This is a genomic window from Collinsella sp. AM34-10 (genome assembly GCF_003469185.1).
Lineage (GTDB): Bacteria > Actinomycetota > Coriobacteriia > Coriobacteriales > Coriobacteriaceae > Collinsella.
This window is the reverse complement of sequence record NZ_QSIL01000001.1, coordinates 57,672-506,670: the sequence shown is the minus strand read 5'-3', so window position 1 is coordinate 506,670 and position 448,999 is coordinate 57,672. Positions and strand designations below refer to the sequence as shown.

The window sequence follows — 448,999 nt, the reverse complement described above, 5'->3', positions numbered from 1 at the left end:
TGCCTTTCGGGTTCACCATCCATGGTGGGGCGCGTTTCTAACGAAGCCGTAACGGCCGTTGGAGTCTTATATATGTCTGGACTCTCTATGCTCGCGCTGGATAGACATCGCCAGAACGGGTATAGTATCGAAAGTTTTGTCGTTTACCAGCGGGGGAGTCCTGTGGGCATCAAAAAGAAGATCAAAAAGGAGCTTATCGGCACTTCCGATTACCCGTCGAATAAGATCTTCACGATCTCCAATTTCATCACCTTTACGCGCCTGATCCTCACCCTGGTATTTCTGTACCTGTTTGTGACGGATAACAACCGCGTCATCGCCATCGTTATCTACGCCGTTGCCGCCTCTACCGACTGGATGGACGGTCAGATCGCCCGCATGACCAAGACGGTCTCGTGGCTCGGCAAGGTCATGGATCCCATCTGCGACCGTGCGCTGCTGTTCACCGGCGTACTTGGGCTGGTGGTCCGCGGAGAGCTGCCCATCTGGGTCTGCGTGCTCATTATTGGCCGCGACATCTATCTGGGCATCGGCACGCTTATCGTTCGTCATTATCACCGTCGCCCCATCGATGTCGTCTTTCCCGGAAAGATTGCCACTGCACTGCTCATGACCGGCTTCTCGCTCATGCTGCTCGGGTTCCCCGTTATTGACGGCCTGCATCTTTTACCTTCAACCCTTACGGCCTTCCCGGGCCTCAACGGAAGCTCGGTGCCCCTCGGCATCTTCTTCGTGTATGGCGGCGTCATCTTCTCCATGCTCACCGCTGTCATCTATTCCATTAAGGGTGGAGCGGCCATTAAACAAGCCGTGGCGCATCCCGAGGACGAAGACATCGACTTTCTTAACCCCGAAATCGAAGACTAAGTCGTTGGGGTATGATTACGTACAGTTCATTCTTTGCGGCATGTCCGCGTTAAGTTAGGGGTTGTCATGGACAACATGGTTAACAATATGCCTCAGAACGATAAGGCCTCAGACGCCACCTGCGTTTTCCGCGTTCCTTCGAGCGATGTCACCGTTCCCGACCTCATGGCCAACGTGCACATCACCGCGCCCGTCTTATCTATCGTCAAAGGCCCGCAAACCGGCGCCGCCTTTGAGCTCGAGGATAATGTGACCACCATCGGCCGCGATCCCGCTAACGGCATCTTCCTCAACGACATGACCGTGTCGCGTAGCCACGCGCGCATTATTCGCGAGGGTCTGGGTGCCCGCATCGAGGACCTGGGCTCGCTCAACGGTACGTGGGTTGATGGCGCCATCGTCAACGGCGCACCGCTGCACGATGGCTCTTCCGTCCAGATCGGTACGTTTACGCTCATCTACCACGAGAGCACGCCGGAGCGCATCGAAACCGGTGAGTAGGGCATGGCCGAACGCAATTATCTGAGTATCGGCCAGGTCGTCAATCTACTTCGAGGCGCATACCCCGATCTTTCGAACTCAAAAATTAGATTTCTCGAAGATGAGGGGCTCATCACCCCTCATCGCACGCCTAAGGGCTATCGTCAGTACTCCAAGGAGGACGTTGACCGCCTGGAGGTCATTCTGCATCTGCAGAAAACTCGCTACATGCCGCTCAATGTGATCAAGCAGCGCCTGGAAAACGCCACGGACCTGTCTACGCTCGCCTACGAGGTGGGTCTGCTGTCCGATGTTCCGCTCAAGACGGAACCCAAGGAGACTAAGCAAAAGCTGCATCCCATCGAGACCATCCCCGATATGCTTGGCGTCGAGATCTCGTTTATCCGCTCCCTGGCCGAAAACGACCTTATTCGCATCATCAAGAGCCCGCAGAATCGCGAGCTTGTCGATGGCCGCGATTTCCCGATCATCCGCTATTGCTCCGAGCTTTCGCGCTTCCATATCGAGCCGCGCAACCTGCGCCAGTACGTATCGTCCGCAAACCGCGAGTCCTCGATGTTTGAGCAGGTGCTCGTAAGCATGCTCGGTATGGATACTTCCGACGACGAGCGCGATGCCAAGCTCGAGCGTGCATTTAAGAAGCTGCATGACCTCACCGAGGGCGTCCATACCGCTCTGCTCAAGAACCGTGTATTTGAGTCACTCAACGCCGTGGTGGAGGATGCCGATATCGATGCCCTCGACGAGGAGATCGCACGCTCCGAGTCAACCAAGGCCAAAAGCGAAGAGGCATCTACCTCCGCGGTCCCCGTGCGTGAGGAATCCCTCGTGCAGCCGCTCAAGGTTGTCGCCCCCTCACGCGCCGGCACCGCCAGCGCGGCCAAATAGACGCTGCTACAAACCAGCCTCCCCTGAAAGGTCATGCCATGTACGACTTCGAATCTCACATCGTCGACATCCCCGACTATCCCGAGCCCGGAGTCGTCTTTAAGGACATCACGCCACTCTTTGGTAATCCCGAGGCGTTAAAGGCCATGGTAGATGCCCTGGCCGAGCATTTTGCCGGCATGGGCATCACCAAGGTTGTGGGTCCCGAGGCTCGCGGCTTTATGGTCGGCGTGCCCGTGGCCGTCGCCCTGGGCGCCGGCTTTGTGCCCGCACGCAAACCGGGCAAGCTGCCGCGCAAGACGGTGAGCGAGAGCTACGAGCTCGAATATGGCACCGACTCTATCGAAATCCATGCCGATGCCATTACCTCTAAAGATACCGTGTTGATTCTGGACGACTTGGTCGCGACGGGCGGAACCGTCGAGGCAACAGGTAAACTGGTGCGAGATATGGGCGCAAAGCTTGTGGGTTACGGTTGTATCCTCGAACTTGCGTTTCTTAACCCGCGCAAGAAGCTCACGCCTTCCAACGAGGACGTCGAGCTCTTTAGCCTGGTAACGGTGGACTAGCCGCTACCCTTAGATACCGGAAAGGAAGCTCCATGCGCACAGCAAATACGCACAAAAACATGGCACGCTGCGCTGCTACGGCAACCCTCGCTTGTGTTTTGGGCCTGGGCCTCGCGGCTCCGGCCTATGCCGATACCGCATCCGACCTTGCCGCTGCTCGTACCAAACTCGAGCAGATCGGCACGCAGACCCAGCAAATTCATGAAGAACTCTCCGCGCAGACGCAGGAGCTTGATCAGACCGCAGGCGAGATCACGCAAAAGCAGCAAGAGATTGCCGACGGCCAGGCAAAGCTTTCGAGCTACGTTGCCGGTGAGTACAAGACCGGCGGTCTGAGTCTCCTTCAGGTTCTGACGGGCGTCGACGATCTGGGCGACATGCTCAACCGTCTGTTCTATTACGGCAAGGTTTCCGACAAGCAGGCCCAGACCATTCAGGATGTCAAGGACCTTAAGCAGCAGCTCACTGATAAGCAGGCCGAGCAGGAGAAGAACGTCGCCGCGACGCAGAAGAAAGTCGACGAGCTCAACGCCCAGCAGGCAGAAGCCCAGAGCATCGTGAACTCCCTAGATTCTCAGCTGCAGGCCGAGCTTGCCGCCGAGGCTGAAGCCAATGCCGCGCTGCAGGCTGGCATAAATGCCAGCACTGCCGAAAAGGCCACGGTGAGCAAAGACACCGCCGGTACGACCGAGAACACCAACGATGGCGGCAATACGCCCGCGCCCACTCCTACGCCCGCTCCGGCCCCTACGCCGCAGCCCGCCCCGGCTCCGGCGCCGACGCCTTCCGCACCGAGCCAGTCTGTTGACGGCGGCTCCGTTGTTTCGCGTGCCTACAGCAAGCTGGGTTGCGCTTATTCCTGGGGAGGCATTGGACCGGACAGCTTTGACTGCTCCGGTTTTGTAAGCTACTGTCTCACGGGCCGCTACTGCCGTCTGGGCACCACCGGCACCTTCATGGGTTGGACCCGCGTGTCCGACCCGCAACCAGGCGATGTCGTGGTTAACTCCTACCATACTGGCATCTATATCGGAAATGGTCAGATGATCCATGCTTCCGACTACAAGACGGGCGTCATCATCAGCTCCGTCGCAGCCGGCATGAACAACAACTACATTTTCGTGCGCTACTAAGTCACTCTGTATAGCAAACGAATGTGAACCTCGTGGCCTTTGGGCTGCGGGGTTCATTTATTTGTGACCGTGCTCCATACATGATCCCAATGAGCTAGTTTTCAATACTAGATGCACGTTTCAAAGGTAAGCAAGATGGCTATAATAAATGAGAAACATCTAGAAAGGACCCTCTATGAGCTGGGCACTTATCTCCGATTCGAGCTGCAACCTCCGCGATTGGCAACCGACCGCGCCCCATACCACCTTTGCATTTGCACCCCTTAAAATTCGAGTGGGGGAGCGCGAGTTCGTCGATGACCTCACGCTCGATGTTCACGAACTCAATTGCGCCGTGCAGGCGGAGTCGAGCGCTTCTTCGAGCGCCTGTCCGAGCGTAGGCGAGTGGACCGAACTCTTTAGGCTTGCCGACAAGACAATTTGCATGCCCATCTCCGAGGGCGTCTCGGGAAGCTACAATGCCGCCGCCACGGCACGCGATTTGGTTCTTGCCGAGGATCCGAACCGTCAGATTCATTTGGTCAATTCACGCGGAGCCGGCGGCAAAATGGACCTGATCTTCCTGCTGTTCGACCGCTATCTCGCAAGCAATCCAGACGTCTCTTTTGAGGAAGCCTGCAGCTATTTTGATGAGCTGGAACTGAACAGCAAGATCCTCTTTAGCCTGTGCAATTACGAAAATCTCGCCAAGGCCGGACGTATTCCCAAGGCAGCTGGGGTTATCGCCAATAAACTCAACATTCGAGTTTTAGGCACGGCAAGCGAGGCAGGGGAGATCAAGCTCATCGGTCACACCCGTGGCGAAAAGAAGATGCTTGGAAAGATTGTCGACACCATGGAGGCCGAGGGCTTTACCGGCGGCGAGGTCGTAATCGACCATGTCGAAAATGAGGCGGGCGCCCAGGCACTTGCCAGCCGCATTGTGGAGCATTGGCCCGGTTCCAAGACCATCATCATGCCCTGCAACGGACTGGATTCATACTATGCCGAGATGCACGGGCTCATTATCGGCTACGGCATGGGCGTTGCTTCGGGCCGATAAAATCCAACTAAACAAAAACACGGGCGGGACAAAGTGTCTGATGACTCTTTGTCCCGCCCGTCTTGTACGTCGGCTAGCTATTAAACCCGTTGAACTTTAGGTAGCTCATTAGATACGCCTTCGATACAAAAGACGATACCGCGCTGCGTACGAGCAGCGACTCGCGTGTGACCTGATGAGCCGTATCGGGTACAGGAACCTGCTCAATGGAAAAAGCCGCACGAATCGATGCCTCGAGCTGATCAATCACATAATCAAAGGCGGTCGGTGCATCGTAGCTCAGGCGCTGAATGTTAAAGAGCGCCTGAACCGCAGCGATGGGCAGCACCTGCTTAAAGATACAAATGGAGATGAGACGCGCAATCTGCTCGCGACCATATTGCTTTTTAACCGGAGCGGGAACAAGGCCGACCTTTACGTAGTTATTGATCATCGATGGCGTAATGACGGGCTGCTCCACACAAATCGAAAGCGGCTCCATCCACAGCTCGATGTACTCAATGACCTGGTCACGGTAGAGCGTTACATTCGGCAACTGGTTATAGCGCGGCAGACTGAGCGTATTGAGTTTGCGGACAATATCAGACTGGATAAATGCATCAGGTAGCACCGTTGGCTGAATATCCTCTGGGCTAATGCTAACCGACGTATCGGACATAGGAATGACATGTTTAGCGTGATTCATATGGTGCCTCCGTTCGTTTTCAATATTGTATTCTAGATTATCTAGTTTTGCATACCATAATGAACGGTATGATCGTCGGCTTTGGCTCGGGTCAGGTCGCAGGATAGCTGGCTCATTTTTTACACAACAAAACGTCCAGCGGCAACGTTGCCTCAAGCTCGTTACCGCTGGACGTTTAAGTAACATAACAACCTTACATAAGATATATTATCGTACTTATCCGCGTAAGAAAGCGTATGCGCTGGTAGCCGCTATAGCTCCGTCCGAAACGGCGGTCACAACTTGGCGTAAACGCTTGGAACGGATATCGCCAGCAGCAAATAAGCCAGGCGTGCGGGTGGCCATCGATTCGTCGGTCACAATACCGCCGTCGGGCGCCAGATCTACCAGATGCTCTACAAGCTCGGTATGGGGCTGCGTGCCAGCAAAGACAAAGATACCAAACGAGCCAGGATTGAAGGACTCGGAATAGATTTCACCGGTGGCGTTGTCCTTAAATGTGATAGTCGTGGGCATAGCCTCGCCCGATAGTTCCACGATACTAGTTTGGTACCTAACTGAAATATTATCTTTTGCGCGCACCTTTTGAACCACGCCATCGGGAGCCCGGAACTGATCGCGGCGCAAGACGATGGTCACGCTGCTGGCGATTTCTGACAAGAACAGGGCTTCCTCACAGGCAGCATTACCGCCGCCGATAACAAAGACCTGTTTACCGCGAAAGAACATGCCATCGCACGTCGCGCAATACGAAACGCCACGACCGCGATACGTATCCTCGCCAACAAAACCAGCAGATCGCGGCGTGGCACCCATGCAAGCGATAACGCTCGAGGCCAGTGTATCGCCCGTATCGTGATGCACCGTAAACAGCGCTGTATCAGCATCGTACTCGATGCCCGTCACCATGCTCCATGTAACCTGCGCTCCCAGGCCCTCTGCATGTTGCTGAAAACGCTCGCCAAGCTCGGCACCGCTCAAGAGCGGAATACCCGGATAGTTCTCGACCTCATTGGTTGTGGCGATTTGTCCTCCCGACATGCCCTGTTCAATCACGGCCGTCGTTAGGTTGGAGCGCGCCGCATAAATGGCTGCAGCATAGCCCGCAGGGCCGCCACCGATAATCGCAGCATCGATCGGCTGATGGGTAATCATGAAGAGACCTCCTGTCGAAAGATTGGCGTTTCTTGCGCTCATACCCAAATTTAGGCGAACGTGTCATTCATGCACTACAATGATTCATTGCGAAACAATGATGAAGGGGAGTTATCGATGGATCAAACGCAGATGGGCAATGACGCTCCCCTGCCCACGCAAAGCACTCCCCAATCGGAACAAACCACGCTCTTGGCTCAGCAAAAACCTCTCGTGACTATCGTGCACGCCTCGGTCGGCTCGGGCCACAAGGCCGCCGCAAATGCGATTGCGCAGGCATTCGACCACATCCGCGGCACCAATGGCATCCCCGAGGATGTTGAGATTGAAGTGCTCGATATCCTTGATTTTGGACGCATAAAATTCGACGGCAACAAAACGGCCGCCTCGTTTACCGGCGCCACGCGCCCAATTTATGACTTGACCTGGCGTTATACCCTTACCGGACACCTGCTTTGGGGCGGTGGCACGGCATGGTCGCGCATCATGTTCCCCGCATTTAACGAATACGTTCGAACTCGCAGGCCCAATGCCGTGGTAGCCACACACATCACGGCAGCCAACGTCGCCGTCGGCGCGCGCGTCATTACGGGCATCGACTATCCTGTCATTTGCGTACCGACCGATTACGAGGTCGAGGGTTGGTGGCCCCATAAGGACACCGACCTGTTCTGCGTGGCAAACGAGTTTATGGCCGAAACACTCCGACCCCGTAAGGTTCCCGAGGCAAAGATCCGCATTACGGGCATCCCCATTCGCGCCGGGTTTGATACGGACTACAACCGCGAGGAAGAACTCGAGAAGTTCAATCTCCCCACAGACAAGCTCGTTGTGCTGGTGATGGCCGGCGCCAGTTTGCCTCAACCGTACGTTCGCTTTCGCGCGGAGATGGACCGCACCCTCCCCTTCCTGCGCAGCTTCGAGGACATGCACTTTGTCTTTTTGCCGGGCAAGGATGCCGAATATGCCACCCGTCTCAAAACGCTCTTCGATGCCATGAAACTCGAGAACATCACGGTTCTTGACTACGTCGATGACATGGCAGCGCTTATGCACGGCTGTGACCTGGCAATTCTCAAATCGGGCGGACTCACTGTTACCGAATGCCTGTGCGCACACCTACCAATGATTCTGCTGGGCAAGTCCTATGGCCAGGAAAAGGCCAACACCACCATGCTCACCGGCATGGGCGCCAGCATGCATGTCACGACCGCACGCGAGCTCATCGTGACACTGCGCCATCTCCACGATCATCCCGAATCGCTCAAGGCACTACTCATTAACGGCGAAGTGCTGCGCCGTCCACGCGCAGCCGAGGATATCGCCATCGCAACCATGGAACTTGCAGGCAAGCCCCAAAAGCGCAAACGAGCCTTCTGCCGCTTCTACTGGGGCGAAAAACCCGCGCATATCCGCTAGCTTCGGACTGTCCGCTTGCCTGTGGGGGCCTATATATCATCCCGTGCTCAAACATTCTCGCTTCGCTGCGAAACTGCGCGCGGGACGATATATAGGCCCCCACAGGCAAGCTGGGATTACGTACTAGCGGCTACACTAGATCCCCCTCCAGTAGAACCATCAAAGGCAAGACCGGAAAATATAGTTAGCCGATGCGACAAAGGAGGCGTCCCTTTGCCGCATGCTAACTTAAGTCTAAAACACATTCCTAATTAGGATTTGCAAGGATGTAATCCAGCTAATGGAGAGTCAGAACAACAAGCAAGTCGTAATTATATTGATGAGGCCTACCGCGCAAGTCGAAACACATATTCAAGTATGTGGCCTCTCACCCGGGGCCCACACATATCGTCCCGCGCGCAGTTTCGCAGCGTAGCGAGAATGTTTGAGCACGGGATGATATGTGTGGGCCCCGGGTGAGAGGCCAACCCTACATGTTGAAAATGATTAAGCTACGCCGCTGGAGCCGAAGCCTCCGTTGCCTCGGTCGGTTTTGTCTAGTTCGTCTACTTCTACGAGGTTGACCGTAGGGACTTCTTGGATGACGAGCTGAGCGATGCGGTCGCCTTTGTTGATCTGGATATTGTTGGTGGGATCCAGGTTGATGAGGATGACCTTAAGCTCGCCTCGATAGTGGGCGTCGATGAGACCGGGCGTGTTGACTATAGACAGGCCCTGCTTAATAGCTAGGCCGCTACGGGGCTGGACAAAGCCGGCGTAGCCATCGGGCAGCGCAATGGCCAAGCCAGTGGAGACCAAGCGGCGCTCAAAGGGCTTGAGGGTGCAGTCTTCGTTGGCACGGAGGTCAAGGCCGGCATCCGTGGGATGTGCGTATTTGGGAAGCTCGACCGTGGGATCGAGACGCTTAATGTTAACGGTAATGTTGGACATGAAATCACCTTAGCTTGTCGAGCTCTTGCAAAAACTCGTCGACGTCTTTGAAATCGCGATAGACCGAGGCAAAGCGAATGTAGGCCACCTTGTCGATCTTGGCCAGGCGCTTGAGCACCATATCGCCCAGTTCGTGGGACGTAACAGCCGTCAGCGTACGCGAACGCAGCTCCACCTCGATATCATCGATGATCTCGTTGAGCTTTTTCGTATCGATATCGCGCTTAATCGTGGCGCGCATCAGGCCGACCAGCAGCTTGTTGCGATCGAACCGCTGCTTAGACCCGTCGGATTTGATAACCTCGATGGGATCTTCGCAGCGCTCGAACGTCGTAAAACGATAATTGCACGAACAGCATTCGCGACGACGCTTGATAGTGTTGTTCGACTCCTGCATACGGGAATCGACAACGCGGGTATGTGCCTTGCCGCATTTGGGACAGCGCATGGTACCTCCTCTTAAACGATAACAAGGGTACCATGCAACCGAGCGGAAATCTTACGAACGAGCCGGAACTTTCAGAACTGCACCAGCATCAAGAGAGCTGCGATCGAGGTGATTTACGCTACGAATCATGTCGGAAGTCTCCTGCGTGGAAAGGCCATCGATGGGATGCTCCTGGGCAAGCGACCACAGGGAATCGCCGGACTGCACACGAACCGTTTCGTAGGTGACGTTGGCTACGGAATCGGCATATGCTGCGTGACGAGCAGAAAAAACTGACGTGGCGAGCACGAAGAACAGGGTAAACGCTACGGCTACAGCAACGATCGTCGAGGCCTTCAGGGCAACAGGAGCCGAAGCAACGGACGCACGCTGGGTGCGAACGGGCTTAGTGGCCACGGCCTGAAAATGAGAGCGTCCGCCCTTCACGACCGTAAAGGCAGGCGTGGCGGGCGCCTCGAGCTTAAGAGCGAGGTTTCCCTGGACCATATCCGCTGCGTTCATTCTGTTCTCCTCTCGTTTGTTTTGACGAGAACTGTTTTATCAAGCCGCGGGGACAAAAAAGTCTAGCGCGGGAACGAGTGTTCGGTTATTATTATCTTCGAACAGTTGTTCCTGTCAAGCAAAAATAGAACATTTGTTTGGTATGGGTAGAGAGGAACCCCTGATGGCTCGCAAAATTACCAAGCGTCAGCAGCAAATTTACGACTTCATCAAGGAATATCAGCAGGAGAAGGGCTATCCGCCCAGTGTGCGCGAGATGGCTTCGGCTGTGGGCCTTTCCTCCCCTAGCACCGTACATGCGCACCTCTCCGCGCTGGAAGCACGCGGCCTGCTCAAGCGTGACGCCACCAAACCTCGCGCTCTCGAGCTCTTTGACGAGGACGGATCTTCCGTCTCCATCTCGAAGTCCGATGAGCCCACGGTGCCCCGCGGCACTGTATCGCTGCCTCTCGTAGGCCGTGTCGCTGCAGGGATTCCCATCCTTGCCGAGCAGAATATCGAGGACACCTTTACCATCCCAACCGAGATCGCAACAGAACAGGGGTCCTTTATCCTCGAGGTCCACGGCAATTCGATGATTAACGTCGGCATCTATAACGGCGACTACATCATCGTTCGCGAGCAGAAGAGCGCCATGAATGGCGAGATTGTCGTGGCCATGATCGATGGCTCCGCAACAGTCAAAACATTCTATAAGGAGCAGGGACGCGTTCGCCTGCAGCCCGAAAACGACACTATGGAGCCTATCTACGCGACAAATCCCACGATTCTAGGCAAGGTCGTCGGTTTGATGCGCCGGTTTTCGTAATGCAAAAACGCATCACGGTCTTTGATACCATTCGCGGGTTTACCATGCTGTCGATGGCGGGATTTCATGCCTGCTACGACCTTGCCTACCTATATGGTTGGGAGATGCCCTGGTTTACCCAGACCATCTTCCAAGACATCTGGCGAGCCAGCATCAGTTGGGTATTTTTGTTTATTGCCGGCTGGATGTGCACCCTCTCGCGCAACAACATCAAGCGTGCCGCCAAATATGCCGTAGCCGCTTTGGTCGTATGGGTCGCAACGACGCTCGTCTCAGTCGATGACTCGGTGAACTTCGGCATCATTTTCTGCATGGCGGCGTGCACCGCCATTGTTGCACTCGCGCGCCCGGTTCTCGATAGAATACCGGCAGTTTGGGGTATAACGATTTGCCTCATACTCTTTGCCTGTACCTGGAGCATTCCTAAAGCGGTCTACCCTATCCCCCATCTAGCTTGGCTGGGGTTCCCAAGTCCAGACTTTGTCTCCGGTGATTACTATCCGCTCATACCCTTCTTATTTATGTACCTCACAGGCTTCTTTGCCGCGCGCACGGCTCAGAAAGCAAACTGCGAGGCACCAGCATGGGCCTATGAAAATCCCATCCCGGCGCTCGCAAGCCTCGGACGCCATGCACTGCCGTTCTACCTGCTTCATCAACCGGTTATCTTGGGTGTACTGGAGCTGATTTATTCCGTTCGGTAACGCTCAAGACGTGGTGCGATACGGTCCGGAAGCTTTGCCACAATACGAACGCCGTCCTCGAGGTATTCCTCGTGCAGAAGGGTTCCCTGTTCGTGCACGAGCGTGATTAACGCGCCCTCTCGATACGGGATATCGGCCGAGAGCAACACGTCCGTGGCGGCCGCTTCACGAGCGATGCGGTCGACTAAGTCATCAAGACCCTCACCCGTCTGAGCCGAGAACAGCACCGCCTCGGGATAGCGACGGCGAAAGCTCAAGCGATCGACGCTATCGAGCAGATCAATTTTATTGAACACGGTAAGTGTCAGGCGCTCACCGGCACCAATCTCATCAAGGACACGATCGACTGCCTCGAGCTGGCGCTCGTAATCCTCGTCAGAGGCATCCACAACTTTAAGGATCAGGTCGGCACCAAGGACCTCAGACAGCGTGGACTTAAAGGCATCAACGAGACCATGCGGTAGCTTTTGAATAAAGCCAACGGTATCGGTAATGGTCATGCCACGACCACCGGGCAAGCGATACGAGCGCGTCGTCGGATCGAGCGTGGCAAACAATTTATCCTGTGAAAGCACCGTAGACCCGGTCAGACGATTGAGCAACGTCGACTTACCGGCATTGGTATAACCGGCTAAGGCAACGCGAAACGCCGGCGACTCGATACGGCTCTTTGACTGGACATCGCGACGCTGTTCAACCTGCTTAAGCTCGCGACGAAGCGCGGCAATCTTGTTGCGAATCAAACGTCGGTCAACCTCGAGCTGGCTTTCGCCCTGGCCAAAGCGCGAGCCAATACCGCCACGCGTCTGTTCCTTGGCAAGGTGGCTCCACATACCTCGCAAACGAGGCAACAGGTACTGCAACTGTGCCAGCTGCACCTGCAAGCGGCCCTCACGCGTCTGGGCATGCAGACCAAAGATATCCAAAATCAACGCCGTACGGTCAATAATCTTGACCGGTTCGCCCACGGCTTTCTCAAGATAGGACTGCTGTGAAGGAGTCAGGTCGTCGTCGAAGATAACAACATCCGCATCCATGCGATGCACCAAACCGCACAGCTCCTCGACCTTTCCGGAGCCGATAAACGATTTGGGATAGGGCTTGACCAGGCGCTGAGACAAGCGTGCAACGCATTGGGCCCCAGCAGTGTGGGCTAGACGCTCGAGCTCGTCGAGCGAACGGTCGAGCGGCCAGGCGTTATCGCGCCACTCAACACCAACCAAGATGGCGCGCTCGGGTTCAGGCGCCGTGGGGACCAAAGGGAAACGAGCCATTAGGCAGCCTCGATGCGATGGTAAATATCATCAACGACCTCATCGATCGTAAACTCATCCATATCGAACCACACGATGCGATCGTCACGCTTAAACCAGGATAGCTGGCGCTTGGCATAGCGACGTGAGCGCATCTTGATAAGCTCACGGGCCTCATCCATGGTAATAGCGCCACGCAAGGCATCAATAATCTCTTTGTAACCAATTGCCTGCATCGACGTGAGCGCATCGCCCAGGCCCTGGTCCATAAGGCCACGGACCTCATCAACCAGTCCCTGCTCAAACATAAGGTCGACACGTAGGTTAATGCGCTCATACAGCACTTCACGGCTACGCGTCAGACCAAACCACAAGGCATGATAGCGCTCGCGCGGAACACTGAATTTCGACTTCTGCTGGGCATATGACACGCCGTCATCGTGCATCTCGAGCGCACGAATCACACGACGCACGTTATGGGGATGAATCACGGCAGCTGATTCAGGGTCGCGCTCGGCAAGCAGGGCATGCAATGCTTCCTCGCCAATGCGCTCGGCAAGCTCCTGATAGCCCACGCGTCGTTCGTCCTCAAGTTCTCCCGAAGGAAAATCCATTTCATCGAGAGCGGCCTTGAGATACAAGCCCGTACCGCCGCAAAAGACCGGAAGACGCTGCTCGCCAAGCAAACGCTCGACATGTGCTCGGGCGTCCGACTGGTAGAGCGCAGCAGAATACGCGACGCCGGGATCCACGATATCGATAAGGCGCAGAGGTGCCGAGCACTCCTCGGGCATCATTTTGGCCGTACCGATGTCCATGCCGCGATAGATTTGCATCGCGTCGCACGACAACACTTCGGACGATAGACGAGCGGCCAGGCGGTCGGCAACATCGCTTTTTCCGACCGCTGTCGGACCGACAATCGCTACAGCAGAAAGGCTTGCACCAGGAGAAATCATTAGCGAGGCTCGCCCACGACGGAGCCAGACAGATACCACGTCTTGGCGACATCAATATCAACATCGACGATCTTGCCGATAAGCTGATCGATGCTATAGCCAGCAGGAATCGGCGCATGCACCGTCTGGTTCTTAGGGCTCTTGCCCAGAAGGACAGCGTCGTTCTTCTTGCTCGTGCCCTCAATGAGCGCAGGCACCACAGTGTGAAGCTCGCCCTGGTTAAACTCGTGTGCCGTCGTCTCGATAACCTTGACCAGACGGTTAAAGCGCTCAAGGATAACCTCATGCGGGGTGGGATCATAAATCTCGGCGGCCGGGGTACCGGCGCGCTTGGAGTAAATAAACGTGTAGGCTTGGGCATAGCGCACCGTCTCGGCAAGCGAGAGCGTCTGCTCAAAGTCTTCCTCGGTCTCACCAGGGAAGCCCACGATGATGTCGGTTGAAAGCGCAATATCGGGCATACGGTTACGAATACGATCGACCAGGCCCAGATAATCCTCGCGCGTGTACCGACGATTCATCTCTTTAAGGATGCGCGTGGAACCCGACTGAACGGCCAAGTGAAGCTGCGGCATGACGGCAGGCGTCTCGGCCATAGCATCGATGGTCTCGGGCAGCAGATCTTTGGGATGCGAAGAGGTAAAGAAGATACGCTCGACACCCGTATCGCCCACAGCGCGCAGCAGATCGGCAAAACGCGGCTTGCCAAAGAGATCGCGACCGTAGGAGTTAACGTTTTGGCCCAGCAGCGTAATCTCGCGCACGCCCTGACGCACAAGCCCGGTAACCTCGTCGACAATCTCCTCGAAGGGACGACTCTTCTCACGACCACGGACGTACGGCACGATGCAGTACGTACAGAAGTTGTTGCAGCCCGTCATGATGGGCACCCAAGCGTGATATTGCGTCTCGCGATGCCACGGCATACTCATGGCGTCGGTATCCTCATGCTCATTCGTGCGGATGTGGCGCTTGCCATCCAAAAACGCCTCAGCGATGAGCTCGGCCACGTGCGCAATAGAATGGGTGCCAAAAATGACATTGACGTTATCGACGTTGGTGAGCAAGCCCTCGCCATCGCGCTGGGCGATGCAGCCGCCCACGGCGACCACACGCTTACCCGAAGGCGAAGGAGGCAGGCTCTTGCAGGAATTGCACTGACCATAGAGGCGAGTATCGGCAGCCTCGCGCACACAGCACGTCATGAACACGACAATATCGGCATGCTCCGGATCGAGCGCCATAAGACAGCCATACGAATCGAGCAAGCCACTCACGCGCTCGGAGTCGTGCTGATTCATCTGGCAGCCGAATGTGCGGATAAAGTAGGTTTTACCGGCAAGAATATCGCGTACGGAACGCTGGTCCATGAGCTTACATCCTAACGATGGTGTCGACGGGGCGCATAGGTGCTACAAGCGTGCAGATGGCTCGTTTACGCAACAGGCTTAACGTCGTCCATGACGACGTTATCCATAGCAGCCCGATTAATCTGGTGAACGTAGATAGAGAGACGAATTGCCGTGCGCGACTCCCCGTTAATGAGGATGTCGGAGAACACCGGCGCGCAGGAGACATCAAAGCCGGTCGGAATCAGAAAGCCGCGCGCAATGGCAACGGCCTTAATGGCCTGGTTGACGGCACCGGCACCGACGCATTGGATGTTGACGGGGACGCCATCTTTGACCATGCCGGCAATAGCGCCGGCAACGGACGCGGGCGATGATTTGCTTGATACCTTCAGGCAATCCATGAAGAAACTCCTGCGTTTAAAAGTACGTTTTAACTGCAATAACTGTATCGTACCGAGCGGACTCGGTAAAGATTTTATTCCTCTTTGGCAAGATCGAACGTCACCGTGATGCGATCACGCGAAACGCGAATCTTAGGGTCGCCGCACAGATTGAGGTAATACCGGGCAGCGAGGTCGTTAAAGTCACGCTCAACCGCACGCGAAAACTGCGCCATATCATCCTTGGCGATGCGAAGGCCTCGACGGTCCTTGGCAAGATCGACGGGAGCCGGCGCATGCGAGGTGGAATCGCGCTCGCGCAGCAGGCGCGCGGTCACGCCGCGAACGGGCTTAATCTGTCCCGACAGAATACGGTGGGCAGTGCGCTCGGACATCTCGAGACCCAACCCGGAGCAGATCCGGATAAAGTCCTCGGCATCCGAGGCAAGGCCCAAACGATCGATAACCGGAAGCTCGCACTCGTCGTCGATAAAGAGCAGGCGCGACGTATCGAGACGGCTCGAAGCCTGAGCGTACAGGGTCGCAGCGATCTCGGACGGAGAGCCCAGATACACATCGCAGCAACGCAGCTCCTCAAGGGCAAACTCACAGGCCGCACGAATGATGTTGTGGGGGCCGCGAGCACATACATAGCGGCCGTCTTCGTCTTTAACCGCCTGAGGCCAGCTCGACTGGTCGGCGCGCTCACCCAAGCGATCGGTGGCAACGCACACCTTAAACGCGGAGCCCAAATCGACGCCCGATGTAACAACGCGTGCCTCATCCGTGTTCTGCTTGATAGAGAACAGCGCCATACCACGACCGTGAACACCCCAACGGTCCATTTTCATGCTCTCGAGCTTGGAAGTGACACGGGCATCGAAGATACGCTCCTGCATATCCTGCGGCACACCCGAACCGTTATCCAGGAAGAGGAGGGTGCGAACACCCTCCTCCTTGGTCGTGGCAAGATAGACCTTATCGGCTCCGGCATCGCGAGCATTGCGCAGCATCTCGATGACAATGTCCTCTACATGCTGAATGTCATGCTTGGCTTGACGGCGCTCGGCCTCCGAAACGCGGAGGCGGACATACCCCTCGCCAAGGTTTTCCTCGACGCGAAGGTTGCCCTCCCCCGACATCGACGCGATAAATGAGATGAGCTCGTTCGCGTCGTTCATGTTATTTAGCGATATCGACGGCACGGCTCTCGCGAATCACGACAACGCGAACCTGACCGGGATACTCCATCTCTTCCTCGATCTGATGGGCGATATCGTGCGCAAGCACCGTGGACTGGGCATCGGAGATCTTGTCAGGCTGAACCATGACATGAACCTCGCGACCGGCCTGCATGGCATAGGTACGCTCGACGCCGTCGTGAGAGTTGGCGATCTCCTCGAGCTTCTCAAGGCGCTTAATGTAATTCTCGGCCGACTCGCGGCGGGCACCGGGACGAGAAGCGGAGACGGCATCGGCAGCCTGGACCAGAACGTCAAGTACCGTGTTGGGGTCGACGTCGGCATGATGGGCCTCGATCGCGTGGACGATGACGGGCTTCTCGCCATAACGGCGGGCAAGCTCAGCACCAATCACAGCATGCGGACCCTCAACGTCATGGTCAATGGCCTTACCCAGGTCGTGCAGAAGACCGGCACGCTTGGCGGTCACAACGTCCAGACCAAGCTCGGAGGCCATGACGCCGCACAGGTCAGAAACCTCAAGCGAGTGCTGCAGAACGTTCTGACCAAACGAGGTGCGGTAGCGAAGAGCACCCAGGGTCTTGACGATCTCGGGATGCAGGTCGTGGATACCGGTATCGAAGGCGGCCTGCTCGCCAGCCTCGCGCACACGCTGCTGAACCAAATCGGCGGCCTTGTGATACATCTCCTCGATGCGGGCAGGGTGAATACGACCGTCGGCAATGAGGTTCTCGAGCGCCACGCGGGCGGTCTCACGACGGACCGGATCGAAGCTCGAAAGCACGACGGTCTCGGGGGTGTCGTCAATCACGAGGTTAACGCCGGACACCTGCTCAAAGGTGCGGATGTTGCGACCCTCGCGACCGATGATGCGACCCTTGAGGTCATCGGAGGGAATGTGCACAGAAGTAACGGTGACCTCGGCGGTATGGTCGGCGGCGCAACGTTGAATCGCCAGGGAGAGAATCTCCTGAGCGGTCTTGTGGCACTCGGCGCGGACCTGCTGCTCGGACTCGCGGATGATGGTGGCCGCCTCGTGGGTAACCTCGCCGCGGACCTTGTCGAGCAGCTCCTTGTGAGCGTCCTCGCGCGTAAGGTCGGCAATACGCTCAAGCTCGGAAGTCTGCTTGGCGCAGAGCTCCTCAAGCTCGCGAGAGCGCTTCTCGACCTGGCCGGCCTGGCTGGACAGCTGATGCTCGCGCTTATCAAGAGCATCGTTGCGGCGATCGAGCGATTCCTCGCGCTGCATCACGCGGTTTTCGAGCGTACGAATCTCGCTCTTACGCTGCTTGTCCTCGGCCTCGGCGGCCTGCTTGTTCTTGATGATCTCTTCCTTAGCCTCGAGCAGAGCCTCTTTTTTGAGGGTCTCGGCCTGACGCTTAGCATCACCAATCAGGGACTCTGCCTGCGCGTGTGCCGACTGAATCTTTTCGTCGGCCTCGTGAAGACTACCCTGCTTAGCGGTGCGCATGTAGGCAATGGCGGCGATGGCACCCAAAACGAGGCCAACGAGCGCTGCAATGATAGGCATGCTCACTCCTTTTTATGGATTAGCTACACAGCAAAGCGAACCGTCCTTACGAACGGCTCGCGACATTTGAGTAATATGGGCGCAGCTTATGCGGGTCGGATACAGATAAACATATAAACAAACTCATCACAGATGAGCACATATCACAAAGCAAATGACAGTGTTTATCCTACGTTGAACCGCAACAACTGTCAAATAAACGCACCCGGCACGGCGCCTATCAAGCGGTGAACGGCAGGGGCGTACCATGCGCACGCTTACACGGCGCATTCCTCGCTTGAGGTATCGAGGCGCGCCTTAACGGCATCGGCGGCGATGTGATACGAAAAGCCTTTACCCATCAAAAATCTGACGAGCTTTTCGAATGCACGTACTTCGGGAACGCGACGTTTAGCGAGCAAGGCCGAAGCGCGGGCCAAGTCATCATCAACGGCAAAATAAGCCTCGGGATACCCGGGGATATCGTCAAGCACGACATGACGGCGTTTGAGTTCAACCTCGATCTTACGCTGTCCCCAACCGCGACGCTTGCGCTCTTCGATAAAGTACGAACAAAAGCGGTTCTCATCCAAAAAACGATACTCGGTCGCTCGAGCAACTGCAAAATCGATCGCAGGCTGTCGAAAGCCATAGCGCGCCAACTTATCGCGCACCTCGCCCGTGGCATGATCGCGGCGCGAAAGCATCTCGGTCACCATGGTGAGCGCACATTTACGTTCGATAAGCTGCACAGCCTCGCGAAAGTCATCCCAATCACAGGGAAGATCGGGGCGGTTCTTAACGTACAGGCGCGCCACGCGCACGGGAATCCAAATGGAACGTTCAAAACCGCCCTCGAGATCGCAATCGATATGCGCGCAGGGCTTTTTAGACGCATAACCGCTCGAGAACGAGGAGGCCGCCTTCTTATCGGGAAAGACGACCGTGGCCTCGGTCACCGTATACGACATGTCGGCATCCGCTACTCGTCGTCATCGTCGAGCATCGCGGAGCCATCGATGGCGTACAGCTCATCAAACTCCTCGGGGGCGGGCTGGTCGGTCAACTCAACCTCGGAGGGGGCATCATCGTCATACTCAAGGCCGCAGGCAAGGCGAACCTTGTGCTCGATCTCGTCGGCGCAATCGGGATGCTCCCGCAGGAATGTCTTGGCGGCCTCGCGACCGTTGCCGAGCTTATCCTCGCCATAGGCAAACCAGGACCCCATCTTTTTGCAGATGCCGCACTCGACGGCCATATCCAGAATCGAGCCCTCTTTAGAGATGCCGGTGCCGTACATGATGTCAAACTCGGCCGAACGGAACGGAGCCGCCACCTTGTTCTTAACGACCTTGGCACGCACGCGATTACCGATAACCTCGTCCTTGAGCTTGATGGTATCGATTTTGCGAATATCGATTCGCACGGAAGAGAAGAACTTGAGCGCGCGGCCGCCCGTGGTGGTCTCGGGGTTACCGAACATGACGCCGATCTTCTCGCGCAGTTGGTTAATGAAGATGCAGGTCGTGTTGGACTTGGCAAGCGAGCCGGCGAGCTTACGGAGTGCCTGGCTCATCAAGCGAGCCTGCAGGCCCACCGTCGTGTCACCGATCTCGCCCTCGATCTCGGCACGCGGAGTCAATGCGGCTACAGAGTCGACGACGATGGCGTCGATGGCACCGGAGCGCACAAGCATATCGACGATCTCGAGCGCCTGCTCGCCCGTATCGGGCTGGGAAATCAGGACCTCATCGATATCGACGCCGATGCGCGCGGCATAGGTGGGATCAAGCGCGTGCTCGGCATCGATAAATGCAACAACGCCGCCCATGGCCTGCGCCTCTGCAAGAATCTCGAGCGAAAGCGTCGTCTTACCGGAGGACTCGGGGCCATAAATCTCGACGATACGGCCGCGCGGCACGCCGCCGATACCCAAGGCGGCATCGAGTGCCAGAGAGCCCGTCGGAATAGCCTCGACCTCGAGCTCGGGACCGCCGTCGCCATACCTCATAATAGAGCCCTGGCCGAACTTCTTCTCGATCTCGGCCTTGGTGGTGGCGATCATCTCATCGCGCTCTTTACCCGTCGTGCGTGCATGAACGGTACGTACGGGACCTGAATTCTTGGCCATGAATAGCCCTCCTCTTAACAACCTGAAACGATAATAAACGAACGGCTGTTCGTGGTCAACCGTTCAGATTCATCATATGCACCCGACCATTCCAAAACCCGACCAAACGCCAACCAATCACCGACCAAACGCTTGACCCCACCAATCACAAATACGGGTAATCGAACAAGTTTAGGTCATGTACCAGCGCAAACACCAATACCGTTAAAGGTCCCTAGCTCCACAATTAAGGGGCCCTAAGGCCCCTTAAACCACGTCTATTCCATAGAATTGAGCACGCGGACAATGCGCTCCAAAGCCTCCGCGACCGCATGGGCACGAACGCACGACCGATCGCCCTCGTAATGACAGCGCGCAGACTCGACAACCGGCGCTCCCCCATCGGCCGCGCGATACGCCCACCCAATATAGAACGTACCGGCGGGGTCTTGCTCAGTGCCGCCACCGGGCCCAGCGTAGCCCGTTGCGCTCACGGCCACATCGCTCTGATAGAGGTCCAGCGAGCCCACGGCCATCTCGCGCGCCGTCTGGTGCGACACGGCGCTAAACCGATCGAGCGTCTCCTGCTCAACACCCAGAACACGATGCTTGATCTCATCGCAGTAGGTCACCGCACCGCCACGAAGCACCGCCGAGGCACCCGGGATATCGGCAATCGTCGAGGCGATCATGCCCGCCGTCAGCGACTCCGCCGTCGACACCGTCACACCACGGGCACTCGCGCGCTCGACAATATCGCGCGCCAGCTCCTCGTTGTTTGCGGCGATCTGCAAATAAGACTCCGTCATACCCACCAGGACCTAGACCGAAAAGACGATCTTGCGACAGTTCCAGAAGTACTGGGCGCCCGAGACAATGGTCAAAATCACGGCGATGACGTACAGGAAGCGCGACACCGAATAGACACCGAGCAGCAGCGACACCGGCCCCAGCTGAAGGCCGGCCATCGCAAAGACGCACAGATAGCCGCAGATGGAGACCATCGTGGTCGCCGTCTTGTACTTGCCGAGCTTATCGGCGGCAACGACTACACCGGCAGCACTCGCGACCATGCGAAGGGCGCTCACCAGCAGCTCACGGAACAGGATGATGAACACGGACCACACGGTCACCGCGCCAAAATCAAGGAACAGCAGCAGGGCCGAAAACACGAGCAGCTTATCGGCGATGGGGTCCAAGAACTTGCCAAAATCAGTGATCTCGTTGCGCGAGCGCGCCAGATAGCCGTCGACCTTATCGGTGCACGACAGGATCACATACAGAATGAAGGCAGCGGCGGCGAGCGGGCCGTCGAAGGTGCTCCAGTCCGTACCGGCAACGCTCGCGTGAGACAGGGCCGAGACGATCATGAACACCGGGATAAAGACGATGCGAACGCACGTCACGATGTTGGCGGGCGTCCAAACACTCGTCAGTTCCTTATTGCTCTCGTTTGCCACGACGCTCTCCTACTCCACAACATGACCGATAAGCTCATAGCAGAAGCTATCGGTAAACTCGACGGTCAGAATATCGCCCACGGATGCCTCGCTGGCGTCCAGATGCACCGCACCATCGGAATCGGGCGCCTGGAACCAGGCATGACCGATCAGCTCAGCGCCGTCCTCGGTCTCCTCGATACCATCGACGATCACCTGTGCGCGCTCGCCCACATGGGCTGCCGTGGCGGCAAAACCGAGCGACTCGGCCAGATCCATGGCCTCCTGGGCGCGCTCGAGCTTGACCTCCTCATCGACCTGGCCCTCCATCTTGGCGGCCAGGCTGCCCTCCTCACGCGAGTAGGCAAAGACGCTCGTGTAGTCAAAGCCGACGGTGTCCATAAAGTCGATAAGGTCGCGGAACTCGTCGTCGGTCTCGGTCGGGAAGCCGACCATGGCCGTGGAACGAATCACAATGCCGGGGATGCGCTCGCGAAGGTCACGGAAAAGATCCTCGAGCTCCTGGCGCGAACCGGAGCGGCGCATGGCCTTAAGGATGCGCGCATCGCAGTGCTGTACGGGGATATCGATATAGGGCAGCACCTCGGGCGTATCGCGAATCGTCTCGATAAGCTCTTCGGTCATGCCCTCGGGCTGCAGATAGAGCACACGGACCCAGACGTTATGCGGGCGCACAGCCTCGGCGACGGCACGCAGCAGCTGCGCCAGATTGCGCGGCGAGCCCTCGGCGACGTCCTCGTCGGCAAAGTCGGTGCCCCAGATGCCCGTGTCCTGGCCGATCAGCACAATCTCGCGCACACCGCCGGCAACCAGGTCGCGCACCTCGGAGATAATGCTTTCGGCATTGCGCGAATGATAGCGACCGCGAATGTAGGGGATCATGCAGAAGCTGCAAAAACGATTGCAGCCATCGGAAATCTTGACATAGGCAACGGCACCCTCGACGGTACGCTTGACCTGCGGAATATAGGCAGCGATCTCGCGCTCCACGCCCAGCACGCCATCGATGACAGAGACGATACCGTCTTCCTCATCGGCCTTCACAAAGGCCGCGACCTCGGGAAGCTCGTCGGGCAGGTCATCGCCGTAACGAGACGGCACGCAACCGCACATGACGATGGGGCAGGCGCGAACGCCGTCCTGCACCTCGTTAGCGAGCTCGAGCGTGGTCTCGATGCTCTCGGACGTCGCCGAGGCGAGAAACGAGCACGTGTTGACGATAGCGATATCGGCGTCCTGCGGATCGAATGCCTCCTCATAGCCCGCGGCGGTCAGCAGCGAACGCATGCGGTCGGTGTCAACCTCGTTCTTAGCGCACCCGAGGGTGATGTAGAGCACGGAGCCCAAAGGTGTATCCATGTTGGAGAACGGTCCTTTCGAGTAAGTTAGCGGTAGTTGGTAAACTGCAGCGGCTGGCCGTAGTCTTGGTCGCGCAGGAACTGGATCACGGTCTGCAGCGCGTCCTTAGAGGCCGAGGAAACGCGCAGTTTATCGGCCTCGATGGTCACCTTGACCTTGAGTTTTTGATCCTTGATGTCCTTATTAATCTTCTTGGCGGTCGCCTGGTCAATGCCCTCGACGATATGGCCGAGCACGCGCACGGTACCGCCCGAAGCCGCCTGCGGCGCGTCCCAAGAGACAGCCTTAAGATCGATGCCGCGCTTGATGAGCTTAGAGCTCAGCACGTCAATAATCTGCTTGGAGACAAAATCGGCCGGGGCATTGATCGTAAAGAGCTTATCGCCCTTCGAAAGCTCGATGGTGGCGCCGGAGTCCTTGAGGTCATAGCGCTGAGAGATCTCGCGGGCGGTCTGCTGGAAGGCGTTATCGACCTCCTGCATATTGACCTCGGACACAACGTCGAAGCTGGAATCTTTAGCCATGGTTCTTCCTTTCGGTACGGGGAGCCTTAGTAGCTGTCGTACGAATAGTCATCTGAATCGTTTGCAGTCTGGCCGTCGGATGCCGTGTCGGTACCGTCGGTAGACTGAGGGTCGGTGCCGTCGGTAGACTGGGCGTCGGTGCCGTCGGTACTCTCGCCATCCTCGGACTCTGCGGTCTCCTTCTTGGGAACGGTAATGGTCACGCGCGCCACACCCGATGTCTTGGTGTCGTAGCGAACCTTTTCACCGTTCTTGGTAACCGTGACATCGGAGGGCTTGGACGTGGTGATCTCGATCGAGGACTCGGGCGTGTACTCCTGCTCAAAGGGACCGGTTGCCTGGGCGCCAAAGACCGATTTACCGTCGACCTTGACCTCGATCCAGGCGGTCTTGCCCTTGGCAACGGAGACCTTGACCTTGATGACCTCGTCCTCTTTCTTTTTCGCGTTCGCCTTGGCGGCATCGGAATCGGCAGAATCCGTCGCCTCGTCGGTGCCTTCATCCTCGTCAACAGATTCGGTCTTCTTGGAAGACTTCTTGGTCGTCGTCTTGGTGGCCGCGGGCGTCTCAGGCGTCGACTCGGGTGCAGAAGAGCCGCAGCCACGCAGGAGGACCACGATGAGCAGAATCAACAAAAGCGCCACGGCACCGATGCCGGCGTAGATGATGCGCGGATCGAGTCCATTATTCTGGGGAGCACGTCCACCACCGCGTCCGCGATTAGAACCACCGCGACCATTCCCCTGCGGCATACGGCCGCGACCGCTATCGGGACGACCACGATATCCGCCTTGGCTCTGCGAGCCGCGCTGACCCGAACGCGGCGCAAGCTCGCCACGGTTCTGATAGCCAAGCTGGCCAGAGCGAGGCGCCGAAGAGCGCTGCCCGTAAGGCTGCGATTGAGAACGGAGGCGCGGCGTCACCTGCGTGGTATCGGCGTCGGCGTAACCACCGTGGGAACGCCCGGCAGAAACTCCGCGATAACCACGACCGGAGTAGCCACCGTCGCCGTAACCGGCGCGGGGATCGCGACTCAACCCGCGAGCGGCGGGAAGCGCACGGTCATCAGGCATGGGCGTACTGCGAAAGCGATCTCGCTGAGAACGAATCTCCTCGCTGGAGCCCGTCTCGGTGATATAGCCCGCCTGCGGAGGGCGCTGGCCGTACCGCGTCGAGCGACCACCCTGAACCATCAGAAAGCGTCCGTTATCGACCGACGAGCGCGAGTTAACGTAGCCGGCAGCATCCTGAAAACGACCGCCCTGCTGCGAGGTCTCGCGTTCATATGCCATGAGGTCATCAAAATAAGCGTTGACGACCTCGCGAGGGTTAAGCCCCAAAAAGCGAGCGTAGCTCGAAATCATGCCCTGCGCATAGCCGCGCGGGGGCATCGATGCAAAGTTACCGGTCTCGAAAAACTCGATGATCTGCGGCCTGATTTTGATGGTGTTGGCGACCTGCTGGATGGAAAGGCCCATCCGGCGACGCTGCTCGAGCAGCATGTCACCAAAGCGTGCAGCCATCAGAATCCTCCAAACTCACGATCTTCACGTGCCATCTCGGCGTCGACAGACTCCAGCGCAGCGAGCCCCTCCTCGTCCAGCAGGACCTCGCGTGGCTTGGAACCGTCGGGCGGGCCGACGACACCCTTTTCTTCCAGCATGTCCATAATACGCCCGGCGCGCGCATAGCCAACCTTGAGGCGGCGTTGCAGGCCAGATGTGGAGCCCAGCTGCGATTCCACCACAATATGGGCGGCCTCCCAGATAAGCGGGTCGTCATCCTGCGGCTCGGCAACACCCGTGCGAACAATGCCGCCGCCACCAGCCATGGACATGGAAGCGGGCGCCACGGCAGACAGGATCTCCTCGTGGTAATCGGGCTCGCTTTGCGACTTAACGAACTCGACGATCTCGTTGATCTCGTCGTCCGAGACAAAACAGCCCTGGATACGGCGGGGTTTGCCCCAGTCGACCTTGGAGAACAGCATGTCGCCTAAACCGGTGAGCTTTTCGGCGCCCATCTGATCGATGATGACGCGGGAATCGATACCCGTAGCCACGTTAAAGGCGATACGGTTGGTGATGTTGGCCTTGATAAGGCCCGTCACCACATTGGAGCTGGGGCGCTGCGTAGCCACGATAAGGTGAATACCGGCGGCACGACCCAGCTGGGCGATACGGACGATCGAGGCCTCGACATCCTTGCCGGCGACCATCATCAGGTCCGAAAGCTCGTCGATGATGATGACCAGATAGGGCATCTTTTGCGGCGGGTTATCGTAATGCTCAAACTCGCCGGCGGCCTGCTTTTCGTTATAGGTCGAGATCTTGCGAACGTTGAGGCGCTCGAAGACCTTCAGGCGACGCTCCATCTCGGACACGGCCCACTGCAGTGCACTGGCCGCCTGCTTGGGCTCGGTCACCACGGGCACGTAGAGATGCGGCAGGCCGTTATAGCCCGCAAGCTCGACGCGCTTGGGGTCGACCATGATCAGGCGAACGTCCTCGGGAAGAGCGCGCATGAGCAGGGTCGTGATGATTGAGTTGATCATGACCGACTTACCCGAACCGGTAGTACCGGCGATCAGCAAGTGGGGCATCTTGGCGAGGTCGGCGACAACCGGCGTGCCCTCGGCATCGCGACCGATGGCAAGCTCGAGCGGACCGCCTTTCACATAGGGAAGCACGTCGCCCAAGTTGACGTTCTGACGCTTACGATTGGGAATCTCGATACCAACGAGCGAGGTGCCGGGAATCGGCGCAAAAATACGCACCGACTGGGCGGCAAGCGAAAGCGCGATATCGTCCTCGAGGCTCGAGATCTTGCTCACGCGCTCGCCCTCACCGGGCTGCAGCTTAAAGGTCGTGACCGTGGGGCCGGCAATCCAGCCGACAACGCGGGCGCTACGGCCAAACTCGAGCAAGGTGGACTGCAACGACTCGGCAGTCTGTTCCAGCTCCTTATCAGAAGACGCGGAGGACGCCGACTGCGGATTGGCATGCAGGATTTCGAGCGGCGGGAGCTTGAGGCCATCCTCTTGGTCGCCCTCGGTATCGGCAGCGGTGCCGTCCGCTCCCCCATCGCCGACTGCAACAGGAGCGGCAGAAGCCGTAAGAGTGGAGGCATCGGAAACCTTGGGATGTTTTAGGAAGTCGGGGATCTTCGGAGCTGCCGAAACGGGATTCACGGCAAACGGCGGCTCTGACTCGTCAGCCTTGTCCGGGTCGTCTTCCATCGAAAACTGTCCGGTGACCTGTCCTGCCTTGGCGCGGCGACGCGGCAGCAATGTGGTCTTGGCGGTCTCGAGCAGAGCCTCGTCATCCTCGTCATCGCCCTCGGTGAGCTCAATCTCGCTATCGGACCAAGAGGGGTCAGGCTCGCTCGTGTTGAGCCTGGGCGCGGCCTTGCGCTTCTTGGCATGGCGGCGCGGCAGCAGCGTGGTCTTGGCGCGCTCGGCCTCCACGGCCTCGGACACGTCGACAAACGGGTCATCGTCCTCGTCGTCATCCAAAACCGGGTCGGCATCGCCACCCATGACCGTGGTCACGGCGGCGTCAGTCCCCTTCTGGCGCAGAATGCTCAGGTGCGGACGGGCAACGCCGGGAACCGACAGGGCCTCTTCATCGCCCCACGGGCTCGCGTTGACATCGGCACGACGGCGCTCGGCAAAATCGGCGGCGCGATCGCGTGCGGAGCGCAAAACGCCGCCCACCGAAAAGCCGATAATGACCAGGCCAACGACGACAAGCCCCAGCAAGACAACCATGGCAATAGGTTTACCCAGGGCGTTTTGCAAGGTACTTGCGATAAAGGCGCCAATGTAGCCGCCCGACGCGGATAGGTTCTGCGGCGCAAACATGAGGTCGCACGAATCGCTCGTGCCCGGCACCATCAGCGACAGGATAGAGACAATGGCCACAAAGACCACGGCGCCACCCGCGACCGAGCGAATGTTGAGCGGCGAGTCCTCACCCAAAAAGAGCGTGGCGGCAAACAGCAAGATGACGATCGGCAGCACGTAGGCGCCCAGGCCAAAGCCGAGGTGATAGAAACCGGCGACAGCAGCCGTCACGGGCGCCGTTGCCGGCGAAATCACGGCAATGAAGGACGCAATCGCCAAAACGGCAATGACCACGCCGGCGATATCGCGATTGGCCGAAGGCTCGACCAAGGGCTCGAACTCATCGAACTCCGACTCGTGGCCCTGATTGGCACGCAGATGGGAACCGGCACCCTTAGCAGATGCCGGTTGGTTACTGGCCTTATTGCCTTTGGCGTTTTGTGCAGATCCGCGCGCCAAACTAAACCTCCATGACGACCGGGATGATCATCGGACGGGTGCGCGTGCGGCTCCAGATAAAGTTGGAGAGCGAATCGCGCACGGCCTTGCGAATGGCATCGGAGCCACTGCTGGTAAAGCTAAACTTGCCCTTCTCGATCGTCTTCATGATGGCTGCTGAGGCATCCTCGGAGAACTGGTCGTCGATGGCAAACGAAACACCGCGGCCCGAGAACTCGATAGCCTCGATCTTCTTATGCTTGAGCGAGACGATGGCAACGGCCGTGACCATACCGTCGTTGGCGAGCTTTTGGCGATCGCGCAGGACGATGGGGTCGGTGTCGCCGATGCGCAGACCGTCAACATAGACGACGCCGGACTCGACAGGCGTACCGCGCTTGACGATACCGCCACGCATCTCGAGCGTGTCGCCGTTATCGAGGATAAAGATGTGATCATCCTTAATGCCCATCTTACGGGCAAGCTGGGCATGGGCACGCAGATGCACGGCCTCGCCGTGAACCGGCATAAAGTAGGTGGGCTTGGCCATGGCCATCAGAAGCTTGAGCTCCTCCTGGCTGCCGTGGCCCGAGACATGGACGAGGGCACGATTCTTATCCCACACGTCGCAGCCGAGCTTTGCCAGGCTGTTGACGACCTGCTGCACGGCCTTCTCGTTGCCAGGAACGGGCGTAGCGGACAGGATGACGGTATCGCCCTCGTGGATGGAGAGCGTCTTGTGCTCGCCGTTGGCCATGCGGGACAGGGCCGACAGCGGCTCGCCCTGCGAACCGGTGCACATGACGACGATCTTGTCGTCGGGTAGGTTATCGATATCAAAGGCATCGAGGATATCGGCATCGTCGATGTTGAGGTAGCCAAGCTCGCGCGCCACGCGAGTGTTGGTGAGCATGGAACGTCCTGTCACGACGACCTTGCGGCCGCACTTGCGGGCAGCGTCGCAGATCTGCTGCAGGCGATGGATGTGGCTCGAGAACGACGCGACGAACACGCGGCCCGGGGCGTTCTTGATGGCATGCAGCAGGTTGGGGCCAACCTCGGCCTCGGACTTAGTAAAGCCGGGAACCGTGGCGTTGGTGGAGTCGGAAAGCAGCAGGTCGATACCCTGCTTGGCAAAGCGGCTGATGGCGGCATAGTCGGGCGTGACGCCGTCGATGGGCGTCTGGTCGAGCTTAAAGTCGCCCGTGTGCATAACGGTGCCCTGGTTGGTGCGAATAAACACGCCCAAAGCACCCGGAATGGAGTGCGTCATGGAGAAGAAATCGAGCGAGATGCCACCGAGATTGACGTGGCTGCCGCCCTTGACCTCACGGAACTTGGGCGCGCGAATGCGGAACTCGGAGAGCTTACCCTCGATAAAACCGAGCGTCAGCTTGCTCGAGAAGATGGGCACCTTGTTGTTGAGGTCCTGCAGCAGGTACGGAAGCGAACCGGTGTGGTCCTCGTGGCCGTGGGTGACAACGATACCGCGGAGCTTCTCCTCGTTCTCCAGGACATAGGTGTAGTCGGGAAGTACCAAGTCGATACCGGGCTGGGAGTCGTCGGGGAACATGAGACCGGCGTCGACGAGCACCATGTCGTCGCCGCACTCGAAGACCGTCATGTTCTTGCCGATGCCGTCAAGGCCGCCGAGCGGAATGATCTTCAAGGGAGATGATTTTTTAGCTGCCATAGGTTCGTGTGGTTTCCTTTCTTCGAAACGGGTCTGGAACAACCGACGGGGCGCTTCTGGCAAACCGACCGCCGGGAACGTACAAACATGCATCACAGAGTCGATGCAATAACTACAGCATCATACCCATTTGCCCACCAACAGACCACCCATGCATCAAAGCCCCATCTGAACCTGCGTATCCCACCGTTCTGGTCTCAGCGGCCCCGGCACGGGCTAAGTTTCCTGCTCTACAGTCCTGCTCACGACGGAGGCCACATTAAGTGGCCTCCTGTTCGTGCGGAACTCGCGATAAACTTAGCCCGTGCCGGGGCCGCTGAGACCAGACCTGCCAATAAAGGACAGGTTCATTTAAGTAGGTTTTATCTGAGGAAATGCTGCTACGTCTATCTACAGATCTAAATCTGACTACTGAATAGACTGTCTAACTCAATAGCGAGCGGCACTAACCAGCCCTTTTGCTTGCGCCCGGGAGGGACGCATATGAAGTTTATCGCGAGTTCCGCACGCAAAGGAAAGCACTTAATGTGCTTTCCGTCTTGCGCAGGACTGTAGAGCAGGAAACTTCATATGCGACCCTCTCGGGCGCAAGCAAAAGGGCGACCCCTGTCCGGAGTCGCCCTTGTTGAGCTGCTTATGTGTAGCTGTTACTCAGCGTCGTGGTGACGGCGGGGTTTGCGGCCTCCGTTGTCGCCGGGACGGCGCGGACGGTCGCTGCGCTCGGAGCGCTCGCGACGCGGACGCTCACGGCGCTGGAAGTGCTCGCCATCGCCCTCGGAGGAACCCTCAGAGCGAGCCGGGGCCTCGGGCTTGTCGAGACGATCAAGCGAGATCTTGCCGCGATCGTCGACCTCGATGACGACGACCTTGACCTCGTCGCCCACGTTGAGAACGTCCTCGACCTTCTCCACGCGGCCCTTGGCGACGCGGGAGATGTGCAGCAGGCCGTCCTTGCCAGGCAGCAGGTTGACGAAGGCGCCGAAGGGCTGGATGGAGACCACGCGACCGGTGTACTCCTCGCCCGGCTCGGGAACCTTGATGATGAGCTTGATGCGCTCGACGGCCTGGTCGACGGACTCGCCGGTGCCGCCGACAAAGACGGTGCCGTCCTCCTGGATGTCGACCGAAGCGCCGGTCTCGTCCTGGATACCGCGGATGACCTTGCCGCCGGAGCCAATGACGTCGCGAATCTTATCGGTAGGAACCTGGATGGAGACGATGCGCGGAGCGGTGCTGCGTGTGGTGTGGCGCGGCTCGGGAATCACATCGAGCATCTTCTGCAGGATGAAGGCGCGACCCTCCTTGGCCTGCTGCAGGGCGCGGGCCAGGATGTCGAAGGTGAGGCCGGTGGCCTTGTTGTCCATCTGCAGAGCGGTGATGCCCTCGGTGGTACCGGTGACCTTAAAGTCCATGTCGCCCAGGAAGTCCTCGAGACCCTGGATGTCGGACAGGACCACGGTCTTGCCCTCCTCCTGGATCAGACCCATGGCGATACCGGAGACCGGGCGCTTAATGGGCACGCCGCCGTCCATAAGGGCGAGCGTGGAGCCGCAGGTCGAAGCCATCGAAGAGGAGCCGTTGGACTCCATGACCTCGGAGACGACGCGGATGGCGTAGGGGAACTCGTTCTCGTCGGGAAGCACCGGAAGCAGGGCGCGCTCGGCAAGGTTGCCGTGGCCGATCTCGCGGCGCTTGGGGCTGCCCATGCGGCCGGTCTCGCCGGTGCAGAACGGCGGGAAGTTGTAGTGGTGCATGTAGCGCTTGCCCTCGGTGGGCTCGATGGTATCAAGACGCTGGCCCTCGTTGAGCATACCGAGCGAAAGAACCGAGAGCACCTGGGTCTGGCCACGCTGGAACAGGCCGGAGCCGTGAACGAGCGGCAGATAGTTATCCTTCACCATGATGGGACGAATCTCATCGGCGGCACGGCCGTCGACGCGCTCACCAGTCTCGACGACCATGGTGCGCATGGCCTTCTTCTCGAGCTTCTTGAGCGCCACGGGGATTTCGCGCTCCCAAGCGGCCTGCTCCTCCTCGGTAAACTCGGCGCGGATGGACTCCTTCAGAGCCTCGACCTTACCGATACGAGAGAGCTTGTCGGCGTCGCGAAGGGCAGCTGCCATCTCGTCGTAGTGGGCGAAGATGCGCTCCTGGACCTCCTCGACGGGTTGGTCGAGCGGATACTCCTTCTTGACGATGGGGCCGTTGACCTGCTCCCACTCGGCGACAAACTCGTCCTGGGCCTGGCAGAAGGCAGCAAGGGCCTCCTGGCCAAACTTCATGGCGGCGAGCATGTCGTCCTCGGAGATCTCCTCGGCACCGGCCTCGACCATCGAGATGAAGTCGGCGGATCCGCCCAGCTCCAGGTCCAGATCCGAGTTCTCGCGCTCCTCGTAGGTGGGGTTGACGATAAACTCGCCGGTCTCCACGTTACGGCCGATGCGCACGCAGGCAAGCGGGCCCTCGAAGGGAACGCCGCCGAGCGTCATGGCCAGGGAAGCACCCATGACGTTGATGACGTCGAAGGGGTTGACCTGGTCGGCGACGAGCGAGGTAGCGACGATGTGTACCTCGTTGCGGAAGCCGTCCGGGAAGCTCGGGCGAATCGGGCGGTCGATCATGCGCGCGGTGAGCGTGGCCTTCTCGCTGGGACGGCCCTCACGCTTGAGGTAACCACCCGGGATGCGGCCGGCGGCGTACATCTTCTCGTTGAAGTCGACGGTCAGCGGGAAGAAGTCGTAGTTCTTGCGCTCCTTAGAGACGACCACGGTGTCGAGCATCGTGGTGTCGCCCTGCTTGACCAGGCACGCGCCGGTGGCCTGCTTGGCAAGCTCGCCCGACTCAAAGGTGTAGGTCTTGCCGTACAGCTCAAAGGTCTTGGATACGAGTGTCATTGTTCTCCTTTACCCCACAGGCCCCTTGCCTGCGGGCTTCTCATGTGACACGGGCCCCCTGCCCCCGCCACGCTTCAGAGCGTGATTGTTCACGCCCTTACACAAAAAGAGCGCCCCGCTGCGCAGGACGCTCTTAGCATGTACAAATCCTTACTGGATGTTGTCGCGAATGCCCAGAGCCTTGATGAGCTCACGGTACTCGACGATGTCGTTCTTCTTGATGTAGGAGAGAAGACGACGACGACGGCCGACGAGCATGAGCAGGCCACGACGAGTGTGGAAGTCCTTCTGGTGGGACTTCATGTGCTCGGTCAGCTCCTTGATGCGCTCGGACAGGATGGCGACCTGAACCTTGGGGTTGCCGGTGTCGACCGGGGTGTTACCGAACTGGGCAGTCAGCTCCGCCTTGCGCTCTTTGGAAACAGTCATTGTTTCACCTTTCGTTTCTTGTCGCCCTCGGGCGACGCTATTCGCCTCGGACTGGGAAGCCGCCGGTGGAGCGAGCATCCAAGATCGAGGTACCAACAGGTCGGTATGTTACCACAAGCAGCCCGCGCCTGCGCGTCATCACCGACCCAACATGAATTCCATCGCACGGAGGCGCTGATCGGTGTGCGTCGCAGCCCAAACATGCGAAAGCCCCAATAAAAAGGCAGCGGTATGGGGATCGATCCTCTCGGCCATGAGTGCATCGAAGGTCATGGACATGAGGGCGCGCAGCCACGCGACCTCACCGGTCGACACCAGCTCGGCACCCGGAACGCTCGACGCGCACGACCCGCACATGAGCCCGCCCGCCCGGGGCGAAAAATACGACAGCATGGGGTCTCCGCACAGCACGCAGGCCGAAAAATCGGGTCGATAGCCAACGTGCGACAGCAGCTTAAAGACATATGCCGCCACAAGTAGATCCATATGCGCCGTGTCGAGCCCGCTGCCCACCAGGGCAAGCGCTCGCTGCGTTATGGCAAAGGTATACGGGTCCTCGGCGTCCTCGAACGAGCACACGCGCGCAACCTCGGCAATCGCGCTTGCGGCACAGGTCGTCTCGTAATCGGGCGCAGCGCCGAGCGGCGCCTCCATAAGCTCGGCCTGGGAAACCACGTCGAGCGACCGTCCATGCGCGAGCAGCATATCGACGGTGCAGAACAGCTCGCAGCGCGCAGCAAGGCGCCCACCGGGTTTGCGGGCGCCCTTTGCCACGGCGCGAACCTGCCGACCCCGCTCGTCAAGCATCGTCAAGATCAGGTCCGTCTCTTTGAGCTTCGTCTTATCGAGGACGAGCACCTTCGTGCGATATGTCCGGGAGCCTGCCATGCGCGCCGCGCGTCCTTAGTCCTCGGCGTTGTAGCCAAAGCGGCGAATCTGGGCCTCGTCGTCACGCCAGCCGGCCTTGACCTTCACGTCCAGCTCCAAAAAGACCTGCGTGCCAAAGATGCGCTCAAGATCGCGACGGGCGTCGATACCGATATGTTTGATCATCTCGCCGCCCTTGCCGATGATGATGCCCTTTTGCCCCTCGCGCTCGACGTAAATGGTGGCGTGCATGCGCAGCACCTTCTTGGTCTGCTCGAGCGCATCGCAGATCACGCCAACGGAGTGCGGGATCTCATCACGGGTGCGGCGCAAGACCTTCTCGCGCACAAACTCGGCAACGAGCGTCTCGTCGGAAGCGTCGGTACCCATGTCCTCGGGGAACCAACGCGGACCCTCGGGCAAAAAGCGTGCAACGGTCTCGATAAACGCATCGACGTTGAAGTTCTTGACCGACGACGTCACGATCTCATCGTCATATTCCATGAGCTCGTGGGCGGCCTTAAGCTGCTCCATGACCTGTGCGGGGTCGGCCTCATCGGCCTTGGTGAGCACCAGGACCTTCTTGGAACGGGCGTTTTTGACGCGCTCGGCAACCCAGGCGTCTCCCCTGCCGATCGGCTTGGTGGCATCAATCAAAAACGCGACGACATCGACATCGTTCAGTTCGAACAACGCGCTCTTGTTGAGCTCGGACCCCAGGCCGTCCTTGGGCTTGTGGATACCCGGGGTATCGACAAAGACCAGCTGGTAACCGGGACGATTGACGACGGCGCGCATGCGGCGGCGGGTCGTCTGGGCCACCGGCGAGGTGATGGCGACCTTTTTGCCATAGCAGGCGTTGAGCAGCGTGGACTTGCCGGCGTTGGGGCGGCCGACCAGCGCCACGAAGCCGCTGCGGAAACCAGGCTCAACGTCGCCAAAGCCCGCGAGGCTGTCGCCCTCGTCGCACAGGGCGTCGAGTTCCTCGTCGCTCATGCCCTCAAACGGATCGAACTCCTCGACATCCTCATAGGCATCGTTCGCTTCGGCATCCACCGCATCCAGGGACTCGTCGTCCAGAGTTTCATCGATAAGCTGCATATTGTCGGACATGAAAATCCCTTTCTAAATAAAGTCGAGCGCGTGGGCAAATACCAGCAATCCCACAATCGCGGCGGTGATGGAAAGTACGTATACGGAGGCGGCGGCGATATCCTTCGCACGCTTTGCCAGCGGATGGAGCTCCTGGGTCGCCAGGTCGACGATCGCCTCCATGGCGGTGTTGCACAGCTCGCCGTGAATCACCAAGCCACAGCAGATGATAACCGTGGCCCACTCGGCAATGTCGAGCCCCACGATGCAGCCGGCAATGACGGTGCACACGCCCGCCACGAGCATGACCTTAATGTTGCGCTCGGTCTTAACGGCGGTGACGAAGCCCTCCATGGCGTAGGAGAACGACTTTAAGAAGGACGGATGGTCCTTGTTCGATCCGGGAATCATAGACGGCTCCTAGTCGTGGGCGTGGTTGGTGATGGGGCCGATGTGGACCAGCTTGGGGTCCTCGCCGCGCTCGAGCGCCAGATCGCGCAGGATGGCGTCCTCGCGGGCCTCCATGACCTCGGCCTCGTCGTCCTCGATATGGTCATACCCCAGCAGGTGCAGCATGCCATGCACGAGCATCAGGCGGCACTCGTCGGCAGGGCTATTACCAAAGCCGGGGGCCTGACGGGCAATGACCTCCGGGGCCAGGATAATATCGCCGAGCTCGAGCGTCTCGTCGGCGGGAATATCCTCGTCAAAGGCCGAGTCGCACTCAAACGAGAGGACATCGGTGGTACGGTCGATACCGCGCCACTCGTGGTTGAGCTCGTGCATCTCGTCCTCATCGACATACGAAAGGGAAATCTCAACTTCACGCTCAACGCCCTCGGCGGCAAGCACGACCTCGCAGATGTGCTCTACCTCCTGCGCGTCGAGTAGCGTATCGAGCTCGGCATCGTTGCTGATCAATACACTCAACGGGACTCCTTTCGGTCGTGCACGCGCTTATCGCGTACATCATCATAAGCATCGTATGCCTCGACGATACGCCCCACCAAGGCATGGCGCACCACGTCGGCACGCTCGAGGTGAGAAAATGCGACATCGTCGACACGGCCTAAAATCCGCTCAACGTCGGCAAGACCGCCGCGACGACCCACCAGGTCGCGCTGACTCAGGTCGCCGGTAATCACAAACTTGGAGTTAAAACCCAGGCGCGTCAGGAACATCTTCATCTGCTCGGGCGTGGTATTTTGCGCCTCGTCGAGCACCACGAAGGCATCGCTCAGCGTGCGGCCGCGCATGTAGGCAAGCGGGGCGATCTCGATCATGCCGCGCTCCATGAGCTCATCGGTGCGCTCGCGATCCATCATGTCAAAAAGGGCGTCGTAGAGCGGACGCATATAGGGGTCGATCTTTTCCTCGAGGGTACCGGGCAAAAAGCCCAGATTCTCCCCCGCCTCGACAACCGGACGCGTCAAGATCAGACGGCCCACCTCGTGACGCTTGAGCGCGGCAACGGCGAGCGCCATGGCCAGATAGGTCTTACCGGTACCGGCGGGACCAAGGCCAAACGTGATGGTATGCGAGCGGATGGCATCCACGTAGCGCTTTTGGCCGAGCGTCTTGGGGCGAATGGCACGACCGCGATACGAAAGCAGCACATCATCGCGAAGCGACGTAGCCTCGTGCTCACCGTCGCGCAATACGGCCAGGCAGCGAGAGACATCGTCGGCAGACAGTGTGCGTCCGGCGGCCGCTTCGCGAAAAGCATGCTCGAAAAAACGCGCCACGAGCTCGACCTCGTCCGGGTCACCGCTCACGGCGATACTGTCGCCACGGGCGACCACATGGGCGCGAACCAAGCTCTCGAGCGCACGAAGGACGCCGTCACCGGCACCCAAAACGCGCGAAGGGTCAATACCCTCGGGAACGGTAAGTCTAATCTTCGAGGCTTCCATGAACCTCCCTGCGTGCATGGACCAAGCCGGAATCATCGACTCCGATGATAGCAACATCGAGCAGGCACGGGGCTGTGAGTCCACGGGTATCGTCAAGACGGGCATGATGGAACGAACCGAGCGTCAGGTTGTCGCCATATTCGAGCACGGCACGCTCGACGGTTCCCACGCGACGGCGAGCGTCGGCAATGGCAAGCTCCTGCGCCGCGGCTCGCATACGACGGCTACGCTCGGCCATGACCTCGGGCGGCACCTGGTCGGGCATGTCGGCAGCAAGGGTACCGGGACGCTTGCTGTAGCGAAACACGTGCATACGCGAAAAGCCCACACGGCGGCACAGCGCCAGCGACTCCTCAAACTCCTCGTCCGTCTCGCCGGGAAAACCGACGATGACATCACACGAAAGAGACGCCTGGGGCAAGTTGGTGCGAATCATGTGCACCGTCTCCTCGAAGGCCTCGGCGCTGTAGGGACGGCCCATGCGACGCAGTGTCCTGGTGCAGCCAGACTGCACGGGCAGGTGCAAAAACGGGGCGATGCGCTTCGGATAGCGCGCCATGACCTTAAGCAGGGACTCGGAGATATCCATGGGCTCGACCGAGGAAATGCGCACATGCGGAATGGACGTGCGCTCCATGATCGCCTCGAGCAGCTCATCGATCTCGACGTGTTCATCAGTCGCGCTCTTGCCATCGTAGGCACCCAGGTTCACACCGGTCAGCACCACCTCGGGCACACCGGCCTCCTGGGCCTCGCGAACTTGCTCGAGCACGGACTCGACGGGCACGGAGCGCTCGGGACCGCGTGCCTTCCACACGATGCAATAGGTGCAGCGATGGTTGCAGCCGTCCTGAATCTTCACGCCCAGACGCGAGCGACCGAGTGCGTCGACAACCTCGCCGTCGCTGCAGGCGGGAACGTCATCTGACTCAACGCCCAGCACCTCACAGACGCGTTCGGCGACATCGATCTTGGACGGCTCGGCGATCACGCGGTCCGAAAGCTCCAGCAGCTCCTCGGGATGCAGATTGACCACACATCCGGTCACGACCACATAGGGCTCGTTTGGATAGGCCAGCGCATGGCGAACGGCCTTACGGGTCTTGGCCTCGGCCTCGCCCGTAACGGCACAGGTGTTAATGACGATCAGCTCAGCATCCTGAGGCTCCACCATCGCAAAGCCCAGGCGCATTAAATCGGCAGTGATACGGTCGGACTCAACCCGGTTGACACGGCAGCCGAGGTTGACGACAGAGATATGAGGTGCGAGCACGCGGGCTCCTTAATCGAGGATATCGTCGAGGGCGCTCTTGATACGATCGGTCACGGATTTCTTACCGGATGCGACGTCATCGCCCATCTCGTCGGCAAAGGCGCGAAGCAGCTCGCGCTGCTTGTTGGAGAGATTGGTGGGGACGACCACGCGCATCTGCACGATCAGACGACCGCGCGAACCGCCACCGCCGATACGCGGCATGCCGTAATTGTTGACGCTCACGGTGTCACCGTACTGGGCGCCGGCGGGGACGCACAGCTTGACGACCTCGTCAGGCATAATACCCTCGACCTCGATCTCGCATCCGAGCGCAGCCTGCGCAATCGAGATATCGCTCACGAGGTACAGGTCGTCGCCGTTGCGCTTAAAACGCTCGTGGTCGGCGACGCGCACGTTGACGATCAGGTCGCCCGAGGGCTCGCCACGAAGACCGGCCTCGCCAAAGCCGCTCACGCGCAGCTGGCGACCGGTCGAAACGCCGGCGGGAATATCGATGTCGATCTTTTCGTGCGAAGGCGTGCGGCCCTGACCGTCGCAGGTCTCGCAGGGATGGTCGATAACCGTGCCCTCGCCATGGCAGTCGGGACAGGGCGAAGAAGACTGAACCTGGCCCAGGAACGAACGCTGGACCGTCGTGACATAGCCCGTGCCGTGGCAGCGGCTGCACTGCTTTTCCCGTGCACCCTCGGCCCTGCCGGTGCCGTTGCAATCCTCGCAGGGGGCAAGGCGGTCATAGCTGATCGTCTTTTTGCAACCGAGCGCCGCCTCCTCAAGGGTCACCGAAAGGGAGATGGCCATATCGCGGCCGCGACGACGCTCACGGCGATTTCGGGCGCCACCGCCGGCACCGCCGCCAAAGAACGACGAGAACAGGTCGTCCATGCCCATGCCACCAAAGATATCGTTGATATCGACGTACCCCGAACCACCAGGGCCGTCCGCGGTGCCGTAACGGTCGTAGTTAGCACGCTTCTGCTCGTCGGAAAGAACGGAATACGCCTCGTTAAGCTCTTTGAACTTGGCCTCGGCCTCGGGGTCGTCCGAAACGTCCGGGTGTACGGTACGGGCCTTCTTTAGAAACGCGCGCTTAATCGTCCGCGCGTCGGCATCCTTGTCGACGCCAAGTACCTCGTAGTAATCCCTATTTTCCGACACGACCGAATCCTTCCGACTTTCATTTTTGTCACAGTGCGTCCTATACCCAAGCTGGGCCGGCCGCAAACAGAGGGCTAGATGTTATTGCATTGCGTAGGGCGAAAGCATGGCACGTTGCGAGCAACTCGCAAACCAAACCGACACGAGCGCAAACATAAATCCGTTGGCAAAACCGTTGGCAAACTGCATCGCGCCGCGCTTCCACCACAGCAGGCTGCGGTGCAGCACGCCGTCCGAGACCACCATAAACAGGCCCATGGCAAACGGAATAAAGCACATTATGGCAAAGGCCGAGAACACGCCCGAGATGGCCGACAGCACCAAAAACGGCGCCACGATGCCCATCAGGTAAAAACCTGTACGGGCCTTGCCTTCCAGGCGCTCGGCCTCGACATGGGCGCGGCCGACCAGATCGCCACCCGAGGCACCGTTGGTGCCGGCGTGACCCATGCCACTAATGCGAACCTCGTCACCATCGTGCGTGCCGGCGGGAAACTCAATCGTCTGCTCGGAGGTCACACGGACACGGCCGCTGCCGCCGCAATCGGGGCAGGGGTCGGCGACGACCTTACCGGAACCGCCGCACTCGGGGCAGACAGACTGAAACGTGCCGGCACCGAACAGGAAGGACAGGTCGACGTCGATGTGGCCGCGACCGCCGCAGCTCGGACAGGTATGTGCATGCTCGGACGAAACAGATCCCGAGCCTCCGCAGTGACCACAGGTATCGAAGCGCGTATAGCGGACGGTCTTGCGGGCACCGCCCTTGGCCTCCTTGGCGTCGAGCTTGATATCGACGACCACGTTGGCGCCACTCTCGGGGTTGTAGGCCGCCTGGCCGCGACGGGGCTGGCCCCAGGCGCCACCAAAGGGAAAGCCGCCCTCAAAGGGATTACCATAGCCTGCGCTGCCGGCGTAGCCGCCGCCATAGGGCGAAGCCGTGGGAGCGCCGGCGAAGGGATTACCCGAACGCATGGCGTCATAGCGCGCACGCTTCTGCTCATCCGAAAGCACAGCGTAGGCCTCGGAAACCTCTTTGAACTTTTCCTCGGCATCCGGCTCTTTGTTGACGTCAGGATGGAGCTTACGTGCCTTTTGCTGGAAGGCCTTCTGTATATCACGCGAGGTGGCGTCCTTGGAGACACCCAAAATCTCGTAGTAATCTTTTTCGTTCATCGTCGCCATGCGCGGCAACCTCCTGCTCACAGCAGCGTATATATTGCGGTAATTCTACCCGAGCGGCCTAAGCTAGACCCCAAAACAGCTCGAACAGCACATTTCCATCGAGCCAGCCCAAGTGGGTGGGCGCTAAGCGGGCACGGACGCGACCTGCGATAACGTCTTTTAAGGTGACGCTCCCAGCATGTCCTTCAACATGATCGGGCACCCAGGTGGCAAGGCCCAACTCGAGAGCACGGTCACAGGCCGCCGCCAACTCATCTGCAGCGATCACGCTTGCCGAGCGAACCAACAGGTCGGGCCCAATGCCACGCGTCATGCGGCAGGCGAGCATCAGATCCTCGGCCGCAGCCTCGCGCTGCGACAGATACTCGGCATCAAACGCCGTCGCATCATCGTCACGTTGCACCAAGCGCACGCGATACGCATCGCCGCGAGCAGGCACGTCGGGAAACAGCCCGGCCAAGCGATCGAAATCCTCGGCATCGAGCATACCGGCGGCAGAGCGGCCCAAGCCCAGATAGCCCTGTCCGGTCCAATAGGCAATGTTGTGGGCGCACTCATGGCCGTCGAGCGCGTAGCTTGCCACCTCATACGGGTGATAGCCGGCCGCACCCAGGCACTCACGCGCCGCATCCATGCACGCAGCCTGAAAATCCTCGTCGGGCTCAAGCGACTCGTCGTGACACGCCATGCGGTAAAGCGGCGTGCCCTCCTCGAGCGTGAGCGGGTAAACCGACACGTGATGCGGCGCCGCCGCCAACACGCCATCGAGCGTGCGCTGCCAGCTTACGGCGGTCTGCCCGGGAAGTCCGCACATCAGGTCGCAGGACACATCGAGCCCAGCGTCCCTCACCGCGGCGATGGCTGCAAGGGCGCGGTGCGAATCGTGGATGCGGCCAATCGCGGCAAGCTCGGCGTTGTCGAGGGTCTGAACTCCCAGAGAAATGCGCGTGACGCCCACCCCGGCAAGCGCCGCAGCAAGCTGCGAAGTCAACGACTCAGGATTGGCTTCGCAGGTAAACTCAACTGGCTTGCAGCACGCAGAGATACGCCGGGCGAGTTCTACCAGGCGCTCCCCCGCCAGCGACGGCGTGCCGCCGCCAACATAGACGGTACGGATCTGCGCAAGCGCCCCGACGTCTCCAAAGGCATCAAGGCGCGCATACAACTGCTCAAAATAGGCATCGAGCGCAGCGCTCAGGTCGCACGGAGCAAAACTGCGCGAGTCAAAGTCGCAGTACCGGCACTTTTGGGCGCAAAACGGAACATGCACGTACAGCGCGGTAACGGCCACCGTTAGGCCTCCAGCGGATGAGCGGGCACCGACTCGCCGGCGGCAAGTGCGGCCTCGCAGGCCACCACATCGCGCTCGATATCATCGACCAATGCCATGAACTCCTCGTATGTGGAGCAACGCACCACTTGGGCGCGCCAGGCCGCAGCATGAGGCATCCCCTTTAGATACCAGCTTGCGTACGTACGGGCACGCGACATGAGCGGCAACAGCTCGTGCGTGAGCGTCAGGTGCTCGCGCAGGGCATCCAGGCGCTCGACCGAGCTACGTACCGGTACCGGCGTGCCATCGAGCGCAAGGGCGCGGGCATCGCCGAACACCCAGGGATTGCCATAGATACCGCGCGCGATGAACACGGCGCTGGCGCCGGAGTTGCGCAGATGCTCCGCGGCATCCTCGGCGCAGAACACGTCGCCCGAACCGATAACAGGAATCTCGACGGCGTCGGCCACCTCATCGACGACCGACCAATCGGCCTGGCCCGTATAGAGCTGCGTGGCACAGCGACCATGTACCGCCACCGCAGCGGCCCCTGCCCCCTCGAGCATCTGGGCAAACGTCGCGGCATTGCGGTCTTCGGCGTAAAAGCCCTTGCGGATTTTTACGGTCACGGGCACGTGCGCCGCGCCCACCGCTGCCTCAACGATCTTCTCTGCCAGATCGGGCGTGCGCATAAGCGCCGAGCCCTCGCCCTTGGTGACGACCTTGCGAGCCGGGCAGGCCATGTTGATATCAATGAGCGACAGGCGATCGCCCACACGCTCCTCGACGGCAGCGACAGCACCCGCAAACTGATCGGGCTTGGAACCAAAGAGCTGCACGCAGATCTGCTGCTCCTCGTCGGCCGGCAACACCAGGCGCCACGTCTTGTTGCTGGCATAGGCAAGGCCCGCAACGCTCACCATCTCGCTGTAGGCAAGGTTGGCACCGCGGCGGCGACACATGATGCGATAGGCGGGGTCGGTTACGCCCGCCATGGGAGCCATAAGGAACGGCTGCTCGGCATAGGCGCCCAGCAGCCGCTTGCTGTATTCAGAAAGCGCCATGGGACCTACTCGTCCACCTTGAGGATCGCCATAAAGGCCTCCTGCGGGACCTCGACCGAACCGATGGCCTTCATGCGCTTCTTACCCTCTTTCTGCTTCTCGAGCAGCTTGCGCTTACGCGAGATATCGCCGCCGTAGCACTTGGCAAGCACGTCCTTGCGGCGTGCCTTAACGGTGGAGCGGGCGATGATCTTGTTGCCGATGGCGCCCTGAATAGGTACCTCGAACAGCTGACGCGGAATAATTTCCTTGAGCTTGTCGCACAGACCGCGGGCCAGGCCATAGGCCTTGTCCTTGTGCACGATAAACGAAAGCGCGTCCACCTCGTCGCCCGAAAGCAGGATATCGAGCTTGACGAGCTCGGAGGGGCGATATTCGTTGAACTCGTAGTCGAGCGAGGCATAGCCCTTGGTACGGCTCTTGAGCTGGTCAAAGAAGTCCAAGATAAGCTCGGCGAGCGGCATGTCGAAGCGCATCTCGACCGATTTGCTCGTCAGGTGGATCATATCGGTCGTAACGCCGCGGTGCTCGATAGCGAGCTGCATGACGGCACCCGTATACTCGGGCGGGCAGATAATCTTGGCTTTAAGGTAGGGCTCCTCGATGCGCTCGATGCGCGTAGCCTCGGGCAGATCCTGTGGGCTGCGGACATCAATCATCTCACCGTCAGTCTTGTAGACGTGATAGTCCACCGAAGGGCTCGTGGCAATGAGGTCCAGGTTGAACTCGCGCTCCAGGCGCTCCTTGACGACCTCCATGTGCAGCAGGCCCAAGAAGCCCACGCGGAAACCAAAGCCGAGCGCCACCGAGGTCTCGGGCTCCCACACCAACGACGGGTCGTTGACATGCAGCTTATCGAGAGCGTCGCGCAGATTCTCGTAATCCTTGTTGTCGATCGGGAACAAACCCGTGTAGACCATGGGCTTAGCCTCGCGGTAACCGGGAAGCGGCTCGGGGCAGGGATTCGACGCCCACGTGAGGGTATCGCCCACGTGCACGGCCTCGGGATCCTTCAGACCCGTGACCACGTAGCCCACCTCGCCGACCGTCAGTGCGTCGACCGGCGTCTCGGCGGGACGCTTGACGCCCACGCCGTCGACCAAGAAGTCGCCCTCGGCCTGCATCATGCGCAGGGTATCGCCCTTCTTGATGGAGCCGTCGAAGACGCGGACCGTGGCAACGACGCCGCGGTACTCATCGAAGTAAGAATCCAGGATAAGTGCCTTGAGCGGAGCGTTCGCATCGCCCTTTGGCGGTGAGATCAAAAAGACGATGGACTCCAGCAGGTCGTGAATGCCCTCGCCGGTCTTGCCCGATACGCATACGGCATCGTCGGCAGGAATCGCCAGGTCATCCTCGATCTCGGTCTTAACCTCGTCGGGGTGTGCCGACGGCAGGTCGATCTTGTTAATGGCGGGCACGATATCCAGGTTGGCGTTCATGGCGAGCGTCGCGTTGGAGACGGTCTGTGCCTCGACGCCCTGCGTGGCGTCGACGACGAGCACCGCACCCTCGCAGGCGGCCAGCGAACGCGAGACCTCGTAGGTAAAGTCAACGTGGCCCGGCGTATCGATCAGGTTGAACTGATACGTCTCACCATCGTCGGCGTCATAGGAAACGCGAACGGCATTGGACTTGATCGTGATGCCGCGCTCGCGCTCGATATCCATGGTGTCGAGCAGCTGCGACTCCATGTCGCGCTCGTCAACGGTATGGGTGAGCTCGAGGATGCGGTCACTGATCGTGGACTTGCCATGGTCGATGTGCGCAACGATCGAGAAGTTGCGGATGTGGGAAATGTCAATTGAAGTATTCATGCGGACTATCTTACCCGAGCGGTACAAAAAATGGAGCCTGTTCCATAAAACAGGCTCCATTTATGCGCGTAATCTGTGTGGTGTGAAATTTACAACTTAGGCGTTGATGCTGTTCACGAGCTTGGCAAGACCGGACTTGCGGTTGGAAGCCTGGTTCTTGTGGATAACATGCTTGGCGGCAGCCATGTCGAGACGCTTGGTGACGGTCTTGAGGGCAGCCTGGGCCTTCTCGGCGTCGCCCTCGGCGACGGCGGACTGGACGTGCTTGGTCAGCGTCTTGAGCTCGGACTTGACAGCCTTGTTACGCATGCGAGCTGCCTCATTGGTGCGGATACGCTTCTTCTGAGACTTGATGTTTGCCACTTCTGGAGTTCCTTTCGAGTTCCTTGCAAAAAATGTATGACACCTCTGAGACACGGTGAGGTCATGCAAGCGCCTACTATAGCACGCTCCCCCTCAAAGGGATAGAACGAATTTGTCAAATAGGCAGGTATCATCACGATTTTCTCAAGATGTTCGTAATCCAGAGCAAAAGCGCGGTCTCCGAATCAGCCGAACCCTTGAGCGCGAGCTCCACATCGACGGCACCCTCGAGCGCCGCAACGAGCTCCGCCATCGAAAAACGGCGTGCCCAGGTCAGATGATTTTTGACCTGCCAGGACTGGAGCTTGAGCGTTGCAGCCAGCTCACGACCTTGTCCGCGCGCATCGAGCGCCTTGGCAACGATTAGCTCGCGGATGCGGCCGCACAGCAATGTGTAAGTCCACACGTAGCTCTTGGCGGGCAGTAGATTGAAGAGCTCAAGCGAGCGGCGCATGTCACGGGCCGAGACCGCATTGAGAAAGTCCCAAGGCTGGACTTCGGCCGTGCGCACGATCCAGCGTTCCACATCGGCAAGCTCAATTTGCGGCGCCTCGACCATCTGGGCAAGCTTGGCCAAGTCGTTATCGAGCATGCGAGTGTTCTCACCCGAGCGCGAAACGAGCTCCTCGGCGGCCGCCGTCGAGATGGACTTTCCGTGCTGCGTCGCCATCTGCTGCACGCGGCGCGGGAGCTCCCAGCGTTTGGTGCCCGAACAGTCGATCACGGCCTTCTTGTCAATCTTGGCGATTGCCTTATACAGGCGCGTATTCTTGGCAAGTGAGTCGGCAATAATGAGACAGACCGTCGTGGGGCTGGGACTCGCCAGATACTCGACAAGCGGCTCAGAAATCGCTTTGGCGAGTTTTGAGCAGCCGTCAAGGATTACCAGGCGAAACTCGCTGCCCATGGGAAAGGTGTTAAGCGATCCGATAATCGACTCGATATCGGGGTCTTTGGTCATATCGCGCTCGTCGAGGTTGAACTCGATCATGCCCGTCTTTTCCAGACGCGCCTTCATACGCGAGACGGCGTGGTCGCGTTTGACTCCGTCGGTACCGACGATCAGATATGCCGGCAACAGACCGGTTTCGGACATCGCGCTCCCCTCCCGCAGGATCTCGAGTTCGTACCGTGCCATTCTAGCCCACGGGTTGGTCCCGCGCCAACGGCAGCATCACGGTCGCTGACATCGCATGGCAAAACCGGTTGCGGTCGGCGAGACGGTAATGTCTCCTTGTTCGATAGTGCATGCGAACGCGCCGCCCGCATCGCGAACGGCATCGATACAGGCATCGGATGGATGACCGTAGCGGTTGCCCTCGCCCGCACTCGCGATAGAGAGCTCGGGCTTAAGCGTTTCCAGCAGCTCTGTGTCGACGGAAACTTTTGAGCCGTGATGTCCCAGCTTAAGCACATCGATATCGCCCACCTCCTGTACAAACTCGCGCTCCTGATCGAGTTCGGCATCACCAGTGAGGAGCATACGCAGGCTCTTGCCTTCCCGAGCATAGGAGAGCAGCAAGACAAGCGAGTCCTCATTACCCTCGCCATCCACTGTGTCAAACGGCCACATCACACGAGCCCGGAATGCGCCGATATCAACCGTGTCTCCGAGAGCCACCTGCCGACACGTTACGCCGGGGCGATTCAGGACCTCAGCAGGCGCGCCTTCCAGCGCATCGGCCGCGACCGCAATGGTTCCAACCGAAAACCGATCGAGCACATCGGGAAGACCGCCCCAATGATCTTCATCCCAATGCGTCACGAAGACGGCATCGATATGGTGAACGTTATTGCGAACCAACGCCGACACCACGCGCTCATCGAGCCCACAGTCGACAAGCGCCACGGCGCTACCCTGACGAACCAGAATCGCATCGGCTTGGCCGACATCGAGGACTGTTACCGAAGGCAGCGCACATCGATCCCAATAGACATACGGAACAGCCGCCGCAAGCATCAAACACAGCAGCCCCACTGCCATGGGCCGCGCGCGGGGACGTGGCCACCAGACCAAGAGGACCGCCAGCGCAAACGGCACCACGTATACCAAGGGCGCATCGGGCGGCACGCTTACGGATGCGCCCGGAACGGCAGCAAAGAGCTGCTCAAAGAACAGGGCGCAGCGAGCGACAATCATGGGCCCCACGAGCGCCCCGTGACGCAACAGCGGCACAAGCGAGCAGGGCACCAGCACAACCGATATAGCAAGCAGTACGCTTATCACCGGACCGATCACGGCATTTGCAAGCGGGGCAATGAGCGAAAACGTCCCGAATGCGGGAATGGTTACAGGAAGTGTCGCGAGTTGTGAGCACATCGTGACGGACAAAATACCGGCAACCCCCGATGGCACGCTCAGCTCGCACAAGGCGTAGGTAGCGTAGGGGCAAAAACAAAGGATGGCAAAAACACTGGCGCACGATAGTTGAAAACCCATCTCGAACAATACCGTCGGGCGCAGCAACACAAAGATTGCCATGGTGACAAACAGAGCCGAGAGGCCATGCCGACGACGTCCGGCGCCGTTGGCGACAAGCGTCGCCGCCACCATACAGCACGCGCGCACGGCCGAGGGCGAAGCGCCAGTAAAAACGGCATAGGCAGCGAGGGCCAGCACCAACAGCCCCCGCTGAAACCCACGAGAGAGACGCGTCTTTTGCAGGGCACTCTCAATCACAAACCCCACGATGGCAAGATGACTGCCCGAAACGGCGATGAGATGTGCGGTGCCCGTTACCGAAAACCATTCGCCCGCAGGCTGGGCGCGCAGCTCGGACGAGCGCCCACAGACAACGCCGGCGATGAGCGAGCGCGCTGGGTCGGTCGCGGGCGCGATAACGGCAAGGAGCTCGTTTCGAAGCCAAGACAACGGGCCTGGAGGGCCCTCGTCGATCGATACCAACCGGACGACTTTAACCTTTCGAAGCTCGCCCCGAAGCACGCGTGAGCGCCCATACGCATCATTCTCAAAGCGCGAAATTCGACCGATAGCACGTACATGCGAACCGGCGCCAAGCTCACGATCACACGACAGCCGTACCTGACCCAAACGCTTTTCGCCCGCATACGCATCACAGGTATAGGAGTACGCACCGTCATTGATGGACGGGTCGCCACACACAACAAACTCGAGACTGCTCGCAGCCCGATTATCCAACGCCCTCGAAGCGCGCAGCGCCCCTATCGCCCAACCCGCGGACACGACCGCTCCCGCCACGAGGCCGAGGGCCGCGGCATACAGCCATCGCCTCCACCGCACAAGGCGCATGCAGGACCGAGCCAATACGATGCACCCTGCTGCCGCAACGGGAATGGCCATAAGCAATGTGACGGGCGCCGCCCGCTCTCCCAGCAGCGCATCGGCCGCCATGTTAAGCACTAACCCACAGCTCGCACACAAGCCGGCACAAAGGGCTATCGTCCACGGCATCAATGGGCGCGGTGGCATCACATGCTCGCGCTCGGTCGCACTCATACGCAGATGCAATCTTTAATTTTGGCGAGTTTCTTCTCACCGATCCCCGATACGCGCATAAGGTCATCGACCGAGACAAAGGCCCCGTTTTGCGTCCGTTCGTCGATAATTGACTGGGCCATAGAAGGCCCGATGCCCGAAAGCGTCTGCAGCTCCGCCGCACTTGCCGTATTGATATTCACAAGTCCCGACGAAGACCCTGTACCAGGGGTCGTGGAAGCACTGCTTTCGGCGCCGCCGACGGCCGCAGCCGTTTGTTGCTCCCCTACCGTCGGCACATAGATCTTTTGACCATCGGTGATCTTGGACGCACGGTTAAGACCCGTCACATCCGCCTCGGCCGTAAGCCCTCCGGCGGCATCAATCGCCTGGGACACCCGTGCTCCATCTTTGAGCCGGTACACGCCTGGCCTCACAACGGCGCCATCAACATCGACGTACACCTCGGCAGCAGAAGAGCTCTTGGCAGACGACTCATCAGCATCGTCGGGTGACGCATCCCCGGCCTCGCGCACATCCGAGGCGCTCGCCTCATCACTACGCTCAAACGACACGCCGCTGGAGCGGCTACTAAAACTTGCCATCGCCAAGCCGCTCGCGGCGGCAATGGCAACCAGAATCGCCACGACCACCGCCTTATGGCCGAGCAGCTTTTCTGCCAAGCGATCCATCCGTTTAACCCGTTCGTGTTGCTCGCGCTGCGCCATAGCAAACACCTCCCAACACCATCGTGTCAGGAAACGAGCGCTGCAGCCTCCACATGCCCACACCGGCTATCACGGTCAAACCAAAAGCTGACCAAAACCTTGCGAAAAAATGTCCATTAATTCAGGCACACGTCGATAAATGAACCGTTTATCGCCAAAAGTCCAGATAGAAAAAGACCGACGATGCAAAATCACCGCCGGTCTATACACAACATTATTCGTGATCTTGGTAAATCTCACGTGGAGCGAGCTCGGAATGTTTGCGTTTTAAGGTCTTAGGGGCCTTATACGTGTTGCTCTCGAAGTCGATATACTCGGTCTGCTTGAGCAAGCGCTCAATCATCTCCTCGTGATCGAACAGCTCCCACGCCTCATGCACGGCATCGAGTTTGGCGTGCGTCTCGGGGCGGCGCGGCATAAAGAGCGTGCAGCAATCGGGAGCGGCCTCGGTCGAGATATCGAAGGTACCGATTTCCTCGGCACGCGCGATGATCTCCTGCTTGTCCGAACCAATCAGCGGGCGGAACACGGGGATCTTGACGGCCTCGTTGACGGCCATGATGTTCTCGAGCGTCTGGGAAGCAACCTGACCGAGCGATTCACCGGTCACAATAGCCTTGGCGCCCTCGATATGCGCAATGCGCTCGGCAACCGAATACATAATGCGACGGTACATGATCACGCGCAGGTTGCTGGGGCAGGTCACCGAGATCTCACGCTGACAATCGCCAAACGGCACCACGTACAGGCGGCCGATCTGGACACCCGGCTCAAGCGCACGGATGATGTCCTGCACCAAATACTCGCTCGTGTCGGGCGTCTGCGGACGACCGGAGAAATGTACCGGCACGCACACCGCGCCGCGACGCGCGAGCATCCAGGTCGCTACCGGAGAATCGATACCCGACGACAGTAGCGTCACGACCTTGCCGGCAGATCCCACCGGCAGACCGCCCACGCCGCGCTCGGAGCGCGCGTACACATAAACGCTACCCTGGACCACCAGCACGTGCACCATTGCGTCGGGGTCGTGCATCTGGACCTTTTTATCGGGAAACGCCTCGCACAACACCTCTCCCACCTGACGATTGATATCAATCGAGGTGAGCTCGTAGTCGGTGTTCGAGCGCTTGGCATGCACCTTAAACGACTCAAAGGGACCAAACTCGCGCAGCGCCTTCACGGCGGCGGCGCAGTACTCCTGCGGGTCGCGGTTCGTGTGATATGCCAGGGACACGCGAGCAACGCCGGGGACGGTGCGAATGACGCGCGCCGCCTCGTCGGCCTGATGCTCGTTAAAGGTCACGAGGATATAACCGGAAATTCGAGACACGGCATTCACGGAAAAGGCGGCCAAGGCCGCCTTGATGTTATCCATGAGGATATGCTCAAAATGTGCGCGGTTCTTGCCCTTCAGTCCAACCTCGTGATAGTGGACCAGGCAGACGCGGGCTGCCATTTAGGCTTCAGCAACCTTGTGGCCGAGCGCCTTCTCGTAACGGGCCTCGTCGTAGGAGATGTCGCCGTCGACAATCTCGTCCATAGCCATCGAGATGGTATCGGCGCCGGAAAGCGCAATGGTGATGTCGTCGACATCCTGGACGGCAAGCACGCGGTTGTGCTGGCCACGCAGCATGCTGTTAATGTCGCAGGCGCGCTTGGAGGCAAGCGAGGCGAGCAGGAAGCGGTTGTGATCGGTCTTCTCCAGAAGATCGTCAATGCAAGGCTTTACAACGGACACGGACCTCAGATCCTTTCATGCATATCGAGAACGCGAACGAGCTCATCGGTCGCGCGGTCGAGATCGTCATTCACCACGACGTCGTCGTAGCGGTCGGCAAGGGCAAGCTCATGGGCGGCGTTTGCCATACGCAGCTCGATCGTCTCGGGCGTCTCGGTACCGCGACCGACCAGACGCTCGCGGAGCACCTCGAGCGAAGGCGGCTTGATAAAAATCAGCACGGCCTCGGGGAAACGCTCCTTGACCTGCAAGGCACCCTGGACATCGATCTCCAAGATTAGAGACGAACCAGAGGCAAGCTTGGATGTGACCTCGCTCACCAAGGTGCCGTAGCAGTTACCGTGGACCTCGGCCCACTCAACAAACTCGCCGTTTGCCACGCGGCGGTCGAACTCCTCGCGCGTCAGAAAAAAGTAATTGACGCCGTCGACCTCGCCTTTGCGTGGGGCTCGCGTGGTAGCCGAAACCGTCAGGCCCAGGTTAGAGCGACGCTCGCGCACACGAGTGACGAGCGTGCCCTTGCCTGCACCTGACGGTCCAGAAATCACAAAGAGCTTTGAATCCTGAGCGCTCACTTATTTGGTCAGCTGCTCGAGGAGCTGCTCGCGCTGACGGACACCGAGGCCCTGGACGCGACGGGTAGCGGAGATGCCGAGCTCCTCCATGATCTTGGCGGCCTTGGCCTTGCCATAACCGGGCAAGGACTCGATGAGGGTGGAAACCTTCATGCGGGAAGCGATGGGGTCATCGGAGTTGAGCACGGACTCGAGGGACTTCTCGCCCTTCTTGATCTGCTCGCGAAGCTCAGCGCGGGCGTGACGTGCGGCAGCAGCCTTCTCAAGAGCCTGCTTGCGCTGCTCGTCGGTAAGCTGAGGGAGTGCCATTCGAACCTCCAAATAGTTGGGTTATATCTGATGCAATAATTGGCATTTTAGCACGTAAAACGCACTAAATGCCCAATCGACGGCACCATAGATTAGACGATACCTGCGAAAAGTGCAATATACGGAGGTCAAAGTTAAGCCCCTGACCTGCGATTCCACACAAAGGATGGGAAAGTTTTCGCAGGCACAGGGGCTAATTTGTGCTAATGAGACCCAAAAGTGGTGACTTGAGGGAAACTTTTAGGCGACGTTTTCGACCAGCTCGGCAACGATAGCGTCAAATGCGGCAACCGGGTCGTCGGCACCGGTGATGGGTCGGCCAACCACGATGTGACTCGCACCGCGCTCGATAGCCTGGGAGGGCGTCGCCACGCGGGATTGATCGCCCAGGGCGGCACCCACCGGACGCACGCCAGGAGTCACGATCAGCGCATCGGGGCCGAGCAGCTCGCGCATGTCATGGGCCTCCATCGGCGAGCACACGATGCCGTCGATGCCGTTGGCCTGGGCAAGCTTTGCCAGGCGGGCGGCTTCCTCGGCGACGGGCAACTCGACGCCGATCTCGGCCAGCGAATCCTGGTTCATGCTCGTGAGCACGGTGATGGCGACAAGCTTGGCGCGGTCCTCGCGCGCCTCCTCGGCACCCTCGCGGCACGCAGCGAGCATAGCGCCCGAACCCAGTCCATGGACCGAGAGCAGGTCGGCACCGGCAAGCGAGGCCGAACGGGCGGCACCGCGCACCTGATGCGGAATGTCATGGAACTTGAGGTCGAGGAAGACCTTAAAACCCAGGTCCTTAAACGTCTTGACGATCTCGGGGCCCTCAGCGTAATAGAGCGTCATGCCGACCTTGAGCCAAGCGGCATGACCAGAAAGCTCGTGGGCGAGCTCGAGCGCACGCTCACGGTCGCAGTCGAGGGCGACGATAACACGGTCGCGGGCATCGGTCTCTAGCATTCGAAAGCACCTACCAGCTCATTGATGTCCTTCACGCCCTGGGACTCCGCCCAGGCCTCGAGCTCGTGCGCAATCTTGAGCGAAGCGCACGGATCGACAAAGTTGGCCATGCCGACCGACACGCAGGTGGCGCCGGCCAAGATAAACTCAGCCGCATCCTCGCCGGTCATGACACCACCGACACCGTTGATGGGGATATCGACGGCCTGGGCAACCTCCCAGACCATGCGCACGGCGATGTGGTGGCACAGCGGGCCCGAAAGGCCGCCCTTGGGCTTGGCCACACGGGACTTGCGGGTATGAACATCGATGGCCATGCCCTGGATGGAGTTAATGACCGAAAGGCCGTCGGCGCCGGCGGCCTCGAGAGCCTTGGCAATCTCGGCGACGTTGACCGGAGCCATCTTGACGAACAGCGGCTTATCGGTCACCTTACGGCAGGCAGCCATAACGGCAGAGGCGCCCTCGGGCGAGGAGCCCATGGCGGCACCGCCGGCGGCGATATTGGGGCAGCTGACGTTGATCTCGTAGCCGGCAGCCCAGGGGCACAGCTCGACATACATCTCGAGCGCGCGCACAAACTCGTCAACAGAGTGGCCGGCAACCTGACAAATGACTTGGCAACCGTCCTTGGACAGCTGCTCGAGCCACGGGCCGGACTCACGGGCGAAGGCGGCGACACCGGGGTTCTGCAAGCCCACGGAGTTGATCATACCGCCGGGAATCTCGGCCATGCGGGGCGCAGGGTTGCCCGGCCAGGGCTCGGCGGCGCAGCCCTTAGTGGTGATGGCGCCCAGCTGGGAGACATCAAAGAAGTTCTGGAACTGCCAACCGTAGCCGAAGGTACCGGCTGCGGTGTTGATGGGGTTCTGCATCTTGACGCCGCCGAAATCGACGGCCATGTTCACGGTACCCACTAGAAGACCACCACCTTGGAAGCATCGAACACGGGGCCGCACATGCAGGCGCCCTTCATACCGTCGACCGTCTCGACATTGCAGGTGTTGCAGGCGCCAAAGCCACAGCTCATCATGCGCTCGAGCGACACCTCGCAGTACGCACCGGCCTCGGCAGCAGCGGCGGCGACCTTCTTCATCATGACGGCGGGACCGCAGCTGGCGACGTAGTCGTAGCCGCCCTCGCCGAGCAGCTCAGCTGCCGGGTCGGTGCAAAAACCGTGCGTGCCGAGCGAGCCGTCGTCGGTGCAAACGTCGACCGTATCGCACAAAGCGCGGAACTCATCGATGCCCACGGCCTTGGACGCGGTGCCAAAGCCCAGGCACACGTCGACGGCCACGCCCTGCTCGGCAAGCTTGCCGGCAAGGCACAACACGGGCGGAACACCGATGCCGCCCGCAACGAGCAGCGCTTTCCTGGTGCCCTCGGGCACATGCCAGCCGCGTCCGCCGGGGCCCAGCAGATTAGAGGTGGAACCGGGGGCCATCTGCGCCAGACGACGGGTGTCGTCGCCCACGACGGCGTACCACAGCTCGACGGTGCCGGCCTGGGCGTCGGCGCGATAGAAGCTCAGGGGCACGCGAAGCAGCGAGGACGCATCGCCGGGCACGGCAATGTTCACAAACTGACCGGGCTTGAGCGCACTTGCAAGCTTGGGGGCCGAGATGACGAGCGAGAAGATGCCGTCGGCGATCTCCTGGTTCGATACGACCTCGAAGTCGTGCATGCGTGCAGTGGAAGGTGTGGGCATAGACGCTCCAATCCCCCATGCGGTTGCATGGTCAAAACGAACAGAAAGCGCGGCACCGCAAGGGCACCGCGCACAAAAGCGATAAGGCTATGCTAGCAGATGCAGCCGTCGGCGAGCGTCTGCTTACCGCCGACAAACACATCGGTGGCACGACCGGTAAGCGTGCGGCCGGCGAAACCGGAGTTCTCGGCACGCGACTCGTAGCCGTCCTCGCCAACCGTCCAGGTTACGGTGGGGTCGAACACGGTCAGGTCGGCAACGGAGCCCGCCTTGACCTGAACCTGGTCGAGGCCCAGGATCTCACGCGGCTTGATGGCCATGAGCTCGACCATGCGACCCACGCTCATCTTGCCCGTGTTGACCAGCTCGGTGAGCACGAGCGACAGCGAGGTCTCGAGGCCAATCATGCCAAAGGGTGCGAGCTCGAACTCGCGGGCCTTCTCCCACGGAGTGTGCGGAGCGTGATCGGTGACGATAACGTCGACGGTACCGTCGATGACACCCTGACGGATGGCCTCGGCGTCCTCGTCGGTGCGCAGCGGCGGATTGACCTTGAGCGAGGTGTTGTAGGTCTCGTCCAGGTCGTTCTCGGTCAGGAACATGTGGTGCGGGGTAGCCTCGCAGGTAACCCGAACGCCAGCGGCCTTACCGGCGCGCACGATTTCCAGGCCATGGGCGGTGGAGATGTGCTGGATGTGCAGCTTGGCACCGGTCAGCTTAGCAATCTCGATGTCGCGAGCGATCTGGAGCTCCTCGCCGGCAGCCGGCCAGCCCTCGAGGGCCAGACGGGTCGAAACCTTGCCCTCGTTGATCTGGCCGTGGCCGACCAGGTCCTCGTCCTGGCAGTGGCTCATAAAGACCTTGCCGAACATCTTGCCGTAGTCCATGCAGCGACGGAGCATGCCCGCGCCCTGTACGCCGCGACCGTCGTCGGTAAAGGCGACGGCGCCGTGGGCGACCATATCACCCATCTCGGACATAGCCTCGCCCTTAAGGCCGCGGGTCATGGCGCCCGACGGATAGACGCGGCAGTGACCGACCTCGGCAGCGCGGGACTTGACGAACTCCACGACGGTGCCGTTATCGGTGACGGGATCGGTGTTGGGCATGGCGCACACGCCGGTGAAGCCGCCCTTGGCAGCTGCGCGGGTACCGCTCTCGATGTCCTCTTTGACCTCATAGCCGGGCTCGCGAAGGTGAACGTGCATATCCACCAGGCCAGGGACGAGGTACTTGCCGGAAAGGTCGCGGACCTCGGCTCCCTCGACGGCGAGATTCTCGCCGACCTCGGCGATCTTGTCGCCGCCAATCAGGACGTCAACGACACCGTCAAGCTCGACGGACGGGTCGACGACGTGGGCATTCTTAAGAAGCAAGGCCATTATCGGCACCTCCAAGCAGCAGATACAGGATAGCCATACGCACGCAGATACCGGCGTAGACCTGCTCCAGGATGACGGAGCGTTGCGGGTGGTCGGCCATATAGGAGTCGAACTCAACGCCGCGGTTGATGGGGCCCGGGTGGCAGATGATCGCATCGGGCTTCATGAGCTTCTCGCGGTCCTTGGTCAGGCCGAAGAGCTTGTGGTACTCGCGAATGGTCGGGAACGGGGCACCCTCGAGGCGCTCCTGCTGCACGCGCAGCATGTAGACGACGTCCAGCTCGGGCAGGACGGAATCGAGGTCGCTCGTCACGTGGTCGCAGCCCAGGACCTCGGGCGCCGGCGGCAGCAGCGTGCCGGGGGCGACGGCGTAGGTCTCGCAGCCCATGATCTTAAGGGCGGGGATCAGCGAGCCGCACACGCGGGAGTGGGCGATATCGCCGACGACGGCGACCTTCAGACCGTGGAAGTCACCCTTGTGCTCCCAGATGGTGTACAGGTCGAGCAAGGCCTGCGTGGGATGGTTGTGCTTGCCGTCACCGGCGCAGATGACGCTTGCGGGCGAGTTCTGCGTGACGATGTAGGGAGCACCGGCGTGCTTATCGCGAACGACGATGCAGTCGATCTTATAGGCGTTGAGGGTCTCGACGGTGTCGACGAGGCTCTCACCCTTGACCGTGGAGGTCGAGGAGCCGCCAAAGTTAAGACTGTCGGCCGAAAGACGCTTCTCGGCGAGCTCGAAGGAGCTGCGGGTGCGCGTCGAGGGCTCGTTGAACATGTTGACGATGGTCTTGCCCTTGAGCGTGGGGACCTTCTTGATCGCACGCTCGTTGACCTCGGAGAACGCCTTGGCGGTCTCGAGGATGAGCTTAATGTCCTCTTCGGAGTACTCGGTAATGTCGATCAGGTGCTTATGGTTGAACGCCACGGTACTACTCACCTCCCAGCGGCGCGGAGCCCACGTGGGAACCCGGCGCGACGTCGTTAATCTCGACGGCGGTGTGGCCGTCGACTTCCTTCATATATAGGTGCACGTTCTCCTCATGCGACGAGGGAACGTTCTTGCCGACAAAGTCCGGCGAGATGGGGAGCTCGCGGTGGCCGCGGTCAACGAGGACTGCCAGCTCAATACGGCTCGGACGGCCCAAGTCCATGACGGCGTCGAGAGCGGCGCGAATGGTACGGCCCGTATACAGGATGTCGTCCACCAGCACGACGCGCTTGCCGTCGACGCTAAAGGGAATGTTGGTGGCGTGGATCGCGGGAGCGAAATTGGTAGCGTAGTCATCGCGGTAGAAGCTGATGTCGAGGCTGCCGAGCGGAACGTCGACGCCCTCGATCTCCTTGATCTCCTCGGCGAGCTTCTTTGCCAGAAGGTCGCCGCGCGTGACGATGCCGACCAGAGCGAGGTCTTCACAGCCCTCGTTGCGCTCGAGAATCTCGTGCGCGATGCGGGTCATCGCTCGATTGACGGCGGTCTCGTCCATAATGACCGCCTTGGGGGAAGTCGTGCCCATCGATCTCCTTCCTCACATGTCTTGACTGCTGACACAGTCAAAAAAATAGATGCCCGACCGCTCAAAGCGGAACCAGACACCCACAGGAAGGGCTGCTCTTTGGCAGCTATGTAATTCCATGTGGGTATCTCGTACCCCTTTAATGGTCAAGGGATAGTGTAGCCAACCTCAAGCTGAATTGCGAGCATAAATACAGAGCATTCCGTAAACGGAGCCCAATGCCCAATAAACCTATATATATTTGTGGGACGAGCTTGAAAACGCACACACGAGCTGGCATAATCCCCTCTGCTGCACGCAAATCGGATCTACGTCCAGGGCCGTGGCGTGGGCACTATCGCCAAAAGAGAAATATCTCTGTGTAGATTACGCACAGGGAGCTGCTTCTGTGCTATAGTTCAGGCTTGTTTGTTAACGCGACATGTTCGTTTGTCGCCCAAGGAGGGTCAGTTATGTCCAAAGTTTGCGAAGTTTGCGGTAAGCACCCCGTTGCCGGTCGCTCCATCAGCCACTCTCACCGCGTCACCAACCGTAAGTTCCGCCCCAACATCCAGCGCGTCTACGTCGTCGTCGATGGCCACCGTCGCAAGATGAACGTTTGCTCCACCTGCCTTAAGTCCGGCAAGGTTGCGCGCTCCTAAATAAGGTCTTACCAACAAGTACCTCGGACTCTCCGGGTCAAAGACCTCGCGTTCACATAGAACTTACCAAAGGCGCCCTCCCCTACGGAGGGCGCCTTTTTGCGCTCATTGGGGACAGGCTTACATGAGTGAAAGCACTCATGTAAGCCTGTCCCCAATGAGTGGGGCGATGCTATAGGATAGTTTAGTTAAAACGCTTCAGTATATTGAAGCGTTTTAGTGTGCCTTTTAGAGGAATCTGACCGTTCGCCGATTAATTTCTTGCTATCATGCAAGACGTAGGGTAAATCTCCGATCGCAAGGAGACACAAATGGTGAAAAAGTCACCGGAAAACACTACTCCCGCAATTGTGGACAACGTAGAGGCGCTTGAGGCTAAGCTCGCTCAGATGCGAGAGGCCCAGGCGCTTTTTGCTACGTACACGCAGGAGCAGGTCGACAAGATCTTCTATGAGGCCGCCATGGCTGCCAACAAGGCTCGTATCCCGTTGGCGAAGATGGCCATCGAGGAGACCGGCCGCGGCGTTCTTGAGGACAAGGTCATCAAGAACCACTACGCCGCAGAGTACATCTACAACGCTTACAAGAACACCAAGACCTGTGGTGTCCTGGAGCGCGACGAGGCTTACGGCATCACCAAGATCGCCGAGCCCATCGGCATCGTGGGCGCCGTCATCCCGACGACCAACCCCACTTCTACCGCGATCTTCAAGACGCTGATCAGCCTGAAGACCCGCAACGCCATCATCATCTCCCCGCACCCGGCTGCCGCCAAGTGCACCATCGCCGCCGCCAAGCTCGTGCTTGATGCCGCCGTCAAGGCCGGTGCCCCCGAGGGCATCATCGGCTGGGTTGATGTCCCCTCCATCGAGCTGACCAACATGGTCATGCGCGACGTCGACATCATCCTCGCCACCGGTGGCCCGGGCATGGTCAAGGCCGCTTACTCCTCGGGCAAGCCCGCCCTGGGCGTTGGCGCCGGTAACACCCCGGTCGTCATCGACGACACCGCCGACGTGCTGCTCGCCGTCAACTCCATCATCCACTCCAAGACCTTCGACAACGGCATGATCTGCGCTTCCGAGCAGTCCGTGACCGTCATCGACACCATCTATGACCAGGTCAAGGCCGAGTTCCAGAAGCGCGGCTGCTACTTCGTCAAGCAGGGTGCCGAGATGGAGGCCCTGCGTGCCGCCATGTTCAAGAACGGCGCTCTCGACCACCGCATCCCCGGCATGGCTGCCGCCAAGATCGCCGAGCTCGCCGGCATCGAGGTTCCCGCCAAGACCAAGATCCTGATCGCCGAGGTCACCTCCACCGACCCCGCCAAGGAGGAGTTCTCCCACGAGAAGCTCTCCCCGGTCCTGGCCATGTACCACGCCAAGGACTTCCAGGAGGCCGTCGACAAGGCCGAGCACCTGGTGCTCGCCGGTGGCCCGGGCCACACCGCCTCTCTGTACGTGCACCCCGCCCAGGCCGAGAAGATCAGCCTGTTCGAGCACGTCATGAAGGCCTGCCGTATCGTCATCAACACCCCGTCCTCGCACGGCGGCATCGGTGACCTGTACAACTTTGGCATGAAGCCGTCTCTGACCCTGGGCTGCGGCTCCTGGGGCGGCAACTCCGTCTCCGAGAACGTTGGGGTGAAGCACTTGATCAACGTTAAGACTGTGGCCGAGCGCCGTGAGAACATGCTGTGGTTCCGCGCTCCCGAGAAGGTCTACTTCAAGAAGGGTTCCACGCCCGTCGCCCTCGACGAGCTCGGTACCGTCATGGGCAAGAAGCGCGCCTTCATCGTCACCGACCAGTTCCTCTTCAAGAATGGCAACACCCGCGCCATCGAGGCCAAGCTCGACGAGATGGGCATCGCCCACGACTGCTTCTACGACGTCGAGCCCGATCCGTCGCTGCAGTGCGCACGTCGCGGCGCCAAGCAGATGGCTCTCTTTGAGCCGGACGTCATCATCGCCGTCGGCGGTGGCTCCGCTATGGACGCCGGCAAGATCATGTGGATGATGTACGAGCACCCCGAGTGCAAGTTTGAGGACATGGCCATGGACTTCATGGACATCCGCAAGCGTATCTTCACCTTCCCCGAGATGGGCAAGAAGGCCTACTTCGTCGCCGTCCCGACCTCTTCGGGTACCGGCTCCGAGTGCACGCCGTTCGCCATCATCACCGACAAGGAGACCGGCATCAAGTGGCCGCTCGCCGACTACGCGCTGCTCCCCAACATGGCTATCGTCGACGCCGACAACTGCATGACCGCCCCGCGCGGCCTGACCGCTGCCTCCGGCATCGATGTCATGACCCACGCCATCGAGTCCTACGTCTCCATCATGGCTTCCGACTACACTAAGGGCCTCTCCGAGCGCGCTGCTAAGCTCGTCTTCGAGAACCTGCCCTCCAGCTTCACGAACGGTGCCAAGGACCCGCATGCCCGCGAGGAGATGCACAACGCCTCCTGCATGGCCGGTATGGCCTTCGCCAACGCCTTCCTGGGCCTCAACCACTCCATGGCCCACAAGCTCGGCGCTTTCCATCACCTGCCCCACGGCCTCGCAAACGCCGTCATCCTGACCCGCGTTATGCGCTACAACGCCGCCGAGGCTCCCGTCAAGATGGGTACCTTCTCCCAGTATCCTTACCCCAACGCGCTGCACAACTACGCCGAGATTGCCAAGTACTGCGGCATCGAGGGCAAGGACGACAAGGAGGTCTTCGAGAACTTCATCACGAAGCTCGAGGAGCTCAAGGACTTCATCGGTGTCAAGAAGACCATCGCCGACTACGGTGTTGACGAGCAGTACTTCCTCGACACCCTCGACGAGATGACCGAGCAGGCATTCAACGACCAGTGCACCGGCGCTAACCCGCGCTACCCGCTCATGAGCGAGATCAAGGAGCTCTACCTGGACGCCTACTACGGCCGCGAGCCCCAGGACTACGCCGTCTGCTAGTTTTTAGCACGGTTATTTGCGGCGGGGGTGCACGGGTGTACGCACGCCCCCGCCGTTGCTTCTATCGCATCGTTGAAAGGATGCAATCATGCTGCTCCCCGATTCCAAGACCGAGCTCGTCCGTCGCGGCAACAAGGTCGTTTACGACCTGGGTGACAAGATCGTCAAGGTCTTTAACGAGACCAAGCCCGTCTCCGACGTGTTCAACGAGGCTTTGAATCTTGCCCGCATCAATGAGTGCGGCATCCGCAGCCCCAAGGCTCTCGAGGTTTCTCAGCTCGAGAACGCCAACGGCTGGGCTCTCGTGACCGAGAAGGTTCCGGGCACCACCCTTGCCGAGAAGATGACTGCCGAGCCCCAGCGCTTTGGTGAGTACCTCGAGATGTTCGTCGACCTCCAGATCGAGATCCACGGCTACACCTCCCCGCTGCTCAACCGTCAGCGCGATAAGTTCGCCCGCATGATCGACAGCCTCGATCAGCTCAATGCCACCACGCGCTACAACCTTCAGGAGCGTCTGGACGGCATGACCAAGGAGTTCAAGGTCTGCCACGGCGACTTCAACCCCTCCAACGTCATCGTCGGCGACGACGGCCAGCTGTACGTCTGCGACTGGGCACATGCCACCCAGGGCTCCCCTGCTGCCGACGTTGCCACCACCTACCTGCTCTTTGCCCTCAACAGCAAGGACCAGGCTGAGGCCTACCTGGAGCTCTACTGCGACCGCGCCGACATGCCCATGCAGGTCGTGCGTCAGTGGACGAGCATCGTCGCCGCTTCCGAGCTCGCTCGTAAGCGCAACGTGAACGATGAGTTCCTTAAGGACTGGATCGACGTCGTCGATTATCAGTAATATCTGAGCGATTCATTTCGCATCGGAGGCACAAAGGGAAACCCCGCAGCTCGAATGGGCTGTGGGGTTTTTCTTTTAGCTATAAAAGATTCTTAGACGCAAAAGCGGCCCTGCGCCTCTCCCTCGAGAGACGCAGGGGCGCTTCGTAAGCGCACTCAACGCAGCGGGCTCGATTAACGGCGTGCTGCCTTCACAAGCTCGGCGACCTTGGCGACAACCTCATCGATTGCCACATCCTCGCGCTCGCCCGTAGCACGGTCCTTAAGCTCAACGGTACCGTTCTTAAGACCGCGCTTGCCCAGAATCACCTGATATGGGAAACCCATAAGGTCGTTGTCGGCAAACTTAAAGCCGGGACGCTCATCACGGTCATCGACGACAACCTCGATACCCTCGGCGCACAGACCCTCGACGATCTGCCCGCAAACGGAAGCGCACTCCTCCTTCTTGGGATCGAGCGGAATCACCGCGACCTCGTACGGGGCAACGGAGACCGGCCAGACGATACCGTGCTCGTCGTTGTGCTGCTCCACAACGGCAGCGAGCGAGCGAGACACGCCAACGCCGTAGCAGCCCATGATGAGCGGCTTCTCCTTGCCGTCCTCGTCCATAAAGGTGGCACCCATGGCCTCGGAGTACTTGGTGCCCAGCTGGAATACCTGAGAGACCTCGATACCGCGGGCAGCGGAGAGCGGCTTGCCGCAGTGCGGGCAGGGATCGCCGGCAACGACGGTAACCAGGTCGGCCCAGTCGTCGACGGTAAAGTCGCGCTCAGGGCAGGCACCGGTAAGGTGATAATCGACCTCGTTGGCACCGCAGGCCCACTGCTTGGACTCGCGCAGGCTCTCGTCGCAGACCAGACGGATGCCCTCGGGCAGGTTAACCGGTCCGATAAAGCCCTTGTGCAGACCGTAGGTCTGGAGCTCCTCATCGGTCATCATGCGATAGCCCTTGCCAAAGACGTGCTCGGCCTTGCAGTCGTTGAGCTCATGATCGCCCGGAACGATGGCCACAACCGGCTTGCCCTCGGCGTCGATGAGAGCCAGGGACTTGCGCGTGCCGTTCTCGGGGAACCCAAAGAACTTGGCAACGGCCTCGATGGTGCCCATGCCCGGAGTCTCGACCTTGGTAAGCGTACCGTCGCCGGGACCCTCGGTCACGACAACCTTAGTGCTTGCCGCCTCGTCATCGGCAGCAAAGCCGCAATCGTCGCAGTAGACCAGCGAAGCCTCGCCGGCCTCGGCCAGCGCCATATACTCGACGGAGGTGTCACCGCCGATCTCGCCGGAATCGGCGACGACGGGCAGGGCCTTGATGTAGCAGCGCTCGCAGATATTGGCGTAGGCCTGCTTCATCTTGTCGTACTCCTCCTGCAGGCTCTCCTGCGTGGCAGAGAAGCTGTAGGCGTCCTTCATGATGAACTCGCGACCGCGCATCAGGCCAAAGCGGGGACGGAACTCGTCGCGGAACTTATCCTGGATGTGATAGAGATTCACCGGCAGCTGCTTGTAGGAACGCAGTTCATTGCGCACCAAGGCGGTCACGGTCTCCTCGTGCGTGGGGCCGAGCACGAACTCGCGGCCGTGGCGGTCATCAAAGCGCACGAGCTCCTTACCATAGGCATCGATACGGCCGGACTCACGCCACAGCTCGGCATCGACCATGATGGGCATCATGAGCTCCTGGGCACCGGCAGCGTCCATCTCGTCGCGCACGATGTTCTCGATTTTGCGAATCGAGCGCCACGCGAGCGGCAGATAGGAATAGAGACCGGCGGCCTCCTTGCGAATCATGCCGGCACGCAGCAGCAGGCGATGGCTCGCAAGCTCGGCATCGGCCGGATCCTCTTTGAGCGTCGGAGCATACAGCTTAGACATATACATTGCTCGAGTCATTTATTTCTCCTCAATTAGCTTGTCGACCTCGGCCATAAGCGCGTCGACAATTTGGTCCTCAGCTACTTTACCAATGATCTGGCCGTGCGAAAAGAGCAGGCCCTGACCTCGTCCGCAGGCAACGCCCAAGTCGGCGTCAGAAGCCTCGCCGGGGCCATTGACCGCGCATCCCATAACGGCGATCGAAAGCGGCGCGGAGTAGTTCTTAAGCCGCTCGGTGACCTCCTCGGCGATAGGAATGAGGTTGACCTGGCAGCGAGCGCACGTGGGGCACGAGACGATCTCGGGGCCACGGCGGCGAAGGCCAAGCGACTGCAGAATACCCCAGGCGACCGGCGGTTCCTCGACCGGATCGGCCGTAAGCGAGACGCGCATGGTGTCGCCAATGCCCTCGGAAAGCAGAATACCCAGGCCCACAGAGCTCTTAATGGTGCCCTGGAGCTTGGTTCCGGCCTCCGTAACGCCCAAATGAAGCGGAACATGGGGGATTTCGCGCGACAGGGCGCGATAGGTGTCGAGCGTCGTGGACACGCTATGGGCCTTGGCGGAAAGCACGATATTGGTAAAACCGCGATCCTCAAAATGCTTGACGAAACGCTCACTCGACATCACGAGCTTTTCGGGCTGCGTAAGGTCATCGCGCTCGGCGATATCCTGCTCAAGCGAGCCAGCGTTCACGCCAATGCGAATCGCGCACCCAGCGGCGCCCGCGGCATCGATCACAGCATCGACCTTGGCCCAATCACCGATGTTGCCGGGATTGATGCGGAGCTTGGCGGCACCGGCCTTAACGGCGCCAATGGCGAGCTTATGGTTAAAGTGGATATCGGCAACGATCGGCACCGGAGACTCCGCACAAATCGTACGAAAGCCCTCGAGCGCAGCCTCGGTGGGCACACTCACGCGCACAACATCGCAACCCGCCTGAGCGAGTGCATGAACTTGTGCAAGCGTTGCCTGGGCGTCGGCGGTATCGGTGCAGGTCATGGACTGAACCACCACCGGAGCGCCGCCGCCTATCTGCACGTCACCGACAAACACGGGGCGTGTCAGCTCACGCGGCAAAGGATGGGACAAAGACAATCCAAACACTCCCCTACAAAATAAATCGAAGGACGTCGGAACGAAGCATGTAGACAAACAGCAGCGCAAAGAGCGCGATGCCGACATAGCTGACGATTGTCTGCACCTTCAGCGGCAGCTCGCGACCGGCAACCTTTTGGATAATCTCGATAATCAACTTTCCCCCGTCGAGCGGCGGAATGGGCAGCAGGTTCATAAAGCCCAGCGAAAACGAGATGAGCGCGGCAAACGTCAAGAACGTCGCGGGACCGGCTGCCGCCGCCTGAGAAGACATGACGCTGATACCCACAATCGAGGAGGACTGATCGAGTATCTCCATCGTATGCTGCGGCTGCAGCAGGCGCATCACGCCCTCAGCAGTCTGCTGAACATAGGAGAACGACAGGCGCGCCGAGGTGATAGGGTCCAAATGGACCACCTGCGTAGAGGCGTAAACGCCCAAACGCTCGTCCTTCTTGAGCGCAACCGAGGTCGAAAGTTTCTTGCCGTCGCGCTGATACTCAATGGCGATATCGTCCTTTCCGGCGGCCGCTCCGATCGCATCGTGCACGTCCATCCAGGAAGAGCAGGACACGCCGTCGACCGAAAGAATTGCGTCGCCGGCCTCGATACCTGCATTGGCTGCTATCGAGCCTTCTTCGACCTGACCGATCACGTTGCTATCGACCGGCACCGAAACGCCGGCGATAGAGTAGATGCTCATAAGCAGCAAAAAGCCCGTCAGAATATTGACGAGAATGCCAGCGAGCAGCATAAAGGCACGTTTGAGAAAACCTTGGCCCAGATAGGTATGTGAACGCTCCTGCTCAAGAAACTCCGAAGCGGCGACCGGGGGCTCCCACACATCTCCCTCGGCAGTTGCATGCTCTCGATCAAACCTGCGGCCGTCAAAAGTGGTATATCCTGCAGCGTCGCGCGGCAGCGTCTGGTACCTGACCGGATAGTAGCTAGGTGAAGGCTTCTCCCCTTCCTCGTACCAAGGCGCAATGGAACCCCAGCCCAAAAGCAAGACACAAGCCTCGAGAACATCCTCCTCGGGGAGCTCCAGCTCGACGGAAAGGTCTGCAACCGAAACGCGACCATGACGATAGATCGCCGCAAGCACACGGTCGGCGCACGAGACATCGGTCGGGTCCATACCGCAGATAGCGGCATAACCACCCAGCAGCAGCGGCGTCACACCAAACTTGGTACCAATGCGACGCGACGTACGATGAATGTCAAAGCGGCACGGCAGGCCCAAGAAAAACTCGGTGACGCGCACACCGCACGCACGAGCCGCTAAAAAGTGGCCGCCCTCGTGCAGAAACACGAGGACGGATAGCATCAAAAGACCCCAAAAGACCGAGGAGAGAACACTCAGAACAGTATCCATAAAACGAAAAGCAATCCTTACGATTAAGAGCGGGTTGCAGCAAGCACCTCGGCGGCCTTGGCACGAGCCCACGAGTCGATATCGCGAAGCTGCTCAAACGATGCGACCGCCTGTGTATCGTGTGCGTCCATGCACGACTCGACGATACGGTCGATATCGGTAAAGGTGCAGGCATCGTGCAGGAAGGCATCGACGGCAACTTCGTTGGCGGCATTCAGCACGCACGGCATGGTGCCGCCCGTTTTGCCCGCACGCTCGGCAAGCGCGAGGCAACGGAACGTTTCCATATCGGCCGCGTCGAAGGTAAGCTGCCCCAACTCACGAAAATCGATTCGAGGCGCCGGAGTATCCCAACGCTCGGGATACGAGAAGGCAAACTGAATGGGAATGCGCATATCGGAGGCGCCAAGGTGTGCCATCACGGAGCCGTCGGCAAACTCGACCATAGAGTGAATCTTGGACTGACGCTGAACGACCACGTTGATAAAGTCGAGGTCGCAACCGAACAGATGCATCGCCTCGATACGCTCCAGGCCCTTGTTCATAAGGGTGGCGGAGTCGATGGTGATCTTTGCCCCCATGGCCCACGTGGGATGCGCCAAGGCGTCATTGCGGGTCACGTGGTCGAGGTCCTCGCGCGAACGGCCAAAGAACGGACCGCCCGAACAAGTGAGCCAAATGCAGTGGGCCTCGCGCGGATTCTCCCCCAGATAGCACTGGTAGATGGCGGAGTGCTCAGAGTCGACCGGAATGAGCTGACCCGGCTGCGCCAACGGCATCAGCAGATCGCCGCCGACAACGAGGGACTCTTTGTTAGCAAGTGCAAGACGCTTGTTCGAGGTCAGGGCAGCATGGCTCGCTTCGAGCCCGGCGGCGCCCACAATAGCAACAAGGACACAGTCGACGTCATCGCGACGTGCGAGCTCGCAAACCGCCTGCGCACCAACACCGAGCTCGGTACCCTCGGGCAACTCCTGCAGTACAGCGTCCGCACCATGGGCAACATCGGCCACGGCAACAGCCGGAACCGAAAACTCACGGGCAAACGCAACGAGCTCCGAGGTGCTGGAGTTAACGGACAGTGCCGTCACCTGCAGTCGATCGACATGCTGACGGCATACATCGAGTGCCTGCGTGCCGATAGAGCCCGTACAACCCAAAATTGCAACCCGCAGACGCCCGTCGGGGCCGCACGTCGTCTGAAAAGCCATTACAGCACGCCTCCGATCATCAAAAGCAACTGCGCGGTAATGCAGCCAAAGATAAGCGAGTCGCTACGGTCGAGCATGCCGCCATGGCCCGGAATCAGATTGCCGGAATCCTTGACGCCCACGCCGCGCTTGATGCGCGACTCGATGAGGTCGCCGATAACGCCCAAGATGGACACGACCACGCCGCACAGCAGTGCATAGGGCAAGCTCAGCTTATAGAAATGCGTTGCCCACAAAATGAGCCAGATGAGAATCGAGCCCAAGATGCCGCCGAAAAAGCCCTCCCAGCTCTTTTTGGGAGAAATCTTGGGAACCATCTTGTGCTTGCCGATACGGCTGCCCACGATGTAGGCAAACGAATCGGAGACCCAGAGAGACGCGCAAACGCCCACCGAAAGCAGGGCACCGGCAAAACCGGGCACGGCATCGCGCAGCAGTACGATGGCCGACAGCATAAAACCGGTGTAGATAGGACCCATGAGCGTCACAGCTACATCGGATATGCGGGTACGCGACGAACAGACATACCAAATGCCCACCGCAAGCATCAGAGCAAAAAGCAGGGCATTCAACAACAGCGAGTCGCCCAGCGCCGAGAGCGGAAAGAGCACGGCGGCAGCGATACCCAGGCGCTCGTTGGCCACCTTGCCATCGAGCTTCGTCATGCGGAAAAACTCAAAGCAGCACAGGCCGCTCATGACGGAGACGAAGATGGCGGTGGGAACGATACCCAAAACCAGGCAGAGAATAAATACAACGGCGTAGACGATACCTGCAGCGGCACGGGTAATAAAGCCGGCCAGCCACGAAGTCGCAGCCGCACCGCTTTTGGCGGCAGGCGCCTTGGGAGCAGACGCCTTGGGACGATCGGACACGATTAAGCCTCCTCGGTCTTGCTCAGTCCACCAAACCTACGGTCGCGGCCCTGATAGGCCAAAATGGCGTTGACAAGACCCCAACGATCAAAGTCGGGCCAATAGGTATCGGTGATATAAAACTCGGAATAGGCAACCTGCCACAGCAGATAGTTCGAAAGGCGAAGCTCGCCGGAGGTTCGAATCACAAGCTCCGGATCGGGCAGCCCAGCGGTGTACAGGTGCGAAGCAACCATATCATCGTCGATAGCGGCGGGATCAATCTTTCCGGCGGCGGCATCGAGCGCGATCTGACGGGCAGCACGGGTGATCTCGGCACGAGCGCCGTAGTTGACGGCAAGCGCCAACGTCATGCCGGTGTGGTCGGCACACTCGGCAAGACCTCGCTCAAAGACATCGCGGGTCTTCTTAGGCAGTGCGGAAATATCGCCCAAAAAGACAACGCGAACGTTTTCACGCTTAAGCAGCGGCAGCTCATCGATAAACGTCTTGGCAAACAAATGCATCAAAACGTTGACCTCGTGCTGCGGACGATTCCAGTTTTCGGTGGAAAACGCATAGGCCGAAAGGACGTCGACACCCAAGCGCACGCATGCGGTAATGATCTCGCGCAGGGAAACGATACCGGCTTTGTGACCCTCGGTGCGGGCAAGACCGCGCGCCGTGGCCCAACGACCGTTACCGTCCATGATGCACGAAATATGATGCGGGATCTTATTGAGGTCAAGGTCGGAAAAACCGACGCCCGCAGGGGCGTCGGCAAAGTACTCGACCAGTTTGTTCTCGTCGTATTGCACCTTAGATCTCCATGACCTCGGCTTCTTTTTCCTTCAGAAGCTCCTCGACCTTGGCAACATACTCATCGGTATGCTTCTGGACCTTGGCCTGCTCGCGACGGACATCGTCCTCGGTGAGCTCTTCGTCGCGCTCGAGCTTGTTGTTAAAGTCACGACGGATGTTGCGGATGGAAACCTTGGCCTGCTCGGCATACTCGCGGCACTCCTTGACGAGCTCGCGACGACGCTCCTCGGTGGGAGCCGGGAACGGCAGGCGTACGACGGTACCGTCAGAGTTGGGAGTAATGCCCAGATCGGAAGCGCTGATGGCCTTCACAATGGCGTTGACGAGCGCCTTGTCCCAGGGCTCGATGAGCAGCATGTGAGCCTCGGGGGTCTTAACGGCAGCAACCTGGGTAACCGGCGTGGGAACACCGTAGTAATCGACCGATATGTCGGACAGAATGTTAGCGTTGGCGCGGCCCGTGCGAACCTTGGAGAAGTTGTGCTTGAGGGACTCGAGCGACTTGTCCATGTGGACGGTGATGTTCTCTGCCATGCTTAATCCTCCTGATAGACGAGCGTGCCGACGGGCTCACCCGAAAGCGCGCGCTTGACGGTGTCCTCGCCATCGATGTTGAGGACCAAAATCGGCATACGGTTATCCTGGCACAGTGCCGTAGCCGTAGAATCCATAACCTGCAGACCGCGGACGAGAACCTCGTGATAGGTAATCTTGTCAAAACGGACGGCATCGGCGCACTTGACGGGATCCTTGTCGTAGATGCCGTCAACCTTGGTGGCCTTAATCAGAATCTCGGCACCGATCTCGCAGGCACGAAGAGCCGCGGCGGTGTCGGTCGTAAAGTACGGATTGCCCGAACCGGCGGCAAAAATAACGACGTTGCCCTTGGAAAGGTGGTTGATGGCGCGACGGCGAATATAGGGCTCGCAGATCTCGTTCATCTGGATAGCGCTCATCACACGGCAGGGAACATCGTTGTGCTCGAAGGCATCCTGCAGGGCAAGCGCGTTCATAACGGTTGCCAGCATGCCCATGTAGTCGGCCTGGGCGCGCTCCATGCCACCGGCAGCGCCGGCCATGCCGCGGAAAATGTTGCCGCCGCCGACAACGACGCCGACCTCATGGCCAACGGCGAGCAGCTCCTTGACCTGCTTGGCAAGATGATCGGTAATCTTGGGGTCGATGCCATATTGGCCGTCGCCCATCAGTGCTTCGCCGGAAAGCTTCAGAAGCACGCGTTTATATCGGATGTCGGACAAAGCGATCCTCCTTTAATTAGACTCTCAATATGATATCAAAGGCTCTGATAAGAGCCATGAAAAAGCAGGCTGTGAGTAAAACCCACAGCCTGCTCATTACCAGCTACAAGAGCTTATTTACTCGCCACGGACCAGGCGGTCGAAGGCAACGACGGTAATGGTATCGCCGAGCTCCTTGGAGACCTGCTCAGCATACTTCTTGATGGTGAGGGAGCTGTCCTTGATGAACTCCTGCTCGGTGAGCACGGACTGCTTGTAGAACTTCTCCAGACGGCCAACAGCCATCTTCTCCTGGATAGCCTCGGGCTTGCCGGACTCGGCAGCCTGAGCCATGTAGATCTGCTTCTCGTGCTCGACGGTCTCAGCCGGAACCTGATCGCGGGTAGCGCAGATCGGGGCGACGGCGGCAACCTGAAGGGCGACGTCGTGAGCGAAGGTCTTGAAGGAGTCGGCCTGAGCGGTCTCGGCCTTCTCGAAGGCGAACTCGACGAGGACGCCGATCTTACCACCCATGTGGATGTAAGAAGCGAGAGCGCCATTCTCGGCCTTGCGGGCGGCGAAACGGGAGATCTTCATGTTCTCGCCCATGATGTGAATCATCTCGGTGAGCTCGGAGGAAACGGTCTCCTCGCCCATCGGCTTCTCGAGCAGCGCGTCGACGTCAGCCGGCTCGGTGGTGGCGACAACCTCGGCGACCTTAGAAGCAAAGCCGGTGAACTTGGCGTTGGAGCCGACGAAGTCGGTCTCGCAGGAGAGCTCGAGCAGAGCGCCGGTCTTGCCATCCTCGGAGACGAACGCGGCGACAGCGCCCTCGTTGGTCTCACGGCCAGCCTTCTTGGCAGCCTTGGCGAGGCCGTTCTTGCGCAGAACGTCGACGGCGGCGTCCATGTCGCCGTCAGCCTCGACGAGAGCCTTCTTGCACTCCATCATCGGGGAGTCGGTCATCTCGCGGAGCTGCTTGACCATAGCGGCAGTAATCTGGGCCATTGTGGTTCCTTTCAAAGAGATGAAAAAGACTTAAATAGGACTGATTTACTCGGCCTTGGGCTCGGCGGCCATCTCGGCCTCGGAGACCAGCTCCTTACCGGAGCCAGCGAGGCAGGCGTCGGCCATGAGCTCGCACATAAGGGTGACTGCGGAGATGGCGTCATCGTTGCAGGGGATGCCGTACTCGACCTCGTCGGGATCGGAGTTGGTGTCGATCAGGGCGACGACGGGGATGTTCAGGCGCTGGGCCTCCTTGATGGCGTTCTCCTCGCGCTTGGTGTCGATGACGAAGAGAGCCTGGGGCAGACCCTTCATGTCGCGGGCGCCACCGAGGTTGGTCTGGAGCTTAGCGAGCTCCTTGCCGAGCACTGCCTGCTCCTTCTTGGGCAGCACTGCCATGCGACCGTCCTCGACCATGGCCTCGAGCTCCTCCATGCGGTTGATGCGGGAGCGGATGGTGACGAAGTTGGTCAGCATGCCGCCGAGCCAACGCTGGTTGATGTAAGGCATGTTGGCGCGCTCAGCGGCGTTCTTAACGGCCTCCTGAGCCTGCTTCTTGGTGCCGACGAACAGCACGTTGCCGCCCTTGGCAACGTTCTTGACGAAGGTGTAGGCCTGGTCGGCGTCAAGGATGGTCTGCTTGAGGTCGAGGATGTAGATGCCGTTGCGCTCACCGAAGATGAACGGCTTCATCTTGGGGTTCCAGCGACGGGTCTGGTGACCGAAGTGGCAGCCGGCCTCGAGCAGGGTGCGGATATTAATCTTGGTAGCCATATTAAACCTCCTGTGGTTTGCCTCCGCGCGGGGTCATCCTCCAAAACCAACCCGGACATGTGCTACCAAAGCCCGGGCACCACGGTATGAAGTAGCCGCGCGTGCGTGATAAAAACCTGTTGCCGTGAAGCAACCCGATGAATGATAGCAGGATTGCCTCTTCCTGCCAACCCGCAATCAAAACCACACACCTCGGTGCGCGCGGGAGGCCCTTCTCCTACTCGCCGCGGGGGTGTGCCTGACTCACGGCGCGCTTTAGTCGGTCGGGCGTGAGGTGCGTATAGATCTGCGTCGTGGACAAGCTCGCATGCCCCAGCAGCTCCTGAACCGAGCGCAGATCCGCGCCGCCCTCGAGCAGGTCGGTCGCAAAGGTGTGGCGCATCGCATGCGGGGCGATGTCGGCAGGAATGCCGGCAAGTGCCGCAAGCATGTGGAACCGCCTTCTGAGCATGGCGGCACTCATGCGGTTTCCGCGCGCCGAGATAAACAGCGGATGCGCGCCGTTCGCACCGTCGTTACGCTTTGCCTGTGCAAGGAGCTGCGGCCTCCCTTCCTCAATATAGCGGCGGGTAGCCTCGAGAGCGCGCCGATACAGGGGCACGATACGCTCCTTGCTCCCCTTGCCCCAAAGTCGCAGCGTTCGCTCGGACCAACCAATAGACTCCACGTTGAGCGCCGCGAGCTCCGAGATTCGCGCGCCGGAGGCATAGAGCAGCTCGAGCATCGCCGCATCGCGCAGCCCCGCAGGCGTCGAGGTGTCGGGGGCCTTGAGCAACGACTCGACTTGCCGGGTCGTCAGCACACCGGGAAGATCGCGCGGCAGCTTGGGCGAGGATATCGCCGAGACCGCATCGCCCTCAACGATTCCCTCGGCAGCCATCCACCGATAGAGCGAGCGAATAGCAGACAGGTGTGCCGCAAGGGTCCGAGCCGCCACCTGGCCACGCGACAGCTCGGCCAAATAGGAGCGAACGGTCCGCACGTCGGCGGCGCGAGCGTCGATGCCCTCGCGGTCGCACCACGCGGCGAAGCGCTCGAGCCGCGAGGCGTAGGCGGTTACCGTATTGGGGGCAAGCCCTTCGACACGTGCAATGTAGGCAATGAACGAGTCGACGGCATCGTACAGGTCAAAAGCTATGACCTCTCGCCTCCAAACAGATCGGAGCGCGTTTCCAGATAGGCGTCCAGGGCCTTGAGGGCGCGATCCGCGTAGGCCTGGTAACGATCGCGCTTGCTGCGACGCTTACCGTCCTCGAGCGGCGGAACAAGGCCAAAGTTGACGTGCATGGGTTGATAGCCCACCGTAGCCGGATCGGTCGCATACCCCACGAGCGCGCCCAGGGCGCCCACGCGCGGCAGCTCGACGCCCGCGGCACCGATAGCCTCGGCATAGGTGTTGAGCGCGGCGAGCAGACCCGTCGCCACGGCCTCCATGTACCCCTCGGTACCGGTGATCTGGCCGGCAAGACGCACGCTCGTGCCGGGAACGGCAAAGGTGCCGTCGAGCACGTGCGGAGCATCGACAAAGGTGTTGCGGTGCATGACGCCGTAGCGGAAGAACTCGGCGTTCTCCAGGCCGGGAACCATATGGAAGACGCGCTTCTGTTCGCCGAAGGTCAGGTTGGTCTGGAAGCCAACCAGGTTATAGGCGGTCTTCTCCTTGTTCTCGGCGCGCAGCTGAATTGCCGCCCAGGGACGACGACCGGTGCGCGGGTCGGTGAGCCCGACGGGCTTCATAGCGCCAAAGCGGATGGCATCCTTGCCCGTGCGCGCAACCTCCTCGGCAGGCTGACAGGCCTGGAACAGGTCCCCGCCCTCAAAATCCTTGAGCACCACGCGATCGGCCGTGGTGAGCGCCTCGATAAAGACCTCGTACTCTTCCTTGTTAAGCGGGGCATTCAGATAGTCGCCACTCCCCTGCTCCTCGTAGCGCGACTGCGAGAACAGCACGTCCATATCGAGCGTCGAGGCATCGACAATCGGGGCGGCCGCGTCAAAGAACGCCAGGGCGTCACCACCGACAAGCTTCATGACCTCCTCGCTCAATGCCGGCGAGCACAAGGGACCCGCGGCGATAACCACATGACCCTCGGGGATCTGGGTGACCTCACCGTGGGCGACCTCGATATTGGGGCGGGCGGCAACCTCGGCCTCGACGAGCTCGGAAAACTTGACGCGGTCGACCGCCAGGGCGCCGCCAGCGGGAACGGCCGCACGATGAGCACAGTCGAGCAGCACCGAACCCATGCGCTCGAGCTCGGCCTTCAGCAGACCGGCGGCGGAATCGGGACGGGTCGACTTAAATGAATTGGAGCAGACGAGCTCCGCCAAGTGATCGGTATGGTGGGCAGGAGAGCTTACCTGCGGGCGCATCTCGCACAGCTTTACGGCGAACCCGCGATCTGCCAGCTGAATCGCGCATTCCGATCCCGCTAGACCGCCACCGATAACCGTCACCTGATCAAACAGCATCTGCAAACACCTTTCTAATTGACACGTTTTCCATTGTGACCGAAGGGCGTCTGGGCGTGAAGGGCAAACTTGGAGGGCGCATACCTTCCATCCATCATGCGCTCGATGAGGCCCTCGAGCTCGAGCGAGCCCAGGAGCTTGAGCACACCGACGGCATCAAGGGAGACGAGTGTGGCGATGTCTTCAACCTTGAGCGGCGAGGCGATGAGGGCATGCATCACGGCCTGCTGTGTGGGGTCCAGATCCGCGATACCGGGCGCATCGGGACGCGAATAGCGCAGGGTACCGTAGATTCGAGAGATGGCCATCTCGATGGACTCCTCGTCAATAATGCAGCAGGCCCCGTTGGCAATGAGATAGTTGGTCCCGCGCGACTCGGGCGACAAAATGGAGCCCGGTACCGCAAGCAGTTCGCGCCCCAGGTCCATGGCGGCCTCCGCCGTCGAGAACGTGCCCGAAGGCATGCCGGCCTCCGACACGAAGAGTGCCTGCGAAAGCGCGGCAATCACCCGGTTACGCCGCGGAAAGGCAAACTTACGCGGCCCCATGCCCCAAGGCGAGATGGACACGACCGCACCGCCCGTATCGATCGTGCGCGCGATAAGCCCCGCACTCGAACGCGGGTAGACCACGTCGGCGCCCGTACCCAAAACCAAGACGTGCCTGCCCCCGGCGTTGACCGCGGCCCAACCCGAGGCCTGGTCGCAGCCGACCGCACCGCCCGAGACCACCGTCACCCCCGCCTCGACCGCAACTTTCGCGGCCAGCTCTGCCACGGCAAGACCGTACGGCGAGGCCTTGCGCGCACCGATAATCGAGAGCGCCGGCGTCGAGAGCACCTCCGGGTCGCCACGGACGAACAACGTCTGCGGCACATCGGAAAGTTCCAGAACAGTAGCGGGAAACAGCCCATCACCGGGATGCAGTTCGTAGCGGACCTCACCCATCACTGATCCCTCCTTCCCTGATACATCGCGGCCTCGAGCACGTGGTCTTGCGTCACCCGCTCGCTTTCTGCGACATCGGCAATCGTGCGTGCGATGCGAACCAGACGCACGATGCCGCGTCCCGTGAGATGCGTGCGCTTCGACAGGCCGAGCACGCACGTTTCCGCCGCCTGATCAAGCGCAAAGGTCGATACAACACCATCGATAGAGCGGGGCTCGGCATCCTCGGCCTCGGAGTCTGCATCGTCCATATGGGTCTCGCGCCAGGCACGAAAAGCCCGACCGCGGACAACGTAGTCGCGCAGCTCGGCCGACGACATACCCTCGGCGCCCTCGATAATCACCTGCGGATCGGGGCGGGTCACGTCGAGCATCAGGTCGATGCGGTCGGCCAAGGGACCGCGCAGCTTGGACCGATAGCGCTCGACCATCGATGCCGAGCAACGACACGGAACCTCGCGATCGCCCAAAAAACCGCAGGGGCAGGGATTGCTCGCCGCAAGCAGCTGAAAGCGCGAGGGAAACGTGAAGGCGCCGTCGACGCGCACGATCCTGACATAGCCGCGCTCGATAGGCTGACGAAGCGTCTGCAGCACACCGGTGGGAAACTCGGCAAGCTCGTCCAAAAAGAGCACGCCGCCATGGGCAAGGCTGATCTCGCCCGGATGCACCGGGCGCCCTCCGCCAATAAGGCCCGCTGTCGAAATGCTGTGATGGGGGCTTCGAAACGGCCGATGCCCCGCAAGCAGGCCATCGATGTTCTCACCCAAGACCGAATGAATGCACAGCGCCTCCTGCTGATCCTCGACGGAAAGCTCGGGCAAGATACCCGTCATGCGGCGCGCAAGCATGGTCTTGCCCGATCCCGGAGACCCAATCATAAGCAAGCCCAGCTCCCCTGCCGCCGCAAGCGCTATGCCGCGCTTGGCGACCTCCTGCCCCAACACGTCGGCATAATCGAGCTCGGGCTCAAAGGTGGCCTCGAGCACTTCAGAATCCAGATAGTGCCGAGCTGCCTCGCCCATACCGCGGGCAAGCTGCGACAGATGATCGATAAAACCGCAATCGACCCCCGCGAGCGGAACATGCTGGTCGGACCTGCCGGCGATAAAAGACAGCCCCATGTCGCGAGCCAGCAGCTGGAACGCCACTTCGCCCTTGACGGGAAGCACCGTGCCATCCAAGCCGAGCTCGCCGGCAATGAGGCAGCGGTCGAGATTGTCGCGTGGAATCTGACCGTCGGCCGCAAGCACCGCAATGGCTATCGGCAGGTCAAAGCCGCTACCGGTCTTTCGGATATCGCCCGGCGCCAGATTGACCGTAATGCCCGAGCGCGGGATCTCGAATCCGGCAGAGCGCATCGCGCAGCGAATGCGCCCACGCGACTCCATGACCTCCATACTCGGGATGCCGAGCATCTGGATGCCCGGGATGCCGCCCGCAAGCGAAACCTCGACCGTGACGGGAATCGCCTCAACGCCGCGGATACAGGCTGCGTGAACGGCAAACGTCTCGAACGCCATCACGACACCTGCCAATCGAACGCATTGTACTGGTGCTCGATCTCGGCGATATGCCCGCCGCGAATGGTGACGCCCACGGCATCGAAGCGGATCGCCTTGAGCGGATAATGCTCCATGAGATAACAACTCGCGATGCGACGATAGCGCCGCTGCTTTTGGGCGTTCACCGCTTCCTCGGGAAACACCCGCGTATCGCAATCCAGCGCAACACGCCTGGTCTTGACCTCGGCCATCACCACCACATCGTCGAGCTCATCGAGCAGCACCAGGTCGGCCTCGCCCTCCGAGCATCGATAGCCTTGTTCCAGCAATGCATAGCCGCGCTCGTTAAAGTAATCGATTGCGATAAGCTCGCCCAGCATACCGAGCTCGCGAGGACTGAGCCCCTTGATAAACTCGGGCGTGATCGACCCGCAATCGAGCTCCCCCTCTTCCCAACGCTCCTTGAGCTGCTGCGTCTTGCTCATTTTGGCTGCGGCACACATGGGGTCTCCTTTCCCACTTCCTGCATTGCCTCGATAATGAGGGCAGGTTTCATGCGGGTAAGTACCGGAAGCAAACCAAAAACCAACCAAATGCCGACAAATGAGGGGCCGCGCGCAACAATAGCGTTGCACACGGCCCCTACCAGCAGGTTTATGGAGCCCTTAAGGTCCCAGTCTTCACAATTGGCCTAAAAAAGGCGCTCAGTCTGCAGAAAGTTTCCGCAAAAGCTCACACGGTGCAGCGGACAAAGTCCATGTTTGCGAATCGCCTCGATGTGCTCGGGGCTTGCGTAGCCCTTCGACTCGGCCAAATGGTACTCGGGATATTCGGCATCGTACTCGACCATCATCTCGTCACGCGTGACCTTTGCCATGATGGATGCCGCGGCGATACAGGCGATCTTGGCATCGCCCTTGACCACGTCGCGCTCGTGGGGCACGGCGCCCAGGGGGTTACCGTCCATAAGCACGCAATCGGGCTCAAGCCCCGTATCTGCCACCGCACCCGCGACAGCGGCTCGAATGGCGCGGGCCATGCCCATCTCATCGATATCCGCAGGAGCGATATGGCAAAAGCCGATAGCAGTCGCCACCTCGGCAATCTTCACCGAAAGCAGCTCGCGGCGCGCCGGCGTGAGCTTTTTGGAATCGTTGATGCCCCAGATGCGCGGCTCCATCGGAAGACACACGGCACACACGGTCAGGGGACCCGCTATCGAGCCACGGCCCACCTCGTCGACGCCCACGACCACGCCATCACCGCCGAGCTCATGCATAAGCTCGTACATGCCGTTGACGCGCTCGCGTTCGGCAAGTTCCTTGGCATGGCGCTTAAGGGCACGTTCGCAAGCCTTGATCACCTGCTGGCGCGGATCCTCGCGATAATGCTCCACGAGGGCGGGAATCTCCTCGAACGTGGCGCTCGCCAGCTCGCCGGCAACCTGCGATGCCGAAACCGAGCTCGTCATATTGGCCATACCAGGCCCTCCTTGCATGCAAATCAGATAAAAAGAAGGGCCACCCGAAGGTGGCCCTTGTGTCCAAACGAGTGGACGGACGCTGCGATCTTCTTAGCGCTTCTCGGGGATGCGAGCAGCCTTGCCCACCTTGTCGCGGAGGTAGTACAGCTTGGCGCGACGGACGCGACCATGACGAACGACCTCGAGCTTGGCGATCTTGGGGCTGTGAAGCGGGAAGGTACGCTCAACACCGACACCGAAGGAAATCTTGCGGACGGTGAAGGTCTCGCGGGCACCGGCGCCGGCCATGCGGATGACGTCGCCCTGGAAGACCTGGATGCGCTCGCGGTCGCCTTCCTTAATGCGGTAGTGAACCTTGACGTTGTCGGCGACGCGAACCTGAGGAATGTCCTCGCGGATCTGCTGACGCTCGATTGCGCGGATGTAATCCATGTGCAATTCCTTACTCTTCTAGAGGTGCCGTTCCACCTAGGCCGGCACGTAGTTGAACAAACGTATTCGAGTATACACGCGCGGGTTTCTGCTGCAAGAACAATTTTTTACGCAGACAAAAAGACAAAACCCGCACATGATAACCGCCCGCCTCACGAATGAGACGGGCGGCGTGAAGGGGGCTACGCTAGGCGCCCAAACCCAAAACGTTAGGCGGAACGCTTGGCCTCGAGCTTGGCCTGGGCGGCAGCCAGGCGCGCGAGGGGCACGCGATAGGGCGAACAGGACACGTAGTCCACGTCGGCCACGTTAAACAGGGCCTTGATGGACTTGGGGTCGCCGCCGTGCTCGCCGCACACGCCAAAGTGCATGTCGGGGTTGGTGGCGCGACCTTTCTCGACGGCCATGCGCACGAGCTCCAGCACCGCCGAGTCGATGGTCTCGAAGGGGTTGTCCTTCAAGATCTTCTTGTGCAGGTACAGCGGGATGAACTTGGCCTCGGCGTCGTCGCGCGAGAAACCGAAGGTCGTCTGGGTAAGGTCGTTGGTACCAAAGCAGAAGAAGTCGGCGTGCTGCGCGATCTCGTCGGCAACCATGCAGGCACGCGGCAGCTCGAGCATCGTGCCCACGGGAATATTGAGCTCGACGCCCTCCTCGGCGGAAACCTCGGCGATCACGCGCTCGATGACCTCGCGAGTCTGAACGTGCTCGGCCGTAATGGAAACGAGCGGAACCATGATCTCGGGGCGCGGGTCGACGCCCTCCTTGATAAGGCGGGCAGCAGCCGTGGCCACTGCGCGAACCTGCATGAGCGGCAGATCGCTAAAGACGACGGACAGGCGCACACCGCGCAGGCCGAGCATCGGGTTGGACTCGACCATGCCGTCGATACGACGCAGACGGGTGCGCAGAGCGGCAAGCTCTTCCTCGTTGGCGCCAGCGGCTTCCTTCTTGGTGATGGCGACCTCGAGCTCACGCGGATTATCCAGGAACTCGTGCAGCGGCGGATCGAGCAGGCGAACGACCACATCGCGACCGGACATGGTCTTGAACATCGCCAGGAAGTCCTCGGTCTGAACCTTGAGCAGGTCGGCGAGGGCCTGCTGCTTCACGGCCTCATCATCGGACAAGATAAAGCTCTGGATGATGTTCTTGCGGTCGCCCAGGAACATGTGCTCGGTGCGGCACAGGCCAATAGCCTCGGCACCAAACTCGAGCGCGAGCTCGGCATCCTCGGGATTGTCAGCGTTGACGCGCACATGGTTGGCGTGGCCGACGGTCTCGTCCAGGCGAATCTCGTCGGCCCAGGACAGGATGGTGTCCAGGTCGCCGGTGAGCTCGGCCGAAACCAGATCAACGGCGCCGTCGACGACGATACCCTGGGTGCCGTCGATGGAGATGACATCGCCCTCGTGCAGCACACGATCGCTGCCTTCGATGCGTACAACCTTCTCAGCCGCGTCAATGTGGAAGCGCTCGACGCCGCAGACGCAGGGTGTGCCCATACCGCGAGCGATAACGGCGGCATGACTCGTCTTGCCACCGTGGCTGGTCAGGATGCCCTCGGCGGCAACCATGCCCTTCAAATCGTCGGGGTTGGTCTCCCAGCGAACCAAAATGACCTTGCGGCCCTCGTTGGCGCGCGCGACGGCATCGTCGCTCGAGAACACGACCTCGCCCACGGCGGCACCAGGGCTGGCGTTAAGACCGCTGGCCAGAGCCTCGTACTTCTTGGAGGCATCAAACTGCGGGTGCAGGAGCTGGTCGAGCTGCGCGGGATCGATACGGGCCACGGCCTCCTCGCGGGTGATCAGGCCCTCCTCGACCATTTCGATGGCGATACGCAGGGCGGCGGTGGCGGTGCGCTTGCCCACGCGCGTCTGGAGCATCCAGAGCTTGCCCTGCTCGATGGTGAACTCGATATCGCACATATCGCGGTAATGATCCTCGAGCGTCAGGAAAACGCGCTCGAGCTCCTCGCCCGCGGACTCGAGGCCCGGGGTGGTCTTGAGGTCGGCGATGGGCTCGGTGTTGCGGATGCCAGCAACAACGTCCTCGCCCTGGGCATTAACCAAAAAGTCACCGTAGAACTCCTTGGTGCCGTCGGCCGGGTTGCGCGTAAAGGCGACGCCGGTCGCAGAGGTCTCCCCCTTGTTGCCAAACGCCATGGCCTGCACGTTGACGGCGGTGCCGAGCTCGTCGGAAATGCCGTGCTGCTTGCGGTAGATGCAGGCGCGATCATTCATCCAGCTGCCAAAGACGGCCTGGATGGCAAGGCGCAGCTGGAGCTCCGGATCGTGCGGGAAGACGGGCTTGCCGTCGACGACCTCGAGCTCGGGATACAGGTCGGCCTCGACGTTCTCGGAGAAAATGCTCTTAAAGGTCTCGACGAGCTCCTGCAGGTCTTCGGCCGAAAGCTCGGAATCGACGCGAACGCCGGCGACCAGGCGTGCCTGGGTCAGCGCGTTCTCGAACAGGTCGGCGTCAACACCCATAACGACGTTGGAGAACATCTGGATAAAGCGGCGGTAGCTATCCCAGGCAAAACGCGGGTTTTGCGTCTGAGCAATGAGGCCCTGAACGGAGTCGTCGTTGAGGCCCAAGTTGAGGACCGTATCCATCATGCCGGGCATGGAGAACGGGGCGCCCGAGCGAACCGACACGAGCAGCGGATCGGAGGCGTCGCCGAGCTTCTTGCCGCAGCGGGCCTCGAGGTCGGCCTCGGCGGCAACGATCTCATCGAGTGCGCCTTCGGGCCAGACGTTGCCGGCGCCGGAGTACTCGACACAGGTCTGGCAGGTAATGGTAAAGCCACCGGGAACCGGCAGACCGATGCGGCTCATCTCGGCAAGGTTTGCGCCCTTGCCGCCAAGCACGAAGTTCATGGACTTGTCGCCCTCAGTGACACAGGTGCCCTGGGTGTCGGTTCCAAAACGGTAAACCCTCTTGCAATCGCTCACGATACTTCCCCTTCTATGCGCTCTCGCGCACGACCGTGGTGACGAATCGACCCGCCGGATGCGGGCCGTGAGGGAACTATACGGCGGACGTTGAGCGGGCTTGCGTAGAGGGTGCGGGGTTTGGTAAACGAGGTAAATGTGGCGGTAAACGGTAGGTAAAGGTGGTCACATTATGAAGATACCAATGCAAGAGAATTGCAGGTCAAATGCAAGTTCTTTGCTAAATCGCTTTACCAATATCGTGCATTATTTATAGGTAGTCTTTTTAAGACGGTGCATTTTTAGCTACCCCAAAGAGTTAGCTTTGCTGGGCTCGGCGGGCGGCGCGGCGGGCACGGGCTTCTTGGATTTCCTCCAGGTGACCGATGATCTCGGAGGCACTCTCCTCGATCGCCTTGCCGTCGGTGCGCACCACAAAGCAGCCCAGACGCTTCATAAGGGCGCGGGCTTCCTCGAGCTCGCTGCGCACACTCTCGGGCTCGACATAGGAGCCGGCAACGGCGCGAGCATAGTCATCGCCCAAGCGGCTATCGCGAATTTCAGAAATAACGTCGACGGTCGAAATCAGGCCGAACAACCGCATCGGGTCGACCTCGTAAATTGACTTCGGCGGCTCCATGCCATGGGCCAAAGGAACATTGGCAACCTTGTAACCCTGATAGGCCAAATACATCGACAGCGGCGTCTTGGACGTACGCGACACACCCAGCAGCACGATATCGGCACCCGACAGATCGTCGCAACCGCGCCCGTCGTCGTGCTCAACGAAATACTCCATGGCCTCGATGCGATGGAAATAGCGGTCATCGGTCTTGTGAATCACGCCCGCGACGCCCTTGGGCGGCACACCGATGAGCGACGACAGCACGGCGAGCGCTGGGCCGATCAGGTCAACCGAACGAATATGCAGCATGCCCAGGTAATCGAGCACGCGGGCGCGAAGCGCCGGATCGACAATGGTGTGGAACACGGCAATATCGCGATGGTCCGCATCGACGCGCGGGCCCACAAACGACTTGACCTGCTCCACCGAGTTCACCTTGGGCAGGCGCAAGAGACGAAAAGCCCCTTCATCAAATTGCCCGGACGCCGCAAGCACCACCTCACAAGCGGTATCGCCGAGAGAGTCGGAGATAACGATAACGGTGGGACGAACGGCGACCGGGCAATCCATGCGGGGCTCCTTTTGCGCTTACGCGCAGGCTGGCTTACTTTTGCGGGCAAGCTCACCGATGTTGGCGATGCCGGAGAAAACGGCCTCGAAGCGGTTGAGCAGCTTAAGGCGATTATCGCGAAGCTGCTCGTCCTTGTCCATGACCATAACCTCGTCGAAGAAGCGGTCGATGGGGGCACGCAGGGCGGCAAGGGCGGCAAATGCGGCCGGGTAATCCTCGGCAGCAAGGGCGTCATCGACAGCGGCCTGAGCAGCCTCGGAGGCGTCGGCGAGCGCGAGCTCGACCTCGCCCATCAGGCTGCGGTCGTACTCCGCACCCAGCTCGGGCTTGGAGATGTGCGCAGCGCGGGCATAGGCGGTAGCCAGGTTATCGAAGGTCTCGGCATCGTTCTTGCGAGCCTCGTCGAGCGCGGCGCAGCGGGCGAAGAAGACGGACGGAGCGATGATGTGCACCGCGGAAACGGCGGCGACGGTGTCGGCAGGAATCTTCTCGTCGCGGGCCATGCTCACCAGGCGGCCATGGAAGAAGTCACGGACCTGTTGGGCGACCTCGGCGGAGTCGAACTCAATGCCTTGCTCGCTATAGAGCTCAAGGGCAAAGTCAATCAGCGACGTGGGGTCAATCGGCAGACGATCGCGCAGGATGTTGATGATGCCGATAGCGGCACGACGCAGCGCATACGGGTCGGACGAGCCGGTCGGGGGCTCGCCGATGGCAAAAATACCGGCAATGGTATCGAGCTTGTCGGCACAGGCCACGATGCAGCCAGCGGTGCCCTCGGGCAGCTCATCGCCGGCGAAGCGGGGACGATAATGATCGCGAATGGCGTGGGCGACCTCGTCGTTCTCCCCCATCGCGATAGCGTAGTAACCGCCCATCACGCCCTGCTGGCTCGTGAACTCGACGACGGCGTTGGATACCAGGTCTGCCTTGCACAGGTGCGCAGCGCGAGCAGCGTCTGCAGCAAGGTGGGCGCCCAGATGGGCCTCACGGGCGATGGCGAGCGCGAGCTGCTCAATACGCTCGGACTTGGCGAGCACGCTACCGAGCTTCTCCTGGAAGGCAACCTTGGCCAGACGCTCACGGAACTCATCGAGGGAGATCTTCAGGTCCTCCTCGTAGAAGAACTTTGCGTCGTCCAGACGGGCGCGCACGACGCGCTCGTTGCCGTCGATCACGCGCTCGGCATTCTCGGGTTTGCTGTTGGAAACGACCACGAACTCACGCGTGAGCCTGCCCTCGCCGTCATATATCGGGAAGTAGCGCTGGTTGGTGAGCATAGACTCGCAGATGATCTCGTGCGGGACCTTGAGGAACTCCTCGTCGAAGGTACCGACGAGCACCGTCGGCCACTCGCAAAGGTTGATGACCTCCTCAAAGACCTTCTTGGGCGTGTCGACATGGCAGCCGGGGCGAGCGGCCTCGACCTCGGCGATACCGGCAAGGATGGCCTCACGACGACGCTCGGCAGAGAGCACGCCGGCGTCCTCGAGCACCTGCTCGTAGACGGCGGGGCTGGCGACCACATGGTCACCGGGGCCCAGAACGCGATGTCCGCGCGTGGTGTTGCCACTCGTCACATCGGCAAAGGACACGGGCACGACATCCTCGCCCAAAAGGCAGCAGATCCAACGGACCGGACGAACAAACGTAGCGTGCTCGTGGCCCCAGCGCTGGCTGCGGTAGTTGGGCCACTGCAGGCCGGCGATGGTCTTCTCGCACAGAGCCGTCAGGATCGGGGCGGCCGGTGCGGAGGGAATGTTCTTCTCGGCGAACACGTACTCGCGGCCGTCGGTGTCCTCGCGACGGACCAGGTCCTCGGCAGCCACACCGCACTTGCGGGCAAAGCCCTGGGCGGCCTTGGTGGCGTTACCGTCGGCATCAAAGGCAATGTTTGCCGCGGGGCCGCGCTTGACCTCATGGACCTCATCGGTCGCAGTGGCGACGTTGGCCACGAGCGCAGCCAGTCGACGCGGGCTCGAGATCACGCGGACCTCGCCATGGGCCAGACCGGCCTCGTCGAGACCCTTGGCGATCATGGTGCCGAGCTGCTTGACGGCATTGTTCAGCGGTGCGGAGGGCATTTCCTCCGTACCGATTTCAAACAGGAAATCCTTAGCGTCTGCCATGGCTTACGCCACCTCGCCTTCCTGATCGGCATTCTCGTTGACTCCGGCGACCTCGGCCATATAGGCCTCGCAGCACGCCTTGGCGACGGCGCGGACGCGCAAGATGTAGTTGGCACGCTCGACCGCAGACAGTGCGCCGCGGGCATCGAGCAGGTTGAAAGCATGGCTGCACTTCATGACGCAGTCGTAAGCGGGCAGCGGCAGCTTGCGCTCAAGGCAGGAGTGGCACTCGGCCTCGTAGTCGTCAAACTTCTGACGCATCATCTCGACGTTGGCGACCTCAAAGTTGTAGGCACTAAACTCGCGCTCGTTCTCCAGGAACACGTCGCCATAAGTCATCGGCGTGCCGTCGGGCAGATAGCTCCACACCAGGTCATAGACGGAGTTGACGCCCTGGGCGTACATGGCGATACGCTCCAGGCCATAGGTGATCTCGACGGGCACGGGGTCGACCTCGATGCCGCCCACCTGCTGGAAGTACGTGAACTGCGTAACCTCCATGCCGTTGAGCCAGACCTCCCAGCCAAGGCCCCAGGCGCCCAGGGTCGGGCTCTCCCAGTCGTCCTCGACAAAACGGACGTCATGGTCGTTGGGGTCCAGGCCAATGGCAGCAAGAGACCCCAGGTAAAGCTCCTGGGCGTTGACCGGCGACGGCTTGATGAGCACCTGGAACTGATAGTAGTGCTGCATGCGGTTGGGGTTCTCGCCGTAGCGGCCGTCGGCGGGACGGCGGCAAGGCTGAGCGTAGCAGGTGCGCCACTCGGCGGGACCGAGCGAGCGCAGCGTGGTCGCGGTGTGGAAGGTACCGGCACCGACCTCGGAGTCATAGGGCTGCATAATGACGCAGCCCTGCTCGCCCCAGTACTGCTGGAGGCGCAGGATGATGTCTTGGAAGGAAAGCGATGAAGCGTTCATGCCTCTAATATCCCCTCGTCGAAACGATTACACGGTTAGGTACTGTACTATAGCGGTTTTTAGTCGATAGCGCCGATGCGGTTGAGCGGCCAGTAGCGCACAAGCGCCACGGCGATCAAATCAGAGCGATCGACGGGACCAAAGTAGCGTGAGTCGGCAGAGTTTTCGCGGTTGTCGCCCATCACCCACACGCACCCGTCGGGAACGGTGTAGGGATAGCTTACCTGAGCGCCGGGAGCCTGGACCGAAAGCGGCCAGCTCATGCCGGTCGTGTAGTCCTCGTCGAGCGCCTGGCCGTCAACGACCACCTTGCCGTCCCGAAGGTCGACCGTCTGGCCGGCCGTGGCAATAACACGCTTGACGAGAACATCGTGCTCGGAGGTGCCATCGGGGTTGTGGAACACCACGATATCGCCTTGGCTGACGGGCTGGCCGAGTTCAAGGCTCACCTTTTGCGCCAGGATCTGGTCGCCGATCTCGATCGTGGACTCCATGGAGCCGGTGGGCACCACAAAGGGTTCGACCACAAACGAGCGAATCAGGAAGGTGGCGACCAGTGCGATCGCGACGACCACGATCCACTCAAACGCACCCTTTAGCACGGAATGCTGCGATGGAACCATTCTCACTCCTTGCTCTGCGAATACGATGCGTCCAGGATGTCCTGCGCGTATGCGCGCTCCTCGGGCGTGAGCCGCGCCGTCTCGATCAGGTCGGGACGCCAGCGGCAGGTGCGCTCGATGGCATTCTTACGGCGCCAGGCGTCAACCTTGGCATGATCGCCGCTCACGAGCACCGGCGGCACGCCCTCGCCGTTGAACTCGGCGGGGCGAGTATACTGCGCGTACTCGAGCAGGCCACCGTCCTCGGCAGTCGAGAACGACTCATCGACGTTACTCATCTCGTCACCAAGGGCGCCGGGAATCAGACGCACGACGGCGTCGGCAACGACCATAGCGGGAAGCTCGCCGCCCGTAAGCACGTAGTCGCCGATCGATAGGCGCTCGTCGGCATACGCATACGCGCGCTCGTCGACACCCTCGTATCGACTGCATACAAACAGCAGGCGCTCGCTTTTGAGCAGGCGCTCGGCCACATGCTGCGTAAAGGGTTCGCCGCAGGGCGTAAAGAACACCACGGTGGGCTTGGGACCCTCAGAGCTAATAGCCTCGATGGCCTCGGCGATGGGCTCGACCTTCATGAGCATGCCCTGCCCGCCGCCGTACGGCTCGTCATCGACGGTACGATGGCGGTCGTGCGTCCAGTCGCGCAGGTTATAGGCCTTAAAATCAAAAAGGCCGGCCTTGCGGGCGCGGCCCAAGATCGATGTGGACATGACGGGCTCAAACATCTCGGGAAAGACCGAAAGGGTCTCAATCAGCATGTTGTCCTCCCTACTTGTCCATATCAATCAAACCGTCCATAACGTGGACGGAAATTGTCCCCTGATCGGGAAGATCGAGCACAACCTGCTCGATCACGGGAATCAGCACCTCGCCGTACCGATCGCCCTCGACAACCCAAACATCGTTGGCGGGAGTCGACATGATCTCGACAATCGTGCCGAGCAAGCCAAAGCGCTCGTCGACCACCTCGCGACCCATCAGGTCGGTATAGGCGGCATCGAGCGAATCGAGCTCAAAATCGTCACGGTTTGCCAGCACGTAGCATCCGGTGATGCCCTCGGCGGCCGTCAAGTCGTCTATGCCCTCAAACGAGACCAGATCGCCATCGCCCGTATCGATGACGGATACGACCGTGCAAAAACGGTCGCGCTTGAGCGCCGGTGGCGTCAAGGCGACGCGCATACCCGGCGTCAATACAGAAGGAAGCCCCCGCAGCGGCTGCGCGAGGACCTCCCCCTTCCTTCCGTGCGGCTTGACCACACGGGCGATGTTTTTGTACTGGGACCTCAAGGTCCTAGCCCAGAACCTCTACCTCGACTGCAGTGTCGAGGCGAGCGGCCAGTGCACGGGCGAGCGTGCGAATGGCCTTGATGGTACGGCCACGACGGCCGATGACCTTAGCGACGTCATCCTCGGCAACCGAAACCTCAATCGTGGAGGCGTCGTCACCATCGATGACCTCAAGGCTCACGGAATCCGGGTCGTCGACGATCTGAACAACGAGATATTCGACGAGATCGGCGATGCGATCTGAGAGCATTGCCTCACCCTCGAGCTGTGCAGCGTCAACCTCAGGCACGATTTACTCCTCGGCGCCCTCAGCGGCCTCAGCGGCAGCCTTAGCGGCCTCGGCCTCTTTGGCGAGCTGCTTCTTGGACTTCTTGACGACGGTCTCGGTCTTCTCGCCCTCGTTGGCGGCCTTGACCAGAGCAGCGACAGCGTCGGTGAGCTGAGCGCCCTTGGACTGCCAGTCAGCGATCTTCTCGAGATCGAGGTTGATGGTCTTGGGGGCGGTCATCGGGTTGTAGCGGCCAACCTCCTCGATGATACGACCGTCACGCGGGGCGCGGGAATCGGCGACGACGACACGGTAGTACGGACGCTTCTTAGCGCCGTGACGAGCAAGGCGAATCTTGACTGCCAAAGGAAACTCCTCCAACCAAGCAGCTTTAGGCTGCAACTACAAACAAACAGTTGAACATAATACGCCATCGACGCGGGCAGGTGAAGTCCGTGAGACCAACTTCTTCGGTGTAGTCGAAGGCAAATCCATATCTTAGACAAGAATTCGCGATTTGCAAGCACATCCACGCACCCCACATGAGCTGCGCGGTATACTCATGCCATGAAAAGACGCGAACATACATACGGTTATGAGGATGCTGCGGGCGTCACGCCTCCGCCCTGGACGGGACCGGCGGTGGGCCTCATGGATCTCGATGCGTTTTTTGCGAGCGTGGAGATGCTCGACCATCCCGAGTGGCGCGGCAAGCCGCTCATCGTGGGCGGCGATGCCGATTCCCACGGCGTCGTGTCCACCTGCTCATACGAGGCACGTCGCTTTGGCGTGCACTCTGCCATGCCCTCGGCCGAGGCACGGCGCCTCTGTCCGCAGGCCATTTGGACGCATGGGCATTTCGATCGCTACCACGAGGTCAGCGCTCAGGTCATGGCGATTCTCGCCGACGAGACCCCGCGCGTTGAGCGCGTATCCATCGACGAGGCCTTTATCGACATCACGCCAGGTCGCTTTGCACCCGAGGACCCGCTGCTGGTTGCACGGCGCATCAGTGATCGTGTGGCGGCGCTGGGGGTGACCTGCTCCATTGGCGTGGGCTGTAACAAGACGGTCGCAAAGATCGCAAGCGAGCGGGACAAGCCATTTGGGCTGACCATCGTGCGCCCCGGAACCGAGCAGCGCTTTTTGGCAGCGCTGCCGGTATCTGCCATGAGCGGCATCGGGCGCTCGGCAGAAGAGCGACTGCGCCGCATGCGCATCTACACGCTCGGCGAGCTATCCCGCGCACCGAAATCCACCTTGGCCTCTATTTTTGGCATCAACGGCGAACGCATGCGCCAGCGTGCGCTGGGACTCGAACTCTCCGAAGTCACGAGCCTCGATGAAGAGCGCGAGGTCAAGTCGGTCAGCAATGAACGCACCTTTGCGAAAGATTTAACTGAGCGTGGGGACATCGAAGCGGCGATTGCGCTATTGGGAGAGTCAGTGGGACGCCGTCTGCGCCGTCAGGGACTAACGGGCGCCACGGTGACGCTCAAACTCAAGTATTCGTATGGAAGCGGTCGCTCGGCACAGCGCCGGCTGCCCCATCCGACCGACGATGAGAACATCTTCGTGGCAGTGGCGCTCGAACTGCTCGACAACATCTGGCAGGAAGGGATGCATGTGCGCCTGGCGGGCGTCGGCATGAGCGACTTCGACCATCAGGGCGGTATCCAGACCGACCTGTTCTGCGAAATCGACGACCGCGGAGCCCAATCCAGCGACCGTCGCGACCTCTCGGTCGCCATCGACGCCGTCCGAGACAAGTTCGGCGACACCGCTCTCTCCTTCGGCCGCCAATCCCGCTTCAACGATTAGTCCCTTAGACAAAAAGAAAGCCGGGCAGCTGCGAATGATGCAGCTGCCCGGCGAACGGTAAAGGTTAGCTAAAAAGCCCGTCCCAAATGAACTACTAAAGGAGGTCAAGGGAAAGCTGGGGGGCGTCACCCCAGAGCTTTTCGAGGCGGTAGAACTCGCGCGCCTCGGGAGTGAAGACGTGGACGACAACCGAACCGTAGTCCATGAGCATCCAGGTCTTCTGCTCGCGGCCCTCGATGGAGAACGGATGCTCGCCGCAAGCCTCGGCGACCTTCTCCTCGATCTCGTCAACGATGGAATCGACCTGGCGGTTGTTGGTGCCGGTAGCGATGACAAAGTAGTCGCACACATCAGAAAGCTCAGTCAGGTCGAGCACCTGAACGTCCTCGCCTTTCTTGTCGTAGGCGGCCTGCGCGGCGGCGCGGGCGACATCCTCGGCGGCGACACCGCTCGCGGACAGCGAGGCGGCAGTGCGGTCGGGCGTGGCAACGAAACTCTTGTGCTCCACGCTTTCAAGAATCTGCTCGTCGGTCATGGTCTCGTCGGCCATGGAATACCTCTTTCTAGACAGCCCGAGCTAGCGCAGCTGGGCGTAATGGTTGTAAATCGTAATAGCCGTGGGATAAAGATAACGCCCGGTCTGGATCACATAGACCAGACCCTGCGCAAAACAGGAGAAGAACAACTCGTCGAGCGAGGACTTCCCCACCATCTTGCGCAGCGCATGGGCATAATCGCCGTGGCGGTTGGGTTCGATGGCATCGGCCACAAAGACCACCATATCGAGCGGCGTCATGTCGCAAGCGCCCACGGTGTGACGGTCGACAGCCTGAAAGACCGCCGGCGACAGCTCGGGAAAAAGCTGCGGAAGCTCATAGGCGGCAACCGGGCCATGCAAAAGCGGCGTCGCGGCAGACGGAGAGCCGGCAATCTTAATGCCGTAATGCAGAGCGCGCGTGACCAGCTCGTCGTCGGAGAGCACCTTGTCCCAGTCATGGATCAGGCCGGCGGCAGCGGCATCAAAGCGGTCGACACCGTACACCTCGGCTAGGCGCAACGCAGTCTCGGCAACCCCGAGCGAATGCACGTAGCGCTTACGCTTATCCTTCATGCGAACATCGAGCAACTCGTGGATACGCGTCAAGAGCGCGCGCTCGTCGCCCTCAAACTGATCTTCTACCGACAACGTTCTCCCCCATCAATCAAAATCGTCTTGCCCAAGATCGGCATACAGGCCGCGTTTACGGATATAGCCGAGCACGGACTCGCTCGTAAGATAGCGCACGCTCATGCCGCGGGCAACCCGCTTGCGAATGTTAGTCGAGCTAATCGCCAACGCCGGAATCTGAATATAGCGCACGTCGAATGGCAGCCCCGATTCCTTAATCCGCGCCCGGGCCGTATCGATGTCAAAGCCAGGACGCGTCGCAGCAATAAAGGTTGCCAGTTCGGCAATCTCATCTGCATTGTGCCAGGTTACAATATCGATAATCGCATCGGCACCCGTAATAAAATAAAGCTTCACCTGTGGCGGGTAAAACTCGCGAAGGGCACGCAGCGTATCAGCTGTGTAGGTGACACCGGCACGATCGATCTCGAAGCGGCTTGCCAAAAAGGCCGGGTTCGCGGCGGTCGCGAGGACCGTCATGGCATAACGGTCCTCAGCAGGCGTCACCGGTTTGTCGAGCTTAAAGGCAGGCGAGCCCGCAGGCATAAAGAGCACGGCGTCCAAGTCAAGGGACTCACGCGCCTGCTCAGCGGTTACCAAATGCCCGTAATGAATCGGGTCAAAGGTGCCGCCCATAATGCCAAGCCGAAACTCGTGTCCATCCTTGATGGGAAGTTCAGGCAATCCGATTCCACCGCGCAGCGACATGGCTTACTCGCCCTCCGGGGTCTCAACAACGTTGACTTCGGTAGTGCCTTCGGAGCCCTCGGTGGCATCAGCCACGTCCGCACCCTCGGCCGCTACGTCAATAACCTCAACGTCTGCATCCTCGAACTCGTCCTCGAACTCCGAGAAGTCCTCGGCGCCCTCAAAGTCAAAGGCGCGCTGGCAAATGCGAACCTCGTCGCCGGCACGGCAACCGGCCTTTTCGAGCGCATCGTCAACACCCATGCGGGAAAACTTATGCTGCAGATAGATGACGGCCTCCTCATTTTCCCAGTCGGTCTGGATAACCAAGCGCTCGATGGCGCGACCGACCACGCGGAAGGCATGAGGCTCTTCTTGGACAATACGGAACCGCTTCTCGCGCTGCAGGCGGCGACGCTCCCACTCCTCGTCGCGCAAATCGACCGGCTCATCAGAGACCGCCAGCTCAGCGCGGAGCTTGGCCACCTGCTCGCCCACGGCAAGCATCAACGTGTTGAGACCGGCACCCGTCACAGCGGACACGGCAAAGAACATATGCCCGTCGTCGAGCGCCGCACGCTTAAGGTCGGCAATCTTGTCGGCCGTGCCCGGCGCATCGCACTTGTTGGCGACGACGATCTGCGGACGCTCCGAAAGCTCAGCGCCATACTGCTCAAGCTCACGGTTAATAATGCGATAGTCCTCAACCGGATCGCGATCCTCAAACCCGCCCGTCATGTCAACGACATGCATGATCAAGGCCGTGCGCTCAATGTGGCGCAGGAACTGATGGCCCAGGCCACGACCCTCGCTCGCGCCCTCGATGAGACCGGGAACGTCGGCAACGACGTAAGAATATTCGCCGGCACGCACCATGCCCAGATTGGGCACAAGCGTGGTAAACGGGTAGTCGGCAATCTTGGGACGGGCAGCGCTCATACGCGCGATGAGCGAGGACTTGCCGACCGAGGGAAAGCCCACAAGCGCGGCATCGGCCATGAGCTTCATCTCGAGCTCGATCCAGTGCTCCTCAGCCGGCTCGCCGAGCTGGGCAAACGCGGGCGCGCGACGCACCGACGTCACAAAGTGAGTGTTGCCCAGACCGCCAGCACCACCGGGCGCCACGACAACGCGCTCGCCGTCGTGCACCAGGTCGGCAATCTCGAACATCGGGGTCTGCGTCTCGGGATCGAGCTCGCGGACTACGGTGCCCATGGGGACTTTCAAAATCAGGTCCTCACCGCTTTTGCCGTTGCGGCGGGCACCCTGGCCATGCGTTCCGCGCTCAGCACGGAAGTGATGCTTAAAGCGGTAATCGATCAGCGAGGACAGCTGAGCGTCGGCCTGAATGACGACGTTGCCGCCACGACCGCCGTCGCCGCCATCGGGGCCGCCCTTGGGAACAAATGCCTCGCGCCTAAACGACATGCATCCGGCTCCGCCGTCGCCGCCGCAAACGTTAATTCGGCTGATATCGGTGAACTGTGACAACAGAATCGCCTCCTACAAAAAAGAGGGAGACCCTTGAATCCTAAAACTCAAGTGCCTCCCACATATGTGCTCTATGAAGGGTGAATTACGCGTTCGCGAGCGGGCGTACGCTGACCCTGTGCTTGATACCCTTGTGGAACTCAACGGTACCGTCGACCAGCGCGAACAGCGTGTCGTCCTTGCCACGGCCAACGTTCTCACCCGGGTGGATGTGCGTGCCGTGCTGACGGACGAGAATCGTGCCCGTGGTTACCGTCTGGCCGGCATAGCGCTTCGTGCCAAGGCGCTGACCGCGGGAGTCACGGCCATTACGGGAGGAACCGAGTCCTTTTTTGTGTGCCATTGTGTATACCTACTCTTTCGTTACGAGTGTAATCTACTCGGCGACGGGAGCCTCGGCAACAGCCTCAGCCTCTGCCTTGACAGCCTTCTTGGCGCGGGAGGTAGCCTGAACCTTCACGATCTTCAGCTTGGTGAGCTGCTGACGGTGACCCTTCAGACGACGATAGCGCTTGCGCTTGTGGAACTTGAAGACCAGCTGCTTCTCGCCCTTGAACTGCTCAACGATCTGAGCGGTAACCTTGGCCTTGGCCAGCTTGTCGGGATCGGTGACGATCTTCTTACCATCGTTGAGGAAGATAACCGGCAGGGTGATCTTATCGCCCTCATTGCCCTCGATCTTCTCGACGGTGATGACATCGTCGGTGGCGACCTTGTACTGCTTGCCGCCCGTGTTAACGATTGCGTACATGTTTACTTGCCCTTCATGCATCAGTTAGTGCAACAGCCGAATATAGTAGCAGGCGATAATACCCCCGTCAACGAGTATGTGGAGCAAATCCACAAGTTCGCACAGGTATGGGGCTGACGAGTCGGCCCTCGTCGTCCTCGCATGCTTGATTCTGACGCTCGACATCGTAGGAGCAGATGGTCACGAGGTCTTGCATACCGGTGGAAACAATAGGTGCATCGACGCCCGGGGTCAAGCCCTGCAACAAAACATCAGCGGCGGAAAGCAAAATTTCCGGACGCATGGAGCCCTCATTATCGGCATGTGTGTCGAGCATGAGCACCAGATGGTCCGGGCGCTCCCCTGCCGTGAGCTCATAGCCCACGAGCGTATGATCCAAGTCCAGGCGTTTGCTCTTTTTGCCGCGTGCGTAGTCGATGCCGTGGCCCGCGCGCAGCATATCGATTGCGCGACGCACCTCGTCGGCGGACGCCGGCGCCTCGGGATTCAGATGCAAGTCGATACGATAGGACAGACGCGTGAGTTGCGCTGTCAGCGCCGGTGTGCGCACGTCGATGTATGCCGCCTCGATGGGGGCAAGATCGGCCGGAGATGCCGCCGCTAGGCGCTCAAACGCCTCGTCGAGTGCGACGAACTCGGTCATAAACAGGTCATACCACTCACAGGTCGACGACGTTCCCACCGGCAGCGCCGACGAAAAGCCCACGCGCATGTGCGGAGAGAAGCCCTGCGTCACGGCATAGGGCAGCCCCGCGCGACGCACGATGCGCTCAATGGTATGAATCACTTCGAGATGGCCCAGGTACTTAAGACGGTCACGCTTGCCATAGCGAACGCGAAGCCTAAAGAGCGTGGGGTTGTCGGTCAGGCGCTCACTCATGCGCGATCACCCACCAATACGTTCTTGGCATGGAGCGTGGGGCAGATTCCGCAGCCGGTGCACGAGGTGCGGGTACAGTCGGGTGTCGTGACGCCCTCCAGCGAGCGGCGGTATTCGCGCTCGAGGAAGCCGCGCGAGCAGCCGGGACTCACGTGCTCCCAGGGCAGGCGCCAGTCCAGTTCGTAGGGCAGGTGCACGAGCTCGTTGAGATCGATGCCGTTTTTGGCCGCCGCCTCTTTCCAGTTATCGAGCGAGAAATGCTCCACCCACGCGTCAAAACGCGAGCCCGCACGCCAGGCGTCGATGATGACCGGCGTCATGTCGCGACCGGCGCGAGACAGTGCGGCCTCGATAAGCGAGGTCTCGGCATCGTGGTAGTGCACGCGGACCGCACGGTTGCGAACGCTCGTGATGAGGAGCTTCTGACGGCGCTTGACGTCGTCGTAATCGAGCTGCGGGCACCATTGGAACGGTGTGGCGGCCTTGGGAATAAACACCGACACCGAGATGGACACCGAGATGGAGCCGCGGCGCGCCTTGGGAACCACGGAGCGGCCGAGCTCGAGCACATGGTCGGCCAGGTTGGCGATAGCCACGATATCCTCGTCGCGCTCGCCGGGAAGGCCCATCATAAAGTAGAGCTTCATGCGGTTCCAACCAGCCTCGAAGGCCGCCTTAGCCGCACGGTCCAAGTCCTCCTCGGTCACATTCTTGTTGATGATGTCGCGCATGCGCTGGCTGCCGGCCTCGGGGGCAAACGTCAGGCCGCCCTTCTTTTCGCCGGCGACCGACTCGGCCATATCCACGCCAAATGAATCCAGGCGCTGCGAGGGAATGGACACGCGAATGCCCGTATCCTCCAGGCGGCGGTTGAGCCTACCGAGCACATCACGGATGCAGGAGTGGTCGGTGGTCGAAAGCGAGGTGAGCGACACCTCGTCGTAGCCGGTCTTCTGCAAGCCCTGGATCACCGAGGACACAATCTGGTCGGCCGAGCGCTCGCGCACCGGACGATAGGTCATGCCGGCCTGGCAAAAACGGCAGCCGCGGGCACAACCGCGCAGAATCTCGATCGACAGGCGGTCGTGAACGAGCTGCGCGTAGGGCACGCACGACTGCGACAGCGGATTGGTAGCGCCAAAGTCCTCAACGACGCGCTTATAGACTACCGGAGGGACGTCCTTGCCTTCACGCGGCACGGTGTAGCCATGCGGAGAGCAGGGCTCGTCATAGCGCACCTCATACAGAGACGGCACATAGGTGCCACCGACCGTCGCGAGCTGCTCGACAATCTGGGCGCGCGAGACACCCTCATCGCGCAGGCGACGATGCAGCTGGCAAACCTCGAGCAGCGACTCCTCGCCCTCGCCGATCAGGATGGCATCGAAGAAGGCCGCATACGGCTCGGGGTTATAGACCGAGGGACCACCGGCAATGATGATGGGGTCGTCCTCGGTGCGGTCAGCCGCGAGCAGCGGAATGCCGGCGAGGTCGAGCGCCTCGAGGAAGTTGGTGACGGCCATCTCGTGCGGCACATGCATGCCGACGATATCGAACGAGGCCACAGGCGCCGCGCCCTCGAGCGACAGCAGCGGAATGTTCGCTTCGCGCATGGCGTCGCCCATGTCGGGCCACGGCACATAGCCGCGCTCGCAGGAAATGCCCTCGGCCTGATTAAGGATGTTGTAGAGAATGGCGATGCCCTGGTTGGGCAGACCGACCTCATACACGTCCGGATAGATCATGCAGCAGCGGTAGTCGGCATCGGCCTTTGAGAGCGTTCCCCACTCGTGGTCGATATAGCGACTCGGCTTTTCGACCTTGGCGAGCAACGGCTCGATCAGATGAAAACAGTCTTGGTATGGAACGCGCAAAAGAAACCCCTAAGCAGCGAGATCGGATGCATCCTCAAAAGGACTCATGGGACGGGTGGCACCGGCGACCGTGGTCACCAGGTCGCGGACGCGCGAGAACGTGGCGGCAGCCACCTCGTTGGCACGGCTGTAGTCAATATCGCGCTCGTAGAGCGACACGAGCGCACGGCCCATGCCATAGGTGCCCGCGGCGGCGGTCAGCGCCTTGACGGCAAACCCAATATGCGGCGTCTGCTTTACCAGGGCGCGGGTGACGGCGCGGAGCACCAAGCCGCCGGCAAGCACGCCCGCGACCTCATAACCGCGCTCGGGCTTAATGCCGCGACCAAAGATGGCCGCCAGCTCAAAGACCATGCCCACCTGCGCGAGCGCCATCACGGGATAGTCGGCGCCCGGCAAAAACACCAGGGCACCCGTCGCCATATTGGTAAGCGCGCACGAGGTGATGATGCGGTTAGCGGCAGCAATACGCATAAAGGCGAAGTTCGCCGCAAATGCCGTCTCCTTGTCCGTGCGATCGAGAATCCAGCGGGCAAGCGTCTCGAGCAGATACGTCTTATCGGTGGCCGTTACCGCACCGAGCATGGGCGTGGACTCCTGGATAAAAGGCACCTCGACAGCGGACTCGGCCAGCACGCACACGGGGGCGCCGGCAATCACAAGTTCCTGAACGGCGCTCTCAAGACGGTCAGACCCGCACGAAAGCACCAACACCACATCGGTATCGGTCTTGGGGACGATACGGTCCTCACCCAGACGCTCAACGCGCACAATGCCCGACGTCGTCAGCGGCACGAAGGCATCGCGCACCGTCTCGACCAAAAAACGCGACGCAGACGAATCGAGGTAGACGGACACGCGCACCGGCGTGTCGGAATCCTTCTTGGTAGTCGCGCCCATCTTAAAGACGCGGGTCAGCTTATCCACGGGAATCTTCATAGCAAACCCCTCCAGCGGTTACGCGGCGCCCGAACGATGCCGCCATATGGATTGTACGATACCCACCGTCAGCAACTGGATCATCATCGAGGACGAACCGAAGCTAATGAACGGCAGCGGAATACCGGTGATCGGCATCATGCCGATGCACATGCCGATGTTCTCGAAGGTCTGGAATGCCCACATGCCGACGATACCTACGCACGAGAGCCGCAAGAAGAGCGACTCGCACTTAAAGGCGACGCGAATCGTCGAGAACATGAGCAGCACGTACAGGCACAGCAGTAAAAAGGAGCCGCAGAAGCCAAAGGTCTCGGACAAAAAGGCAAAAACGAAGTCGGTGTGGAACTCGGGCAGAAAGCCACCGGCAGACTGGGTCGCATGGCCCAGCCCTTTACCGAAAAAGCCACCCGATCCAACCGCGATGAGCGATTGCTGCAAGTTATAGGCATCGTCCGAATCGGCATTATCGGGGTCGATAAAGACGGTCAGTCGGTTCATCTGGTACTGCTTGATCAAAACGTCATGGCCCAAAAGAGAATCGAGCACCGAATCGAGCGCCAGGACGAGCGCCACCAAACCCACGAGCAGAGCCAAGGTCGACAGCACCCATTCGCGGCGCGCACCGCTCATGCAGATCACAACGGCACCCGACACCAACACGACCAGACCCGAACCCAGGTCGCCCATGGCGACGACGGCCAAAAACGGAATGGACAGCATGCCGCAGAGCTTAATGTAGTCGCGAACGGTATCGATGCGGCCGTTGTACTGCGAACCAAGCGTGGCGATAAAGAAGATCGTGATGAGCTTGGCGAGCTCGACCGGCTGGAAGGTAAGGCCGATACCGGGAATCTTGATCCAGCCCGTCATGCCCAGGCCGCCCGTATAGGACAGGCCCGGAATCTTGGGCGAGAAAATCACAATGAGGTCGATGACGAGCAGCGCCGTCGAGAAGTTAGAGATGCCACGCAGATCGGTACGCCAGACGAGCACCGCAAGCACCGCACCGATGCCGATGCCCAACAGGTGACGTGAGAATGAGGCGTCGGCCTTAAACTGCGAGGCCGACCAAATGATGATGGCGCCATAGGCTACGAGCGCCAAGGCTGCCAGCAGCACGCCGATGTGCACCTTCTGGCGAAACGTGCCGCGCGAGGCCGAAAGCTGCTTGTTGACACGGTCCAGGCTGCTGCGGGAACCGGTTTTAGTTGAGCGGAACAGGTCCGCCGGCGAAAAATCCATCGCAACCTCCTATCGAACCGAAGAATCGCCCGTGGCAGAAGATGTGTCGGGCTCGTCATAGATGGCACCAAGGACATCGCGCACGACGTGCAGCGCGGTATCGGAGCCACCACCGCCCTGTTCCAAGACAGTAACAATCACGTACTTGGGCTCATCGGCCGGCGCGTAGGCGCAAAACCACGCGTAATCGTCCTCGCCGCTCTTCTCGCCCGTGCCGGACTTGCCGTAGACCGTGGGGGTCAAGGAGTTAAAGTGCGCGGCGGTCGAAGTCGACGCAGAGTAAATCACGTCATGCATGCCGTTGCGGACCAGCGCAAGATCAGCATCGTTGTTAATTTGAGCCTCAAGGCGCTTCTTTTTGCCCTTGCCGTTGTATTTGTAGGCATCGCCGTCGCCATCACGCGAGACAGCAGACAAGAACACATGCGGCACATACTGTTTGCCGCCGTTGGCAAGGCCCATGTAAGCGCAGGCCATCTGCAACGGTGTCACCAGAATGTCGCCCTGGCCGATAGCGATGTTCGTCATATCGCCGGCATTCCACTTGCGGTCCTCGGCCGAGGCGTCGGTAAAATACGACTCTTTCCACTTGGCGTCGGGAATGCGGCCCGTGCCCTCGCTTGGCAGATCGATGCCGCAGGTCTTGCCCAGGCCCCAACGGCGAAAAACCTCTTGCAGGCCCTCGGGATGCTGGTCGTTGTAGAAAAACGCCTTGCCCATATCGTAGAACACGGGGTCGCACGAGTTAGCAATACCCGATTGCAGCGTCATGGTGCCGTGGCCAGAATGCAGCCAGCAGTACTTACCCCATGACTTGCCCAGGCCCGTCCAATAGCCCGTGCAGTTCGTGGTCTGGCCTGAGGTATAGGTTCCAAACTCAAGACCGGCCAGAGCCGAGAGCGGCTTAATGGTCGAAGCCGACATATACTGGCCGCTAATGGCGCGGTTGAGCAGCGGATGCGAACCCTTGTCGTCGTTGAGCTCGGTCCACACGTCGTTGGAAACGCCGCCGATGAACACCGACGGATCAAACTTGGGCTCGCTCGCCATACCCAGAATCTCACCATTGTTGGGATCGAGGCACACCACGGCGCCGTTACCGGCGTCACTATGACCCGTGGTCTTGGCAAGCTCAATGGCATTCGCCAGAGCCTTCTCGCAGGCCTGTTGAATCTTAAGATCCAGCGTAAGCTTAATGTCAGAACCGGCCTTGGCGGGAACGGCGCCGGCTTGACCGGTCACGTTACCCGAGGCGTCAACTTTCACGGTCTGCTCACCACGAATGCCCTGCAGCAGATTTTCGTAGTAAATCTCTACGCCCGCCTGGCCCACAATATCGCCCGATTGATACGAGATCTGGCCAGCCGCGCTATCGTTGCCGTCCGACGACTTCTTATTCTGCGCCTCGAGCTGCTCGGAGGTAATGGTGCCGGTATAGCCCAAGATATGGCAGGCGGTCTCGCCATACGGGTACTGGCGCTCGGTGCGCTCGGCGATCTTCACGCCGGGAAACTCACCGGCGTGCTCCTGAATGTAGGCGACAGTAGAGCGGCGCACGTCAGTCGCGATCGTATGCAGGCTCTGCGCGCCTTCGGAATTGTCCTGGATGTTGCGCAGCACCGCGATATACGGCATGCCGAGCACGTTAGCAAGATGGCGCACCAGTACCTTATCGTCGGCAAGATCGCGATAGGCGACGACGGCGAGCGAGGGGCGGTTTTGCACCAGTGCGACGCCGTTGCGGTCCAAGATACGGCCACGCACGGCAGGCGTGGTAACGGTACGGGTCTGATTGCTCTTGGCCTGCTTGTCGTAGTAGTCCGACGAGACCATCTGCATGCCCCACAGCTTAACGGCAAGCGCGGCAAACATCGCACCCACGCCCGCGGTGAGGATGGAAAAGCGGCCCTTAAAGGCCGTAGCGGCCGTATTGCCCTCGCCCTCGGTGGCGCGCGGGGCCGTTCCGTGCTGCGTGTCGTAGGTAAAGCGGGAGTCGCCGCGGCGCATGATGACCAGGGCGACCACAATGGCCACGACAAGCACGATACCGGCGACAACAACCGTCAACTGGGAAGACATCTACAGGCCTCCCCTATTTGAGCTTACGGGTCTTGGGCTTAAAGCGCATGCCCGTCTGACGCCCACCGCGCGCGGAGAACCCATAGCCAGACTGCGGCGCGACGCCGGACATCAAAAACGGAACGGCGACCAGGCCGGTCAGAATCGAGGACGGCAGGGCGTGTCCAAAGATCGCCACGACAAAACTCGATTCCAGACCCATAAACAGCAAGATAATGCTGTAGATCACGTTAATGGCAAGCGCAAAGGCGCCCACCGTGATGCCGCGAGCGCTTGGGGTGCCGCCTATCTGACCGGCGGCACTGTGTGTCAGGGCAAAGCTGCCCACTGTCAGCAACAGCGACATCACGCCCACCGGCACGGCTGCCGACAGGTCGTAGAACAGACCGCTGCAAAAACCGCAGATGACGGCCCGCGTGGGATCGCCCGAAAACACACTCAGGCACACCAGGATAATCATAAAGTTGACGCGACCGCCCGCGATGGAGATCTGCGGCGCCAAGCCCGCCTGCAGCAGGACGCAGACAATGGCGGCAATCGCAAAAGTGCGGGAGCCAGTCCCCTGTTCGTGTAGATCCATGGACATGCCTCCCTATTCGCTCGAGCCCGAATCGATCGTGTCGGACGCATCGGAGTTTTCATCCGAGCTTTCGTCTTTGGACTTGGTGGCCGCATCGCGCGAGGTGCCCTGCGGCGTACTGTTGGCGCTGCTCACATCCTCGTCCGAAGCCGACTGCTCATCGGTCAGCGACGTAATGACCAGCACTTCCTCGTTGTTTTCGGCCGTTGTCTGAGCGCGCACGACGATGGTGTAGTACACATCGTTGGCAGACTTCTCCACCGACGAGACCGTACCGAGCGGCAGGCCCTTGGGGAATACGCCGCCGATGCCCGAGGTCACGATGATATCGCCCACCTTCACGTCGGAGTCGACACTCACGTGCTCCAGGCGCAGGGTACCGTCGGGCTGCCCCTGCAGCATGCCCTGAGCACGCGTATCCTGCACCATGGCGGACACACCCGAGTTCTCATCACTAATCAGGCGGACGGTGGAGGTCTTGGCCGAAACCTCGATAATCTGACCGATGACACCGGCAGAACTCGTCACGGGCATGTTGATGGTAAGACCGTCGGCAGAGCCTTTGTCGATGGTAACGGTCGAGGTCCAGGCATCGCCCGACGCGCCGACAATGCGAGCCGCGGTGGACTTGAGGTTGTAGGTCGACTGAAGACCGACCAGGCTCTCGAGTCGCTCGGCGGTCTTTTGAGCCTCGGAGAGCTCGGCAACCTTTGACGTCAGGACCTCGTTTTGCTTCTTAAGCTCGTCGAGGGTGTCTTGCGAAGCCGTAAGGTTTGAGAACACGTTTCCGATTGCGTTAAAGGGCGCGGCCACAGCCGAGCCCACAAAACGCACCGGCGAGGTAATCGTCGTCACGCCAGAACGCACGGCATGAATCGGTCCCGCCTCACCCTCGCGAATGTAAAACGTAAGCAGCAGCACCGAAATTACGCTGAAAACAATCAACGGGCGCATACCCGTTGATTGTCGCTTGGTATTCAGATTTGAAGAGAAACCCGAAGATCGTGCCAAATGGAATCCACCTTTTGGAAATTAAGCATTGGTCTGGACGAAGCCACCGTCAAACGCGTTGGCCTCGAGCACGCGGGCGCAGCCGTTGACGACGTTGTCGAGCGCCGTAGGGCTGACGTTGACCGAAACGCCGGTCTCGTCGCGCAGACGCACGTCGAGGCCGCGCAGCAGCGCACCGCCGCCGGTCAACAGGATGCCGTAGTACATAAGATCCGAGGCAAGATCGGGCGGCGTGGCGTCGAGGGCGTCCTTGACGGCCTTGGCCATCTCGTCGAGCGGCTTATTGAGCGCGCGACGAATCTCCTCGCTCTCGATGCGCACGGTCTTGGGCAGGCCCGTGATCACGTCGCGGCCGTTGACCTCGACGTCGAGCTCGTCCTTGAGCGGCACGGCAGAACCGACCTTGATCTTGATGTCCTCGGCCGTGCGCTCGCCGATAGCCAGGTTATAGGCATCGCGAACGTGGGTAAGGATGGCCTGATCAAACTCGTCACCGGCAATGCGAATGGACTGCGACACGACGATACCGCCCATGGCGATAACGGCGACCTCGGTGGTACCGCCGCCGATATCGATGACCATGGAGCCGGTCGGCTCCTCGACAGGCAAGTCGGCGCCGATGGCAGCGGCCATGGGCTCCTCGATCAGGTATGCCTGGCGGGCACCGGCTTGGATCGTAGCCTCAAAAACGGCGCGCTTCTCGACCGACGTGACACCGGAGGGGACGCAGACGACAACGCGCGGACGCGGGGTCCACGGATAGCGCTTCTCGGACGCCTTGTCGATAAAATAGCGAAGCATGGCCTCGGTAACGTCGAAGTCGGCGATAACGCCGTCCTTAAGGGGACGCACAGCCACAATGTTACCGGGCGTACGGCCGAGCATGCGCTTTGCCTCGATACCGACAGCCAGGATGCGCTCATCGTTCTTGTCGATGGCGACAACGGAGGGCTCGCGAATGACGATGCCCTTGCCGCGCACGGAGACAAGCGTGTTGGCGGTGCCGAGGTCGATGGCAAGATCGCCCGCATAGCTACCGAAGAACATATCCATCAAAGAAAACAACGCAACTCCTGATGTGTTGGATGATTGCTGGAAAACTACTAGCCCATCATACTAGCGCAAGCCCGGCGCCTCACTTGCGGTGAAGCACCGGGCAGCGCCAAATCTCATAAGGTCACTACTGGTTGTCAGCGGCCGAAAGATCGATATCAAGCGAGGAGACGGCCCAACCGATATGGTTGTCGGAGCGCACGAACTTGACGGTGTACTCCTGCTCGCCGCCCTTGGACAGCGACGCCTTGACCTTGGCGGTGGTCTCGGTCATAGACTGATCCATGCCCTCGATGGAGACGGTGGCGCCCTGCGGGATCGAAGAGATGATCATCGCCTTGGCGTCCTCGGACAGGCTGGAAGCAAGACAGGACTCGGCCTTGGCGGTATCGCCGTCACCGGCGGCCTGGAACAGGTCGGTGACAACAGACTCCTGCGAGGGGAAGCCCAGGCCGCGCGTGTAGGCAAAGCCAAGACCGCCTGCGACAAGGACAATCAGCAGAAGCAGAACCAAGAAGACCTTGAGGCCCGTGTGGCGATGGCGACGACGGACCTTGGCCTCCTTGCGGTCCTGCTGAACCATCTCGGACTCGGACAGGGTGAAGAAGCCGGTGTCCGAGGGGTCGGGCATAAACTGACCGGTAGCACCCGTGGGGTCGAGCGGGTCGACGGCGGGAGCATCCATCGCGGGAGCCGGCGCCGTGGCCATGGCCGTCTGGGCCGAAAGCGCAGCGAGGGAATCGTGCACGCGGGCAAGCTCGTCGGACTGCTCGGGCGTAAGCTGGTAGATGCCGTCGGCAGTGGCGGCGTTAAAGGCATCGAGCGCGTCAGAGGGACGACCGGCGGCGGAAAGCGCCTCGCCCATACCGGCGTTAAGCGCACGCGTGTCGTCGCGCGGACCGGCAAAGTCGATGGCCGTGCGGTAGGTCTCTACGGCGTCTGCCGGACGGCCGAGCTTAATGAAGCAACGACCGAGCTCGCCGAGTGCGGCGACAGGAGCCGGGTTGGCGCCGTCGATGGCAGCCTGACGGAAGGCAGTACCGGCATTGGCATAGTCGCCCGACTGGAACAGCGCGTTGCCCAGACCCAGGTAGGCCTTAAACGGCGTGGCATAGGATGCATCCTGCGTTGCGGCAGAGAACGCCTGGGCTGCAGTCACATAGTCACCCACGGCAGCAAGCGCCTTGCCGCGGTTGGTGAGCAGCGCGCCGCGCTTGCCATAGGTACCGTCGTTAAGGGCGGCGGCGTAGGCCTCGGCGGCCTCGGCATACATGCCCAAGTGCATCAAGGCGTTGCCGCGCAGATGGTCGGCCTCGCCCATAATCTCACCGGGGGTCTTTGCCGCACCGAGCATCTGGGCGGCAGCGGAATAATCACCCGCGCGATAAGCGGCGCGGCCCTGTTGGATCAGCTGGCTATTCAAGGAAGTCCCCTTTACTCGTGAACGATCTCGACATGGACGATCTCGTCACCGGCACGCAGCTGCGAGATGACGTCGAGGCCCTCGACCGTGGTGCCAAAGACGGTATAGCCGGAGTCGAGGTTGTGCTGGGCACCCAGGCAGAAGTAGAACTGCGAACCTGCGGAATCGGGATCCATGGAACGTGCCATGGCAAGCGCGCCGTCGACGTGGCTGTTACGCGGGTTGGTAGCGAACTCGCCCTTGATGCAGTAGCCGGGGCCACCGGTACCGGGCATGCCGTCGGGGCCCTCAAGGCCGGCGGCGACATCGGCGCCGGACATATCGCGGGTATTGGGGTCGCCGGCCTGGATCACAAAACCGGGCACATAGCGATGGAACTTAAGGCCGTCGTAAAAACCCATCGTGGAAAGCTCGCAGAAGTTCGCCACGTGGATGGGGGCGCCCTCGCCGTCAAACTTGACCTTGATGGTGCCCTTCGACGTCTCGATCACCGCGCACTCATCGCCGGCAAGCTGATACTCGGGCGTGTAGAGCTCTTTCTTAAAACCAAACATGTGGTTCCTTCCTCGTGCGTTTAAAGCATATTTGGTCAAATTGTAGCAATAAGCACGGGCTTCCATCAATTGCGCACGCAGGTTATGCCGCCGGAGGGCAACAAATTACGAACGTTGCTGCGGTCTCCATGCGCTCACGTTGGCGTCGTACTGGTTAAGCGCGCTGTTGCCGCCTTGTGCGATGGGCGCCAGGATCTCGCTCTGACGGGCGCTCAGCGACTCGCCGTCGGGAATGGACAGCGAGATATCCCAGCTCTGGCAGATCACGTCGACACGCTCGTACATCCACTGGGCAAGCTGCTTTAGATGATCGATGTCCTCCGCATAGACGGTGTCGTCCTGAACCTTGAGGTTATTGAGCTCATCCTGGGTCTTTTTAATCTGATCGCGCAGGGCATAAGCGCTCTGCGACAACTCCTGGCGGGTGGAGAGCGGCGTACGCAGATAGCCGTTATTAAACGAATCGATGACCTCGCCGATCTGATCATCGTCGCTGTACGACACGATGGTCTGGTACAGGCCATCGAGCCTGGCGTAGAGCTGGTCGTCGGTTAAGATGGTCTCCTCCTGAACGACCTCGGACGCATCCTCTTGCTTGGACTCTTTCTCGGTGGCCTCGCCCTTTTGGCGCGACGGGAAGGTGGTCTTGGCGGCCCGGCCAAACTGGTCGTAGAAGCCGGGCATGACGCCCATAGGATCGGCAGTCACAAACCAATACGCACCACCGCACACGGCGGCGAGCACCGCGATGACGATAAGCGGTTTGGGGATATGGCGCTTGTGCTTGTGATAGGCATCCTCGTCGGGATGGACCTTGCGCTTGGCCTTTTGCTTTTTGGGCTGGACATCATCGCGCAGGGACACCGGTGTGGGGATATCGACCTTGGGGATGCCAAAGTCCTTATCGAAGGCAGGCAGCACGCAGGTCTCGTTGGGGTCGGCGGCATCCGAGAGCACCGCGGCGGCAGAGGCCGGCGCATGGGGCACCTCGGTATCGATCTGCTCCTGCGTCAAGCGCGGAAAGCCGGCCGTGCGGCCTGCTGCCAGATCGGATGCAGCCGCGTCTTTGGAAAGGATGCCCGGGGCGGGGCGCCCGCACTTGGGACAGGTGCGATCATGCGGGGACAGGCGTGCGCCACAACCATCGCAGAATACGAACTCGGTATGCTCGGGACCGTCGCCCGGACCAACGTATGCGTTGCAATAGGGGCAGAACGAGGCGCCGTCCTCTATGGTCTTAAGGCAATGCGGGCAGATCACGGCTTCCTCTTTTCGGAGCAATTCATACAGTCGAAGTTAGAGCATAGCATCGCCACGCCCCCACAGGGGCAAGGCACCAATTCAACATCGCCAGGGTAGTCTTTTTGGGGGGATGATTTTTCTGGGACGGGGATTAAAAAATCATTGTGTACCTAATGATTTTTTAATCCCGTCCCAGAAAAATCATCCCCGGGGCAACTGGGGCTAGGCCTTCTTTGCAGGCTTTTTCTTTTTGCTCGGCATCGAGACCTTAATGCCCTGGGCGGACTTGGTCACCTGCGAACGTTTGGTGCCCGCACCTTTCTTTTTCTTGGGCTGGGCCTTTTCCACACCCTCGAGCGCGCGAACCTCGGCCTCGCGAGCGGTGCGCTCCTCACGGCGCTGCGCCATATCGGCGGCGACGCGCTTGGCAAAACGCTGGGCCGTCGAGCCCGTCGAGCTCACCTTGCCGCCACCGCGACCCAGACGGACGCGAACGCCACGGCCAAAGCCAGTGGCAGCATGGCGACGGCGCGGCTTAAGCGAATCCATCATCGTGGCGAGCTTAAAGAACACCGTGCAGGTAAAGACGACGATCGCCAGCAAGATAACGGCCTCGCCCGTCGAAAGATTAGCGATGGACAGCAGCTCCGGGAATCCGATAACACCCGCCAAGATGCCGACGACGACAAATACAAAGAGCACCACGCGCAAGGGAGTGAGCGGCTGTGAGATGCGCCAGATCAGGCTCACGCTCGCCGCACACGACGTAAGCAGGCACATGGTCGAAAGCGTGAGCTGGTTAAAGCCAAACACGCGCGCCACAAAGATATCGAGCGCCGCAGCCATAATAACCGCCAGCGACGCCGGCAGCGCACGCTTGAGCACGTTGGTCAAGAATGACCCCTTCACGCGGGCGTTGTTGGGCTCCAAACCCAGCACAAAGCCCGGCGCGCCGATGCAGAAGAAATTGATGAGCGTCATCTGGATCGGCTCGAAGGGATACGGCGGAAACGCGATACACAGTGCCGCCAAGCCCATCGAGAACAGCGTCTTGGTCAGAAACAGCGCCGCAGAGCGCTGCAGGTTGTTGATGGAGCGACGGCCCTCGGCCACCACGGCGGGCATCGAGGCAAAATCGTTGTCGACCAGCACGATTTCGGCCACGTTGCGCGCGGCATCGGAACCGGCGGCCATGGCCACGGAACAGTCGGCTTCCTTGAGCGCCAGCACGTCGTTGACGCCGTCGCCCGTCATGGCAACGGTATGGTCGCGACGCTTGAGCGCCTGCACGAGTTCGCGCTTCTGTTGCGGGGTCACGCGACCAAAGACGTGATAGCGGTCAACCGCCGCATCAATCTTGGACGGCGTATCGAGCGTCGTGGCGTCGACGTAGGCATCGGCCCCCGGAACGCCCACCACGCGCGCAATCGACGACACCGTGCGTGGGTCGTCGCCGCTGATCACGTTGAGGGTCACGCCCTGCTCGTTAAAGTAGCCGATGGTCTCGGCGGCCGAGGAGCGGATCTCATCGCGAATGGTCACAAAGCCCACAGGCTCTGCCTCGCCCAACATATCGCCGTCGGGCGTAAAGCCATCCACACGGGCCACCACAAGCACGCGGCAGGTATCGGCGAGCTCGGCCACACGGTTCTCGACCTGCGCAAAGGCGCGCTCCGAAAGCACAAATTGCGCCGCGCCCATCACATAGGAGCCCTGCGAAAACGACGCACCGCTCCACTTTTTGGACGACGAGAACGGAATGACAGACAGCGGCTCGGAAACCTCGACCGGGCGGTCAGCGTAATAGTTGAGCAGCGCCTGACAGGTCTCGTTGGCGTCTGCCGAGGTGGCACGCGCCACGTTGGCGAGCGCAAAATCCAGGACCGTGGTCTCGACGGGGACAGCTGCCTCGTCCGAGTCCGCGCCAAAGCCAACGCCCTCAACAGGCAGCGGGTAGGTACCCTCGACCTCCATACGGCCCGAGGTAATGGTGCCCGTCTTGTCCAGGCACAGCACGTCGACGCGCGCGAGCGTCTCGATACAGTAGAGCTGCTGCGCGAGTACCTTGCGGCGCGCCAGACGCACCGTGGCGATGGCAAGCACCGACGAAGTCAGCAGCACCAGGCCCTGCGGAATCATGCCCAAAAGAGCGCCCACCGTAGACAGCAGCGCCGACGAAGGCACGCGACCGGCAAGCAGCTCGGAAAAACACCACGAAAGCGCGCTATCGCCCGGCGTACCGGCGGCATCCCACAGCTCGCTCACACTCGAGGCAAAGAGCGCCAGGCCGAGCGGAATCATAATGAGGCTCGCAAAGCGCACGATGGCGTTGAGCGCATTCATGATCTCGGAATTGACCTTTTTGACGTACTTGGCCTCGTTGTTGATCTTGGCCACGTAGTTGTCGGCGCCAACATGGATCACGCGGGCGCGCAGCAGGCCCGAGTCGATAAAGCTGCCGCTCATGAGCTCGGAGCCGGGCTGCTTTTTGATGAGATCGCTCTCGCCCGTCAGCAGGCTCTCGTTCACGAGTGCCTCACCCGACACCACCACGGCGTCGGCGGGAATCTGGTCGCCGCGCCCCAGGCGAATGATATCGTCGAGCACGATCTGGTCCAGGTCGAGCTCTACCTCGGCGCCGTCGCGCACCGCGATGGCCTTCTTAGAGGTGAGCAGCGTAAGCTTATCGACCATCCGCTTGGAGCGCATGGACTGGATGACGCCAATTGCCGTGTTTAAGAACACCACGAACAGGAACGTCAGGTTCTTAAACGAACCGGTCAGCAACACCAAAATCGCCAAAACCACGTTGATCAAGTTAAACAGCGTGCAGAGGTTCTCGATGATGAGCTCGCGGACCGACTTGGTCTTGAGTTCCATGTTGCGGTTGATCTTACCGGCGGCGATGCGCTCCTCGACCTCGGCGGTCGAGAGTCCGAGCTCGATATCCGTTGCTGCCATACCTTGTCCCATCACGTCGCGTCGGTATAAGAAAACCGCCCGGACCATGCGAGGTTCGGACGGTCTTACGTTCGAGGGTGCCCCATGTTGGATTCGAACCAACGGCCTTCTGCTCCGGAGGCAGACGCTCTAATCCCCTGAGCTAATAGGGCGAACGGTTGGCATTATACCCAAGTGCGCCACGGGCTAACAAAAGAATAGAAAAAGCTTTGCAATTACGTGGGAGACACGGCGCAGAGGCTCACCTTAGAACGCAAAAGTGAAACAATTAGTATAAACTCTCATGCACATATATAACGGCTCGCGATGCGGGCCGTTTTTGCAAGAGCTATCCATCGAGGTGAGAGGCACACCATGATTGCGATTTTAAAGCAGAGCGCCAGCGACGAGGCCGTCGGCCATATCGTCAGCTGGATTGAGAAGAAGGGTCTCAAGACCGACGTCTCGCGCGGCGAGAACGAGACCATCATCGGCCTGGTGGGCGATACGACCAAGATCGACCCGTTCTTGCTCGAGTCCATGGATGTCGTCGAGCGCGTGCAGCGCGTCTCCGAGCCCTTTAAGCGTGCCAACCGCAAGTTCCACCCCGAGGACTCCGTCATCGACTGCGGCCACGGCGTCAAGATCGGCGGCGACCAGTTCCAGGTCATCGCCGGCCCGTGCTCCGTCGAGGGCGAGAACCTCATCCGCATCGCCCGCCGCGTGAAGGCCGCCGGCGCCACGATGCTGCGCGGTGGCGCCTACAAGCCCCGCACCTCCCCTTACGCCTACCAGGGCATGGGCCCCGCCGGCCTGGACCTGCTATGCAAGGCATCCGCCGAGCTCGACATGCCGATCGTCACCGAGATCATGGACCCGCGCGACGTGCAGGTCTTCTTGGACAAGAAGATCGACGTCATGCAGATCGGCGCCCGCAACGCGCAGAACTTCCCCCTGCTCAAGGAGGTCGGCAAGACCAAGACCCCGGTCCTGCTCAAGCGCGGCATGTCCGGCACCGTCGATGAGTTGCTCATGGCTGCCGAGTACATCATGAGCGAGGGCAACGACAACGTCATCCTGTGCGAGCGCGGCATTCGCACCTTCGAGACCCGCACCCGCAACACCTTCGACCTCAACGCCGTGCCGGTGCTGCACCACCTGTCGCACCTGCCCGTCGTCGCCGACCCCAGCCACGCCACCGGCTACACCCGCTATGTCGAGCCCATGGCGCTCGCCGCGACTGCCTGCGGCGCCAACGGTCTGGAGATCGAAGTCCACGACGACCCGAGCCACGCTTGGTCCGACGGTGCTCAGGCCCTCACCCCCGACCAGTTCGACGACACCATGCGCCGCATCCGCGCCATCCGCGAGGTCGTCTGCCAAGAGACCGTTCAGGAGTAACCCATGGGTACGGTGAGAAACGCACGCGTCAACCAGGGTGGACCCAAGTGCGCCGGCATCGTGGGCCTGGGCCTCATCGGCGGCAGCTTTGCCCGCGGCTATGCGCAGGCGGGCGTTCGCGTGCTTGCCTGGGACCCCGACGATGACGTGATGACGGCCGCCAGCATGGGTACCGTCGCCGGCGAGCTCAACGACGAGACGCTCGGCGAGTGCGACATCATCGTCCTTGCCTGCTATCCTAAAGGATGCATCGAGTGGCTCGAGGCCCACGCTCAGGCGCTCGCCGACGCCACCGACACCGATGCCATCATGGGCCCCGTGGTGATCGACACCGTGGGTGTGAAGGGCATCGTGTGTGAGCGGGCCTTTGAGCTCGCACGAGAGCACGGCTTTTACTTTGTGGGCGCACACCCCATGGCGGGCACCCAGTTCTCGGGCTACGCCCATTCCAGCGCCGACCTGTTCCAGGGCGCACCGCTCGTGCTCGTTCCGCCTGCGGTAGACGATGCTCTTAAGCTGGAGCTCTTGGGCCAGGTTCGCGAGATGGTGCGTCCCTTGGGGTTTGGCAAGTTCAGCGTGACCACCGCCACCGAGCACGACCGCGTGATCGCCTTTACGAGCCAGCTCGCGCACGTGGTGTCCAACGCCTACGTAAAAAGCCCCACCGCCCAGGTCCACCACGGCTTCTCTGCCGGTAGCTACCGCGACCTCACGCGCGTGGCCCACCTCAACCCGCAGATGTGGTCCGAGCTCATGATTGACGACGCCGACGCTCTCGCCTTCGAGATCGACCATCTGATCGATTCGCTCGGCGCCTACAGCCGTGCGCTCAAAGACCGCGACCAGCGTTATCTTGAGAATCTCCTTGCCGAGGGCGATCGCATCAAGCGCGCACTCGACGACGAGAGCGCCCACTAGACCACCTATCACGCCAGGTCGAAAGGACCATAGCTTATGGCGATTACCATCGATATCGACACCGCACGCCCCTACCAGGTACACGTGGGCACGTTTTTACTGGAGCAGGCAGGGCCACTCGTTCGCGCCACCGCCGGAGGCACCCGCGCCGTCATCGTGACGGACACCAACGTGGGCCCGCTCTACCAGATGCCCGTTAAGCAGAGCCTGGAGGCGTCAGGCTATGAGGTAAGCATTTGCACCTTCGAGGCCGGCGAGGTACACAAGCGCGCCGAGACCTACGTTGCCATTCTTGAGTTTGTAGCCGAGCACGAGCTTTCGCGCTCCGACGTGATCGTGGCACTCGGCGGCGGCGTCGTGGGCGACGTGGCTGGCTTTGTGGCCGCCACCTACATGCGCGGCTGCAAGTTTGTGCAGATCCCCACGAGTCTGCTCGCTATGGTGGACTCGTCGGTGGGCGGCAAGACGGCCATCGACCTGCCTGCCGGCAAGAACCTAGCTGGCGCCTTTTGGCAGCCGAGCGTGGTTATCGCCGACGTGGGGTGCCTGGCAACCCTCACGCCCGAGCAGTTCGCCGACGGCTGCGGCGAGGTCGTCAAGCACGCCGTGATCGCCGACCCCGAGCTCTTCGCCGAGCTGGAGAAGACCCCGCTCACGCTTGAGCTGCTGAACCGCGACGTGGCCCGCGTGGCGCTCATAATCGCCCGCAATATCGACATTAAGCGCGCCGTGGTCGTTGCCGACGAACGCGAAACCAATCAGCGCAAGCTCCTCAACTTTGGCCACAGCGCCGGGCACGCCGTCGAAGCCTGCGAGCACTTTGAGCTCGGCCACGGCAACTGCGTGTCGATTGGCATGGGCATCATCACGCGTGCCGCAGCCCTGCGCGGCATTTGCGACGCCGAGCTGCCTGGTCGCATCGAGGAGCTCTGCGCGCGCCATGGCCTTAAGACCCGCTGTGAGCTTTCGGCCGACGCCATCTTTGCCGAGGCTCTGCACGACAAAAAACGCGCCGGCGACACCATCGACCTGGTGATTCCGCACGGCATTGGCCGCTGCAGCATCGACCGCACGCCGCTTTCCACCTTCCATGATTTAATTGCCGAGGGCCTCGGCCAGAAGGGAGACGCATCCGTATGCTAGCCCGCATCACCCCCTCCCCGCTCAAGGGCACCGTTCCCGCCATCGCGTCCAAGTCGATGGCGCACCGCCTCATCATCTGTGCCGCACTCGCCAACGGCGAGACGCACGTCACTTGCAACACCACCTGCGCCGATATCGAGGCCACGGTGCGCTGCCTCACGGCCCTGGGTGCCCGCATCGAGACCGTCGAGGACGGGTTCCAAGTCCATCCCACCATGAAGAGTATTGAGTTTGGCCTGCTCAAGGCACTTGCGGGCGGCACGCTCGACTGCGGCGAGAGCGGCTCCACGCTCCGCTTTATGCTGCCCGTCGCCTGCGCGCTGGGGGCAGAGGCCACCTTTGTGGGCCAGGGCCGCCTGGGCGCACGCCCCCTCTCCCCGCTCTCCGACGAGATCATTGCCGCCGGCTGCGACCTGCAGGGTCTGGGCGGCTTCCCGCTCAAGACAAGCGGCCGCATGCGCCCGGGCACCTTTATCCTGCCGGGCAATGTGAGCTCGCAGTACATCTCCGGCTTGCTGCTGGCAGCCCCGCTTTTGGCCCAGCCCTCCTGCGTGCAGGTAACCGGCCTTATCGAGAGCCGCCCCTATATCAACCTGACCATCCAGGCCATGAAGGCCTTCGGCGTCGAGGTCAACGTCGAGCGTATCCCCGCCAAGGACGGCCAGCCCGAGATCACGAACTTCCGCGTGGACAGCGGCTCGTACCGCACTCCAGGCAACGTTGCTGTCGAGGGCGACTGGTCCAACGCCGCCTTTTGGCTGTGTGCCGGCGCCATCGGCTCCGACCCCATCACTGTCGAAGGTGTGTCGCTCAGCTCAGCGCAGGGCGACCGCAACGTACTTGCCGCGCTCTCGCGCTTTGGCGCCCGCATCGTGCGCTCCACCAACGCCGCCACCGTGCAGTCCGACAAGCTCGCTGGCTTTGAGATGAGCGCGCACGACATCCCCGACTTGGTGCCCGTAATCTCGGCCGTGGCATCGCTGGCGCAGGGCCGCACGTTCATCCGCGATTGCGCCCGCCTGCGCATCAAGGAATCCGACCGCCTGGCCACCACCACCCATGAGCTCACCGCACTGGGGGCGCAGGTACGCATTGCCGGCGACGACCTCATCATCAAGGGTGTCGATGCCTTTACCGGCGGCGAGGTCGATTCGCACAACGACCACCGCATCGCCATGATGGCTGCCATCGCTGCGAGCCGTGCCACCGGCAAGGTCGTGATCCACGGCGCCGAGGCCGTCAACAAGTCCTATCCCGATTTCTTTAACCACTACCGCCTGCTGGGCGGCAAGGTCACGCTCGAGGAGGAGTAGCATGTCCTCGACCTTTGGCAACGTTTTGCACTTAAGCATTTTCGGTCAGTCGCACTCCCCTGCTATCGGTTGCTCGCTCGATGGCATTCCCGCCGGTATCGCCATTGACCAGGAGCAGCTGCAGGCCTTTTTGGACCGTCGCGCCCCCGGTCGCGACGAGACCGCAACCAAGCGCCGCGAGGCCGACGCCGCGCATATCATCGCCGGTGTGGTCGATGGACACACCACCGGCGCACCTATCGCTGCGATTATCGAGAACACCAACACGCGCTCCAAGGACTATTCCGAGCTGCGCCGCAAGCCCCGCCCCGGACACGCGGACTTCCCAGCCCGCGTGAAGTACCACAACATGCACGACGTCGCCGGCGGTGGGCATTTCTCCGGCCGCCTGACGGCCCCCCTATGCATCGCCGGCGGCATCGCGCTGCAGGCACTCGAGGCCCACGGTATTCGGGTGATGGCTCACGTGGCTCAAATTGGTGGCATCTCCGACCTGCCCATGGATGACATGGTCTATCGAGAGGCCGACCGCAAGGCGATCCTTACGAACGACCTGCCCTGCATTGACGCCGCTGCTGCCGGTCGCATGCGCGAGGAAATTCTGGCCGCGCGCGACGAGCTCGACAGCATCGGTGGCATCGTGGAGTGCGGCATCTACGGCCTGCCCGCGGGCATCGGTGACCCCATGTTCGACGGCATCGAAAACCGCATCGCGCAGATCGCGTTTGGCATTCCCGCCGTAAAGGGCGTGGAGTTTGGCATGGGCTTTGCCGTGGCCGCCATGCGCGGCAGCGAGAACAACGATCCATACCGCGTTGATGCCGAGACAGGCGAGATTGCGGTCGAGTCCAACAACGCCGGCGGCATTCTGGGCGGCATCTCCACCGGCGCACCCGTCATGTGGCGCATGGCAGTAAAGCCGACGCCCTCCATCGGTCGCGAGCAGCAGACCGTGGACATGGACGCCATGGAAAATGCCGAGCTCTCGGTCCACGGCCGCCACGATCCCTGCATCGTCCCGCGCGCCGTCCCCGTAGCCGAGGCAGCCGCCGCCCTCGCGATTTGGGACGCCCTTCTCGAGGACGCCGCCCAGCGCTAAAAATCTCCGTGGGGGCCAACTCCGGCCCCCACGCCCACCCAGTGATTTTTCTGGGACGGGGATTAAAAAATCATTAGGTACACAATGATTTTTTAATCCCCGTCCCAGAAAAATCACCGACACGTGAAAGGGGTCCCTATGGACCTTGCTGACATCCGCAAGACCATCGATGGCATCGACACCACGCTGCTCAATAGTTTTGTCGAGCGCATGGACATTGCCACCGAAGTCGCCAAATCCAAGATCGAGATGGGCAAGGCCGTCTTTGACCCCGCCCGCGAGCGCTCCAAACTCAATAACCTCGCCAGCCGCGCACCCGAGCGCTACGAGGCCCAGACCATCACCCTGTTCCGCCTCCTCATGAGCATGAGCAAGGCCGAGCAGCAGCGCTACATCAACGAGCTCAAGGGCATAACGGTGTCGCAAAAAGCCCGTGCCACGGCCGCAGCCTTTGACACGCCCTTCCCCCAGACGGCTACCGTTGCCTGCCAGGGCGTTGAGGGCGCCTACAGCCAGATCGCCGCGTGCAAGCTCTTCGACGTGCCCGATATCGCCTTCTTTGAGACCTTCGAGGGCGTTATGCGCGCCATACGCGACGGCTTCTGCGAGTTTGGCGTGTTGCCCATCGAAAACTCAACTGCCGGATCGGTCAACGCCGTCTACGACCTGCTCGCGCAGTTCGACTTCCATATCGTGCGCTCGCTGCGCCTCAAGATCGATCACAACTTACTCGTCAAACCCGGCACCAAGCTCGCCGACGTGCGCGAGGTCTACAGCCACGGCCAAGCCATTGCCCAGTGCGCCGGCTTTATCGAGGGCCACGGACTGCATGCCACCAAGTACCCCAACACCGCTATGTCGGCCGAGATGGTCGCCAACTCCGAGCGCACCGATGTCGCCGCCATCGCCTCGCGCAGCTGTGCCGAGCTGTATGGCCTCGAGGTGCTGGAGCCCAACATCCAGGACTCGGACAACAACTACACGCGCTTCGTCGTCATCAGTCGCGAACCGCGCGTCTATCCCGGTGCCAACCGTACCTCGCTCATGATCACCACGGCCAATGAGCCGGGCGCGCTTTATCGCGTACTCGAGCGCTTCTACGCCCTCAACATCAACCTCATCAAGCTCGAGAGCCGCCCCATCCCCGGGCACGACTTTGAGTTTATGTTCTACTTTGACCTGGACTGCCCCTTTGGCAGCAAGGCCCTCGACGACTTGCTCGACTCAATCGACGACGTGTGCGAGAGCTTCACCTACTTTGGCAGCTATACGGAGGTGCTCTAGATGACCGATACCGTCGCGACCCGCCCCTACGGCGTGCTGGGCCGCGTGCTGGGCCACAGCTACACCCCGACCATCTACAAAGAGCTCGCTGGGCTCGAGTACGTGCGTTTTGAGCGCGAGCCCGAGGATCTCGAGGCTTTTATGACGGGCGATGAATGGGAAGGCACCAACGTGACCATCCCCTACAAGCGTGCCGTCATGGAATACCTGGACGAGCTGAGCCCGCTGGCCGAGCGCATGGGCAACGTCAACACCATCACGCGCCTGCCCGATGGCCGCCTGCGCGGCGACAACACCGACTACTTTGGTTTTCAGTGTCTGGTCGAGGAGCTGGGCGTTGAAGTTGCCGACAAGAAGGTCCTTGTGCTCGGCGCCACCGGTGGCGCGGGCACTACGGCCAGTATGGTGCTCGGCGATCTGGGCGCCATCGTCGTACCCGTGGGTCGCACGAGCGAGGTCAATTACGACAATATCGCGCAACAATCCGATGCGGCACTGCTCGTCAACTGCACGCCTGCCGGCATGTTCCCCCACTGCCCCGACGCTCCCTGCACGCTCGAAGGCCTCGATGCGCTCGAGGGCGTCATCGACATTGTCTACAACCCCGCCCGCACGGGTCTGATGCTCGAGGCCGAGCGCCGCGGCATCCCCTGCATCGGCGGCCTGCTCATGCTTGTGGCACAAGCAGCACAGGCTGTTGAGCGCTACACCGGCAAAGCCACCCCGCGCGAGCGCATCCTGGACGTAACGGAGCGCCTGTCTCACCGCGAGCAGAACATCGCCCTGATTGGCATGCCAGGTTCGGGCAAGACCCGCGTGGGCGAGCAGATCGCCCAGCTCACGGACCGCGAGCACATCGACCTCGATCGCGCCCTCGAGGAGCGCCTGGGCATGCCCTGCGCCGACTTTATCGTCGAGCGCGGCGAGGCGGCCTTCCGCGAGCAGGAGACGGCGGCGCTAGCCGACATCTCCAAGCGCAGTGGCCTGGTGCTCTCCACCGGCGGCGGCGTGGTCACGCGCGATGAGAACTATCCGCTGCTGCACCAGAACAGCCGAATCGTGATGCTTAACCGCAAGCTCGACGAACTCGCTCATAAGGGACGCCCCATCACTGCCCGCGATGGCATCGAAAAGCTCGCCGAGCAGCGCATGCCGCGCTACCGCGCCTGGGCCGACCACACCATCGACTCGCGCGACTGCGCCGCCAACACCGCCCGCGCCGTCCTCGACACCCTCCCACCCGCTCTCTAACAAAAACCACCACAAAGGGGACAGGCACCTTTGTGGTGGTTTTTCATTCCGCCTCACCGCCCGACCAACTCCAAAGGAAGCAACCATGAAAGCACTCGTCATCAACGGCCCCAACCTCAACATGCTCGGCATTCGCGAGCCGGGCATCTACGGCAGCGACAACTACGACCGCCTGGTACAGATCTGCCAGGAGGCAGGCGCCGCGCAGGGCTTTGACGAGGTCGAGGTCTTCCAGTCCAACCACGAGGGCAGCATCGTCGACAAGATCCAGGAGGCTTACGGCAAGGTCGACGGCATCGTCATCAACCCGGCGGCCTACACGCACACCAGCGTAGCCATCCTGGACGCGCTCAAAGCCGTCGCCATCCCCGCCGTTGAGGTCCACATCAGCGCCGTCGAGACGCGCGAGGACTTCCGCCAGGTGAGCTACGCCCGTCTGGCCTGCTTCGCCACCATCACCGGAGAGGGCCTCCAAGGCTACGCCCACGCGTTGGAGCTGCTGAAAGAGCATCTGCTACACTAATCCTTGGGACTAAATAATCAGGTTTGTTTGTCCCAAAGCTTAAGTAGCTGTCCAATTGACATACAAAGGAGCATATCCATGTCCCAGTACGATTACCTAGTCGTCGGCGCCGGCCTCTCTGGCGCCGTCTTCGCTAACGCCGCCAAGCGCGCCGGCAAGTCGGTCCTAGTCATCGATCGCCGCGATCACATCGCCGGCAACATCTATACCGAGGACGTCGAGGGCATCCAGGTCCACCGCTACGGCGCGCACATCTTCCACACCTCCATGAAGGACGTCTGGGACTACGTCAACCGCTTCGCCGAGTTCAACAACTACGTCAACTCACCGGTCGCCAACTTCCACGGCAGCATGTACAACATGCCCTTCAACATGAACACCTTCGCCAAGATGTGGCCGGGCGTCGTCACGCCGGCAGACGCCAAGGCCAAGATCGCCGAGCAGGTGGCCGCCGAGAACATCGGAGAGCCGACAAACCTCGAGGAGCAGGCGCTGTCGCTCGTCGGCCGCGACATCTTCGAGACGCTCGTGAAGGGCTACACCGAGAAGCAGTGGGGCCGCGACTGCAAGGACCTGCCCGCGAGCATCATAAAGCGCCTCCCCTGCCGCTTCACCTACGACAACAACTACTTCAACGACCGCTACCAGGGCATCCCCATGGGCGGCTACACCAAGATGGTCGCCAACATGCTCGAGGGCGTCGTGGTGCGCTGCGGCGTGGAGTACAAGGAGCTGGCCGCCGCCGAGCCCGATATCGCCGCCAGGACGATCTACTGCGGCCCCATCGACTCGTTCTACGACTTTAAGCTGGGCACACTCGAGTACCGTAGTCTGCGCTTTGAGACCGAGACACTCGACGAGCAGGACCACCAGGGCGTGGCCGTGGTCAACTACACCGAGCGCGAGGTCCCCTATACCCGCATCATCGAGCACAAGCACTTCGAGTTCGGCACGCAGGAGAAGACCGTCATCACGCGCGAGTACCCGGCGGATTGGAAGCCCGGCGACGAGCCCTACTACCCCATCAACGACGCCAAGAACGAGGCCCTCTACAAGCAGTACGAGGAGCTGGCGGCGCAGGAGGGCGACGTGGTCTTCGCCGGTCGCCTGGGCGGCTACAAGTACTACGACATGGACAAGGCCATCGCCGCCGCCTTCGAGCTCGTCCGCAACGAGCTGGGCGTGGAGCCGACAGAGGCGTAGGGAGCTCAACGACTCGAGACCGACAACCAAATTCGCAAGAAGCAATAAGCCCGGTGCAGCGATGCTACACCGGGCTTATTGTTGAGGGAGCACTGCACGCCCACATGCCCAAAAAGCAAAGACCCGGCATTATACCGGGTCTTCAAAAACTCTCTGGTGCTCCATGGCGGATTCGAACCGTCGACCTTGGGATTAGAAGTCCCCTGCTCTATCCAACTGAGCTAATGGAGCATAAAGCCGGGCGTCCAAGCGGGTACAAGTTCACACGGCCAATAAATTATAACCTACTTGAACTGGTCGTGGTACGCCTTGCAGACCTCATCCACGGGGCCATCCATGCGCAGATCACCCTTCTCGATCCACACAGCACGCTGGCAAATACGCTCAACCTGCTCCATGGAGTGAGAAACGAACAAGACCGTGACGTCGCCACTCTCAATAAAGTGCTGAATACGGCGCTCGCATTTCTGCTGGAAAAAGACATCGCCAACAGAAAGCGTCTCATCGACGATCAGGATGTCGGGCTCGGTAATCGTAGCGATAGCAAAGGCAATGCGTGCAACCATACCCGAAGAGAAGTTCTTCAGCGGCATGTCGACAAAGTCTTTGAGCTCAGCGAACTCGATGATTTCGTCAAAGCTAGCGTCAATAAACTCCTTCGTGTATCCAAGCAGCGCACCGTTCAGATAGATATTCTCACGCGCGGTAAGCTCCGGGTCAAAGCCGGCACCGAGCTCAATCAGCGGCGCAATATTGCCATGGACCTTAACCTCGCCTTCGCTGGGCTCCAAAACGCCAGCGATGATCTTGAGCATCGTAGACTTGCCGGAACCGTTGGTGCCAACAAGGCCAACGACCTCGCCGCGATGCACATCAAACGAAATGTGCTTAAGCGCGCGGAATTCCTCAAAGAACAGCTCATGCTTAGCGAGCTTAATAAAGTACTCCTTGAGGTTTGTAAGCGACTCGGACGCCATGTTAAAGATCATGGTGACGTCTTTGACCTCAACAGCAAGGGGCTGCTTGCTGTAATCAATAGCAGATTCAGTCATGAACAGCACTCCTTAGATGTAGAGAATGAACTTGTGCTCGGTCTTGTGGAACACGGCATAGCCAATGGCAAGGGCAAGAACAGCCCAAACAACACATAGGCCAACCGTAAGGGCAGAAGGCACGGTATTGAACAGGAAGATGTCACGCATAAACTGGAGGTAGTTGTACATGGGATTGACGACCACCAGAACCTGAATCCAGTGATCCATCTTGCCAATGAAGTCAGTCGTCCAGAAAATCGGCGTCAAATACATCCAAGCAGTAATGACAACACTCCATAGATGCATGACATCACGGAAGAAGACCGCCAGCGCAGACAGCATCAGACCCAAACCCATGCAGAAGCACATAAGCAGAAATAAGCAAACTGGCAGCAGAATTAGATGCCAGGTAGGGACCACATGGAACCAGAGCATGACCAAGGCAACAGCAACCAAAGAGAAGGCGAAGTTGACGAGCGAGAACAGCACCTTTTGCACTGGAAAGACCCAACGGTGCACCTTGACCTTCTTCAACAGCGAGGAAGCCAAAATGATGGACATCAACGCCTGGTTTGTCGATTCGGACATAACAGAAAACGTCACATTACCGACAATCAAATAAAGTGGATACATCTCAGGCGTAACGGAGCCATTGCGACCTTGGGCAAAGATTGTCGAAAACACAATTGACATGACAATCATCATCAACAAAGGATTGAGCACGGACCAAGCTACGCCCAAAACGCTGCGACGATACTTAATCTTAAAATCCTTGGTAACCAGCTGCCTAAGGATAAATTTGTCCTTCTCATAATCATTTTTAGCGTGAGAGGCCGGTTTAGCCACCGCTTTCTGACTCTCTAGGTTGTCAGCCACGGACCATCTCCTTGTCTCGTAAAACATAACAGTGGAAAGTATAGCCCTCCCACGTAGACGATAACTCACCGCAACAAATCTGGAGAACTAACCCATATCTAATCAAAGGGGCGGGCGATAGGTATACTTTCGACCAGATGAGTCATTAAAGGAGGTCCTACATGGACTATTCGAATACCGCCGTCATAATCCCCTGTTACAACGAAGCGTTGACGATTGGCAAAGTTGTCGACGATTTTCATCGAGAGCTGCCCGGCGCAACTGTCTATGTTTACGACAACAACTCGTCCGATGACACTTCGCAAGTCGCCAAGCAGCACGGGGCTACGGTGCGCCACGAGCCTAGGCAGGGCAAAGGCAACGTGTGCCGCCAAATGTTCCGTGATATCGATGCCGAATGCTACTTGATGGTCGACGGCGACGATACATACCCTGCCGAAGCCGCCAAGTCACTCTGCAATCCCATCCTTAACGGCGAAGCGGATATGACCGTTGGCGATCGCCTGTCAAACGGCACCTATGCCGAAGAGAACAAACGAGCATTTCACGGCTTTGGCAACAACCTTGTTCGCGCCATGATCAAGTGGATATACGGCTACAGCTTTGACGACGTGATGACCGGCTACCGAGCCATGAGCAAGCCTTTCGTCAAGACGTTCCCCGTTTTGAGTGAGGGCTTCCAGATTGAAACCGAGCTCTCCATCCACGCCGTCGATCACCGCTGGCGCATTCAAGACGTGCCGGTAAAGTATCGAGATCGCCCTGCCGGCTCGGAATCCAAGCTCAACACGGTCAGCGACGGCATCAAGGTCATCGCAATGATTGGAACCCTCTTTAAAGATTATCGTCCGCTCAAGTTCTTTAGTCTTATCGCAATCATCTTTGCCATCGTTGGGCTCGCTCTCGGTATACCAATCGTCGCAGAGTACTTCCAAACCGGATTAGTCCCTCGCTTCCCCACCGCTATGCTCGCCGTCTCGTTCATGTTCTTATGCGGACTAAGTCTGGCAACGGGACTTATCCTCGACTCGGTTGCGAAGGTTGAACGAAAGCAATGGGAGCTACAAGCCTATAAAACCTATTCAAAATAAGAAGAGGTCCGGAGTTAATCCGGACCTCTTCTTATTTAAGACCTAAATACTGTTCCCAGAACTCTCGCGAAGCCATATACGGCATGGCATCTTTCCACGCACCCCTGACGCTCTTGCCTTCCTTACGATAACGTGCCATCAGTTCGTGCTCTCGATGGCGAATGCTCTTGAACCGTGCTCGATCCATCGTGCGTACCGTTCCCTTCTCACGAGTCGGATCAAGAAAGACAAGGGTCTTGCAGCGAGTCGCACTGCCTTCAAGCGTACAGCTGCCGTTCTTAACTATATAGCCAGGCTTGCCACACAGCATCATATCGGGAAGATAATGCTTGTCATAAGGAACAAATCTCCAGAACCTCATAAACTTGGACGGGTGAGATTTGAAATTAACATTAACGAGCACTTGATCCGTAACCCCGGCCCTACGAAGAAGCTCTGGATCCATTTCGGAAACAGGAACCAGCTTTTCATTTAACTTGCCTTTGCCAATCATCGTCGCGGCGCCATCAAGCTTCTGAAGATACTCAGGGCCACGCAGATAGTCCTCAAAGCCATCAAGAATAAACTCGGCAGCCTGGTAATCCATATCGCGCAAGTTCTGACGCACCCCTCGCTGAATACGAAGGACAAACATCTTCTCATCAGCGCAATCATCAAGAGCGATCATGGCAAAGAAGTTGCGGAAGTACTGGTAGCAATCCACCGAAGCGCGAAAGCGGCCCTCAAAGCTTGCGTGCCACACGCAAATGCAATTCATGGTCATGTAAACAGGCTTGTTGCGCATGCCAAACTCAACGTCGTCACAGCGAATGAAGAAGGGCATGGGAAGGCCGTTCTTTTCGATAGCCTTCACCGGAATGCAGCTATACCACCAGGCTCCATAAGCCTGATCAATCTCAACGCTCGTGCGTTCGTTTTCGAGGATGTCGGACAACTCATCAACGTTCAAATCTTCCTTCACACGGCGATAAACACCGGAAGCGTCCACATATGAAACATCCTCATACTGGCGAGCAGGATTCTCCATTGAGAGCATGGCCCCATTAATAAAGGCATTCTTATACTTGCCCTTCGCAAGAGAGAGAAGATTGAACGTACGAATCAAACTCTCGGGCATGATAGAGACATCGTCATCCATCAAGATGATATGAGTAAATTGGTCAGGAGTTTCAGTTGCCGCCATCATTCCACGTGCGAACCCTCCCGAACCGCCCGTATTGGGATTCGGGAGAACAGTGACTAGCTCATCGGAAAGTGATGCAGAATCGAGCGTCTGGCCATTGTCGACAACAAACATGTGGAAATGGTCACGGATCGGGCCTTCCTCTTTAGAAATGCCCGCTTTAACGAGCTCGATATTAGGGAGAATGTACTGTTCATTCTTAAATGTGGTAGTAGAAAGAGCAAGATTGATCGGGTTAATGGAGTCTTCAGGAACATCCGTCAGATAAGAGGCGTTCAAGAGGTCTACAGAATAGCCCTCATCACTCTCAATCCTAAAACCAATCAAGTCGTAGCCGGTTGTATCGATATCAATATCAAGAACGCAAGGATCAACTTTATCGCCATCAAAAGAATTCGATTTAAGCTCGACAGGATTCAGCTCGCCAGACCTTACTCCATGAACGACAACCCGGCCTCTGCCAAATAAAGCCATATGCAAGACAACGCCGTCAACAGACGCATATTGATTCCATTTGCCAGCAGATAAGCCATTTACATACGTCAGAAAGTCAACGCTTCCATTGATATGAAGTGAATGAATATCGTCATCATACGAAGCATCACCGGAGAGCACACGATAGTAGAGTTCGGGATGCATGGTCGCATGTTTATCGACCCGGATGATTATATTTGCAAGTTTAAAAATCATACGTAATTCCTGTATCTAAAATGACTCCAATGAACGGCATGCGAACCCTGAACTTTAGAGGACGCGATCAGGTCTAAATCAGCCTAGCGCGCCTAGCAGCATTATGATTCGGCACACAGACTCCCCACGAGTCGTCGCCAAGGCAACTAAATCATCGCCGCCCAATCCAGCTTGCGCATCTGCTCCATTGTCGACCGCAAACCATTGTCGATATCATAACGAGCCCTCCACCCTAGACCTCGAGCTTTTGAGCCATCCATAAGGGCCAAAGTAGCTACAGAATAACCCGCTGCTTCCCGAGCATCGGGCAAATCGAAGGCAACATTTACGCCTCCATTTTTAGCAACATGCTCGGCAAGCTCCTTCAAAGCAATATCAGACTCCGGATCGGCAAGATTGTATGCCTCGCCATCTAAACCGAGCAACATCACGTACAGTAGGCCAGACACAACATCCGCAACGTGCAAATAGGAAAACCTTTGCGTCCCTTCGCTTTTGAGCACAACGTCTTTGCCGGCAAGAGATCGACGCATAAACTGGGATAAAGCTTTTGAATCGTCATTCAACAGAGTCGGACCGTAGACGCGAGCGATGCGCGCAATTACGGCCTTAACGTCCCTCTGGGAACGATATGCCTGACACATGGCTTCGCCCAAACGCTTGGATTCGTTATAGCACGCACGCAAAGTATTACAGTCAATATTTCCACAATATTGCTCATCGAAGCGTTCAACGTCACCGCGATTCTGGCCGTAAATCTCAACAGACGAAGCAAACAGTAATCTAGCGCCGCTGTCGGCAGAGAACTCAAGCAGGTTCTGGAGCCCGTCGACGTTCGCACGAATAGTGCCTATTGGATCAGACGAGTACTGACGGGGATGTGTGGAGCTCGCTAGGTGCAAAACAAAGTCAGCTGAGCAGGTCGGACGATAGCCAGCGGACGAAACAGAAGCCTCCTCAAACGAAAAGTGGCGCGATTCAAAGTACGGAAGTCTCAGGCGGGCTTTTTCAATACTGCGGCCCAAGGCAAATATATTACAACCTAATTCAGCCGTCTCGTTCTTTCGCATCAGAACGTCAATGAAAAACGCTCCTATCATTCCGGTCGCACCGGAGACAACAACCGTCTTCTCCTTAAGGTCATTCCAAGGAAGATCGAGATTGCATACGGCATCAAGATCGGCAACGTATTCAGTGCAGGCCAATCTATTCATCACGAGCTTCTTTCTCCGCAGCCCATGCGCGGAAGAATTCAAGGTTCTCGGGCGTAGTGAGCTTAATATTCCTGTCAGAACCAGCGGCAAAGTTAAGCCTAACGCCCAGCTGGACCATCATCGTGTTCGTGTAGTTAGACCCGTCAATTCCCACGCCTTTCTCGAACGCCTCATGATACTTGGAGTCAAGGAGATCGAAACGGTATGCCTGTGGGGTTGAAACACGACGGAGCGTTTCACGCGGAATATACTGCGTGGTGGTGGTTGGGTCCTCCTCATCAATGATAAAAATCTGCTCGTTATAAGGCATACTTGTCACGGCATTCCCGTGACTCTGCGCCACACGAATGACGTCAGTAATAACCTCGGGATCGAGCATCGGCCGCACACCGTCGTGCACGATGCAAATATCATCCTCAGAGAGTTTTCCCTCGAGATTGTACACGCCGTTACGAATAGACTCTTGGCCCGAAGTTCCGCCTTTAACGATCCACTTTAACTTATCGATCTTATATTGTTTCGCATACGCGACAAGAACCTGTTCCCAGCCATCTAGGCAAACTACCTCAATCGAATCCACAAGCGGATGGTTCTGAAAGGCCTCGAGAGTATAAACAATGACGGGCTTCTCCCCCACATTAATAAACTGCTTAGGAATCTTCTGCCCCATACGCGAGCCAACTCCACCCGCGATAACGATTGCACAAATCGCCATGATGCTCTACTTTCTCTTAAGCGAACCGCTGTCACAAAACACTTAAAGGCCGTTCAATGGCATACAGAGACGAACGGACCACTCGAAATTGCAATCAAAAATCAACTTGTGCATACGCTAGCCAAGCAGCTGGCGAAGCGCGCCGGCGGTAGCGCCATCAGCAACATCAGTATGTTTAAAATGGGAAGCAATATCATTTGGAAGGTTAAAAGGGTCGCCATAATGCTTCGTTAGCAATTCTATATACTTGCAGGGCGCCTTGATTTGCATTCCCTCAAACTCAAGGTCGATAAGAGGGAATATCTCGTCTAGCGGCGAAACCCAATGGAAATTGTCAACACCAACGGTGTTGTCGATTGACCAGATAACTGCCTTTGCGTCGTTCCTATCACACACAAAACCAGCTGTCTTTTCCTCATTTATCGCATTCGAAAATAAAGAATCAACGATGCCCATATTGGGGTCAGTGGCAGGAACGCACGACTTATCGATCCAAGACGAAAGACAAGAGTCATTGCGCATGCGTTCGACCATTGCCTCACGAATTTGAAGTTGTTGGTCGTAGATCTCAACATTGTCGGTTGACGCCCAGTCAAAAATAAAAATGTCCAAGAATAAAGGGATAGATTCGTCCGCGTATTGGAATCTCACCTGACGGCACTGGACAAATCCATCAAAAGCAACTGAGACGCGGAATCGGTCGTTAGATTGGACCAGGCCTATCAAACGCTCGATATCCTCACGCAGCATTCCAAGATCGATGTCGTCATCCCAAGGAATAAAACCACTATGGCGCGCCGCCCCAAGCAAAGTTCCACAGGTAGCGAAATATGGGATGTCATTATCCCTACACAGGGAGTCAAAGTCAGCCAGCAACTTAGCCGATCCAAGCTGAAGCAGCCTCAAGCTGCCCGTGGCAGCAGGAAGCGATTTAAAGAAGCGCTTTTTGGCATCAATCAGCGCCTCCCCCTCCTTGCGATATTCTTCCCATGCAAAGAGCATGGCCTTCTCGTCGTGGGATTTAAAATCGTCCCTCAGAGCTTTAACCTCATTCAGAAGCTGGACACTTACATCCCAATGCAGCTCATCGTGAATTCCGCGTGCCTCAGAAGCCGATAGCATGTTTGCCTTAATGTCTTCAACGTCCTTCGAAAGCAATGCGAAGCGCGATAAAGAAACAGGCAGTAGTTTCTTTACAAAATTCTTCATGTCTAAAACAACCTCATTAACAATTAGCAATCGGAAGTAGAGTTAATTAACCGCGTCCAGTCAACTTATAAATAAGACGTTGAGCAGAGACATACGCCTTGGACTCAGCAATTCTATGGGCAAGCCTCTCAACAGCGACCACTCGCTTCTTTCGATCGCCGTATAAAGGCAGCAGATAATAATAGGGCTCATCGTATGCAGAGCACTCCTTTATCAACCCATGGTTGATGGAGGCTTGAATAGCAACGAGCTGTTCATATACTCCCGGATCCTTAATCTGTTTTAAAATGGCATCTGAGTAGTCGCGGTTAAAGCGATTGACAATCGTCACGTATAGCTCACGCATTTTCAGCCCATCAGCAATAGCAAGATTGTGACCCATGCCCCAAAGCATGTCTCTGACCCTACCAACAGTCCATTCGGTCTCTTTGTAGCCGACCCTATAGTGATACACGTCAACCGGAACGACCTTGCAGCAGCCCGCCTTCTCCACTGCGCGCAAGAAAAAGACGGGGTCTTCATACCAATTCAGTTGAGGGAAACGAACCTTACCGTCGACAAACAAGGACGAGTCGTACATAAAACGAATCCAACCGTAGTCAGTCCAAATCTGCTCGAGAGGCACTTCGCGCTCGCAAGAAACATGATAGAAAGACTCATCAAATGAAAACTCAGACTTAATCTTTCCGGACGGCTTTAGCAATGAAAGAGAGCCGCCACAAATTAAAGCCCCCGACCTATCCATGGCATCGATCAAATCGGAAAACACATGCTCGGTGGCAAATTTGTCATCCGGGTCAATGAAAATTAGACGCTTACCCCTAGCAAGCTCAATGGCTCTATTACGGGCAGATCCAGCGCCGCAATTAAACTGACTCAAGACGCAAACACGCGAATCACGAGATGCGACCTCTTCCAGCAGGTCCAAAGAGCCATCGGTTGAGCCATCGTTAACAAGCAACACTTCGAAATCTTTAAAAGACTGTTGAAGCACGGAATCCAGACACTCTTCAAGATAGTTACTAACATTGTATACGGGAACGACTACGGACAAGAACGGCGAATTATCCGAATAGGCATGAGGAGCAAACAGCGCATCAACGCTTGCCATAGAGTAGTATTGTTCGCGCAAACGGCAGGCCAGGTCCCAATCGAGAGCCGAATACCCCTTGCGGACCGAAGACCACACGGAGAGAAGCTGACCGTAAAGCAACCGTACCTTTTCATAGGGCTCAGACATGCCAAACAAGCAGCATGCCATTTCTTTTGCATCATCTATGGCAATGTCGAAAGCCCCAGCCCCGATTTCAGGCGCACAAGGAGAACAAAGCAAAGTCGCCCAATTAGCCGGGAACTGCTTAATTTGATTTAGATCAAGCTTCGCAATTGCACACAATGCAGCCGTTACAAGCGTAGAAGAACCCTCGACCCGCAGCTCAACGTCTCGAAGGGCATAGTTCTTACCATCAGTCGAATAAACATCTTCGCCATCAGCAGTAGCAGCAAGATCGTCAAAATTGGCGTCTCTCGCAGCAAGGGCAACAATAGAAATGTTCTCAGTACGGCATGCGCCCGCATCACAATGACCCAGAAGGCGATGCTGAAGAACGTCAGCGTCGCTGCGAAGTCTGCCCATTCCTTCAAATTCATTTTTAAGCTCAAATACAAGGGAATCAGAATCAGGTGAGACAACAAATACCTCGTCATCATCTGATAACTTATCGAGCAAAGCACGCACGGACGTTTTTGCGTCCGTAACCGAAAGCGCGTTGCAGCAAACTAAGATTGATCGCCTAGGCTCAGTGGACCCATATTGTTCCAAGAAATAAGCCTCAGAATTATTGGTCATTCTATTTAAGCGAGCCAAGGTACGCGAGTCGAATCGATCGGAATCAATTAGCCCCGCTGCTTTAATCTTACTAAATTCCTCGACATATCTTGGATAAAAACGTTGTTGCAGCTCAGGAGCAAGACGATTTAGATTCCAGAGATAGCCCTCGTATTGTTGACGGGGAATCCAGTACTTAATAATCTGAAATTTATCGTGGTCTCGTTTGGCGTAATCCCAAACCTCAGCGTATTCATCACACACGCAAAAGAGTTTATTCTGATTCTTTACAGAAGAGCTGGCGTTATCGATTCGATAATGGAGGTATCCATCTTTAAGCAGCTTGACTCTGTTTGCTGCATAAAATGCCTTAAAATAGAAAGCCGTATCCTGGAACGAAGCCCCTGGCGTGGGCAGGAAACGCACTTCTTCCTTATCGATCATCGATTTTTTATAAATGCTTGTCCAAATTGCAGGCTGGCACATAAAGACGCGCGGATTATCGATCGGATGAAAGACCTTGTCGTACGAACCGCAGGCAGCAAGATTTTCGACCAGATAATCGCACGACGAATCCTCCCCCGTACGATGGGCATAGTAATTTGAACGGACGACATCGAGATCATTTTTAGCCGCTTCTTTATAAAGCGTTTCGAACATATTGAGGGAAGCAAAGTCGTCGGACTCAACAATTCCGATATACTCGCCCCGAGCAAGTTCAATGCCTTTGTTCATCGAATCGCCGTACCCACTATTGGGCTTATCAATTACAACGATACGCTCATCCCGTCGCTCGTATTCGCGAATAATCGACAAGGATGAATCGGTTGATCCGTCATTGATGCAGATGATTTCAATTTCGCGAAGCGTCTGATTTACCAGACTATTAAGGCACTCGCGCAAGTAGCGCTCAACATTGCATATCGGCACCAAAATCGAAACTTTAGGATTTTTCAACATAGCCCACCGTTAACGTAACGAATACTACGGGTCTAATACTATCATCCACTTCGTATAATTAGATAAAACTCATTGCCCGAGAAGCCCGTAAAGGAGAATCCCTTTGTTTCCTCTAACAGCGTTCCTCATAGCGCTTGCAGTCCTCTACCTTCCTGGCTGCATTATTTGGAACAACCGCTTTGACAACCCAGCAGCGACTGCCGCAGCGGCGCCCCCAACGAGTATTTTTGCATATGTGTTAGTCGGCATCTTGTGTTCGAAATTACATATTGCCATCTCAGCGATTAGCATATTTACTTTCACAGTTTTGCTTTCAATTGGCATCTCTCTATTCTTCCTGATTGTTTCAAAAACTAGGAAGTCAAATCCTTCAATAGCCAAGCCTAATGGACAGGATTTCTTACCCCTACTAATTTGCATAGGAACCGGCTTCGTCTTTGCCTATTGGTTCTTTTCACACTCCTTGGCAGACTGGTCCCATCTAACGCAATCCGAAGACAACATTCGTCACTATGCCTACATACGCAGCCTTCTCAACTCAACGGATTGGTCGACGCTAAACGTGTCAATGTATGGAATAGGCGTTTCCCAATCGCTCAACCCCTATTTATCCCAGACAGGAGGATTTTATCCCCTTGGATGGCATATTCCGTCTGCTATAACCTGCGCACTGGCATCGACTAGCATAGGAATTGGGACAAATGTAGTTAATTTCGCTCTTATCGGCATTTCACTGCCTCTGGGATCTTATTACTTAATCAGCCAAGTATTTCCAAATGAATCCAAGCTGCGCGTCGCCACCGGGGCCATCGTATCTCTGGTTTTACCGGCATCACCCTGGGTATTGCTCGCAGTATGGCCTCTATTTCCCAATCTTGCTACAATGTGTCTTGTCCCGGCTGCAGCCGCCTTATTTATCGATGCAACAACTGATTCAAGCGCTTATAGGCCAACCAAAATCGTCAGTTTTATTCTATGCTGTGGCGGTATAAGCGTCACGCAGCCCAACGGCATTTTCGTGTGTGCCGTATTACTTATTCCATATACTGTATGGATCTGCTCAAAGCATGGCTGTGAAACGAAGTTTGCAAATAGGATCGGAATAAAAAAGGCAAGATTAATTGTCGGCTCCATTGCAACCCTTTCTATCTCATTGATATGGATTGCTTTATATAAACTTCCACCTTTTCAGGGCGTAGTATCTTACTACTGGAGCCCGATAAGCACGATTTGGCAAGCGATGGTCGACTGCCTATTAACTGCTTACCCCATTCAGCCAGCAAGTATTTTTATAGCATTGTTATGCGCGGCAGGAGCCCTACACTTACTTCGCAAAAAACTATATTGGCCCGTTATTTCATGCTCATTGGCAGTAGTTTTGTATGTTGTTGCAGCAGCTTTTGGCGATAACGTTATCAAACATGTGCTGACTGGGTTTTGGTACACCGACCCTTACAGAGTTGCAGCAATGCTGGCCTTCTGCTGCATCCCCGTAGCGTATTCTGGATTCACCTTACTTTTAGGGACAGTCAAAGCAATCGCCGATCGCCTTGATATGCCAAGCAAGTCCTGCATCGTTGCCATTGCCGCAGTCCTCGCGCTCTTTATCGTATTTGCCCTGCCTTCTTTTGCCATCCGAGGTGTCACGGAAATTACCACTCCTTATTCGACCATGACCGCAAACATGAGGGGATTTACAAGGGTTGATGAGGGAGCAATTCTAACTGAGTCCAAAATTAAATTCTTGAATAAGGTCGCTACGATCACTGGTCCGAATGCCGTAATCGCTAACACCCCATACGATGGAAGCTGCTTTGCAAAAGGCATCGCTAACCTTAATCTACTATTCTGTAACGATGAAAACTATACCGAATTAACCACAAGCAGCTGGGCCATTAATCTTCGGTCTAACCTTAGCAACTACGTGAGTTCAAGTTCAACAAAGAAAAACGTCCGCGACAAGGACGTTCAGTATGTGCTCAGTCTTGAAGAAGATGAGGGGACCATGAAAGCATGGTATCCGGCTTTTGAGCAGTCACGTTGGACGGGAATTCTCTCGATTAGCGAAGCAACGCCAGGTTTCGAATTGATCTTGCAAACAGGGGATATGGCACTATATAAAATCATTAATTAGCAAAGCACGCCATAAGACGTTACAACGAAAAGATTGATACCGATCGATTCAAAAGGCTACAAGCACTATACAGCCGAAAGGGCAGACCGTACTCATGTGGGCATCTTTTATAGCTGCTTTTCTTTGCGGCATTTTAACAATAATTGTTCCGGGCTACTTCATCGGAAGAACCTTATTTAGTAACCCTTTACAAGCAATCGCTTTCTCGCCGGCAGCATCTGTTGCACTATTCATAGTTGTGGGTTTAATTGCATATCCAATTAGCATGTCTGCGCTCCATATTTATTTGCTAGTTTTATTGCTTAGTCTCACGCTATTCATGCTATTTAGAAGAAAAAGATCGGCACTGAATGCCCGCCAGTATTTAACTCTATCAACTTATGTACTTGTGGGTACAGCCCTGACGGTCTTAATATTCCTTCGAAATATAGACGGGCCGGCATCTTATTCGGTGCAGACCGATACAACTTTCCATTTGTCGTGCGCAAATGCCATGCTCGATTCGGGCAGGTATTCGATTCTACATGCCTCTGAATACCCAGACTTAATGAACGCAGGAGAAGGCATATTCTATCCCGCTGCTTGGCACATCATTACTGCCGTTGCAGGAGGACTATCAAAAACGAATATCATCGTTGCACACAATGCGATTAATTTCATTATCTGCGCATTTGTGTACCCCCTTTCAACATGGCTTTTTCTTTCTTCCGTTTTTAAAAACGAGCAGGGTCTCATTTTTGCAGGCGGAGTTACATGTAGTCTATTTTCCTATTTTCCTTGGGCTTTTTTAATTGTGGGACAATTTGATTCTAATTTACTATCAAACGCGCTATTACCAGGGTTTCTCTTTACGTTCTATCAATTAATTACAAGCATTTACCTTTCAAACAAAGGGTCAATCGAAAAGTCAAAAGCAAATACACTGTCTTCCGCACCAAGCGCGATAATTATATTGTTTATATCATTCATTGCTCTTGTAGGGTCACAGACTAATGCGGTTTTCTCTGCCGGCGTAATTTGCATCCCATTAATCATCCAGTTTTCGTGGAAAACAGCGGGGCACCATTCCGAAAGAATCGACTTACGCCTTTTAGCCTCGGCTCTAGTACTTGGACTAATTATCGGCCTCTGGCTATTAGTATATTCCCTACCATTTATCCAGCCTATCGTCAGCGTATATAGAGAGCCAATCGCAACACCAGTAGAAGCCATTCAGAACATTCTTCTATTAAAATTCGGACAGCCCGTCAATGCGCAACCCATACTTGGACTATTAGTGGGCATTGGATTTGTCATTGCCTTCGCAAGCACTAGATATCGATGGATGTCTCTATCATATATATTAGTTGCCATTCTAGCGTTCGTATGCATGACACTGAACCACCCGCTTCGTCAGCTTATCTGCGGCTTCTGGTACTCAGGAATTGTCAGACTAGATGGAGCGCTCGCGATAGCTGCCACGCCGCTTGCCGCAATCGGGCTATGCAAAAGTATTAATTTAATAATTCGGCCTTTAATTAATCGTGACAGAATTGGGTCTGTTGAATTATTGATACCTGTGCTCGTCTCATTCATGGCCGTCCTCATGGTTTTCGCATACTCAAAACCCATTTCATACAGCAAAAATAATTACAAGTATCTCTGTGAGCAGATACAAGTCAACTACTCGTTAACATCGGGAGTTTCTATCTCGCCCGAAGAAAGGCGATTTGTTGACAAAGTAAAACAAATCGTTGGAAATGAGACTGTAATCAATATCCCCTCAGACGGGAGCATATGGCTTTATGCATCTGACAATATAAATGTAATCTCTCGTCAATTTTACTCTACGCCTTATAAGGAATATGAGCTATTTAAAGCATCACTTTATGAGGCTTCAAAAAACAATGACGTCTTAGATGCAATACAGAAAACTGACGCTCGTTATGTGCTTATACTTGATGAGACTGTAAATGTTGGTTACTTTGATCCGAGTGAATGGAAGGGCATTCTTAACATCACTGAGGAAACCCCTGGATTCACTTGCCTGATCTCTGACGGCGAAATGCGACTATATCTAATAGATTACTAATGTTTAAACATAAGTAATCGCATAATTGCATAGTCATTGCCTGGGATAATTAACAAAATTATCCCAGGCAATGACGCACCCTAATCCTTAACATTAAAATCAAAATCACTATTGGAAGATTTGGAATCAATGCTATTCCAATGTAAAGCAGATGCCTGCACAAGAGAATTCAATCGCTCCTCCTGCTTAGCGAGTCTTACAGAAATGGTGAAATCACGTACGACTAAAACGGCTATCACGTATAGAAAAACGAAATTCGAGGCAGACATAAACCCCAAAAGGCTGGCGATACGCACCGCAATATCAGGAAATACACCGAGTAGAACAAAGCTAGTACTAAACAAAAGCCAAAACAGTGAATCCAGAACCTGCATTTGCGCTTTCTTCAATTTCCTGACAACGAAATAAAAGACAACAAATGCAGAAAAAACCAAAAGTACGCGAAGCGTAAATGACACAGCAATCACCTAAACCATTGAACTATCAGCAGCGTAGCAAACACTCTAAGCATATACTGCATGGACTTGACCGGATTTAAGTAACTCTCTCCACCTTGGCGTTCACGCATTGAAACCTGAACTTCGGAGACCGAGTATCCTTGTTTTAAAAACAAAGCAATCGATTCCGGCTCGGGGTTAAGAGTGTTGTCGTAATAGTATCTTTCGAGCACGGCGCGACTAAACAGCCTAAAGCCAGAAGTGGGATCACTAATGCGATGACCGGTAAGCATTTTAATCAAAACGGTAATCATACGTGAACCGACCATGCGCATCGATTTATCTTTGCGGACAGTCAGAAACCTAGAACCGATAACAATGTCGGAATTAGTATTCACCGCCCTCTCAACAAGAGCAACCAAATACTCCGGACGATGTTGCCCGTCAGCATCAAACTGAATCATATAGTCGTAACCATGATCAACAGCATATCGAGCCGCAGTCTGAAACCCAACAGTCAGACCGCAATTAATTGGCATGGTAATGACCTCGCAGCGTAACGAGTCGCAAATCTCGCCCGTTCGATCTCGAGAGCCGTCATTGATAATAATGAAGTCGAACTCTGGCGCAATCGAGCGGAGTTCTTTCACCGTGCCTTCAATGCACTCCTCTTCGTTATATGCAGGAATTGCAACGAGCACATTCGATTTAGACGACAATCGAGCACCATTCTCTCGTGGTAAATCAGTAGAACCTGAACAGCCATTCAATATATCTTATAAGTAGCTGAATCATACGCTTATTATATATTCACTCCTATCGCATTGGCATATACGATAAGAAACAAACGGGCATAGCCCATTCATGCAACAATCGTCCTTTACCGTTGAGATAAGGAATTCAAATGAAAGCGACAATTATCGTCCCAGTCTATAACGTTGAAAAGTACCTTAGTCGCTGTCTCGATAGTCTCGTTCACCAGACTATCTCTGATTATGAAGTTCTCTGCGTAAATGATTGCAGTCCCGATAATAGCGATCTCATTCTCGCGGAATACCAAGAGAAATACCCCTCAAGAATTCGAGTTATAAATAATGAGTGCAATTTAGGACTTGGACGAACAAGGGAAAGAGCCCTCGAGTATGTTTGCAGTGAATATGTCTTCTTTGTAGATAGCGACGACTATGTCGCTCCCAATTATATCGAAACTTATCTTCAAGCAGCCGATGATGGCGACTACGACATCATCGCAGGAGGTTTCATAAGGGATATTGATGGCAAACTGAAAAGGCATCGCATATCAAACAGCGTATGGAGTACGACAACTTATGCGATTGCATGCGCAAAACTTTTTAAAAAGTCCTTTATCGAAGAAAACAAACTGGGCTTTACTGGTGTCCCTTGCGGTGAGGATATTTACTTTAGCCTCTGTGCCTTTTACTGCAACGCAAAAGTGAAAATCATTCCATACGAGGGCTATTATTACTACTTCAATCGCCAATCCATCACTGGTTCAATGAACTACAAGAAAAATCATGAGCAAATCATGGCGGAAATGTTTGATCTTTTCCTTCAGAGCCACGATCTCTCAAAACTTCCGAAAAGCAGATTCGATGTTATTGAATACACCTATTTAGCAAACATGATCAATGCCTTGGTTGTTTTTAATAGGGGTTGCGGACCAAAGCTAATGAGATCAAAGTATTCTTTTGTGTTTTCACATGCAAGAAAGAATTTCCCGAACTATCTAAAAAATCCTCACATAGGAATTCTAAAACCAAAAGGCCAGACATTAAAAATTCGCCTAGGTGTAGGGGTGATGCTGGGATTGCAGAAGTTACACCTTGACTGGCCTGCATACTACATTATTTCTAAGCTGTAATTCCCCCTAATAACACCAGCCACTTAACACAAAGGATAACTATGCGACGAATATTAATTGTCAGCGCATACTACTCCCCTCACATGGGAGGAGTGGAACGGTACACTGAAAATCTCGCCAAAAAATTGACTGAGCTTGGCAACGAAGTTGTTATACTCACTTCTTCCAATTCAGAACGAAGCTACGGAATCACTAGTGACAACGGCATCTCTTTAATCGAGGTACCCTCGTTGTCTCTAATGAATGACAGATTTCCTGTTATCAAACCTATACCAAGCACATACCGGATTTTTAATCAGATAATGAAACTGTCCATTAGCGACATCATTATCAACACTCGCTATTATCCAATCTGTCTTCTTGCATGCAGGATTGCTGCAAAGAAGCACATACGGCCAGTTTTAATTGATCATAGCTCTGGATACTTGTCTACAGAGATAAGTCCAATGGGTTATCTCATGCGATTATATGAAGGACTGTCAACAAAAATCATTTCTAGAAGCAAGCCGGTTGCCTGCGCAGTTTCGAATCGAAGTTTACAGTGGATAAAAAGCTTGGGGTTTTCACCCCATTCCGTAATACCCAACTCGATTGATGCTGATGCATACTGCTCATCTGCATCAAATAGAGACTGGAATTCTGAGCTTAATATATCTCCCGACGCATTTGTTGTTGCATATGCCGGTCGCCTGATTGAAGAAAAAGGCGTTATGAAGGCAATAGAAGCAATCGACGGCATTCACGGCAAAAACATTCATTTGATTATTGCGGGCAGTGGCCCATTAAATACAGCGGTGTCCAACGCGCAAAATGAAAGAATCCATTTTGTCGGAAGATTAAATGAATCTGACATGTCATCCTTACTACGCTATGCTAGCTGTTTTCTTATGCCTAGTGAATATCCAGAGGGCATGCCAACCGTTCTTCTTGAGGCTGCAGCTCAAAAATGCGCAATCGTAGTTAGTAATTGCGCAGGCGCATCCGATATCATTCCCGAAAGCAATTTCGGTACAGTTTTGCAAGACTGTGCAATTGACTCTATTCAAAAGGCTGTCCTTGTATATTTCGAAAACCCGGATTTACTTATTGAGCACTCTCATAATGTTCATAATCTAGTCTGTTCGCGATTCACATGGAGTCAGACTGCCTTGAGTCTATGCACGAATGTCCTAGATACGCTGTCTACCAACAATAATTGAGGGCATCAGGCGGCAATTTAATCCCCCGTTGCCCTCAACCCATCAAAACCATGATACTTTAGGGCCCACTACTGCCCCTGTGCCCTGTAGCGGGCCTCGGTGGCCTCCTTGGCTGGGCGCCACCAGGACTCGTTCTCGACGTACCAGTCGATGGTGGCCCTCAGGCCCTCGACGAAGTCGGTGTGCGCCGGCCTCCAGCCGAGCTCGCGCTGCAACTTCGTGCTGTCGATGGCGTAGCGGCGGTCGTGGCCGGGGCGGTCGGCGACCCAGTCGAAGTCCTCGGAGTCCTTCCCCATGGCCTCCAGGATCATGCGCAGGACCGTGATGTTGTCCTTCTCGCCATTAGCGCCGATGAGGTAGGTCTCCCCCGTGCGGCCCTTGGTGAGGATGTCCCAGACGGCCGAGGAGTGGTCCTCGGTGTGGATCCAGTCGCGGACGTTCTCGCCGCGGCCGTAGAGCTTGGGGCGGACGCCGTCGATGATGTTGGTGATCTGCCTGGGGATGAACTTCTCCACGTGCTGGTAGGGGCCGTAGTTGTTGGAGCAGTTGGAGATCGTGGTGCGCAGGCCGTAGGTGCGGGTCCAGGCGCGGACCAGCATGTCGGAGGACGCCTTGGTGGAGCTGTAGGGGCTCGAGGGCCTGTAGGGCGTCTCCTCGGTGAACTTGGCGGGGTCGTCGAGCGCCAGGTCGCCGTAGACCTCGTCGGTGGAGACGTGGTGGTAGCGGATACCGTATTTCCGTACGACCTCCAGCAGGCGGAAGGTGCCCTCCACGTTTGTGCGCAGGAAGGGCTCTGGGTCGGCGATGGAGTTATCGTTGTGGGACTCCGCGGCGTAGTGCACGATCGCGTCGTGGCCGGGGACCAGCCTGTCCAGCAGCCCGACGTCGCAGATGTCGCCCACGACGAGCTCCACGCAGTCGGAGGGCAGCCCGGCGATGTTCTCGGGGTTGCCGGCGTAGGTCAGCTTGTCCAGGACGGTGACGTGGACGCTCGGGTGGTTGTTCACGACGTAGTGCACGAAGTTGCTGCCGATGAAGCCGCAGCCGCCCGTGACGATGATGTTCTTAATCATGGAATTTGCATTATTCAAACACACATCACTTTGAACCAGCCAACATCAAACGATAACTCGAAATCATTTAATAATTAATCAACGATTTTCCAGCACATTCGCAATATATTCACTCGCATGACCATCACCGTAGGGGTTAGACGCATTGCTCATTGCCGCATATTCTGTTTCATCAGAAAGCAGGCGACTAAACTCGCGATAAATAACATCTTCCTTTGTTCCAACAAGTTTTAAAGTTCCGGCCTCTATACCCTCAGGACGCTCAGTAGTGTCTCGCATGACAAGAACCGGCTTGCCAAGACCAGGCGCTTCTTCCTGAATACCGCCAGAATCGGTAAGGATAAGATAACTTGCCGCCATGAAGTTATGAAAATCAAGCACTTCAAGCGGATCAATAATATGGAGTCTTTCAAAACCATCGAGTTCTTCGTGTGCAGCCTTACGTACAAGAGGATTCATATGAATCGGATAGATAGCCTTAGTATCTGGATGCTCTTCCATCACACGACGTATTGCGCGAAACATCCTATGCATGGGTTCGCCCAGATTCTCACGACGGTGTGCGGTAATTAGTATTAGACGAGATCCATTCGCCCAATCTAGTTCGGGATGGGAATATGTACCACAGACAGTCGTTCTCAGGGCATCAATACCGGTATTACCTGTGACCCAAATCTTTTGCGTCGACTTCCCTTCATCAATCAGATTCTGCTTACTCTTCTCCGTGGGCGCAAAGTAATATTCACTTATGATGTCAACTGCCTGTCGATTAAATTCCTCAGGCCAAGGACTATAGATATCATGCGTACGAAGACCAGCTTCTACATGTCCGATAGGAATCTGCAAGTAGAAACAAGCAAGCGCGGCAGCAAAACTAGTAGAAGTATCTCCATGAACAAGCACGACATCAGGTTTTTCATTCTCAAGAATAGCCTTGAGTCTCAATAAGACATTACTTGTCACATCAAACAGAGTCTGTCCCGGTCTCATAATAGCAAGGTCATAATCAGGCTTGACATTGAAAACGCGCAGGACCTGATCAAGCATCTCACGATGCTGCCCCGTAACAACGACGGTAGTATCAAATTTGTCGGAACGACGCTTAAGCTCATTGACAAGTGGGCACATCTTGATTGCCTCAGGGCGCGTTCCAAAAACTAACAGAACCCTTTTCTTACGTATCATTTATTTCCCCTGTCTAACTCGATCAATAGCAATGACACCCAAATCAAACTGTAACAGTGCCCCAATCCAACGAATCGGTTTGACCGTCTTGATCGGATTCGCGGTAAATGAATTCACGAAATAATCCTTAGCGCTTAGAAAAACTAAATATTACGAATAATTGGTCCCATAAATCTTCTAGCGAACTCTCTCTCATAAGCATCAAAGCAAAAATGAATAGAAACCACCGCATAAAGAAGTGAATAGATCAATCCTCCAGTAACCAGTGCTGACCAACCATGCCAATCAAAATAAGTCCAAATAGCATTAAACCCAAAAGAGATAATTAGGAGAGGGACTAAAATCGATAGAATATTCTTCCAAAACTGAAAAATGTCCATATCTAACTTTATTGCATAATACCAGTTCATAATAAGGCCATTTCCTATGGCAATTGAAACAGCTGTTGATATGGCTGAACCTATTACCCCGAACAACCTGCATAGAAATATAGAAATAAATACGTTAATTACAGCAATTGCAGCATTCATGTAGCCTCGAAATTGGTATACATCCTTGACCTGCATAATTGTAAGACCCAGATTTTGAATGATATCAACCGTAAATGGCACCATAACTATCATGGCAACCCAATAAGCATCAGCGAAGTCGTGCCCCGCCCAGAGGGTAATAAAATCCTGACCAAAAATCGCAAAACCGCTGAGAACAAGAAATGCAACATAAAAGGAAATTCTTCCAACTTTGATGAAAAGCCGAGAAAGATCAGTAGCTGCATCAACCGAATGAAGCACAATATCAGTAACCTTTGGAAGAAATACAGTAGAAATAGATGTTCCTAAAACCATATAAACAGAGTAAATTTGTGCACCTATCGCAAATACAGCAATTAAGTCGGCACCATAAAAATATCCTAGAATTAGTTGGCCTGATTTCCAGAAAACTTGATCGGAAAAGGCAACCAATATTACCGCCGAAGAAAACAGCAGCATCTCCTTAGCGAGCTTCCAATCCATCCCGTGAAAAGTGAACTTTGTCTTCAAAACATTAGATACGAATATGCGCTGGATTAAAGCACAGAGAAGATTTGTAAGAAAAGTCATGCAAGTAACTAGCAGCGCAGAAGGCCAGAGCCGCATGAACACGACCACGAGCAGGGGCTGAAGAATTGCAGTAACCAATTGAGACAGACGCAGAAAAACAAAATTCTCATGAGCGGTGATAACCGCAATACTAATGATGTTATTCATAACCACAACCATATCTGCGGCCAAAACAACAAACATTAATGACATTTCGTAGAGCTGAGCCGTGCTAAACGAATTCGAGTATGAATAGATGACAATTATCCCCACAAATAGTATTACGACAACCGCAACGAACGAGATAATCCAAAACAGTCTTTTCGCAATTGCAAGAGTGTTTTCCATCAATTCAGAATCGTCCTGAAGATATGCCTTGCTATAAAACTTAGTCACGCTCGAAGCAAGAACGGTATTGATTACCGTAAGATAAGCCATAATGGAGCCAACGAATTGGTAGAGACCGTATTCGGCTTGGCCGATGCCCCTTAATAAGATGGGAACATATAGCAACTGAACAAGAATCTGAACAATTGAATAGGCATAAGATATAATTACGCCTGCTTTTCTACTGGATTCGATCTTCACACGGGAACCTTTCAAACTCATATTTGAGATACGTAAATCTGAATTAACATAGAGGCATTGAAGTGAAACAGCTTTGCATTTTTACACCTACATATAATAGAGAACATACCTTGAAGCGGTTGTATGAAAGCTTGAAAAAACAAACTGACTCTCGTTTTTATTGGCTTGTAGTCGACGATGGCTCGACGGACGGAACGCAGAGCTTATTTGATTCATTTGCAAAGGAATCAGCTATCGAAATCGAATATATAAAGGTAGCGAATGGAGGAAAACAACGAGCCTGCAATTTAGCTGCAGAAAAATGCACTTCAGAACTGTTCATGTGTGTTGATTCCGACGATTATCTCACACCTGATGCGGTCCACTTCATATTAACGGCGTGGAAAAATGCAGGGGATGCCATTGGAATTGCTACGCCCAGGTCCGCTCGTAACAATCAATTTCCCAGCAACACCACTGCGAAGTTATCATCCCTCTACAGCAAATACGGTTATAAAGGGGAGACTTGCATTGCAACGTTAACGAGCGTTATCAAATCACATCCTTTTTACATAGCCGAAGGAGAGAGCTTCATTCCTGAAGTATTTCAGTTTGATCAAATTGACCACGAGTATTACCACCTGCTATGCAACCGGGAAATATGCAAAGGGGAATACTTAACAGACGGTTATACAGCCAACTATAAACGCTTATTGTTAAATAATCCACGAAGTTATGCCGAATATAAAAAGCAGTGCATAGAGTTCAGTGACACACTCATACAGAGATTCAAGGAGACTATTCTTTATCTAATGTGGTCAAAGATTGCCGGAGATAGCATCCTTTTTGCATTTAAAAAAGCAAAGTCTGTTGGCGCCATTTCTCCGGCAATACCATTTGCCGCAGTATTAGAACCATTGTTTAAGAAATACATGAATAGAGCCTAATCATTGATTAGGCTCTATTTTAAGACCATTCAAATTAATTCCGGTTTGCAAAAAAGGCTTTCAATGCTGAAGTCAAAGGCCTGAAGTCATTTGTTTTAAATCCATACTGGAGCCGTACTATTAATCCGGCCAGCATTGGATTGACCCAAGAATGACGGGTGAGGAAACGACGCCTTTCTTTCAGCAAACCCCGCTCAACCTCATCGATCCAAGACCCGTTAAAATGATGTATGGTAACGGAATTTTCAGTAAGATGAATATCACCAGATTCATGACTCTTGGGACAAAACCAATCGCTTGGGTACAGTGTGAATCCATCAACTGTCTGCATTGTATTATCAAGCTTTAGTCCGAGGGCCTTACAAGCTTTTGTAATCACTACAACATTTGTCGTTAAGTCGTACGATCCATCGCTTTTAATAAAAGAACGTACATCGTAATCATTCAAAAGCTTCCGGAATAACGGAAATCCTTTTTCACAAGCCATAATTCCAGTTGGCACAGAAGCGTCCGATTCGAAACCTGAAAAAGCACGGTTGGTCAAAAAGGGATCAAGAGACTTAAGGACCTCTACGTCGGTATCCATATAGATACCGCCTTCATTAACTAGAATCCATAAGCGCGCATAGTCACTTACAAATGCCCATTTCTTAGCTTCATATGCCTGTTTAACATAATTGTTAGAAGATAAATCGAAGTTTGATTCATCCCAACGCTTTATCTCATAATCTGGGCAAAACTTCTTCCAGGACTCGATGCACGCGATTGCCTCTTCAGGCAAATCATTATTCCCAAACCAAATGTAGTGAATCACTTTTGGGATATGGTTCTCGTTCAACTGAAACTCCAAACTCAATCTACTATTTAATCAAAACAACGCTCTGGTTATATTCACTTTTATTTGCATTGTTAAAGCAAGGACCAATTAAATTGCCCGGCAAAATCTGATGCCACATCTTGTTCTCATAAGGGGTATCGCCCCAGAAAAAGCCTATATGGCAATCAATAGCCCCATTCGTTTTAAAGAAGATAATATCGCCTTTCTGCGCATAACCGCTATTCAGCATATCGCGAACCGTTCTAAACTCATACATCTTGCACCCTGAGTCACAAGCATAACCATACCAGCGCCAAGCGTTAATATAGCCTCCCCCACCAGGCCCGCCGGCCCATGGCGAGTGTGCGTTATTCCTGCCTATCGCTGCAACATCCCCGCCAACAGCAGCATAAGCATGAGCAACAAATCCGGTGCAGTTCATACCCGTATAGCCATCCCATCTTGGACTTCCGTTGGGATAAAGACACGTGTCATATGAGAAGCCGCCGGAATAACGCGTACCCAGATAATAAGAATCATACTGATGCGAAGTAAGCCATGTCAGCAGGCTAATTCTGCTTACGCCAAGAACGGTCGAACTTCCAATCGGATTGTAATAAACCTGCGTAGACTTAGTATGGACTGATCCATCGGGATAGGTTACATCGCAATACAAAGCATAGTAACCCGAACCTAAGCCCAAATCGGATGGATTAAAGTACGCATTGTTAATGGTTGATTTCGCTCTCAGGACGCCCCATTGACTCCAATCCGGTTTCGCCCAGACAAATTTAAATTCAAATTGTCCAGATTTTTCCGCATCAAGAGTCCCCATATCCGCACGAACGCCCCATGAGTAATCTCCATCAGTAGATATAGCTGTAATTCTCGAATAGTCCCAAACCCCGATATGAATCCTGTGAGTAGTTACCTTACCGTCAGAGCCGCTCACATCACAATAAATATCATACTCGCCGGGTTTATCAGGAGTCCAAGATAGGGAAGCATCGGAACCATTCTGCGCAATGCCCCAATTTGACCAATTGTTTCTACTCCAAACATACCTATAGTTCAGAAAACGAGTATCCCCCGAGCACTCAGATGTTACGGACACTTTATCGCCAGGCTTAACAAAAGCGTTGGAAACGGATATGCCTTTATAAGACCAGTCTTCCGGGATAAAATAGCAGACTTTTTTACACGTAAGTGTTTGTCCAGTTAAAGTATCAATTACATCTATATAGAATGAAATCTCCCCGGTTTTTGTAACAACCCAATCTAGTGAAGAGAGACCTTCCCCTGAATCTATAACGCCCCATTCATTCCAATTGTTTCTCATCCAAACGTACTTATATTTAACGCCTTTATTATTACGAACAATCAGATTGGGAGTAATAGCAACTGTATCCCCAGCGGAAACTGATCCATCAGAGGGCTCCACGGAAATCGATGTGAAATTAGACAAGTTATTGTCCACATGCACGGGGAACTTGCGCGTGGTGACGCGGCCGGCCGAATCGATGGCGTCCACCCAAATGTTGACGTCTCCGGCCACCTCGGGGGTCCAGGGGCAAGACGCGGAGGGCTCGCCCTGGCGGATTGACCCCCAGCGAGACCAGCCGCCCTGCTCCCAGACGAACTTGTACCTGACCGAGCCCGCATTGCCGGAGACGGACAGGCCCAGCTCGCACTCGTTGCCGAGCAGGGGCGACCCGCCGTCGGTAGCCTTCGCGGAAAGGCCGTCGAGGGAGAAATCCTCGGTTATGCTGACGGGAAGCACGGAGGTCGCGGAGAGGCCGCCGACGGAGACGTCGACGTAGACCCTGTACGAACCGGACGACGCGGGCTCCCAAGCGCAGGATGTCGCCTCGGACGGCCCCTGCGCAACCCCCCACTCGGCCCAAGAGTCCTTCTGCCAGACGAACTTGAGCTTTGCGCCGGGCGCGGCCGCCGCACGAATGGCGACCTTCATGCCGGGGGACCACTCCAAGTCGGGCCCTCCGTCAACCGAGAGACGGCAGGCGTCCACATGCACGGGGAACTTGCGCGTGGTGACGCGGCCGGCCGAATCGATGGCGTCCACCCAAATGTTGACGTCTCCGGCCACCTCGGGGGTCCAGGGGCAAGACGCGGAGGGCTCGCCCTGGCGGATTGACCCCCAGCGAGACCAGCCGCCCTGCTCCCAGACGAACTTGTACCTGACCGAGCCCGCATTGCCGGAGACGGACAGGCCCAGCTCGCACTCGTCGCCGAGCAGGGGCGACCCGCCGTCGGTAGCCTTCGCGGAAAGGCCGTCGAGGGAGAAATCCTCCGACAATTCAGACATCTTAATAGCAGGATCGACGAAAAGAGATGAAGCGCCTCGATCTGTCGCAAAGGAATGCGAGGCGGCCATAGGCCAAATCAAAAAAGCAACAAATAATGCAAGGATGAGCTTACGGCAAACTGTCTTCATCGGAATCAGGCATCCTAACAAACGAAGCTGTATAACTGAAATCAAAGACGACTAGCGCTGAAGGGAAAATTGCATCGTTAGATCATTCTGTTAATAATCGCCGCGATTCTTTGGCCGTAACCATCCCCAGGGACAGCCCATAAACCATTGAGGTCCTCTAGGCACGGAGCGATGCCCAGATATCCCCTATCAACAAGTATTTGATAACGAGGATCAACACAAACATTGTTCAAGGGCATACTGGTCGCATAGCCTTTTAAATGCTGAGATTGAGCAAGCAGCCCCTGATATACGTTGTCAAACCTTGCCCCACCGACTTGAGGACCAGTAGCCCCTAAGCCAGCAAAATTGCACTGGTCTGCGGATACCGAACCCCCAAACTGGAGCCATCCAGTCTCCAACATGGCTTGGGCAAATACGACTTCGGGCCTAACGCCTTCAGAGGAGGCAGCCAAAATTACCTGATTGCAGAACTCAGCAATGCTAGAAGCGCCCCTTTGCGAATAGACTTCAGAGGGATAGACATGTCCGGTAGAAACATACAAACGAACCATAGAGCCAGCAGATGTCGAGAGCGCTCCCATAATTGACGTGCCATCGACCGTCACCTTGCGGGTGAGGTGCTTGGCCTGCTCGCCGTCGATCACGTCGAGGTAGAGGGTGTACTCTCCGGGCTCGGAGGGGGTCCACTCGCAGGAGGAGGCGGAGCTGGAGCCGCCGCCGACGGTGCCCCACTTGGCCCAGCCGCCCTTCTCCCAGACGAACTTGTACTTGAGGCCGTCGGTGTCGCCGGAGACCCTGGCCTTGAGCTCGAGCGGCTTGCCGGAGCGCGCCTCGCCGGAGACGTCGAGGCCCTCGACGGACCAATTGACTACTTTATATTTGGAGGTGCTCGATATGTAACCATTGGAGTCAACAACATCGGCATAAATTTCGTATTCACCAGCTTGCGGCAAAGTCCAAACAACTGACGGGGCGGTCAAATCTTGACCGATCACGCCCCAGTTAGCGTCAGTCCAATCTGCCCCAGCCCTATGCCAAACAAACTTATATTTGAGTCCGTCGGTCTTGCCGGTAACATTCACTCCAACTTTAATCGAAGATCCAGCGCGCCCCAATTCTTCCGAAAAGGTAATTCCATCAATGGAATAAGGATGAGGAAACTGCGCAATAATAGCAGCGGCATCAGCCTCGCCAAGGCGACGGCAGCCGTCGTCAGAGAAATAGTTAGCGACATCGCCGGAATTCGAAATGAAGCCGTGCTCAATAAGAATGCCGGGGATCCCCTGCTCGCGTGCACAACGAATCACAGCGAACTCGTCGCCTACTTCCATTTGGAAAACACCACGATAGGAAAGGCCCATGGCAGCAAGGTTATTCATAACCTTATTGGCAAGCTCAACAGAAACCTGTGTATAGTCTGATCCATTTGCGGTGGGAGCGTAAACCTCAGCACCATGAGCAGCAGAGGAGCCGGAATTAATATGGAAGCTCACGAAAGCCTGCGCACCCTGATCGATGCAACGCTGAACGCGATAAAGAAAATCATTACCGGAGTAATTGCCGTACTGCTCACGAGCAAGAACGACCTTAAAACCATATGCTTCAAGCTTATTCTTGCAGGCCGTCACAATCTTCCAGGTAAGATCATCTTCACTTTTACCATTACCCTGCGCACCGGGATCAGATCCACCATGACCAGCATCAAGAGCGATTACGCTAACGTTGCGAGCGGAGCGAGCGGCATAAGTAGAAACACCATCCGGAGAATCGGCGCACTCCAACGCCTGCTGAATAGACTGTGCCTCAACAGCATTTCCGTCCCCATCTGCATAATAAACAGATGTGCCCTCGGAGTTCATAGAGCTGTCTACGACGGTGAACGAATAATCTCGGTCAGAGAGATCGATCTTATGCTCAGTCCCATCTCCCTCTAGATAATACGAAATCGAAGTGAGGAAATAAGTATTAGCTTCGAGTTTTGCGCCAAAGGTAAAGGCGGCAGAATTATCAGCCGTAGCAGACGCGTCGACAGAGCCCTTTACGCCGTTGGCGCTCACATAGCCAAGCGTAGCAGAGGAAAGAACTTCACCGTCATTATGAGTAGCAAAAGCAATGACTTGATTGGATCCAGAGGGAAGGCTTGGGTAGGCCAGGTAAACGTATTGAAAGTCCGACTCGACCGAATTGACCTCTTGCTCGGTCTTGACATCGCTTTCAGCTGCACCTTGGCTCAACGAGTCGATAGCCTCAAAATCCCCTTCAACCGGAGACTGGTCGACGGTGGCATCGCTGCCTTCAACATCATCGCCGCGTGCAGCCACTCCGTCATCACCTGCGGACGCCACATCCGTCACAGCTTCAGCGGGCTTCGCCTCGTTCAAACCGTAGGCAGCGACTACGGGACTCATCAACGAGGAAAATGTCAGAAGTGCAGCCAGAGAAAAAGTGGTTGTGACACGTAAAACCTTTTTCATATCAAATCCCTAGTCAAAATGATAATTCCCAAACATAGATTATCTAATAAATGGGCCCATATTAAAAATAAATTTAGGAGAAAGGACTTTCGGGAGCAGCGAACGCATGGAAATAGAAGTTGCAAATAACTGGCTTCAGATGCCAGTCCTTCTTCATGAACCACGTTCAAAAGACGCTAGGGGCGGTTTCGCACCTCAGCTCAATCAGCTCCAACAATATCGATCTGAACTCCACATAGGGCTGATGAGAAGCTACTCGTCGACCACGAGCAGGCCGAGCGTGCCGTGCTTACGAACGAGCTTGCGCGCGCCGTTCGTCCGTTTGCGGCCCTCCCACCAGAGGCCCTCAAGATAGAGCTGGAGGATGCAACGCGACCCTGCACTCCTGACGCATGCTACCTTCCCGAGCGCCGAGGCGAAATGGGAGCTAGCGCGCACCAGCCCGGATTCGCCACTGCCGGGAAAACAGCAGCGCGTAGGCCACCTCTTCGGACATCCCCTCGACGTCCTCCAAGAAGACGCCCCACTCCCTCGCGGCCTTGCGCACGTCTTGGCCGTTGTGCTTCGAGACGAGGGCGGTGTGGGCAATCACGTTCTGGGGAGACCGTTCACCGACCCCAGACCCCTTGGCCCTGGTCATTCTCACCGTGTGGAATCTCCTCGTTCTCTGGACTGCATGGCTGCCCGAGCGCAACAGGGGGATGGACAGCGGGACGTTTAATAGGAGTGCTGAACGGAAATATTCGGCCGGGTGGACTGCGGTGCCGATTTGCGATATAGGTGCTGCCGAAAGGGCCTAGTACTCAGCCAGTCGGAGGAGCTCCGGTGCGCACCCAGAGCTACTCACAAAAGTACAGAACAGGTCATCTCCCGTAACTTTAAAAGAAAAATACTTAATTGTTTCCATAGCTAGGAGGCAGAATGACCTTTGCTACCGCATTTCTTTTAACGGCATCATTGAATAAGCTAATGTCGTTTTTATCGGCCTCCCGAAAGCTCCAGTTAGACTTAATACCGTCGTTCGACTGAAATAATTCAACACCTACGAACGGAGAAACTGGAAAGAAATGAATATGTTTCTCTGAATCGAAGAAAGAAGGGTTATCTGACGTGAATAACTCACCTCTTTCGCTATAAATAAATTTGGCATGCAATTTACAATACAAGTCAATCTGTTTAGCGATACAGCCTCGTCCCTCGAAATAGGCTAAATATTGTTTGAGCAAGATGGAGTGCTTGAATTCGTTTCTATCTTTATCCAATTCTTGGACATGATTCGTTGCATCTTTACCCAACAAACCGATTAATAGATTCCAGGTGGAATCAAATGACTCATTTAGTTGCTGATTTTGATTTAACCCCCTCCAATCCATGGCAACAATTACCTGAATTAGCTTGCCTAAATTAAATGGAAGGATCAAAGGCTTATGCTCAGACTGCGCCCACCGTACGATAAGATCCTTTAGGTTTTGCCAATCGTTCTCAAAATCTTCGGACCAATTTTCCTCGATAGAAGTATCGCGAACCATACTAAGTGTTTGCTTTATAGTACGCTCATCTTTACCACAAAGCGGAATTCCGTTCTTTACAAAAACCCAGTTATTGATTTCAGATGCGTAATTCCAAATCAAATCTTCGGCTATGCGTTCATCATTTAAATAGACTTCATAACCTTTAATTTTGTCTAGAATAAGGTCTTTATAGTCCTTAAACCCCAACATTCCGGGCCTTATGGTATGAAAGTTATTTTCATAGAAACTATTTTTCAAATTCAGAGGCTCGACGCAGGGATTTAGCCCACGCGCATTAAAACACAATACTGAATTCTTATTGACAGACCATGCTTTTAAATAGCACTTTGGAACAAGGTGGTGCTTCTTTGCTTTAGCCATACAAATCCCAACAAAAGTCATTTTATAAATCGGTATAACTGTTTAGCCAAGCGCTCATCTCCAATGGCTTAAACTGATTACTTTTTCCAAGCAGCTCATGAGCCCACGGGTCGCAAGATACATCCGCGCGGCATCAAACATCGAAACCCTCGATCCATCTGCAATCTTGTCCGACACGCGACGAACAGTCGCTTTTGCAGGCAACCCCGGCCAATCCTGCGCCAAATGCCCCTCAAGCTCATCCTTAACGCGAGCGGCAACCGCGGCATAGTCCCCTGCATCCAAGCGCGCAAGGTCGAACACAACCAGATCCAAGAACCACGTCACAAGCTCACCGGGGCACAAATCCAGCAGTCCTCGCCTGTCCCAGCGCTCCAGCACTTCATGAAGCACCAGCAAATGGGCATCGACCTTGTCCATGCGCTTGGCGCCGGCGTTAAACACATGCGTCAGCGACTTTTCCTGCATCACGTAGTGATACAGCCTCTCGGGCGCAAGGACCGTCCTGACAGACAGCGGATACGATTCAAGCTGAAACACAACGTCCTCGGCAAACCGGACATTTTCGGCAAAACGCAAAGACATACGCTCAATCAGCTCGCGAGAGTATGCCGCACGCCAGACATAGGGCTGCGCATTCGCGGAAAACAGCAGGGCCGGATCAAATGACTCAAACCTGCGCGCTTCAGGAGAAAGTAGCTGCTTGATGCGCTCAGAAGCCAACTCGGCAGGCTCGCACTCAGCTCCAAACACAACAATCTCGGGATGCTCCTTAGCAAACGTATCGACCAAGAACTCGGCAAGATTAGGCTCGACGTAATCGTCCGAATCGACGAAGTCGATAATATCGCCGCGCGCAACATCCATGCCCGCATTACGGGCAGACGACAGTCCGCCGTTAGATTTCTCGACAACGCACACGCGAGAGTCCTTGCACACATACTTGCCAATAATCGCAGCAGAGTCATCCGGCGATCCGTCGTTAACAACCACGATCTCGATATCCGGACAGGTCTGCCCCAAAAGGGAGTCAAGACAACGAGGCAGGAATTCCTGGGTGTTATAGACCGGAACAATAAATGAAACCCTTGGGTTTGCCATAATTTCCCTACTTCTTAATTGCATCCAGGACGAATGCGGCAACCACGCCCGGGCCGCCGATGCGCGCATAATGCCTCGCGCGACCCAAAGCGCCGGCACCGGCAAAATCCTCAGATTCAGTCAGCCACTTTTGCGGATCGTTGACAATGGCCTTCAGGTTTGCGCGCTTCCACGGCTTAAGATCCGTGAGCTCAAACTCATGGACCTCAAGCGCGCCGCGGAACTCCTGGGCCATACGGTCCAAAAACTCAGCGTAAAACTTGGGATTCAGGCGAATGTAGCTCCACATATACGAATCGTATTTAATGATATTTGCAAACCTAAGCAGCTTGGCAACGTCCAGCGAAGAGTGCGTCTCGGCATAATCCTCAACAATCCAGCGATGAATCTCGGCATACTCATCATTAACGCAATGAACTTTATTGGGCGAATTGACCGAAGAGCCCTCGTTATCCTGGCGATATGAAAGTACGGAATCATGTAGGTAAACCGCAGTATCGGCAAGGGCGAACACCTTAAAGGTAAACGAGGCGTCCTGAAACGCAGCGCCAGGCGTCGGCAAGAAACGAATGGCATTACGGTTCAAGAAGTCTCGACGATACACCGCAGACCAAATCGATGGCTTAAGCGAGAAGGCATCGACGGTAGCGCTCGGGTGAACCGGCTTGCCGCAGTCCTTAGCTTTAAAGAGCTCCATCAGCTCTCGGCGCTCCTCCGGCTTCGACCAATACAGGTCAAAATTCGCCTTCGCAAAATCGGCGTCAAAGCGCTCGGCCGCTGCCACAAGTTTCTCCAGCGCATCGGGCGCCATAAAGTCATCGGACTCCAGAATGCCCACATACTTGCCGCGCGCCATATCGAGTCCGCGGTTCATCGAGTCGCCGTAGCCGCTGTTGGCCTTATCGATCATCTTCACGCGCGCATCGCGCTCCATGTACTCGCGGATGATATCCGGCGAGCTATCGGTAGAGCCGTCGTTGATGCAAATGATCTCAATGTCCTTGAGCGTCTGCGCCACGGCGGAATCGAGGCACTCGTGCAGGTAGCGCTCAACGTTGTAGATGGGAATAAGCAGCGACAGGACAGAGCTGCCAGAGGAATTAGTAGACAAATGTGCTCCTTAGGAAATACCTGACGTTAATGGTATCAAAGGGTCGTCCCGCCCGCGGGCGTTTATATAATCTATGGAGCCCGCAGAGGCAAACCGATACGAAAGGACGTCATGCAGCCCAAAGCCGCACGCAACATATCCATCGAAGCGCTGCGCTTGGTCGCGGTCGCTGGGATTGCCATATTCCACACGTTTCAGTGGACCTTCCAAGCCGTCTGTACCGGTCTACCGGAATACGCGCCGCTCGCTGCCTTCCCTTACTCCGGCGCGCTCGGCTTTATCAACCTGCTGGGCTGCTGGGCCAACGAGGTCTTCTTTATGATCTCGGGATACTTCCTTATTCCCTCGGCGGTACGCGCCCTCCAAAACGGTTCATCCGCGCAGTACCTCTCTCGTAAATCGTTTGCGCGGTTAAAGAAGATCGTCTTGCCCACGCTCTTTTATTGCGCTGCCTGCCTGCTTGTCTCGATGTACGTCTATCCCCTGCCCGAAATCTCACTACATGAGATTGGCTGGCTTACGCTGGGCATCGAGTTTATCTGGGTCTACGCGGCATCAGTATTGCTCGTCCCAGTGATTGCGTTGATGCGGCAGCGAATCGGCAGCAAAAGAGCCCCGTTTGTCGTAGCACTTCTTGTGCTCGCAACATTTGGAATCAACTGCTACATCGCGGCGACGGCAAACGAAGCGGCCGGTATCATTTTGTGGCGCAAACTCATGAGCGCCGTTACCTACCTGGTCGCGTTTATTGCAGCTGGAGAAATGCGCTTTGTCCTCGAATGCCACGGCAACGCATCCGGCGCTCAAAAATCCAAGATCGTACTCATCGGACTCGTTGCCGCCACCATCGCGCTCGAGCTTCTGCTATCGGCAAACAGCCAGTACAACACGTCTGGAAGCTCTCCTACAAGTCCACTTCCGTCATATCCTTTATCTTGGCCGCCGCATCCGTTGCCGCCGCAGCACTCCATCAGCCGCGCCACAAAGTCACTGCTGCAGACGAGACAATCATATCTCTCGCCGCAGGAACGCTCGCTTTCTACGCCGTGCAGTCGTTTACCTGCAACGTCTGGCGACCCATCTTCGACAATGCAATCTACACCATGGCAACAGGCATCCAAACGGGAATGCCCCGTCCAGCCGCCGCCATTTTGCTCGGAATCCTTATGAGCCTTTGCCTCGCGCTTTCCCTGCTCCTCGTGGATATCGTGCGCAGGGCCGTAGTCGAGTCCATCAAGGCCCATATGAACGGCTAAGCGACCTTCTGACTCCTCAGACCACGAAGCGCGCTTACACCCGAAACAAATAAAATCGCAAAGACAATCGCCCAATTCTTGCAGCCAAATACCGGAATATGAACGATCGCATGGTCATGCATAACAACGAAATAACCCAGAACAACAACCAGAGGCAGTGCCATGAGCAGCGACTGGATCAACACCTTTCGACGACGACCGCCTTGCGCGCCGCCCCGTATCGAGCAAACGAGCACGGCAATCCAGATCGCCAATACGGCAGCAAACGAAACAAGGCAAACGACGTTCGAGATCATCGCATAACCGGCAGTTGAGCAAATGGCGAACAGCTGCGGGCTCATGCAATAAAACTCCTTCAAAATCTGAGGCCAGTCAGCCTGGGGCAACAGTGACGAAGACCCATGCGCAGACCAAAGGCCCATCTCGCCCAGAACGTTCGAAAAGACCTCGTCCCAGCCCAGCACAAATACCGCGACAACCCATTTCATCGCCCAGGTAAACACAAACGAAAGCCCAAACCCAAAGAGCGCCTGCAGCATCGTGACGACGCAACGCTTGGGGCGCTCACCCTTGGGGAGCGCAATGAAGGCGAAAAAGCAATGCAGGGCGACAACTGCGGCAGGAATCGTTAAAAAGTCAAGAAACGAAAAAACGGCGCCCGTCGCTATCGACCAAAGGACAAGGCGGCTTGTGAAAACCCGTGCGTTCGGGGCCGAGCCCAAACGAAGGCTCATGCAAGACATCATGATGAGCGCCACAAAGAACGAGATGCACAGCAGCAGATCACCGATAAAATTGAAAAACAGATTGGTCGAGAACAGCAGGATTGCAAGGAAACCCAACGTCACTGGCTTTGAAAACCGCTTCCGCAAGGCAACGTAAGCGCAAGCGGAGCCGACAATCGCCAGAGCGGCCGCAGGCACCACGACAACGTCGATACCGCCAATAAACAGGCAGGCATTCGTAAGTAGCTGCCATCCATGCCAATACCGGTAGTACTGCTGATGCGTAATCCCACCGGCTTTCGTAACGTCATCAATCTCGGCAACAGTCATCGTCTTAAATGGAGAACCTTGGTCCTTTTGCTGTGCGACTTCAATGATAAAGCGATTGTTATCAAAGCAAACAGGACCAGCTGCAACACGGTGGTCGTAGACATACATGTCAGACAACAGGGCAGAGGACTCCGAACCCTGCACATGCGACTCGATGACGGGCCTCGGCAGACAATTTGCCGCGGTATTGCTCAGGACAAATGCGGCCTGAAGAACCAAAAACAGCAACATGACCTTGACGGGAAGGCTATCGGCAAAGGAAGCTAAACGAGTTTTATTCACAGGGCATCCAAACACAAAGATCGCGTCCACGGGATTCGGCACCTATGTAATACCACAATGCGCGCTTGCAATCTCGCCGCGCACGCACGTCAACCAGGCTTGTAGCAAACGTTCTTGGTGATTAGTGGAACATTAACCGCGGGCGCCTACCTACGCTTACAATAGTCGTGTCCCATGGGACACGTTGTTTATTCCGCAGGGCCGATATGCTGCCCACGCGAAAGGATATTCTCGTTCATGACTTCCACCCTTCCCGCTCCCATCGATAAGCTCGCCATCGTTGTCGTTACGTACAAGCGCCAGGAGCTTCTGGCCAACCTGTTCGACTCCATGACCGAGCTCACGGCAACGCCCTGGCGCATCGTGATTGTCGACAATGAGAATTCGCGCGAGACCGAAGCCATGTGCGTCGCATTCAACGAGCGCCTCGCCAACCTGTGGGGCATCGACACCGACCAGCCCGACGCAAAGGGTGGCACCGACCGCGTTATCTACGCGCCGCAGCTTGAAAACGGTGGCGGCGCGGGTGGCTTCTCCGCCGGCACCAAGTGCGCCTACGACTTGGGCGCCCAGTGGTTCTGGGTCATGGACGACGACGTGCTCGTCATCCCGGAGGGCATCGAGCGCCTGGCAAAGTGGACCGACCGCTACGACGTTATCCAGGGTTCGCGCCTGGACTTCGACGGCGGTGCCTTCTTTTGGCAGTACCAGCTCATCCTTTCGCTCGGTATCCCCAACCCCATCGCTAAGTGGGACCTGGGCCCCGAGGGCTACCGCGCCATGAACCAGCTGTGCTTTGAAGGCGGCCTGTTCTCGCGTCGCGTAGTCGACAAGATCGGCCTGCCCGATGCGCGCTTTTTCATCTACGGCGACGATGCCTGCTACGGCTATGTTGCGAGCCAGCACTTCCCCGCCGCCGTGGTTGCCGACGTGGTGCTCAAGCGCGCCCGCGCCGTCTCTAACTGGGACATCGCCGGCAAACGCCAGCTCAACTCCACGAGCGACACCAACCGCTACTACATCATGCGCAATCGCGGCTTTTTGGCCCGCTACATGCAGATCTACGGTGACTACCACCCCATGCTGTTCCGTCTGGGCAATGCCGCGACCTTTTGCAAGGAGTTCATTCGTCTGGCAGCGGTCGACAAGTGCTTTAAGACCGGCATCCCGGCGCTGCGCCGTGGCATGAAAGACGCCCGCAAGATTATCAAGGACCCCGACTGGGAGCCCATGCCGCCCATGAAGGACGCAGAGTAGCGGGCACACTTACAGTATCACCTGCCCCTACAGCCGCTGGCACACCGCTGCCACATGCTGTCCGTCAAACCCGAACCCCCAGCGCATGCGGCCCACACCGGGTCGCGGTACGCGAATCTTGTCGATACCGTCGCGCTCTATGTCGAGCAGCGCCTGAACGGCCAGCAGCTCTAGGCCCAGCGCGTTCACACCGGGGTCAAACATCATATTGACCGTTATCAGCGGACGCTCGTCGAGCATGCCGATCGTGTCTGCCACGTCAAACACGGTGCCCGTAGGAAATGCCTGGATGTCCCAGCGATCCGCGCCACGCTTTCGCCTCGAGGCAGGATTGGCATAGCCCGGCAATCCAAAGCAGAGCCCCTGCAAGAGCAGGTGATATGGCAGCTGCGCATCTGGGTTGTTCGCACCGATTCCCGCATCTCCCAGGATGCGGTCTAACGCCTGTCTCACGGCATTCTCATCCCCGCGGCACAACCCATCTCGAAACGTATCGACGTCTCGAACGTCCTCGGCAGCACGCTCAAACCAATCAATAATCACCAGACGAAAGGCCTGACGAAGCTCGTTATTGGGCAACCGCAGAGCACGGAGACGACCACCATGCTCCGGCTCCTCAATCAAATCCGTCGTCAGGAAACCGGACAGATACAGCGCCGTCCACAGGCCATCATCAGGCGAGGCCTCTGGCCCCGCAGCGCCCAAACCAAGCGAGACCTCAACGCATCCATGAGCCTCGAGCAAATCGAACAAGACCGAAAGGCGGTCGAGATTCCACCCGGCAACTACCCTACTCAGGCAATCGGCATACCCATACAGATCGGCTCGCACAGGCGCTGTGCAGCCTCGGTCCAGAAAACCGATCACACGCGTCGGACTCGAGCAATAGGCCCTGCCAAACCGATATCCCTCGAGCCATTCACGCGCATCATCCAGGTATTCCTCGCGTCCAGCATGACTCAACAGAGCCTCAACCTCGGCATCCGAAAAGCCGAACCAACGGTCGCACCACGTCGAAAGGGGCGTCGAAAGACGATACGAGCAGCTGCGCGAAGAAAGCGCCTCCTCGGCAGGACCGGGACGCTCCCCCATCAGACACGTCAACCGTAGCGAATGGCCCGCGGTGGCAATGGCGTCGAACAGCACGCGATCGAGCAGCTCCGCCGGACCGACGACGGAAGCGTCCCTCGCGCTCGCACAGCGCGACCACGCCGCGTCGTACCCATCAACGAGCAATACAACCTGCTCATCGCAGGCAATCTCCAGCAGCTCAATGAGCAGACCAAGCGCCGAGTCAACCTCGGCCTCGCTCGCCACGCCACGCGCAACGCGTTCAATGTGACGTACCTTGTCTCGAGCTAAATCCGGAGCTTCCAAGAGTGGCATCAAGCGAGCGCATTCGCCCGAAAGAGCATCACGCACGACGCCGACAACAGAGGCACCACGCCTCGCAGCGCCAGAAAAGTCCAGCGATATCACTGGATAGCACGCGTACTCATTCCGATAGCGCCCGCCATCCGCACCCCAAATCAGAGTATCGGCAAATGAAATCCGACCGGCGCGACCGACTGCGGGACGCTCCAGAAAAGCCTTGAGCATCGACAAGTTCATGCTCTTGCCAAAACCCTCGGGTCGGCAGCACACCAAAACGGACGCATCGCAATCCAGCATATCGGCAATAAACATGGTCTTGTCGACCAGCGTGCAGCAACCAAGAGCCTCCGTATAGTCGTACATGCCGATGGGCAAAACCACATCGTCGGTACAGCCGATTAGACGCACGCCAAAGCCGGCAGCACAACCATTATTTGCCTGTTCAGACATCGCAACGTTCCCCTTAAATCACAGCATGATGTCAATTGTAATGACCGCCACGAGCTTATTGATGTAGGCACATAAACATATCGGGCAACGGTAGCAACATGGGGCGTGAGGGGGGCACAACTAATCGTTGCACAACAAAACAGGGCCCGATGCATTCGCACCGGGCCCGTCCCGACTCTTTAGCTATCTGACAACCGAGGGGCTACTCCTCAGAACCGTCCTCACCAGCAGTCTTATTCTGCTGATCGAGCTTATGCTTGCCACTCACAATAGACGTGGCACCCAGCGTGGCCAAGCTTGCACTGGCAAGGCTCGCCATAACGATGAGGTCGCCCGTCTTGGGCATGTTACCGCCCGAAGACTTGGTCGTGGTCGTGGTGGTCACCGTTTTAGAGCCATTTTGCTCCTGGTTCTGGTTGTCGGTCTTGCCCTTTTCCTCGTCCTTCTTCTGAGCGGACTTCTCGCCCTTTTCCTCAGAGCTAGTACTCTTATCGGACTCGGTCTTCTCGGAATCATCGTCCTTGGAGTCGCCCTTTGCGGCCTCGGCCTTTTCCGTGGAAGTCTGATCAGAATTGTTCTTGTCAGGAGACAAGCTGCTTGCGCCAGCCATCAGCGAGGAACCAAACGTGTAGCCAAGCTGCACAACGAAAGAGGGCTTCTTGTCCGTCGAAATAACCGGCGCGTCCGGCGCCTTATTCGAGTCGTCCTTGGAAGCACCGGAATCAGAAGCGGCGTCAGAGTTAGAGTCATTGCTAGAACCAGTATCGGCGGAAGAATCGCTCGAGCCAGTGGAAGAGTCAGAGGAACCAGCGTCGGTCGAACCAGAGGCGGCACTGCCCGTATTGCCGGCAGAACTTGAAGACGAATCGCCCGCAGCAGAGCCGTTCGAATCGGAGCCGCTCGAGGAAGAGCCGTCGTTGGTAGTGCCACCAGCAGAGCCATCGCCGTCAGTATCGGTCGAGGGCGCATCCGTATCATTATCGTCGCCCGCACCGTCATCGGTACCAGGCGTCGGTGCGGCGGGAGCAGCAGGCGCCATGCTCGGACCAGGCGCCGGCGTGGGCTCGGGCTGCACGGGCTCCACAGGCGTTGCCGCGGCAGCCTCGTCCTCGGCGATATAGACCAGACAATCCTTGAGCTCATTGCGGTAGCGGTTCTTCCAGCCCTCATGATACTGGGGCTGGCTTGCATACTTGGTCGCCACGTTATTGACCACGCTGTTGGAAAGCGCCGTCACAAACTCGCGGTCCGTCATGCTGTTGGAAAGGTTTGCCCAGCGGAAGAAGTCTCTGCAGCCACCGGTGCCGCACATGTTAGTAATACTCCACACCATGCCCTTGACACAGTCGGCGCGGCCGGAGATATCAATGCCGAGAGCACTCTTGAGCCACGCCTCGGTCACCGCATAGTACGAGTTATACGCATAGGCATCCTGCAGCGCCGAGAACTCAGCAGGGTCGGTGTTATAAGCACCCTGGAAGGCCTCCTGCGCAATACGACCCAGCTCGGTGAGCTGGCCGTTCGCATACATGGGGTTGTTCGCGTTGGAAATCTCGCCACCGCGGTCAATCGCGTCCTTAAGCATGCTGTACTTAGCAGAGTCGTAGTTATAGACCTGTTTCATAAACGGAACAAGCGACCAACGGCGGTCGAACTGGTAATAACCTAGCGCGTTATAGCCATCGCCATACGAAAAGCCCTGGTTATAGTTGCCATGGCTCTCGTATTTGGTGAAGTACTTCATCTCGGCAGTCACGTTGACAAACGAGACCCCCTGAACCGACCTCAGCACGCCCGAAAAAGACTGCTGGGTGTAAAGGCCCTTATCGATATCGGTGGCATCCGAGGCAACACCCGGCGCGGGCTCCTCGGCAACAGCAGTCACAGGCGCGGCAACGGCGCCAAACGAAAGCGCCAGCGTCAGGCCTGCCACAATCGCGGAATGCTTGGGCTGCATAAGATCCTCCCTGCATTGGTGTAGTTAAAGTGAAGTTTGCAAAGATAAAAATAAGTATTGCAGCTCGCCCGTTGTTGCACAACAACCCCTCGGTAAACGGCAACAACCCTCCGCGAAATCTTAAGGAATTAAACAAACTGGTCGTCAGGCGCCAACAGAAGCTCGCCGTAACGCTCCATCAGCCCGTCCCTCAACTGGCAGAAAGCAGGGATATAGACGTCCAAGATGCGCTGAATCAAATCTTGAGCGAGCTTGTTGTCGTAGATATGGACGTTCGTATTGCGGTCTCTGAGCATATCTAGCCAGGCTGCCTCATCAATAAAGTCGTAGAATCGGTAGGACTCCTTCAAGATGGCACGAGGAGACCCCGACGCGGCAAGCGTGGCACCCTCATACTCGAGCAGACGCTTAAGGAGCTTCCAGCTCAGTTCAAATTGAAGATTGAACTTATTAATCAATCCACTCTGAACAAAATCATTGTTGAGATCCTGATTGGGCGCATCCTCAAGATTCGCCAAGGCGCTGGCAAAGTTCTCATATTTTTTCATACAGAATCACACCATCCCTGGCAATTTCATCGAGCAATTGCTGCGATAAGGACTCATCGAGATTGACGACATCTACATCTAAAAGAGTATCAAGACGCTCCTCGATCAAATATGAGAAACGGCCGAAATCCCGGCAACCTGCTACGGCGATGTCAATATCGCTCTTAGGCAAGTTGTTGCCTCGAGCGCGAGACCCAAACAGCACAACTTTCTCGGCGTCACATTCCCGAGCAAAATCTTCGATTTGCTTGTACACCTTGTCGAGAGATGCCATTTGCAGCCCTACAGCTTAATCTCAAAGTTGATCTCGGGGACGGCGGCTAGGTCGGCCAGGGTCACGCCGTCGACATACTTTTCGATCACGTCGTCCAGACCGCGCCAGAACTTGACCGTTGAGCACAGATCACTACGGGTGCAGCTGTTGTCGATGCCGTCGCACGCCACCGGAGCCGTGCTGCCCTCGACGGCGCGCAGGATGTCGCCGGCACGCACCTCGGCGGGGTCCTTGGCCATCATGTAGCCGCCGCCCTTGCCGCGCACGCTCTTAAGCAGGCCCGACTTCATAAGCGGACGAACCAGCTGCTCCAAGTACTTTTGCGAGATATGCTCGCGGTCGGCGACCTCGCGCAGGGCAATCTTGCCTTCGGCGTCGCCCAACGCCGCGATATAGATCATCAGCCGGAGGGCATAGCGGCCCTTAGAAGAAATGAGCATACCTACCCTCTCATCGTTGCCGGGACAAAATACCAGGCCTATTTGTCCCAAATCTTATGCACGCGGGGCAAACAAACCTGATTATTATGTCCCACATCTAAAAAGTCGAGTGGATTAGTCGGGTTTTCCCTTGACTAACGCCGAACCCATAGTAACTTTATTCCGAGAAGATTCCTAGGGTTTAGTACACCTATGAGTACACCATATACAGAGAGGGACAGCATGAGCGCAAATCCGCTGCTTTCCATCGAAGGTCTGACCGCCTCCGTGGACGAGAAGACCATCCTCCACAACGTCAACCTCAACGTCGCCGCCGGCGAGACCCACGTGCTGATGGGACCCAACGGCGCCGGCAAGTCCACCCTCGGCCACCTGGTCATGGGCGACCCTGTCTATACCGTCAACGACGGCCGCATCGTCTTTGACGGCCAGGACATCACCGAGCTCACCACCGACAAGCGCTCGCGCGCCGGCCTGTTCCTGAGCTTCCAGGCCCCGGTCGAGATCCCGGGCGTGCCGCTGTCGAGCTTTTTGCGTGCCAGCATCGCCGGCCGCCCCGGCCTGGAGATGAAGGGCAAGGAGTTCCGCCGGCGCGTCAAGGAGCTCGCGGCAGAGCTCAACATGGACACCGCCTACCTCAACCGCGAGCTGGGCGTGGGCTTCTCGGGCGGCGAGAAAAAGAAGGTCGAGATGCTCCAGCTTCTGCTGCTGCAGCCTAAGCTCGCCATCCTGGACGAAACCGACTCGGGCCTGGACGTCGACGCCCTGTCCACCGTCAGCCATGGCATGGACGCCTACCGCAAGAGCTGCAACGGCTCCATGCTCATCATCACGCACAACACGCGCATCCTGGAGCATCTGGATGTCGACCGCGTCCACGTTATGGTCAAGGGCCATATCGTGCGCGAGGACGACGCCTCGCTGATCTCCTGGATCGACAAGAACGGCTTTGAGACCTTCGAGCGCGAGGCCGCCGAGCAGCGCGCCCAGGCCGAGGCCGCCGCTGCCGAGCAGCAGGCGTAAAGGGGCGACGCAATGACCAAGAACCGCACCGAGGTCGCGGACATCGACCGCAGCCTCTACGACTTCACCTATGGCGAGGAGGGATTCGAGCGCCTCGACGCCGGCATCACGCCCGACATCGTGCGCGAGATCAGCGCCAAGAAAGACGAGCCGCAGTGGATGCTCGACCTGCGCTTAAAGTCCCTCGAGATCTTCAACCGTTTTCCCGACCCGACGTGGGGCCCCTCCATCGAGGGCCTGGACATGGACAACATCGTCACCTACGTCAAGCCCAACACCGACCAAAAGCACGACTGGGAGTCGGTGCCCGACGACATCAAGAACACCTTTGAGCGCCTGGGTATCCCCGAGGCCGAGCGCAGCTACCTGGCAGGCGTCGGCGCGCAGTACGACTCCGAACTCGTCTACCACAACATGCAGGACACCGCGTCCAAGATGGGCATCGTCTACTCCGGCATCGAGGAGGCCCTGCACGATCCGCAGTGGGAGCCGCTCATCCACGAGAAGTTTATGACGCTCATCCCGCCCACCGACCACAAGTTTGCGGCCCTGCATGGTGCCGTGTGGTCGGGCGGCTCGTTTGTCTACGTGCCCAAGGGCACCAAGCTCGACTTCCCGCTGCAGAGCTACTTCCGCCTTAACGCCAAGGGCGCCGGCCAGTTTGAGCACACGCTCATCATCGTCGAGGACGATGCCGACCTGCACTTCATTGAGGGTTGCTCCGCGCCCAAGTACAACGTAGCCAACCTCCACGCCGGCGCTGTCGAGCTCTTTGTGGGCAAGCGTGCGCACCTGCGCTACTCGACTATCGAGAACTGGTCCAAGAACATGTACAACCTCAACACCAAGCGTGCGCGCGTGGACGAGGACGGCGACATCGAGTGGATCAGCGGCTCCTTCGGCAGCCACGTGGGCTACCTCTACCCCATGAGCGTGCTCAACGGCCGTCGCGCCCGCTCGAGCTTTACCGGCATTACCTTTGCCGGCGCCGGCCAGAACCTCGATACCGGCTGCAAGGTCGTGCTCAACGCGCCCGACACCTCGGCAACCGTCGAGACCAAGGGTATCTCCAAGAGCGGCGGCATCCAGACCTTCCGCAGCTCCATCGTGGCCACGCCTAAGGCCGAAGGTTCCAAAGCAACCGTGAGCTGCCAGTCGCTGATGCTCGACGACCAGAGCCGCTCCGATACCATCCCCGCCATGGACATCCGCGCCAAGAACGTCGACATCGGCCACGAGGCCACCATCGGCCGCATCGGCGACGACAAGGTGTTCTACCTGATGAGCCGCGGCATATCGGAGGAAGAGGCCCGCACCATGATCGTCAACGGCTTTGCCAACCCGGTCTCCAAGGAGCTGCCGCTTGAGTACGCCGTCGAGATGAACAACCTGATCAAGCTCGAGATGGAAGGAGCGATCGGATAATGAAACAGGAAACCAACACCGCTGCTACCACGCTCGAGCAGGTCAACGCTATGCCGGCCGCCACTTGGGGTTGGCTCAAGATGAACCAGACCAAGCTCGAGCTTTCGGACGAACTTGCCGCCGCTCCCGCCGAGGCCGTTGAGGTCGAGGGCCTGGACGAGCAGTTTGCCGGCTCGGCCGACGCCTTCGATACCGCCATGGACGCCATGGCCGAGCGCTTCCCCGAGCGCCGTGCCTCCGCCCCCGGCGACGCCGTCGACCGCGCCCGCATCACGCCCGAGACCGAGCTCGACGTGCCCGCCACCTCCGTCTACCAGGCCGGCGCTATCAAGCTCGAAGAGGAGCTCTCCCCCGCTGAGGCCTTCGAGACCGGCATGGGCGAGGCCGCCTACACCTATCTGGCCGATCACGCCACCAAGCGCGTCGTCATCGATGTGCCCGCGTACGGACGCGCCACGGTTACCGTGCGCGTGAGCGGTGTCGACGCCGCCACGGCCATCGCCGCTATCGACGTCGTCGCCCGCCCGCAGGCAACGCTCGACCTGCAGATCGCCCTAGACTCCCCCGTCAACGGCCAAGGCGTCGTGGGCTCCGTGCTACGCGTGTGCGCTTACGAGTACGCCACTGTCAACGTAACCTGCACGCAGACGCTCGATGACAGCTGGATCGCGCTCGACGACACCGGTCTGTTCCTGGACGAGGGCGCGCGCGTCAACGTGCAGCACACCGTCCTGGGTGCCGGTGCCAGCGCCACCGGCCTTGCCGGCGACCTGCTGGGCGACACCGCCAAGGCAACGATCGATACCGATTACCTTGGCGCCCGCGAGCAGGTGCGCGACTTTAACTACGAGCTGCGCCACCGCGGCCGCAAGACCGAGTGCGAGATCGACGCCAACGGCGTGCTGACCGGCACGTCCAAGAAGGTCTACCGCGGCACCATCGACCTCGTGCACGGCTGCAAGGGCGCAACCGGCACCGAGCGCGAAACCGTGCTGCTGGCCAACAAGGGCGTCGACAACAAGACCGTTCCCGTCATCCTCTGCGACGAGGACGACGTCGCCGGCAACCACGGCGCCACCATCGGTCACGTCCGTGACGAGCAGCTGTTCTATCTCGCCTGCCGCGGCCTTGACCAAAACGCCGCCGAGGACCTGTTCATCCGCGCCAAGCTGGAGGACGCCGCGCTTTCCGCCACTGACGAGCGCACCCGCGCTGCCGTCGTCCGCTTGGGCAATAACCTGATCGATAACTTTGAGGAGGAGCTCGCATGATCGACACCGAGCACGTTAAATGCGACACCTGTACCGCACCGGAGCCTATGGAGCTCGACGCCAGCGACGAGGCCTCGCGCGGCTGGCCTACCGTCGACATCGAGACCAACCCCTACAAGGCGCAGTTCCCGCTGTTCCAGCAGCACCCCGAGATCGCCTTCCTCGATAGCGCCGCCACCGCGCAGCGTCCCGCCTGCGTGCTCGACGCCGAGCGCGACTTCTACCAGCGCATGAACGCCAACCCCCTGCGTGGCCTGTACTCGCTGTCCGTCGAGGCCACCGAGGCCATCGCGAAGGTGCGCCAGCAGATCGCCGACGTCATCGGCGCCCCCCAGGCCAACGAGGTCGTCTTCACCCGCAACACGAGCGAGTCGCTCAACCTGGTCGCCAAGAGCTTTGCGCCCACGGTCCTCGAGCCGGGCGACGAGGTCGTCATCACCATCATGGAGCACCACTCTAACCTGATCCCGTGGCAGCAGGTCTGCCGCGAGACCGGCGCCAAGCTCGTCTACCTCTACCCCACCAAGACCGGTCAGCTCACGACCGAGGAGGTTCTGTCCAAGGTGGGCCCCAAGACCAAGATCTTGGCTGTGGGTCAGGTCTCTAACGTCCTGGGCGTCGAGAACCCGGTCAAGAATCTCGGCAAGCTCGTGCACAAGTACGGCGGCTATCTGGTCGTCGACGGCGCGCAGTCGCTGCCGCACATGCCGGTCGATGTGGCCGATCTGGGCGCCGACTTCTTTGCCTTTAGCGCGCACAAGGCCATGGGCCCCATGGGCATCGGCGTGCTGTGGGGCAAGATGGACCTGCTCAACGCCATGCCGCCCATGCTCACCGGCGGCGAGATGATCGACTCGGTCACCGAGCAGGACGCCGTCTGGGCGCCCGTCCCCGAGAAATTCGAGGCCGGCACGCAGGACGCCGCCGGCATCTTCGCCACGGGCGCGGCGCTTGACTACCTGGTCAACACGGTAGGCTACGAAAACATCCAGACCCGTGAGAAGGCACTCGTCCACTACCTGATGGGCGAGCTCATGCAGCTCGACTTTATCCAGATCATCGGCTCCATCTATTGGGACAACCACCACGGCGTCGTCAGCTTTAACGTCAAGGGCATCCACCCGCACGATGTCGCGAGCATCATGGACATGGACGGCGTTTGCATCCGCGCCGGTCACCACTGCGCGCAGCCTCTGCTCACCTGGCTGGGCGTCGAGAACCTTGCCTGCTGCCGCGCCAGCGTGGCCTTCTACAACGACAAGGCCGATATCGACAAGTTCATCGCCGGCCTGCATCACGTTTGGAGCACGTTCAATGGGTAATCTGTACACCTCTACCACGTTTATGGAGCACAACTCGCACCCCGACTACAAGTACGAGATGGATGCCCCCACGCACGAGCACGACGGCATCAACCCCAGCTGCGGCGATGAGCTCACTCTGCAGCTGCGTGTCGAGAACAACGTGATCGAGGAGGCCTCCTTTACCGGTCACGGCTGCGCCATCAGCCAGGCCAGCGCCGATATCATGGCCGACCTCATCACCGGCGAGACGGTCGAGGAAGCACGTCGTCTGGCAGGGCTTTTCCTCGCCATGATCCGTGGCGAGCAGCTCTCCGAGGAAGACCTGGAAGACCTGGACGAGGCCGCCCAGCTCCAGGACATCTCGCACATGCCCGCCCGCGTCAAATGCGCCGAGTTAGCCTGGCGCACCCTCGACGGCATGCTCGAAGGGTAAACTAGCCAGAAGCGGATGCCCCAGATCAAAGGGTTTGATTGCCGAGCCGCCCAATACGGGCGGCTCGGCTTTTTCATAACGCCTCGGACACACAAAGTTCGCGCGTCCGGCGCTCGCCCTGTCATTTACCGAACAGCCAGCCGCAAACACGGACGTTTTCCACAGTGCCAACGGCTAGCGACAGAGCCACGGGCACCCCAAGCAACGCCCCATGCCCCGTCCTGCTGGGCTCCGGTTCGCTTCGCGCCCGCCACAGACGGGTCCCATAGGGTGCGGCGTGCATTTTTGCGAGCTTTCAGCACGCCAAGTTGCGTGTATACGCATTGAAAGCGTTAATCAACGTCTCCAGGCACCCTTTTATATCGTTTTAGAACAAGCATAGTGGTCTCAGGGGTCACAAGCATGCGCTTTGGAGGCACATCGGCAGGCATAAATGGCTTCGGGACCCATATATTTCAAGATTACGGCGGTGCCGACAGCACCACGATGCTGAAAACTCCGCTTTTTGCACGGTGTGGACGGGGGTAGGCGCGGGTAAAACCGGACTGAGCCGTATTTTTATGCAAGACGGCAATCGTTCTATGCATATCAAGAAGTGCAGTCAGCGTACCAAGCATTTAGAACGCAGGTTGCGGCGCATGAACGACCCCAGCCGCGGTGCACAGGCAGCCCTACATCACGTTTCCGCCAGCCCGCATCGCCGTCCCCGTGCGGGTCCGCACAATACGAGAAACCGTACTTTTGCCAATCCCGGTATAGTGCTCAATCTGACGCACCGTAAATCCGGCATCGCGCAATCCAACGATAACGGCATCGCGCCGCGCCGGCGGTGCGGCTTTAACCCCGTGGAGCGGAGCCCCGAGGCTCTTCGCCAACCTGTCGGCAAAGGCGTGGCGTTCCCACTCCGTCTCTTTCATATCGCACAGCACCGGTTCGCCGCCGTCGGGCATCGCTAGCGAATAGGCAATAAAGCCCTCGGCAGAACCAAAAAGTTCAAGTACACAAGAAGGATCGGAAAATCCCCTCGTGACATCGGCCGCATCGCTGTCGTAAGCGCGCAGATGCTCCGCAAAGCTGCTCCAGGGATAACGCTCGATTAGGCTAATGCCCTCCTCCTGCGGATCGGCGTGTACGGAGCGAATAGCCTCCATCACCTGCCAGTCGGTATCGAGCGAGCGGCGCTCAAAACGCTCACGAAATAGGCAGCCCGCGCGCCCAGCGCGCTTATTGAACCGACGAGCATACGTCAACAGCAGCCGCTGCATAGCAGCGCTCATTTCGTCCTCGTAATCCAAAAGCACCAGATCCACGTAGTCGCTCATGAGACACCAGGCCACAATCGTCACCTGGGCATCGCGGCAGCAGTCGCGCATCAGTTCCAAAAACTCCCACCGGTCCTCGTCGCTCTCAAAGATCAACTGCCCGCCCATACCGCGGGCACAAACATGGTAAAAACCGGTGATCGTTTTCCAAACGCGCTGCATGGCGCTCCCTTCGCCGGGATCTGCTTACCATCCAATACATCACGATTGAAACGTGCCATCAAAACATTCACGCAAAATGGCACCCGTCGACGGTAAAAGGCGGCAAACCGACGGCGAACGGCAACATAGCCACAGGTCAGGAAACACGGCCTTGCCAAACGCTTGACCAGAACCGACCCCCTTCAACGGACCGCACAACAGCAAACAGTCTGGTTAAATCGTTTCAATTGAAAGTTCCGCGCTTCTCGCTACGAAAACTGCGCCGTTCGCCGAATATTCCGTGCATTTCGCGGTATTATAGGGGCTGCATGTCATGTCCCTTTCGAAGGGTCGCCCGGCAATCGCCAGCCACGACCCCAGACGGGACGCCAACACGATAGAGAGGAGAGGCATGCAGTACTCACAGGAAGTGGAGAACATGTGCCCCGTTGCCAAGGGTGCATACCACGGCCCCGCACCCATCCCCGAGGAGGGCAAGTGGGTCCAGGCTAAGGAGATTTCCGACATCTCCGGTCTTACGCACGGTGTGGGTTGGTGCGCACCTCAGCAGGGCGCCTGCAAGCTCACGCTGAACGTCAAGGACGGCATCATCGAGGAGGCCCTCGTTGAGACCATCGGCTGCTCGGGCATGACCCACTCTGCCGCCATGGCTTCCGAGATCCTTCCCGGCAAGACCATCCTCGAGGCCCTCAACACCGACCTCGTCTGCGACGCCATCAACGTCGCTATGCGCGAGATCTTCCTGCAGATCGTTTACGGCCGCAGCCAGACCGCGTTCTCCGAGGGCGGCCTGCCCGTGGGCGCCTCCCTCGACGACCTCGGCAAGGGCCTTCGCTCCCAGGTCGGCACCATGTTCGGCACCAAGGCCAAGGGCGCTCGTTACCTCGAGCTCGCTCAGGGCTACGTCACCCGCATGGCTCTCAACGACAAGAACGAGATCATCGCGTTCGAGTTCCTGAACCTCGGCAAGTTCACCGACGCCGTCAAGGCCGGCAAGACCCCCGAGGAGGCCATCGCTGGCGCTATGGGCCACTATGGTCAGTGGGAGAACGCTGCCAAGTACATCGACCCGCGCACCGACGAGGAGACTCACTCCGTCGCCAGCGTGTTCCCGGTTCACGAGTAGAAAGGGAGGGAAATAACTATGACTGTTACGTTCGAAGGTTACGAGCGCCGCGCTGACAAGATCAACAAGTGCCTCGCCGACAACGGCATCGCCTCCCTCGAGGAAGCTCTGCAGATCTGCACCGACAAGGGCTTCAACCCGCGTGAGATCGTCAACAACACCCAGTCCATCGCCTTCCAGAACGCCGAGTGGGCCTACACCCTCGGCTGCGCTCTCGCTGTCAAGCGTGGCGCCAAGACCGCTTCTGAGGCTGCCGCCATCATCGGCGAGGGCATCCAGGCCTTCACCGTTCCCGGCTCCGTCGCCGAGGACCGCAAGGTCGGTCTGGGCCACGGTAACCTGGGCGCCATGCTGCTCTCCGACGACACCGAGTGCTTCGCCTTCCTGGCCGGCCACGAGTCCTTCGCTGCCGCTGAGGGCGCTATCGGCCTGGCTCTGAACGCCAACAAGGCTCGCAAGAAGCCGCTGCGCGTTATCCTCAACGGTCTGGGCAAGGACGCTGCCCAGATCATCGCCCGCATCAACGGCTTCACCTATGTGAAGACCCAGTTCGACTACTACACGGGCGAGCTCAAGGTCGTCGAGACCATCCCCTACTCCGATGGTCCCCGCGCTGCCGTTAACTGCTACGGCTCCGACGACGTCCGCGAGGGCGTTGCCATCATGTGGCACGAGAACGTCGACATCTCGATCACCGGTAACTCCACCAACCCCACGCGCTTCCAGCACCCCGTCGCTGGCACCTACAAGAAGGAGCGCCTCGAGGCTGGTAAGAAGTACTTCTCCGTCGCTTCTGGTGGCGGCACTGGCCGTACCCTGCACCCGGACAACATGGGCGCCGGCCCTGCCTCTTACGGCATGACCGACACCATGGGCCGTATGCACTCCGACGCCCAGTTCGCCGGTTCTTCATCCGTGCCTGCGCACGTCGACATGATGGGTCTCATCGGCATGGGCAACAACCCCATGGTCGGTGCCACCGTCGCCTGCGCTGTCGCCGTCGAGGAGGCCCTCAAGGCCTAATCGCGCCCGCGCGATGCTCATATAGTTGAGCTTTAGAGCCGCTACCCACCCGGGTAGCGGCTCTTTTTTGTCGCCACAAAGCGTTCGAGAGCCGATATATCAGTTCTGATGGAACATGAAGTGTGAGGAGAAGGAGCCGCCAAGTGGCTTCAACGTCCACGTGCCATATTTGCCCTTTGCCGATTTATCCCATCTTTGCGATGCCTTTGCCGATCACCCATGCGACAATGCGCGAACGAGAAAGGAATCCTATGGAATCAACTGATGTACTGGTAATTGGATCTGGCATCGCGGGCCTTTGCGCCGCCATAGAAGCAGCACGCGCGGGCGCGACCGTTGCCATCGCATGCGCCGGCAAGACCATGAGCGGATCGAGCTTCTTCCCGGGCACCTGGGGCCTCGGGCTTATTGGTCCCGTCGACAAAGACGACGAACAAGACCTTATCGACACCATCCAAACCGTCGGTGGCGGCGTTGCCGACCCCGAACTCGTCCAGACGTTCGTCCACGGCATTCCCCAAGCGATTGACTGGCTCGAACAGGATCTGGGCGTAGAACTCCAGCGTCCGCAAAGCGCCGAAAGCGCCCAGCAAAAGCAATTTATCCCCTGCTTCGACCACAAGACGAGAATGTGGCGCGGCCTCACCCGCAAACCCCTCGAAGACGCGTGTACGGCCCAGATCGACTCGCTCGGCATACGCCTGCTCCCCCGCCACGAGCTTATCGATCTTGTTGAGGATACGAACGGAAAAATTGTCGGCGCCGTGCTCTTCAACCAAACGGACGAGCGCATTGTGACCTTTACAGCCAAGGCCACTATCATCGCCGCCGGCGGTACCGGCGGTCTATTCGAGCGCAGCCTCACTTCCGCCGACGTGCTCAGCTCATCACAAGCCATCGCGCGGTCGCACGGTGCGTCCCTTACTAATATAGAGTTCATGCAGATGATGCCCGGCTTCATTGAGCCTAAGCGCAACCTTGTCTTTAACGAAAAGACCTGGCGCTATGTCAAGTTCGACCAACCGGTCGACATTGCCGACGAAGAGTTAGACGATCTGCTTGAGCAACGCTCAGGATATGGCCCCTTCACTTCGCGCTTGGCTTCTCGCGCCATCGATCTTGCCATCGATCAAGCGGGTGTCGAAGGTCTGGCGCTCCACTACGACTTCCCTCGCGAGGATGTTCCCGAGTTCGTGCAGACCTTTGCCACCTGGCTGCAAGACGAGCACGGTATCGCGCCGAGCGACGAGATGCGCGTGGCGATGTATGCCCACGCCGCCAACGGCGGCATCAAGATCGACAAGACCGCGTACACGGGCGTTGAGGGCCTCTACGCCTGCGGCGAGGCAACAGGCGGCATGCACGGCGCTGACCGCATCGGAGGCCTGTCGAGCGCCAATGGCATCGTATTCGGGCGTATCGCGGGCGCATCGGCGGCTCGAGCAGCACTGGACGCTCCCGAGGCTGACGCACCGGTGGATGTCGCCCTCCCCGAGCATGGCATCGCTACAGCAGTCGCCGAGCGCCTAACCCGCTGCCTCAAACACACAATGAGCACCTACTGCATGATCAACAGGACCGAACCAGGCCTATCCGAGGCGCTTCAAGAGCTTGAAAGCCTACAAGACGAGGCGACGTCGCTGCATAAGCCGCACGCCAATGACAGCGAAATCGCTGCCCTCGCCCGCCTAAAGTCGCAGATTCAGCTGGCTGCGGAGATGGTCAAAGCCATGCGCAAACGGACTGAAAGCCTCGGTTCGCACTATCGAGCGAATTAAACTGGACGCCTATCTAACGCAGAACACAACTAATCGATATCCATGGGTCCCGTGAGCTCGAAGTGACACGGGGCCCATTCGTGTCCGCACGACAGCGTATCCTTATTCTGAATACAGAGCGGGCAAAGCCCGCATGGACAATAGGCCAGCGAGGAGGAGATATGGATAGTAGAGATATCGAGAAGTGGCGTGTCGAACTTGATAGCTACGCCAATGTGGAAGACGGGGTTGAGTATTGGCTCGCACGCGATTTAATGGAACCCATGGGATACACTCGATGGGAGAACTTCGCCGAAGTTGTTAAGAGGGCAAAAGTCTCGTGCGAAACAAACAAAACTCCAGTTGATTCCCATTTTCGTGACACCACGAAAATGGTAACTGCCGGTGTCGCCGCTCGCGCGGTTAAAGACTACAAACTTACGCGCTATGCATGCTATTTAATCGCCCAGAACGGAGATTCAAACAAGCCAGAGATCGCACTCGCCCAGGCATACTTTGCCGTGCAGACGCGCCGCCAAGAGCTCATAGAGCAGCGCTTCGCAGAGATTCAGCGATTGCAGGCGCGCCACTCGCTATCCGATTCAGAGAAACAGCTCTCGGGTATTGCGTTCAAACGCGGCGTGGACTCCAAAGGATTCGCGATCATCAAGTCGAAGGGCGATGAAGCGTTATTCGGCGGCAGAAGCACGGCGGAAATGAAGCAGCAGCTCGGCGTACCCAAGAGCGCGGCATTGGCGGACAGGTTAGCCGATGTCCTCATCAAAGCAAAGGACCTTACGAACTCGATGACTGCTTTCAACGCAGAGGAACACGACCTGTACGGTCTGGACCAGATCAAGCAAGAGCACGTCGAGAACAACACAAGCGTGCGTGGCAGCCTCATCGACCGCGGAATTGTCCCCGAAAATCTACCACCTGCCGAGGACACAAAGAAGCTCGAGCGTCGCGTGAAGGCAGACGAGAAGAAACTCAAGGAGGGTACTGACGGCTTTGCCGATCCACAGGGTAGACTCGATTTGTAAATATTCCGGGTTACTTTGGTGGGCCGTCAGGGGGTCAGCTTGTTGCGCAGGCGGCCGCTGCGGCGCCAAGGCGCCTTGCGCGCTGCGCTGGCAAACGCTTACGCGTTTTCTAAGCTCCGCGCCCTTTCGGGTTCGACCCCATGTGAGGTCAACAAAAAAGACGGCCAACTTTCGTTGACCGTCTTACATGCTTTGGTGGGCCGTCAGGGGGTCGAACCCTGGACCTTGGGATTAAGAGTCCCCTGCTCTACCAACTGAGCTAACGACCCAAAGCTAAAGTCCGTTGTCCGGACTTTAGAGGAGATATCGTGTGGTGGGCCGTCAGGGGGTCGAACCCTGGACCTTGGGATTAAGAGTCCCCTGCTCTACCAACTGAGCTAACGACCCGATATCAACACGAAGCAAGAACTGGGGTGGGTAAAGGGACTCGAACCCTCGACCTACGGGACCACAACCCGTCGCTCTAGCCAACTGAGCTACACCCACCGTGTCCTGTGCGCTTCGCGCTCGACTATTATTGCAAGGAACGCCATGCGATGCAAGCCCCAATTTTCAAGAATTTTGAAAAGAGTTTTTCGAGTGCGTTTCGAGCAATTCCCACCCTTTTCATAGGAGTAAACTTGCCCCACCCAGATGTTCGAAAGGACAAGCATGAAAGAACTCTCCAATCGCACGGCAAAGTTTACCGATTCGGTCATCCGCCGCATGACACGCATCTCCAATAAGTACGGCGCCGTCAACCTCTCGCAGGGCTTCCCCGACTTCGATCCCCCGACGCAGCTGCTCAATAGCCTGAGCTCCATCGCCACCGACCCCAAGCCGCTCTACCACCAGTACTCCATCACCTGGGGCTCCCAGGCCATGCGTGAGGCGCTTGCCGCCAAGCAGGAGCACTTTATGGGCATGCCGGTCGACCCCAACCAGAATATCGTGGTCACTTGCGGCTCCACCGAGGCCATGATGGCCGCCATGATGACGGTCACGAACCCCGGCGACAAGGTCGTCATCTTCTCGCCGTTCTACGAGAACTACGGCGCCGACACGATCCTTTCGGGTGCCGAGCCCATCTACGTGCCGCTCAACCCGCCCACATTCGACTTTGACCGCGAGACGCTCGAGGCCGCCTTCCGCGACAACGACCCCAAAGCCATCGTCCTGTGCAACCCGTCCAACCCCTGCGGCAAGGTCTTTACGCGCGAGGAGCTCACCTTCATCGCCGACCTGTGCAAAAAGTACGACGCCTACTGCATTACCGACGAGGTATACGAGCACATCGTCTACGCGCCCCACGAGCACGTCTATATGGCCACGCTACCCGGCATGTTCGAGCGAACCATCAGCTGCAGCTCGCTGTCTAAGACGTACTCCATCACCGGTTGGCGCCTGGGCTACACCATCGCCCCGGCCCAGATCACCGAGCGTATCAAGAAGGTCCACGACTTTCTCACCGTGGGTGCCGCCGCTCCCCTGCAGGAAGCCGTTGTCACCGCCCTCAACTTCGACGACAGCTATTACCAGGAGGTCCTCGACCTCTACGCCGCCAAGCGCGACCTGTTCTGCCAGGGGCTCGATAGCATCGGTCTTGTGCATAACGTGCCGCAGGGCGCCTACTACGTCATGATGGACATCTCTGAGTTTGGCTATGACAGCGACCTCGAATTCTGCGAGGATCTCGCGTCTAAGGTGGGCGTGGGCGCCGTGCCCGGCTCGAGCTTCTTCCGCGAGCCCGTCAACCATCTGATTCGTTTCCACTTTGCCAAGCGAGACGAGACGCTCAACGCAGCGCTGGAGAACCTCAAGTCGTTACGTGATAAAATCAAGCCGCGCGGGTAAGGACGGCCCAGCAACTAAAGCAACCAAAGAAGCCTCGCACCGCCCGCCGCGTTGCGAGGCTTCTTTTTATAGCGCTTTCTTACATGGTTTAGAGCCCTATACTTTAGTCACGGAGCAACTCGTCCCAGTGAGAGGAATACTATGGCAGAACAGCAGCTTATCGGAGCGCTCGAGGCCGGCGGCACCAAGATGGTCTGCGCCACGGGCTATGCAGACGGTACGGTCCTGGAGCGCGAGCAGATCGCGACCACGACCCCGCAGGAGACCGTTGAGGCCGTCAATGCATGGTTTGCCGACAAGGGCATCGCCGCGCTGGGCATCGGCGCCTTTGGCCCCACCGCGGTCAACCCCGCCTCGCCCCAATACGGCAAGATCCTGGAGACGCCCAAAACGGCATGGCGCTACTTCGACCTGCTGGGCACCATCCAAAACGAGCTCAATATTCCCTGCGGCTACGACACCGACGTCAACGTTGCCTGCCTGGGCGAGGTCACCTTTGGTTGCGCCCAGGGCCTCACAGACGTGGTCTACCTGACCATCGGCACCGGTGTGGGCGCCGGCGTGCTCTCGGGCGGCCAGCTCGTGCACGGCATGATGCATCCCGAGGCAGGCCACATCCTGGTCACGCGCGACCCGCGCGACACCATTGGCGAGCACAGCGCCTGCCCCTTCCACGACAACTGCCTCGAGGGCCTCATCGCCGGTCCCGGCGTTAAAAAGCGTTGGGATGGCAAGAGCGCCGGAGACATGGCCGATGACCCGGAGGCCATGGACCTGCTCGCAGGCTATCTGGCACAGGCGCTCATGACCTACACGCTGTGCTACGCACCGCAAAAGATTATCATCGGCGGCGGCGTGGCCGACCACACCCCCATCGTGCCGCTCGCCCGCAAAAAGTGCGCCGAGATGCTCAACGGCTATATCGTCACGCCCGAGGTCAACGACATCGATACCTACATTGTCAACAACAGCCTCGAGGGCAAGCAGGGCATCATGGGCTGCCTGGCCCTGGGCGCCCAGGCGCTCCAGTAAAGGGTGCATCAACGGCGCACGGCGTAGCCAAGCTCGCAAAACGCCCGGACAAAACCGTCACGCCCCGCAGAGGCCCTCAAACGAACAAAGCCGCCTAGGACCAAGCAAAACGTCCTAGGCGGCCTTTTTGGTGTAAATCAGCGACCGTAAGAGATATCGGAGCACGACGCCTGTCGTCGCCCCGCAGCAGTCGATCATCACATCGGTAATCATGCCGGCGCGACCGGGCACAAAAAGCTGGATCGTCTCGTCGATAGAGGGAACAAGCAGCAAGAACACCGCCGTGGGCAGCAACACATCAAACGTGCGCCGGCCTTCGAGGTCAAAGGCGTGCGTCGCCAAGATGCCAAGCACCATGTACTCGGTAAAATGAGCGCACTTGCGCACGACGAAGTTGGTCACCCACTCGTATGGAAGCCCCAGGGCCTGCAAAAAGCCGCGAATGGATTCCATGATCGACAGGCTCAACGAACCAGACCCCGTACCGGGAACCAGCGAATTGCCCCAAATGACGAGCACCATGGCGCAGGCGGCAAGCGCCCATTTTCGATCGAGCTTAACCATGAGGCAATTATGCCTCCGCGCGCAGCGGTGTAAAGCTGGCGGTACCGCCCTCGATAACGCTCAGATAGGCACGGCCCGTGCGCTTGACGGCCGCAGACTGTAGACGGTTGATCTCTTCCTCGAGAATCTGATTGACGCGCTCATGGCGACGGTTTTCCATAACGCCGGCAGCGATAGCCTCGGCGCGCTCGATACCCTCGCGCGAGATACGCGCGGTATCCTCGGGAAGCACGGAGCTGTGGCGGCCGACATAGACGGGAGCAACCGAGACAGGTGAGGCTGCAGGCGTGGGCACCGCCACAGGGGCGGGCTCGGCAGCCTCGGCCATGATCGCCATGGCGGCGGCCCACATGTCCTCGTGGCCCGAATAATCGGCCATGGGGACATCTTCCTCAAGAGAGGCATCGGGGAGACTGTCGGTATCCACGCGATCCTGGGCGTCGATAGACGCAGTGATGGCAGCAGGCTCGTCCAGATCGGAGAGATCCACACCCTTGGCATCGGAAATGATGGGCATGCTGGCGAGCTTGGCGTTGTACGGCGCCGCCTCCGCGGCCTGCATTTGGGCCGAAGCGCCCCAAAGCGAGCTTTCGGCAGCTCGGCGAGCGGCAATGGTCTCCTCGTCGACAGCCAGGGGCTCATCGGCAAGGGGGTCGGCGACAGGAGCCGCCTGAGCTGCGCTCTGTTGGCCGGCCGAAGCAGCCGACGCGGCAGAGGCGTACGCAGCCGACGACGCGCCGCTATAGGCGGCATTGTTGGCGGCGTTGGCCACAAGCGCCACGAAGGCTGCGGTACTACCCGCAGGGGCGGCGTGAGAGCCCGAGACGGCGCGTGCGGCAGCGGCAATGTCATCGCGATTGTAAGAACCGGTCTTTCCACCGTTGGTGAGCTCATCGATTGCGACCTGGTAGACATCGCGCGAACGCACGGGATCGCAGCTGACCGGGGAATCGTCATCGAGCATGCTGTCGATCATAGACCAGGCCTCGGCCTCATCCATGGCGTTAGCCGCGCGCGCGATGGTGGGAACGCCATCGTCGGCGTGACGGCGCTGGAACGCACCGGTCAGGCCGGAGAGAAATGCGGAAGAAGGCTGTGCGGCATTGGCCTGATCGGCCGGAGCCGCAGGCTGAGGCATCGCCCCCTGCTGCTGCGCGGGAATCGAGGCGGTCTTGAACTCGCTGTGGGTCCGGCCAAACTGAGCGGCGCCGCCCACGGCATCGGGCTCAAACAGGCGGCCATCGTGCTCGGCGCGATACTCGGAGATGCCCAGCGAGGCTGCGTAGATGCCCACGCCCGCCACCGCACCAACGGCAAAGGGAACAGCGCCCGCGACAACCGTCTCGTTGACCGACGAGAACGGCAGCGTCGCGGCATACATCACCACGGGGGCGGCAAGGCCGATCCCGCAGGAAAGTCCGGCAAGGACTGCTCGTTGTGTTGCATCAGAAGAAGCCATGAGCTCTCCCCATCTTCCAGCACCCAAATCGCATCATTTAGTTGGCTGCGCGAGAGAAGATGAAGCGGGACATGCGTCCCAAAGCAACGGTATATAGTTCGTTTCATCTGCGTTTTCCGTCGCGAAGCTTAAAAGCTATTATGCGAAACCGACCCTCCGATTGCAAGCGATGAGGTCGGATTATGGCTCGAAAACTGCTGCTTGTCGGTCATAAGGTCAGAAAATGTTGCCGAGTGGCGCCGTAAAGAAAGGGCCGGGGCATAAACCCCGGCCCGATTGCCCGTTCTTATGGCGATATAGCGTGCGGCTTTTGGTCTAAAACGTCTGCTCGTAGTCGCTGTGCTTTTTGGCCGAACGCACCAGGAACTCCTGGTTGGTGTTGGTGCCCTTAAGACCCTTAATAAACGACGCCGCCGCGCGCTCGGTGTTGTTCATGCCGGCGAGAATGCGACGCAGGCCGAAGACAAACGGGCGCATCTGCTCGTCGACCAGCAGGTCCTCGTTGCGCGTACCGGAGGCAACGGGGTCGATGGCCGGGAAGATGCGACGGTCGGCGAGGTCGCGGTCGAGCTTGAGTTCCATGTTGCCGGTGCCCTTGAACTCCTCAAAGATGACCTCATCCATCTTGGAGCCGGTGTCGATAAGGGCGGAGGCGAGGATGGTGAGCGAGCCGCCGTTTTCGATATTGCGGGCTGCACCCAGGAAACGCTTGGGCGGATAGAGAGCTGCCGAATCGACGCCGCCCGAAAGGATACGACCCGAGGCGGGTGCCGCCAGGTTGTAGGCGCGGGCAAGACGCGTGATGGAGTCGAGCACCACCACGACATCGCCGCCCAGCTCCACAATGCGCTTGGCGCGTTCGATGACGAGCTCGGCCACGCGGGTGTGGTTCTCGGCAGGCATATCGAAGGTCGAGGCCACGACCTCGCCCTTGATGGAGCGCTGCATATCGGTGACCTCTTCGGGGCGCTCGTCGACGAGTAGGCAGATGAGGTGCACCTCGGGGTTGTTGATCGAGATGGACTGGCAGATCTTCTTAAGGATCGTTGTCTTGCCGGCCTTGGGCGGCGACACGATCAGGCCACGCTGGCCCTTGCCGATCGGTGACACGATATCGATAGCGCGACCGGTAATGGAGTCCTTGCCGTGCTCCATACGCAGCGGCTCGTTGGGATAGACCGGGGTAAGGTCGCCGAACTTGGGGCGGTTGCGGATCTGCTCGGGATCCATGCCGTTAACGGTCGTGATCTTGGCGAGGCCGGCTCGCTTGTCGCCGCCGCGCGAGGGGCGCAGCGAACCCTCGATGACATCACCCGTGCGCAGGCGTGCGGAGCGGATGAGGTAAGCGGGGACGAAGGCGTCTTCATTGGACTTCATGTAACCGTGGGCATGGATGATGCCGGAGTTGTCCGGGCGAATCTGCAGGATGCCCTTAATATCACGGAAGCCCTCGGCCTTCGCGGCGGTCGTGTAGATCTCCTCGACAAGCTCGGCCTTCTTCTTGCCGGTCGTCTCGATCTCGAACTCTTTTGCCTTCTCGCGCAGCTCGGCTACCTTCATGGCCGCAAGCTCCTCGCGCGAAAGCGTGGGCTCGGTGGGGGCGGCGTTGCGCTCCTTGTTGCGCTGTTTGCGGTCGCGCTGACGGCTGCGGCGGTCGTTGTTGCGATCGTCCTTGCGGTCGTTGCGCTCGTCGTTGCGCTTGTGCTGACGGCGGCTGGGGCGGGCGCCCTCTTCGGTCTCGGTGCCTTCGGCAGCCGCGGCTGCGGTTGCATCGGTGCCGGACGGAGCCTCGCCCTCTGCCTTGGCGTCGGCGTTGGCATGGTTGCTGGGTTCGGCGTCGCCCTGCTGCTCGGCACCCTTGGCCCTCGCGGACTTCTTGCGCGTGCGCTTGGGCTTCTCAGTTGCCGGCTGGTCGACGTTCTCGGCCTCGGAAGCGGCATCGGCGTTTGCCTGGGAGGACTTGTCGTCGACGGGCTTGGCCTCAGCCTTGACCTTCGCCTTCGTCGAGCGCTTTGCCGCGGTGCGACGGCTGCGGCCGGGACGGACATCGGCGGGCTCGGCATCGGCAGATGCGGGAGCCTCGGTGGACGGAGCGTCCTGGACCGGGGCATCAACCGTGGCCGTAGGCTCGGCCGTCACCGCTGCGCCCTGGGCAGCAGCTGCTGCGGCAGCGGCTTTCTCGGCCTCAACATACGCCTTGGGCTTGCGGCCGCGACGATGCGGGCGCAGAGCCGGATCAACGACGGGAACCTCGTTGACCCCAGCGTGCACGACGGGCTCAGCGGAGGAAGCGCCCTCCCCTGCCGCAGAACGAGCCGGAGCTTCAGCGACCTCAGGAGTCAGCTGCTCGACGGGCTGCTGCGTCTTGGCTGCCGCACGGCGACGCGTGCGCGGTGCCGGCTTCTCGGCCGACTGTTCGGCAGCAGGAGCCTCGGGGGCGACCGGCGCAGCGAACTCAGTCAATGCCGCGGCCTCGCGCTCGGCAGCGCGACGGCGGGCACGCACAACCTGGGCCTCGCTAATCTGCGCCAGCGCACGGGCCTGCGCGACCTCATCGGAAATGGGGGCCGAAGCATCGGTGGCAACGGGGCGCTTCGCGCGCGTGGTGCGCGTCGTACGACGCTTGGGCTTTTCGGCATCCTCGCCGTCCGCAGCAGGCTTGGCCAAACGACGCGTGCGCTTAGGCTTAGCGGGAGCAGCCTCCTCGCTAGCAACGGGCGTGGTGGGCGCGGCGGCCTTAAGCGCCTCGGGAGCCGAGACCTGCGCCGGCGCGGAAAGCACGGCCTGGTCCGACGTAACCGGTGCAGCGGGAGCCGTTTGCGTCGTCGTTATTTCGTTTTCTTGTTGTTGATCAGACACAGTGTTTGCTCAACTTTCTTTTCAAGCCCTGTGATCACATGCTCCCTGCATAAACCTTCAGGGCGGCTAAACAGTCTAGCTCCGTCAAATACCGACGGACATCATTGATCTGTATAGAGATGATTGTGTTATATACGCAGCGTTAGTGTAACACAACCGCAACCACCTGCAACTTAGTCATCGGGGACGTTCTTAAACGACTAGTCAAAAGGGATGCTCTTTACAAAGTTCCGGCGTACACCATCGCCACATCAAAAGCTGCGGTGAAATAGTTCCCAAATCCCGGCCGGCACCCCTCAAGCAGGAACCATTCCACCGCAACTCATAAGAAGAAGGCAGATCAAGCCTCAAGCATCGAGAAAACGGAACAGCTAAGGGACAAGGGCATCGGCCCCAAGATCGATGTGCCACGAATCGCGCCCATCTACTACGTTTGCCCCCGCACCCCTGACCATACTCACTATTTTTCGAAAGTCGCAGACCTGCTACCTGCGGTTTTAATATTGCGATTTTCGGCGTGGTTCGGGGTACGCACTTAAACGTAGTAGATGCCCCCGATTCTTGGCAGAAGGTATCCCACCGTTCCTCCACGGGACAAAAATGATCCGTTTTCCTCCGTCCCCTAGGGTCATTTTCAAAACTATGGCTGTTTACTACGATGAATCGCTCAACCACGACCACGCCAAAAACCGAAATAATAAAACCCCAGCTAGATGGCTTGCACTTTTCGGTGAAAAGCCCGTGTGATTGGAATCCCTCGATTCATCGTAGTAAACCGGTATAGTTGCGATTTGGTAGCATTTTCCAGCAAGCCAAATTGTCTCGCTAAACGCAAAAAGCCCGACCTCCGCATGGGAGATCGGGCTTTCGAGGCTCAGTCAAACCAAACCAACGCAGTCAAACGACCAGCGCTTACATCTGCTCGGGGGCAGAAACGCCAACGAGGGTAAGCACCAGGGCGAGCGTCACACGGACGGCGTCGCAGGCGGCCAGACGGGCGCGCGAGAGCTCAGGGTCGACGGGACGGCCCTCGCTCGGAAGGACCTGGCAGGCGGCGTAGAAGCTGTGGAAGTCGCCAGCGAGCTCCTCGGCAAAGTGCGTCAGGCGGAACGGGGCGCGATCGCGAGCACAGCTACCGATGAGGTCGGTGAGCTCGTTGAGCTTACGCGAAAGGGCAAGCTCGGTCGGGTCGGTCAGCAGCGAGTAATCGACGTTCTCGCCAATAGCCTTCTCGGCGACGGCCTTCATGCCCATCTCGGCGGCCTGCTCGGCGGTAACGTCTGCGGCACGACGCAGGATGGAGCACACGCGAGCGTGAGCGTACTGCACGTAGTACACCGGGTTGGAGTTGTCGCGCTTCTTGACGGCCTCGATATCGAAGTCGACCATCTGGTTGGAGCTCTTGGAGATGAGCGTGTAGCGAGCAGCGTCGGAGCCGACCTCGTCGACGAGCTCCTGCAGGGTCACCATGGTGCCCTTGCGCTTGGACATACGGACGGGCTTGCCGTTGCGCAGCAGGTTGACGAGCTGGCCCAGCAGAACCTCAAACTTGCCGGGATAGCCAAGAGCGTCACAGACGCAGCGGACGCGCTCGATGTAGCCGTGGTGGTCGGCGCCCCAGATGTCGATGACGTGGTCGACGCGCTGGAACTTATCCCAGTGATAGGCAACGTCGGAGGCGAAGTAGGTGTACTCGCCATCGGACTTGATCAGGACGCGGTCCTTGTCGTCGCCCAGGTCGGTGGAGCGGAACCACAGGGCACCGTCCTTGGTGTAGAGGTAGCCCATCTTGTCGAGCTTCTCAAAAGCGCGGTCGACGGCGGAGGTGCCGGCGGTCTCGCCCTCGGTGTCCTTCACGTACAGAGAGCGCTCGGAGAACCAACGATCAAAGTCGCAGTTAACGGCGTGGCAAAGGTCGCGCATGTTGTCGACCATCTTTACGTAGCCGCGCTCGCGGAAGCTCTCCATGCGCTCCTGCGGATCGGCGTTGACCCACTTATCGCCGTCGGTGCGCCAGAACTCGGCAGCCTCGTCGATGATGTAGTCGCCGCCGTAGGAGTCCTTGCCCAGAGTCTCGGCAAAGTTGTCCTGATACGGATGGGTCTCGGGATGCTCGTCGCTCTCGTCGGCAACAAAGGCGTCGCGGTCGGCGATCAGAAGCTTGTGAGCCTCGTCGATATCCACGCCCTGCTTGGCGATGATGTCGGCAAGCTGCATATAGCGCGTACTGATGGAGTTACCGAAGGTGTTCATCTGAGAGCCGTGGTCGTTGATGTAGAACTCACGCTGGATGTCGTAACCGGCGTGGTCCATCACACGACAAAGGGAGTCGCCCAGAGCGGCCCAGCGACCATGACCGATGTGCATGGGGCCGACGGGGTTAGCGGAGACGAACTCGACCTGGGTCTTCAGGCCGCCACCGACGTTGGACTTAGCGAAGTCCATACCCTTCTCGCGGGCCTCGCCAAAGATGGCGTTCTTGACGGCGACGGAGAGGTAGAAGTTGATGAAGCCAGGACCGGCGATCTCGACCTTCTCGATTGCGGGGTCCTCGGGCATATGGGCGACGACGGCCTCGGCGATCTTGCGCGGGGCGCAGTGAGCCAGCTTGGCGGACTTCAGGGCCATGGTGGAGGTCCACTCGCCATGAGAAGTATCAGCCGGTCGCTCGATAGCGCAATCGTCAAGTTCAAATGCGGAAAGGTCGCCGGCCTCCTGGGCCGCAGCAAGCGCAGCGCGTACCAGCTCTTCAATCTTCTCGGGCATAGATCCTCCTTGTGTTAAAGCCCCCGAGCTCTTGATCACTCGTAGGGCAAAAGCCAGAGTTTGTAGCACTCTATCACAAGCGGTAACTACTGTCGCAGGGTAAAGCTAATAGATATTGCATATGCACAAAAATGACTACCGCTTGTATGGAGTCACTCAAAGATGCCGGTCTGCCTGCAGATTATGCAGGCGTTGAAAATGCATAAAGGTGTGAATGAGCTGCGTCTGTTATCGAATACTCTTACCTATCGGAGTTGTGTGCTTTTCCTGCATAAAGTGATGGTTTGCGCACGTCAGCGTGGTATTCTTAACATACGTAAATTCGTATAAGTTGGAGGTAGCATGTTCTCAATCGGTCAACACGTCATTCATCCGGGTCAGGGAGTCTGCACCGTCGTCGGCTTTAGGGACGACACACCGCAGCCCATGTTGTTGCTCGAGACCAAACAGGGACATGCGCAGACGATTCTCATGTACCCCGTGGCGCAGGCCGACCGTCTGCATGCCGCTATCTCCCAGCAAGATGCAGAGCACCTGCTGAGCCACTACGATGAGCTGGAGTGCGACACCTTTACCGAGCGCAATAGCTCGCTCGAGGAGACGCACTTTAAGCAGCAGCTCAAGCTGGGCGCGCCCGAGACGGTTCGCGTGGCAAAAACCATGATGCACCGTATTCGCCAGGCCGAGGAAGCAGATAAAAAGCCCAGCTCCTACTACATGCGCGTACTCAAGGAAGCCAAGCGCCGCTCCATCGAGGAGTTCGCCGTGGCCCTGGGCGTCACCGAAGAGGCCGCCGAAGCCCGCCTAGCCCAAGCCGCCCTCAACTAACCTGCCAAAAAGGGACAGGTTTATTTTGGCAGGTTTTATCTGGCCAAACGTCAACAAACAATCAGTAAATGGCCGGGTGCTCCGTTTTGTTTGTGAGCGCCCGGCCATTTTTCTATATCCGTAGAATACGTGAAGCCCATTTGCGATGACATCACGCGGGGGCCGTCCAGATCGACGCAACCAACGGCCGCATCCACAACAAGCGCGCCTGTCTTGCTCAATTACCATTAAAAAGCATCAATTTGAAAACGCAATAACATTTCGGCAGGTAGCAGCTATAGTCGGTGAACTGAATCTCGACAACCGAAGCCTCCGAATGAGGTATCTTCAGCCCATCCAAGCTAAAGGAGGGGCCATGCCGAGAAAACCTCGTTCAAAGTCACCAACCGGTTATTTCCACATCACGTTGCGTGGAAACGGAGGGCAATTGCTGTTTGACGATGCCGAGGACCGAATCGCCATGCTTCAGATCCTCGATGCGATCCTCCCCAAACACAATATCGAGCTTATCGCTTGGTGCCTTATGGGAAACCACATTCATCTGCTCATCGACGATCCGGACGACCGCAAGAGCGACGCGATGCACGCGGTAGCAGTATCGTATGCGGGCAGGTACAATGCGCGGACGGGGCATATCGGCCACGTGTTTCAGGAGCGGTTTTGGGATTCGCCCATTAAGTCAGAAGTATATTTACTCGAGGCAATTCGATACATTCATCTGAATCCACAAAAAGCGGGACTGGCGGCATACGACGAATATCCCTGGAGCAGCCATCGCGAGTATCTAATGAGTGCCAGGTCACGGCCGCATGTTACCGGCAGCGTTGTCGGTGTTTTATTCCCAACACCTCGCTCATACCTTCGGCTCATGGAAAGTACGCCGTCGCTTCCCTATCGCCCCAGCGCAACAGCCAAGGTTCGCGAGGAAGATCTATGCGAATTTGGCACGGCAATCGTGCAGAGTGTCGCAGGATGTGCTCCGACGGAACTCAAATCCGTCTCCAAGCCACTTCGCAATGAGGCGATTCTCGCGCTTCGAAAACAAGGGCTAACGGTTAAGCAGGTTCAGCTGCTTACCGGACTGGGAACATGGATTATCAAGAACGCGTCGTAGCGTCGCGTTTGCCGAGTTACGGATACGGCGAAGCGCAGCTGTCTGCCGCGAGGCGCCGCCATTCGCCAGCGTCACCATGTCAAACAGAAAACGCTTCCGCTGAATAACATCCAACGGAAGCGTTTTCCCAGATAAAACCTACCAAAATAAACCTGTCCCTTTTTGGCAGGTTAGGCCTGGAAGGTATCGCGGTCGGGGGCGAAGGACTGCATGGCCGCGATGGTGCGGTCGAAGAGCTCGGGGAGCTCCCAGCCCAACATCTCGGCGCCCTGCGAAATCACGTCGCGCGAGCAGCCGGCGGCAAAGCGCTTATCCTTGAACTTTTTCTTGAGCGACTTAGTCGTAAAGTCCATGACGCTCTTGCTTGGACGCATGATGACGGCGGCACCGATCAGGCCGGTGAGTTCGTCGCAAGCGAACAGGATCTTCTCCATCTGCAGCTCGGGCTTGGGCAGCGAGCTGTTGAAATCGGACGTGTGCGTCTGGATGGCACGGATAAGCTCAGGCGATGCGCCTTCGCCTTCGAGGATCTCGGCCGCATAGATGGTGTGGTTCATGGGGTCGTCCTCATGCTCCTCCCAATCCAGGTCGTGCAGCAGGCCGACGAGCCCCCAGAACTCCTCGTTCTCGGGGTCGAACTCGCGCGCAAAGTAGCGCATGGTGCCCTCGACCGTCTCGCCGTGGGTGATGTGGAACGGGTCTTTGTTGTGCTCGTTAAGCAGTTCGAACGCACGGTCGCGGGTGATTCCGGCGGAAAGCATCTGGGACATGGCAATACCTCCAGGTGAGTCGGTGCTAGGACACGGTGTCATTATCGTATATCGCCGTAGCTCAAGCCGAAAGGCAGAAAAGGTATACGGAGAAAAAAGCCGGGCAAACGTGTCGCCCGGCAAAACCGCAGATAAAACCTGCCAAAATAAACCTGTCCCTTTTTGGTAGGTTTAGGGGCGAACCTGACCGGTGCCGCGGAGCTTGTATTTATAGGTGGTGAGGGCCTCGGCGGCAAAGGGGCCGCGGGCATGGAGTTTTTGGGTCGAGATGCCAATCTCGGCGCCCAGGCCAAACTCGCCGCCGTCGGTAAAGCGCGTGCTGGCGTTGGCATACACGGCCGAGGCATCGATCTCATCCAGGAAGCGCTCGCAAGCGTCCACGTCCTCGGCAACGATGGCCTCGGAATGCATGGTGCCATAGCGGTTGATGTGCGCGATGGCCTCGTCCTCGTTCGCCACGACCTTCACGCTCATCTCGAGCGCCAGATACTCGCGGCCCCAGTCCTCCTCAGTCGCGGCAACATAGTCGTCGCCCTCGGCAAGACCGGCGTCGGCGCACGCGGCGCACGTGGCCTCGTCGCCGTGCATGAGCACGCCGTGGTCATGCAGCACGGCAACGACCGCGGGCAAAAACGCATCGGCCACAGCACGGTCGACCAGCAGCGACTCGGCGGCATTGCACACGCCTACGCGCTGGGTCTTGGCATTAACGATAATGTTGAGTGCCTTATCAAAGTCGGCGGATTCATGCACGTAGATATGGCAATTGCCCGTACCCGTCTCGATCACCGGCACGAGCGACTCGCGCACGCAGCGCTGGATCAGCCCTGCACCGCCGCGCGGAATGAGCACATCGACGATACCGCGGAGCTTCATGAGCTCGCCAGTGGCCTCGCGGTCGGTGGACTCGATCATCGACACGGCCTCGCGCGGGAAGCCCTTGGCCTCGAGCGCATCGGCCAGCAGCTCGGCGATCATGGCGCACGAGTGATAGGCCAGCGAACCGCCGCGCAGAATGCAGGCGTTGCCAGTGCGGATGCAGATGCCCGCAGCATCGGCCGTCACGTTGGGACGCGCCTCATACACCATGGCGACCAAGCCCAGCGGCACGCTCACGCGGGTCAGATCCACGCCGCTTGCAAGCACGCGGTGGTCTAGTACGCGGCCGACAGGATCGGGCAGCTCAGCGAGCTTCTCCAGGCCGGCGGCCATGCCCTCGACGCGCTCGGGCGTCAGCAGCAGACGGTCGAGAAGCCCCGCCGAGGTGCCCGCATCACGCGCCGCGGACATATCGAGCTCATTGGCGGCAACGATGGAATCGACGCCGTCGCGCAGCGCCGCGGCCATGGCGCGCACGGCCTCCTGGCGCTGGACATCGCTCGCCGTGGCAAGCGCGCCCGAAGCGGCCTTGGCCTCAACGGCAAGATCGTGAACGTAGGTGGCTATATCGACCGACATGAACGGCCCTTTCTCTTAGATGTTTGCCAACCATGGTAGCCGATTTGCACGCATCCTCGCAGACGGCGGTAGAATTGGTCAACCCGAAACACCGCAACGAACGGAAGTAACGCATGGCCCTCATCACTTCGTACCACGTCCCCGGCCTCTATGTCGAGGACCACAGCATCGACATCCCCTTGGATTGGCGCGGCCTGGAGCCGATGCTGTTGGCCGTCGGCAGCACCATGCGCCGCGGCGCCATGCCGGCGCCCATCGCCGGCGCGCCCGAGAGCATTAAGCTTTTCTACCGCGTGGTCTGCGCACCTGACCGCATCAACGACGATCTGCCGCTGCTCCTGTTTTTGCAGGGCGGCCCCGGTGGCGAAAGCCCGCGTCCGCTGTCGCCCACGAGCGACGGCTGGATTGAGGAGGCCGTCAAGCATTTCCGCGTCGTGCTGCCTGACCAGCGTGGCACCGGACGCAGCAGCTGTGTTGACGGACGCACGATCGCGGCCCTGGGCGAGCGCGCCGAGGCAGCAGGAGCCAATGCGGCCCACTCACAGGCGGACTTCCTCAAGCGCCACCTCGCCAGCTCCATCGTGCGCGATTTTGAGTACCTGCGCCTGGTGGGCTTTGGCGGCAGGCCGTGGGTCACGCTCGGCCAAAGCTACGGCGGCTTTTTAACGCTGAGCTATCTGTCGCTCTTCCCCGAGGGCGTGTCGGCGAGCTTTACCTGCGGTGGCATTCCGCACGTGCCGGCGAGCGCCAGCGAAGTCTACGCGCACACCTTCCCGCGCATGGCAGCCAAGACACAGCAGTATTACGACCGCTACCCCGCCGACGTCGAGCGCGTGGCGGCCCTGGCAGATGTCCTCGAGGAGCAAAAGCCCGTGCTGCCCGACGGCTCGCCGATGACGGTCGAGCGCCTGCAGCTCATGGGCAGCGACTTTGGCATGAAGCCGAGCTTTGAGCGCATGCACTGGATTATCGATCACGCGTTTGTTGATGGCGACGGTTCGCTGAGCTGCGGCTCCTCGGTATCCGACAGCTTTTTGATGCGCGCCTTCGAGCGCACCAACACGCGCACGGATCCGCTGTACTGGACGCTGCAGGAGTTCATCTACGCCGATGGCGACACGATGCCCATTGGCTGGGCCGCAGCAGAGGAGAAAGCCCATCGTGCCGAGTTCGACACGCTCGCGCGCCCGCTCATGTTTACCGGCGAGGCCATGTTCCCGTGGATGTTTAAGCAGATGCCCGAGCTCAAGCCCTTCAAGCCCGCCATGGACCTGCTGATGGAGGACACCAGCTGGGACAAGATCTACGACGCGCAGCGCCTGGCCTGCAACGAAGTGCCGCTCCAGGCCGCCGTGTACTTCGACGACATGTACGTGGACTCGGGCATGCAGCTCGACACGCTCAGCCGCGTGGGCAACTCGCATGCCTGGGTAACGAACGAGTTTGAGCACGACGGCCTGCACGGCAGCGTAGTATTCAAGCACCTCTTCGACGAAGCCCTCAACCGCGGCGACCTGCGCCAGATCTTCTAGCAAAGGAGTGTCCCCATCTGCCGGCACAAAAGGAACGTCCCCAAGCGCCGAATAAGTGCCGGCAACGACGATACCGCAGGTAGAGAACGGAAAGCGAAAACGCCCCTAAGCGAGCAAGGTGACGTGAAAGAGGAGAGCATTGACCTTTTGGTCATGCCCGACGATTGAACGTCAGATTGCCGCTTAGGGGCGTTTGCAGCGTCAATTGGTTAGGCGAAGACCTGATGGTCATGCCTCACCTTTTGAATGACAAATTGTCGCTCTGGGCGGCGCGCAGCGTCGACCCGTTAGGCGAAGACGATTAAATTATCTCGATGAATCGCGGGCTTCTCGGCCAGGTCTGCCAGCAGGCGGTTGCCGGCAATCTGGTCCTGGCGGCGTCCGGCTGCAAGCTCCAGCACGTCCGAATCGGCCTCGGCAATACCACGCGCGACAACCATACCGCTCGGGTCGCACACATCGAGCACATCGCCCTCGGCAAACGTGCCATCGACCTCGCGAATACCCACCGCGAGCAAGGACGAGCCACGGCTGACCAGCGCCTTCGCGGCGCCGTCATCGACCGTCACCGAGCCATGCGCCTTGTCGCCCAGCGCGATCCACAGCTTGCGGGGCGCAATGTCCAGACGCTCCGCCGGCGGATCGAACAGCGTGCCCACACTCTCGCCGCGAGCGAGGCGCACGAGCGCATCGGGCTCCTCGCCCGAGCATATCACGCTCTGAATGCCCGCCGTCATCAGAATGCGGCTCGCGCGGATCTTGGTAATCATGCCGCCCGTGCCCACCGATGTGGAAGAATCGCCCGCCGAGGCGATGATCTTGGCATCGATCTTATGCACGACCGGGACAAACTCGGCCGTGGGGTCCTCATGCGGATTGGCGGTATAGAGGCCATCGATGTCCGAGAGCGTCACGCACAGATCGGCAGAAACCAGGCAGCTCACAAGCGCCGCCAGCGTGTCGTTGTCGCCAAACTTGATCTCATCGACGGTAACGGTATCGTTCTCGTTGACGACCGGCACCACGTCAAGCTCCACAAGGCGCAGCAGGGCGTCGCGCGCATGCAGGTAGGATGTGCGGCGGGCCGTGTCGTGGCGTGTGAGCAGCACGAGCGAGGTGAGCAGGTCGCGCGCATGAAACTCCTCGTCGTAGGCCGACGAGATGATACACTGACCGGCCGAGGCGCAGGCCTGCAGGCTCGGCAGGTCGCCGACCGGCTTGCGGTCGAAGCCCAGCACGGGATAGCCACAGGCGATAGCGCCCGAGCTCACCACGACCAGACGCCAGCCGAGCTTGCGCAGGGCTGCGGCCTGGTCGGCAAGCCCGCCGATAAAGGCGCGGTTGACCTTGCCGTCGGCACCCACCACCGTGGACGAACCGATCTTTACCACCATCGTTTTATAATAAGTCGTCATACGTCAAACCAATCGAATGTTGAGCAGGCGGGCGAGAAAATGATCCGTTTTCCTCCGTCCCCTTCGGATCATTTTGCCCAGGGGAAGGCCGAAGCCGCGGCCATGTTCTTGCGCACGAGCTCGTCGCGCACCTGTGCCAGGCCCTGCTCCATGCCCACCACATAAGTCTGCGGGTACAGGAAGCGCTTGTAGACCGGATCCAGATGGTCCAGTGCCCAGGTGCAACGCTCGCGTGCGTCCTCAATGCTCTCGCGCGGGGCAACGGCACTGCCATCGCGCACGATCGGCGCCAGCAGCTCGCGATACTCAAGCTCGGAAACGTCGGTCACCAGGGCGGCATCGTTCACGGCCACGAGGGTATTGCCACGCGCGGCGCCCTCCCCCGCCAGATGATCCTCGTCATAGATCATGTCGCAGATCGGGCCGCCAAAGCCGTCGTAATAGCGGCGCACGCGCTGCACGCCCGGGATCGTGCGCTTGTAGGGCTGCTCGGAGAGCTTGACCACCGGCGTCCACGGGTCAGTCTCGCTCGCACGGCGGGCGGAAAGCTTGTACACGCCGCCCAGCGCCGGCTGGTCATAGCAGGTCGCGAGCTTGGTGCCCACGCCAAAGCTATCGATAGGCGCACCCTGGTCGAGCAGTGACTGAATCGTGTACTCGTCAAGATCGTTGGAAACCGAGATCCCCACATAGGGCAGGCCCTCGGCATCAAAACGGCCGCGCACATACTTGGAGAGCTTGGCGAGGTCGCCCGAGTCAATGCGAATAGCCGACAGGCGCTCGCCCACCGCCTCCATCTCCTTGGCAACCGTAATGGCATGCTCGCAGCCCTCACGCACATCGTAGGTGTCGATGAGCAGCGTACAGTTCTTGGGGCTCGACTTGGCAAAGGCGCGGAAGGCCTCGAGCTCGGAATCGAAGCTCATCACCCAGCTGTGCGCATGCGTGCCAAAGACGGGAATACCGTAGCGGCGACCGGCGAGCACATTGGACGTAGAGGAACAGCCGGCCACATAGCTCGCGCGCGCGACGGCCAGGCCGCCATCGGGACCCTGGGCGCGGCGCAGACCAAACTCGGCCACGGGACGACCGTCCGCCGCCAACACCACGCGCGCCGTCTTGGTGGCGACAAGTGTCTGGAAGCCGACGATGTTGAGCAGCGCTGTCTCGAGCAGCTGGCACTCCAGCGCGGGGCCGGTGACGCGCACCATGGGCTCGCGCGGAAAGACGAGCTCGCCCTCAGGGACGGCATCGATATTTACATGCGCACGAAAAACGCGCAGGTAGTCGAGAAATCCAGGCTTGAACATCGCGCCGCCGGCCGGGGCCTGGAGCGAGGCGAGGTAGTCGATATCCTCGGGCGTAAAGCGCAGGTTCTCGACCAGCTCAGGCAGCTCGGCGGTGCCGCACATGACGGCGTAGGCGCTACCAAAGGGATGGTCGCGGTAAAACGCGGTAAAACAACCCTGCTCATTGGCCTTGCCGCTCTCCCACAGGCCCTGGGCCATAGTGAGCTCGTACAGATCGGTGAGCATTGCGATGTCGGTGGGATGCGAGATGTCGGTCAAAGCCATGGGGCGACCTTTCGGATGCGTTGTGCAGAAGTTGAGGGTTGGACGAGGCGGACGTGCGGGCATGGAGCCCGGCACGAACAGGTTAGTGCAGGCCCATGCTGCCCGTGATCGTGTAGACCATAAAGACGATAAACGCGATGAGGGCGAGCACAATGATGATTTTTTGAGCCGGAGCCATGCCGGGGATCTCATTCTCACCCGTAGGCTCCTTGGAGGTGACCATGCGCTGGGCAAAGGTCATCTCGTCACGGCTCGGCTTGGGCTCGGCGGGCTTGGGATGAGCCACCTTTTTAGGTTGAGGTTTGGGTGTGGCAGGCGCAGGCTTCGCAGTGGCGGGCTTGGGCGCGGGCGCGGGCTTGCGCTCGGATGCGGCCCTCGTGGCGGCTTCCTCGGCCTTTGCGCGCTCGGCACGCAGGGCAGCCAGCTCCTCACGCTCGCGACGAGCCTCTTCCTGAGCCTCGCGGCGGGCCTTCTCGGCGCGGAGCTCTTCCAACTCGGCGCGCTCCTCGTCGGACAATGGTTGGAACTCAAGCTCGGCCATAGTACCGCCCTTTCTTTTTAAAAAAAGCCGCCGACACAATGTCAGCGGCTTATCAAATCCAAGGGTGGAGACGAAGGGAGTCGAACCCTCGGCCTCTGCCATGCGACGGCAGCGCTCTCCCAACTGAGCTACGTCCCCAGGACAAGTTGTTATTTTACCTACGGCTCGCCAACTGTCAACGCCCAATACCCAGTCTTTTTGGGACGGAGCCATTTTGACTACTTTTCGAGCAGGCAATCCTCTCAATGATTTTTTAATCCCCGTCCCAGAAAAATCATCGGTGAACGCGCTACTTTGCGCTGGTGAGGACACCGGTGGTGTCGAAGGCCGGGGTAAAGCTCTCGTCTACCGCGCCGCCCTCTTGCCAGAACATCGTCGTAAAACCCAGGTCATCGGCATGGTCGAGCACCTGCTCGTACTCCTCGCGCGTCACAGCACGCGCCAGGTCGCCGCCCTGCTCGCGCATGAGCGCATTGGGCGTGTACTGGTTCATGACCGAAATCGGCACATCGCCCACCGTCTGCCACACCAGGTCCAGCACGCGACACGAATCGTCTGCATGTCCCGGCAGTACCAGATGGCGCACGATCATGCCGCGCTTCATGAGCCCGTCCTCGTCCACCAGCTCTCCCCCGCGGCGCTCAATCTCGCGCGCCATTTGCGCTAAGCCCGACACGGCCACGCGCGGGTAGTCCTGAATATGAGACAGTGACTGCGCAAGCGCCGCATCGGCATATTTAAAGTCGGTAAGCCACACATCGACCAGATCGCCGAGCGCCGACACGGCACTCGCACGCTCATAACCGCTCGTGTTGTAGACGATTGGGATGGCCAGCCCGCGCGCCCGTGCCGCGGCAATCGCAGCAGGCAGCAGGTGCGCGTAGTGTGTCGCCGTCACCAGATTAATATTGTTCGCACCCTGGTCCTGCAGCTCCAACATAATCTCGACCAGACGCTCGGGCGAAATCTCAAGCCCAAAATTGCCCGTCGAGATCTCGTGGTTCTGACAATAGACGCATTTGAGCGAGCAGCCGCTAAAGAAGATTGTGCCCGAACCGGCCTCGCCCGAGATAGGCGGCTCCTCCCACATATGAAGCGCGGCGCGGGCCACCTTGAGCGTGTCGTTAGCACCGCATACGCCGTGCGCGCCCTCATCGCGCGCCGCACCGCAGCGGCGCGGACACAAATGGCAGGCGGGCGAAAAAAGTTCGGTCAACGACGTCGGCATAAAAACATGCTCCAAAACAACGATTCAGCAGCTCAAACGCAAAAGGGCCAACCGCACAGACGGCTCGAGCCCAAGGCGCCGTAATCGTCCGACACGATTTTTGTAATGTCAAGACTGGAATCCACAAAGTGCCGCTTTATGATGTAGGTATTCCGCCCCCCGCGGAGCAACTGGGTGAACCGTCGCGTTTATTTAGGGAGCCCACACAGTCGTACCTAGTACAGGTATCCTTCGTTGTTAAGGACGCTGGAACAGTCGATGAGGGCACCCACCTGTTTTAGGTGGGTTCATTTTCGTAACGTGGGGGGTGGTTTTCTTTTGCCGAAAATCGCCATTGCAAATCCCGCCATGATTCCCAAAAGGCACCAGGCAGAGCCCCACTATCACTCGAATATCTGGTAAGCGCGTGATTATCGCCCCGTGCAATTCCTCACACCCTCCTTGGTCGAGTATCATGGGTCAGCTATACCCTTTGCGGCATGGCATCCTTTGACCTTTTCCTTCGACGCTTGGCGGTTTATCGATTCATGGCTTCCTCCACGAGCTTCATACCGTACCTTTGCGTGGCGGTCGCGGCTTTTATCACGACCTTCCTTGCGGTGCCCCTGGTCAAGCGCCTGGCAATCAAGCTCGACGCCGTCGATTATCCTTCCAAGCGCCGCATCAACACTAAACCCATCCCGCGCATGGGTGGCACGGCAGTCTTTTTGGGCCTCGTCGTCGCCTGCATTGTTCAGATCCTAGGCACCTGGTACCTGGGCTGGCCGCCCGCTTTGGTGCCCCACCCCCGTCTGCACATCAGCTACCCCATACTTGCGCTTTCTTTTACCGTCATCTTTGCGACCGGCGCGATCGACGACGTCTTCCAGCTCAAGCCCAAGCAAAAGCTCGCCGGCCAGGTCCTCGCCGCGCTCATCGCCTGCGTGGGCGGCCTGCGCATCGGCGTCATCGTCAACCCGTTTGCTCCCGGCGAGATCATGCTCGGCTGGCTCGCCTACCCCATCACTGTGGTCTACCTGGTGGCGTTCACCAACATCATCAACCTTATCGACGGCCTCGACGGTCTGGCCACGGGTATCTGCGGTATCGCGTCGTTCACCATGTTTTCGGTCGCGGTGCTCTCGGGCCGCATCGACGCCGCCGCGCTCTCCATCGCGCTCTTTGGCTCGTGCCTCGCCTTCTTGCGCTATAACTTCAACCCCGCGAGCATTTTCTTGGGCGACTCGGGATCGCTGCTTCTGGGCTTTGCGCTGGGTTCCATCTCGCTGCTCAACGTGAGCCGCACCGCCGCGCTCACCTCGCTCATCATCCCGCTCATCGTGGCCGGCGTGCCCATCATCGACACGTTTAGCGCCATCGTGCGCCGCAAGCGCGCCCACATTAGCATCGGGCAGGCCGACAAGGGCCACATCCACCACCGCCTCATTCAAGAGGGCTACAACCAAAAGCAGGCCGTACTGCTCATCTACGCCTGGTGCATTATGCTTTCGGCCGGCGCCGCCGCCATCAATCAGGTCGAGGTCCCCATGCGCGTGCTCATCTTTACCGTGCTCGCCATTGGCTCGGCGGTCTTCGCCAAGCGCCTGCATCTGTTTGAGCCCGTGCTGCGCCACCATTACAACAAGCGCACGCACGAAGACGAGCTGGTAACCCCCGACGACCCCGCCTTTAAACAGGAGGAGCTGGCAGCCGAGGAACGTAAAGAAGAGCGCCACCACAAGCTCTAGGATAAGCTGCCGAGGATGTGCCCAGGTGCCGCTGGCCAAGCGCAGCCGCGCCGCACCCATCGCACAAGCCGCCCCTCTCCCGCCCCTCGCTTTCTTACGTCTCGCCCCTGCAATAAACGCGTTATCATCTTGACCCATGAACATACGTTAGGAGCAATCATGCCAAACGAGAACAGCTACGAAGTCGCGCTGCAAAAGAGCAACGCCATTCGCGAGGGCCTGGCCAAGACGCCCGAGAAGTTCACCATGCTCACCGGCGACCGCCCCACCGGCCGTCTGCACCTGGGTCACTACTTCGGCACCCTCAAGGGCCGTGTTGAGCTGCAGAACATGGGCGCCAAGACCAACGTGCTCATCGCCGACTACCAGGTCATCACCGACCGCGACACCACCGAGCACATCCAGGACAACGTGTACAACATGGTGATGGACTACCTTGCCTGCGGAATCGACCCCGACAAGACCATGATCTACGCGCACTCCGCCGTGCCCGCCGCAAACCAGCTCATGCTGCCGTTCCTGTCGCTGGTGTCCGAGGCTGAGCTGGCGCGCAACCCCACGGTCAAGGCCGAGATGGAGGCCTCGGGCCACGAGCTCACCGGCCTTCTGCTCACCTACCCGGTGCACCAGGCCTGCGACATCCTGTTCTGCAAGGGCAATGTGGTGCCCGTCGGTCGCGATCAGCTGCCGCACATCGAGCTCACCCGCACCATCGCCCGCCGCTTTAACAACCGCTACGGCAAGGTGTTCCCCGAGGTCGATGCGCTGCTGTCCGAGACCCCACTGCTGCCCGGCCTGGACGGTCGCAAGATGAGCAAGAGCTACGGCAACGCCATCAACATCTCGATGACCGCCGAGGAGACGGCCAAGCGCATCAAGAAGAGCCAGACCGATTCCGAGCGCATGATCACGTTCGATCCCGAGAACCGTCCCGGCGTGTCCGGCCTGCTTTCGACGGCCGCCATCTGCACCGGCCGTTCCGAGGTCGAGATTGCCGAGGAGATTGGCATGGGCGGCTCCGGCCAGCTCAAGAAGTACGTGACCGAGGCCGTCAACGAGTACTTCGCGCCGATCCGCGAGCGTCGCCAGCGCTACGAGAACGATCTGGACTATGTGAAGGACGTGTTGCACGAGGGCAACCGTCGCGCCAACGAGATCGCCGAGCAGACCCTGGCCGAGGTTCGGGACGCCATGGGCATGGTGTACTAGACCGACCTGCTGGTTTGAACTTTCGATTGCTATAGGGCGGGCGCTACGGCGTCCGCCTTTTTTTGGTGCCCGACCGGTTCGGCTCCGCCCATCGCACTCCCCCGACAAACGGGAACGGGCCCGCCGGCAGTCAGTTGCCAGCGGGCCCGTTCCCGAAGTACACCGTTGAATCGCACAGAGGGGAGGGATGCGAATCAAACTCAACAGGGCAGGCTTTTTCATCGCCTATTGCCCGCTCCGTTGTTGAATAAAATATAGTTCACCGTGGTTTACTTTGCAGCATCAATATGAGCCGCCATAGCTTCTCCATAAGTTAGCCCCGGTAAACCTACAACGGAAAACCGCCGCAAAGGGGACAGGCACCTTTGTGGTAGTTTTGGCCACGGCAGATCTGTTAGAGTCCGGCGGGCCAGCGACAGGCGCCCAGATCGACGTGCATGGGGTCGACAAACGTCACGCCCTCCCCTAGCAAAAGCTCACGTTGAGCATCGGGACCGCCAAAAGCAAAACCCTCGCATATGCGCCCGTCGGCAAACACCACGCGATGGCAGGGTATCTCGCCGGGGCGCGGATTGCTGTGCAGGGCATACCCCACGTACCGCGCACTTCGTGGACGACCGGCAAGCAGCGCCACCTGACCATACGTGGCGACCATCCCTTCGGGGATCTGCTCGACCACCTCGTACACCCGTTCAAAAAAGCCCTCAGACGCCATCGCTCGCTCTCTTCTCCGCATTAACAGCATAAAGAAATGATCCCTTGGGGACGGAGGAAAACGGATCATTCGCGGCCTCCGTGCGGTCGATGATCCGTTTTCCTCCGTCCCCAAGGGATCATTTGTTGGCAGGTTGGTTAGTTGGCGGGCTGGAAGAAGGCTACGGCTACGGCACCGGGGCCTACGTGGGTACCGATGGTGGCACCGATGGTGTGAACGGGCAGCTCGCCCTCGGTGTGGCCAGCCCACAGTGCCGCGCTGTCCTCGATATACTTCTTGAGCACCGCATCCGAAAGGCCCGTATAGCCGAGCGCCAGCGGCATGGAAAAGTCGATGCCGCCCGCCTTTTCGACCTTTTGGTTCAGCAGGTTGCGGCCGTTCTTGGAACCGCGCGCCTTTCCCAGCTGCACAATCAGACCGTCCTCGGCAGCTACCACGGGCTTTACGTTGAGCAGCGTACCCACGGCGCCGGCAGCAGCAGACAGGCGACCGCCGCGCACCAGGTACTCCAGCGTCTCGAGCAGGCCGATAACCACCACGCGGTCGCGCACGGCCTCGACCGCCGCCGCGATCTGGGCCGCGCTACGGCCCTCGTCCACCAAGCGCAGCGCATACTCAACCAGAATGCGTTCACCCAGGGTGACGTTGTTGCTATCAACCACGTACACATCGCCGCCCGGCGCCTCGGCTAGTGCGGTACGGGCGCTCTGATTGGTGCCCGACAGCTTAGCGCCCACGGTAATAATCACAGCCTCATCGCCGGCTTCGCGAATCTCGGCGATAGCCTGCGAGAACGCGTACGGGTTGACCTGGCCGGTCTTGGGCAGCTCATCGCGCTCCACGAGCATCTCGTAAAAGCGCTGGTGATCGATGTCGACGCCATCCATGTACACATCGGTGCCAAAGGTGACGGACAGCGGCAAAACGTCCAGTGCCGGGTGCTCGGCCGGCGACATATCGCTTGCGGAATCGGTAATAATGCGGACGGACATAGCGAATCCTTTCTTGCGCAGGTCCCGCGCAGGGAATTTTGACAGCAATGCCCCGGCACGGTATACGCGCTCAAACGGGACGATGCAGTTGTTAATGGGAAGCAAATGCCTAGGCGGCCCTACAGCTCGCGCAAGGTGTTGAGAATCGTACGCAGCGACGCATACATCTGCTCACGCTGCTCCACGCCCATGGCCTTGCCGGTGGTGTCGAGCACTTCACGAATAATGCAATCGGCCTCGTTCATGCTCTCGCCGCCCAACGTGGTCAGGCGAACCGGGGCGCGATACTTAACGGCGGCATCGCCCGAATCGTCGACTTCGACGTAGCCGCCCTCCTCCAGATGCGCCAGCGTGCGCGAGACGGCAGCGCGGGTCACGCCAGCCATGCGGGCGAGGTCGGCACCAGTCAGGCCGTCCTTGCTGCGCTCAAGATAGTACAGGCACATGATGTCGGAGCCCTTAAGGCCCAGCCTTGCGCCCTCAGATGTCTTAATGCGCTGGATCTCCTTGTAGAGTCCACTGATCAGTCCGACAAAGTCCTCGAAACGTGTCTCGTCGCTCTGTTGCATGGGAGACGACCGCCTTTCGCTTGCATAATGCTAACGGGTAAACATCTTAGCCGTACCCAGCGACCGCAAGCCCCGCACGCCCTATTTGTTAACTCATCAACATAAAAACCACCACAAAGGGGACAGGCACCTTTGTGGTGGTTTTGACCGGCGAGTATGATTTGCAGAAGTTGCTACAGCTCCACGCGGGGATTGTCGCGGGTCACAAGCGTCTTAACGACAACCGTCGCTCCCAGATAGCGCTCGAGCAGATCGGCAAGACGGTCGATGGCGGCCTGGCAGTCCCCCATTCGCTCGGGCTCTACGCACTCAATCGCCAGGAATGCGTCGGCCGAATCGTCGGATAGAGCCGTTCGAACGCCGTCGCGCCAGTTCCAGCAGCGGCACACGGCGCCCGCATCGTCAATGTAGGCGAGCTCGCCGGGCAGCGTCGGGTCGTCCGCTTCCTCGCCAAGCGGCAGGAACGCATCCCCGCCGTCGGTCACCTTCAGGCGAAGGTCCCCCTCAATCGCATGCAGATCCTCGCCTCCCACGGGCAGTGCATAGGACAGCGACACCGTGTTATAGATATCCACCGCGGGCGTAATGTGGCCCACCGGCTTGCCCTTGAGCACACGCTTGAGCAGGTTCTCGATTGAACAGCGCGCGCCCTTTTTGGTCTTGAACAGACGATAGGCCTCGCGCCATGCCTTGACCGGTGCGTTCTCGCTGATTGTATCGCTGATCAGATGACGCTCCGCATCGATATTGGCACGGTCGAGCAGCGCCGCTATCGCGTCCACATCCTCTTGAGGTATCTGGGCCGCGGGCTTCATACCCTCCACGACCACAACACCGACCGCCGCCTGAGGAAACAGCTCCCAAAATGAATCCTCGGCAATAAAGCTCTTCATACATGCTCCCTTCACGATTCGCGCCCGAGCGAGGGCACCCAAACAAAAAGCGCCCTTACGACGGCCACCTTCAAAGTCCTACGGTGCCGCCACAAGAGCGCTTACGCTGCCCCCATCCGGAGAAGGGGGCGAGATGTCAGGCGTATTGTAACCCGAGTCATCCGCGCGAGCAAAACCACCACAAAGGTGCCTGTCCCCTTCGTGGTGGTTTTGGGTCTAAGGCGGCGCTAGCGGCGGAGTCCCAGCAACCCGCGGCCGCGATGACGGGCCTCGGCGGACACCTGGGCGTGCGGGCCGGCGGCTTTGACGGACTCGGGCAGGTGCGAGTACTTCTTCTCGAAGTTCTCCTCAAACATCACGGCCAGGTTGTGCGCGGCCTCGTCGTAGCGAGCGGTGCTCTGCCAGTACTGGCGCGGCACCAGAATGCCGTCGGGCACGCCATGGCACGTGGTGGGAATGTCGACGTTAAAGATGTCGTCGTGCACGAACTCGCTGTCCTCGATGGTACCGTCGAGAGCGCGGGCCACCAGGGCACGCGTGTAGGCAAGCTCGATGCGATGGCCCACGCCGTAGCCGCCGCCAATCCAGCCAGTGTTGACCAGATAGACGCGGGTGCGACCGTCGGCGATACGCTCGCCGAGCATCTTGGCATAGACCATGGGATCGAGCGGCATAAACGGCTCGCCAAACAGCGAGGAGAACGTGGGCGTGGGCTCGGTGACGCCGACCTCGGTGCCGGGGATCTTGGCCGTAAAGCCCGTCACAAAGTGATACATGGCGGCGTCGGCCGTCAGGCGCGAGATGGGCGGCAGCACGCCAAAGGCATCACAGGTCAAAAACAGCACAACGCTCGGGGTGGTGCCCATGCCCTTGGTCCACGCGTTGGGAATGTGCTCGACGGGATAGGCCACGCGCGTATTGTGCGTGATCGAGACATCATCATAGTTAGGCTTGCGATTCTCATCGAGCACCACGTTTTCGCAGATGGCGCCAAAGCGGACGGCGTTGAAGATCTCGGGCTCATGGAACGCGTCCAGGCCCTCGCACTTGGCATAGCAGCCTCCCTCGATGTTGAAGATGCCCATGTCGGACCAGCCGTGCTCGTCGTCGCCGATCAGCAGGCGCGTGGGGTTGGCCGAAAGCGTGGTCTTGCCGGTGCCGGACAGGCCAAAGAACACGGCAGTCTCGTGCGTGACAGGATCCATGCTGGCCGAGCAGTGCATGGGCAGCACGTCGTCCTCGACGGGCAGCAGGTAGTTCATGACGCTGAAGATCGACTTTTTGATCTCACCGGAGTAGCCGGTGCCGGCGACCAGAATCACGCGTTCCTGGAAGTTGATGACCACGGCGGCGCTGGAGTTGAGGCCCTTAATGGCGGGATCGCACTGGTAACCGGGCGCTGCGAGTACGCAGAAGTCGGGCTCGCCGGTGCGTGCGATTTCGCGGGCGAGCGGGCGGGCGAGCATCTGCTTAATAAAGAGTGCCTGGCTGGCACGCTCGCAGGCAACGAGCAGTCGACGCGTGTGGTTGCGGTCGGCGCCTGCCATGCCACGGGTGACGAACACGTCGCGCTCGTTGAGATAGTCGACGATGCCGGCCTTGATGGCCTCATAGCTCTCGACGGACAGCGGGCGGTTGACGGCGCCCCAGGCGATCTTGTCGTGCACGTCGGGCGTGTCGGCGATAAAACGGTCGTTGGGCGAGCGGCCAGTGCGCTCTCCCGTCTCGATCACCAGTGCGCCGTTGGAGGCCATGCGGCCTTCGTTGCGGCGGATGGCGTGCTCGACGAGCTCGGCTGCCGGCAGGTCAACCAGCAGGCGGGGCTGGTTCTCGGCGGGGTCTTCGACCAGCGTAATGCCAAAGTTGGACAGAACTTCTGCAGGGGTAACACCAGACATGGGGCCTCCTTTAAAAACGCGACACGTGGGCGCGGCGCGCACTTTACTCACGTAAAGCCCGTTGTACCCGATATGCAAAAACGTTTTTGCGGCAACGGCGAAGCGCCCGCCCAACGGTCAAAAATCGCACGCAAGCGGCCTAGTCATTGGGGACGTTCTTAAACGACTAGTCGTTGGGGACACTCTTGAACAGGCAACAACCAAGGAGCGTCCCCGGATGCCGGCACTTAGGGACGTTCCCAAAGTGCCGGCACATAAGGAACGTCCCTAATTGCCGACTGCTGAATGGCACCGCCGAAATTATTGAACAGCCTGTTCAAAAACACGAGCGAACACCGTCGCGTCTATACTAGAGCGCAGCAATAGAAAGGACTCCGCTTTGAGCATCACGCCCCTCGATAGCATTCGCCGCGCCATCGCCCGCCGCAATGGCGTCGCCGACCCCACCGTATCGGACGGGGCGCACGGGCAGGGCGGACGCATCGAGAACGGCCTGTTCCCCGCATCGCACACCGCCGAGGAGCTCGCACGAATCCAAGAGCTGAGCCAGCGTAACGCTGGCGGTCCCAACAGCAGCCAGGCCACACGCCGTCGCCGCGAGCGCGATCGCCAGCCCGGCCCCATCCACCGCATGGTCAATGCCTGGTGGAACCGCCTGCTCGGAGCCGTCTACGGCGGCGGCTTCTCCACGCAAGAAGCCGAGTACGAAGATCACGCCACCCGTCGCGACTACCTTTGGAATACCCTGGGCACCGCCGTATGGGGCTTGGCGTTTCCGCTGCTCACCATCGTGTCTACGCAGCTCGTGGGCGCCGAAGAAGCAGGCAAATTCTCCATCGCCTTTGTCACCGGCACGCTCATCATGATCGCGTGCAACTACGGCGTGCGCAATTTCCAGGTCTCGGACATCGACGAAAAGACGTCCTTTGCCTCCTACCAGCTCAACCGCTGGCTCTGCGGAGCGCTCGCGCTGGCATGCGGCCTGGTATACAGTAGCGCCCGCGGCTACGATGCGCAGATGGCCACAATCGGCCTGGGCGTCTACCTCTATAAGGTGATCGACGGCATTGCCGACGTGTACGAGGGCCGCCTGCAGCAGGCCGACAAACTCTACCTGGCCGGCATGAGCCAAACACTGCGCTCCGTCGGCGTCATCGTGGTCTTTAGCATGGCGCTGTTCCTTACGCGCAGCATGCCCATCGCGGCCATGGCCATGGGCATCGCCGCGATCGCCTCGCTCGTGCTGGTCACCACGCCGCTCGCCCTGCTCGAAACCGAAAAATCGCGCCGCGTGAGCCTGCGCGAGGTCGGTCACCTGTTTATCCAGTGCGCCCCGCTTTTTGGCGCGCTGTTCCTGTTCAACCTTATCGAGAGCATGCCCAAGTTCGTGATGGAAGGCACGCTGGCCTACAAGTATCAGCTGTACTTTAATGCCCTGTTCTTTCCGGCGCAGGCTATTTTGTTGAGCATTGGATTTATCTATAAACCGCAGCTCCTGCGTTTGTCGAGCATTTGGGCTAATCCTCGCAAGCGTCGTCGCTTTGACCTGATTATTGTTGCCGTTATGGCACTGATCGTGGTCATCACCAGCGTGTGCGCCGCATTTATGGCAGGTCCCGGTATTCCCCTCATGAGCTTCATGTACGGCCTCAATTTTGAGCGCTACCGCACGCTGGCACTGCTGATGGTTGTCGCCGGCGGCGTCACCGCGGCCATCGACTTTCTCTACGCCATCATCACGGTGCTGCGCCATGCCGGCGACGTCACCAAAATCTACCTGGTCTGCTTCGCCGTAAGCGTAGTGCTGCCGGTGATCCTGATCAACCTGCTGGGTCTGATGGGCGCCGTGGTGAGCTACCTAGCCATCATGGCCCTACTCCTGGTGCTGTTGATTGTCGAATACGCCCACATCCGCCAACGCATCGAGCGCGACCGCAACCCGTACGGCGCCTAATTGGCACAATGGGGGGTCTCGTTGCGGACGATTTGCGACACGCAAAACTAAGTGAGTAGACTTTTGCCGAATCCCTGACCACACCGGCAAAACACAAGTCAGTGACCTGCGGTTTTGTTGAGGCAAATTTGCCGGCTGCTCGGCATTTCCAAAAAAGTCTACTCACTTAGCCAGCGGGCAGCCAAAAAAGAACCGTCGCAACGTCGTTTGACTCCGTTGCGACGGTTTTTCGAGCATTTTCGCACTGCCGAGGACGCAGACGCTCCTCATTTCTCGCGCTTACCGAGCAAGAAGGCGCTATTCTCCGAAAGTAGTCAAAAAAGCTCCGTCCCAAATTAGCTACCCTTTGCACCGATTATTCGCCTGGGTTGATGTTCGCATAGAACTCGGCGCCGTCATCAAGGCGCAGGATACCGACGCGGCCGAACTCGGAGCCGGTGGCGGCGGCGCAGTCGATATCGATACGATCGGGCACGCCGGCGGTATCCTCGCCACCCAGGCGCACAATCTGCCCGCGGCCCGACTCCTCATCAAGCCCCGCCAGGCCGCCAACCTCGCAATAGCGCCCAAGCGACACCGTGGGCGTGTGGCCGCTCACCACGACCGGGCCCTCGCCCTCGGCAGAAAGCAGTCCCGTCGGCGCATCCCAATAGCCGTGACGAATCCACAGCAGGTCATCGGACGACTGCACCGCGAGCATCTGCTGCAGCAGCTCGCGATCGGCACCCACCGCTCCGACGCCATCGGCACAATCGACGCCATGCTCAAGTAAAAACGCGCGCGCCGCCTTCATCTCAATTCCAGCATGTACCAGCAGATACGGGCGCTCCTCGGTCTCGGCCACCGCGTAGAGCGGCAGCGCGGCCATCCATCGCACGAGCTCCTCGTATGCCTCAAATTCCATGTCGTTGAGCTGCTCGCGCGTCGTCCAGCCACCGTTGATATCCCAGGTCTCGGCATCGAGCGGATCCTGGCCAATGATAGCATCGAGCATGATCTGCTCGTGATTGCCCTTGAGAACGCGGGCGTTAGGCAGCGAGCGCACGAGCTTAATAACGCCGACCGGATCGGGCCCGCGATCGATCATGTCACCCAGTACGTACAGCGTATCGTCGGACGCCAGCGAAATCTTGGACAGGGCCTCGTCAAGCGCACGCACGTGCCCGTGAGCATCAGATGTCACATAGATCGCCATGGTACGTCTCTCCTTGCATTGCGGCCGAAGCCCGGCGCCGCAACTAAAACTTCAAGTTGAACTTAAACGTTACCCATTGTACTCCGTTGCAATAAAGCTGGAAAGGGTTTCCGAGCAGAGGCAAAGACGGCAGCCGTCTATGACGATATCGCGCACGCCCGCAATCCAACCCCATAAACCCACCATCTTTGGGTACAAATAACCGCAGACAACTGACCGTGCCACGCCAACCACCCAGGAGCGGACACTACCCATGAACCAGATACTTCTCTTTATCGGCCTCGTCATCATTTTGTGTCTGACCATCAAACCCGTCGGCAAAAAGCTCCCCTTCCCCACCCTGCTCATCTTTATCGTGCTCGGCATGCTGTTGGGCGTCAACGGCCCGGCGCATATCGACTTTAGCGACTACGCACTCACCGAAACCGTCTGCAGCACGGCGCTATTGTTCATCATGTTCTACGGCGGCTTTAACACCAACATAGACCGCGCCAAGCCCGTCGCTGCGCCGGCGGTGCTGCTGAGCACGCTCGGCGTCGTCATCACTGCCGGCATCACCGGCGTGTTCGCCCACTTCGCGCTGGGGTTCGACTGGATCGGCGGCCTGCTGCTGGGATCGGTTGTAGCATCCACCGACGCGGCGAGCGTCTTTAGCGTTCTGCGCGAGCACAACCTGTCGCTGAGGGGCGGGACTGACTCGCTGCTCGAGGTCGAATCGGGCTCCAACGACCCCGTCGCCTACATGCTCACCGCCGTGCTCGCCACACTCGCGGCCGCCGGCGACATTAACATTCCCGCACTGCTGGCCAAGCAGATTATCCTGGGCGTGGGCCTGGGCCTCGCCATCGGCTGGGCGGCGGGCCGCCTGATTGAACGCGCACACGCAACGGCCGAGGGTGCGCAGACCATCTTTTTGTTCGCGGTGGCCATCGTGGCCTACGCGCTGCCGAGCTACCTGGGCGGCAACGGATTTTTGGCCGTGTACCTGGCCGGCATTGTGCTGGGCGCGAGCGACATCACCGGCAAGGTCGAGCTGGCGCACTTCTTTGACACCCTCACCGAGATGGCCGAGATGACGATCTTCTTCTTACTCGGCCTGCTCGTAACGCCCGCACGCCTGCCGCAGATGCTGCTGCCTGGCCTGGCGCTCATGGCGTTTATGCTCTTCGTGAGCCGCCCCATCGCCGTCGGCGTGCTCCTGGCGCCCTTTAAGACGAACCCCCGCCAGGTCGCGCTCATAAGCTGGGCGGGCCTGCGCGGAGCAGCTTCGGTCGTCTTTAGCCTCTTTGCCGTGGTGGCCGGCGTTCCCGGCGGACACGACCTATTTGACCTGGTGTTTGTGATTGCCGTGTCGAGCATCGTGGTGCAGGGCTCGCTGCTGCCGGCGGTGGCGAAGAAGCTCGATATGATCGATGCGACCGGCGACGTACGCCGCACCTTTAACGACTACCGCGACGAGGACGGCATGTCGTTTGTAAAGCTCAAGGTGGGCGCTGGACATCCGTTTGCCGGATGCTCGCTCGCGGACATTGGCAGCGCCACCGACATGCTCGTGGTCCTGGTGCTGCGCGACGGGGCGCACCCGGTACTGCCCAATGGCGACACCGTGATCCAGGAAGGCGATCTGCTGGTGATGGCCGCCCCAACGTTCGAAGAGCGTGCCGAGGTTACGCTGCGCGAGGTCACCGTGACGTCCCACGGTCACCTGGCCGGCCAGCGCCTGCGCGATGTGCCGCAAGGCAAGCATCCGTTTATTGTGGTGATGCTCAAGCGCGAAGGCCAGACGATCATCCCCGACGGCGACACCCAAGTCCAAGCCGGCGACGAAGCCGTCATCGCCACACTGGCGTCATAGGGGCCAGAGGCAGCTAATTTAGGACGGGGCTCCTTTAGCCACCCCAGCCCCTCCTGAGTCGCGATGTAACAGGAACTGAAAAGAGACCTATCCACATGGCAGCATTTGAACGCGGCTCGATCTCAAGCTATAAAGAAGTCGGTACCCTCGAATAGAGGGACCTCCAAGAGCCGGGGGCTTACCCCCGGCATTTTTTATGCGTAAAGTCGCCGAATGTGACAAGGGGACAGTCCCTTTATCATATTCCTGAGCAGCAAGTGCGAGCGGAAGCCAAGGCCAAGAGCGCGTCATATTCTTAAAACCGCAGGCAGATTGGCGAACATTTGTTTGGATATTATAATTATCACTTGAATAGACTCCTCGTCTCGTGGTATAAATGGATTGGTACCCTCGAATAGAGGGACCTCCAAGAGCCGGGGGATGTCCCCCGGCATTTTTTTGCGTAAATTGGAGGTCGCCTCGTGAAGGAACTCTCAATTTTTATCGATGAATCCGGCGACGCGGGGCCTGTATCTAGGTACTACATTGTCACGCTCGTATTCCATGAACAGGACAAACCTGTTGGTCCTCATATCAATAGCTATGAGCAGCTCATAAAAGATCAAAGTCTCGACATCATGCCATTTCATTTCGGGCCGCTTTTGACCGGACATGACGACTATAAATGGCAGGATATTCAACGACGAAAAAAGCAACTTTCCGCCTTCACGATGCTCGTGCAACACCTCCCCATCACCTACCAGCCCTTCATCTACGACAAGAAGCAGGGCCTTTACGAACCCCAAAAGCTCTCCGAAAAGATCGAACGCGACGTTGCGATATTTCTCAGCGACCACCTGGCGTATATACAGAGCTTTGACCACGTTAAGATCTACTATGACGGAGGCCAAAGCGTTGTAACGCGAGCGCTTCATGGCGCCATCGAGAAGGCCATTTCCCAAAAGGCCACGGTATATCGCGATGCTTCGCCCAGAACATACCGACTTTCCCAGGTCGCCGACTATATTTGCGGAATCGAGCTCACGTTCCTTAAGTTCCAGAATGGAACAGCGACGAAAACTGACACTGAGTTCTTTGGCTCGATTACCCCATTCAAAAAGAACTTCGTCAAGAAGCTAAGGAAAAAGAGGATTGAGTGAGCCAGCCATTCGCATCGGAACCATGGTATAAATGGCTTGCGTTCCTTTATGAAGGGCAGTCAAGGGCCGGGGGATCCCCCCGGCATTTTTTATGCGTAAAGTTGCCGTAACTCCTGTTTAGCCTCTAAGAGGGCGGGAGTAGCCAAAGGAGACACGTCCTAAATTAGCTACATTGCGGACAGTATGCTTCTCGCAAAACTAAGTGAGTAGGCTTTTGCCGAATCGCCGACCACGTCACCAAAGCACAACTCTGTGACCTGCGGGTTTGTTGAAGCAAATTTGTCGTGTGCTCAGGATTTGCAATTAAGTCTACTCACTTAGTCAGCGGGCAGTCAAAATAAAACAGTCGCGAGGTCATCAGGCTCCATCGCGACGGTCTATCGTGCTTTTACGCGCAGCCGCAGTCCCGAATGTGACAAAGAGACTGTCCCTTTGTCACATTTCTAATCGTCATCGACGGCAAAGTCGTGGAGGTCGAGGCCTTCGCGCTCGGCTCGGGCTAGCAGCTCTTGGGGCGACTCGTCCTCGATATCCATCACGTCGAGCATAGCGGCCGGAAAGCCCACGCCCGCCGCACTCCCCGCACGGTCAAGCAGACTCTCGCGCAACTGGTCAACATCAACGTCGATCTTCATGGTGAAACCTCCTATCAGGCCAGGCACCTACTCGGCAGCACCGAGCGCATCAACGGCAGCAACAAAAGCTGCAACCTGCTTATCGTCCATCTGCATAGCCAAGCGCCCCGCCGGCTCGTCGTAGGCAAACTGCACTTTATCGATAAAGCAATCCCAAGCGCGCTCGTCCACGCGCACAGCGGCCTCGCAATACTGGTTGAGCTTTTTGAGTCCATACCAAAACGCATTCACATGGCATGCGGGATCCTCATCCAGCACACCATCGTAGCGACGCGCGTTAAACTCACGCATGCGCGCCACGGCAGCCGCGAGCGAGTCGCCGCCATCAGCAGAAGCCTCGTCCACTAACTCGGGAATCGCGACCTCGCGCCGAACATTGTGCCTAGTAGCGCCGTCGTACTCGCCCACCAACACATCTTCATCAAACCGAGCATCGTAGTCGAAATAACTACTGCCACGGCAAATCCCATGCGGCGAACCGGCACCGAAGGCACAGAACAACCCGCCGTCGGCAACAACGCGCCTGTAGGTCTCAAACGACTTTTTAACCTGAGCGAGCAACTCGGAAAGCTCCCCGGCATCGCACGCCGTCTCGCACACAACGCAAGCAGACTGCGGCAATGACACCGGCTCCACCGCGCTCCCCGCAACGCGGGCGGCGCGCTCGGCCCGATACGCTTGGGCAGCCAAGCGCGCCCGCTGCGCAGCGCCGCGCACGTTGGTAAGCTCACGCTCCAGCGCCACGTCGCCGGCAACATCGCCAGCAACACCACCAGCAAACCCGCCAGCATCCCGCGGCCCGGTCGCACTCAGCTCGGACTCAAACGTCGCTGTGATCATGCCGGCAAGGTCCGTTGTATCGGCGGCGCAACGCAGCTGCTCCAGCTGCGTGCATAGCAGATCGGCATCCAAGGGTGCGGCATCCACAACGCGCACGTCACTCAGACGCGCCGCGCCCTGCAACACCAAAGCCCCCGCAGCATCGTATGCCGCACGAACCCTGTCCGCCGTATTGGCACGCAGCTTTACCTCGATAAACGCAAGCGTCTGCTCCAAGCGGGCCAACAGCTCGGCCTTGTCCTCCATACGCAAAAAGGCAGCGTAGCGCCGCTCCATCTGCAACGGGCCCACAACGCCTACCTGCTTGCGAGCGCGCGCAAGAGAATCAAATTCAACGCGGCGTACATACCCGTCAACGGCCCGTACGGCAGACTCACGCGCAGCACGCTCGGCAGCCTCGACACCCTCGATCACGCCCAACAACTCGCGGGAGCGCGCCTTGCGCAATAACTCCCCGCGATCGTACTGCTCAAGCGCCGTCTGACGCTTGGCTACCGACTCAAAGCCAAAGAGCTCATCGAGCAGCTCGCCAACAGAACGTTCTTCCGCCATGGCAAGGCCTCCTCACGCGCGACGCGCCAACACGTCCGCGGGCTTGCGCGCACGCCCGCACTCCTACAGATCCAGCGCCTTCTTCGCGGCATCAACCGGGTCGCCATCCATGTAGAACACCGGGCTCAAGCCCGAGATAATCTCGGACGGCACGCTCTGCAGGCCCGCGATGGCGCTCAGCGGCAAAATCACGCGCTTGGCGCCGGCGTTTTTGGCCACGCGCATAATGTCCTCGAGCCCGCGAATCTCGTCCATAGAGCCCGACATGCGCAAGATTCCCGGAACCGCCAGCGCGGACATCACCGGGCGGTTGCACGCCGCGGAGCACAGGCCCACAAACTCGGCAAGAGAGACCTCTTCGGACAGGCCCTTGCTCTGCAGGTCGTTATAGAACAGCAGATAGTCCTTGGAGCCAATGTGCATGCCCGGCGCCACACGGTTCGCCAGGTTCACAAAGTTGTCGAACGCGGCCTCCAGCGTATCGCGCACCGGCTTGTTAAAGGCAACGCCCTCGTGCTTAAACTTGCACTCGCCGGCGACAGCCTTGTTCTCCAGCTTGTACACGGCAACCTCGCCGCCCTGCGACCTGCCCACGCCAAACACGTGACCGGACAGCAGCGGCCCGTCGGGAATCAGCGTATCCTCGGACTGCTCGGGCACGCGCACCACGTGTACGTCCTGCGGATTGTCGGCATCCATATAGCCCAGGTTGACGTCGATAAACTCGACGCCCGCCATAATCTTGAGCTGCTCCTTTACGCGGCGACGGCCCTCGATGGCGTAGTCCAGCAGCCAACGAACGTCGTCCTTGTCCATGGCCTCGTCGGGGAACAGCAGCTTGGCCAGGCCGCTAAAGGTCTTGCGCACGGCGATCTCGTCACGCTTGTTAAAGTCGCTGTTAAAGCGGAAGTAGCGGTCGATATGATGCGTAAAGTCCTTACGACGCATCTCCTTGCAAAACTCCGACAGGCAGTCGGTGATCAGGCCGTAATGTCCGGTCAGCAGGCTCGAGCGCATCTTGGGAATCTCCCAGCCCGGCAGGTAATAGTGGATACGGTCGAAGAAGGCCGAATCGTTGTTAAACTCCGGCGGGAACGGATCAAACAGGTGCGTGGTCTTAAGGACGTTTTGCACGGTGTCGTTGATGTTGCCCTCAAAGACCATGGAGGCATCGGCGTTAATCTGGTCGCGGCCGCGCGCGTAGCTGCCACTCGCCATATAGTCCTTCATGATCTGCACGGCGTTGGTGTCCTTAAAGCGCATGCCGGCGACCTCGTCGAACGTCACGCAATCCCAATGGCCCACCAGGCCCACGCGATCGGCGCGCATGGAGTTCATACGGCCGAACAGGTTGGCCGTGGTGGTCTGCCCGCCCGAAAGCAAGATGGCGTAGGGCGAAACCTCTTTGTAGATATGGCTCTTGCCGGTGCCGCGGGGACCAAGCTCGCACAGATTGTAGTTGCGCTCGATCAGCGGCACCATGCGCTCGATAAAGTGCAGGCGCTCCTTCTCCGAAAGCTCGCTGGGCTCATAGCCGGCAGAGCGCAGCAGCATGTTGAGCCACTCGTCGCGCGAGAAATACTGGCGCTCGTCGATCATGGCCTCCAGGTCCAGGTTGGGCATCTGGATGGGTGTGAGCGACGCCACGCTAAACGGAGAGTCCTCGGGTCCGCGCTTTTTGCGCTTGGCCTTGGAACGGCGCGGCGCATCGTCGCCAAAGACCTCCATGCCAAACTCGTCTTCCTCTTCCATGGGATGACGATACTCGATGCTCATGATGCACCAAATGCCGCCCTGCAGAATCTTGGAGTAGTCGCGCACGTACTCGGCCGGCATCACAAACGGCTCAATGGTCAGATTGGCAAACGACGCCACGTAGATGTCTTTGTATTCGTCGAGCTTGGCCGTCACCTTATCGATAATGGTAAAGCGACCCAGCTCACGAATCTTGGACTTGATGCGCTCGGACTCGTCGGGACGCACGTAGTTATCGGTGAGGATCTTGCGGATGCGCTCCAGGCCCTCTGCCACGGCATCCTCGTCATCGGTTGAGCAGTACATGCCCAGCAGGTACTCCAGCACAAAGGTGGGCACGTTGGCGCCACGCTTCATAAGGGCCGTGAGGTCCTTGCGCACGATCTTGCCGCCAAAGTGCTCGAGCAGCTTACCGTCCAGTCCATCCATGTCGTAACCGTCATCCTCGGGAGCGTCGGCCACGGCCTGGGCATAGCCATCGGTCGAGGACTCGTCCTCGGCGGGCGCCGCAGCCTCGGCGGGCGTCGCAACCTCAACGGGTACCGCGGTCTCCGTCGGCTCCGGAACAGGCGCGGCGGCCACGGCCTCCGCGGCAGCCTCAGCCTCCGGGGCAGGCACAGCCTCCCCTACAGGCACCGCAGCCTGCGCCGGCACATCCACATCAATCGAGGGAACTTCCCACAGATCGTCGTCATGGCTATCAAACATAGGGCACACTCCTAAAAACCAAAGTCAGCAACAGGGGCAAACGAAACAGCGATGGTGTACGTCTCGCGCCAAACGATCTTGCCCGTCTCGCGCTCGCGGCAGACCAGATAGTACGGACCCTTGGCCGAGAATCCATCCGCTGCATGCAACGCAAACTTGGCATGCACCACGCGCTCCTGCGAGTTAACAGAAGTCTTGTTGGCATGCGCCTTGACCGTATCGCTCACCTCGTTGCCACTTGCATCGGTAAACACCAGCTCGTACTCGCACGGCAAGACCTTACCTTGGGCAGGTTCTTCCTGGATCAAGTTGACCGAGAAGAGCGAGTTGGTCACTCGGCGTCCCTCACTTAGCACGCGCAGCGTCGCCGCGCGCGTGTCGACAAAGTCCTTGGAACCCGAGCGCGCACGCCAAAAACCGATAACGGGCACGCAGAGCTCCTGCAGGCTCATGCCGCCGTGGACGTAGTTGTTAGTGCCGCCGGGACGCTTGAAGTGCACGTTCTCGCGCGGGGCAAATCCCTCAAAACCGGCACCCAAACGTCCCATGCCAACATTAGCAAACACCCCGCATGCCTCTTCCGAAAGCTTGGCCACGGCCTCGTTGGGTACCACCAGATGACGCTTGCCGTGCATGACGGGAGCGTCAAGGAAGGGAAGGTCTGGCTTGCCGAGCATCTGGCACTCGCTGAGCTCCCGACGCGTGTAGATAAAGCCGTGGTCCGCCGTTATAACAACACGCGCGCCCGGGGCGTCGGTGCACACGCGACGCGCCAACGCAGAAAGTTCCTCCACGGTGTCCGCACAGGCATCGAAGACGTCATCCTGCGTAGCGGCCTTCTCGCCCGTAGCATCGATCTTGTTGTGGTAGAGATAAACGAGCTTGGAGTCCTTGAGCAGCGCCTTGCGCTCGGTTCCCGCCATGTTGAGGTATGCGCTCGAGCGCAAAGCGCGGGCCGTGGGCTCAACGTGGGTAAGTACGGCCTCGCGCTGCGGAGTCGTCGCAGTGGGCATGCCGTCAGCCAACACAAGCGAGCCATCCGCTGCAAGTTCAAGCGCTTGGTGCGGCAGCAGCGCGGGCATGCCCACCTCGGTGATGGAGGGAAAGACCGCCTGCATGCTAGAAACCCTGACGTTGCCGCCGCGCTCGCGCTCGAGAAGCGCCGCGACATCACGGGCCACCTCATAGCGCAGCGCGTCGCTTACGATAACGACCGTCGTTTTGGCAGACCCCACAAAGGTGGGCAGCACATGCCAGTAGAATTCATCCTGCCGTGCAGGGCCATCGATGTAGCCGCAATCGGCCCACTCCCCTTGCGCAGCTGATGTCCAGCAGGCATTGGCATCGGCCAAAAACCAGTTGCTGTAGAGATTCTCCGCCCAGTCCACCACGGCTCGGGCAGGTTCCTCGAGTACATCGCACTCGACGGAGCGCGCCCGCAGATACGCGGTGCACATATGACGATAGGCGGCATCCATGGCATACCAATCGGACGTGTAGGCATCCCACACCTGCTGGGGCTGCGCCAGATGGAACCCGCCCGCGTGCACCTGCCTAAACGCGCACATATCGGCCACGGCGACAAGCAGGTCAAAGTAGCTCTCGACACGGCGGTACCAGCTCAGGTCGCAGCGACGCGCCGCAAAGGTGCGCGCGTCCTCAACACGGTCCGCGCCCTGAGCAAACGAACAGAACAGCTGCGCGAGCACAGCCTCGTTGACGCACGGGAACACATCAAGCGAGGCCAGCACATCGATCGGCAAGGCCTCAAACCGTGCAAAGAGCCCGCGGGCATCCTCCACCAAACGGCAGATCTCAAATAAATCCTCGCTCGACACCTGAGCATCGGCAGTCTGGTCCCACGTACGCACCGCCTCAAGGCAATAGGGGCCGTATGCGGGAACCACATAGCTTTCGAGTCCCTTGAGCGCCCCCTCGGGAAGCGCGGTGGATGCCGCCGTAAGGAACACGTGGGATGCCAGTGCAAGCAGCGAATCACGCTCATACAGCGGCCCCTCAAACCCATAGCAACGCACAATGAAGGCAGAGAGAACATCACGCACACAGTACTTGTCCGCCAACTCGGCCAGTGCCTCGGGGCCCTCGTGCAGCAGCGTGGTCATACAGCCGCGCAGTACAAACGCGGGCCGCGCGTCGCCAACCTCTTTACCGCCAAAAATCACCGTAAGGATACCGAGTTCGATATCGGATGCGCCCGAGGCATGCGGAACACACGCGGCAAACTTAGCGCAGCGGGTCTTGGCATCAAAGAACGCCTTGTGCTCGCGCAGACTCTCGCGCACGGCGTCAATATTCTCGATACCCAGCTGATCGGCCAAAAGCGAAAGATAGTCAGCCTGGAACTGATCGGCATACAGCTCAACATCGGCAAGCCAATCGCCCTCAAGCCTGCCGCGCGGGCAACGGCGATATAGCAAGATATCGCTCGCAAGGTCATTGCGGTTGATAAGCTTCTTAACGGCAAACATGCGGCCCTCACAGGCCTCAACAAACCGTACCGGGCGCTCAAAGTCACCGTGGGCGGGCATAACGCCATCATCGGCCCCCGCGCCGCCGAAACCCTCGGCGGCCAATCGCTCAAACTCAGGAGCGAACTCGCCGTCCGCATCGTGCCAAACCACCACACGGCGGGGCATGCATGCAGGCAACGGTTGCAAAAACCGCAGCTTAAGCTGTTCTTCTACATCAATCTTGGGCATGAATATCCTTACCGTATCTGCAGTTACTTAATCTTTGCCAGCACATCCTGAAACTTGGCGTAGTTGACCTTGACGCCGTCATCCAGGTCGATCTTGATCATCTGGTCTGCCAAGTGGTGCAGTTTCTCTTCGTAGGAAATGGTCTCTTTAAGCTGGTCATTGAGCTTTTTGACGCGCTTGTCCAAACGCACGCGCTCGCCGCGCTCGGCGCTGGCAAGGGCATCGTTGGCATAGCCGATCTGGGCACGGTAGCGCTCCTGCTGCTCATGCACATAGTCGGTGCGGATGCGAGCCAACAAGTCGGGCTGGTAACGATGCATGTAAACAAGGCACTTGAAGCCGTTCTTTTTGCCACTGTCGAACAGCCAGTAGATGGGGCGCTTCTTATAGGTCTGGCAGTGGTCCTTAAAGAAGTCCTTCAAAAAGTAGGCGCGGATGACCTCGCGCGAGGTGCCCTTACCGCCGAGCGCCTCGGCAATAAAGGCCAGGTTCTGCTCGAGCGTCTCCTCGCCGTACACGGTGCGCACAAAGTCGATAAAGTAGCGCACGATGTCGTCGTCAAAGTACTCGTCATCGGTAATGGGCAGCACGTTATCGCTATCGGGCATAAAGGTCACGCGATCGGGATCGGGCATCTTGGCCAGATAGTCATCGACCGTGGCCCCCTGATCGGCCAGGACCAGCCCGTCCATATCCAGCGAATAGCGCCCAAATATGCAGCCCACGGCATAGCTTATGAGCGAGATGATCTCGTCGCGCTTGGTGCGCACGTATTTGTTGCCCTTATAGCTCTCGGGAATCTCGTCGGCGGTGTCAAAGATGCGCGCCACCGAAACGTACTTGTCCTCGACCTCGATGGGCACCTCCCCCTCCATGTTGTAGATCTTGGCAAAGATTCGATTGAGCTCTTCCTCGTTAGCGCGGAGCTGCTCAAAGCGAGCATTGACCTCAGCCTTGCGGGCTTCGTATTTATCTTGAAGCAAAGTGGCCATAACTACAGACCTTTCAATTTATCAATACAGTAGAAGTTAGAAAACCCGAGCCCATTCCATCAATCAATAAACACCAAGACTCGTGAGCTGAAAAACAGCGAAAGCCTTCCGATGCTCGACCGATATCTTCAGGACAAGTCTGGCTATCAATAAATCCCATAAGTGAGAGACGACAACTACAATAAAGTCAATAAAAGATGGGACAGAAAAACGAATGCCATGATTAATGACAGAACAGTCAGGCCAGTTGATATTTTCAATCGCTTCCACATGTTGTTATGTTTCAAAAGGTAAGCCCGATAGGTAATGTTTAGGGAAGAGCAGTAGGACTTAAGCAAGTCCCGTTCCCTAATTTGCCCGCCCTCGTCGCAAGCCTCTTTGTAAGTAGTCGAATACCTATCAAATTGTTCAGAAGGAGATGCGAGTGCAATATTGCTCCTTAAAAATATTGCACTGACAGCTATAACAAGAGCACAGCCAAGAAGACCAAGAAGAATCAAATAGACAAACAGTATTTGCCTCGTTGAAATCCCATAAACTTCCTCAAGACCTTGAATATTTGAAATATAGTCGAGAGGCGCCAGGTACGCAACGGACAGAATCGTGATGGTAACCATGAGGTTATCAACGTAGCGATTTAAGCTATCCCCCCTCTCTTTTTCAAATTCAAGTGAGGAAAGAACAATGTCTCTCAAGTAATCGCTAATCTGCCCCTCCTTGGAGAGAGCGCTTTTATCGACGTCATGTCGCTTGTTCTTTTTGCCCATGAAAGTCACCTTTACTACTTGGTTTTTCGATCAGGTAAACCCGCCGGTTTTTCATAAGTAAATTGCGTTAACCTTGTTATGGGTCCAGGAATCGTGACCGGCTTCTTTGCTCCCGCCCCTTCATCTTTTCTTTTCTTGTCATCTTTCTTTTTTTCAGACATATTTAATTTCAATCCAATCTATCCAATGACGTTCTTTTGTTAAAGATAGGTGAGTCCTAACAAGACAGCTAAATTAAAGGATGACGCTTGAAATCCCAAGAAGTTTCAAACGAGTCATAGTCAGCCTTTGAAATTGAGCGAGAGTCTTCAACGAGTGAACAAACAGTCGGTTCGGCGGCCTTATCTTGGATGATCGGTAACTGACCGATTTGGCCTACCTCAAAGTTTAGAGTCGGCGACATAAACGCCAAATCAATTTCGGCAATGGAACAGTTGCAGAAAGCCTGGATGTATCGAAGCTCGTTCGGCTCCGCAAAAAGACATGCTCCAGCTACCTCAAAAAGCATCCCTCGAGGTGCAAACCTAAAGGAGGCGAGGCTGGAAGAAATTTTAGACCAGGAAACTGCGGGCTTGAAATAGTCGTTCTGGTTCTTGATCACAAAATCAGGTGTAGAGAGATAGGTATACTTGGACAGAATTGCTTCCTTCATCTCCCGACCGTCATCAAACCAATTAACCACCTCATCGTAGTCACCCCACCACTTTCGATAGGAGCCGCCCCGAATAATCGGAAACCAACGGGAACCACTTTGCTTTGCCTCGGGCCTGCCACTGCAATCTCGCGATGTGTTGGAAGGCACCACTTCCCACCATTTCCTCAAAAAGCGGCCATTATCGCTCGTCGCCAAGCCCTGTCGCGGAGTAGCAATGGCATCGAGCCTCTTTCCTTTTGTGAACGATTCAACAAGAGCATCGCTGGCCCAGTAGGCTATGGGGGTGCCGGGGATTTGTTTGAAGGTGTCGGCGTTGCGGCGGTAGAACCAGCCACAGTCGGGGTTTTGGATGGCCTCCAGCGCCTTGGGAGCCTGAACCGCGGGGCCAGTAAAATCGGCAAGACGAACGTATCCGCCTTTATAACCATCGATATGCGAATTGTGATAGGTAAACGTGCAGATAGGCACGGTTGCCCCTGCAAAGCCAGAATACTCGAGCTGAATGAGCGTGGTTAGGGTCTTGTCATCGATAAGCCTATTTCGAAGCTTCTCGTAGCTACCGATAAACATCCAAACAAATGGAGTCATCATTCCGACTTCGCCGTGCTCGCCAGCAAAGTCCATAATGCGCACGATGAACGAAGAGAACAGGTCACTCTTCACGTCGGGATAATTTCTCTTGACCCACTTGCTCATGAATGGATTAAAGCTGCTGCTGCCCATATACGGAGGATTCGCAACGGTGCAGGTAAAACGACGGGACAGCTTCTCGCAGATGGCGGCAGCGCTTTCGAGCTTAGTTTTGGCCGTAGCGGCAAAAAGGTCATCGGAACAACTCGCGGCGGCAGCCTTGAGCTCGTCGATCTCGTCCTCTGAAGGATTGAGAAGCGAACCGATCTCGCCCAAATGGCTCAGCTCCTCGGCGAGCTTCTTGTTGCCCGGCAGCTCATCCTCTCCCAGCGGGATGCTCGAGAGCACGGTAACGTCGGCGCGCACGGCGCGCTTGAAAAAGCGACGATCGTGTTCGCGGGCGCACATGGCAAGCGCCAGTTCCGCGATCTGCGCTGCACGGGGATCGATCTCCATGCCAGCGAGGTTTTTAGTAAGAATGAGCTCGGGAATTTCGCGCTCACGATAGCCGCGCTCCTCGTACATATGGAAGAGCAATTCGAACGCATAGACCAGGATATGGCCCGAGCCGCATGCGGGGTCACAGAGGGTTATCTCCTCGGGGCTCGAGATGCGTATGAAGTCCTCGTGCTCAGCATCGGGCTCGATGTAATATTCCATGCGCTCGCGCAGCGAACTTCCCGGGTTATTGAGCATCCACAGACGGCCGAGCGAGTTCTCGACCATGTAACGCACGATCCACTCGGGGGTGAAGAGCTGCGTGGCGGGCGCGATGTCCGCCGCCGCTGCCTTGCGCTTGGACTTGAAGAACTCGTCTTTAACGTCAGCGTTGTAGTACTGATACATCCAGCCCAGAACGGTCACGCCCTTGCGCCAGTCCTCGTCAGTGAGGACGGCATTGAGCTTGCCCACCACGCCGTCGGACATCATGAGGCCCTGGGGCAACAGCAGCTCCATGGCTCCGCCCACGCGTTCAAAGACGCCCGGTAGGCAATCGGCAAGCTCCTCGCACTGAGCAACAAACAGGTAGCGCCACAGCGGTTCATCCAAGCCCGCCATCTTGAGCTCGGCTATGCGATCGGTATCGGCCGTCGCTATCTCCACGTCCAGTGCGTTCTCCACGGCCTCGCTGCCATGGCTGCCGTCCGCACGACTTAGCATGCGCATGCGGCTGGGAAGCCATCCGCGTGCATCCATAAAGCGAATGGCCACGATGCGGTTGAACCAGGTGTAGGCCGCACGGTCGCGCAGCACCTCGTGACCCACCTCTGCCTGCATGCGCAGCAGTTCGTCGCGTTGCTCAATCTCAGCCGGACTTAGGGGCAGGCCGCTAACGGTCTCGGACCCAACGGGCGCGGGTGCAGGTTCGGTGATGCCGTAGCGCACCATCTGCGCCTCCACGCCTTTGATGAGCTCCGTACGGGCCCAGGTGCAGAAGCTCTTAAGAGCAGAATCGTTCATGGTTGATGAGCCTTTCTAAACGCCATAAGCCACCGGTGCGCGCTTTGGCACCGGTGGCTCCGCGGGTTAGTTGATACGGATCTCGTCGTTTGCAGCGAGCGCCTGCATAAGGCGGGAGCGCAGGTCCTCCACGTAGCGTTCCACGTCCCCTACGGACAAGAGACGACTCGGCTTGGCCAGATCGGCGCGGCGCACAGTCTTGATCTTGCGCTGGGGCACGGGTGCAGGCGTGGGTGCTGACGACGCAACGGCCTTGCCGGAGATCTTCTTGACCACCTCACCCGTACTCGTGACCTCGGTGGTGCGGCGCTCGTTGTCCATACGCATGCGGGCCGCATCCACAGCGTCGTACATCCCGTTGGTTGCTGCGCTGAGCCAGTTGGCCCAGTTAGTCGCGGCAACACTCAGCTCGTTGAGGCTTTGAGCACTGTGGGCACGGTTTTTGAACGACTCGTATTTGGCGCCGGCGTCTGCTATGGCATCCTTGGCTTGATTGACAAAGCCCTTTTGACTCTCAGCCTGTGCCTGCAGGTCTTGCAGATCGCTCTCGATTCGGCACAAAAACTCATTGCGGCGGATGCCCAGCAGCTTTTTCATGTCGTCCTCGACGGGATCCATAAGCGGCTGCAGGTCTTTAATGCGGCCGTAGGGCTTGGGATCTTTGAGAACCTCACGCACCTTTGCCACATTCTCAACCGCGCTGGGAATGTCATCGGAGGCATACTCGATACCCTCGGTGCGGCTCAAGAAATCCTTGGCGTGGTCAAACGCTGTTCGCTGGTTGGACTCGAAGAACTCAACCACCTTATCAAAGTCTTCCTTGGCATCGAGCAGGCGGTCCTCATGCTTGGTGAACGTGGTCAAGAACGCCTCGGCCTCGTTCTGGTCCTTAAGGACGTCGGCCACCTCCGAGCGCATCTTCTCGCACTCGCCCTCACCGGGATACGGGTAGGCCGGCTTGATGCCCGTGTAGTAGTCGCGTGCCAGGGCGACGCACACCTCACGCAAGTCCTCAAGGCGCTCCTTGAGCTCGGCCACGAGCTTATCCTCGTTGGAGGGCACGGTCTTGAGATCAAACAGGTCGCGCATGAGCTCACCCGCACCGCTCAGCAAACGGTCGTTCATGCGCACGCGCAAGCGCACCTGGGCCTTATCGGCATCCTTGCGCAGGAGTGCCACCATGCGGCTGTCGTTAGCTTGAACCGTCTGACCGCCAAACAGCACCTGCGCGCGCTGCTCCACCACAAGCTGCGCCACCACATTTGCGATATCGACCTCGCGCCAGCCAAAGGGCCTTTGCTGGTACTGGCGCTGGATATCGCCCATAGCGGTATCCAGATGGCGCTGGTGCTGCACTTTGAGGTAGTCCTCGATCTCCTTGAGCGCACGCGTGTTACCCGCGTCCATGCCAGCGAGCCCCGCTTGAACGTTGCCCGCCAGCGTGGAGCGGATATCGGAATCGCTCGTGACCGGCGCGCCGATATAGTCGGCCTTTTCAAAGACCACATCACACAGCTGCGCCAGCACCTGCTCAAAGACCTGGGCGGGTTTGGCCGCGCGGACCTCAACCATGCGGCCGTTGACTGCGCAACGTGCATGGAGCACGGCCTCGCCCAAAAGGGTATCGGCCTCTTTCTCGTTATAGGCCGCCTCGCGCATCTTGGACTCGACGATCTGGCGCGTACTCGGCTGAAGCTCCTGGAGATTTCGCGTCTTGGCGTACTTGCGGATCTTGGCGGCGCTGACGAGCGTCTCCCAATAATCCGCCTCGTCACTCAAGGCCACGATGGCTTTGCCCGAAGAAGCCAAGGCCAGCTCGGTATCGTCCGCACGGCCCAGGTTGCTCGCCATAGTCGCCACGTAAAGCTCCATGCCGCCCATGCTGGTACCGTGGATTGAGCCGTCCACATAGCGGTCAAACGGGAAGTCGTTGGCCCCGCGGTTGACCTTGCGCGCGGTGTAGATGCTGTCGAACAGGCGCTTTTTGATAGACTCGATCACCTGTGCGTTGTCGATCGGGGTGCGTGCGATCTCCTGCGCTATCTCCTGCTCCTCGTCGGTGAGGAAGCTATAGGTATCGCCCTGGCGTGACACGTAGTTCTCGCGCTCCAAACGGGCGAGGGATTCCTTGACGCGGTCCTTGAGGGCGCGCTTGTCCACGTCGAGGCTATCGATCATGAGGATGGAGATGTTCTCGACCGTGGCCTTGACGTAGCCGATGTAACGAATCAGGTACAGGAGCTTGAGCACCTGAACGTCGTAGGGTTCAAGGCCCTCCGCGTTCTCGGCCGCACGGACCGCGCGGTCAACCACCTGGCTGATGCCGTGCTCAAGATCTTTGGAGATAGTGTCGAAGAAGCGCCAGAACGGCACGAGCGCACCGGTCTGGTCATGCTGGATGACCTGAGCGCTCTCCTGGAATGCGCTCAGCATGGAGCGCTCGCCCGTGGACATGTGCTTGGCCTTGACACCGTGCTTGCGCACCTCGGTCATCACGTCGGGCAGGAGCTTAAACTGATAGCCCACAAACGGGTAGCTGGCCACAAAATCCTTGGAGTTGGCGTAGCCGGCAAGGTCGGAGCGCGAGCCACCCTCAAAGGTAAAGTTGTTTTTGAGCACGGCGGTGTCTTGCTCGTAGACCCGTGCAAGCATATCGGCCGCCGGCGCGGTCTTCTCGAGCACACGGCGCTGGATGACCTCGTCCACGCTGGAACTAGAAAGCGAAAGGCGGGTATTGAAGCGGCCTTGAATCTTTGAAAAGTCGTTGCCCACGGGCAGACTCAGGTTGTCGATGGCCTCCTGGCTCGTGACCATCACCCACACGCGGCCACCGCAGGCGGCACCCAGCTCCTCGACGATGGTCTGAAGGCTCAGCATAAGGCTTGGGTCCTGGTCGTTTGTAATAAACTGACCCACCTCATCGACCATAAAGAGCAAACGGAAGTTGCCGCCGTGGGCCGCTGCCTGAGCGTCCACGTAGTCCTTGACCTTTTTGGCAAAGACATCGGGGGCCAAAACCTCGTCCTCAGAACCCTCGAGCCAGTTCCATGCGGCCTTTTCGCTCATGCCGAGCACGCTCTGCAGCACCTCGACGACGTCGTCCTCAAAGTAGCTGTAGGTGTCGCGGGCCTGGAGCCAGGACTCGCCGTTGACGCGCTCAAAGGCCTCGCGGAACTCCTGGGTTTTACCCAGGGAATCGATGTAGTCCTCGAGTTTTGCAAGCTTGAGGTCCTCGCCGTAGAAGCCGCGCGCCTCGTAGAACATGCGCTCAAAGCCGCGAAGCAGCGCCGTGGGAGCCGTATCGCCTTGCTTCCACTGGCCCGCCTTGCTATCGATGTTAAAGAGGATGGCCTGCGTGGGCACCGAGCAGGCGCGCTCCATGGCAGCCGCGACCATGGGGTCGACGATCTTGCCGTCAAAGTAGCGGATGGCGCTCTTGCCGCCGATCTGGCGATTCTCGAGCAGGTAGCTCAGCATCTTGAGGAAGTGCGATTTACCGGAACCGAAGAAACCACTGATCCACACGCCGATCTTGTCGGTGCGCGCATCGATGGCATCGCCGTAGGCCTTGAAGAACGTGGCAAAGTGCCTCTGCAACTCGCGCGTCACCACGTACTCGTCAAGCTCCTGGCGGATGGACCCATCTTTTGAATCCTGGACCTTGACCACGCCATTGATGGAGCGGTTGATGTCTTTTGCAAAGAGGTCGCGAATGATCGTGTTGTCCATGGGTGCTCCTTTGGGTTTGGGAACGTTATGGCAAAGGGTTATTACCGGTGGCAGGGCCTTATCTGCGGGGAGCCGTGCTTACGAGATATCGATGGCGCGGTAGTAGTTATCGGCAGGCAGACGGTTAAAGAGTTGGAAAGAAGAGCCGTTGAAGCTGCCCGGATAGGCAGCGATCACAGGCACCTCATCAAAATCCGCAAGCATGCAGTGGAGAAGCGTGTGTATGCGAAAGAACGGGAAAACCTCGCCCGCGCCGGTGAGGAGAACGACGTCTCCAGGCGCGTGCGGCTCGGTCTGCTCAAGGATGTACGCGGCGACTTTCTCGGGCGAGGCGAACTTGGCCACGTCCTCGAGCACGCGCTGGGTACCGCGGCGCTCCTCTTGGCGTGGGATGGCCTTAAGGACACGGCGCTTTTCGAGAATTGCCAGCACGGCGTCGTAGAGGTTCACGACCTTGAGCGTGCACGGAAGCTTGTCGGCCTCGGCATCGCGTGAAAGGGCGTCAAATAATGCACGCGCTTCAAACTCCAGCGCGGGGTCATAGCAAAAGGTGTGGAAGCCGATCTCATTGCCTATGCCCTTGTTGGCCAAAAAGTCCTCGCTGCACAGGCACTCGCGCAGAAGCTGCGCGCGTCGCTCAAATTCCTGACGGGCGTGCTCGGAGCGGACATGCGCCGCCACGACGCTCTTACGGGAATGGATGCCGATATTGGTGGTGAGATCGGTCGCCGGGGTGATAGCAGGTTCGGCGGCGCTGTTGACGGGAGCCACGCTACATCACCACCCTGCCGGTAAGGGCCGCGATAAGCGGCTGCTCGCCCAGCTGCATCAGAGCCTGCTCAACATCGGGATCGAGGAAGAGCGGGGAAAGGCGTTCGGACTCCGGACCCATGCCCTCGCCGATAAGGCCGGCATGGCGGAGCGTCTGACGAAGCGAGCCTTTGATGCGCGTGACCGTGGACTCGGTCCAGCGGGCGGCGTCCGGATACTCCGTGGTAAAGCGCGTCATAAAGGCGTTGAGGTCAACCGCCGTAAAGGCATAATCAAAGTTTTGCAGGCGCTCCCCTACCTCGACGAGCACGAGCTCGCGCACGATGTCGTAGCGGCAGATCATGCTGTAGAAGATGGTCTGGTCCGCCTGCGTGGGAGTGCCGGATGCCATAAGGCTGGTTAGGGATGATGCGGCCTCGACGGCGGTATTGGGGTCGATGCCGCGCGCGGCGCATGCGGCGTCCGTGGGCACCATGGCGTCGAGGCGGCGAAGGCACACGGTCGCGCGGTTAGCGACCATGCGCTCCGTGGGATATTGAAAGAGGTTATCGCTCTTTACGCGTACAATGACCTGCTCGTCGCTTGCGCCCTGCGTACGCAGGCCAGCGACGATGCGCATCTCATACGGGAGGAATTGCTCGCGGGTGAGCACCCCCCCCCCGAACGCTTTTTGTGGTTACATCCACAGTGCACGCTCCAAGGGTGTCAGAGGCTGTCATAAGTGCGCCGCAGCCCGGTAGGCAGGCGCGGCGCACATGACAATAATCATACCTGTTAGTAAAAAAGTTACCACGCCCAGCGTGTCAAATGTTGAGCAACAAAATTAAATCCGGTTAACGGTTTTTTTCGCAGCTCAGCTGCTTTGACGAGATCGCCCCAAATCACACTTGCCAGATAAACGCGCGGCTACCCCACCTGGGCAGACAAAGTGCCCGACAGCCCCCAGCCAAAACTTGAGGTGCCGTTCGTACGTTTTAGGCCCAATGGCTGGCAAATACAATCAGCATAGGGTTATTAACCCTCCCCCATGTAACCATCCCGTAAATCATAGCGGCACACTCGGGTTTTACCGTGATGCGGTCGCGCCTGGCGCTCCACTGTGCTAAAGTATCCCGAACGTTCAAACGACTACGAGGGGGACCTAGAAGATGGCACGTGTGCACAACTTCTCAGCTGGCCCGGCCGCACTGCCCACAAGCGTGCTCGCCGAGGTCGCCGACGAGATGATGGACTACCGCGGTTGCGGCATGTCCGTGCTCGAGATGAGCCATCGATCTAGCATGTACCAGCAGATCATCGACGACGCCGAGGCAACCCTGCGCCGCCTGCTGAGCGTCCCCAACAACTACCGCGTCCTGTTTTTGCAGGGCGGCGCCACGCTGCAGTTTGCGGGCATCCCCATGAACCTCATGCGCGGCGGCCGCGCCGGTTACGTCGTGACCGGCAACTTTGCCAAGAAAGCGTACAAGGAGGCCGCCAAGTACGGCGAGGCCGTTCTGCTCGCGAGCTCCGAGGACACCAATTTCGACCGCATTCCCACCATGGCCGACATCAACGCGCGCATTGCCGCCGAGGCCGCGGGCGACGGGCTCGACTACGTCTACATCTGCCAGAACAACACCATCTTTGGCACCATGTACCACGAGCTGCCCAACTGCGGCGATGTGCCGCTGGTCGCCGATGTCTCGAGCTGCTTTCTGTCGCAGCCACTCGACGTTGAACGCTACGGGCTCATCTACGCCGGCGCGCAGAAAAACGCCGGTGCCGCGGGCGTAACCGTGGTCATCGTGCGCGACGACCTCATCGCCAAAGGCCCCGCCTTTGCGCAGACGCCGCAGTACCTGGACCTTAAGACCCAGGCCGCCAAGGGCTCCATGCTCAACACGCCCAACACTTTTGGCATCTACGTGTGCGGCAAGGTGTTCCGTTGGGTTGAGCAGACCGGCGGACTTGCCGCCATGGCCGAGCGCAACTGGGCCAAGGCCAACCTGCTCTACGACCTGCTCGAGCACAGCGAGCTGTTCCATGGCACCACGCAGGCCGACAGCCGCTCCATCGCCAACGTCACCTTCCGCACCGGCGATGCCGACCTCGACGCCGCCTTTGTCGCGGGCGCGGCCGAGCACCAGATTCAAAACGTCAAGGGCCATCGCCTGGTAGGCGGCATGCGCGCCAGCGTCTACAACGCTGTGACTATGGACGACGTGCAGGCACTGGCAGCGTACATGAAGGACTTCGAAGCACAGCATAGTTTGAGTCCGCGATCTAACTAGCCCGCAACGCGCGGACGACTAGCCACTTCAAACCACCTGTTTAAACCAAACCTGCTAAGGAGTTTTCCATGCGCAAGATTAAGACCATCGACGACATCACCAAGGACGGCAAAGTCGAGTTTGGCGAGGGCTACGAGTTTGTGGGCACCGCCGAGGAGGCCGACGCCATCCTGATGCGTTCCACCGACCTGCACGGCTACGAGCTGCCCGAGGGCATCCGCGCTATCGCCCGCTGTGGCGCCGGCGTCAACAACATCCCCGTCGAGGAGTACGCCAAGAAGGGCGTCGTCGTCTTTAACTCCCCCGGCGCCAATAGCAATGCCGTCAAGGAGCTCGTCCTGGGCATGCTGGTGCTCTCGAGCCGCGGCGTAGTACAGTCGATGAACTGGGTGCGCGACAACGCCGACGACCCCGAGATTCAGGTCGATGCCGAAAAGGCCAAGAAGGCCTTTGTGGGCCGCGAGCTCAAGGGCAAGCGCATCGGCGTCATCGGTCTGGGCAACGTGGGCTCCAAGGTCGCCAACGCCTGTGTCGACCTGGGCATGGACGTTTACGGCTACGATCCGTTCATTTCCGTCGAGCACGCGTGGGTGCTGAGCCGCGAGGTGCAGCGCGTGGGCACGCTCGAGGATCTGTGCCGCGGCTGCGACTACCTCACCGTGCACGTGCCCAGCAAGGCCGACACCATCGGTATGATCAGCACCGAGCAGATTAACCTGCTGGCGCCCGACGCCGTGCTCATCAACTACGCGCGCGAGACCATCATTGACGAGGACGCCGTCGACGCCGCCCTGCGCGAGGGCAAGCTCAGCTGGTTTAGCTGCGACTTTGCCACGCCCAAGACCGTCAAGATGCCCAATACGTTTATCACCACGCATTCGGGCGCCGGCACCGGCGAGGCCGAGGCCAACTGCGCCGACATGGCCATCAGCGAGCTCAAGGATTACCTGGAAAACGGCAACATCGCGCACAGCGTCAACTACCCCGCCTGCAGCATGGGCAAGGCGCGCGCCGCAAGCCGCATTGCCTGCCTGCATGCCAACGTGCCCAACATGATCGGCCAGATCACGGCCATTCTCGCCAAGGACAACGCCAATGTGCAGCGCATGACCAACGAGTCCGCTGGCGAGAACGCCTACACCATGTTCGACACCGATGAGCACCTGGACGGCAGCACGATCGAGGCGCTCAAGCAGATTCCGTCGATGTATCGCGTGCGCGTGATTAAATAGCGCCGGTGCCAAGCCTGCCAGACAGACCACGAAGCCCATTCGCCCCCCGTTTTCACGAAACGGGGGGCGATTTTGTTGCTCCGGCTGGTTTTGAAAATGCTACCCATAATAAGTTTTTTCGGATAATCGACAGTTATATCAAAATCACTGAGCGCACCTGCTTTGATAAACAGTTTTATCAGGGGCTTTAGTAGGTAAAAATCGATCTCTATATGCGACATCCAAGTTGACTGTCGATTTTCCGAAACAACTTGTTCTGGATTACATTTTTAAAGCCCTTCCAAGGCGAAACTGAAGCGTTTTTCGCGCCCAAAACTTTAGCTCGCGCGACCGTTTTCCATCTGCACGACTACATTCCCGCCCAATCGATAAAAATCTCCTCACGAAGCCGCCGTTCGAGCTCCTGCTGTCGCGGCGTCTTGTCTTTCAGCGGCACATCGAGATAGGACATGATGAGCTCCATCACCACGCGGAAGGCATCGGAGTCGGCCAGCTGACCATAGGTCATTAAAACGACGGGATATCCCATCGCTTGCAGCGCCGTCGTTCGATCGGAGTCCGAAATCTTGGATTCAATGGATCCGTGAATGGCTTTACCCTGGCATTCAACCAGACACTCTCGGCTGCCGTCCTTATTTGCCAGCAGAATATCGGCATAGCGCCTATCAAGCCCCGAAATCAGGCGGGCACTGCGCGTCAAACGAATCTCAACGTTATTGGTAAGGCTCAGCCCTTCGCCGCCGCGCAACCTCGAAAGGCTAAACAGCATCGAAGCCTGGACCTCGAGCGGCGATGCCGCCACCCCCGTAACGCATTTTGCGGCACGTGTGAACGATTTAGCGCCGCGGAGCCCCGGGATCTTATCGACGTACTCTGCAAGTTCAGAGAGCTCGATCAAGGGAGGTCGTTTCCACAAGTCCGTTGGATTCCCCGAGACATCCTTTACGTTTTCCCAGCCCGACCGTGCGTCACTCCATCGGCTCCCATATGCCTGCTCAAGTGCCGACTTTACCTGAGGCGCAATCTTGCACACGGCAAAGGTGCCGCACATCTCATACATGCACATGATTAGACGCTCGTTTGAGACCGAGGAAGCCAGGGTCAGCAGGGTAAAGAGCGGGGACGCGACATCGAGGCCAAACTCCGTCTGCCGCACGGAATCAAACGGCCTCTCCCCGTTCCAAACATGCCTGACAATGCGATCGCCCTTGCGCCCGCAGACGCCCTGCGCCAACACGTGTAACGGGGTGCCCAGGAAATGCTTGACGAGCGGGTGCTCACAAAGGTACTCCCTGCGCGGATCATCCGCAGAATTTGGCAGGTCCGGCATTATTGCCAAGACCTGTGGAGGTATCCGGTGATACCGAAAGGCAGATATGTCGCACAGCATGTCGTCCATGAAGAGTACGTACCCGCTGCATCGTTTGTGAACCCGCTCAGACGGCGAGCGCGATGGCTCCGCCTGCGAACGGTAAATACCGCCACGTGCATGTCGCAGATCTCTCAGGGGGCTTACAATCGGTTTGGAAAGCAAACTGATTGTGAGGTTGCATATGGTTGATGAGGATTTTGCTTGGCGGCTTGCGCAGGAGCTCGTGCGGATCGACAGCTCAGACCCGGGCGCGTATGAGGACGAGATTGAGCGCTTTGTCAAAGCGCTGGTTGAGGCTCAACTGGAGCGATTGAGTCATCTGGTGCTCCATGCCGTGCAGATTGAGGAGCTCGAAGTACTCCCCGGACGCCGCAACCTTATGATTACCGTGCCGGGCGTAAGCGACGAGGCTCGACTCGTCTACATCTGCCACATGGATACCGTTACCTTGGGCGATGGCTGGGACGCAAACACGCCGCCGCTCGGGGCGGTTGTGTGCAACGATAGGCTCTACGGCCGCGGTGCCTGCGATATGAAGGGTGGCCTGGCCTGCGCCATTGCCGCACTGGTCCATACGCTCGAGCGCGTGGCGGCGGATGGCGCGCTGCCCCGCCGCGGCTTTTCGCTCATCTGCTCGGTCGACGAGGAGGACTTTATGCGCGGCTCCGAAGCGGCCATCGATGCCGGCTGGGTCGGCTCGCGCGAATGGGTGCTGGACACCGAGCCCACCGACGGACAGATCCAGGTGGCGCACAAGGGGCGTACGTGGTTCGAGATTGAAATGGCTGGCGTGACGGCGCATGCGAGCCAGCCTTGGAAGGGCGCGGATGCTGTCGCCGCCATGGCCGAGGTCGTGTGTTCGCTTCGTCGCGTGTTTGCGGCGCTGCCCGCGCACGATGAGCTGGGGCCTTCGACCATCACGTTTGGCCAAATCGAGGGCGGATATCGCCCCTACGTCGTACCCGACCGCGCCAAAGTCTGGGTCGACATGCGCCTGGCCCCGCCGACCGATACGGCCACCGCAATCAATATGGTCGAGCAGGCCATCGCCGGCGCCGAGGCCGCGGTTCCCGGTTGCCGTGGCAGCTATACCGTAACGGGCGATCGCCCCGCCATCGAGCGCGACCCGAACTCTCCTCTTCTAGCAGTGCTCAAGCGTGCCGCCGATGACGTGACGGACGAGGACACGACCGTCGGCTTCTTTACCGGCTACACCGACACCGCCATCATTGCCGGCAAGACGGGAAACCGCAACTGCATGAGCTATGGCCCAGGCTCGCTCGCGCTCGCGCACAAGCCCAACGAGTATGTGCCCCATGCCGATATCGTTCGCTGCCAAAACGTGCTCATCGCGCTCGCCGATAACGTACTCTGGGACGCGAGCGGCCAAGTTGGGGCATAATAAGCCGCGAACAAACCGACTCGCGCGTTAGGACCGCCCATGAAAGCACTTCCGTTTCCCTGCATCCGCCCGGCTCAGGACCGCGTGCTCGAGGCGCTGCCTGCGATGGGCGGTATCCTGAGCGGCAACGATGCTCTGCGCGGAGCCATTGCCGATGGCCTGATGCTCAAGGATCCAGGCGCAGCGTATTACGTGTACGAGTGTTCGGGAGAGCTGGGACGCGTGACGGGCGTTGTGGCAATTTGCCCGACGAGTGTACTTGCGGGCGGCAAGGGCGATGCCAGCGCTGACGTGGCCGCCGCTGCGCACGCGATCGTCGAACTCAAAGTTCAGCCTCGCCCCTTGTCGCTCGCTTACGAGGCGTCGCCCGTCATGGATATCATCCTGGGTGCTGCCAAAGAGGGCGCATCGCTCTATGCCGTCACCGACCCCGCCGGCATTACGCACCGTGTGTGGGAGGTCAAGCGCGAGGACGCCGTTGCCGCCATCCGAGCCATGCTCGACCAGGCACCCGACCCGGTGTTCGCCGGTGACTCCGCCTATGCCGCCGCACTGGCTGGGGCATCACAGATTCTGGCCGATGAGGCCCGTGCCGCCGGAACGTACACCGGCAAAGAGCCGTTCAACTTTGCCGTAGCTGCGCTCTTCCCCGCCGCGCAGGTCAGCGGCGGCGCGGCGCAGGTTCCGACGGGTCTGCTCACGCACCAGATCGCGCGGTTCTAGCAAAACCAGACCGCCCAGCGCAAAAATCGGCAGCTCAACAAACAGGGGGCGGAGATGCAGCAGGTACATGCATCTCCGCCCCTTTTGCGTAGAGAAGTTATGCCGGCGACCCGTGCCGCCGCGCTCGCGTTATCCGCGCTGCGGACCTGCAGTAGCCACAAGCGGTTCAAGCCCCAGCTCGCGCGCGTAATCCTCCTGCGTAAAGACTTCGACCAGCTCAAACGTGTCGGATTCGTCGTCAAACGCAAAGTGCAGCACTGAGCAGTTGCCCGGCACGCGCTCGTGCTCGTCGGCCGCCGCTCCCCTCACGTGATCCAAAAACTCCTTGATGGCCGAGCCATGGCTCACCGCGAGGACGCACTCGTGGTCCGGGCGTCGCACAAGATCGGTCAACGTCGCCACCATGCGCTCGCGCACCTGCATCTGGCCCTCGCCGCCAAACTGGCGATAGAAGTCGCGCCACGGGCGCTCGGGCATGAGCATCACGCGCTCGGCCTCAAAGTCGCCAAAGAACCACTCACGCAGGCCGTCCAGGCGCTCGTACGCCAAGCCCGGCCACAAGTTGGCGATAGTCTGCTCGGTGCGATGAAGCGTGGAGGTGTAGGCATGATCGGGCTCAATGCCGCGCGCACGTAAAAACATGCCGGCGCGCGCCGCCTGGTCGCAACCCAACTGCGTAAGCGGCGAATCACTCCACCCCTGAATGATACGCTTAAGGTTGAATATCGTCTGTCCATGACGGACCAGATACAGATCTTTATTCATAGGGGTCCTTTCGTTCGTTACCAACCCAAGAGCGAAAACGCCCCGTCGCAATAGCCAAAATGAAGCACGGCACCGTTGTCGGGCAGCTCTCCCCCGCCAGTCACATACTCAAGAAACTCCTGGCAGGCTGAGCCATGGGAAACCGCCAGCACGCAGTCGTGCTGCGGCCTGGCCATGATGCGGGACAGCGCCGCGACCATGCGCGACTGAAGCTGCACTTCCGACTCGCCGCCAAAGGCCACCGGATAATCGCCCCAGGGCTGCGGCGGCATCTCGCGATTTGATGTGCCCTCCAGCGAGCCAAAATGCCACTCACGCAGGTCATCGACCAGCTCAATGGAACGGCCCTCGCCAACGATAAGCTCGGCCGTATGCCGCGCCCGGCCCAACGGCGAGGAATACACATGGTCAAAGGTCACGCCACGCGCTTCAAACGCCGTACGCACCGCCAGCGCCTGCTCGCGCCCGCGCGCCGTAAGCGGCGAATCGTGCCAGCCCTGCAAAATGTTCTGCACATTGAACTCAGTCTGCCCATGACGCACCAAATACAGATCGGCCACATGCCCTCCCCTCGCACCACCGCAAAGGAGACAGCACCTTTGTGGTGATTTTGCCGCCGGATTGAACCGCAACGATGCTCAACTACACCAGCACGTCGGCGAGCGAACGCTTGGGTACGTGGTGCACCTGCGCCTCGTCGCGCCAATAATTGATGGAGCCGTCGGGGTTGGAATCAATCGCATCGACCACCTGCGTCTCGGCCGGAACGCCAAACGCCATGGTCAGCTTGAGCTCATACTTGTCGTTATCGAGCCCCATGGCATCGATCGCGTGGGGCGTAAAAGCCTTGAACATGCAGGCTGCCACCTCGGGCGTGGCGCTGCGGGCGGCGAGCATCATCGTCTGCGCGGCAATGCCCGTGTCGACCTCGGTAATGGGAGCGGCGGGCTTGCCCGGAACGGCGCGCTCGGCCAGAATCGCGATATAGCCGGTCGGGCGCTCGCCCTCGGCAGGACCCGGCCAATCCTTAAGTGCGCCTGCCCATGCGAGCTCGTCAAATACACGCGCGCAATCCTCGGCACCGCTCACCACGTGAAAACGCAGACGCTGAGCATTGGCGCCGCAGGGAGCCAGGCGCGCCAGTTCCGCCAGCTCGAGCAAAAACTCGCGCGGCACGCGCATGGACTCGTCAAAACGGCGGCACGTGCGGGCACGACGGACCAGCGCATCAAACGCTTCCAGACCGAGCTTTTCGCAACCTTGCTTTGCCATCGATTCGACACTCGACGGTGCCTCGGGAACTGCTTCGTTCATAGGGACCCCCAATACAAGCCAATTGTCCTTAGGAAAATCTAACCTAAAACGTAGGCAATAACGAACAGGGCTGCAATGTTCTACACCTGTTGAATAGAAAACCGCGACGTGGGGAACAACGGAAACAATTCGGGACCTTTGGGTTACGTTTCGCCCTCCCCGACCCATACGCCAGCGCCTTTAAGCGATACTGGTTGTAACGATCAAGGCTTACGCCGCACGGAAAGGAGACGTTATGGGTATCTTTAGGAACGATGACCAAAAATCGAGCCAGTTTGGATTTGACGAGAAAAGTATGGCGGGCAAAGCCGTCAAGGCCGTGCGCTGGATCTACGCCATCACGGGCGTCGTGGCGCTCATTGCTGGCATCGCGCTGCTTTTTGCACCCGCCAAGTCCCTCGTCTTTTTGACGACCGTCCTGGGTTTTTACTTTGTAATCACCGCTGCCATCAGGCTGTTCACTGCCATTTTTGAGCCGCTGCTGCCCACTGGCTGGCGCGTGACGAGCATCATCTCCAACCTACTCATTATCCTGGGCGGCGTCATAATCCTGCGCAACCAGGCCTTCTCGACCGCGACACTCACCACGATGGTGGTTATCGTGGCCGGCTTTGGCTGGATTGTCGAAGGTGTCATGTCCATTCTGGAGTCCGAGCTTTCGTCCAACCGCGCCCTTGCCATCCTGAGCGGTGCACTCTCCATCATCGCCGGCATGTTCGTGTTTATCTATCCGCTGTGGTCGGCCAAGATGCTTGTCATCTTTAGTGGCGCCGCGCTGCTGGTGTTTGGCGTAACGCTCATTGTTCGCGCCATTCAATTTGGCAAACTGGTGCACTAGATGCCGCGAACGCTCTTTATTGATGCCGACGCCTGCCCGGTCACGCGCGAGTCGATTGACTGCGCGCGGCGGGCGGGCGTCGCCGTTGTTATCGCCGGCAACAGCACGCAAAACCTGGAACGACACATTCGCCGCGACGACCCGCGCGATGCCGAGCACGCGCGACGCGGCTTTTGGGTCACGACGCTCGACGTGAGCGTGGGCGCCGACAGCGCCGACTTTGCCATTGTCGAACGCCTGCAGGCGGGCGACGTGGTCGTGACGCAGGACATTGGCTTGGCGAGCATGGTGCTCGGGCGCGATGCCGCCGCCATCGGTGTGCGCGGGCGCGTGTACGACAAGGCGACTATCGACATGCAGCTGTTTATTCGCCACGAGGAAAAGAAGGTACGCCGCGCCGGCGGACGCACTCGCGGTCCGGCAGCATTTACCAGCGAAGACCGCGCCCGCTTTAAACGCAACCTCACCGAGTTGCTGCACTAACCAAGGTAGATTTTTGAGACATGCCTAAAATCTACCTTTTTGTTTTGAGCGGTGTGAGCGCTCGGAATCCATGGCTCAACAAAAAAACGGGCTTCAAAATGCCATGCGTCGCCGCATTGCGCAGGCGCTGAGCATGGCTATTTGAAGCCCATTTTTTAGGCCTACTTAGAGGCCAACGGCGGAGAGGATGAGGCCCCAGCCAGCGCCGATGACGTACATCATGATCAGGAACACGGCATTTTCGCGGGCGCTGCGGTTGGTGCGGAACAGCACCAGATAACCCACGCCGGCGGAAATGAGCGTGCCGGCGAGCATCGGCGCCAGTTGCAGCGCGCCTTCCAGATACAGCTGTGTAATGACCACGCTCGCCGAGCAATTGGGAATCAGCCCGACAAGCGCCGAACCCAGGACAGCGAGTGTCTCGTTGCCGCGCAGGAACTGCTCGATCGCGGACTCGCCGAACGTCTCGAGCACGGCGACCAGAATCAGCGTCACCAGAAAAATGAATACCGAGACCTGCACGGTGTGCGAGATCGCACTGCGGATGATCGACAGGACAGGCGTCCCTTCGTGGGAGTGAGAGTGACCGTGACCATCATGGTGTTCATGTTCGCCCTCATGACCGTGATCGTGGCCATGTCCGTGTTCGTGCTCGTCCTCGTCTTCATCACAACCGCAATGGTCGCGCTCGCACAGCTCGTGGATGTGGTCGGCGCTCACGCCTGCCTCGGCCACCTCGTCGATGATGTCACCGCCGCTGTGGTCGTCGTGCGCGCAGTTCACGTGGGCCGGGTTGGCCGCGGTTCCCAGCACGGTACGGCGAATCGCCGCGTGCGCGCGGGCGTTACGGCGCAGGCCGCGAATGGCAGCGTCCACGATAAAACCCGTGACCAGTGCGATCAGCGCTTTCGAAGCCAAAAGCATCGCCATAGTCTGCACGGGAACCTGCTCGGCAAGCAACAGCGGCAGCATCTCATCGGAGGTCGAAAGGAACACCGCCACCAACGTGCCCAAGGTCACGACACGGCCGGCGTACAGCGTTGCTGCCATGGCCGAAAATCCGCACTGCGGCACCATGCCCAGCAGCGAGCCAACCACGGGACCCGCAGCGCCGGCGCGCTTGATAGCGCCGTTGACGCGGTCGCCCGCAACGTGCTCAAGTGTCTCGAGAGCAAGATACGTCACCAACAAAAACGGCACCAGCGACAGCGTGTCCTTGCCGGCGTCGAGCAGAATATCAATCAGTAAATCCATGACGGATGGAACCTTTCGTGTCTTTCGGCAGCATTGTAAAAGTCCTAGCGGTCAACTAGGGTATTGTAGTTGTCCCGGGCGCGGTGCCAATAGTTGCCTATGGTAAACTATCATCTCGCCATAACTCAGTAACCTAGAGCCGCACAACGCGGCCCGTCCAAGGAGTAGCATATGAACGTATCGCAAGCACTCGAATACGAGCGCCAGCCGTTTATCCCCATGTTTATCTACGGCGACCACGGCGCCATGGAGTCCGAGCGCCAGAAGGGCGAGGAGGCCCTCAAGGTGCTCGAGACCGAGTACTTTACCGCCGAGGGCGACCCCGGCTTCGACTTTGCCACCGTGCGCGACCTGGCCGACCGCAACCGCGACCTGTGCGACCAGATTGGCGAGGCGCGTCTGCGCAACGTGACGCCCGCGACGCTCTCGCGCGGCCTGTCCGATGCCGACACCTGCGCCGCCATCGGCAAGATGCAAAAGCGCACCGCCGCGTCCGTTATGCGCGAAATCCGCGGCGACCGCGACGCGCTCGGCGTGGCCTACGCCCGCAAGCCCATCCAGGGCACCGTGCTCGGTATCGACATCGAGACCACCGGCCGTGCACCCGAGCGCGGCTATATCATCAACGTGGGCTGGGAGATCATGGAGCTCACCAGCGACGCCGTCCCGCATGACGCCGAGGCACACTACTGCGGCCTGCCCGACATCTACCGCGGCGAGGATGTGCCGTTGTCGAATATCCACCACATCACCTGGGACGACATCGACGGCAAAAAGCCGTTCCGCGAGAACAAAGAGCTGCAAAAGCAGCTGCTCAAGCTTATGAAGAAGTACCCGTACATGGCACACAACGCCGCCTTTGAGGACAGCTGGTTCAAGATCCACCTGGACGGCTACGCCGAGGCACGCCGCGCCGGCAAGATCATCGTCATCGACTCGCGCCAGATCTGCCGCAGCCTGGACGCCGACGTGCGCTCGCTCCCCCGCGAGTCCGCCCCAGCCGCGCTCGAGAACTGGGCGCGCCGCCGTGGAACCCTCGCCGCCGACGCCAACGAGCAGCACCTGGGCTTGGACGACACCGACCTCATGCTCCGCACCGTCCAAGCCGAGTTCAACCTCAAGAACCTATTCGCGAAATAACCGATCCATCTGCGGGAGCGCCTGCCAGGCACAGCGCAATCCGTCTGGGCACACCGGCACGCAGTAAACTAGGGCGCAGCCTTATGGCTGCACCCTAGTTTTCATCAAAACGAGCAAATACGCGTGCTTCACATAGTCGGCAGGTTGGCCCACCTACATTTTTCGAGTTGTTCGGCCAGCTGAACCACTAGTCAAGGCCCCTTGAACCGCAATCGAGCGCTATAGTCGCCCCAATTTCGCAACCAAGCCCTATAAATCTACCTGAATCAATTCGAATAGGACGTTGCGATCGCACCATTCGTATAGGATAAGGCCGAATAACTCAAATTATGTTGGTGAGGCATCTGAGCGGTCGGCAAAAACGCTTAGAAGCTACGAATCCGCAACTAAAGTTCACCAAAATGGGGCAGCCGACAGAAACCTCCCCAGCCGAAGCTGCCCATTACAGTCTGAAGTGGGCCACCGATAAATTTCGATGGCGAGCATTCGGCGCATTGCCTACGATACGGGCAAGCCCCGAGGGGCCGCCGATCGGGCGCCTCCGGATGGCCGTCTGCCCCTGCCCCGTAGAGGGCCCGGGGGGTGTTGCCACCGGGGGCGCTCGCCGCTCCGGACGACTGATAGGAAACTGCCGGGCGCAAGCGCCACGGCCAGGTAATGTGGGTGTCGCAGGGAGGGGTTCCGATCGGCCTACCGATTGGAGGATAACACCGTGGCACCACCTAGAATGCCGGAAGCCGTCATCGGGCTCGATGTCGGGAAATTGTCCCATTGGGCATGCGTCGCGACCCGGGACGGCGAGATACTGCTGAGCGCCCCCGTCGCGAACAGGGAGGGCGATCTGGACTCGCTGTTCGGCCGCTTCCCCGACGCGCTCGTGGTTGTCGACCAGTCGCGCTACATAGGCGCCCTCGCGCTCGCCCGCGCCAAGGCGGCCGGGATGTCGGCGGCGTACCTGCCGGGACTCGCGGCACACGGGGCCGCCAGGCTCTTCGCCGGCGACGCCAAGACCGACGAGCGGGACGCAATGGTCATCGCGAAGACGGCGCTGGGCATCCCCGACGCACTCCTGCCGGTCAGGGATCCGGGCCCGACGGTCGCGGCGGCGAGGGCGCTGGCCGCCCAGAGAAACTTCCTGAACTGCGAAAACACCAGGAGCAAGAATCGGCTGCGCAGCATCCTGCTGGAATCGTGCCCCGCCTTCGAGGCGTTGGTCGACCTGTCCGACGGTCCCCAGCTGAGGCTCATGGCATCCCTCGGCGGGGCCTGGTCGGTGGCCGACGCCGGGCCCCGCAGGGCGGCGGCGCTCACGCGCGGGGCGGCGCGCGGCAAGATCGAGGCCCTCGTCCGCTCGACGGCCTCCTCGACAAGGCCGGACGCGGCGGCCATCGCCGCCGAGGACCGGGCGGTGAGGCTGCTCGCGCGCAGGATCTCCGAGAACTCGGCGGAGATCGATGTGATCACGGCGGAGATATCCGCCCTCCTCGAGGGCGACGATACCTACCGATGCCTCCTGACGGTGCCGGGGATCGGCCCCAAAACCGCTTCCGAGCTCGCGATCTCCATAGATATCGAAGACTTCCCAAGCCATGACAGGCTCGCGTCGTACTGCGGCCTGGCGCCGCGCAACCGCCAGTCGGGGACCTCGATTTCCTCGGTGACGGCATCGCGCCAAGGCAACAAGAGGCTGAAGAACCTGCTCATATTCTCGTGCAACTGCCTTACCCGGACAGAGGGAAGATGGGGCGATTACTACGCTAGGTGCCGAGAGCGGGGCATGCCGCACGGCAAGGCGCTCAAGGCGCTGGCACGAAAGAGGCTGAAGGTCATCTACGCGATCATGCGGGACAGGGTGCCCTACGCCGCCTAGTCGAAGCGCTCCGAACAGATTGGAGCCCATCGGCCGAAAGGCCTGGCGTTAGCATGTCGCGATTCAATCTCGAAAACAGCATTGCCCAGTTGACAAAACTATAGGAACACCCCCCTCAATACGACAGCTCAAAAACCCACCGTTCGCAGAAGATAAGCCGCGCCCCAATACCGTTGCCCGAAGTTTCGAGCGTATATGGCGTCCGCTATGCCATCATGCGCGTATGGGAATCGTTCTGTCACATACCACGGCACGCGCTGTATACCAAACAGTCAACTCGCTCGCAAGCCACGCGACCGATCCCATATCTATGGAAAAGATCAAGGTGTCTGCGCCGACCACGTCCAACCTGGAAGCGGCGCGAGCATGGCTCAACAGAAAGAATGTCGATTCTGAAAGCATCCATGTGCTGACGTTTTCCAATAATGCCAAAAGGCACCGCAAGGGCTGCATCTGCCACTGCACGCGCTATACGTTTGATGCAGAAAGCTACCTAGAACTCGAGCCGAACGTCTACATCGTCGATATCAAGCTGTGCGCGTTAGAAGCAGCAGCCGACCTCAACCTTTCGGAGCTCGTTGAGTATTACTTTGAAATCTGCGGCTCCTACGCGCTTGGAACGTCCGACGAAACTCAATATCGCGAGCGCCCAGCCCTAACCAGCGTTGAAGAGCTCAGAGCCTTCTTTTCAGAGGCATCGGGGTATCGTGGATCTAATAAAGCACTTAAGGCACTTTCTTATGTACGCGAAGGCTGTCGCTCCCCACTCGAAACGGCGTTTGTCATGATGCTGACAATGCCCAAGTCAATGGGTGGCTTAGCCATACGCGCTATCAAAACGGACTATCCGATCCCAGTCCCCAAAAGATACGCCGCCCTAACGCGACGGACGGTTTTCTACCTCGACGCGCTGCTCGAAAATTCGATGACCGATATCGAATACAACGGCTTTTACCACGACGAGCCCGAACAGCAATCAATTGACGAGGAACGCCGAAACACGCTGCGAAACATGGGATATGCCGTTATCACAGTTAGTCGTCATTCGTTTTTCAAGCAGTCCGCTTTTAGGCGGGTCATGGAAGCGATTCGCATTCGCGAGAAGATATGGCCCGGTCGACTCCCGGATAACTTCGCCATCCTGCAAGAAACTCTTCGTCAATTTGTCTTGCGGCGCTACTTCGAATACGGTCGCCGCGTCCTGGAGACACTCAAAGAAGAAGAGGCCGCCAAGCGCGAAATTGCAAGCCAATATCCGCAAGCTGATGACCCGAGCATCAACGATGTACCAGAACCCGACGACATGCAACACGTCGGGGCCCTTGCTGAGGAAATCAATGGGCCTTGGGAATGCGACATGTTCGCAAAAATCGATGAAAACCGCACGGAAGACGACACGATTATTGATCTAATTGAGAATTCGCTCTTCTAAAGGCGATCTCTGCGGATGTCCACCTACATTTTTCGACTTATTCGGCCACCGATGTGCCAGATTGGCTGCAGCAATGCTCAATATAACTTTAGATAAAACTGATTCTGCAGGAACTCCCGTAGAGGAAGAACTGATTCTCGCGGTATTCAACACGATAAAGTACAAATATGAACAGTTCTAATGCTTCTCAAGGTGGCTTTCTTAGCATGCTGGCCGAACATCTCGAAATATGTTGGCGAGCATTGCGTCGATGTCTCCCAACCCGCAGAAAATCGCAGAGGCGGCAAGCAGTCATCGAAATTAACGTAAATTGTATTGACATATGAACATGCGCTCATATAATCGGAAGTAAGTTATATGAGCGCATGTTCATATGAAAGGATGTTGCAATGAGCAGCCACGCTGATGAAACAAAGACTGGCATCGAGGCCACCGAGCCGATCGTCCCCACCACCTGCTCGCCCGAGGACCTTCCCGACGAGGAGCTGTTGTACGACCTGGCCGACCTGTTCAAGGTCTTCAGCGACACCACACGCATCAAGATCCTCTATGCCCTCATGGGCCGCGAGCTCTGCGTGGCTGACATCGCCGAAGCGACCGCAACCTCGCAGTCGGCAGTATCGCACCAGCTGCGCACGCTTAAGCAGTCGCACCTGGTCAAGTTCCGCCGCGACGGGCGCAACATTCTCTACTCGCTCGCCGACGATCACGTCTACACCATGCTTAACCAGGGCATGAGCCATATCTGCGAATAGCAATCAACCACGGTATCAGCGCGGCCGGCACCCAGACCGCTAACACAGGGAAAGGAACCCACCATGAAAAAGCAGTTCAAGCTCGACGAGATCGATTGCGCCAACTGCGCGCGCGAGCTTCAGGACGAGCTGGCCAAGCTCGATGGCGTCAAGTCCGTTTCGGTCAACTTTATGACCCAGAAGTTAACGCTCGAGGCCGATGACGCCGAGTTCGACGAGGTCCTCGACCGCGTCGTGGAGTTTACCGCCGACGCCGAGCCGGACTGCGAGATCATTCTCTAGCCCAGATTACGCCAACCTGCAAGGTCGCGCTTGCCGCGGCCTTTGCTCGCGAAATTATATGAGCGAGTGTTCATACATTCAAATGGGAGGATTGAATCATGGCAACCGCCGATCCCAAGAAGAAAAAGAAGAAGCGTAAGAAGAAAGAGTCCCTTGAGCATAAGCGCAACCGTATCCTGGTAGCGCTAGGCATTTTTGCCGTTGTTTATGCCCTCGACGAGCTCGGAGCTCTCACTATCGCATTTGGGGAGCCCGGCAACGTCTACGCCAGTTTCGTGCTGTTCCTCGTGCCGTTTTTAATTGCCGGCTACGACGTGCTCCAAAAGGCATACAACAACATCCGCCGCGGCAAGGCCTTCGACGAAAGCTTCCTCATGGCCGTCGCGACCATCGGCGCGTTTGCCATGGTGCTCTTCCCCGATACCGATCCGCACATGGCCGAAGGCGCCGCTGTCATGCTGTTCTACCAGGTCGGCGAGCTGTTCCAGGCATACGCCGTGGGCAAGAGCCGCAAGTCGATCAGCGCCATGATGGACATCGCACCCGATTATGCCAACGTCGAGCAACTCGACGGCACACTCGAGCAGGTCTTTCCCGATGACATCGCCGTCGGCACCGTCATCGTCGTCAAGCCCGGCGAGCGCGTGCCCATCGACGGCGTCATCGTCGAAGGCGAGACGCAGCTCGATACCGCCGCCCTTACCGGCGAGTCGGTCCCCCGCCCGGCCAAAACCGGAGACGATATCATCAGCGGCTGCATCAACATGACGGGTCTCATCCACGTGCACACCACCAAGCCATTTGGCGAGTCCACCGTCGCGCGCGTCCTGGAGCTCGTAGAAAACGCCAGCGAAAAGAAGGCGCGTACCGAGAACTTCATCACGCGCTTCGCCCGCGTCTACACGCCCGCCGTCACCGGCGCGGCCGCGGTACTCGCGCTCGGCGGCGGCTTGGTCACCGGCGCCTGGTCCGACTGGATCCTGCGCGGCCTGACCTTCCTGGTCGTCAGCTGCCCGTGCGCGCTCGTGATCAGCGTCCCGCTCAGCTTCTTTGGTGGCATCGGCGGCGCGTCCAAGCTGGGAGTTCTCATCAAGGGCTCCAACTACCTCGAGACGCTCGCCGATGTGGATACCGTCGTCTTTGACAAGACCGGCACGCTCACCAACGGCACGTTTTCGGTCGTGGCGGTACACCCCGAGACCGGCTATACCGAGCAGTCACTGCTTGAGGTCGCGGCCCTTGCCGAGTCGTTTTCCGATCACCCCATCGCGCAGTCGGTACGCACCGCCTTCCAGGGCGAGCTCGATCCCAAACGCGTAAGCGACTCCACCAATGACGCGGGCCATGGCGTGACGGCGAATATCGACGGCAAGCGCGTCATCGTCGGCAATGCCAAGATGCTTGCTGCGGCCGGCGTTGAAGCACCGGACTGCGAGGTTGTCGGCACGATCCTCCACGTGCTCGTTGACGGCGTGTACGCCGGCCACATCGTGATTGCAGACACCGTTAAGGCCGATGCGGAGCAAACGATTCGCGACCTGCATGCCGCCGGTATCAACCGCACCGTCATGCTCACGGGCGACCGCGAGGAGGTTGCAGCGTCTGTGGCCAAGCAACTCGGTCTCGACGAGTTCCACGCGCAGCTCCTGCCGGGCGACAAGGTCGAGCGCGTTGAGGCACTACTCGCGGCCGAAAGTGGCAAGGGCAAGCTCGCCTTTGTCGGCGACGGTATCAACGACGCGCCTGTGCTTACGCGCGCCGATGTGGGCATTGCCATGGGCGCCATGGGCTCCGACGCCGCGATCGAGGCCGCCGACGTGGTGCTGATGGACGACAAGCCGTCCAACATTTCCCGCGCGATCCGCGTGGCGCGCAAGACCATGTCGATTGTTTGGCAGAACATAATCTTTGCGCTGGGCATTAAGCTGCTGATCCTTGTGCTGGCAGCGCTGGGTATCGCCAATATGTGGCTTGCCGTCTTTGGCGACGTAGGCGTGGCGATCATCGCTATCCTGAACGCCATGCGCGCGATGGGTGTCAAGAACCTGTAGCGCCTGTGGTCCCTCCGGCCGGGACCGGGCTTGGTTTTTGAAAACGTCCTCGACCAATGAAGCGCCCCCGTTCTGCTCCTTCGGAGCTACGAACGGGGGCGCTTCTGGTCTGCGGAGTGTTTTCAAAAACCAAGCCCGGCCCCGGCCTGCGGTGACGTTGCTGGCGGTTCTTGGGCATCGCTTGCTGGCGGGGTTCCTTGTCTGAGTTGGACTTAGTTGGCGGGGCTATTGATCCCGGTCGCTACCCCGTCTCAGCATCGATCTTAGCTTCTCGAAGCTCTCCTCGCTCAGGCAGTGCTCCATGTGACATCCCTCTTGCGAGGCAACCTCTGCCGAAACGCCTGCGTCCTCTAGCAGCCCTACAAAAAAGCAGTGGCGCTCCCACATTTGACGGGCAACCTCAAGACCGCGTTCCGTCAGATGCACGTCGCGTTTGCCCATCTCCACGTAGCCGGTGCTCTCCAAGGCCGCCATGGCTTTAGAGACGCTTGCCTTGGTTACGCCCAGGTATTCGGCAACGTCAATCGAGCGAACGACGCCCTGGCGCTCCGAGAGCACATAAATAGATTCGAGATAGTCTTCTCCAGATTCACGCAGGGCCATGGGCCGCCTTTCGCGATGGCTTCTAGTTAGCCTTTGGATACTTTTGCTTGATTTACTTTACCGCAAAAGTTGCCTATGTCTTACTACGTTGTCTAAAAAGTTAACCGTGTTTCACAAAACGCACGGGACGAAAACAAAGCGGGGACACGCCCCGCAAGGAGTGCCCCCGACTGCCGGCGCAAAAGGAACGTCCCCAAGTGCCGAATCCGTAGCTATAGCAGGCCAAAGTGCTCGGCGGCATTGTAGATGCCGTCGTCGTCTACGGCGGTCGTCACGTAGGTCGCCGCGGCCTTCACGGTATCCTGCGCGTTGCCCATGGCCACGCTCGTGCCCACGGCGGCAAACATCGACAGGTCGTTCTCGCCGTCGCCAAAGGCAATCGCCTCGCTCGCGTCGATACCAAGCCGCTCGAGCGTCGCCGCCACACCCAGGTCCTTGCCGCCGTTAGCGGGAATAATGTCGCAGAACAGGTCGCACCAGCGCGTGGTGAGCGAATGCGACACGGCGTCGGTCACGATATGCTCGTCGGCCGGATCCACAAAGGCGCAAAACTGGTAGACCGGCGCGTCAAAGGCGTGCTCAAACGGCTCCTCGTGGTAGACAATTCCCGCGTTGCTGCCGGCCGTCACCACGCGCTTGGACAGACGGTTCACAAACGAATTCTCGCCCTGCATGCACAGTGAGTCGTAGCGTCCCTGCGCCACCTGGTCCACAATCACCGCAACGTCGTCCGGATCGATCGGGCAGCTGCGATAAACGCCCTTGGCATCAAAACAGTGCTGACCCGAAAGCGTAATGTACGCATCCCAACCCAAGTCGAACAGCCAATCCGGCATCTGGTAGGTCGGGCGACCCGTGGCGATTATGCACGCAATCCCCTGCTCGCGAAAGCTGTCGAGCGCCTGCTGCGCCGACGCCGGAATCCGATGGGTCTTAAAGCTCAGCAACGTGCCGTCGATATCGAAAAATGCGGCCTTGATCATCCTTGCCTACTCCTCGCCCTCGAGCTTCTCGCTCGCCTCGAGCCACGCCATCTCCAGCTCGTCCATGGCGGCGTGAGCCTCGTCAATCTTTGCCTGCTGCTCGCCCAGCGCCGTGTAGTTGGTGGGGTCGACCTGGGCCATCGCGGCCTCGGCCTCCTCCACGCGAGCGCGCTGCGTCTCCATTTTGCGCTCAAGCGAGCTCACCTCGCGGCGGAGCTTCTGGCGCTCGGCGTTGGAAAGACCATTGGGCTGGCCGCTCGACTTGGGCTTTTCGGCCGCAGTTGCCGCGGCACCGGTGTCAAACGTGCCGGTCTTGGCGCTCGGCGCACCCACGGGCTCGCCCTCGGCGGTGGCGTTGCACAGGCGCAGGTACTGGTCGACGCCGCCGGGCATATGCGTCAGATGGCCGTCAAGCAGCGCCCACTGCTGGTCGGTCACGCGCTCCATCAAGAAGCGGTCGTGCGTCACCAGGATCAGCGTGCCGGGCCAGCCGTCGAGCAGATCCTCGACAATCGCGAGCATGTCGGTATCCAGGTCGTTACCGGGCTCGTCCAGGATAAGCACGTTGGGCTCGTCCAGGATCGTCAGCAACAGCGACAGGCGACGGCGCTGGCCGCCCGAAAGATCGCCGATGCGGCTCCAGAGCTGCTGGGTCGTAAAGCCCAGGCGCTCGCAGAGCTTCTCGGGCGAAGTCTCCTTGCCGTCGATGACGTAGTACTTCTTATAGTTGCCGAGCACCTCGCGGATCGTATCGCCCATGTAGGGCTCGAGCTCCTCGAGCTGCTGCGACAGCACGCCAAAGCGCACCGTCTGGCCAATCTTCACGCGACCGCGCAGGGGCGCGATCTTGCCCTGGATCACGTCGAGCAAGGTCGACTTGCCGGCGCCGTTCTCGCCCAAAAGACCATAGCGGTCGCCCGCGCCGATAAGCCAAGTCACGTCCGAGAGCACCTGCTTGGGCGCGCCATCGGTATCCGCATAGCCGGCGTCCACGTCGACCACGTCGATAACCTGCTTGCCCAGGCGGCTCACCGCCAGGCGCTTGAGCTCCAGCTCGTCGCGCACGGGCGGCACGTCGGCGATGAGCTCGCGAGCGGCATCCACGCGAAACTTGGGCTTGGTGGAGCGCGCCTGGGCGCCGCGGCTCAGCCACGCGAGCTCCTTGCGCGCCATGTTGCGACGGCGTTCCTCGGTAACGGCGGCCATGCGGTCGCGCTCCACGCGCTGCAGGATGTAGGCCGAGTAGCCGCCCTCGAAGGGGTCGACCTGTCCGTCGTGGACCTCCCACATGCTGGTGCAGACCTCGTCCAAGAACCAGCGGTCGTGCGTGACCACGAGCATGGCGCCCTGACCGCGCTGCCAGCGGGCATTTAAGTGGCGCGCGAGCCAGTTGATGGTGCGCATGTCCAGGTGGTTGGTGGGCTCGTCGAGCATAAGCACGTCGTAGTCGCCAATCAGCAGGCGCGCGAGGTCCACGCGACGGCGCTGACCGCCCGAAAGCTCGCCCACCGTGCCCTCCCAGGGCACATCGCTAATAAGACCGGCCAGAATCTGGCGCGTACGCGGGCTCGAGGCCCACTCGTACTCGGGCGTGTCACCGACGACGGCATGATGCACGGTGTCGGTATCGACCAGGTTGTCCTTTTGGCCGAGCAATCCGATCGTCGTGTCGCGGCGATGCGTCACGCGGCCGTCGTCGGGCTCCAACGTGCCGGCGAGTACGCTCAGCAGCGTCGACTTTCCATCGCCGTTTTTGCCGACGATACCAATGCGGTCGCCCTCGCCCACGCCGAGCGTCACGCTATCGAAAATATGCTTGGTGGGAAACTCTAGGCTGACGGAATCGCATCCCAAAAGAATCGCCATATGCCCTGCTCCTTCGTAGAAATTCAACGTTGTCCATGATAGCAGCGAAAAGGCGGGCCGCACACGACACAAAAAGGCGGGCCATCTCACGCAAGAGATGACCCGCCTCTCCAATCAGTCCCGCGGCAACCGTGGCCGCCGCGGGCCTCAAGCATGTCCCGGACTAGGAGAACATGCCGGTGAGGTAATCATTCAGCCGCTTATCCTTGGGCCGTTGGAAAATCTCGTCAGTCTCGTCGTACTCGACCATATCGCCCATGTAGAAGAACGCCGTGCGGTTGGACACACGCGACGCCTGCTCCATGTTGTGCGTCACGATGACGATGGCGCGGTCGACAACGATCGATGACATGAGGTCCTCGATCGCCAGCGTCGAGATGGGGTCGAGCGCCGAGCAGGGCTCGTCGAACAGAATCACGTCGGGGTTGAGCGCCAGCGTGCGTGCAATGCACAAACGCTGCTGCTGGCCGCCCGAAAGCGCGTAGGCACTCTTGTCGAGCTTGTCCTTGACCTCGTCCCACAGCGCCGCACCACGCAGACTTTCCTCGACCATACGATCAAGCTCGTCGCGGTCGGTAATGCCGTGACGCCTGGGCGCAAACGTAATGTTGTCGCGAATGGACTTGCGGAAAGGGTTGGGCTGTTGGAATACCATGCCAATGGAGCGACGCAACTCGTAGGTGTTCTCGGTCTTGGTGTTCACGTTGCGCCCGCGGTAGTTGATCTCGCCCTCCACGCGGCAGCCGCGAATCTCGCGATTCATCAGGTTGAGGCTGCGTAAGAAGGTCGACTTACCGCAGCCCGAAGGCCCGATGAGCGCCGTGATCTCGCCCTTGTGAAAGTCGAGCGACGTATCGTGCAGGGCATGGTGGTCGCCATAGTACACGTTGACGTCCTTGGTGGAGAGCACGACCTCGTCGCTCACGGCCTTGCCGCTCGCGCGCACGCGCTTCTCGCTCTCCCCCACGCTCGACAGGAAGTTCTGGGTCTCGGACGGTGCCGCTTCGGCTGCGGGTGTTGCTTTCATCTCGCTCACTCGGCCGTCATCCTCCTTGCCAGTTGCTTGCCCACGATACGGGCGATTACGTTAAACAGCAGCACGCAAATCATCAGCAGTGCAGCGGTGCCCCAAACGATCTGCTGAGCCTCGGGGCTGCCCTCGCCATAGATCTTGTAGATGTGCACGGCGAGCGACTCGCCGGGACGGAACACGTTCCAGGCGCAGGTGGGGCTCGACAGGTTAAAGCTCAAGAAGTTCAGACGCACCGGCGAGCTCATGCCCGAGGTAAAGAGCAGTGCCGCGGCCTCGCCAAACACACGGCCGGCCGAAAGCACAATGCCGGTCACGATGGCGGGCATGGCCTCGGGAATCAGGATGTGCAGCGTGGCCTCCCAGCGGGTAAGGCCCATGGCCAGGCATGCATCGCGCTGGGCCTGTGGCACGTCCTCGAGCGCCTGCTGGATCACGCGCACCAGGATGGGGATATTGAACATGGTGAGCGCGACAGCGCCGGAGATGATGGAGTACTTCCAGCCCAGCTGCACCGAGAACACCAGAAAGCCGAACATGCCGACGACGATGGAAGGCAACGAGGACAGCGTCTCGATGGCGGTAGAGGCGATGTCGCGGATAGGGCCGTTCGGCGCGTACTCAACCAGGAAGACCGCCCCGCCCAGACTGATGGGCACCGAGATGACCAGAGTGATCAGCAGCAGGTAGAACGAGTCGAACAGCTGGTAGAGCACGCCACCCTGGGTACCGTTGGCGCGCGACGGCTGCGTGAGAAAGCCCGGCTGGAACAGCGTCGAGACGCCCTCGAACAGGATATAGGCCACCATGGAGACGACGATGAGCATGACGATGGCGGCGATCGCCGTCAGCACGCCCGTGGCGATGCGGTCCTGCTTTTGGACGCGCCCGAACCTCGCCTCGTCGATATGGATGCGCGTGCTAGCCACGAGCCTTCGCCCCCTTGCGGCCGATAAGGTGGATGATCAGGATGAAGATGAGGCTCATGCCCATCAGCAGCAGACCGAGCGCCCACAGAACATCGTCCTGGGCCGAGCCCTCGGCATAGACCGCCATAGACGTGGTGAGCGTGGTGGTGATGGTGGACGCCGGCGACAGCAGCGACGTCGGCATGGCCTCGATGCCGCCGATGACCATACGCACGGCGAGCGTCTCGCCAAAGGCACGCGTCATGCCAAGGATGACCGCGGTCATGAGCGACGGCATGGCGGACTTGAGCACCACGTGCCAGATGGTCTGCCAGCGGGTGTAGCCCAGAGCGAGCGAGCCCTGGCGGTAGCTGTCGGGCACGGCGCGCAGACCATCGACCGAAAGGGTGGTCATGGTCGGCAGGATCATGACGGCCAGCACGATGGCGCCGGGCAAGATGCCCAGACCCGTGCTCACGTGGAAAACGCTCTTCATAAGGCCGACGACCACGTGAAAGCCGATGAGGCCAAAGACGACCGAGGGAATGCCGGTCAAAAGCTCAATAAGCGGCTGAAAGATCTTGGAACCAAACTTAGGTCGAATCTCGACCGCAAAGATGGCAGAGCCGATGGCGATGGGCAGCGCGATGAGCGTGGAGAGCACCATGACCGCAAACGAGGTGACGATCAGGGGCAGGGCGCCGGTATAGGGCAGGCCGTTTTTAGCCGTGTTGGCCAGGTCCCACTTGGTGCCGGTAAAGAACTCGACGACCGAAACGCCGTCCTTGAGAAAAGCCGAGAGGCCCTTTTGGGCGACCATAAAGATGAGCGCGGCAACGACAAGCGTCACGAGCGCTACGCACGCACCCGTGACGCCCAGGCCCACGTTCTCAAGGTCGCGCTTTGGCAGTTGCTTTGCCATTGCAAACCTTTCCGGGGCGATTACTTATTTAGCAGAAACCTTGCCGCTGGCGTCCTTGACGACCTTCATGGCAGAGACGGGGATGAAGCCCTGCTCCTCGACGAGCTTGCCCTGGACGTCGTCGGAAAGCATGAACTCCAGGAAGGCCTTGGTGGCCTCGTCGGCGTCCTTAGCGCAGTACATGTGCTCGGTAGCCCAGATCTTAAAGGAGTCGTCGGTGACGTTTGCGCTCTTGGGCTCCACGCCCTCGACCTTGATGGCGTTGAACTTGGAGTCATCGAAGTGCGAGAAGTCCAGGTAGGAGATGGCGTTGTCGGTGCTGCCCATCTGAGTCTGGACATCGCCGGACTTGTCGAGCTCGGCGTCGCCCTTAAAGTCGACGGCCTCGTCGCCAAAGACGGCTGCCTCGAAGGTGGCTCGGGTACCGGAGCCGGCCTTGCGGTTGAGCACGACGATGGTGGCGTCGTCGCCGCCGACCTCCTTCCAGTTGGTGATCTGGCCGGAGAAGATGCCCTTGAGCTGCTCAAGGGACAGGTCGTCGACCGTCACGTTCTTGGAGACGACGGGACCCATGCCCACAACGGCGACCTCGTGGTCGACGAGGTTCTTGACCTGGTCGGCCTCGAGCTTGGTCTCGGCGAAGACGTCGGAGTTACCGATGGTAACGGTACCGGCGGCGACAGCGGTCAGGCCCTTGCCCGAACCGTTGCCCGAGCCGGAGACGGAGACGTCCGGGTTGGCATCCATGAACTTCTCGGCAGCGGCCTCGACGAGAGCCTGGAACGAAGAGGCACCGTCGTAGGTCACCTCGCCGGAGACGGACTCGGCAGCAGCGGCGCTACCCTTGTCGGCAGCGTTGGAAGCGCCTGCGCCACCGCAGCCAACGAGGCCGAGGCCGACGATGCTGGCAAGACCACCAGCGAGGCCGAGGAACTGACGACGAGAATAAGCCTGATCGAGCATGATCTTCCTTTCATACATGCGAATCGCGGGCACCCTGCCCGCTTTGCTGTTTGGAAAGATACGGCCCCGACCGGGCAGCGCTCGCGCCAACTGCGGTTTCTTACGGGCATCTGATAGACCCTTACCGCAAGCGCGGCTCGGCTTTACAAACGAATAACAAATTCACCACCAAGCATGACCCGCCTTTTACACCAATAAAAACGAAGTTGCGGTGAAATAATTCCTGTTTGGCCATCAAATGGCCCATTCTAGGAACTATTCCACCGCAACTTAGATTAGGAAACCGCGTAACCTTAAAGCTCCAGTTCGTTTAGACGAAGGATTGCCACGATATAGATCTTGAGTGCTTGCTTGAGCTGCTCCTCGTTGGCGCACTCGTTGGGGCCGTGCATCTGGCCGCCCCATGCGGGCAGCTCCAGGCCGGTCTCCTCTGGGCCAAACGAGACGGCGCGGGCAAAGTTGCGCGCATACGTGCCGCCGCCCATGGCAAAGGGCTCGGCATGCTTGCCCGTGAACTCGTTATAGGTATCGATAAGCGCCTTCACGGCCGGATCGTCGGCAGAGACCGAGAACGGCACCTTTGCACGACCCACACGACACGTCACGCCAAAGCGCCCCACGAGCGGGTCGAGCTGCTCGCGGATGGTATCGGCACTCGTGCTGTCGGGGAAGCGCACGTCGATGACCTGCTCAATATGGCCATCCGCCACGCGAATGACGCCAGCGTTGCAGGTAAGCGGGCCAAACGCCGGACTCGTCGCATCGATACCCAGGCCGCGGCCATAGGCATCCGCATGCACAAAGGCCAGGAACTTGACGAACTCGTGCTCGGCAGGCGTCAGCAGGCGCTCATCGCGTGCACCAAACGCGTCCTCGGCCTCGCGCAGATACGACACGATCAGGCCGACGGCGTTGATGGTGCCCTCAGGCATCGAAGCGTGGCCGCCAATACCGTGGGCGAAAATCTGCGCATGCCCGTTATCAAGCGCCGTGATCTCCAGGCGGTCGACGTTCTCAACGGGCGCCGGCAGCTCATCGGCGGCAATTGCAAGCTCGCAGATGGACTGCGACGGAATGGCATTGCTCGCCTCGGAGCCGCTCCACGACACGATGCGCCCGCCGTCGATCTTGGGGCTCACGAACGTCGCCCCAAACTGGCCCTTCTCGGCATTGCAGACCGGGAACTCGGCATCGGGCGTAAACAGAAAGTCAGGATTCGCGTAGTTCTCCAGATAATGGTGAACGTCGGACATGCCCACTTCCTCATCGCAGCCCAGCAGCGCGCGGAAGGTGTAGCGCGGAACGATGCCGTGCTTGAGCAGGTAGGCGCCGGCGTAGAGCGACAGCACGGCCGGACCCTTGTCGTCGATCACGCCGCGGCCGAGCAGCCAGTCCTCGCGACGCTCCATCGCAAACGGGTCGGTGTTCCAGCCGGGGCCTGCGGGCACCACGTCCACATGACAGATAGTCGCAAGCTGCTTATCGCCGCGGCCCGGGATATCGGCAATGCCCACATAACCCTCGTCATCGCTCGTCTGGTAGCCGAGCTTTTGCGCGATGCCGAGCGCGCAATCGAGCGCATCACGAACCGGGCGGCCAAACGGCGCACCGGGCTCTGCATCAGCAGAAACTGCCACGGACGGATAACTCACCAGCTGCTCGATATCGGCGACGACATCCTCCCAGACCTCGTCGACATACTCGGCAACGCTCTGCTCCACCTGATTCATGGACGACCTCCTTAGCAATGAGCGGCGAGCGTGCCCGCCCCTCACATCACGTCATTAGATAGCGAAAAGTTTAGCAAGCTCGGCCACCGAGTGCACCACCGCATCGGCGCCCGCTGCCTCGTGCTCCCCCGGCGCCGCCGCACCCGAATAAATGCCGATGCACGGCACGCTCATCGCGTGCGCGCCTTCCACGTCGTTAAAGCGATCGCCGATCATCACGGCATCGCCCGCCGTCGCGCCGAGCGCCGCCAGGGCATCGCGAACCGAATCGGCCTTGGTCTCGCGCCCCTGCGACGGATTCATGCCGACCACCGCCTCAAACTGAGAAAGCCCGAGCTCACGTACCATATCGATGCACTTTGCCTCCATGCGCGACGTCGCCACGGCCATACGCTTGCCCCGGGCGGCCAACCCATCCAGAAACTCGGGGACCCCGTCGAACACGGGATACTCCTCCGGTCCCAGCTCATCAAAAAAAGCACGGTACTCGTCGGCCACCACAAGCGACTCCTCGCGGGAAAAGCCGTAAAAGTCGTGAAAGCTCTTCCACAGGGGCGGCCCGATCATGCGGCGCAGATCACCCATCTGCGCCTCCGAAAACCCGCGCGCAGCCAGCGTCTTGCACGTCGAGGTCATCACCGCCCGGCCCGTATCTGCCACCGTGCCGTCAAAATCGAACAGCACGACCGGCCGTTTGCCTATCTCCAACGCCCCCATCGGCATTCCTCTTCCCCAGTTGACGATTTCCACACCGACACTTCAAACTGTTGACTATTCAACAATTGAACCTAGTAATGTGGAACGACTCTACTATACTTGTCGCACTTTGCTCTCAGAAGGCGGCGCACAAGCGCTCCAACGAAAGGTGCAATTATGTCTTTTGCCATCATAACCGACTCCACGTCGGACATCTCCCCCGCCCGCGCCCAAGAGCTCGGCATTTACGTGATTCCGCTGCATGTGATTATCGAGGGCGAGGATCTGCTCGACCAGGTGCAGATTACCGCCGGGGAGTACGTCGCGCGCATGGCCGGCTCCGAGCAGCTGCCGCACACCTCGCAGCCGAGCGCCGGCGAGTTCAAGGCGCTCTTTGACCGCGTGCTCGCCGACGGCCATGATAGTGCCATCTTTATCTCGCTGTGCAGCGAGTGGTCTGCCTGCTACGCCAACGCCAGCCTGACGGCCGAAACGCACGAGCTCGACGTGCGCTGCATCGATTCGCGCACCGGTTCGGGCGCCGAGGGTTTGCTGGTGGAGTACGCGCTGGCCATGCGCGAGGACGGCCGCAGCCTGGACGAGACCGAGGCGCAGATCCGTGCGACGCTGCCCGACGCCCATCTGCTGCTGATTCCGCGCACACTCGAGAACCTGGTCAAGAACGGCCGCGCGCCCAAGCTCGCTGGCCAGCTGACGCAGATGCTCAACATTCGTCTGGCCGTTTCGCCGGAGTGGAAATCGGGCGAGATCAAGGCCATCAAAAAGGGCCGCGGCGCCAAGCGCATCGTCGCCAACACCATGGCCGATTGCCTCGCATTTTTGGCCGAGCACCCGGGCTCTAGCGTGCGCGTGCTCACAACCGGCGCCACCGAGGAGCACGAGCTCGTCAGCCAAGCGCTCGCGGGCCAAGACTACGTAGACGCCGGCACCGGCCCCATCGGCTGCACCATCGCCACCCACGTAGGCGTCGACGCCATCGCCATCAGCTACTGCCCCCGCTACCAGCCCATCCACTAGGGGCACCTTTACCACTTGCGGTGGAATAGGGACTGTTTTTTGGCGTATGGCCACAAATCAATCCCTATTTCACCGCAACTTCTTTTGCTGAGCCATCCATATACAAGATATGCTGACGATCGGCGCATTCCCAGCTGTTTAGGGGAGCTTCGACTAGCCCCTAGCGGTACCCGGTGGGCAAAAAATGGCAAATATGAGTACTGTCATAAATTTAGTAACAGCAAAATTTCGCTGAAATTGCCCGCTCCCACCGATTTCAAGCTCCATAAAGCCCCGAATCGTCGTGTTTAGGGGGGGGGTGAATATACTAAAACTCAGTCAATTGGTCTTAGATGCTTCTCAAATGATATGAGACTAACCGGGCAACAGTACTCATATTTGCCATTTTTTGCCCACCGGGTCTGAATGAGGTCCGCTCTTTACGCCTCCGGCTACCCATATGACCGCAAACCCTGATTATCAAGGGCCGTCGCGCGCCTTGGCATCGACCGAAAGCCGCTCGCAGAATAATCCCTTGCCATTAGCAAACTTGAATCGAAATTACATATCCCAAAAAGCCGTAATGCCGTACCCTCGTCTCAACAACTCCAATACAAGGACGGCATTCAAATGGGCAACGCCATGCATCAATACGCCCTCTTTGGGACCGCACAATTTAAATACGATCAGACGATCACACATATATCGGACCAACACCGACAAATCGTCATTTGCAACAACGGTTCAGACGTACGCTACGCAACGCTAGAAGAGTGGGAAGAAGCTGGCGCTTTGTTCGATGAACGAGCACAAATCGAGGGCATCGTCACCAGCGCGAGCCCAGCACGCGATAAACTCGAGCTCTTTCGCAGTCTCTTTACCGGGCGCAAAGATGTTTACGCTCATGGATATCGCAGAAAGGACGGGGGCATTGGCTATACGCCTGCTTGTGCTAATGAGTGGGAGCCAGGAATTTGCCCCAAAGCAGCCCATCAAAGAGTTAAATGTGTAGAATGCAGCAATCGCGTCTTCCCGGAATTAAGCGATGCCGCAATCATTGCTCACTTTAAAGGCAACGATGACCGGTTCCGCGATGTCCTCGGGCAATATGTTCTCGATAGGAACTGCAACACGAAAGTTCTCGTCATCGATTTTGACAAAGCGGACTGGAAAGAGGCAACAAATGCCGTACGGCTTGTTGCAATACGACGGGGCATTAACGCCGCCGTTGAGCGCTCAAGGTCCGGCAACGGCGCCCACATCTGGTTTTTCTTCCTCGAGCCAATCAGCGCAAAGGCTGCCCGAGAGTTTGGAAGTTGCCTCATAACCGAAGCTGCGGCGCATAATAAGACAATCACGTTCGAGGCCTTTGATCGAATGCTACCCGCTCAGGCCACTATTCCCGATGGAGGCTTCGGAAACCTCATCGCACTCCCCTTTCAAGGCAAGGCGCAACGTGAAGGAAACAGTGTATTTGTAGACGAACAATTCAAGCCCTTTCCCGACCAATGGCTCTATCTATCACAAGTCCAGCTGATTCCGCGCTCGACGGTGCAAGATCTGATTGAGGCCCCTGGAAACAACCCACACGGACCAGCAACAACTACGGTGGCAAACAAGGGCAAACGGTATGCCCAAAGACCACGAAAGCGACTACCACTCACATCGCGGGACTTTCCCTCATCGCTGCCCGTTATTCAAGCCGATATGCTGTACATCCCCGAGAAGTCTCTGAGTCCAGCAGCTCAAATGGAAATCCGCGGACTTGCGACATTTGCCAATCCGGCATTCTATCGCGCGCAGTCCATGCATCAATCAGTATTCGGCAAACCGCGACTCATAGACCTTAGCGAACTGAGAGATGGTCATGTTGCAATTCCCCGGGGCTGCAAAACTCAACTTGAGCGGCTAGTTCAAGAGACCGGCGTTACCGCCCACTATTCAGACGAGCGCAAATCGGGCAATCCGATTGTTATGGCATTTAAAGGAGTCCTTCGCCCTGAGCAGCAAATCGCCGCTGATCAGATGCTCATATACGAAGACGGAATCATGTCCGCGCCGACAGGCTTCGGTAAAACAGTCGTCGGAGCTTATCTTATTGCATCCATTGGTCTTCCAACGCTCGTCATCGTTCCCAAAACCGCACTCATAACCCAATGGAAATCCCAGCTCGAGCGATTTATCGACATTACGGACAACAGGGAGCCCGTCCGAACCCCAAAAGGACGAATCAGCAAAAGGCAGCCTCCGGTCATCGGACAAATAGGAGGAGGCAAAATGGCCGTAAGCGGCCTCGTCGACATCGCTTCGTTCCAGTCGTTATCTGGCAAAGACCGTCAAACCGGAGAGCCGATAGTTAAGGGCCTTGTTCGTAATTACGGCCTCATTATCTGCGACGAATGCCACCATGCCGCCGCACCACAGCTCGAGCTTATTCTCAAGTCCGCCCCGGCCAAATACGTATACGGCCTTTCTGCGACGCCCGAACGATCCGACGGCCTTACGCGGGCGCTCTCCATGCTCTGCGGCCCGCTCCGTTATGTTATCGATCCAAAAGCGCAAGCGATTCAGCAGGGCATCCAGCGCATCGTACGGCCTCGTTTTACTGGAATTCGACTACCCGCCTACGAGCCAGGTGCAAGCTTCAATCAGATTCTCGACCTGCTGTGCACGCATGCAGCTAGAAACGAATTGATTGTCAACGACGCTATTGAAGCTGCGTCAAACGGCCGGCATCCGCTCGTGCTGACTAAAAGGAAAAAGCATGCCGAGGAGCTGTTCGGGATGCTCAAAAACCAAGGACACGAACCCGTTCTCCTGACCGGGGAAATCGACGCCAAAGAAAGAAAAACGATACTGAGCAGTCTTCCCCGCTTCGAGCATGAACATCGAATCATCGTCGCCACCGAAAGCCTTTTGGGCGAGGGCTTCGATCTGTCCTACCTTGACACTCTACTCATTGCCACGCCGATATCGTGGGACGGCAGCATCACGCAGCAGGCAGGCAGGCTCCATAGAAGCCACGAGGGCAAGCGACGGGTTGAGATATTCGACTACGTTGATTTATCTATACCCATGCTCGCCCGCATGTACCAGAAGAGACTCAAGACCTACGCCAAGCTCGGGTACGAAGTCTACGTGACCGGAGGCAGCGAGCAGTCCGATCAAAACATTCTCATAGAACCGGCTAATGCCGTAGAGACTCTGGTTGAAGACATCGTTGGCGCCGCTAAGAGCATCTTCATTGCCGCGCCCTACGCATCCGCCGCCTGCCTCGCAAAGCTCGGCGATGCAATCAAAGGTGCCACTGCCCGAGGGATTGCTCTTGAGTTTTTCATTGCCTCGACTCCGCGCGAAGATGCAAGCGAGACTTTGGCAAAAATGAACGTCGAGCATGCCATTAGAGCAGAAGGACGTTTGTGTGCAGCGATAATTGACGAAGAAACTATCTGGTACGGAACGATCCCGCTACTAGCTTTCCCCAAGAAAGAAGACTGCAGCATCAGGTTCAAAAACAGCGAGATCGCAGCGGAGCTCTTAGACGAAATCAACCACAAGGGAAAGCCAGATGCCACGTCAACAGGCAGGACATCCCCACCACTTGCGGTGGAATAGGGACTGTTTTTGGCTTATCAGCCGCAAATCAATCCCTATTCCACCGCAACTTAGAAATCGGCAATCAGCCCTGCGGGCCCCGGAACAGTTCCTCATGCGAGCCCATTCTGACCAGTCGGATCACAGGATTAGTCTTATGCGGCAAGTACAGAACGACCACATCGACCAACCCATCGGATAGATGGAAATCGATGTGGCCGTTGTAATTGCCGCCCGGGTTTGAAAGCTCATGGGCGCCATATTCCGCGGGAAGCGAGCCGCGAGCTGCAAGCTCTGCGACTGCCGCCTTAAACTCGGTTTTTAGCTGCGGATGGATGCGCGTCGTCCGTTTGTAATCCGCCTTAAACTGAGCCTCGACTTTAATCTCAAACATCGCTAGTCCTCATCGAGGAACGATATAAGCTCATCAGCGTTATTGAATGACGGGCTGTCGTCTGGCAGAATCCCCAACTCATGAGCCTCGGCAATCACCATGGCGCGCCTCGTCGCCTCGTTGGGAACTTCGGGCCGACCCACAATCTCAAACGGAATCTTTCGCTGATTTACCAGCTGCCGAACAGCAAGGTTGAGATACGAATTGAGACTCAGGCCAACTGTATCCAAGAACTCAGTCGCCTGTTCCTTGAGCCCCTCTTCGATGCGAACCGTCGTAGGCTTAACCGTTGCAGTAGACATACGCGACCTCCTCGCTCTCGTCTTTTGCATCAGTATACCCAGTTTAGAAGGCAGACTGATGTTAAATAGCATCAGTCTGCCTTCTCGTCACTACAACGACAGGCGCGCTCGCCCTACATCAGCCCGCTCAGGGCGATATCGACGGCCTCGTTGAGGTCGTCGGTAATGTGCACCAGCTCCGGATCGAGCGGGCTAATCATACCGGCGTCCATCACCGGGCCGTTGAGCCAATCGAACAGGCCCTGCCAGTACTCGGTGCCCACCAAAACGAGCGGCATACGCTTGACCTTGTGCGTCTGCACCAGCGTGAGCACCTCGAACATCTCGTCGAGCGTGCCAAAGCCGCCGGGAAACACGATGGCGCCCGAGCTGTATTTGACGAACATGGTCTTGCGCACAAAGAAGTAACGAAAATCCATGCCGAGGTTCACGTATTTGTTGAGCCCGTGTTCGTGCGGAAGCTCGATACCCAAGCCGACCGACTTGCCGTTCACGCTCGCCGCTCCCCTGTTGGCCGCCTCCATGACGCCGGGGCCACCGCCGGTGATAACCGCCACGCCGCGTTGGGCGATTTTGCGACCGACCGTGCGAGCCGCCTTGTAGAGCGGATCTGTCTTGGGCGTGCGGGCACTGCCGAAGATGGTCACCGCAGGACCAAGCTCGGCAAGCGCGCCAAAGCCATCGACGAACTCTGCCTGAATGCGCAGCACGCGCCAGGGGTCGGTGTGCAACCAGTCGGTCGAGTCCTCGGGTGCCAGCAGGTTGGCGTAGGTGTTGTCCTTGGGAATCATGGGGCCGCGCATGACCACGGGACCGCGCCGGTACGTCTCGTCGTAAGCCGGCTCGCCCTCGACGTTCTCATTCTTAATCATGGGCACTCCTATCGAAAATAGAAACGGGCGGGGTCGACGCCATGCGTCAAACACCCGCCCGAACATCAACTATTCGGTATGGTACCCACGATGCATCAAGTGCTTGCAAGGCATCGGTCAGCGGTCGCGGCTCTTAGTAATCCACCGCCGCAGGACTGTTCATCCAGTCGCTCACAAACGCGCCGTAGCGGCCCTCGATAATGGCCTGACGGGCACGCTGCATAAGGTTGAGCAGGTAGTAAATGTTGTGCATCGACAGCAGAATACCGCCGAGCATCTCCTTCTGCGTGACCATGTGACGGATGAGCGCACGGCTGTAGCCGCCCGTGCACACCGGGCAGGTGCAGGTGGGGTCGATGGGGCCGTCGTCGTGCGCAAAGCGCGCGTTGCGGAAGTTAAGGCGACCTTCACTGGAGAACGCCGTACCCATGCGGCCGGTGCGCGTCGGCAGCACGCAGTCGAACATGTCGATGCCCACGCCAACGCCGCGCACGAGCGTGGTAGGGTTGCCGACGCCCATGAGGTAGCGCGGCTTGTGCTTAGGCATGTACTCGGAAACCAGCGGTGCCAGCGTCTCGAACATGGTCTCGTGGTCTTCGCCCACCGAATAGCCGCCGATGCCGTAACCCGGGAAGTCGCCGCACTCCTCCAGATGGCGCAGCGAGCGCAGGCGCAGGTCCAGGTGCATGCCGCCTTGGACGATGCCAAAGAGCGCCTGGTCATCGCGGGTATGCGCCTTATAGCAGCGCTCGGCCCACATACTCGACAGCTCAACGGCGCGCTCGACGTAGGCGCGCGTGGCGGGATAGCCCGGGCACTGGTCGAGCTGCATGCAGATATCGGAGCCGAGCTTCATGGCGATTTCCATGTTGTCCTCGGGCGTCCAGAACACGTGGCGGCCGTCGTAGTCGTTGACGATAAAGCGCACGCCCTCGTCGGTGAGCTTGACGGCGTCGTTGTGGCTGAACACCTGGAAGCCGCCCGAATCGGTAAGAATGGGGCCGTGCCAGTTCATAAACTTGTGCAGGCCGCCCAGCTCGGCAATGGTGTCCTCGCCGGGACGCATGGACAGGTGATAGGTGTTGGCAAGCACGATCTGGGCGCCGAGCTGTTTGACGGTCTCGGTAGGAATACCCTTGACGTTTGCCTTGGTGCCCACGGGCATAAAGATTGGCGTCTCGATATCGCCGTGCGGGGTGTGCAGTACGCCGGCACGCGCGTGCGTCGTCGGGTCCTCGGCGATCAGGTCGAATTTAAAAAGGCTCTGGTCCATAAACTGGAACTCCTTGGTTGCGGTTCATACGCAAACCATTATACGGGCAACCCGCAAGGAGCACCGACTCGACAGAAACTGGTGCAAAGGGGCCATAGTCGTTTAAGTACGTCCCCAGCGACTACATCCAACAGCCAAGGCAACGCCGATGTTCTAGCAACGTCAGCGAGCGGTCGCCAGAGCGAACAAATTGGCATGAAAAGAGGGCGGCATAGACCTTCTGGTCATGCCGCCCTCTTTGAATGACAAGTTGTCGCTCTGGTGACCGCGCAGCGTCGAGCCGTTACGCGGTTTGGTAAAACCGCGTAACCCCTAAGGCCGCTGGCCCATGCCACCCTCGAGGGTGACGGTCTCACCGTTCATGTACTTAAAGTCGGGGCCGCAGAGCTGAACGACCACGCGGCCGATCTCCTTCTCGACGTCGCCGTAATGACCCGCCGGCGGCATATGGACGTTGGCCTTGAACGCCTCGGGATAGGCATCCTGGAAGTTCTCGAGCGCAGCGGTCCAAGCAAGCGGGCACACGATGTTGACGTTGATGCCGTCCTTGCCCCACTCGTTGGCGGCAACGCGGGTCAAGCCGCGGATGCCTTCCTTGGCGGCGGCGTAGCTGCACTGGCCGTAGTTGCCAAACAGACCGGCGCCCGAGGCAAAGTTGACCACGGAACCCTTGGTCTCCTTCAGGTGCGGATAGGCCTTCTGCATGTACAGATAGGTGGCATACAGGCCGGAGTAAATGGCCAGGTTAAACTGGTCCATGGTGTGATCGGCAATGGTCACGCCCGAAGCGCTGGCCTGGGCATTGTTGACGACGGCGTCGATGCGGCCGAACTCCTCGATGGCCTTGTCGATGACGTTCTGGACGACGGCCTCGTTGTCCTGACCAGCCGAGACATCGGCCTGAACAGGCAGAACCTTGACGCCGTAGTCGGCCTCGAGGGACTCCTTGGCAGCCTCGAGCTTGGCAACGTTGCGGCCGGTAATGACGAGGTTTGCGCCCTCCTTGGCAAAAGCGATATCGATGCCGTAACCGATGGAGCCAGCGGAACCGTCCTTGAGCGTGGCCTTGCCGCCGCCGGTGACGATCACGGTCTTACCAGTGAAAAGTCCCATACAAAGTCCTTTCGAATCGCGACGGGCACACCCGCCGACTGCGCGTATCCAACTTCACGCGCCAAAAGCTGAAATGCAACTTTAGCGTGTTCAAGTGAAAAATAAAGACCGCAGCAGGCGAACGGCGCAACGTCATTCGGCGAAGGGAATGTCAAGCGTAAACTGACTTTAGAGGATGAATTTTTGCTATCCAAGCGAGTCATCGAACACGTTTTGAAACTTTGCTGCGGGGCGCGGGATGTCGGCGCGAGACTTTATCATAGGGTGACAAACAACGATGAGGAGCACATGCCTATGACAGACGAGCTGGACCCCCAGACTCAACAGCATATTGATGATTCAGCAGACGTCGCCGCAGATACTGACGCTGCGACCTGCAATGATACCGACGTCGACGACGCCACTCTAGATAACGGCGCTGCGACGGAAATCCCTACGGCCGAAGATGCCGGCGAGCAAAACGACGATTCGGCCGCTCAGGACGACGCCCCCGAAAAGGACGCCGCCCCGCAAGCAGAAGGCCCTATCGAGGTGTCTTCGGAAGAAGAGCTCGATGCCGTCATGGACTCCATGATGGATGCCGTCAAAGCGATGAAAAACGCCGTGGCCGACGCCGATATTGACGCCGAAGAAGAGGAGGCCGCCGAGGCCGCCTCGACCTTCGTGCCCGGCGAGACCCCCGTTGCCGACCAAGGCAGCACCCTGCCCTCGTTCCTGCAGCTTGAGCACCCCACCATTGGTGCCGATGCAGTCGACCCGCACGCTGCCGGCTTTTCCGTAGTCGAGGGCGGCACCGGCAGCATCGCCACGCCGCAGACGCCCGATGCGGGCACGGCGAACGCCGCTCACCCGACCGCCCTGCACACCCCAGCAGCCAGCCGCGATCTGGGAGGCGCCGTCTCAAACACCGCCAGCGCCGTGGGCGCCTTTATCGCCCAGGGTGCCTCGGCCATGCGCGAGATGAACGCCGCAAAGAAGGCACTCGCGGACGCCCGTGCCCACCTGGCCGAACTTGAGCAGCGCATCGCCGATCAAGGCGAGGAGCTCAAGACACGCCAGGACATCGCAGGCCGCTACGACCAAATCGTCGCCGAGCAGCGCCAGACTATCGACACGGCACAAAAGGCCGCCGCGGCGGCAGAAATCGGCCGCGATACCCATGCTGCCAAGGCAACAGAGCTCAAGGCGCAGCTCGAGCAAATAAAAGAAGAGGACGATGCCACCGAGCGGCGTCTCAAAGCCGCACTCGATGCCGTGGAGGCGCGCGAAGCCAGCTCGCGCGAGACCGGTAACCGCCTCGTTCGCCGCCTCGAGGATTCCAAGCGCATCCGCGACAAGGTGCAGGCCGAGCGCGACGCCGGCGTTGCCGCAGCGCAGCAAACCGTCGATGCCACGCGCGCTCAACTCGAAACGCTGCGCCGCGAGTATGCCGAGCTGCAGCGCAATCCTTCGGCGAATCCCGCCAATTACACGGTGCGCACCAGCGAGCTTTCGATGCAGATCTCCGACACGGCCGATGCCCTGCGCAAAGCCGAGGAAGATGTCCCGCACATCACCGCCGATCTTGAGCACTCACTCGCGGCCGCCGAGCACGCCGTCGAGCAGGCACAAGCCCCCATCGCTGACGCCAGGCGTGCCCATCAGGCCGTGACGGCCGAGGCCGATGCCGCGCGCGACGAGCTGCAGACCGCAAAAGCCGCCGCCGCAACGCGCCAACGCGAACTGCGCGAGAAGATCGCCGTCGAGGACAAGGCGCGTCGAGAGCAGGAGCAGGCTATTGCCAATGCCCAGGCGGATGTAGCGCATGCGCAGTCGATCATCGAGCAGGCGACCGAGGTGCACGACCATCCCGAGATTACCGAATCGCTCGCAGGCTCCTTGGCCCGCGATAAGGCCGAGCACGCCGAAACCGAGCGCGAAGTGGCTCAACTCGAAGCCGCCGAGGACGACGTGCGCGAGCGTACCCGCGACTCACGCATCAAATTCACCGGAGCCATCGTCTGCATCATCGCCGTAATCCTCGTGATCGTCCTGATCGGGCTCTTCGCGAGCAAGTAAACTAGCTGCCAAAAAACACTCAAGGCAGTTGCGGTGAGATAGTTCCTGTTTAGCCATCAAAAAGGCCAATTCAAGAACTATCTCACCGCAACTTATTAGATTGATGCAAGGCAACCTATCCCTCTTGTACCAATCTCTTGACATAAGGAACGTCCCCAGGTGCCGGCACAAAAGGAACGTCCCCAAGTGCCACATTGACAGCCAAGGCAACGCCGGTGTTTTGGCACCGACAGCGAAAACCCACCAGAGCGAGCAAGGTGCCTTGAAACAAGGCGGCATTGACCTTCTGGTCATGCCGCCGAAGTTGAAAGGCAGATTGCCGCTCTGGCGGGTTTGCAGCGTCAACCGGTTACGCGGTTTGGTAAAACCGCGTAACTACAAAGGTCATGCCCGACGATTGAACGTCAGATTGCCGCTTAGGGGCGTTTGCAGCGTCGAGCAGTTACGCGGTTCGTAGAACCGCGTAACTAACAAATAAGCATGGCGTCGCCAAAGCTGAAGAAGCGGTAGCGCTCCTCGATGGCGGCGGCGTAGGCATCCATGATCTGGTCGCGGGTGGCAAGTGCGCTCACGAGCATCATGAGCGTGGAGCGCGGCACGTGGAAGTTAGTGATCAGTGCGTCGACCACGTGATAGGTCGAGCCGGGCATGAGGTAGAGCTGCGTCGTCGCGTTCTCGCGCACCACGATATCGCCGCGGCCGAGCGTGTCAGCGCCGTCCTCGCGGCCCTCAAAATAGCGCGCCGTCACAGCCGGATCGGACACCGGCGCCTCCGCATCGAACGCACTCTCGAGCGAACGCACTGCGGTGGTGCCGACGGCGATTACGCGGTGCCCCTCGGCCTTCGCCTTATGCACGGCGTCGACAACTTCCTGCGACACGTGGTAGCGCTCGGTGTGCATGACGTGCTGCGTAGGGTCGTCCTCCTCAACCAAGCGGAAGGTGTCGATGCCCACCTCGAGCTCAACGGCGGCAAACTTCGCACCCTTGGCCTCGATAGCGGCCATGAGCTCGGGGGTAAAGTGTAGGCCCGCCGTGGGAGCGGCAGCCGAGTGCTCCTCCTTCATGGCGTAAACGGTCTGGTACTTCTCGGGATCTCCCTCGTAATCGGTAATGTAGGGCGGCAGCGGCACGTGGCCGGCAGCATGGATGGCCTCGTCGAGCGTGCGCGGGTCGCCGGCGGCATTGCACCCGGCCGGCTCAAAGCGCACCAGGCGGCCACCGCGGCTATCGGTGACAAAGTCGACAACCTCGGCTGTCAGCACCACGGGAGCCCCCTCGGGCGCATGGGCGCCACCGGCGCGATACTCAATCTGAGCACCGGGCTTCAGACGCTTGCCCGGCTTGACCAGGCACTCCCAAACGTGACCCAGCGGGTCAACATCTTCGCGGCGCTTGAGCAGCAGCGTCTCGACCACGCCACCCGAGCCGGCTTTGCGACCGATCAGGCGGGCCGGCATCACGCGCGTCTTGTTGATGACGAGCACATCGCCTGGCTCGATATAGTCGATGATATCGCGGAAGATACGGTGCTCAACGCTACCGCCGTGCTCCAGCGGCGTTCCCGCCTGGGAGCCCATGCGATCCACCACCAGCAGGCGGCAGGAGTCGCGCGGCTCGGCAGGAGCCTGGGCGATCAGTTCCTCGGGAAGGTTGTAGTCAAAATCATCGGTACGCATAGACACGTCGGATACTCCTTATATAGCTAAAGTCCGCTCTACATCCTAGCAGGCTGTCAGCCCAAAAGAACTACTTTTTGGACGCTTTGCGCTCGTCGCGGATGCGGGCGCGGTCCATGGCCGCCTCGACGGCCGAGAATCGGCAGCCGCAATAATTCTGCCGATACATGCCCAGCTCGCGCGAACGACGCGTGGCCTCGGGATAATACGGGCGAAAATCGCGAATTACCGGAGTTAGACCGCGGGCGGCAGCCAGACGCTCCAACACATCATTGCAGGTTTCGAACAACTGATACGGCGAGACGGCGAGCGTCGTGCCCACAAACTCAAACCCACGCTCCTGAGCCACACGGCATGCCTCGGCCAGGCGCAAGGCATAGCACGCGCGACAGCGACGGGGTCGATCGGCGCCCAGCGGGGCCACGCCGACCTCCCAGCGCTCGCGGTCCTCCCCCGCCTCGATGAGCTCGATGTCGCCATCGGCACACCACCGGCGCAGCTCGTCCAAACGCCGCCGCCATTCATCACGCGGTTGAATATTGGGGTTTGTCCAGCAGATTGTGGGTTCAAACCCTTCCTCGCGCAGCAGGCGAACCGGCTCCAGCGAGCACGGCGCGCAGCAAGCATGCAGCAGCAACGGCTTCATGGACATCTCCTCTCCCACAATGATTTTTTAATCCTCGTCCCAGAAAAATCATCCCAAAAGACTACCTTGCGAAAAAGCGGACGCCAAAGGACGTGTCCTCGCAGGCGACAATGCGGCGGTCGCGCAAAATGGTCCGCACGTAATACCAGTCGCCCACACAGCCCGACAAATGCAAGCCGGCAGCCAGGTAGCACAGCAGCGGATAGCCCGAGAACGCAAACCCCAGGGCAAACGCCGCCGTCACAACAACCGTCGGCGCCAGGCAAACCGCCACGTACCGCCGGCGCGAATACACGACACCCTCGGCGCAGGCATAGATCATCGCCGTCTCGCGATTCGCCCCAAAGGTCACCTGCGCGCCCGCAGGCGCCAGCAGCTTAAAAAACACACCGTGCACCAGCTCGTGCACGGCAAATGACGCCGCCGAAACCGCAGCCAAGCCGACCAGCCAGCCCAAAACGGCCATCCAACCGCCCGCGTCAGCCGCATCCAAGTCCGCGGGCCCACCCAGCAGCATAAACACCGGCACCAGGCACACGGCAAATGCGCCAAGCACTGCCATCCCCCACACAAAGCAGGCGTGCAGAAAATCCTCGTCCTCAAACGCATGTATGTTGGAAATCTCATTCATAGCATCTTAGGATAGCGCCCCTGCCACGTACCCGTCCGCATGTGCGATAATGTCGAACGATATGCACGAATTAACCACCGCGTCGCCAGGCCTTGCGCCCGGCCGCGCTCTCACCATATGCGAAGGAGTCCCATGGCATCCAAATACTCCATGAACGACCGTCCCAGCTGGCCTCGCCGCGCCATCGTTACCGCCGGCGAACCCTACGGCAACAAGGGCCTTCACTTTGGCCACGTCGGTGGCGTCTTTGTCCCGGCCGACTTCTTCGCCCGTTTCCTGCGCGACCGTCTGGGCCGCGAGAACGTCATCTTCACCTCGGGCACCGACTGCTACGGCTCGCCCATCATGGAGAGCTACCGCAAGCTCAAGGAGAACGAAGGCTACGACAAGTCCATCGGCGAGTATGTCGAGTCCAATCACTCCCGCCAGGCCGCGACCCTCAACAACTACAACATCAGCTGCGATATCTACGGCGGCTCGGGCCTTGAGCCGGCTGCGCAGATTCACAACGAGGTTACCGCCGAGATTATCGAGCGCCTGCACGAGCAGGGCACCATCTCCAAGCGCTCCACGCTGCAGTTCTACGATGCCAAGGCCGGCACGTTCCTCAACGGCCGCCAGGTGATCGGCCACTGCCCCATCCAGGGCTGCAAGTCCGAGAAGGCGTACGCCGACGAGTGCGACCTGGGTCACCAGTTTGAGCCCGAGGAGCTCATCGCGCCCAAGAGTCAGCTCACCGGCGAGGTGCCCGAGCTGCGCCCGGTCGACAACCTCTACTTCGACCTGCCGGCCTACCTCGACTTTATGAAGACCTACACCGCCAAGCTCGCCCAAAACCCGCAGGTTCGCTCCGTGGTCTCCAAGACCATGGAAGAGTGGCTCCTGCCGGCGCAGCTCTACATCCAGAACAAGTTCCGCGAGGCCTTCGACGCCGTCGAGGACCAGCTGCCCGAGCACACCGTGCTGGAGCCCGAGGGCAACAAGAGCAGCTTTACCGTCACCTTCCCCAGCTGGAAGGAGCGCGACGACGCCCACGCGGTGCTCGCCAACGGCGGCGTGCGCTTCCGCAGCGGCAAGGCGCTCGTGCCCTTCCGCATCACCGGTAACATCGACTGGGGCGTTCCGGTGCCCGAGGTCGACGGCGTGAACGACGTCACCTGCTGGTGCTGGCCCGAGAGCCTGTGGGCGCCCATCAGCTATACGCGCACCGTGCTCGCACGCGATGCCAAGGCCGCCGGCGTAACTGAGGGTGTCGCCGCCCAGGATGCCGCCCTCATGGGCGAGCCCTCCGCCGATTCCACGCAGGTCCCCGCGCCCACCTATCAGCACAGCTCACTCGACTGGCGCGACTGGTGGTGCTCGGACGACGCGCAGATCTACCAGTTCATCGGCCAGGACAACATCTACTTCTACTGCATCGCGCAGACCGCCATGTGGGAGGCCCTGGGTTGGAACCTCACGCAGAGCACCGTCAGCGCCTGTTACCACCTGCTCTACATGGGCAAAAAGGCCAGCTCGTCCTCGCAGACGCCTCCCCCGCCGGCAGACGACTTGCTCAACCACTACACCTGCGAGCAGATGCGCGCGCATTGGCTGTCGCTCGGTCTGTCCGAGAAGCCGGTGAGCTTTAGCCCCAAGGCATATGACACGCGCGTGACCGGCAAGGACAAGGACGGCAACGAGGTGCGCGCCTGCGACGACAAGCGCGTCATCGATCCTGCCCTTAAGGAGAGCGCTCTTTTGACCGGCGTGTTCAACCGCCTGGCCCGCAGCTGCTTCTACGGCGTCGCCGTCAAGGAGGGCGACGAGAGCCCGTACCGCAACGGTTGCATCCCCGCCGGTGCCGCCTCTGCCGCCGTGGTCGAGGCTGCCGAGCAGGCCGCCCTTGCCTTTGAGCAGGCCATGTACAAGTTCGAGACGCACCGTGCGCTCGCCGTGTGCGACGACTACCTGCGCGCCGCCAACAAGCGCTGGAGCGACGCCTCCAAGGCCGCCAACAAGCTCGAGGGCGAACCAGCCAACGCCGCCATGAAGCAGGCCCTGGTCGACGCCTTTACCGAGCTGCGCGTGGCGACCGTCCTGATGCACGGCATCGTCCCGGCCGGCTGCGAGCTCATCTGCGAGTACTTCGACGTCGACCCGGTCGCCTTCTTTAGCTGGGACAACATCTTTGCCTCCACGGACGAGTTTATGGAGAGCCTGGGCGAGAAGCCCGGCGAGCACCGCGTAAAGCCACTACCCCCGCGCTTCGACTTCTTTAGCAAGCACGAGAGCCAGTACTAAAGCGCGCCAGCAGCAACGTACCCGGAAAGTAGTCAAATTGGGACGGGAAGGAAAGACGGATGTCCAAGCCGCGTCGTCGTAAGCAGAAAAAGCAGGTTAAGCCCGAGCTCAAGCTTAGGCAGTTTGCCGCTACCGAGCTTTCCGACCGGCTTGCCGCCCTTCCCTGCGCCGCCGAGCTACCGCGCTTTATGGTCGACACGGTTGCCGGCGCTTATACGCCTGCCGATGCCGAGCTCATGATCGAGGGCTTTGGCGCCGCAGCCACGCGCCCGGTCACGCTGCGCGCCAACACGCTCAAGGCGACCGCCGAGGACATCGCCGCGGCACTCGACGCCGCCGGGATCGCCCACCGCTCCGTCGCATGGTACCCGGACGCTTTCATCCTGCCCGAAGCCCAGGTTTCCGACCTGTGGGACCTCGACATCTACCGTGACGGCAAGATCTACCTGCAGAGCCTGTCGTCCATGATGCCGCCTTTGGTGCTGGGCGCACGTGCCGGCGAGGACATCCTGGACATGTGCGCGGCCCCCGGCGGCAAGACGACGCAGATCGCCGCCCTCACCCAGGGCCAGGCTCATCTCACAGCCTGTGAGATGAGCATTCCCCGTGCCGAAAAGCTCGAGGCCAACCTGGGCCGCCAGGGCGCCAAAAACGTGCCCGTCATGCGTATTGACGCACGCAAGCTTGACGAGTTCTTCCGCTTTGACCGTATCCTGCTCGACGCCCCCTGCACCGGTACGGGTACCGTCATCAGCGGCAACGAAAAGAGCCTGCGCGGCCTCACCGAACAGTTGCTCGTCAAGTGCGCCCGCTCGCAGCGCGCGCTTCTGGATCGTGCCATGGGGGCTCTCAATCCGGGCGGCACGCTCGTCTATTCGACGTGTTCGATCTTGCCGCAGGAAAACGAGGATGCCCTGCAAGAGGCCCTCGACAAGCACATGGACTGCGAGCTCATCCCCCTCGACGGCACGCCGAGCGAAAGCGAAGCGCGTCGCGCACAGGATACCGGCGACAAGCCGCGTATCGAATGCAACGCCCTTACCGAAGCCATTGCCGAAGGCCACGTCTCGGCCATTGCCAACGGCATGCCCGGCACGCTGACCATTCCGCCCAGCCGCGACTTTGAGGGCTTCTACATCGCCCTGGTCCGAAAACGCAGCTAGCGCACGGATTCAAAACTCAACAAGCTATCGCCGTGCGCGCCTGTCCTGCTGGTCACGGTGCTGCTTAAGTGCCTCGCGTTCCTTGCGCTCGGCCTTTTTACCCTTAATGGCCGTGACCACAAAGTAGATGACCGCGGCGGCAACGATTGCGCCCACGCATAGGCCAATCGAGCCCAACATTGCCGAGAATTCCATACCGCGTCACCTCTCTTTTGTATACGGGACATTCAAGATAGCACCTCGATTCCCGCCACCACAGCTCCTTCACGTTCGCTGGCCCTTCAGTCTAACGGATGGCGCGGCGGGGAAAAATCAACTCGTCAAACGATTTAGCAATCGTAGCGCCGGTCGTACACTGCCGACCGCACAACATAGAAACGGACCGCTATGGATTCTCTCAACGACCTAAACGAGCGCGTCGACGCCTTTGTCGGCACCAGCTCCTTCGACACGCCGGTCACGGCAAACGACCAAGCCCCCATCGATGTTCCCGCCGAGGTTCACGAGGACGTCGTCGCCTCGGTCGACTTCTCCGAGGTAGAGCTTGCAGACGAATTTACCGAGCCCCAGGTGGCCGTAACCCCCAACGGCCTTTTGCCCATGGAGCCGCTGCCCATCGACGGGCGTCTGCGCAAGGCGGCTCTCCGCATGCCCGATGAGATCGAGGAAGCCAGCGGCTTTACGCTCTTCGGTCGTCGCATCAAATCGCTCATCTACACCACAGACGTGGCGGTCATCCGCAACTCCAATGCCGACGCCGTGTTTGCCGTCTACCCCTTCACACCGCAGCCCGCCATTACGCAGGCGCTGCTGACCGTTGCCGAGTGCCCGGTCTTTGTGGGCGTTGGCGGCGGCACCACCACCGGTAAGCGCTCCGTGCAGATGGCGGCCGTCTCCGAGATGCAGGGCGCGGCAGGCTGCGTGGTCAACTCCCCCGCTACCGCCGAGATGGTCGAACACATTACCAACATCGCCGACATCCCCGTCATCGCCACGGTCGTACGTTGCGACGATGATGCGCATGCCAAGGTGCGCGCCGGAGCCAAGATCCTCAACATCGCGGCCGGCAAAAACACGCCCCAGGTCCTGCGCGAGTTGCGCGAGCACTATCCCAACCTGCCGCTCATCGCACCGGGCGGCAAGACGCCCGAGAGCATCCGTGAAACCATCGCCGCCGGCGCCAACGCCATCATCTGGACGCCACCTTCGGCACAGCAGCTGCAGACCGACATGATGCAGCGCTATCGCAAGATGAAGGAAGACGCCACGCCTGTCATCTCGCACGACGATGTGCCCATTATCGACCAGGTCGCCGCCGCCGAAGTCAGCCAGGTCGAGAACATGAATCCCGACGTGCCAATCCCCGACGAAGTCATCGAACGCGTCGCTTCGATCCACGATCACATCGAGGAGCGTCGCGCCAACCGCGGACTCAAGCCCTCGCTGCACGGCTTCTTCTTCCGCGGAAAGAAACACTAGCCGCAACAGCAAGGCCCGCCCCGCAAACAACGGGACGGGCCTTTTTCTGTTATCGAATGTCAGGAAGAGCAAGCGCAGCCGTTAAAACCGTCAGCCAGCCCACGAACGTTAGTCCACGCGCTTGTCGCCCATAAAGAAGACGGCCACCGTACCAGGGCCGGTATGCGAGCCAATCAGAGCACCGATGCTATTGATCTCAATCTTGCCTTTGAGCTGCGGAACCTGTTCCTCTATCAGTGCCGCAACGGCCTCGGCGTCCTCGCGGCACGCCGAGTGCGACATGATGCACTTGCCCGAATAGTTCGCGCCGTCCTGCAGATGCGCCATCACGGTCTTGGCCATCTCGGAGATCGCGCGCTTCTTGGTGCGAATCTTCTCACGCGGCGCCAGCTCACCTTCGCAATCGACCGTCATGAGCGGGCAAATCTTGAGCGCCGTGCCGATGATCGCGCTCGCAGCCGAAATACGACCGCCGCGCAGGTAGCTCGACAAATCGGTCGAGAAGAACCAGTGGTGCAGGTTGAGTTTATGCTCCTCGATCCAGGCAGCCGTCTCGTCGAGCGAAGCGCCGCTATCGCGAACGTCGGCGGCACACTCCACCAGCAGGCCAAAGCCCGAAGACGCCGCCAGCGAATCGATGACGCGCACCTTGCCGCCCTGGGGATAGCGATCCGCGAGCATCTGCGCCGCAACGCAGGCCGATCCATACGTGCCCGAAATACCCGACGACAACGCCAGGTGCAGGACGTCTTTACCCTCGGCAACGAACGGCTCCCAAAACTCCTCGTACTCACCCACGCTCACCTGAGACGTCTTGGGCATGGCGCCCGCGGCAATCTGGGCAAAAAACTCGTCCGGCGTAATCGCCTGATACAGATCGTCCGTATAGACAACATCGTCGATCTCGTAATGAAAACACACGACAGGGATATTGCGCGATTCAAAGAACTCACGGGTTCGATCGGCGGCGGATTCACAGGTCAGGACAAAATCACTCATATGAGGCTCCTTACTCATTGCTGCGCAAATTATTGCACAGCAAGCGTGAATACGGTACAAATGTCCACTATTTACCAAATTGAACCAAAGGTAGTGAACATCTTTACCGTCATCATCTCTATCGATCCCGGAGGCATGCGTCTGCAAAAAAACGACCCTACGTCTCCATTCAACCGCCATATCCACCTCAACTAAATCGATTTACCAAACCGTTCGGCCAACAATTCGACCTCCCGTCCCCAATCGAAACAAAAGCAGCGCATACTGATAAACGTTTGACGCTGTTTATCAGTTTTACCAACCACATCGGAAGGTGCTTCATGGTCGCATTCGATCGCAATCCGCAAGACTTCAAGTATCTGCGCCTGCTGTCGAGACAGTTCCCCACCGAGCAATCCGCATTCACCGAGATCATCAACCTCTCGGCCATCCTCAACCTGCCCAAGGGCACCGAGCATTTTATGAGCGATGTGCATGGCGAGTACGAAGCCTTTATGCACATCCTCAACAACTGCTCGGGCGTCGTGCGCGAGCATGTCGATGAGATCTTTGGCGACACGCTCTCCTTTGACGAAAAGGGCGAACTGTGCACGCTCATCTACTACCCGCGCGAGAAGATCGACCTGGTCCGCAGCCAGCGCGAGGACTCACCCACCTGGTACAAGACGATGCTTGACCAGCTCATCATGGTCGCCCGCTCGCTTTCGAGCCGCTACACCCGCTCCAAGGTGCGTAAGGCCATCCCACGCGATTACGCCTACATCATCGACGAGCTGCTGCACACGCATCCGGACGAGAACAACTATCGCGTGCGCTATCACGAGCGCATCGTGGAGTCCATTCTGGAGACCGCCAGCGCCGACGACTTTATCGAGTCGCTTGCCTCGCTCATCAAGCGCCTGGCCGTCGACCACCTGCACCTGGTGGGCGACATCTTCGACCGCGGCGGCGGCGCGGCCAAGATTATGGACCGCCTGCTCACCTACCATTCGCTCGACATCCAGTGGGGCAACCACGACCTGCTGTGGATGGGCGCCGCTGCCGGCGAGCCCGCCTGCATCGCCACGGTGTTGCGCAACAACCTACGCTACGACAACTACGAGATCCTGGAGAACGACTACGGCATCTCGCTGCGTGAGCTTGTCGCCTTTGCCGATGCCACCTACACCGCCGGCGAGTGCATCAGCCCGCTGATCAAAGCCATCAACGTGCTGCTCTTTAAGCTCGAGGGCCAGATTATCCAGCGCCATCCCGAGTTCGACATGACCGACCGTCTGTTACTCGACAAGATCGATCACGACACCGGCACGGTCACGCTCGCCGACGGCAGCGCGTGGCCGCTCACGACCAACGACTTCCCCACCGTCGATCCGGCGGACCCCTATACGCTCACGCCCCAGGAGCAACACATCATCGACAAGCTCGTGTCCGAGTTTGTCACCGCCGATCACCTGCATCGCCATATCGATTTCCTCTATTCCCACGGCTCGATGTATAAGGTCGCCAACGGCAACCTGCTGTTCCATGGCTGCGTGCCGCTCAACGAAGACGGCACCTTTAGCAGCATGAACTGCCTGGGCACCTGGCACGCTGGCCGCGATTATCTCGATTTTTGCGACCACATCGCCCGCCGTGCCTGGCGCGTGGGCGACCGCGACGCCCTCGACTGGATGTGGTACCTGTGGATTGGCTTTAACTCACCCGCCAGCGGACGCCTGGTGCGTACCTTTGAGCGCGCCTATATCGCCGATAAGAGCACGTGGGTCGAGCCGATGGACCCGTACTTTACACTTACCAAGTCGCCCTCGGTCTGCGACGACATCATGCGCGAGTTTGGCGTCGCTCCCATGGCATGTTCACCGACCGGTCACATCATCAACGGCCACACGCCCGTTAAAACCACCAAGGGCGAGCAGCCCATCCGCGCCAACGGTAAGCTGCTGGTCATCGACGGCGGTTTCTGTCGCGCCTACCACCCCAAAACGGGCATCGCCGGCTATACGCTCATCTCGAGCTCGCGCGGCTGCCGTCTCAAGTCGCACCGGGCCTTTACGACGGTTGCCGAGGCACTCACACGCAACGTGGACATCGAAAGCGAGACCAACCGCTTTGACGAGGCCGACCGTCGCCGCATGGTGAGCGACACCGATTCCGGAGCCAAGATCCGCAGCCAGATCCAAGACCTGCGCCAGCTGCTCGATGCATATAGAAACGGTGCTATCGAGGAGCGCGCCTAGCCCCGCCTTCGGGGATTGGCTAAACTTGCTGAGTTTGTCATCCCCACGGCGCTGCGGCGCCACCTTAAGGCAGGTTCCATGCAAAAGCTCCTCGCGCAGATCATGAAGTTTGGCGTCGTCGGCGTCATTGCCACCGTCATCGACTTTGGCATCATGAATCTGCTCCACTACGGTCTGGGCCTCAATATCCTGATCGCCAACACCAGCGGCTTTATCGTCTCGCTCGTCTTCAACTACGTCGCGAGCATGAAGTACGTGTTTGCACACAAGGAGGGCATGAGCCGCCGCCGCGAGTTCATCATCTTTGTCGTGTTGTCCGTTATTGGCTTGGCGCTCAACGACGGCATCGTGCTGGCCCTCAACGCCGGCCTGGGGCTCGAGGCCAATATCGCCAAGATTTGTGCCACCGCGCTTGTTATGGTCTACAACTTTGTGACCCGAAAGATTTTCCTGGAGGGCGACGAGACCAAGTAGCTCGGCTTTCCCGCACAGCTACGGGGACCCACGGATGACGCGCGTCGAGCGCTGTGTTGTTCGTGAGCCTTGCTCGTTTACGGGAAGATTTGCAACGTTTGCGGATTACCTCTTGAATATTTGGCGAGTTCGTATAGTTCTTGCCAAAGACCTTACGTTTCCCATGCAAAAGCTCTAAAGTATCTCGTTGCTCGATTCATCAACGCATTGGATGTGATTACGTGCGCAAGGCACTGGCACAACCTCATACCAAGCAGTTCCTCAAGTTCGCTGTCGTGGGTCTCATCTCCTTTGGCATCGACTGGGGCATGCTCATTGCGCTCGTCGAGCTGTTCCACCTCGACTTTTTGATGAGCACCACGATCTCGTTTACCACGTCTGTCGTGGTCAACTACTGGCTCAGCATGAAGTACGTGTTCGACCATCGCGAGGGCATGAGCCGCAAGCGCGAGTTCACGATCTTCACCATCTTGTCGGTGATCGGTTTGGGCCTCAACGACCTGTACATGTTTGTGGGCGTCACGTTTTTGAGCATCGGCTACCAGGCCATGAAGGCCATCGCAACGTTCCTGGTCACCTGGTACAACTACTTTAGCCGTCGCTTCTTCCTCGAGGGCGCACGTTCGTAGACGGCCCGACATTTGCTTGAAGGTATAACCGGTTGGAATTCTCGTTCCAACCGGTTTTTTGTTTGCAGAGCCTGCCGAGGAAGGCGCACAAGGCGAGAAACTGCATCCCGTTCGCATAAAGACGGGCGGCTCGGATGTTTGTCCGAACCGCCCGTTTGACGTGTTATGTCGAGGCATTTAGCCCGTTACGTAATACCAGACGACACTGTCGCCGTTGGATAGGACGTAGTTGCTGCACGCCGTGTTGGGCGCCACACCGTTAACGGAATACATCCAGCCACTCGTACCGCCGTGTTCCTTCTCGGCCAAACCGCCAATGGCGGCGACATACGTGCCGTACGACGAGCCATGTGCATTCACGGAAAGGCCCAGGGCGCACAGGGCATCGTAGGCAGTTGCGCCCTCATTAAAGGTGAAGGTGCCACCAGAAGACACGGGATTGCCCACAGCGCTCGATGTGACCGCAACCGTCACCGTGACGTAACCAGGCTGCTGCGAGCCGCCCTGATTGCCCGCAGAGGCGTTGCCACCGTTGGATGCAGACCCACCGCCAGACACCGAGCCGCCGCCCGAAGAAGAGCCGTCAGAAGAACTCGATCCACCGGCGGATTCGGAGCCCTGTCCAGCAGACGCGTTGTTGGACGTCTTGCCGCCCTTGTCTTCGGACTTCTTCTCCTTCGAATCCTTTTTGGAGTCCTTATCCGAAGATTCGGAATCGTCCTTGGATTCCGATTCATCCGACTCCTTGGATTCAGAGTCCACGGCACCAGAAGACGAGGAACCCGCCTCTGTCTTGTGAGAGGCAGCAGAGCCAGAGTCGGCAACGCTCTTCCCCGCCACGGCCCGAGTGATCCAATCGATGGACCAAGCACCGCTGGAAGAAGGTTGGACAAAGCCTAGCGACACAACGATCAAAACGGTGCAGGCGGCTGTCAGAACGCCAACAAGTGCCTTGCGCCGAGGGGCGGACGCCGCCGAAGCGGCGCCCTTTTGCTTTACATCGTCAAGCTGGATGAACGACGAGTCGGGCTGCTTGGACTCGGCGTCCTGAGGCTTACTGGACACAGCCCTCACCTACCGGCGCTTGGTGAACACGAACACGCCGATGACGGCGAGACCGATCACGCCAGCCGCCACGCCAGCGATGGCGAGCGGATTGAAGCCAGACTGCTGCGAGGGAGCCGCAGCGGACTTCTTGGCAGTGGTCGCTGCAGACGAGCCCGTGTCGGACTTGCCGGACTTGTCATCCTTCTTGCCGGACTTCTTGTCCTTCTTGCCGGACTTATCGGATTTCTTCTTGGAATCCTTATCGTCCTTGGTCTCGGTCGTAGTCGTGGTAGACGACACCGGCTTCTTACCCGGAGCAACAGCACCGCCAGCCTGCTGGCCGTTTGTGCCGTTACAGGAGCCAGAACCAGCACCGGCATTACCCGAACCGCCGTTGCCGCCAGCGGAGCCAGAGCCACCGTTACCACCAGGGTTAACAGCATTCTTGATCCACTTGGCATACAGCGTCATATCAGCCGTCACCGCAACGCTAAAGTCATATGCCTCCGTACAGGCCTCGTCGGTATACCAACCAGCGAAGGTGTAGCCTTCGCGCGTCGGATCGGCAGGCTTGGCGATAGAGCCGTTGGCGGCCGTAGTCTGAAAATCGACCTTGGACCCCTCGCCAGCGCTAAACGAAACCTTAACGCCAGCATTCAGCTTAAACAGCGTGCCAGAGTCGTTAATGTAGTACAAGTTGCCCTGGGCATCACAAGCGATTGGCGAGTCACAGAAGTTGTAGTGGCCCGTTGCGCTAAACACACCAGAAGCCTCAGCGTCACCCAACTTGTAACGATATACGCCACCGCCTGAGGTGTAGTTAACGAAATCAGGGCTCTCGCCGTAGTTAACCGTGAAGTAGACATACGCGTCTTCGCCCTGGACACTTACGAGCGGAGCGCCCTTGATGCCGCCAGCAGGAAGCGCAGTGCCATCAGCAGACGAAACCAGCGTCTTGGCAAAGTTGTTGGCCGGATCAATAATCGCCAGCGCAGAGCCGCCAGCAACCTCGCCGCCAACAATCAGCTTGCCATCATACGTCGTCGTAGGCACGCATGCACATCCCGTAAGGCCAAGATCGACCACACGCTCCTCGGTAATAAGCGAAGCGGCATCCGCATCGCGTGAGTCGCCATCAGAAATCGCCAAGACGTGCAGCTTGCCGTCGCGCGAGATTAGATAGGCATGGCTGTCGTCAGCCGAAAGCACACAGGTGGAGTTGACAACAGCACCAACCGAAACCTTTCCGAGCACATCGCCCGAAGACTTGCTGAGCATCTCGACGGTACCGGCACTGGTGGGAACCAAGACAAAGTCATCGCCCACCGTCGCGCCCGTCCAGTAATAACCCTCGTCGGCATTGACATGCTGCCAAGAAACAGCGCCGGTCAGGATGTTAATACGCGTCAGATGACCGTTATTGTACGTACCCTTTCCATAGTCGACATCAACGGTGCCGACATAGAGGTAATTGCCATCAATTGTCAGCTGAGAATTCGACTGAGCAGTCTCGCTCACGGAGTCGGTGACCCAAACCGTTGTGAGCGCGTCAGCCGTCAGAGCCTGGACCGCACCGCCGTCAAGCGGAACAATAACCAAACCGTTCGCATAAATCGGGCGCGAGGTGTAACCGACCGCAGTCTTAAGATTCGACTCGGCAAGGACCTTGCCCGACTTGGCGTCAATCTTTAGCAAACGCTTGTTGACGGCAAGATACACGTTGCCGTTCACGACAATAGGTTCACTCGCGTTGGGATACGCCGAACCAGAATACGCCTTCCAGTCGAACGTCCAAGAGCTCGCTAGCGCACCCGTAGGCGTCGAAACGTTCTCGACCGCCGCATTGGACTTGCCGTCCCAATCGGACTTCCAATCGGTCGGACGCGGGGCGCTCGGATTGACTACGACCTCGTCGGGATTAGGCACCGTATCGCCGGCAGCATAAGCCCAGACGATCTTGTCACGCGACTTGAGCACGTAGTCACTATCGAGCTGAGAACCGGGAACACCGTTAACAAAGTACGACCAAGCGCCGGCCAACTTAGTGCCGTCAAGCGGAGAGACAAGGCTGTGAACGCCCCAGAAGCCCAGCTGATCGTACATCTCGGACTTGATGCCCAAGGCATCAAAGTAGGCGGCAGTGGCGTCCTTGATCGTCGTGCCCCCAACAAACACCTGCTTCGAAGGATCGGTCCAGCGCTGTGCCTTATCGTCCTTCTTGCCGATGATCTCCATCGAGACAGAAACCTGACCGGGCATGGTGCCATCGGAACCATAGACCCAGGCAATCTCATCGCCGGCCTTGAGCGTGTAGTTGCCGGCGCCGACATTGGCCATCTTGCCGTTGACAAAGAACTGCCAGTATTTCCAGGTACTCTCGTTAACCTGCTCGGTCGAAAGCGTCACGTTCTTTTCGAACGGCGAGGTCAACGAATTGAGGAACCAACCGTACGAGCCCGTGCCAGTGTCGGCGCCAATACCGACCTGCTTAAAGACCTGCTCGGAAAGATCGGCGGCAGTTGCGCCCTCTTCCACCAGCGAGGTCGTAGGTTGCGCCCACGTCTGCTGAGCACCTGAAGCGTCCTGACCGACAACGGTACAGCTTACCGAAAGCTGGTCGGTGGGCGCAGCGTCACCGTACTTCGAGTAACACCAGACGACAGAGTCGCCCGCCTCGAGCTTGTAGTTGCCAGCACCCACCGACGCAGCGACGCCGTTGATGAATAGTTGCCAATAGGCACCCGTAGCAGTGTCGTATGCAAGGGTGCGATCGGCATCGAAAGGCGACGTAATGGAATTGAGCACCCAACCCCAAGAGCCGTTGGGGTCGTAGTCGGCCTTGAGGCCAGCCTGCTTAAAGAGCTCCTCGGAAAGATCGGCGGCAGTCGAGCCGTTCTTGAGCGTGTACTGCGAAGCGGCAGCCCACGTCTGCTGCTTGCCCTTGGCGTCGACGCCAATAACCGAGCACGTCGCTGTGACCTCGGGGCTGTTTTGACCACTCGTGCCCACGACCGTCAACGTTGCCGAGACATCCTGGTTGGCAAGCTTGGCATACGTGGCATTGTCGGGATAGCGCTCAGCATAGCGAGCGTACTTCTCACTCGTCAGGCGCGAGGAAACGACAACCTTCGTGTTGTACTGCGGCTGCGTGACCTTGAGATTCTCTGCGGAGACAATAGAGCTGTTGCTCGACTTAAACAGACGCCAATCCTGCCCGGACATCGCATCATAGCCAGGCAGATCCTCCGGAACAATACCAAGGGACGTCGAATCGGTCGTCGTCTTGTTGTAGCTCCAGGCAAGGTTGCCGTCGGCATCGAGATACGCCTTCTGGAACGCGTGCATGTCCGCCGAAACGGCATTGGCGTCCTGGCCATTCAGAATGGCGGCAGCATAGCCGGCCTTCGCCTTTTCCATAAGAGAAAGCTCGGCATCGAGCTCGCCCTGGTCCTGCGGAGAAATCGCAAAGTCGAGGGTCTTGCTTGCCGTGACCTCGGCGTTGGACTTATCGGTCACCGTAAGGGTGATCTTGGTCTTCGCTGCCTCTTTGCCAGGCAGTGGCTGATAGACCGTGCCCTTGTAGCCGTTGAACGTGATGTCATCGGTGCTGGCGGAGTACTCGACCTTGTAGTACTTGCCGTCGATATTAAGCGTGCTCGTGCGCGGCATCTGCAGATCGGCGGTCAGGCCATCCTTGTTAGCGACCGCGTCGGTGCCGGAGTACTTGATATTGTCGTAGGTAAAGGCCGCATCGACCTTCTCCTGCAGCGCCTTCTTGTCGGCGGCGACCTTCTCGGGATCACCCTTGACCGTCACGGTGAAGTCGTGCGCGCCCTTAACGTCAGACGGGCCACCGCTCACAAACGAAACGGTCGCGGTCAGCGTTACGGTGCGATCGCTCGAAAAGCGCGTCACCTTGCCGGTGTAGTCGTCCCAGCCATAACCGGACGGCCAAATGACATCGCCGTCGGAGCTCTTCCATTCAACCTCGAACTTGCTCTTGGAGCCTGCGCGGTACGGAAGCGTGAGATTCGACGTGACGGACTCGGCCGAATCGCCCGAAGCGTAGCCTATGGCAATTTGCTCGGCAGCATCGTCGAGCATCTGCTGAACGCGGGCTTCGTCCCAAGCAACCTGCACTGTCTTGCTGGGCTGATAGTATTCGGTTTCGTCGCCACGCGACAGCTCAAACACGACCTCGGCGCTACGCAGACCGTCGATGTTGTAACCGGTGTAGTCGTTGGGGTCAATGAAGAAGAAGGTCACATCGCCGTTGGTCTTATCCTGAGCGTCGGAGATACCGACCGTGGCTTTGTCATCCTCTGCATTAAAGGCAACGCCGCCCTCGGAGACCTTGACGTCAATATCGGTAAATCCCAAATCGGCAAGCTGCGCCTTCAGCGCGTCATTGACGTTGCCGCCCTTAGCGCTGTAATCAACGGCGATCTGTTTATTGGCATCGTTGAGCTTTTGGACTGCGGCCTCAAGAGAGCCTGCGGCGATCACGGGATTGGCAGAGACAAGCTCGACCGTCGAGCTGCCGCTCGTGGCGACAGCCTTCAGATACTTGCCCGCGGCAGAAGCCGAAACCGTTGCCGTGGCGCCCGACATGTCGGGCAGAAGTGTCCAGTCGGCCGCAGAGGCCTTCGCGTCGTCAGCCGCGTACCAGACAACAGTCGCTTGATCGGTGACGTCGATACCGTTGGTGGTCGAGCCGTCAGCGCGCTTAGCCTGCGCCGTCGCCTTCACGCTATCGCCCGAGACGAGATGGATCGAATCGCTATTGATCTGCGGCGTAGTGGTCACGCGCAGCAGGTTATACTCCCCCGCCGCGGTAACGCTATCGGAAGAAACCCACTCAACCGTGTTATCGAGAGCGCTCGCCGTAACTTTAATGCGCTTGCCAACAAGCGCGTCCGAAATGGTCAGGCTGCCATCGGTCGTATCGATGCCGTCGGTGAGCTCGGTCCAATCGGCATCGCCCTCGCCCTTGGCGTACCACGCCATGGTCAACTCGGCATCGTCGGGCACGTCCTTCGTCGAGCCCGACCAGCTGCCCGGAACCTGCACGCTCGGCGTGATCTTTGAGCCCACACTCAGCGTAACGTTCTTATCGGCAAGTTTGATGCCCGCCAGCTTGTACTGACCCTTGAGCGTCACGGGGCCGAGCGGGACAACGGACTGCGTACCGTACGAGCTCTTCTTCTGCGTGCTGAAAACGGTATTTTCGCTCGTCACATTCACGCGCAGGTACTTGCCGGCATAGACGGCGTCAACGGTATAGGTAGCCTTGGTAGCACCGGGGATATCGGTGTAAGCGGAGTCGTAGCTCGAGCTGGTATTTGCATACTGCCACTGATAGGTCACATTGTCGGTACGTTCGATATAACTGTAGTTCGAGCCGTCCTTTTTGCGTACCTTGGTCTTGAGCGTATCGCCCACGTGCACGCCATTGGTGGCGGGAGAGCCCTCAAACTGTACGTCGTAAAGCTCAACTTGGCCAGCGACGGACACAGGACCCGCCGCATAGTACGGCTTCTGCTCGCCATAGCCGCCATTGGCCTTAGCCACGACGTAGTAGCCCTTAAGGGCGGCGGTCGCCGTCAAGGTGCTGCCGGTCTCGCCCTCGATAGGCGTGTTGCACGAGCTCGCGTATCTCGAGGTGCCCTTATACCACTGCCACGTGACATGCGAATCGGTGGTAACGTCGGTGGAACCCACCTTGGCGGTCGCCGTAATCGTGGAGCCAACCTCGACTTTGCCCGAAGTCGGGCTCATAGTCACGCTCGTGACATTAATTGAACCGGCGGCAGCAACGAGAGCACCCGTCGAGTTGGTCAAGCTCGAAGAGCCGATCTTCGAAGACACCTTGCACTTGAGGTACTTGCCGCCCAAAGCGTCGGTAAGCTCGAGGGTCTCACCCGTGGCGCCCGCAATGTCGGTATACGTGCCACTCTTGGTGTCAGAGCACTGCCACTGATAGTTGAGCTTGCTCGCGTCGACGAATGCGCCGTACGCGCCGCCCTTCTCCTTGGCGCGGGCCTTAGCGGTATCCCCCACCGCAAAGACACTCGTGTTGTCCTTGGTGTTGATGATGGACACGGCCGAAATCTCGACCACACCGGCCTGTTTGACCTTGCTGGAAGTGGTCTTGCTCACCGTGTTGACGCCGGCAGTGGCCTCGACCTTAATGTACTTGCCCTCGAGGTCATCGGTTACCGTGAGGGAAGCGCCCGTCGCGCCCTCGATCTTGGTGAAGCCCGAGGACTGCGAGGTGGATGCGGACCACGTGTAGGTAACCTTGGCGTCGGAGCCCGCGGGGCTCGACCAATCCTTGTACGGAGTCGCCGTAAGGGTATCGCCTATGCTCGGCGTGTCGCTACTGAGCTTGACGCTGCTAAGCTCCATCTGCCCGGCGCCCAACACGGGACCGGGGATGAAGTTGGCATTGATGCCCGAGCCATCAGAGACGGACGGACCGTAGTAGTCCTTACCGTCCGCGGTCACCTTGCAGATGAAGTATTTGCCTTCCATCGCGGCGGTGACGGTGAGCGACTGCTCGTGGCCTACGACCTCGGTGTAGTCGGCGACATTGCTGCTGGCCCTGGTCGTGCCGGCGAGCCAGGTGTAAGTCCAGGTGCCAGGATTGGAGACGGAATAAGCCGAACTGTAGTAGTCGTCCTCATCCTTATCGTACATATTGGCCCAGAGCGTATCACCCGCATTGAGCGCGCCGGACTTCGTGGAATACGAGTAGTTCTCATCCTTGGTGTCCTGGATGCAGACCCTGGCCACGCTGGAAAGCGTCGTGGCAGAAGCGGCAGCGGCCTTCGGCTCGCCCTGCTCCGAAGCGACAGCAGGCATCGCGGTGGAACTGCCGGAATCAGCCGCATCACCTGCGGCGTCATCGCCCTTCGCGGCGCCCGAAGTCGTACCCTGACCGGCAGCAGCGTCACTGGTACCCGTGCCGTCCTCCACGGCAGCATCGTTCGCACCGGTATCGGCGGCAGCAGTGCCCTCATAGGCCGCCGCGCCCTCGCCGCCCGTTGCGGCCTGAGCCACGGCCTCGGCAATGCCCTCGGCGCCCTCGGCCCAAAGTTGCGCCGGCGTGGTGCCAAAAGCCATGGCAAAAGCCAGGAACGCCACCAGACCGCGCTTGGCTACGCCACGGGCAATCGCTCCATGACGACGCCACGAGGCGCGCTGGCACTCGTCCTCAAACATATCCATTTGTCTCCTACTGTCTGCACTGGGAGCATTGCCCAGCGGCTGCCCCACATCATCGCGCATATTGCGCTTGAGTACCCCCATCGGGGTCCCCCTTCCCTCCAGAGCCCAACGCGTACCGGCGGCATGCGCCGCGCCCGCGTGCAAGATGGGAGGCGATCCGACTTAACCTTACCGACCCGGGCGCGCCGTCCGATCTGCGACGTGACCATCCCGGGCCAAGAGGAATTACGGTTACTGGTACAGCCGGGGACTTGCACCCCGATTCTCCCAAACGCGCAGGAAAACCGCGCATTCGTGCGTCTCCGCACCACCATCTAGGCCATCGATTATTACTGTCAGTATGGTATCACGCAAAAGGGCCCCACACACAGGCGAAGCCCAAGGTAAAAGCTATGGTTTGCGATAGAAAAGGGTGGGGATGGAGTGCCGAGCAAAATAACCCGTTTCCCCGACCCCGGGAAATCGCTAACGCTTGCCGCCGTGGCTGTTGCGCCAAATCTCGCGGCCCAGCATCAGCGCCAGCACCAGCGCACTCACGTAGCCCATAAAGCCGATGACCGGGATACCAAACACAACCGGCTCGATGCGCGCGTAGTACACCACCGACGAGCCGATAAACAGACCGGCGATCACAATTGCCATCGACATGCGGTCGATAATTCCACCCAGCTGCCGCAGCGCCTTATCGCTGCTCATAATCTGCGTGTTCACCTTAAGCTGGCCGCGCGTGAGCATGCGCGACGCCAAGCCCAGATACTCGGCCGCCTCGAGCGAGCCTTTTGCCGCGCGATAGCTGCTCGCGGCAAGATCGCGCCCCATTTCGCGGACGCGCGCATAGGTGCTCTTCTCGTTTTTGATGTGCGTCTGGATGATCTGGATCATGTTGACGTTGGGCATGTACTCGGTCAGCAGGCCCTCGAGCGTCACCATGCCGCGCGCGAACATCGTCACCACGCTCGGCAGCTCAACGTCGTTTTTGCGCGCCAGGTTTAGCAGCGAGGTCAAAAACTCGCCGATATCCAGGTCCTTAAGATCGAGGCCCGCAAAGTCGGCGACGATAAAGTCCAAATCGGACAAAAAGGCCGAATGGTCGAGCTCGGCCGAGTCGCCGCGCGTCACGGCAAAGCGCATAAGCGAATCCTTGAGCTTGGGCACGTCGCCCTCGGCCACGGCAAAAATCATATCCTTGACGATACCGCGGTCGTGGCTCGACATGCGCCCGACCATGCCCAGGTCAATAAAGTAGACGATGCCGTCCTTGAGGATGATGTTTCCCGCATGCGGGTCGGCATGGAAAAAGCCGTCGTCGAGCACCTGCGTCGAATAGTCCTCGACAATCGCCGAACCGATCTTTTCCAGGTCATAGGCCTCGGCCACCAGGCGCTCGGGATCGGCAATCGAGATGCCGTCGATGTAGTCCATGACCACCACGTGCTCGGTGCAAAGGTCCAGGTAGGACTTGGGGCACGACACGCCATGCACGCTTTTGTGGAAGTCGTAGAAATCGTTGAGGTTTTTGGCCTCGGCCAAAAAGTTGGTCTCCTCGCGAAACGAGGTCCACAGCTCTTCGACCACGCCGTGCAGGTCAACAAACTGGTCGGTGTTGACGAACTTGGAAACGATACGCACCACCGAGCGGATGATGTCGATGTCCTGCGCCATGACCTGCTGCGCGCCAGGGCGCTGCACCTTAACGGCCACGTCCTCGCCCGTCACCAAGCGGGCGCGGTGCACCTGCGCGAGCGACGCGCTACCGAGCGGGTTGGGGTCGATCGCGTCGAACATCTGCCCCAAGCGCTGGCCGTATTCCTCTTCCAGACAGCGGAGCACTACCTCATACGGCACCGGCTCTACGTCGGAGCGCAGGCGACGCAGCTCGTCGCAAAACCGCTGCGGCAAAATCTCGGACCGGTTGGCCAGAATCTGCCCCATCTTGACAAACATGGGGCCGAGCTCTTCGAGCAGGCGGCGCAGGCGCACCGGCGTGAGGTTGTCCCAGACGCGGTACTTCTTGATTAGGCGAACGATCTGACCGATGCGTTCGCGGCGGCCCGCCGGCGTGAGCTGGTATTCCTCGTCCGGCGCCATCGCGTCGGGCTCCTCGGGCACCATATCGACAGCGCGCGGCTTCTTGCGAGCGCCCGAGACGGCGGCCTCAACCTCATCGACAACCGACGTCTCGTCACCCAAGGGATCTTGATTGTTGTAATCGGTGGTGGAATCTGCCATCTGCGCTGCTACTCGGCCTCTTCGGCGTCCTCTGCGTCGTCGGGCTCAACAGACTCGACGGGCACCGAGGTCACGTTGTCCTCGACCGAATCGACGATGTCGCGCACATGGGCCAAAAAGGCCGTGCGCTCGGGGGCGGTCATAACGCGGACGCGGGCCAGAATGAGCTCATCGAGCACGCGCTGTGCCGCGGTCTCGCCCTGCATGCCCAGGCGCTCGGTGAGGTCGGAAATGGTGCCGCCGGCCTGCTCGAACATGTCGGACACGCTGCGGGCGATATCGGGGGTGCCGGCGTCCTTGCGCACCTGCTCGCCCTTAGTATTGAGGTCGTCAAGGACCTTCTTGCCGCCCTCGACGGCAACGGCAGCGGCGCCGAAGCCCACGTTGATGGCACCGTTAACAAGCTGATCGAATTTCATAACCATGGTTGGCTCCAATCGTGAACAACTGCATTGGCGTTCTTGTACCCAAGATTGGGCGAACGACACAAAATCGTTTTATCGCCGGGATAGAAATCGAGCGGGGCAAATCCTTTGACGGCGTTTGTCCCGCTCGCTCGTTGCAAGGTTATCTTTACCTTACGTTGTCGTTCATCGCGAAGGAGTTCTTCATGGCACAGCTCGTGGTGTAGAGTACCTTGCCCAACAGAGCATCGGTCTCCACGCGCACGAGCTCGGCAAAGGCCTCGTTGGCGCAGGCGAGCTCGGCAGGCACCTCGGCCTCGGGCAGGGCGGCAACGGAGGCGTCAACGTCGTGAATCTGCTTGTGGCCCATGCCGCCGATCTTCTCCTGATAATCCTCGACGGCGCGACCGCACTCATGGAAGCGAGCATCGGCCAAGGCACCGATCAGGCGATTTGCCCAATAGAAATTCTCGGACGTCACGCGAGCCTGCGTGTCGGCATAGTACTCGGGCATGGTCTCGACATTAGCGTACAGCGGCACGAGCGCGTTAAACGAGTTGGAGCCAAACGCCATCCACTGTACGGCGCGATACGCCGGCTGTGCATAGGGGCGCAGCTGCAGCACGGCGAGCTGGCTGTTGCGGTTGATGCCGATGGGACGATAGGCGCCGCGCGTGGCGGGCGTGCCCTTGCTGCCGTAGCAGTCGTACTCCGTGCCCTGGTAGTGGCTCGAAAGCACGTACTTGATGTCCTCGATGGTCACCTTGCGCTCGGGCACGCGACTCCAGGGGATGTCGTCGCTCTCGGGCGTGTAGTCGGCGTCGGGACCGTCCCACACATCGCTGGGATTGAGGCAGCGCTGCATGTACCAGGCGCGCGGCGTGTTGTAGACGTGGTCGCTGTCGCTGTGCGAGCCAAAGGCCTCGCGCGGGTTAAAGACCGCGGCCGGGCCGTCGCCCTCGACGCCCAACGTCAGGTCCAGATGCCACTCGGCCATCCAGGAGCGCAGGTCGGCGGAGCACATGTGGTCGGCCTGGGCGCCCTCGGCGTCATCCAGGTCAAAGCTATCGATACCCAGCTGGTTGGGCATGGTCACATAGGCGTCATCGGGCACGCGCTTGGCGATCCAGTGGTGGCCGCCAATGGTCTCGAGCCACCAGATCTCGTCAACGTCGCTAAAGGCGATGCCGTTGTTCTCGTAGGTGCCGTAGCGCTCGAGCAGGTCGCCCAGGATACGCACGCCGTCGCGGGCGGACTTGGCATACGGCAGCACCAGGGTCACCATGTCCTCCTCGCCCAAACCACCGGGCTGCGCCGGAACATAGCCGTCCTCGCCCTCGTTGCCCTTGGCGGGCACGTAGTCCACGAGCGGATCGGCGCCGCGGACACGCTCGTTGGTGGTGAGCGTCTCGGTCGCGGACATGCCAACATTGAGCTCGTTGAAGCCGGCCTCGGCCCAAATGCCATGGCCCGGGACAACGTCGGGGACGCTTGTGTAACGCATGGGATTGTCGGGCAGCTCAACGGTCAGGTGGCTCAGGACGCTCGTGTAGACACGCGGCTGCTCGTCGGGGTGCACCACGCGCATGCGCTTGGGCTCAAACACCCCGTTGGACGAGTCCTCGTTGCGGGCAACCAGCGTCGACCCGTCGTAGCTTGCGTTTTTACCGACCAGAATCGTTGTGCACGGCATGCGCATCCTCCTTGAGCGAAGAAATCAAACGGCAACAGTGTATCGCTTCGGCGCAAATAGGGCGAAACAGCTGCCCCGGCAACCCCTGTGGGCAAAAAACGCCTATTTCGATGCGCGCTCCGCCGCCTCGATCACGTGCTTGGCGAGAATCGCCGTCGTTACAGCCCCCACGCCGCCCGGCACGGGAGTAATTGCGCCAGCGATCGGCTCCGCAGCATCAAAATCGACATCGCCGACCAGCTTGCCGGCGGCCTCGTCCCAGTTAATGCCCACATCGATGATCGTCTGGCCCTCGCGAACCGCATCCGCGCCAATCGTGCGCGCGCGTCCAACGGCCGCAACCACAATATCAGCCGCACGGCACTCGGCAGCCAAGTCACGCGTATGCGTATGGCACGTCGTCACCGTGGCATTGCGAGCCGTAAGCATGGCGGCTACGGGACGGCCAATCACGAGCGACCGACCGACGACCGCGACCTTGGCCCCATCCAGCTCAACGCCGTAATGGTCCAGCAACGCCAACACGGCCTCGGCCGTGCAAGGAGCAAAGCCCTCGCCTCGCCCCGAAAGCGTGGTAAGCAGCGAGGCCGGCGTCATGGAGTCAACATCCTTGGCGGGCTCGAGTGCCGCGGCAACTGCATCCTCGTCAAGGCCGTCGGGCAACGGACGAAACATCAGGCAGCCGTGAACAGCGGGGTCAGCATTGATGTCCTTAATAGCCGCCAGCAGCTCGTTCTGCGAAACATCGGCGGGAAGCAAGACGCGGCGAGCCTCAATGCCAACCTTCTCGCAGCGCTTGAGGGCGCCGCGCTCGTAGGACAGGTCGTCCTCGCGCTCGCCCACACGAACGATGGTCAGTGTCGGCACGATGCCCTGTTCGCGCAGGGCGGCGCAACGAGCGGCAAGCTCCTCGGTCAAAGCGCGGGCAACGGGAGCGCCCTTGAGCAGCTCTGCCATGGCTATCCCCTCTTCCTTGCGGCGTCAGCAGCACGGCGCGCCAGTGCATCGGCGCGCGGCAGCCACGTATCTAGTAGTTCATCGCACGCCGCCTCGAGTTCCTCGGCGCGCGCCCGGTCTTTCATAGATGTGGTGTTGGCAAAGAGCGTCAGGCTCGCACCCTGCATGGCGGCGCGGCAGAACACGGCACCGCACGCCACGTCGGACAGCAACTGGCGCGAGCCTTTGTCTGCCATGTCCTCGAGCAGCGCCAGCGCGCGCCCGCAGGCATCCATGATCCGGTACGGCGGCATGGCCGCCACGCGCAACGCGTCCTGAATCGCCGCGGGTCGAGCCGGATCCTCGCGCGGAATACCATACGACGCGGACACCTGGCCGTATGCACGAACATCCTCGGCAACCAGACCCACTAGTTCCTGCGCCAACTCGTCTGCCTGGGCAAATGCACGCGTCAGATCGTCCGCCCGATCGCTAAGCGCGGGATTGGTCGCCCCGTAGCGAGCGACCATCCCGCAAAGCGAGGCGCCCAGCGCGCCCACAAAGGCGCTCGCGCTACCGCCGCCGGGAACCGGCTCGCGCGCGGCCAGCGCCTCGGCAAACCCACGGCAGGTCTTGTCCATCATCTCTTGGCTCATACGTATGCACCTTCAAGTCATATAGATCGGTCGGGCGGCAACCGCCGACCAACCGCATCAAACACGTAATGATGCTAAGTCTAGCCCATAAGCACATGAGCGTCAGCACACCTGGCCATCGCGGATTTCTATGACGAACGATAGGCGTCGGCGCCGCAAACATGGGACACATGGCCCACCTTTCGAGACTCCCGAACGGCACAAACTGGGGCATATCTATAAGTAAGGAACCCGTTGGGGCACGGCCGCGCAACGGCCACAAGCGGTGAACGGAGGCATAAGCCGCACAGTACACAGAGACATCCGCCGCCAGCGCAATCAGTACCCCAACAGCATGCGGCGCCGTGATGTCATCGGCAGACAAGGAGGACGCCACCATGAAGAAAAAGACCCTATCGATCCTTTCCCTTTGCATCGCCCTCTTTGCCGCGCTCGCCCTCGTGGGCTGCGGCGGGAACGCATCGGGCGGAGGCAGCAGCGCCGCCAAGGGCGAGAGCAAGGAAAAGGCCCCCGTCGCCAAGAAGACCGACTTTATCTGGTTTAAGGTCGAGATGCCCGAGGGCGTTGGCGTAAGCGACTCGGCAGGCAAGAACGCCGACAGGGTCCAGCTCACCTTCCCCGAGAACGAGAACACCACAGTCGACCGCTTTATCCCCGTTTGGGAAGAGAAGATGACGGCAGAAGAAGCTCTTGCCGATGAGGGTCGAAAGAACAGCATGTTCCAGTGGAAAGTTGGCGACCCCGTCGAGCACAACGGCAGGACATGGCTCACCGGAACGTGCGAGGACAACCGCGGCACCCATACCTATCTCTTTACCGACGTTGAACCGGGAAGCGTCTGCGTTCTCATCGCGAACTTCGATCAGCACGAGAAAGAAGCCGAGACGCTCCTCAACTCCATCGAGTTCCCCGATGACATGGCGAAGGCAGTTGCCGAGGCACGCGAAGTTGAGATTTCGAGCATCGAGATCAAGTAACGGGACCCCGCACACGCCCACGTACGCGCGCCCCATTAAAACAACGGGCACCCAACCCCGGGGAGGGCCGACAACATCGGCCCTCCCCTCTTTTGCGCCCGAACATATTGCCACTTAACGGCGCAAATCCGGCCCTCAGAATGGGACACATGGCCCACCCTAGCGAACCGTCCACGCGTACAGTAAAGACAGGTAATCCATGGGCGGTTACAGATCGAGGAGGACACGACCATGAAAAAGAAGGCCTTTGCGATTCTCACCCTCTGCATCAGTCTCTTTGCCGCGGTTGCCCTGGTGGGCTGTGGCGGAAGCGGCGGCGCTACCGGGAGTGGCGGTGGCGGCGGAGCAGAAAAGCCAGCCGTGGATATGAGGACCGACTTCATTTGGTTTAAGGTCGAGGTCCCCGAGGGCGTCGAGGTCACCGACGTCGCAGGCGATACCGCCGACAGGGCCCAGTTTAAGTTCACCGAGAGCGAGCACGCCAGCGATCGCTTCATCCCCGTCTTCGATCCTGACAAGAACGCCGACGAGCTGTTCGACTACGAGGCAAAGTGGAATGCCAGCTTTGAGTGGACCGAGAATGACTCCGTCAAGTACAACGGCAAGACTTGGCGCAACGCTTCCTATACACACTCGGGCGGCGTGACGACTGAGTACTTCACCGAAGCAGGCGGCGGCAGCGTGTACGTGCGCATCGACAACGTCGAGGAGCACAAGGACGCCGTCGAGACCATGATGAAGTCTCTGGAATTTGCCGATGACATCGCCAAGGCCAAGACCGAGGCCATGGATGTTAAGCTCGACGATATCGAGATTAAGCGCTAAGCGACTCGCGAGCGCAACGGGAAACACGAGCGCAGTGCTAACAAGCGGCAGTGCCCCAGTGCTTCGCACCCAGGGAGGGCCGGTAAACCGACCCTCCTTTTCTTATGCCGGTAGCCGACGAACGCGAGGATGCCGGACGCCGGAACCATCCCAGACGCGGTAGCAGCAAAAATAGACAAGCGCCCCAGCACGTCCGCCCGCCGATTTATAGCGCCGCGCACACAATTAAAGCCGGCGCCTTTAAACATCTGGGCAGTATAGTGACCAAAACTATCGCATAACCGCACCCTGCGAACGGAGGAGTTATGACCGAACACCACGCCATCAGTCGCCGAGCGTTTACACTGGGCCTTGGACTCGCCGCGTTGTCGCCATTTGTAAGCCTGCCCGAAACCGCGGGATTGGGCCTTCCCGTGCGCGCGGCATTTGCAGACGACGCTGCCACAGCGTCGGTCAGCCTCGACAATTTCGTCATTCGCCTTCGTCCCGCGGGCTATTTTCGTACCGCGAGCGTCAACGAAGACGGCAACGTCATCGGCAACGTCTGCCACCTGTTTAATGACGGCACGTCCAACAAGCTCATCCTCGAGCACGTGGCGACCGATACAGATAATACAAATTGGTATGCCATTCGCACCTTGCTCAATTTCGAGGAGCACAAGAAGACAGGCTACAGCATTTGGTCGGTCGACGGCGACTCGGACAAAGATGGAAAGGTTATCCACGTATGGAGTGGCGAGTACGACCATAAGGACAGCCGCGCCTATACGTTTGACCCCCAGTCCGACGGAACTTATATTATTCGAGACCGCATATACACGAAAAACGGCATTAACTACCTGGCCATAGAATCGAAAGGCAAAGACCAAGACAACAACAAGATTTGCCAAAAGAAATATCCCATTCCGTGGGAGCTCGAGCTTGTCGGCTACAGCATGGACAAGACCAATGCCACAGTTAGCAGCATCGACTGGACCACGTATAGCAGCTACGTCGACGGACCATGTTGGATGAGCCACGTCGATGACAACAAATACCTCGACGAGCTGAGCATACCGGGAACCCACGATTCGGGCACCTGCAGCGTGGACAACGACACCGAGCCCCAATCCTCACAAGCAAAGTGCCAGCAGGATTACATCCCCACGCAGTTGCTCGAAGGCATTCGCTATTTTGATATCCGACTCGGAAAGGACGACAAGAACGGCGACCCCGGCATCGACCATGGAAGATGCTACCTGCTCAAAAAAGACGGGGGCTATATGCATCTCTCCGATGTCATCGGTTACTTCAAAACATTTTTGAGCGAAAAGCCGTCAGAAGCGCTCATCATGCTTGTGTCACGAGGCAACGACGAGGCTACCGACGAAAGTGTTACGACGGCCTTCGCCAAGGTTATGGGCAAGGATCCCGACCTGTTCTATACGTCGAGCCGCGTTCCCACACTGGGCGAGGTGCGCGGAAAGATCGTCCTGCTACGTCGATTTGGACTCGCCGGCAACAGCGCAAGCGGCCACACGTGGGGACTCGACCTCACCCAATGGGACGACAAAATCGCAGCACACCCCGACAGCTCCTCTATGTGTCTCGTCCAAAACGCGCAAGGCTTTGAAGCCGAGGGGAAAGCAGGCGACAAAAAAGCCTATTGCACCAAGGTATATGCCCAGGACCATTACGAATGCACCGGAACCGACAAGATCGAATGGGTCGATATGGCACTGCGGGAAACGGCCAATCTCACCCGCGGCAAGGTTGACGTCATGGACAATGATGGGTCCAAGGAGCAGGTCTTGGAGCGCTGTTGGTCCATCAACTACACCAGCTGCACGAATCACAAACAAGGAAGCAACCCATTTACCGCAGCGCGAGTGGTCAACGAGCATCTGTACAAGAGCCAGTACATCAACCCCAGCGGCAACGAGAAAACAAAGTCAGATTGCCTCAAGCACATTGGCATCATCGCATCCGACTTTGTTGATGCGGCACTGGCGCGGAGCATCTACCAGCGCAATTACGCACAGCACAAGCAGACAGCTTCGTACTACCTCCCGACCCGCATGCACATGACATACGGCGACTCGCTGAGCGATGCCTCACTCCAAGATGGCAAGACCGTTGGCGAGGGTCATTTCCGCCTTGTCAACAGCAGCAACGTACTCAACGTGGCGGCTTCGGGCCATGCGTTTGCCATCGAATATGTGGACGTCGACGCCTTGGGCAACGAGACCGTTACGGAGCTGCGGGGCTCCGTGCCCATCGATATCGATCCACGCGCGCTGACGCCCCATTTTGAGGGACTCGAAGGCCTTAAGGCCGGCGAAGACGTGCGCGCCAAGATTGCGGCATCACTCGAGGGCAAGCTCGAAACCGATGCCTGCACGGCCCAGCTCGAGTTTGTGCACGACGCGAACGGCGCTCCGGGAACGGCGATGGCCGAGGGCGAGGCATTTGCCGCGGGGACGTATTGGGTGCGTGCGAAAGGCCTGTTGGGCGACGCGGCGCAAAACTACACGCTTGCCACCGACGGAGCCGCAAGCTTTACTGTGACGACTTCGGGCAGTGCAGGCGGCACCGGCACCGACAGCGGTACCAACGCGGACAGCGCCGACAAGAACGGCAAGGGCAACAAGAGCAAGGGCTCGGCCGGAAAACTCGCCGACACGGGCGACGGCTCTGGCATCGCCGCCGGGCTCGCCGCTGCCGCCGTGGCGACAACGGTCGCTGGCGCGGCAATGCTTGCCAGTGACCGCGAAAACGCTGGGGACGATAGCGAATAGGCAAGCCGGCCTTTTAGACACATCGACTCAATCGGGGGCGTAGGACACCGTTCTGTGCCCCCGATTTTTACCCTGGCCCGAACGCCGCCATAGGCTACATCACTATGTTCAGCACGTTGACGAATTCCTGAGCCCGGGAGCGGCTGCTCAGGCTAAAGACACAGGCGGTCAACAGCCTGTTGCGAAGAAAAACATTGCGGCCCTTGATCCTGCTGACCCCCGTGATGTCCTTAAGGTAGACAATCTCGGTGTGCTTGCCGCCGAAAGTGCCCTTCTTGAGCACCTCGATACGGTTAGGGTAGATCTTGACGTCTTTAAACCTGCCCGAACCTTTGTCCTGGAACAGCAAAGTGTTGTTATCCATGCGTGTCACTCCCACGGGGTTCGCTAAAACTGCCTCTATGGCCACATTTTAGTCACTTCGGGAATCCTGCACGAAGGCGCTAGGCGACATTGAAATTCGAGTCCGCGCGAGGCTTTAAACTAAATACAATAAAGATGCATTCCACAAGAGGAAAGTGGGGCGACAGTGATGGGCGAACTGGTAAACCGTGGAGAATCGGCAATCGTGCCAGAAGTTTTTTACAAGCAGGTTTCCTCGATTCTCAACGCCGCTCGCGACAAGGCCTATACCGCCGTTAACTTTGCGATGGTTGAGGCGTATTGGGAGATCGGCAAGAGCATTGTTGATGAGCAGGGCGGAGAGGAGCGCGCCAAGTATGGAGAGGCGCTGCTCAAGGCCCTCGCAATCAGACTTACCAAGGATTTTGGTAAAGGTTTTGAAGCAAGAGAGCTGCGTAAAATGCGTCAGTTCTATCTTGCATTTCCAATTCGGGACTCACTGCGTCCCGAATTGAGTTGGACACATTATCGCAGGTTAATACGCATTCCTGACCCCGAAGCTCGCACCTGGTACATGAACGAATGCGCCGATTCTCGCTGGAGCACGCGTCAGCTCGAGCGCCAGATCAACACCATGTTCCGCGAGCGCCTGCTTGCCAGCAAGGACAAGGAGGCCGTCACCCAGGAAATCCAAAAGAGCGCCCCGGCTCGTCGCCCCGAGGATATCATCCGTGACCCATATGTACTGGAGTTTTTAGGTTTCTCGGACGATACTGCGTTTCGCGAGAGCGATCTAGAGCAGGCGCTCATCACGCATCTTCAGAAGTTCCTGCTGGAGCTTGGCCGTGGTTTCGCTTTCGAGGCGCGCCAAAAGCGCATCACCTTTGATGGGCGCCATTTCTATATTGACCTTGTGTTTTACAACTATCTGATGCGCTGCTTCGTGCTCATCGACCTTAAGACCGATGACCTTACGCATCAGGACCTGGGCCAGATGCAAATGTACGTGAACTACTACACGCGCGAGCTCATGAACGAAGGCGACAATCCGCCTATAGGCATCGTGCTCTGCGCGGACAAAAGCGACTCGATTGTCGAGTACACGCTGCCCGAAGACAACGACCAAGTGTTTGCCGCCAAATACTTGCCGTATCTTCCAAGCAAGGAAGAGCTGGCGCGCGAGCTGAGTGCCGAGTACCGCGCCATCAACGAAGCGACTAATGGCGAAGCGCAAGGGTAGCAGCACGTTGCGACCGATACCCCCGACGGCGTTTCATATCCCCCGACATAAGAGGAGCGCTCCATGACAGACAGACCGAAAACGACACTGCGCGACTGCATCTATGGGCTTGCCGTCGGCGACGCGCTGGGCGTTCCTTACGAGTTTAGGCCCCGCGGCACGTTCAAATGCATGGACATGATCGGCTACGGCACGCATGGGCAGCCCGACGGCACCTGGAGCGACGACACGTCCATGATGCTTGCTACCTGTGACTCGATTAGGGAGCTCGGGCACATCGACACCGCGGACATGCGCGACAAGTTCGTCGGCTGGATTGCCCGTGACGAGTATACAATCGACGGCGTTTTCGATTACGGCGGCACGACCGCCCGCGCCTTGCACACCGGCAAAGGAGGCTCCGGCGAGCGCGACAACGGCAACGGCTCGCTCATGCGCATCGCGCCCCTGGCGTTCACCGATGCGACAGACGAAGAAATCCGTGAGGTCTCTGCAATCACCCACGCTCATAGAACATCGACCGAGTCATGTGTCACGTTCATCGAGCTGTTGAGGTCCGCGATGGACGGAGCGCTCCCCGAATGGGTACTCTGTCTGAAAGATGTACCCGAGCATGAAATCAGATCCGGTGGCTTCGTGCGCGACACGCTTAAGGCAGCCACCTGGTGCTTCGTCAACACTAACAGCTACGAAGAGTGCGTGCTTGCCGCCGTCAACCTAGGCGACGACACCGACACCACCGCAGCCGTCGCAGGCGCCCTCGCCGGCACGGCCTACGGTATCGACGCAATTCCGCAGGAGTGGATCGATACCCTGCGCGGTAAAGAGTTGATAGAGCAGTGTTTGTTTTAGGACACGCCTTTAACGAAGACAATGTCAGTCAACGCAAATGATTAAGGGACCGCATAAATGATGATTACAGAGCGCGCCGTCATGGGTCCGTTCGTCACAGAGCAAAGTACCGTGGGGCCGTACACCGTGTTGGTATTCGAATCCCCGCTGCCGCAGAAAAGGGCCGGTTGCCCCGGCCCTTTAGACATTAGCACCTGCGTTGCCCGCGCTTCCAAAGTTGACCGACTGAGGAGCGGGTTCCGCGGCACACCTTGATTTTGCCCGGTGGGGCGGCTCTTTTGCAGCCGTCCCACCGTTTATTTAGATCTACCACGACGGACAGCTCGCACTACTGCGCACTGTCCCGTACCGTTCCCCTACTTCCCAAAGATCGCTGCAAGCAGCCCCTTGCGTTTGGGCTTTTCTTCTCGGTAGGAACCCTCGGCAACCGCTGCCACCTGACGCGGCTGCTCGCCGCCTCCCTTACGCACGATCTGGTAGAGGAAGGGCGATTTAACGTATTTGACCTCGATGGGCGTGGCGTGCACGGTGCTTTCTCCGGACAGATGCAGACTCGGGTTGAGCGGCGCCACGATATGCGTTTCGCGCTTGTTGCCAAACACCACCGCGGCCGCGCGGCCCGTCTGGCCGTTTACGGCAATGCGCACCTGCTCGCCATCGCGGCTGTCCGTCGCTGGGCGATCGACAAAGTAGACCGGTACCATCACCAGGCCGTCCTTATGCTTGCGAGCCTTGCGCGCCCAGGTGCGGATGCTCTTTTTATTGAGCCCCAGCACCGCCTCGGCATCGTTGCCGGCAATGTCGAGCGCCAGCTTATCAATGACCACCTGGTCCTTGGTAGACGCATCGACGGAGACAACGCGGAAGTCGCCTTCCTGCATGGCGGGATCGAACGGGCCGACCTTGGCAAAGTCCCACGGTTCCAAAATGCCCATGAGGCGAACGTCCAGGTAGTTTGCCCGCGGATATGCCCAGTCAAGCACCTCGTAGTACACCAAGGTCTCCTTGCTCATGCCCTTGCCCGGGAAGGACGCCATCATGCGCAAATCCGCGAGCGCCATGGGGAAGTAGAAGAGCATCATGTCGTTTTGGATCGCATCTTCCACGTCGTGCCCGGCAAAGGCGTCGGGGTACTGGCGCACCAGCTGCAGTGCGTTGGCACGTGCCTGCTGCGGCGAGATTTCGCAGGGAATACCCTGCCCAGGTACATACTCCGCACCAACGCCCAAGGTCAGGCGCTTGCTAAACGTCCCCGGCTTGAGCAGGTCGGCAATGCCGATCTTGTTGCCGCAGGACGGGCACTCAAACACACGCTGCGTTGACTCGCCCTCAAAGGACGCTCCACAGAAGGGGCAGGGAATGCTCACGTGCGTGGCTTCTTGGAACTCCTGCGCCGTGCCGCGGTCCTCCCACAGCAGATGCTCCAGAACCGACTGATTGCGCCAGTGTGAATTAAAGAAATACCAGTCCGGGTCCTCCGGGCGCTCGAGTTGCGACACATGGGTGAGCTTAAGCAGCCCATCGACAACCGTCAGCGGCGTATGGCGAATGCCCAGGGCGCTCTTGGGCTCCCCCGCATCGGCCTGCCACGGAACGACCGTGCCGCAATAGGCGCACTCAAAACTGCGTTTAGCCTGGTTTGAGTACATAGGGCCGCCGCAGTTTTGGCATTTAATGGCAAACATCTCGTCCATGGATACATCCTCCTTTGCGCAGGGGCTGTCGACATTAAGTATGTCGGGCAGGCAAGCACATGACCATACCCATGTGGCCCAAAATGGAGCACCTGGTCGGACAAGAAGGGCCGCTCGTTAGCTCCAGCAGACCATTGCTGCATTTTCTGAGCATCGGCGCACGGTGCGCCCATGCGAGCTACACTATCCCCTTAACCATGATTGTGAGGACGATTGCCATGCTATTTGTAAATCGGCTGGTACATACGCTTGTTCCCGGCAGCAAGGACGAGCCGGTCGATACGGCTTGCCGTACCAACGCAGGCTTTGCCGCAAGTCTCATCTGCATTGGCCTCAACATTACCCTGTGCCTAGCCAAGGGCATCGCGGGTCTGCTCGCCGGCTCCGTCTCGCTTATCGCCGACGCCTTCAACAACCTCTCCGATGCGTCGAGCAACATTGTGAGCCTGCTCGGATTCCGACTCGCCAGTCGCCCGGCTGACGAAGGTCACCCCTATGGCCACGGCCGCTACGAATACCTCGCCGGCCTGTTTGTCGCCGTCCTCGTTTGTGCCGTCGGCATCAACCTGGTGCTCGAATCCGTTACCAAGATTATCAAGCCCTCCCCCACCGCTTACACGCTCGTTTCCCTTGCGGCACTGGCTACATCCATGCTCGTTAAGTTCTGGATGGCCGCGTTCAACCGCACGCTGGGCGATCGCATCGACTCGGAGACGCTTATCGCCACGGCGCAGGACTCCAAAAACGACGTCATCACCTCGGGCTCGGTCTTGGTGGCGGCGCTTATTTCGCAGACGACCGGCTTTGACCTCGATGGTTGGGCGGGCCTGGGCGTGGGCATCTTCATCTGCATCAGCGGCCTGGGCCTGGTGCGCGACGCCATCAGCCCGTTGCTTGGGCAAGCGCCCGACCCCAAGCTCGTCCAGGAAATCCGCGACAGGATCATGTCGTACCCCCAGGTCCTGGGCACTCATGACCTCATGGTGCACGACTACGGCCCCGGCCGCCAGTTTGCCAGTGCACACGTGGAAATGCCCGGCGAGGGCGATGCCTTTGAGCACCACGAGATTCTGGACACCATCGAACACGATATCAAACGCCAGATGGGCATCGCCATCACGTTGCACTGCGACCCCATTGCAACAACCGGCGATGACTTGCGCGGCTGGGTCAAGCGCGGCGTAGCGCAGATCGACCCCGCGCTTTCCATCCACGACTTGCACGAGCACGACGGCTTTGTTTCGTTTGACCTGGTGCGTCCCGACGGCTTTGACATATCCGACGAGGAGCTGCTGGAGCTCGTCACGCGCATCGTGCACGAGCGCAGGCCCGATGCATCATGCGTCGTCACGTTTGACTCCGGCTTTAGCTCGCCCGAGCGTCCGGCAGAGCAGTTGTAGCCCCGCCCCGCTCAGCCGCTAGTTTCCCTGTGCGCCCGAAATGCCGTTTTGCAGCGCGTCCCAAGCATTGGTAGCCATATCGCCCAGGTTCTGCGCGGTATCGTCGAGGTTCTGAGCCGTGTCGCCCAGCTCTTGAGCCTTATCTCCAAGCTCCTGGGCCTTGTTGCTCAGGTCCTCCAGCGTGTTGGAGCTCGAGCTGTCCGTGGTGCCTTGATCGCCGGACGCATTGCCCGACGAGCCGTCCTTGCGCGTAAGCTGGACCTCCAGGTTGCCGTCAGCGTTGTAGTAGGCAGATGTGACGACCCAGTTGGCATCGACAACAGGCGTCGAGCCGTCGTCAGTCAGAATCACAGCATTCGAAAGATCGGCCCCGCGCGACTTGAGGAGCTTCTTGGCGTTGGACCAGTACTGCCCCGGGATATCGCTCAGATCGACGGTGTTAGATGAGGCGGACTCGGTTTGCTCGGCAGTGGTATCGGCCGTTGAACTCCCCCGTTTGTTGAGCATGCCCGACACAATGGCGAATACAACCGACAGCGCAAAAAAGATCGCCAGCACAATGAGGATCTTCTTGATCACACTCGACGAACGCGACGGCGCCTCTTCCTCGTCCTCACCATACTGCGGAATCGACTTGGGGTACTCACGATAAGGCTGGCGCGCATACGGATCGCGCGACTCATAACGAGGCTGGGACTGTGCCGTGCGCGGCATATACGTCGTCTGCTGAGGCTGCGGAATGGGATTTTGCGGCAGGTTATTATAAGCGCCTGCCGCCGCATTGCCATACGGGTCCGGCGTCGCATTGCCATACGGGTCCTGCGGTGCATAATCAAACGGATCCCGCGGTGTATCGCCATAGCCCATAACTCGTGTGGGTTCGGCGGACGCCTGCGTCGCATCGGGGGCAGCATTGCCGGGGTTCGACACAACGCGGGTCGCATCGGCGCTATCGTCAGCCTGCGCGGAACCATATCCGCCCATCACGGTCGTCTTGTCCTGGTCCATGCAACGTTTCCTTTCCGTCGCCTGTAAGCATCAAGTTATCCATGCATTCTACCCGCGCAAAAGCCTATGATGGGCAAAGGCCGTCGGTATCTACAAGACATGCGCGTGCCTAAGGATCAAAAAGCCCCGCCGGGCCTTGGTGGGCGCGGCGGGGCGGGCAAGCGGCTATAAGCAGCAGGCTTAGAACAGGCCGGTGATATTGCCGTCGTTGTCGACGTCGATGTTCTCGGCCGCGGGAACCTTGGGCAGGCCCGGCATGGTCAGGACGCTGCCAGTCAGCGCGACCACAAAGTGAGCACCGGCGGAAACCTTGAGCTCGCGCACGGTGATGCGGAAGCCCTCGGGGGCGCCCAGCGCCTTGGCGTTGTCGCTAAAGCTGTACTGGGTCTTGGCGACGCACACCGGCAGGTTGCCAAAGCCGTTCTCGCGCAGCTCGGCGAGCTGACGCTTGGCAGCCGGCGTAAAGTCGACGCCGTCGGCGCGGTAGACCTTGGTGGCGACGGCCTCCAGAGCATCGGCAACATCGGCACCGTCCTCGTAGGCAAACTTGAGCTCGCTCGGCTGCTCAATCAGGCGCATGACCTCATCGGCCAGCTCGAGGGCGCCCTCGCCGCCCTTGGCCCAGACCTCGGAAAGCTTAACGTTGACGCCGAGCTTCTGGCACTCGGACTCGATGAGCGCAAGCTCTGCCTCGGTGTCCGTCGGGAAGCGGTTGATGGCAACCACACAGGGAAGACCATAGACGCTCTGGATATTGTCAACGTGGCGCAGCAGGTTGGGCATGCCGGCCTTGAGGGCATCGAGGTTCTCGTCGTTAAGGTCGGCCTTGGCAACGCCGCCGTTGTACTTAAGCGCACGGGCGGTGGCGACAATCACGACGGCGCTGGGACGAACGCCCGTCATGCGACACTTGATGTCGAGGAACTTCTCGGCACCCAGATCGGCGCCAAAGCCTGCCTCGGTAATGGCGACATCACCAAAGCGCATGGCCATACGCGTGGCCATGATGGAGTTGCAGCCGTGGGCGATATTGGCGAAGGGACCGCCGTGGACAAATGCGGGCGTGCCCTCGAGCGTCTGCACCAAATTGGGCTTGAGCGCATCCTTAAGCAGCGCGGCCATGGCGCCCTGAGCCTTAAGGTCGCGGGCGCGGACGGGCTCGCCGGCATAACTGTAGCCGACGACAATCTCGCCCAGGCGCTCCTTGAGGTCGTTGATGCTCGTGGATAAGCACAGGATCGCCATGACCTCGGAGGCAACGGTGATATCGAAGCCGTCCTCGCGCGGCACGCCCTGAGCCTTGCCGCCGATGCCGTCGATAACATGGCGCAGCTGGCGGTCGTTCATGTCGACGACGCGCTTCCAGGTGATGCGCTTGACGTCGATACCGAGCTGGTTGCCCTGCTGAATATGGTTGTCGAGCATGGCGGCCAGCAGGTTATTGGCGGCACCGATAGCGTGGAAGTCGCCGGTAAAGTGCAGGTTGATGTCTTCCATGGGGATGACCTGGGCCCAACCGCCGCCGGCGGCGCCGCCCTTGACGCCAAAGACGGGGCCGAGCGAGGGCTCGCGCAGGGCCACAGCGCTCTTGACACCGCGACGGCGCAGGCCATCGGCCAGACCGATGGTCGTGGTGGTCTTGCCCTCGCCAGCGGGCGTGGGGTTGATGGCGGTCACGAGGACGAGCTTGGCCTGGTGATCGGTCGGCTCGTTGAGCAGCGAATAGTCGACCTTAGCCTTGTCGAAGCCGTACGGAATCAGGTGCTTTACGTCGACGCCGGCGTTCTTAGCCACCTCGGTAATGGGCAGCGGCGTGACGGAACGTGCGATTTCGATGTCAGTAGGCATGGGCGGTCCTTTCGTTACCGGATGAGAAAAAGACCAATTCAGCATAGCACGGGCGCGCAATAGTAAAACACCCGTAACCGATGAATGGCGATATGTTTATCCAATGCTCAGCGATAGCCTACAGACTAGCCAAAACAAACCCGACTCTAAACGGCTGGCTCGATACCCAAATGCTCAAAGGTGCGAAGCGTTGCCTGACGGCCCTGGGGCGTGCGAATCATCAAGCCGCACTGCAGCAGATAGGGCTCATAGACATCCTCGAGCGTACCCGGGTCCTCGCCCACCGCGCTGGCAAGGGTCGTCAGGCCCACGGCACGGCCGGAGAACGTCTTGGCGAGCGTCTCCAAGATGCGAATATCCATCCAGTCCAGACCAAGCTCATCAATCTCGAAGAACTCGAGTGCCTGGCGGCAAATATCAAGCTCAATAGGACCGTTGCCGCGCACCTGCGCATAGTCGCGCACGCGTTTGAGCAGACGGTTGGCCAGGCGCGGCGTGCCACGCGAACGCGAGCCGATCTCGAGCGCACTCGGATGGTCTATCGTCACGCCCAAGATGGTCGCCGAGCGGGTCACGATCTGGGCAAGCTCCTCGACCGTGTAGTAATCCAGGCGATACGAAATGCCAAAGCGGTCGCGCAGCGGGCCGGTCAGCATGCCCGAGCGAGTCGTTGCCGCCACCAGCGTGAACTTAGGGATATCCAGGCGAATCGAACGTGCGGCCGGACCTTTACCGATCACGATATCGAGCGCAAAGTCCTCCATAGCGGGATATAGGACTTCCTCGACCGACCGGTTAAGGCGGTGGATCTCATCGATAAACAGCACGTCACCCGGCTGCAAGTTAGTCAGGATGGCTGCCAGGTCACCGGTACGCGCAATAGCGGGGCCGCTCGTCGTCTTGATCTGAGCGCCCAGCTCGTTGGCGATAACGGTGGCCAGCGTGGTCTTGCCCAGACCTGGAGGGCCCGAGAAGATCACGTGGTCGAGCGTCTCGCCACGGCTCTGAGCCGCCTCGATCAGCACGCGAAGGCTCTGCTTGATATGCTCCTGACCGCAGTAGTCGTCCAGGCGCTGGGGACGCAGGGTACGGTCGACATCGAGGTCTTCGGGCGTTAGCTCCGAGCCCACCATGCGCTCACCGTGCGCCATGGATGCCGCCGGCGAGTTGCCGGGCGTCGCCCACAGGTCCTGAGAGTCATCGGCTTCCCACATCACGCATCCATTCCGAGTCGCTTAAGCGCCGCGCCGAGCAAATCCTCGACACGCATATCCTGCCCATCATACCCGCTCAGGGCAACCTCGGTCTCCTGCGGGCTAAAGCCCATGGAAAGGAGCGCCGCGCGGGCGTCATCGATCGCCGAGGGAGCTGCAGCGGGAACCGGCATCGCAACCTGACCGGGAATTACGTCGACCGGAACAAAGCCCTTGTCCTTGGCAAAGGTACTCTTAAGCTCCAGGATCAGACGCTGCGCAGTCTTTTTACCCACACCGGGCACCTTGGCCATGCCCTTGTCATCCTCGGCCATTACCAGGGAATACAGCTGTCCCACGGTATAGGTGGAAAGCACGGCAAGCGCCAGGCGCGGACCGACGCCCGAGACAGAAACGAGCCGATCGAACATCGTGCGCTCGTCCTTGGAGGCAAAGCCAAAGAGCGTCATGGCGTCCTCGCGCACCTGCATACGGGTATAAAGGCGAACCTCACCGCCGGGCGTAGGCAGCGTGGCGGCAGTGCTGCCCGAAATACCGAGCTCAAAGCCCACGCCCGATACATCGACGACGGCCGAGCTCATCGTGGCCTCGACAAGCGTTCCATGGAGCTGGGAGATCATCAGTATCCGGTTCCTCTCTGTTGATAGAACTCGCCGCCGGTAAGCGCCCGGGTGCGGCTGAGGTTAACGTGGCAGATGGCGCAGGCCAGAGCATCGGCGGCATGGTCGGGATGCGGGTCGTGATCGAGCTGCGTGAGCGTGCGCACCATGTAGGCAACCTGCCGTTTATCTGCAGCGCCCGTGCCCACCACGGCCTGTTTGATCTGCATGGGCGTGTATTCGCCAATCTCGAGCGCGCACTCCGAAAGCGCCACGAGCGCAGCACCGCGGGCATGCGCCGTTGGGATAGCCGAACGAACGTTAGCGCCAAAGTAGATGCTCTCGATAGCCGCGGTATCGGGGCGATAGCGTTCGACGACGCCCTTGAGGTCGCGGGCGATATGCGACAGGCGCACCGCGAGCGGGCTGCCCGCACTGGTCTCGATACAGCCGTAGGCACGGCAGCGAACCTCGCCACGTCGCTCCTCGATAATCCCCCAGCCCGTATGGGCCAAACCAGGGTCGATACCCAAGATAACCAAGCCGACCTCCCCTCGTCACAAGCACAGCGCAAGGCAAGGCCCCGCGCATCATTCACGAACGTCTGTTCTAGAATAACACAACGGGGCCAAGACGCTTAGTTGAAGTATCGGGGTTGGGAGCGAATCCCATCCCATAGTTAGTTCTGGCTGAAGAACGGAAACTGTCGGGGATCAACCGGCGGATGCGGCATCGGACCTCCCTGGGACCCACCCTGCGGTCCGCCCTGACCGCCCATCATCTTATCAATGGCGTCCTGGACCTCGCCCTCAAACTTTTTCATGCCCTCATGCAGACGACGCTGACCGTCCTCGGAGCGCAGCTCTTCCATCTGCTCGGGCGAAATACCCAACAGCTCGCCCAATATGCCCATCATCTCGCCGCGCATACGGTCACTCGTATCGTCGTCGGCAAAGCGACGCACCTCGGCGCGCGCCAGCGAATCAACCGTCATGCGCTCTTTACCGCTAAGGCCAAGATCGGACCACGCAAGCATGTACGGCCAGGCGCGCTCGGCAAACGAACGGGCCGAAACGATCGGCGCCGTCGGTAGCATGCGACGGGCAGCCTCACCCTGGCGCACGAGCATCAGCAGCAGCGAGCAGGCCTCGGGCTTGGCGGCGGCCATCGGGATGTCGTCAAAGGGACGGTTGCGGTCCACGTGCGACTCGAGCGCACCATCGACCTCGCCCGGCTCAAGCCCGCCAAGCAGCTGCGCCGCGCGATCGAGCATATCAACCGGACCGGCGAGCGTCGAGAGCGCCTGCGCCAGCACGCGATCCATGCAATCCTCCACCGCGTTGAGCGTCACGAGCTCTTGGGGCACCACGGCCGAGGCGCGGTTGCGCACGCGTGCCACAAACTCGAGCGTCGACAGATACACATCGCCAAAGGGCGCAAAGTCGCCCTGGTAGCCACCGGACAGCGCGGGCGCCGCCAGCGCGTACTCGGTCTTGGAAAGCGGGCTCAGCGCCGTAGCGCCCAGCTCGAGCGCCGTATCCTCGAGCATCAGGCCCAGCGCGCGCGAACGCAGGCGCTCGGCATCGCCCGCCGACACGTCGCGGTCGAGCACGCGCTCCGCATCCGGCGCATCGCGCTCGACGGTGCGAATGTGCAAGCGTTCGGCGATTGAGCGAACAGCAGAACAGCGGGCGGCCTCGGCCTCCTCCTGCGCCGGCGTAAAGATGCGGTTGCGTCCCAGCGCTAAGCCAATTACGTTACGAGGACCCAAGGCATCGACGGCAAGCGCTGCCAACAGGGACGACGGCAAATCGCCCTCGAGCGCCACCACGGCACGCGACGCACCGCGGGCGCGGGCATTGTCGCGCACGGCAAGCACCAGCGCCTGCCACAGCCACTCCTCGGAGCGAAACTGGGGCAGCTCATGGTCCTCCAGGGCATCGAGCATCACGCCGCGTTGAATCTCCTGAACCAGCAGGCTCTCCTCAAAACACGGCGCCTGGGCCACCACGCGACCGCAATCGTCGAGCACAAACGACCCGCCGGTATACACCGACTCGTCATAGGCGCCGACCGGCGCCATGCAGGCAAACCATACGCTGCGCTTGGAGGCGATCTTGCGGTAGGCACCGCTGCGCACGGCGGCGACGGCGGCGGTCTCGCGATCGGTCATGTCAAACGCATTAAACTGGAAATAGGCAATGAGGTCGACGCCGGTCGGCAGCATTTCGAGCTCGCGGTCCAGGTCAAACACCACAGCGATGCGCACGCCGTCCACATCAAACACCGGAGGTGCCCAACGCGCATCGTTGCTCTCGCCACGCTGCAGGGCAATGCTTGCGCGCGCAGGCACCACGCGACCATCCTTAAGCATCATATAGTCAAGCAGGGGCTGGCCCTCAAACGAAACCGCAGCGGGCACGATGCAGATCATGTCGAGCTCTTGGATGCGCTCGGCAACGCCCGTCAGGCCCGTCAGCATATCGTGCTCAAAATCGGCAGCGCCCACCAGGCTGCCCGGCATGGCGCCCATAAAGAGCGGGGCCGGAACGCACAGCACGCGCGTGCCGCGCTCATGAGCCAGGCGAGCCTGGTCCTCGATGCGACCACAAATGCCTTCGATGTCACCCAGGCGCATATCGATCTGTGCAAGTGCGAGCTTCATGGCCCAGCCCTTTCCGTCGTAAATCGTCGTTGTCGTAGTAAAAGCGCCGGCCGCATAATGCAGCCGGCGCTCGCATGTGCATATGCTAGCTATGATACCCCGAGCGGGGGCGCACTCCTAGAACGTCGCGGACCACAGCCCATGCAGATTGCAGTAGGCATAGACGGTACCGGTCTTGGAGCCGCCAGCGAAAAACGTCGTGGGCTTCATGCCGGGCTCAAGGTAATGGATCTCCAGGCGGCCCTCGGCCTCAAGCGCGATCCACTCGATGTAGTGCTCGGGCAGCATGGGGTGCTCCGTCGAGCCCACGCGCGCACGAATAACGTGGCCGTCGCGCTCGATCTCGACAACAGGCACGTGCTTCTCGTGCGCCGCATCCTCGGTGTTTGCCGTCAGCTCCGTGCAGCCGGCAGGGGTCGCAACGCCGTCGCCAAGGGCGGCAACGAGCTTGCCATTGGAATCCTTAAAGAATTTCGCCATGATGTTCTCCTTTGCTGATGTGCCAATATTCCTGATGCTTCTTATGCCCAAAGGCAGGCGAACCATCCACGGCATGGCAAATGAACACATAACGGGCGCGGCAAGCGGTCGGGCCAGGACGAACCGGTGACCTGGTCCGACTCGGCAGCCCCATCCCGCGCGCAGCTAGCGACCGTCGCCACCGAGCAGTGCCAGAACATCCTCGCGCGTAAACAGTGCCGATGAGATGCCGTCGCCGCCGAGCACGCTGTTGACCAGATCGCGCTTGGACTCCTGCATCTGCATAATGCGTTCCTCGATCGTGTCCTTGGCGATGAGTTTGTACACGGTCACGGTGTGCTGCTGGCCAATGCGGTGGGCGCGGTCAGTCGCCTGGTCCTGCGCGGCCACGTTCCACCACGGGTCGTAGTGAATGACCACGTCGGCAGCCGTCAGGTTAAGGCCCACGCCGCCCGCCTTGAGCGAAATCAAAAAGACCGGCACCTCGCCCGCTTGGAACTGCGCAACCATCTTGGCACGGCCCTCCTTGGACGATGCGCCCGTGAGTTTAAGGAAGGCGATATCCTCCTTGGCCAGGCGCTTGCCGATGATATCGAGCATGCCCGTAAACTGGCTGAACAGCAAGATGCGATGACCGCCGTCGAGCGCGCCGTGAACGAGCTCCATACACGTATCGAGCTTAGCGCTTCCCGCCTTGTAGTCCGCATAGTGCAAATGCGGGTCGCAACAGATCTGGCGCAGCTTGGTGAGCTCGGCAAGCACCTTGAGCTTATCTTTCTTAAACTCCCCGGCCTCGCGATGCTGCACCTGCTGGGCGATGCGGTCCTGGTTGGCCAGGTAGAGCTTGCGCTGTTCGCCGGTGAGCTGAGCCATCACCGTATCCTCGATCTTCTCGGGCAGGTCGGCCACCACATCTTCCTTGACGCGACGCAGCACAAACGGCGACACGAGCGCCTGCAGACGAGCGGCGCTGTCACCCTCGGCATGCTCGACGGGACTCTCAAAGCGCTTGGCAAATGAGTCACGCGTGCCCAGAAGACCCGGCATCAAAAAGTCGAAGATACTCCAGAGCTCGGACAGGCGGTTCTCGATGGGCGTTCCCGTCAAGGCAAAGCGCACGCCGGCCGGCAGGCGCTTGGCAGCACGGGCCACCTGGGTGAGCGGGTTTTTAATGTACTGGGCCTCGTCGAGCACCACGCGAGCAAAGTCCTGCTCGACGTATTCGTCGATGTCGCGGCGCATGAGGTCATACGACGTCACGACCACGTTATGCTCGGCGGCACCGGCAATTTGCACGCGACGCTGGGCCTTGGCGCCCACGATGGCGCACACATCAAGCGAGGGGGCAAAGCGCTCCAACTCGGCAGCCCAGTTGTACACGAGCGACGCGGGGCATACCACGAGCGTGGGCTTGGTGTCCCCCGCCTCCACGCGCGCCAGAATGTGCGCGATCATCTGCAGCGTTTTGCCCAGGCCCATATCGTCGGCCAAGATGCCGCCGAGGCCCAGATGCTCAAGCGAGCCGAGCCACTGGTAGCCGTCGACCTGGTAGCCACGCAGCGTGGCCTTGAGCGAGGCGGGTACCGTAAAGTCCATCTTGCCGAGCGTGTCCAGGCGCTCGACGGTACGGCGGAACGCGGCGTCGCGATCGGCCTCGAGCGTCGGCGTGCGCGCGAGCATGCTATCGACAAAAAGGGTGCTCGACGCGGGAAGCGACACGCCGTCGAGCAGGTCGACGGCATCGACGCCCAGGTCCTCGGCAAGGCCAAACGCAGCGCGGGCACCTTCATCCAGGCGAACGATGTCACCCGACGTGAGACGTGCAAACGTCTGGTGACGCTTGTAGGAGTCAAGGTAGATGGCAAGGTCTGCCGCCGAAAGCCCGCTCGCACCCAGCTCGACGTCGAGCAAGTTGCTCTTGACGGTGGCGCGCACCGAGAGCTTGGGCGCAGGACGGACCGAGATCTGGCGCAGGCGGTCGCTGAGCATGACCTCGCCCAGCTCGGACAGGGCAGACAGGCCCTCGGTCAGCAAGTGAAACAGGCGGGCGTCGTCGCGCTCCTCAAACGCCAGGCCGCCCTCGTAGAAATCGAAGTACAGGGCCGCCGTGTCCATAACGCGAAACTCCGCCACCGTATCGCGGGGCGGAACGCCGGGGCGTTGCTCTTCGAAAGGACTACCCGGAGCACCAAGACTAAAGAGATCTGCCGACCAATCACCGTAGGATACCGTAATCTTGCAGGTCACAAGGCCATCGTCGACGCCAATCGCCACGGCAAAACTCGGCTCGGGCGCCACGGCATCGAGTGCGGCGGGGGCGGTCAGGTCGGTGTAGTCGCGCAAGATAGGCAGCGCCATGCGGCAGAACTCGCCCACCTGGTCGGCGGCGATATGGACCGGTGTGCGGCAGGGCAACAAGTGCGAAAGGAACGGCGCCGCATGTTGGGCAAACGCCGTGTCGGTACGGCGCGCGCGGCGCGTATCGACCAGATAGGCTGCGTCACCAGCGACAAAACAGTACATATCGGCCGGAAGGCGCAAGTCATAGCTGCCTCCCGCCGCCGGTGCAATCTTGGCGGCAAGGAGCGGCGGGCGCTTAGCCGGGACTTCGCCCTCCCCCTGCGGCGACGGCTCGACGGCCACCTCGTAGGAGCGATGCGTCGTCGTCCCCCGCGACCAAGCAGGCTCAAAGGACATAGTCCTGCCACGCAGCAAGTCCAGCACGGACACGACGGAATGCTCGGATACCGGCAACTGACGCTCGGCGACAAAACCGTTGCGGACAAAGTCATACGACGCCGAGCGCGAGCTCGTAATATCGCCTAGGTAGGCGACCGTCATTGCGACAAAGTCGAGCAGCTTTGTCGACACGTCATCGAAAGCCTCGGGCACATGGACAAACGTAAGCTTCTTGCCATAGGAGAACGTACCGCCGCGCACATAGGCATCGGCCATGCCGTCGAGATCCTTAACCACGTAGGACACCGAACCGCAGCGAATGCGAAACTCGAGCGCCCAGTTAAAGCGATCGGCAAACAGCGGGTTGTAGTACGGCACCAGCGAGGGCTCCAGCACCGCTTTGGGCGCATCGGGGTCAATGGTGCTGGCGAGCTTGCGGCGCATGGCCACGAGCTCGTCCATGCGCGCGTCCGAAAGGTCGGAAAGCGCCGCCACAAGGCTCGGGCTCGTGGGGACGGGCGCCGGGAAGGGAAAGTTGGGGTTGACCGTCGGTGCGGTGGGCGCGGAGCGCATGGGCTGCTTGGACTGTGCGGTCGGTACCGTAAACGTGCGGACCGGCGTACGCAAGCCCTCGACGGGCTCGGCGCCGCTGGCATCCAGATACGCCAGCGCCGTGGCGATGGCGTGCTTGCACATGCCGGAATAGCGGAAGGCGGCGGGACAATCGCAGTCGTAGTCGATAACCTCGTGCTCGTCCATATCGAGCGCCACGTGCGTCTTGTACAGGTCGCCGCGCGAGCCACGCACCGTGCCCTCGATGTTCACGTTTTTGGAGAAGCGCGAGCCGGAGTCCTCAAACGACAGCACGGCGCCGTTGAGCATGAGCGAACGCCCCTTCATAAAGGTACTGCTGAGCGCCGCCTCCTTACGAAGCGCCTGCACAAACGTCCCCTGCGCCATCACTTCCTCCAATCTCGCATGCCAAATGATTTTTCTGGGACGGGGATGAAAAAATCATTCCCGTCCCAGAAAGACTGGTCTTCCGCCACACGTCACCCAAAATGATTTTTTAATCCCCGTCCCAGAAAAATCATTTTAGATCACCGTCACGCGGCCTTGGTTACCCACGATGGCCTTTGCCTCTGCCAACAGCGGAATCGAGCGTGCGTTGACCTTGGCCGGTACCTCGGCACGCAGTACGCGCCCGTCCACCTGCTCGATAAAGATCTCCACGCGGTCGCCGCCCGGGTTGGCGGTAAGCACCGTGGCAAGACGCGCCATATTGCCCTGGCTAAAGCGGCTGTTGGGCACCATGACCTCAAACACCTTGGGCTTGTTGTTCTCCTCGTTAAGCTCAAGCGGCACGATCTCCTGCGCGATGATCTGGTCGCCGCGGTCCGAACGCTCGAGCTTGCCCTTAATGCGCACAAACGCATCGGACAGCTGCGCACCGGTCTCGGGATCGACCTCGCCGTACAGGTACCCCTCGGCCTCCTTGTAGGTCTTGGGGAATACCACGACCGTGGCCTCGCCTTCCATGTCCTCGAGCTGCACGATGCCCATGGGGTCGCCGTTTTTGGTCACGCGCTTGGACACGCTCGAGACCATACCGGCCCACCACAGCGCCTTGCCCTCGGGAATCTCCTGGTTGATGGTGCCGCCCGTGGGGTTTTGCACCTCATAGCCGGTGTCGATCTGCGAGAACGAGAAGTCGCGCGCCTTGGCTAGCGCATACTCAAACGGGCGCAGCGGGTGGTCCGAGACGTAGATGCCCAGAACCTCCTTCTCCTGGCTCAGCTTAAGGTGACGATCCCACTCCTGGCCATCCGGATCGGGCACGCTCACCTCAAAGCCCGAGCCCTCAACGTCGCCAAACATATCGAAGAACGACGTCTGGCCGCTCGCGCGATCTTTCTGGCGCTTTACCGCGGCATCGATGATGTTCTCGGGGTTGTTCTTGTCCACAAAGTGCATCATCTGGCGACGCGGATACCCCGTGGAGTCAAAGGCGCCTGCCTTGATGAGCGATTCGATCACGCGGCGGTTTGCCTGGCTCGAGTCCACGCGCTCAACAAAGTCGTGCAGCGTCTTAAACGGGCCGCCCGCCTCGCGCTCGGCGATAATCGCCTGCGCCACGCCGGTGCCCACGCCGCGGATACCGGCCAGACCAAAGCGCACGCCTTCCTTGGTAGCCGTGAACTCGGTACCGGACTCGTTGACATCTGGCGACAGTACGGGAATGCCGTCGTGACGGCACGCCGAGACGTAGTGAACGATCTTGTCGGTCTTGCCCGTATAGGACGTCAGAACGGCCGCCATGTACTCGTGCGGATAGTGCGCCTTGAGCCATGCCGTCTGCATAACCAGGATGGCGTAGCCGGCGGAGTGCGACTTGTTAAAGGCGTAGGACGCGAACTCGAGAACATCGTCCCAAATCTTCTGGGCGACCTCGCGCGTGTAGTTGTTCTTGATAGCGCCGTTCATCCAGTGGTCGTAGGTGGTCTCGTCCGAGCCATCCTCCCAGTGGAGCACCGTCGACGTGAGCAGCTTGATCTTTTTCTTAGCCACGGGCTTACGGATACGCGAGTCCGATTCGCCCTTGGAGAAGCCGCACATCTCAACGGAGATAAGCATAACCTGCTCCTGGTAGACCATGGTGCCGTAGGTTTCGCCCAGGATGTCGTCCAGGCGGTCGTCGTAGGAGACGGCCGGCTCCTTGCCGTTCATACGGTTGATGTAGGACGAAACCATGCCGGCGCCCAGCGGGCCCGGGCGGTATAGAGCGATCAATGCCACGACGTGCTTGTACTCGGTGGGCTTCATGTTCTTGATCGTGGCCGTCATGCCGGCGGACTCGACCTGGAAGACGCCGGCGGTGTGACCGGAGCCCATGAGCTTAAAGATCTCGGGGTCGTCAAAGGGAATCTCTTCCTCTTTGATGTCGATGCCGAAATTCTTTTTGATGTTTGCCTTAGCCTTGGAGATAACCGTCAGCGTGCGCAGGCCCAAGAAGTCCATCTTGAGCAGGCCCATGTCGGCAACGGTATGGCCCTCGTACTGGGTAATCTCAACGCCGCCCTTGGTATCGAGCTTGGTGGGCACATGCTCGTTGACGGGGTCGCGGCAGATCAGAACGGCGCACGCGTGCACGCCCTCGCCACGGGTGAGGCCCTCAATCGAGAGCGCCGTGTCGATGATGCGGCGGGCGTCGTCGTCCTTTTTATAGGCCTCGGCAAAGTCGGGGTTAAACAGATCCTCTTTGCCGGGTTGTTTTTCGAGTACCTGCTTGAGCTTGACCTTGGGGTCGCTCGAGACCATCTTGGACAGGCGCTGGCCCATGTAGACCGGGTAGTCCAGAACGCGCGCGGCATCGTTGATGGCCTGCTTGGCCTTGATGGTCGAGTAGGTGATAACGTGGGTGACCTTCTCGGGGCCGTAGAGCTGGCGAACGTGCTCCACGACCTCGAGGCGCCGCTCATCGTCGAAGTCCATATCGATATCGGGCATCTCGGTACGCTGCGGGGACAGGAACCTCTCGAACATCAGGCCGTTCTCGAGCGGGTCGAACGCGGTGATGTTCATGGCGTAGGCGACGATAGCGCCGGCGGCCGAGCCACGGCCGGGGCCGACGCCGATGCCGTTGTCCTTGGCCCATTGCACGTACTCGGCAACTATCAAGAAGTAGGCAGCAAAGCCCTTGTCGCAGATGACCTTGTATTCGTACTCAAAGCGCTCTTTGATGTTGACGCCACCGATTTCGCGTGTGGCCCAGTCATCGCCATAGTGTTGGCGCAGGCCCTTCTCGCACTCGCGGCGGAACTGGCTCTCGTGCGTCTCGCCGGGGTCGAGCAACGGGAAGCGCGGCAGGATGATGGAGTCCCAGTCCAGCTCCACGTAGCACTTGTCGGCGATCTCGAGCGTGTTGTCGCAGGCCTCGGGGCAATACGGGAACATCGCCCGCATCTCCTCCTCGGTCTTCATGTAAAACTCCGAGCCGGTCATGCGCATGCGGTTGGGGTCGTCGACCTTGGCGTTCATGCCGATGCACATGATGACGTCCTGTACGGGCGCGTCCTCGCGGCGCAGGTAGTGGAAGTCGTTGGTGGCGATGACCTTGACACCCACCTGTTTGGCAATGTCGATGAGCGTGCGGTCCATCTGCTCGTCGGTCAGGCCGTTGTCGGTGGTAATGCCGTGTTCCTGGATCTCGATGTAAAAGTCGCCAGGGTCGAAGGTGTCGCGGAAGGTCTCGGCCCACTTGATGGCGCCCTCCATGTCACCGCGGTCGATGTATTTGGGAATGATGCCCGCGATGCAGGCGCTCGTGCAGATCATGCCCTTGGCATGGCGACGCAGGTTGTCGAGCGTCACGCGCGGCTTGTAGTAAAAGCCCTGCACAGCGGCCTCGGAGACCGTCTGCATCAGGTTGACGTAGCCCTCCTGGTCCTTGGCCAGAAGAATCATGTGGTAGAGCTCGGGCTTATGGTCGCGGGCGAGCGTCTCGTCCGGCGTAAAGTAGACCTCGCAGCCAAAGATGGGTTTGATGACCAGGGGCGGCTTGAGCTCGTCGATGTTGCCCTTCTCGTCCCACATGGCCATGTCCTTCACATACTGGGCATGCTCGCGCGGGCTTTCCTCGGGATCGGGCTCCACCAGCTCGTCGCGGCGGTCCTTTTCCAAGAAGGCCTTGTCGTGACTCCAGGTTTTGTACTCGGGCGTGTTGTGGTTAACGGCGTCGCAGGCCAGCGCCAGGTCGGGCACGCCATACATGTAGCCGTGGTCGGTAATGGCGACGGCGGGCATGCCCAGCTCAACGGCACGGTTGACCATATCCTGGATACGGGTTGCGCCGTCGAGCATGGAGAAAACAGTGTGATTGTGCAGATGGACGAATGCCATGTAATGAGCTCCGATGCGGGTTCGTGATCTTAGGGTTACGATTCTACCGCACAGCGCGGACGGCACCCGAACCTAGCCCAAACCCACACGGCTCCTCTTGCAGTTGCGGTGAAATGCGGACTGTTTGGCGGCTTTTTTGACCAAAACAGTCCGTATTCCACCGCAAGTTATCTGAGGACTAGAGGTTGTAGGTGACCACTTGAGGTTCGGCGGGATTGACGAAGATGGTTGGATTCGCCCGCTCCACGCGAACGAACTTGACGGTCACGACCTCAAAGCCCGCCTTGTGCAGAACGTCGGCGTAAACGCGCGCCTGCAAGGCGTGTTTCTCGAGCAGCTGCTCCGGCGTCTCATCCGGCGTGCCGCCCGTCTTGTAGTCGATGACCAGTGCGCGCGACGGATCCGCCGGGTCGGTTGCCAAGGCATCGATGGCGCCCTCGGCATAGGCGCCGTAGCGGGCGATATCCTCGTCCTCGCAGCCCAGCGAGAAGAACGGCACCTCGGCACGGATGCACGGCCACGCGAGCAGCTCGGCACGAACCGACGACTTGAGCCAGCGATCCAGAGCGACATCGAAGCGCTCGCGCTGTTCCGGCGTCAGGCGCCACAAGCGAGCCAGGGCGTCGGCACGCTCAACGGGCAGCGCATCGGCACCCATCTCGATGAGCCACTGGCAAGCGGCGTGGAAGGCCGAGCCCAGCGCCATGGGGTTGCCGGCGGGCTCGACAGCAGCCACGTCCGCATCGGCCATCTCCGAGCCATCCGACTCCGCATCATCGCCGGACTCGTCCATGGGAACAAGCGCCTCGGCGGCACGGTCCTCGGACTCGGCATGCAGCGCCACGGCAATTGACGAGTAGCTATACGAGTCACGCACCGGGAACGGACAGATGCCCATGCGCACGCCCACTGCCTGGGGATACACGAGCTCAAACGCATCGGGCTTGGGGTCGGCAGGACCGGGCACAGTTGAGCGCGCAGCATTATCAGCGACATCGACATCGCCGCGAACGAGCCTGCCCTCGGCATCCAGCGAAGCGTTAGCCTCAAACGCCTGCTCACCAAACGTAAAGTCCGCCAGCGAGATGAGCTCGTAGTCGCCCGGCTGGGAGTTGTCGAACACCAGACGGTCGCTATCGAGCTGCGGCATGTCCAGACTATCGGTCGGCAGGATGCGGCGCAGCACGTCGTAGGTCAGATCCGTCTCGACATCGAAGGTCGGCGCCATCACCTTGCCGCGGCTCACACCGGCATCCATCGCCAAGATCACCAGCTCGCCCGCTCGCGTCATGGCAACATAGAGCAAGCGGGCCCGCTCCTCGAGCGAAAGCTGCAGGTCGTCGTTGCGCAGGCGAGCAAATGCCTCGGCGGGAGAACCCGTCGCACAGACGTCCTCCATGAGCTCCGGCGGCAGCCACAGCGACGTACCCTTGCCCTTAAACGCGTGTTCAAACTGCTTTTTGACGTCATCGCCCTTCACGAAGGTTCCGTCGGCAAGCTTAACGCCATCGAAGCGCGCCGGCAGCGCCACGACTTGCGCTCCGCCCTCGACGCGACCCATCTGTGCCGCACCGGACGATTTGCGCACGCCAAAACACTCGGCAACCGCCACGACCGGATACTCCAGGCCCTTGGACGCATGCACGGTCATGATGCGCACCGCGCCGTCGCCCTCCTCGTTGAGGGCGCCCGGGGCCTCCTTGCCCGCCAAGAAGCGGTCGAAGGCGAGCGCGATGGAGCGCGGAGAATTGCCGAGCTCGGCCTCTGCCTCGGCCACGGCGTCGAGCGCCTTGAGCACGTTGGCGGCAATGGCCTTGCCCTCGGGGCCGCGCTGCGCCAGACGCACGAACCAGCCGGAGGCGTTGACCACGTCGCGCGCGATGGCAGCGAACGAATCACGCCCCACGCGACGCAGTGCGTAGCGCAGCACCTCGCGGGCGCGCGTTACGAGCGGCAGGTTCTGCAAACCCGGCACATCGGAATCGCTCATGATGCCCACATCGATATTGCGGCGCGACGTCTCGCCCGTCTGCTCGTCGAGCTTGGTCGCCAGCGCCAGGAACTCCTGGGCGCCGAGTGCAAACATCGGCGAGGCCAGCAACGGCATAAGGCCTTGGGCCGTATCGGCCGGATTGGCGAGCGCGCAGACCAGGGCACGCACCGTCTGCACCTCGGCCGCCTGGGCAAAGACCGAGCCGCCTGCGATGACGCAGTCGAGTCCTTGGTCGCGGAAGGCCTGCGCGTAGACGTCGGCATTGGTCATGCGACCCAGCAGCAGCACCATGCCGCCCTGGGGCTGGCCGGCATCGGCAAGCGCATGGAATCGCTCGGCGATCGCACGGGCCTTGGCCTGCGTGCGCTCCTGCATACTGCCGCCGGCAACGAACAGCGCCTGGCGGCGCGAAGCCTTTGCCTTGAGCATGTCCTTGCGTTTGTCGCTCGGTTCAAGATCCAAGAACCCCTGCATCAAACCACCGGTGTCGCCGTCAAAGACGCGCGCCACATAGCGCAGCACCTCGTCGTGGCTGCGGAAGTTGCGCACGAGTTTGACGAGCTCGCCGGCGGGAGCATCGGACGTGGTGACCGTCTCGGACGCCGTCGTCGAACCCACCTTGCGCTCCTGGCGGCGAAACACCTCGACCTCGGCACCACGGAAGCGATAGATCGACTGCTGCGCATCGCCCACCGTGCACAGCGCGCGCTCGCCCGCACCCGTCAAATAGCGAATCAGATCGACCTGCATCTGGTCGGTATCTTGGAACTCGTCGATCATGACCATCTTAAAGCGGCCCTCATAGGCAGCTCGAATAGCCGGGTAGTCGCGCAGCGCCTCGTACGCCATGCGCAGCAGGTCATTGTTATCGAGCGCGGACTGGTCGGCCTTGAGCGCACGGTACTCCGCCTCTACGGCACGGGCAAGCCCCACCAGCGCATCGAGCGCCGGGCCGCCGCAGGCAAGCACGATATTGATAAACGCATCAGCCGCCTCGGCCTTGAGTAGCTCCACCTGCTCCTTAGGAAACGCCTTGCTCGCGCGCGGCATGCTGCACGACATCATGAGTCGCGCCGCATCCTCCATGGTTTTGCCGCTCGCCTCAAACGCGTCGATGGCGTCGAGTGCCGCCTGCGCTTTCTCGGTCGTGGCCTTGCTTGCGCCCAGCGCCGCACGATAGGCATCGGCAAGCGCCGAGGTGTCGGCCTGGCCGCGCGCCACGCACACATCGTCCATGCCGCCCGGCAGCTGGCTCGATAGCTCCAACAGGTCGCGCACCAGGCCTTTGATGGTGGTACCGGCGCCAAACGGCCCGCCCTCGCCCGCCATGGGATACCAAGCGTAGAGGGCCTTAAGCGAGGCGGCAAGCTCGGGCGCGGCATCGGGCGCCGTCGCGCGCCCCAGCACATGCTCGACAGCCTGATCCATAAGCTCATCGGTATCGGTGAGCACCGTGAACTCAGGATCGATGCCCAGCTCCAGCGCGTGCGCGCGCAGGATACGCGAGCACATGCCGTGGATGGTCGAGATCCAAGCGTCGTCGACCGTCAGGGCCTCCTCGTCCATGCCCTCTTCGATAAGCGCACAGCGCACGCGGTCGCGAATCTCGGCCGCGGCGTCTTTGGTAAAGGTAATGGCGAGCACCTGGTCCAGATGCTCGACAAACGGACCGGATTCGGGCGAGAGCGCATAGACGATGCGGCGCGTGAGGGTAAAGGTCTTGCCCGAGCCGGCACCCGCCGAGACAAACAGCGGGCGGTCGAGCGTTTTGACGACTTGCAGCTGTTGCGGCATCAAGGTCGAAAGATCCATGGTCTACACGTCCCTCCTTACAAACGTTCCTTCGTGGTTATACGAGCAGCGCGCATGCGCGGCCTGAGCCGACGTTGGGTCGACAGCGGCAACGTTGCCCGCCTCGAGCTCGCGCAGGCGCTCGGCAATGCCGGTCTCCACGCGGTCGAGCAGCGCATCGAAGTCCATGTTGCCGCCCTCGCCCGGAAAGCCCTTCTTGAGGCCCGGAATGCGGCCGTCGCCGCGCTCTTCCTCGAGCAACTCGGCACTTGCGGCACCACGCAGTGCGGGCTTGCCGCCCTTGGTCGAAAAATAGAGCGCCGCACGGGCATCTAGACCCAGCGCCCGGCGCATGGCCTGCGCGTAGATGAGTGTCTGGGTATGGGGCGGCAGCCAGCGCGGATCGTCGATGGGGGCCTCGCCCGACTCCTCGTCGCGCACCGTGGGGTCGGCGAGCTTAAACTCCTCGACACCCGAACGATGCTTGTAGTCAATCACCACAGCGCGGTTCTCGGCGTCCACATCCACGCGGTCGATGCGCCCGCCGAGCGGCCAGCCGGCATACTCGACCTGGAGCTCGTTGAACGCAAACTCCAGGTAGCGCGGCGCGAAGGGCGCGAGCGCCTCGGACTCGTAGGCGAGCACGCCCTCCAGTTGCGGCAAGATCTCGGCCGCCTGGCGCTCCTCCACTGGAGAGAGCGGCACCAGCGGGCCCTCGGTACCGCGCTTGCCGGCGTGCTCGGCCAGGGTCTCGGCAAAGACCTCGTGCAGCAGCTCCTTCGCGCGCGGCAGATTCATGGGCGTCACGCGCTCCATGCCCTCCTGCGGAAGACGTGCATGCAAGTGCTCCAGCACGTCATGGACAAAGTTGCCCTTCTCCATGTTGCCAAAGCCCGCATCGATGGACTGAGGTTTGACGCGATACGAGACGAACCAGCACAGCGGGCAGGTGGAATAGGCCTCGATCTGCGAGGCGGACGTCAGGCGCGGCACGAGCGGCGCGTCCTCGCCCTCGCCATCGCGACGACGCAGGACCAAATACGGCACGGCCTCGGCACTCAGATGCTGAGGGGCTTCACAGGTCACGCGCTCGCGCTTGAGACCTTCGCCTGCCGCGGGATCGAAGTCCCTTACGATATCACCCTCACCCACGCACTTCGCCTTGTCGGCGCCAGCGGCTTTAGCGTCACCAGCGGTCTTAGCGTCGTCAGCGATCTTAGCGCCGTCAGCCTCGGCATGCGCCCGCAACTCGGTCCACACGGCAGCCGGATAGCACTCGCGCGCCTGGCGATCGTGGGTCACACGGGCGAGCGTAACCGGGCCGCGTGACGCCTGCATCGCGTGGCCAAAGCGCGCGCGCAGCAAGGCCGCGGGCTCAAGCGTCACGCCCTCGCGACCAAGGCTCGCCGTCAGCGTGGCCAGCGGCCCCTCCTCGTGCGAGAGCGGATAGCTGTCCAGATCGACATCGGCAAACAGTACGGCATCGTAGCTGCCGGGGCGCAGAGCTGCCGCATCGGCAAGCGAAGCAAAACGAACCTGAGCACGTGGCGCACGGTCAACCTCGTAGGTCTCGTAATCGTAGGCGGTGCTACGCTTGTCCACCTTGGTGCGAATGCCATCGAGCACGGGCACGGTCGCGGCCTGCGACACGTCGAGCACGCGGGCGCCATTCATAAGGATGTCGATGGCGTGGCGCAGCAAGGCCACCTCCGCCTGGCGACGAGCCTGACCGTCAAGGCCTCCAAGGGCGCGATCGGGCAACGCCTCGGCAACGGCAAGCATGGCCTTGAGCGCCGTCACGGGCTTGTCACGCCACAGAGCCTGGAACACGTCCGAGACCACACACGGTACGTTCTTAAACCAGTTATCGTCGCTCGCCGCCTTGCGCGCGCCCCTCACCTGGCCTTGGACACTCTGCAGCAGGCTCTTAACGCCCGCGGTAGTCTTGCTGCGCGAGAGACGCATATTCTTATCGAAGGTACGGGCATTGACGGCATCAGCGCCCGAAAGCGGACTGTAGATCCAGTCGGTAAGCTCCGGCGCGGGCCACCACTCGGTCTTTGACGCCATGCCCTCATCGGCGGCCTTCATACGCTCGATCAGACCGGCAAGCGCCGCAAACTGCCTGCCCGCAATGGATTGGGAAAACGCCGTGAACTCAGCTGTCTCGGCGGCGATATGACGAGCCGCCAGACGAGAGGCGAGCTCACCGAACAGCTGGGGTGCCCGGGCAGAAACAACGAGCACGCGCACGGGGTCGGCGGGCGTTGCAGTAGCTTTATCGGCCTTGGACTCCTTGTGCACTTTCACCAACTTATCGATGGCGTCCGCATAGACATGAGCACGGGCATGGGGCCCGGCGACCTCAATAAAGGCAGGCTGAGCGGCGGTCCCGCAAGCGGCATCAGACGCGCCGACACCCTCCCCCAGCGGCCCGACCTCAAACAGCACACCGCGGGCATCAAATGCCGTGGCAAGCTCATCGCGCATAGCCGCCTGCTCGTGGGCAAGCAGCACGACGACCTCTCCCCCATTGTTCGCCACGGCAGACAGCAGCTCGAGCAGTCCGTACGTAAACGACGTGACACCACGTACGCATACGGCGCGGGTGCACGCCGGCAGGTTATCGGCCAGGACACCGGCCATAATGTCAGCTGCCTCGCAGGGCTCGACCATATCTCGACGGTCCAAACCGCCCGCGTAGGCACGCAAAAGCTCGAACACGCGAGCCTCGGCATCGCTTTTTGGCTCAGGCTGGCAATTGTTGCCACGGCATCGCTCGGCCGTCGTCCCCGCCACACCCGGCAGTACATCGCGGGCCATACGCGCGAGCATGCGCACCGTGCCCTGGCTGCGCGAAAGCGGCTGCAGGTCGGCATCATCGAGGCGCGTGACCATGTCCGAAAACAGCATCTGGCGCTGCAGGTTGTCGACGAAACCGCGCCCGTCGCCCAAAAGCTCCCAAAGCGAGCGAAGCCACGATGTAGGCGTCTTGTAGTCGATACCCAGCGAAATCCCGGCTTCCGCCGCATCATGACGGCACAGGTCGAGCTCGGCAAACGTTGGCGCCAGCAGCACGGCACGCCCGTGGCGGGCAATAAGGTCGGCAAGCAACGCCGACTCGGCATCGCTCAAATCCGTGCCGGCATTGGTGGTATAGATTCGAACAGGCATGGTCCTCCGCTCAAACTGTTCGCAATAATCAATGTATCCATCCTACCCGCCCAAGCGGACAGATTTGCCCCACGCCAACAGATTTGATCCCCTGGGGACGGAGGAAAACGGATCATCGAGGGGGTCAGTCTAACCCGGTGATCCGTTTTCCTCCGTCCCCAGGGGATCAAAAAACCGCCCCCGGAGGGACGGCTCTTCGTAATTCAATGTTGTCGCTGGCCTACTCGCCATCCTCCAGTTTAATGAGGATCTTGCGGTAGCCACCGTACTCGCCGTTGAGCGCCTTGGATACACGGCTCACCGTGGTGGACGAAGCGCCGGTACGCGCCTGAACCTCGACATAGGGCTCGCCCTCGTCCAGGTAACGCGCGACTTGCAGACGCTGCGATAGATCGCAAATCTCACGCGGCGTGCAGATATCGGTCAAAAACGCTTGGATATCTTTCTCGTCGTCCAAAAGGCTAAATGCGTGGACCAGCTGCTTGACATCAGGCTTGTCAAACATGTTCTCGATATTCATCGATCACCGCCAAACCCGCCAAAAGGCATCGAAGTTGATACTGACATCGGGCATCGTTCACCCGTAATATGCAATAGGGCAACGCCTGTGGCTTTTGCCCGTAGCAGTTTAGCACACCACCAAACTAAAGCGACAAGACTCTCTGCCAGCGGCACGTTTTTTAGGACGAACGCCGTTTTGAAACCGAATGCGCACGCAAGCTCCACGAATATCTGGAACAATGGGTGCCCAAACAGGGCCGTGCCCGCGCATCTACCCGAGTTGCAAAGGCATGTGCCTCTCACGCCTCTTTGCCACGTCTTGCGCAAGAAAGGATTCACACCATGCGCTTTATGCTTAACTGGCTCTTTACCTCAATCGCCATCGCGATCGCAACGTTTCTCGTCCCCGGCATTCAGCCCTTCGGCATGGCCGACGCCTGGGTGTGTTTTGCCTTCGTGGGACTGTTCCTCAACATAGTCGACTCGCTCGTAAAGCCGTTCCTGACGGTCATCTCGCTGCCGCTCACTATTATCACGCTTGGTATTTTTCAGCTTGTGGTCAACAGCTTTATGCTCGAGCTGGCCAGCTACCTGTCGGTCAATCTGCTGGGCGCGGGTATCTCCATTGCCAGCTTTGGATCGGCCTTTATGGGCAGCATCCTGGTATCCATCATGCGCAGCATTCTCGACAGCGTCGCCAGGAACTAAAGCGACCGGATTCGGACCGCCACAACACACCTAAAGAAGGCCGTCCATCGCAACGATGGGCGGCCTTATCATTTGTCGAGCCTCAGAGGGCAAGAAAATCCAGCATTTCTGCCCCGTCCCCAAATGACAGGTGGGGCTAGATGACGTAGTCGTAGCCCTCGTTGGGGGCAACGAGCGCATCGAGCGTCACACCGTCGAGGTAGTCGTTGATGAGCTTGTCCAGGTTCTTCCACACGTCGAGCGTGGGGCACTCATCAGCTCGCGAGCAACCCTTGCAGTCGCCATCCAGGCAGGCGACCGGTGCCAGGCTGCCCTCGGTCAGGCGCAAGATCTCGCCCACCGTGTACTGCTCGGGCGGGCGCGTGAGCACGTAGCCGCCACCCTTGCCGCGCATGCCCGAGAGCATATTGGCGCGGACGAGCGTAGCCAAAATGTTCTCCAGATATTTCTCAGAAATCCCCTGACGCGCCGCGATCTCTTTGAGGGGAATGCGGCCTGCCGCCTGGTGCTCGGCCAGGTCGACCATAACGCGCAGGGCATATCTGCCCTTTGTGGAAACCAACATATATATTGCTGCCTTTCGGTCTTTTAATTCGTAGAAATTCTAGCCGAAAAATTGGTTTTGAAAATACCTATTCCCGTCAAGCTGGTTAATCGACTCGCAATAATCTTCTATTTCCTATTGCGTTACTAGGCTTTACTGTCTACTATGCTTGCCAACAGCAAAAAGAACAACCCATAAAGTTTGTGGGTTTGCTGCTACACACACCGTGAACCCACACGGTATCCAGCCATTTGAACACTTTGGAGGTTCACCATGAGCAATGTTTATACGTCCATCGATCAGCTTATCGGCCACACCCCGCTTCTGGAGCTCACTCACTTTGAGGCCGATGAGGACCTCAAGGCCCGCGTGCTCGTCAAGCTGGAATACTTCAACCCCGCCGGGTCCGTCAAAGACCGCGTCGCCAAGAACATGATCGACGAGGCCGAGAAGGCCGGCAAGCTCGTGCGCGGCGGCGACTACACCATCATCGAGCCCACGAGTGGCAACACCGGCGTCGGCATCGCCTCGGTGGCGGCGGCTCGCGGCTACAAGGTGATCATCACCATGCCCGAGACCATGTCCGTCGAGCGCCGCAAACTTATGCAGGCATACGGCGCACAGCTCGTGCTCACCGACGGTTCCAAGGGCATGAAGGGCGCCATCGCCAAGGCCGAGGAACTGCAGAAGGAGACACCCAACAGCATTATCCCCGGCCAGTTTGTAAACCCCGCCAACCCCGCCATCCACAAGGCCACGACCGGCCCCGAGATCTGGGATGACACCGACGGCAAGGTCGACATCTTCGTCGCCGGCGTTGGCACCGGCGGCACCGTGACCGGCGTGGGCGAGTTCCTCAAGGAGCAGAACCCCGAGATTCAGGTTGTCACCGTCGAGCCCGCCACTTCCCCAGTGCTCTCCAAGGGCCAGGCCGGCCCGCACAAGATCCAGGGTATCGGCGCCGGCTTTGTGCCCGACGTCCTCGACACCCAGGTCTATGACGAGATCATCCCCGTCGAGAACGACGACGCCTTTGCCACCGGCCGCGCCGTGGGCCACAAGGAGGGCGTGCTCGTGGGCATTTCGTCCGGCGCCGCCGTGTGGGCCGCACTGCAGCTGGCCAAGCGCCCCGAGAACGAGGGCAAGACCATCGTGGCTCTGCTTGCCGACACCGGTGAGCGCTACCTGTCCACGGCACTCTTCCAGGACTAGGGCCTCGCCCATAGGTTGAGCCCAGGACGAATCGGTCTCCTCTCTCCCGGCAGTCTAAGCCCATCCCATCAGGGCGCTCCACGAGTCGTCCGAACTTGCTACAATGTCTGCGGCGCGGAACCAGCCTCCCGCGCCGCTTTTCTTTTTTGGCCACATGCCACCAAGGAGAACCTCCCCATGCACAACAAGCGCGTGCTCGTCGCCATGAGTGGCGGCGTCGATTCCAGCGTGACTGCCTACCTGCTCAAGCGCCAGGGCTACGAATGCGTCGGTGCCACCATGCGCCTCACCTGTCCCGCGCCCGATCCCGTCACGGGCATGAGCAAAGTCGACCGCGACATCGCCGATGCAAAGGCCGTCGCCGAGCGCCTGGGGATACCCCACCACGTGCTCGACCTGCAGCAGACCTTCGACCGCAACGTTATCGAGCGCTTCGTGACTGCCTATCAGGAGGGACTGACGCCCAACCCGTGCATCATCTGCAACCGCCATATTAAGTTTGGCGCGCTGCTCGATGCGGCACTCGATATGGGCTGCGACTACATCGCCACGGGTCATTACGCCAAAACGAGCCAGGCGTCCGACGGAACCTGGCAGCTGCACCGCGGCGAAGATCCCAAAAAGGACCAAAGCTACTTTTTGTATTCGCTCACACAAGAGCGCCTGGCACGCACGATCTTTCCGCTGGCCGGACTGGACAAAGAGCGCGACGTGCGCCGCATAGCCGCCGAGCAGGGCTTTACCAACGCCCAGAAGGCCGAAAGCGAGGACATCTGCTTTATTCCAGACGGTGACTACGCGGGCTATATCGAGCGCCGCTGCGGACATCCCACTGCACCGGGCGACATTGTGTGGCGCGACGGCAGCGTGGTCGGGCGCCACAACGGCGCGCTGCGCTACACCATCGGCCAGCGCAAGGGCCTGGGCGTCGCGATGGCGCATCCCGTGTACGTAACGGGCGTCGATGCCGCCAACAACATTGTGCATCTGGGCGAGGCCGAGGACCTGACGGCCACAGCGCTCACGGCCAATGACTGGATCTGGAGTGCCCCTGCCGACCACATGGAGGCAGAGCTCACGTCCGGCGGCATTCGCGTGGGCGCCAAGTACCGCTACCGTCAAAAGGACCAGGCAGCAACCCTTACGCGTGACGCCAACGGACAAATGCTGCTGACCTTTGACGAGCCACAACGAGCCATCGCCCCCGGCCAAGCCGTTGTAATCTACCGCGGCGACATCGTCCTCGGCGGCGGTACCGTGACCGGCGCACTTAAGTAGCCACGGGTTTATCGCCGCACGTGTCGAAGTACCTCAACAGCGGCACTAACCTCGATTACGCGACGCTCGAGGCCGCGGCGAATGGACTCGAGCCGACCCTCCGCCGTCGCCCATTCGCTCTGCGAAAGAATCTCGATCGCCTCATCAACAAATCCGTTGAGCCGAGATGAATCGAACCAATCGAGCGAGTCCGCAAGCGCCAGCTGAGCGGAAGGGTCGGGCCCAAACGGCTTAGCGGAAAACCCAAACTCCCCAGCCGCGAGCAAGACGGTTGGCACGTTATACCACAGACAGTTGCCGCTATCGAACAGCGGTGCGGGTTTTATCTCCAGGGTGTCGACATTACGGATGATGCCGAAGTTTCGCCAATGGCGGTCGCTGTTGGCCAAAAGGGCATCGCAGACAATCATCTGCGACATGGACCTTCTCACAGCGGCCTCATCGGCACCATGCTTGCCAAGGTAGCGACAGTATCGATCGTATGTCGAGTCTCCCCGCTGGCTACCAAGTGCGCCCTTAACGTAAACAGCCGGAACGTATTCCTCGCGGCCGTCAAGAAAGTCGTCGCACAGACACACAGGGCCATCGAACATCCGCTCAACCGTATAAGGAACAAACTCGCCCTCCGACAGCAAGCGACGATGCAGAGCCGTTGCAACCGCCTCGTTAAAGGGACGCTGATCGTCCACGCCGCATCCTTTAGCCAAAACGCGAATGCCGTTTCGGATCATCCACGATTTAGGGAGCTCGCCCTCGGACGTGTTATCCGGATTTTTAAGACCGATGCCTTCCAGCCAACCCGAACGCCCCTCGGGCGCCGATCGCTCAAATTCGTTCTCAAAGTAATTGAGGTTTCGCCATTCGAACCCGTCGCATTCTGCCGGCCGCAGCCAATAGCAATCCGAAAGCGAGAGACCCAGGCACTGAACCGGCACCTCAATGCCACTGGCAATTCCCAGCTCGCGGTAGCGCGAGATAAGCCCAGGACGAACATCGGGCACCGACCGATGCCCCCACCACGCGTTGAGCTCCCGCTTATTCACCGTTGGAGAAGAGCTCGAGCATGTGCCAAACGGCATTCGTTGCGCATCGAGGACCTCGGCGATTTCGAAGGGAAACTCACGCGTCGGATCAAATGAGACATGCGCGACCTCATGGTCGGCCGACATCAGCGTAAACTTGCGTCCCACATCGGCCGCAGGACGGCGTCCCCGCTTGCGGACCTTTTGATAGGCGAGCGCAGAATTGTACTCGACCAACTTCCGGCCGCCCACAATATCGCACACAAGCGTTCCCGATGCGGCAAGTTGAGATATGCGGGCTTTCGTAACGCCCAACAGGCGGGCAGCATCACCCATAGACAAGTACTCAGACGTGTCCATACACCGCATCACCTCGTTAAGTAATTTACACGTTTAGTTAATAGATTACAGACATCATAATACTAAACAACCAAAAGTGAAAAAAGGCCCGAGAAATCGGGCCTTAGCGATTGGTCAGCCGAGTCGCAAGCTGCTCCCCTAGCGCTGAACGTAGGCGCGAACCAGCTCGTAGGTATTGCGCACGCCGTCGATGTGGCTGCGCTCGTAGTTGTGGCTCGCGTACACGCCGGGGCCGATCAGACCATGGCGAATGTCGTAGCCGGCCGAGAGCGTGGCCTCGACGTCGGAACCGTAATGCGGGTACACATCGATGGCGTAATCGAGCTCCAGCTCGCGCGCGATGTTGGATAGTGTGGTTACCAGGTCGTAGTTGTACGGACCGCCCGAATCCTTAGCGCAAATCGAAACCATGCGCTCGGTGCAGCCCAGGTCGTCGCCCACGCAGCCCATGTCCACGCTGATCATCTCGCGCGTGTCGACCGGCACAAAGGCGCCGCCGTGACCGACCTCCTCGTACACGGTAAAGAGCAGCGACACCTTGCGCGAGAGCGTCACCTCGCCAGCGGCGACGGCACGCGCCAAGCCCAGCAGAATCGACGCCGACAGTTTGTCGTCAAGGAAGCGACTCTTAATGTAGCCGCTCTCCGTCACCGTGGTGCGCGGATCCATGGCGATGATGTCGCCAGTCTGAATACCCAGCTCGAGCACATCGTCCTTGCTGTCAACGTTCTCGTCGAGCAGGATCTCCATGTTCTTCTCGATGGCCTTGACCGGCTCATCGGCCACATGCGCCGAAGGCTCGGTATTGAGGACCACGCCCGTATAGACATTGCCATCGCGCGTGTAAACGGTGCAGTTCTCGCCATCGGCCGTAGACCACTGATGCCCGCCAAGCGTCGTGGGACGCAGGCGACCATTGTCCTTAATGGAGCGCACCATGGCGCCCAGGGTGTCGACATGGCTCGCCAACACGAGCGGCTCGCCCTCGCCGCCAAGCTCAACCAACACGTTGCCCTTATTGGAGCGCTCGGGCCCAAAGCCCATATCGCGCAACGTTTCCATTAGATAGTCAGTAGCCGCACGGGTATAGCTCGTAGGCGAAGCAATAGAAGTCAGAGCCTTAAGCTGCTCAGTGATATAGGAGAGCGTCTCCTCCAACGAAGCATCATTATTAGAAGCCATATGTATCCTTCCATATAAAACTAAGACCGAGCCCCGATTTTAACCGTTCTGCACGTGCAATGCCCCAGGAGCCGAACCGCCTCCAGACGTCCCCGCACCGGTTTTCTGCACGCGCACGGTTTATAATCCCAATCTTGCATAAATCCTATCGGTATCTGCATAGAAATGAGGCATCTTTTTGCTTCGTCTCAGGGTACCCCACCTTAGACCGTGCAAAAAACGGAGTATTCAGCACCGTGGGCCCCAACGGCCCCATCACAAACAACATAACGACGCGGTTACAGCAGTGTTGCAGGTCGTCGCAACCCAAAAACGCGGCGACAGCCCCCTCCGCTCATCGATAGCCCACCCACAAGGGCTGTCGATGAGCGTCTGCGGGCCACTGCGGCCCATTCACAACGTTATGCATTTTTCAGAGCTTGCTGAATACTCCCAAAAATGCACGCTGGGAAGTGCACCACCTATCCGCAGCGGGCAGCATGCCTTAGTTTTGCTCGCCTCAGGGCATCGACGCAGCACAAAAAGCCCCGCCGTGCGTAGCACGGCGGGGCCAGCAGCAAGTCAAAAGACCATACGCCTACGGGCGAAGGACCACCAAACTGGGCTAGGCAGCCGGGCAGATCTTCTTGAAGAGCTCGATGACGTCGTCGAGCGTCGCCTCGCGCGGGTTGCCCGGGAAGCAGGCGTCGGCCATGGCGTCCTTGGCCAAGACCTCGATCTCGTCGGCCTTCATGGCCTCGCAGACGTGCGGGATGTTCACGTCGGCAGAGAGCTGCTTGACGGCGGCGATGGCGGCGTCGGCGGCCTCATCGGTGCTCATGCCCGTGGTGTCAACACCCATGGCAACGGCAACCTTGGCCAGGCGCTCGGCGCAAACCGGCTTGTTGAACTCCATGGCGATCGGCAGCAGCATGGCGCAAGCGACGCCGTGCGGGGTGTCGTAGTGAGCGGACAGGGTGTGAGCCATGGCGTGGTCGATGCCCAGGCCAACGTTGGAGAAGCCCATGCCGGCGACATACTGGCCAAGCGCCATGCCCTCGCGGCCGGAGCCGGGCTGGCCGGACTTGGCCTCGGCGACGGAGTCGCGCAGGTTCTCGCTGATCAGCTTAATGGCCTCAAAGTGGAACATGTCGGAAAGCTCCCAAGCGCCCTTGGTGGTGTAGCCCTCGATGGCGTGGGTCAGAGCGTCCATACCAGTGGAAGCGGTCAGGCCGGCGGGCATGGAAGCCATCATGTCGGGGTCGACGACGGCAACCTCGGGGGCGTCGTTGGTGTCGACGCACACGAACTTGCGGACCTTCTCGGGGTCGGTGATGACGTAGTTGATGGTCACCTCAGCAGCGGTACCGGCGGTCGTCGGCACGGCGATGGTGAACACGGCGTGGTTCTTGGTGGGAGCAACGCCCTCGAGGCTGCGGACGTCGGCGAACTCGGGGTTGTTGATGATGATGCCGATGGCCTTGGCGGTGTCCATGGAGGAGCCACCACCGATGGTCACGATAGCGTCAGCCTCGGCGGCCTTGAAGGCCTCGACGCCGTCCTTGACGTTCTGGATAGTGGGGTTGGGCTTGATCTCGGAGTAGAGGCTCCAAGCGATGCCGGCGGCGTCGAGCTCGTCGGTCACCTTAGCGGTAACGCCAAACTTAACCAGATCGGGGTCGGAGCAGACGAAGATCTTCTTGTAGCCGCGACGCTGGAGCTCACCGGGGATCTCCTTGATGGCGCCGGAACCATGATAAGAAATGGTGTTGAGAACGAAACGATTAGCCATTGATAGCCTCCCATCGTGTGCGGGGCACCCATTACGCCCCGCGCTATAAGTCCCATCCTAACGCTTTTGAAACAAAAAACGCGTGAGAACATCAAAGGTGTTAAAGCGTTTCAACATAATAATAGAGCCCTAGTCCTTTCCTCCCGACAGCAGCGTAGGCTAGATTATAGGAGCACTCGCCCAAAGAATACGGCCCGCTCAGTCTATAAATTGTTTCTGTTTTAGCAATATATGTTTGACAATACGTTTATAAAAGGATACTTTATAGTAAATAATATGCATGCAGCAAATAGCATCATTCATTTTGTTAGAAATTGCCCATGCTGTTATTGCAGCTGCATGTACTACAACGTACAGCGTAATTCTCCGCACGAAGCAGAAGACGGCTCCAATTCGATCGAGGCGATGACGCGTGATAGCTACTGGTCCTAAATCGAGCAAGACGGCTACAAACGAATATCGAATCTCAATTGAAGGTAACCCTTATCCGCATGCTCTAGCTCTCATCAACCCAGCGGGAGACAACCTCAACATCAAAAGACATGGGTTCACGGGTCCACTAGGACAGCTATTGAGTCTTAAATATACCGTTTATGACGATGCAAATGAAAAACTCTTTACTGTCGTCGACGGTGGTTTTAGTAACATGCCCAGGGTTGCGCTCATCATCGAACACAAGGAAGTTGCGGTGTTCGATTATGGCCTAAACAGACTTGAGATGAAGTGCGTAACGAACATACCGAATTACACAATAAAAGGTAACTTCCTATTTGGAGATTACGATATATTCAGTCAACGGGAAGTAAAGCTATCTTCAGTTAACGTCCTTCAATGTGATAAACAATCGTGCTTTAGCATACAGGTTTTGGATAAAGCCGAATTAGCCGTCGCAATTGGAATACCCACAGCCATTGCCCTTCTGAGGGCTCGGATTGAAGAGCATCTCGAATAAATCGCAAAAAGCAGTTCGTTGCAACGTTCAGGAGCTAGATATTTTTTCTGGCTCCTGCAACTGTATTACATAGAGAGGAAAAATATTGCGGCAAAGGGACAACCCCTCTGCCGCATTCGGTTACTTTCGACAGCCCTCTTTCCAAGCCTCGGCCGCAACCTTCCAGCGAAAACGCAAGTCGCGCTCGCGGTCGATGAACATGATGGCAAACGCGACAAACAGCAGCACGCTCGCCACGACGATGGCGTGCAGGCCTATGCGCTCAATACACCAGTTGCCCAACACAGCGCCAAACACAAAGGTAAAGATCACGCCAAAGTACAGCAGGCCGTTTTCCAAAAAGCCGCGCTTGTGGGTGATGATGTAATCGTCCACGTTTTGCAGGGCGTTACGGAGGTTGCCGATGCACATGGTCGTGGCGATGCCGTGACCGTGGATCTTGCGGAAGCTCTCGACCTGCATACCGCAGGCAAACGAAGTGAGGCAGTTGGCGAGCAGGTTGAAATCGCCACCGGGAATAAAGCTCACGCCCAGCAAGATAACGGCTTCAAAGAACACCGTCACCTGGCGCCAGTGAATCACACTGCCAAACCGCTCGTGAACCAGGTCGGCAAGCATAATACCCACGGCAAACGACACCACGGGAAAGAAATAGCGCCCCGCCAGCGCCCAATTGCCCTCTGAGATGCTCACGCCCACCAGCAAGATATTGCCCGTCTGCGCGTTGGCGAAAACATGATCGCGCCCAATGTACGAATACACATCCATAAAGCCACCGGCGAGCGCCAAGATGATGCCCAGCTCAATAGACTCCGATATCTGTTTGGCACGCTGCATCGTCGTGCATCCTCCTTGTTGACGACTCTCTCGTGCGTTGGCGGACATATAACCGCCGTTCATACTGTAACCCATTGACAACATGGCGTGCGCGCGAGACGGGTTCTCCAACGCGCAGATACACAGTCTGGAAACAAACGGCGGGCGAGGCGCCGACACCCGCATCGACGCGCCGATCCGCCAGCTCATGTACTCCACCAGTCTTTTTAGCCCCGTCCCAAAAAGACTGGTTACAATTACGTGCAGCATACAAACACCGGGAGGGATCGTGGCAAAAAAGCCTCAGCACGCTCAGAACAACCAGCGCAGTCAGCAGGGCAAACAGGGCCAGCAGCAAAAGCGCGGCGGCAAGGCGCAGGGTGGGCACACCACTCATGCTCCAGCAGCGCCCTCACGCCCCTGGCGACCGGGCCGCGACAAGTTCCTCCCCGTCAGCCGCGCCGACATGGATGCGCGTGGCTGGGACCAGTGCGACTTCGTCTATATCTGCGGCGACGCCTACGTGGACCACCCCAGCTTTGGTATGGCCATCATCAGCCGCGTACTCGACGCGCATGGCTACAAAGTGGGCATTATCTGTCAGCCCGACTGGACCGATCCCGCCAGCATCAGCGTGCTCGGCGAGCCGCGCTTGGGCTTTCTCGTCAGCGCCGGCAACATGGACTCCATGGTCAACCACTATTCGGTGACCAAGCACCGCCGCCACACCGACGCCTATACCCCCGGTGGCGAGGAGGGGCGCCGTCCCAACCGAGCCGTCACGGTCTACGGCAACCTCATCCGCCAGACGTTTAAGGATGCCCCCATCATTATCGGCGGCATCGAGGCGAGCCTGCGCCGTCTGGCCCACTACGACTACTGGCAGGACAAGCTCAAGCGTTCGGTACTGCTCGACTCGGGCGCCGACATCCTCATCTACGGCATGGGCGAGCACGCGATTGTCGAGATCGCCGATGCGCTCGACGCGGGACTGCCCGTCGACCAGATCACCTATATCAACGGTACCGTCTACCGCACGGGTTCGCTCGACGAGGTCTACGACTACGACCTGCTGCCCAGCTGGGACGACCTTACCGCCGACAAGCTCAACTACGCGCGCAGCTTTAACGTGCAGCAGCAGAATATGGACCCCATCACCGGTCATCGCCTGGTAGAGCCCTACCCCAACAGCGTCTATGTGGTACAGAACCCGCCATCGGCGACGCTCACCACCGACGAGATGGACGAGGTCGCCGAGCTCCCCTACGCACGTGACTGGCATCCCGACTACGACGCGGCGGGCGGCGTGCCGGCCTTTGCCGAGATCAAATTTTCCATCAGCTCCAACCGCGGCTGCTTTGGCGAGTGCTCGTTTTGTGCCCTCACCTTCCACCAGGGTCGCGTGCTGCAGATGCGCAGCCACGACTCGATCATGCGCGAGGCCGAGCTGCTCACGCGCGATCCCGAGTTTAAGGGCTATATCAACGACGTGGGCGGACCGACGGCAAACTTTAGCCGTCCTGCCTGCGACAAGCAGCTCAAGCACGGCGTGTGCAAGAACAAGCGCTGCCTGTGGCCGAGCGTGTGCAAGAACATGGTGGTCGACGAGAGCGGCTACACGCAGTTGTTGCGCGACCTGCGCCAGCTGCCGGGCGTCAAAAAGGTCTTCGTGCGCAGCGGCATCCGCTTTGACTACACCATGGCCGATGCCTCGGACGAGTTTTTGCGCGAGCTGCTGGAGCATCATGTCTCGGGCCAGCTGCGCGTAGCGCCCGAGCACGTGAGCGACGCGGTGCTCTCCGTGATGGGCAAGCCGAGCCGCGCCGTCTACGACGCGTTCTGCCGTAAATTTGAACGCCTGAACCGCGAATACGGACTTAAACAGTATGTGGTGCCGTACCTGATCTCGAGCCATCCCGGCTCAACGATGAAGGAAGCTGTGGACCTTGCCGAGGCCGTGCGCGACATGGGCTACATGCCCGAGCAGGTGCAGGACTTCTACCCCACCCCGTCCACTATGTCGACCTGCATGTACTACACCGGCGTGGACCCACGCACCATGCAGCCGATCTACGTGGCCCGCGACCCGCACGAAAAGGCCATGCAGCGTGCGCTCATCCAGTATCGCAAGCCCGAGAACTACAAGCTCGTGCGTGAGGCGCTGGAAAAAGCCGGCCGCCGCGATCTGATTGGCTACACCAAGCATTGCCTGATTCGCCCCGTGCCGCCGCGCCCGGGCGAGACATCTGCTGGCGGTGGGCATGGCACCGGCAAGAAAGGCGGCAAACCGCATGGCGGCGGCGCCGGCAAGGGACCCAAAGGCAGCAAGGGGCACGGCGGCATGTCGCGCGCACAGAACACTGCCGGTCGCAATCGCGCAGCCCAAGGGCGTCAGGGCGCCAACGGAGGCGGGCGTCGCAACTAGCGTGGCGAGGGCCGGCCGGTGTCTCTTGGCCAGTCGGCGTCTCCTCATCGGCCAAGCGTGTTTTCCCTAGGGGAAACACGCTTGGGCTGTCTCCAGTCGTGATTTCCCTAGGGGTAACACGCTCAGACACGCCTAGCCGTGTTTTCCTTAGGGGAATCACGCTTGCTGGTAGGGACGATCCGTCTGGCACGTCAGTTTGAGCGACCGCATCGCCTCTACCAGCACAAAGCCGGCGATGGCAACCGTGATCACTACGTCGAGCGGCGTGTTCACAAACCACAGCAGGCCCATGAGGTACGACCCGGCATTAAAGGCAAAGTGCAGCAGAATCGTGTAGCGGAGCTTTCCGGTCGTCACGAGCACCCAGCCAAAGATGAGGCCGGCGGCACCCGCGTAGCAACCCTGCACCCAATTCATGTGCATAAAACCGAAGATTGCCGCCTGCAGCACAATCGCCGCGGCGATACCCCACGTACTTGGGGCCGCCCAGGGCACCATGGCGCCGTTCTGCGCGCTCGCACGACGCGGGCGCTTCCAAAGTGGGCGGCACTGCGGATTAAACGCTCGGAGCGAAAACTCAAAAAAATGCCGCGCACCAGCAGCTCTTCACAAAATGGGGCGCCGAGCACCGTAGTCAGGACGGCGAGATAGCTGGTGTCGCCCATACCTGTTTCCTCGACAAGCTCGCTGTAGTCGGCCGCGGCGTCGGGCAACAGCGACAGCACGGCGTCGGTCACGTAGCCAACGACCACCTGCAGGGCAAGGCCAATCACGACAACGCAAGCGATGCGCTTCCATGCAGCACTTGCTCCCCCGCCGAGCGGACGTTCACCTTGCCGGCGCGCCATGAAGGAGCGGGGCCACAGATAACGCCACCACAGCAGCGCCATCAAAAACGACGCCGTCTGAGCGGCAGCCTGGAACCATTGGATATCGAGATTGTCGATCGGATAGCCCGTCAGCACCGATACGGCATCGAGAACCGAAAACAGAACCACGCTCAGGGCTATATCGGCAGCGACAACGCCAAAACATGCAAGCGCCCACGCCATCGCATTGAGCATGCCAACCTCCTCAAAACCGTTCCCTAGTTCTACCACAACTCGGCAGAGAGCTGATCCCATGGGGACGGAGGAAAACGGATCACTTATTGATGAGAATCGGGTGCAGTGCCAAAGGCCCCGCTGGGCGAAATGTCGAACGGAAAGGTGCCGCAGCGATTGAACGCAGCGATAAACATGCGGATGGCGTTGGACGGCGTGGTGCCCACGAGCTGAGTTGCCGCCGCGAAGGCTGCCTTTTCCTCGGGCAAGACCTTCGCGACTACGGGGGTCATGTGTTCTGCCATGGCGCTTCCTTTTTGAAACGACGGTGGTGCGGATAGATGCGGGCCACGCGGCTGGGCGACGGGCTGTGAAGGCAACCCGATTGGCCCGCATCTGGAGTTTGTTTCTACGGCGTTGGTATTACTTGGTATTCCTAAGTATTACCCCGCAGATAGAATAGCACATCTGATCCCTTGGGGACGGAGGAAAACGGATCATTTTGTTGCTGAATAAGTATTTAGAGTGTGATGATGTCCGAGATATCGAGGGCCTGAGCATCGGCGACATCGTGCGTGGCAAGCAGGAGCATGCAGCCGTCGAGCGCCGGCGCCCAGGGCGCGCGATCGACCACGGCAAGCGCAAGCTCCGCCGCAGCCCCGCCATCAGCAGGGCCGCCCGCACGCCCATAACTGCCCTCGCCTTTTGATTCGCGCACGGCGCGGAAGGGACGCGGCGAACGTCGGCGTATGGCGCGCCCAATCTGGGCATCCGGCGCATGGCGCCCTATTGTCTTGCATATTTTCGCTTGTGCCATGCATAAATAGACGGGGGCGCCCCTTCCCGTCCCAACGTACCCCCGCTTGGACCGTGCAAAAACCGGAGTTTTCAGCATCGCGGCCCCCGCCGGCGGCGCCTCGAACCGGGAACGCCGCGCGATCGGCATCGTTTTGGGGGCACGGCACGGCGCGAAACGCGCGTTATCGCCGCGCCGGGCCCCGTCTGCCAACCCAAATCGCCCGTCGAGGGATCTCGCGAGATCAAATAGACGCTTCCGACGCGTATGCAGCCACCCCGGCTTGCTGAAAACTCCCGAAAATGCACGGCGCGCCCCGGGGGACCCGTGCGTGCCGTGAAAAAACACGCCCGCATCCAGAACAATGCGAGCGTGAAAGTCAGATGGCAGCAAGGGCGCCAGGCAGCGAGCGGAATCCCGAGTGTGTCTGCCCGAGCACTGAGGCCACCGTGCGTCAGTAGGGAGCTTCACGTTCTCCGTCTATGCCAGAACCCCGCATACGCGAATCTCCAACTAAGCCGATAACCCACATCTCTTGCCGCGACCGTCTCCGTGCTTTTTCGTGAGGGGGCCGGCCCACCTCAAACTGCGCCCACAAAAAGGGCCCCGGGCATAATCTGCTCGGGGCCCAAACTCGTCTCGCCTTACCGCGCGACGCGTGTGTTACTTGCGCTTGCCGCCACCGTCACCGGGGCGACGGGAGCTGCCGCCGCGCTTGCCACCACGGCTGTTGCCATAGCTGCCACGGTTATCGCGACCGCCGGCGCGGCCGCCACGGGAGCCGGCCTGGTTACCGCCGCGACCACCACGATAGCCGCCGCGACGCTCCTCGCGGGTATCGTCGTAGTTGCGCCAGTCATCGCGACGATCGCGGCTGGCACGAGGATCTCGACGATCGCGCGACTCACCAGAACGGCCGGCGCCGCTGCGCCCGCCATTGCCGCGAGCACCCTCGCGACGCTCGCCACCGCGGCCGCTACGCTCTTCAAAGCGCTTGCCGCCACGGGACTCACCGCTGCGGGTGCCACGCTCACCGCGGCCCTCGCCGCCACGACGCTCGTCACGGCCACCGCGCTCGTCATTGCGACCGGAACGACGACGATCGCCCGAGCCACGCTTGCCGCCACGCGAACCACGGCCCTCGTCTTCGCGCTCAACACGACGACGACCGCCACGGTCCTCGTCCTCGCGGCGACGGCGATGTGCCTCGCCCTGGAACTGCTTGGCACGGCGCTCGGCGCGGTTGCCGCGCGGGACCTGCTCAATGGCACCAGCACCACCGCGCTCCTCGGCAGCCACCTCGCGGGCTACGCTCTCCACAGCCTCGTCCACGCGAGCCTGAACGCCCTCGCGCACGCGGGTCTTGCCGCCGCGCTTGGGACGGCTCGGACGCTCGCCGTCGCCGCGACGCTCGTCGCGACCGCGGTTGGAACGACCGGCCACATCACCGTAGTCATCGCCGTTGCGCTTGCCGTCGCGACGTGCCTGCTCGAGCTTCTTCTTGCTCTTGGACTTGCCGCGCTTGGTCTTCTTCTTCACCTTAAAGGCCGAAGGGTCGCGCTCGGGATCAACCGCAGGCGGGTTGGGACCCACATGCAGGTCGCCGGCCTCGTAGATGTCGGCGGTCTTGTCCATGAGCTTCTCAATCTCGTAGAACTCGTCCACGTCCTGCTCGGTCACAAACGTAATGGCCCAGCCCAGCTCGCCGGCGCGGCCCGTACGGCCAATACGGTGGATGTAGTCGGTCGGCTCGGCTGGCACGTCAAAGTTCACGACGTAGCGCACGTCGCTGATGTCGATGCCGCGGGCAAGCACGTCGGTTGCCACCAGCACGTCGACGGTACCGTCGCGGAAGGCCGAAAGGGCACGCTCGCGCTGGGCCTGGCTGCGGTTGCCGTGAATCGCGGCGGCCTTGATACCCTTGCGCTCCAGGCGACGGCAGCAGCTGTCGGCGCGGTGCTTGGTGCGCATAAAGACGATCGTGCGCTCCGGGCCTTCCTTTTTGAGGAACTCGGGCAGCAGGTTGTTCTTGGCCTCGATGGACACCGGGAACACAAACTGGTCGACGGTGTCGGCGGTCGACGTGGCCGGTGCGATCTCCACGCGAGCCGGGTCGCTCACCAGGTCGGTGATCTCGCCCACGGCTTCCTCGTCGAGGGTCGCCGAGAACAGCAGCGTCTGACGCTCGGCCGGCGTCTCGCGCACAATGCGGCGGACGGCGGGCAAAAAGCCCATGTCGAGCATGCGGTCGGCCTCGTCGAGCACCAGGACCTTAACCTCGTCCAGGTGGCAGGCACCCTGCTCGATCAGATCGACCAGACGGCCCGGCGTGGCGACCAGGATGTCGCAGCCGTACTTGAGGGCAGCGGTCTGCGGCTTGTAGCTCACGCCGCCCACGACGGTCACGGCAACATGGCCGGTGACGTCGGCGATCTTGCTCGCGACTTCGTCGATTTGCTGGGCAAGCTCGCGCGTAGGGGTGATGACGAGCATCACGGGGCCACGGCCGTTGCCCTCGGGCCTCTTGGCACCGCGCCGGCGGTTGCGGCCGCCGCGCTCGCGCACGGGTTTGGGAGGAGCGATGTGCTCCAGATTGTTCATGGTCGGCAGCAAAAAGGCGGCCGTCTTGCCGGTGCCGGTCTGAGCGGCGGCAAGCAAGTCGCGGCCCTCGAGCACCACGGGGATCGAACCGGCCTGCACGGGCGTCGGCGCCGTGTAGCCCAGGTTCTCGATAGCACGGAGCATTTCGTCGGAAAGGCCCAGTTCGTCAAAGGCGGGCAGGCTCTCGGTAGCGGACTCGACGGCCTGGGCGGCACTGGCCTCATCGGCGGCATCGAAGGCAGCCTGGGTCATGGCCTCGCGGGTCTCGTCCAGAATCTCGGCGTCCGTGACGTCGGATACAGAATTACGCATATGTTGTTGTTCCTTATCTGCACGCGCAATGGGCACGGCATGCGGCCGCGCGGGCGTGCTTGGTAGTGCGCTAATACATACAAAAACAGGTGCGCACAGAGAGGACGTTGCTCAGCACGCTGGCGATCGCTTTGGCAGCCCTATCACGCGCCGTCCAGACGCAGCAGCTCTAAGCGATGGAGCAGATTCGCCGCGGGTTAGTATACCCGTGCTTCGCATGCCCCCACGTAAACCACAGATGACGAGGCGGACGGGGCGGGTCTAGGCCGCCTCGTCTCAATCTGTAACAGTTAGAGGCCATTCGCCCTGCTAGATGTTACAGATTGAGATGTTTGACAGGAATGGTCAACGACTGAGCAGCTGTCCCCAACTGTAATAGATCTTCATACTATTATCTTCCCACTGGACACCCCCAGGGGGTATGGGTGTATAGTATCGGTAGGTTAACAATTCCAACACCGAACTACAGAAAGGAGAAGCCATGGCTCAAGATAAGTTCGACGTGGGCGGCATGACGTGCGCCGCCTGCCAGGCGCATGTTGACCGCGCCGTGAGCAAGCTCGACGGCGTCCAAAGCGTCGCGGTCAATCTACTCGCCGGTTCCATGCTGGTGGACTACGACCCCGCGCAGGTCAGCCCCGATGACATCTGCACCGCCGTCGATCGCGCGGGCTATTCGGCCTCGCCCGTCAGCACGGGCACCGATGCCGCCGGCTCAAGTGGCAGCGCGCAAGCCAGGTCCGGCGCCGCCCATATGGAGTCGCCGACCAAAAAGTTGGAGGCCGCTGCCTCTGCCATGCGCACCCGCCTCATCGTCTCGATCGCATTCCTCATCCCACTGTTCTACATAGGCATGGGGCACATGCTCGGCTGGCCGCTGCCCGGCATTTTTACCGACCACACGCACAGCATGACGCTCGCCCTCACTGAGCTCGTCCTGCTCATCCCCATCGTCTATGTCAACGACGCGTACTTTATCAACGGGTTTAAATCGCTCGCGCACGGCGCGCCCACCATGGACGCCCTTATTGCCGTGGGCGCCACCGCTTCCATCGCCTGGTCGCTCTACGCCATATTCATCATGGCCGACCAATTAGCCGCGGGTCAGGTCCACGAAGCCATGATGACAGGCATGGACAATCTGTATTTTGAGAGCGCGGGCACGATCCTGTCGCTCGTCACCGTGGGCAAATACCTTGAGACGCGCAGCAAGTCCAAAACCGGCGGCGCCATCGAGGCGCTGATCGACCTGGCGCCCAAGACCGCGACCGTCGTGGCAGAGGACGGCAGCGAGACCACCGTCGACGTCGACAACATCCTTCCCGGCCAGGTCCTGCACGTACGCCCCGGAGAGTCCATCCCCGTCGACGGCGTGGTGCTCGAGGGTAGCTCGGCTGTGGACGAGAGCGCGCTCACCGGCGAGTCCATCCCCGTGGAAAAGACCGCCGGCGACACCGTCAACGCCGCCACCGTCAACCGCACCGGTTCGTTTACCTTCCGTGCCACGCGTGTGGGCGCCGAGACATCGCTCGCCAAGATTATCAAGCTCGTCGAGGACGCCAACGCCACCAAGGCGCCCATCGCCCGCATGGCCGACAAGGTCGCCGGCGTATTCGTGCCCGTGGTGTTCGCGATCTCGGCCGTGACCTTTGTGGTGTGGATGGCACTGACCGGCAGCGTGAACGAGGCACTCACTTCTGCCGTGGCCGTGCTGGTGATCAGCTGTCCGTGCGCGCTCGGCCTGGCCACGCCCGTCGCCATTATGGTAGGCACCGGCAAGGGCGCCGAGATGGGCATTCTGTTCAAGAGCGCCGAGGCGCTGGAGAACCTGCGCAGCGTGGGAACCGTGGTGCTCGATAAGACGGGCACGGTCACCCGCGGCAAGCCTGCCGTGACCGATATCGTGGTGGCCACGCGCGCCGACGGCTCGCCCGCCATGAGCGAAAAGGCGCTGCTCAAGCTGGCCGCTGCGCTGGAGCGCTCAAGCGAGCACCCGCTGGCCGAGGCGATTTTGGCCGAGTGCGAGGCGCGCGGAATTGTCGCGCGCATGGTCGAGGACTTTGCCGCCGTGCCCGGTCGTGGCGTGACGGCGCGCGAGGGGCAAAACACCATTGCAGCCGGCAACGTACGCCTGATGGACGAGTTGGGCGTTACCGTGCCCGCGGGTCTTGCCGAGCAATTTGCCGCCGAAGGCAAGACGCCGCTGTTCTTTGCCAAGAACGGCGAGCTCGTCGGTACCATCGCCGTGGCTGACGAGGTCAAAGAGACGAGCGCCGAGGCCATCGCCGCGCTCCGCAAGCTCGGCGTCGACGTGCGCATGCTCACCGGCGACAACCGCGTGACGGCCGAGGCAATCGCCTGCCGCGTGGGACTGAACAGCAAGCAGGTCATCGCCGACGTCCTCCCCGCCGACAAGGAGCGCCACGTACGCGAGCTGCAGGATGCGGGCAGCAAGGTCGCCATGGTGGGCGACGGCATCAACGACTCCCCCGCCCTGGCGCGCGCCGACGTGGGCCTTGCGATCGGCACCGGCGCCGACATCGCCAAAGAAGGGGCAGATGTGGTGCTCATGCGCAGCGACCTCATGGACGTCGCCCGCGCCATCGAGCTGTCGCGCGCCACGATTCGCAACATCAAGCAGGACCTGTTCTGGGCGCTGTTCTACAACGGCATCGGCATTCCGCTCGCCGCGGGCGTGTTCTTCCCGCTCACCGGTTGGCAACTCTCGCCGATGTTTGGCGCCGCGGCCATGAGCCTGTCGAGTGTCTGCGTCGTGTCCAATGCACTGCGCCTGAAATCCTTTAAGCCTAAAGTGGCAAAATAGGCTCACCATTTAGTCCATTTAGAACGGGTTTTCCAGGTGCCCGAGATTGACCTGAAAGAGGAGCGACGCGTACTTTGGTACGCGAGCGACGGCTTGAAGGTCAAGGTCGGGTGCCTGGGAAAGCCGACACAACAGAGAGGAATACCCATGCGTTACACAATCAAGACTTCCGGCCTCATGTGCGGCCGCTGCGACGCCACCGTCGAGACGGCGTTGCTCAACGTGGCCGGCGTGACCGACGCCGACGCCGATCACGAGACCCAGACCGTCCAGGTGGAGTGCGCCGACACCGTGACCGCCGAGCAGCTCGCCGCCGCCGTCGAGGCCGCGGGCGAGAAGTTCCACGCCCTGTCCGTGACCGCCGCGTAGCAGACGCTGCCTACTCAATCCTCAGAAGTTGCGGTGAAATAGTTCCTGCTTTAGCGCTTCAAGCCTGCAAACAAGAACTATTTCACCGCAACTGACGGGGGCATCCGGAAGATCGACCAGAAACGAGGACCCGACATGATGGCAGACCACAAATCGGTGACCCGCATGCTCAAGACGGCACGCGGCCAGATCGACGGCATCTTGCGGATGGTCGATGAGGACCGTTATTGCGTCGATATCTCCACGCAGCTCATGGCCACACAGGCGCTCCTCGCGCGCATTAACGCCGACGTGCTCAAGGCGCATATCGAGGGCTGCGTGACTTCGGCAATCGAATCGGGCGACGAAGACCTCAAAGCCGCCAAGCTCGCCGAGATCGAACGCGTCGTCGACAAGCTCTCCAAGTAATTGGGGCATTGGGGACAGACTACTTTGCACCGTCTTGGTGTTCCGGGGACAGGAATGTTTGCACCACCTTGGTGCAGATTAACCTGTCCCCCTTGCTCTAAATCGGGTATAAAGGCGTGCAGCATATCGAACGAAAGGCAATTTGCATGAATGACTTTATGAAAGGACGCAATGGCGCCGACGAGCTCACCATCGTGATGGGTTTTGCCGGCATCGTCATCGCGATGATCGGATCGATAGCCCGCATCCAGTGGCTCAGCTGGATCGCCATCGCCGTTATCGTGATTGGCGTGCTGCGCGGCCTGTCCAAAAACATCGATGCACGTCGCAAGGAGAACGAGGCCTTTGTCGCCGCGACTGCAAACGTACCCGGCTTGGGCAAGTTTGTAGCTAGCTTGGGCGGCGGAGCTGCAGCGGCCAACGCCTCGCGCGCAGCCGGTACCAGTAAGGAAGACTTTGAGCGCGCCAAGCGCACAGCCAAGAAGATGTGGAAGGGTCGCAAGACTACGGCATACCTCAAGTGCCCCAACTGCGGCCAGATGCTCTCCGTCCCCAAGGGCAAGGGCAAGATCCGCGTCACCTGCCCCAAGTGCCACGCCAAGATGGAGACGCGCTCATAGCTGCCATACTATGGGACAAATAAAAGCCGAGGCCTCGCACTGGGACCTCGGCTTTTTCTGATTATGACAAAAGGATTGTCCCTTTGTCGCATCGCCATATCGCGCGCTTACGCCACGCCATCGCGGGCAAGCTCCTCGGCCAACGCCTCGGCAGGCATGGCCATAATCGCGTCGAGCTCGGCGTCCACCTCGGGAATACGCTTCACCTTGAGCTTGCGCACCAGATCACCGCGACACATCACGTGCGTCGGATCACGCAGTGCGCACAGGTCATCGAGCGGGTTCTCGCGCGTCACCAGAATATCGGCGGCCTTGCCGCACTCGATTGTGCCGGTCTCGCCGCCCAGCCCCAGCAGCTCGGCATTGACCTGCGTGGCCGTATGCAGCGCGAAAGCGTTGCCCACGCCGACATACTTGGCAAAATAGGCCACCTCACGCCACATGTCGTACTGCGTCACGAACGGGCAGCTCGAGTCCGTGCCAAGGCCCACCTTAACGCCAGCTTCCAGTGCGGCACGGGCGCTCTCGATGATGCCCGAGCACACGATGTCACCGTTCTTCTTTTGTGTATCGGTCGAATGGGTCTTTTCCGGGTCGAGCAATACAAACGGCAGCGCCGGGCTGATAGTGCAGGTAACGCTGGGCGCACGCCCCTCGAGCTGCGTGCCCGCGGCGCCGCGGTACAGTTCCAAGATCTCGGGAGTCATCGGGGCACCGTGCTCGATCGTATCGACGCCGGCCTCAAGCGCGGCCTTCACGCCTTCGGTGCTCTCGACATGAGCCATAACCGGCAGGCCCACCTCGTGCGCCGCCTTGCACGCCGCCGCGGCAACCTCGACCGGCATACGCAGCACACCCGGCTCGCCCACCTCGGTAGCGTCGAACACGCCGCCCGTCACGAACAGCTTGATGACGTCGGCACCGCGCGCATACAGGTCGCGCACCTGTTCGGCTGCCTCGGCGGGACTGTTGGCCACCTGGGCGAACAAACCCGCACCATGGCCGCCCGGCACCGTGACACCCGTTCCCGGCGCCACCAGGCGAGGACCTTGATACTTGCCGGCATCGATAGCATCGCGCACGGCAAGATCGGCAAACAGCGGGTCGCCCGCGCCGCGCACCGTGGTCACGCCACTTGCCAGTTGTTGTTGGGCGCTGCCCTTAAGAATATGGCGCACGATGGCGCGCCCCACGGGATTATCGAGCTTCTTCATCAGCGCGCCCGCATCGCCCGCCGAAACCGGCTTGCCCGAACCGCACAGATGCACATGCATATTGATGAGGCCTGGCATGAGATACGCACCACCCAGGTCGATAACCTCGGCACCCGCGGGCGCCTGCGCCACAGCACTCGGCCCCATCCATGTGATGACACCGCGCTCAACGGCCACGGCCATATCGGGTTGCGGCTCCATATGTTCCGAACCATCCAAGACGGTCGCATTGATAAACAACGTGGAACGATCGGCAGACGCCATATCGAGCTCCTCCCTCACAATTAACTTGAACATTTGTCCATTATCGTCCAGTACGGCAGGGTTGCTGCGGACATATCGGCTAACGGAAGAAAGAGAAGGGCATGAGGATGAACAGACCAGTGCAGCGATGCTTCGGTCGTTCCAGCAAAATGTCTCGATCTGTAACAGATAGACCGTCTTTGACCTTCCAGATGTTACAGATCGAGATCTTTCGGCACCGCGTCCAACCCTTGTCTCAATCTGTAACAGTTGGGTCGAATTTTGGCCGTTACATGTTACAGATCGAGATATTTTCCAGCCCTGTCGTCAGACGTCTAAATCTGTAACAAGTAGACAGGTTTTCGGCCTCTAGATGTTACAGATTGAGATCTTTTAGCGGTAGCCAACCTTCTGTCTTGATCTGTAACAGTTACGAGACCAAACGGCCCCTTGTTGTTACAGATTGAGACGAACTCGTCCGGAACAACCACATCCGCGTTAGTCGTACCCCTCAGCGCCCATACCACTGACGCTTCCATTCCTCAGCCAAATCGACCCGCTGCGGAATACCTGCTAGCCCCATCTTTTCGACCAGCTTCCCCGGGTTCTTGAGCTCATCAAACGTAAACCGAAGCACCTTGTGCCCGAGCATTGTCAGATGACTTTCCCGCTGACGCTCTGCCACGAACGGGTCGACCGACTCCCGACCCTCGCCATTCTGCAAGGTATACTTCCCCTTTCCGTCGAGCTCGCCAATCACGCACGTCCCGTCCTCGAGCCTCCAGAAATAATCGACCCGAAACACCTGGCTTGAATCGAGCGGATCGCGAAACTCCCCCTGCAACTCCGGCACCGGAAAACCGTATGCAATAAAGAACGCTCGAAACCGAGACTCGCCACCGTTTTCGGACAGCCCGTCCGCATGCGACGCAATCACCTGAGCTCTGCGATACCCTCGTCTGCCCTCGCAATCGGCCTGGAGGCGTTCGCAGAGGTCGTTGCGCGACATGCCCTTCGCCCGCAATGCGGAATCGGCGATTGCCAGACCATACGAAAACGGTGCACGCAGCAGACAATCCTCCACCGTGCGCCAAAACGGCGTCACTCGCACGCCGTCGACGCGCTCAAGCGCACCCGCCGCCTGCGGACGCAGCAGCCTATATCCCGTACTCAACGCCACCGAACAACCCGTCTTGACCAAGTAACGCGGCCCGAGCAGATCATTCGGCACCTCCAGACCCCACAAAAGTGCCGCGTCATAACCCCAAAACGCCCAATCGGGATAAAACTCCGCAAGCCCCTTGATGGTCAACCGCGCCCGCTCCGGCGGCGTCGATGCATCCCATTCATGCTGAAAACAGAATAGGTGCGATTCGGGCTCCGCAATATCGTCTGTGCCCACATGGCGCCGCAGCCACATGAGCTCAGCATTGTCGTGCGTCACAAGCAGCACGCCTTGTTCAGCCGCCTCCGTGAGCCTGGCAAGCATCCTATTCCGCGCCAAGGTGTTACGTGTTGCATGCTTGTGTTTAAAAACGGTATTAGACACTTCTATCACCATCACATCGGAAAAATGGGCCATCGCCGCTGTTGCCGCTGCCGACAAACGTCTCGACCTGTAACAGTTACGGGCACAAGCAGCCGCCAAACGTTACAGATCGAGACGTTCGCGCAGCATTGCACCTCTTTGTCTCGATCTGTAACAGGAAGACCGATTTTTGGCCTCTAGATGTTACAAATCGAGATCTTTCGGCACCGCGTCCAACCTTTGTCTCGATCTGTAACAGTTAGGTCGAGTTTTGGCCTGTAGATGTTACAGATTGAGACATTCCCCCAGCCAGGTTCCAAACGTCTCGACCTGTAACAGTTAGACGTTCTCCAGGCCCCTAAACGTTACAGATTTAGACAAATCAGCGGCGCCCAAGCATTCGTCTCGATCTGTAACAGGTAGACCGGTTTTTTGTCCCTAATCGTTACAGACCGAGGCAAATAGACAGGCGACGGCGCTGCGACTGTCCATCCCCTACTCCCACTCCTGCTCATAAACATTGAGGGACTTTACGTAGCGCCCCTGGGCACCCATGATGTCGCGGACCAACCTCAAAAAGAAGCTGATACACGAGGTATCGAAGCCGTCTTCCAGGTCTTCCGGATGAACGGCGCCAGGCCCGTCGACCGCCGTATCGCTCAGGCGCGCTATGTCGTAGAGGTAGAGCTGTCCCGCCGTCAGCCAAATATCGTCAACGCACGCGATGCGCACCGCAATCGCACCATCGCGCCAGCGCTCTTTTTGCACGATATGTGGGTCGTAGACATCAAAACGACGGTCGGTGCGCGTGTCGCGCAGCGCGACCATACCAGTCGCAGGATCTTTGTCCAAAATACCAAAGCGCGAAAAATACTGCGTGTCGCGCACCTGTTCGAGCCGCCTGAGCGAAGCAGGCGAAAGCGACGCCGGTGGCTCGTCCACATACAGCTCAAGCAGCGTCTTGCCGTGGTAATAGGGACGCTCAAACAGCAGCCAATCGGTAAACGCCATGTTGTAGGCCATGATTTCGCTTTGCGAAGGCTCCTCGCAATAGCTGAGCCATGGATCGACTATCACTTCGAACTGCGTGCGCGCCGACTCCAAAAACTGAAACTTGCGTAGCATCCAAAACTGGGCCATGTCGGCAATATCGTTACCGACGGCCTCGGCCAGACGTCCCCGGTCCAAAACATGATCAGCCATGGCATCCTCCTCAAACTGATGAACCTCAATTTGAGCTTACGAGGAGGGCCGCTGGTCGCCGCCAGCGCGGGCGAAATGGGCATAAGGCTGCAAACCAGATGCTGACCGAACACTTGACGGAATGCTTGACCGATACGTCATACCGAAGCAAAAGCCCAGTTAAACATAGACAAATAAACAGAGATTTTGAGCTGCCCAGCCGCAGCCATCACGAAAACAGCAAGGCGCCGCGAGCCCGCACGTCAGCAAATGAGCAGTCAGACATCAAGGGCGTCCCCAATGACCAGTCGTTGGGGACGCTCTTGAATGACTACCTTACAGCCCCAAGGCCTCGGCAACCTCGGCAGCGCAGGCCAGGGAGTCCGCCATGGCGCTTACCACGAGCGAGCTGCCGTTGCGGGCATCACCGGCCACATACACCGGCGCGGCATCCGCAGCAACGCCATCCACGCGGGCCGCAAGGTGCGAGCCTTCGGAGGCCATCACGGGCAGCGGGCGGCCCGCCGTGGCAGCGGGCACGCCGACGGCTTCGAACACGCTGTGCTCCGGACCCGTAAAGCCGCAGGCGATGAGCACCAGCTGCGCCGGCACTTCGCGCTCGGAGCCCGCAATGCGTTCGGGCTTGCCGGCCGACCAATCCAGGTCGACCACGCGCAGGCCCGCGGCCGCGCCCTTCTTGTCCAGCAGCACCTCAAGCGTATCCACGCCCCAGGCACGCATCTCGCCACCCATCGCAGCGATAGCCTCCTGCTGGCCGTAGTCGGTCTTCTTAACGTTGGGCCACTGCGGCCAGGGGTTGCTCGCCGCGCGCTTATCGGGCGCAGCCGGCAAAAACTCAAACTGGCGCACGCTGCGCGCGCCCTGGCGCACCGCGGTACCCACGCAGTCGTTGCCGGTATCGCCGCCGCCAATGACCACAACGTCCAAGCCGCGCGCGTTCACCGCGGGCTCACCGCCATCGAGCACCGAGACGGTCGAAGCCGCCAGATAGTCCACGGCATACACTACGCCCGGGGCATCCACATTCGTAGCCGAAAGACCGCGCGGGGCACGGGCACCAGCTGCCACCACGACAGCGTCAAAACCATTGAGCTTGGCCGCCACCGCAGGGTTCGTAGCGTCAGTGCCCAGCTCAAAGACGATACCCAGCTCGCGCATGAGCGCCACGCGACGCTCGACCACAGACTTCTCGAGCTTCATGTTGGGAATGCCGTACATGAGCAGGCCGCCCGGGCGGTCGTCACGCTCAAACACCGTCACGCGGGCACCGCGACGCGCAAGTTCCCATGCAGCCACCAGACCAGCCGGGCCAGAACCAACCACGGCGACCGAGGGCGCGTCCTCCCCCGCCGGCTCAAAGCGACGCGGGCCACCGTTTGCCCATTCGTGGTCGCTGATTGCGCGCTCGTTATCGTGAATCGTCGTGGGCTGGCCGTCGACCGATCCCAAGTTGCACGCGGCCTCGCACAGCGCCGGGCACACACGGCTCGTAAACTCGGGCATGGGCGAGGTGAGCGACAGGCGCTCGGCAGCCTCGTCCCAACGGCCGCGGTACACCAGCTCATTCCACTCGGGAATCAGGTTGTGCAGCGGACAGCCGCTCGGGCGCGCCCTGCCAAAGCTCGCGCCCATCTGGCAAAACGCCACGCCGCACATCATGCAGCGGCTCGCCTGGGCACGGCGCGCGTCGTCATCGAGCTCCACGTACAGCGGGTCAAAATCATGGCTGCGCTCCTCCACGGGGCGAAGCTCGTGGGTCACGCGATCGATATCAAGAAAAGCACCGGGCTTACCCATGGCACTTACGCCTCCTTCTTGGTCGAAGCAACAGAGCTGGCAGCCACGGACGCAGTGCTCGCAGCACCGCCCGCGACATCGAAGCGAGCGACATCCGCGGCGCTCGCGCGACCGGTCACAATGTCAAACGCCAGCTCCTCTGCCTGCGCATGCGTCTTGCCGGCAGCCTCGCCCGCAGCGACAATCGCCAGCACGCGCTCGTACTCGGTCGGAATGACCTTCACAAAGTGCTTGCTCATCGTCTCAAAGCTGTAGAGCAGCTTAATGCCGCGCGGGCTCTGCGTCGCGTCCACGTGCTCCTGGATGAGTTCTCGAATCTGCGCCAGCTCGCCGGCCGTCGGGGCCTTGAGCTTAACGCTCTCGTGGTTCACACGAGCATCGAGCGTGCCGTACTGGTCAAAGACATAGGCCACGCCACCCGTCATGCCGGCGGCGAAGTTCTGTCCGACCTCGCCCAGGATGAGCGCCAGGCCGCCCGTCATGTACTCGCATCCATGGTTGCCGCAGCCCTCGACCACCACGGTGGCACCGGAGTTGCGCACGGCAAAACGCTGGCCGGCAAGACCGTTAATGAAGCCGCGGCCGCTCGTGGCGCCAAAGAACGCCACGTTGCCCACGATAATGTTCTCGTCGAACTTGTAGGTCGCATGCGGGTTGGGGCGTACCGACACCTCACCGCCCGAAAGACCCTTGCCAAAGTAATCGTTGGCGTCGCCGCACACGTTGAGCGCAATGCCGCGGGGCAGGAAAGCGCCAAAGCTCTGACCGGCCGAACCGTCGCAGTCGATGGTGATGGAGCCGGCGAGCAGGCCCTCGGGATGTGCCTTGGTCACCGCATTGCCCAGGATGGTGCCCACGCAACGGTTAACGTTGGCGATGTCGGCATGGAAGCGAATCGGGCGCAGGTGCGCACGGGCATCGGCCGTATAGGGCACAAACAACGTGGAGTCGAGCGTCTTGTCGAGCTCACTGTCGGCAGCCATCTGGGGCAGGAAGTGGCGACCGTCGGCGCCCGGAATATGAGCACCGAACTCGCAGGTCGCGCTCGCCAGAACGGGCGACAAATCGAGCAGGTTGGCCTTGCGGTTGCCCGGTACCTCAATCTGACGCAGGCACTCGGGATGGCCGACCATCTCGTCGATGGTGCGAAAGCCCAGGCTCGCCATGATCTCGCGCAGCTGCTCGGCCACAAAGAGCATAAAGTGCTCAACGTGCTCGGGCTTACCGCGGAAGCCGTGACGCAGACGGCAGTTTTGCGTCGCGATGCCGGCCGGGCAGGTATCCTGCTGGCAGTCGCGCTGCATGAGGCAGCCCATGGAGATGAGCGGCATGGTCGCAAAGCCAAACTCCTCGGCGCCCAGCAAGCAGGCGACGGCGACGTCGGTGCCGTCCATGAGCTTGCCGTCGGCCTCGAGCACCACGCGCGAGCGCAGGCCGTTTTGCAGCAGCGTCTGCTGGGCCTCGGCAAGGCCAAGCTCCAGCGGCAGGCCGGCGTGCCAAATGGAATCACGTGCAGCGGCACCCGAGCCGCCATTGTGGCCGCTGATCAAGATCTTGTCGGCAGCGCCCTTAGCCACACCGGTAGCGATGGTGCCGACGCCGGCCTCGCTGACCAGCTTGACCGACACGCGCGCACCGGGGTTGGCGTTCTTAAGATCGAAGATCAGCTCTGCCAGGTCCTCGATGGAGTAAATATCGTGGTGAGGCGGAGGCGAGATCAGGCCGATGCCGGGCGTGGACTGACGGACCTCGGCGATCCAGGGATAGACCTTCTTGCCGGGCAGGTGGCCGCCCTCGCCGGGCTTGGCGCCCTGGGCCATCTTGATCTGAATCTCGAAGGCGCTGCAAAGATAGCGGCTCGTCACGCCAAAGCGCGCGCTTGCCACCTGCTTGATGGCGGAGTTCTTGGAGTCACCGTTGGCCAGCGGGGTCTCGCGACGCGGGTCCTCGCCGCCCTCGCCCGAGTTGGAACGGCCATGCAGGCGGTTCATGGCGATGGCCATGCACTCGTGCGCTTCCTTGCTGATGGAGCCGTACGACATGGCGCCGGTGTTAAAGCGGCGGACGATGTTGAGCGCGGGCTCCACCTCGTCGAGTGCCACCGGGGTGCGGCCGCTGGCATTAAAGTCGAGCAAGTCGCGCAGGCGCACGGCACGGCCGGTGCGGTGCAGGCGGGCGCTGTACTCCTTAAAGGTGTCGTAGCTGTCCTCGCGGCAGGCGGTCTGCAGCAAGTAGACAGTCTGCGGATCGATCAGGTGATCCTCGCCGCCGAGCGGGCGCCACTTGGTCAGACCCAGCGTGGGCAGCTGATCGGGAGCCGGGCTCTTAAGGATGGCAAGCGCGGCGTCATAGCGCTCATTCTGCTCGCGTTCAACGTCCTCGACACCCATACCGCCCACACGGCTCACCGTGCCGGCAAAGTACGCGTTGACGAGCTCCGGCGTAAAGCCCACGGCCTCGAAAATCTGCGCCGAATGGTAGCTCTGCACCGTGGAGATACCCATCTTGGACATGATGGAGACGATGCCCGCCGTCGCGGCCTTGTTGTAGTTGGCGATGCCCTGCTCGGCCGTCACGTCCAAATCGCCGCGTGCCGCCAGATCTCGGATGCACGCATGTGCGTTGTACGGATAGATGCCACTCGCAGAGTAGCCCACCAGTGCCGCAAAGTCATGCGGGGACACGGCGTCGCCGCACTCCACCACGATGTCGGCAAAGGTACGCACGCCGGCGCGGATCAGGTGGTTGTGCACGCAGCCCACAGCGAGCAGCGACGGCACGGGCACCTCGCCCGCAGCGGCACGATCGCTCAACACCACGATGTTCACGCCGTCGCGGACCGCAGCCTCAACGTCCTCTGCAAGCTGCTTGAGCGCAGCCTGCAGCGCGCCCTCGCCGGCATCGCGGCGGTACACGGCACGGAAGCGACGGGTCTTAAAGCCCACGCGGTCGATGGCGCAGATGCGGTCGAACTCCTCCTCGCTCAGCAGCGGGCGCTCCAGGCGCACCAGCTGGCAGGCCGTACGGGAGTCCTCGAGCAGGTTGCCGTGGTTGCCCAGGTAGAGCGTGGTCGAGGTGACCATATGCTCGCGAAGGGCATCGATCGGCGGGTTCGTGACCTGGGCGAACAGCTGATAGAAGTAATCGAAGAACGAGCGCGTCTTCTTGGACAGGCAGGCCAGCGGCGCGTCGATGCCCATCGAGGCGAGCGGCGCCTTGCCCTGCTGGGCCATGGGACGCACGACCTCGTCAACGTCATCCCAGTGGTAGCCGAGCTTGGCCATACGCACGGCGACGGGTACCTCGGCGTCCTCGGCGGGCGTTGTCGCAACGGGCTCATCAAGCGCGTCAACGGTCAGCGTCTCCTCGGCAATCCAGTCGCGGTAAGGCTTTTCCTTGGCATAGCGGGCGCGCAGCTCGTCGTTGTAGATGACGCGGCCGCGGGCAAAATCGACCTCGAGCATCTGGCCCGGCCCCAGACAGCCGCTCGTCAGGATGTTCTCGGGGCTTACCTCGATGGTGCCCACCTCGCTTGCCAGCATAAAGCGACCGTCGCGCGTCACATAGTAGCGGGCGGGGCGCAGACCGTTGCGGTCGAGGGCGGCGCCCAGCGTGCGGCCGTCGGTAAAGGCGATGGCGGCCGGGCCGTCCCACGGCTCCATGAGCATGGACTGGTAAGCGTCGTAGGCGCGGCGTTCCTCACTCAGGCTGTCGTTGTGGTCCCACGGCTCGGGCAGCAACATGGACGCGGCACGCGTGAGCGGACGACCGTTCATGACCAAGAACTCGAGCACGTTGTCCAGAATCGCGGAGTCGGAACCCTCGCGGTTGATGATGGGCATCACGCGCTCAAGATCATGCTGCAGCACGGGGCTGTACAGGTTGGGCTCGCGGGCGCGGATCCAGTTGACGTTGCCCTTGAGGGTATTGATCTCGCCGTTGTGGATGATAAAGCGGTTGGGGTGCGCGCGCTCCCAGCTGGGCGTGGTGTTGGTGGAGTAGCGCGAGTGGACGAGCGCCACGGCCGTCTTGACGGCGGCGTCGTTGAGGTCGATGAAGAAGCGGCGCATCTGCGTGGCGACCAGCATGCCCTTGTACACGATGGTGCGCGAGCTCATGGAGCACACGTAGAAGATCTTGTCGCGCAGGGCAAACTCGGCGTCGGCCTTCTTTTCAATGGTGCGGCGGCACACGTACAGGCGGCGCTCGAAGGCATCGCCGGCGGGCGTGTCGTCCGGACGGCCCAGGAAGGCCTGCAGGATAGTGGGCATGCAGGCGCGGGCCGTCTCGCCCAGGTCGTGCGGGTCGACCGGCACCTCGCGCCAAAAGAGCAGCGGCACGCCGGCCTCGGCGCAGCCCTCCTCAAACACGCGGCGGGCATCCTCTACGCCCTTGTCGTCCTGCGGAAAGAACAACATGGCCACGCCATAGTCGCCCTCTGCCGGCAGAATCTGGCCGCACTTTTGAGCCTCTTTACGGAAAAAGTGATGCGGAACCTGGAACAGGATGCCAGCGCCGTCGCCAGTGTTCTTCTCGAGTCCCGTGCCGCCGCGGTGCTCCAAGTTGACCAGAATGGACAGCGCGTCGTCCAGAATCTGGTGATGGCGCTCACCGTTGATATCGGCAAGCGCGCCGATGCCACATGCGTCGTGGTCGAATTCGGGGCGATAAAGGCCCTGCTGCTGAGCGGAATCTGCCTGCATCGCGATCCTCCCCTAGATATTAGACAGTCAGTTGAATAGGCATACTAGGAGCATCGCCGGCCCGTTGTGTTTCCCGCCCGTTTCGAAACAATCGCGTAACGCGCGCCCTGCGAGTGGACACCACCGACCTCAAGGGCGACAACATAGGCCCCAAGTTCGGCCTGTAAGCTCGCCGCTTCAAACATCTCGATCTGTAACAGGAAGACCCAATTTCGACGACTAACTGTTACAGATTGAGATGTTTTCGAGAGACGGTTCCGAATGTCTCAATCTGTAACACGAAGGACCGGTTTTGGCGGTCAGCTGTTACAGATCGAGATATTCCATAGGACCATTTCTTCCTGTCTTGATCTGTAACACCTAGGCCCAATTTCCATCCCTAGTTGTTACAGATCAAGACATTTCGGCAGCCCCCTTTCACCATCCCATTCAAATACAAATATTTTGTTAGTCTTGGTTAACTTTTAAGCCTAAAACGGGTATCCTTTGCGGCGTCAAGCAAACGGCACGCACACCGTGCCAGATCAAGGAGGCCCCTATGGCGCACCAAGCAGACCGACAGACGATGCAACTCGTCCTTATCCGTCACGGAGAGTCCGAGTGGAACAAGCTCAACCTGTTCACCGGCTGGACCGATGTTGAGCTCACTAACACGGGTCGCGAAGAAGCCGCAGCAGGCGGCCGCGCCCTCAAAGAAGCCGGTTTCGACTTTGACGTCTGCTACACTTCGCGCCTCAAGCGCGCGATCCACACCCTCGACATCGTGCTCGGACAAATGGATCGCGAGTGGCTGCCCGTCATCAAATCCTGGAAGCTCAACGAGCGCCACTACGGCGCGTTGCAGGGTCTCAACAAGGCCGATGCCGCGGCAGAGCACGGCGACGAGCAGGTGCTCATCTGGCGCCGCTCCTTCGATGTCTGCCCGCCGGCACTCGAGCCGAACGACGCGCGCGATCCCCACACCCAGGAGCAATACCGCGACGTCGCGCCCGATCAACTGCCCTATACCGAGTGCCTCAAGGACACGATCGCCCGCGCCTGGCCTTATTTCGAAGACGAGATTCGCCCCCAGATGCTCGCCGGCAAGCGCGTGCTCATCGCCGCGCACGGCAACTCCCTGCGCTCACTCGTCATGAAGTTCGAGCACCTCACGCCCGAGGAAATCCTCAAGGTCAACATCCCCACCGGCGTGCCGCTCGTCTACACCTTCGACACCGATTTCAACGTCCTCGACAAGCGCTACATCGGCGACCCAGCGACCATCGCCGCCAAGATCGACGCCGTGGCCAATCAGGGCAAAGCGCACAAGTAGCCCCAACCCAAAACCGACGCGTGGCGCCGCACGCCCCAGATGCGACGCCACGCCGCCCATACGCAGGAGCGCACCATGCTCAACCATCTCAAACAACACTTTAGCTCGCACCGCACCGGAGGCCACGGAGGTCTGGATATCGCCCGGCACATCGGCCCCGGACTGCTCGTGACCGTCGGCTTTATCGACCCGGGCAACTGGGCCTCCAACATGGCCGCGGGCTCGCAGTTTGGCTACGCACTGCTGTGGATTGTCACGCTGTCCACGATCATGCTCATCGTCCTGCAGCACAACGCGGCGCACTTGGGCATCGCCACGGGCGCCTGTCTTGCCGAGGCCACGACCCGCTTTCTCCCCCGCATCGTGGGACGCGCGGTGCTCGGCAGCGCCTATCTCGCGACCATCGCCACCGCCATGGCCGAAGTCCTGGGCGGCGCGATTGCCCTTCAAATGATCTTTGGGCTGCCCGTGCGCGCGGGCTGCGTCATCGTGGCGGCAGTATCGATGGCGATGCTCATGACGAGCTCCTACAAGCGCGCCGAACGCTGGATCATCACCTTCGTCGGCGTGGTAGGACTCTCGTTTTTGGCCGAGCTTGCACTAGTCAAGGTCGACTGGCCGCAAGCCGCCGCAAGCTGGATCACGCCTAGTATGCCCACTGGCTCTGCCGCGATTATCGTGAGCGTCCTGGGTGCGGTCGTAATGCCCCACAACCTTTTTCTGCACTCTGAGGTCATCCAATCCATGCACTTCGAAGGCCAAGGCGAGCAGGTTATCGAAGAACGTCTGCGCTACGAGCTCTTCGACACGCTCTTTTCGATGGGCGTGGGCTGGGCAATCAACTCGGCCATGGTCATCCTGGCCGCAACGACCTTCTTTGCGCACGGCATGGTCGTAGACGACCTCGCCGTCGCAGCGGCCACGCTCTCCCCCATCTTGGGCCCGGCGAGCTCGACCATCTTTGCGGTAGCGCTGCTGTTCGCGGGATTATCGAGCAGCGTGACAGCGGGCATGGCGGCGGGAACCATCACTGCGGGCATGTTCGACGAGGAATACGACATCCACGACCGACATTCCTCGGTCGGGGTGGCGGCCTGTTTCGCCGGAGCAGTGGCGGCGTGCCTGGTCGTTCCAAATCCTTTTGAAGGTCTCATCTGGAGTCAGGCACTGCTGTCGCTTCAGCTGCCGATTACGGTCTTTGTGCTCATACGGCTCACCAGTTCACCCCGCGTCATGGGCAAATTCGCCAACTCGCGTCCACTCAACGCGCTGCTTGTAGGGATTGGTGCCATCGTGACGATTCTCGATGTCGTGCTGTTAACGGGGATGTAATTGGGATGGCGTGGCTGTCCAGATATAACGTCTCAATCTGTAACACGTAAGGCCGTTTTAAACCGTCAGATAAATCAAAAGGGTCCCAGCCGGAATATCCAGCCGGGACCCTTGGACAGAGCTCTGTATGGCTAATCGCCGTGCGTCTACGAGCTACTCCTCGACGAGCTCAAACTGATCGGGACCGACGCCGCAGACCGGGCACACGTAGTCCTCGGGCAGCTCGGGCGTGTCGACCTCAACCTCGTAACCGCAAACGGTGCACACGAACTTGTACGTCTTCTTTTCCTCAGCCATGATGTTCTCCTCTCGAACGTGACTACTGGTGTACTTGCTTATTAGTATATGTTCTCAATAATATAATGCAAGTATTTTTAAAACATTTCTAGCCTTGATACGAGGACGCCTTCGGAGGCGTCTTGCCCTTCAGCACCTTGTGGTAGTAGTCATAGGTCAACGGTGTCTCGCCGCTCAGACGCTCGGCATCCTCAACCTCGCCGATAAACAGCAGATGCGTGCCCACGTCCACGGTGTCGATCAGACGGCAGCTAAACAAGGCCGCCGCGTGCTCGGGAACATAGGGCATACCCAGCGCGGTCTCGCGCGTCTCGTACTTGGCAAATTTGTCATAGTCGCTGCTGGTGCGGAATCCAAAGTTGCCAATGTAGAGCATATCGGCCGTCTGATCGATCACGGTCAGCGCGAAGGCCTTGGCAGACGCAATAACGCCAGACGTGACGTTTTCCTTGTTCACGGCAACCGAGATGCGCGGCGGCGCGGACGTCACCTGCACTGCCGTGTTGATGACGCAGCCGGCGCGCAGTCCATCGGCCGCGGCGCTCACCACATAGAGCCCGCTCGGCATCGTAAAGAACGCAGCTTTGTCCATAACAACCACTCCCCTAACCCGGGATCGAACCTCATGGTTGTATGTACCCACAAAAAAGGCGGCGCCCATAACGGACGCCGCCTTTGAGATATATGTGTCAAAACAGTTAGGAAGACGGGACACCCGCAGTTGCGGTGAAATAGGGACTGAATAGCCCCTCAAACAGGCAAAACAGTCCGCATTCCACCGCAACTTATACAGAGTGCCTAGCGGTTGCGCTCCTTTAGCGCGCGATCGATTTCACGCTGAACGTCGCGCTTGGCCATGTCCTCGCGCTTGTCATAGAGCTTTTTGCCTCGGCCCAGGCCCAGCAGCAACTTTACGCGGCCGTCGGTATTAAAGTAGAGCTCCAGCGGCACCAGCGCATAGCCGCGGTTGCGCAGCTTGCCGTCAAGAAAATCAATCTCCTTGCGATGCAGCAGCAGACGGCGCCGGCGATCGGGATCACGATTCCACACACCACCGTGGCTATAAGGGTGAATATGCAGGCCCACGAGCCAGCACTCGCCGCCACGGATCAGTGCAAACGTGTCGGTGATCTGGCAGGCGCGCTCGCGAATCGACTTGACCTCGGTACCGCTCAGCTCAATGCCGCACTCAAACGTCTCGTCGATAAAGTACTCGTGATGTGCCGAACGATTCTTGGAGATGAGCTTGTGCTCGCGCTTACTGGGCATCGCCGGCCTCCTTGGCGCCATCGGCGTTTGAGCCCGCGGCGTCGCGCTTTGCCTTGCGCTCGGCGTTGAGCTCGGCGTCGCTCTCGCGCACCAGTTTGATGATCGCCGCGCAGGCCTCCTCGCCCACCAGGTCGCGGGCACGGACCGTCAGGCGCGTAGCTTCCTGCTTGTCGCCGTCGCTCGCAGCGTCGGTCGCACACATGATCAGGCAAATGGCAATCTCGGCCGAAGGCGAGGTCGGCACGCCCTGCAGGCTCAGCTCGCCCATCACATGGTCGTCGCTCTCATCGGCGGCATCGGGATAGGCAGTATGAATCTTGTTGAGCAGGCGCGTCGTATGCGCATCGCCAGGCGCAAGGCGCAGGGCCAAGCGGGCACAGCCCACGGCCGCCGAGACATTCTCGGTCTCGGGCTCCAAGAAGTACTGGCCCAGGTTGGCATAGGCGCGGGCGGCACACTTGCCGTCGCTCGCACGCTCCAGCACCGAAAACGAAAGCGAAGCCCACTCCTGCTTGTCCTCGAGCGCGCGGAACAGCTCGGCCAGGTCCAGACGATAGGTGCAGTTCATAGGATCCCAGCGCACGGCCTGCATCAAAGCGTTGCGAGCACTCACATAATCCTGTTGGCGAATGTAGGCGAATGCCATGTCGGAGTACAGACGGTCAAACGGCACCTCGACCTGAACCAGCTCGCGCGGATCATTCTCCACGCGGCGATAGGCCAAGCGCTCGAACTTGCTATCAAAGCTAAAGTATTGACGCTTCTCTTCCGTCTTGCACTCGGCATCGATATACTCCTCGGCAAGCTCCACCAGGCGCTCCAACAGCGGCGTCGCCGTGGCCAGATCGCCCTGCGCCAGATAGTTCTCGGCATACGTGATGTCTTGCAAGCTGATGGGCAGGTCCATGACTACTCCTCAAACCGGACGAAACGCGGCAAATGTCGCGTGTGGGGTGAATACACAAAGCCCGGGTCTCTTGCGAGGCCCGGGCGTTCATTTTGTGGTAGCCCGTACCAGATTCGAACTGGTGATCTCCGCCTTGAGAGGGCGGCGTCCTAAACCGCTAGACGAACGGGCCATATGTAGCAAATGCAATGGCTGGGATGGAGGGAGTCGAACCCCCATTGACGGAACCAGAATCCGCTGTCCTGCCATTAGACGACATCCCAATGACTGCATCGCTGCGCTCGGCTGTGCCTTTGCGCAAGAAAGAAATATACGGGAAGAACCGTCGTGACGCAAGCCCCAATTTTAACTTTTTTGAAATTCGGTCAAATTGGCCCGATTTAGCCCGACCCGTGAAGGACCTGTGAAGCTAGCCGTCGCACATGAAGGGCAGAACGCCGCGAACGGTAGCCGTCGACCGTTGGCAGATTCTATCGCGAAAACGATAGCACCAGGTAACACAATCGAAGCGGCAATAATCGCGTAGACATCGAGGCGCTATGGACGAAGAGCTGGATTACCTATGGGAGACCTTGGGGCTCGAGATATCCGCCGGACCTTGGCCCGACCGGGACAAAATCCACCCCACGCTGCGTCCCGCCATCACGGTGATGCAAGCGGAATACCGTCACGCCTCGTTTTTGATTATGCGGACGTCATGGCACGCGGCGCTCCCCGACCTCAAGCGCATCCAGGCGAGCCTCGTCGAGTTATCCGGCATGCCGACCGTCATATCCGAGACGCATCTGGAGCGACGACAGCGCGACCGCCTGCAGCGACAACGGATTCCGTTTATCTGCTCCGGCGTTCAGGCATACCTGCCCTTTATGGACGAAGAGTACTGGAGCGACACGCCCGACAAGCACGTAAAGTTCTACGACCCACACGAATGGGCACGGTTGGAGGACTGACTAGGGCAGGCCCGCCGGCGGAAAGTGCGTCTCAGATTTCAAGCTCAAACTGGTCCCCACTTTCCCGTCGAGCCCTCAACCGGAAACCGTATCCCAGAATCAGCGCTCAAACTGGGATGCACTTTCCGCAGTTGCTACAGCAGCACCTCGGCCCAGGCTGCTTCCTTAAAGCCAGGAATCGCAAAGTCATCGCCCACCAGCAGCGGACGCTTGACCAGCATGCCGTCAGTCGCCAGCAGCTCGTAGCACTCCTGATCCGTCATGCCTGCGTCCAGGCGCGCCTTCAGGCCAAGCTCTCGATACTTCATGCCCGACGAGTTAAAGAAGCGTCGCACCGGCAGCCCCGAACGCGCAATCCAGGTCGCAAGTTCCTCAGCCGAAGGATTGTCTATAACAATATCGCGATCGACGTACTCAACCCCGTGCTCGTCCAACCAGGCCTTGGCCTTTTTACACGTCGAGCATTTGGGATATTCAACAAACAGCACTGCCACGGGGATTCCCTTCTTAGAAAAGACAAGTGTCTGGCAAACAGCGCATCGATGGCCATCTGCGACCGATGCCGATATTGTAGCCGGCACCGACGTACAGGCGGTCGCGGTTTTCCATCTTGAGGTTAACGTCTCGCATGGGCGCCAATGGTACGGTATGGGCGACACGACGGATGTTGGTGCCCATCCACATGCAAACGGGGGCAAGTGGGTCTGGGTGGGCGACGGTAGCCGTTGAGCCCGCGTCCCCGACAGCCCTACTCCGTCTCGCGCATCCAGCGATCGAAGGTCCCCACGCACACACCCAAACGCTTTGCCGCCTGACTCCGGGTAATATTGCCCGCCTCATAGATATCGCGCACTCGTTCAAATTGCGGAGGGCACGGCTTGCGGGGCCGACCAAAACGCACGCCGCGCGCCCGCGCCGCCGCGATTCCCTCCGCCTGACGACGGTGGATGTTCTCTCGTTCCACCTGCGCCACATAACTCAACAGCTGCAAAACGATATCGGCGATCAGCGTGCTGGTCACATCCGATCCGCCGCAATCTCTCGCACGCGTATCGAGCAACGGCATGTCCAGCACAACGATGGCCGCACCAAGTTCCTTGGTTATACGACGCCATTCCTCGAGTATCTCGCTGTAGTTTCGACCCAGCCGATCGATGGAAAGCACCACCAACACGTCACCGGAAGCCAAGGCATGAAGCAATTCCCGATACCGTGGGCGATCAAAGTCCTTGCCGCTCGCACGGTCGGCAAAAACATTCGCCGGCTCCACGCCATAGGCGCTCAGCGCATCCAACTGGCGATTCAAATTTTGATCACGCGTGCTCACCCGCGCATACCCATATACCGTTGCCACAACATCCCCGCTTTCTCGTAAACCCGCCAAAAAGGGACAGGCTTGTTTTGGTAGGTCCTATCTCCCAAAAGCATATGAAGAAGCGGCCGAGCTCATGGCAGGGCAATCAAGAGACACGCAAAGAGGGCGGCCCCGAAAGACCGCCCTGTCCGCTTTGCCGATACTCACTCCGTACCGGTTAATGAATGAGCTTAAAGTCCAAATGTCCGCGAGTAGTGTTGACACGCGAGACCTCGATAATCACGCGCTGCCCCAACTCAAAACGGCGTCCCGTGTCGGCACCCGTCAATGTGAGCGCGTCCTCGTCAAACTCAAACCACTCGTTACCCAAGCTCTTAATGGAAACCAGGCCCTCGACCTGCGTCAGATCGAGACGCACGAATAGTCCCATGCTGCTGACCCACGAGACCGTTCCGGCATAGCGCTCGCCCAGGCGGTCCTCGTAGTACTGAGCAATCTTGATTTTTTGCGTCGCATGGCTGGCAGCGTCGGCCGCACGCTCGGCGTCGCTGCACGCGCGGCAGATTTGCGGCAGGATGCGCGGAAGCGACTCTCTGCCTTTTCCGATCAGCCTCGGCGTACGCACCAAGGCGTCTTTTCCACCCAGCTGCTCGTATGCCAGCTGCAGCTTGAGCACGCGATGCACCACCAGATCGGGGTAACGGCGAATGGGGCTCGTAAAGTGGCAGTAGCACGGCGCGGCGAGCGCAAAGTGACCCTCGTTGCGCGGCTTGTACAACGCTCGCTGCATGCTGCGCAGAAGAAGGGTGTTGACGAGCGGCGCGTTAGCCGTACCGGCAGCGGCGTCAACCGTCGCCTGCAACTCGTCGGGACTTCCCAGGGCAATGCCCGCCGCACGGCGATCATCGATGATGCCGAGCTGCGTCAGCGCCACAGCAGCACCGTGTAGGCTGTCGGGGCTGGGGTCATCATGCACACGATAGCACGCCTCGATATCGCGGTCGGCCAGCCACTCGGCCACGCACTCGTTAGCCAGCAGCATTGCCTCCTCGATAAGCGAGGTTGCGCAGGAACGCTCGCGTGCCACAATCTGCACAGGCACGCCGTCCTCATCCAGCAGCGCGCGAATCTCGGCCGTATCAAAGTCGACCGAACCGCGTGCGCGACGTATGCGACGCCGAAGCTCCGCGAGTTCGTTTGCGGCGACCAGGAAATCGGCCAGGTCAACGTTACAGCTGTGAGCAGTGTCCTCGCACGCAAGCCCGCGCTCAAGCGCTTTTTCGCGCGAGGCTTCGGCCACAGCGACATCCTCCGCAGCGCCCTCCAACACGGAATACTCAACTGCGCCGGCACGCACCAGCAGCGCCTCGGCACCGTCATAGTCCATACGCACACGCGAGCGAATCACACTGGGATAGGGATCATAATGACGCACACGGCCCTGCGCGTCGAGCTCGATGTCGACGGTAAACGCCAGGCGATCCTCATCGGGACGAAGCGAGCACAGGTCATTAGACAGGCGCTCGGGCAGCATGGGAAGCACACGGTCGGCAAGGTAGACCGACGTCGTGCGATGGCGGGCCTCCAGGTCGATATGTCCGTCCCAGGCAACATAGTGCGAAACGTCAGCGATATGCACGCCCAGCTTATAGCCGCCCTCGGGCGTGCGCTCGAGCGAGATGGCATCGTCAAAGTCGCGCGCATCAACCGGGTCGATGGTGATGACAAAGCGATCGCGCAGGTCACGGCGAAGCGGGTCTTTAAGCGCTGCAGTCACATCGAGCGAAAGCGCCTCTGCCTCTGCCAGAGCCGCCTCGGGATAGCCGTCGGTATAGCCATAGCGCGCCATAACATATTGGACGCCCAGATCGGGCGCATCGTCGCCGCCAATGCGGCGATCGATCGTCACCGTGCCCGACTCCAAGCGCGTCGGGTAGGTCAGAATACGCGCGACGACGACATCGCCAGGGCGCACGCCCAGGCGCTCCGCCGAATTGTCCTCAGGCAAAATAAAGAAATCGGCTTTGAGACGCGAATCGAGCGGTTCGATCACACCAAGCGGGCCGGCCGTCTGATACGTACCCACCACGCTGATGGCGGCACGCTCGATGACGCCCTCGATCACGGCGCGACGATCCCCGCGCGGTCCCGCCTTGATGCTTACGGCCACGGTATCGCCGTCCATAATCTCACGCTTACCGCGACCCATGACCTTGTAATCGCCGTTGTCGGTCACGACATAAGCGCTGTGCTCATGGAGCTGAACGCGGCCAGTCATGCTCGGGCGACGCTCGCTGCGCACCGGCCCGCGTTTATTGCGTGCGCTACGCTTATGTTTGTTATTGCGCCCCATGGCGCCTCCTTACTATCGATAGCCGTTTACACCCCAAGAGTCTACCCAAATGATCCCTAGGGGACGGCAGGATTGCGAATCACTCGAATCGACCGACCCCCTAAGTGATCCGTTTTCCTCCGTCCCCAAGGGATCAAAAAACGGGCCGTCCCAAAAGGAACGACCCGTTGGAAGGAACGAATTCCAAGCATGCCTACACGCGCAGGTAACGGCGCATGGCGATGGCAGAGCCAAAGAGGCCGATGAGCACGCCGACAAGAATCAGTGCGGCGTAGGTCACCAGATAGTACTGCATCGGCAGCGTAAACGACATCCAGCCGACACTCTCCTGCAGGCGCGGAACCAGCAGGTTGCGCAGCAACTCCAAAACACCGATGGAAAGCAGCGAGCCCAGAATGGCCTGAAGCACGCCCTCGGTAATGAACGGCCCGCGAATGAAGCCGTTGCTGGCGCCCACCAGGCGCATAATCGCAATCTCGCGACGACGCGCCGTGATGGACAGGCGAATCGTGTTGTTGATAAAGATGAACGCGATAAAGGTCAGCAGGCCGACGAGCACCACGGCGGCGATACGGATGTAGTTGGTCACCTGGAACAGGCGGCTCACTTCCTCCTGGCCATACAGCACGCTCGCGTTGACGTCGCCGTCGTCCGCGATCTTTTGGAAGTCGGCGTTCTTCTTGAGCTTCTTGGCCGTGCTCTCGACCTGAGACGGGTCGTCCATCTCAATCGCGAACGAGGCCGGCAGCGGGTTCTGGCCGTCGAGCGCGCTCATGGTGGCGTCGGCGTTGCCCGACATCTTGCTCGTGTACTCGGCCAGCGCGGCGTCCTTATCCTTATAGGTCACGGACTTGACGTTGCTCCACGTCTTGAGCTCGGCCTCAAAGGCCTGGACGTCTGCCTGATCGGCGTCATCGCTAATAAAGGCATTGATGACAACCTGATCCTCGACGGTACCGATCACGGAGTTCAGCATCGCGGAACCCATAATGAACAGGCCGATGATAAACAGCGAAAGGAAGATCGTGATGACGGCGCCGAGCGAGGTGGTCCAGTTACGGAAGAAGTGGCTGATAGCCTCTTTGAGCGAATAGCCCACGTTAGTTGGTGCCATAGTTGCCGTAACCTCCCCTCTCCTGGTCGCGGATTACGTGGCCGCCCTCGAGGGCGATCACGCGACGGTGCATGCTATCGACCATCTCGCGGTCGTGCGTGGCAACGATCACGGTGGTGCCGGTACGGTTAATGCGCTCGAGCAGCTTCATAATGCCCAGCGAAATCGCGGGGTCGAGGTTGCCCGTGGGCTCGTCGCAGATAAGCAGCGGCGGACGGTTGACCATAGCGCGGGCAACGGCGACACGCTGCTGCTCGCCACCGGACAGCTGATCGGGCAGAGAGTCCATCTGATCGGCCAGACCGACCAGGCGAAGCACCTCGGGCACCTGGCTGCGAATGACGCCCTTGGGCTTGCCGATGCACTGCAGGGCAAACGCCACGTTTTCGTAGGCGGTCTTCTGCGGCAGGAGCTTAAAGTCCTGGAACACGGCACCGATCTGGCGACGCAAGAACGGAACCTTGCGGTTCTTGATCTTCATGAGGTCCTGGCCAGCGACCAAAATGCGGCCGCTCGTCGGCTTGACGTCGCGGTTGAGCGTCGACAGCAGCGTGGTCTTACCCGAGCCGGAGTGACCGACCAAGAAGACAAACTCGCCAGGATAGATCTCGATGTTGATGTCGTCGAGCGCGGGCTTGTTGGGCTGTGCCGGGTAGATCTTGGTGACATGCTCCATGAGGATGACGGGCTCGACACCGGCCTGCTTGGCCATCTTCTTGCGGCTGGCCTGCGGATCGATGGGCGCAAACACCGACGTAAAGTCGGGGTTGTTGAGCGCATTGTCGAGGCTTGCGACCTCGGCGGCCTGATCGCTCTCGACTACGGGAGCCGCGGGCTGCGTAGGATCGGGAATACCGGCAAAAAGACCGGACTGCGCAGGCTGTGGCGCCGGAGTCGCAGGAGCCAAGGGGTCGGGAATACCGGCCATGACAGGCTGCGGCGCAACAGCGTCCGCCTGGGGCTGATCCACGCGAGCGGTCACCTTCTGCACGGGCTCAAAACCCGCGGCCTCGGAAAGCTCGACATCATTGGTGGGATTGTAGGCAAAGGGATCTGATGCCGGCTGTGCCTGATCTGCCGGCTGTGCGGGGATCGGGCTAAACAGCTGATCCTCTGAATCCGGGGTGGCGAAACGAGTGCCCGCGGCGCCTGGCTGCGTCTTGGGGGCGTCATCGCCCGCACCGGAGGTACGGAAGTGGTTACCCACTGGTGCTCCTTATCGTCGTGCGTTTAAACTACATGAGCGCTTTGTATTTTAGCAGCATTAGCTTCGCTGCACATAAGAAGCATGGCGGGGTTTTGGTCCCACCGGCCGCGCGCAGGGTTACCTCCCAAATCGTCCTCGGACATGTCGGAGCCCCCGCTGCGCACTACGTGCGGCGGGGGCTCCTCCGTCCTGCGGAAAGATTTGGGAGGTAACCCTGTGCGCGGCCTGCGGCTACTAAGGAGTCGCCGCGTTTCTATTAGGTGCAGCAAATGCAAGCTTGGGAGGGTCTGAATTGCACTTTGTTGGGATGGGCCCGTTTCCCGGAGGAAGCTCTTGCTTGAAATGGGCTTGATTTGATTGTTGCGCAACTCGGATTTGGATTGTCGATTTACAGTGGCCTCGATGGGAACGCCTATGGTTGTGGGGGCCAGTATGAATTGTCCTTATTGTGGAGCTGAGTTGCGCGATGGCGTGAGGTACTGCACAGCGTGCGGGGCTGCCGTCAATGGCATCTCTGCTGATTCTGAGCTTCGGGTAAAGCCTCGGAACCACGTTGCGGTCATCCTTACCTGCATGCTGGTAATTGGCATTGTCGGCGGTAGCTGTATGGGCCTTCATCTGCGACAGGTGTTGTCGCACTTCGTATCCGCCCATTCGGAACACGCCATTGTGCTGGATGTCACGGCTGCGGGCTGGGACACCGATAACGGAGCATCGCGCGTTCCGATACACATTACGGGCAAGACCATCGACGGAATAACGGTCGACAGGATTGAGTTCGTCGCCTCCGATGGCTCTGGCATCAATCTCACGCAAGGTGTATACACGCTTGAGGCAGCAGGTTCCCCTATCGCTGCGGACGGCACCATCTATCAAATTCCATGCACGAGTGCCACGCTCGTCCTCGATGACGCCTTTGCCATGAGCGAAACGATCGATCTGGCCGAGCTTGCAGAACAGGATTCGATTCTCACCTTCTGCCCCATTGATGCCGCCGATGTGACCAATGACGAAATCTATGATGCCGCTTTGCTCGCCATGACATACCGAGGCAGCGATGCCCCCGATGTCGCCGCACTGTGCCAAGCCGCAATCAATCGTCGCGACGGAGCCAGCACAAGCGGGAACGCCTTCGAAAGTTGCGGTGAAATACAGATTAATTGAGCCTTTAGGCTGGCAAAACAGTCCTTATTTCACCGCAACAGAAACAGGGGCGCTCTCCAAGAGAGCGCCCCTGCCGGGTTTCCATAGTACTGGCGAAGCAGTCCTTGAGATCCGCCTTGCCTTATGCCAGGAACTCCTTGGTGGTCGCCACGATGTTGGCGGCGTCCAGGCCGTACCTGTGCAGGAGCTCGGCACCCGGACCGGACTCGCCGAACGTGTCGTTGACGCCGATCTTCTTGAGCGGCGTCGGGCACTGCTCGCACAGGACATCGGCAACGGCGCTGCCCAGGCCGCCGATCACGGAGTGCTCCTCGACGGTCACGACGCGACCGGTCTTGGTGGCGCTCTTGACGATCAGGTCAGCGTCGATGGGCTTAATGGTGTGCATGTTGATGACCTCGGCGTCGATACCCTCGGCAGCAAGCTGCTCGGCAGCCTCGAGGGCCTCGCCGACCATCAGGCCGCAGGCAATGATGGTAACGTCGGCGCCCTCGCGCATGATGATGCCCTTGCCCAGTTCAAACTTGTAGGTCTCGGGGTCATTAATGACCGGCGAGGCCAGACGGGCAAAGCGCATGTACACAGGGCCGTCGCACTCGTAGGCGGCGCGCGTCACGGCGCGGGCTTCTACGTCGTCAGCGGGAACGATCACGGTCATGCCGGGGATAACGCGCATAAGGGCGATATCCTCGCAGCACTGGTGCGTGGCGCCATCCTCGCCCACCGAGATACCGGCGTGTGTGGCACCGATCTTGACGTTGAGGTGCGGGTAACCGATGGAATTGCGGACCTGCTCAAAGGCGCGGCCGGCGGCAAACATGGCAAAGGTGCTCGCGAAGGCAACGCGGCCGGTGGTTGCGATACCGGCGGCAACACCCATCAGGTTGCTCTCGGCGATGCCCACATCGAAGAAACGATCGGGACAGGCGGCCTTAAACTTGCCGGTCTGCGTGGCGGCGGCCAGGTCGGCGTCGAGGACCACAAAGTCATCGTGCTCGTTGGCGAGCTCGACGAGGGCCTCGCCGTAGCTTACGCGCGTGGCGATTTTCTTGACGTCTGCCATCCTAGAGCTCCTCTCCGGCGGCCGTGAGCTCTGCCATGGCCTGCTCAAACTGTTCATCGTTGGGGGCCTTGCCGTGCCAACCAACCTGGTTCTCCATAAAGGAGACGCCCTTGCCCTTTGTGGTCTCGGCGATAATGGCGGTCGGCTGACCCTTGGTGGCGCGAGCCTCGGCAAAAGCGGCGCGAATCTGATCGAAGTCGTTGCCGTCGGCGAGCTCCACCACATGGAACTTAAAGGCGCGGAACTTGTCGGCGAGCGGCATGGGGTCGTTGACCTCCTCGACGGGGCCATCGATCTGCAGACCGTTGTGGTCGACGATCACGCAGAGGTTGTCGAGCTGCTGGTTGCCGGCAAACATGGCGGCCTCCCAGACCTGGCCTTCCTCGCTCTCACCATCGCCCAGCAGGGCGTACGTGCGGTAAGTATCGCCCCAGTGCTTAGCGGCAACGGCCATGCCCACGGCGGCGGAAATGCCCTGGCCGAGCGAGCCAGTGGACATGTCGACGCCCGGGGTGTCGTTCATGTTGGGGTGACCCTGCAGGTGGCTGCCGATGTGGCGCAGCGTCTCGAGATCCTCCTTGGGGAAGAACCCGCGCTCGGCGAGCACGGCGTACAGGCCCGGAGCGCAATGGCCCTTGGAAAGCACAAAGCGGTCGCGATCGGCCTTGCGGGGATCGGCCGGGTCGACGTTCATTTCCTCAAAGTACAAATAGGTCATGATGTCGGCAGCGCCGAGCGAACCGCCCGGATGGCCAGACTTGGCAGCGTGCACGCCGGTGACGATGCCCTTCCTTACCTCGTTGGCAACCTTTTTGAGCTCTTCGTCGCTCATTGTGCCTTCCTTTCATCCTCTTAAGACAAGATGCGCACGGCACCGAAGGTAATCCCAACACAGCCGCAATGCACGTACGTCATTCATTATGCTGGAAACCGATGGCTTTACCAGAGTATTTATCATTATTTGAACAATTGAGCAGGCAGAATCGCTGATGAAACGGTTTACCAATGTGAACGTCTTTTGGATGGAACGTAGTCGGCCCTACGCGTTAATATCCTTGAATCCCTCACCGAAGGCTTCCGTAACGTCGGCGACCGTCACAATGGCGCGAGGATCGCGCTCACGCACGATCGTTTTGAGGGTGTTGAGCTCTCGACGGCTAACGATCACCATGATCACCGGCTTCTCGACGCCCGAATACATACCAGTCGCCTTTAATTTGGTGCAGCCGCGTCCCAGACCATACATGATGTCGGCCGCGATATCGGGAAAATTCTCCGAGATGATAAGTACCATACGGCGCTTATTGCCGCCATCGACCACAGCATCGATCACATAACCGCTAATGACCATCGAAAGGCCTGCATACAGCGCGTTTTCGACCGAGAATACCGGGGCCGAGAGCGCGCACACGGCAACGTCGATCGCCATGACGGTCGAGCCCACCGGCAGCGAGGTGTTACGCGAGATGATTTGGCCAATCGTGTCCGAGCCGCCGGTGTTGGCGCCGGCGCGCAACACCATGCCGTAACCGATGCCCGTGATAATGCCGCCCCACATAGCGGGAAGCATCAGGTCTGCATGTGCCAGAGGCGCTACAAACGGGGCAAACAGATCGGTAAAGAAGCCCAGCAGCACAAAGCCCGTCGCCGTCTGCACTACATAGAACATGCCGCCCTCGCGCATAACGATCAGCAGCAGCAAGGCATTCATCACGATGGTCTGGATACCGACAGGAAGCGACACGCCTCGCGCTGCGCCGACTGCCTGGATAATCGTCGCAAGGCCCGTAACGCCACCGGCTGCAAGACCGTTGGGAATCAAAAACAGGTCGGTCGCGATGGCGGCCAAGGCACACCCCAACATGATCTGGGGTAGATCGTGAAAGAAGTTCATCGAAAGAATGCGCTTGATGTCCAGACGATATGCCATGCTGCCTCCTTCAAAAAAGCGCACCCCATCGGATGCGCTTTGAACTTCTTCATGTATTCGATTCTACCGATTCGCCAAACAAAAACCACCCCTGTGCAGGGTATGTTCTGGATACAAAACCACCCTGCTCGGAGGGTTTTAATCCATTTCCACATAAACTGAGCGGTTTATGCAGACGGGGCCTCCGCGTCAGCGTTGCCGGTAGCCCAACGGTGATAGCCAATCACAAATGGATCCAGATCGCCGTCGTCAAGAACGGCCTCGACGTTGCTGGTCTCCACGCCCGTGCGCAGGTCCTTAACCATCTGGTACGGGTAGAGCACGTAGCTGCGGATTTGGTTGCCAAAACCAATTGTGGTCTTGGGCCCGCGAATCTCATCCAGGGCCTCGGCGCGCTTTTCGAGCTCAATCTCGTACAGGCGCGCCTTGAGGATCTGCATGCACGCGGCCTTGTTTTGAATCTGGCTGCGCTCGTTTTGACACGTGACCACGATACCGCTGGGGAAATGCGTTACGCGCACGGCGGAGTCGGTGGTGTTGACACCCTGGCCGCCCGGGCCGCTTGCATGGTACACGTCGACGCGAATGTCATCGGGGCTAATCTCGATATCGATATCGTCGGGCAGCACCGGAATGACCTCGACGCCGGCAAACGTAGTCTGGCGGCGCTTCTTGTCGTCGGTGGGGCTAATGCGCACCAGGCGGTGAACACCGGCCTCGGCACGAAGCATGCCAAAGGCATCCTTGCCTTCGACGGTAAAGGTCGCGCGATCGATGCCGATAACCTCGGCCGCGGGGCAATCGTTGATGGTGACCTTCCAACCGCGGCGCTGGCAGTACTTCATGTACATCTTAAAGAGCATGAAGGTCCAATCCTGGGCCTCCAAGCCACCCTGCCCGGGCTTGATGGTCACAATTGCGTCGCCGTGATCGAACTCGCCGGTAAACCAGCTCGCAAGCTCAAGCTCGTCGATGGCGCGGGAAAGCCGCTCCGCCGTGGCGGCAGCCTCCTCACGCAGCGCGGCAGCATCGGGGTCATCGCCCATTTCCTCGGCAAGCTCCAGCGCGGCGCGAGCATCGGAAAGCTCACCGCGCGCCGTATCCACGGCGGCGATGTCCTCCTTGGCGCGTGCAATCTCCTCCATCGTGGCGCGAGCGGCATCGGCATCGTCCCAAAAGCCCGGGGCGACGCTTTTGGCCTCGAGCTCCGCCACGCGGGCGCGCTTCTCGTCCAAATGGAGATACGACTCGACCTCGCCGAGTCGGTCCGCAAACGCGTCCAACTCGGCGGGAGTTACCTCTAGAGTCTCGGCCATTAACGATTCCTGCCGTGGCAGTACTTAAACTTCTTACCGCTACCGCAAGGGCACAGGTCGTTGCGGCCCACGTTGACATAGGGGTCATCGCTCTCGGACTTGCGATAGGTCGTCACCTTGCCACCGTTGTTAACGGCAGCCGGACCACCCTGGACGGCGGTGCGGGCCTGCACCTGAGCCTGCTTGCGCAGTACCGAATCGCTGTTGTCGCCATCGACCTCGGCGGGACCAGAGAAGCGCGCACCCTTAAGGGCGGGGTCCTCCTTGTGCTCCACAGCCTGCGGGGCAGCTTTGAGCTCAATGCGCAGAACAGTGCGCAGGTAATCCTCGTACATGGTATCGACGAGTATCTGGAACGCGCCGTAGGCCTCGGTCTTGTACTCGACCAGCGGGTCGCGCTGGCCAAAGCCGCGCAGGCCGATACCGGTCTTGAGGTAGTCCATCTCCTGCAGGTAGTTCATCCAACGCGTATCGATTACGCGCAGCATGACCTGGGTATTGAGCTCGCGCATCAGGTCCTCGCCCAGGCGCTCGGCCTTCATGTTGTAGCACTTCTCAACATAAGCCAAGACATCGGCGGCCAGGGCCTCAAAGTCCTCGTCGGGGAACTGAGGGGTATCGATATGCCCGGTCAGCTCGACGACCCATTTGCGCAGACCCTCAAGATCGCGCTCGCCCTCGTGGCTGTCCTTGGTGCAGAACTCCTGCACACAGCGGTACACGGTATCGTGCATGACCTCGGTGATGTGGTCGGTCAGGTCCTTGCCGTCCAGAATCTTGTTGCGCTCGGCGTAGATGACCTGGCGCTGCTTGTTCATGACGTCGTCGTACTCAAGAACGCTCTTACGCATGGAGAAGTTGATGCTCTCGACCTTGTGCTGGGCATTCTCGACGGCCTTGGAAATGATCTTGTGCTGGATGGGCATGTCATCGCCCATGTCGGCCGTAACCATCATCTTGGAGACGCGGTCCATCCTGTCGCCGCCGAACAGGCGCATGAGGTCATCCTCGAGTGACAGGTAGAACTGGGTCTCGCCCGGATCGCCCTGACGACCGGAACGGCCACGCAGCTGGTTGTCGATACGGCGGGACTCATGGCGCTCGGTGCCGATAACGGTCAGGCCGCCGGCGGCAAGCACGCGCTCGCGCTCGGCCTTGCAGGTCTCCTTGGCCTCGGCGTTAAACTGCTCGAGCTGCTCGGGCGTCACGTCCTCCATGGTCAGGCCCTCGTGCTCCAGGCGCTCGCGCACCAGCTCGTCGGGGTTGCCGCCCAGCAAGATGTCTGTACCACGGCCGGCCATGTTGGTAGCGATGGTCACGGCGCCATAGCGACCAGCCTGGGCCACGATATGGGCCTCGCGCTCGTGGTGCTTGGCGTTGAGGACCTCGTGCGCGATACCGCGCTTAGTGAGGGCGGCGGACAGTTTCTCGGAGCTCTCGATGGAGACGGTGCCCACCAGGACCGGCTGGCCCTTGGCGTGACGACGCTCAACGTCGTCGGCAACGGCGTTGTACTTGGCCTGGATGGTGCGGTAGACCAGGTCCTCGTGGTCAACACGCTGCACGGGCTTGTTGGGGGGAATGACCTCGACGGGCAGCTTGTAGATCTCGCGGAACTCGGCGTCCTCGGTGAGCGCCGTACCGGTCATGCCGGAGAGCTTATCATACAGGCGGAAGTAGTTCTGCAGGGTGATGGTGGCAAGGGTCTGGTTCTCCTCGCGCACGAGCACGCCCTCTTTGGCCTCGATGGCCTGGTGCAGGCCCTCGGAATAGCGGCGACCCTCCATGATACGACCGGTGAACTCGTCGACGATCTTGACCTCGCCGTTGGTGACCACGTACTGCTTGTCGCGGTGGAACATGTACTGGGCCTTCAGCGCCTGCTGCAGGTGGTTGACCAGCTGGCCGGAGAGATCGGCATAGATGTCATCGATACCCAGGCGGCGCTCAATCTTCTTAAGACCGCGCTCGGTGGCGGCGATGGTGTGCTTGGCCTCGTCCATGACGAAGTCGCCCGTGGGCTCCACGTCCTCGGTGGCGGTGAGCATGTCGTGCGAGACGTCCTCACCGCGCTCAAGGCCGCGCACGGCGCGCGCGAAGTCCTTGTAAGTGCTGGCGGACTTGGTGCCGGCGCCCGAGATGATGAGCGGCGTTCTGGCCTCGTCGATCAGGATGGAGTCGACCTCGTCGACGATGGCGTAGCTGTGGCCGCGCTGAACACGCTGCTCGGGGCGGGTAACCATGTTGTCGCGCAGATAATCGAAACCGAACTCGGAGTTGGTGCCGTACGTGACGTCGGCCTGGTAGGCTGGGCGCTTCAGCTCGAGCGGCATGTTGTTCTGCAGCAGACCGACGGTCATGCCCAGATACTTGTAGATGCGACCCATCCACTCGGAGTCGCGCTTGGCCAGGTAGTCGTTGACGGTGACGACGTGCACGCCCTTACCGGCGATAGCGTTGAGATAGCCGGCCAGCGTGGAGACGAGGGTCTTGCCTTCGCCGGTCTTCATCTCGGCGATGTGGCCCTCGTGCAGCGCCATGGCGCCGATGAGCTGTACATCAAAGTGACGCATGCCCATGGTGCGCTTGGAAGCTTCGCGCACGGTAGCAAAGGCCTCGGGGAGCATGTCGTCGAGCGACTCGCCGTTGGCGTAGCGCTCACGAAACTTATCGGTCTGGGCGCGGAGCTCCTCCTCGGTCATCTTCTCAAACTGGGGCTCAAGACCGTTGATCTTGTCGACGATCTTGTAGTAGCGCTTCAGGTCCTTATCGGATCCAAAGGACAGCAGCTTTGACATGAATCCCATGTGGTTTTCCTTTTTGGCCATCGCCCGCGGCATGAAACCTTGGACGAGTTAAACACAGATATTTGTACTTTAGCCAAACAAGGCGCCGCCTATGCGGTCGACACGCTCGACCACGTAATAACTACGACAGCCTGCCAAAAAGGGACTGGTTTATTTTGGCAGCTTTTATCTGGGAAAACGCTGCCTCTCTGCCATTTGGTGCAAATCAACCTGTCCCATTCGCACCAACCTGGTGCAATGGGAACGGGTTAGCTTGCACCAATAAAAAGAAAAGGGCCGCGCACCCAAACGGATGCGCGACCCTTATGCCATGAATGCGAGTGTTTCCGCGGCGAGCTATTTACTCAGCAGCCTCGGCGGTCTCGGCCTCGGCAGCGACCTCCTCGACGGGAGCCTCTGCGGGAGCCTCGGCGGCCTGCTTGGCAGCCTCCTCGGCAAACTTAGCGGCACGCTTAGCCTTCTCGGCAGCCTTAGCCTCAGCGGCGGCCTTGCGAGCGGCCTCGGCCTCAGCAGCCTTGGCGGCCTTGGCAGCCTTGGCCTCCTCAGCCTTCTTGAGCTGGGCGGCAGCGGCGCCACCGAACTTGTCGGCGAAGCGCTGGACGCGTCCACCGGTGTCGACGAACTTCTGCTGGCCGGTGTAGAACGGGTGGCACTCGTTGCAAAGCTCGACCTTCATCTCGGACACGGTAGCGTGCGTCTTGAAGGTGTTGCCGCAGGAGCACGTCACCGTGCACTCGACATACTGGGGATGGATACCCTGCTTCATGGTAGGACTCCTTATTAGTCAGGCGCTGGTTACCGATCAGCGCATAAGGCGTCTTGGTTTCCGACCAAGACAACAAACTCGGCTATGATACCACGGCACCGCGCGTCCCACAAAAGGTTCACGGTCTTTGCGTTGTGCATCGCGCCCAAGGCACGGCAGACGACACGACGAATCGCGGCAAACGGGCGCCTTTGCCCCTTCTCCCATGTTGCAGACGTGTAACGCCGCAGCAAAGGTGCCCTTTTTTGCGCCAGACAGGTACAATGATGAACACTGTACCGTAGCGGAGCGCCCCGCGCGCGCCGCAATCACGCGAAAGGGTTTCCCATGGCCGAGATCTCGTCCTCCCGTATCGTCATCACCGTCCTTGGCAAGAACCGCCCCGGCATCGTCGCCGGCGTCACCCGTGTCCTAGGCGAGGCCAACGTCGACATCCGCGACATCACGCAGTCCATTATCGAGGACATCTTCACCATGACCATGCTGGCCGATACCGCCGAGTCCAAGCTCGACTTCGCCGAGCTGCAGAAGGCGCTGGCCGAGGCCGGCGAGCTTTCGGGCGTCAACGTGTCCATCCAGCGCGAGGACGTCTTCAACTTTATGTACCGCCTGTAGCGAGCAAGCCGCTGGGGATAGCCTGACGCGCGCATGCCCATGCAAGTCACCCCGATGCGGCCCGGAGAGGAGCGCGCATGGCCTACGACGCCAAGAAAATCTATTACCGCTTCGACGACCACCTGAGCCGCCTGGTCTTGGATTACGAAGCGAGCCGCCAGATTTCGCCCGAAAGCGAAAATCTCTACTATGGCCTGCCGACTGACCCTTATGACGAGGGCCTATTTGTTGAGCACAATGTCAAGCGCGGCCTGCGCAATGCCGACGGCTCGGGCGTGGTCGCGGGCCTCACTCGCATCTCGGATGTGCACGGCTACAACAAGGTCGACGGTAAGGTCGTGCCCGATCAGGGCAAACTCACGCTTCGTGGCTACAGCATCGAGGATCTGGTCAACAACGCCCAGGCCGAGAACCGCTACGGCTACGAAGAGGTCGCCTATCTGCTCATTACGGGCTCTCTGCCCACCAAGGAAGAGCTTGACGGTTTTTGCGGACGTCTGGGTGCTTTTAGGCACCTGAGCGACGAATACGTCCGCGAGTTCCCCATGACCACGGTGTCGTCGAGCATCATGAATGTGCTTCAGCGCGCCGTGCTGCTGCTCTACGCCTTCGACGCCGAGCCCGACGCCATTACACCCGAGCACGAAATCGATGTCGCCATCTCCATGCTCGCCCGTCTCCCCCGCATCGCCGCCTTCGCGCATATGGCCTCGGTCGCCAAGCGCCGCGGCTCCGAGGTTCATGTACCGCATCCCACGCCCGGTCTCTCCACCGCCGAGACCATCCTGCAGGTGTTGCGCGGCGGCATGGCATTCACCCGCGACGAAGCCATGCTGCTCGACGTGATGCTCATGCTGCATGCCGAGCACGGCGGCGGCAACAACTCCACGTTTGCCTGCCGCGTACTGTCCTCCTCGGCCACCGATCCGTATTCCGCCTACGCCGCGGCCATCGGCTCGCTCAAGGGCCCGCGCCACGGCGGCGCCAACGCCAAGGTCGTGTCCATGCACGAGGACATCCGTGCACATGTCTCCAATTGGGAGGACGAGGACGAGGTCGCAGCCTACCTGGGCAAGATTCTCGACAAGCAGGCCTTCGACGGCACGGGTCTCATCTACGGTATGGGCCACGCCGTCTACACCCTGAGCGACCCGCGCGCCGAGGTCTGCCGCCACTACGCACGTTCGCTCGCTGCCAAGAAAGATCTGGGCGAGGAATTCGCGCTCATCGAGCGCATCGAGCGCCTGGCACCGCAGGTGATGCGCGACCACGGCATGACCAAGCCTATCTGCGCCAACATCGACCTGTACACAGGCTTTATCTACAAGATGCTCGGCGTACCCGAGACGCTTTTTACGCCGCTATTCGCCGTCGCCCGCATGGCCGGCTGGTCGGCACACCGCATGGAAGAGCTCTTCTGCGCGCACCGTATTATTCGCCCGGCCTATCGTCCGGTGATCGAGCCGCTGGAGTACAAGCCGCTCGCCGACCGCTAGGACGCAGACCGTTATAGAACTCGAGCGTGGTCAGGGCATCACCGCCCTCGGCCACGCTTTTTATGCCAGCAGAAAGGGCTGCATCGAATGATTGTTTTTTCCGATATGGATGGAACGCTGTTGACGAGTGACAAGCAGATGAGCGACGCCACCTGGGCGATGCTCGACGAGCTCGCACGTCGCGGCATTGAGTTTGTACCGTGCACGGGACGTCCGCTGTCGGGCATCTTTGAGCCCATCCTCGCCCATCCCGCCGTACACTATGCCGTCTGTGCCAATGGCGCCAGCGTCTGGCAGCTCGACGACGATGTGTCCACCGATACCTCGCGCGCAACGCGCATCTTGAGCCGACCGCTCGATTGCGGCATTGCCCATCGCATCCACCGCATCGCCGCCGGCCACGATGTGACCTTCGATATCTTCGCGGATGGGCAGTGCTTCCTCCCCCGCTCGCTCTACGCGCGTCTGGATGAGTTCTGCGGCGGCGACCCCCACATCGCGGCTTCGCTCAAGCGCACACGAACACCGATCGACATGGATATCGACAGCAAGATCGACGAGGTCGAGACGCTCGAACGCATCGCCATGTACTGGCACGACCCGGCCGATCGCGACGCCATCGCGGCGGAGCTCGACACGCTCGGAGGCATTGAGGTCACGCGTTCGTACGCCATGAATATCGAGGTCATGGGCGAGGGCGCCACCAAGGGAACGGCCCTCACGTGGCTATGCGAGCACCTGGGCGAGCGTCTCGCCGACGCTTGGGCGTTCGGCGACAACATCAACGACATCCCCATGCTGCAGACAGCGGGCCACGGCATGGCCATGATCAACGGCGAACCCGAAGACCGCGAGGCCGCCGACGCCATCACCGAATACGACAACGACCACGACGGCGTCGCCCGCACCATCATGGCCGCCCTCGCCTAGCAGCATCAACCCGGCAGGGTAGCTAAGTAGTCGTTGGGGACACTCCTCGCGGGGCGCCGCAAAGACTGTCCCCGGCTGCCGACAGAAAAGGAACGTCTCCATCTGCCGAATTAGGCGAGACTCTCCAGCACGCGACGGAGCTCCTGCTGAACGGCGTGGTCGCGGTTGCAGCCTACGACGCGATCGGCAACCGCTTTGAGCGCGGGGCGCGCGTTTTCCATCGCGCAGCCCGTGCCGACAAAGCGAATGATCTCGTAGTCGTTCATCGAGTCGCCAAACGCCATGACCTCGTCGCGTCCAATGCCGTAGTGTTCCGCGAGCTGCGCGATGCCCGAGGCCTTCGACACACCGGGCTGCATAGCATCGATCCACGCGTTGCCCGAAGGCGCAAAAGTAAAGAGCTGACCAAGTTCGCGCTGTAGCACGTAGGCGCTGTCCATAACGACACCGTCATCGCAAAAGATACTCGCCTTGATGATATTTACGCTGGGATCGGGCAGCTCCCAAATACGCTCGGCATTGGGAAGGTCCTTATCGACCTCACGCACGAACTTGCACTCGTCATCGAGCAGGAAGGACTTGGTTCGGTCAAAGAGCGCAAGATGCAGATTGGGAAACGTCGCGACTGCTTGGGCGAGCTTTCGAATCGCCAGGTGCGAATACACCTCACGGTCTACCATTTTGCCGTCGGCGTAGACTTGGGCACCGTTAGCGGCGACAAAGTCCATCTTGTCGCGAACGGGCGCAAAGAACTCGCACAGGCGATCGTAGCGGCGACCTGACGATGCGGCAAAATGCACGCCATGCTCGTGTAGCGCCAGAATCAGTTCGTAAGTCTCGGGAGGCACCTGGCCGTTTTCGTCAAGCAGTGTGCCGTCCATATCGGATGCAATCAGTTTAAACATAGAAAAGCTCCCTTCGGGCCTGTTGGAATCGAACGCGTATCCAATTCCAACGTACCCAAAGGGAGCTCAGGTAAGACTCCGCGGGCGCAAACGTTACAAGGACCTAGCAAATAGCTCACGCGCGTCAGAGGTCCCACGGTCGCAGCGCCAGGCAACACGTCAAAGAGTGTCGCAGGCGACTAGACGTTTAAGAACGTCCCCGATGACTAGTCGGCGTAGGTGAAGGTTGTGACGTCGAACATGCCCTCGGGGCGGATGCGGAGCGTCGGGATAACCGGCAGGGGCAGGAAGATGATGCCCATGATGGGGTCGAGCGGCGGCTCGATGCCCATGGCGCGCGCCTTGACCATAAAGTCGTCGTGCTGCGCGGCGACATCCTCGGCCGTGCCTTCGCTCATCAGGCCGCCGAGCGCCAGCGGGATGCGCGCCACGACCTCGCCGTTGCGCACCAGTACGTGACCGCCCTGGCCCACGGCCTCGACGGCAGCCATCATATCGGCGGCATTGTCGCCCACCACGCATACGTTGTGCGAGTCGTGACCGATCGTCGAGGCGATGGCACCGCCTGTGATGGTGAAGCCACGCACCCAGCCGCGACCGATATGCTTGCCGACAAGACCCAGGCCCGCAGGACCATCACCGTCGGCGCCCTCGGCCTGCAGCGACACGCCGCGGCCATGGCGCTCGATCAGCATAATGCGGCGCAGGCCCTCGGCACTCTCGGGGCGAACCATACCCGTGATGGCCTTACCCGGCACCACGTCGATCACGGCCTCGCCCGGCTTAAAGGCATAGTCGAACACGTCGAGCGAAAGCTTCGGCAGCTTAACGGAGGCGCGCAGCTCGTCGGCAAGGGCCGCAACCTCGGCCATCTCGGGTGCAATCTCGCCCACAAAGGTACCGTCCTGCGCCACCAGGGCACCGGCGGCATATACGCGATGCGGAGCCGTGGCAAACGTCAGGTCATTGAGCACCAGCAGGTCGGCACGCTTGCCCGGGGCGATGGCGCCGCGGAGCTCGTGCGGGTCGCGGCAGCCGTGATCCAGGCCAAACGCCTCGGCCGTGGAGAGGGACGCCATGGAGATGGCGACCACCGGGTCGATGCCGGCCTCGATAGCCACGCGGCAGGCATTGTCGATCATGCCGGTCGAAAGCGCGTCGGAAGGGGCGCGGTCGTCGGTCGCAAAGCAGCAGCGGCGGGCACGGGCGGGGTTTTCCAGCAGCATCGGCGACAGGTTGGCCAGGTCATGGCTGCACGTACCCTCGCGCAGCATCACGTACATGCCGCGAGACAGCTTGTCGAGCGCCTCCTCGGGAATCGTCGACTCATGGTCAGCGATAATACCTGCTGCGGCATAGGCGTTGAGGTCCTTGCCGGCAACGAGCGGGGCGTGACCGTCAACCTGTTTGGACGGCGTCTGGTTGGCAGCGTCGATACGAGCGCAGGTCTCGGGATCGGCCATAAAGACGCCCGGCAGGTTCATCATTTCGCCCAGACCAAAGACATCGCCCGGATGCTCGGCAAAAAACGCCTGCATATCAGCAGCGGTGATGACGGCACCGGCCTGCTCGTCGGGCAGCGCGGGCACGCACGAAGGCATCATGTACTTGATGGAAATAGGAGCGCGACGACCGTCCTCGATCATAAAGCGCAGGCCGTCCAAGCCAGAAACATTAGCGATCTCGTGGCTGTCGGCAATAGCGGTGGTGGTACCGCGCGTCGCCGCCATGCGCGCATACTCGGCAGGGCGGATGTTCGAAGACTCGATATGCAAGTGTCCGTCAATAAAACCGGGGGCAAGATAGCGGCCCTGGCAATCGATGACCTCGGTCGCCTCGTAGGTGCCGGCGGCATCGTCGCGACCATCGTAGAGCACACCGACGATCACGCCATCCTTGACGGCAACGCTACCGGGCGCCACGCGCTGACCGTACACATCGACAATCTGTGCGTTGGCAAACAGCGTGTCAACGGGCACGCGACCCTCGGCGGCCTCGATCACAGACCTCATGACCTCAACGGACATACATACTCCTTTAACCGTAGAAAAAAGCTGCGGAGCGGACATGCCTTCACCGCAGCAAACCAATAGCCATTGTATGCCCAAAAGGAGGCCGCCGATAACACCCCTTCCGCTTAACGGCACTGCCAAATGATCCCTTGGGGACGGAGGAAAACGGATCACCGGGCCAAACCGACCCCCTCGGTGATCCGTTTTCCTCCGTCCCCAAGGGATCATCTAAAAAGGCCGCAGTCGGGAATCCCGGCTGCGGCCCTATTGCACATGTTAGGTTGACCTACTTGCTAGACCAACTTAAAGCCCTTGCGCTTGCCCACGGAGAGGGTGTCGCCCAGCTTGAGGGCGCTGGGGTCGATGTTGTAGCTCTTGGGAGCCACGGCCTTGCCGTTGATCTTGACGCCGCCGCCGTCGATGTCGCGACGGGCCTGGCCGGCGCTGGCCGAAAGGCCCAGGTCCTTGAGCAGGCCGGCGAGGTAGATCTGGCCCTCGTCGTTAACAGTCAGCTCAATGTGCTTCTCGGGGAAGTCGGCGAGCTGGCCCTCCTTGAACACGCGGTCGAACTCGGCCTGAGCCTCGTCGCCTGCACCGGCGCCGTGGTAGGTGTCGCACAGGTCGCGGCCCAGAGCGCGCTTGAGCTCATAGGGATCGGCGGAGCCGTCGGCCAGGGCAGCGTCGATCTTGTCGACCTCGGCCGGGGTGAGCGAGCTCGCCAGGCGGTAGTACTTGCCGATCATCTCGTCGGGGATGGACATGGTCTTGCCGAACATATCCTTGGGCGCGTCGGTCAGGCCGATGTAGTTACCGTAGGACTTGGACATCTTACGGACGCCATCGGTGCCCTCGAGCAGCGGCATGGTGAGCGCGATCTGTGGCTCCATGCCCATCTTCTCCATGAGCTCACGGCCGGCAAGCAGGTTGAAGAGCTGGTCGGTGCCGCCCATCTCCACGTCGGCCTTGATCTGCACGGAGTCGAAAGCCTGCATCACGGGATACAGGAACTCATGCAGGGCGATCGGCGTCTGAGACTGGTAGCGCTTGGTAAAGTCGTCGCGCTCGAGAATACGGGCGACGGTGAACTTGGAGCACACCTGCAGCAGACCGGCCAGATCCATCGACAAGATCCAGTCACCGTTGTGCACGATGGTGGTCTTCTCGGGATCCAGGATCTTCATGGCCTGGCTCACGTAGGTCTCGGCATTGGCCTCGATCTGCTCCTGCGAAAGCTGCGGACGGGTGGAATTCTTGCCCGAAGGGTCGCCAATCAACGCGGTGCCGTTGCCGATGATGAGGGTGACGTTGTGGCCCAGGTCCTGGAACTGACGCATCTTGCGCAGCGGCACGGCGTGGCCCAAGTGCAGATCGGGGCTGGTGGGGTCGACGCCGAGCTTGATGTTGAGGGGCTCGCCCTTCTCAAGCTTCTTGCGAAGGTCGGCCTCGGGAACGATCTGCGCGGCGCCCGAGGTGATGATACGCATTTGCTCGTCAACAGACAGCATTGGGTATCCTCCTTTTGCTATAGCACCCTCGCCGAAAACGGCGGTGCTGGAAGTCCATAAACTCTCTTATGATAACAAACTGACGCGACGCAGCATCTACGACAGGAAAATCCTCGTCCTGCCGCATGCGTCGATGGCAACTGGCAGACGCGTACCGTCACGCTCGACCAGATATCGCACCTGCCGACGACGCAAGCAGTCGCGGCAACGGACCTGCCCCGTCGCATCGGTGGCACAGACGCCCTCGGCGGTCAGCAGGCAGTGCTCGCACACCATGAGCTCGGGACGGTCGGCGTCGACCGGACCCAAGACGCCGGGTTCAGCAGCCAGCTCGGCAATACGCTCCCTATCATTGCTGAGCAGCTCGGCAGGCAAGTATACCCACCCCGCGCCAAGCCCGCGCAGCCAGGCAAGCGTGGCCCGATTGGCACAGAACACCGGCGCCGCCACGTCAAACGCCGTGCCCAGCTCGCGGGCCATCGCCACCTGCCCCAGGTTGCGGCAAACCACACGCCCGGCACGCTGCATAAGCGCCCGAGTCCGCTCGATATCGCCTGCGCGGCACACTTCGTCGAGCACCACCGTCGCATCGGACAGATCCCGCTCATCGCGCGGATCCAAATCCATCAGCTCCCAGGCAAAGACCATTCGAGCAAAAGCCTCATGCTTTGCCGGCTCCGCCGGTCCCGCCAACTCCGTCGGTACACCGCCATCTGCCAGAACGCCCTCAAACGGCAGTACCCCAACGGACTGCTCAACAGGCGCGACCGCATCTGCCTCGACCCGCATGCGCTCCAACACCGTTGCCGTCTGCCCCAGCACGCCGGCACTGCGAATCAGATAGACCTCGCAGCCCGCGTCCACCTTGCGTTTGCAATGCACGACGATGCGCTCTCCCGCAGCGGCGTCCACGGGGCAAGGCACCTGTGGCCAGCGCTTGGGCACATCGGGACGCGCGTCGGCACCCGGGTAAAATCGGATCTCGAGCGTATCGCCCGCCGCCACGGCGGCATCAAGCTCAACCGTCACCTCTTCGTGACCCACCGCCACCAAGTGGCCCACGCGCACGCCCTGGTTGATCGCGCGCTCAAAGCTCATGAGCTCGGCGCCCGAACGACCCCGCAGATACGCATCGGTAAAGCCGCGGTTGAACGACCTTCCCAGCTCGCGCTCAAGCGCCGGCACCGCATCGGCATCCCATGTGCCGTCGCGCAGCATATTGAGCGCCCGACGCCACACCCTCACCACGTTAAAGACGTAGTCGGGATTCTTCATGCGGCCCTCGATCTTGAGCGATGCCACGCCGGCGGCAACAAGCTCGGGCAGATGCGCGATGCCCAGATAGTCACGCGGACAAAGCAGGCGATCCCCTTCGACAGCGACAACACTCTGCCCCGCCTCGTCCACCAGGTCATAGGATAGACGGCACGGTTGCGTGCAATCACCGCGCATCGCAGAGCGGCCACGTCGAAGGGCAGAGAACCCGCACGCACCCGAGTATCCAATGCAAATAGCGCCGTGGCAGAACACCTCGATGGGCACGCCAGTAGCACAAAGCGTCTCAATCTCTGCAACGCTCAGCTCGCGCGCAGTCGTCACGCGCTCAACGCCCAACTCCTTGGCAGCCAACCGCACGGCACCCTCGCTATGAGCGCCCGCCTGAGTGGACAGGTGAATCTCGACCCCCGGAATCGCCGCACGAAGCGCACAGGCCAGCCCGGCATCGGCCACAATCAACGCATCGGCACCCAACGCGCGCGCATGCGCCCCCAACGCCACGGCGTCGGCAAACTCATCATCGAACACGAAAACGTTGAGCGTCACGTACACACGCACGCCATGGGCATGGGCCACGGCACAACCGCGCGCGAACTCATCATCGCTAAAGCCATGCGCGCTCACTCGAGCGTTGAATCCGTCCAGCCCCGCATAGATGGCATCGGCACCCGCCGCAATCGCCGCGAGCATCTGGTCGAGCCCGCCAGCAGGCGCCAGCAGTTCGGGCAGCGCCACTTCAGCCGCCGCCAACTCGCTTTCGCATTGTTCGCTCGATTCCGTCGCCCAAATCGCCATCGGCAAACTCCTTACCAAGGTATGCAATCACTCTGTTAATTGCCGTCAACCAGCATACACGAGGCCTCGCGCGGCCCGATTGGTTTATCGTGTAATAACTTATGTCCATCCTGCCCGACGCATACCCGCCGCCTGGCACGACATACTTGGAGGTCAATATATGGGTCCTCGCCAACGACAGGGACACGGTCGCTCTAAGACGCACGCCCTGCCCGTCATCCTGCTCTCGCTTTTGGGCTTTTTGCTCATCGCGGGCGTAGCATTTGGCATCGGCATGATCGGCAACGTCAACCGCTGGCTGTCCGACCTGCCCGACTACACCGACGCCAACGCCTATCTGGTCAGCGAGCCTACCGAAATTGTTGACTGCAACGGCAACAAGATCGCCAGCTTCTATACGCAAAACCGCAAGTCCATCACCAAGGACCAAGTGTCCCCGTACGTGCTGCAGGGCACCGTTGACGTTGAGGACGAGCGCTTCTACGAGCATGGCGGCATCGACCTCTGGGGCATTGCACGCGCATCGGTGGCAACCCTCACCGGCGGCCACGAGGGCGCATCGACCATCACCCAGCAGCTGGTTCGCAACACCATCTTGCAGGAGGAACAATTCGACTCGACCATCGAGCGTAAGGTGCGCGAGGCCTATATCGCCATCAAGATGGAGGATATGTACTCCAAAGACGAGATCCTCATGATGTACCTCAACACCATCTACTACGGCCATGGAGCATATGGCATCGAGGCCGCCGCCGAGACCTATCTGTCCAAGACCGCCGCCAACCTCACCCTGAGCGAGGCCGCGCTGCTCATCGGCCTTCCCAACTCGCCCTCGCAGTACGACCCCACGGTTAATCCCGACTTGGCGCTGTCCCGCCGCAATAAGGTTCTGGACAACATGCTGCGTCTGGGCCACATCACGCAGGAAGAGCACGATGCCGCACAGGCTGAGCCCATCACGCTTAACGTGACCGAGATTTCGGGCAGTGGCGTCGATGTGTACTCTCAGCCCTACTTTGTCTCCTACGTTAAGCAGCTGCTTGAGCAGGAGTTCTCCACCGACGTGCTCTTTAAGGGCGGTCTGACCGTCAAGACCACCATCGACCCCACCATGCAGCAGGTGGCCGAGGAGGCTGTGCGCTCGCAGCTCGACACGCTTTCGCTCGACGGCCTGGACATGGGCATGGTCGTCGTTGACCCCAAGACCGGCTACATCAAGTGCATGGTAGGCGGCTACGACTACAACGCCGACGAGAATCACGTGAACCACGCTACGGCAAAGCGCCCCGTGGGCTCCACGTTTAAGGCCTTTACGCTGGCAACTGCCATCCAAAACGGCATGAACCCCAACGTCACCCTCAACTGCAACTCGCCGCTCAAGGCCAAGGGCACCACGACCGAGGTGCAAAACTACGGCAACCAGAGCTATGGCAACATCACGCTCAAGCAGGCAACGGCATACTCATCCAACACCGGCTACATTCAGGTGGCCGAAGCCATCGGCAATGACAAGATCATGTCGCTCGTCAAAAAGCTCGGCATCGATCCCGCCAAGGACAATATTGAGGACGTTCCCGTCATGACGCTCGGCACCGGGTCCATCTCACCGCTCGAGATGGCATCTGCCTACGCAACGTTTGCCAACGGTGGCTACTACCGTCAGCCCATCGCCATTACCGAGATCGACTCGCGTACCGGCTCGGTTCTGTACCAGCACACCGACAATCCCACGCAGGTGCTCACCGAAGGCGAGGCTGCCGCGGTTACCGATGTTCTATCCGGCGTCATGCAGGGCAGCGGCACGGGTGCCGCCGGCGCGCTGAACGTCAACCAGCCCTATGCCGGCAAGACGGGCACCACTGACAACACCACCAACCTGTGGTTCTGCGGCTTCACGCCGCAACTGACATGCGCCCTGTGGACCGGTTATTCCGCAGGCGAGATTCCCATCCAAAAGTACGGTTCGGACCTGCTGGGCGACAGCACCAACCTGCCCGTCTTTAAGAAGTTCATGAACACCGTTCTTGCGGGCACCGAGCGCGAGGAATTCCAGACCGGAACGGCTCCCACGTACAAGAACAATAACGTCTGGAAGTTCTACGGCACAAACAACAAAAAGAAAGACGAAGAGGATAAAGACGAGGAAAAAGAAGAGGAAGAGACCACGACCACCACAACGACAACGACAACCACGACCACTGAAACCCCGGGCGGCAACACCACCGGCGATAGCGGTACGACAGGTGGCGACGGTGGCACGGGTGGCAATGGTGGCACGGGTGGCGACGGTGGCACGGGTGGCGACGGTGGCACGCCGACGCCTACCCCCGATCCTACGCCCACGCCCGACCCCTCTACGGGCCAGTAGACGCAAAGCGGCATCTGACACCAAGGCGCCCGAGCAGCACGTACGCTGCTCGGGCGCTTCTTTATTTCGGCAGATGTCACAAGATGCCACGACGGCCCCGGCTGCAGGACCGATAGAGCAACGGGTGCCGGCATGCAAAAGAGCGCTGACCTTCGTCAACGCCCTCGGCAATTACCTATAGCAACAATCGGCACAGCAGCAGTGCCACGCATCCCCTACTTGTGAGAGTTACTCAGCTTGTTGATGAGCGCCTCAAGGCGTTCGCCGTCCTCGGCCGTCTGCGCAATGACTAAGATCGTGTCGTTGCCGGCAAGCGAGCCGAGTACGTCGGGCAGCTCCGCGGCATCGACCGCTGCGGCAATACCAGAAGCCGTACCGGGCTGCGCCTTGATCATAACCAGATTATCGGTGCGCAGTACGCCGGTAACCAGCTCGGAAACCATGCGCTGCAGATGCAGGTCCTCGGCAAGGACATAGATGCCCTCGGGGAGCTTACGCAGTCCCATGTCCGCGATGTCGCGCGAAACGGTCGCCTGCGTGCAATCGAAACCCATGGCGCGAAGCTCGTCTACCAAAACGCGCTGCGTACGTACGTCCTTATTGCGAACAATATCTCTGATGGCATCCTGGCGCCCATTGCGTTTTTTGGCCATACAAAACCTCACTCCAAAAGATGGCGGAGACAATCACTTAGTAATTGAATAGTTTAGCGCTATTTGAGGGTTTTAGTGAATAAGAACGCATTTCGAAACAATTCCATGCAATTTATTTCGAAAATCACGCTACTGGACAGTCCTGACGCCCGAACGATTGAAAAAGGCCGCCAGATGCGTATACAACGCACACCGCATAGGCTTGGCACTAGCTATCGAACCATAGAGCAGACCTAAGCCCCGATGATTGCCCTTAAGAGCCACAACCATCTGACGGGTACGCTGCGCTTCGAGCATATCATGCAAACGGGCCGAACGCTCTATTGAAGACACCCCATGGGGGCTCAGACACAAATTTTCGATGCAGGCAACCAGGCCGGCGTAGTAATACCGCTGGCAGACCTGCTTCAACTGATCGCCACCGCCCGCGACGGCAAGCGAGTCGGCAAGCCTGTCGAGCGCCCCGATATCATCAGAAAGCCTGGCAAACATCGTGGGGTCAAACGTCTCCGTAATCGACGGCGCCACTGCATGAAAACGGGCACGGCCACATCCCGAAACGCGCTTTGCCTGCGAAAGCGCGAACGTCAAAAAAGACACCGTGCGAAACGCATCGCCATGCGCAAGGCACGCCTCAAAAAGGGCGCGATCATACAGCACGCCAGAGGTCTGTCGGATTAAACCACAGGAAACCAATTGGGTCAGGCAAGCCGCCCGGTCCTCATCTTCAGAAACGGATGTCGCGTCCAAAACTCGGGAATGACGTTCGCGGTGAACATCGTAGCGATCGAGCGAAACAGAGGGAAACACGATGTCAGCAGAAGCGTCGCAGGAGCTTTCGACCATCTGCGAAAGGGACTGCGGCGCAAACCACTCATTGGCATTCATCGCAATGATCTGGGAGCCGCGCGAAGCCGCAAAGCCGGCACGCAGGCAGGCACCAGGCGCTGGGTCCTCAACATCAATCAAATCAATATGAATGTCCCTGTCGGCGGCAACTTCGAGCGAATGGCGCACACCGGCTACCACGCCGCGGCAAACGACGACAATTTGCAAATCGTAGAGGTCTTGGTTTTGGATGCTCTCGAGTGCGCGCATCGCATAGCTGGGCGAACCCTCAACAATCAGGATCACCGAAAGTCGCGGATGCGAACCACGTCGAACCAAGTTTTCCGTCCTCTCGACAGCTAGTAACAAACTGTCGTTCATGGTACACCCCGTTAATTAATGCGGGCGGTCGCCCGTCGCGATGCACGTCAAGAACAGATGTTGCACACGCCCCGCCCACAGGCGCCGCACACAAAGATCGCCGTCAGGCAGCCACTTCCCTAATCGAGCACCACAAGCTCGGCGGGGTCGTAGTCCACGCCCATAAAGGTAAGACCGCATGCGGGCGCCGTAGGACCGGCAGCGGAGCGATCGCAGGCATCAATTACCTCGCGCATCCACTCGGGATCGCGGCGATGCATGCCGATCTCGACAAGGGTGCCCACAATGGTTCGAACCATCGAATGCAAAAACGCATTGCCCTCGATGGTAAACGTGAGGATGTCCTCGCCAAAGGCGACCTCATGGCCAAACTCGGCACGCATTACGCAGCGGTGCGTAGGTTTGCCCACGGCAGAAGCGACCTTGCAAAAGCTCTTAAAGTCCTGCTCGCCCAAAAGCGCAGGGCAGGCGGCCGCCATCGCATCGACGTCGAGGGGATAGCGATGCCACCACACTGCACCGCGTGACAGCACGGGTCGCGCATCACGGTCGGCGATGCGATAAGTGTACGTGCGAGAACGCGCGTCAAAACGTGCAGAAAAGCCTTTACGGGCCCTGTAGACCTCGTTTATGGCGATATCTTTGGGCAGCAGAGCATCCATAGCCCGCAGCCACCTACGGCGCGTCAAGGCGAGCTCAGCGTCCGTTACGGGCACGCTGATGTATTGGGCCACCGCATGCACGCCGGCATCGGTACGTCCCGCGCACGTCAGATCGATTGGGCGACGCAGCAACGTCTCGATTGCACGGCGCAACTCACCCGCAACCGTCGTCTGGCCCGGCTGCTCGGCAAATCCGCTATAGGAGGAGCCATCATAGGCCACACGAAATACAAGGGTGGCGTCGAGCTCGGGGGTCGAATTGAAATCAGACGGCGCAGTCATGGGCGCTCCCTACAAACAAGCAACGGTATTGCGACAAAAAAAGAGGGGTACGCGAACGTACCCCTCGAATATAGCCTATGCAGACGGAATGTCTACTCAGCAGTCTCCTCAGCAGGAGCCTCCTCGACAGCCTCGACCTTCTTGGGAGCAGCGGCCTTCTTGGGGGCCGGAGCAGCCTTCTTGGCCTTGGGCGTGCAAGGCTCGGTGACGAGCTCCATGATAACGATCGGAGCGTTGTCGCCCTTGCGGTTACCGAGCTTCATGATGCGGGTGTAACCGCCGTTGCGGTCCTGCCACATGCCCTGAGCAGCCTTGTCGAAGATCTCGGCAACGAGCTGCTTATCGCCGAGCTTGGCGATAGCCAGACGACGAGAGTGCAGGTCGCCCTTCTTGGCCCAGGTGATGATCGGATCGACGACCGAACGCAGCGCCTTAGCGCGGGTCTCGGTGGTCTTGATGCGGTCGTTCTCGAAGAGGGCCTTAGCAAGGCTCTTCTTCATGGCCTTGGTGTGGCTCGCATCGGTGCCGAGCTTCAGGCCCTTCTTAACGTTGTGACGCATGGTCTAGTTTCTCCTCAAATATGCGAAGCATTAAGCCTTCAGGCTCAGGCCCATGGACTCAAGCTTGTCCTTCACTTCCTCGATCGACTTAACACCGAAGTTACGGATGTTGAGCAGATCGTTCTCCGAGAACTCAACGAGCTGACGGACCGAGTGAATGCTGGCGCGCTTAAGGCAGTTGTAGGAACGGACGGAAAGGTCCAGATCCTCGATCTGCTTGTCCAGCTCAGCGTTGTCGTTGGTGACCTCGGGAGCGAAGATCGAAGCCTCCTCCTCGACCTCGGGGGTCTCGGCAAGGTTCATAAAGGCGGCCATATGCTGGTTGATGATATTGGCAGCCTGGACCACGGCGTCGCGCGGGGCGATGGAACCGTTGGTCTCGATCTCGAGGACAAGGCGGTCGTAGTCGGTATGCTGACCGACACGGCAAGCCTCAACGAGCTTGGCGCAACGGGAAACCGGCGAGTACAGCGAGTCGACGTGGATCACACCGATGGGATCGTTGTCGCGCTTGTTGGCCTCGCCAGAAACATAGCCGCGGCCATAGCCGATGCGCATGCTCATGGTGAGATGGCCGCCCTCAGTGAGCGTAGCAATGTGCTGCTCGGGGTTGACCAGCTCAAACTCGGACGGAATAAAGAAGTCCGCACCGGTGACCTCGCAAGGGCCGTCAACCGAGATGGTGGCGGTTGCCTCGTCGGTCGTGCCGAGAGCCCTGAAGACAAGACCCTTGACATTCAGGACGATATCGGTGACATCCTCGACCATGTTAGGGATGGTCATGAACTCGTGCTGCGCACCATCGATCTGAATGGCCTCGACGGCGGCACCCTCGAGCGAGGACAGAAGAACACGACGAAGCGAGTTACCCAGCGTATCGCCGTAGCCACGCTCGAGCGGCTCGACGGAGACACGAGCAGAGGTCTCGTTGATCTCTTCGACCTGAACCTGAGGCCTAATGAATTCTGACATGTATTACCTCCAGCCTCAGCAGCCCGGATGGACTACTTAGAGTAGAGCTCGACGATGAGCTGCTCGTTGATATCACCGCTGATCTGCTCACGCGTCGGCAGAGCGAGCACGTTACCAGACAGCTTCTCGATATCGACCTCGAGCCAGCCAGGGACCTCAAAGCGCTCGGAGGAAATCAGAGCCTCCTTGATGGGGAGGAGGTCACGGAACTTCTCGCCGACAGCGACGACGTCGCCGGCCTTGACGCGGTAGGACGGAATGTCCACGCGCTTACCGTTCACGGTGAAGTGACCGTGACGGACGGACTGACGAGCCTCTTTGCGGGTGCGGGCAAAGCCAAGACGGAAGACGACGTTGTCGAGGCGAGACTCAAGGATAATCATGAGGTTCTCACCGGTGACGCCGTTCATCTTACGGGCCTTGTTGAAGTAGCCGTGGAACTGCTTCTCCAGAACGCCATAGATGAACTTGACCTTCTGCTTCTCACGCAGCTGCATGCCGTACTCAGATTCCTTGCGACGGCGCTTGGGCTGACGGATAGATTCCTTCTTGCTGCTGTAACCGAGCTCAGCGGGATCGATCCCGAGCTGACGGCAGCGCTTAAGAACAGGAGTCCTGTCGATTGCCATATTGATACGATCCTTTCAGTTACACGCGGCGACGCTTCTTGGGGCGGCAGCCGTTGTGCGGAATGGGGGTCTTGTCCTGGATGCTCGAGACCTCGAGGCCAGCAGCCTGGAGGGAGCGGATGGCGGTCTCACGACCGGAGCCGGGGCCCTTAACGAAGACAGAAACCTTCTTCATACCGTGCTCCATGGCCTGCTTGGCAGCGGCCTCGGCAGCCATCTGGGCAGCGAACGGCGTGGACTTACGGGAGCCCTTGAAGCCCACCTGGCCAGCCGACTTCCAGGAAATGACGTTGCCCTGGGGATCGGTGATCGAAACGATCGTGTTGTTGAACGTAGAACGAATGTGAGCCTGGCCCACGGAAATGTTCTTACGGTCCGCGCGCTTCAGACGGGCAGCGCGAACGTTCTTCTTAGCAGTAGCCATCTATCTAGCGCTCCTTATTTCTTCTTCTTAGCACCGATCTGACGCTTCGGGCCCTTGCGGGTACGAGCGTTAGTGTGGGTGCGCTGGCCGCGGACCGGGAGGCCCTTGCGGTGACGAAGGCCGCGGTTGCAGCCGATGTCCATAAGGCGCTTGACGTTCTGGTTGCGCTCACGGCGGAGGTCGCCCTCAACCATGATCTGATTCTTATCGATATAATCGCGGATGGCGTTAACCTCATCCTCGGTGAGGTCCTTAACGCGCGTGTCCACGTTAACGTTGCACTCGACGCAGATCTTCGTCGCAGTGGTGCGGCCGATGCCGTAAATGTAGGTCAGACCGATCTCAACGCGCTTCTCACGCGGGAGGTCGACACCATTAATACGGGCCAACGTAGTCTCCTCTCTTAACCCTGACGCTGCTTATGACGGGGGTTCTCGCAAATGACGAGGACCTTGCCATGGCGCCTAATGATTTTGCACTTATCGCACATCTTCTTGACCGAAGGACGTACCTTCATCGTTCTTCCTTTCGGTAGCGCTCAAACTACTTCCCTACTATCTACTCGCCCAGCCGCAGGCGTTTAAAACTATGGCTGGTCTTCACACGCAAACCGACCGTAGGTTGAGCTAAGCCTGCAGTCGGAAAAGAGCGTGTATGCGTGCCGCTATTTATAGCGATAGGTGATGCGACCGCGGGTCAGGTCGTACGGGGAAAGCTCCACGACAACCCTGTCACCGGGGAGAATGCGGATGTAATTCATTCGGATCTTGCCAGAAATATTGCACAGAACCGAATGACCGTTCTCGAGCTCAACCTTAAACATGGCGTTGGGCAGCGGCTCCTTTACCGTACCCTCGAGCTCAATTGCGTCTTCCTTCTTCACAAGCAATCATCTTTCTCTAGAAAACGACAGCGATTGAGTATTCTACAATACGCATGCACGTATCGTAATATCTTCGTAATGGCTCCACATCTAAGTGGAACTTGTTACATTTGAAATGTAAATGCCGACGAATTTGAACGCGGCCTCTACATCTCGCCTCCTTGCAAGGAGCACCAAGCACCCTGGGCATCCGTGGTAAGAATCACCGGGCCGTCATTAGTAATGGCGACGGTGTTCTCGTAGTGCGCGGCGGGCAGATGGTCGTTGGTCGTAACGATCCAACCATCGGAGCCTGTGCTCACATGATTGGAACCCATCGTTACCATCGGCTCGATGGCGATAACCATACCAGCCTGAAGGCGAACGCCTCTCCCCTTCTTTCCATAATTTGGAACGTTGGGGTCCTCGTGCATCACACGACCGATACCATGCCCCACGTAATCGCGAAGCACGCCGTAACCGTGAGACTCGGCGAGGGACTGAACAGCATACCCGACGTCCCCGATATGGTTACCGGGAACAGCCTGCTCGATGGCAGCCTTTAGGCAATCGCGCGTAACCTCGCACAGGGCCTTGGCCTCGGGCGTGGGGGTGCCGACGAAATACGTCCAAGCGTTATCGCCGACCCAACCGTCGAGAACGGCTCCCGTATCGATGGAGATGATATCGCCATCGCGCAGGATCATATCGGGGTTGGGAATACCGTGGACCACGGCATCGTTGATTGATGCGCAAATGGTTCCGGGGAACCCGCCGTAACCCTTAAAGGCCGGGGTGCCGCCATGCATGCGGATAATCTGCTCCGCGAGCTGATCGAGCTCGAAGGTCGACACACCGGGGCGAACCATGGCCCCAACGTGGCGGAGCGCCATCTTAGATAGCGCTCCTGCCTTCTTCATCTGCTCAATTTGCGTTGCAGACTTAATCTTGATCATAGACCGAGAGCCTCTTTGACATCCCCGTACACGGTCTCGCGAGCCTGATCACCGTTGACCGACTTGAGCAGACCCTGGCCACGATAGTAGTCGACGAGCGGGCTCGTGGACTTCTCGTAGACGTCGAGACGGTTCTTGATGGTCTCGGGCTTATCGTCGTCGCGCTGATACATCTCGCCGCCGCACTTGGGGCAGGTGGCATCGGCGGCGGTGCCGGTGTAACCGCAGGCGCGGCAGGTGCGACGCGAAGACAGGCGGTCGATGATGACCTCGGGGGCCACATCGACCAGAAGGGCGCAGTCGATCTCGCGACCCATGGCGGAGAGCTCGGAATCGAGCGTCACAGCCTGGGCGGTGTTGCGCGGGAAGCCATCGAGGATGAAGCCCTGCTGGGCGTCATCGGCGGCAAGACGCTCCTTGACAAGGTCGATCACGAGCTGGTCGGGAACGAGCTCGCCAGCGTCCATGTACTTCTTAGCCTGAATACCAAGCTCGGTGCCACCCTTGACGGCAGCACGCAGCAGGTCGCCCGTGGAAATGTGAGCGACGCCAAACTCGGCGACGAGCTCCTGTGCGACGGTGCCCTTACCGGCACCCGGAGCTCCGAGCAATACGAGGTTCATGAGCAATCCTCCTCTAGCCTATTTAAAGAATCCATCGTAATCATACATCTTGATCTGGCCTTCGAGCTTATCGACCGTGTCGAGCACGACGCCGACCATGATGAGGATGGACGTGCCGCCAAATGCCTGGATCAGATGATTACCCGTGAAGGAGAAGATGATCGAAGGCACGATGGCGATGAGCGCCAAAAAGACAGCGCTGGGAAGCGTGATCTTGTTGAGCGCGTTCTTGATGTAGGCCGCGGTAGCCCTACCCGGACGGACGCCCGGAATAAAGCCGCCCTGCTTCTTAAGGTTGTCGGCCGTGTCATCGGGGTTGAACACCATGGAGGTGTAGAAGTACGCGAAGAACACGATGAGGACAACATTAAGCACCCAGTTGAGCCAACCGGTCGAAAGCGCAGAGGCAACTGCCTGAATCCAGCCGATGCCGGGGAAGAACACGGCAATCTGGGCCGGGAAGTACAGCAGCGCCGAAGCGAAGATAATCGGCACGACGCCCGCGGTGTTGACCTTGATGGGCAGGTAGGTGGTCTGACCACCCATCATGCGACGGCCCACGACGCGCTTAGCGTAGGAGACCGGGATGCGGCGCTGGCCGCGCTCAAGGAAAACAATCAGCGGGATGACCAGCAGGATAATGGCGCAGATGATCACCATGGTGATGATGCCACCGGCATTGCCCTCGGTGCTGGAGAAGATCGCCTGCGGCAGGCCGGCCATGATGTTCGCAAAGATGATCAGCGACATGCCATTGCCGATACCGCGCTGGGTGATGAGCTCACCAATCCACATGATCAGCATGGCGCCCGCGGTGAGCGTGCCGACGATCATGAGGTCAAAGATGATCTCGGGAGCGCCGGCGCCAGTAAAGCTGATGCCGAAGCTCTTAAAGAGGAAGAGGTAACCCACGGAGTTGAGGATTGCCAGAGCCAGGGTGAGGTAACGCGAATACTGCGTGATCTTGGTCTGACCGACCTCGCCCTCGCGGGCAAGCTCATGCAGGGAAGGCACAACGGCCTGGAGCATCTGGAGGATGATCGAGCTGGTGATGTAAGGCATGATGCCCAGGGAGAACACCGAAACATAGCTCAACGCGCCACCAGAGAAAAGATTCAGGAGGGCCATAGCACCTGCGGCGACCGAATTGTTATCGGTCGAGAAAAGGCCCAGCATCCCCTGGAAGGGAATGCCGGGCACAGGAACGTGCGCACCAACGCGGTACACGACGAGCATAGCTATGGTAAAAAGAATCTTTTCGCGCAGTTCTTTGATGCGGAAAGCATTCTTAAGACCATTTAGCACGGCAGCTCGACCTTTCCGCCGGCGGCCTCGATCTTGGCCTGCGCAGAAGCGCTGACCTTGTCGACCTTGACCGTGAACTTCTTGGTGAGCTCACCATTGCCGAGCACCTTGACGGGCTCGAACTCGCTCTTGGTGATGCGAGCGGCCTTAAGAGCGGCACCGTCGATCACAGCGCCGTCCTCGAACTTGCGCTCGAGACGCTCAACGTTAACAGCGGTGTACTCGATACGACGGGGGTTACGGAAGCCCGGAAGCTTGGGCAGGCGCATAGCCAGCGGAGTCTGGCCACCCTCGAAGCCGGCACCCTTGGTGCCGCCAGAGCGGGAACCCTGGCCCTTCTGACCGCGGCCAGAAGTGGTGCCGTGACCCGAAGAATTGCCACGGCCGACGCGCTTGCGGTTCTTGGTGGAACCGGGCGCGGGAGTAAGATCGTGAAGCTGCATTTGCTACTCCTCTACAATCTCGACAAGGTGCTTGACCTTGAAGATCATGCCGCGGACGGACTCGTTGTCAGCAATCTCGCGAACCTCGCGGATCCTGTGGAGACCGAGGGCACGGACAGTACGGACCTGGTCCTGCTTGCAACCGTTGGTGCTGCGGACCTGCTTGATCTTGATGGTGTCAGCCATGCTTAGTTCTCCTTACCGACGAACATCTCGGAGACCGTCAGGCCACGGCGAGCCGCGACGTCCTCAGGGCTGGAGAGCTCCTTGAGGCCCTCGACGGCAGCCTTGATGATGTTGAGGCCGTTGTCGGTACCGAGGGACTTGGACAGGACGTTCTTGATGCCAGCAAGCTCGAAGAGGGGACGCACAGCGCCGCCGGCGATAACGCCGGTACCCTCGACAGCGGGCTTGATGATGATGCGGCCGGCACCAAAGTGGCCGAGAACCTCGTGCGGAATGGTGCCCTGCTCGGTCACCGGCACGTGGAACATGTTCTTCTTGGCATCGAGAGACGCCTTGGAGATGGCCATGGGCACCTCAGCGGACTTGCCCATGCCAACGCCGACGTTGCCCTTGCCGTCGCCAACGACGACGAGAGCGACGAGGCTCATGCGACGACCACCCTTGACGGTCTTCGACACGCGGTTGATGTAAACGACGCGCTCCTCGAACTCGGAGGCCTCGCGCTGCTGCTTCTGATTACGAGCCATGTGCTACATACCTCCTAAAACTCGAGACCGGCGGCACGAGCACCGTCGGCGAGGGCCTTGACGCGGCCATGGTAGATACGGCCACCACGATCGAAAGCGACCTTGGTGATGCCGGCCTCGATGGCACGCTTGCCAACGAGCTGACCGACCTTCTCCGCAGCCTCCTTGTTCGAGGTGTGGGTGCCCTTGAACTCGGCCTCGAGGGTCGAGGCGGAGACGAGCGTCAGGCTGGAGCCCTTGCTGTCGTCGATGATCTGGGCATAGATGTTGGCGTTGGTACGGGTCACGCGAAGACGCGGACGCTCGGCGGTACCCGAGACCTTGCCGCGAACACGACGCTGACGACGCTTGAGGCCTTCCAGCTTCGCCTTATGCTTGTTCATACGTAAACTCCTAAAAAGGTTGATCTTGCCAGCACCTAACGGGGTGCTGGTCTTATGCGAGTGAGTCGGTAACGACTACTTGGCGGCCTTACCCAGCTTGCGGCGGATGTGCTCGCCAACATAGTGGATACCCTTGCCCTTGTAAGGCTCGGGAGGACGATGGCCGCGGATCTCAGCGGCGATCTGACCGACCTGCTGCTTGTTGATACCCTTGACGTTCACGTGGGTGTTGTCGGGAACCTCGAAGGTGATGCCCTCGGGAGCCTCGACGATCACGGGGTGCGAGAAGCCCAGGGAGAACTCGAGGTTCTTGCCCTTCTGCTGCACGCGGTAGCCGACGCCGGCGAGCTCGAGCTTCTTCTCGAAGCCCTCGGAAACGCCAACAACCATGTTGTGGATGAGGGCGCGGGTGAGGCCGTGGCGGGCACGGGTCTCACGCTCGTCGTCGGGACGGGAAACGGTGAGGACGTTGTCCTCGACGTTGATGGTGAGCTTCTCAAAAACATCGAGCTCGAGCTGGCCCTTGGGGCCCTTGACGACAACGTTGTTGCCGTTGACTGCCACTTCGACTCCGGCGGGAATCTGGACAGGCTTATTACCGATACGAGACACGGTGATCTCCTTTCCTTCTACCTACCGAGCGAATTACCAGACGTAAGCGATGATCTCGCCGCCGACGTTGTGCTTGCGAGCATCGCGGTCGGTCATGACGCCATGGCTGGTGGAAATAATGGCGGTACCAAGGCCACCACGGACGCGGGGCATGTCGGCAACGCCGGTGTACTTACGCAGGCCCGGCTTGGAAATGCGGCGGATGCCGTTGATGACCTTAGCCTTCTTGGGACCATACTTAAGCGTGATGTGCAGAGTCTTCTGGGGAACGGTGTCCTCGACATCGTAGCCCTCGATGTAGCCCTCCTCGTGCAGAACACGAGCGATCTCGACGAGCTTCTTGCTGCTCGGCATGGAGACCGTGGCCTTGTTCACAGAGTTAGCGTTACGGATGCGCGTAAGCATATCTGCGATCGGGTCTGTAAGGTTCATACAGATTCTCCTTCGTTCTTGATGAACACGTGCTCTTGGTTCTTCGCCGCCCTTAACGGCAAAGCCTATTTAGCGCGTTTTCCCTGTTCCAAACGGATGCTTGAAACGCTGGTAGTGACTTACCAGCTGGCCTTCTTAACGCCGGGAAGCTCGCCCTTGAGTGCAAGCTCACGGAAGCAGACACGGCACAGGCCGAACTTGCGGTACACAGAGTGCGGACGGCCGCAGCGCTGGCAGCGCGTGTACTCACGAGTAGAGAACTTCTGCTTGCGATTGCACTTGACGATCATCGATGTCTTAGCCACTTATATCCTCCTCACATAGAGTATTGTTCGCCCCAAGCGCCGCCCCCTTGTGGGAACGGCGCTTATAGGGCAGGTGAACCTATTTCTTGAACGGGAAACCGAAGGCGTCCAGAAGGGCCTTGGCCTCCTCATCGGTATTGGCGGTGGTCACGAAAGTGATGTCCATACCACGCTGGTGATCGACGGAGTCGAAGTCGATCTCGGGGAAGATGAGCTGCTCGGTAACGCCCATGGAGAAGTTACCACGGCCGTCGAAGCTCTTGGCGGAGATGCCGCGGAAGTCGCGGATACGGGGGATCGCGACGGAGGTCAGACGATCGAAGAACTCCCACATACGGTCGCCACGCAGGGTAACCTTGCAGCCGATCGGCATACCAGCGCGCAGGCGGAAGGTAGCGATGGACTTGCGGGCACGGGTGATCATCGGCTGCTGGCCGGTGATAGCGCGCAGGTCGCGCACGGCACCGTCGATGGCCTTGGAATCGGTAGCGGCCTCGCCGACACCCATGTTCACGACGATCTTCTCAAACTTGGGGATCATCATGACGTTCTCGTACTGGAACTTGTCCTGAAGCTGCTGCTTGACCTCGTTGTTGTACTTGGTCTTCAGACGCGGCACATACTTCTCTTCTGCCATTGTTCACTCCTTCTTGGGGTTTTAAGCACGGGGCGTGGCCACGATGGGTTGTCCTCGTGCCTCCTGGCTGCATCCGCGCCGCTCATGGCATTTTGCGGTTTGGACTCGACGCAGCAGGAGCCGACAAAACAATCGGTACTATACGCGCATTGGGTGCATATTTCCAGAAAAACCTCGTCTGCCTGCACAACTCCACAACTCCCCCGCACAAATGGGTCCCAAAAAGCAGTTGCAGTGAAATAGGGACTGTTTGGCGGCTTAACAGGCTTAAACAGTCCCTATTCCACCGCAACTCATATATGGGGCGTTATTTTTGGCGCGGGAGGACCAGGTTGAGGATCACAGCAACGAGCGCAGCGACGGCAATGGAGGATCCGCCAAAGACGGTGCCGACCCAGGCGGGGAATCCAGCGCCGGCAAGCGCGCCGGCCGTGCGCTCAATGCCCGTGCCAAAGGCGATGGAGAGACCCATGAGCGTGGTATCGCGCTGAGGCAGGCCGTGGCGGGCAAACATGACCACACCGTTCATGCCGATGGTCGCGAACACGCCGATCGTGGCGCCGCCGATTACCGGCTGCGGAATGGACGTGAGCACTGCCGCGCACTTGGGCAGCAGGCCCGCGATGAGCAAGATGGCGGCGGCAAGCGTAAAGACCATGCGGTTGACGACCTTGTTCTCGGCGATAATGCCCACATTCTGGCCAAAGGTTGCCGTGGGGACGCCGCCCAAAAAGCCCGACAGCATACCGACCAGGCCGTTGGCGATCAGACCGCCCGAGATCTGGCTATCGGTCGCAGGGGTATCGAGCGCGGCGGACGACACGGCGGCAAACTCGCCCATAACCTGCACGGCGTTGACAATGGCGACAACGCCCACAACGGCGCACGCGGCAGGGTCGAACACCAGGCGATGGGCGCCCAGGGCCGGCGGGGCGAACCAGCTGGCGGTCGCGATGGCCGAGAAATCGACCATGCCCAACACCGCAGCCAAAACAAAGCCCGCGCAGATACCGGCCAGGATGCTGCCCAGCCTAAGCGCGCCCTTGCCGTAGTTGCCAGCTATAAAGGTGACGACAAACGTCACGAGCGCGACGGCCCAGTTGGTGACACTGCCGAAATCGGCAGCGCCCTCCCCGCCCGCCATAGAAGCCACAGCGACCGGGCACAGAGACAGGCCGATCACAAAGATGACGGTGCCGAGCACCGGGGCCGGAAACAGAAAACTCACGCGCCTAAACAGTAGGCCGAAGAGCGCGACGAGCGCGCCGCCGATTACCTGGGCACCCAGCACGGCCTCAAAGCCAAGCTCGAGACCGACTGCCTTGAGCGCCGGCACGAAGGTGAAGCTCGCACCCATCACAATGGGCAGGCCCGAACCGACGACACCTTTTATGGGGAACTGTTGAAGGAAAATGTCGAGCGCCGAGAGGACGAGCGACGCCTGGATGACGGCGGCCTCCTCCTGAGGGGTAAAGCCGCAGACCGACGCAATGATGATGGCGGGCGTGACGATGCCCGCGAACGCCGCCAGCACATGTTGCAATGCATGAGGCAATACCTGCACAAACGAAACTTTTCCCGTTCGCTCGAACAGGGCATCCCCTGCTGCTGACTCTGCCATTTGCGCCTCCCATACCCTAGGCAGCGGCCCCATGCCGCTCAACGGGCGGACATTATAGGACATATGGCACAGGTAGCATTTTGGCCCGCAATCCTGCATCCCCCGGGGTCAAACAGCAGTTGCGGTGAAATAGGGACTGTTTGACGGCTTAACAGGCTTAAACGGTCCGTATTTCACCGCAACTCATATATGGGGATGAGATTAGCGCTTGCGGGGGACGAGTTTGGTGCGGCGCAGGTGGATCATCTCGGCGGCGATGGAGATGGCGATCTCCTCGGGGTCCTCGGCCTGAATGGCAACGCCGATCGGCAGGTGCAGCTCATCGATCTGCTCCTGCGTAAAGCCCTCCTGCTCCAAGCGGGCGCGCACAAAGGCCGTCTTGCGGCGCGAGCCCAGGCAGCCCAGGTAGGCAGGCTTGGCGCGCATTGCCTGGATCACCACGTCGATATCGGACTTGTGACCCGCCGTGGCGACGACCACCAGGTCGCGCGGGCCGATGGGGCACTGCTTGCTCAGGTTCTTGTAGTCGACCAGGCGACGATCGTAGACACCGGGCACCCATTCGGGCGTCAGCGTGCCGGGGCGGTCATCGCACGCCACAACGGCAAAGCCCGCCGCCGTGAGTACGCGCGCCGTCGCGGCGCCCACGTGTCCACAGCCAAAGATGTAGGTCAGGCCCTCGGGGCAGAGCGTCTCGATGTGCGCCGGGGGAATCTCGGAGGCGGCGTTGGTGTAGGTGACCTTACTCCCCTCCTCCACCAGCGAAAGCTCGGGGCAGCCGGCAATGGTATGGCGCGATGTCTCGCCATGGTACTCAACCACATCGCCCTCGAGCGCGCTCGCGATAAACGGCTCAAAGTCGATGACGAAGTCGCCGATGCGCCGATAGGCCAAGACGTCGGCAACCGACTGGAACAACGGTGCCTGAGTCGCATCCAGATGCAGGTAGCACAGGCAGATGGCACCGCCGCAGATCATGCCGGTATCGGAGTTCTCGCCGCCCATGGTGTAGCGGACCAGACGCGATTGCCCTGCGGCCAGCAGCTCGCGCGCCTCGTCCAGCGCAAAGAGCTCAATCTTGCCACCGCCGATGGTGCCCGCTTGGCTGCCATCGGCAAAGACGGCCATCCAGGCGCCCACGCCGCGCGGCGATGACCCCGCCGTGCCGGCCACGACCACGAGTTCGCACGTCTCGCCAGCACGCAGGGCGGCAAGCGCCGCATTCACCACATCGAGCTTTTCCATTGCCGCCTTCTATCCTCTAAAGACATCGGTGAGCATAGCGAGTGCCTCGAGCACGCCGCCGCCGACCGACGTCGCCTTGTCCGAAATATAGTTGATATAGCTGGCATCGCCGCGCGGATCGACGTCGGCACATTTAAAGCCCTCGGTCACCTGAACGCCGTCGGCCAAAAGGCCGCGCAAGCAGCCGTCAATCTGCGTGACCATGGGAGTATCACCCGCATACCCAACACACTCGCCGGCGCTCACGATGTCGCCGATCGCGCGGTCGGACCTAAACACGCCGGCGGCGGGGCTGTGGATAACGCGCTCCTTGCCATAGCCGGCGATAATGCCCGGCACGCCCGTGTTGGGCTGGGGCGAACCTTGGGTAATGACACGGCCGAGAAAATGCCCGCGCATGGTCTCGACCACGGCGTCGCAGTCAACCGGCGCGGTAAAGCCCGGCCCCACGGCGATGACTGCAGGCGCCATGTCGCGCGTAGTGCCCAGGTTGCGCTTGGCCAAAATCGCGTCGACCACGGCAGCGGGCTTCAGTTCGTCGAGCATCTTGGCCTGGGGGTCTACCACGACGGCAACATCCCCCGCTTGGGTAATCTCGAGCGCCTCTGTCGGCGTCTGCGCCAGGCGAGCGCGAATGCCCTCGACCTGGACCTCGCCCAGGCGAATGGCCTCGCAAAAACTGATTGTGCGACGGATGCACGTGGGAACCGCGATATCAGCCATGACAACCGATACGCCGGCGCGCACCAAGCGAGCGGCGACGCCCGTGGCGATATCGCCGGCACCGCGAACATAAACGAGCATTCCCGGGGCACCTCCCTGTGCTACGGTTTGAGCAGAGCTAAAGCGGTTCGGCCGCTACTCTGATGATTATTTATTATCACAGTATTATACGGCGGTGAACAGATGGAAACGGTTAGCGGCAATCTTGCCTCGGCGCTCAGGATCGAGCCGGGTATTACCGCGATTATCGGCAGCGGCGGCAAGTCGACGTTGCTGAAGACGCTGGGTCTTGAGCTTATGCGCGCTGGCGGCCGCGTACTCCTCTGCACCACCACGCATATGTTTCCCGTCGCCGGCGTGCCATGGGACGGGTCGAGCCGTCGCCTGGACGCCGCGCCCTGGAAGCCAGGTGCCTTACACGCCCCAGGCTGCACCTGCGAGGCCTGCGCGGGCCTTGCGCGTGGAAGCATCTGCCAGGCAGGCGTCTTGGACCCGGAGACAGGCAAGCTCTCCGCCCCCGCTGAGCCGCTCAACGAACTGGCGCAGCGCTTTGACTATGTGTTGGCCGAGGCAGATGGCAGCAAGCGGCTCCCACTCAAGGCCCACGCCGCCTGGGAGCCGGTAATTCCCGCCGCCACGGCAAACGTTGTCTGGGTCGTCGGCGCCTCGGGGCTGGGCAAGCCCGTCGCCGAGGTTGTCCACCGCCCCGAGCTCTTCTGCGAGCGCTGCGGCTGCGAGCCCACCGACGCTGCCACCCCAGAGCGCGTCGCCCAGGTGCTCAATGCTGAGCTGCAGGCGCTGAAGCTTAACAATGCCCGCGTCATGCTCAACCAAGTCGACACACTTGCCGACCCAACAATGGCAGATTGCTTCGGGGCCGCCCTCAGCCGCCCCATCGTCGCCACCAGCCTCAAATAGCCGGCGCTGCCCCACCAGACCTATAAGTTGCGGTGGAATAGTTCCTGAAACGGCCTATTTGGCGGCTAAACAGGAACTATTCCACCGCAACTGCGAAGGGAATCCGGCGCCCTTTCTGCTAGCGGGGCACGTAGCGACCGGGCTGGGCTCCGGTGGGCTCGCCGTCGCGCGCTACCAGCACGCCGTTCACAAACACGGCTTTGGCGCGGCCATGTGCTTCAAAACCCTCGAGCGGCGTGTAGTCCACAGCCTGATGCTGCGTCGCGGCACTGATCGTCCACCGCGCCTGGGGATCCCACACGCACACGTCGGCATCGGAGCCCTCGGCAAGACAGCCCTTGCGCGGGTACATGCCAAACACGCGCGCCGGGTTCTCGCTCATCAGGCGGCAGAGGTCCTCGGGGCCCAGCTGCCCCTCAAAGCTCGTGGCAATCGCGACGGGGCGATGCTCCACGCCGGGCCCGCCGTTGGGAATCGCGCGGAAGTCGTCGCGCCCGCGGTCCTTTTGCCCGTGCAAATTAAAGCTGCAGTGGTCGGTGGCGATGGTATCGATCTCGCCGGCCACAAGCGCCTCGCGCAGAGCCGCGCGGTCGCCGGCATGGCGCAGCGGCGGACTCATCACATACTTGGCACCCGCAAAGCCGTCCTCGCCCTGCTCCAAGTAGCAGGTGTCGTCGAGCATCAGATACTGAGGGCAGGTCTCGACATAGATGTTCTTCTGCCCGCGCGCCTTGGCAGCGCGAATGGCCTCGAGCCCCAGCTTGGTCGAAAGGTGCACCACGTTGACCGGTGCGTCGCCGGCCAAGTGCGCCAGATATAGCAGACGGCTCACGGCCTCGGCCTCGCACACATCCGGACGGCTGAGCGCATGGCCCTCGGGCCCGTGGATACCCTGCTCAAACACGCGCTTCTGCAGCTCATTCACCAGCGTACCGTTCTCGCAATGCACGCACAGTATGCCGCCAATACGCTTGAGCTCCTCCAGCACCTCGAGCGTCTCGGCATCGTCCAGGCGCAGATGGTCGTAGGCAAAGTAGGTCTTGAACGACGATACGCCCGCCTCGCGCATGGCCGAAAGGTCGGCACGGTTGCGCTCATTCCACTCGGCGAGTGCCATATGAAAAGCGTAGTTGGCCGTGCAGGTTCCGTCGGCACGCCGGTGCCACTCGGCCAAGGCATCGGGCATGGTCACGCCGCGATCGGCCGTGGCGTAGTCCACAATGGTCGTCGTGCCGCCGCAGGCAGCCGCACGCGTACCGGTCTCAAAGCTATCGGCCGTCCAGTCCATGCCGGTCCAGCACTGCATGTGCGTGTGGCCGTCGATAAAGCCGGGAAACACCCAACAGTCGGTGGCGTCCTGGACGGCATCGCCCTCGCCCGGCCCGATTGCCGCGGCAATCCGCACAATCTTGTCGCCCTCCATGGCAAGATCGGCGCGGCGAAGCCCCTGGGGCGTCACAAGCGCGCCGTTTTTGATGATGATCATGTTGCTCCTTATTGATTAATACAGTTGGCCACGCGATCAAAATACGAGCAGGCCGCGATATGCTCCGTTATGCGTCGCTGCCCCTCGGCGGTATCGACATCCCACAGCTCATAGGCGCGCGCTTCAACCAGCGCAACGTCGACGCGGCCTTTGAGAATCGAACCGCCGCCGTCCTTGCCCTCAAGACACATAAGTGCATCGAACAGTTCCGCCGGAAAGAGCACCGGGCTCGAAGGTTCACCATGACACGCCAAGCGTACCGGATGATTGCGGCCACGCTCGTCAAACGCACGAACCATAGCCTCAAAAGAATCCGAACTCACGAGCGGCTGGTCGCCCGGCAAAAAGAGGCAGCCTTTCCAGTTGCGTTCGACTCCCCACGAAAGGCCCGCACGGACGCTTTCGCTGCGCAGCGCGCCATTGTGCAGCACGCACGGGCAATGCTTGTCCTCGCAAATCTGAGCGACCTCGGGCCAACGCGTCGAAACCACAACGTCAAAGTCCCGGGGAACCGAATCGATAGTCCAGGCAATCAGCGGCTCGCCATAGATATCGGCAAGCATCTTGTTAGAGCCAAACCGCTTACCCTCGCCCGAAGCCATAATGACGCAACCAAGTTTCATGGCGATACCTCCCCTGAAACCATCGTACCCATAACTCGCGTCGCGGGGCATCTACATCGAAAGCGCTTATCCCTCACGCCCACGATGCAAAAAGGGGCACCCCGCCGGTTGGCAGAGCGCCCCCTTTACATGGCTTACCTCAGCCCAGCTTTAGGCCTGGAACCAACGGGCGGTGTTGCGCTCGTCGAGGGCCTTGAGGGTAGTGGCGGGATCGGCAACCTTCTGCAGGAACATCATGGCAGCGATGGCGTACGGCTTGTAGCTGGCCTCCTTGTACATGCCCACGCGGTGCATGTCGAAGACGTCGGCGTTAACCTCGCCGTGCTCGCAGGAGACACCGGAGATGTCGGCGGGCAGCGGGTGCATAAAGATGGTGTCCTGGCCGTTGGCAGTCTTCTCCATGAGCTCGGTCGTGGAGCACCAGTCCTGATGGGTGGCGTTCTGGGCGAGCAGCTCCTTCTCGAGCGCTGCGATGCCGGCGTCGTCGCCCTCGGCGTACAGGTTGGTGCGCTTCTCCATGGCGGCAAACGGAGCCCAGCTCTTGGGGATCACGATGTCGGCGCCCTCGAAGGCCTCGGCCATGGTGTTGACCTGCTTAAAGGTGGTGCCGGACTCGGCGGCATAACCCTTGGCGCGCTCGACGACCTCGGGCATGAGGTCGTAGCCCTCGGGGTGGGCCAGGGTGACGTCCATGCCAAAGCGGGGCAGCAGGCTGATCAGCGACTGCGGGCAGGACAGCGGCTTGCCGTAAGAGGGCGAATAGGCCCAGGTGACGGCAACCTTCTTGCCCTTGAGGTTCTCAAGGCCGCCAAACTCGTTGATGAGGTAGAGCATGTCGGCAGAGGACTGCGTGGGGTGATCGGAATCGGACTGCAGGGAGATGAGCGTGGGACGGTGATCCAGAACGCCGTCCTCGTAGGCCTGCTGCACGGACTCGGAGACCTCGGCCATGTAGGCGTCGCCCTTGCCGATGTACATGTCGTCGCGGATGCCGATGACGTCGGCCATGAAGGAGATCATGGTAGCGGTCTCGCGGACGGTCTCGCCGTGAGCGATCTGGGACTTCTTCTCGTCCAGGTCCTGCAGCTCAAGGCCGAGCAGGTTGGCGGCCTTAGAGAAAGAGAAGCGCGTACGGGTGGAGTTGTCGCGGAACAGGGAGACAGCCAGGCCCGAGTCGAAGATCTTGGACGAAACGTTGTTCTCACGCAGCTCGCGCAGGGCGTCGGCGACGATGTAGAGAGCCTTGAGCTCGTCGGTGGTCTTATCCCAGGTGTGCAGGAAGTCGCTGCCGTACATGCCCTTAAAATCGAGGCCGTTCAGCTGCTCGACGAGCTCGGTAAACTTGACGTCCATGTAAATGTCCTTTCTAAAGGTGAAACGATCGCAATGAGTAGACGCGCTCCGGCATGCGCGTGTGGCTAGAGCATGCAGAGCGTCATGACGAGGACCCGCCACCGTTGAGGAAGCATGGGAGATAACGACCGCGGGCCCCAAGTCAACAGGGGGTGCCGGGGACACGAGCGGCCCCCGGCTCAACAAAATCGAGGAATGGGACTAATCGATCTTGTTGTTGGTCAGACCGGCGCGGAACACGGTGGCGTCGCCATCGGCCTGGCTCGGATCGTAGAGGTTCAGGGCAGCCACGTACATGGCGGCAGCGGTGACCAGGTCGTCCTTGTAGGTGACCTCGTTGGGAGCGTGAGCCTGAGACTCGGCACCCGGGCCAAAGCCGACGCAGGGGATGCCGTAGCGGCCCTGGATGGAAACGCAGTTCGTGGAGAAGGTCCACTTGTCGCACAGCGGACGACCGGTGCGCTTGTCCATGCTGGGCTCGCAGCCGATGCGCTCGTCACCGAACATGGCCTTGTGGGCGTCGACGAGGGCCTTGACGTGCGGAGCGGTCTCCTTGTTGATCCACGTGGGGAAGTAAGCCTCGGTCTCGTAGACCTCGCCGGTCCAGGACGGACGGTCGTACATGTACATGGAGACCTTCACGTCGTCGCCGTACTTCTTGGCGGCCGGCAGGTTACGGATCTCGTCCAGGCAGGACTCCCAGGTCTCACCGGCGGTCATGCGACGGTCGATGGAGATGGCGCAGGAGTCAGCGACGGCGCAGCGGCTGGGGCTGGTGTAGAAGATCTGGCTGACGGTGCAGGTGCCGCGGCCCAAGAAGCGGGCGTCCTCGAAGTGCTCCGGGTTGTACTTGGGGTCGAGCATCTTGACGAGGCCCTTGATGTCGGTCGACTCGTCGCAGCCGTTGTTGTTGAGGGCGCGGACGTCGGCGATGATGTCGGCCATCTTGTAGATGGCGTTGTCGCCGCGGTCGGGAGCGGAGCCGTGGCAGGAGGTACCGTGAACGTCAACGCGGATCTCCATGCGGCCGCGGTGACCGCGATAGATGCCGCCGTCGGTGGGCTCGGTGGAAATGACGAACTCGGGCTTAATGCCGTCCTTGTTGTAGATGTACTGCCAGCACATGCCGTCGCAGTCCTCTTCCTGGACGGTGCCGACGACCATGATCTTGTAACCCTCGGGGATGAGGCCCATGTCCTTCATCATCTTGGCAGCGTAGGTAGCGGAAGCCATGCCGCCCTCCTGGTCAGAGCCGCCGCGGCCGTAGATGATCTCGTCGGTCTCGTAGCCCTCATAGGGATCGGCGTCCCAGTTCTCGATGTTGCCGATGCCGACGGTGTCGATGTGGGAGTCGATGGCGATGATCTTGTCGCCCTCGCCCATAAAGCCCATGACGTTGCCCAGGCCGTCGACCTTGACCTCGTCATAGCCAAGGCTCTCCATCTCGGCCTTGATGCAGGCAACAACCTCACCCTCCTCGCAGGACTCAGAGGGATGGGAGATCATAGCGCGCAGGAAGCGAGTCATATCAGCACGATGAGACTCAGCAGCAGCCTTGATAGCGTCGAAATCGAGTTCTTTAGCCATTGTTCATAACCTTTCAAACGAAGGAATCTACCTGTGAGGTGGCGGAGCGATACCTATTTACTCCGCCCCAACGATTAGCAAGTGGGATATTCGCCTTCCCAAACAATGCGGCGATACTGGTCGGGATCCGTATCGCCCTCGGTGGAGAAGCAGAGCACAGAGCTCGTCTTGTCCAGGCCGATGAGTTCCTTGAGCTCGGCGTACTCGGGATCGAGCATGAGAGTCTCGACCAGGCCGGTGGTCACAGCGCCGGACTCGCCGGAGATGACGCGCGGGTCGCCCTTCTCGGGAGCGCCCAGGGTGCGCATGCCGCGAGCGGTGACCCAGTCGGGGCAGGACACGAAGGCGGTGGTGTGGTTGCGCAGGATATCCCAGCCCAGGATGTTGGGTTCGCCGCAGCACAGGCCGGCCATGATGGAGGGCATGTCGCCGTCCACGATGCGCGGGTCGCCGTCGCCGGCGGCAGCGCCCTTGTACAGGCAGGCGGCAGGCGCGCACTCAACCACGACGAAGGTGGGCGGGTTATCGGGATACAGGTTGGTGAAGTAGCCCACCACGGCGCCAGCGAGCGAACCCACGCCAGCCTGGACAAACACGTGCGTCGGGCGGTTGATGGCCATCTCACGCAGCTGCTCGGCAGCCTCGGAGGCCATGGTGCCGTAACCCTCCATGATCCAGGACGGGATCTTCTCGTAGCCCTCCCAGGCGGTGTCCTGAACGATGACGCCGCGCTCGCAGGCATCGGCCTCGGCGGCGGCCATGCGCACGCACTCGTCGTAGTTGACCTCTTCGATGGTCACCGTGGCGCCCTCGGCGGCGATGTTATCGAAGCGGGGCTTGGTGGAACCCTTGGGCATGTGCACGACAGCCTTCTGGCCCAGCTTGTTGGCAGCCCATGCCACGCCGCGGCCATGGTTGCCGTCAGTGGCGGTAAAGAAGGTGGCCTGGCCAAAGTCCTCGGCCAGCTGATCGGAGGTCAGGTAATCGAAGGTGCAGTCGGCAACGTCCTTGCCGGTCTCGTCGGCAATGTAGTTGGCCATGGCAAACGAGCCGCCCAGAACCTTAAAGGCGTTGAGGCCAAAACGATAGCTCTCGTCCTTAACGCACAGGTTGGACAGGCCCAGGCGCGCAGCCTGACCATCCAGGCGGGCAAGCGGAGTGACGGTATATTGAGGGAACGACTGGTGGAAGGCGCGGGCCTTCTTCACGTGGTCGAGGCTCATGATTCCCAAGTGCTTGTCATCGCTCTTGGGCATCGTGTTGCCCGCCCACTGGATCTTATCGGCCATACGGTGAACTCCTTAAGTCCTCTCTTGCCGGCCCCCGCATACGCGTTTCAGCCCGATCCCATTCACACGGCTGAACTTTTATGTGGATGCCAAACAAAAAGTTTGTTAGCACTGTTCTATCACACTTTTTGATTGATAAACCTAACGAATTGTTTGTTGCCGCAATCGGTACCTTTTCGCCGCCGAACGGTCATGAATTGCCTTGTTGATGGATTTGTTTGCGGTCAAGTGTGGTTTATGGCAAAGTGAGCCCAAACTAATTTTTAGGAAGGTACCCATGACCCCCGCACAGATTGAGTTTTACAAGCGCCTCGCACACGGTCTGGCGCTCCAATTTGGCCCCAACTGCGAAGTCGTCGTCCACGATCTGGAGACCGAGGACGTGGACCACTCCATCGTAGTGATCGAAAACGGCCACGTCAGCGGGCGCAAACTGGGTGACGGCCCCAGCCATATCGTGTTTGAGTCCATGCACGAGGGCGCCACCGACGTACACGACCGCGAGCCATACCTCACCAAAACCACCGATGGCAAGCTGCTCAAGTCCTCGACGATCTTTATCCGCAACGACGAGGGCAAGCCCGTCGGCATTTTGGGCATCAACTTTGACATTACGCTTATGAAGGCTTTTGAGCGTTCACTCGACGCTTTTACCGGCACCGGCGGCACGGGCTATACCGAGCCCGAGCCCATTACCAAGAACATCGGCGACCTGCTCGAGGACCTGCTGCACGAGTGCGAGCAGTTTGTGGGCAAGCCCGCGGCACTCATGACCAAAGACGAGCGCATTCGTGCCATTGGCTACCTCGACCGTCGCGGTGCCTTCCTCATTTCCAAGTCGAGCGAGCGCGCCTGCGAGTTCTTTGGCATCTCCAAATACAGCTTCTATAGCTACCTCAATGAGGCCAAGGCGGCGGCCGGCGACAAGTAGGCACTCGCCCGGATTGCCCCTCCCCTTTTGGGCGCGAGTTCTGGAAAGCACGAATCCAAGACCGAGCCGCTTGGGAAGTTCCATATAATCGATGAGATAGATAGTTCGAAAGGATGGAACAAGATGGGGTCGAGCAACGCATCACGCAACGGCCGCGGAGGCTTCGCTTCTGCCGCCAGGCATGCGAAACGCGCGTTTGACGAGGGTGAAGACGATCTGTTTGCGTTGAGCCTCGACGACGTAATGAGCGACCGCCCTTGGACCGCCGATGAATTCATGGGCGGCGGGGTTCGCTCGGCAGGCCCAAAGCCCACGTCGGCCGCCGCTCCCGCCCCGGCCACGACGCCCGCGCCGGCATCCGTGCCCGCAGATGACTTTGCCACCCGCCCCATCATGCAGGTACCGCGCCAGACCGCCCCTGCGTCCCGCCCCACTAGCAATCCGTCCGAGACGGCGGCGTTTCTTGCCGCGGCGACGCAGCGCCATGCGCCCAGCAGCACGCCCGCGTATGCCACCCCGCAGCAGCCGATATACGCGGCTCCCGAACCCCAGCCCGAACCCGAACTCGAGCCGCCCGTTATGGATCTGGACGACCTCGCCAACCGCCAGTTTGCCTTCGATTCCTGGGCAGCGGCCGACTTGGACGAAACCTCGGCCGGCATGCCGGCGCTCGATATTCCGGTCAATCCGCTGTTTGCAGCTGCCGAGGAGCGCGACTCCGATTACAACGAAACAACAGCGCACGATGACCGCTTTGACGCCGCGCCCCGCGCCTCCCGCATTGAGACCGAGGGCTACGGCTCCGCATCGAGCGCATACGATAACAGCCCGTTTGCCGACGCGTCCGCTCCCGAGCACAACAAGGCCGGTGTAAAGGCCGCATCGGCATCGTCGTATACCCGCGGCACCGACGACGAGCGCTTTGCCGACTACTACACCGAGGAAGAGCCGCCGCACTTCTCCGAGTTTCCCCAAGCGGCAAAGATCGTCTTTATCGCGATTATCGTGGCCCTACTCGGCGTGATCGCATTTGAGGGATTCCAGCTATTCCGCGGCCCCACCGCGTCCGAATCGGCAACGCAGCAAAAAGAGGACGACAACCAGCACCTGGACATCAACACCCTCAAGGGCGACCCCAATGACGGAGACGAGTAGCGGGGGTTAAGGGAGGGCCGGTAGAGCCGGCGGCACGTTACGGCTCCAAAAGCCCTGCCATAAAGATGGGCAGATACAGCACGTCGCCATCGCGGTGAAGATTACATTCCGCAAGTACCAAGGCGCGATCGATTCCGTAGCCCTTCGTTGCCAGTGCGTTATCGAGCGCCGCGTGGGACTTAAAGCTCTTGCCCGATTTGACCTCGATGGCAAACACTTCCCCATCGAACGTCTCTTCCACAAAATCGAGCTCACCGACCTTTTTGGACGTAAAGTAGCGCAATCTAAATCCATGAGCTTTGAGCTCTTGGGCAACGAAGCCCTCAAACGCCGCCCCCATGTTCATGCCAAAGGGGTCTTCCGCCTCCCCATCAAAAACGCCTTGGGCGACCCTTTTGGAATACGACGACATGAGCATTCCGGTGTCCAAGTAAAACAGCTTGAACAGATTTCGTTGCTCCCCCAATAAAAGGGGTGCCACGGGCGCCGTTACGTTATACACGGGAAGCGCGGCACCCGCCTCCGATAACCAGAGAAAATGATCTGTCACCTGCGAAAAACGTTTGACACCGGTAATCGATGACAGTTTGAATCGCTTGTTTTTGGAGCCGGCCTCGCTGGGAATCAAATCATAGATATCGCGAATAACCAAGCGTAGCTCGGGCGGAGCGTACTTTGCGATGTCATCGCGATACAGGGCGTGAAGATCGCGGTGGATGTTTCGAACCTCGTCGACATTGCGCGTCGCCAAGAAGGAATTGACCGCGTCGGGCATGCCTCCCACCACCACATACTGATGGAACAGATCGAGCAAGCGGTCATACAGATAATCGGGGAGCTCCTTTTCGTCCTTTAGACAACCCCTGAGCATGTCAAACGCTCCGACAGCAACGCCGCTTGCCCAGCAAAACTCCTCAAAGTCGAGCGGGTACATCTGGACCTGCTCGACATACCCCACCGGCAGGGAATCGATGCCCTCGAGCTCAACGCCAAGGAGCGATCCGGTAAGGATGTATCGAAAGTCGCCGCGTTGGACCAGGTATTTGATAAACGTCACCACGTTGGGGCATCGCTGCACCTCGTCGATAACCACGACGGTCTTGTTCGCAACCATCGGCTGCGTCGCAGCGATAGACATGCGCATAAGCAGTTCGTCTGCGCTTTTTGCCGCCAAAAACGAATCGCGCACGGACGCGTCGGCGATAAGGTCGAACGTCACGACATTTTCGAACGATTCGTTTGCAAAGACGTTGACCAAATATGACTTTCCTACCTGTCGGGCGCCCTTGACCAAAAGAGCCTTGTTGGGCGACAAGGCAAGCCAAGATTCAAACTGTGCTTTCGCTTTTCTCTGCAGCATAAGCGTGCCCCTTATTACGTGCTGTTTTAGCATTAGGATACACTTTTCCGTGATTGTTAGGTGCTCATTTCGACACTTTTTCGAGGCTTTAAAGTGTGTATTTCGACACTTTTCCGTACTTTTATACCAGCCAATATTGCACTTTTCCGGATTTAGGCCGAATAATTGCCCGCGATTCCGACACCAACCGACCAAGAGCAGCCTCTCCCACCAGATGCGCTTTACGGTGAAGAGCCACCAACAAATCTGAGGCAATGAAGGCCGGGGGGCCAATTCCCGGCCTTCAACCTAGCACTGCTTTATAAGATCGAGTACCGCGGGAATGTCAACGGCATTCCGAAGGGCAACATAGGTTGGTAGGCCCGGACCAAATCCACCCTGTGTGCGCTTGTCCTGGCACATGGCCTCCGGGTCAATCAGCTCGTCCACACTCTTTGCCAGACCGACGGCAATCCAACCAGCGTTGCTGGTCCTGCCTTCTAGCACGGCATGCAGTTTTCGCTTGCCCGACCTGAAGCCTACATAGTACTTGGCTATATAGGACTCCCACAAAGGATTGGCGTTGAGGATAGACTCGCATATCTCCTCGAACAATTTTTGATTAAGCCCGCCCTCGGCAAAGGTTGGATGGTTCTCTTGCAAGGTCCAGATAGGCGCCTCGTCAGACTCCCCGCGAGAAGGACGGTACTTGTCGACAACGTCTGCCGGAAGGTCGGGATATTTCCATATCTCACACGCCTCTTTCGCCAGATCGTCCGCGCGCTGCCTAATCTCCTCCTCGCCCCATTTTTCATGCGAGGCGATCGACTTGTTTAGGTAGAGTGGACTGCATTTAAGTCCCACGTTCGGAAGATTGAGCTTGTCCGAGAACGACCGGTTTGAGTACTCCTGGTTGTAGCCCGTCAGCGTTAGATTTCCCAAGTTGTTGCACAGCCTGTCGTGGATGTCTTCCCAGTTCTCGCCAAGCGATTCCTTCCAGCCGTGCTCATCATCAATCGTCTGGGGCATGACATGCTCGATCTGGTAATCGTCAGCCGAGATGGACTCCTTCGGGTGGTGCCAGTTCTCCATGCGTTCCAGGTAATAGCGCTTTTTGGAGAAGCGGTTGTAGCAGTCACGCGTCTTAAACTCCTCGACAAAATGCTCGTCTGTCGGGAAGTACGCGGTCATACCACTGCTATGGATAAGGAGCATCGCCGTAACGTACTCCTCTATATCGTCCTGTTGCTCAAGGTTGCGATACATACCGGCAAAGAAATTATTTAGGCCCGTGGTAAGCCTGCCGCAAACCGCCCGTCTGAACAGAAACGACTCGATAGTCTCGCAGATACGTAGAAACGCGTTGCGGTCTAGCTTATTTCCCTCGTAAACCGAGTAAAGCAGCATCAAAAGGGGCCTAATCTGCCTCACATCAAGGCTTGCGATCCTGCTGAACACCCGACGTAGGTCAGCATCCTTTTCTTTGCCGAGGAACAGACTGGCATACCTTTGCGCATACTCGCGCAACTCTTTGAGCAGGTCCTCGGTGTTTCCATCGTAGTCATCGGTGAAGTAGCGTTTAAACTCGTAATAAGCCTCATTCTCCTTTGGCTGCCTATTGGGAACCTTGAGCCATAGCCAGTACCAAATGAAGGCGTTAAACTCGCCCTCGCCCCCTTTTCCAAACAAACGCTCAATGGGATGCCAGTAGCCCTCGTAGAGCTTGGTCTGCTCGTCGTTAGGAAGCGACATGAGAACATAGTTGCGTATGAGATCGATGGGCATGAGGGGCTTACCCTTGGAGTTCATAGACTCAAATATGAGCTGGGCATTATCGACGCCAGCGGTGAGCTTTGTGTCGATGACCTGCACGCGGTTTAGCCCCGCCCAAAGCCTTGCAGGATCGAATGATTTACCGCGCATCTTTTCACGGAAGAACGAATGGTTCTCGACAATGCGATCAGATTTTTCATCTGGTATGGGAGACCTAGACACGATGGAGAACAGCGTCTCTTTATCGTCCTGCGAGAGTACCAGCTTGTAGCGCGCCAGACCGTTGTAGTCATCATCGTTAAAGAGATAGTTCTTTCGCAGCGCTGAGATCTTGAGATCGCCAAGGAAGCCGGCCTTGTCGGGATTACCCTCCAGATAGTCAGCCAAGGCAGCAATCATCAACGAAAACGTCGTCATGCGCTGCTGCCCGTCAATCAGAAGCACGCGCGAAATGCTCGTGGCAGAGCTCTCGGACTCGGGGATATAAAGCATCGACCCCACGAAGTGCGATACGCCATCACGACCCGCTCGCATGACGTCATCCCAAAGCACCTCGCACTCTTTTACACTCCACGAGTAAACTCGCTGGTACACGGGAATGACGAACTGCATCTTCGCCACGCCCATAAGGTCGAGTAGATTTGCCTCGGTTGCTTTCATTTGCGCTTGCTCCCCTTTTCTTGTTTACGCCGTTTGCAGTCAGTCCTCCACTGTGCGGAGGGCGCTAAAGACGAGAGCATCGAAGCACTGAAGCAACCGGGATGCTCATATCGTTAGATTCTACAACGAAAGCAAACACTTACGCCGTCATGGTGGCGCGCGATCGCTGCACGCCATTCCCCAAAATCATACGATGTCAAAAGACTGACACTTGTGTATGCCTTTTGACATTGCCACAGTCTTACGGGCTTCTTGTCTCATATGCCAAGAGCGGATATCTAGATCGCTGCCTCTCCCGCCCAAAGGAGCTCGACAAGAACTGATCGAAGGGCAAATCAAACATCGAGCAAGTCGCCGACCTGCACTCAGCCTCGACAAGTGGCATCGAACACAAGCTCACCGGCATAAATCTTGCGTTAAAAACAAAATGAGCCCCGGCGACTTGTATCAGAGGCCATTCCCGGGGCATCAATATGCAGTGTACCTATTCATCACCCGATGCCGGCAAGCTGTTGAGCGGCTCGCCCTCACCGGCGGTGCCAAGGCGCCTCTGCATCTTCTCGATCTGCTTAAGGGTTGAAGTCAAATACCCAAGACCCCTCTTCAACTGCTTAAGCAACCTGCTATCCCTGCGGTCCCCCTTTCCGTTCTCCTTCTCGACATCCTCTTCAACACCAGCGATGCTACGCTGCACGGCCTCGGCCGCCTTCCGCACCAAAATGGCCCCTTCATGCGGACAGCGGTCAGTTGCCACATCAAGAAAAGCAAGGAGCCTCGAACATTCGACGAGCACGAATTGCGCGTAGTTCTCCCCCATCGATGCCGCCAAGGCAACGCCGCCAGAACCCAATAGACCAAGCGCGGCGCCGCCGCCCGTAATCAAAGCAGTGCCACCGGCCATGCCCATGCCGCCGGCGGCCAAGGCCCCACCGCCAGCTGCAGCAAGGCTCGCATTGACAAGCGCAGCCCCGTGAAGGCCGGCAAATGAGCCTCCGAAGATACCGACAGCAATATCCGGAGCGAGTACCGCGGCCGCCCCTCCTGCGCCTACGGCCGCCGCCACGACAATGACGCCGCCCACCAAGAACTTTGGCAATGTACCTGAAAGCTCGCGGAAGCGTGTCCCGCAACGTTTCTCGAGAGAACGTATGGCGTCCAAATCAACCGCGTCTTGTCTCCTGGGAAATTCGTGTTTAACCCAAGATCCACTCTCCTTCAAACCTTTGTATTCCTTTTTCTCTTCATCTCCCATCTGGGAATAGGGGCGAAACTCAACCAACTCCTGTGCAACAAGCAAGGCACGCACTTTACCGCCTCGCCGCCGCGAAACCGTCTCAAGGGCTCCGTACGCATCTTCCTCGCTCAAAAAGTAGCCGTCCGCATCAATGCCTAGGCCATCCGCGACCGAATCCTGCCACGCGCGGGCCCAGCTCCTCTTTTGCCCTTTGCGCACTTCGTTCTTCTCGTTCCCGCAGTCGTAGTTGATGGCGGCAAGCTTCAGCGAGAAGGCAATCCTCGTCGTTTCTCTATCTAGGCTATAAAAGTGAAATCCATCGAAGATATCCTGGCGGCGCCTGGCGCGCTCAGTCCAAGCCTCGGACATTTCCTCCGCCATATAGCCCCAGTCGGCATGGAGGGCAAACGCAAGGCGTCCAACTCCAACGTAGTTTATTCGCAAGAAGAGCTTCTGGGCGAACACGACCTTGTTCCCCTCGCATTCGATACCCGCCCTGACCGCCGCCGTCGCTAGATTCGCCAAAACGAACGAAGTGCTCGAAACCGTGACCATGCGAGTGAGAACCCTGCTGTTATAGGGCATGAAATGCGAAGCCTTGAGCTTGTGCAAGCCGGAAACCTTGCTCACTTCGCAACGTTCTAGCTCGGCCTTGAGCCTTGAAAGCATGTAGAGACAACGAACGATAACCTCGTTGGCCACGACTGCTGGCACCTGGCTTAAAGCTTGATCGAGCAGGCCGACTTCCGTCCGAAGGTCGAAGCGAATGGGCTTGCCGTCCTCGGTTTTGAACGCCGTTCCGTTAAACAGCTTTGAGATCCATTGCTGAATGCGAATATCCTCGCCCTTATAGGCAATCTGCATGTCTTGAAAAACAGGCAGGGAGGAGAGCTCCTTTAGCAGGGACAGCACGACGCCGGGAATGCCCGTCCCCTTACCGGGGTTTGAACTAGACCCCGCCATGTCGCTCACGAGATGCATCGCCCAGAACAGAGTGCCAAACGCGATCTTCTCTGGAACGTTCCTGCCTACAAGAGGGCAGTCTGGATCGAAGGCGGCGGCAGGCAGGTCAAAGGCGACAAACCGGCCGGCCGTATTGGTACCATAGCCTTTGCACGTGAATTGCGAGAGGATCGAACACGCAAGGCCAACCAAGCTCGGGTGGTGCGAGAAATCCCGCAGATGATGTTGGAGCCCGCCGCCAAACTCGGCAGTCAGCTTGTCCGTGGCAAGAGGAAACTCTTTCTCTAGAAAGCGAATAGCGTCTTCTAGAGTTGCATCCGCCTTTGTCATACCCGCAGACTTGGCAATTGTAAGAACGAATTTGCCAACCTTCTCGTCGCCCCACTCTTTGGCACCCTCTAGGTTGAAGTCTTTCTGCCAAAGGATATTCAACGCGCCCGTGAGGAGCCCGCTAACGGCTGCAAGTTCATAGTCGAGCTTCGTAGCCTTTTCAGCCCGAGGGTCAAAATCAAAGAGGACCTCCTCCCCATCGGGAGCGTCCTTAAAACCAACCAGCACGGCGCTACCGTTCAGCGGCACAGATGTAACTTTGGGCAGTTGAGGCATGGCGTAAACTATCTCGCCAGCACTAAAAACAAGTTCGTCTGCCATACCGGCTTCCTCCTGCAAACGCGTAAAATCAGATTGCTCTACGCCGCCAAATCCCTCTTCGTAGAAGTATTCGAAAATCTCGGTGATGCAGTTGCTCAGAACCTCGTCGGGATAGTTCGCCACTGGCAGCCTATACACCTCATTGTGCACGATGACGCACGCAGCGTCACGGGTCTCTGCCTATCCGTCCAGCGAATCATGTTAGCAAGCCGCTCTTCGATAATGGAAGCCATCTCGATGTCCACGCTCTTGACCTGCTTGGTCCCAGCGAGTGTCAGCGCGTCCTTGAGTAGGATCCCAAACGCAGTCTTCTGCTGCTGATCCTAGAATCCTTCGCGCAACCATTCCGTCCGCTTGTCGCCAAATGAGCCTCCTATCTCCCCTCCGTCTTCAGCTTCAGCAGCAGGTCGCCCAGCTCGGGGCACTTGCTGGAAAGGCGCGTCTGAACTCGCTCGCCCTTCCCCCACCGCTGGCGGATCTCCTGGGCATGCGGGCTCACGTGATAGTCCCCCTCCATCATCTGCTTGAGCAACTTGGCGGTTACACGCGCATCGGCAAGGGCGCTGTGGGCGTGGCCCGTCGACTCGTCAAACTCGATGCCAAACCACGTTGCCGCGTCGCCCAACGAGACGCGCCCGTGGCTGCCCACGTCCATAATCGAGGTGTAAAACGCCTGCAGGTCGGCCCAGTCCGTAGGAAATGCGGAAAGGTCGATGTGCTTTGCCTGACACTCGGTCAAAAGCTGTCGACGGTCCGCCCCGCTCCAGCAGACCACCTGGGCGGAGTAGCGACCAATCCAATCGTTGAGCCTTTTGATCACCACGTAGAGCGGATCGGCCATCGCGGTGTCCACGGCCGATATCCCCGTAAGCTCCCGGACGGAAAACGCAACGCCTTCGGTAAATTCCGTCTGCACAAACTGCGAGAACTCGCCCATAACGTTGCCGTGATAATCGAGCTTGACGGCGCCGACCTCGATAATCTCATTGCGCAGTCCACGACGCTGGCGCTGCTTTGGCACCGGCGCAAACTCAAAGTCCAGCACGATCTGGCGCGCAAAGTTCGTCGTATCGATAGCCGAGATGCACGGCGTCTTTTCAGCTGACACGGTTAGGGCCTTTCTCCGTCAACTGCCGCTTGTTACACAGGCGGCTACATTGCCGTAAGAATAGGCGGTCGCGCGGACATGAAAGCGCCCAGCGTGGCCTTCTGACGCCCTTACGAAAGGCTGCTCTTTGAGGGAATCGCGTTGCTATTATTATCGAACATATATTCGTGTTTATGACTGCACTTTGATAGAATAGCTGTTGTTGACGGCAGTTCCATGTGCCGGGCAGCGCCCTCCATCTGATGGGAGGTGATGCCCATGACCGATCTGATTGATTTCGTGAAGCTCCTGACCGCTTTGATCTCGCTCCTCACGGCGCTTATCGGGCTTACCGAGGCACTCAAGCAGTGTTCGAAACGTAAAAAGAGGGGTCGACGCCGTTAAGGCATTGACCCCTTGAACTAAGTAACGGCGCTGCCCAGCTAACCACAACTTGGGCTGCCGTCGACCTTATTTTACCCACGAGCGCCGGGTTTAACAAATGGATTTTCGGTAATGGAGGCCTGGCGCGCCCGCAAAACCACTACGCCCCAAGTGCCGCCATGGGGATCACTGCCACGCCGTCGTCGCGTGTGTAGGCGATGTTCCCCTTTCCAACCACGACCGCCAAAAACGCCGGCGCAGCATTCTGTGCGGCAGGGTTGGAGAGCACTTTCTTCTCCAGCGCCTTGAGGTTTCTCGCTCCGTCGTCTGCCTTCGCATCACTCAGCTTGACCTCGATGGCTCCCCAGCGCCCGTCGTGCTCGACGATCAGATCGACCTCAAGGCCCTTCTCGTCGCGGAAATAATGGACACTGTCGTCGATGCCGCCGTAGGTGGAAAGGAACACGCAAACGCGAGCTTTCGAGCGCACGTACTGGCTTGCTGTCTCTCGCGCATGCTCGTCCGAAAGCCCAAGGTTTGCAGGCCAACCGCTCCTACAGCGCTAGCATGCGACGTCATCCAGCGAAACTACGCCATTCTCAATGCAGTTTTTACGCCGTTCTCAATGTAGTTTTTACGCCATTTTCATTGTAGGTTTTACGCTTGGCATCATTGGCGCGACGCTCGCTCAACCACCTGACCACCGAGTTAACCGGATTCTGGGACCTGCTTTCCACCCAGGCCTCTACCGGAAAACGCGTCCCGCCCTGAGGGTCGATTCCAGGACACAGTTTCCGGTAGAGGCGCCGTTGGGAAAACGCATCCCGGTTTGAGCCGGTATTCCGGGTCGTAGTTTCCGCTTGAGGGCCGATCCGGAAACGGCATCCCGCTCTGGGGGCGAAATCTGGCACACGCTTTCCGCCAGGGAAAGCAAAAGGAAAGCGGCATCCCATTCCCAGCATCAAATCAGGACGCGCTTCGTTATCCCCGATCGCACATCTCGGCAAGCGAGATCAGTTTGGCGTCTCCCCTGCTCGCTGCAGCCTCCTGGCACCCTTGTGCAAAGCCACGCTTCGAGAAGATCGCGTAGCTTTTGCGCTGCCGTCTAAAGAGCTCGCTTCGGTATACGAGTTTTTCAAGAACATCCTCGCCCACCGGCTCGTTGCGCCATTTGCATTCTGCAAAGAGCGCCGCGCCCTCCCCGTCATCGACAATCAAATCGATCTCTTCTTGCGTGCGCGTTCGATTGTCCGTTCCCCACCAACGGCTCACCGTTGCCGGAACCACATCGAGCTCGCCCGCGCGCGCAAGTTCATACACATACTGCTTGCAAATGAGCTCAAATACCGTGCCCATATAGTCGGACAAATGCGGTTCGATGCGTCCGTACGCCATCTCGGCCATGCCGTTTTGAATCAATCCGATGTTCTGCGGCACAAACCGGTACCAGAACCTAAACATCTGATCGCAAAGTTGATACACGGCCCGTTTATTGCTTGTCTCGTTGAGCGGCAACTCGCGCTCGACGATGCCGAGCGATATCAGTTTGTCAACATACATTTTGACGTTGCTCGCCGGAATCCCCGCGACGCCGGCAATCTCTGAGAGCTTCGAGCGGCCTTGGGCAATTGCTTGCACAATGGCATCGTATTGTTCGGGATTGCGGCACTCTTGCAGTAGCAAGTTGCTCGGCTCTTCAAAGAGATAGCCCGAGGGGTTGAGAAACAGGCGTTTGATGTTGTCTTTGAGCGATGCCGACGGGTCGACCTTCTCGACATAAGCGGGGATACCGCCCGTCATGCCATAGCAAACTGCCGCATCCTCGCGATCCATGCTGTGCCACAAGTCGAGCGTCGTCATAAAATCGAGCGGCATGATTTTGAACTGCGCCGTTCGCCTGCCGTAGAGCGGACTCTCGTAGCCCAGCACTTGCTCTTCCATAAACGAAAGCGACGACCCGCACAGGATAAGCATGAGCTTGGTCTCTTTGTACAAGTGGTCGATCTTTTCCTGCAGCAGCGAGCTGACCTCGGGGCACGACTGAGCCAGATAAGGGTACTCGTCAATTACAACGACCAAACGGCTGCCGTGCGACATGGCGGCAAGCGCATCGAACGCCTCGTCAAAACTTCGAAACGATACATTTACCGCACCCGTCTGACCGGCAAGCATCGCTTGGCTGAAGTACTGCAGATTCGCCTCCGCATTAGTACGACGCGCTTGAAAGTAAATAGCGCGTTTGCCCTGAATGAACTCCGTGATGAGGCGTGTCTTGCCCACGCGGCGGCGGCCGTAGATTACGGGCATTTCGAATGAATCCGAACTGTAGAGCCGATTGAGCTCGGCCATTTCCGTTGTTCTGCCGATAAACATGAACGCACCTTCTATTTTCTACGTTATAGCTAGCTATATTATAGCTGCTTATAATATAGCTAGCTATAACGTAATTGGCATCGCGCCACAAACAACCGCCTCCGGAAAGCAAGTCCCAGATTGAGTGCTCGAAACGGAACGCGCTTTCCGGATGGCATGCCTAGCGGAAACCAGGGACCAGAATCGAGGCCCAGAACGGGACAGACTTTCCGGATGAGACCTCTTGCGGAAACTGTTTCCCACTCTGAAGCGAAATTCCGGGACATACTTTCTGCTACAGGCTCAAAAGGAAAGTGCATCCCATTCCGAGCCTCGATTCTGGGATGCAGTTTCCGCTTGAAGGCTGTTCCGGAAAGCGCATCCCACTCCGGGGCCGGATTCTGAGACGCAGTTTCCGCTCCAAACAAAAGGCCCCGGCTCGCGATGGAGCTGGGGCCAAAGGCGCAGCGTATGTAGTTGATGCTCAGCGCGAACAGCTCATCAGCAATGCCGTCCGCGCTCTACCCTACCCGCGGTGACGGGCGCGGCTGTACGGCGTATCCACCAAGGGCAGATCGGGACGCAGCTTGCCGTCAAATGCACGATATGCGTTCTGCACGGCGGGCGCCGTGGGGATCGTTGCGATCTCGCCGATGCCCTTGCCGCCATATGCCACAGGCAGTAGCTCGTCCTTCTCCACGTAGATGGCGTGGATATCCGGAATCTCGGGCGCACGGAACAACCCGAGCGTACCGTACCTTGCCTGAGGTACGCAGTCCTTGAGCGGCCAGTCCTCGGTAAGCGCATAGCCCATACCCATGAGCACGCCGCCTTCGATCTGACCCTGGATGGAGATGGGGTTGACCACCTTGCCGGAATCGTGCGCGGCATAGACCTCGCTCACGCGGCCGTCGTCGTCCAAAATGACCACATGCGTGGCAAAGCCGTAGCAGATGTGGCTCTTGGGATTGGGAACGTCGGCACCCAGTTTGTCGGTCGGCTCCAGGTACACGTAGCCAAACTCGCATCCCTCGAGCGCCTTAATGGCGGCGGCGGGGTCCTGAGGATGCATGCCCTGGCCGGCGACGAGCTCCTGCGTGCGCAGCTGATAGGCGCGACCGTCGTCGTACTCGATCTTGACGCCGTCGCCATGCGCACTCACGGGAGCATCGGGCGCAGACTTGCCGGCCTCGATGCCAACCATGGCGTCGCGCAGCAGGAAAGCGGCACCGCGCACGGCCTCGCCGGTCACGACCGTCTGACGCGAGCCAGACGTGGTGCCGGAGTCGGGAGCGTTCTCGGTGGAGCACTCGCCGTTGGCAATGCAGCTCAGCGGCAGACCGCACGCCTCGGCAACGTCCTGCAAAAAGACGGTGTTGCAGCCCTGGCCGATGTCGGACGTGGCGGCGTAGACCACAGCCACGCCGTCCTCGACGCGAATCTTGCAGCGGCCGGCATCGGGCAGGCCCACGCCCACGCCGGCGTTCTTCATGGCGCAGGCGATACCGGCGTGTCCGGGATGCGCGTAGTAGGCATCCTTGACCTCGAGCAGCGTCTCCTTAAGCGCCGTGGAGCAATCGGCAATCTGGCCGTTGGGCAAAACCTCGCCCGGCTCGATGGCGTTTCGGTAGCGAATCTCCCACGGATCCAGGCCGACCTTCTCGGCCAGCAGGTCGATCAGGCTCTCGAGTGCAAACTCGGACTGGCACACGCCAAAGCCGCGGTACGCGCCGGCGGGCGGGTTGTTGGTGTAGTAGCCAAAGCCGCGAATGTCGGTGTTCTGGTACTTGTAGGGGCCCACGGCATGCGTGCATGCGCGCTCGAGCACCGGGCCGCACAGCGACGCGTAGGCGCCGGTATCAAAGTTGATCTCGCAGTCCAGGCCGGTAAAGTTGCCCTCTGCGTCGCAACCCAGCGTAAAGGTGCCGTCCATGGCATGACGCTTGGGATGGAACGCGAGCGACTCGGCACGCGTGAGCTTGCACTTCACAGGACGCTGGAACTTATATGCGGCGAGCGCGGCCAGGTGCTGGATGGACACGTCCTCCTTGCCGCCAAAGCCGCCACCCACGAGCATGGTCTCGACGACCACGCGCTCGGGCTCGTTGTCCCAGCCAAACATATGGGCGCACTCTTTGCGCGTATCGTAAGCGCCCTGGTCGGTCGACTGCACCTTGACGCCGTTCTTGTACGGGAAGGCCACGGCGCACTCGGGCTCCAAGAAGGCATGCTCGGTAAAGGGCGTGGTAAAGCGCTGCGTCACGGTAAACGCGCTCTCGGCCAGCGCCTTGGCGGCGTCGCCGCGCGTCACATGGCGGCTCTGGCACACGTTGTCCTTGAGCTCCACCGTGTTGCCAAAGGCAAAGAAGCTGTCGTGCAGGCGCGGGGCGTCGGCAGCCCTGGCCTCGACAATGTTGCGCACGGGCTCCAGCGGCTCGTAATCGATCTTTACGAGCTTCTTGGCCTTCTCGAGCGTCGCCTCGTCCTCGGCAACTACCAGCACGATGGCATCGCCCACGCAGCGGGTGATATCGCCCGCCGCGATCATGACATCCCAGTCCTGGATAAGGTGGCCGACCTGGTTGACCGGCACGTCCTCGGCGCGCAGGATCCCCACCACGCCGGGCAGGGCCTCGGCCTTGGAGGTATCGATGGAGAGCACGCGGGCGCGCGGATACTTGGAGCGCACGGCGCTGGCATAGGTCAGGCCCGGCTGATCGAGCTCGTCGATGTCGTCGGGATACTTGCCCTCGCCGAGCACCTTCTTGCGCACGTCGATACGGAAGGCGCGCTTGCCCACGCCGTAGTCGTCGCCGCGCTCCAGGCCCTCGTCAATCTGCTTTTCGCCGCGGAGCACCGCAGCAGCCAGCGAAATGCCCTCGATAATCTTTTTGTAGCCGGTGCAGCGGCAGACGTTGCCGCGGATGGCGTACTTGATCTGCTCCTCGGTGGGCTCGGGGTCCTCGGCGATGAGCGCTGCACCCGCCATGACCATGCCGGGGATGCAAAAACCGCACTGCACGGCGCCCACGGCACCAAAGGCGTACACAAAGGCCTCGCGCACGTCCTGAGGCAGGCCCTCGACGGTCACGATGTTGCGACCGGCGGCAAGAGCAGTGGTCAGTACGCACGCCTTGACGGCCGCGCCGTCCACATGGATGGTGCAGGTGCCGCAGGCGCCCTCGGAGCAGCCGTCCTTGGCGGAATGGATGTGCAGGTCGTCGCGCAGGTAGCGCAGCAGCGGCTTGTTCTGAGTCGTTGTGCGCTCCACGCCGTTAACGGTAAAAGTGAATTCCTGTGCCATGGTGATTCCCTTCTACACGCCGGCGGCGATGCCGGTGCGGTCGTGAATGGCGCCATGCGGGCAGACGACGGCGCACATGCCGCACGACAGGCAGTCCGTACCATCGATATGGGCGCAGTTGTCCTCGATGCGGATAGCGCCGGCGGGGCACTTTTTGGCGCACATGCCGCAACCGATGCAGCTCGTGTCGCAAATCTTGCGGGCGATGGCGCCCTTATCGGTGTTGTTGCAGCGCACCAGGATGTTCTGGTAGCCGGGAACGAAGGCAATCACGCGCTGCGGGCACGCCATGCCGCACAGGCCACAGCCCGTGCACTTGGAGCGATCCACGCGGGCGATGCCATCGACCAGCGCAATGGCGCCGTGGGGGCAGGCCGTGACGCAGGCGCCACAGCCAATGCAGCCTTCGCTGCAGCGGGCGTTGCCGCCTGCGGAGGCACAACCGCTTCCGCAGGCAACGTAGGCCACGTTATGTTGAATGGATTTGGCCATAAGAGACTCGCCTATTTCTTAAGAAGATACGGATAGCTGTCGCGCACAGCCCTGATGGTCAGGCGGACGGCCTCGGGAAGGCCGGTGTTGACGGCATCGACCGAGACGGTGCGGACCGTGCCGGCGACGCGGACCTTAAAGTGGTCCTCGTCCACGGCCAGGAAGCCCTCGTTCTCGGAGTTCTCCATGTCCTCCTCGCTCCAGAACAGGGTGAGCTTGTCCTTGTAGGGGCGACCCTCCTGGTAGGGGCAGAACACGGCGCAGTTGCCGCACTCGTTGCACATGCCGTCGACATGTACCACCTGATGCTTGTCCAGGCCCGGCACCTTAATGGCAACGTTGGCGCGGTTGGGGCACACGTCGCAACAGACCTCGCACACCGAGCCGCAGCCCAGGCAGCGGGTCTTGGTGCAGTTGCGCTTGTCGCGGCACAGCGACCCCTTGCGCTCGTAGCAGGTGTCCTCGCGACCGGCCTGAGCATTCTGGTCGGCGTACTTGTTAAAGTCCACACCGGCGATGGCACGGGCGACCTCGGCGGCATCGGCGATAGCCTCGACCACGGTGGCAGGACCGCGGCGACAGTCGCCCGCAGCCCAGACGCCCTCGACGCCGGTGGAGGTGGCGGCAAGGCGGCCGCGACGGTCGTGCTCGACGCCCGCGGCATCGTACAGGCTGGCGTCGATGCTCTCGCCCACGGCGCAGATCGCCGTGGTGGCGGGAAGCTCGACGGTCTCGCCCGTGGCGACAGGACTGCGACGGCCGCTTGCATCCGGCTCGCCAAGCTCCATAACATCGCAGGTCAGCACGGCGCCGTTGAGTGCCTTGGGCGCCAGCAGCTCGCAAAACTCAACGCCGTCGGCAAGAGCAAGATCGAGCTCTTCCTCGTCGGCGGGCATCTGCTTCTTGGTGCGGCGATACACCAGGCGCACGTTCTTCACACCAGCCAGGCGCTTGGCCACGCGGGCGGCGTCCATGGCGGTGTTGCCAGCGCCAATGACCACGACGTCCTCGCCCAGCTCGAGCTTCTCGCCCTTCTTGGCGGCCTCGAGGAACTCCAGCACGTCGAGCTCGGCACCCTCGCCCAAGCCCGCAGAGCCGGGCATCCAGGCACCGGTGGCCACGACCACGTCGGTAAAGCCCTGGGCCTTGAGCTCGTCAATGGACTCCACGCGGGCGTTAAGCTGCACCTTGGCGCCAAAGGCCAGGCAGAGCTCGGCATCGTGGGAGATATCGTCGCTCGAGATGCGGAACTCGGGGATCACGTGACGGACCACGCCGCCGAGCGAGTCGCGGGCCTCAAAGATGGTGACAGGCACGCCGGCACGCGTCAGGAAGAACGCCGTTGCCAGACCGGCCGGGCCGCCGCCGATAACGGCAACGTTGCGCTCGCCGTCGTTGGCGGTCGCTTGGGCGCGCAGCTTGGGCAGCACGGCAGTCATGGCCTCGCGGGCGGCCTTGAGCTTGCTGGCGCGAATCTGGGCGCCTTCGGGCTCGTAAAATGCACGCTCGCAGGCACGGCCGCAGGGATGCGGGCAGATGGTGCCGGTAATGAACGGCAGGGCGTTACGCTCGATGATGATGTTGAGTGCATCCTCGTAGCGGCCCTCGTCAACAGCCGCCAGGTAGGCGGGAATATCCTGCTGGATGGGGCAGCTCGTGCGGCACGGCGTGGTAAAGCAGTCGGAAAGCGGGCTCTTGCCGGCGACCTTGCGGTCGGGCAGCGGGCGCAGCGGCTTCTTGTAGAGCGGGTTGGTGAGCGAGTTGGTCTGAATCGCGGTCACGGCCTCGAGCGAAATACCCTCGAACGGCTTGCCGTCCAGGTCGGTGAACTCGCCGGCCATCTGGCTAAAGCGCTCGTAGCCGCCGGGCTTGAGCACGTCGGTCGCCAGGGTAACGGGCCAAATGCCGGCATCGTACAGGGCGCGGATGTTGTAGACCGTGGCACCGCCGGAGTAGCTGATGCGCAGCTTGCCATCGAACTGCTCGGTAATGCGACGGGCGGCCTCGATGGTCAGCGAGAACAGCGAACGGCCCGACATGTACATCTCGGTGGAGGGCAGCTCGTTCCTCGTCACGTCGACGGGGAACGTGTTGGTCAGCTTGACGCCAAACTCCAGGCCGCGCTCGGCGCACAGGGCAATCAGGCGCTCGAACATGGGCACGGCGGCGGTCCACTGCAGGTCCTCGCGGAAGTGCGTATCGTCGAAGACGATGTAGTCAAAGCCCAGCTCGTTCAGACGCTGACGGGCAAACTCATAGCCCAGCAGCGTGGGGTTGCACTTGATGTAGGTGTTGAGGCCCTTCTCGGTGATCAGATAGGTCGCGATGCGCTCGATCTCCGCCGGCGGGCAGCCATGCAGCGTGGACTCGGTGATGGAGTTGGAGACGCGCGCCGGGATGGACTCGACAAACGCGGCATCGACATGCTCAAACTTGTCCAGGTTAGCGAGCGCCCACGTGCGGCACTCGTTCCAAACCTCGGAGCCGCTGGCATCCTTCATGCCCTCGATGTAGGCGTCGACCTTGGGGCTCTTGATGCCCTCCAGGTCATAACCCACGGACATGTTGAAGACAAAGCCGTCCGGGCTGCCCAGGCCGTACTCGCGAGCGATCAGGTGGCAGGCAAACCATGCCTTCACGTACTCGGCAAAGGCCTGCGGAACCTCGAGCTCGGTCGACCACTCGCAGTTGTAGCACTCGTCCTGCGCCACAATGCAGGGTTTGTTCACACACTTGGAGAGCTCCTCGCCGTCCATAACCTGGACGGTCTTGAGCTCAAAGAAGCGGGAACCGGCAACGTAGGAGGCCACGATGTTCTGGGCAAGCTGCGTATTGGGACCGGCGGCCGGGCCAAACGGGGTCTCGATGCGCTCGTCAAAAATGGGAAGCGCGCCCTCCTGGTTGGTCGTGACCATCTTGCGCACGCCAAAGATGGCGTCCTGGGTCTTGTGCTCCTCGATGATCCAGTTCATCAGCTGCGAAAACGGGATCGGCCTCATAATGTCGCTCATAATGAGCTCCTCTCTGTAACGCCCGGCGAGACCGCGCGACGGGCGCAAATACGGTGTAGCGCTAGCACAGCGCCGGCGACCCCGCGGAGGCCGCCTATGCGCGCGCCGGATGCGGCGAAACATCCGACGCGCGCGAATCTCCAGTTGGATTAGTACACGCGATCGTTGAGCGTGCTCCAGAGCTTCTTGGACTCGGCCATGGTCCACGCGTTGATCTTGTCCTCATCGATACCGACAAACTCGCGATCCTTGTACAGGACACGACCGTTGATGATGGTGGTGCGGCAGTTTTTGCCCATCATGCCAAAGAGCATGTGGCCGTCGATGTTCTCCTCGCTCAGCGGCGTAAAGGGCTTGTAGTCCATAACGATGACGTCGGCGGCGGCGCCGGCCTCGAGCACGCCGAGTTTGCGATCGAAGTACTTGCTCGCCATCTTGGCGTTGTTCTCGAACAGCATCGTCATGGCCTCGCACCAGCCCACGTTGGGCATGGCGGCGTTGTGGCGCTGAATGATCAGGAAGACCTTGAGGCTCTCGAGCATATCGTGGGTGTAGGCGTCGGTGCCCATGCACACGGGGATACCGCGGCGGAAGAACTCGAGCACGGGGGCGCAGCCCACGGCGTTGCCCATATTGGATTCGGGGTTGTTGACGAGCCAGGTGCCGGACTCCTTGACGATATCCATCTCGGCAGGCGTCACGTGGATGCAGTGGCCGAGCATGGTGTCGGGACCCAGCAGGTTGTGCTGCAGTAGGCGCTCGACGGGGCTGATGCCGCCGCGGTTGAGGCGGGAGTCCCACACGTCGTTCATGCCCTCGCACACATGGATGTGGAAGCCGGTCAGGCCGTTGTTGGCCTCGGCCATCTTGTCCATGGTCTCGTCCGACAGCGTAAAGGTGGCGTGACCGCCAAACATGGCGGCGATCATGTGGTTATCGTTATCGCGACGCTCCTTGGCGGCCCACTGGGCAAACTCGGCGTTCTCGGCAATGGCCTGGTCGCATTTTTCCTGGCCGCGACGATCGGAGACCTCGTAGCACAGGCACGAACGCATGCCCAGCTCCTGCGCGGCATCCTTAATGGTAAAGAGGCTTCCCGGGATCTCGCAGAAGCTCGCATGGTGATCGAAGATCGTGGTGACGCCATCGCGGATGGAGTCAAGAATCGTGGCATAGGCGCTGGCCTTGGTGCCGTCGAGCGTCAGGTTGTCGTCGATCTTCCACCACTGCTGCTCAAGATTCTCCAGGAAGTTGGTGGGGTTGCAGCCCTTGATGGCAAGGCCGCGGGCCAGACCCGAGTAGATGTGGGTGTGGCAGTTGATGAGTCCGGGCATGATGAGGTTGCCCTGGGCGTCGACGTACTCGGCATCCGGGTACTTGGCCTTGAGCTCGCACTCGGGGCCCACTTCGACGATCGTATCTCCGTCAATGGCGACCGCACCGTTTGGAATGAACGGGGTCTGAGCGTTGCGGGTAAAGACGGAACCGTTAGCGACCAGAAGCATGGATGCTCCCTTCAACATCAGAGGCGGGGTTTGACACCTCTGACATGGCGGAGTGCGAAGCGCCGGCCTACACCGGAAACGGGCCCTCTCCCGTCAACGCTTCACCAAAGGGACAAACCCTTTGAAGTGCGGCTTGGCGCCGCATGACGTCGGCGGACGAGGCGATACGTCCGCCGACAAATAGCACCGAATTGGTTACTTCTTGCTCTCGGGCAAGACCAGATCCACGGCAGCGTCCTTGGCAGCATCGATGTGCTGAGCCACGACCGGCGTCTGCGGAAGGATCAGGTTAAGGACAATGGCCATGATGGCGGTGGGGGTTACAGCATTGGAGCCGATGACGGTGGGCACCCAGGTGGGCATACCCTCACCGGCAAGGCAACCGCTGGCCATCCAGATACCCAGGCCAAAGACGACGGAGGTACCAACGATGGTGGTAGTGCGCTGCGTGAGGCCCTCGCGGGTGAACATGCGCACGCCGTTCATGGTGATGGTGCCAAAGACGCCGACGGTCGCGCCGCCGATGACGGGCTGCGGGATAGCGGAAAGAACGGCAGAGAGCTGCGGGAACAGACCGGCGATGGCAAAGACGGCCGCGATGATCACAAAGACCCACTTGTTGACGACCTTGTTGGAGCAGATGATGCCCACGTTCTGGCCAAGGGCGCTGGTGGGAAGACCGCCCAGCAGGCCGCCGACCATAGAGGTGAGGCCCTGGGACACGATAGCGCCGGAGAGCTCGCGCTCGGTGGGCATACGGTCGATAGAGCCCAGGCAGGCGGCGGAGACGTCACCGATAACCTGGATGGCAACCATGGGGAACACGACGGCGAGGGTAATGCAGACCTCGGGATCAAACTCGAGCGCGTAGGGCATGAGCTTGGGAAGGGCGAAGACCTGAGCGGTAGCAACGCTGGAGAAGTCGATCATGCCAAAGGGGATGGAGACAATCATGCCAACGATCATGCCAAAGAACACGGATCCCAGCTTGAGCGTGCCCTTGCCAAAGTTGGCGAGCGCAAAGACCACGGCGAAGGTGATAAGAGCGACACACCAGGCCTGCGGGGTGCCCCACAGCGGCGTGCCCATGCCGCCAGCCATATACTTGACGGCCGTGGGATACAGCGAAACGCCGATGGAGAAGATAACCGTACCGGTCACGACGGGCGGGAACAGCCACTTAATCTTGCTGTAGGCCAAACCAAAGAGGACCGCGACGGCACCGCCGACAATCTCGCCGCCCAGCAGCGCACCAAAGCTAAAGCCCGAGGCGCCCATGGCCTGCAGGGCCGGCAGGAACGCGAACGAAACGCCCATGACGATGGGCAGGCCGCCGCCGATGCGACGGAAGGGAGCGAAGGCCTGAAGGGCCGTGTCGATTGCCGAAAGAATAAGCGCAACCTGAATGATGTCGGTGCTCTGCTGGCTATTAAAGCCGTAGACGCCGGCCATGATGACCGCCGGGGTAATAATGCCGGCAAACGATGCCAGTACGTGCTGAAGGGCACACGGGATCATTTCCTTAACGGGCGGCATGCCTTCGCGAGTGAACAGGGCTTCAGTGCCGTTCGTAACCGTCTCCTGGGCCATTTGACCACCAATCCTCGAAGTAGTTGTTTTCGCATCTAACGCTCTATTGTGACGCAGTGCGGGGGTGAGGTTGTGCCTTCGTTGCATATCGTATTAAAGATGATTCTCATTCTCAATAATAATTTTTTGTTATCAGACTATTCTTGAGCTGAGGCAATGCATTTCCGCAGGTCAAGAAAGTGTCTGGTCAAAATAACATCTAACTTTTATTTTGGTCGACCGTTTACCGCCAAATTCCTACCGCTCGTCCGTATTACGCAATGTACCTGCGAATATGCGAGTCAATAGACACCGTGTTACCATGAGAAAAAATTGTTATGAACATTTCCGATTTCACCCAAAGGAGTTGCCCGTGAACGAGACCGTACGTCGCTTTTTGCCGATGGTCGATTTCCTGGAGCAGATACTCGGCAAAAACAGCGAAATCGTGCTGCACGATTTCTCGGATCCCGACCACGCCATCGTCGATATTCGCAACGGCATCGTGAGCGGCCGTAAGGTCGGCGGTCCCGCCACCGATCTGGCACTCAAGATCATGCACGACGCCAAGTATCGCGACCTGCCGTTTATTACGGGCTACGAGGGGCGCGGTGCCGGCGGCAAGACGCTGGAGTCAGCGACGTACTTTATCCGCGAGGATAACGAGATCGTCGGTATGCTCTGCGTCAACACCGACCTTTCCACGGTACGCTCCATCAACGCCATGGCCCAGCAGCTCATGGCCTGCTTTGACGCTGTGCCAAGGCAGGCGGAGCCCGCGTCTATCGAGGTCGAAAGTCTTTCGGAGTCTACACAGGAGCTCATCGACCGCAGTATTTCCGAGTTGCTCGAAAGCCGCGGGCAGGATGTCGCCTCGCTTGGGCAGGCCGATCGCGTGGACGTTATTCGCCACCTTAACGGCAACGGCGTATTTATGCTCAAGGGCGCTGTTGCCTGCGCCGCCGCCGCGCTGGGCATCTCGGAGCCCAGCGTCTACCGCTACCTGCAAAAAGTCCGCAAGGAAGGCTAGCGAGCAAAAAGACTGCCCTTGGTAACTCCACAGGCGATCCGTCACTTGACAAAAGACCCTGCAGCTCGAACTGCAGGGTCTTTTTGCATGTCATGTTTAGTTGTTGCCAACGCCTTAGAGAGCGGCGACGACCTCGATCTCGACCAGACCGCCAGCCGGAAGAGCGGCAACCTGGAAAGCGCTGCGCGCGGGGAACGGAGCCTCGAACTTGGAGGCGTAGATCTCGTTCACGGCAGCGAAGTCGGCGATATCGGCCAGGTAGACCGTGGTCTTGACGACATCGGCAAAAGTGGCGCCGGCAGCGGTCAGCAGGGCCTCGACGTTAGCAAGGGACTGCTTAGCCTGGGCCTCGACGCCCTCGGGCATCTTGCCGGTTGCGGGGTCGATGCCCAGCTGGCCGGACAGGAACACCATGTTGCCGGTCTGGATGCCGGGGGAATACGGGCCGATGGCTGCGGGTGCGTTATCGGAAGACACGACGGTCTTGCTCATGTTTTTCTCCTTACAATCAGTTGAGAGAGCGTGAGCGCGGCGTTCACACCGGGAGGCACAGTTCGGTCTGAACGCCGCGCTTGATTGGGATAGTACTCAAGGTTCCCGCGCAGTGCAAGATTATTATCACATTGCGAGAATATTTTATCGCCCAACGGCGCGTACGGGCCGATGAGCGGCGTGACTGGCGACCCACCTGAAAACTTTGTCCTGCTTAGACTGCGGGCATCGTCCATCGCGACGGCACCACTATACTTTTGAGTATCTGAGCATTTTGAAAGGCAGGATATGACCGCAACCGCCAGTCGAACCACCAACCGCAGACCCGAGCTTTTAGCCCCCGCCGGAGGCCCGGAGCCCTTTGCCGCCGCGCTCGCTGCCGGGGCAGACGCCATCTACTGCGGCATGGGCAGCTTCAACGCCCGCCGCAAGGCCACCAACTTTACCGACGAGGCCTTTGAGCAAGCCTGCCGCGCCGCACATCTAGCCGGGTCGCGCGTCTACGTCACGGTCAACATCGTCATCAAGCAGTCTGAGATGGGCGATGCGTTGCAACTCATCCATTGCTGCTCCACGTTGGGCGCCGACGCCTTCATCATCCAGGACTGGGGCCTGTTCTTTGAGGTCAAGCGCACGATGCCCGGCATCGAGACGCATATCTCGACCCAGGCGAACATCCATGATGGCCGCGGAACCCTTTGGTGCCGCGAGCAGGGCGCCGACCGCGTGACCCTCTCGCGCGAGCTTTCCATCGACGAGATTGCCGCCATTCACGATGCCGCGCCCGATGTGGACCTCGAGGTCTTTAGCCACGGCGCCATCTGCTTTTGCTACTCGGGCCTGTGCCTGCTTTCGAGCTTTGCCATGGCGGGACGATCGGCCAACCGTGGCATGTGCGCCCAGCCCTGCCGCCTGCCCTACGAGCTGATCGACGAGAACGGTCGCGCGCTCTCCCCCGCCGGCCGCGAGCGCGCGCTATGCCCGCGTGACACCAACACCTCACAGCTTGTTCGCCGTCTGTATGACGCCGGTGCCGCATCGCTCAAGCTCGAGGGCCGCATGAAGGCGCCCGATTACGTGTACTCTATCGTCGATGTGTATCGTCATCAGATCGATGATATGCTGGCCGGGGTCGCCGTAGATAAGGACGAGGAAGCCGCCCGCCAGCGCCAGCTCAAGCGCTGCTTTAACCGTGACTTTACGCACGCCTACCAAGACGGTACCTCGGGTGACGAGATGATGAGTTACGAGCGCTCCAACAACCGCGGCCAGATTGTGGGCACGGTGCTGGGCAGCCGCCTGGCCAACCGCGACGTACGCGGGCTCAAACCCGACGACCGTCGTCGCCGCGCTGCCATCGCCCGCATTGAGCTGTTTGAACCCGTGGGCAAGGGCGACTTGCTGGAACTTCGCCACGACGACGAGTTTGACCAATTCCTGACCACCATCGCCGCCGATGATGCCGCCGCCGGTGACATCATCGAGTGCCGCGTGCCCCGCAGCATGCCCGAGGGCTGCCGCGTGCGCGTCATCCGCAGCCAGCGCGCCATCGACGCCGCCGGCGCCGCGCTCAAGCGCGACGTGCTGCGCCGCCGTGCCGTTGATGTAACCGTTGTGGCGCGTTTGGGCGAACCGTTTGTCGTCACGCTCACCTGCTGCGACGCCCCATCGCTTACGGCCACGGCCACGGGCTTTACCGTCGAGGCCGCCAAGACCCGCGCGGTCGAGGCGTCCGATCTGGTAGAGCATGTGGGCCGCATGGGCTCCTCGCCCTTTGAGGCCGCGAGCTTTGATGTGGCACTCGATGAGGGCTGCGGCATGAGCTTCTCCGCTGTGCACAAGGTGCGCACCGCCGCCTGCAAGGCGCTGGAGGAGGCCATTCTGGCACCGTATGACGAGCGTGCGAAGACGCTCGAGTTGCCGGTGATTGTAACCAGTGATTCCCGTCCCGCGCCCGAGCATTACCGCGATGAGCCGCAGGTCTGCGTCACCGTCACCTCTCTCGAGGCCGCCGAGGCAGCCCGCGCGGAGGGCGCAACGCGCATCTACATGACCACCGACGTACTCGACGCGGCCGGGCTCTCCCCCACCGATGCATTTGAGCAGGACATCGTACCCATACTCGACGAGGTCTGCCGCGCCGTCGACCACGCGCGCATTGACCCGTGGGTTGTTGCCGGCGCCACGGTCGCTATTGGCAACATCTCAGAGCTTGCCCTTGCCGCCCAGGTTGGTGCCACGGCGGAGGTCCGCTCTTGCCTGCCCGTGCACAATACGCCCTGCATGGAGGCGCTCGCCGAGCGCGGTGCCGGCGCGTTTTGGCTCTCGCCCGAGATCACGCTCGACGAGATTATCTCGCTTGGCACCTCCGCGCCCGCAGCCCTGGGCATCACCGTGTTCGGCCGCCCGCGCGTCATGACAAGCGAGCATTGCATTCTGCAGGTTGCCAACGGCTGCATCCACGATTGTGCCAACTGCCGCCTGCGTGCCCGCAAGCTCTCGCTCAAGAATATCGACGGAAAGGTCATGCCCGTCCGCACCGACATCCACGGCCGCTCTCGCCTGTACGATGCCTACCCCATCGACCTCACGCCGCAGGTTCCGCAGTTGCTCGATGCCGGCGTGCGTCGTCTCATGGTGGACGGAACGTTGCTCGAGACGGATGAGGTGGGCCGTGCCGTCGCCCGCGTCCGTCGTGCCGTCGAAGCAGCGCAGGCCGGCCGCAAGCCCGCTGCCCGCCTGCGCGGCGCCACCTCGGGCTGCATGTTTGTGGGAATTAGCTAACCGAAAGGCTTACACGTGAACGAAGAACCTCAAGTCCTCTACTGCGACGCCTGGCTCATGGCCATCGACAAGCCCGCCGGCATGATCGTCCACGGCGACGGCACCGGTGAGCGCACGCTTACCGACTACGCCAGCGACTTGCTGCTGGCGATGGGCGACGGCTTTGCCGCGACTGACATGCAGCCGCTCAACCGCCTAGACCGCGACACCACCGGCGTGGTGCTGTTCTCGCTCGACAAGCAGACGCAGCCCGCCTTTGACCAGATGGTCATCGACCACGCTTTCGAAAAGCATTACCTGGCGCTCGCCGAGGGCAAGATCGACTGGAACGAAAAGCTCATCGACAAGCCCATCGCCCGCGACCGTCACGACAGCCGCAAGATGCGCGTCGGCGCCAGCGGCAAGCCGTCTCAAACGCGCGTGAAGGTGCTCAAGCGCCTTAAGAGCCGTCGTGGCCTGCCCACGCGCTCGTATATCGATGTCGAGCTGCTCACCGGCCGCAAGCACCAAATCCGTGTGCATCTGGCGAGCGAGCGTCATCCCCTGGTGGGCGACGACCTGTACGGCACGCCGCGTCCCTGTGGATTGATGCTCCACGCCCACAGCGTATCCTTCACGCATCCCGTAACCGGCGAGCACATCCACATCGAAGCCCCCTGCCCCTGGGAGCCCTAAACCACCACAAAGGTTCACGTCCCTTTGTGGTTGTTTTGCCGCAATGGCTCAGCCGCGGTCCCAAAACGTCTCGATCTGTAACAGTTAGAACCCATTTTTCCGGTCTATCTGTTACAGATCGAGACATTCGAATCCCCCTCAAGGGAAAATCTCAATCTGTAACAGTAACTCGGCAAAATCCGTCCCAGCTGTTACAAATTGAGACAAAGAGACGGCGCGGTTCGGAAGTATCTCAATCTGTAACACCTAGCCTACTTTTAACGGTCCAGTTGTTACAGACTTAGACAAGCCGGCAGACAACGAAAGCGGCAACGCCCGTGATGGACGTTGCCGCTTTTCTATTGGAAAAACTACTCGGTTTTCGTTACTAACCACCACAATGGGGACAGGCACCTTTGCGGTGGTTTTGGCCTTAACCTGCCTCTGCTTGCTAGACCGTGATGACGTTGTCCATTGCCCGGTACTTGGCGGGGACCTCGCCTGCGGTAATAACCGTTGCGTCGCGGAAGTCCGCGAACTTGGCGGGCGCCACCATGCCAAATTTACTGGCGTCCGAGATTACGAAGCGTTTGGCTGTATGGCGCATCGAGATGCGCTTGACCTGTGCCTCCTCGATATCGGGCGTCGTAAAACCCTGCTCGGCGGCAATGCCGTTGGAACCCCAAAAGCCACAGTTGAAGTTGTAGCGGTCCAGGGTTGCCAAGGCATCGGGACCGACCAGCGCCTCGGTCTCGGGCTTGAGCTCGCCGCCCAGAACAACGGTGCGCATGCCGCGCACAGCGAGGTGCTGAGCGTGAAGCACGGAATCAGTCACATAGGTGACACCTTCAAGGTGTGGAAGATGCTCAATGAGCCTGAGCGTCGTCGAGCCCGAGTCGATGTATACAAAGCTCTCAGGCTCCACAAGCGCCGCCGCACGGGCGCAGATACGCTCCTTGTCATCGTTATGGAGGTCGCTGCGCTCATTAAGCGTTAGGTCGCGCGTCACGTGCGCGCGCTCAAGGCTCGTCGCCCCACCGTGCACCTTGGCGATACGGTGTGCGCGGTCGAGCGTCTGCAGATCGCGCCGAATGGTAGACGCCGTCACGCCCAGGGCCTCAGCAAGCTCCGGTACGGTAACCGAGCCCGTCTGCTGCACCATCGACACGATTGCGTTGAGCCTATCTTCCGCAAGCATCGCTTACTCCTCCTCGGGGTACACGACTCCCCAGTCGGCGCGAAGCTTGGTCATAAGCTCCATAACATCAGAAGCATAATCCAGAAGCTCGCGCTTGGAGTCGTCGCCGGCAACGGCCTTCTCAAGATCGGCCATCTCATAGCAAAGGGCGTAAGCCTCGGTGCCCGCGTGGACCTCCTCGCGGTGGCCGTCCGCAGTCCACACGATGGTCGCGTGATCGGCACGCGGATACTCGTTGACCTCGATATAGCACTTGTCAAAGCTGATGACCAAGCGCTTGGGCTGCTTGGAGTGAAGCGTAAGGCTCACAACACCCAGCTGTTGCTCAGCATTACGGCAGACGATGCCGCCCGCAACGTCGACACCGGTCTCACAGGTGTTGCCCAGCGAAACGACCTCAGCGGGCTGGCTTGCCAAAAAGAGGCGCATAACGGAAAGCGCATAGACGCCAATGTCGAGCATAGCACCGCCAGCGAGGTTGCGGTTATAGAAGCGGTTAGTCAGATCGCCGTACTCCTTGTAGCTGCCAAAGTTGAGTTGGGCGAGGTTCATGCGGCCAAACTCACCGGCATCCATGCGGCGGCGCAGCTCCTGATACAGGGGCATGTGGAGCACCGTAGTGGCGTCCATGAGGACGACGTTATGCTCGTCGGCGATGGCGCGGGCCTCGTCGAGCTCGGCAGAGTTGAGGGTAATGGCCTTCTCGCAGAGCACGTGCTTGCCAGCTGTCAGAGCGGCGCGCAGGTAGGTGATGTGAGTGTTGTGCGGCGTGGTGATATAGACTGCGTCAATGTTCGGATCGGAGTAGAGGTCCTCGACCGTGTCATAGACCTTCTCAACGCCATACTGCTTGGCAAAAGCCTGAGCCTTGGACAGCGTGCGGTTGGCAACGCCCGCGAGTTTGCGGCCGGCAAGGGCGAGAGACTGAGCCATCTGGTTGGCGATAACACCGCACCCGATCACAGCCCAACGAAGCTCGGGGGCCGTAAAGATATCATCGGGGAACGGCTTGCCCTGGACCGAAGCGAACGCTGCCTTTGCGGCTGCCGCAGCATCAAGCGGAGCCTGTTTGGAATCTGCCATATGTGCCTCCTGCGTCGTGAAAAGTCTTTCATTTCTGACAGCTCTATATTCGCACAAATGCGCGTATCTGTGCGCGTTTTTGCGTATCTCACCGTCAAACGATCATTATTGCCCCATAAACGGCGCATATATACGCATTGATACGCAATTAAACGCAGCAAAATGCGCACAAGCACGTATGCTATCAATTTGTAAAGCACGATGCACGATCGATATCGACTCTTTCGGCGGATAAATAATCTAGGTCGAGACACCCACCTAGATTATCCGCGGTACGCCTTATGCCGCATGCACTCATTTAAGTCTGTCCCCACTCATTTAAGTCTGTCCCCAATGAGTGGGGATAGAAAAAGGCCCGGACGCGCTTGGTGTCCGGGCCTTTGGTTGCAACCTTATGTTGCAGGCAGCTTAGAACTTGTGGCCGCACTTCTTGCAGACGCGCAGCTTGTTCTTGCCGTCCTTCTCGTGACCGACGCGGGTAACCTTACCGCACTCGGGGCAAACGAGATTGACGTTGGAGGCGTCGATGGGAGCCTCCTGCGAAACGATGCCGCCCTGCTGGTTGGCAGCGTTGGGCTTGACGGCCTTCTTGACGACCGAAACGCCCTCGACAACGACCTTGTTCTCGGCGGGGAGAGCACGCAGGACAACGCCCTGCTTGCCGCGATCCTTACCAGAGAGAACCTGGACCTTATCGCCCTTCTTGATATACATATATCTCCCCTAACTACAGGGTCTCGGGAGCGAGCGAGACGATCTTCATGTACTTCTTGTCACGAAGCTCGCGAGCGACGGGCCCGAAGATACGGGTGCCGACGGGCGAACCATCGTTGTTGATGACAACGCAGGCGTTCTCATCAAAGCGAATGTAGGAGCCATCCTTGCGGCGGATCTCCTTAACGGTGCGAACGACGACGCAACGGACAACGTCCTTCTTCTTGACGTTGGCGCCAGGGGTAGCCTCCTGGACAGCACCGATGAACACATCGCCGATGCCTGCATAACGACGCTTGGAACCGCCAAGCACCTTGATGCAGCGAATCTTGCGAGCGCCGGAGTTGTCGGCGACGTTCAGCATGGTTTGCATCTGAATCATGGTAGATGTTCCTCCGAACTAAGAACCGAAGAGAGGTGCGCAGCCTTTATGCGGCCCGTGGTATGCAAGCCAGGCATACGCACATCTTCGGAAATGTACAAGTCGTAAGAGCGACAGCTTATTTAGCGCGCTCGACGACCTCGATGAGGCGCCAACGCTTCATCTTGGACATAGGACGGGTCTCCATAACGCGGACGGTGTCGCCCACGCCAGCCGTGCACTCCTCGTCGTGAGCGTGCAGCTTCTTGGAGCTGGTCATCATCTTGCCGTACTTGGGGTGACGCTTACGCTCGGTGATGGTGACAACAATGGTCTTGGCACCGGAGACGGAGGTAACGACACCCGTACGGACCTTACGCGAGTTACGCGAATCAGTCATGTTCTCTCCTTAGGTCCTACTCGGCGACAGCGGACTTCTCCGCTGCGATCTCGCGGGCGCGCTGCTCCGTGAGGACGCGAGCGATGTCCTTCTTCACGGTGTTGACGCGAGCGGTGTTGTCCAGCTGGCTGGTAGCCATCTGGAAACGAAGGTTAAAGAGCTCGGCGCGCATTTCCTTCAGCTTCTCAACGAGCTGAGCGTCCGAGAGCTCACGAATCTCTGCGGGCTTCATTAGTTCTCCTCCTTGGCGGCGGCGGCGTCCTCAGCAGCCCACTTGGCCTCGAGAGCGGCCTCCTCAGCCATCTCCTTCTCGATGCGCTGCTCAGCGTTCTTGGCAGCAACAATCTTGGTCTTGATGGGAAGCTTGTGCTGTGCAAGACGCAGAGCCTCGCGAGCGACCTCCTCGGGCACGCCCTTGACCTCAAACATGATGCGGCCAGGTTTGACGACGGCCACCCACTCCTCGGGGTTACCCTTACCAGAACCCATGCGAGTCTCGGCAGGCTTCTTGGTGATGGGCTTATCGGGGAAGATCGTGATGTACACACGACCGCCACGCTTCATGTAGCGGGTCATGGCAATACGAGCGGCCTCGATCTGACGGTTGGTGATCCAATGGGCCTCGAGAGCCTGGATACCAAACTCGCCGAAATGCAGCTCGGTATTACCCTTGGCCTGGCCCTTCATGGAGCCACGCTGCACCTTGCGGTGAAGAATACGCTTAGGGGCAAGCACTACTGACCCCTCCTCTCGGAGTTACGACGACGAGGACGGGAAGAGCCCTCGAGTGCAGGGTTGGGAACAGGCTGGCCCGGGAGCTTCTCACCCAGGTAAATCCAGACCTTCACGCCGCAAGCGCCCATGGTGGTGCTGGCGACAGCCGTGCCGTAGTCGATCTTGGCGCGGAGGGTGTGCAGAGGCACGCGACCCTCACGGTACCACTCACGACGGCCCATCTCGGCACCGCCGAGACGACCGGAGCACTGGATACGGATGCCCTTGGCGCCGGCCTTGCGGGCGGACTGGACAGCCTTGCGCATAGCGCGACGGAAGGCAACGCGACCCTCGAGCTGCTCAGCGATGGACTGAGCAACGAGGTTGGCGTCGAGCTCGGGGCGCTTGATCTCGACAACGTCGACGGAGAGCTGGCCCTTGGAGACGCCAGCAACCTTCTCGAGCTCGGTGCGGAGGGTATCGATCTCGGCACCCTTCTTACCGATGACAACGCCGGGGCGAGCGGTGAGGATGATGACCTTCACCTTGTCGCCAGCGCGCTCGATCTCGACGCGGGAGACAGCTGCGCGGGAAAGACGCTTCTCGAGGTACTTGCGGATCTCGAGATCGTTACCGAGGGTCTTAGCGTAATCCTTCTCTGCGAACCAGCGGGAGCGCCAGTTCTCGGTGATGCCAAGACGGAAGCCGGTGGGGTAGACTTTCTGACCCATACAGCTTTACGCCTCCTTTCGAGGAGCAACGACGACGGTGATGTGGGAAGTACGCTTCAGAATGCGAGAAGCGGAACCCTTGGCGCGGGGACGGATGCGCTTAAGCGTCGGACCCTCGTCAACATAGGCAGCGGCGACAACCAGGTTGTCGGCACGCAGACCGTTGTTGTTCTCGGCGTTCGCAACGGCGGAACGGAGAACCTTCTCGACATCCACGGCGACGGCGCGGTCGCAGAAGTGGAGGATGTCGAAGGCCTGAGCGACAGGCTTGCGGCGGATCAGATCGACCACCAGGCGGGCCTTGCTGGGGGAAACACGCACGTACTTAGCGACGGCGCGAACCTCGGTGGCCTCAGTTTCAATAGACTTAGTTGCCATTTACGGTTAACCCCCTATTTGGCCTTGTGGCCACGGAACGTACGAGTCGGCGCGAACTCGCCGAGCTTGTGACCAACCATGGACTCGGTAACATACACGGGCACATGCTTGCGGCCGTCGTGGACGGCGATGGTGTGACCAACCATCTCGGGGAAGATGGTGGACGCGCGGGACCAGGTCTTCACGACGTCCTTCTTGCCAGCCTCGTTCATCGCGGTGATACGCGAGAGAAGGCGAGTCTCCACGAACGGGCCCTTTTTGAGACTTCTGCTCATAAGTGCTTTCTCCTAAAACTCGGTATCCGAAATTACTTCTTACGGCGACGAATGATGTGCTGGTTCGAGACCTTCTTCTTCTTGCGCGTACGAAGGCCCTTCGTCGGCTTACCCCAGGGGGTAACAGAGGGACGACCAGAGGTGTGGTTCTTGCCCTCGCCACCGCCGTGCGGGTGGTCGACAGGGTTCATGACGGTACCGCGGACGGTCGGGCGCACGTTCAAGTGACGCTTACGGCCGGCCTTGCCGATGACGATGTTGGCGTGATCGGCGTTGCCGACCTCACCGACGGTGGCGCGGCAGGTAACGAGGATGCGGCGCATCTCGGAGGAAGGCATACGGACGATAGCGTACTTGCCCTCCTTACCCATCAGCTGGCAGGAGTTACCGGCGGAACGGGCGATAGCAGCGCCCTTGCCCGGCTGGAACTCGACGGCGTGGATGAGCGTACCGACGGGGATGTCGGCGAGGGGCAGAGCGTTGCCCGGCTTGATGTCGGCGTCAGAACCGGACATGATGGTCTGACCGACCTCGAGGCCCTTGGGAGCCAGGATGTAACGCTTCTCACCGTCAGCGTAGTGCAGCAGAGCGATGCGAGCGGAACGGTTCGGATCGTACTCGATCGTGGCAACCTTGGCGGGCACGCCGTCCTTGTTGCGCTTGAAGTCGATCACGCGGTAACGACGCTTCACGCCGCCGCCCTGGTGGCGGGTGGTGATGCGGCCGTTGTTGTTACGACCGGCCTTCTTGGGCAGGGGCTCGAGAAGAGACTTCTCGGGCTTGGTGCAGGTGATCTCGGAGAAATCGGAGATCGTCTGCCAACGCCTACCAGCGGAGGTCGGCTTAAGGTGCTTTACAGCCATTACAATCCCTTTCAATAGGAATCCGTTAGCCATCGCAGACAGGGATTCGAGGTTCTGCCTCGGGTGCGATGACACCGGACGTATACACGGTTCCGGGCGTGTCCATTTTATACGCCCGAAACCTTGAGCTCTCGCCTCCCCTATTTGGGAGGCATGAGCTCACTCAACAGCAGCGAGTCTTAGGCCTGGTTGCCAAAGACCTCGATGGTGTCGCCCTCGGCCAGCGTGACGATGGCCTTCTTCCAAGAACGGGTCTTGCCGGCGACATAGCGCACGCGCTTGGTCTTGGGCTTGACCGTCAGGGTGTTCACGCGAACGACCTTGACGCCGAAGATCTCCTCGACAGCGTCCTTGATCTGATACTTGTTAGCATCTTTGGCGACCTCGAACGTGTACTTGTTCTGCTCCATGCCGGAGAAGGAACGCTCGGACACGATCGGACGGATGATGATCTCGTGGGCGGTCATTTATGCAAGCACCTCCCCGAAGTGAGCGGCGATGTCGGCGGGCATCAGCACAGCGTTGTTGTTGACGAGATCGTAGGTGTTGGCCTCGTCGGCAGTGATGATGAACGTCTTGGGAATGTTGCGGAACGACAGGTAGGCGTTGACGTCCTCATCGCGAACGATGATGGTCAGGCGCTTGCCCTCAAGGCCGAGAGCCTTGAGCATGGCAACGGCAGCCTTGGTGGAAGGCTTCTCGAAGCCGTAGTCGTCGACGAGCACGAGCTCGCCATCGGCCAGCTTGGCGGACAGCGCGGAGCGCATAGCCAGCTTGACCTCCTTGTTGTTCATACGCTTAGCGTAGGAACGGGGCTTGGGGGCGAAGACAACGCCACCGTGACGCCACTGGGCAGCACGGATGGAACCCTGGCGGGCACGGCCGGTGCCCTTCTGACGCCAAGGCTTCTTGCCGCCACCGGAAACCTCAGAGCGGCCCTTAGCGGACTGGGTGCCCTGACGCCAAGAGGCCATCTGGCACTTGACGATGTGGTGCATAACGTGGATGTTCGGCTCGATGCCGTACACCTCAGCGGCGAGCTCGGCCTCGGCGACCTTCTTGCCCTCGCTGTTCTTTACTTCAAACTTTGCCATTTAAGTGTTCTCCTTGGTATGACGCTGGGCTAAATGGGCTGGGCCCTTAGGCCATACGGATGGCGACGAGACCATTCTTGGCACCCGGGACAGCGCCCTTGACCAAGATGAGGTTCTGCTCGGCATCGATGCGGACAACGGAAAGGTTCTTGACGGTAACGCGCTCGTTACCCATGTGACCGGCCATCTTGACGCCCTTGAGGACGCGCGCAGGATAGGCGCACTGACCGATAGAACCGGGGTGACGCTGGAAGTGAGAACCATGCGTCATAGGACCGCGGCGCTGACCCCAGCGCTTGATGCGACCCTGGAAGCCCTTACCCTTGGAGGTACCGATGACGTCGACCTTCTCGACATCAGCGAAATCAGCGACGGTGACGACCTCGCCGACCTTGTGCTCCTCGCCGTTCTCGACGCGGACCTCACGAAGGAAGCGGACAGGCTCGACGCCGGCCTTGGCGAAGTGACCAGCCATGGGCTTGTTCACGTTCTTGGCCTTGATGTCGCCGAAACCGATCTGGACGGCGTCATAGCCGTCGGTTGCCTGAGTTTTAACCTGCGAGACAGCGCAGGGGCCAGCCTGGATGACCGTGACGGGAACGACGTTGTCGTCCTCGTCCCAAACCTGGGTCATGCCAATCTTGCGGCCGAGAATCATGCTGATCAAGATATGATCCCAACTCTCGCGTGGTCTTGGGACAATGCGTACACCACCGAGCGTGCGCCCCTAGAGGACCACTACTTACACGACGTGCTCCCCAACCTTGTATTGCGTCCGGACTACCTGACAACCCTATTAAGCAGGCATTTTGTCCAGCCAGAATACTCCCCTGGTTACACACAGCTGTTTAGTATACACGGCTGCGGGCGTATCCATCGAGATTCATATTTCACTCACATTGTTTACGCAGGTAAAGTGCGTG

At 59.5% G+C, this 448,999-nt stretch carries 376 protein-coding genes, 8 tRNA genes and 2 pseudogenes; 101 read left to right on the top strand and 285 right to left on the bottom strand.

The features are described from left to right. Positions 1–162: 162 nt before the first annotated feature. The 6 genes from DW823_RS02170 to DW823_RS02145 all read left to right on the top strand — a co-directional run bounded on the left by DW823_RS02170 (position 163) and on the right by DW823_RS02145 (position 5,000). Positions 163–867: a CDP-alcohol phosphatidyltransferase family protein gene (locus tag DW823_RS02170; RefSeq protein WP_118079916.1), complete on the top strand. Its 705-nt coding sequence runs from the start codon at positions 163–165 to the stop codon at positions 865–867. 66 nt (positions 868–933) lie between these two features. Next, the gene (locus DW823_RS02165; RefSeq protein WP_022094516.1) at positions 934–1,368 is read left to right on the top strand and encodes an FHA domain-containing protein; all 435 of its coding nucleotides are present in this window, start codon (positions 934–936) and stop codon (positions 1,366–1,368) included. A gap of 3 nt (positions 1,369–1,371) precedes the next feature. Further along, positions 1,372–2,256 carry a MerR family transcriptional regulator gene (locus DW823_RS02160; protein ID WP_022094517.1) on the top strand — a complete coding sequence of 295 codons (885 nt, stop codon included), beginning with the start codon at positions 1,372–1,374 and terminating at the stop codon, positions 2,254–2,256. A 38-nt stretch (positions 2,257–2,294) separates the two neighbouring features. After that, a complete protein-coding gene (locus DW823_RS02155; protein ID WP_022094518.1) occupies positions 2,295–2,825 on the top strand; it encodes an adenine phosphoribosyltransferase in 531 nt (176 codons plus the stop codon). 32 nt (positions 2,826–2,857) lie between these two features. Further along, positions 2,858–3,958: an NlpC/P60 family protein gene (locus tag DW823_RS02150; protein ID WP_118079914.1), complete on the top strand. Its 1,101-nt coding sequence runs from the start codon at positions 2,858–2,860 to the stop codon at positions 3,956–3,958. 175 nt (positions 3,959–4,133) lie between these two features. Then, complete coding sequence (locus DW823_RS02145; protein ID WP_022094520.1) at positions 4,134–5,000, top strand: DegV family protein; 867 nt, start codon at positions 4,134–4,136, stop codon at positions 4,998–5,000. 73 nt (positions 5,001–5,073) lie between these two features. Here the strand turns inward: DW823_RS02145 and DW823_RS02140 are convergent, their stop codons facing one another. Continuing rightward, complete coding sequence (locus DW823_RS02140; protein ID WP_022094521.1) at positions 5,074–5,685, bottom strand: DUF1836 domain-containing protein; 612 nt, start codon at positions 5,683–5,685, stop codon at positions 5,074–5,076. Between the two features lie 216 nt (positions 5,686–5,901). Continuing rightward, positions 5,902–6,840: an NAD(P)/FAD-dependent oxidoreductase gene (locus DW823_RS02135; protein WP_233542957.1), complete on the bottom strand. Its 939-nt coding sequence runs from the start codon at positions 6,838–6,840 to the stop codon at positions 5,902–5,904. Positions 6,841–6,957: 117 nt separating this feature from the next. Here DW823_RS02135 and DW823_RS02130 point away from each other — a divergent pair, with 117 nt between their 5' ends. Next, the gene (locus DW823_RS02130) at positions 6,958–8,259 is read left to right on the top strand and encodes a glycosyltransferase (protein ID WP_233542956.1); all 1,302 of its coding nucleotides are present in this window, start codon (positions 6,958–6,960) and stop codon (positions 8,257–8,259) included. A gap of 486 nt (positions 8,260–8,745) precedes the next feature. Here the strand turns inward: DW823_RS02130 and dut are convergent, their stop codons facing one another. The 3 genes from dut to DW823_RS02115 are packed head-to-tail and all read right to left on the bottom strand — an operon-like array spanning position 8,746 to position 10,138. Next, positions 8,746–9,189 carry a dUTP diphosphatase gene (dut, locus tag DW823_RS02125; RefSeq protein WP_118079907.1) on the bottom strand — a complete coding sequence of 148 codons (444 nt, stop codon included), beginning with the start codon at positions 9,187–9,189 and terminating at the stop codon, positions 8,746–8,748. A 4-nt stretch (positions 9,190–9,193) separates the two neighbouring features. Beyond that, the gene (gene nrdR / locus DW823_RS02120; protein WP_055285168.1) at positions 9,194–9,637 is read right to left on the bottom strand and encodes a transcriptional regulator NrdR; all 444 of its coding nucleotides are present in this window, start codon (positions 9,635–9,637) and stop codon (positions 9,194–9,196) included. Positions 9,638–9,688: 51 nt separating this feature from the next. Then, positions 9,689–10,138 (bottom strand): LysM peptidoglycan-binding domain-containing protein, encoded by a 450-nt coding sequence (locus DW823_RS02115; protein WP_118079905.1) that lies wholly within the window; start codon positions 10,136–10,138, stop codon positions 9,689–9,691. A gap of 163 nt (positions 10,139–10,301) precedes the next feature. Between DW823_RS02115 and lexA the strand changes: the two genes are divergently transcribed. Both lexA and DW823_RS02105 read left to right on the top strand, forming a co-directional pair. Then, positions 10,302–10,946 (top strand): transcriptional repressor LexA, encoded by a 645-nt coding sequence (lexA, locus tag DW823_RS02110; protein ID WP_147324160.1) that lies wholly within the window; start codon positions 10,302–10,304, stop codon positions 10,944–10,946. Then, positions 10,946–11,650 carry a heparan-alpha-glucosaminide N-acetyltransferase gene (locus DW823_RS02105; protein ID WP_118079903.1) on the top strand — a complete coding sequence of 235 codons (705 nt, stop codon included), beginning with the start codon at positions 10,946–10,948 and terminating at the stop codon, positions 11,648–11,650. Before lexA ends, DW823_RS02105 begins: the two co-directional genes overlap by 1 nt. Here the strand turns inward: DW823_RS02105 and hflX are convergent. From hflX to pyrR, 42 genes are all read right to left on the bottom strand, one after another. Beyond that, entirely contained in the window at positions 11,635–12,924 is a 1,290-nt protein-coding gene (gene hflX, locus DW823_RS02100; RefSeq protein ID WP_117564294.1) for a GTPase HflX, read from the bottom strand. The two genes, DW823_RS02105 and hflX, sit on opposite strands and share 16 nt — an antisense overlap. Continuing rightward, complete coding sequence (miaA, locus tag DW823_RS02095) at positions 12,924–13,862, bottom strand: tRNA (adenosine(37)-N6)-dimethylallyltransferase MiaA (protein ID WP_118079900.1); 939 nt, start codon at positions 13,860–13,862, stop codon at positions 12,924–12,926. Before miaA ends, hflX begins: the two co-directional genes overlap by 1 nt. Then, complete coding sequence (miaB, locus tag DW823_RS02090; RefSeq protein WP_118079898.1) at positions 13,862–15,232, bottom strand: tRNA (N6-isopentenyl adenosine(37)-C2)-methylthiotransferase MiaB; 1,371 nt, start codon at positions 15,230–15,232, stop codon at positions 13,862–13,864. The genes miaA and miaB overlap by 1 nt, the downstream gene beginning before the upstream one ends. Positions 15,233–15,297: 65 nt before the next feature. After that, positions 15,298–15,615 carry a stage V sporulation protein S gene (locus tag DW823_RS02085; protein ID WP_118079896.1) on the bottom strand — a complete coding sequence of 106 codons (318 nt, stop codon included), beginning with the start codon at positions 15,613–15,615 and terminating at the stop codon, positions 15,298–15,300. Positions 15,616–15,689: 74 nt separating this feature from the next. Further along, positions 15,690–16,775 (bottom strand): ATP-binding protein, encoded by a 1,086-nt coding sequence (locus tag DW823_RS02080; RefSeq protein WP_118079894.1) that lies wholly within the window; start codon positions 16,773–16,775, stop codon positions 15,690–15,692. A gap of 1 nt (position 16,776) precedes the next feature. Further along, positions 16,777–18,327, bottom strand: a complete 1,551-nt coding sequence (gene rny / locus DW823_RS02075; RefSeq protein WP_118079891.1) for a ribonuclease Y — start codon at positions 18,325–18,327, stop codon at positions 16,777–16,779. A 257-nt stretch (positions 18,328–18,584) separates the two neighbouring features. Then, a complete protein-coding gene (locus DW823_RS02070) occupies positions 18,585–19,277 on the bottom strand; it encodes a regulatory protein RecX (RefSeq protein ID WP_118079889.1) in 693 nt (230 codons plus the stop codon). Positions 19,278–19,288: 11 nt separating this feature from the next. Further along, the gene (gene recA / locus DW823_RS02065) at positions 19,289–20,437 is read right to left on the bottom strand and encodes a recombinase RecA (RefSeq protein ID WP_118079887.1); all 1,149 of its coding nucleotides are present in this window, start codon (positions 20,435–20,437) and stop codon (positions 19,289–19,291) included. 257 nt (positions 20,438–20,694) lie between these two features. Next, positions 20,695–21,210 carry a CinA family protein gene (locus tag DW823_RS02060; protein WP_233542955.1) on the bottom strand — a complete coding sequence of 172 codons (516 nt, stop codon included), beginning with the start codon at positions 21,208–21,210 and terminating at the stop codon, positions 20,695–20,697. A 27-nt stretch (positions 21,211–21,237) separates the two neighbouring features. After that, the gene (gene pgsA, locus DW823_RS02055; protein ID WP_118079882.1) at positions 21,238–21,876 is read right to left on the bottom strand and encodes a CDP-diacylglycerol--glycerol-3-phosphate 3-phosphatidyltransferase; all 639 of its coding nucleotides are present in this window, start codon (positions 21,874–21,876) and stop codon (positions 21,238–21,240) included. Positions 21,877–21,885: 9 nt separating this feature from the next. Continuing rightward, positions 21,886–23,235 carry a 30S ribosomal protein S12 methylthiotransferase RimO gene (gene rimO, locus DW823_RS02050; RefSeq protein ID WP_118079880.1) on the bottom strand — a complete coding sequence of 450 codons (1,350 nt, stop codon included), beginning with the start codon at positions 23,233–23,235 and terminating at the stop codon, positions 21,886–21,888. Positions 23,236–23,261: 26 nt separating this feature from the next. Then, the gene (locus tag DW823_RS02045) at positions 23,262–23,759 is read right to left on the bottom strand and encodes a YajQ family cyclic di-GMP-binding protein (protein WP_118079877.1); all 498 of its coding nucleotides are present in this window, start codon (positions 23,757–23,759) and stop codon (positions 23,262–23,264) included. A 26-nt stretch (positions 23,760–23,785) separates the two neighbouring features. Continuing rightward, positions 23,786–25,282, bottom strand: a complete 1,497-nt coding sequence (locus DW823_RS02040; protein ID WP_118079875.1) for a RodZ family helix-turn-helix domain-containing protein — start codon at positions 25,280–25,282, stop codon at positions 23,786–23,788. Continuing rightward, on the bottom strand, positions 25,282–28,062 hold the full coding sequence (locus DW823_RS02035) for a DNA translocase FtsK (RefSeq protein WP_233542954.1): 2,781 nt from the start codon (positions 28,060–28,062) through the stop codon (positions 25,282–25,284). The genes DW823_RS02040 and DW823_RS02035 overlap by 1 nt, the downstream gene beginning before the upstream one ends. 1 nt (position 28,063) lies before the next feature. Next, entirely contained in the window at positions 28,064–29,734 is a 1,671-nt protein-coding gene (locus DW823_RS02030) for a ribonuclease J (RefSeq protein WP_118079872.1), read from the bottom strand. A gap of 647 nt (positions 29,735–30,381) precedes the next feature. Beyond that, positions 30,382–32,628, bottom strand: coding sequence for a polyribonucleotide nucleotidyltransferase (locus DW823_RS02025; RefSeq protein ID WP_055250075.1), 2,247 nt, complete (start codon positions 32,626–32,628; stop codon positions 30,382–30,384). Between the two features lie 150 nt (positions 32,629–32,778). Then, on the bottom strand, positions 32,779–33,057 hold the full coding sequence (gene rpsO / locus DW823_RS02020) for a 30S ribosomal protein S15 (RefSeq protein ID WP_035138510.1): 279 nt from the start codon (positions 33,055–33,057) through the stop codon (positions 32,779–32,781). A 138-nt stretch (positions 33,058–33,195) separates the two neighbouring features. Beyond that, the gene (recO, locus tag DW823_RS02015) at positions 33,196–33,945 is read right to left on the bottom strand and encodes a DNA repair protein RecO (protein ID WP_055250073.1); all 750 of its coding nucleotides are present in this window, start codon (positions 33,943–33,945) and stop codon (positions 33,196–33,198) included. Between the two features lie 15 nt (positions 33,946–33,960). Continuing rightward, on the bottom strand, positions 33,961–35,037 hold the full coding sequence (gene era, locus DW823_RS02010; protein ID WP_172674579.1) for a GTPase Era: 1,077 nt from the start codon (positions 35,035–35,037) through the stop codon (positions 33,961–33,963). 12 nt (positions 35,038–35,049) lie between these two features. After that, positions 35,050–35,427 carry a diacylglycerol kinase family protein gene (locus DW823_RS02005; RefSeq protein WP_022094706.1) on the bottom strand — a complete coding sequence of 126 codons (378 nt, stop codon included), beginning with the start codon at positions 35,425–35,427 and terminating at the stop codon, positions 35,050–35,052. 9 nt (positions 35,428–35,436) lie between these two features. Continuing rightward, positions 35,437–35,946: an rRNA maturation RNase YbeY gene (gene ybeY / locus DW823_RS02000; RefSeq protein ID WP_055250071.1), complete on the bottom strand. Its 510-nt coding sequence runs from the start codon at positions 35,944–35,946 to the stop codon at positions 35,437–35,439. Next, positions 35,943–36,929 (bottom strand): PhoH family protein, encoded by a 987-nt coding sequence (locus DW823_RS01995; protein ID WP_055250069.1) that lies wholly within the window; start codon positions 36,927–36,929, stop codon positions 35,943–35,945. Before DW823_RS01995 ends, ybeY begins: the two co-directional genes overlap by 4 nt. Then, complete coding sequence (locus DW823_RS01990; RefSeq protein WP_055250067.1) at positions 36,910–38,202, bottom strand: MiaB/RimO family radical SAM methylthiotransferase; 1,293 nt, start codon at positions 38,200–38,202, stop codon at positions 36,910–36,912. Before DW823_RS01990 ends, DW823_RS01995 begins: the two co-directional genes overlap by 20 nt. Before the next feature lie 9 nt (positions 38,203–38,211). Then, complete coding sequence (gene dnaJ / locus DW823_RS01985; RefSeq protein WP_118079870.1) at positions 38,212–39,360, bottom strand: molecular chaperone DnaJ; 1,149 nt, start codon at positions 39,358–39,360, stop codon at positions 38,212–38,214. An 81-nt stretch (positions 39,361–39,441) separates the two neighbouring features. Then, positions 39,442–40,545 (bottom strand): DnaJ domain-containing protein, encoded by a 1,104-nt coding sequence (locus tag DW823_RS01980; RefSeq protein WP_172674578.1) that lies wholly within the window; start codon positions 40,543–40,545, stop codon positions 39,442–39,444. A 58-nt stretch (positions 40,546–40,603) separates the two neighbouring features. Further along, a complete protein-coding gene (locus tag DW823_RS01975; RefSeq protein ID WP_055250063.1) occupies positions 40,604–41,836 on the bottom strand; it encodes a coproporphyrinogen-III oxidase family protein in 1,233 nt (410 codons plus the stop codon). 2 nt (positions 41,837–41,838) lie between these two features. Continuing rightward, on the bottom strand, positions 41,839–42,882 hold the full coding sequence (dusB, locus tag DW823_RS01970) for a tRNA dihydrouridine synthase DusB (RefSeq protein ID WP_118079867.1): 1,044 nt from the start codon (positions 42,880–42,882) through the stop codon (positions 41,839–41,841). Between the two features lie 5 nt (positions 42,883–42,887). After that, positions 42,888–44,699 (bottom strand): translation elongation factor 4, encoded by a 1,812-nt coding sequence (gene lepA, locus DW823_RS01965; RefSeq protein WP_118079864.1) that lies wholly within the window; start codon positions 44,697–44,699, stop codon positions 42,888–42,890. Between the two features lie 96 nt (positions 44,700–44,795). Further along, positions 44,796–45,062 carry a 30S ribosomal protein S20 gene (gene rpsT, locus DW823_RS01960; protein ID WP_022094714.1) on the bottom strand — a complete coding sequence of 89 codons (267 nt, stop codon included), beginning with the start codon at positions 45,060–45,062 and terminating at the stop codon, positions 44,796–44,798. A 133-nt stretch (positions 45,063–45,195) separates the two neighbouring features. Beyond that, positions 45,196–46,158 carry a DNA polymerase III subunit delta gene (gene holA, locus DW823_RS01955; protein WP_118079862.1) on the bottom strand — a complete coding sequence of 321 codons (963 nt, stop codon included), beginning with the start codon at positions 46,156–46,158 and terminating at the stop codon, positions 45,196–45,198. 78 nt (positions 46,159–46,236) lie between these two features. After that, positions 46,237–48,267 (bottom strand): DNA internalization-related competence protein ComEC/Rec2, encoded by a 2,031-nt coding sequence (locus DW823_RS01950; protein WP_158567244.1) that lies wholly within the window; start codon positions 48,265–48,267, stop codon positions 46,237–46,239. Between the two features lie 269 nt (positions 48,268–48,536). Further along, positions 48,537–49,247, bottom strand: coding sequence for a helix-hairpin-helix domain-containing protein (locus tag DW823_RS01945; protein WP_118079858.1), 711 nt, complete (start codon positions 49,245–49,247; stop codon positions 48,537–48,539). A gap of 214 nt (positions 49,248–49,461) precedes the next feature. After that, positions 49,462–50,706, bottom strand: coding sequence for a tRNA uracil 4-sulfurtransferase ThiI (gene thiI, locus DW823_RS01940; protein WP_118079857.1), 1,245 nt, complete (start codon positions 50,704–50,706; stop codon positions 49,462–49,464). Beyond that, positions 50,707–50,988 (bottom strand): DNA-directed RNA polymerase subunit omega, encoded by a 282-nt coding sequence (locus DW823_RS01935; RefSeq protein WP_055250050.1) that lies wholly within the window; start codon positions 50,986–50,988, stop codon positions 50,707–50,709. 5 nt (positions 50,989–50,993) lie between these two features. Then, complete coding sequence (gmk, locus tag DW823_RS01930; RefSeq protein ID WP_118079855.1) at positions 50,994–51,563, bottom strand: guanylate kinase; 570 nt, start codon at positions 51,561–51,563, stop codon at positions 50,994–50,996. Next, positions 51,564–51,872, bottom strand: a complete 309-nt coding sequence (gene mihF / locus DW823_RS01925) for an integration host factor, actinobacterial type (RefSeq protein ID WP_006236130.1) — start codon at positions 51,870–51,872, stop codon at positions 51,564–51,566. A gap of 240 nt (positions 51,873–52,112) precedes the next feature. Then, complete coding sequence (gene pyrF / locus DW823_RS01920; RefSeq protein ID WP_118079853.1) at positions 52,113–52,829, bottom strand: orotidine-5'-phosphate decarboxylase; 717 nt, start codon at positions 52,827–52,829, stop codon at positions 52,113–52,115. Beyond that, positions 52,823–53,731, bottom strand: coding sequence for a dihydroorotate dehydrogenase (locus DW823_RS01915; protein ID WP_199411071.1), 909 nt, complete (start codon positions 53,729–53,731; stop codon positions 52,823–52,825). The genes pyrF and DW823_RS01915 overlap by 7 nt, the downstream gene beginning before the upstream one ends. Positions 53,732–53,745: 14 nt before the next feature. Next, a complete protein-coding gene (locus DW823_RS01910; protein WP_118079966.1) occupies positions 53,746–54,513 on the bottom strand; it encodes a dihydroorotate dehydrogenase electron transfer subunit in 768 nt (255 codons plus the stop codon). A gap of 116 nt (positions 54,514–54,629) precedes the next feature. Beyond that, the gene (locus DW823_RS01905) at positions 54,630–55,919 is read right to left on the bottom strand and encodes a dihydroorotase (RefSeq protein WP_118079851.1); all 1,290 of its coding nucleotides are present in this window, start codon (positions 55,917–55,919) and stop codon (positions 54,630–54,632) included. After that, positions 55,903–56,847, bottom strand: coding sequence for an aspartate carbamoyltransferase catalytic subunit (locus tag DW823_RS01900; RefSeq protein WP_035138537.1), 945 nt, complete (start codon positions 56,845–56,847; stop codon positions 55,903–55,905). Before DW823_RS01900 ends, DW823_RS01905 begins: the two co-directional genes overlap by 17 nt. Positions 56,848–56,851: 4 nt before the next feature. Further along, on the bottom strand, positions 56,852–57,436 hold the full coding sequence (gene pyrR, locus DW823_RS01895; protein ID WP_006236123.1) for a bifunctional pyr operon transcriptional regulator/uracil phosphoribosyltransferase PyrR: 585 nt from the start codon (positions 57,434–57,436) through the stop codon (positions 56,852–56,854). A 452-nt stretch (positions 57,437–57,888) separates the two neighbouring features. Between pyrR and rpmB the strand changes: the two genes are divergently transcribed. The 3 genes from rpmB (at position 57,889) to DW823_RS01880 (ending at position 61,890) form a co-directional block, all read left to right on the top strand. Continuing rightward, entirely contained in the window at positions 57,889–58,077 is a 189-nt protein-coding gene (rpmB, locus tag DW823_RS01890) for a 50S ribosomal protein L28 (protein WP_022094725.1), read from the top strand. Positions 58,078–58,388: 311 nt separating this feature from the next. After that, complete coding sequence (gene adhE / locus DW823_RS01885) at positions 58,389–61,037, top strand: bifunctional acetaldehyde-CoA/alcohol dehydrogenase (protein ID WP_118079849.1); 2,649 nt, start codon at positions 58,389–58,391, stop codon at positions 61,035–61,037. Positions 61,038–61,125: 88 nt separating this feature from the next. Next, positions 61,126–61,890 (top strand): aminoglycoside phosphotransferase family protein, encoded by a 765-nt coding sequence (locus DW823_RS01880; protein ID WP_118079847.1) that lies wholly within the window; start codon positions 61,126–61,128, stop codon positions 61,888–61,890. Between the two features lie 173 nt (positions 61,891–62,063). Here DW823_RS01880 and DW823_RS01875 read toward each other — a convergent pair whose 3' ends face one another. The 26 genes from DW823_RS01875 to rpsP all read right to left on the bottom strand — a co-directional run bounded on the left by DW823_RS01875 (position 62,064) and on the right by rpsP (position 88,718). Beyond that, complete coding sequence (locus DW823_RS01875) at positions 62,064–63,773, bottom strand: proline--tRNA ligase (protein WP_118079964.1); 1,710 nt, start codon at positions 63,771–63,773, stop codon at positions 62,064–62,066. Between the two features lie 12 nt (positions 63,774–63,785). Then, the gene (ispG, locus tag DW823_RS01870) at positions 63,786–64,862 is read right to left on the bottom strand and encodes a flavodoxin-dependent (E)-4-hydroxy-3-methylbut-2-enyl-diphosphate synthase (protein WP_118079845.1); all 1,077 of its coding nucleotides are present in this window, start codon (positions 64,860–64,862) and stop codon (positions 63,786–63,788) included. Between the two features lie 19 nt (positions 64,863–64,881). Next, positions 64,882–66,243, bottom strand: coding sequence for an RIP metalloprotease (locus DW823_RS01865; protein ID WP_118079843.1), 1,362 nt, complete (start codon positions 66,241–66,243; stop codon positions 64,882–64,884). A 23-nt stretch (positions 66,244–66,266) separates the two neighbouring features. After that, positions 66,267–67,454, bottom strand: a complete 1,188-nt coding sequence (gene dxr, locus DW823_RS01860) for a 1-deoxy-D-xylulose-5-phosphate reductoisomerase (protein ID WP_199574293.1) — start codon at positions 67,452–67,454, stop codon at positions 66,267–66,269. Beyond that, on the bottom strand, positions 67,454–68,329 hold the full coding sequence (locus DW823_RS01855) for a phosphatidate cytidylyltransferase (protein ID WP_233542953.1): 876 nt from the start codon (positions 68,327–68,329) through the stop codon (positions 67,454–67,456). Before DW823_RS01855 ends, dxr begins: the two co-directional genes overlap by 1 nt. Positions 68,330–68,331: 2 nt before the next feature. Then, positions 68,332–69,126, bottom strand: a complete 795-nt coding sequence (locus DW823_RS01850) for an isoprenyl transferase (RefSeq protein ID WP_118079841.1) — start codon at positions 69,124–69,126, stop codon at positions 68,332–68,334. 1 nt (position 69,127) lies between these two features. After that, on the bottom strand, positions 69,128–69,664 hold the full coding sequence (gene frr, locus DW823_RS01845; protein WP_118079839.1) for a ribosome recycling factor: 537 nt from the start codon (positions 69,662–69,664) through the stop codon (positions 69,128–69,130). A gap of 2 nt (positions 69,665–69,666) precedes the next feature. Next, on the bottom strand, positions 69,667–70,389 hold the full coding sequence (gene pyrH, locus DW823_RS01840; RefSeq protein WP_118079837.1) for a UMP kinase: 723 nt from the start codon (positions 70,387–70,389) through the stop codon (positions 69,667–69,669). A gap of 117 nt (positions 70,390–70,506) precedes the next feature. After that, positions 70,507–71,376, bottom strand: coding sequence for a translation elongation factor Ts (tsf, locus tag DW823_RS01835; RefSeq protein ID WP_055285136.1), 870 nt, complete (start codon positions 71,374–71,376; stop codon positions 70,507–70,509). A gap of 45 nt (positions 71,377–71,421) precedes the next feature. Beyond that, positions 71,422–72,150: a 30S ribosomal protein S2 gene (rpsB, locus tag DW823_RS01830; RefSeq protein WP_118079835.1), complete on the bottom strand. Its 729-nt coding sequence runs from the start codon at positions 72,148–72,150 to the stop codon at positions 71,422–71,424. A gap of 217 nt (positions 72,151–72,367) precedes the next feature. Next, a complete protein-coding gene (locus DW823_RS01825; protein ID WP_369831681.1) occupies positions 72,368–73,276 on the bottom strand; it encodes a tyrosine recombinase in 909 nt (302 codons plus the stop codon). 8 nt (positions 73,277–73,284) lie between these two features. Beyond that, on the bottom strand, positions 73,285–74,622 hold the full coding sequence (gene trmFO, locus DW823_RS01820) for a methylenetetrahydrofolate--tRNA-(uracil(54)-C(5))-methyltransferase (FADH(2)-oxidizing) TrmFO (protein ID WP_118079831.1): 1,338 nt from the start codon (positions 74,620–74,622) through the stop codon (positions 73,285–73,287). 14 nt (positions 74,623–74,636) lie between these two features. Next, entirely contained in the window at positions 74,637–75,569 is a 933-nt protein-coding gene (locus tag DW823_RS01815; protein WP_118079829.1) for a DNA-processing protein DprA, read from the bottom strand. Further along, the gene (locus DW823_RS01810) at positions 75,569–77,092 is read right to left on the bottom strand and encodes a YifB family Mg chelatase-like AAA ATPase (protein ID WP_118079827.1); all 1,524 of its coding nucleotides are present in this window, start codon (positions 77,090–77,092) and stop codon (positions 75,569–75,571) included. The genes DW823_RS01815 and DW823_RS01810 overlap by 1 nt, the downstream gene beginning before the upstream one ends. Further along, the gene (locus DW823_RS01805) at positions 77,092–77,577 is read right to left on the bottom strand and encodes a YraN family protein (RefSeq protein WP_117820567.1); all 486 of its coding nucleotides are present in this window, start codon (positions 77,575–77,577) and stop codon (positions 77,092–77,094) included. Before DW823_RS01805 ends, DW823_RS01810 begins: the two co-directional genes overlap by 1 nt. Positions 77,578–77,765: 188 nt before the next feature. Beyond that, entirely contained in the window at positions 77,766–78,554 is a 789-nt protein-coding gene (locus tag DW823_RS01800; protein ID WP_118079824.1) for a ribonuclease HII, read from the bottom strand. A gap of 93 nt (positions 78,555–78,647) precedes the next feature. Beyond that, positions 78,648–78,989 carry a 50S ribosomal protein L19 gene (gene rplS / locus DW823_RS01795; protein WP_117583231.1) on the bottom strand — a complete coding sequence of 114 codons (342 nt, stop codon included), beginning with the start codon at positions 78,987–78,989 and terminating at the stop codon, positions 78,648–78,650. Positions 78,990–79,198: 209 nt separating this feature from the next. Further along, positions 79,199–81,949 carry a pyruvate, phosphate dikinase gene (ppdK, locus tag DW823_RS01790; protein ID WP_118079822.1) on the bottom strand — a complete coding sequence of 917 codons (2,751 nt, stop codon included), beginning with the start codon at positions 81,947–81,949 and terminating at the stop codon, positions 79,199–79,201. 298 nt (positions 81,950–82,247) lie between these two features. After that, positions 82,248–83,123 (bottom strand): pyruvate, water dikinase regulatory protein, encoded by an 876-nt coding sequence (locus tag DW823_RS01785; protein WP_117820564.1) that lies wholly within the window; start codon positions 83,121–83,123, stop codon positions 82,248–82,250. An 18-nt stretch (positions 83,124–83,141) separates the two neighbouring features. Then, on the bottom strand, positions 83,142–85,253 hold the full coding sequence (gene glyS / locus DW823_RS01780; protein ID WP_118079819.1) for a glycine--tRNA ligase subunit beta: 2,112 nt from the start codon (positions 85,251–85,253) through the stop codon (positions 83,142–83,144). Between the two features lie 3 nt (positions 85,254–85,256). Further along, the gene (locus DW823_RS01775; RefSeq protein WP_006236091.1) at positions 85,257–86,168 is read right to left on the bottom strand and encodes a glycine--tRNA ligase subunit alpha; all 912 of its coding nucleotides are present in this window, start codon (positions 86,166–86,168) and stop codon (positions 85,257–85,259) included. 59 nt (positions 86,169–86,227) lie between these two features. Next, positions 86,228–86,791, bottom strand: a complete 564-nt coding sequence (gene lepB, locus DW823_RS01770; RefSeq protein ID WP_118079817.1) for a signal peptidase I — start codon at positions 86,789–86,791, stop codon at positions 86,228–86,230. Between the two features lie 2 nt (positions 86,792–86,793). Further along, positions 86,794–87,552 (bottom strand): tRNA (guanosine(37)-N1)-methyltransferase TrmD, encoded by a 759-nt coding sequence (gene trmD / locus DW823_RS01765; protein ID WP_006236088.1) that lies wholly within the window; start codon positions 87,550–87,552, stop codon positions 86,794–86,796. 10 nt (positions 87,553–87,562) lie between these two features. After that, entirely contained in the window at positions 87,563–88,054 is a 492-nt protein-coding gene (gene rimM, locus DW823_RS01760; RefSeq protein ID WP_233542960.1) for a ribosome maturation factor RimM, read from the bottom strand. Between the two features lie 34 nt (positions 88,055–88,088). After that, entirely contained in the window at positions 88,089–88,334 is a 246-nt protein-coding gene (locus DW823_RS01755) for a KH domain-containing protein (RefSeq protein ID WP_171021534.1), read from the bottom strand. 42 nt (positions 88,335–88,376) lie between these two features. Beyond that, positions 88,377–88,718, bottom strand: a complete 342-nt coding sequence (rpsP, locus tag DW823_RS01750; RefSeq protein WP_022094749.1) for a 30S ribosomal protein S16 — start codon at positions 88,716–88,718, stop codon at positions 88,377–88,379. Between the two features lie 201 nt (positions 88,719–88,919). Between rpsP and dinB the strand changes: the two genes are divergently transcribed. After that, a complete protein-coding gene (dinB, locus tag DW823_RS01745) occupies positions 88,920–90,173 on the top strand; it encodes a DNA polymerase IV (RefSeq protein WP_118079812.1) in 1,254 nt (417 codons plus the stop codon). Between the two features lie 94 nt (positions 90,174–90,267). On the opposite strand, the gene rsfS is transcribed toward dinB, so the two are convergent. The 19 genes from rsfS to DW823_RS01650 form a co-directional block, all read right to left on the bottom strand. Continuing rightward, the gene (gene rsfS, locus DW823_RS01740) at positions 90,268–90,723 is read right to left on the bottom strand and encodes a ribosome silencing factor (RefSeq protein ID WP_118079809.1); all 456 of its coding nucleotides are present in this window, start codon (positions 90,721–90,723) and stop codon (positions 90,268–90,270) included. Between the two features lie 27 nt (positions 90,724–90,750). Next, complete coding sequence (yqeK, locus tag DW823_RS01735; protein ID WP_199574305.1) at positions 90,751–91,284, bottom strand: bis(5'-nucleosyl)-tetraphosphatase (symmetrical) YqeK; 534 nt, start codon at positions 91,282–91,284, stop codon at positions 90,751–90,753. A gap of 87 nt (positions 91,285–91,371) precedes the next feature. Beyond that, entirely contained in the window at positions 91,372–92,049 is a 678-nt protein-coding gene (nadD, locus tag DW823_RS01730) for a nicotinate-nucleotide adenylyltransferase (RefSeq protein ID WP_118079804.1), read from the bottom strand. A 3-nt stretch (positions 92,050–92,052) separates the two neighbouring features. Further along, entirely contained in the window at positions 92,053–93,519 is a 1,467-nt protein-coding gene (gene obgE, locus DW823_RS01725; RefSeq protein ID WP_199574291.1) for a GTPase ObgE, read from the bottom strand. A gap of 85 nt (positions 93,520–93,604) precedes the next feature. Beyond that, positions 93,605–93,862 carry a 50S ribosomal protein L27 gene (gene rpmA, locus DW823_RS01720; RefSeq protein WP_006236075.1) on the bottom strand — a complete coding sequence of 86 codons (258 nt, stop codon included), beginning with the start codon at positions 93,860–93,862 and terminating at the stop codon, positions 93,605–93,607. A 33-nt stretch (positions 93,863–93,895) separates the two neighbouring features. Continuing rightward, positions 93,896–94,270 carry a 50S ribosomal protein L21 gene (gene rplU / locus DW823_RS01715; RefSeq protein ID WP_117786063.1) on the bottom strand — a complete coding sequence of 125 codons (375 nt, stop codon included), beginning with the start codon at positions 94,268–94,270 and terminating at the stop codon, positions 93,896–93,898. Between the two features lie 67 nt (positions 94,271–94,337). Next, entirely contained in the window at positions 94,338–95,150 is an 813-nt protein-coding gene (locus DW823_RS01710) for a TIGR03936 family radical SAM-associated protein (protein WP_118079798.1), read from the bottom strand. After that, on the bottom strand, positions 95,147–97,024 hold the full coding sequence (locus DW823_RS01705; RefSeq protein ID WP_118079796.1) for a TIGR03960 family B12-binding radical SAM protein: 1,878 nt from the start codon (positions 97,022–97,024) through the stop codon (positions 95,147–95,149). Before DW823_RS01705 ends, DW823_RS01710 begins: the two co-directional genes overlap by 4 nt. Before the next feature lie 9 nt (positions 97,025–97,033). Continuing rightward, the gene (locus DW823_RS01700) at positions 97,034–97,963 is read right to left on the bottom strand and encodes a YcjF family protein (protein ID WP_118079793.1); all 930 of its coding nucleotides are present in this window, start codon (positions 97,961–97,963) and stop codon (positions 97,034–97,036) included. A gap of 18 nt (positions 97,964–97,981) precedes the next feature. Further along, complete coding sequence (locus DW823_RS01695) at positions 97,982–99,208, bottom strand: FtsW/RodA/SpoVE family cell cycle protein (RefSeq protein WP_118079792.1); 1,227 nt, start codon at positions 99,206–99,208, stop codon at positions 97,982–97,984. A gap of 9 nt (positions 99,209–99,217) precedes the next feature. Continuing rightward, complete coding sequence (mrdA, locus tag DW823_RS01690; protein ID WP_118079790.1) at positions 99,218–101,287, bottom strand: penicillin-binding protein 2; 2,070 nt, start codon at positions 101,285–101,287, stop codon at positions 99,218–99,220. A gap of 13 nt (positions 101,288–101,300) precedes the next feature. Continuing rightward, the gene (locus DW823_RS01685) at positions 101,301–101,867 is read right to left on the bottom strand and encodes a hypothetical protein (RefSeq protein WP_118079788.1); all 567 of its coding nucleotides are present in this window, start codon (positions 101,865–101,867) and stop codon (positions 101,301–101,303) included. 12 nt (positions 101,868–101,879) lie between these two features. Further along, a complete protein-coding gene (gene mreC, locus DW823_RS01680) occupies positions 101,880–102,821 on the bottom strand; it encodes a rod shape-determining protein MreC (RefSeq protein ID WP_147350640.1) in 942 nt (313 codons plus the stop codon). Positions 102,822–102,899: 78 nt separating this feature from the next. After that, the gene (locus DW823_RS01675) at positions 102,900–103,931 is read right to left on the bottom strand and encodes a rod shape-determining protein (RefSeq protein ID WP_006236061.1); all 1,032 of its coding nucleotides are present in this window, start codon (positions 103,929–103,931) and stop codon (positions 102,900–102,902) included. Positions 103,932–104,058: 127 nt separating this feature from the next. After that, the gene (locus DW823_RS01670) at positions 104,059–105,354 is read right to left on the bottom strand and encodes a tetratricopeptide repeat protein (protein WP_233542952.1); all 1,296 of its coding nucleotides are present in this window, start codon (positions 105,352–105,354) and stop codon (positions 104,059–104,061) included. A gap of 11 nt (positions 105,355–105,365) precedes the next feature. After that, entirely contained in the window at positions 105,366–105,908 is a 543-nt protein-coding gene (locus tag DW823_RS01665; RefSeq protein ID WP_118079786.1) for a peptidylprolyl isomerase, read from the bottom strand. 105 nt (positions 105,909–106,013) lie between these two features. Next, the gene (locus DW823_RS01660; RefSeq protein WP_158567243.1) at positions 106,014–107,168 is read right to left on the bottom strand and encodes a zinc ribbon domain-containing protein; all 1,155 of its coding nucleotides are present in this window, start codon (positions 107,166–107,168) and stop codon (positions 106,014–106,016) included. Between the two features lie 204 nt (positions 107,169–107,372). Then, the gene (locus DW823_RS01655; protein ID WP_118079782.1) at positions 107,373–110,111 is read right to left on the bottom strand and encodes an HAD-IC family P-type ATPase; all 2,739 of its coding nucleotides are present in this window, start codon (positions 110,109–110,111) and stop codon (positions 107,373–107,375) included. A 78-nt stretch (positions 110,112–110,189) separates the two neighbouring features. Beyond that, positions 110,190–110,263, bottom strand: a tRNA-Arg gene (locus DW823_RS01650). A 202-nt stretch (positions 110,264–110,465) separates the two neighbouring features. On the opposite strand from DW823_RS01650, the gene aroF reads away from it, so the two are divergent. The 9 genes from aroF (at position 110,466) to glf (ending at position 120,225) form a co-directional block, all read left to right on the top strand. Next, a complete protein-coding gene (gene aroF / locus DW823_RS01645) occupies positions 110,466–111,491 on the top strand; it encodes a 3-deoxy-7-phosphoheptulonate synthase (protein WP_118079780.1) in 1,026 nt (341 codons plus the stop codon). Positions 111,492–111,494: 3 nt separating this feature from the next. Beyond that, positions 111,495–112,409 (top strand): prephenate dehydrogenase/arogenate dehydrogenase family protein, encoded by a 915-nt coding sequence (locus DW823_RS01640; protein WP_118079778.1) that lies wholly within the window; start codon positions 111,495–111,497, stop codon positions 112,407–112,409. Positions 112,410–112,445: 36 nt separating this feature from the next. Continuing rightward, complete coding sequence (gene aroB, locus DW823_RS01635) at positions 112,446–113,552, top strand: 3-dehydroquinate synthase (protein ID WP_118079776.1); 1,107 nt, start codon at positions 112,446–112,448, stop codon at positions 113,550–113,552. After that, on the top strand, positions 113,546–114,865 hold the full coding sequence (gene aroA, locus DW823_RS01630; RefSeq protein ID WP_118079774.1) for a 3-phosphoshikimate 1-carboxyvinyltransferase: 1,320 nt from the start codon (positions 113,546–113,548) through the stop codon (positions 114,863–114,865). Before aroB ends, aroA begins: the two co-directional genes overlap by 7 nt. A gap of 1 nt (position 114,866) precedes the next feature. Then, positions 114,867–115,964: a chorismate synthase gene (gene aroC / locus DW823_RS01625; RefSeq protein ID WP_118079772.1), complete on the top strand. Its 1,098-nt coding sequence runs from the start codon at positions 114,867–114,869 to the stop codon at positions 115,962–115,964. A gap of 138 nt (positions 115,965–116,102) precedes the next feature. Then, a complete protein-coding gene (pheA, locus tag DW823_RS01620; protein WP_118079770.1) occupies positions 116,103–117,248 on the top strand; it encodes a prephenate dehydratase in 1,146 nt (381 codons plus the stop codon). Beyond that, positions 117,249–118,499 (top strand): shikimate kinase, encoded by a 1,251-nt coding sequence (locus DW823_RS01615; protein ID WP_118079768.1) that lies wholly within the window; start codon positions 117,249–117,251, stop codon positions 118,497–118,499. It begins immediately after the preceding gene. An 85-nt stretch (positions 118,500–118,584) separates the two neighbouring features. Further along, positions 118,585–119,022, top strand: a complete 438-nt coding sequence (gene aroQ, locus DW823_RS01610) for a type II 3-dehydroquinate dehydratase (RefSeq protein WP_118079766.1) — start codon at positions 118,585–118,587, stop codon at positions 119,020–119,022. 78 nt (positions 119,023–119,100) lie between these two features. Continuing rightward, complete coding sequence (gene glf, locus DW823_RS01605) at positions 119,101–120,225, top strand: UDP-galactopyranose mutase (protein ID WP_118079764.1); 1,125 nt, start codon at positions 119,101–119,103, stop codon at positions 120,223–120,225. A 154-nt stretch (positions 120,226–120,379) separates the two neighbouring features. Here the strand turns inward: glf and DW823_RS01600 are convergent. The 3 genes from DW823_RS01600 to DW823_RS01590 form a co-directional block, all read right to left on the bottom strand. Then, positions 120,380–120,456: transfer RNA gene (locus tag DW823_RS01600), tRNA-Arg, on the bottom strand. Positions 120,457–120,509: 53 nt separating this feature from the next. Beyond that, positions 120,510–121,277 (bottom strand): ABC transporter ATP-binding protein, encoded by a 768-nt coding sequence (locus tag DW823_RS01595; protein ID WP_117776189.1) that lies wholly within the window; start codon positions 121,275–121,277, stop codon positions 120,510–120,512. A 12-nt stretch (positions 121,278–121,289) separates the two neighbouring features. Beyond that, the gene (locus tag DW823_RS01590) at positions 121,290–122,135 is read right to left on the bottom strand and encodes an ABC transporter permease (protein WP_233542951.1); all 846 of its coding nucleotides are present in this window, start codon (positions 122,133–122,135) and stop codon (positions 121,290–121,292) included. A 161-nt stretch (positions 122,136–122,296) separates the two neighbouring features. Here DW823_RS01590 and DW823_RS01585 point away from each other — a divergent pair, with 161 nt between their 5' ends. After that, on the top strand, positions 122,297–123,226 hold the full coding sequence (locus DW823_RS01585) for a glycosyltransferase family 2 protein (protein ID WP_118079760.1): 930 nt from the start codon (positions 122,297–122,299) through the stop codon (positions 123,224–123,226). 31 nt (positions 123,227–123,257) lie between these two features. Here DW823_RS01585 and DW823_RS01580 read toward each other — a convergent pair whose 3' ends face one another. The 5 genes from DW823_RS01580 to DW823_RS01560 all read right to left on the bottom strand — a co-directional run bounded on the left by DW823_RS01580 (position 123,258) and on the right by DW823_RS01560 (position 131,025). After that, the gene (locus DW823_RS01580) at positions 123,258–125,099 is read right to left on the bottom strand and encodes a glycosyltransferase (RefSeq protein ID WP_118079758.1); all 1,842 of its coding nucleotides are present in this window, start codon (positions 125,097–125,099) and stop codon (positions 123,258–123,260) included. Positions 125,100–125,245: 146 nt separating this feature from the next. Further along, positions 125,246–126,313 carry an NAD(P)-dependent oxidoreductase gene (locus tag DW823_RS01575; RefSeq protein ID WP_118079756.1) on the bottom strand — a complete coding sequence of 356 codons (1,068 nt, stop codon included), beginning with the start codon at positions 126,311–126,313 and terminating at the stop codon, positions 125,246–125,248. After that, positions 126,306–127,028, bottom strand: a complete 723-nt coding sequence (locus DW823_RS01570) for a 2-C-methyl-D-erythritol 4-phosphate cytidylyltransferase (RefSeq protein ID WP_118079754.1) — start codon at positions 127,026–127,028, stop codon at positions 126,306–126,308. Before DW823_RS01570 ends, DW823_RS01575 begins: the two co-directional genes overlap by 8 nt. Positions 127,029–127,145: 117 nt before the next feature. Further along, positions 127,146–128,237, bottom strand: a complete 1,092-nt coding sequence (locus DW823_RS01565; protein ID WP_118079752.1) for a phosphorylcholine transferase LicD — start codon at positions 128,235–128,237, stop codon at positions 127,146–127,148. A gap of 46 nt (positions 128,238–128,283) precedes the next feature. Continuing rightward, positions 128,284–131,025: a glycosyltransferase gene (locus tag DW823_RS01560; RefSeq protein WP_118079750.1), complete on the bottom strand. Its 2,742-nt coding sequence runs from the start codon at positions 131,023–131,025 to the stop codon at positions 128,284–128,286. A 103-nt stretch (positions 131,026–131,128) separates the two neighbouring features. Between DW823_RS01560 and DW823_RS09655 the strand changes: the two genes are divergently transcribed. Next, the gene (locus DW823_RS09655) at positions 131,129–133,159 is read left to right on the top strand and encodes a DUF6541 family protein (RefSeq protein ID WP_147350639.1); all 2,031 of its coding nucleotides are present in this window, start codon (positions 131,129–131,131) and stop codon (positions 133,157–133,159) included. A gap of 94 nt (positions 133,160–133,253) precedes the next feature. Then, entirely contained in the window at positions 133,254–135,230 is a 1,977-nt protein-coding gene (locus tag DW823_RS09650) for a DUF6541 family protein (protein ID WP_147350638.1), read from the top strand. A gap of 80 nt (positions 135,231–135,310) precedes the next feature. Here the strand turns inward: DW823_RS09650 and DW823_RS01540 are convergent, their stop codons facing one another. Together DW823_RS01540 and DW823_RS01535 are read right to left on the bottom strand one after the other, a co-directional pair. Continuing rightward, positions 135,311–135,688, bottom strand: a complete 378-nt coding sequence (locus DW823_RS01540) for a DUF2304 domain-containing protein (protein WP_118079742.1) — start codon at positions 135,686–135,688, stop codon at positions 135,311–135,313. A 5-nt stretch (positions 135,689–135,693) separates the two neighbouring features. After that, positions 135,694–136,386, bottom strand: a complete 693-nt coding sequence (locus tag DW823_RS01535) for a glycosyltransferase family 2 protein (protein ID WP_233542950.1) — start codon at positions 136,384–136,386, stop codon at positions 135,694–135,696. Positions 136,387–136,571: 185 nt separating this feature from the next. Here DW823_RS01535 and DW823_RS01530 point away from each other — a divergent pair, with 185 nt between their 5' ends. Together DW823_RS01530 and DW823_RS01525 are read left to right on the top strand one after the other, a co-directional pair. Beyond that, positions 136,572–137,549 (top strand): glycosyltransferase family 2 protein, encoded by a 978-nt coding sequence (locus tag DW823_RS01530; RefSeq protein WP_118079740.1) that lies wholly within the window; start codon positions 136,572–136,574, stop codon positions 137,547–137,549. A 92-nt stretch (positions 137,550–137,641) separates the two neighbouring features. Beyond that, entirely contained in the window at positions 137,642–138,748 is a 1,107-nt protein-coding gene (locus tag DW823_RS01525; RefSeq protein ID WP_158567242.1) for a glycosyltransferase family 4 protein, read from the top strand. A 68-nt stretch (positions 138,749–138,816) separates the two neighbouring features. On the opposite strand, the gene rfbB is transcribed toward DW823_RS01525, so the two are convergent. From rfbB to DW823_RS01510, 3 genes are all read right to left on the bottom strand, one after another. Continuing rightward, a complete protein-coding gene (gene rfbB, locus DW823_RS01520) occupies positions 138,817–139,821 on the bottom strand; it encodes a dTDP-glucose 4,6-dehydratase (protein ID WP_118079736.1) in 1,005 nt (334 codons plus the stop codon). Positions 139,822–139,899: 78 nt separating this feature from the next. Further along, positions 139,900–141,006: a non-hydrolyzing UDP-N-acetylglucosamine 2-epimerase gene (gene wecB / locus DW823_RS01515; protein WP_118079734.1), complete on the bottom strand. Its 1,107-nt coding sequence runs from the start codon at positions 141,004–141,006 to the stop codon at positions 139,900–139,902. A 143-nt stretch (positions 141,007–141,149) separates the two neighbouring features. Beyond that, a complete protein-coding gene (locus DW823_RS01510) occupies positions 141,150–142,673 on the bottom strand; it encodes an oligosaccharide flippase family protein (protein WP_158567241.1) in 1,524 nt (507 codons plus the stop codon). Positions 142,674–142,735: 62 nt separating this feature from the next. Here DW823_RS01510 and DW823_RS01505 point away from each other — a divergent pair, with 62 nt between their 5' ends. Continuing rightward, complete coding sequence (locus DW823_RS01505) at positions 142,736–143,599, top strand: glycosyltransferase family 2 protein (protein WP_158567240.1); 864 nt, start codon at positions 142,736–142,738, stop codon at positions 143,597–143,599. A 34-nt stretch (positions 143,600–143,633) separates the two neighbouring features. Here DW823_RS01505 and DW823_RS01500 read toward each other — a convergent pair whose 3' ends face one another. The 6 genes from DW823_RS01500 to DW823_RS01470 all read right to left on the bottom strand — a co-directional run bounded on the left by DW823_RS01500 (position 143,634) and on the right by DW823_RS01470 (position 153,452). Then, entirely contained in the window at positions 143,634–144,437 is an 804-nt protein-coding gene (locus tag DW823_RS01500; RefSeq protein ID WP_199574289.1) for a glycosyltransferase family 32 protein, read from the bottom strand. Positions 144,438–144,459: 22 nt separating this feature from the next. After that, on the bottom strand, positions 144,460–146,871 hold the full coding sequence (locus DW823_RS01495; RefSeq protein WP_118079728.1) for a hypothetical protein: 2,412 nt from the start codon (positions 146,869–146,871) through the stop codon (positions 144,460–144,462). Positions 146,872–146,948: 77 nt separating this feature from the next. Continuing rightward, a complete protein-coding gene (locus DW823_RS01490) occupies positions 146,949–149,348 on the bottom strand; it encodes an N-acetylmuramoyl-L-alanine amidase (RefSeq protein ID WP_118079726.1) in 2,400 nt (799 codons plus the stop codon). An 893-nt stretch (positions 149,349–150,241) separates the two neighbouring features. Next, positions 150,242–151,240 carry a DUF4238 domain-containing protein gene (locus DW823_RS01480; protein ID WP_158567239.1) on the bottom strand — a complete coding sequence of 333 codons (999 nt, stop codon included), beginning with the start codon at positions 151,238–151,240 and terminating at the stop codon, positions 150,242–150,244. Between the two features lie 54 nt (positions 151,241–151,294). Beyond that, a complete protein-coding gene (locus DW823_RS01475; protein WP_158567238.1) occupies positions 151,295–152,341 on the bottom strand; it encodes a glycosyltransferase in 1,047 nt (348 codons plus the stop codon). Between the two features lie 7 nt (positions 152,342–152,348). After that, a complete protein-coding gene (locus DW823_RS01470) occupies positions 152,349–153,452 on the bottom strand; it encodes a glycosyltransferase (RefSeq protein WP_118079717.1) in 1,104 nt (367 codons plus the stop codon). Positions 153,453–153,563: 111 nt separating this feature from the next. On the opposite strand from DW823_RS01470, the gene DW823_RS01465 reads away from it, so the two are divergent. Next, a complete protein-coding gene (locus tag DW823_RS01465) occupies positions 153,564–154,622 on the top strand; it encodes an acyltransferase (RefSeq protein WP_118079715.1) in 1,059 nt (352 codons plus the stop codon). A gap of 82 nt (positions 154,623–154,704) precedes the next feature. Here the strand turns inward: DW823_RS01465 and DW823_RS01460 are convergent, their stop codons facing one another. Beyond that, a complete protein-coding gene (locus DW823_RS01460) occupies positions 154,705–156,075 on the bottom strand; it encodes a hypothetical protein (protein WP_118079713.1) in 1,371 nt (456 codons plus the stop codon). A 207-nt stretch (positions 156,076–156,282) separates the two neighbouring features. Here DW823_RS01460 and DW823_RS01455 point away from each other — a divergent pair, with 207 nt between their 5' ends. Next, positions 156,283–157,302 (top strand): glycosyltransferase, encoded by a 1,020-nt coding sequence (locus DW823_RS01455; RefSeq protein ID WP_118079711.1) that lies wholly within the window; start codon positions 156,283–156,285, stop codon positions 157,300–157,302. A 27-nt stretch (positions 157,303–157,329) separates the two neighbouring features. Here the strand turns inward: DW823_RS01455 and DW823_RS01450 are convergent, their stop codons facing one another. From DW823_RS01450 to DW823_RS01430, 5 genes are all read right to left on the bottom strand, one after another. Beyond that, positions 157,330–159,126, bottom strand: coding sequence for an AAA family ATPase (locus tag DW823_RS01450; RefSeq protein ID WP_118079709.1), 1,797 nt, complete (start codon positions 159,124–159,126; stop codon positions 157,330–157,332). A gap of 202 nt (positions 159,127–159,328) precedes the next feature. Then, positions 159,329–161,083, bottom strand: a complete 1,755-nt coding sequence (locus DW823_RS01445) for a hypothetical protein (protein WP_118079708.1) — start codon at positions 161,081–161,083, stop codon at positions 159,329–159,331. Positions 161,084–161,211: 128 nt separating this feature from the next. Next, positions 161,212–161,631: an HI0074 family nucleotidyltransferase substrate-binding subunit gene (locus DW823_RS01440; protein WP_118079706.1), complete on the bottom strand. Its 420-nt coding sequence runs from the start codon at positions 161,629–161,631 to the stop codon at positions 161,212–161,214. Then, entirely contained in the window at positions 161,618–161,905 is a 288-nt protein-coding gene (locus tag DW823_RS01435; RefSeq protein WP_118079703.1) for a nucleotidyltransferase family protein, read from the bottom strand. The genes DW823_RS01440 and DW823_RS01435 overlap by 14 nt, the downstream gene beginning before the upstream one ends. Positions 161,906–161,913: 8 nt before the next feature. Then, positions 161,914–162,345, bottom strand: a complete 432-nt coding sequence (locus tag DW823_RS01430) for an Rrf2 family transcriptional regulator (protein ID WP_118079701.1) — start codon at positions 162,343–162,345, stop codon at positions 161,914–161,916. 222 nt (positions 162,346–162,567) lie between these two features. Here DW823_RS01430 and sufC point away from each other — a divergent pair, with 222 nt between their 5' ends. Genes sufC through sufU form a run of 5 tightly spaced genes read left to right on the top strand, consistent with a single transcriptional unit; the run spans position 162,568 to position 167,801 of the window. Continuing rightward, a complete protein-coding gene (gene sufC / locus DW823_RS01425) occupies positions 162,568–163,368 on the top strand; it encodes a Fe-S cluster assembly ATPase SufC (protein ID WP_118079699.1) in 801 nt (266 codons plus the stop codon). A gap of 12 nt (positions 163,369–163,380) precedes the next feature. After that, complete coding sequence (sufB, locus tag DW823_RS01420) at positions 163,381–164,793, top strand: Fe-S cluster assembly protein SufB (protein ID WP_117854891.1); 1,413 nt, start codon at positions 163,381–163,383, stop codon at positions 164,791–164,793. Continuing rightward, positions 164,793–166,064 (top strand): SufD family Fe-S cluster assembly protein, encoded by a 1,272-nt coding sequence (locus DW823_RS01415; RefSeq protein WP_118079697.1) that lies wholly within the window; start codon positions 164,793–164,795, stop codon positions 166,062–166,064. The genes sufB and DW823_RS01415 overlap by 1 nt, the downstream gene beginning before the upstream one ends. After that, the gene (locus DW823_RS01410; RefSeq protein WP_199574287.1) at positions 166,061–167,386 is read left to right on the top strand and encodes an aminotransferase class V-fold PLP-dependent enzyme; all 1,326 of its coding nucleotides are present in this window, start codon (positions 166,061–166,063) and stop codon (positions 167,384–167,386) included. Before DW823_RS01415 ends, DW823_RS01410 begins: the two co-directional genes overlap by 4 nt. Beyond that, positions 167,379–167,801 (top strand): Fe-S cluster assembly sulfur transfer protein SufU, encoded by a 423-nt coding sequence (gene sufU, locus DW823_RS01405; protein WP_118079695.1) that lies wholly within the window; start codon positions 167,379–167,381, stop codon positions 167,799–167,801. Before DW823_RS01410 ends, sufU begins: the two co-directional genes overlap by 8 nt. A gap of 671 nt (positions 167,802–168,472) precedes the next feature. Here sufU and DW823_RS01400 read toward each other — a convergent pair. Continuing rightward, positions 168,473–169,285 carry a transposase gene (locus tag DW823_RS01400; protein WP_118079693.1) on the bottom strand — a complete coding sequence of 271 codons (813 nt, stop codon included), beginning with the start codon at positions 169,283–169,285 and terminating at the stop codon, positions 168,473–168,475. A gap of 391 nt (positions 169,286–169,676) precedes the next feature. Here DW823_RS01400 and DW823_RS01395 point away from each other — a divergent pair, with 391 nt between their 5' ends. From DW823_RS01395 to dinD, 4 genes are all read left to right on the top strand, one after another. Continuing rightward, positions 169,677–170,411 (top strand): iron-sulfur cluster assembly scaffold protein, encoded by a 735-nt coding sequence (locus tag DW823_RS01395; protein ID WP_006235554.1) that lies wholly within the window; start codon positions 169,677–169,679, stop codon positions 170,409–170,411. 18 nt (positions 170,412–170,429) lie between these two features. Continuing rightward, a complete protein-coding gene (locus tag DW823_RS01390; protein WP_055252290.1) occupies positions 170,430–171,434 on the top strand; it encodes a GGGtGRT protein in 1,005 nt (334 codons plus the stop codon). A gap of 251 nt (positions 171,435–171,685) precedes the next feature. Further along, entirely contained in the window at positions 171,686–173,212 is a 1,527-nt protein-coding gene (locus DW823_RS01385; RefSeq protein WP_118079691.1) for an FAD-dependent oxidoreductase, read from the top strand. Positions 173,213–173,373: 161 nt separating this feature from the next. After that, the gene (dinD, locus tag DW823_RS01380) at positions 173,374–174,234 is read left to right on the top strand and encodes a DNA damage-inducible protein D (protein WP_118079689.1); all 861 of its coding nucleotides are present in this window, start codon (positions 173,374–173,376) and stop codon (positions 174,232–174,234) included. Between the two features lie 193 nt (positions 174,235–174,427). Here dinD and DW823_RS01375 read toward each other — a convergent pair. The 3 genes from DW823_RS01375 to DW823_RS01365 all read right to left on the bottom strand — a co-directional run bounded on the left by DW823_RS01375 (position 174,428) and on the right by DW823_RS01365 (position 174,720). Further along, positions 174,428–174,503 (bottom strand) — tRNA-Lys (locus DW823_RS01375). A 42-nt stretch (positions 174,504–174,545) separates the two neighbouring features. Then, positions 174,546–174,621, bottom strand: a tRNA-Lys gene (locus DW823_RS01370). Positions 174,622–174,643: 22 nt separating this feature from the next. Beyond that, a tRNA-His gene (locus tag DW823_RS01365) sits at positions 174,644–174,720 on the bottom strand. A 165-nt stretch (positions 174,721–174,885) separates the two neighbouring features. Here DW823_RS01365 and DW823_RS01360 point away from each other — a divergent pair. Both DW823_RS01360 and DW823_RS01355 read left to right on the top strand, forming a co-directional pair. Then, complete coding sequence (locus tag DW823_RS01360; protein WP_118079687.1) at positions 174,886–176,067, top strand: pyridoxal phosphate-dependent aminotransferase; 1,182 nt, start codon at positions 174,886–174,888, stop codon at positions 176,065–176,067. Positions 176,068–176,208: 141 nt separating this feature from the next. Then, complete coding sequence (locus tag DW823_RS01355) at positions 176,209–177,099, top strand: ROK family protein (RefSeq protein ID WP_118079685.1); 891 nt, start codon at positions 176,209–176,211, stop codon at positions 177,097–177,099. A gap of 114 nt (positions 177,100–177,213) precedes the next feature. Here DW823_RS01355 and DW823_RS01350 read toward each other — a convergent pair whose 3' ends face one another. The 4 genes from DW823_RS01350 to argS form a co-directional block, all read right to left on the bottom strand. Next, positions 177,214–177,663, bottom strand: coding sequence for a VanZ family protein (locus DW823_RS01350; RefSeq protein ID WP_118079683.1), 450 nt, complete (start codon positions 177,661–177,663; stop codon positions 177,214–177,216). Between the two features lie 7 nt (positions 177,664–177,670). Next, positions 177,671–179,122, bottom strand: a complete 1,452-nt coding sequence (locus DW823_RS01345; RefSeq protein WP_118079681.1) for a hypothetical protein — start codon at positions 179,120–179,122, stop codon at positions 177,671–177,673. Positions 179,123–179,437: 315 nt separating this feature from the next. After that, entirely contained in the window at positions 179,438–181,981 is a 2,544-nt protein-coding gene (rho, locus tag DW823_RS01340) for a transcription termination factor Rho (protein ID WP_233542948.1), read from the bottom strand. A gap of 912 nt (positions 181,982–182,893) precedes the next feature. Continuing rightward, entirely contained in the window at positions 182,894–184,747 is a 1,854-nt protein-coding gene (gene argS / locus DW823_RS01335; protein ID WP_118079679.1) for an arginine--tRNA ligase, read from the bottom strand. A gap of 342 nt (positions 184,748–185,089) precedes the next feature. Between argS and DW823_RS01330 the strand changes: the two genes are divergently transcribed. Then, positions 185,090–185,575: a CarD family transcriptional regulator gene (locus DW823_RS01330; RefSeq protein ID WP_006235480.1), complete on the top strand. Its 486-nt coding sequence runs from the start codon at positions 185,090–185,092 to the stop codon at positions 185,573–185,575. 355 nt (positions 185,576–185,930) lie between these two features. Beyond that, positions 185,931–186,689, top strand: coding sequence for a transposase (locus DW823_RS01325; protein ID WP_158567237.1), 759 nt, complete (start codon positions 185,931–185,933; stop codon positions 186,687–186,689). Between the two features lie 170 nt (positions 186,690–186,859). On the opposite strand, the gene DW823_RS01320 is transcribed toward DW823_RS01325, so the two are convergent. Continuing rightward, positions 186,860–187,459 carry an HD domain-containing protein gene (locus DW823_RS01320; protein ID WP_118079675.1) on the bottom strand — a complete coding sequence of 200 codons (600 nt, stop codon included), beginning with the start codon at positions 187,457–187,459 and terminating at the stop codon, positions 186,860–186,862. A 171-nt stretch (positions 187,460–187,630) separates the two neighbouring features. Continuing rightward, a complete protein-coding gene (locus tag DW823_RS01315; protein ID WP_118079673.1) occupies positions 187,631–188,917 on the bottom strand; it encodes a glutamate-5-semialdehyde dehydrogenase in 1,287 nt (428 codons plus the stop codon). 113 nt (positions 188,918–189,030) lie between these two features. Here DW823_RS01315 and DW823_RS01310 point away from each other — a divergent pair, with 113 nt between their 5' ends. Further along, positions 189,031–190,449, top strand: coding sequence for an alpha/beta fold hydrolase (locus tag DW823_RS01310; RefSeq protein ID WP_118079671.1), 1,419 nt, complete (start codon positions 189,031–189,033; stop codon positions 190,447–190,449). Positions 190,450–190,736: 287 nt separating this feature from the next. Here the strand turns inward: DW823_RS01310 and proB are convergent, their stop codons facing one another. The 5 genes from proB to DW823_RS01285 all read right to left on the bottom strand — a co-directional run bounded on the left by proB (position 190,737) and on the right by DW823_RS01285 (position 195,207). Continuing rightward, the gene (proB, locus tag DW823_RS01305; protein WP_118079669.1) at positions 190,737–191,864 is read right to left on the bottom strand and encodes a glutamate 5-kinase; all 1,128 of its coding nucleotides are present in this window, start codon (positions 191,862–191,864) and stop codon (positions 190,737–190,739) included. A gap of 68 nt (positions 191,865–191,932) precedes the next feature. Beyond that, a complete protein-coding gene (locus DW823_RS01300) occupies positions 191,933–193,438 on the bottom strand; it encodes a nicotinate phosphoribosyltransferase (protein ID WP_118079667.1) in 1,506 nt (501 codons plus the stop codon). 82 nt (positions 193,439–193,520) lie between these two features. Further along, the gene (locus DW823_RS01295) at positions 193,521–193,979 is read right to left on the bottom strand and encodes a hypothetical protein (RefSeq protein ID WP_118079665.1); all 459 of its coding nucleotides are present in this window, start codon (positions 193,977–193,979) and stop codon (positions 193,521–193,523) included. 65 nt (positions 193,980–194,044) lie between these two features. Further along, positions 194,045–194,117 (bottom strand) — tRNA-Ala (locus DW823_RS01290). A gap of 151 nt (positions 194,118–194,268) precedes the next feature. Then, positions 194,269–195,207: a radical SAM protein gene (locus tag DW823_RS01285; RefSeq protein ID WP_118079663.1), complete on the bottom strand. Its 939-nt coding sequence runs from the start codon at positions 195,205–195,207 to the stop codon at positions 194,269–194,271. Positions 195,208–195,734: 527 nt separating this feature from the next. On the opposite strand from DW823_RS01285, the gene DW823_RS01280 reads away from it, so the two are divergent. Continuing rightward, entirely contained in the window at positions 195,735–196,934 is a 1,200-nt protein-coding gene (locus DW823_RS01280; protein ID WP_118079661.1) for a glycosyltransferase family 4 protein, read from the top strand. A 159-nt stretch (positions 196,935–197,093) separates the two neighbouring features. Continuing rightward, positions 197,094–198,143: a tryptophan--tRNA ligase gene (gene trpS, locus DW823_RS01275; protein WP_118079659.1), complete on the top strand. Its 1,050-nt coding sequence runs from the start codon at positions 197,094–197,096 to the stop codon at positions 198,141–198,143. 394 nt (positions 198,144–198,537) lie between these two features. Here the strand turns inward: trpS and DW823_RS01270 are convergent, their stop codons facing one another. From DW823_RS01270 to pckA, 5 genes are all read right to left on the bottom strand, one after another. Next, entirely contained in the window at positions 198,538–198,858 is a 321-nt protein-coding gene (locus DW823_RS01270; protein WP_118079657.1) for an MGMT family protein, read from the bottom strand. Between the two features lie 137 nt (positions 198,859–198,995). Next, a complete protein-coding gene (locus tag DW823_RS01265) occupies positions 198,996–199,850 on the bottom strand; it encodes a DegV family protein (protein ID WP_118079655.1) in 855 nt (284 codons plus the stop codon). 119 nt (positions 199,851–199,969) lie between these two features. Continuing rightward, entirely contained in the window at positions 199,970–200,419 is a 450-nt protein-coding gene (locus DW823_RS01260; RefSeq protein ID WP_118079653.1) for a MarR family winged helix-turn-helix transcriptional regulator, read from the bottom strand. A gap of 173 nt (positions 200,420–200,592) precedes the next feature. Beyond that, entirely contained in the window at positions 200,593–201,312 is a 720-nt protein-coding gene (locus tag DW823_RS01255; protein ID WP_118079651.1) for a B3/4 domain-containing protein, read from the bottom strand. Between the two features lie 227 nt (positions 201,313–201,539). Further along, positions 201,540–203,210 (bottom strand): phosphoenolpyruvate carboxykinase (ATP), encoded by a 1,671-nt coding sequence (gene pckA / locus DW823_RS01250; protein ID WP_199574285.1) that lies wholly within the window; start codon positions 203,208–203,210, stop codon positions 201,540–201,542. Positions 203,211–203,589: 379 nt separating this feature from the next. Here pckA and DW823_RS01245 point away from each other — a divergent pair, with 379 nt between their 5' ends. Next, on the top strand, positions 203,590–205,164 hold the full coding sequence (locus DW823_RS01245) for a lipopolysaccharide biosynthesis protein (protein ID WP_369831677.1): 1,575 nt from the start codon (positions 203,590–203,592) through the stop codon (positions 205,162–205,164). A gap of 355 nt (positions 205,165–205,519) precedes the next feature. Here the strand turns inward: DW823_RS01245 and DW823_RS01240 are convergent, their stop codons facing one another. After that, positions 205,520–206,359, bottom strand: coding sequence for a metallophosphoesterase (locus tag DW823_RS01240; protein ID WP_118079649.1), 840 nt, complete (start codon positions 206,357–206,359; stop codon positions 205,520–205,522). A 253-nt stretch (positions 206,360–206,612) separates the two neighbouring features. Here DW823_RS01240 and DW823_RS01235 point away from each other — a divergent pair, with 253 nt between their 5' ends. Both DW823_RS01235 and DW823_RS01230 read left to right on the top strand, forming a co-directional pair. After that, positions 206,613–208,214 carry a potassium/proton antiporter gene (locus DW823_RS01235; protein WP_118079647.1) on the top strand — a complete coding sequence of 534 codons (1,602 nt, stop codon included), beginning with the start codon at positions 206,613–206,615 and terminating at the stop codon, positions 208,212–208,214. Between the two features lie 461 nt (positions 208,215–208,675). Continuing rightward, positions 208,676–209,353, top strand: coding sequence for a DUF3800 domain-containing protein (locus tag DW823_RS01230; RefSeq protein WP_158567236.1), 678 nt, complete (start codon positions 208,676–208,678; stop codon positions 209,351–209,353). Between the two features lie 443 nt (positions 209,354–209,796). Here the strand turns inward: DW823_RS01230 and DW823_RS01225 are convergent, their stop codons facing one another. From DW823_RS01225 to DW823_RS01180, 11 genes are all read right to left on the bottom strand, one after another. Next, a complete protein-coding gene (locus DW823_RS01225; protein ID WP_118079643.1) occupies positions 209,797–209,988 on the bottom strand; it encodes a hypothetical protein in 192 nt (63 codons plus the stop codon). A gap of 27 nt (positions 209,989–210,015) precedes the next feature. Continuing rightward, entirely contained in the window at positions 210,016–211,380 is a 1,365-nt protein-coding gene (locus tag DW823_RS01220) for a hypothetical protein (RefSeq protein WP_118079641.1), read from the bottom strand. 63 nt (positions 211,381–211,443) lie between these two features. Further along, a complete protein-coding gene (gene brxL / locus DW823_RS01215; protein ID WP_199574283.1) occupies positions 211,444–213,843 on the bottom strand; it encodes a protease Lon-related BREX system protein BrxL in 2,400 nt (799 codons plus the stop codon). Positions 213,844–213,854: 11 nt separating this feature from the next. Further along, entirely contained in the window at positions 213,855–216,563 is a 2,709-nt protein-coding gene (pglZ, locus tag DW823_RS01210; protein ID WP_118079639.1) for a BREX-1 system phosphatase PglZ type A, read from the bottom strand. A 23-nt stretch (positions 216,564–216,586) separates the two neighbouring features. Continuing rightward, positions 216,587–217,555: a hypothetical protein gene (locus tag DW823_RS01205; RefSeq protein WP_118079637.1), complete on the bottom strand. Its 969-nt coding sequence runs from the start codon at positions 217,553–217,555 to the stop codon at positions 216,587–216,589. Positions 217,556–217,731: 176 nt separating this feature from the next. Next, a complete protein-coding gene (locus DW823_RS01200; protein ID WP_118079635.1) occupies positions 217,732–218,322 on the bottom strand; it encodes a hypothetical protein in 591 nt (196 codons plus the stop codon). Between the two features lie 14 nt (positions 218,323–218,336). Next, the gene (locus tag DW823_RS09760; protein WP_156333782.1) at positions 218,337–218,483 is read right to left on the bottom strand and encodes a hypothetical protein; all 147 of its coding nucleotides are present in this window, start codon (positions 218,481–218,483) and stop codon (positions 218,337–218,339) included. A gap of 68 nt (positions 218,484–218,551) precedes the next feature. Beyond that, complete coding sequence (gene pglX, locus DW823_RS01195) at positions 218,552–221,068, bottom strand: BREX-1 system adenine-specific DNA-methyltransferase PglX (protein ID WP_118079633.1); 2,517 nt, start codon at positions 221,066–221,068, stop codon at positions 218,552–218,554. A gap of 66 nt (positions 221,069–221,134) precedes the next feature. Then, complete coding sequence (brxC, locus tag DW823_RS01190; protein WP_118079631.1) at positions 221,135–224,797, bottom strand: BREX system P-loop protein BrxC; 3,663 nt, start codon at positions 224,795–224,797, stop codon at positions 221,135–221,137. Positions 224,798–224,875: 78 nt separating this feature from the next. Continuing rightward, a complete protein-coding gene (locus tag DW823_RS01185; RefSeq protein WP_118079629.1) occupies positions 224,876–225,568 on the bottom strand; it encodes a DUF1788 domain-containing protein in 693 nt (230 codons plus the stop codon). Between the two features lies 1 nt (position 225,569). Continuing rightward, positions 225,570–226,220, bottom strand: coding sequence for a DUF1819 family protein (locus DW823_RS01180; protein ID WP_118079627.1), 651 nt, complete (start codon positions 226,218–226,220; stop codon positions 225,570–225,572). Between the two features lie 496 nt (positions 226,221–226,716). On the opposite strand from DW823_RS01180, the gene serC reads away from it, so the two are divergent. Both serC and DW823_RS01170 read left to right on the top strand, forming a co-directional pair. Then, positions 226,717–227,841: a 3-phosphoserine/phosphohydroxythreonine transaminase gene (gene serC, locus DW823_RS01175; protein ID WP_118079625.1), complete on the top strand. Its 1,125-nt coding sequence runs from the start codon at positions 226,717–226,719 to the stop codon at positions 227,839–227,841. A gap of 68 nt (positions 227,842–227,909) precedes the next feature. Then, a complete protein-coding gene (locus DW823_RS01170) occupies positions 227,910–229,073 on the top strand; it encodes a phosphoglycerate dehydrogenase (protein ID WP_117817617.1) in 1,164 nt (387 codons plus the stop codon). Between the two features lie 349 nt (positions 229,074–229,422). Here the strand turns inward: DW823_RS01170 and DW823_RS01165 are convergent, their stop codons facing one another. Then, on the bottom strand, positions 229,423–230,472 hold the full coding sequence (locus DW823_RS01165) for a hypothetical protein (RefSeq protein WP_118079623.1): 1,050 nt from the start codon (positions 230,470–230,472) through the stop codon (positions 229,423–229,425). Between the two features lie 154 nt (positions 230,473–230,626). Here DW823_RS01165 and DW823_RS01160 point away from each other — a divergent pair, with 154 nt between their 5' ends. Both DW823_RS01160 and DW823_RS01155 read left to right on the top strand, forming a co-directional pair. Further along, positions 230,627–231,847: a M20 family metallopeptidase gene (locus DW823_RS01160; RefSeq protein WP_118079621.1), complete on the top strand. Its 1,221-nt coding sequence runs from the start codon at positions 230,627–230,629 to the stop codon at positions 231,845–231,847. A gap of 39 nt (positions 231,848–231,886) precedes the next feature. Next, positions 231,887–232,570 (top strand): DUF1015 family protein, encoded by a 684-nt coding sequence (locus tag DW823_RS01155; protein WP_118079619.1) that lies wholly within the window; start codon positions 231,887–231,889, stop codon positions 232,568–232,570. 129 nt (positions 232,571–232,699) lie between these two features. On the opposite strand, the gene DW823_RS01150 is transcribed toward DW823_RS01155, so the two are convergent. The 3 genes from DW823_RS01150 to DW823_RS01140 form a co-directional block, all read right to left on the bottom strand. Beyond that, entirely contained in the window at positions 232,700–233,335 is a 636-nt protein-coding gene (locus DW823_RS01150) for a histidine phosphatase family protein (protein ID WP_118079617.1), read from the bottom strand. Between the two features lie 17 nt (positions 233,336–233,352). Next, positions 233,353–233,895, bottom strand: a complete 543-nt coding sequence (locus DW823_RS01145) for a histidine phosphatase family protein (RefSeq protein ID WP_118079615.1) — start codon at positions 233,893–233,895, stop codon at positions 233,353–233,355. Between the two features lie 82 nt (positions 233,896–233,977). Beyond that, the gene (locus DW823_RS01140) at positions 233,978–234,649 is read right to left on the bottom strand and encodes a nitroreductase family protein (RefSeq protein WP_199574281.1); all 672 of its coding nucleotides are present in this window, start codon (positions 234,647–234,649) and stop codon (positions 233,978–233,980) included. A 235-nt stretch (positions 234,650–234,884) separates the two neighbouring features. Between DW823_RS01140 and DW823_RS01135 the strand changes: the two genes are divergently transcribed. Both DW823_RS01135 and DW823_RS01130 read left to right on the top strand, forming a co-directional pair. Continuing rightward, positions 234,885–235,487 carry an HdeD family acid-resistance protein gene (locus DW823_RS01135; RefSeq protein ID WP_055252055.1) on the top strand — a complete coding sequence of 201 codons (603 nt, stop codon included), beginning with the start codon at positions 234,885–234,887 and terminating at the stop codon, positions 235,485–235,487. Continuing rightward, positions 235,488–235,970, top strand: coding sequence for a DUF188 domain-containing protein (locus tag DW823_RS01130; protein ID WP_055252057.1), 483 nt, complete (start codon positions 235,488–235,490; stop codon positions 235,968–235,970). 165 nt (positions 235,971–236,135) lie between these two features. On the opposite strand, the gene DW823_RS01125 is transcribed toward DW823_RS01130, so the two are convergent. Continuing rightward, entirely contained in the window at positions 236,136–237,224 is a 1,089-nt protein-coding gene (locus tag DW823_RS01125; RefSeq protein ID WP_055252059.1) for a putative manganese transporter, read from the bottom strand. 171 nt (positions 237,225–237,395) lie between these two features. Between DW823_RS01125 and DW823_RS01120 the strand changes: the two genes are divergently transcribed. From DW823_RS01120 to DW823_RS01095, 6 genes are all read left to right on the top strand, one after another. Then, positions 237,396–238,364, top strand: coding sequence for a DNA polymerase III subunit epsilon (locus DW823_RS01120; protein WP_089572078.1), 969 nt, complete (start codon positions 237,396–237,398; stop codon positions 238,362–238,364). Between the two features lie 712 nt (positions 238,365–239,076). After that, positions 239,077–240,234 (top strand): IS110 family transposase, encoded by a 1,158-nt coding sequence (locus DW823_RS01115; protein WP_233542947.1) that lies wholly within the window; start codon positions 239,077–239,079, stop codon positions 240,232–240,234. 310 nt (positions 240,235–240,544) lie between these two features. Next, a complete protein-coding gene (locus DW823_RS01110) occupies positions 240,545–241,666 on the top strand; it encodes a hypothetical protein (protein ID WP_117817598.1) in 1,122 nt (373 codons plus the stop codon). Between the two features lie 389 nt (positions 241,667–242,055). Then, positions 242,056–242,421, top strand: coding sequence for a helix-turn-helix transcriptional regulator (locus tag DW823_RS01105; RefSeq protein WP_055252065.1), 366 nt, complete (start codon positions 242,056–242,058; stop codon positions 242,419–242,421). Positions 242,422–242,484: 63 nt separating this feature from the next. Further along, positions 242,485–242,703 (top strand): cation transporter, encoded by a 219-nt coding sequence (locus tag DW823_RS01100; protein ID WP_006235433.1) that lies wholly within the window; start codon positions 242,485–242,487, stop codon positions 242,701–242,703. A gap of 98 nt (positions 242,704–242,801) precedes the next feature. Continuing rightward, the gene (locus tag DW823_RS01095) at positions 242,802–244,754 is read left to right on the top strand and encodes a heavy metal translocating P-type ATPase (RefSeq protein ID WP_199574279.1); all 1,953 of its coding nucleotides are present in this window, start codon (positions 242,802–242,804) and stop codon (positions 244,752–244,754) included. A 225-nt stretch (positions 244,755–244,979) separates the two neighbouring features. Here DW823_RS01095 and DW823_RS01090 read toward each other — a convergent pair whose 3' ends face one another. The 9 genes from DW823_RS01090 to DW823_RS01050 all read right to left on the bottom strand — a co-directional run bounded on the left by DW823_RS01090 (position 244,980) and on the right by DW823_RS01050 (position 254,509). Next, a complete protein-coding gene (locus tag DW823_RS01090) occupies positions 244,980–245,357 on the bottom strand; it encodes a metal-dependent transcriptional regulator (protein ID WP_118079611.1) in 378 nt (125 codons plus the stop codon). Positions 245,358–245,569: 212 nt separating this feature from the next. After that, entirely contained in the window at positions 245,570–246,340 is a 771-nt protein-coding gene (locus tag DW823_RS01085; protein ID WP_118079609.1) for a Cof-type HAD-IIB family hydrolase, read from the bottom strand. 6 nt (positions 246,341–246,346) lie between these two features. After that, positions 246,347–248,206: an ABC-F family ATP-binding cassette domain-containing protein gene (locus DW823_RS01080; protein ID WP_118079607.1), complete on the bottom strand. Its 1,860-nt coding sequence runs from the start codon at positions 248,204–248,206 to the stop codon at positions 246,347–246,349. Positions 248,207–248,369: 163 nt separating this feature from the next. Continuing rightward, on the bottom strand, positions 248,370–249,131 hold the full coding sequence (pstB, locus tag DW823_RS01075) for a phosphate ABC transporter ATP-binding protein PstB (RefSeq protein ID WP_369831680.1): 762 nt from the start codon (positions 249,129–249,131) through the stop codon (positions 248,370–248,372). Positions 249,132–249,238: 107 nt separating this feature from the next. Beyond that, complete coding sequence (gene pstA / locus DW823_RS01070) at positions 249,239–250,165, bottom strand: phosphate ABC transporter permease PstA (RefSeq protein WP_233542946.1); 927 nt, start codon at positions 250,163–250,165, stop codon at positions 249,239–249,241. After that, positions 250,158–251,066 carry a phosphate ABC transporter permease subunit PstC gene (pstC, locus tag DW823_RS01065; RefSeq protein ID WP_022094994.1) on the bottom strand — a complete coding sequence of 303 codons (909 nt, stop codon included), beginning with the start codon at positions 251,064–251,066 and terminating at the stop codon, positions 250,158–250,160. Before pstC ends, pstA begins: the two co-directional genes overlap by 8 nt. A gap of 24 nt (positions 251,067–251,090) precedes the next feature. Beyond that, on the bottom strand, positions 251,091–252,029 hold the full coding sequence (locus DW823_RS01060) for a phosphate ABC transporter substrate-binding protein (protein ID WP_118079605.1): 939 nt from the start codon (positions 252,027–252,029) through the stop codon (positions 251,091–251,093). Positions 252,030–252,322: 293 nt separating this feature from the next. Further along, a complete protein-coding gene (locus DW823_RS01055; protein WP_118079603.1) occupies positions 252,323–253,759 on the bottom strand; it encodes a M20 family metallopeptidase in 1,437 nt (478 codons plus the stop codon). Between the two features lie 54 nt (positions 253,760–253,813). Beyond that, complete coding sequence (locus DW823_RS01050) at positions 253,814–254,509, bottom strand: HAD hydrolase-like protein (RefSeq protein WP_233542945.1); 696 nt, start codon at positions 254,507–254,509, stop codon at positions 253,814–253,816. Positions 254,510–254,632: 123 nt separating this feature from the next. On the opposite strand from DW823_RS01050, the gene DW823_RS01045 reads away from it, so the two are divergent. Continuing rightward, positions 254,633–255,493: a DegV family protein gene (locus tag DW823_RS01045; protein ID WP_118079599.1), complete on the top strand. Its 861-nt coding sequence runs from the start codon at positions 254,633–254,635 to the stop codon at positions 255,491–255,493. Positions 255,494–256,102: 609 nt separating this feature from the next. Then, complete coding sequence (locus DW823_RS01040) at positions 256,103–259,087, top strand: DEAD/DEAH box helicase family protein (protein ID WP_118079597.1); 2,985 nt, start codon at positions 256,103–256,105, stop codon at positions 259,085–259,087. A 64-nt stretch (positions 259,088–259,151) separates the two neighbouring features. On the opposite strand, the gene DW823_RS01035 is transcribed toward DW823_RS01040, so the two are convergent. The 5 genes from DW823_RS01035 to DW823_RS01015 form a co-directional block, all read right to left on the bottom strand. Next, positions 259,152–259,460 carry a type II toxin-antitoxin system YafQ family toxin gene (locus DW823_RS01035; protein ID WP_118079595.1) on the bottom strand — a complete coding sequence of 103 codons (309 nt, stop codon included), beginning with the start codon at positions 259,458–259,460 and terminating at the stop codon, positions 259,152–259,154. A 2-nt stretch (positions 259,461–259,462) separates the two neighbouring features. Then, positions 259,463–259,762 carry a type II toxin-antitoxin system RelB/DinJ family antitoxin gene (locus tag DW823_RS01030; protein WP_117637361.1) on the bottom strand — a complete coding sequence of 100 codons (300 nt, stop codon included), beginning with the start codon at positions 259,760–259,762 and terminating at the stop codon, positions 259,463–259,465. Positions 259,763–259,875: 113 nt separating this feature from the next. Then, the gene (locus DW823_RS01025; RefSeq protein ID WP_118079593.1) at positions 259,876–260,634 is read right to left on the bottom strand and encodes a TIGR00730 family Rossman fold protein; all 759 of its coding nucleotides are present in this window, start codon (positions 260,632–260,634) and stop codon (positions 259,876–259,878) included. Positions 260,635–260,767: 133 nt separating this feature from the next. Beyond that, a complete protein-coding gene (tgt, locus tag DW823_RS01020; RefSeq protein ID WP_055285790.1) occupies positions 260,768–261,907 on the bottom strand; it encodes a tRNA guanosine(34) transglycosylase Tgt in 1,140 nt (379 codons plus the stop codon). A gap of 312 nt (positions 261,908–262,219) precedes the next feature. After that, on the bottom strand, positions 262,220–263,020 hold the full coding sequence (locus DW823_RS01015; protein WP_118079591.1) for an SDR family NAD(P)-dependent oxidoreductase: 801 nt from the start codon (positions 263,018–263,020) through the stop codon (positions 262,220–262,222). A gap of 294 nt (positions 263,021–263,314) precedes the next feature. Between DW823_RS01015 and DW823_RS01010 the strand changes: the two genes are divergently transcribed. Next, the gene (locus tag DW823_RS01010) at positions 263,315–265,078 is read left to right on the top strand and encodes a hypothetical protein (RefSeq protein WP_118079589.1); all 1,764 of its coding nucleotides are present in this window, start codon (positions 263,315–263,317) and stop codon (positions 265,076–265,078) included. Positions 265,079–265,545: 467 nt separating this feature from the next. On the opposite strand, the gene queA is transcribed toward DW823_RS01010, so the two are convergent. From queA to DW823_RS00995, 3 genes are all read right to left on the bottom strand, one after another. Then, on the bottom strand, positions 265,546–266,757 hold the full coding sequence (gene queA / locus DW823_RS01005) for a tRNA preQ1(34) S-adenosylmethionine ribosyltransferase-isomerase QueA (protein ID WP_118079926.1): 1,212 nt from the start codon (positions 266,755–266,757) through the stop codon (positions 265,546–265,548). A 70-nt stretch (positions 266,758–266,827) separates the two neighbouring features. After that, positions 266,828–267,403: an epoxyqueuosine reductase QueH gene (locus DW823_RS01000; protein WP_118079587.1), complete on the bottom strand. Its 576-nt coding sequence runs from the start codon at positions 267,401–267,403 to the stop codon at positions 266,828–266,830. A gap of 61 nt (positions 267,404–267,464) precedes the next feature. Continuing rightward, entirely contained in the window at positions 267,465–268,034 is a 570-nt protein-coding gene (locus tag DW823_RS00995; protein ID WP_118079585.1) for a DUF3267 domain-containing protein, read from the bottom strand. Between the two features lie 132 nt (positions 268,035–268,166). Here DW823_RS00995 and DW823_RS00990 point away from each other — a divergent pair, with 132 nt between their 5' ends. Next, a complete protein-coding gene (locus DW823_RS00990; RefSeq protein WP_118079583.1) occupies positions 268,167–270,317 on the top strand; it encodes a class I tRNA ligase family protein in 2,151 nt (716 codons plus the stop codon). 59 nt (positions 270,318–270,376) lie between these two features. Beyond that, on the top strand, positions 270,377–271,480 hold the full coding sequence (locus DW823_RS00985) for an RsmB/NOP family class I SAM-dependent RNA methyltransferase (RefSeq protein WP_118079581.1): 1,104 nt from the start codon (positions 270,377–270,379) through the stop codon (positions 271,478–271,480). A 24-nt stretch (positions 271,481–271,504) separates the two neighbouring features. Here the strand turns inward: DW823_RS00985 and DW823_RS09755 are convergent, their stop codons facing one another. Further along, complete coding sequence (locus tag DW823_RS09755) at positions 271,505–271,675, bottom strand: hypothetical protein (RefSeq protein ID WP_158567235.1); 171 nt, start codon at positions 271,673–271,675, stop codon at positions 271,505–271,507. Positions 271,676–271,867: 192 nt separating this feature from the next. Between DW823_RS09755 and DW823_RS00980 the strand changes: the two genes are divergently transcribed. After that, on the top strand, positions 271,868–272,959 hold the full coding sequence (locus tag DW823_RS00980; RefSeq protein ID WP_118079579.1) for a hypothetical protein: 1,092 nt from the start codon (positions 271,868–271,870) through the stop codon (positions 272,957–272,959). A gap of 108 nt (positions 272,960–273,067) precedes the next feature. Here DW823_RS00980 and DW823_RS00975 read toward each other — a convergent pair whose 3' ends face one another. Next, positions 273,068–273,958, bottom strand: coding sequence for a DegV family protein (locus tag DW823_RS00975; RefSeq protein ID WP_118079577.1), 891 nt, complete (start codon positions 273,956–273,958; stop codon positions 273,068–273,070). A 320-nt stretch (positions 273,959–274,278) separates the two neighbouring features. Between DW823_RS00975 and DW823_RS00970 the strand changes: the two genes are divergently transcribed. The 3 genes from DW823_RS00970 (at position 274,279) to DW823_RS00960 (ending at position 277,298) form a co-directional block, all read left to right on the top strand. Beyond that, the gene (locus DW823_RS00970; RefSeq protein WP_118079575.1) at positions 274,279–276,195 is read left to right on the top strand and encodes a fructose-1,6-bisphosphatase; all 1,917 of its coding nucleotides are present in this window, start codon (positions 274,279–274,281) and stop codon (positions 276,193–276,195) included. Positions 276,196–276,273: 78 nt separating this feature from the next. After that, entirely contained in the window at positions 276,274–276,669 is a 396-nt protein-coding gene (locus DW823_RS00965; RefSeq protein ID WP_118079573.1) for a GtrA family protein, read from the top strand. 221 nt (positions 276,670–276,890) lie between these two features. Continuing rightward, positions 276,891–277,298, top strand: a complete 408-nt coding sequence (locus DW823_RS00960; protein ID WP_118079571.1) for a GtrA family protein — start codon at positions 276,891–276,893, stop codon at positions 277,296–277,298. 177 nt (positions 277,299–277,475) lie between these two features. Here DW823_RS00960 and DW823_RS00955 read toward each other — a convergent pair whose 3' ends face one another. The 7 genes from DW823_RS00955 to DW823_RS00925 all read right to left on the bottom strand — a co-directional run bounded on the left by DW823_RS00955 (position 277,476) and on the right by DW823_RS00925 (position 291,493). Further along, on the bottom strand, positions 277,476–278,363 hold the full coding sequence (locus tag DW823_RS00955; RefSeq protein ID WP_233542944.1) for a DUF4430 domain-containing protein: 888 nt from the start codon (positions 278,361–278,363) through the stop codon (positions 277,476–277,478). 9 nt (positions 278,364–278,372) lie between these two features. After that, entirely contained in the window at positions 278,373–285,656 is a 7,284-nt protein-coding gene (locus DW823_RS00950) for a DUF4430 domain-containing protein (protein ID WP_118079569.1), read from the bottom strand. Between the two features lie 384 nt (positions 285,657–286,040). Further along, on the bottom strand, positions 286,041–287,804 hold the full coding sequence (locus DW823_RS00945; protein ID WP_118079567.1) for an AarF/ABC1/UbiB kinase family protein: 1,764 nt from the start codon (positions 287,802–287,804) through the stop codon (positions 286,041–286,043). Between the two features lie 8 nt (positions 287,805–287,812). Then, positions 287,813–288,229, bottom strand: a complete 417-nt coding sequence (locus DW823_RS00940; RefSeq protein ID WP_118079565.1) for a hypothetical protein — start codon at positions 288,227–288,229, stop codon at positions 287,813–287,815. A 148-nt stretch (positions 288,230–288,377) separates the two neighbouring features. Continuing rightward, positions 288,378–289,901, bottom strand: a complete 1,524-nt coding sequence (locus DW823_RS00935) for a C69 family dipeptidase (RefSeq protein ID WP_118079563.1) — start codon at positions 289,899–289,901, stop codon at positions 288,378–288,380. A 102-nt stretch (positions 289,902–290,003) separates the two neighbouring features. Next, positions 290,004–290,858, bottom strand: coding sequence for a bifunctional 5,10-methylenetetrahydrofolate dehydrogenase/5,10-methenyltetrahydrofolate cyclohydrolase (locus tag DW823_RS00930; RefSeq protein WP_118079561.1), 855 nt, complete (start codon positions 290,856–290,858; stop codon positions 290,004–290,006). A gap of 2 nt (positions 290,859–290,860) precedes the next feature. After that, positions 290,861–291,493: a cyclodeaminase/cyclohydrolase family protein gene (locus DW823_RS00925; RefSeq protein ID WP_035137336.1), complete on the bottom strand. Its 633-nt coding sequence runs from the start codon at positions 291,491–291,493 to the stop codon at positions 290,861–290,863. A 377-nt stretch (positions 291,494–291,870) separates the two neighbouring features. On the opposite strand from DW823_RS00925, the gene DW823_RS00920 reads away from it, so the two are divergent. From DW823_RS00920 to DW823_RS00910, 3 genes are all read left to right on the top strand, one after another. Further along, positions 291,871–292,470 carry a hypothetical protein gene (locus DW823_RS00920; protein ID WP_118079559.1) on the top strand — a complete coding sequence of 200 codons (600 nt, stop codon included), beginning with the start codon at positions 291,871–291,873 and terminating at the stop codon, positions 292,468–292,470. Between the two features lie 231 nt (positions 292,471–292,701). After that, the gene (locus DW823_RS00915; protein WP_118079557.1) at positions 292,702–293,295 is read left to right on the top strand and encodes a hypothetical protein; all 594 of its coding nucleotides are present in this window, start codon (positions 292,702–292,704) and stop codon (positions 293,293–293,295) included. Positions 293,296–293,600: 305 nt separating this feature from the next. Then, on the top strand, positions 293,601–296,072 hold the full coding sequence (locus tag DW823_RS00910; RefSeq protein ID WP_118079555.1) for a phosphatidylinositol-specific phospholipase C: 2,472 nt from the start codon (positions 293,601–293,603) through the stop codon (positions 296,070–296,072). A gap of 94 nt (positions 296,073–296,166) precedes the next feature. Here DW823_RS00910 and DW823_RS00905 read toward each other — a convergent pair whose 3' ends face one another. Further along, complete coding sequence (locus DW823_RS00905) at positions 296,167–296,436, bottom strand: hypothetical protein (protein WP_118079553.1); 270 nt, start codon at positions 296,434–296,436, stop codon at positions 296,167–296,169. Positions 296,437–296,604: 168 nt separating this feature from the next. Here DW823_RS00905 and DW823_RS00900 point away from each other — a divergent pair, with 168 nt between their 5' ends. Next, positions 296,605–297,654, top strand: a complete 1,050-nt coding sequence (locus DW823_RS00900) for a YhcG family protein (protein WP_118079551.1) — start codon at positions 296,605–296,607, stop codon at positions 297,652–297,654. Between the two features lie 63 nt (positions 297,655–297,717). After that, positions 297,718–298,506: an ADP-ribosylglycohydrolase family protein gene (locus DW823_RS00895; protein ID WP_118079549.1), complete on the top strand. Its 789-nt coding sequence runs from the start codon at positions 297,718–297,720 to the stop codon at positions 298,504–298,506. Positions 298,507–298,862: 356 nt separating this feature from the next. Here the strand turns inward: DW823_RS00895 and DW823_RS00885 are convergent, their stop codons facing one another. Continuing rightward, on the bottom strand, positions 298,863–300,200 hold the full coding sequence (locus tag DW823_RS00885) for a hypothetical protein (protein ID WP_118079545.1): 1,338 nt from the start codon (positions 300,198–300,200) through the stop codon (positions 298,863–298,865). A 218-nt stretch (positions 300,201–300,418) separates the two neighbouring features. On the opposite strand from DW823_RS00885, the gene DW823_RS00880 reads away from it, so the two are divergent. Beyond that, on the top strand, positions 300,419–301,600 hold the full coding sequence (locus DW823_RS00880) for a cation diffusion facilitator family transporter (protein WP_118079543.1): 1,182 nt from the start codon (positions 300,419–300,421) through the stop codon (positions 301,598–301,600). Positions 301,601–301,618: 18 nt separating this feature from the next. Here DW823_RS00880 and DW823_RS00875 read toward each other — a convergent pair whose 3' ends face one another. The 12 genes from DW823_RS00875 to DW823_RS00820 form a co-directional block, all read right to left on the bottom strand. Continuing rightward, positions 301,619–302,608, bottom strand: coding sequence for a hypothetical protein (locus tag DW823_RS00875; RefSeq protein WP_118079541.1), 990 nt, complete (start codon positions 302,606–302,608; stop codon positions 301,619–301,621). A gap of 180 nt (positions 302,609–302,788) precedes the next feature. After that, positions 302,789–304,456, bottom strand: coding sequence for a formate--tetrahydrofolate ligase (locus DW823_RS00870; RefSeq protein ID WP_118079539.1), 1,668 nt, complete (start codon positions 304,454–304,456; stop codon positions 302,789–302,791). 146 nt (positions 304,457–304,602) lie between these two features. Continuing rightward, positions 304,603–305,670 (bottom strand): Holliday junction branch migration DNA helicase RuvB, encoded by a 1,068-nt coding sequence (ruvB, locus tag DW823_RS00865; protein ID WP_118079537.1) that lies wholly within the window; start codon positions 305,668–305,670, stop codon positions 304,603–304,605. Beyond that, positions 305,670–306,290, bottom strand: coding sequence for a Holliday junction branch migration protein RuvA (gene ruvA / locus DW823_RS00860; protein ID WP_118079535.1), 621 nt, complete (start codon positions 306,288–306,290; stop codon positions 305,670–305,672). Before ruvA ends, ruvB begins: the two co-directional genes overlap by 1 nt. Beyond that, positions 306,290–306,811 carry a crossover junction endodeoxyribonuclease RuvC gene (gene ruvC, locus DW823_RS00855; protein WP_035137351.1) on the bottom strand — a complete coding sequence of 174 codons (522 nt, stop codon included), beginning with the start codon at positions 306,809–306,811 and terminating at the stop codon, positions 306,290–306,292. Before ruvC ends, ruvA begins: the two co-directional genes overlap by 1 nt. Before the next feature lie 137 nt (positions 306,812–306,948). Further along, a complete protein-coding gene (locus tag DW823_RS00850; RefSeq protein ID WP_118079533.1) occupies positions 306,949–308,934 on the bottom strand; it encodes a hypothetical protein in 1,986 nt (661 codons plus the stop codon). Positions 308,935–309,051: 117 nt separating this feature from the next. Next, positions 309,052–309,414: a desulfoferrodoxin family protein gene (locus tag DW823_RS00845; protein ID WP_118079531.1), complete on the bottom strand. Its 363-nt coding sequence runs from the start codon at positions 309,412–309,414 to the stop codon at positions 309,052–309,054. 165 nt (positions 309,415–309,579) lie between these two features. Beyond that, entirely contained in the window at positions 309,580–313,053 is a 3,474-nt protein-coding gene (locus DW823_RS00840; RefSeq protein ID WP_118079529.1) for an SNF2-related protein, read from the bottom strand. 135 nt (positions 313,054–313,188) lie between these two features. Beyond that, positions 313,189–316,992 (bottom strand): DNA polymerase III subunit alpha, encoded by a 3,804-nt coding sequence (dnaE, locus tag DW823_RS00835; RefSeq protein ID WP_118079527.1) that lies wholly within the window; start codon positions 316,990–316,992, stop codon positions 313,189–313,191. A 178-nt stretch (positions 316,993–317,170) separates the two neighbouring features. Further along, a complete protein-coding gene (locus DW823_RS00830; protein ID WP_118079525.1) occupies positions 317,171–320,797 on the bottom strand; it encodes a UvrD-helicase domain-containing protein in 3,627 nt (1,208 codons plus the stop codon). Positions 320,798–320,800: 3 nt separating this feature from the next. Continuing rightward, entirely contained in the window at positions 320,801–323,950 is a 3,150-nt protein-coding gene (locus DW823_RS00825; protein WP_118079523.1) for a PD-(D/E)XK nuclease family protein, read from the bottom strand. 220 nt (positions 323,951–324,170) lie between these two features. Then, positions 324,171–324,470, bottom strand: a complete 300-nt coding sequence (locus tag DW823_RS00820) for a YerC/YecD family TrpR-related protein (RefSeq protein ID WP_022094855.1) — start codon at positions 324,468–324,470, stop codon at positions 324,171–324,173. Positions 324,471–324,793: 323 nt separating this feature from the next. On the opposite strand from DW823_RS00820, the gene DW823_RS00815 reads away from it, so the two are divergent. Continuing rightward, complete coding sequence (locus DW823_RS00815) at positions 324,794–325,159, top strand: phage holin family protein (protein WP_118079521.1); 366 nt, start codon at positions 324,794–324,796, stop codon at positions 325,157–325,159. Positions 325,160–325,295: 136 nt separating this feature from the next. Here DW823_RS00815 and DW823_RS00810 read toward each other — a convergent pair whose 3' ends face one another. Next, positions 325,296–325,724, bottom strand: a complete 429-nt coding sequence (locus DW823_RS00810; protein ID WP_118079519.1) for an Rrf2 family transcriptional regulator — start codon at positions 325,722–325,724, stop codon at positions 325,296–325,298. 252 nt (positions 325,725–325,976) lie between these two features. Here DW823_RS00810 and cysK point away from each other — a divergent pair, with 252 nt between their 5' ends. Both cysK and mnmA read left to right on the top strand, forming a co-directional pair. Next, positions 325,977–326,915, top strand: coding sequence for a cysteine synthase A (gene cysK / locus DW823_RS00805; RefSeq protein ID WP_118079517.1), 939 nt, complete (start codon positions 325,977–325,979; stop codon positions 326,913–326,915). Between the two features lie 15 nt (positions 326,916–326,930). Continuing rightward, positions 326,931–328,193, top strand: a complete 1,263-nt coding sequence (gene mnmA / locus DW823_RS00800; protein ID WP_255415128.1) for a tRNA 2-thiouridine(34) synthase MnmA — start codon at positions 326,931–326,933, stop codon at positions 328,191–328,193. 8 nt (positions 328,194–328,201) lie between these two features. Here the strand turns inward: mnmA and DW823_RS00795 are convergent, their stop codons facing one another. The 3 genes from DW823_RS00795 to fucO form a co-directional block, all read right to left on the bottom strand. Continuing rightward, complete coding sequence (locus tag DW823_RS00795) at positions 328,202–329,575, bottom strand: DNA-binding protein (RefSeq protein WP_118079513.1); 1,374 nt, start codon at positions 329,573–329,575, stop codon at positions 328,202–328,204. A gap of 138 nt (positions 329,576–329,713) precedes the next feature. Then, positions 329,714–330,757 carry a M42 family metallopeptidase gene (locus DW823_RS00790; protein WP_118079511.1) on the bottom strand — a complete coding sequence of 348 codons (1,044 nt, stop codon included), beginning with the start codon at positions 330,755–330,757 and terminating at the stop codon, positions 329,714–329,716. Between the two features lie 604 nt (positions 330,758–331,361). Further along, complete coding sequence (gene fucO / locus DW823_RS00785) at positions 331,362–332,528, bottom strand: lactaldehyde reductase (protein WP_022094861.1); 1,167 nt, start codon at positions 332,526–332,528, stop codon at positions 331,362–331,364. Positions 332,529–332,940: 412 nt separating this feature from the next. On the opposite strand from fucO, the gene DW823_RS00780 reads away from it, so the two are divergent. Then, a complete protein-coding gene (locus tag DW823_RS00780) occupies positions 332,941–333,480 on the top strand; it encodes a hypothetical protein (protein WP_147350636.1) in 540 nt (179 codons plus the stop codon). Between the two features lie 120 nt (positions 333,481–333,600). On the opposite strand, the gene DW823_RS00775 is transcribed toward DW823_RS00780, so the two are convergent. After that, entirely contained in the window at positions 333,601–334,317 is a 717-nt protein-coding gene (locus DW823_RS00775) for a YoaK family protein (protein ID WP_117862013.1), read from the bottom strand. Between the two features lie 268 nt (positions 334,318–334,585). Here DW823_RS00775 and DW823_RS00770 point away from each other — a divergent pair, with 268 nt between their 5' ends. Beyond that, complete coding sequence (locus DW823_RS00770) at positions 334,586–336,721, top strand: YgiQ family radical SAM protein (protein WP_233542943.1); 2,136 nt, start codon at positions 334,586–334,588, stop codon at positions 336,719–336,721. Between the two features lie 156 nt (positions 336,722–336,877). Here DW823_RS00770 and DW823_RS00765 read toward each other — a convergent pair whose 3' ends face one another. From DW823_RS00765 to DW823_RS00750, 5 genes are all read right to left on the bottom strand, one after another. Next, positions 336,878–337,219 carry a CPBP family intramembrane glutamic endopeptidase gene (locus tag DW823_RS00765; RefSeq protein WP_118079505.1) on the bottom strand — a complete coding sequence of 114 codons (342 nt, stop codon included), beginning with the start codon at positions 337,217–337,219 and terminating at the stop codon, positions 336,878–336,880. Next, positions 337,135–337,785 carry a hypothetical protein gene (locus DW823_RS09645; RefSeq protein ID WP_147350635.1) on the bottom strand — a complete coding sequence of 217 codons (651 nt, stop codon included), beginning with the start codon at positions 337,783–337,785 and terminating at the stop codon, positions 337,135–337,137. Before DW823_RS09645 ends, DW823_RS00765 begins: the two co-directional genes overlap by 85 nt. A gap of 83 nt (positions 337,786–337,868) precedes the next feature. Further along, on the bottom strand, positions 337,869–338,069 hold the full coding sequence (locus DW823_RS00760) for a hypothetical protein (protein WP_035137368.1): 201 nt from the start codon (positions 338,067–338,069) through the stop codon (positions 337,869–337,871). Positions 338,070–338,284: 215 nt separating this feature from the next. After that, positions 338,285–338,581 carry a hypothetical protein gene (locus DW823_RS00755; RefSeq protein ID WP_118079503.1) on the bottom strand — a complete coding sequence of 99 codons (297 nt, stop codon included), beginning with the start codon at positions 338,579–338,581 and terminating at the stop codon, positions 338,285–338,287. Between the two features lie 642 nt (positions 338,582–339,223). Next, positions 339,224–341,473, bottom strand: coding sequence for a DEAD/DEAH box helicase (locus DW823_RS00750; RefSeq protein ID WP_199574271.1), 2,250 nt, complete (start codon positions 341,471–341,473; stop codon positions 339,224–339,226). A 481-nt stretch (positions 341,474–341,954) separates the two neighbouring features. On the opposite strand from DW823_RS00750, the gene DW823_RS00745 reads away from it, so the two are divergent. The 4 genes from DW823_RS00745 (at position 341,955) to DW823_RS00730 (ending at position 345,694) form a co-directional block, all read left to right on the top strand. Further along, on the top strand, positions 341,955–344,297 hold the full coding sequence (locus tag DW823_RS00745; RefSeq protein WP_118079501.1) for a cation-translocating P-type ATPase: 2,343 nt from the start codon (positions 341,955–341,957) through the stop codon (positions 344,295–344,297). Positions 344,298–344,444: 147 nt separating this feature from the next. Continuing rightward, complete coding sequence (locus DW823_RS00740) at positions 344,445–344,666, top strand: heavy-metal-associated domain-containing protein (protein WP_118079499.1); 222 nt, start codon at positions 344,445–344,447, stop codon at positions 344,664–344,666. Positions 344,667–344,801: 135 nt separating this feature from the next. After that, positions 344,802–345,074 (top strand): metal-sensing transcriptional repressor, encoded by a 273-nt coding sequence (locus DW823_RS00735; protein WP_035137388.1) that lies wholly within the window; start codon positions 344,802–344,804, stop codon positions 345,072–345,074. A gap of 146 nt (positions 345,075–345,220) precedes the next feature. Further along, positions 345,221–345,694, top strand: a complete 474-nt coding sequence (locus DW823_RS00730) for a hypothetical protein (protein WP_117734398.1) — start codon at positions 345,221–345,223, stop codon at positions 345,692–345,694. Positions 345,695–345,801: 107 nt separating this feature from the next. On the opposite strand, the gene DW823_RS00725 is transcribed toward DW823_RS00730, so the two are convergent. From DW823_RS00725 to gltB, 5 genes are all read right to left on the bottom strand, one after another. After that, on the bottom strand, positions 345,802–347,172 hold the full coding sequence (locus DW823_RS00725) for an amidohydrolase family protein (RefSeq protein WP_233542942.1): 1,371 nt from the start codon (positions 347,170–347,172) through the stop codon (positions 345,802–345,804). Positions 347,173–347,662: 490 nt separating this feature from the next. After that, positions 347,663–348,700: a hypothetical protein gene (locus DW823_RS00720; protein ID WP_147350634.1), complete on the bottom strand. Its 1,038-nt coding sequence runs from the start codon at positions 348,698–348,700 to the stop codon at positions 347,663–347,665. Positions 348,701–349,174: 474 nt separating this feature from the next. After that, positions 349,175–349,882: a hypothetical protein gene (locus tag DW823_RS00715; RefSeq protein WP_118079493.1), complete on the bottom strand. Its 708-nt coding sequence runs from the start codon at positions 349,880–349,882 to the stop codon at positions 349,175–349,177. Positions 349,883–350,197: 315 nt separating this feature from the next. After that, positions 350,198–351,679: a glutamate synthase subunit beta gene (locus DW823_RS00710; protein ID WP_118079491.1), complete on the bottom strand. Its 1,482-nt coding sequence runs from the start codon at positions 351,677–351,679 to the stop codon at positions 350,198–350,200. A gap of 5 nt (positions 351,680–351,684) precedes the next feature. Further along, complete coding sequence (gene gltB, locus DW823_RS00705; protein ID WP_118079489.1) at positions 351,685–356,382, bottom strand: glutamate synthase large subunit; 4,698 nt, start codon at positions 356,380–356,382, stop codon at positions 351,685–351,687. A gap of 565 nt (positions 356,383–356,947) precedes the next feature. On the opposite strand from gltB, the gene gpmA reads away from it, so the two are divergent. Together gpmA and DW823_RS00695 are read left to right on the top strand one after the other, a co-directional pair. Further along, positions 356,948–357,694, top strand: coding sequence for a 2,3-diphosphoglycerate-dependent phosphoglycerate mutase (gene gpmA, locus DW823_RS00700; RefSeq protein ID WP_199574301.1), 747 nt, complete (start codon positions 356,948–356,950; stop codon positions 357,692–357,694). A 75-nt stretch (positions 357,695–357,769) separates the two neighbouring features. Next, positions 357,770–359,026 carry an Nramp family divalent metal transporter gene (locus DW823_RS00695; RefSeq protein ID WP_118079485.1) on the top strand — a complete coding sequence of 419 codons (1,257 nt, stop codon included), beginning with the start codon at positions 357,770–357,772 and terminating at the stop codon, positions 359,024–359,026. Positions 359,027–359,179: 153 nt separating this feature from the next. Here DW823_RS00695 and DW823_RS00690 read toward each other — a convergent pair whose 3' ends face one another. From DW823_RS00690 to DW823_RS00665, 6 genes are all read right to left on the bottom strand, one after another. Then, entirely contained in the window at positions 359,180–359,323 is a 144-nt protein-coding gene (locus DW823_RS00690; protein WP_035137395.1) for a rubredoxin-like domain-containing protein, read from the bottom strand. 88 nt (positions 359,324–359,411) lie between these two features. Continuing rightward, positions 359,412–359,915, bottom strand: a complete 504-nt coding sequence (locus DW823_RS00685) for a flavin reductase family protein (RefSeq protein WP_118079483.1) — start codon at positions 359,913–359,915, stop codon at positions 359,412–359,414. A gap of 206 nt (positions 359,916–360,121) precedes the next feature. Beyond that, on the bottom strand, positions 360,122–360,592 hold the full coding sequence (smpB, locus tag DW823_RS00680) for an SsrA-binding protein SmpB (protein WP_118079481.1): 471 nt from the start codon (positions 360,590–360,592) through the stop codon (positions 360,122–360,124). After that, positions 360,582–361,499: a hypothetical protein gene (locus DW823_RS00675; protein ID WP_118079479.1), complete on the bottom strand. Its 918-nt coding sequence runs from the start codon at positions 361,497–361,499 to the stop codon at positions 360,582–360,584. Before DW823_RS00675 ends, smpB begins: the two co-directional genes overlap by 11 nt. 95 nt (positions 361,500–361,594) lie before the next feature. Then, positions 361,595–361,671 (bottom strand) — tRNA-Glu (locus tag DW823_RS00670). A 17-nt stretch (positions 361,672–361,688) separates the two neighbouring features. Beyond that, positions 361,689–361,762 (bottom strand) — tRNA-Gln (locus DW823_RS00665). A gap of 276 nt (positions 361,763–362,038) precedes the next feature. Here DW823_RS00665 and DW823_RS00660 point away from each other — a divergent pair. Continuing rightward, entirely contained in the window at positions 362,039–362,449 is a 411-nt protein-coding gene (locus DW823_RS00660; protein WP_118079477.1) for a hypothetical protein, read from the top strand. A 134-nt stretch (positions 362,450–362,583) separates the two neighbouring features. Here DW823_RS00660 and DW823_RS00655 read toward each other — a convergent pair whose 3' ends face one another. The 5 genes from DW823_RS00655 to ftsE form a co-directional block, all read right to left on the bottom strand. Then, on the bottom strand, positions 362,584–362,949 hold the full coding sequence (locus DW823_RS00655; protein WP_255415129.1) for an arsenate reductase family protein: 366 nt from the start codon (positions 362,947–362,949) through the stop codon (positions 362,584–362,586). 248 nt (positions 362,950–363,197) lie between these two features. Beyond that, positions 363,198–363,803, bottom strand: coding sequence for a recombinase family protein (locus DW823_RS00650; protein WP_118079473.1), 606 nt, complete (start codon positions 363,801–363,803; stop codon positions 363,198–363,200). A 178-nt stretch (positions 363,804–363,981) separates the two neighbouring features. Continuing rightward, positions 363,982–366,117, bottom strand: a complete 2,136-nt coding sequence (locus DW823_RS00645; protein WP_118079471.1) for a ribonuclease R family protein — start codon at positions 366,115–366,117, stop codon at positions 363,982–363,984. A 193-nt stretch (positions 366,118–366,310) separates the two neighbouring features. Next, a complete protein-coding gene (ftsX, locus tag DW823_RS00640) occupies positions 366,311–367,231 on the bottom strand; it encodes a permease-like cell division protein FtsX (RefSeq protein ID WP_118079469.1) in 921 nt (306 codons plus the stop codon). Continuing rightward, a complete protein-coding gene (gene ftsE, locus DW823_RS00635) occupies positions 367,218–368,438 on the bottom strand; it encodes a cell division ATP-binding protein FtsE (RefSeq protein WP_118079467.1) in 1,221 nt (406 codons plus the stop codon). Before ftsE ends, ftsX begins: the two co-directional genes overlap by 14 nt. Before the next feature lie 402 nt (positions 368,439–368,840). Between ftsE and DW823_RS10025 the strand changes: the two are divergent. Both DW823_RS10025 and DW823_RS00630 read left to right on the top strand, forming a co-directional pair. Continuing rightward, positions 368,841–368,936, top strand: a pseudogene (locus tag DW823_RS10025) (zinc-ribbon domain-containing protein); the annotation flags it as partial. A gap of 108 nt (positions 368,937–369,044) precedes the next feature. After that, a complete protein-coding gene (locus tag DW823_RS00630; RefSeq protein WP_233542941.1) occupies positions 369,045–369,602 on the top strand; it encodes a hypothetical protein in 558 nt (185 codons plus the stop codon). Positions 369,603–369,723: 121 nt separating this feature from the next. On the opposite strand, the gene DW823_RS00625 is transcribed toward DW823_RS00630, so the two are convergent. The 6 genes from DW823_RS00625 to rpmE form a co-directional block, all read right to left on the bottom strand. Beyond that, positions 369,724–370,665, bottom strand: a complete 942-nt coding sequence (locus tag DW823_RS00625) for a transketolase family protein (RefSeq protein ID WP_118079463.1) — start codon at positions 370,663–370,665, stop codon at positions 369,724–369,726. Position 370,666: 1 nt separating this feature from the next. Then, positions 370,667–371,497: a transketolase gene (locus tag DW823_RS00620; protein WP_118079460.1), complete on the bottom strand. Its 831-nt coding sequence runs from the start codon at positions 371,495–371,497 to the stop codon at positions 370,667–370,669. Positions 371,498–371,704: 207 nt separating this feature from the next. After that, positions 371,705–372,595 carry a YitT family protein gene (locus DW823_RS00615; RefSeq protein ID WP_118079458.1) on the bottom strand — a complete coding sequence of 297 codons (891 nt, stop codon included), beginning with the start codon at positions 372,593–372,595 and terminating at the stop codon, positions 371,705–371,707. A 167-nt stretch (positions 372,596–372,762) separates the two neighbouring features. Further along, on the bottom strand, positions 372,763–373,911 hold the full coding sequence (gene prfB, locus DW823_RS00610) for a peptide chain release factor 2 (protein WP_118079456.1): 1,149 nt from the start codon (positions 373,909–373,911) through the stop codon (positions 372,763–372,765). Next, a complete protein-coding gene (gene secA, locus DW823_RS00605) occupies positions 373,911–376,718 on the bottom strand; it encodes a preprotein translocase subunit SecA (protein WP_118079454.1) in 2,808 nt (935 codons plus the stop codon). Before secA ends, prfB begins: the two co-directional genes overlap by 1 nt. Before the next feature lie 340 nt (positions 376,719–377,058). After that, complete coding sequence (gene rpmE, locus DW823_RS00600; RefSeq protein ID WP_118079452.1) at positions 377,059–377,484, bottom strand: 50S ribosomal protein L31; 426 nt, start codon at positions 377,482–377,484, stop codon at positions 377,059–377,061. A gap of 327 nt (positions 377,485–377,811) precedes the next feature. On the opposite strand from rpmE, the gene DW823_RS00595 reads away from it, so the two are divergent. The 3 genes from DW823_RS00595 to DW823_RS00585 all read left to right on the top strand — a co-directional run bounded on the left by DW823_RS00595 (position 377,812) and on the right by DW823_RS00585 (position 380,525). After that, a complete protein-coding gene (locus DW823_RS00595) occupies positions 377,812–378,099 on the top strand; it encodes an ACT domain-containing protein (protein WP_006235289.1) in 288 nt (95 codons plus the stop codon). 77 nt (positions 378,100–378,176) lie between these two features. Further along, a complete protein-coding gene (locus DW823_RS00590; protein WP_118079450.1) occupies positions 378,177–379,595 on the top strand; it encodes a citrate synthase in 1,419 nt (472 codons plus the stop codon). A gap of 87 nt (positions 379,596–379,682) precedes the next feature. After that, positions 379,683–380,525, top strand: a complete 843-nt coding sequence (locus DW823_RS00585) for a Cof-type HAD-IIB family hydrolase (RefSeq protein WP_118079448.1) — start codon at positions 379,683–379,685, stop codon at positions 380,523–380,525. Positions 380,526–380,635: 110 nt separating this feature from the next. Here DW823_RS00585 and DW823_RS00580 read toward each other — a convergent pair whose 3' ends face one another. From DW823_RS00580 to DW823_RS00565, 4 genes are all read right to left on the bottom strand, one after another. Next, positions 380,636–381,430: a Cof-type HAD-IIB family hydrolase gene (locus tag DW823_RS00580; RefSeq protein ID WP_118079446.1), complete on the bottom strand. Its 795-nt coding sequence runs from the start codon at positions 381,428–381,430 to the stop codon at positions 380,636–380,638. Between the two features lie 206 nt (positions 381,431–381,636). Then, complete coding sequence (locus DW823_RS00575; RefSeq protein WP_118079444.1) at positions 381,637–383,457, bottom strand: adenine deaminase; 1,821 nt, start codon at positions 383,455–383,457, stop codon at positions 381,637–381,639. 278 nt (positions 383,458–383,735) lie between these two features. Beyond that, on the bottom strand, positions 383,736–384,947 hold the full coding sequence (gene tyrS, locus DW823_RS00570) for a tyrosine--tRNA ligase (protein WP_118079442.1): 1,212 nt from the start codon (positions 384,945–384,947) through the stop codon (positions 383,736–383,738). 96 nt (positions 384,948–385,043) lie between these two features. Beyond that, complete coding sequence (locus DW823_RS00565) at positions 385,044–387,020, bottom strand: U32 family peptidase (RefSeq protein WP_118079440.1); 1,977 nt, start codon at positions 387,018–387,020, stop codon at positions 385,044–385,046. Between the two features lie 160 nt (positions 387,021–387,180). On the opposite strand from DW823_RS00565, the gene DW823_RS00560 reads away from it, so the two are divergent. After that, positions 387,181–389,388, top strand: a complete 2,208-nt coding sequence (locus DW823_RS00560) for a transglycosylase domain-containing protein (protein WP_118079438.1) — start codon at positions 387,181–387,183, stop codon at positions 389,386–389,388. A 215-nt stretch (positions 389,389–389,603) separates the two neighbouring features. Here the strand turns inward: DW823_RS00560 and DW823_RS00555 are convergent, their stop codons facing one another. The 24 genes from DW823_RS00555 to yqeB form a co-directional block, all read right to left on the bottom strand. After that, positions 389,604–390,041: an arginine repressor gene (locus DW823_RS00555; RefSeq protein ID WP_022094272.1), complete on the bottom strand. Its 438-nt coding sequence runs from the start codon at positions 390,039–390,041 to the stop codon at positions 389,604–389,606. A 129-nt stretch (positions 390,042–390,170) separates the two neighbouring features. Further along, positions 390,171–391,250: a glycosyltransferase gene (locus DW823_RS00550; RefSeq protein ID WP_118079436.1), complete on the bottom strand. Its 1,080-nt coding sequence runs from the start codon at positions 391,248–391,250 to the stop codon at positions 390,171–390,173. Positions 391,251–391,369: 119 nt separating this feature from the next. Then, positions 391,370–392,194 carry a tRNA pseudouridine(38-40) synthase TruA gene (gene truA, locus DW823_RS00545; protein WP_118079434.1) on the bottom strand — a complete coding sequence of 275 codons (825 nt, stop codon included), beginning with the start codon at positions 392,192–392,194 and terminating at the stop codon, positions 391,370–391,372. A 92-nt stretch (positions 392,195–392,286) separates the two neighbouring features. After that, complete coding sequence (rplQ, locus tag DW823_RS00540) at positions 392,287–392,754, bottom strand: 50S ribosomal protein L17 (protein ID WP_006235277.1); 468 nt, start codon at positions 392,752–392,754, stop codon at positions 392,287–392,289. 30 nt (positions 392,755–392,784) lie between these two features. Further along, the gene (locus DW823_RS00535; protein ID WP_006235276.1) at positions 392,785–393,726 is read right to left on the bottom strand and encodes a DNA-directed RNA polymerase subunit alpha; all 942 of its coding nucleotides are present in this window, start codon (positions 393,724–393,726) and stop codon (positions 392,785–392,787) included. Positions 393,727–393,758: 32 nt separating this feature from the next. After that, positions 393,759–394,355 carry a 30S ribosomal protein S4 gene (gene rpsD, locus DW823_RS00530; protein WP_006235275.1) on the bottom strand — a complete coding sequence of 199 codons (597 nt, stop codon included), beginning with the start codon at positions 394,353–394,355 and terminating at the stop codon, positions 393,759–393,761. Between the two features lie 19 nt (positions 394,356–394,374). Then, complete coding sequence (gene rpsK / locus DW823_RS00525; RefSeq protein ID WP_006235274.1) at positions 394,375–394,779, bottom strand: 30S ribosomal protein S11; 405 nt, start codon at positions 394,777–394,779, stop codon at positions 394,375–394,377. Between the two features lie 14 nt (positions 394,780–394,793). Next, entirely contained in the window at positions 394,794–395,168 is a 375-nt protein-coding gene (rpsM, locus tag DW823_RS00520) for a 30S ribosomal protein S13 (RefSeq protein ID WP_022094275.1), read from the bottom strand. A 14-nt stretch (positions 395,169–395,182) separates the two neighbouring features. Further along, the gene (gene rpmJ, locus DW823_RS00515; RefSeq protein WP_006363204.1) at positions 395,183–395,296 is read right to left on the bottom strand and encodes a 50S ribosomal protein L36; all 114 of its coding nucleotides are present in this window, start codon (positions 395,294–395,296) and stop codon (positions 395,183–395,185) included. A gap of 147 nt (positions 395,297–395,443) precedes the next feature. Next, entirely contained in the window at positions 395,444–395,662 is a 219-nt protein-coding gene (gene infA, locus DW823_RS00510) for a translation initiation factor IF-1 (RefSeq protein WP_035137443.1), read from the bottom strand. Between the two features lie 146 nt (positions 395,663–395,808). Beyond that, on the bottom strand, positions 395,809–396,597 hold the full coding sequence (gene map / locus DW823_RS00505) for a type I methionyl aminopeptidase (RefSeq protein WP_118079432.1): 789 nt from the start codon (positions 396,595–396,597) through the stop codon (positions 395,809–395,811). Next, on the bottom strand, positions 396,594–397,220 hold the full coding sequence (locus DW823_RS00500; protein WP_006235269.1) for an adenylate kinase: 627 nt from the start codon (positions 397,218–397,220) through the stop codon (positions 396,594–396,596). Before DW823_RS00500 ends, map begins: the two co-directional genes overlap by 4 nt. An 18-nt stretch (positions 397,221–397,238) precedes the next feature. Then, positions 397,239–398,525: a preprotein translocase subunit SecY gene (gene secY / locus DW823_RS00495; protein ID WP_118079430.1), complete on the bottom strand. Its 1,287-nt coding sequence runs from the start codon at positions 398,523–398,525 to the stop codon at positions 397,239–397,241. Beyond that, positions 398,519–398,968, bottom strand: a complete 450-nt coding sequence (gene rplO, locus DW823_RS00490; RefSeq protein WP_006235267.1) for a 50S ribosomal protein L15 — start codon at positions 398,966–398,968, stop codon at positions 398,519–398,521. Before rplO ends, secY begins: the two co-directional genes overlap by 7 nt. 3 nt (positions 398,969–398,971) lie before the next feature. Further along, the gene (rpmD, locus tag DW823_RS00485; RefSeq protein ID WP_006235266.1) at positions 398,972–399,154 is read right to left on the bottom strand and encodes a 50S ribosomal protein L30; all 183 of its coding nucleotides are present in this window, start codon (positions 399,152–399,154) and stop codon (positions 398,972–398,974) included. 2 nt (positions 399,155–399,156) lie between these two features. Next, entirely contained in the window at positions 399,157–399,681 is a 525-nt protein-coding gene (gene rpsE, locus DW823_RS00480) for a 30S ribosomal protein S5 (protein ID WP_006235265.1), read from the bottom strand. A 14-nt stretch (positions 399,682–399,695) separates the two neighbouring features. Continuing rightward, positions 399,696–400,064 (bottom strand): 50S ribosomal protein L18, encoded by a 369-nt coding sequence (gene rplR, locus DW823_RS00475; protein ID WP_055252235.1) that lies wholly within the window; start codon positions 400,062–400,064, stop codon positions 399,696–399,698. 75 nt (positions 400,065–400,139) lie between these two features. After that, positions 400,140–400,676 carry a 50S ribosomal protein L6 gene (gene rplF / locus DW823_RS00470; protein ID WP_118079428.1) on the bottom strand — a complete coding sequence of 179 codons (537 nt, stop codon included), beginning with the start codon at positions 400,674–400,676 and terminating at the stop codon, positions 400,140–400,142. A gap of 33 nt (positions 400,677–400,709) precedes the next feature. Beyond that, the gene (gene rpsH / locus DW823_RS00465) at positions 400,710–401,108 is read right to left on the bottom strand and encodes a 30S ribosomal protein S8 (protein WP_006235262.1); all 399 of its coding nucleotides are present in this window, start codon (positions 401,106–401,108) and stop codon (positions 400,710–400,712) included. A 119-nt stretch (positions 401,109–401,227) separates the two neighbouring features. Then, the gene (locus DW823_RS00460) at positions 401,228–401,413 is read right to left on the bottom strand and encodes a type Z 30S ribosomal protein S14 (protein ID WP_022094280.1); all 186 of its coding nucleotides are present in this window, start codon (positions 401,411–401,413) and stop codon (positions 401,228–401,230) included. 79 nt (positions 401,414–401,492) lie between these two features. Next, the gene (rplE, locus tag DW823_RS00455; RefSeq protein WP_006235260.1) at positions 401,493–402,050 is read right to left on the bottom strand and encodes a 50S ribosomal protein L5; all 558 of its coding nucleotides are present in this window, start codon (positions 402,048–402,050) and stop codon (positions 401,493–401,495) included. Between the two features lie 307 nt (positions 402,051–402,357). Then, positions 402,358–403,671 (bottom strand): uracil-xanthine permease family protein, encoded by a 1,314-nt coding sequence (locus tag DW823_RS00450; RefSeq protein WP_158567233.1) that lies wholly within the window; start codon positions 403,669–403,671, stop codon positions 402,358–402,360. Positions 403,672–403,872: 201 nt separating this feature from the next. Further along, positions 403,873–404,916 (bottom strand): XdhC family protein, encoded by a 1,044-nt coding sequence (locus DW823_RS00445; RefSeq protein ID WP_118079424.1) that lies wholly within the window; start codon positions 404,914–404,916, stop codon positions 403,873–403,875. Positions 404,917–404,925: 9 nt separating this feature from the next. Continuing rightward, positions 404,926–405,720 carry a selenium-dependent molybdenum cofactor biosynthesis protein YqeB gene (gene yqeB / locus DW823_RS00440; RefSeq protein WP_118079422.1) on the bottom strand — a complete coding sequence of 265 codons (795 nt, stop codon included), beginning with the start codon at positions 405,718–405,720 and terminating at the stop codon, positions 404,926–404,928. Positions 405,721–405,822: 102 nt separating this feature from the next. Between yqeB and yqeC the strand changes: the two genes are divergently transcribed. Further along, on the top strand, positions 405,823–406,557 hold the full coding sequence (gene yqeC / locus DW823_RS00435) for a selenium cofactor biosynthesis protein YqeC (RefSeq protein ID WP_118079420.1): 735 nt from the start codon (positions 405,823–405,825) through the stop codon (positions 406,555–406,557). Between the two features lie 118 nt (positions 406,558–406,675). On the opposite strand, the gene hydA is transcribed toward yqeC, so the two are convergent. From hydA to dpaL, 5 genes are all read right to left on the bottom strand, one after another. Further along, positions 406,676–408,043 carry a dihydropyrimidinase gene (hydA, locus tag DW823_RS00430; RefSeq protein ID WP_118079418.1) on the bottom strand — a complete coding sequence of 456 codons (1,368 nt, stop codon included), beginning with the start codon at positions 408,041–408,043 and terminating at the stop codon, positions 406,676–406,678. Between the two features lie 8 nt (positions 408,044–408,051). Further along, complete coding sequence (locus DW823_RS00425) at positions 408,052–408,666, bottom strand: nucleotidyltransferase family protein (protein WP_158567232.1); 615 nt, start codon at positions 408,664–408,666, stop codon at positions 408,052–408,054. A 150-nt stretch (positions 408,667–408,816) separates the two neighbouring features. Further along, the gene (gene ygeW, locus DW823_RS00420; RefSeq protein WP_118079414.1) at positions 408,817–410,019 is read right to left on the bottom strand and encodes a knotted carbamoyltransferase YgeW; all 1,203 of its coding nucleotides are present in this window, start codon (positions 410,017–410,019) and stop codon (positions 408,817–408,819) included. A 201-nt stretch (positions 410,020–410,220) separates the two neighbouring features. Continuing rightward, positions 410,221–411,606 carry a YgeY family selenium metabolism-linked hydrolase gene (locus tag DW823_RS00415; RefSeq protein ID WP_055252228.1) on the bottom strand — a complete coding sequence of 462 codons (1,386 nt, stop codon included), beginning with the start codon at positions 411,604–411,606 and terminating at the stop codon, positions 410,221–410,223. 74 nt (positions 411,607–411,680) lie between these two features. After that, positions 411,681–412,895: a diaminopropionate ammonia-lyase gene (dpaL, locus tag DW823_RS00410; RefSeq protein ID WP_117583046.1), complete on the bottom strand. Its 1,215-nt coding sequence runs from the start codon at positions 412,893–412,895 to the stop codon at positions 411,681–411,683. A 277-nt stretch (positions 412,896–413,172) separates the two neighbouring features. Between dpaL and DW823_RS00405 the strand changes: the two genes are divergently transcribed. Together DW823_RS00405 and DW823_RS00400 are read left to right on the top strand one after the other, a co-directional pair. After that, positions 413,173–413,826 (top strand): transcriptional regulator, encoded by a 654-nt coding sequence (locus DW823_RS00405; protein ID WP_089573552.1) that lies wholly within the window; start codon positions 413,173–413,175, stop codon positions 413,824–413,826. Positions 413,827–413,949: 123 nt separating this feature from the next. Further along, positions 413,950–414,981 carry a hypothetical protein gene (locus DW823_RS00400; RefSeq protein WP_118079410.1) on the top strand — a complete coding sequence of 344 codons (1,032 nt, stop codon included), beginning with the start codon at positions 413,950–413,952 and terminating at the stop codon, positions 414,979–414,981. Between the two features lie 37 nt (positions 414,982–415,018). Here the strand turns inward: DW823_RS00400 and DW823_RS00395 are convergent, their stop codons facing one another. The 4 genes from DW823_RS00395 to DW823_RS00380 all read right to left on the bottom strand — a co-directional run bounded on the left by DW823_RS00395 (position 415,019) and on the right by DW823_RS00380 (position 422,709). Further along, positions 415,019–416,341: an ATP-binding protein gene (locus tag DW823_RS00395; protein ID WP_118079408.1), complete on the bottom strand. Its 1,323-nt coding sequence runs from the start codon at positions 416,339–416,341 to the stop codon at positions 415,019–415,021. A 288-nt stretch (positions 416,342–416,629) separates the two neighbouring features. Further along, entirely contained in the window at positions 416,630–418,753 is a 2,124-nt protein-coding gene (locus DW823_RS00390) for a DUF262 domain-containing protein (RefSeq protein ID WP_118079406.1), read from the bottom strand. Between the two features lie 484 nt (positions 418,754–419,237). Further along, positions 419,238–421,724: a hypothetical protein gene (locus DW823_RS00385; protein ID WP_118079404.1), complete on the bottom strand. Its 2,487-nt coding sequence runs from the start codon at positions 421,722–421,724 to the stop codon at positions 419,238–419,240. 250 nt (positions 421,725–421,974) lie between these two features. Then, complete coding sequence (locus DW823_RS00380; RefSeq protein WP_118079402.1) at positions 421,975–422,709, bottom strand: 3'-5' exonuclease; 735 nt, start codon at positions 422,707–422,709, stop codon at positions 421,975–421,977. Positions 422,710–422,967: 258 nt separating this feature from the next. Here DW823_RS00380 and DW823_RS09985 point away from each other — a divergent pair, with 258 nt between their 5' ends. After that, positions 422,968–423,093 carry a hypothetical protein gene (locus DW823_RS09985; protein ID WP_255415127.1) on the top strand — a complete coding sequence of 42 codons (126 nt, stop codon included), beginning with the start codon at positions 422,968–422,970 and terminating at the stop codon, positions 423,091–423,093. 139 nt (positions 423,094–423,232) lie between these two features. Here the strand turns inward: DW823_RS09985 and DW823_RS00375 are convergent, their stop codons facing one another. The 7 genes from DW823_RS00375 to DW823_RS00345 form a co-directional block, all read right to left on the bottom strand. Beyond that, entirely contained in the window at positions 423,233–423,562 is a 330-nt protein-coding gene (locus tag DW823_RS00375; protein ID WP_118079400.1) for a DUF4143 domain-containing protein, read from the bottom strand. A gap of 491 nt (positions 423,563–424,053) precedes the next feature. Next, positions 424,054–425,445, bottom strand: coding sequence for an ATP-binding protein (locus DW823_RS00370; RefSeq protein WP_118079398.1), 1,392 nt, complete (start codon positions 425,443–425,445; stop codon positions 424,054–424,056). 505 nt (positions 425,446–425,950) lie between these two features. After that, on the bottom strand, positions 425,951–428,728 hold the full coding sequence (gene xdh / locus DW823_RS00365; RefSeq protein ID WP_118079396.1) for a selenium-dependent xanthine dehydrogenase: 2,778 nt from the start codon (positions 428,726–428,728) through the stop codon (positions 425,951–425,953). 12 nt (positions 428,729–428,740) lie between these two features. After that, entirely contained in the window at positions 428,741–429,220 is a 480-nt protein-coding gene (locus tag DW823_RS00360; protein ID WP_118079394.1) for a 4Fe-4S binding protein, read from the bottom strand. Positions 429,221–429,231: 11 nt separating this feature from the next. Beyond that, positions 429,232–432,231, bottom strand: a complete 3,000-nt coding sequence (ygfK, locus tag DW823_RS00355; RefSeq protein ID WP_118079392.1) for a putative selenate reductase subunit YgfK — start codon at positions 432,229–432,231, stop codon at positions 429,232–429,234. A gap of 149 nt (positions 432,232–432,380) precedes the next feature. Beyond that, the gene (gene ssnA, locus DW823_RS00350) at positions 432,381–433,736 is read right to left on the bottom strand and encodes a putative aminohydrolase SsnA (protein ID WP_040359022.1); all 1,356 of its coding nucleotides are present in this window, start codon (positions 433,734–433,736) and stop codon (positions 432,381–432,383) included. A gap of 195 nt (positions 433,737–433,931) precedes the next feature. Next, positions 433,932–435,326: a uracil-xanthine permease family protein gene (locus tag DW823_RS00345; protein ID WP_118079390.1), complete on the bottom strand. Its 1,395-nt coding sequence runs from the start codon at positions 435,324–435,326 to the stop codon at positions 433,932–433,934. A gap of 352 nt (positions 435,327–435,678) precedes the next feature. On the opposite strand from DW823_RS00345, the gene DW823_RS00340 reads away from it, so the two are divergent. Then, the gene (locus tag DW823_RS00340) at positions 435,679–436,335 is read left to right on the top strand and encodes a transcriptional regulator (RefSeq protein WP_233542940.1); all 657 of its coding nucleotides are present in this window, start codon (positions 435,679–435,681) and stop codon (positions 436,333–436,335) included. Positions 436,336–436,449: 114 nt separating this feature from the next. Here the strand turns inward: DW823_RS00340 and DW823_RS00335 are convergent, their stop codons facing one another. Further along, positions 436,450–436,827, bottom strand: coding sequence for a RidA family protein (locus tag DW823_RS00335; protein ID WP_035137477.1), 378 nt, complete (start codon positions 436,825–436,827; stop codon positions 436,450–436,452). 288 nt (positions 436,828–437,115) lie between these two features. Between DW823_RS00335 and DW823_RS00330 the strand changes: the two genes are divergently transcribed. Both DW823_RS00330 and DW823_RS00325 read left to right on the top strand, forming a co-directional pair. Then, positions 437,116–439,611 (top strand): U32 family peptidase, encoded by a 2,496-nt coding sequence (locus DW823_RS00330; protein ID WP_118079388.1) that lies wholly within the window; start codon positions 437,116–437,118, stop codon positions 439,609–439,611. A 15-nt stretch (positions 439,612–439,626) separates the two neighbouring features. Further along, positions 439,627–440,286, top strand: a complete 660-nt coding sequence (locus tag DW823_RS00325; protein WP_233509079.1) for an RluA family pseudouridine synthase — start codon at positions 439,627–439,629, stop codon at positions 440,284–440,286. 430 nt (positions 440,287–440,716) lie between these two features. Here the strand turns inward: DW823_RS00325 and DW823_RS00320 are convergent, their stop codons facing one another. From DW823_RS00320 to rplC, 14 genes and pseudogenes are all read right to left on the bottom strand, one after another. Next, positions 440,717–441,463, bottom strand: a complete 747-nt coding sequence (locus DW823_RS00320) for a DeoR/GlpR family DNA-binding transcription regulator (RefSeq protein WP_118079386.1) — start codon at positions 441,461–441,463, stop codon at positions 440,717–440,719. Between the two features lie 3 nt (positions 441,464–441,466). After that, positions 441,467–442,546 (bottom strand): Gfo/Idh/MocA family protein, encoded by a 1,080-nt coding sequence (locus tag DW823_RS00315; RefSeq protein WP_118079383.1) that lies wholly within the window; start codon positions 442,544–442,546, stop codon positions 441,467–441,469. 408 nt (positions 442,547–442,954) lie between these two features. Continuing rightward, positions 442,955–443,260 carry a 50S ribosomal protein L24 gene (rplX, locus tag DW823_RS00310; protein WP_006235043.1) on the bottom strand — a complete coding sequence of 102 codons (306 nt, stop codon included), beginning with the start codon at positions 443,258–443,260 and terminating at the stop codon, positions 442,955–442,957. Positions 443,261–443,273: 13 nt separating this feature from the next. Further along, positions 443,274–443,642: a 50S ribosomal protein L14 gene (gene rplN / locus DW823_RS00305; protein ID WP_006235041.1), complete on the bottom strand. Its 369-nt coding sequence runs from the start codon at positions 443,640–443,642 to the stop codon at positions 443,274–443,276. Positions 443,643–443,760: 118 nt separating this feature from the next. After that, entirely contained in the window at positions 443,761–444,021 is a 261-nt protein-coding gene (gene rpsQ / locus DW823_RS00300; RefSeq protein ID WP_006235040.1) for a 30S ribosomal protein S17, read from the bottom strand. Between the two features lie 16 nt (positions 444,022–444,037). Next, complete coding sequence (gene rpmC / locus DW823_RS00295; RefSeq protein WP_006235039.1) at positions 444,038–444,253, bottom strand: 50S ribosomal protein L29; 216 nt, start codon at positions 444,251–444,253, stop codon at positions 444,038–444,040. 107 nt (positions 444,254–444,360) lie between these two features. Further along, positions 444,361–444,756 (bottom strand): annotated as a pseudogene (gene rplP, locus DW823_RS00290) (50S ribosomal protein L16); the annotation flags it as partial. Next, positions 444,756–445,466 carry a 30S ribosomal protein S3 gene (rpsC, locus tag DW823_RS00285; RefSeq protein WP_006235037.1) on the bottom strand — a complete coding sequence of 237 codons (711 nt, stop codon included), beginning with the start codon at positions 445,464–445,466 and terminating at the stop codon, positions 444,756–444,758. The gene rpsC and the pseudogene rplP, both read right to left, overlap by 1 nt. Positions 445,467–445,472: 6 nt before the next feature. Then, entirely contained in the window at positions 445,473–445,844 is a 372-nt protein-coding gene (rplV, locus tag DW823_RS00280; protein ID WP_006235036.1) for a 50S ribosomal protein L22, read from the bottom strand. Between the two features lie 14 nt (positions 445,845–445,858). Then, positions 445,859–446,119 (bottom strand): 30S ribosomal protein S19, encoded by a 261-nt coding sequence (rpsS, locus tag DW823_RS00275; RefSeq protein ID WP_006235035.1) that lies wholly within the window; start codon positions 446,117–446,119, stop codon positions 445,859–445,861. A gap of 32 nt (positions 446,120–446,151) precedes the next feature. Next, the gene (gene rplB, locus DW823_RS00270) at positions 446,152–446,982 is read right to left on the bottom strand and encodes a 50S ribosomal protein L2 (RefSeq protein WP_118079381.1); all 831 of its coding nucleotides are present in this window, start codon (positions 446,980–446,982) and stop codon (positions 446,152–446,154) included. 179 nt (positions 446,983–447,161) lie between these two features. Continuing rightward, entirely contained in the window at positions 447,162–447,449 is a 288-nt protein-coding gene (gene rplW / locus DW823_RS00265) for a 50S ribosomal protein L23 (protein WP_006235033.1), read from the bottom strand. Beyond that, complete coding sequence (gene rplD / locus DW823_RS00260; RefSeq protein WP_006235032.1) at positions 447,450–448,076, bottom strand: 50S ribosomal protein L4; 627 nt, start codon at positions 448,074–448,076, stop codon at positions 447,450–447,452. Between the two features lie 46 nt (positions 448,077–448,122). Beyond that, positions 448,123–448,743 (bottom strand): 50S ribosomal protein L3, encoded by a 621-nt coding sequence (rplC, locus tag DW823_RS00255; protein WP_035137484.1) that lies wholly within the window; start codon positions 448,741–448,743, stop codon positions 448,123–448,125. Positions 448,744–448,999: the final 256 nt, after the last annotated feature.

What these genes read in the sequence shown, in the direction of transcription:
- DW823_RS02165 (WP_022094516.1), top strand. Translation starts at nt 934, where the DNA reads ATGGACAACATGGTTAACAATATGCCTCAGAACGATAAGGCCTCAGAC.
- DW823_RS02160 (WP_022094517.1), top strand. Translation starts at nt 1,372, where the DNA reads ATGGCCGAACGCAATTATCTGAGTATCGGCCAGGTCGTCAATCTACTT.
- DW823_RS02155 (WP_022094518.1), top strand. Translation starts at nt 2,295, where the DNA reads ATGTACGACTTCGAATCTCACATCGTCGACATCCCCGACTATCCCGAG.
- DW823_RS02150 (WP_118079914.1), top strand. Translation starts at nt 2,858, where the DNA reads ATGCGCACAGCAAATACGCACAAAAACATGGCACGCTGCGCTGCTACG.
- DW823_RS02145 (WP_022094520.1), top strand. Translation starts at nt 4,134, where the DNA reads ATGAGCTGGGCACTTATCTCCGATTCGAGCTGCAACCTCCGCGATTGG.
- DW823_RS02140 (WP_022094521.1), bottom strand. Translation starts at nt 5,685, where the DNA reads ATGAATCACGCTAAACATGTCATTCCTATGTCCGATACGTCGGTTAGC.
- DW823_RS02135 (WP_233542957.1), bottom strand. Translation starts at nt 6,840, where the DNA reads ATGATTACCCATCAGCCGATCGATGCTGCGATTATCGGTGGCGGCCCT.
- DW823_RS02130 (WP_233542956.1), top strand. Translation starts at nt 6,958, where the DNA reads ATGGATCAAACGCAGATGGGCAATGACGCTCCCCTGCCCACGCAAAGC.
- dut (WP_118079907.1), bottom strand. Translation starts at nt 9,189, where the DNA reads ATGTCCAACATTACCGTTAACATTAAGCGTCTCGATCCCACGGTCGAG.
- nrdR (WP_055285168.1), bottom strand. Translation starts at nt 9,637, where the DNA reads ATGCGCTGTCCCAAATGCGGCAAGGCACATACCCGCGTTGTCGATTCC.
- DW823_RS02115 (WP_118079905.1), bottom strand. Translation starts at nt 10,138, where the DNA reads ATGAACGCAGCGGATATGGTCCAGGGAAACCTCGCTCTTAAGCTCGAG.
- lexA (WP_147324160.1), top strand. Translation starts at nt 10,302, where the DNA reads ATGGCTCGCAAAATTACCAAGCGTCAGCAGCAAATTTACGACTTCATC.
- DW823_RS02105 (WP_118079903.1), top strand. Translation starts at nt 10,946, where the DNA reads ATGCAAAAACGCATCACGGTCTTTGATACCATTCGCGGGTTTACCATG.
- hflX (WP_117564294.1), bottom strand. Translation starts at nt 12,924, where the DNA reads ATGGCTCGTTTCCCTTTGGTCCCCACGGCGCCTGAACCCGAGCGCGCC.
- miaA (WP_118079900.1), bottom strand. Translation starts at nt 13,862, where the DNA reads ATGATTTCTCCTGGTGCAAGCCTTTCTGCTGTAGCGATTGTCGGTCCG.
- miaB (WP_118079898.1), bottom strand. Translation starts at nt 15,232, where the DNA reads ATGGACCAGCGTTCCGTACGCGATATTCTTGCCGGTAAAACCTACTTT.
- DW823_RS02085 (WP_118079896.1), bottom strand. Translation starts at nt 15,615, where the DNA reads ATGGATTGCCTGAAGGTATCAAGCAAATCATCGCCCGCGTCCGTTGCC.
- DW823_RS02080 (WP_118079894.1), bottom strand. Translation starts at nt 16,775, where the DNA reads ATGAACGACGCGAACGAGCTCATCTCATTTATCGCGTCGATGTCGGGG.
- rny (WP_118079891.1), bottom strand. Translation starts at nt 18,327, where the DNA reads ATGCCTATCATTGCAGCGCTCGTTGGCCTCGTTTTGGGTGCCATCGCC.
- DW823_RS02070 (WP_118079889.1), bottom strand. Translation starts at nt 19,277, where the DNA reads ATGTCGTATACGGTGACCGAGGCCACGGTCGTCTTTCCCGATAAGAAG.
- recA (WP_118079887.1), bottom strand. Translation starts at nt 20,437, where the DNA reads ATGGCCAAGAATTCAGGTCCCGTACGTACCGTTCATGCACGCACGACG.
- rimO (WP_118079880.1), bottom strand. Translation starts at nt 23,235, where the DNA reads ATGGATACACCTTTGGGCTCCGTGCTCTACATCACCCTCGGGTGCGCT.
- DW823_RS02045 (WP_118079877.1), bottom strand. Translation starts at nt 23,759, where the DNA reads ATGGCTAAAGATTCCAGCTTCGACGTTGTGTCCGAGGTCAATATGCAG.
- DW823_RS02040 (WP_118079875.1), bottom strand. Translation starts at nt 25,282, where the DNA reads ATGGCTGCACGCTTTGGTGACATGCTGCTCGAGCAGCGTCGCCGGATG.
- DW823_RS02030 (WP_118079872.1), bottom strand. Translation starts at nt 29,734, where the DNA reads ATGGCAGCTAAAAAATCATCTCCCTTGAAGATCATTCCGCTCGGCGGC.
- DW823_RS02025 (WP_055250075.1), bottom strand. Translation starts at nt 32,628, where the DNA reads ATGACACTCGTATCCAAGACCTTTGAGCTGTACGGCAAGACCTACACC.
- rpsO (WP_035138510.1), bottom strand. Translation starts at nt 33,057, where the DNA reads ATGACTGTTTCCAAAGAGCGCAAGGCGGAGCTGACTGCCCAGTTCGGT.
- recO (WP_055250073.1), bottom strand. Translation starts at nt 33,945, where the DNA reads ATGGCAGGCTCCCGGACATATCGCACGAAGGTGCTCGTCCTCGATAAG.
- era (WP_172674579.1), bottom strand. Translation starts at nt 35,037, where the DNA reads ATGTCCGACAATATGCAGCTTATCGATGAAACTCTGGACGACGAGTCC.
- DW823_RS02005 (WP_022094706.1), bottom strand. Translation starts at nt 35,427, where the DNA reads ATGATTCCCGGATCGAACAAGGACCATCCGTCCTTCTTAAAGTCGTTC.
- DW823_RS01995 (WP_055250069.1), bottom strand. Translation starts at nt 36,929, where the DNA reads ATGGAAGCCTCGAAGATTAGACTTACCGTTCCCGAGGGTATTGACCCT.
- DW823_RS01980 (WP_172674578.1), bottom strand. Translation starts at nt 40,545, where the DNA reads ATGGCGACGATGAACGAAAAAGATTACTACGAGATTTTGGGTGTCTCC.
- dusB (WP_118079867.1), bottom strand. Translation starts at nt 42,882, where the DNA reads ATGGCGCTTTCTGAATACAGCAAGCGGCTGCTGGGCGCCTATGCCGAG.
- lepA (WP_118079864.1), bottom strand. Translation starts at nt 44,699, where the DNA reads ATGAATACTTCAATTGACATTTCCCACATCCGCAACTTCTCGATCGTT.
- holA (WP_118079862.1), bottom strand. Translation starts at nt 46,158, where the DNA reads ATGTCCGAAACCGGTCTGTTGCCGGCATATCTGATCGTCGGTACCGAC.
- DW823_RS01945 (WP_118079858.1), bottom strand. Translation starts at nt 49,247, where the DNA reads ATGGCGCAGCGCGAGCAACACGAACGGGTTAAACGGATGGATCGCTTG.
- thiI (WP_118079857.1), bottom strand. Translation starts at nt 50,706, where the DNA reads ATGGCAGCCCGCGTCTGCCTGGTCCACTATCACGAGGTTGGACTGAAG.
- mihF (WP_006236130.1), bottom strand. Translation starts at nt 51,872, where the DNA reads ATGGCACTCCCTCAGCTTACCGACGAGCAGCGCAAGCAGGCTCTTGAG.
- pyrF (WP_118079853.1), bottom strand. Translation starts at nt 52,829, where the DNA reads ATGCTAGAGACCGATGCCCGCGACCGTGTTATCGTCGCCCTCGACTGC.
- DW823_RS01915 (WP_199411071.1), bottom strand. Translation starts at nt 53,731, where the DNA reads ATGGCCGTCGATTTCGGCGGCGTCAAGATGCAGAACCCCATCAACACC.
- DW823_RS01910 (WP_118079966.1), bottom strand. Translation starts at nt 54,513, where the DNA reads ATGCACGACTTCGAGGTCGTATCGAACCAGGAGATCGCCGACGGCATC.
- DW823_RS01905 (WP_118079851.1), bottom strand. Translation starts at nt 55,919, where the DNA reads ATGGCCTTGCTTCTTAAGAATGCCCACGTCGTCGACCCGTCCGTCGAG.
- pyrR (WP_006236123.1), bottom strand. Translation starts at nt 57,436, where the DNA reads ATGGGCACGACTTCCCCCAAGGCGGTCATTATGGACGAGACCGCCGTC.
- rpmB (WP_022094725.1), top strand. Translation starts at nt 57,889, where the DNA reads ATGTCCAAAGTTTGCGAAGTTTGCGGTAAGCACCCCGTTGCCGGTCGC.
- adhE (WP_118079849.1), top strand. Translation starts at nt 58,389, where the DNA reads ATGGTGAAAAAGTCACCGGAAAACACTACTCCCGCAATTGTGGACAAC.
- DW823_RS01880 (WP_118079847.1), top strand. Translation starts at nt 61,126, where the DNA reads ATGCTGCTCCCCGATTCCAAGACCGAGCTCGTCCGTCGCGGCAACAAG.
- DW823_RS01875 (WP_118079964.1), bottom strand. Translation starts at nt 63,773, where the DNA reads ATGTATATGTCTAAGCTGTATGCTCCGACGCTCAAAGAGGATCCGGCC.
- DW823_RS01865 (WP_118079843.1), bottom strand. Translation starts at nt 66,243, where the DNA reads ATGGATACTGTTCTGAGTGTTCTCTCCTCGGTCTTTTGGGGTCTTTTG.
- dxr (WP_199574293.1), bottom strand. Translation starts at nt 67,454, where the DNA reads ATGGCTTTTCAGACGACGTGCGGCCCCGACGGGCGTCTGCGGGTTGCA.
- frr (WP_118079839.1), bottom strand. Translation starts at nt 69,664, where the DNA reads ATGGCAGAGAACATCACCGTCCACATGGACAAGTCGCTCGAGTCCCTC.
- tsf (WP_055285136.1), bottom strand. Translation starts at nt 71,376, where the DNA reads ATGGCCCAGATTACTGCCGCTATGGTCAAGCAGCTCCGCGAGATGACC.
- rpsB (WP_118079835.1), bottom strand. Translation starts at nt 72,150, where the DNA reads ATGGCTACCAAGATTAATATCCGCACCCTGCTCGAGGCCGGCTGCCAC.
- trmFO (WP_118079831.1), bottom strand. Translation starts at nt 74,622, where the DNA reads ATGCTGTTTGATCAGGTGACGGTTATCGGTGGCGGTCTAGCGGGATCG.
- DW823_RS01815 (WP_118079829.1), bottom strand. Translation starts at nt 75,569, where the DNA reads ATGGGTGAGGTCCGCTACGAACTGCATCCCGGTGATGGGCTGTTTCCC.
- DW823_RS01810 (WP_118079827.1), bottom strand. Translation starts at nt 77,092, where the DNA reads ATGGCGTTCGAGACGTTTGCCGTTCACGCAGCCTGTATCCGCGGCGTT.
- DW823_RS01805 (WP_117820567.1), bottom strand. Translation starts at nt 77,577, where the DNA reads ATGTGTGCCGCAGCCAAAATGAGCAAGACGCAGCAGCTCAAGGAGCGT.
- DW823_RS01800 (WP_118079824.1), bottom strand. Translation starts at nt 78,554, where the DNA reads ATGGCCAATATGACGAGCTCGGTTTCGGCATCGCAGGTTGCCGGCGAG.
- rplS (WP_117583231.1), bottom strand. Translation starts at nt 78,989, where the DNA reads ATGGATTACATCCGCGCAATCGAGCGTCAGCAGATCCGCGAGGACATT.
- DW823_RS01785 (WP_117820564.1), bottom strand. Translation starts at nt 83,123, where the DNA reads ATGGATTGCCCGGTCGCCGTTCGTCCCACCGTTATCGTTATCTCCGAC.
- glyS (WP_118079819.1), bottom strand. Translation starts at nt 85,253, where the DNA reads ATGGCAGACGCTAAGGATTTCCTGTTTGAAATCGGTACGGAGGAAATG.
- DW823_RS01775 (WP_006236091.1), bottom strand. Translation starts at nt 86,168, where the DNA reads ATGAACGCTTCATCGCTTTCCTTCCAAGACATCATCCTGCGCCTCCAG.
- lepB (WP_118079817.1), bottom strand. Translation starts at nt 86,791, where the DNA reads ATGGTTCCATCGCAGCATTCCGTGCTAAAGGGTGCGTTTGAGTGGATC.
- trmD (WP_006236088.1), bottom strand. Translation starts at nt 87,552, where the DNA reads ATGCTGATTGAGACCCTTTCGGTCTTTCCCGAGATGTTTGAGCCCGTC.
- DW823_RS01755 (WP_171021534.1), bottom strand. Translation starts at nt 88,334, where the DNA reads ATGCTCTCAGATCGCATCGCCGATCTCGTCGAATATCTCGTTGTTCAG.
- dinB (WP_118079812.1), top strand. Translation starts at nt 88,920, where the DNA reads ATGAAAAGACGCGAACATACATACGGTTATGAGGATGCTGCGGGCGTC.
- rsfS (WP_118079809.1), bottom strand. Translation starts at nt 90,723, where the DNA reads ATGGCCGACGAGACCATGACCGACGAGCAGATTCTTGAAAGCGTGGAG.
- yqeK (WP_199574305.1), bottom strand. Translation starts at nt 91,284, where the DNA reads ATGAAGGATAAGCGTAAGCGCTACGTGCATTCGCTCGGGGTTGCCGAG.
- nadD (WP_118079804.1), bottom strand. Translation starts at nt 92,049, where the DNA reads ATGTCGCTGCGCGGTGGAATCGGATTGCCTGAACTTCCCATCAAGGAT.
- rpmA (WP_006236075.1), bottom strand. Translation starts at nt 93,862, where the DNA reads ATGGCACACAAAAAAGGACTCGGTTCCTCCCGTAATGGCCGTGACTCC.
- rplU (WP_117786063.1), bottom strand. Translation starts at nt 94,270, where the DNA reads ATGTACGCAATCGTTAACACGGGCGGCAAGCAGTACAAGGTCGCCACC.
- DW823_RS01710 (WP_118079798.1), bottom strand. Translation starts at nt 95,150, where the DNA reads ATGAGTGAGCGCCTGACCGACAACCCCACGCTCTTTAGGCTTCGCGTT.
- DW823_RS01700 (WP_118079793.1), bottom strand. Translation starts at nt 97,963, where the DNA reads ATGAAGATTCCCGTGGATAAGCTGACCCGCGTCTTTAAGATGGGCGCG.
- DW823_RS01695 (WP_118079792.1), bottom strand. Translation starts at nt 99,208, where the DNA reads ATGGATTTTTCGCCGGCGGACCTGTTCCGCTCAACTAAAACCGGTTCC.
- mrdA (WP_118079790.1), bottom strand. Translation starts at nt 101,287, where the DNA reads ATGTCTTCCCAGTTGACGGTTGTTGTCGCCGGTATCGTGCTTGTCGTG.
- DW823_RS01685 (WP_118079788.1), bottom strand. Translation starts at nt 101,867, where the DNA reads ATGGATCTACACGAACAGGGGACTGGCTCCCGCACTTTTGCGATTGCC.
- mreC (WP_147350640.1), bottom strand. Translation starts at nt 102,821, where the DNA reads ATGCGCCCGTTGATTGTTTTCAGCGTAATTTCGGTGCTGCTGCTTACG.
- DW823_RS01675 (WP_006236061.1), bottom strand. Translation starts at nt 103,931, where the DNA reads ATGGATATGTTCTTCGGTAGCTATGCGGGCGATCTTGCCATCGACCTC.
- DW823_RS01665 (WP_118079786.1), bottom strand. Translation starts at nt 105,908, where the DNA reads ATGTTTGGTTTTAAGAAAGAGCTCTACACGCCCGAGTATCAGCTTGCC.
- DW823_RS01655 (WP_118079782.1), bottom strand. Translation starts at nt 110,111, where the DNA reads ATGGCAGCAACGGATATCGAGCTCGGACTCTCGACCGCCGAGGTCGAG.
- aroF (WP_118079780.1), top strand. Translation starts at nt 110,466, where the DNA reads ATGATTGCGATTTTAAAGCAGAGCGCCAGCGACGAGGCCGTCGGCCAT.
- DW823_RS01640 (WP_118079778.1), top strand. Translation starts at nt 111,495, where the DNA reads ATGGGTACGGTGAGAAACGCACGCGTCAACCAGGGTGGACCCAAGTGC.
- aroB (WP_118079776.1), top strand. Translation starts at nt 112,446, where the DNA reads ATGGCGATTACCATCGATATCGACACCGCACGCCCCTACCAGGTACAC.
- aroA (WP_118079774.1), top strand. Translation starts at nt 113,546, where the DNA reads ATGCTAGCCCGCATCACCCCCTCCCCGCTCAAGGGCACCGTTCCCGCC.
- aroC (WP_118079772.1), top strand. Translation starts at nt 114,867, where the DNA reads ATGTCCTCGACCTTTGGCAACGTTTTGCACTTAAGCATTTTCGGTCAG.
- pheA (WP_118079770.1), top strand. Translation starts at nt 116,103, where the DNA reads ATGGACCTTGCTGACATCCGCAAGACCATCGATGGCATCGACACCACG.
- DW823_RS01615 (WP_118079768.1), top strand. Translation starts at nt 117,249, where the DNA reads ATGACCGATACCGTCGCGACCCGCCCCTACGGCGTGCTGGGCCGCGTG.
- aroQ (WP_118079766.1), top strand. Translation starts at nt 118,585, where the DNA reads ATGAAAGCACTCGTCATCAACGGCCCCAACCTCAACATGCTCGGCATT.
- glf (WP_118079764.1), top strand. Translation starts at nt 119,101, where the DNA reads ATGTCCCAGTACGATTACCTAGTCGTCGGCGCCGGCCTCTCTGGCGCC.
- DW823_RS01595 (WP_117776189.1), bottom strand. Translation starts at nt 121,277, where the DNA reads ATGACTGAATCTGCTATTGATTACAGCAAGCAGCCCCTTGCTGTTGAG.
- DW823_RS01585 (WP_118079760.1), top strand. Translation starts at nt 122,297, where the DNA reads ATGGACTATTCGAATACCGCCGTCATAATCCCCTGTTACAACGAAGCG.
- DW823_RS01580 (WP_118079758.1), bottom strand. Translation starts at nt 125,099, where the DNA reads ATGATTTTTAAACTTGCAAATATAATCATCCGGGTCGATAAACATGCG.
- DW823_RS01575 (WP_118079756.1), bottom strand. Translation starts at nt 126,313, where the DNA reads ATGAATAGATTGGCCTGCACTGAATACGTTGCCGATCTTGATGCCGTA.
- DW823_RS01570 (WP_118079754.1), bottom strand. Translation starts at nt 127,028, where the DNA reads ATGGCGATTTGTGCAATCGTTATCGCGGGTGGAGTTGGCTCGCGTATG.
- DW823_RS01565 (WP_118079752.1), bottom strand. Translation starts at nt 128,237, where the DNA reads ATGAAGAATTTTGTAAAGAAACTACTGCCTGTTTCTTTATCGCGCTTC.
- DW823_RS01560 (WP_118079750.1), bottom strand. Translation starts at nt 131,025, where the DNA reads ATGTTGAAAAATCCTAAAGTTTCGATTTTGGTGCCGATATGCAATGTT.
- DW823_RS09650 (WP_147350638.1), top strand. Translation starts at nt 133,254, where the DNA reads ATGTGGGCATCTTTTATAGCTGCTTTTCTTTGCGGCATTTTAACAATA.
- DW823_RS01530 (WP_118079740.1), top strand. Translation starts at nt 136,572, where the DNA reads ATGAAAGCGACAATTATCGTCCCAGTCTATAACGTTGAAAAGTACCTT.
- rfbB (WP_118079736.1), bottom strand. Translation starts at nt 139,821, where the DNA reads ATGATTAAGAACATCATCGTCACGGGCGGCTGCGGCTTCATCGGCAGC.
- wecB (WP_118079734.1), bottom strand. Translation starts at nt 141,006, where the DNA reads ATGATACGTAAGAAAAGGGTTCTGTTAGTTTTTGGAACGCGCCCTGAG.
- DW823_RS01495 (WP_118079728.1), bottom strand. Translation starts at nt 146,871, where the DNA reads ATGAAGACAGTTTGCCGTAAGCTCATCCTTGCATTATTTGTTGCTTTT.
- DW823_RS01490 (WP_118079726.1), bottom strand. Translation starts at nt 149,348, where the DNA reads ATGAAAAAGGTTTTACGTGTCACAACCACTTTTTCTCTGGCTGCACTT.
- DW823_RS01480 (WP_158567239.1), bottom strand. Translation starts at nt 151,240, where the DNA reads ATGGCTAAAGCAAAGAAGCACCACCTTGTTCCAAAGTGCTATTTAAAA.
- DW823_RS01475 (WP_158567238.1), bottom strand. Translation starts at nt 152,341, where the DNA reads ATGGCAAACCCAAGGGTTTCATTTATTGTTCCGGTCTATAACACCCAG.
- DW823_RS01465 (WP_118079715.1), top strand. Translation starts at nt 153,564, where the DNA reads ATGCAGCCCAAAGCCGCACGCAACATATCCATCGAAGCGCTGCGCTTG.
- DW823_RS01455 (WP_118079711.1), top strand. Translation starts at nt 156,283, where the DNA reads ATGACTTCCACCCTTCCCGCTCCCATCGATAAGCTCGCCATCGTTGTC.
- DW823_RS01450 (WP_118079709.1), bottom strand. Translation starts at nt 159,126, where the DNA reads ATGTCTGAACAGGCAAATAATGGTTGTGCTGCCGGCTTTGGCGTGCGT.
- DW823_RS01445 (WP_118079708.1), bottom strand. Translation starts at nt 161,083, where the DNA reads ATGCAGCCCAAGCATTCCGCGATTGTGGCAGGCCTGACGCTGGCGCTT.
- DW823_RS01440 (WP_118079706.1), bottom strand. Translation starts at nt 161,631, where the DNA reads ATGAAAAAATATGAGAACTTTGCCAGCGCCTTGGCGAATCTTGAGGAT.
- DW823_RS01435 (WP_118079703.1), bottom strand. Translation starts at nt 161,905, where the DNA reads ATGGCATCTCTCGACAAGGTGTACAAGCAAATCGAAGATTTTGCTCGG.
- DW823_RS01430 (WP_118079701.1), bottom strand. Translation starts at nt 162,345, where the DNA reads ATGCTCATTTCTTCTAAGGGCCGCTATGCCCTCCGGCTGATGATCTAT.
- sufC (WP_118079699.1), top strand. Translation starts at nt 162,568, where the DNA reads ATGAGCGCAAATCCGCTGCTTTCCATCGAAGGTCTGACCGCCTCCGTG.
- sufB (WP_117854891.1), top strand. Translation starts at nt 163,381, where the DNA reads ATGACCAAGAACCGCACCGAGGTCGCGGACATCGACCGCAGCCTCTAC.
- DW823_RS01415 (WP_118079697.1), top strand. Translation starts at nt 164,793, where the DNA reads ATGAAACAGGAAACCAACACCGCTGCTACCACGCTCGAGCAGGTCAAC.
- DW823_RS01410 (WP_199574287.1), top strand. Translation starts at nt 166,061, where the DNA reads ATGATCGACACCGAGCACGTTAAATGCGACACCTGTACCGCACCGGAG.
- sufU (WP_118079695.1), top strand. Translation starts at nt 167,379, where the DNA reads ATGGGTAATCTGTACACCTCTACCACGTTTATGGAGCACAACTCGCAC.
- DW823_RS01400 (WP_118079693.1), bottom strand. Translation starts at nt 169,285, where the DNA reads ATGCAGCGCGTTTGGAAAACGATCACCGGTTTTTACCATGTTTGTGCC.
- DW823_RS01395 (WP_006235554.1), top strand. Translation starts at nt 169,677, where the DNA reads ATGCAGTACTCACAGGAAGTGGAGAACATGTGCCCCGTTGCCAAGGGT.
- DW823_RS01390 (WP_055252290.1), top strand. Translation starts at nt 170,430, where the DNA reads ATGACTGTTACGTTCGAAGGTTACGAGCGCCGCGCTGACAAGATCAAC.
- DW823_RS01385 (WP_118079691.1), top strand. Translation starts at nt 171,686, where the DNA reads ATGGAATCAACTGATGTACTGGTAATTGGATCTGGCATCGCGGGCCTT.
- dinD (WP_118079689.1), top strand. Translation starts at nt 173,374, where the DNA reads ATGGATAGTAGAGATATCGAGAAGTGGCGTGTCGAACTTGATAGCTAC.
- DW823_RS01360 (WP_118079687.1), top strand. Translation starts at nt 174,886, where the DNA reads ATGAAAGAACTCTCCAATCGCACGGCAAAGTTTACCGATTCGGTCATC.
- DW823_RS01355 (WP_118079685.1), top strand. Translation starts at nt 176,209, where the DNA reads ATGGCAGAACAGCAGCTTATCGGAGCGCTCGAGGCCGGCGGCACCAAG.
- DW823_RS01350 (WP_118079683.1), bottom strand. Translation starts at nt 177,663, where the DNA reads ATGGTTAAGCTCGATCGAAAATGGGCGCTTGCCGCCTGCGCCATGGTG.
- DW823_RS01345 (WP_118079681.1), bottom strand. Translation starts at nt 179,122, where the DNA reads ATGGCTTCTTCTGATGCAACACAACGAGCAGTCCTTGCCGGACTTTCC.
- argS (WP_118079679.1), bottom strand. Translation starts at nt 184,747, where the DNA reads ATGCCCGAGAAGATTGAAGAGCTGGTACGCGCTGCGCTTGCTGCGGCC.
- DW823_RS01330 (WP_006235480.1), top strand. Translation starts at nt 185,090, where the DNA reads ATGTTCTCAATCGGTCAACACGTCATTCATCCGGGTCAGGGAGTCTGC.
- DW823_RS01325 (WP_158567237.1), top strand. Translation starts at nt 185,931, where the DNA reads ATGCCGAGAAAACCTCGTTCAAAGTCACCAACCGGTTATTTCCACATC.
- DW823_RS01320 (WP_118079675.1), bottom strand. Translation starts at nt 187,459, where the DNA reads ATGTCCCAGATGCTTTCCGCCGGAATCACCCGCGACCGTGCGTTCGAA.
- DW823_RS01315 (WP_118079673.1), bottom strand. Translation starts at nt 188,917, where the DNA reads ATGTCGGTCGATATAGCCACCTACGTTCACGATCTTGCCGTTGAGGCC.
- DW823_RS01310 (WP_118079671.1), top strand. Translation starts at nt 189,031, where the DNA reads ATGGCCCTCATCACTTCGTACCACGTCCCCGGCCTCTATGTCGAGGAC.
- proB (WP_118079669.1), bottom strand. Translation starts at nt 191,864, where the DNA reads ATGACGACTTATTATAAAACGATGGTGGTAAAGATCGGTTCGTCCACG.
- DW823_RS01300 (WP_118079667.1), bottom strand. Translation starts at nt 193,438, where the DNA reads ATGGCTTTGACCGACATCTCGCATCCCACCGACATCGCAATGCTCACC.
- DW823_RS01295 (WP_118079665.1), bottom strand. Translation starts at nt 193,979, where the DNA reads ATGGCCGAGCTTGAGTTCCAACCATTGTCCGACGAGGAGCGCGCCGAG.
- DW823_RS01285 (WP_118079663.1), bottom strand. Translation starts at nt 195,207, where the DNA reads ATGCCGACGTCGTTGACCGAACTTTTTTCGCCCGCCTGCCATTTGTGT.
- DW823_RS01280 (WP_118079661.1), top strand. Translation starts at nt 195,735, where the DNA reads ATGGCTTCCTCCACGAGCTTCATACCGTACCTTTGCGTGGCGGTCGCG.
- trpS (WP_118079659.1), top strand. Translation starts at nt 197,094, where the DNA reads ATGCCAAACGAGAACAGCTACGAAGTCGCGCTGCAAAAGAGCAACGCC.
- DW823_RS01270 (WP_118079657.1), bottom strand. Translation starts at nt 198,858, where the DNA reads ATGGCGTCTGAGGGCTTTTTTGAACGGGTGTACGAGGTGGTCGAGCAG.
- DW823_RS01265 (WP_118079655.1), bottom strand. Translation starts at nt 199,850, where the DNA reads ATGTCCGTCCGCATTATTACCGATTCCGCAAGCGATATGTCGCCGGCC.
- DW823_RS01260 (WP_118079653.1), bottom strand. Translation starts at nt 200,419, where the DNA reads ATGCAACAGAGCGACGAGACACGTTTCGAGGACTTTGTCGGACTGATC.
- DW823_RS01255 (WP_118079651.1), bottom strand. Translation starts at nt 201,312, where the DNA reads ATGAAGAGCTTTATTGCCGAGGATTCATTTTGGGAGCTGTTTCCTCAG.
- pckA (WP_199574285.1), bottom strand. Translation starts at nt 203,210, where the DNA reads ATGTCTGGTGTTACCCCTGCAGAAGTTCTGTCCAACTTTGGCATTACG.
- DW823_RS01240 (WP_118079649.1), bottom strand. Translation starts at nt 206,359, where the DNA reads ATGGCGATCTATGTGACATCTGATGCTCACGGGCACGTGCGTGCGCTT.
- DW823_RS01235 (WP_118079647.1), top strand. Translation starts at nt 206,613, where the DNA reads ATGAACCAGATACTTCTCTTTATCGGCCTCGTCATCATTTTGTGTCTG.
- DW823_RS01225 (WP_118079643.1), bottom strand. Translation starts at nt 209,988, where the DNA reads ATGAAGATCGACGTTGATGTTGACCAGTTGCGCGAGAGTCTGCTTGAC.
- DW823_RS01220 (WP_118079641.1), bottom strand. Translation starts at nt 211,380, where the DNA reads ATGGCGGAAGAACGTTCTGTTGGCGAGCTGCTCGATGAGCTCTTTGGC.
- brxL (WP_199574283.1), bottom strand. Translation starts at nt 213,843, where the DNA reads ATGTTTGATAGCCATGACGACGATCTGTGGGAAGTTCCCTCGATTGAT.
- pglZ (WP_118079639.1), bottom strand. Translation starts at nt 216,563, where the DNA reads ATGCCCAAGATTGATGTAGAAGAACAGCTTAAGCTGCGGTTTTTGCAA.
- DW823_RS01205 (WP_118079637.1), bottom strand. Translation starts at nt 217,555, where the DNA reads ATGGCCACTTTGCTTCAAGATAAATACGAAGCCCGCAAGGCTGAGGTC.
- DW823_RS01200 (WP_118079635.1), bottom strand. Translation starts at nt 218,322, where the DNA reads ATGGGCAAAAAGAACAAGCGACATGACGTCGATAAAAGCGCTCTCTCC.
- DW823_RS09760 (WP_156333782.1), bottom strand. Translation starts at nt 218,483, where the DNA reads ATGTCTGAAAAAAAGAAAGATGACAAGAAAAGAAAAGATGAAGGGGCG.
- pglX (WP_118079633.1), bottom strand. Translation starts at nt 221,068, where the DNA reads ATGAACGATTCTGCTCTTAAGAGCTTCTGCACCTGGGCCCGTACGGAG.
- brxC (WP_118079631.1), bottom strand. Translation starts at nt 224,797, where the DNA reads ATGGACAACACGATCATTCGCGACCTCTTTGCAAAAGACATCAACCGC.
- serC (WP_118079625.1), top strand. Translation starts at nt 226,717, where the DNA reads ATGGCACGTGTGCACAACTTCTCAGCTGGCCCGGCCGCACTGCCCACA.
- DW823_RS01170 (WP_117817617.1), top strand. Translation starts at nt 227,910, where the DNA reads ATGCGCAAGATTAAGACCATCGACGACATCACCAAGGACGGCAAAGTC.
- DW823_RS01165 (WP_118079623.1), bottom strand. Translation starts at nt 230,472, where the DNA reads ATGGACGACATGCTGTGCGACATATCTGCCTTTCGGTATCACCGGATA.
- DW823_RS01160 (WP_118079621.1), top strand. Translation starts at nt 230,627, where the DNA reads ATGGTTGATGAGGATTTTGCTTGGCGGCTTGCGCAGGAGCTCGTGCGG.
- DW823_RS01155 (WP_118079619.1), top strand. Translation starts at nt 231,887, where the DNA reads ATGAAAGCACTTCCGTTTCCCTGCATCCGCCCGGCTCAGGACCGCGTG.
- DW823_RS01150 (WP_118079617.1), bottom strand. Translation starts at nt 233,335, where the DNA reads ATGAATAAAGATCTGTATCTGGTCCGTCATGGACAGACGATATTCAAC.
- DW823_RS01140 (WP_199574281.1), bottom strand. Translation starts at nt 234,649, where the DNA reads ATGAACGAAGCAGTTCCCGAGGCACCGTCGAGTGTCGAATCGATGGCA.
- DW823_RS01135 (WP_055252055.1), top strand. Translation starts at nt 234,885, where the DNA reads ATGGGTATCTTTAGGAACGATGACCAAAAATCGAGCCAGTTTGGATTT.
- DW823_RS01130 (WP_055252057.1), top strand. Translation starts at nt 235,488, where the DNA reads ATGCCGCGAACGCTCTTTATTGATGCCGACGCCTGCCCGGTCACGCGC.
- DW823_RS01125 (WP_055252059.1), bottom strand. Translation starts at nt 237,224, where the DNA reads ATGGATTTACTGATTGATATTCTGCTCGACGCCGGCAAGGACACGCTG.
- DW823_RS01120 (WP_089572078.1), top strand. Translation starts at nt 237,396, where the DNA reads ATGAACGTATCGCAAGCACTCGAATACGAGCGCCAGCCGTTTATCCCC.
- DW823_RS01110 (WP_117817598.1), top strand. Translation starts at nt 240,545, where the DNA reads ATGGAAAAGATCAAGGTGTCTGCGCCGACCACGTCCAACCTGGAAGCG.
- DW823_RS01105 (WP_055252065.1), top strand. Translation starts at nt 242,056, where the DNA reads ATGAGCAGCCACGCTGATGAAACAAAGACTGGCATCGAGGCCACCGAG.
- DW823_RS01100 (WP_006235433.1), top strand. Translation starts at nt 242,485, where the DNA reads ATGAAAAAGCAGTTCAAGCTCGACGAGATCGATTGCGCCAACTGCGCG.
- DW823_RS01095 (WP_199574279.1), top strand. Translation starts at nt 242,802, where the DNA reads ATGGCAACCGCCGATCCCAAGAAGAAAAAGAAGAAGCGTAAGAAGAAA.
- DW823_RS01090 (WP_118079611.1), bottom strand. Translation starts at nt 245,357, where the DNA reads ATGGCCCTGCGTGAATCTGGAGAAGACTATCTCGAATCTATTTATGTG.
- DW823_RS01085 (WP_118079609.1), bottom strand. Translation starts at nt 246,340, where the DNA reads ATGATCAAGGCCGCATTTTTCGATATCGACGGCACGTTGCTGAGCTTT.
- DW823_RS01080 (WP_118079607.1), bottom strand. Translation starts at nt 248,206, where the DNA reads ATGGCGATTCTTTTGGGATGCGATTCCGTCAGCCTAGAGTTTCCCACC.
- pstC (WP_022094994.1), bottom strand. Translation starts at nt 251,066, where the DNA reads ATGGCAAAGCAACTGCCAAAGCGCGACCTTGAGAACGTGGGCCTGGGC.
- DW823_RS01060 (WP_118079605.1), bottom strand. Translation starts at nt 252,029, where the DNA reads ATGCTCGATCAGGCTTATTCTCGTCGTCAGTTCCTCGGCCTCGCTGGT.
- DW823_RS01055 (WP_118079603.1), bottom strand. Translation starts at nt 253,759, where the DNA reads ATGAATCAGGTGGAGCAGAGCGTTGCCGAGTATGTCGACGAGGTCTGG.
- DW823_RS01045 (WP_118079599.1), top strand. Translation starts at nt 254,633, where the DNA reads ATGTCTTTTGCCATCATAACCGACTCCACGTCGGACATCTCCCCCGCC.
- DW823_RS01040 (WP_118079597.1), top strand. Translation starts at nt 256,103, where the DNA reads ATGGGCAACGCCATGCATCAATACGCCCTCTTTGGGACCGCACAATTT.
- DW823_RS01035 (WP_118079595.1), bottom strand. Translation starts at nt 259,460, where the DNA reads ATGTTTGAGATTAAAGTCGAGGCTCAGTTTAAGGCGGATTACAAACGG.
- DW823_RS01030 (WP_117637361.1), bottom strand. Translation starts at nt 259,762, where the DNA reads ATGTCTACTGCAACGGTTAAGCCTACGACGGTTCGCATCGAAGAGGGG.
- DW823_RS01025 (WP_118079593.1), bottom strand. Translation starts at nt 260,634, where the DNA reads ATGATTAAGAATGAGAACGTCGAGGGCGAGCCGGCTTACGACGAGACG.
- tgt (WP_055285790.1), bottom strand. Translation starts at nt 261,907, where the DNA reads ATGGACCAGAGCCTTTTTAAATTCGACCTGATCGCCGAGGACCCGACG.
- DW823_RS01015 (WP_118079591.1), bottom strand. Translation starts at nt 263,020, where the DNA reads ATGGGACTTTTCACTGGTAAGACCGTGATCGTCACCGGCGGCGGCAAG.
- DW823_RS01010 (WP_118079589.1), top strand. Translation starts at nt 263,315, where the DNA reads ATGACAGACGAGCTGGACCCCCAGACTCAACAGCATATTGATGATTCA.
- queA (WP_118079926.1), bottom strand. Translation starts at nt 266,757, where the DNA reads ATGCGTACCGATGATTTTGACTACAACCTTCCCGAGGAACTGATCGCC.
- DW823_RS01000 (WP_118079587.1), bottom strand. Translation starts at nt 267,403, where the DNA reads ATGAAGCCGTTGCTGCTGCATGCTTGCTGCGCGCCGTGCTCGCTGGAG.
- DW823_RS00995 (WP_118079585.1), bottom strand. Translation starts at nt 268,034, where the DNA reads ATGAATGAGATTTCCAACATACATGCGTTTGAGGACGAGGATTTTCTG.
- DW823_RS00990 (WP_118079583.1), top strand. Translation starts at nt 268,167, where the DNA reads ATGGCATCCAAATACTCCATGAACGACCGTCCCAGCTGGCCTCGCCGC.
- DW823_RS00985 (WP_118079581.1), top strand. Translation starts at nt 270,377, where the DNA reads ATGTCCAAGCCGCGTCGTCGTAAGCAGAAAAAGCAGGTTAAGCCCGAG.
- DW823_RS09755 (WP_158567235.1), bottom strand. Translation starts at nt 271,675, where the DNA reads ATGGAATTCTCGGCAATGTTGGGCTCGATTGGCCTATGCGTGGGCGCA.
- DW823_RS00980 (WP_118079579.1), top strand. Translation starts at nt 271,868, where the DNA reads ATGGATTCTCTCAACGACCTAAACGAGCGCGTCGACGCCTTTGTCGGC.
- DW823_RS00975 (WP_118079577.1), bottom strand. Translation starts at nt 273,958, where the DNA reads ATGAGTGATTTTGTCCTGACCTGTGAATCCGCCGCCGATCGAACCCGT.
- DW823_RS00970 (WP_118079575.1), top strand. Translation starts at nt 274,279, where the DNA reads ATGGTCGCATTCGATCGCAATCCGCAAGACTTCAAGTATCTGCGCCTG.
- DW823_RS00965 (WP_118079573.1), top strand. Translation starts at nt 276,274, where the DNA reads ATGCAAAAGCTCCTCGCGCAGATCATGAAGTTTGGCGTCGTCGGCGTC.
- DW823_RS00950 (WP_118079569.1), bottom strand. Translation starts at nt 285,656, where the DNA reads ATGGGGGTACTCAAGCGCAATATGCGCGATGATGTGGGGCAGCCGCTG.
- DW823_RS00945 (WP_118079567.1), bottom strand. Translation starts at nt 287,804, where the DNA reads ATGGCAGATTCCACCACCGATTACAACAATCAAGATCCCTTGGGTGAC.
- DW823_RS00940 (WP_118079565.1), bottom strand. Translation starts at nt 288,229, where the DNA reads ATGGTTATGAAATTCGATCAGCTTGTTAACGGTGCCATCAACGTGGGC.
- DW823_RS00935 (WP_118079563.1), bottom strand. Translation starts at nt 289,901, where the DNA reads ATGCCGTGCACAACGATTCTGGTCGGTAAAAACGCAAGCTACGACGGG.
- DW823_RS00930 (WP_118079561.1), bottom strand. Translation starts at nt 290,858, where the DNA reads ATGGCAGAGCTGCTCAAGGGCGCTCCCGTTGCCCGCGCTTTGACCGAG.
- DW823_RS00925 (WP_035137336.1), bottom strand. Translation starts at nt 291,493, where the DNA reads ATGAGCCAAGAGATGATGGACAAGACCTGCCGTGGGTTTGCCGAGGCG.
- DW823_RS00920 (WP_118079559.1), top strand. Translation starts at nt 291,871, where the DNA reads ATGAAGAAAAAGACCCTATCGATCCTTTCCCTTTGCATCGCCCTCTTT.
- DW823_RS00915 (WP_118079557.1), top strand. Translation starts at nt 292,702, where the DNA reads ATGAAAAAGAAGGCCTTTGCGATTCTCACCCTCTGCATCAGTCTCTTT.
- DW823_RS00910 (WP_118079555.1), top strand. Translation starts at nt 293,601, where the DNA reads ATGACCGAACACCACGCCATCAGTCGCCGAGCGTTTACACTGGGCCTT.
- DW823_RS00905 (WP_118079553.1), bottom strand. Translation starts at nt 296,436, where the DNA reads ATGGATAACAACACTTTGCTGTTCCAGGACAAAGGTTCGGGCAGGTTT.
- DW823_RS00900 (WP_118079551.1), top strand. Translation starts at nt 296,605, where the DNA reads ATGGGCGAACTGGTAAACCGTGGAGAATCGGCAATCGTGCCAGAAGTT.
- DW823_RS00895 (WP_118079549.1), top strand. Translation starts at nt 297,718, where the DNA reads ATGACAGACAGACCGAAAACGACACTGCGCGACTGCATCTATGGGCTT.
- DW823_RS00885 (WP_118079545.1), bottom strand. Translation starts at nt 300,200, where the DNA reads ATGGACGAGATGTTTGCCATTAAATGCCAAAACTGCGGCGGCCCTATG.
- DW823_RS00880 (WP_118079543.1), top strand. Translation starts at nt 300,419, where the DNA reads ATGCTATTTGTAAATCGGCTGGTACATACGCTTGTTCCCGGCAGCAAG.
- DW823_RS00875 (WP_118079541.1), bottom strand. Translation starts at nt 302,608, where the DNA reads ATGGACCAGGACAAGACGACCGTGATGGGCGGATATGGTTCCGCGCAG.
- DW823_RS00870 (WP_118079539.1), bottom strand. Translation starts at nt 304,456, where the DNA reads ATGCCTACTGACATCGAAATCGCACGTTCCGTCACGCCGCTGCCCATT.
- ruvB (WP_118079537.1), bottom strand. Translation starts at nt 305,670, where the DNA reads ATGTGGGAAGCCGATGACTCTCAGGACCTGTGGGCGACGCCCGGCAAC.
- ruvA (WP_118079535.1), bottom strand. Translation starts at nt 306,290, where the DNA reads ATGATCTCCCAGCTCCATGGAACGCTTGTCGAGGCCACGATGAGCTCG.
- DW823_RS00850 (WP_118079533.1), bottom strand. Translation starts at nt 308,934, where the DNA reads ATGAAGCTCGCACTTGCACAGATCGATATGCGCCTGGGTGACATCGAA.
- DW823_RS00845 (WP_118079531.1), bottom strand. Translation starts at nt 309,414, where the DNA reads ATGGCGAAATTCTTTAAGGATTCCAATGGCAAGCTCGTTGCCGCCCTT.
- DW823_RS00840 (WP_118079529.1), bottom strand. Translation starts at nt 313,053, where the DNA reads ATGGCGCAGGGGACGTTTGTGCAGGCGCTTCGTAAGGAGGCGGCGCTC.
- dnaE (WP_118079527.1), bottom strand. Translation starts at nt 316,992, where the DNA reads ATGGCATTCGTCCATCTGCACAATCACACTGTTTTCTCCATGCTCGAC.
- DW823_RS00830 (WP_118079525.1), bottom strand. Translation starts at nt 320,797, where the DNA reads ATGGATCTTTCGACCTTGATGCCGCAACAGCTGCAAGTCGTCAAAACG.
- DW823_RS00825 (WP_118079523.1), bottom strand. Translation starts at nt 323,950, where the DNA reads ATGCCTGTTCGAATCTATACCACCAATGCCGGCACGGATTTGAGCGAT.
- DW823_RS00820 (WP_022094855.1), bottom strand. Translation starts at nt 324,470, where the DNA reads ATGAATATCGAGAACATGTTTGACAAGCCTGATGTCAAGCAGCTGGTC.
- DW823_RS00815 (WP_118079521.1), top strand. Translation starts at nt 324,794, where the DNA reads ATGCGCTTTATGCTTAACTGGCTCTTTACCTCAATCGCCATCGCGATC.
- DW823_RS00810 (WP_118079519.1), bottom strand. Translation starts at nt 325,724, where the DNA reads ATGTTGGTTTCCACAAAGGGCAGATATGCCCTGCGCGTTATGGTCGAC.
- cysK (WP_118079517.1), top strand. Translation starts at nt 325,977, where the DNA reads ATGAGCAATGTTTATACGTCCATCGATCAGCTTATCGGCCACACCCCG.
- DW823_RS00795 (WP_118079513.1), bottom strand. Translation starts at nt 329,575, where the DNA reads ATGGACACGTCTGAGTACTTGTCTATGGGTGATGCTGCCCGCCTGTTG.
- DW823_RS00790 (WP_118079511.1), bottom strand. Translation starts at nt 330,757, where the DNA reads ATGGCTTCTAATAATGATGCTTCGTTGGAGGAGACGCTCTCCTATATC.
- fucO (WP_022094861.1), bottom strand. Translation starts at nt 332,528, where the DNA reads ATGGCTAATCGTTTCGTTCTCAACACCATTTCTTATCATGGTTCCGGC.
- DW823_RS00775 (WP_117862013.1), bottom strand. Translation starts at nt 334,317, where the DNA reads ATGCAGCGTGCCAAACAGATATCGGAGTCTATTGAGCTGGGCATCATC.
- DW823_RS00765 (WP_118079505.1), bottom strand. Translation starts at nt 337,219, where the DNA reads ATGGTGCCCTGGGCGGCCCCAAGTACGTGGGGTATCGCCGCGGCGATT.
- DW823_RS09645 (WP_147350635.1), bottom strand. Translation starts at nt 337,785, where the DNA reads ATGCTCAATGCGATGGCGTGGGCGCTTGCATGTTTTGGCGTTGTCGCT.
- DW823_RS00760 (WP_035137368.1), bottom strand. Translation starts at nt 338,069, where the DNA reads ATGGCAGAACACATGACCCCCGTAGTCGCGAAGGTCTTGCCCGAGGAA.
- DW823_RS00755 (WP_118079503.1), bottom strand. Translation starts at nt 338,581, where the DNA reads ATGGCACAAGCGAAAATATGCAAGACAATAGGGCGCCATGCGCCGGAT.
- DW823_RS00750 (WP_199574271.1), bottom strand. Translation starts at nt 341,473, where the DNA reads ATGCGTAATTCTGTATCCGACGTCACGGACGCCGAGATTCTGGACGAG.
- DW823_RS00745 (WP_118079501.1), top strand. Translation starts at nt 341,955, where the DNA reads ATGGCTCAAGATAAGTTCGACGTGGGCGGCATGACGTGCGCCGCCTGC.
- DW823_RS00740 (WP_118079499.1), top strand. Translation starts at nt 344,445, where the DNA reads ATGCGTTACACAATCAAGACTTCCGGCCTCATGTGCGGCCGCTGCGAC.
- DW823_RS00735 (WP_035137388.1), top strand. Translation starts at nt 344,802, where the DNA reads ATGATGGCAGACCACAAATCGGTGACCCGCATGCTCAAGACGGCACGC.
- DW823_RS00730 (WP_117734398.1), top strand. Translation starts at nt 345,221, where the DNA reads ATGAATGACTTTATGAAAGGACGCAATGGCGCCGACGAGCTCACCATC.
- DW823_RS00725 (WP_233542942.1), bottom strand. Translation starts at nt 347,172, where the DNA reads ATGGCGTCTGCCGATCGTTCCACGTTGTTTATCAATGCGACCGTCTTG.
- DW823_RS00715 (WP_118079493.1), bottom strand. Translation starts at nt 349,882, where the DNA reads ATGGCTGATCATGTTTTGGACCGGGGACGTCTGGCCGAGGCCGTCGGT.
- DW823_RS00710 (WP_118079491.1), bottom strand. Translation starts at nt 351,679, where the DNA reads ATGGGTAAGCCCGGTGCTTTTCTTGATATCGATCGCGTGACCCACGAG.
- gltB (WP_118079489.1), bottom strand. Translation starts at nt 356,382, where the DNA reads ATGCAGGCAGATTCCGCTCAGCAGCAGGGCCTTTATCGCCCCGAATTC.
- gpmA (WP_199574301.1), top strand. Translation starts at nt 356,948, where the DNA reads ATGCAACTCGTCCTTATCCGTCACGGAGAGTCCGAGTGGAACAAGCTC.
- DW823_RS00695 (WP_118079485.1), top strand. Translation starts at nt 357,770, where the DNA reads ATGCTCAACCATCTCAAACAACACTTTAGCTCGCACCGCACCGGAGGC.
- DW823_RS00690 (WP_035137395.1), bottom strand. Translation starts at nt 359,323, where the DNA reads ATGGCTGAGGAAAAGAAGACGTACAAGTTCGTGTGCACCGTTTGCGGT.
- DW823_RS00685 (WP_118079483.1), bottom strand. Translation starts at nt 359,915, where the DNA reads ATGGACAAAGCTGCGTTCTTTACGATGCCGAGCGGGCTCTATGTGGTG.
- smpB (WP_118079481.1), bottom strand. Translation starts at nt 360,592, where the DNA reads ATGCCCAGTAAGCGCGAGCACAAGCTCATCTCCAAGAATCGTTCGGCA.
- DW823_RS00675 (WP_118079479.1), bottom strand. Translation starts at nt 361,499, where the DNA reads ATGGACCTGCCCATCAGCTTGCAAGACATCACGTATGCCGAGAACTAT.
- DW823_RS00660 (WP_118079477.1), top strand. Translation starts at nt 362,039, where the DNA reads ATGGACGAAGAGCTGGATTACCTATGGGAGACCTTGGGGCTCGAGATA.
- DW823_RS00645 (WP_118079471.1), bottom strand. Translation starts at nt 366,117, where the DNA reads ATGGGGCGCAATAACAAACATAAGCGTAGCGCACGCAATAAACGCGGG.
- ftsX (WP_118079469.1), bottom strand. Translation starts at nt 367,231, where the DNA reads ATGGCACCAACTAACGTGGGCTATTCGCTCAAAGAGGCTATCAGCCAC.
- DW823_RS00630 (WP_233542941.1), top strand. Translation starts at nt 369,045, where the DNA reads ATGGGCCTTCATCTGCGACAGGTGTTGTCGCACTTCGTATCCGCCCAT.
- DW823_RS00625 (WP_118079463.1), bottom strand. Translation starts at nt 370,665, where the DNA reads ATGGCAGACGTCAAGAAAATCGCCACGCGCGTAAGCTACGGCGAGGCC.
- DW823_RS00620 (WP_118079460.1), bottom strand. Translation starts at nt 371,497, where the DNA reads ATGAGCGACGAAGAGCTCAAAAAGGTTGCCAACGAGGTAAGGAAGGGC.
- DW823_RS00615 (WP_118079458.1), bottom strand. Translation starts at nt 372,595, where the DNA reads ATGGCATATCGTCTGGACATCAAGCGCATTCTTTCGATGAACTTCTTT.
- prfB (WP_118079456.1), bottom strand. Translation starts at nt 373,911, where the DNA reads ATGGCCGAGACTCTAGAGGTAACTCCCGCCGAGTTGGACGCGTTTGCG.
- secA (WP_118079454.1), bottom strand. Translation starts at nt 376,718, where the DNA reads ATGGGATTCATGTCAAAGCTGCTGTCCTTTGGATCCGATAAGGACCTG.
- rpmE (WP_118079452.1), bottom strand. Translation starts at nt 377,484, where the DNA reads ATGAAGCAGGGTATCCATCCCCAGTATGTCGAGTGCACGGTGACGTGC.
- DW823_RS00595 (WP_006235289.1), top strand. Translation starts at nt 377,812, where the DNA reads ATGGCCGAGATCTCGTCCTCCCGTATCGTCATCACCGTCCTTGGCAAG.
- DW823_RS00590 (WP_118079450.1), top strand. Translation starts at nt 378,177, where the DNA reads ATGGCCTACGACGCCAAGAAAATCTATTACCGCTTCGACGACCACCTG.
- DW823_RS00585 (WP_118079448.1), top strand. Translation starts at nt 379,683, where the DNA reads ATGATTGTTTTTTCCGATATGGATGGAACGCTGTTGACGAGTGACAAG.
- DW823_RS00580 (WP_118079446.1), bottom strand. Translation starts at nt 381,430, where the DNA reads ATGTTTAAACTGATTGCATCCGATATGGACGGCACACTGCTTGACGAA.
- DW823_RS00575 (WP_118079444.1), bottom strand. Translation starts at nt 383,457, where the DNA reads ATGTCCGTTGAGGTCATGAGGTCTGTGATCGAGGCCGCCGAGGGTCGC.
- tyrS (WP_118079442.1), bottom strand. Translation starts at nt 384,947, where the DNA reads ATGCTGTCTGTTGACGAGCAAATGCGTATCATCACCTCGGGCGCCGCG.
- DW823_RS00565 (WP_118079440.1), bottom strand. Translation starts at nt 387,020, where the DNA reads ATGGCGATTTGGGCGACGGAATCGAGCGAACAATGCGAAAGCGAGTTG.
- DW823_RS00560 (WP_118079438.1), top strand. Translation starts at nt 387,181, where the DNA reads ATGGGTCCTCGCCAACGACAGGGACACGGTCGCTCTAAGACGCACGCC.
- DW823_RS00555 (WP_022094272.1), bottom strand. Translation starts at nt 390,041, where the DNA reads ATGGCCAAAAAACGCAATGGGCGCCAGGATGCCATCAGAGATATTGTT.
- DW823_RS00550 (WP_118079436.1), bottom strand. Translation starts at nt 391,250, where the DNA reads ATGAACGACAGTTTGTTACTAGCTGTCGAGAGGACGGAAAACTTGGTT.
- truA (WP_118079434.1), bottom strand. Translation starts at nt 392,194, where the DNA reads ATGACTGCGCCGTCTGATTTCAATTCGACCCCCGAGCTCGACGCCACC.
- rplQ (WP_006235277.1), bottom strand. Translation starts at nt 392,754, where the DNA reads ATGCGTCACAACGTTAAGAAGGGCCTGAAGCTCGGCACCGATGCGAGC.
- DW823_RS00535 (WP_006235276.1), bottom strand. Translation starts at nt 393,726, where the DNA reads ATGTCAGAATTCATTAGGCCTCAGGTTCAGGTCGAAGAGATCAACGAG.
- rpsD (WP_006235275.1), bottom strand. Translation starts at nt 394,355, where the DNA reads ATGGCAATCGACAGGACTCCTGTTCTTAAGCGCTGCCGTCAGCTCGGG.
- rpsK (WP_006235274.1), bottom strand. Translation starts at nt 394,779, where the DNA reads ATGGCTACTGCTAAGAAGAACGTTCGCGCTGCCCGTCTGAAGCGCGCG.
- rpmJ (WP_006363204.1), bottom strand. Translation starts at nt 395,296, where the DNA reads ATGAAGGTACGTCCTTCGGTCAAGAAGATGTGCGATAAGTGCAAAATC.
- map (WP_118079432.1), bottom strand. Translation starts at nt 396,597, where the DNA reads ATGATCAAGATTAAGTCTGCAACGCAAATTGAGCAGATGAAGAAGGCA.
- DW823_RS00500 (WP_006235269.1), bottom strand. Translation starts at nt 397,220, where the DNA reads ATGAACCTCGTATTGCTCGGAGCTCCGGGTGCCGGTAAGGGCACCGTC.
- rplO (WP_006235267.1), bottom strand. Translation starts at nt 398,968, where the DNA reads ATGCAGCTTCACGATCTTACTCCCGCGCCCGGTTCCACCAAGAACCGC.
- rpmD (WP_006235266.1), bottom strand. Translation starts at nt 399,154, where the DNA reads ATGGCTGACACCATCAAGATCAAGCAGGTCCGCAGCACCAACGGTTGC.
- rpsE (WP_006235265.1), bottom strand. Translation starts at nt 399,681, where the DNA reads ATGGCTCGTAATCAGAAGCAGCAGCGCGAGGCCTCCGAGTTCGAGGAG.
- rplR (WP_055252235.1), bottom strand. Translation starts at nt 400,064, where the DNA reads ATGAACAAGCATAAGGCGAAGCTGGAAGGCCTCAAGCGTCGTCAGCGT.
- rpsH (WP_006235262.1), bottom strand. Translation starts at nt 401,108, where the DNA reads ATGAACCTTACAGACCCGATCGCAGATATGCTTACGCGCATCCGTAAC.
- rplE (WP_006235260.1), bottom strand. Translation starts at nt 402,050, where the DNA reads ATGGCAGAAGAGAAGTATGTGCCGCGTCTGAAGACCAAGTACAACAAC.
- DW823_RS00450 (WP_158567233.1), bottom strand. Translation starts at nt 403,671, where the DNA reads ATGGCAGAGTCAGCAGCAGGGGATGCCCTGTTCGAGCGAACGGGAAAA.
- DW823_RS00445 (WP_118079424.1), bottom strand. Translation starts at nt 404,916, where the DNA reads ATGGAAAAGCTCGATGTGGTGAATGCGGCGCTTGCCGCCCTGCGTGCT.
- yqeB (WP_118079422.1), bottom strand. Translation starts at nt 405,720, where the DNA reads ATGCTCGTTTATGTTCGCGGTGCCGGCGATATCGCCACGGGCGTCGCC.
- yqeC (WP_118079420.1), top strand. Translation starts at nt 405,823, where the DNA reads ATGGAAACGGTTAGCGGCAATCTTGCCTCGGCGCTCAGGATCGAGCCG.
- hydA (WP_118079418.1), bottom strand. Translation starts at nt 408,043, where the DNA reads ATGATCATCATCAAAAACGGCGCGCTTGTGACGCCCCAGGGGCTTCGC.
- DW823_RS00425 (WP_158567232.1), bottom strand. Translation starts at nt 408,666, where the DNA reads ATGAAACTTGGTTGCGTCATTATGGCTTCGGGCGAGGGTAAGCGGTTT.
- ygeW (WP_118079414.1), bottom strand. Translation starts at nt 410,019, where the DNA reads ATGGACGTCAAGTTTACCGAGCTCGTCGAGCAGCTGAACGGCCTCGAT.
- DW823_RS00415 (WP_055252228.1), bottom strand. Translation starts at nt 411,606, where the DNA reads ATGGCTAAAGAACTCGATTTCGACGCTATCAAGGCTGCTGCTGAGTCT.
- dpaL (WP_117583046.1), bottom strand. Translation starts at nt 412,895, where the DNA reads ATGGCCGATAAGATCCAGTGGGCGGGCAACACGATGCCCAAGAGCGAT.
- DW823_RS00405 (WP_089573552.1), top strand. Translation starts at nt 413,173, where the DNA reads ATGACCCCCGCACAGATTGAGTTTTACAAGCGCCTCGCACACGGTCTG.
- DW823_RS00400 (WP_118079410.1), top strand. Translation starts at nt 413,950, where the DNA reads ATGGGGTCGAGCAACGCATCACGCAACGGCCGCGGAGGCTTCGCTTCT.
- DW823_RS00395 (WP_118079408.1), bottom strand. Translation starts at nt 416,341, where the DNA reads ATGCTGCAGAGAAAAGCGAAAGCACAGTTTGAATCTTGGCTTGCCTTG.
- DW823_RS00390 (WP_118079406.1), bottom strand. Translation starts at nt 418,753, where the DNA reads ATGAAAGCAACCGAGGCAAATCTACTCGACCTTATGGGCGTGGCGAAG.
- DW823_RS09985 (WP_255415127.1), top strand. Translation starts at nt 422,968, where the DNA reads ATGACCGATCTGATTGATTTCGTGAAGCTCCTGACCGCTTTGATCTCG.
- DW823_RS00370 (WP_118079398.1), bottom strand. Translation starts at nt 425,445, where the DNA reads ATGTTTATCGGCAGAACAACGGAAATGGCCGAGCTCAATCGGCTCTAC.
- xdh (WP_118079396.1), bottom strand. Translation starts at nt 428,728, where the DNA reads ATGGCACAGGAATTCACTTTTACCGTTAACGGCGTGGAGCGCACAACG.
- DW823_RS00360 (WP_118079394.1), bottom strand. Translation starts at nt 429,220, where the DNA reads ATGGCCAAATCCATTCAACATAACGTGGCCTACGTTGCCTGCGGAAGC.
- ygfK (WP_118079392.1), bottom strand. Translation starts at nt 432,231, where the DNA reads ATGAGCGACATTATGAGGCCGATCCCGTTTTCGCAGCTGATGAACTGG.
- ssnA (WP_040359022.1), bottom strand. Translation starts at nt 433,736, where the DNA reads ATGCTTCTGGTCGCTAACGGTTCCGTCTTTACCCGCAACGCTCAGACC.
- DW823_RS00345 (WP_118079390.1), bottom strand. Translation starts at nt 435,326, where the DNA reads ATGGCCCAGGAGACGGTTACGAACGGCACTGAAGCCCTGTTCACTCGC.
- DW823_RS00335 (WP_035137477.1), bottom strand. Translation starts at nt 436,827, where the DNA reads ATGAGCAAGACCGTCGTGTCTTCCGATAACGCACCCGCAGCCATCGGC.
- DW823_RS00330 (WP_118079388.1), top strand. Translation starts at nt 437,116, where the DNA reads ATGACCGCAACCGCCAGTCGAACCACCAACCGCAGACCCGAGCTTTTA.
- DW823_RS00320 (WP_118079386.1), bottom strand. Translation starts at nt 441,463, where the DNA reads ATGCTTGCGGAAGATAGGCTCAACGCAATCGTGTCGATGGTGCAGCAG.
- DW823_RS00315 (WP_118079383.1), bottom strand. Translation starts at nt 442,546, where the DNA reads ATGGCAGATTCCAAACAGGCTCCGCTTGATGCTGCGGCAGCCGCAAAG.
- rplX (WP_006235043.1), bottom strand. Translation starts at nt 443,260, where the DNA reads ATGTATATCAAGAAGGGCGATAAGGTCCAGGTTCTCTCTGGTAAGGAT.
- rplN (WP_006235041.1), bottom strand. Translation starts at nt 443,642, where the DNA reads ATGATTCAGATGCAAACCATGCTGAACGTCGCCGACAACTCCGGCGCT.
- rpsQ (WP_006235040.1), bottom strand. Translation starts at nt 444,021, where the DNA reads ATGACTGATTCGCGTAACTCGCGTAAGGTCCGTACGGGTGTCGTTACC.
- rpmC (WP_006235039.1), bottom strand. Translation starts at nt 444,253, where the DNA reads ATGAAGCCCGCAGAGATTCGTGAGCTCTCGGACGCTCAGCTCGTTGAG.
- rpsC (WP_006235037.1), bottom strand. Translation starts at nt 445,466, where the DNA reads ATGGGTCAGAAAGTCTACCCCACCGGCTTCCGTCTTGGCATCACCGAG.
- rplV (WP_006235036.1), bottom strand. Translation starts at nt 445,844, where the DNA reads ATGGCAACTAAGTCTATTGAAACTGAGGCCACCGAGGTTCGCGCCGTC.
- rpsS (WP_006235035.1), bottom strand. Translation starts at nt 446,119, where the DNA reads ATGAGCAGAAGTCTCAAAAAGGGCCCGTTCGTGGAGACTCGCCTTCTC.
- rplB (WP_118079381.1), bottom strand. Translation starts at nt 446,982, where the DNA reads ATGGCTGTAAAGCACCTTAAGCCGACCTCCGCTGGTAGGCGTTGGCAG.
- rplW (WP_006235033.1), bottom strand. Translation starts at nt 447,449, where the DNA reads ATGACCGCCCACGAGATCATCATCCGTCCGATCGTGTCCGAGCGTTCC.
- rplD (WP_006235032.1), bottom strand. Translation starts at nt 448,076, where the DNA reads ATGGCAAAGTTTGAAGTAAAGAACAGCGAGGGCAAGAAGGTCGCCGAG.